Raw genomic sequence first — 452,377 nt, forward strand, 5'->3', positions numbered from 1 at the left:
CCGGAAATGGATGAACACACAGTGGTGGATCATGCTGCGGCTCCTGCGTAGTCCACGGCCACGCTGCGCCCGGTGCGCGCACTTTCCAGCACCGCCAGCGCCACCGCCAGCGAACGCACCCCGGCCTGGCCGTCGGCCAGATCGTTAGGCTGGCCCTGGATGGCCAGGTGGAAGTTCTGCACGCCGCGGCTGTACAGGCTGATCTGGTCCAGCGGCAAAACCTGCTCGCCCTGGGCGTTCTTGAAGTCCAGCCGCCCGTCCGGCCCCTGGTGCAGGATGCCCACACCCTTGAGCGAGCCCTGGGTGCCGTGGATTTCCAGCCCCACGTCGGCAAATGGGGTGTTGAAGCCTTGGTGGGTAAAGGCCGTCAGGCCGCTGGGGAAGCGCCAGACCGACATGGCGTTGTCTTCCATGCCCTCGGCCATGCCGCTGTTGCTGGTCATGGCCACCACCTCGGTGGGGTACTCGCCCAGCAAAAAGGCCAGCGAATCGGCGTTGTGCACCGCAATGTCCAGCACCACACCGCCGCCTGCGCCTTTGTCCTTCAAGCGCCAGCCCTGCAGATGCGCGGGCAGGTACACCGAATGCTGCACCCGTGCCGACACCAGGCGGCCCAGCGCGCCCTGCTGGATCTTCTCGCGCATCAAACGGTGGGCGCTGTTGTGCCGCAAATGGTGGTTGGTGCCCATCACCACGCCCGCCTGGGCACAGGCTTGCACCATGCGCTGGGCGGCGGCCAGGGTGGTGGCCAGGGGCTTCTCGCACAGCACATGCAAACCCAGGCTGGCGGCATGCCGCACCGAAGCTTCATGTTTCTCGTTGGTGCTGGAGATGTAAACCGCGTCCAGGCCCAGACCGGCCAGCGCGGCTTCATCGTCGGTGGCATGGGAGATGCCATGGGTATTGGCAAACGCGCGGGCCCGGGCCAGATCGCCCGACACCACCACCACCACCTCGTCGCCCACCGAGCGCACGGCAGACACCATCCATTCGCCAGCAATGGTGCTGGCTCCGATAAAAGCCCAACGCATAAAGTCTCCTTAAAATGAGTATGAGAACGTTTTCATTTTGCCAAATACCCGCTTGACGTGCAATGTAAACGTTTGCATAATTTCTACAGAGACACACCATGCACCCTAGAAAAGCCAGTATCACCACCTTGGCCAAGGCCACCGGCCTGTCGTCGGCCACGGTGTCGCGCGCCCTGGCGGGGGCCGCCAGCGTGCTGCCGGAAACCCGCGACAAGGTGCTGCAAGCCGCCCGCGCACAGCACTACGTGCGGGACCGCGCCGCCGTGCACCTGAAAACCGGCAAAACCCACACGCTGGCCTTCATCCAGGACCGGCAGGATGCCACCCAACTCGGCTTCAAGGACTTCTTGCTCGGCCTGGGCGACGCCCTGCAGGGCACGGACTACCACCTCATCGTGCTGCCGCAGATCGCCGGGAACAACACCCCGAATAGCGCCCTGGACAGCGTGCAGTACGTCATCGAGCGCGGCCTGGCCGATGGTCTGGTGCTGACCTACACCGCACCGCAGGACGCCCGGGTGCGCTGGCTGCAGGACCAGGGCTTCCCCTTTGTCACCTATGGGCGCACCGCCCTGCCCGCGCACGACAGCGTGGACTTTGCCAACGAAAGCTTTGCCGCCATGGCGGTCGCCACCCTGGCGGCACAGGGTCGCACGCGCCTGGGCATCCTGCTGCCAGCACCGGGCACCACCTTTGCGCAGCACCTGGCCGACGGCTTTGCCCGCGCCTGCCTGCAATCCGGGGTGGCCGGTGAATGCATTGCTGCGGTCACGCTGGACGATTCCCCCGAGGCCATCTACCAATGGGGGCGCGCGCAGGCCACGGGCTTCGATGGCCTGGTGCTGACCCGCGAAGCGCCGGTGCTGCCCCTGCTCAGCGCGCTGGCCGACGGCGGCCTGCAGGTCGGGCCCGGCCACCACATGGAGCTGGTCGTCAAGTACAGCAGCCCCCTGCCCCGGTACATCCGCCAGCCGTTTTGGGCCTGTTTTGAAGACATGCACCGGGCCGGTCAGGCCCTGGGCAGCCGCATGCTGGCGCGGTTTGCCCAGCCCGAGCTGCCCGCCAGCCAAACGCTTTTTTCTCCCCCCACCCTGGAGCTCTTCCATGCAACAAGCTGACCCCAACCTCAACTTCCAAAGCCAGATCATCGCCGCCAAGCGCCAGTTGCGCGCCCAGATTCCCGACCTGAAAGAACGCTTCGAGGCCCTCACGCGCAACATCGAAGCCCAGGTGGAAACCATCGAACGCGAGCGCGCCCAGGGCCTGCAGCCCGTGCCCGAGGTGCAGTTCAACGAGCTCGACACGCTGGACGCGGCGCAGATCGCCCGCATCAAGCAACGTGGCTGCCTGGTGATCCGCGGCGTGTTCGCGCCAGAGCGGGTCGCGCAATGGAACACCACCCTGGCCGACTACATCACCGACAACCACTACCTTGACAAACAGGTCAGCAAGCGCGGCATCGACAAGTACTTCAGCGCCCTGGCCAGCTCCAAGCCGCAGATCTACGGCATCTACTGGTCCAAGCCGCAAATGGATGCGCGCCAGTCGGTGGAGCTGGCCCGGGCCCGGCGCTGGCTGAACCGCCTGTGGGACAGCCAGCACGACGGCAAACCGGTGTTCAACCCCGACCAGGAATGCACCTACTCCGACCGCGTGCGCCAGCGCGAACCGGGCGACGCCTCGCTGGGCCTGTCGCCCCACATGGACGGGGGCTCCATCGAGCGCTGGATCGACCCCGGCTACCAAAACGTCTTTCGCCACGTGTTTGGGGGCGACATCCGCCAGTACGACCCGTTTGCCGCCGCCTACCGCACCGAAACCCATGAAATCCCCTCCCCCGCCGTGTGCAGCATGTTCCGTACCTTCCAGGGCTGGACCGCGCTGACCCCGCAGGGCCCGGGCGACGGCACGCTGAACCTGGTGCCCATCGCCAATGCCATGGCCTGGATGCTGCTGCGCGCGCTACAAGACGACATCGCCGAAGACCAGCTCTGCGGTGCCCGCGCCGGCCGCGCCCTGGTGGCCTCGCCCGAGCACCACGCCCTGCTGCTGCGCGCCTATGGCCCCATCCCCAAGGTGAATGCGGGCGACACCGTGTGGTGGCACCCCGACACCATCCACGGCGTGGAAGACAAGCACCAGGGCACGGGCTACAGCAACGTGATCTATATCGGCGCCGCCCCCGACTGCGCCAAGAACCGGGCCTTTCTGGCCAAGCAGCGGCCCGCGTTCGAGGCCGGCAAGTCGTCGCCCGACTTTGCGCCAGAGGATTACGAGGTGGATTTCGTGGGGCGCTTCCAGCCGGAGGACCTGACACCGCTTGGGCGTTTGCAAATGGGGTACGCGTAGCCCCACGCCTGGCCACAAAATTACATATAAAAATGGCTGCCAGCGCTTATTCCAAAAGCGCAAGCAGCTATGAAATACATAGTAGGCATTCCCGGCAGCCGGTTTACATCTGGCTCATGCCGCCGTCGGCCACGATCTCCGTGCCGACGATAAAGCCGGACTCCGGCGACACCAGGTGCAGCACCGTAGCGGCAATCTCTTGCGGCGTACCAAAGCGGCCCAGCGGAATCTGCGTCTGGATGCGGGCGGCCATGGCCTGCAGTTGGTCGGCTGCCAGGCCCAGCTTGCCGTACAGCGGCGTGCTTACCGGGCCGGGGCTCACCACATTCACGCGCACGCCCTGCGGCAGCAGCTCGGCCGACAAGGTCTTGGCCAGCGAGATCAGCGCGGCCTTGCTGGCGGCGTAAACGCTGGAATTCGGCATGCCGATGTGGGCGTTGATGGAGCCGTTCAGCACGATCGCGCCGCCCCGGGTCATCAGTGCGGCCAGGCGCTGGACCAGGAAGTACGGGCCTTTGACATTGGTGTCAAAGCTGCTGTCCCACAGCGCCTCGTCGATCTGCGCCAGCGGGCCAAACTTGGCCACCCCAGCGTTGATGAAGACACCGTCGATCACACCCATCTGCGCCTGCAACTCGGCCACCAGGGCGGCCTGGGCCGACACGTCCCCGGCTTCGCTGACCAGGGCCAGCGCGTTCGGGCCCAGCTCGGCCTTTACGCGGGCCAGGCTGTCGGCATCGCGGCCGGTGATGGCCACCCGTGCGCCTTCGCGGGCAAAAGCGATGGCGGCCGCGGCACCGATGCCACTGCTGCCACCGGTGACCAAAATATTCTTTCCTGCAAAGCGGTTCATGATTTTTCCTTCGATGGTTTCGTTGATTCTTCAACCCCGGCGGGGCTGATGGATCAAGTGTCTGGCGATTGGCGATGCCAGAGACACCACCATTTCGATGAACCCGTGCGAAACTATCGAACATGTTGAGCCTGGACGATTTACAGCTGCTGGAAGCCGTGCGCGCCACCGGCAGCCTGTCGCGCGCGGCCGAGCGCCTGGGCAAGGCTGCGTCCACCGTGTCGTACGCCGCCCGCCAGCTCGAAGACCGGCTGGACGCGCTGCTGTTCGACCGCGCCGGTTACCGCATCGCGCTCACCCCGGCAGGCCTGCTGCTGGTCGAACAAGGCGCGCAGATGCACGCCCAGGCCCGGCGGCTCACCGAACGCGTCAAGCAGGTGGCGCGCGGCTGGGAGTCCGAGCTGCGCATCGCCACCGACGAGCTGGCCAACATCGAAGCCCTGCTCCCCCTGGTGGCCGACTTCGATGCGCTGCACAGCGGCGTGCGCCTGCGCTTTGCCCACGAGGTGCTGGGCGGTACCTGGGAAGCCTTGCTGGACCAGCGCGCCGACCTGGTGGTGGCCGCCACCAACGAACCACCTGCGATGGCGCACCTGCAGTGGTTTGCACTGGCGCAACTGGAGTGGGTGTTTGCCGTCGCGCCCCGGCATCCGCTGGCCCAGGCCCCCCAACCGTTGGCGATGGAGGCCATCACCGCCCACCGCGCTGTGGTGGTGGCCGACACCTCGCGCCTGGGCCTATCCCGCAGCTACGGCGTGCAAACCCACCAGGAGCGGCTGGCCATGCCCAGCATGCGCGCCAAGATCGCCGCCCAGGTAGCTGGCCTGGGCGTGGGCTGGTTGCCGCTGGAAAAGGTACGCCACCATTTGGAGCGCGGCACGCTGGTGGCCCTGCCCACGCAAGACCCGCGCGAACCGAATTTGCTGTTTGTGGGCTGGCATTCGCACCGCGCCGGGCCCGCGCTGCAGTGGTGGGTAGACAAGCTGCGCGACCCCCGCCTGGTGCCGCCGCTGCTGCACGCGAACGACTGACGGCCTGGATCGGAACCTTCAGCCTTTTAAGCCTCTAGCGCCCATTCCATCAGCGCAAGCAGCTACCAAATACATAGCATCTGAGTTTCAGGCGATCAGCTGCTCGGTTTGCACATCAAAGCAGACCAGCTTGCTGAGGTCCACCAGGAACTGCGTCTCCTGGCCGGGTGCCAGTGGTGCGTCGGGCTCGACCCGGGCGGTGAACTCGTGGCCGCCCACATTGAGGACGACCAGGGTGTCGGCACCCGTGGGCTCGATCACTTCCACGCGGGCCTGCACCAGGCGGTGCATGGCGGATTCGACGGCACCGTCGCGGGGCAGGCTGATGGCTTCGGCGCGGATACCGGCGATCACTTCCTTGCCCAGGTAGGCGCGCAGCCCTGCGGGCACGGAAGGCAGATCGATGCGCACCGCGGGGCGGTCGCCTTGCTGCATTTCCAGTGCCATGCCGTCGCCCTGCGCCAGTACGCGGGCCCGGGCCAGGTTCATGCGCGGCGAGCCCATGAAGCTGGCCACAAAGGTGTTGGCCGGGCGGTTGTAGACCTCGTGCGGGCTGCCCAGCTGCTGCACCACACCGCCCTTCATCACCGCGATGCGGGTGGCCAGGGTCATGGCCTCGATCTGGTCGTGGGTAACGTAGACGATGGTGGCTTTCAGGCGCTGGTGCAGCTTCTTGATTTCGGTGCGCATGTCCAGGCGCAGCTGGGCGTCCAGGTTGGACAGGGGCTCGTCAAACAAATACAGCTTGGGCTCGCGTGCCAGGGCACGGCCAATGGCCACGCGCTGGCGCTGGCCGCCGGAGAGCTGGCGCGGCTTGCGCTGCAGCAGGTGTTCGATCTGCAGCAGCTTGGCCACGCTGGCCACGCGCTCGGCGCGCACCTCCTTGGCCACCTTGCGCATCTCCAGCGGGAACTCGATGTTCTTGGCCACCGTCATGTTGGGGTACAGCGCGTACGACTGGAACACCATGGAAATGTTGCGCTCGGCCGGGGCCACCTGGGTGATGTCCTGGCCGTCCAGGCGCAGGCTACCGGCGGTGGGGTCTTCCAGCCCGGCAATCACGTTCATCAGCGTGCTCTTGCCGCAGCCGCTGGGGCCCACCAGCACCAGAAACTCGCCGTCGGCCAGCGAGATGGTGATGTCGTGCAGGATCTGGATGTTGTCGAAACTTTTTTGGATGTGGACGAGATCGAGCGAAGCCATAAATTCAACCTTTTACCGAACCGGCCATCAGGCCGCGGACGAAATATTTACCCGACACCAGGTAGACGATGAGCGTGGGAATCGCGGCGATGAAAGCCCCGGCGAAATGCACGTTGTATTCCTTCACCCCGGTGGAGCTGCTCACCAGGTTGTTCAGCGCCACGGTGAGCGGAAACGAGGTGTAGTCGCTGAAGGATGCGCCAAACAAGAACTCGTTCCAGATGTTGGTGAACTGCCAGATCACGGTCACCACGATGATGGGCGCGCTGTTGGGCAGCAAGATGCGCAGCAGCACCCCAAAGAAGTTGGCCCCGTCCATGCGCGCCGAGCGGATCAGCTCGGTGGGAAACGCCGCGTAGTAGTTGCGAAAGAACAGCGTGGTAAAGCCAATGCCGTACACCACGTTCACAAAAATCAGCCCCTTCACCGTGCCCGCCAGCCCCAGAAAACCCAGGGTCTTGGCCATCGGAATCAGCACGATCTGGAACGGAATGAACACCGAGAACAGCATGGCCGCAAACAGCGCGTGCGCAAAGCGCATCTTGAACTGGGTGAGGATGTAGCCGTTCAAGGCACCGATCAGTGTAGACAGCACCACCGCCGGAATCACCAGCAGAAACGAGTTGACAAAGTAGGGCTTCAGCCCCGTGGCCTGCACCCCGATCTGGGCAGTGCTCCAGGCGCTGCGCCAGGGGGCCAGCGTCCACTCCATGGGCAGCGACATCAGGTTGCCGCTGCGGATTTCGTCCAGCGGCTTAAGCGAGTTCACCACCATCACGTACACCGGCAAGATAAACATCAGCGCCGTGCCAACCAAAATCACATACAGGGCGATGCGCAGAAAGCGCGACAAGGTCTTATCCATTTTTGACCTTTCGCATTTCGCCGTACAGATAGGGCAGCACCACCACGCCGATGGCCACCAGCATCAGCACCGAGCTGGCGGCACCCACGGCCATTTCGTTACGGGTAAAGGTGTACTGGTACATGAACACCGAGGGCAGCCAGGTGGAGCGGCCCGGGCCGCCGTTGGTCAGCGCGATCACCAGGTCATAGGACTTGATGGCCATGTGCGCCAGGATCACAAAGGCCGAGATGAACACCGGCCCGAGCTGCGGAATGATGATGCGCTGGTAGATCTGCCAGCTCTTGGCACCGTCCAGGCGGGCGGCGTTGATCTGCTCGGAATCCACCCCGCGCAGGCCCGCCAGAAACATGGCCATCACAAAGCCGGTGGTCTGCCACACGGCAGCAATCACCACGCAGTAGATGGCCATGTCCGAGTCCTTGATCCAGCCAAAGGTGAAGTTGCTCCAGCCCAGGGTCTGCATGGTGTGCTCCAGGCCCACGCCGGGGTCGAGCAGCCATTTCCAGGCCGTGCCGGTCACGATGAAGGACAGCGCCATGGGGTAGAGAAACACCGAGCGCAGGCCGCTCTCGGCGCGCACTTTCTGGTCGATCAAAATCGCCAACGTCAGCCCCAGGGCCATGGCGATCACGATGTACAGCGACGCAAACACCCACAGGTTGGACAAGGCCACCGACCAGTTCTCCAGCCCCATCAGGCGGACGTAGTTGGCGGTGCCCACCCACTCGTACTGCGGCATCAGTGTCGAGGCGGTGAACGACAAATAAATCGTGAACATGATGTAGCCGTAGACGCACACCAGCACCAGCAAGGCGCTGGGGGCGATCAGCAGCTTGGGTAGAAAACCAGCTTTCATTCCGGACCTTACGAGGGAAATAGAAAAGCCGACGCTAGCGCGTCGGCCCGCACACCGACAGGGCGAAAACCCGCCCTATCGCGCCCGCTCAGGACTTGGCGGCAGCGGCCAATTCCACGACCGCTTTCTTCGAGTCGATCTGGCCATTAAAGTGGCGGGTGATCACGTCGTAGAAGGCGTTCTTGATGGACGCAGGGACGGCGTGGCCATGCGCCATGGAGCCGACCAGGGTGTTCTTGCTGTTGGCTTCGGCAAAGTCCTTCATGGCCTTTTTGCCGCAGTCGTCAAAGTCCTTGTCGGACACGTCGGTGCGCGCTGGCACCGAGCCCTTGACCACATTGAAGGCCGACTGGAAGCCGGGCTCCATGATGGCGGAGGCCAGCTTGGTCTGGGCGGCTACCTTGTCGGCACCCACCTTGAACATGGCGAACTGGTCGGAGTTGAACGACACCACGCCCTGCGTGCCGGGAACGCGGAAGCAGGAGAAGTCTTTGCCCGGCACCTTCTTGGCACCAATGAACTCGCCCTTGGCCCAGTCACCCATGATCTGGAAACCGGCCTTGCCGCTGATCACCATGCCCGCGGCCACGTTCCAGTCGCGGCCCGAGAAGTCTTTGTCGACCAGCTTGCGCAGTTGCGACATGCGGTCAAAGGCCTTGAGCATGGTGGGCGAGTTCAGGGATTTCGGGTCCAGATCGATGAAGGCCTTGCGGTAGAAATCCACACCGCCGGTGGAGATCACCACGCCGTCGAACATGGTGGCGTCCTGCCAGGGCTGGCCGCCGTGGGCCAGGGCGATGAAGCCGGCCTTTTGCAGCTTCTCGCCGTCGGCAATGAATTCGTCCCAGGTCTTGGGGTCGGCGGTGATACCGGCCTTGGCCAGCACTTCCTTGTTGGCCCAGACCCAGTTGGTGGAGTGCACGTTGACCGGTGCGGCGACCCACTTGCCGTTGAACTTGGAGAAGCGTTGCAGCGCGGCGGGCACGGTCTTGTCCCAACCTTCTTTGGCGGCCACGTCGTTCAGGTCGGCCAGCACGCCTTGCTTGGCCCAGTCCTGGATGTCAAAGCCCAGCATCTGCACGGCGGTGGGCGGATTGCCTGCGGTGACACGGGCGCGCACCGCCGTCATGGCCTGCTCGCCACCGCCACCGGCGACGGGCATGTCGTTCCACTTGATGCCCTGCTTTTCCAGGTTGCCCTTGAGCACGCCCAGCGCCGCGGCCTCGCCACCGGCAGTCCACCAGTGCAGCACTTCGACGCTTTGCTGCGCCATGGCCGGTACGCTGAAAGCGGCGGCCAGCGCCACGCCCATGATTGTCTTTTTCATCCGTTGTCTCCTGTCATTGTGGTGGTGGAATCACCGGCAGGCCCGGGGTTCTGTGCCCCAGGTCCGTGCCGGTGAGTGCGTGGGCGCGGCCATCGGCGTGCCCCCTGTATCCGGGGTAGCAGTGCACGGCCCGGAGTCGTTAAGTATTTATTAATTAAATACGAATGACACAGGTGTTTTCCCTGAAAACACGGGATTCGGTTCGCCCTACATGCGCACGCCGGTCTTGGCGTCAAACCAGCTCACCTGCTCTGCCGCAATGTGCAGGCCGACGGTGTCGCCCGGTGCTACACGCACCTGCGGCGCGGTGCGCACGGTGACCAGACCGGCCTCGGTCTGCACCACCACGTAGGTGTCGGCCCCGGTGGGTTCGACCACGCTGACCTCGCCACGCCAGTCGGAGGCATCGGCCAAGGCGATGTGCTCGGGGCGCAGGCCCAGCAAAGTGTCCACGCCGGGCAGCGGGCTGTCCAGCGGCAGATTTGCACCTTGTATAGAAAATTGGCCGCTAGCGCTTGCGGTACCAGCACGACCAGCTATTAAATTCATAGTAGGCGAGCCAATGAAGCTGGCCACGTAGGTATTGGCCGGGCGGCTGTAGATGTCGTCCGGGGTGCCGAGTTGCTGCAGCACGCCGTCTTTCATCACCGCGATGCGGCTGCCCAGGGTCATGGCCTCGATCTGGTCGTGGGTCACGTAGACGCTGGTGATGCCCGACACCTGGTGCAAGCGCTTGATCTCGGCCCGCATCTCGACGCGCAGCTTGGCATCCAGGTTCGATAAAGGTTCGTCGAACAGGAACAGCTGCGGCTGGCGGGCCAGGGCCCGGCCCATGGCCACGCGCTGGCGCTGGCCGCCCGAGAGCTGCGCGGGGCGGCGGTCCAGCAGGTGGGTAATTTGCAGCATGGCAGCCACTTCGGCAATGCGTTTGTCGCGGTCGGCCTTGGGCACTTTGCGCATCTCCAGCGCGAAGCCGATGTTCTCGGCCACGCTCATGGTGGGGTACAGCGCGTAGCTCTGGAACACCATGGCGATGTCGCGCTGGGCCGGGGCCACGCCGACCACGTTGCGGTCGCCGATGCGGATCGCGCCCTCGGTGGGCTCTTCGAGCCCGGCAATGATGTTAAGCAACGTGGACTTGCCGCAGCCGGACGGGCCGACCAAGATGAGGAACTCGCCCGGGGCCACGTCGATGTCGATGCGCTTGAGCACCTCGACCATTTTGTCGCCGCTGCCAAAGGTTTTGCGGATGCCTTGAATGTGGAGTGCGGATGCCATTTTTTTATCCTTTCACAGCACCGGCTGTGAGTCCTTTAACGAAGAATTTGCCTGCCAGCACGTAGATGAGGATGGTGGGCAGACCCGCGATCACGGCAGCGGCCATGTCGACGTTGTAGTTTTTCACGCTGCTGGTGGTGTTGACCATGTTGTTCAGGCCCACGGTGATGGGCTTGCTGTCGGCGCCGCTGAAGGCCACGCCGAACAAGAAGTCGTTCCAGATGTTGGTGAACTGCCAGATCAGCGTGACCATCACGATGGGCGTGGACAGCGGCACGATGATGCGCACAAAGATGCGCCAGAAGCCCGCGCCGTCTATGCGCGCGGCGTTGACCAGCTCTTTCGGGATGGCCGCGTAGTAGTTGCGGAAGAACAGCGTGGTGCCCGCCAGACCGGCCAGGCAGTGCACAAAGATCAGGCCGTACACCGAGCTGGAAATGCCCAGCCAACCCAGTATCTGGCTCATGGGCAGCAGCACCACCTGGAACGGCATGAACACGCCAAACAGCATGAAACCAAACAGCACTTCGCTGCCCCGGAACTTCCACAGGCTCAGCACGTAGCCGTTGATCGCGCCCCACAGCGTGGAGATGATCACCGCCGGAAACACGATCAGCACCGAGTTCCAGAAGAAGGGCTGCAGCCCCCGGCAGTCGGTGCCGGTGCAGGCGCTGGACCAGGCCAGCGTCCAGGCTTCGAAGTTCAGGCCGTGCGGCAGGCTCAGCAGGTTGCCGCTGCGGATCTCTTCCGCGTCCTTGAACGAGGTGGCCAGCATCACATACATGGGGGCCAGGAAAAACAGCGCTGCGATAAACAGCACGCCGTAGATCAGCACACGGGAAAGGTTCTTACCGATCATGGGGTTTGCTCCGCAGTTCGCTGTACAAATAGGGCACCACGATGGCCGCCACAGTGGCCAGCATCATGGTGGCGCTGGCGGCACCCAGGCCGATCTGGCCACGGGTAAAGCTCATCACGTACATGAAGGTGGCGGGCACGTCGGTGGCGTAGCCTGGGCCGCCGCCAGTCAGGGCCATCACCAGGTCAAAGCTCTTGATGGACAGGTGCGACAAGACCATGATGGTGGAGAACACCACCGGCCGCAGGATCGGCAAAATGATGCGCCAGTAGATGCGCGGCAGGCTGGCGCCGTCGATCTGTGCGGCCTTGATGATGCTGTCGTCGATGCCGCGCAAGCCCGCCAAAAACAACGCCATGGCAAACCCGGCCGATTGCCAGATGCCCGCAATCACCACGCAGTAGATGGCGGTGTCGCTCTGCACCAGCCAGTCAAAGCTGAAGCTGCTCCAGCCGATGTCGTGCATCAGCTTTTCCAGCCCCAGGCTGGGGTTGAGCATCCATTTCCAGGCGGTGCCGGTGACGATGAACGACAGCGCCATGGGGTACAGGTAAATGGTGCGCAGCAGGCCTTCGGCGCGGACTTTCTGGTCCAGCACGATGGCCAGGGCCATGCCGATCAGCATCGCGCCACCCACGTACAGCACGCTGAAAATACCCAGGTTCTTCAGGGCCAGCCACCAGCGGTCCATTTCCCAGAGCTTGGCGTATTGCTCCAGGCCCACAAATTCGTCGTAATTGGGCAGCATGCGCGACGCGGTCATGGACAGCACGCCGTTCCAGATCATCAGCCCGTAGATGAAAGCAAAGCCCAGCACAAAGCCGGGCGCAATCACCAGCTTGGGCAGGGATTGCTCAAAATTTAACTTCATAGATTCAGCTCTCGCAGTGGACAAAAAGCCCCCCGGCTGCGGCGAACCGCATCCGGGGGGCCTGGGCTACGACTTATTTGGTCTTGGCAGCCGAGGCGATGTTCTTCATCGCGGCATCGACCGTGATCTTGTCGTCGTTCCAGAACTGGCTCACAGCGTCCTTGATCGCGCCTTCAGCCGCAGGGCTGACGGCCATGCCGTGGGCGATGGAGGGCACCAGGCTGCCGGTCTTGGCGGTGGCCACGAAGTCCTTGGCGGAGAGCTTGGCGCAGTCGTCAAACTTGTCCAGGTTCATGTTCAGGCGCACCGGGATGGAGCCCTTGTTCAGGTTGAAGATCTCCTGGAACTCGGTGCCCATGATGGCGGCAGCCAGGTCGCCCTGGGCTTTTTGCGCATCGGCGGCCTTGAGCTTGAACATGGCGAACGAGTCGATGTTGTAGGTGTAGGACGTGGCGGTGCCGGGGGCGGCAGCGCACAGGAAGTCCTTGCCCGGCACCTTGCCTGCGGCCAGGAACTCGCCCTTGGCCCAGTCACCCATGAACTGGAAGCCGGCCTTGCCCTGCATCACCATGGCGGTGGTCAGGTTCCAGTCACGGCCTGCGGAGGCTGCGTCGGTGTAGCCCTTGATCTTGCGGAAGGTCTCCAGCGACTTCTTCATGGTGTCGCTGGTCAATGCCTTGGCATCCAGCTTGACCAGCGCGTCGCTGTAGAACTTGGCACCGCCCACGCCCAGCACCACCGATTCAAAGGTGGTGAAGTCTTGCCAGTTCTGGCCACCATGGGCCACGGCGATCAGGCCTGCGGCCTTGATCTTGTCGGCAGCGGCGAAGAATTCGTCGTAGGTCTTGGGCATGCCGGCCACACCGGCCTTTTTCAGCACTTCAGGGTTCGCCCACACCCAGTTCACGCGGTGCACGTTGACCGGTGCAGCCACGTAGTTGCCCTTGTACTTCATGCCATCGGCCACGGCCTTGGGCAGCAGGCTGTCCCACTTTTCGGCCTGGGCGGTGGCGTTCAGGTTGGCCAGCACGCCTTCGGCAGCCCATTCCTGGATGGCCGGGCCCTTGATCTGGGCGGCGGCGGGCGGGTTGCCCGACACCACACGGCTCTTCAACACGGTGGCGGCGTTATCGCCACCGCCACCGGCCACTGCGAAGTCTTTCCAGACGTGGCCCTTGGCCTGCATGATCTTCTTGAGTTCGGCCACCGACTTGGCCTCGCCGCCTGAGGTCCAGTAATGCAGCACTTCAACCTCACCGGCGTGCAACGCGCCAGCCGACACCACAACAGCCATGGCCAGCGCCACTTTGGAAAGTTTCATCATCAATCTGTCTCCTGGGTTTGCCGCCTCGCAGGTTGGGAGGCCGGGGCAAAGGGTGGATTCAATGCGGCACCATGCCACGTTGAGAACATTAATTTTTCATTAATTAACGAATTATGAATACTAGGGCTTTCCCTCGCTTGGCAACAAATTACTACCTATTTAATAGCTGCCCGTGCTGATGGATAGAGCGAGAGCGGCCATTTTTATACCCCATCTGGCCGGTGCGCCACCCTGCCCGTTTATCATCCCCGCCATGCTTGCCAAGTTCACCAGCTTCCTTTTACTCGGCATCGTGCGGCTTTTGACCGGGGCCCAGGCCCGCTGGCACGGCTGCCCGCCCAAGGCCGAACAGCGCATTTATTTCGCCAACCACCAAAGCCACGTCGATCTGATTCTGATCTGGGCCGCCCTGCCCACCGAGCTGCGCAGCATCACCCGCCCCATCGCCGCCAAAGACTACTGGGCCAACTCGCGCTTCAAGCGGTGGCTGACCAGCGCGGTGTTCAACGCCATCTACGTGGACCGCAGCCGCACCAAGGACGAGCACGGCGTGGAGCAAGACCCGCTGGAGCCGCTGGTCGATGCCTTGCAAAGCGGCGACTCCATCATCCTGTTCCCCGAGGGCACGCGTGGCTTTGCGCCGGAGCCGCAGCCCTTCAAGGCCGGGCTGTACAACCTGGCGCTGCAGTTTCCCCAGGTGGTGCTGGTGCCCACCTGGATCCACAACGTGCAGCGCGTGATGCCCAAGGGCGAGGTGATCCCGGTGCCGGTGCTGTGCTCGGTCACCTTTGGCACGCCGATGCAGCTGGAGCCAGGCGAGGAGCGCCGTGCGTTTCTGGACCGCGCGCGCCTGAACGTGATGGCGCTTAGAGACATATGAACCAATTTTTGCGTGCCCTGAGCGGCAGCCAGCAGGTAGCCGCGCTGTTCTTGCTGGTGTTTGGCGTGCTGTCGCTGGCCAGCGCCGCGCTGCTGCTGGTGTCGCTGCGCGAGCGCGACGACGGCACCTTCAAGGCCGCATTTGGCTCCGACCTGACCGATCTGCGCCGCCTGCTGCGCCACACCTGGGTCATGGCCGCCATGTTCTGGTTGACCTGGGTGCTGGGCGGCTGGTTTGCGATCAGCTTGTTTGGGCTGGTGGCGTTCTTTGCGCTGCGCGAGTTCATCACCCTGTCGCCGACCCACCGGGGCGACCACCGCAGCCTGATCCTGGCGTTTTTTGTGGTGCTGCCGGTGCAGTTCTGGATGGCGGGCGGGCGGCATTTCGACCTGTTCACGGTGTTCATCCCGGTGTACGTGTTTCTGGCCCTGCCCCTGGTGGGTGCGCTGGCCGACGACCCGCACCGTTTCCTGGAGCGCAATGCCAAGATGCAATGGGGCATCATGGTCTGCGTCTACGGCACCAGCCACATCCCCGCCCTGGTGCGGCTGGAGATCCCCGGCTACGCCGACAAAAGCGCCTTTCTGGTGTTTTTTCTGGTGCTGGTGGTGCAAACCTGCATGCTGGTGCAGCACCTGGCCGCCCGCAAGCTCAAGCGCCCACCGCGCGCGCCGCACATCAGCCAAAGCTTCAACTGGAGCAGTTGGGGCATGGGCATGGCCGCCGGGGGCCTGATGGGCGGCCTGCTGGCCGGCATCACCCCCTTCAAACCCGGCCAGGCCCTGGCCATGGCGCTGATCGCCTGCGCCGCAGGCACCGCCGGCCACCTGGTCATGAAAGCCCTGAAGCGCGACCGCGGCATCACCAACTGGGGCACCGAGGGCCAATCCATCACCGGCGCCAGCGGCCTGCTCGACCGGGTGGACGCCCTGTGCTTCGCCGCCCCGATCTTCTTCCACTCGGTGCGCTGGTTTTTCCGGCTGTAGCGCATACTGTACGAGCACAACCAGCTCTCAAATAAATAGCATGCGACTTCTCGGCATTGACCCCGGCTTGCAGACCACCGGCTTCGGCATCATCGACGTGGACGGCTCCAACCTGAGCTACGTGGCCAGCGGCACCATCAAGACCACGCACCTGGACCTGGGGCAGCTGCCTGCGCGCATCAAAATTTTGTTTGACGGGATTTGCGAGGTCTGCACCCGCTACGAGCCGGACGCCGCCTCGGTGGAAATCATCTTTGTGAACGTGAACCCGCAGTCCACCCTGCTGCTGGGCCAGGCGCGCGGGGCCAGCCTGGCGGCGCTGGGGCACAGCAATTTGTCGGTGCACGAATACACCGCCCTGCAGATGAAGAAGGCCGTGGTCGGCCATGGCCGGGCCGACAAGACCCAGGTGCAGGAGATGGTGAAACGCTTGTTGAAGCTGCCCGTGCTGCCCGGTAAGGATGCCGCCGACGCCCTGGGCATGGCCATCACCCACGCCCATGTGGGGCATGCGATGGCCCGGCTGGCGCAGGCCACGCCGCTGACACGCAAGACCAGCGGCATGTACCGCGATGGGCGGATTAACTAGTACGGGCTCAGGCCAGCCGTTCCAGAATCAGCACGGTGAAGAATCCGAACGCGGCCAGCAGCGTCCACTTCAGCACCACCCAGCCCCAGCGCAGGTAGCGGCGGTCCCGGGTGCCGACGTAGAAGGCAAAGGACACACCCGCACCCAGCAGCAGGAACAGGATGGCCCAGCGGAACAGCAGCATGGCGCTACCAGGCGCGGGCGAGTTGGGCGAAACCTGCGGGCGCGTCGGACGCGTTGTCGAAGGTGACGATCTCCCAGGCGTCGGTGTTGTCCATCAGTGCGCGGATCAGCTTGTTGTTCAGCGCGTGGCCGGATTTCATGGCGCTGTAGCTGGCCAGCAGGGGCTTGCCCAGCATGTACATGTCGCCCATCGCGTCCAGCACCTTGTGCTTCACGAATTCATCGTCGTAGCGCAGGCCGCCCGCGTTGAGCACCTTGTAATCGTCCATCAGGATGGCGTTGTCCATACCGCCGCCCAGGCCCAGGCCGTTGGCGCGCAGCATCTCGGCGTCGCGGGTGAAGCCAAAGGTGCGGGCGCGGGCAATGTCGCGGATGTACGAGTCGCTGCCCAGGTCGAATTCGACGTGCTGGCCGGTGGAATCCACCGCCGGGTGGTCAAAAATGATGTCGAAGCTCAGCTTGTAGCCGTGGTACGGCTCCAGCCGCGCCCACTTTTCTGCCGTGCCCGTGCCTTCGCGCACCTCCACCGGCTGGGTCACGCGGATAAAACGGCGCGGGGCTTTTTGCAGCTCAATGCCCGCCGTTTGCAGCAGGTACACAAAAGCCGCCGCCGAGCCGTCCAGGATGGGCACTTCTTCGGCGGTGATTTCCACAATCAGGTTGTCAATGCCCAGACCTGCGCAGGCCGACATCAAATGCTCCACCGTAGACACCTTGGCCGAGCCGCTGGACACCGTGGTCGCCATGCGCGTATCGGTGACCGACTCGGCCGTCATGGCAATGTCCACCGGCACCGGCAGGTCGGTACGGCGAAACACAATGCCGGTATCGGGCGGCGCCGGGCGCAGCGTCAATTCCACCCGCTGGCCGCTGTGCACGCCCACACCCACGGCTTTGGTGAGGGACTTGAGGGTTCGTTGCTGGAGCATGGTGCGATTTTAAGTGGCAGGCCTATCGCCCACGATCAGCAATGTTGATGGCACAGATCAAAAAAAGGCATCCCCCGATCCCGCCACAAGTGCGAGATCGGCGGGCGCAGACCCTCAATCGGCCTGCTTACGGAGGAATGCGGGGATCTCGTAGTCGTCCATGCCACCCGACGACAGTGCGTCCACCCGGGCGCTGGCCTGGGTGCGGTTGGGCGTGCGCCACACTGCCGGGCCGCGCAGCGACTCGTAGTCGGGCTGGCCATTGCCCACGCCCATGCCGTTGGCGCTGCCTTGCATTGGCAGGGTGAAGCCCACGTTGTCGGTGCCGGTGCGTTGCACCACCACCTGCAGCGGGGCCGCCACACGGCGCTTGCTCAGGCCGGTGGCCACCACGGTGACGCGGATCTTGTCGCCCAGGCCGTCGTCGTAGGCGGTACCGTAGATGACATGCGCGTCCGGCGATGCGTAGGCGCGGATGGTATTCATGGCCAGCTTGGATTCGTTCAGCTTGAGCGAACCCTTGGCAGCGGTGATCAGCACCAGCACGCCCTTGGCGCCCGACAGGTCAATGCCTTCGAGCAGCGGGCAGGCCACGGCCTGCTCGGCGGCGATGCGGGCGCGGTCGGGGCCTTCGGCCACGGCGGTACCCATCATGGCCTTGCCAGGCTCGCCCATGACGGTGCGCACGTCTTCAAAGTCGACGTTCACATGGCCGGGCACGTTGATGATTTCGGCAATGCCGCCGACGGCGTTTTTCAGCACGTCGTTGGCGTGGGCGAAGGCTTCGTCCTGCGTCACGTCGTCGCCCAGCACTTCCAGCAGTTTCTCGTTGAGCACCACGATCAGCGAGTCGACATTGGCTTCCAGCTCAGCCAGGCCGTTGTCGGCGTTGGACATGCGTTTGGGGCCTTCGAAGTCGAATGGCTTGGTGATCACGCCCACGGTCAGAATGCCCATTTCCTTGGCCACGCGGGCAATCACCGGAGCCGCGCCGGTGCCGGTGCCGCCGCCCATGCCGGCGGTGATGAACAGCATGTGCGCGCCAGCGATGGCCGCGCGGATGTCGTCCACGGCCAGCTCGGCGGCTTCGCGGCCCTTGTCGGGCTTGCTGCCAGCGCCCAGGCCGCTCAGGCCCAGCTGGATGGTCTTGTGCGCCACGCTGCGGCCCAGGGCCTGCGCGTCGGTGTTGGCGCTGATGAACTCCACGCCCTGGACGTTGCAGCCAATCATGTGCTCCACGGCATTGCCGCCGCCGCCGCCGACACCGATCACTTTGATCTGGGTGCCCAGGTTAAATTCTTCGACTTCAATCATTTCGATAGGCATGTGGTTCTCCTTCATGGTGTCAATGGGGTGCTGTTACTTCAAACAAAAAAACGAAACGGGGTGACCGGGGACCAGGGGGGATGGCAGGTTCGCCATCGCCACAACGCCATGGAGGCTGGGCTGCCACGCGGAAAGGAGTGGGGGGTGAGGGTGCTGCACATGGTCAGAAGTTCCCCACAAACCAGTCTTTGACGCGGCCGACTGCCGTCTTCATGGAGCCGTTTTTCTGCGCCACCTTGAAGCCGCGGGCGCGGCCGATGCGGGCCTCTTCCAGCAGGCCCATCACGGTAGCGGCGCGGGGCTGCGAGACCATGTCGGACAGTGCGCCGCGGTACTTGGGCACGCCGCGGCGCACCGGTTTCAAGAAGATGTCTTCTCCCAGCTCGACCATGCCGGGCATGACCACGCTGCCGCCGGTGAGCACGATGCCGCTGGACAGCACTTCTTCAAAGCCCGACTCCCGGATCACCTGGGCCACCAGCGAATAAATTTCTTCCACACGGGGCTCGATCACGCCGGCCAAGGCCTGGCGGCTGAGCATGCGCGGACCGCGGTCGCCCAGGCCGGGCACTTCCACCTGGGCGTCCGGATCGGCCAGCAGCTGCTTGGCGTAGCCGCTTTCGACCTTGATGTCTTCTGCGTCCTTGGTGGGCGTGCGCAGGGCCATGGCGATGTCGCTGGTGATCAGGTCGCCCGCAATCGGGATCACGGCGGTGTGGCGGATCGCGCCGTTGGTAAAGATGGCCACGTCGGTGGTGCCCGCGCCGATGTCCACCAGGGCCACGCCCAGTTCGCGCTCGTCTTCGGTCAGCACCGACAGGCTGCTGGCCAGCGGATTCAGCATCAACTGGTCCACGTCCAAGCCGCAGCGGCGGATGCACTTGATGATGTTCTCGGCGGCACTTTGCGCCCCGGTGACGATGTGCACCTTGGCCTCCAGGCGGATGCCGCTCATGCCGATGGGCTCTTTCACATCCTGCCCGTCAATGATGAATTCCTGCGGCTCCACCAGCAGCAGGCGCTGATCGGTAGAGATGTGGATGGCCTTGGCGGTTTCCACCACGCGGGCCACGTCGGCGGCGGTGACTTCGCGGTCTTTCACCGCCACCATGCCGCTGGAGTTGATGCCGCGGATGTGGCTGCCGGTGATGCCGGTGTAGACGTGCGAGATCTTGCAGTCGGCCATCAGCTCGGCTTCTTTCAGCGCCAGCTGGATGCTTTGCACCGTCGCGTCGATGTTCACCACCACGCCACGCTTGAGGCCGTTGCTGGGGGCCACGCCAAACCCGGCCAGCTTGAGCTCACCGCCCGCCAGCACCTCGGCCACCACCACCATCACCTTGGCGGTACCGATGTCCACCCCGACGACTAAATCTTTGTACTCTTTTGCCATAGTGCGTCCTGTAATTCAATGTCCTGTTGTCTTGGTCTTGGGCACCGGCAGTGGTGCGGCCAGGGTGGTCACGCCGCGCAAGCGCAGGGCGTAACCTTCTGTGTAGCGCAGATCGGCCTCCTCCACCGCATCCACGGTGCGGCCATATTCCTTGGCCACCTGGGCCACGGTGCCGATGAAGCGCTGCACGCGTTGGGTAATTTCTTCGGCCGTGCCGCGGCCCAGTTCGACCTCGCCACCGGCATCGGTCTGCATGCGCCAGCCACCGCGCTTGGTCAGCGTCAGCTGGTCCAGCGTCATGTCCAGCGGGGTCAGCAAGGGGGCCAGCGTGTGGTACATGCCCAGGATCTGGCCCGCCTGCTCCACCGGGCCATTCAGGCGGGGCATGTCGTCGTGGTCCACTTCGCCCACGTTGGCCTCGAACACTTCACCAAAGGTATTGAGCAGGCGGGACTCGCTGTCGTCGCCCCAGTAGGCGGCGGCCTGCTGCTCTTGCAGCACCACCCGCAAGCGGTTGGGGAACTCGCGCCGCACCACCGCCTTGCGCACCCAGGGCACGGCCTCGAATGCGGCCTTGGTGGCGTTCAGGTCCACGGTAAAGAAGGTGCCCTTGATCTTGCCGCCCAGGTTGGCGCGCAGGGTCACATCGTTGTTGTGCGCCACATCGCCCACCACCGAAATGCCGCGGATGGCAAACAGCGGCTGGCGGGCCGTCCACTGCACCAGCGCCGCCAGCCCGAGGACGAGCGCACCCAGGAACAGCACCGTGGCGGTGGCGTTCATGAGTTTCACGTCCATGGGGGGGGCGACTTTTTGCATGCTCAGGCCGCCGGTTTGGCGTAGTCCAGCGCCGCAGTTTGCAGCAGGCGCACGCACAGGGCTTCGTAGCTGATGCCTGCGGCGCGGGCCGACATGGGCACCAGCGAATGGCTGGTCATGCCGGGGGCGGTGTTGATCTCCAGCAGGTAGGGCTTGCGGGTGGCCGCGTCGATCATCACATCGGCACGGGCCCAGCCGCGGCAGCCCAGGGCCAGAAAAGCTTTGCGCACCAGGGCCTGGATGGCAGCCTCTTCACCCTCGGGCAGGCCACAGGGCACCAGGTACTGCGTGGTGTCGGTGAAGTACTTGTTCTGGTAGTCGTAGTTGCCTTCGGGCGCGACGATGCGGATCACCGGCAGCACCTCGGTCTGGGTGCCCATGCCCAGCAGCGGAATGGTGACCTCGTCGCCGCTGATGAACTGCTCGCACAGCACGGCGGGGTCCAGCTGAGCGGCCAACGCGTAGGCCGCATCCACCTGGTCCAAGGTCAGTACCTTGGTGAGTCCGATGGTGGAGCCTTCACGGGCGGGCTTGACGATCATCGGCGCGCCCAGTGTGGCGAAGGCGCTGCGGGCCGCGGCGGCGCTGTCCACCTCGAGCCAGCCGGGGGTGGGCAGGCCTTCGGCGCGCCAGATGCGCTTGGTCATGACCTTGTCGATGGCGATGCTGGAGGCCATTACGCCGGAGCCGGTGTACGGAATGCCCAGCAGCTCCAGCGCGCCTTGCACCGTACCGTCTTCGCCGAAGCGGCCATGCAGGGCGATGAAGCAGCGGTCGAAGCCCTCGCGCTTCAGGTCGCCCAGATCGCGCTCCGACGGGTCGAAGGCATGCGCATCCACGCCCTGGCTGCGCAGTGCCGCCAGCACGCCGGTGCCCGACATTTTGGACACTTCGCGCTCGGCGGACGCACCGCCCATCAGCACAGCCACTTTTCCGAGATTTAAAGAATTTAGGGTCATAGCGCTCATCCCACCTGCGTAAGCAGCTCTTTTTTCGATAGCAAATCAACCACCTTGCCGGGCACGGCACCGATGGAGCCTGCGCCCATGCACAGCACCACGTCGCCGTCACGGGCGATATCGGCAATGGCCTGCGGCATGGCGGCAATATCGTCGATGAAGACCGGCTCCACCCGGCCTGCCACGCGCAGGGCACGGGCCAGCGCCCGGCCATCGGCGGCGACGATGGCGGCCTCGCCCGCCGCGTAGATTTCACCCAGCAGCACCACATCGGCCTCGCCAATCACGCGCACAAAGTCCTCAAAACAGTCGCGCGTGCGGCTGTAGCGGTGCGGCTGGAAGGCCAGCACCAGGCGGCGGCCCGGAAACGCGCCGCGCGCGGCCGACAGCGTGGCCGCCATCTCCACCGGGTGGTGGCCGTAGTCGTCCACCAAGGTGAACGTGCCACCGTCTTTGGCAGGCTGCTCGCCATAAGGCTGGAAGCGGCGGCCCACGCCCTCGAAAGTGGCCAGCGCGCGCTGCACGGCGGCATCGGGCAGGTCCAGCTCGGCGGCGATGGCGATGGCCGACAGCGCGTTCAGTACGTTGTGGCGGCCCGGCAGGTTCAGTACCACGTCCAGGTCGGACAACACCACGCCATTGCGGCGCTGCACGGTAAAGTGCATCTGGCCACCCACGGCGCGCACGTCCACGGCCCGTACCTGGGCACCTTCTTCAAAACCGTAGCTGGTGACGGGGTTGGTCACCTCGTCGACGATGGCGCGCACGCCGGGGTCGTCGGTGCACAGGATGGCCGTGCCGTAGAAGGGCATGCGGTGCAGAAAGTCGACAAAGGCCTTCTTCAGATTGTTGAAGTCGTGGCCGTAGGTTTCCATGTGGTCGGCGTCGATATTCGTCACCACCGCCATCACGGGCAGCAGGTGCAGGAAGGACGCGTCGGATTCGTCGGCCTCGACCACGATGTAGTCGCCGGTGCCCAAGCGCGCATTGGCTCCAGCGCTGTTGAGGCGACCGCCGATCACAAAGGTCGGGTCCAGCCCGGCCTCGACTAGCACGCTGGCCACCAGGCTGGTGGTGGTGGTTTTGCCGTGCGTACCGGCAATCGCAATGCCCTGCTTCAGGCGCATCAGCTCGGCCAGCATCAGTGCGCGCGGCACGATGGGCACCTTGTTTTCACGCGCGGCCAGCACCTCGGGGTTGTCGGCCTTGACGGCGGTGGAGGTGACGATGGCATCTGCCCCCAGCACATTGGCCGGGGTATGGCCGATGAAGGTGGTGATGCCCAGGCCCGCCAGACGGCGCAGCGTGGCGCTGTCCGACTGGTCCGATCCCGAGACGGTGTAACCCAGTTTATGCAGCACCTCGGCGATGGCCGACATGCCGGAACCACCGATTCCGACAAAGTGCAAGTGGCGTACGGCGTGTTTCATGGACGCACCAATCTTTCTAGTTCATCGGCAACGCGCGACGCCGCATGGGGCTTGGCCAGCGCGCGGGCCTGGGTTGCCATCGCAAGCAGCTGCTCGCGGTTCAGGCGGGTCAATAGGTCGGCCAGGTGCGGCGGTGTCAGCTCGGCCTGCGCAAGGTAGATACCGGCCTGCTTGTCGGCCAGCCAGGTGGCGTTGTCACGCTGGTGCGAAGTGGTGCTTACCACCAAGGGCACCAGCACGGCCGCCACTCCGGCAGCGCACAGCTCGCTGACGGTGACGGCACCGGCGCGGCAGAGGATGAGGTCACATTGCGCCAACTCGGTGGCCATGTCGTCGATGAATGGCAGCACCTGGGCGGAAATACCCTGCGCGGCATAGGCCGCCTGCACGGCCGCCTGCTGGGCCACGCCGGTCTGGTGCACCACCTGGGGCCGCTGGTCGGCGGGCAACCGGGCCAGGGCCTGCGGCAGGCAGTCGTTGATAGCCTTGGCACCCAAGCTACCACCCACCACCAGCAAGCGCAGTGGCCCCTGGCGGCCCGCAAAGCGTTCGGCGGGCGGAGCGATGGACTCGATCTCGGCACGTACCGGGTTGCCGGTGACCACTGCACGGCGTATGCCTTGCGTGGCTGGGCCTTCAAAACCAAACGCAACGCGGTCGGCCACCGGCAGCAGCGCCTTGTTGCTCATCAGCAGCGCGGCATCGGCGTTCACCAGCATCAGGGGCTTGCCCAGCAGCGAGGCCATGAGCCCGCCGGGGAAGCAGACATAGCCGCCCATGCCCAACACGGCGTTGGCGTGGCGCTTGCGCAAAATCTGCAGGCAGCTCCAGAAAGCCGCCAGCATGCGCACGCCGCCGGTCAGCGCGTGCACCATGCCCTTGCCGCGCAGTCCGCTGAAGGCGATGCGGTCCATGGCAATGCCCGAGGGCGGCACCAGCTTGTTCTCCATGCCGTGCAGCGTGCCAAGCCAGCTGACCGTCCAGCCGCGCCGCTGCATCTCGCGCGCCACCGCCAGGCCGGGGATGATGTGTCCGCCCGTACCGGCTGCCATGACGACCAGATGGCGCGCCGTCATACCCGTGCTCCATGCATCAGCACGTCGCGTACCGCGCCGTGCACCGCTGGCGCGGTGTTGTCTGTTTTGGTGAACCAGGCAAATGTCATACACGGGCTCCATGCATGAGTTGCCTGTTTTCATAATCAACGCGCAGCACCACGGCCAAAGCCACCAGATTCCACAGAATCGCTGAGCCGCCGAAGCTCATCAGCGGCAGGGTCAGCCCCTTGGTGGGCAGCGCGCCCAGGTTCACGCCCATGTTGATGAAGGTTTGAAAACCCATCCACAGGCCCACGCCCTGGGCGACCAGGCCGGCAAACAGGCGGTCTAACGCAATCGACTGGCGGCCAATGTGCATGATGCGGCGGACCAGCCAGAAGAACAGGCAGATCACCGTGACCACGCCGACCAGGCCAAACTCCTCGCCAATCACGGCCAGCAAGAAGTCGGTGTGCGCCTCGGGCAGCCAGCTGAGCTTTTCGATGCTGCCGCCCAGCCCCACGCCAAAGATCTCGCCCCGGCCGATGGCGATCAGCGAATGGGTGAGCTGGTAGCCCTTGGCCAGCGCATTGCTGTCGCTCCAGGGGTCCAGGTAGGCAAAGATGCGCGCCCGGCGGTAGTCGTTGAAGGCAATCATCATGCTGAAGGCCCCCACCAGCACGGTGGCGATCAGAAAGAACATGCGGGCGTTCACGCCGCCCAGAAACAGAATGCCCATGGCGATCACCGCAATCACCATAAATGCGCCCATGTCGGGCTCGGCCAGCAGCAGCACGCCCACCATGCCCACGGCCGCCCCCATGGGCCAGACGGCGCGCCAGAAGTTCTCTTTCACGTCCATCTTGCGCACCATGTAGTCGGCCGCATAGATGACAACGGCAAACTTGGCCATCTCGGACGGCTGGAAGTTCATCACCCCCAAGGGCAGCCAGCGCCGTGCGCCGTACACCACCTTGCCCACGCCCGGAATCAGCACCGCGATCAACAACACCAGCGAGACGATGAACAGCCACGGAGCCCAGCGCTCCCAGGTGCGCATCGGCACCTGGAACGCGATCAGCGCTGCCACAAAGGCCACACACAGAAACACTGCGTGCCGGATCAGGAAGAAGTTGTGGTCGTACTTGGCGAAGCGGGGGTTGTCGGGCATGGCGATCGAGGCCGAATACACCATCACCAGGCCCCAGGCCAGCAGTGCCACGGTCACCCACAGCAGCGGCTGGTCAAAGCCGTGCACACGGGTTGGCTGGCTGGGTGTGCGCGAGAAGCCGCTGGACCCGAGCTTGACCGGCAAGGCATCGGCCGCCGCCTTGGGCAGGCCCTTGAACCAGTCGCGAAACCGCGCAGGCAGACGCAGGGACAGGGTGCTCATGCCTCGCCCTCCCCGCCATCGGCCAAGGCCATGACGGCTTCAATGAACACCTGGGCGCGGTGCTCGTAATTCTTGAACATGTCAAAGCTGGCGCAAGCAGGCGACATCAGTACGGCATCCCCGGGGTGGGCGCGCTGGCTGGCCAGTTGCACCGCCTGGGCCATGCTGTCGGCATCGACCAGGGCGACACCCGCGTCGGCCAGGGCCGCGCGGATCAGCGGCGCGTCGCGGCCCATCAGCACCACCGCACGGGCGTAGCGCGCCACCGGCGCAGCCAGGGGGCTGAAATCCTGGCCCTTGCCCTCGCCGCCCATAATGACCACGATGCGGCGCTCGGCCCCCAGGCCATTGAGTGCGGCCACGGTGGCGCCGACGTTGGTGCCTTTGCTATCGTCAAAATATTCGATTTCGCGCACGGTATCGACCGACTCGACGCGGTGCGGCTCGCCCCGGTATTCGCGCAGGCCGTAAAGCATGGGGGCCAGCGCGCAGCCCGCCGCCGTGGCCAGTGCCAGGGCAGCCAGGGCGTTGACGGCGTTGTGGCGGCCCCGGATGCGCAGTGCGTCGGCAGGCATCAGGCGCTGGATGTACAGATCGTCTGCGGCTTCGCTGCGTTTGCGCTTGGTTTCGTCGGCTTCCAGGGCGCGCACCAGCCAGGCCATGCCATTGACCACTTCGAGGCCGAAGTCACCGGGGCGCTGGGGCATGTCACCGCCAAAGGTGGTGTAGCGGCGCAACTGGGGCTTTTGCAGGCGCACGCGGATCGGCTCGGGCAGCATGGCCATCACGCCGGGGTCTTCGCGGTTGAGCAGCATCAGGCCGTGCTGGCCAAAGATGCGGGCTTTGGCCGCGCCATAGGCCTGCATGCTGCCATGCCAGTCCAGATGGTCTTGCGTGAGGTTAAGCACGGCGGCGGCGGTGGGCTCAAAGCCTTGGGCCGCGTCGAGCTGGAAGCTGGACAGCTCCAGCACCCAGACCTCGGGCAAGGTGTTAGCCGCCATGTGGGCCGCCAGGGTGTCCAGCAGCGTGGGGCCGATGTTGCCGGCCACAGCCACGGTTTTACCCGCGCGGGCCACCAACTGGCCGGTGAGCGACGTTACGGTGGTCTTGCCATTGGTGCCGGTGATGGCCAGCACGGCGGGCTGGTAGCCCAGCGGTACGGCAGGTGCGGCAATGGCCAAGGGGGCTTCGTCGTCGTCGGAAGGGAGGGTGTCCTCCTCCGGCTCGGGCTGCGGCTCCACAGCCGCGGGGGCCAGGCGCAAATCGGCCAGCGCCCGGGCAAACAGGGTCAGCTCACCGCCGACCGGCAAACCGGCGCGCTGCGCCTCGGCCAGCACCGGCGCCAGCACTTCGGGCGAGAGGCCCGGCGAGCGGTACACGGCGCGCACGCCCTGCGCCAGGGCCGCGCTGAAAACGCCGCCAATGAAACGCACTGCGGGCACTTCGGTCTGCAAGGCCGCCAGTTGGGGTGGGGCCTCGCGCGTGTCTGCCACGGTGACCTGCGCGCCATGCTGGGCGCACCAGCGCGCCATGGCCAGCCCGGACGCACCGAGGCCCAGGATCAACACGGGGAGGTCTTGCAAGTGCCGCATGGTCTTAGCGCAACTTCAAGGTGGACAAGCCCACCAGGCACAGCAGCATGGTGATGATCCAGAAACGCACGACGACCTGGGTCTCTTTCCAACCGCTTTTCTCGAAATGGTGGTGCAGCGGGGCCATCTTGAGGATGCGCCGCCCGGTGCCGGTTTTCTTCTTGGTGTACTTGAACCAACTGACCTGCAGCATGACCGACAAGGCCTCGACCACGAAGATGCCACCCATGATGGACAACACCACTTCCTGGCGCACGATCACGGCCACGGTGCCCAAAGCGCCGCCCAGCGCCAGCGCGCCCACGTCGCCCATGAAGACCTGCGCCGGATGGGTGTTGAACCACAAAAACGCCAGCCCGGCACCAGCCATGGCGGTGCAGAAAACCAGCAATTCGCCCGCGCCGGGAATGTGCGGCAGGAACAGGTATTTGGAGTAGACCGAGCTGCCCGTCACGTAGGCAAACACGCCCAGCGCCGAGCCCACCAGCACCACCGGCATGATGGCCAGACCGTCCAGGCCGTCGGTCAGATTCACCGCGTTGCTGGAGCCCACGATCACCAGGTAGGTCAGCACCACAAAGCCCAGCACGCCCAGCGGATAGCTGACTTCCTTGAAAAACGGCAGTTGCAGGCCGGCCTTGGGTGGCAGGCTCAAATCGAAGCCGGACTGCACCCAGCTGAAGAACAGCTCCAGCACCCGCATGTTGGAGTTTTCGGAAATGCTGAACACCAGGTAGAGCGCTGCCACCACGCCGATCAGCGACTGCCACATGTACTTCTCGCGCGAACGCATGCCTTCGGGGTCCTTGTTGACCACCTTGCGCCAGTCGTCCACCCAGCCAATCGCCCCAAAACCCAGGGTGACCAGCAAAACAATCCAGACAAACCGGTTGCTCAAATCCACCCACAGCAGGGTCGAGATGGCGATGGACAGCAAAATCAGCACCCCGCCCATGGTGGGCGTACCTTGCTTGGCCAGGTGGCTTTCCATGCCGTAGCCCCGGATGGGCTGGCCGATCTTCAGCGCAGCCAGGCGGCGGATCACCGCCGGGCCTGCAGCCACGCCAATCAGCAAAGCCGTCATGGCGGCCATCACCGCACGGAACGTGAGGTACTGGAACACGCGAAAGAACCCGAACTCGGGTGACAGGGTTTGCAACCACTGGGCAAGACTAGGCAGCACGGGGGGAATCCTCGGAATGTTGTTGCTGTTGTTGTTTTTGGATAAAGGCGACGACCCGTTCCATCTGCATGAAGCGCGAGCCCTTGACCAGCACACTGGCCACCTGGGGCAACTGGGCGTGTACCGCGGCGAGCAGCGCGTCGAGGGTGTCGAAGTGCTGGCCGCCAAACGGGCCCAGGTGGGCCGACAGCGGGCCCAAAGTCAAAATCTGCTCGATGCCGCAGCGCTGTGCCTGGGCACCGGCTTCGGCATGGAACTGCGGGCCCTGGTCGCCCACCTCGCCCATGTCGCCCAGCACCAGCAGGCGCGGACCGGGCAAAGCGGCCAGCACGGCAATCGCGGCCTGTACCGAATCGGGGTTGGCGTTATAGCTGTCGTCCACCACGGTCAGGGTGCGGCCACCGATGTGCACAGCCAAGGCCTTGGAGCGGCCTTTGACCGGCTCGAAGCCTGCAAGCCCTTGGGCGATGGCGGCCAGCGGCACGCCTGCGGCCAAGGCACAGGCGGCAGCGGCCAAAGAATTCGTCACATTGTGCAGGCCGGCGATATGCAAGGCGTAGTCCAGCGGCCCGGCGGAGGTGCGCGCATGGACTTGCCAGGCACCTTCGGCCCACACTGGCGCGTCGGCGCACACATCCGCCACACCTACGGCAAACTGCAGGCAGCGGCGGGGCGCGGCCATGCTGTGCCAGAGGGTAGAAAAGCTGTCTTCGGCAGGGAACACGGCCACGCCGTCGGTGGGCAGGGCCGCCAATACGCTGCCGTTTTCGTGGGCCACGGCTTCCACCGTCTGCATGAATTCCAGATGCTCGCGCTGGGCGTTGTTGACCAGGGCCACGGTAGGCCGGGCCATGGCGGCCAGCAGCGCAATTTCGCCGGGGTGGTTCATGCCCAGCTCTACCACGGCCAACCGGTGGTGGGCACGCAGGCGCAGCAGCGTCAGCGGCACGCCGATGGCGTTGTTGTAGTTGCCCTGGGTGGCTAAAAAGGCCTCGGGCTGGGCCGCACGCAGGATGCTGGCCACCATTTGCGTCACGGTGGTCTTGCCATTGCTGCCGGTCACCGCAATCAGCGGCAGGCGGAACTGGGCGCGCCAGCCGCTGGCCAGGGTACCCAGTGCGGCCAGGGTGTCGGCCACCTCGATGCACGGCAAGCCAGGCAGCGCGTAGCCACGGTGGCAAAGGGCCGCCACGGCACCGCTGGCTTGCGCCTGGGCCAGCAAGGTGTTGGCATCAAAGGTGTCGCCCTGGAGGGCCACAAACAGGTCGCCAACTTGGACGCTGCGGGTATCGCTGTGCACGCGGGCGATGGCAACCGTGCCGTCACCGACCAGTCGTGCGCCCGGGAGCAGATCCAGGGCCTGTAGCAGGGTCATCATGCGGCGGCTCCTTGGCTACCGATACCACGCAGGGCCAGGGCAGCTTCGGCATGGGCCTTGTCCGAGAAGGCATGCTTCACGCCTGCCACCTCTTGCGTTGTCTCGTGGCCCTTGCCCGCCAGCAGCACCACGTCGGCAGGCGCAGCCTGGGCAATGGCTTCGGCAATGGCCAGGGCGCGGTCGGCCTGCACGTGTACGCAGGCGTTGTGGCTCAGACCCAGCAAGATCTGGCTGATGATGTGCTCGGGCTTTTCGCTGCGCGGGTTGTCGCTGGTGACCAGCACCAGGTCGGCATTCTTCTCGGCCACGGCGGCCATCAGCGGGCGTTTGGCGGCATCGCGGTCGCCGCCGCAGCCAAACACGCACCACAGCTTGCCGCCGCGCGCCTGCGCCAGCGGCTGCAGGGCCAGCAAGGCCTTATCCAACGCGTCTGGGGTGTGGGCGTAGTCAATCGCCACCAGCGGCTGGCCGGTCGGATTGATGCAGTCCATGCGGCCGGGTACCGGCAGCAGGCCGTGGCAGGCTAGCACGGCCTCTTCCAGCGGTACGCCCACGGCGCGCATGGCACCAATCACCCCCAGCAGGTTGGCCACGTTGTATTGGCCGATGACGGCGGTGCGCAGGCTGTGGCGCGCACCACCCTCCACGACCTCGAAGCACAGGCCACCGGCTTCGTAGCGGATGTTGTCGGCCTGCAGGCGCGCAATGTGGCGGCAGGAAAGCGTCCACACGTCCAAGCCGGTCAACGAAGCAGCCAGTTCCGCGCCTTGCGGGTCGTCCACATTCACCACGGCGGCTTGCAGACCGGGCCAGCGGAACAGCTCGGCCTTGGCTTGCCAATAGCCTTCGGTGCTACCGTGGTAGTCCAGGTGATCCTGGGTGAAATTGGTGAACACGGCAACGCGGATGCGGGTGCCGTCCAGGCGGCGTTCGACGATACCAATGCTGGAGGCCTCTATCGCGCATGCGCCCAGGCCCAAGTCCACAAAGCCACGGAACGCCTGCTGCAGGCGCACCGGGTCGGGGGTCGTCAGACCCGTGCTCAGCACATCGGGGGGAATTCCAATGCCCAAAGTGCCCACCATCGCACACGGGGCAAGCGTGAACAGCTTCGTTTTTGATAGCGCCTGTGCCAACCACCAGGCGGTGGAGGTTTTGCCATTGGTGCCGGTGATCGCCAGCACATCCAGGCTGTCGCTCGGTTGCTGGCAATAGGCCGCGGCAATGGGGCCGGTGGCGGCTTTCAGGCCGCTGTAGCTGGCGACCGCATCGCTGGCAAAGCCGAAGGCCTCGCAGCCCTCCTGCTCGACCAGGCAGGCGGCTGCACCCTGGGCCAGGGCGGCCTGCACAAACTGGCGACCGTCGACGGCGGCGCCCGGCCAGGCAATGAAACCGTCACCCGGCTGGATGGCGCGGCTATCCACTTGCAGGCTGCCGGTGACGCGGCTACGCAACCAGGCCACAGCCTCAATAGGGGTATGGAGTTGTAGCATCAGAACGACTCGTCCACAGCTTTGGAGACCACTTGGGCCTTGACGTCCAGGTCGGGTTGCACGCCCATCATGCGCAGGGTTTGCTGCACCACTTCACTGAACACCGGGGCGGCCACAATACCGCCAAAGTAGGAGCCTGCGCTGGGTTCGTCCACCATCACGGCAACGATGATGCGCGGCTTGTTGATCGGGGCCATGCCCGTAAACCAGGCGCGGTATTTGTTGCTGGCATAGCCTTTGCCGACCTGCTTGTGCGCGGTGCCGGATTTGCCCCCCACCGAGTAGCCCACGGTCTGCGCCAGCGGGCCGGTGCCGCCCGGGCCTGCGGCCATTTGCAACATTTTTCGGATGGCGGCGGCGTTGTGTGCCGAAAACACCCGCACGCCCACCGCCGGTTCGTCCGTCTTGAGCATGGTGGCCGGAATGATTTCGCCGTCGTGGGCAAACACGGTGTACGAATGCGCCATCTGGAACAGTGAAGCCGACAAGCCGTAGCCGTAGGACATGGTGGCCTGCTCAATGGGCCGCCAGGTCTTCCAGGGCCGCAACCGGCCTGACACCGCGCCGGGAAAGCTGATCTGCGGCTTCTGGCCAAAGCCGACGGCGGTGTAGGTGTCCCACATTTCATGCGGGGTCATACGCTGGGCGATTTTGGTGGCACCCACGTTGCTAGATTTCTGGATCACGCCTTCCACCGTCAACGCACCGTAGTTATGGGTATCGGTAATGGTAGAGCCCGTCACGGTGTAGCGGCCCGGCGAGGTATCGATGATGGTTTGCGGCGTGATGCGGCCCGCCTCCAACGCCATGCCGACGGTGATGGGCTTCATGGTGGAGCCCGGCTCGAAGGTGTCGGTCAGGGCGCGGTTGCGCAACTGCTCCCCGGTGAGGTTCTTGCGCTTGTCGGGCACGTAGCTGGGGTAGTTGGCCAGCGCCAGCACTTCGCCGGTGATGGCATCCAGCACCACCACGCTGCCCGCCTTGGCCTTGTTGGCCAGCACCGCATCGCGCAGCTTCTGGTAGGCGAAAAACTGCACCTTGCTGTCGATGCTGAGCTGGATTTCGCGGCCATCCACCGGCGGCACCTGGTCGCCGATGTCTTCCACCACCCGGCCCATGCGGTCTTTGATGACCCGGCGCGAACCGGGCTTGCCGCCCAGGTCCTTGTTGAAAGCCAGCTCAATGCCTTCCTGGCCGTTGTCTTCCACGTCGGTGAAGCCCACCACGTGGGCAATGGCTTCCCCTTCGGGGTACTGGCGCTTGTATTCCTTGCGCAAATAAATGCCTTTGATGCCGAGCGCCGCCACTTCCTGGGTGACGGGTTCGTCCACCTGGCGCTTGATCCACACGAAGCTCTTGTCCTCGTCCAGCTTTTTCTTCAGGTCGGCCAGCGGCATCTCCAGCAGCTTGGCCAGTTTCTTGATTTTTTCCGGGTCGGCATCGACGTCTTCGGGAATCGCCCAGATACTGGGCGCAATCACGCTGGAAGCCAAGATCAGGCCGTTGCGGTCCAGAATGCGGCCGCGGTTGGCGGGCAGCTCCAGCGTGCGGGCAAAGCGCACCTCGCCCTGGCGCTGGAAGAAGGCATTCCCAATCACCTGGATGTAGGCGGCACGGGCGGTCAGCCCGATAAAGCCGATGGCAATGGCGGCCACGACCAGCTTGCTGCGCCATACCGGTGTTCGGCTGGCCAGCAAGGGGCTGGACGTGTAACGTACGCTGCGGCTCATGGCGTCTTCACCGCAACGGGTTCTACCGTCACATACTGGGTGATAGCGGGCGTACTGGTGCGCATCTGCAGCTGCTCTTTGGCCAGCTTTTCCACCCGCAGGGGCGTGGCCTGGGCGCGTTTTTCGACCTGCAGGCGCTCGTTTTCAATTTCCAGCTTGAGCGACAGGGCGATAGCCCGGTCTACCTCGACAAACAGGCTGCGCGAGTCGTACTGCACCCGCACCAGGTACAGCGCACTGGCGACCACCGCCAGCATCAGCACCAGGTTCAACCGGGTCATGGCGCAGCCGTCCTGCGGGCCACGCGCATCACCGCGCTGCGTGCACGCTTGTTACCCGCCACTTCGGCCGCGCTGGGTTTGACCCGGCCCAACGCTTCCAGCTTCATCAGCGTGGTGCCGCCCAGCATCCAGCTCGGGGCGCGGCGGTCCACCACTTCACGCGCGTGTTTGGCGATGAATTGCTTGACGATGCGGTCCTCCAGCGAATGGAAGCTGATCACCACCAGACGGCCGCCCGGCTGCAGCACCCGCAGGCTGGCGTCTAGCGCGAGTTGCAGCTCTTCCAGTTCGGCATTGATGAAAATCCGAAAAGCCTGAAATGTCCGCGTGGCTGGGTTTTGGCCCGCTTCACGGGTTTTGACCGCGCTAGCCACGAGTTCGGCCAGTTCAGTGGTGGTTGATAAAGGGCCGCGTTCTTGGCGGCGAGCAACAATCGCCTTTGCAATGGGCCCAGCAAACCGTTCTTCGCCGTAGTCACGTACCACCTCTGCGATCTGTTGAACCTCGGCTGTTGCCAGCCACTCGGCCACACTCTCGCCGCGCGTGGGGTCCATGCGCATATCGAGTGGGCCGTCGAACCGAAAACTGAAGCCGCGCACCGGGTTGTCGATCTGCGGCGAACTGATACCCAGGTCCATCAACACCCCCGCCACGCTGGCGTCTGGCAAGGTATCCAGATGGCGAAAGCCCTGGTGGCGGATGGAAAACCGCGGGTCGGTAATGGTGGCGGCCTCGGCAATCGCTTCCGGGTCGTGGTCGAAAGCGATCAGGCGGTCCTGGGGGCCCAACTTGGACAGCAGCAGGCGCGAATGCCCGCCGCGACCGAAAGTGGCATCGACGTAAGTAGCCACAGCGCCATCGGCGCTGTGGGTTGAAGAGTCCGGCTTGTCGAGAAGAGCATCAACTGCTTCATCCAACAAGACGGTGGTATGTTTCCACAACGTATCCACCGTAGGGCCTTAGAAAGAAAAATCCTTGAACACTTCGGGCATCTCGCCCTGCATGGCTTTGGCTTCTTGCGCGTCGTAGGTGGCTTTGTCCCACAACTCAAAATGCCGCCCCATGCCCAGCAACACGGTCTCGCGCTGGATGCCTGCGCCTTCGCGCAACTCGGGCGACACCAGCACCCGGCCCGTGCTGTCCATCTCCACATCCATGGCGTTGCCCAGGAAGATGCGCTTCCACCACTGGGCAGACATGGGCAGTTCGGCAATCCGCTCGCGGAATTTCTCCCACTCGGGGCGCGGAAACAGCATCAGACAACCATGGGGGTGTTTGGTGATGGTCAGTTGGCCGCCCGCCGTCGCACTCAGCACGTCACGGTGCCGGGTCGGCACAGAGAGCCGCCCCTTGGCATCCAGACTGAGAGACGAAGCCCCTTGAAACACAACAACTGCCCACCCTTGCTATTGAGTGACAACCAAATGGACGATGCGAAGGCACTTTTCACCACTTAATTGCACTTTTTTGCACTGTATCAGGAAAAAAAGACTGCGCCCACCGGCAGCGCAGTATTTTTTCAATTAAATCAATGACTTAGCCTCAGTGTTGCATGTCGATTTGCGCAAAAAACGTTAAAAATTAAGCACTTAGAGAGGTTTGTGAATGTGCCGAATGAAACCGATGCATCAGGTGTAACAAAGATGACCGGTCACCCACTGCCAGAACGCGCACCTTGGCGGTGTCACAAAATATACCGCGACAGGTCTTCGTTCTTGCTCAGTTCCTGGAGTCGGGTGTCTACATAGGCAGCGTCGACCACCACCGTTTGCCCGGCCAACCGAGCGGCATCAAAGCTGATGTCGTCCAGCAAGCGCTCCATCACGGTGGACAAACGCCGCGCACCGATGTTCTCGGTACGCTCGTTTACGTCAAACGCGATCTGCGCCAATCGGGTGATGCCCTCGGGCAAAAACGCCAATGTCACAGCTTCGGTGGCCAGCAGTGCCTGGTACTGCTTGACCAGCGAGGCATGGGTTTGCACCAAAATCGCTTCAAAATCCTGTACCGACAGCGATTGCAGCTCCACCCGGATCGGAAACCGCCCTTGCAGCTCGGGGATCAAATCACTGGGTTTGCTCAAATGGAACGCGCCCGAAGCGATGAACAGGATGTGGTCGGTCTTGACCGTGCCGTACTTGGTAGACACCGTGGTGCCCTCCACCAGCGGCAGCAAATCGCGCTGCACGCCCTGGCGTGACACCTCCGCCCCGTTGCCTTCGCTGCGCGAGGTGACCTTGTCGATTTCGTCGATGAAGACAATGCCGTTCTGCTCGGCATTGAAGATGGCCTGGGTCTTGATGTCTTCCTCGTTGACCAGCTTGGCGGCCTCTTCTTCGACCAGCAGCTTCAGGGCTTCGCCAATCGGCAGCTTGCGGGTTTTACGCTTGGTCTGGCCGAGCTGGCTGAACATGCCGCGCAACTGCTCGGTCATCTCTTCCATGCCAGGCGGGCCCATGATCTCCATCTGCGCCTTGGCATCGGCCAGGTCGAGTTCGATTTCCTTGTCGTCCAACTGGTGTTCACGCAGCTTTTTGCGAAAACTCTGGCGGGCCGCGCTGTCCGGCGCATCGGCGGTGTGGCCATGCACTTCCAGGCCGCGCGCGGTGGGGATCAAAATATCCAGAATACGGTCTTCGGCAGCGTCCTCGGCACGGGCGCGCACTTTGCGCATCTCGGCCTCGCGGGTTTGCTTGACGGCGATGTCGGCCAGGTCGCGGATGATGGCATCCACGTCTTTGCCCACATAACCCACTTCGGTGAACTTGGTGGCCTCGACCTTGATGAAGGGCGCATCGGCCAGGCGCGCCAGGCGGCGGGCGATTTCGGTCTTGCCCACACCGGTGGGGCCGATCATCAAAATATTCTTGGGTGTGATCTCATGGCGCAGTGGCTCGGCCACCTGCTGCCTGCGCCAGCGGTTGCGCAGGGCGATCGCTACCGCCCGCTTGGCCTGGTGCTGGCCAACGATGTGCTTGTCCAGTTCGACAACGATTTCTTGGGGGGTCATGGAGGACATGGTTCAGTCCAGGGTTTCAATGATGTGGTTCATGTTGGTGTAGATGCACAGCTCGCCCGCGATCTCCAGCGATTTTTTGACGATCTGGGAGGCTGTCAACTCGGTGTTGTCCAGCAGCGCCTTGGCCGCCGAATGGGCGTAGGCGCCACCCGACCCGATAGCCACGATGCCATGCTCAGGCTCCAGCACGTCGCCGTTGCCGGTGATGATCAAGGACGCAGTGCTGTCGGCCACGGCCAACATGGCTTCCAGGCGGCGCAGCACGCGGTCGGTGCGCCAGTCTTTGGTGAGCTCGATGGCGGCGCGGACCAGATGGCCCTGGTGCTTTTCAAGCTTGCCCTCAAAGCGCTCAAACAAGGTAAAGGCATCGGCGGTTGCGCCTGCAAAGCCCGCCAACACGCGGTCGTGGTGCAGCTTGCGAACCTTGCGGGCCGTGCCTTTGATGATGATGTTGCCCAGCGTGACCTGGCCGTCGCCGCCAATGGCGACTTGCACGCCGTTGGGGGTTTGGCGGCGCACGCTGATGATGGTGGTGCCGTGAAATTGTTCCATGGGGTCTAGATAAGGGTGGGGGCGATGAAAGCAAGCGCACCCGGTGCACCAGGTGCGGCGCCGGGGCGAACGTTCAGTTCCGGCGCGGAACGACCGTTGCGTTTTCGTTGATGCCAATCACATTGAAGAAAATGGCCGCCAGGCGGTGCAACCCGGTAAATTGCACCTGGCGGCCCGCCGCATGCTGCTCGGCAGTCCAGTTCAGCACCGAACCCGCCGCCGAAAAGTCAATGCGCACCAGGGTGTCGCAGGCCACCACCACCAGTGCACTACCGCCCGACTGGGCATCCACCACCGCCAAGGCCTGCGAGGCATCGCCCAACACCAGGCCCGACAAGGCCCCCCGGGACACCGGAGCGGTGGACAAACCCGGAGACAGGGTGCGTATGCCCGCATCGGAGTCCTTGAAATCGGATGAACCAAAGGTGGACACGCCGACCGTCTCCCGTGGCCCAACTTTGTCCGGAGCATCCAGCACGACAAAACTGCAGAGTGCGGCCTGCCAGGCTGGTGGCGAGACCTCGTAGGTGATGCAGTATTCCAGCGCCACCATGTCAAAGGCATCCTGGCTATGCAATATGCGCAGCAGCGCCAGGCGCACACGCCACCACTGCGGGTGGGCCGTGGCATCGCCCGACATGGTGTGGCCCTTCAAAACGTCTTGCAAGTGCTCCACGTCGGCAAAGACCAGTTGCACCGGCTGCTCGGCCCATGTTTCAAAAACCTCGACCAGTCCTGGCACGGCAGAACTGTCCACCACGCCCAGGCTGGCCCAGCCGATCTGCACCGACGCGGGGGCTCGTAATTGCAGGGCGGCTTGCAGGCTGGCAACGGATGTGGCACTCAAAACAGCTGGACAGGCCCAGGTGAAGCTCCCCCCGTGCCCTGCTGCCGCCACGTTCGGCAGCGCAATACTTTCCGGCGGCAACCCGGCCTGGTCGGGGATCGAAAACCAGGCGGGCGCAGTGCGTCCAAAACGGCCCGCGAAATCGATGGCTTCGGTGTCAAAACGGTCTTGCTGGTTGGTGGCACGGTACAGGTCAAACAGCGCCGCCCAGACCTCGCCGCGGGCCGGTGGTACGGGGTGCTGCCGGAGCAAGGTCAAAAGAGCCTCCTCGGCCCCCGCGATGTCGCCATTGGCAAAGCGGATGGCGGCCTCTTCCAGTTCGGGGTTGTGTTCGTAGACACCCGTGTCCAGATCGGGCAAGTCCAGATCCAGGGGTACAGACTCGGCCGCTTTCTGGGCCGTTTCGGGAACCCCAAAGTCAAAATCCAGGTTCAGGCTGTGGTCCAGCGCGGCCAGCATGTCCACCACCGGCTCGGCGCTCGGTGGCGGCGGGTTCCATGCCCGCTCGTCGCGCAACGGCGATATATCGGTGGGTGCATAGGCATTGGACAGGCGGGCCGCCGCCTGGGTAGGCAGCGGGGCTGGCTCGGTGGCGGCGTAGGCACGGGTCTGGCCAGGAGGATGCAGGGGCTGAGCAGGCTGCAAACCGGCATGGCCCGACAGCCGCACCGGCTGGCTCGCGCCGGTATCTTTGGCCTTCCACCACTGGCGGGACATTTGCGCTTCGATGTCGTCGATCTTTTTGATCGTGCCGGCGCGGTCGTCCAGCTTGGACTGCATGCTGCTCTGGAAGAAGGAGGGCCGCTCTACCGCGTCGGACGAAGGATGCGCCTCGCGCTGGCGCAGCTTGCGCAGCTGGTCAAACTCGCGGCGGCGCACGAAGTCGTTGCGCTTTTTTCGCTCAATCATCTCCTTGAGCATCTGCTTGCTGTACTGGCTTTCCTTGTCGAGCTCGGGCTGGTCCAGGTCGGACCAGTTCGTCGTGGGATTGCGGACGAACTTGACGACCTTTGACAGCAGACCCGAAGGTTCGTTTGGTGGCATGGTGGCAGCAGCGCAGCAGCAGGTTGAGATACCGAGGGATCAGTCGCCGAACATTTTCTGTTTCAGCTCACGGCGCTGCTGGGCTTCCAGCGACAGCGTGGCCGTGGGGCGGGCCAGCAAGCGGCCCACGCCGATGGGTTCGCCGGTTTCGTCGCAGTAACCATAGTCGCCCGCGTCGATGCGGTTGATGGATTGCTCGATCTTCTTGAGCAGCTTGCGTTCGCGGTCACGGGTGCGCAGCTCCAGGGCGTGCTCTTCTTCGATGGTGGCACGGTCGGCCGGATCGGGCACGACCACGGTGTCTTCGCGCAGATGCTCGGTGGTTTCACCGGCATTGTTGAGCATGTCCTGCTTGAGCACCGTGAGCTTGAGGCGGAAGAAAGCAGTCTGCTTTTCGTTCATGTACTCGGAGTCGGGCATGGCCAGGACTTCGGCATCGGTCAACTGGTCGGCCGGGGTGGTCTTCCAGTTGTTCGCCAGCTTGGGGTCTTTCTTGGCGGCCACGTGGGGCGGCGGCGCAATCATCGGCTCAGGCGCGCTCTGCATGTAGCTGGACTTGGCCGCGGTGGACGCGACTGCAGGCGCCATGGATGGCACCGTCAGCTGCGCCAGGCGCGACGAAGGACGCACGCTCTTGGCCGGAATCGACGTGTAGCGGGGACTGGTCTGCGCCGCCGCGGGGGCTTCGGTAGCAGCCGCCACGGGGGCGGGGGTGGGCTTGGGCGCTGTGGTCACTTTGGTAGTACTCATGGTTGGCGCGGGGCTTTAGCGTCCCGCAATCTGCATCATTTTGGTTCTGTGTGTCACACCAAACACTGTTCCATGCCTTGCAAAAAGATGTCCTTGGGCAATTCGATCCCGATAAACACCATTTTGCTGCCGCGCTTTTCGCCTGCAGCCCATTCCGGGCCCAGGTCGCTGCCCATCAGCTGGTGTACGCCCTGGAAAATGACTTTACGCTCGGTACCCTGCATATTCAAGACACCTTTGTAGCGCAACATGCGCGGGCCGTAAATATTGACGATGGCGCTCAGGAAGTCTTCCAGCTTGGCCGGGTCGAAGGGCCGGTCGGACTTGAAGACAAAGCTCTGCACGTCGTCGTCATGGTGGTGGTGGTGCCCACCGCCATGCCCATCCTCAGCGCCATGGTCATGGCTGTGCGAGGGGTGGTCGCAGTGTTCGCCCTCGGCATGGTCATGGCCGGCGTGGTCGTCTTCTTTCAGGAAGTCGGGGTCGATGTCGAGCTTGGCGTTCAGGTTGAAGCCGCGCAGGTCGAACACCTCGCTCAGGGCCACTTCGCCGAAATGCACGGCTTTTTGCGGCGCACGCGGGTTCATGTGCTTGAGGCGGTGGATGAGCGCATCGACTTCGGCGGGCTCCACCAGGTCGGTCTTGCTGATGAAGATCTGGTCGGCAAAACCCACCTGGCGGCGGGCTTCCTGGCGTTCGTTGAGCTGGGTGGCGGCGTGCTTGGCATCCACCAGGGTCAGGATCGAGTCCAGCAGGTAGCTTTCGGCAATCTCATCGTCCATGAAAAAGGTCTGCGCCACCGGGCCGGGGTCGGCCAGGCCGGTGGTTTCAATGACCACACGGTCAAAGTCCAGCAGGCCCTTGCGTTTTTTGGCAGCCAGCAGGCTCAGGGTGGCGCGCAGGTCTTCGCGGATGGAGCAGCAGATGCAGCCGTTGTTGAGCTGGATGATCTGCTCGCCGGGCTCGGACACCAGGATTTCGTTGTCGATATTCTCTTCGCCAAATTCATTCTCGATGACGGCGATCTTCTGGCCGTGGGCTTCGGTCAGCACGCGCTTGAGCAGCGTGGTTTTGCCTGAGCCCAGAAAGCCGGTCAGGATGGTGGCGGGAATGAGTGCCATAGGTTCTTTCATTGCTAACTTTTCACCGGGGGCCGCGCGGCCCACCCGATTTCGTGGAAATTAACAGGTGGGGAGTGTAGCGGCCAATTCAATCCGCATCCGCGGCGGCTCATTTACGCAAAATCACCAGGCCTTTGAGGTATTCGCCCTCGGGGAAGTTGACCGTCATCGGGTGGTCGGGTGCGCCGCCCAGGCGCTCGCTGATATAACCGTCCACCCCCGCATCGATGCCCGCCGAGGCGACAATTTTGTGGAACAGGTCGGCGTTGATGCCGCCCGAGCAGGAATAGGTGAACAGCACGCCGCCCGGCTCCAGTATCTTGAAGGCCAGGCGGTTGATGTCCTTGTAGGCCCGGGCCGCACGGTCGGCATGGGCCGCCGTGGGGGCAAACTTGGGTGGGTCCAGCACGATGCAGTCAAAGCTCTGGCCCTGCGCAGCAAACTGGCGCAGCGAGGCGTTCACGTCGGCATCCATGAACGTGGCGCACTCGGGCGCAAAACCGTTCAGCGCCACATTGGCCGCCGCCCGCTCCAACGCCGGGCCGGACGAGTCGATGGAGGTCACGTGGCCCATGGATCCCCCGGCACGCATGCCTGCCAAGGCCGCCACGGTGAATCCCCCGGTGTAGCTGAAGCAGTTCAGCACCCGCTGGAACTGCAGGCGCTGGGCGTAGCGGGCCATCTTCTGGCGGCTGTCGCGCTGGTCCAGGTAGAAGCCGGTTTTGTGGCCCTCGGCAATGTCCAGCGTGAGGCGCCAGTCGTGTTCCTGGATGGTCAGCTCGGTCGGGCCCTCGCCGCGCAGCCAGCCGGTGGCGGGCTCCAGGGCTTCGAGGGCGCGGCTGCTGGCGTCGGACCGCTCGTATAGTTTGGTCAGGCCGGTGGCGGCCAGGATGGCGTCGATGAGGACGTCTTTCCAGCGCTCCACCCCGACAAACAAAAACTGCGCCACCAGCGTGTCGCCGTAGCGGTCCACGATCAGCCCGGGCAGGCCGTCGGATTCGCCGTGGATCAGGCGCATGCCGTCACTATTGATGTCAAATCGGGCCCTAGCGCTTATGGCATGGGCGACAGCAGCTATAAAAAACGCAGCATCTATGCGCTGGGCCTCGTCAAAGCTCCAGGCGCGTGCGCGGATCTTGGAGCTGGGGCTGAACGCCGCCCAGGCCAGAAACTGGCCTTCGCTGGACTCGACGCGCACGGTTTCGCCTGCGTCGGCACCGCCCCGGGCGATGGCAGATTCAAAAATCCAGGGGTGGCGGCGCTGCAAAGAGCGCTCTTTGCCTTCACGGAGACGGATGGTTTTCATGGGGCGGATTGTCACCGCTTTACCGGCGCAGGCGCATTTTGCCCACAAGAGCCCCGGATGGGCCATCCTTGCGGCACGTCAATGTTTAGCCGGATGGCGTGTTTTCACCGGCCACCCCACCAATAATGGCGCAGACCCACAAGGAATCTCACACACCATGGCACCACCACCGCCCCCTTTCCACGCCTGGGCCCTGGCTGCAGGCCTGGCAGCTGCGCTGTCGGGCTGCAACCAACCGCCCCCGCCCGGCTGGTCGGGCTACGCCGAGGGGGACTATGTGTATGTGGCCGCGCCGGTGGCGGGCACCCTCACCACCCTGTCGGTGCAGCGCGGCCAGGCGGTAGACCAGAACGCCCCGCTGTTTGCGCTGGACGACCAGCTGGCCCAGGCCGCGCGGGCCCAGGCCGAGGCCGCCGTGCAGGTGGCCCAGGCCCAATGGCGCAACGGCACCCAGGGCCGCCGCAGCGACGAGATCGCCGTCATCCAGGCCCAACTGGCCCAGGCGCGGGCCCTGGAGCAGCGCACGCGCACCGAGCTCCAGCGCCAGCAGCAACTGGTCAACCAGAACTTCATTTCCCGCGCCCACCTGGACGACGCCATCACCGCCGCCGCCCAGGCCCGCGACCGGGTGGCCGAACTGGCCGCCGCGCTGCGCGTGGCCCAGTTGCCCGCCCGCCAGGACGAACAAGCCGCCGCCCGGGCCACCACCGACGCGGCCCAGCAGGCCCTGGCCCAGCAGCTGTGGCACACCCAGCAGGCGCACCAGACGGCCCCGGCCGCCGCGCTGGTGGCAGACACCTATTTCCGGGTCGGCGAATACGTGCCCGCCGGGCAGCCGGTGCTGGCCCTGCTGCCGCCGCAAGGGCGCAAGGCGCGGTTCTTTGTGGCCGAGTCGGCCCTGGGGGGCCTGGCCATCGGGCAGGCCGTGCGCATCCAGTGCGATGGCTGTGGCCCGCCCATTGCCGCGCGCATCAGCTTCATCGCCCCGCAGGCGGAGTACACGCCACCGGTGATTTACTCCAACGCCCAGCGGGCCCGGCTGGTGTTCATGGTCGAGGCCCGCCCTGCCCTGGCCGATGCCGCCCGGCTCCATCCGGGCCAGCCGCTCGACGTGTTTCCCGCGCCCGGCCCATGAACACCGCATCCACCCCCGCCCAGTGGGCGATTGACGTCCACGGCCTGACCAAGCGCTACGGCGAGCGGGCCGTGGTGGACGGCATCGCGCTGCAAATCCGCCCGGGCCGGATCTGCGGCTTTCTGGGGCCCAACGGCAGCGGCAAGACCACCACCATCCGCATGCTGTGCGGCCTGCTCACGCCCGATGCCGGGGAAGGCACCTGCCTGGGGCTGGACATCCGCCGCGAGGCGCGGGCCATCAAGCACCAGGTGGGCTACATGACCCAGAAATTCGGCCTGTACGAAGACCTGTCGATCCGCCAGAACCTGGATTTCATCGCCCGGCTGTTCGAGCTCCCGGCACGCAAGCAGCGGGTCGACGAGGCACTGGAACGCCTGGGCCTGGGCAGCCGCCAGCACCAGCTGGCCGGGGCCTTGTCGGGCGGCTGGAAGCAGCGCCTGGCCCTGGCCGCCTGCCTGTTGCACGCGCCCCGGCTGCTGCTGCTGGACGAGCCCACCGCAGGCGTGGACCCGAAGGCGCGGCGCGAGTTCTGGGACGAAATCCACCGCCTGGCCGCCGAAGGCATTACCGTGCTGGTGTCCACCCACTACATGGACGAGGCCGAGCGCTGCCACGAGCTGGCCTACATCGCCTACGGCCAGTTGCTGGCCCGAGGCACGGCGGCCCAGATCATTGCCCAGGCCCAGCTCAGCGTGTGGTCGGCCAGCGAGCCCGGCGACCCCGACGGCGCCACCCTCACGGCCATGGCGGCGCAGGTCAAAACCGCCCCCGACATCCTCAGCGTGGCCGCCTTTGGGTCGGCGGTGCACGTGGCCGGGCAGACCGAGGCCGCGGTCGAGGCCGCCATCGCCCCCTGGCGCAACCACGCGGCGCTGCGCTGGGAACGCAGCGCGCCCAACCTGGAAGACGTGTTCATCAGCCTGATCGCCCGCACCGGCGACAACTTTGCCGCGCCGCTGGCGGCCACCGCGCCATGAAGCAGCGTTTCAGCTGGATGCGGCTGCTGGCCATCTTTATCAAGGAATGCCAGCAAATCCTGCGCGACCGCCCCACCTTCGCGATGGCGGTGGGGGTGCCCATCCTGCAGCTGGTGCTGTTTGGCTACGCCATCAACACCGACCCCAAGGGCTTGCCCACCGCACTGGTCAGCAGCGACACCGGGCCGATGGCGCGCAGCCTGGTGGCGGCGCTGCAAAACAGCGGCTATTTCCACATCACCCACACCGGCACCAGCGAAGCCGAGGGCGACCGGCTGGTGGAGGACGGCGCCGTCCAGTTTCTGGTGGTGGTGCCGCCCGACTTCTCGCAGCGCGTGGTGCGGGGCGAGCAGCCCACGGTGCTGGTCAGCGTCGATGCCACCGACCCGGCCGCCTCGGGCAATGCGATTGCCGCGCTCGGCCAGCTGGTCCCCGTGGCCCTGCGCCACGAGCTGCAAGGCCCGTTGCGGGCACGCCAGCCCGGCGCCCCGGCCTTTGACCTGCGCATCCACCGCCGCTACAACCCCGAGGGGCTGTCGCGCTACAACATCGTGCCGGGGCTGATCGGCACCATCCTGACCATGACCATGGTGATGCTGACCGGCCTGGCCATGACCCGCGAACGCGAGCGCGGCACCATGGAAAACCTGCTGGCCACGCCAGTGCGCCCGGTGGAAGTCATGGTCGGCAAGATCCTGCCCTATGTGCTGCTGGGCTACCTGCAGCTGGGGGTGATTCTGGTGGCGGCCTGGGCCCTGTTCGAGATTCCCATGGTGGGCAGCTTTGGCCTGCTGATGGCGATGATTGGCGTGTTCATGCTGGCCAACCTGGCGGTGGGCTTTACCTTCTCTACGCTGGCGCGCAACCAGTTGCAGGCCATGCAGGCCACCTTCTTTTTCTTTTTGCCGTCGATGCTGCTGTCGGGCTTCATGTTTCCGTTCCGGGGCATGCCGCTGTGGGCGCAACGGGTGGGCGAGGTGCTGCCGCTGACGCACTTTCTGCGCATCGTGCGCGGCATTTTGCTCAAGGGCAACGGCCTGGCACAGCTGTGGCCCGAGCTGTGGCCCATGCTGGCGTTTCTGGCGGTGGCGGGCACCGTGGCCCTGCTGCGCTACCGGCAGACGCTGGACTAGTCGCCAGCGCTGCGCTTGGCCCGGGGGTGGGCTGCGTCGTAGACCTTGGCCAGGTGCTGGAAGTCCAGCCGGGTGTAGACCTGGGTAGTGCTGATGTTGGCGTGGCCCAGCAGCTCCTGCACCGCCCGCAGGTCGCCGCTGCTTTGCAGCACATGGCTGGCAAACGAGTGGCGCAGCATGTGCGGGTGCACCGGGGTGGCGGTGCCGGCCAGACGGCTGCGGCGGCGCAGGCGCTGCCACACCGAGGCGGCGGTCAGGCGGGTGCCGTAGCGGCCCAGAAACAGGGCGGCCGACAGGTCGGTGCCCTGCCCTTCGGCGCGCATGGCCAGCCAGGCCTGTAGTGCGGCCACAGCAGTTTGGCCAATCGGCACGATGCGCCGCTTGCTGCCCTTGCCCAGCACATGGGCCTCGCCCGCGGCCAGATCGACCCAGCCCTTGGCCGAGGGGCCGGGCGCGGCATCCAGCCCGGTCAGCTCGCCGACCCGCAGGCCGCCGCCGTACAGCAGCTCGACCATGGCCGCGTCGCGGGCTTCCAGCCAGGGGTCATCGGCCTCGTTGTCAAAATCGGCAAAGGCCACGGCCTCGTCCAGCCCCAGGGCCTTGGGCAGCGGCTTGGCGGCTTTGGGTGCGCGCACGTCCTGCACCGGGTTGGTGGCCACCAGGCCCTGGCGGCCCAGCCAGACGTAAAACCCGCGCCAGCCCGACAAGATGAGCGCAATGCCGCGCCCGCTGCGGCCCTGGCCGTGCATCTGTGCCACCCAGCGGCGGATGTGGTGCTGGGCCACCTCGGTCAGCGCCACCCCGGCGGTGTCGGCCAGTGCGCCCAGCTTGGCCAGGTCCAGTGTGTACAGGGCCAGCGTGCGCTCGGCCAGGCGCTTTTCAAAGCGCACGTAATCCAGGTATTGGGCGACCAGCGCAGGGACCATTTAGACCCGCAGGCGCGACAGGGCGGCCCCGGCCAGCTCGGCGATGCGCTCCAGAAAGTCGGTGCCCATGGCCGACTCAAAGCGCTGGCCGTCGGGCGAAGCCAGCACCAGCATGCCAAAGGCCGGGCTGGGGCTGTTGAGCACCCCGGTGCGCAGCGGCATCAGGGCGATGGACATGGCGGCCGCCGGGTTGGCCAGCCAGCTGACCGCCTCGAAGCCGGAATTCACGCCGCAAAACGGCGCGGTCAGCGACGAGGCAAAGATCTTTGCGTCTTCGCTCACGCCCTGGGCCCAGGCGGCCTGGGCGTATTCGTCGGCCACGCCCCAGACCTTGATGGCCACCTGCGGCACCGAGAACTGCACCTCGATCTCGTGGGCGATACGCTCGGGCAGGTCGCCGGGCGCACGCGTCAGCAGCAGGCTGCGGGCCCAGCGCTGCAGCTTGTCGGCAATGATCACGTTCTCGTTGCCGTTGCGCACCATGTCCATGATGCGGTGCTCCAGGCCCTTGATCTTTTCGCGCAGCATCTCGGCCTGCCGCTCCTGCAGGCTGACCGCCCGGTTGCCGTGCGGGCTGGTGAGCTGCACCGAGGCCAGCACCTGCGAATGGCGCTCGAAGAACTCGGGCGTGTTGCTCAGGAAGTTGGCGATGTCTTCTTCGGTGATGGGGTTTTGGGTGTTCATGGTCATGGGGAAATGGAGTCTGGAATGGTAATGCTGCCGTCGAATACGGTGGTGGCCGGGCCGGTCATGCGCACGGGCTGGCCCAGGCCCTCCCACTCGATGGTCAGGGGGCCGCCACGGGTGTCTACATCGACCCGCGCGTCCAGCAGGCCCAGGCGGATGCCCGCCACCACCGCAGCGCACGCGCCGGTACCGCAGGCCAGGGTCTCGCCCGCGCCGCGCTCGAACACCCGCAGGCGGACGTGGCCGCGGTTCACCACCTGCATGAAGCCGACATTGACCCCGTTGGGGAAACAGGGCTGGGCCTGCACCAGCGGGCCGGTGGTCTGTACCGGGGCCGCATCCACATCGTCCACCAGCAGCACGGCATGCGGATTGCCCATGGACACAACTGCTACGCTTTCAATAGCTTCTTGCGCCGATGGAATAAGCACTAGAGGCCATTTTTGCCATGTATGGGCAGCCACGGGCTGCAGGCCTTGCGGATCGAAAGGAATCTGCGCCAGGTCGAACACCGGCAGGCCCATGTCCACCGTCACGCGGCCATCGGGCTGCATGTTCAGCTGCAGCACGCGCTCCATGGTTTGCACCCGCACGCTGCGCTGGGTGGTCAGCCCCCGGCTGTGGACGAAGCGCATGAAGCAGCGCGCGCCATTGCCGCAGTGCTCCACCTCGCCGCCGTCGGCGTTGTGGATGGCGTACTCGAAGTCGATGCCCGGGGCGCTGGCGGCGCGCACCGACAAAATCTGGTCTGCGCCCACGCCGAAGTGGCGGTCGGCCAGAAAGCGGTACTGCTCCCGGCTCAGGCCCAGGCGGCCCTGGGTCTCGTCGAGCACCACAAAGTCGTTGCCCGCGCCCTGCATTTTGGTGAATGGAATGTGCATGGGGGAATTATCGGCGCTGGCAGGCAGCCTGCCGGGGCGGCCTGGAATTTCGTGCAGCTATTGAAAAGATAGCTTGCTACGCCGATGAAATAAGCGCTAAGGGCCTATTTCATTCATAAAAGTGTGAAGCCCACCGATAAGCCGGATTCTGTGCGCGAAGGTTGCCCCTCGTGTGACCGCCATTAATCTGGGCCGGGGATCGCTCGCCCGGCTCGGTGCTACCTACCCGCCAACTCAGGGGGCCCCGTCAACGTTGGCCTATTTGGTATTGCTGCGCGTAGAGATTGCCCGTTTCACCCGAATCGGGCTCTGCCCGATTCGGGTGCTGTGCTGTCCCGGCTTGCGCCGGGGCGTGCGGCTTACGCCACCCGCGTGCCAGCTTACGCTGACACCGCACAGACCACCCTCGGGGGTTGTCCAATTCGACTCGTCTCTGTTGCTCTAATCCTCACCTCACGGTGGACAGCCATTAGCTGCTACGCTGCCCTATGCAGTCCGGACGTTCCTCCAGTGCCTGGTTTCCCAGATTGCACCAGCGGCGGTCTGGCGGGCTTCACAGGTGCATTATCGCAGTGCCACAATGGTTTATTTCCCCCGCCCATCAAAAGGAGACCTATGCCCGCCCACACCATCCTGCACACCATTGGCAACACCCCGCACATACGCGTCCAGCGCCTGTTTGGCCCGGGGGCCAATGTGTGGATCAAGTCCGAGCGCAGCAACCCGGGCGGCTCCATCAAGGACCGGATTGCGCTGTCCATGGTCGAGGATGCCGAAAAATCCGGCATGCTGCAACCCGGCGGCACCATCATCGAGCCCACCTCGGGCAATACCGGTGTAGGCCTGGCCATGGTGGCGGCGGTCAAGGGCTACAAGCTGGTGCTGGTGATGCCCGACAGCATGTCCATCGAGCGCCGCCGCCTGATGCTGGCCTACGGCGCCACGTTTGACCTGACCCCCCGCGAAAAGGGCATGAAAGGGGCTATCGCCCGCGCCCAGGAGCTGGTGACCGCCACGCCGGGCAGCTGGATGCCGCAGCAGTTCGAGAACCCCGCCAACATCGCGGTGCACGTAGCCACCACCGCCCAGGAAATCCTGGCCGACTTTCCCGATGGGCTGGACGCGCTGATCACCGGCGTAGGCACCGGCGGCCACATCACCGGCTGCGCCCAGGTGCTGAAGGCGGCCTGGCCAAATTTAAAGGTGTTTGCAGTCGAACCATCGGCCTCGCCCGTCATCTCGGGCGGCGCACCGGCCCCGCACCCGATCCAGGGCATTGGCGCAGGCTTTATTCCCAAGAACCTGGATGTGTCGCTGCTGGACGGCGTGATCCAGGTCGATGCCGAACCGGCCCGTGAGATGGCCCGCCGCAGCGCCCGCGAAGAGGGCATGCTGGTGGGTATCTCCAGCGGTGCCACGCTGGCGGCGATTGCCAAAAAGCTGCCCGAGTTGCCCGCAGGCGCACGGGTGCTGGGCTTCAACTACGACACCGGCGAGCGCTATTTGTCGGTAGACGGGTTCTTGCCCGTCTAAACCCCAGCCATTGGCACGGGCAGGCAGCCCGTGGCCTCGATTTCCATCAGCAGGTCGGCGCGGCACACGTCGGCCTGCACATACACCCGCACGGCGGCAGGCGGCAGATGGGCGTCCAGCACGGACCGCACGGCCTCGAAGTCCGCCGCGTGGCGCACGTACACCTTGTACTGCAACGCGGCCAGGGTCCAGTCCCGGGTGTCTGCCGCCCGGTTGGCCTGGGCCAGCAGTACGGCGATGTTGCGCAGGGTTTCTTCGGTTTGCGCGCGCACATCCCCGGCGTGCACGCTCTGGTGCCCGACGATGCTGGCGGTGCCGCTGATGAACAACCAGCACTGCCCCGACAGCGTGGCCAATGCCGCACGCGAAAACGACGGCGTGCGCGGCCCGTATTGGTCGGGGTAGAAGTAAGCACTGACCTGGCGCGGGTTTTCTATGGCCAACGGCGGCACTTTGGCGGCCAGAAAATACACCTGCAAGCCACCGCTGTGGGTACCCAGCGCACAGGCGGCGGGTGCGTCGGCCAGGAATGGCCGGGCCATCTTGCGAAAGGCATCCTGCCGCCCGATGTTGAACTGCAGATAGCGCTCCATGCCGCAGGTATCGGTGTTGATGCCCGAAAAGTAGTTCCACACCCGCAGCAGATGCGGGTAGCCCAGCGACTCCAGCGCGGCAAACACGGCCAGGTACACCTGCTCCGAGGCCTGTTGCAGCAGCGATGGCCGCAACGGGTCGTAACCGCCGCCGGGGTAATGCCCTACATCGCTGTCGGTATCCGGGATGCAGATGGCACCGAACAGCACCTCGTCTGTCATGGCGTAGTGCAGCAGGCCCTGCGTGCCGGTGCGCACCGGCTGGTCGGTTTGCCACAGCTCCAGCACATCGCCGGTCTGGCCGAGTACGGGGGTGGCGATCTCCAGCACGGAGGTCGGCGATGCAGTGCGGCCAAACCGCACGGCCCCCAGGGCTGCCGGGGCCGCATGGGGGGGCCCGGTATCGCGGGACAGGTAGTGCAAAGACAGCAGCGGGGAAATGGGTGCCGGACTCAAGGGCATAGGGGACAAGGCGTTTTCGATCGGGGGCAAGAGGGGCAGGAGGGGCTCGGGCGGTGTCGCGTGCCCATAATAAACCCATTCCAGACCCCGTTTTCAGGGTGCAAGCGGTGCCAGCCACCTGGACGCGGCGGGTGGGGTGCCAAGTAAAATCTGCATCTTCCTGATGCGGTCGATGTCCGTCCGGGCCCCTGTGACCCCCGCAATTTGAAGGCCGCCCATGACCGTATTGACACCTGTGCCCACCCCCATTCCTTGCGACGTACTGGTCATCGGCGGCGGCCCGGCAGGCTCCACGGCGGCCACTTTGCTGGCCGAGCGGGGCTACACCGTGGTGCTGCTGGAAAAAGCCCACCACCCGCGCTTCCACATCGGCGAATCCCTGCTGCCCGCCAACCTGCCCCTGCTGGACAAGCTGGGCGTGCTGGAACAGGTGAAGGCCGTGTCGATGGAAAAGTGGGGCGCAGAATTTGTCTCGCCCTGGCACGCACAGAAAAGCGCCACCTTCCACTTTGCCGACGCGTGGGACAAGTCCATGCCGTTCTCCTACCAGGTGCGGCGTTCGGTGTTTGACGAAATTTTGATCCGCAACGCCGCCACCAAGGGTGCCGAGGTCATCGAAGGCTGCCGCGTGCGCGGTGTGGACTTTGCCCCCGACCAGAGCGGCGCCACCGTCCACGCCGAACACGACGATGGCCGCCAGGGTGCGTGGCAGGCCCGCTACGTCATCGACGCGTCCGGGCGCGACACCTTTCTGGGCAAAAAGTTTGCGTCCAAAAAGCGCAACCCCAAGCACAACAGCTCGGCCCTGTACGGCCACTTCACCGGGGCCCGGCGCCACGACGGCCAGGACGCAGGCAACATCACCATCTTCTGGTTCGACCACGGCTGGATCTGGTTCATTCCGCTGGCCGACGGCACCACCAGCGTGGGCGCGGTGGTCTGGTCGTACTACCTGAAGACCCGCAGCCGGCCGGTGCAAGACTTCTTTCTGGCCACCCTGGCCATGAGCCCAGCCCTGTCCGAGCGCCTGGCGGGGGCCACACTGGTCTCGGAGGTGGAGGTGACCGGCAACTTCTCGTACAGCTGCGACCAGACCCACGGCCCCAACTACCTGCTGCTGGGCGACGCCTTCACCTTCATCGACCCGGTGTTTTCCTCGGGCGTGATGCTGGCCATGAACGGCGGCTTTGTCGGGGCCGAGACGGTGGACACCTGCCTGCGCGAACCCGCCCGCGCGGCCCAGGCGCTGCGCCACTTCGACCAGCAAACCCGGCTCGGACCAAAAGAGTTCTCGTGGTTCATCTACCGCGTCACCAACCCCACCATGCGCGACCTGTTCATGGAGCCCCGCAACGACTTCCGCGTCAAGGAAGCCCTGCTGTCCATGCTGGCGGGCGATATTTTCGGCAAAACCCCCATCTGGAACTCTCTGCGCATCCTGAAGGGCATTTACTACACCGTCTGCCTGTTCAATTTTCAGCGCACCTGGCAGGCCGTGCGCCGCCGCCGGAGCAATATCCGCGTTTTGGATACCGGGAGCCTGTAGCCTTTGCCAACCCATCGGTTTTTTCGCGGCATACGGCAGAGCGTGGACGCGTTGCGCCTGCGCCTGGGCCTGCTGTTCTTTGCCGTGGTGTGCATGGACTGGACCGTGCTGGCCATGCCCCTGTACTGGCTGCTGCCGCGGGCGGCGGGCACCTGGGTGGGGCGCTGGGGTATCACCCTGGTATTCCGCGAGTATTTGCGCGGCCTGAAATGGATCGGTGCCTGCCAGTTTGACCTGTCGGCGCTGGACGCCCTGCGGGACGCGCCAGGCATGGTGATTGCGCCCAACCACCCCTCGCTGCTGGATGCGGTGCTGGTGATCTCGCGCCTGCCCCACGTGTCGTGCGTGATGAAGGCCGAGCTGATGGACAACCTGCTGCTGGGCGCCGGGGCCCGGCTGGCACGCTATATCCGCAACGACTCGCTGCGCTCCATGGTGCAACTCGCGGTGGCCGATGTGCGCAAAGGCAACCACCTGCTGCTGTTCCCCGAAGGCACGCGCACCACCCAGCTCCCCGTCAACCGGCTGCAAGGCACGGTAGGGCTGATCGCCAAGCAGGCCCAGGTGCCGGTGCAAACCGTGTTTATCGAGACCAATTCACCCTTCATGGGCAAAGGCTGGCCGCTGCTGCGCCGCCCGGCCATGCCCATGGTCTACCGGGTGCGGCTGGGTCGGCGCTTTGACCCGCCGGACAACGTGGAGGCCTTTGCCCGCACGCTGGAGCAGTATTTCCACACCGAGCTGGCTGGTGCCATGCTGCCCGACCTGCCCGTGACCGAACATTCCCGCTAAATGACCTCTGCCTCCACCACCCATCTCGTGCTGATCCCCAGCTACAACCCTGGCATCAAGGTGGCCGCCACCGTGCGCTCCGCCCGCGCCCACTGGAACCCGGTGTGGGTGGTGGTGGACGGCAGCACCGACGGCAGCGCCGCCCTGCTGCAGGCCATGGCCGCCACCGATCCCGGCCTGCAGGTGCTGGTGCTGCCGCACAACGTGGGCAAGGGCGCGGCGGTGTTGCAGGGGCTGGACCGGGCCGCGGCGCAGGGCTTCAGCCACGTGCTGACCATGGACTCCGACGGCCAGCACCCGGCAGAGCTGATCCCGTCCTTCATGGCCACCTCGCAGCAGCAGCCTGCCGCCATGGTGCTGGGCGTGCCGGTGTTTGCCGCCGATGCGCCCCAGCTGCGCGTGCAGGGCCGCAAGATCTCCAACGGCTGGGCCAACCTGGAGACGCTGTGGGCAGGCATTGGCGACTCGCTGTTTGGCTTTCGGGTCTACCCCATCGCGCCGCTGCGCCAGGTGATGCAGGGCCAGCGCTGGATGCGGCGCTTCGACTTCGACCCCGAGGCCGTGGTGCGCATGAGCTGGCGCGGCGTGCCCGCCATCAACCTGCCCGCCACGGTGAAGTACTTCACGGTGGCGGAAGGCGGGGTGTCGCACTTCAACTACCTGCGCGACAACTGCCTGCTGACCTGGATGCACAGCCGTTTGTTTGCGGGCTTTGTGCTGCGCCTGCCGCTGCTGCTGCTGCGGCGGCTGAAATCCATGGTCTTTTAGGCCTCTAGCGCTTATTCCATCAGCGTGACAAGCTACTAAATAAATAGCAAACAGGTTTTCACACCACCACCCCGGCGGGCACCGGTTGGGGCTGGGCCACCCGGGGCAGCCAGCGGCGCAGCAGCGGCGTGGTGATGACGGTGCTGCCAATGGCCATGATCACCAGCATGGTGAACATGTTTTGCGAGATCACGCCCAAGTCAAACCCCACATTGATGATGATCAGCTCCATCAGCGCGCGGGTGTTCATCAGAATGCCCAGGATGCTGGCCTCGGGGTGGTTCAGGCCGGTGGCGCGGGCGGCCAGATAGGCGCCGCCAAACTTGCCCAGCGTGGCCAGGCCAAACACCAGCGCGCACCAGCCCCACAGCGCCAGGCTGTCCAGCCCGCCGATGTTGGTGCGCAGCCCGGTGTAGGTAAAGAAGATGGGCAAGAAGAACACCAGCACAAACGGGCTCACCCGCGCCTTCCAGGCCCGCACAAAGGCGTGCTCGTCGTGCAGGATCACACCCATCATGAAGCCGCCAAAAATCGCAAAAATCCCCAGCAGGTAGGTGGCCATGCCCGACACAAAAATCATCGCCAGCGCAATGCCCAGCAGGTGCGGGTGCAGCACGTCGCTGCCCGCCGCCTGGCCGCGCTCGAAATGGCGGATCACCCGCCGCATCACGGGCCGCACGCCCCACTGCCACAGCAGCAAAAAGCCCACCACCAGCGCCACCTTCGTGGCAAACGTAACTGCGTCAAAGTTCGACACCGCCAGCGTGCTCACCAGGGCCAGCAGCAGCCAGCCCACCACGTCGTTGATGGCGGCTGCGCTGATGGCGATCACGCCCAGCGGGGTGCGGGTCATGTGGAACTCCATCAGGATGCGCCCCAGAATCGGCAGCGCGGTAATGGACAAGGCCGTGCCGATGAACAGCGACGACACCAGTGCATCGGCCTGCGGCGACAAGATCGGTGCACTCACCCAGCCCAGGCCCACGCCCAGCGCGAACGGAAAAACCATGCAGGCGGTGCTGACCCACAGCACGGTGCGGCGGTTGCGCCGCTCGGTCAGGTGGCCAAAGTCGAACTCCAGGCCGATCTGGAACATCAGCAGAATCAGCCCGATCTGCGACAGGATCTGCATCGGCTCACCCGAGGCCGACTTGAACACCAGCGCAAAGCTTTCCGGTGCCAGCAGCCCGAACAGCGAAGGCCCCAGCAAAATGCCCACAATGATCTCCCCCACCGCCGCCGACTGCCCCCAGCGCGCCGCCAGCGCCCCGCCGACGCGCCCGGCCAGCACGATCAAGGTGAGCTGCAACAGGGTGAAAAACAGCAGCAGCTCGGCCTTGTGCACCGAACCGGCGGCGGCGACCGCGTGGGTCGCCGCACTCATGCCATACCCCCGTTGATGGAAATAATCTGGCCGCTGATGTAGGCGGCCCGGTCGGATGCCAAAAAGCTGACCAGGTCCGCCACCTCTTCGGGCTGGCCTGCGCGCTGCATGGGCACCATCTGCGCGATGCGGGTGGCATCGAACGCGGCTTCGCTCATGGCGCTCTGGATGATGCCCGGGGCCACCGCATTCACCGTGATGCCCCGGCTGGCCAGCTCCAGCGCCAGCGACTTGGTGGCGGCATGCAAAGCCCCCTTGGCTGCCGAATAGTTCACCTGGCCCCGGTTGCCCATCAGCGCCGCCACCGAGGTGATGCTGATGATGCGGCCCCAGCGGGTGCGGGCCATGGGCAGCGTCAAGGGCTGGGTCACGTGGAAGAAGCCGTTCAGCGACACGTCCAGCACCCGCTGCCACTGTGCCAGCTGCATGCCGGGAAACACCACGTCCTCGTGGATGCCCGCGTTGTTGACCAGCACCTGGATGGGGCCGTCGGCAAGCAGCAGGTCGAGCGCCGCCGTGGTGGCTGCGGGGTCGGTGATGTCGAAGACGACGGCATGGGCCCGGCCCCCCTCGGCGGTGATGGACGCCACCAGCGCCTGCGCCGCCGCCACACCGTGGTGGGCGTGGACGATCACCGCCAGGCCGTCGCGGGCCAGCTGGCGGCAAATGGCCGCGCCAATTGCCCCGCTGCCGCCGGTGACCAGCGCGCGTTTTGTATCTGCCATGGAAATTCCTTAACTGCGAAGAAGCGTGGCGTCCAGCACCACGGCGGCCCGGCCCGACAACAGCGTCTGCCCGTCGGCGGCCACGGTGAACCGGTACAGGATGTTGTTGGCGTCGCCGGTGATGCGCTCGGCGGTGATGGTGAGGTCGGCCGCTACACCGTCCAGGCGCTGCACCTGCAGCTCCACCGAACGCACGCTGGCCAGGTAGCCCGCACGCGGCGCACCGTCAGTTTGCGCCAGCAGCGAGCCGTGCACGGCCATGGCCTGGGCGGCATATTCCACGCCACAGGCTGCGCCCAGCCGGCCATTCGCCCGCAGCGGGTTGCCCAGCGCACGGTGGCTGCTGGCGGTGCAGACGATGGTGGTGCCATCCCACTGCGTGACGCGGTCCAGCAGGCACATCGTGCCTTGGTGCGGGATGCGGCTGGCAATGGCGGCGGCGTTCAGCACGGGGTGAACTCCAGTTCCAGGCGCGCACCGTCCAGGTAGTCCAGCCGCACCAGGCCGGCTTGCTGGCGCACCAGCGCGGCCAGCAACGGCAGGCCACGGGCGGCGGGGATGCTCTGGCGCTGGGATTCCAGCACGGCATCCACCAGCACGTCGGCCGGGCCGGGGCTGAGGTAGCTGGCCGGGTGCAAGCTGATCTGGCCCAGGCTGTGGGCCGTGCGCTGGGGCGACAGCACCAGGGCCAGGCCAAAGGTGTCGGGCACCGGGCGGCAGCTGCGCAGCGGCTCGGGGTAGTCGGTGTCAAAGGCCACCAGCAGCACCGGCTCAGCCTGCAGCACCGCCTGGGTCAGCGCCTCGACCAGCCCGGCGGCAAAGCTGCCGTCGAACGCGCACAAGGCGGTAGACGCGGCCATCGCCCCGGTGGCAATGCCCCAGTAGCCCGAGGCGGCGTTGTGCACCGAGTTGTGGAAGCGGGTGGGCGAAATCAGGCGGTCGTCGGAGGCCAGCTGGCTGCAAATCGCATGGCAGTTGACCCCGTCGCCGCCCGAGGAGGTGAACACCGACACCAGGCCCTGCGGCCGGATCCCGGCGGCCGCCATGGCCTCAAAACCGACGGCTTGCGACACGCGGATGACAGCCCCGGCGCGGCGGCGCTCGGCGGGCGGCAAATGTGCGGGCGCGGCCAGCACGGTTTTCAGCCACTGACCGGGGGCGCGGCCCGCCAGCTGTTCCTGGCCCTGCGCCCAGTCGGCAATGCCAGGGCCGAGCAGGCCCACGCCGTCGATACATACGGTCAGTGCGCTCACGGTGCGGTTCCCAGAATCAGGCTGCAATTGGTGCCGCCAAAGCCAAAGGAATTGCTGAGCACACGGCGCAGCGGCTGGGTGCGGGTCTGCAGCAGGTAGTCCACCTCGAGGCGCGCATCCAGCACCTCGGTGTGCACGCCGCCGGGCAGCAAGCCGTGCTGCAGGGCCAGCGCGCAAAACACGGCTTCCAGCCCGCCCGCCGCGCCCAGGGTGTGGCCGGTGGCGCCCTTGGTGGAACTGCACGGCGTGGCGTGCGCACCAAACACCGCCTGCACCGCCAGGCCTTCGGCGGCATCGTTGCTTGGGGTGGCGGTGCCGTGCAGGTTGATGTAGTCGATATCGCCCGGCTCCAGCCCCGCGCTGCGCAGTGCCTGCTGCATGGCCATGCGCGCGCCCAGCCCTTCGGGGTGCGGCGACGACATGTGGTGCGCGTCGCTGGACTCGCCCAGGCCCAGCAGCAGCACCGCGTGGGCGGGCAGCACCTCGGGTGCGCGCTCCAGCAGCACAAAAGCCGCGCCTTCGCCAATCGAAATACCGCTGCGCGCCGCATCAAATGGGCGACAGGGACTGCCGGACAACAAGCCCAGCGAATTGAAACCGTACAGCGTGGTCAGGCACAGGGTGTCCACACCGCCCACCACGGCCGCGTCGATCAGGCCCGCGGCCAGCATGCGTTGGGCCGAGGCAAACACCTTGGCGCTGGACGAGCAGGCGGTGGACACGGCCATCGCCGGGCCGCTGAGCTGGCAGCTGCGCCGCACGAAGTCGGCCACCGAATACGGGTTGTGGGTCTGCGGGTAGCAAAAATCGGCGGGCAAGGCCCCGGTAGCGGCATCGCGGTGCTGGTAGGCCAGCTCGGTCTGCAAAATACCGGCGGTGCTCGTGCCCAGAAACACCCCCACCCGCTGCGGGCCGACGCGCGCCGCCACGGCCTGCACGGCGGCCGAAAAGCCGTCCTGGCGCAGGGCGAGCTGCGCCAGCCGGTTGTTGCGGCAGTCAAAGGCCTGCAATTCGCTGGGCAGCACCTCGTCGTCCACCCCGCTGACACGGCCGATCCAGGTGTCCAGCACGGCGGACCCGAAGTCGCACGGGGTCAAACCGCTGCGCTGCGCCCGCAAAGCGTCCAGCGCAGGTGCCAACCCGTGGCCGATGGCGCTGGTGGCGGTGAAATGGGAGAGAAAAAGTGGTTGCACAGGCGAGAAGGCAAAAAAGCTAAAGGGATTCTAAAGACCGGCTGTCCATCCCGTCCGCTTTCGGCCAATGGGTGCTGCAAAGCGTCATAGCAAGGCCGAACGGAGCGTGACGGGCTTCAAATGCGCGGCCTGGATGGCCGCCAGCAGCAAGGGCAGCACTTCCAGGATTACCGGCACGCCTTGCGGGGTGGTGGCGGCGTGGCGGTCGTGCAGCAGCAGGATATCGCCCGCACGCAGGCCGCGGGTGAGGATGCGCGCCACGGCAGCGGCATCGCCATTGCGGGTGTCAAAGCCGCGCCGGGTCCAGCTGGCCAGTTGCAGGCCCAGGCGCTGCAGCACCGGGTCCAGAAACGGATTGCGCAGCCCGGCGGGTGCCCGAAAGAAGCGCGGCGGCGTGCCGCTGAGGGCCCCCAAAGTGTCTTGCGCGGCCTGCAATTCACGCCACAGCTTCGCAGTGCCGAGCAGCGAGAAGTTGTGGCGGTGGTGCTGGCTGTGGTTTTCTACGGCATGGCCCCGGCGCACCATCTCGCGGCACAGGTCGGGGTGCTGCGCGGCCTGCGTGCCGATGCAAAAAAATGTGGCCCGGGCGGCGTACCGGTCCAGCAGGTCCAGCACCAGCGGCGTGACCAGCGGGTCGGGGCCGTCGTCGATGGTCAGCGCCACTTCGCCGCGGGCGGCCGCGGCGGCGGGCAAGCGCGTCCAGTTGGAACCCAGCAGCTTGCAGCGCGGCAGCAAACCGGCCAGCGTCAGCACGGCATGGTTCAGCACCAGCGCGGCCACGGCCCAGCGCCACAGCGCGGGCTGCCACGCCCACAGCGCCAGCACGGCCACGTGGCATACCAGCGTGCACCAGACCAAAGGAGCCAGGCGTACACCCATCAGGCGGCCCTGGGCGTGTGGGCCCACACCGCCGAGAAGCACAGGGCTAGAACCGCACCTGGCCCCACCGTCAGGCCGATGGCTTGCAGCACCGGTACCTGCGAGAAGCCCAAAATGCCGAAGCCCGCCACTGTGGTCATGTTGGCAAACAGCAAAGAAGCCAGCGTGCGCGGCGTGATCTCGCCCTGGCCCGCGCTGAAAAACAGCGCGTAGTTGGAGCCCACGGCCACGATCAGCAGCAGCCCCACCAGATGCAGAATCGTCAGGCTCTGCCCGGCCGACACCAGCGCCGCCGCTACGCACAGCACTGCGCCCACCAGGGGGGCCATCACCCGCAGTACCGCCATGGGCGAGCGCAGGGCCACGGCCAGCAGCAGCACAATGGCCAGCAGCCCGGCCCCCGACAGCAACACGGCCTCGTGCAAATAGCTGCGGTACAGGCGGTCGGATTCACCCTTCATGTCCACAAACAAAGCGCCGGTACCGGCCAACAGCGGACGGATGCGGGCCGGATCGATGTTTCCCGAGGGAGCAGCGTGCAGCGGCAAAAACACGCTCCAGCGCGGCGCCCCATCGGCGGTTTTTTGCGGTAGCAGCATGCCATCCACCGCCAACGCCAACGACGTGCCCGCCAGGTCGGCCCGCTGCAAGGGCGGGGCCACGCGCGCGGCCTCGGCCTCTTGTACAAACGGGGCCAGACGCTCGGCGCGCAGTGGCATGTCGGCCAGCGCCTCGGTCAGCCGCGACTGCAGCTCGGCAGTCGCGGGCAGGCTGGCCTGCCGGGCCTGCTGGGTGGCCAGGCTGGGCAGCAGGGTGGTGGGGCTGTCTACCCCGGCGATGCTGTGGTCGTCCACCAGCGGCTGCAGGCGGGCGACGACTTTTTCAGCACCCGTCAAGACGGCTTCCTGGCTGGCACCCGACACCACCACCAGGTAGCGCACATCGGGCGCGCCCAGATCGGCCCGCAGGTCTGCGTCCAGGGCCATGTCGGCGGCGGAAACCGGGCTCAGCGCCGCCAGCTCCTGGTTCCAGACATGGTTGCGCTGCACAGCCAATGCCAGCGCTGCCACCGCGCACAGGACCAACACGGCCCAGCGCAGCACTGCGGCCCGCCGCACCACCACGGCCAGGCGCGCGCCCAGGGCCGACACATCGCGGACCTTGAAGCTGCGGGGCAGCAACTGCGGCAGCACAAACCGGGTCACCAGGGCCGCGGCCACCAGCCCGGACATGGAATACAGACCCAGTTGCGCCAGACCGGGAAAGCCCGACAGCAGCAGCGACGCAAAGCCGCAGATCGAGGTCATCACCCCCAGCCGGATGGTGGGCCAAAAGCGCTGGACCCACTTGCCATCTCCATCCGCGCGCTCCGACTGCACAAACAGGTAGATCGAATAGTCCACAGCCTCGCCGATCAGCGTGGTGCCAAAGCCCAGCGTGAGGCCGTGCACCGTGCCAAAGCCCAGGCTCACCGCCGCGATGCCCGCCACGGCCCCTGCCAGCACCGGCAGCAGGCCCAGCGCCAGCGTGCGCAGCGAGCGGTAGACCAGCCACAGCAAGAGCACGATCAGGCCCAGGCTGATGATGGACAGGCGGGTGACCTCGGACTCGATGGTGTTGCGCACGTTCACGCCAAACACCCCCGGGCCGGTGAGCACCAAGTGGGCGCTGGCCGCGGGCGCTTTTTGGGCCGCCACGGCTTCGGCAAACGCGGCGCGGATGCGGTCCATGGCCAGTTGCTGGCCATCGGTGTCCGAGCCCGCCGCGCGGGTTTGCAGCAGCAGCAGGGCACGTGTGCCGTCGCGCGATGCCCACACGCCGTCGGCGTTGCGCGGGCCGGTGCCGCCACGGCCTAACTGGTCCAGCAGCAGCGGCAGTTCGCCGGTGGGGTCGCGGGGCAGCAGCGACTTGACCAGCAGCCCGGCGGGCGAGGCCAGCAGGTCCAGCGTGTCGCCCAGGGCCGCGCGCAGGCCGTCCACCGTGAAGTGCGCGGGCACCATGGCCGGGCTGAGCTGGTAGCGGTGGGCCATCAAAAACGCCTGGTCGCGCTCCAGGGCCACCGATTCGCCGTTGCTGACGCTGCTGAATTGCGGCTCCACGCGCAGTTTTTGGGCCACGGCTTTGGACAGGGCGGCGCGGGTCGGGCCGTCAGCGCCCTCCACGCCCACCAGCACCAGGCGCGACACCAGGCCGTCGCGCAGCTGGTCCACCAGCAACTGCTGCTCGGGCGTGGGGGCCTGGGGCAAGAAGGCCGACATGTCGGCGGTAAAACGGGTTTGCCGCACCACCGCGCCGCACACCAGCAGGGCGACCAGGGCCAGCCATACCGGCACAAAGCCGCGGCTGAACAGGCGCTCCCCCATGCCTTGCTTCATGGCGCAGCGGCGCTGTCGATGCGCATCACCGAGCGGTCTTTGTCGGCCTGCTCGATCTCGATGCTGCGCAGCTCGGCCCGCTCTCCCTGCATGGTGATGCGCTGCACCACCGCCAGCATCTTGGGGTTGAGCGGGCGCAGCACCAGGGTCCAGCGGGCTTCGCTACCGTCCAGCGTCAGCTGGTACAGGCGCTCCAGGGAGGCCCGGTCGCCCGCCAGTGTGCCGCGGATGCTCTCCACAAACACACCCAGTTCGGGGTAGTCTTTGACACGCAGCACGTACTGGCGCTTGCCGCGCTCCACCGTCACGGTGTCGTGGTCGAGCACCAGGGTTTCGGGCTTGGGCAGCAGGGTGCGCTTTTCCAGCCGGTCCGGGGCGGTGTAGAGCAGCTCGCCGGACGACAGCACGGGCTTGTCCAGCAGGGCAATGAACTTCTGCTCGGTGAAGGTGGCCCGCCCCGAGGTGTTGCGGGCCAGGGATTGCATGAGTTGCTCCAGGTCCCACGCGTGGGCCGACAGGGCCGCGCAGCCCAAGGTCCATACCGCCACAAATCGAAAGAATTTTTGCATCAAGGACTCAGATGGGGGGTCGTCGGCGGCTGCCAGAAATCGAAGAAATTAAACCAGTTGCTCGGGGCGGCGTGGCAGTATTTTTCCAGCAGCTCCACATAGCGCAGCATGGCGGCCTGCACCGCGGCCTCGCGCCCGCCCGCGGGGATCTGCGAGAAGTCGGCCACGGTTTCAAAGTGGATGTCGTAGCGGTTACCGCCGCCGTACAGGCCCACCATGAACAGCACCGGGCGGCGCAGGATGGCGGCCATGCGAAACGGCCCCACCGGCAGCGCCGCCGGGGCACCCAGGAAAGGCAGGCTGCGGGTGCTGTCGCTGCCCAGCGAACGGTCGGCCAGAATGCCCACCACCGCCCCGGACTCCAGCAGTTCGTGCACCACCATCATCGAATCCACCTTGCCCAGCGGCACGATGTGGCTGTGGGCAGCGGGGTTGATGGCGCGCAGCAGGGCGTTGATCTTGCGGGCGTTTTCTTCAAACATCACCATCGCCAGCCGCAGGCCTGGCTGCTGCTGGCCCACGGCGCGCAATACCTCGAAACTGCCCAGGTGGGCCCCCAGCATGAACGCGCCCCGCCCCTGCTCGAGCACGTTATGGACCATCGGCTGGCCATGCAGGCGGATGTCGTACAGATCGAACCGGTCATTCACCAGGTAGACCCGGTCGTGGACCACCGAGGCAAAGGCCATGAAGTGCTGGAACTGCCTGCGCCAGCCGATGCGCTGGCCGGGATGCACCCGGCCCAGGTACTGCCTGGATGCCCGCCGTGCCGCAGGCGACAGCAGCAGAAAATACGCCGCAACGAAGTACAAAATGCCGCGCGCCACGCGCCGCCCCAGCCGCAGCGAGATCCAGGTCATCAACCGCAGCATGGGCATGTTGCTGCGCTCGGGGCGCTGTTTCCAGTGGGTGGCGGGGTCGCTCATGGCACAACGCGGGGTGTCAGTGCCACCTGCCCGGTGGCCACCTTGCGGCTGCCGCAGGTGATGTCAAAGCGGGCGCTGCCGGACGTGCTGCACTCCAGGGCCAGGCGCAGCACCTCGCCGGGGCGCACCGGGCTTAAAAACTTGGCGTTGCCGATAGTGCCGGCCACGCTGTCGGTCACCGTCTCGGCCCACAGCAGCACCGCGTCCAGCAGCAGCACACCGGGCAGGATGGGTGCGCCGGGGAAGTGCCCGGCAAACGCGGGGTGGTCTGGCGCTACCGCCCAGGTGGTTTCAAACGGCATGCGGCTTGGGGAGGCTTTGCGCCAGCGCCTGCAGAGCCTCGCGCGGCAATTTGCCGGTGCTGTTGCGGGGCAACTGGTCCAGCAGCACCAGCGGGCGCGGCAGAAAAATCGGGTCGATGCGCTCGCGCAGCGCGCCCAGCAGGGCCGCCTGCGTCAACCCCGGGGCCACCACAAAGGCCATCAGCCGGGTCACGCCGTCATGCCCGCGCTCTTCGGGCATGTAGAACGCGCCGTCCTGCACCCCGTCGATGGCGTTGAGCTGGTGGTCCAGGTAGGCCAGCGAGCTGCGTTTGCCCGCAATATTGACCAGATCGCCGATCCGGCCGTGCAACAGAAAATGGGTGGCGCTCAGCGGCTCCAGCACGTCGCCCATGGGCACGGACTGCTCCACGTGGGCACCCGAGACCCAGGTGCCACCGTCTTGCACGCTCAATTGCACGCCCGGAAACAGCTGCCATGCGGCCCCTTGCGCGGTGCGCCGGGTGGCGACCTGGCCGGTTTCGGTCGAGCCATAAATCTCCAGCAGCGGCATGTGCAGCGCAGCCTCGGCGGCTTGCGCCAGCTGGGGCGACAGGGGCGCGGTGGCCGATACCACCAGGTCCAGCGCCGGAACGTCCAGCCCGGCATCCAGCAAGGCCCGCAGGTGCACCGGGGTGGTGACCAGCATGCGGGGCCGGTCCATTTGGGCCAGGGCGCTGCAGATGTCGGCGGGGTAGAACGGGTGGTCGGCGCTGAACACCGAACCGCTTTGCCAGGCCACCAGCAGGGTAGATTCGAAGCCGTACATATGCTGCGGCGGCACGGTGCCGACGATGCTGTGCACCACCCCGCCCGATTCCGCCAACAGCCCCAGCCGCTCGGCCTCGGCGCGCACATTGCGCACCAGGGCGCCCCAGGTCTTGCGGTGCGGTACGGGCAGGCCGGTGGAGCCGGAGGTGAACACAAAGGCCACGGTCTGGTCGGCCGGAATCTGCGGCACGGCCACCACCGGCACATCGGGTGCGGCCCATGCGCCAGGGTAGACAAACTGCGGCAGATCGATGGTGCAGGGGCCGTCGCTCAGGCAGAACACGTCAGGGGCAAACACCCGCATCTGGCGCACCATCTCGGGGGTGTGGGTGGACGGCAGCAGGCTGGTCTTGCCCGCCACCATGGCGGCGGCCAGGCCCACGGCAAAGTGGTAGCGGTCGGCACAGGCGTTGAGCACGTGGCCGCCTGCGGGCAGCACGGCCACCAACTGCGCCACGTCGGCCAGAAAGCGGGACACGGTGACGCGGTGCCCGTCGCTGCCGCGGCGTTGGGCCACCACGTCGCTCAGATGGGCGTGCGCCACCAGGGGGAAGGTCAACATGGGCGCCATCACAGCAAGGGCGGCGTGCCCACCTGCTGGTACGCCCGCACAGCCTGCCAAATACCGGTGACCTGCTCGGGCGGCAGCACGCAGCGGCGCACCAGGTAATCTCCCAAAAACATCAGCGCCATCAAGGGCAGACCCAGCAGATTGGCAAAGCCCGACCACCAGGCCATGGGCGCAAAGGCAAACAGCAGCACCGACAGGCTGGCCATCAGGCCAAAGTACAGCGTCCAGGCCCAGGTGACACCGCGGGTGTAGCGCTGCAATGGGGGCGACAGCGGGCCATGCACCACGGCAGCGAAGCGCGATACCAGGGGCGTCTGGCCAAGGGCGAGCGTGCGGCCGAAGGCGATGCACAGCAGGCTTTGCACCCCCGCGTGTTCCAGAAAAAATATCCACTGGTAGTGCAGCCGCAACCACTCGCCCATGCTGGCCAGGCCTACCAGGGCGGCCAGGCACAGGGCCAGCATCTGCGGCCGGTACGCCGAGCGCCAGGCCAGCGACACGGCCAACAGCGTGACCCAGAACAGGGCCACCAGCACTTGCCACACCCCGGGCGCGGGGTGGACGGTGGCCAGGTGCGCCAGCAGCGAATAGGCTAGGCACAGCGCCGCGCCAACGGCGACCTTGGCCCAACGCTTCCAGCGGGCGAAGGTCAGCGGAATCACTTGGTGCGCTGGGCGGCGATGTGGTCGCTCAGGCTGCGCAGGGAGCTGAAGATCTGGGCGTTGTCTGCGTGGTCAGCGCGCAGTTGCAGGCCGTATTGCTTGGACACGCTGAGCGACACCTCCAGGATGTCGATGGAATCCAGGCCCAGGCCGTCGCCATACAAGGGCGCATCGGGGGCGATGTCGGCGGCGGCGACTTCCAGATTCAGCGCGGTCACGACCAGTTCGGCCACTTCCCGCAGCAGGGCGGCATCGGCCAGGGGCAAAGAAGTTGCGGGCGCTTGGGGGACGGGGGGTGCGGACATGGGGGAGCTTTTGGAAAGAGACGAACGGGCCAGACCAGAGGCACGGATATGCCCACGATTTTAACTGCCCGCCCTCCCCATCCGCTCAGTCCACGCGCATCTGCGGCGGGCTGATGTCGCCAAAGCCACGGGAGGTGGTAGACCCCAGGCTCTTGGCAACACTGGCCCGCGGCGGGCACGCGCCACTCTGGATGAAGCCCAAGGCGGCGGCGGTACGCGACTCGACCGGGTCGCCCAAGGGGTGGTCCAGGTCGTCGGCGACGGCGCAGGTGGGCGCAAACCCGGCGCTGTAGTCCGAGAAGTTCAGCGCGTTGGCCACCACGATGTTCACCGCGTTGTAGGTGGTGCCGCAGGCACTGACCGGCTGGAACGCGTAGGGCTTGCCGTAGGTGGTGTCGCCGATGGTGACCACCGTCTTGTAGGGCCGCAGGGCATTGATCACCAGCTCGCTGGCCGAGGCGGTGCTGGGAGAGGTGATGACGAACACGCGGCCCAGGCTGTCCAGCGGCGCCGTGGGCAGGCCGCCACTGACGCCGACAAAGTTCTGGGTGGAGTTGCGGGCGGTGTTTTTGGCGTTGAACTGGTACTGGGCAAACACCTTGCCGGTCTGTGCCGACCCGGCGACCAGGCCCGCCAGATAGCGCGCCTGCTGGGTGCTGCCGCCGCCGTTGTAGCGCAGGTCGAGCACCAGCTCGGTGATGCCCGCGGTCCGGAAGCGGTCAAACGCCGCGCCCATCGCCACCTGGCCAGAGGCAATGAACTCCTGGTACATCAAATACCCGGTTTTGGCGCCGTTGGGGGCGGTGAGCACCGCCACGGTGTTCACCGGGGTGAGCGCGTAGGTGGCAGACTGCACGGTAAGGCTGCGCTGGGTGCCCGCCGCATTGCGCACCACCATCGTGCGGGGCACGCCGGTAGTGTCCACCGCGGTCAGCCCGCCGTTGGCGATCTCGGCCGAGGTTTTGCCATCGATGCTGACGATGCGGTCGCCGCGCTGCAAGCCCGCCACGCCCACCGGGCTCAGAGGCTCCACCAGCCGCACGGCCAGTGTGGTGCGGGCGGCATCCAGCCAGTCCAGCGCGTAGCCATAGCCGGTGCGGGTGCCATCCACGTAGAACTGGTTGGCGCTGTCGGTGGTCTGGCTGTAGCTGTAGCGGTCGGTGGGCTGGTACAGCAGCGAATCAAAGTACGCATCCATGCTGGTGGCCGCCGCGTTGGGCGCGCCCTGCTTGTCGTACCAGAAATACGCGTCGGTCATGTAGTCGCGCAGCCAGGCCCGCTGGCCCGTTGCGTCGCAACTGGCCGGGCTACCCGGGTAGCCCGATGCGACCGGGGCCTCGCTGCCACCGCCGCCGCCGCCGCCACAGCCCGCCAACACCACCAGACCCACCACGCCCGCACAAGCCAAACTACGCATAGACCCTGCCTTCAAAATAAATGGAAGCCGCAGTGTCGTATACATCCACCCTCAAAATTCAGCGTGTCGATGATGTAACGCGCACGCCAAACAACCAGGCTTCCATACAGTTTTGTATTTTTAGGTCATTTTTGAGGCATTAAAAAAGGCCTCTGCGCTTATAAATAGAGCGTGAGCAGCTATCTATTTTTTACCTAAATACCATAGCAATTCGGGCGAAAGACGGCGTCAAGGCCAAGCCGCATTCATCCCCCATTTGGAGGATGTTTGCCGCCCAGCACCCATCCCTGGGCGCCGCAGGACAGCGGAAATCCGCCACCCCATAAAATTGCCTCCCCTGCTTGATAACTACAAGCCACCCGGCTGCCCCCATGATCCGCATCTCTGAACTCAAACTCCCTCTGGCCCACGCCGAAGAGGCCCTGCCCGCCCTGGTTGCCCACACTCTGGGCTTGCCCCCCGCGCAGATTGCGCACTTCACCATCTTCAAACGCAGCTTCGATGCCCGCAAGGCCGAGCTGCTGACGGTCTACATCGTGGATGTGGCGCTGCACAGTGCCGCCCAAGAGGCCGAGCTGCTGCGCCAACACCCCGACAACCCGCACCTACGCCCGGCCCCCGACATGGCCTACCACCCGGTGGGGCAGGCCCCCGCAGAAATGGCCCCCACGCTCGGCACTGGCGTGTCCTCGCTGCCCCCCGAGGGGGCGCTCGCGGCTAGGGGCGGCCCGTCGCCGCTCAATCTGCCCATCCGCCCGGTGGTGGTCGGCTTCGGCCCCTGCGGCATCTTCGCGGCGCTGGTGCTGGCGCAGATGGGCTTCAAACCCATCGTGCTGGAGCGCGGCACCACGGTGCGCCAGCGCACGCAGGACACCTGGGGCCTGTGGCGCAAGAACGTGCTCAAACCCGAGAGCAATGTGCAGTTTGGCGAAGGCGGCGCAGGCACCTTTTCCGATGGCAAGCTGTACAGCCAGATCAAGGACCCGCGCTTCCTGGGCCGCAAGGTGATGCAGGAGTTTGTGAAAGCCGGTGCGCCCGAAGAGATCCTGGTGGCCGCGCACCCGCACATCGGCACCTTCAAGCTGGTCAAGGTGGTGGAGCATCTGCGCGAGCAGATCATCGCGCTGGGCGGCGAAGTGCGGTTCGAGCAGCGCGTGACCGACGTGCACATTGTGGATGGCCACATGCGCGGCCTGACCGTACTGAACCAGGCCACCGGTGAAACCACCGAGCTGCGCGCCGACCACGTGGTGCTGGCCCTGGGCCACAGCTCGCGCGACACCTTTGCCATGCTGCATGCACGTGGCGTCTACGTGGAGGCCAAGCCGTTTTCCATCGGTTTCCGCATCGAACACCCGCAAAGCCTGATCGACCGCGCCCGCTGGGGCCGCCACGCAGGCCACCCGCTGCTGGGGGCCGCCGACTACAAGCTGGTGCACCATGCGAACAATGGCCGCGCCGTCTACAGCTTTTGCATGTGCCCTGGCGGCACCGTGGTGGCCGCCACCAGCGAGCCGGGCCGCGTGGTCACCAACGGCATGAGCCAGTACTCGCGCAACGAGCGCAACGCCAACGCAGGCATCGTCGTCGGCATCACGCCCGAGGACTTCCCCGGCACCCACGCGCTGGCCGGCATCGACCTGCAGCGCCAGCTCGAATCCCACGCCTACGTGCTGGGCGGCAGCACCTACGAGGCCCCCGGCCAGCTGGTGGGCGACTTCATTGCCGGGCGCGCTTCCACCCAGCTTGGCAGCGTGGAGCCCTCCTACAAACCCGGCGTAAACCTGGGCGACCTGCACAGCGCCCTGCCCGGCTACGCGATTGCCGCCATCCGCGAGGCCCTGCCCGCCTTTGGCCGCAAGATCAAAGGTTTTGACCTGCCGGATGCCGTGCTGACCGGGGTGGAAACCCGCACCTCCTCGCCCATCAAGATGACCCGCGGCGAAGATTTCCAAAGCCTGAGCGTGCGCGGCCTGTACCCGGCGGGCGAAGGCGCCAGCTACGCGGGCGGCATCTTGTCGGCAGGGGTGGACGGCATCAAGGTGGCCGAGGCGGTGGCGCGGAGCCTGCTGGGACATAATTTATAAGGAATTGGCCCCTGACGCCCATTCCAAGAGCGTGAACAGCTCCTAAAAACAGAGCATGCGTCGCCCACCCTGGCCCCGATGTTGCTAGGGGTAAAGCGGTCCAAATGGGTGCGGGTGTGTGCCAGGGGGCCAGTCGGGCTCGACCAGGGCCAAGCCCCGGTCGGCAGGCGTCGCGCTAGGCCATACCATCACACACCACACCGAGGCAATGGTGGCAGACCATTGGTGCCCCGCCCTGTTATCGTAGTCCCATGCCCGCAAAACGCACTTCTCCTCCGGCCTCCGCCGCCTCCACGCCACCCATGGTGCGCTACCAGCACATCAAGGACTTTGTGGCGGGCAAGATCCAGGACGGCACCTGGACCCCCGGTGACCGCCTGCCGTCCGAGAACGACCTGGTGCTGCAGTTCGGCATGTCGCGCATGACCGTCAACCGCGCGCTGCGCGAGCTGCAGGAGCAGGGCCGCATCCGCCGCGTGGCCGGTGTCGGCAGCTTCGTGGCCGACGACAAGCCCCAGGCCAACCTGCTGCAGATCGCCCGCCTGGCCGACGATATCCGCCGCCGCGGCCACGACTACCAGTGCCAGATGGTCACCATTGAGCGCATCGCGGCCACGCTGGAAGTGGCCGCCGCACTGGGCCTGCACACCGGTGAATCGGTGTTCCACACGGTGTGTGTGCACCTGGAAGACGGCGTTGCCATGCAGCTCGAAGACCGCTTCGTCAACCCGCGCATGGCCCCCGAATTTGGCAACCAGGATTTCAGCCAGGAGCAGCCGTCCGACTACCTGGTGCGCACCGTGCTGTTCGACCAGATGGAGCATGTGGTGGATGCCGTGCTGCCCAGCGCCGAGCAGGCCGCCCTGCTGCAAATGGATGCCCACCAGCCCTGCCTGCTGCTGACGCGCCGCACCTGGATGCGCGACGTCCCCATCACCCTGGTGCGCTGCCTGCACCCCGGCGCACGCTACCGCCTGGGCAGCCGCTTCCGCACCGACGGCAACGCGGTGACCAGCTAAAAAGGAGATCTCTCCTTTTTTTAGTAAGCTGTATATACAGGATTAGACAAGTTATTTAAAATTGCCGCACCAGCACCCCGGTGCTCCCTCATCCAACCAGGAATTGCCGCCATGACCACCACCCTGCAAGACCCCCGCTTCGATGCCAGCCGCGTCATCCGCGCCCCGCGTGGCAGCACCTTGACCTGCAAAAACTGGATTGCCGAGGCGGCCTACCGCATGCTGCAAAACAACCTCGATGCCGAGGTGGCCGAGGACCCAAAAAACCTGGTGGTCTACGGCGGTATTGGCCGCGCCGCCCGCAACTGGGCCTGCTTCGACCAGATCCTGGCCTCGCTCAAAGAGCTCAACGAAGACGAGACCCTGCTGATCCAGTCCGGCAAGCCGGTCGGCGTGTTCAAAACCCATGCCAACGCCCCGCGCGTGCTGATCGCCAACTCCAACCTGGTGCCCCAGTGGGCCAACTGGGAGCACTTCCACGAGCTGGACCGCAAAGGCCTGTTCATGTACGGCCAGATGACGGCGGGTAGCTGGATCTACATCGGCAGCCAGGGCATCGTGCAGGGCACGTTTGAGACCTTTGTCGAAGCGGGCAAGCAACACTACAACAACGACTGGGCGGGTAAATGGATTTTGACCGCGGGCCTGGGCGGCATGGGCGGCGCGCAGCCCCTGGCCGCCACGCTGGCCGGGGCCGTGTCGCTGAACATCGAATGCCAGCAAAGCAGCATTGACTTCCGCCTGCGCACCCGCTACGTGGACAAGCAGGCCCGCGACATCGACCATGCGCTCGAACTCATCGCGCAGCATTGCGACGCCAAGGAAGCCGTGTCCATCGCCCTGCTGGGCAATGCCGCCGAGGTGCTGCCCGAGCTGGTGCGCCGCGCCAAGGCAGGCAGCATCCGCCCCGATCTGGTGACCGACCAAACCTCGGCCCACGACCTGGTCAACGGCTACCTGCCCGCAGGCTGGAGCGTGGCCGACTGGAAGGCCGCGCAAAAAGACCCGGCGCAGCACGCCGCCTTGACCGCCGCCGCTGCCCAGAGCTGCGCCGTGCACGTGCAGGCCATGCTGGACTTCCAGGCCCTGGGCATCCCCACGGTGGACTACGGCAACAACATCCGCCAGGTGGCGTTTGACACCGGCGTGAAAAACGCCTTCGACTTCCCCGGCTTTGTGCCCGCCTACATCCGCCCCATGTTCTGCGAGGGCAAGGGGCCGTTCCGCTGGGTGGCCTTGTCGGGCGACCCGGAGGACATCTTCAAGACCGATGCCAAGATCAAGGAACTGTTCCCCGACAACCACCACACCCACCGCTGGCTGGACATGGCCCGCGAGCGCATCGCCTTCCAGGGCCTGCCCGCCCGCATCTGCTGGCTGGGCCTGGGTGAGCGCCACATCGCCGGGCTGGCCTTCAACGAGATGGTGAAAAACGGCGAACTCAAAGCCCCCATCGTGATTGGCCGCGACCACCTGGACACCGGCTCCGTGGCCAGCCCCAACCGCGAAACCGAAAGCATGCTGGACGGTACCGATGCCGTCAGCGACTGGCCACTGCTCAACGCCCTGCTCAACACCGCGGGCGGCGCCAGCTGGGTCAGCCTGCACCACGGCGGCGGGGTGGGCATGGGCTACTCGCAGCACTCGGGCATGGTCATCGTGGCCGACGGCACCGATGCCGCCGCCGAGCGCCTGGCCCGTGTGCTGGTCAACGACAGCGGCAGCGGCGTGATGCGCCACGCCGATGCAGGCTACGAGATTGCCATCGCCACGGCCAAGAAGCAGGGTTTGAACCTGCCGATGGTGAAATAGGCGTTTGCTATTTTTTAGATAGCTGCTCTCGCCCATTCCATAAGCGCTAGCGGCCTGTTTGGCTTAAAAATGTCACCTACCCACCCTCACCCCAACCCTCTCCCGCCAGCGGGAGAGGGGGCAACACCCCTGCCTTCCTCCCTCTCCCCAGCGGGGGAGAGGGTCGGGGTGAGGGTGGGCGACACCCCCCTCACACACCGCGACCTGGTGGCCGTGGCCCGCGATGGCGCGCGGCTGGAGATCTCCGAAGCCGCCTGGGCGCGCATCGCCAACGCCCAGGCCATCGTGCAGCGCATCGTGGCCAGCGGCGAGCGGGCCTACGGCATCAGCACCGGGCTGGGGGCCTTGAGCAATGTGCTGCTGCACGGCGATCAGTTAGCCCAGCTGTCGCGCAACACGCTGCTCAGCCACGCCTGCGGGGTCGGCCCGCTGCTGTCCGAGGCGCAAACCCGCGCCATCCTGGTGGCGGCGCTGGCCAACTTCTGCCAGGGCTATTCGGGCCTGCAACCCAAGGTGGTCGAAGGGCTGCAAGCGCTGCTGAACCTGCACATCACCCCCTGCGTGCCCTCGCAGGGTTCGGTGGGCTACCTCACCCACATGGCCCACATCAGCGTGGCGCTGCTGGGCGTGGGCGATGTGCGCTGGCAAGGCCGCACCCTGCCAGCATCGGAAGCCTTGGCCGCCAACGGCCTGCAGCCGCTGGTGCTGGGCGCGAAGGACGGCCTGTGCCTGGTCAACGGCACGCCCTGCATGACCGGCCTGGCCGCGCTGGCCCTGGCCGATATCGAACGCCTGGCAGACTGGGCCGACGTGACCGGGGCCATGGGTTTTGAAGCCCTGAAGGGGCAAATCGCCGCGTTCGATGCCGACATCCTGGCCCTCAAACCGCACCCCGGCATGCAGGTGGTGGGCCAGCGCCTGCGCAGCCTGCTGGCGGGCAGCGAGGTGATCGCCAGCAGCTACGGGCTCCGCACGCAAGACGCGCTGAGCCTGCGCTCCATGCCGCAGATCCACGGTGCCTGCCGCGACCAGATCGCCCACGCCGCGCGGCAGATCGAGACCGAGCTGAACTCCGCCACCGACAACCCGCTGCTGCTGGGCACGCCCGAGGCCTACCGCGTCATGTCCCAAGCCAACCCGCACGGCGAATCGGTGGCCATGGCTTGCGACCTGCTGCGCATTGCCGCGGCCGAGCTGGGCGGCGTGGCCGAGCGGCGGCTGGACCGGCTGGTGAACCCGGTGCTCAGCGGCCTGCCCGCGTTTCTGGTGGCCGAGCCGGGCGTGAACTCGGGCCTGATGATTGCGCAGTACACCGCCGCCTCGCTGGTCGGCGAAAACCGCCGCCTGGCCCAGCCGGTGGTGGTGGACAACTTTGTCACCTCCGGCGGGCAGGAAGACCACCTCAGCCTGGGCACCACCGCCGCGCTGGAGCTGCACCGGTCGCTGGAGAACCTCACGCAGATTCTGGCTATCGAGTACCTGCTGGCCGCCCAGGCGCTGGAGTTCTTGAAAGAGCAGCGCTTCGGCGAAGGCACGGGCCGGGCGTGGCAGTGGCTGCGCCAGCACGTGCCGCCGTTCGATGCCGACCGCTTCTTAGCCCCCGACATCGCCCAAGCCGCCAACCTGCTGCGCACCCCTTTTTCCTTGCGCCCATGATCCACCCCTTCAACACCGCCGCCCTGCCCGCCACACCGTGGAAGAACGGTGGCGGCACCACGCGCGAGATCGTCTGCCAACCCGTCGGCGCGGGCATGGACAGTTTTGACTGGCGGGTGAGCATTGCCACCATCGCCGCCGCCGGGCCGTTCTCGGCCTTTCCCGGTGTGGACCGGGTCATCCTGCTGCTGGACGGCGCGGGGGTGCACCTGCAAGGCGGCGGCATCGACCACCGGCTGGACACGCCCGGCGTGCCGTTTGCGTTCCCGGGCGACGTGGCGCTGGGCTGCCAGTTGCTGGGCGGCGCATCGACCGACTTCAACGTGATGGTCCGGCGCGGGCGGGTGCAGGCCGAGGTGCGGGTGCTCACCACCGCCGAAGACATTTCCGCCGACTGCGGCCTGCTGCTGGCCATGCGCGGTGCATGGCAACTGGGCGATTTCCCATGTGCCCCCGGCCACGGGTTGTGGTGGGATGCGCCCATGCAATTCGCCGCCACACCGCAGACCGCCGATGCGCTGCTGGTTGCAGTCCATTTAAGAAAAATCGGGCTCTAGCGCTTATTCCATCAGCGTAAGCAGCTCTTTATTCCATAGCACATACCATGCAACACCTTCCCTCTGCCGACGGCATCTGGCACAACCTGCGGCTGCTTGGCGACGCCACAGTCAATGCCCTGGCGGTGCAGGGCAGCCAGATCGCATGGATGGGCGACATCGCCTCCCTGCCCGCCTCCCTGCAAGCCCTGCCCCGCACCGATGCCCACAACGCGCTGGCCATGCCGGGCCTGGTGGACTGCCACACCCACCTGGTCTACGGCGGCCAGCGGGCGAACGAATTTGCCATGCGGCTGGCGGGCGCGAGCTACGAAGAGGTGGCCAAGGCGGGCGGCGGCATCGTCTCCAGCGTGCTGGCCACCCGCGCCGCCAGCGAAGACGATCTATACGCCCAGTCGGCCACCCGGCTGCAGCAGCTGCTGGCCGAGGGCGTGTGCGCCATCGAGATCAAATCCGGCTACGGCCTGGCGCTGGAACACGAGCGCAAACAGCTGCGCGTGGCCCGCCGCCTGGGCGATGACTTTGGCGTCACCGTGCGCACCACCTTCCTGGGCGCGCACGCCCTGCCACCCGAGTACGCGGGCCGCAGCCACGACTACATCAACCTCGTTTGCAATGAAATGCTGCCCGCACTGGCCGCCGAGGGGCTGGTGGACGCGGTGGACGTGTTCTGCGAACGCATCGGCTTCTCGCTGGCCGAGACCGAGCAGGTGTTCCAGGCCGCGCAGGCGCTGGGGCTGCCGGTGAAGCTGCATGCGGAGCAGCTCTCGGACATGGGCGGTTCGGCCCTGGCGGCGCGGTACGGCGCTTTATCCAACGACCACATCGAGCACCTGTCTGCCGCCGGTATCGAGGCCATGCGCGCATCTGGCACGGTGGCGGTGCTGCTGCCCGGCGCGTACTACACGCTGCGCGACACCCATGTGCCGCCGATTGCCGCCCTGCGCGCCGCCGGTGTGCCCATGGCCGTATCCACCGACCACAACCCCGGCACCTCGCCCTGCCTGAGCCTGCTGCTGATGGCCAACATGGCCAGCACCCTGTTCCGCCTGACCGTGCCCGAGGCGCTGGCCGGCATCACCACCCACGCCGCCCGTGCGTTGGGCCTGCAAGACACGCACGGTGTGCTGGCCGTGGGACGGCCTGCCAACATCGTCCTGTGGGATGTGCAAGACCCCGCCGAGCTGGTCTACTGGCTGGCCCACCAAACGCCCCGCACCGTGATCCGGCAAGGGCGGGTGGCGGTGGACACCCTGGGGCTGCTGCGGCCATGACGGGTGTAGCCAATGAGGGTCAGATCCCCATTGCGCGCCGGAGTTTTTCGGAGCAGGAGCAGTGCTTCGCGCATTTGGGCTCTGACCCTTGTTGGCGGATTGGCGTAGACGGCGATCCCTGGCCGGGATGTGCGCCCGGCGGCGCAGTAACTTTCTTTTGCTTGGCCAAAAGAAAGTCACCAAAGAAAAGGCCACCCCCACTGCCAGCGCCCTCCGCTGGCGCTACGGGAACCTGCGGTGCTCGCTTTGGGCGGGGTCTGGCTAAACTCGCTGCGCTCAAACAGACGCCAGTCCTGATCCGCCCAAAGCTGCGCTCCTCGGCGCTGGCAGAGGGGGACCCCGGATGCGGGATCGGCGGCGCACCGCGCCGCATCGCGCCTAGGGCGCGAAACAGCAGCGGTGCGCCCGTCGCGATCCATTCGGATGTAACCACCCTCAACACGGCCCCCTTCTCGCGCCCTAGGCGCGATGCCCTGCTGCGCCGGGCCGATCCCGCTCCCTGGGGTCCCCATCTGCAGGCGCCGAGGAGCGCAGTGGAATGCGGATCAGGGCTGGCGTTGTTTGAGCGCAGCGAGTTTAGCCAGACCCCGCATTCCACGAGCACCGCAGGTTCCCGTAGCGCTAGCGAAGGGCGCTGGCAGTGGGGGCGCCTTTCTTTTGGTGACTTTTCTTTTGCGCAAAAGAAAAGTTACTGCGCCGCCGGGCGCATCACCCGGCCGACCACGCCCGTAAACAAGCCAGCCCCATGACAAGCCTTTACGCAAAAAACGCCCTCCTCCCCACAGGCTGGGCCACCAACGTCCTCCTCGAATGGAACGCCATCGGAGAGTTAACAGCAGTCACCCCCGACACAGAACCCGGCAGCGCCCCCCAAGCCGCAGGCCCCCTAACCCCAGGCCTGCCCAACCTCCACTCCCACGCCTTCCAACGCGCCATGGCCGGACTCACCGAATTCCGGGGCGCCGCCCAAGACAGCTTCTGGAGCTGGCGCACGCTGATGTACCAGTTCGCCGCCCGCCTCTCCCCCGAGCAGGTAGAAGCAATAGCCACCTGGCTCTACATCGAAATGCTGGAAGCAGGCTATACGTCGGTCTGCGAATTTCACTACCTGCACAACAGCGCCGACGGCACGCCCTACGCCGATGACGCGGAGCTGTCCAAGGCCCTCGTGCGCGCGGCAAAAACAGCAGGCATCGCCATCACCCTGCTGCCCGTGCTGTACCAAACCAGCGGCTTCGGCGGCACACCGCCCACCACCGGCCAGCGCCGGTTCATCCGCTCGACCGACTCCATGCTGCGCCTGCTGGAAACGCTCAAACCCCTGTGCGATGCACAAGGCGCACGGCTGGGCCTGGCCCCGCATTCCCTGCGCGCCGTGCCGCCCGACAGCCTGCGCGACGCGGTGGCCGGACTGCACGCCATGGACCCATCCGCCCCGGTGCACATCCATATCGCCGAGCAGACCGCCGAGGTGGAGGCCTGCCTGGCCTGGAGCGGCCAGCGCCCGGTGGACTGGCTGCTGGACCACGCGCCGGTCGATGCACGCTGGTGCCTGATCCACGCCACCCACATGAGCGATGCCGAATACCAGCGCGCGGCGGCCAGCGGGGCGGTGGCGGGCATCTGCCCCAGCACCGAGGCCAATCTGGGCGACGGCCTGTTCGACATGCCGCGCTGGCGCAATGCAGGTGGCGCCTGGGGCCTGGGCTCCGACAGCCACGCCTGCGTCAATGCCGCTGAGGAGCTGATGCTGCTCGAATACGGCCAGCGCCTGCAGTTCCGCCAGCGCAATGTGCTGGCCAGCGCAGACCACAGCCAGGTCGCTACCGCCACCCTGCTGCAGGCGGTGGCCGGGGGCGCGCAGGCCTCGGGCCGGGCGGCCAACGGCCTGGCAGTCGGCCAGCGCGCCGACTTCTGCGTGCTCGACGCGCAGCACCTGGCGCTGGCCGGGTTGGCCGCCCCCGACATGCTCTCGGCCCACGTTTTCGCCAGCCACCGCACATCCGCGCTGGAGGCCGTCTGGGTCGGCGGCCAGCAACGCACCCGGCAAGGCCGCCACCCGTTGCACGATGCCGCCGCCGCTGCCTTCCTCCAAGCCCGCACGCAACTCACCCAAGGGTAAATATGCAAGCCTTCAAGTTCATCCAAGGCACCCAGCCGCTGCTGGTCTCCATGCCCCATGTCGGCACCTACCTGCCGCCCGCGCTGGCCGCGCGCCTGACGCCCACCGCCCGGCAGGTGCACGACACCGACTGGCACCTGGAGCGCCTGTATGGCTTTGCCCAGGAGCTCGGCGCATCGGTGCTCATCGCCACCCATTCGCGCTACGTGATCGACCTGAACCGCGACCCTTCCGGGGCCAGCCTCTACCCCGGCCAGAGCGTCACCGGCCTGTGCCCGGTGGACGACTTCGACAACCAGCCCCTCTACCAGGACCCCGCCGACCTGCCCACCACCGCCGAGATCGCCCTGCGCCGCGACACCCTGTGGCAGCCCTACCACCAGCAACTGCACGCCGAGCTGGCCCGCATCCAGGCGGTCCACGGCAAAGCGGTTTTGTGGGACGCGCACTCCATCCGCTCGGTGGTGCCGCGCTTTTTCGAAGGCAAACTGCCAGATTTGAATTTAGGCAGCGGCAACGGCACAAGCTGCGACCCCGCGATGTCCGCTGCGTTGCTGGCCATCGCCCAGAGTGCCCCCGGCTACACCGCCGTGCTCAATGGCCGTTTCCAGGGCGGCTACATCACCCGCCACTACGGCCAGCCCGCGCAGAACATCCACGCCATCCAGCTGGAGATGACCCAAAGCAGCTACATGCAAGAAGCCATGCCCTTCGACTACCTGCCCGAGGTGGCGGCGGGTATCCAGCCGCATCTACGGCGGATGGTGGAGGCGGCGTTGCGGTTTGGGGTCAACCGCCATTGAGCCACCACGGACAGTAGATGCGTGTTCTGACCCCACTGGGCGGTTAAGCGCCCCAAAGACGACCACAACGCAACTGACGTTGCGGGTTGCCATCGGGGCATCAGATGTTCAAAATGAATAGAGCCTGGCGCTTATCAAGGAGTGCGCATGTTCGCAGTCGAAAACTTAGCCTTGCTGGAAAAGCATCTGAGTGATGTGTACGCAGCGCGCATCCAGCCAGTCGAAGGCACAGCGGCCAACCTTGTCCGCGGTGCCATTGGCTTGTTCTTTGTTCGCGATGACGGGGCCAACGGAGCCAAGCTTGCCAAGGAAGTGGTATCCAGCTTTCGGTACTGGAACACGCGTACCGGCCACTACTTCGATGGGGTTTTTCTGGGCTGGGGCTACGACCAAGGTCCCGCGTATCTGGATGAGGCCTTCGGAACCTGTGTTCGGGAGTTGGAGCAATTGCTGGATTGGCGGTACGAAGGGGTCGCGCAACTGATTCTGGCGGATTTCGTTTTCCGGCCCTCCGAGCGACAAGGTCATTTGGATTTTTCAACCTGTGTTGCGCTAGACCTCTCCAAACTCCTCGAAGAAAAAAAGTATGCCCAATTGGCACCGCTCATTGAAGAGATCGTGCAGCCCCTGCGGCATGCGACCGAGGGGGGGACGCAATCTCCGACATGGCAAGTGTCGGACTACATCGCAATGCTGCGAACACGCAAGTTTGTTTGGCAAGAAATTATCAAAAAAGTCGGCTCCATCCTCGGCTGGGCCGACGATATGGCGAATTTCGCCGTACGTGATCTTCGCCGAAGAACCTAGCGCACAGCCAAGCTTGCAATCGCCACCTGGGCACCTGCTAAAGCAGTGACATGCCCCCCCTAACCCTTGGGAAGCCTGGCTCCACATGGTGGCCGAAGCAGGATGCGGCCGCTACCCGCCGAGGGCGGATGGTTTGATGTATCGGCACCACATCGACACAACCACTCCCGCTACTTCGTGCTGCTCAGGCCAGAAATAGGGGAATCCACTTACATTAACTAACACAAGTAGTTTATTTTGACAATTTTCGCTGGTTAAACAAAAGGCTCCCATGAATCGCATCTACCGCCTGGTCTGGAACTCCGAGGTAGGCAACATGGTAGCCGTGGCAGAAAACGCCAGAGGGCGTTGCAAGTCTGGCACGGGCCAGAGTGTGGTGGCCGGTGCCGTGGCGCTGACGGGATGCCTGTTGTTAACCTCTGTGGCCCACGCCGGGCCTGACGGCTTCCAGGTCACGGCCGGCACGGGCAGCGTGGCACATACCGGCAACACCACCACCATCACCCAAGGCAGCCAGAACCTGTCGCTGGGTTGGAGCACTTTCAACGTCGGCGCGCAGGAGACAGTCCACTTTGTCCAGCCCTCGGCCAGCGCCATCGCCGTCAACCGCATCCATGACACCCATGGCAGCCAGATTCTGGGCCAGCTCAACGCCAACGGCCAGGTCTTCCTCATCAACCCCAACGGCGTGCTGTTTGGCGCGGGGGCCCAGGTCAACGTCGGCGGCCTGGTCGCCTCCACCCTGGACCTGGGCGATGCCAGCCTGGGCAGCAGCACCCGCAGCTTCAGCGGCACCGGCAGCGGCAGCGTGGTCAACCAGGGCCGTATCACCGCTGCCAGCGGTGGCTACGTCGCCTTGCTGGGCAACACCGTGCGCAACGCCGGGCAGATCAGCGCCCAGCGGGGCACAGTGGCCCTGGGCGCGGGCAGCGCAGCCACCCTGACCTTTGCGGGCAACAGCCTGGTCGCGCTGCAGATCGACCAGAGCACCCTGCACACCCTGGCCGAGAACCAACAACTCATCCAGGCCGATGGCGGTACCGTGCTGATGAGCGCGGGCGCCAAAGACGCTCTGTTGGCCAGCGTGGTCAACAACACCGGCATCATCGAGGCGCGCACCGTAGACCAGCACAACGGCACCATCGTGCTGCTCGGCGGCATGGCGGCGGGCACGGTGCAAGTGGGGGGCACGCTTGATGCCAGCGCCCCCCATGGCGGCAACGGCGGATTCATCGAAACCAGTGCCGCCCATGTCAAGGTGGCCAACAGCGCCCAGATCACCACCGCTGCGCCGACCGGTGGCAACGGCACCTGGCTGATCGACCCGGTGGACTTCACCGTCGCGGCCTCCGGCGGCGACATCACCGGCGCCGCCTTGGGCAACTTGCTCGACAGCAACAGCGTCACGGTCCAAACCGCCACCGGCACCCCCTCGCCCACCGCCCTCTACGGCAGCAGCGGCACCAATGGCGACATCCAGGTGAACGATGCGGTGCGCTGGAGCAGCAACACCACCTTGACGCTGAACGCCTGGCGCAACATCAACATCAACCAGTCCATCACTGCCACCGGCAGCAGTGGCAAATTGGCCCTGCAGTACGGCCAGGGCGCCACGAATGGCGTGGTGGGTGGCACCCCCGCCACCTACACCGTGAACGCCCCGGTCAACCTGCAGGCCGGGCCAAATTTCAGCACCCAGTTGGGCACGGCCGGGGCGCTGGTGGACTACACCGTCCTTACCAGCCTGGGGGCGGAAGGCAGCACCACCGCCGCCGACCTGCAGGGCGTGGCTGGCAACCTGGCGGGCAAGTATGTGCTGGGCGCCCAGATCGATGCCACGGCCACCAGCAACTGGAACAGCGGCGCGGGCTTTGCGCCACTGGGGGACGCCAGCACGCGATTTACCGGCATCTTCGATGGTCTGGGCCACACCATCACCGGCCTCACGGTCAACCGTGCGGGCGCGGCTTATGGGGGCTTGTTCGGGTACACGCAAAGCGCGGCGATCCGCAACGTGGGGCTGGTCGGAGGCAGCGTCAGAGGGAGCGCCAATGTCGGCGGTCTGGTGGGGTACAGCTCGGCGGGCACCATCGCCCATAGCTACTCCACCGGCAGCGTCAGCGGGACAACCCGGGTCGGCGGGCTGGTGGGGTATTCCTCCAGCACTACGATCAGCAACAGCTATGTGACAGGCAGTGTCATTGGTTCAAGTGGCTATGTCGGCGGGCTGGTCGGATACCAGGTCACCGGCACGGTCAGTAGCAACTACACCACCGGCAGTGTCAGTGGGTCCAGCATCTATGTCGGCGGGCTGGTGGGGTACCAAATCGGCGGCACGGCCAGCAGCAACTACACCACCGGCAGTGTCAGCGGGACCAGCTATGTTGGCGGGCTGTTGGGGTACCTGTCCGGCGGCACGGTCAGTAACAACTACACCACCGGTACTGTCAGCGGGTCCAGCATCTATGTCGGCGGGCTGATAGGGTACAACGTCAGCGGCACGGTCAGCAACAGCTACGCCACAGGCCGTGTCAGCGGCTCAGGTGGTGCCATTGGCGGGCTCATGGGGTACAACTCCAGCGGCTCGATCAGCAACAACTACTGGGACACTTTCAGCACCGGCAAAGCCAGTGCCATAGGGTCGGGCGCTAACATCGGCGCCTACGCCGTCACCAGCGACCCCACCAGGTCCGCCGATGCCAACTATGCCTTCAAGCAAAGCGCCTACTCCCGACTGAACTTTGCCAGTACCTGGTACATGGTGGATGGCGCGACCCGGCCCTTCCTGAGGGTTGAGTACAGCCCCACCATTACCAACGCGCACCAGCTACAGCTGATGGCCATGAACCTGGGCGCCAGCTACACCTTGGCCCTGGACATCAATGCCACCGAAACCGGCACCGCCATCAGCCGGTCCGCCGGCATGTGGAGCAGCGCGGGCTTCGCGCCGGTGGGGAATGGCAGTACGGCATTCAGCGGCAGCTTCGATGGCCTGGGACACACCGTCTCGGGTCTCAAGATCGACCGCCCGACCACGGACATGGTGGGTCTGTTTGGCAAAACGCTGGATTCAACGATTCGCAACGTGGGACTGGTGGGCGGCAGTGTCAGCGGGGCGGACGGCGTCGGCGCGCTGGTGGGATACAACCAGGGCGCGATCAGCAATAGCTACGCCACGGGAGTTGTCAGCGGAACAGGCGACTATGCGGGCGGACTGGTGGGGCAAAACAATGGCGCAATCAGCAACAGCTATGCCACAGGAAATGTCAGCGCACCAGACTTCGCCGGCGGGCTGGTGGGGGGCAACATCGGCGGCACGGTCGCCAATAGCTACGCCACCGGCAGTGTCAGCGGGCCCAACCATGTCGGCGGGCTGGTCGGCGCCACGACCAGCGGTCTGGTCACCGACAGCTTCTGGAACACCAGCACATCGGGCCAGACAGGCTCCAGTGGTGGTACGGGCCTGACCACCGCGCAGATGATGGAGCTGTCCAGCTTCGCCCATTGGAGTATTGCCAATACCGGTGGCAGCAGTGCCGTATGGCGCATCTACGAAGGCCACACCGCACCCCTGTTGCGCAGCTTTCTGACACCGCTTGCGCTGGGCGACACCGCCTTGGCCTACAACGGCACCACCCAAAGTGGCACCGCGACCAGCACCGCGGGCGTACTGGGCATGGCCGCCTCGGGACGCAATGCGGGCACCTACACGGGCTATTACTCCGGCCAGCAGGGCTATGACATCGTCGGCGGCGCCCTGACCATCACACCCCTGGCCTTGACTGTCACCGGACTGGTGGCCGCCAGCAAGGTGTATGACGCAAGCACGGCGGCCACCGTCAGCAGCGCAGGCGCGGTCTACACCGGACGGCTGGACGGTGACGACGTATTGGTCAGCGCCACGGGCATGTTCGCAGACAAGAATGTGGGCAACGGCAAGACCGTCAACCTGGGCAGCACCTACAGCGGGGCCGATGCCGGTAACTACGCCATCACCGACCAGGCCAGCACCAGCGCCAACATCACTCCGGCCACGCTGACCTACACCGCCACGCCCGCCACCAGGTCCACTGGCCAGATCCCTGGCGGCCTGGGCGGCACGGTCACCGGTATGGTGGGCGGCGAAACCCTGGCCAGCGCCACCACCGGCACCCTGGACTGGAGCACCCCGGCTGTCGCCAGCAGCCTGCCCGGCTTGTATGCGATCAACGGCACCGGCCTGGGCAGTACCAACTACCGGCTGGTCCAGGCCAGCAGCAACGCCACCGCACTGGCGCTGAACGCCGAGGTGGTGGCACCACCTCCACCAGCACCACCGGTGCAGCCTCCACCGCCTGTGCCAACGGTGTCCAGTACGCCGCCACAGCCTGTGCTGAACGCGGTGGCGCAGCTGCAGTCCCGCACCCCGCCCGTGGCCCCCGAGTCCTACCGCCGCACCACCGTCAGCACGGCGATGAACTTCGACGGTACCGGGCCGTCGCTCAACATCGTTACCTCGGGTATCCGGTTGCCTGCGCACCTGGACGCGGACAACGAATGAGCCCCCAGACACCACCCCACACACTGAAACCATGATGACCCCCCAGAAATTGGCCGCGGCCACCCGCTTTACCCGCCAGGCGCGGGCGTTGGCGGCATTGGCCACGGCTGTCGCCGCCGTCACGCCCCACGCAGCCGCCCAGACCGTACCCGACGCCGGTGCGCTGCTGCAGCAAACCCAACCGGCAGCACCCCTGGCTCCGGCCTCCAGCGGCACGGGTCTGACGATCACGCCCGAAGCCGGTGCCCCATTGCCGCCGAGCGCGCCCTTTGCGGTGCAGCGCATCGACATCACCGGCAACCAAACCATGGCGACGCCCATCCTGCATGCGCTGGTGGCCGATGCCGAAGGCCAATCCCTGAGCGTGCCCGCACTGGGCCGTTTGGCCGGGCGCATCACAGACTACTACCGGGTGCAAGGCTACCCCTTGGCGCGCGCCATCGTTCCGGCGCAAACCATACGCGACGGTATCGTGGTGATCCAGGTTGTCGAAGCCCGCTACGGCAAGGTCCAACTCGACAACCGCAGCCAGGTCAGCGATGCACTGTTGCAAAGCACACTGTCGGACCTGCGCAGCGGGCAGGACATCACGCAGGCAGCGATGGACCGCAGTCTGCTGCTGTTGTCGGACATCCCGGGCGTGGCGGTGAACGCCCTGCTGCGCCCCGGCGATGCCGTGGGTACCTCGGACCTGCAGGTGGATGTGGGCGCGGCACCAGCGGTCACCGGCTATGCCATGGCGGACAACTACGGCAGCAGGTACACCGGGCGCGGGCGCCTGAGCGGCGCGGTGCTGGTCCATAACCCGCTACACCACGGCGACACCTTCACCGCCAGTGGCGTAAGTTCTGGCCGCGCGCTGAACTATGGCCGGGTCGCTTACGAGTCGCTCCTCAACGGCCAGGGGAGCCGACTGGGGGGCGCCTATTCCGCACTGGATTACACCCTGGCGGGTCCACTGTCGGCACTACAGGCCCATGGCCAGGCGGAGGTGCTGAGCCTGTGGGCCCGGCATCCGTTGCTGCGCAGCCGGCAGACCAACCTGTCCGTCCAGCTGCAGTACGAACACTTGCAACTGCGCGACCGGGTGGACACCATCGCCTCGCAGACCGACCGGCACCTGGACCACTGGACCGCCAGCCTCTCGGGCGACACCCGCGACGCCGTCGTGGCCGGGTCGGTCAACACCTGGAGCGTCAGCGCATCCGGCGGGCGCCTGGGGTATGACAGTGCCGCCGCCGCACAGCTGGACGCAGCCAGTGCCAGCACCCAGGGGGCCTATGCCAAGTTGAATGCCAGCCTGGTGCATTGGCAGGGCCTGGGCCCGCAGGGCACGCTGTACCTAGCCTACAGCGGCCAGTGGGCGCACACCAATCTGGACGCATCGCAAAAGCAGGCCGTGGGCGGCCCGGCCAGCGTGCGCGCCTATGCCGTGGGGGCACTCTCCGGGGACAACGTACAGCTACTCACCGCAGAGTACCGCCACGCGCTGGGCACCCTGCTGCAAGGGCAAACGCAGCTGATCGCCTTTGCCGATGCGGCCCGGGTGGAGGTGAACAAGACGACCTGGGTTGCCGGCGCCAACCGTGCAACGCTCAGCGGTGCCGGGGTGGGCCTGAATTGGTATGGGCCGCAGCAGTGGAGCGTGAAGGCGTCGGTGGCCACGGCGCTGGACCCGCAGTCCACGCTGGTGGCCAACACCTCGGCGACCCGCGGCTGGCTGGAGGTGAGCAAGCAGTTTTAACCCTCTCCTGGGAGCCCGGGAGCCTGGGGATTGCAAATGCCGCGCACCGCACCCAGCTATGGTCCAAACCGCTACTGCCCATGGACACCCCTACCGCCACCTTTCTCGCCCTCCTGCTCCTCATCCTGGTCTGCACGCTGGGCTGGTTCACACCCCGGTGGTGGGTGGCGCGGCGCAGGCGCAAGCTGCGGCAGCAGCCCTTCCCCGCCGCGTGGCGCACGGTATTGCGCCACCGCGTACCGCTGGTGCGCCGCATGCCTGCCGACCTGCAGTTGCAGCTGAAGCAGCAGATGCAGGTCTTCATCGCCGAGAAGGCGTTTCTGGGTTGTGCCGGTTTAACCGTCACCGACGAGATGCGGGTGGTGATTGCCGCCCAGGCCTGCCTGCTGGTGCTGAACCGGCCCACCGGCCTGTATCCGCACCTTCGGCAAATTCTGGTCTACCCGGGCGCGTTTGCGGTGCAGCGCACGCACACCGACGGCGTGGTGCAGCGCGAGGAGCGACAGGCGCTACTGGGCGAATCCTGGTCGCAAGGGCAGGTGATCTTGTCGTGGTACGACGCGCTGGAGGGTGCCACCACGCCGGGCGATGGGCACAACGTGGTAATCCACGAATTTGCCCACCAGCTGGACCAGGAAAAAGGCCACGCCAATGGCGCGCCTCAACGCAATCGGGGGAGCCGCAATGCCGACCCGGCCCGCTGGTCCCAGGTGTTCCACGCCGCCTACGCCAAACTGCGGCGCGAAGCCCATGTGGGCGAACCCGGCCTGCTGAACCACTACGGCGCGCAAGACCCGGCTGAATTCTTCGCCGTGGTGTCCGAGGTGTTCTTTGAACAACCGGCAGAGTTGAAGGACTACGACCCGGCGCTGTACCAGGAGCTGCGTGGTTACTACCGGGTAGACCCGGCAGGCTGGTAAACCAGGTTTTCAAGAATAATCGGCCCTCAACGCCCACCACATCGGCGCAAGCAGCTATCTAAAAAATAGCGCAGCAGAGCCCGCGGTGCTCCTCTACACTTTGGCCATTGCCTGCCACCCATGGTGCCCACGATGAACGCCGCCACCCACCCCACCGCCCCCACCGCGCCTCCCATGGTCGAACACTTCCGCCAGGTCTTGCTGTGGCCGGTACGGCTGATGCCGGTGCGCGGCAGCGAGGGCACGCACGCCAAGCCCTGGCAGGTGCTGGCCGACATGGGCGATGCCTCGCCCTGGCGCGAGGTGGTGGACGAATTCACCGGCGACAGCAGCCGCTTCCACGAGCGGCATTACAACGAGTTTGTGTCGTTCCTGCCCTATGTGCAGCGCTTTCTGTACGGCGAGGGCCTGCCCAAGCATGGCGCGCAGACGGTGGCCCAGGGCTCGCCGATGCGGGTGTTTCGCCGCCAGGACATTGCCGCGGTGCGGGTGGTGCCGCGCCCTGGCGACGCCCCCATCACCCTGGACACGGTGCATGTGGACCTGTACTTCTTCCTCGACGTGGACCTGGTGCTGCTTAATGTGGAGGTCACCGCCAACCACCTGACGCTGGAGACAGCGCAGGAGCTGATGTACCGCTTTGGCCGCGCCTACCCGGCCGGCTGGGACGCCCACGGCCAGGCCCTGCACTGCCTGGCCGAGGCCGAGTGGCTGGACGCGCAGGGCCAGGTGCTGGCCGCATCGGACGCCAACCAGCGCGATGTCTTTCTGGCCCAGGTCAGCACCCGGCGCGCGCCGCGCATCTCGGCCCACTGGGATTTCATGATGCGCCCGCTGGTGGGCGACCACTCGGACCACCCCGGCCAGCTGCGCTTTCGCCAGATCGAGTACTACCGCATGCCGCAAATGGCCTACCTGGCCATGGACCGGCCCCGCGACCTGACCCGCAGCGACTTTGTGCGCCTGGGCCTGGTCACCGGCTCGGGCGCGCGCGACCCCGCGGGCGGCTGCGCCCTGCCCTATGGCGAACAGCACCTGGCCGAGTTTGAGAGCAAATACTGCTACGACCGCTTCTGGACCGAAGGCGGCGCCGCCCCCAACACCCGCTACCTGTGCAACGGCCACGCCATGGTGGTGGTGGGCGATGCCAGCAGCCAGTTCTACGGCTGCCGCGACCGGGGCGTGCTGGCGCAGTTCCGGCACCAGCACTTTTTGGTGTTTTTGATCGCCCACTTCCAAAAGGCCGCGCTGCTGATGTACTCAGACCGGCTGGCCGAAACGCTGAAGAACCTGGACATCACCGACCCGGCCAGCGTGCGCCACTTCAAGCGCGCCATCCGCAACGGGTTTGCCAGCTTTCTGCGCTTCACCCACCGCTACTGGTTCCACGAGGTGTCGGAGCAGGCCCAGGTGCGGGCCCTGTTCCATATGTGTTCACACCACCTGGGGCTGGACCCGCTGTACGCCGAGGTCAAAGAGCGCATCGCCGAGATGAACCAGTACCTGGAGGCCGACAGCCTGCGCCGCCAGGCCAACACCGTGGTGCGGCTCACGGTGGTCACCATCTTCGGCCTGATCGGCACGGTGACCACCGGCTTCCTGGGCATGAACCTGCTGGCCGAAGCCGAGTCCCCGATGGAGCGGCGGCTGCTGATCTTTGCCGTCGTCTTCATCCTGACCACGGTGCTGACGGTCTACACCATGGTCAAGTCCAAGCGCCTGTCGGACTTTCTGGATGTGCTGTCCGACGAGCGCATGTCGGTGTGGAACAAGTGCAAGGCCCTGGTCGGCGTGTGGGCGCGCCAGGACGACTGAGCGCGCTCTACAGCCGTTTGGCAATCGCCATGCCCGCCAGCATGGCCGCCACAAACACCGCCACCGCCGCGCCACCGGTCAGCACGCTGGCCAGCGCCGGGCCGGGGCAGTAGCCCGCCAGGCCCCAGCCCACGCCGAACAGCGCCGCGCCCAGCACCAGCCGGGTATCGATGTCTTTGCGGGTGGGCAACTGGAAGGCCATGGCCGCCCAGGGCTTGCGCGCCGGGCGCCGGGCCGTGGGCGGCGTGAGGGCAAAGGCGGGCAGCGTGACCAGCAGCGCACCGCCCATCACGAAGGCCAGGCTGGCATCCCAGGGGCCAAAGCGCTGCGCATCCCACAGCCCGCCCAGGTTCAAGAAACCCTGCACCTTGGCGGGCAGCACCATGCCCGACAGCACCAGCCCAGCAGCGAACAAACCACCCGCGATGGCGGCATACACAATTCTTAGCATGTTTTAGGCCTCCAGCGCTTATTTAACCAGCGTAACGAGCTACAAAAACAGTAGCAAATCCACACCCCATGAAAACCCCCGTGGCCACCAGCGAACGCACCGAGCGCCGCCCCAGGCCGCACACACCGTGCCCGCTGGTGCAGCCCGCGCCCAGCACCGTGCCCACGCCCACCAGCAGCCCGGCGGCCACCAGCACCGCCCACGGCGGCGGCGGCAGCGCGGGCATGCCGCGCGTGAGCACCGCGCCCACACCCACCAGCCCGGCCAGAAAGGCCCAGCGCCAGCCCCCCTCGCCCGGCTGCGGCGACAAGGCACCCGCCACGATGCCGCTGATGCCCGCCACCCGGCCCAGGGCCGCCAGCAGCAGCCAACAGGCCAGGCCAATCACCACGCCACCCAGGGCGGCCTGCACAAAAGGATGCATAAAAATGTTCTCCGTCAAACCAAAAATATACCCATGGGGGTATAGTAACTCCATCGTGCCCAGGATGCCCATGACCCAGCTCACCGACCCCGCCAAAAAGAAGACCCTGCTCGCCCGCCTGGCCCGGGTAGAGGGCCAGTTGCGCGGCGTGCAGCGCCTGATCGAGTCGGAGGCCGACTGCGAAAAGGTGGCCCAGCAGCTGGCCGCCGCCCGCAAGGCGTTGGACAAATCGTTTTTCACCATGGTGGGCTGCATGATCGAGCAAGGCCACCTGCCCGCCGAACAAGTGGCCGACATGCTGGCCAAATACGCTTAGGAGTTTTTATGCAACCGATCCAACTCTTCGACCCCGCCACCAGCACCTACACCTACGTGCTGGTGGATCCGCTCAACCACGCCGCCGCCATCATCGACCCGGTCGACACCCAGCTGGACCGCGATCTGGCGCTGCTGCAGGACCAGGGGCTGTCGCTGGTGTGGACGCTGGAAACCCACACCCACGCCGACCACATCACCAGTGCGGGGCTGCTGGCCGAGCACACCGGCGCCCAGACCGCAGTGCCCGCGGGCTGCGGCATCCAGGGCGCGGCGATGCAGCTGCAGCACGGCGACCTGCTGCGCTTCGGCAGCGAAACCTTGCAGGCGCTGCACACTCCCGGGCACACCGCGGGCAGCATGAGCTTTGTCTGGCGCGACCACGTCTTCACCGGCGACACCCTGCTCATCGGCGGTTGTGGCCGTACCGATTTCCAGTCGGGCAGCGCCGAGGCGATGTACCACAGCATCACCCAGGTGCTGTTTGCCCTGCCCGACACCACCCGGGTCTGGCCTGGCCACGACTACCACGGCAAAACCCAGTCCACCATCGGGGCCGAGAAGTCGCTCAACCCGCGCATTGCCCACAAGACCCTGGCGGAATTCATGGCCACCATGGAAGCCCTGCACCTGCCGCGCCCGCAACGCATGGACCAGGCCGTGCCCGCCAACCTGGTTTCGGGCCTGTCGCACGAGGCCACCCCCTTGCCGCCCCAAGTCCGCCCCGCCGAAGGCTATGCAGGCGACGTGTCGCCCCAACTCGCGTGCCGATGGTGGCAGGCGGGCGAGGCGGTGCTGATCGACGTGCGCACCGACGCCGAACGCGCCTGGGTCGGCGAAGTGCCCGGTGCCGTGCCACTGGCCTGGAAGCAGTGGCCCGGCATGGCGCTGAACCCCGATTTCGACAGCGGCCTGCAAGCCGCGCTGGCGGGCGGCAAAAAAGGCGTGCTGCTGTGCCGCAGCGGCGTGCGCTCCATCGCCGCCGCCAAGCGCGCTACCGAACTGGGGCTGGAGGCCTACAACATCCTCGAAGGTTTCGAAGGGGACCCCGATGCGGAGGCCCACCGGGGCCGCAAAGGCGGCTGGCGCTTCCACAACCTGCCCTGGCGTCAGGGGTAACCACACACGTGCCGCTGCGGCGGCGCATAGATAATGCGGGGAAAAATACCGGAGACGCAGGATGAGTTTTCTCGCCATCGACATTGGCAACACCCGTCTCAAATGGTCGCTGTATGACGCCCCCCGCCCCGGTGCCACGCTATTGGCCCACGGCGCCGAGTTTCTGGAGAACATCGACAAACTGGCCGACGGCCCCTGGGCCCAACTGCCCACGCCCGGCGCCATCCTGGGCTGCATCGTGGCCGGCGACGCCGTCAAGCGCCGCGTGCTGGAGCAGCTGGAGCTGTGGGACGTGCACCCCCAGTGGGTGGTGTCCAGCGCCGCGGAGGCCGGTTTGACCAATGGCTACGACCACCCCACCCGCCTGGGGGCCGACCGCTGGGTGGCCATGGTGGGCGCACGCCACCGCATGCTGGCCCAGGGCCCCGAGCGCCCCATGGTGGTGGTGATGGTGGGCACGGCGGTGACAGTGGAGGCGGTGGACACCCACGGCCGCTTCCTCGGCGGCCTGATCCTGCCCGGCCACGGCATCATGTTGCGGGCGCTGGAGTCCGGTACCGCCGGGTTGCACGTGCCCACCGGCGAGGTGCGCCTGTTCCCCACCAACACCAGCGACGCGCTGACCAGCGGCGGCACCTACGCCATCGCCGGGGCCGTGGAGCGCATGGTGCAGCACGTGCGCCAGCACTGCAAAGCCGAACCCGCCTGCTACATGACCGGCGGCGCGGGCTGGAAGATGGCACCCAGCATGTCGGTGCCGTTCGAGCTGGTGGACAACCTGATTTTTGACGGACTGCTGGCCATGGCAGCGGGCCGGTTCGTGCACTAGGTTTACAAGATTTTTAGGCCTCTAGCGCTCATTCCAAGAGCGTGAGCAGCTCTCGATTCAATAGCAAAACGTTGATTGCGGCTTCAGCCAGGCCTCGGCCAAGCGCACCCAGTAGGTGGCCCCTAGCGGGATCAGCTCGTCGTTGAAGTCGTAGCTGGGGTTGTGCAGGGTGCAGGGGCCTGCGCCGTGGCCCAGGGCGCGGTGGTCGCCGTCGCCGTTGGCAATGAAGCAATAGGCTCCCGGCTTGGCCTGCAGCATGTAGGCGAAGTCTTCGGCGCCCATGGTGGGCTCCTGGGTGACCACGTTGGCGGGCCCCACGATATCGGCCATCACCTGGCGGGCGAAAGCGGCCTCGGCGGCATGGTTGATGGTGGGCGGGTAGTTGCGGGCAAATTCGAACGCGCAACGGGCCCCAAACGCTTCGCACAGGCTGTCGGCAATCTGGCGCATGCGGTCTTCGATCAAATCCAGCACCTCCAGCGTGAAGGTGCGCACCGTGCCCTGCAGCTCCACGCTGTCGGGCACGATGTTGGTGGCCGAGCCGCCGTGCACCATGGTCACCGACACCACGCCTGCGTCGATGGGCTTCTTGTTGCGGCTGATGATGGTCTGGAAGGCCAGCACCATCTGGGCGGCGATGGGCACCGGGTCGATGCCCATATTGGGCATGGCAGCGTGGCTGCCTTTGCCGTGGATAGTGATCTTGAATTCGCTGCTGGAGGCCATCACCGGGCCAGGGCTGAGGGCAAACTGGCCCACCGGCATACCGGGCCAGTTGTGCATGCCAAACACCGCGTCCATGGGGAAGCGGGTGAACAGGCCCTCTTGCACCATCTCGCGGGCCCCGCCGCCGCCCTCTTCGGCGGGCTGAAAGACCAGGTAGACCGTGCCGTCGAAGTTGCGGTGCTCGGCCAGGTACTGCGCCGCCGCCAGCAGCATGGCCGTGTGGCCGTCGTGCCCACAGGCGTGCATCTTGCCGGGGTGCTGGCTGGCGTGGGCGAAGGTGTTGAACTCTTGCAGCGGCAGCGCGTCCATGTCGGCGCGCAGGCCGATGGCGCGCGGGGAGTTGCCGTTTTGCAAAATACCCACCACCCCGGTGCCCGCCAGGCCCCGGTGGATGGGAATGCCCCATTCGGTGAGCTGGCGCGCCACCAGGTCGGCGGTCAGCACCTCTTGAAAGCTCAGCTCCGGGTGGGCGTGCAGCTCACGGCGCAGGGCGGCAATGCCGGGGGCCTGGGCCACCAATTGGTCGATCACGGGCATGGCACGGCTCCTGGATTTATCATGGGACCATTCTGTCAGAAGGCCCCCATCGGATGAATAACCCCTCCCACACCGTGCGTGGCGCCTGCCCGCACGACTGCCCCGACACCTGCGCGCTGCTGACCACGGTGCAAGACGGCATCGCCATCAAGGTGCAGGGCAACCCAGACCACCCGCACACCGACGGCGTGCTGTGCACCAAGGTCTCGCGCTACACCGAGCGCACCTACCACCCGGAACGCATTCTGCAGCCGCTCAAGCGCAGCGGCCCCAAGGGTTCGGGCCAATACACGCCCGTGGGCTGGGACGAGGCGCTGGGCGACATCGCCACCCGCCTGCAGGCCATTGCCGCCCGCAACCCCGAGGCCATCCTGCCCTACAGCTACGCGGGCACCATGGGCCTAGTGCAGGGCGAGAGCATCGCCGCGCGCTTCTTCCACACACTGGGGGCGTCGCTGCTGGACCGCACAATCTGCGCGTCGGCAGGCGGCGAAGGCCTGGTCCACACGCTGGGCGGCAAGGTCGGCATGCAAGTGCAGTTTTTTGCCGAGTCGAAACTGATTCTGATCTGGGGCAGCAACTCCATCGGCAGCAATCTGCACTTCTGGCGCTATGTGCAGCAGGCCAAGCGCGACGGCGCTCGGCTGGTATGCATCGACCCGCGCAGGACCGAAACCGCCGAAAAGTGCCACGAACACATCGCCCTGCGCCCCGGCACCGATGCTGCGCTGGCATTCGCCCTGATGCACCAGCTCATCACCCACGACTGGCTGGACCACGCCTACCTGGCCGAGCACACCATGGGCTGGCCCGCGCTGCGCGAACGTGCCCTGCAGTGGCCGCCCGAGCGCGCTGCGGAGGTCTGCGGTGTGCCGGTGGAGCAGATCGTGTCGCTGGCGCGCGACTACGGCCAGTGCTTTGCCAACGGGCAGCCTGCGGCCATCCGCCTGAACTACGGCATGCAGCGCACCCGCGGCGGCGGCAATGCCACCCGCGCCGTGGTCAGCCTGCCTGCACTGATCGGCGCCTGGCGGCACCGCGCAGGCGGCGTGCTGATGAGCAGCTCGGGCCAATTCCCGGTCCAGCGCGCGGCCTTGCAGCGGCCCGACTTGCTGGCCGGGCGCAGGCCCCGCACCATCAACATGAGCACCATTGGCGATGCCCTTCTGGACACCACGGCTCCCAAGATCGAGGCGCTAGTGGTCTACAACAGCAATCCCGTCGCCGTGGCTCCCGATTCGGGCAAGGTAGTGCAGGGCTTTGCCCGCGAAGACCTGTTCACCGTGGTGCTGGAGCATTTCCAGACCGATACCGCCGATTACGCCGACTACATCCTGCCCGCCACCACGCAGTTGGAGCACTGGGACGTACACAGCGGCTACGGCCACACCGATGCCCTGCTCAACCGCCCCGCGATTGCGCCACTGGGCCAGTCCAAACCCAATACCCAGATCTTCCGGGAGCTGGCCGCCCATATGGGCCTGACCGACCCGTGCCTGCGCGAGAGTGACGAAATGCTGTGCCGCACTGCGTATGGCGACCAGGTGGATTTTGGCGTGCTGCTGGAGCAAGGCTTTGCGACGATTCCCTTGCCCGACGCACCGTTTGCCCACGGGCGGTTCCCCAGCCCTTCGGGCAAGTGCGAATTTTTCAGCGACAGGTTGGCGGCACAGGGCCGGGACGGCTTGCCGGACTACCTGCCCAACTACGAGGCGGCAGGCACTTCCACAGAATTTCCGCTGGCAATGATTTCGCCGCCTGCGCGCAATTTCTTGAATTCCAGCTTCGTCAACGTCACCAGTCTGCGCCAGATCGAGGGCGAACCGCTGCTGGAAATCCATGCCGACGATGCCCTGCCACGGGGCATCACCAGCGGGGCCGTGGTGCGCGTCTTCAATCAGCGCGGCACATACCGCTGTAAAGCCAAGGTGTCAGCCCGGGCCCGGGTCGGTGTGGTGAATGGACTGGGGGTGTGGTGGCGCAAACTGGGACTGGATGGCAGCAATGTGAACCAGCTCACCAGCCAGCAGTTGACCGATCTGGGCCGTGCGCCCACCTTCTATGACTGCCGGGTAGAGGTTGCGTTGGACGCGCCCCCGGCACCAGATGCCCATTAGGCCGACGTGGCCGATTTCTCGCTCTTGGTCTTCGCCGCTACGGGCGGTGCGCCCACCACTTGCCAGATGGTTTTAAACCCGGTATCGGGGATCTGCAAAGGTTTGGTACGCGCTGCTTCAGGAGGGGTGGCGACAACCGCGGGAGCTTTCTTAGCCATGGACACTTTCAAATTTTTGGAGGGCCGATTGTCGCAGCCGCACCATGCAAACCCCTACAAGATGCAGACACTTACGCGTCACAGGGCCCGTCACGTTGCTGATAAACCACAAACCCCTACCTGTAGCCGTGGTTTCCCAAAATAGAACCGGCCCGTTTTCGATGAAAATGGAGCCTGTTCGCGCACTCTTTGCGCCTGTTCCCCACCGCAGACCCACATCACCGTGACCACTCCCCTCGCCCCGACAGCCAAAAACCCCCAAGCACGCAAGCCCAGGCCGCAACGTGCTCCCCACGGCCGGGAGGTACACCCCCTGCTACACACCTTGTACGACCTGTATCCCAAGGTATTTGGCGCACAGGCCTTGCCACTAAAGCTCGGCATCTTCCATGAACTGGTAGCAAACCATCCAGATTTACTGGAAGCCAAGGCCTTGCGCGAAGCCCTGGGACAACACACCCGGTCTACCCGCTACCTGGAACAAGTTGCCACCGGCGTGCAGCGCCACGATCTTCAAGGCCATCCCGTCGAGCCATTGGCGCCCGAGCATGTGCACCAGGCCATCATGGAAGTCGCCCGCCGCGACCGTACAGCCAATAGCCCCGCAGGCCAAGCCAAACTGCGCCTGCGACTGCGCAATGCCTTCGAAGCCTCTGGATTGAGCCGGGGCGCCTATGCAGAACAGGTCAAACCGCCGCTGGAAGCCTGGAACGCCCTGCTGGACCACGCCTACACCGAAGACGGCGCTGCCGCAGCGAAGCGCGAAGCCTTGCTGAAAGCTTTTGAAAGTAGCGGCCAGACCTTGGCGCAGTTTGCTGACATGTACGGCATGGACCTAGCCCATACCGAAAATTCGCTAGAACAGGCCAAACAGGACCGAGCCAGCAAACAGTCCGAATAGATCTCGGCAGACCGCAGCAGCAAGCAAGCGCTACGGAGCCCCGCAAGGGGCAAAGAAACTTCCCCATAGCCACAAAGTAAAAAGCCCCAGTCATCGCTGGGGCCCATTTACGGATAGCAGAAATTAAAAAACCCACACAAGGTGGGTTTTTTAACTCGTAACACCGAAGTGCCACTGATTGGTTGCGCGAGTAGGATTTGAACCTACGACCTTTGGGTTATGAGCCCAACGAGCTACCAGGCTGCTCCATCGCGCGGTATGTCTCTATTATAGCCGCTTATTCTTGGTCTGCAGATATTTCTACAGCTTCTTTTACATCAGCACGGTCAACCAGTTCCACGAATGCCATAGGAGCATTGTCACCCACGCGGAAACCCATCTTCAAGATACGTGTATAGCCGCCTGGACGGGCCTTGAAATGGGGGCCGAGGTCGTTGAACAACTTGGTCACGCTGTCGCGGTCACGCAAGCGGTCAAAAGCCAGACGGCGGTTAGCCACTGTCGCTTCTTTGGCCAAGGTGATCATAGGTTCGATCACACGGCGCAATTCCTTGGCCTTGGGCAAAGTGGTCTTGATGGCCTCGTGCTCGATCAGCGAGTTCATCATGTTGCGCAACATCGCAAGACGGTGCGAAGTGGTGCGGTTAAGTTTACGAAGTCCGTGTCCGTGGCGCATGGTGCATTCCTTTCAATTATTTTGACGCACAGCCGGATCAGGTACTGCGCGTTGCACGTGTCCTTTGCAGGACATTTTTAAAGCCCAGCGCAGCCCCGAAGTGCTGCACCGGTCCAATTTCCAATTAACGCTTGTCCAGACCGGCCGGTGGCCAGCTTTCAAGCTTCATACCCAAAGTCAGACCGCGCGAAGCGAGGACTTCCTTGATTTCATTCAGCGATTTGCGACCCAGATTCGGGGTCTTGAGCAGTTCATTCTCGGTGCGCTGGATCAGATCACCGATGTAATAAATGTTCTCAGCCTTCAAGCAGTTCGCAGAGCGAACCGTCAATTCCAGCTCATCCACAGGACGCAACAGAATCGGGTCGAACTGCGTGTTGCCACGCGGTGCAGGCTGTTCAAACACGCCGGCCAATTCGCTGCCTTCCAGCTGCGCAAATACTGCGAGCTGTTCAACAAGGATTTTAGCCGATGCGCGCACGGCATCTTCAGCCGAGATCGCACCATTGGTTTCAATCTCTACCACCAGCTTGTCCAGGTCGGTACGCTGCTCAACGCGAGCGCTTTCAACGGTGTAGCTGACCCGCTTGACAGGTGAGAACGAAGCGTCCAGCACGATACGGCCGATCGACTTGGTTTGCTCATCCGCATAGCGGCGCATGCTGCCTGGGACATAACCACGGCCCTTTTCGACCTTGATTTGCATGTCCAGCTTGCCACCTTGAGACAAATGCGCAATCACGTGCTCTGGGTTGATGATCTCAACGTCGTGCGGAGTCTGAATGTCAGCCGCTGTGACCACACCGTCGCCGTCTTTACGCAGGCTCAGGGTGACTTCATCGCGGTTGTGCAGTTTGAAAACAACGCCTTTGAGGTTCAACAAAATGTTCACAACATCTTCTTGAACACCGTCAATCGAAGAGTACTCATGCAGCACACCTGCAATCGTCACTTCGGTTGCCGAATAACCCACCATGGACGACAACAGTACACGGCGTAGTGCATTACCCAATGTATGCCCGTAGCCGCGTTCAAACGGCTCCAACGCAACTTTCGCCCGGTTGTGGCCCAGCTGCTCAACGTTGATGGCTTTGGGTTTCAGCAAATTAGTTTGCATGCATGCTTCCTCTCAGTACCCCCAGCTCGTTACACCGGTAAGGCAAGTGTTGGTTCTAGACCGCAGTGCCCCGCAGCCTAGGAACAAAATCAAACGACAAATGCGGAATTAACGCGAATACAACTCAACGATCAGGGATTCGTTGACATCAGAGGCGAATTCATCGCGATCAGGTACTTTCTTGAAAATACCTTCGGTCTTCTCAATGCTGACTTCAACCCAGGCCGGCAGGCCCACTTGTTGCGCCAGTTGCAGGGCTTCAACAATACGGTTCTGCTTCTTCGACTTGTCGCGAACAGCCACTACGTCGCCGGTCTTGACCATGTACGAAGGGATATTCACGCACTGACCGTTCACCGTCATCGCTTTGTGCGACACCAATTGGCGTGCTTCGGCGCGCGTGGAGCCAAAGCCCATGCGGTAGACGACATTGTCCAGACGGGATTCCAGCAGGAACAGCAGATTTGCACCGGTATTGCCCTTGCGGCGATCGGCCTCTTCGAAATAGCGGCGGAACTGACGCTCCAACACACCGTACATGCGCTTTACTTTTTGCTTTTCGCGCAGCTGCAAGCCGAAATCAGAAGTACGGGCACCAGAAGTGCGACCGTGTTGACCTGGCTTGGAGTCAAATTTGGCCTTGTCGCTGATAGAACGACGGGCGCTCTTCAGGAAAAGATCAGTGCCTTCACGGCGGGAAAGTTTGGCCTTGGGACCGAGATAGCGTGCCACTTGAGCGTCCTTAAATATTATCTTCCACGCAGAAACGTGGGAGCCATCTGCGCAAGGCAGATGGCGGTGGGCTTATAAAAAACCGGACCGAAACGAATTCCGGTGAGATTAGATGCGACGACGCTTTTGAGGGCGGCAACCGTTGTGTGGAACGGGAGTCACATCTGCAATCGAGGTAATGCGGATACCGAGTGCTCCCAGAGCACGAACCGAAGATTCGCGACCAGGACCCGGGCCCTTGATTTCGACATCAAGATTCTTGATGCCTTGCTCAATGGCGGCACGACCAGCCACTTCGGAAGCAACCTGGGCAGCAAATGGAGTCGATTTACGCGAACCCTTGAAGCCCTGGCCACCGGAAGAAGCCCAAGACAACGCATTGCCTTGACGATCAGTGATCGTGATGATTGTATTGTTAAATGATGCGTGCACGTGTGCGACACCGTCAGACACGTTCTTGCGAACTTTCTTACGTACACGCTGCGATGCGTTGCTTTGCTGAGCTTTTGCCATAGTGATCTCTCAATCCCTTTATTTCTTCAATGAAGCTGCAGCCTTGCGCGGTCCCTTACGGGTGCGTGCGTTGGTACGCGTACGCTGACCACGCATCGGCAAACCGCGACGGTGGCGGAAACCACGGTAGCAGCCGATGTCCATCAATCGCTTGATGTTCATCGTGGTTTCTCTACGCAAATCGCCTTCAATGGTGAAGAGAGCGATTTGGTCGCGGATCTTTTCCAGATCAGCATCGGTCAAGTCTTTGACCTTTTTGGAATATGCAATGTCGCAAGCTTCGCAAATCTTGCGAGCGCGCGTGCGACCGATACCGAAAATAGCGGTTAAGCCGATTTCGGAATGCTTTTGCGGCGGAATGTTAATACCAGCGATACGTGCCATGTGCGTCCTCTAAAACTTTTCTATCAACCTTGACGCTGTTTGTGGCGTGGATCTGTACAGATCACACGAACCACGCCCTTGCGCCGGATGACTTTGCAGTTACGGCAAATTTTCTTAACCGAAGCTGAAACTCTCATTTAATTCTCCTAAAACTCTGAATACCGTGCGATTGAATTCTCTGGAACAAAACACCAGACCCATGACCAACTTTTAACTTACCAATTACGCATTGGCAGAGGACTTGAAGTTAGCCTTTTTCAGCAATGACTCATACTGTTGAGACATCATGTAGTTTTGAACCTGGGCCATGAAATCCATAGTCACAACCACAATAATGAGCAGTGACGTTCCACCAAAATTAAATGGCACGTTGTATTTCAAGACCAATATTTCCGGAACCAAACACACAAAGGTGATGTAAACCGCACCTGCCAAAGTCAACCTCAGCAATATCTTGTCGATATAGCGAGCAGTCTGTTCACCGGGGCGGATGCCAGGAATGAACGCACCACTCTTCTTCAGGTTGTCTGCTGTTTCACGGCTATTGAATACAAGCGCCGTGTAAAAAAAGCAGAAAAATACAATGGCACTGGCATAGAACAGCACATAAACCGGTTGTCCTGGACTCAGCATGCCTGCGACATCTTTCAGCCAGCGCAACGATTCAGAAGCACTGAACCAATTCACCACCGTTGCAGGCAACAAAATAATCGATGAAGCAAAGATCGGAGGAATTACACCAGCCATATTGAGCTTCAAAGGCAGATGCGAAGACTGTCCGCCATATACCTTGTTACCCACCTGCCGCCGTGCGTAATTCACCAGAATCTTTCTTTGACCACGTTCTACGAACACGACAAAGTAAGTGACCAATGCAACTACAGCAACAATAAAGATGGAGGCAATGATGCTCATAGCACCCGTGCGCACCAACTCCAGTAAACCACCGATAGAACCCGGCAATCCAGCCGCAATGCCAGCGAAGATCAGTATGGAAATTCCATTACCTAAGCCACGCTCTGTAATTTGCTCACCCAACCACATCAGAAACATGGTCCCAGCGGTCAAACTAACAACAGCTGTCATGCGGAAACCAAAGCCTGGCGACAAAACCAAACCTGGAGAGCTCTCCAAACCAGTAGCAATCACCAAAGATTGAAACAGAGCCAGACCCAAAGTGCCATAGCGGGTGTACTGGGTAATCTTGCGACGGCCAGACTCGCCTTCCTTCTTCATCTGCTCAAACATCGGGACCACATAGCCCATCAATTGCATGATGATGGAGGCCGAGATGTAAGGCATGATGCCTAAGGCAAATACGGTAAACCGGGACAAGGCACCACCAGAAAACATATTGAACAAGCTCAATATGCCGCCTTGCTGGCCTTTAAAAAGCTGCTGCAGTTGCGTTGCGTCGATGCCGGGCACAGGAATATGTGCACCGACACGATAAACAACCAGCGCAAGCAGCAAAAACACCAAGCGACGACGCAAGTCGCCGAACTTACCCGTCTTTGCGATTTGAGCGCTAGTTGCCACCGAACGTTTCCTTCAACAAAAACTTAAGCCAGGCTGCCACCGGCGGCTTCAATAGCCGCCTTGGCTGCTGCCGTAGCACCAATACCAGTGAACTTGATCGCCTTGGTCAGTTCGCCGGTCTTGATGACCTTGATGACTTTAGCCATCTCAGCAATCAGACCTGCCTGCTTCAGTGCCAAACCGTCTACTTCAGACAGGCCCAGCTTTTCCAGCGCTTCCAGAGTGACTTCAGCGTTGTACTTCAGCAAGTGCGATTTGAAACCACGCTTAGGCAAACGGCGTTGCATAGGCATTTGACCGCCTTCAAAGCCGACCTTGTGGTAACCACCAGCACGGGATTTTTGACCCTTGTGGCCGCGGCCAGAGGTCTTGCCCAGGCCAGAGCCAATACCGCGACCAACGCGACGCTTGGCGTGCTTTGCACCCGCTGCGGGCTTAATGCCATTGAGTTCCATCGTCAATCCTTAGATGATTTTGACCAGATAACTGATCTTGTTGATCATGCCGCGGACTTCGGGCGTGTCTTGCAGTTCGCTTACGCTGCGAATCTTGCGCAGACCCAAGCCACGAACGGTTGCACGGTGCGATTCTTTGGTACCAATCGGGCTGCGAACCAGCGTCACTTTGAGTGTTTGTTGCGTTGTCATTTGGATAACCTTGCTCAGACGAAGATTTCTTCGACGTTTTTGCCGCGCTTGGCAGCAATGTCCGAAGGAGTGGTCGAATTACGCAATGCATCCAAGGTGGCACGCACCATGTTGTACGGGTTCGACGAACCATGGCTCTTGGCCACGATATCGGTGATACCCATCACTTCAAACACTGCGCGCATAGGGCCGCCTGCAATGATGCCGGTACCCTTGGGGGCCGGTGCCATCATCACGTTGGCTGCGCCATGTTGGCCAGTCACTTTGTGGAAAACGGAACCGTTTTTCAGCGTGACCTTCACCATGTTGCGGCGGGCTTCTTCCATCGCTTTTTGCACAGCAGCAGGCACTTCTTTCGACTTGCCCTTGCCCATGCCAACGCGACCTTCGCCATCACCTACCACGGTCAAAGCTGCGAAACCAAGAATACGGCCACCCTTGACCACCTTGGTAACGCGGTTGACCGCGATCATCTTTTCACGCAGGCCGTCTTCAGGCCCTTCAGCCTTACCCTGCATTTTTCCTTGAACTTTAGCCATGATTTATTCCGATCTGCTTAGAACTGCAAGCCAGCTTCGCGGGCAGCATCGGCAAGCGCCTTGACGCGTCCGTGGTACGCAAAACCTGAGCGATCAAACGCTACTTTTTCAACGCCGGCAGCTTTTGCTTTTTCAGCAATCAACTTGCCAATGGCTTGTGCTGCGGTGGTGTTGCCACCCTTGCCAGCGCCGCCCAGCTCTTTGCGCACTGCCGCTTCGGCGGTCGATGCGCTGGCCAGAATCTTGGCACCGTCGCCAGAAATAACGCTGGCGTAGATGTGCAAGTTGGTACGGTTCACCGTCAGGCGTGCAACGCCTTGGGTGGCAATACGGATGCGGGTTTGACGCGCACGGCGGAGACGCTGTTCTTTTTTGGTCAACATGTTGCGGCTCCTTATTTCTTCTTGGTTTCTTTGATCGTGATCTTCTCATCCGAATAACGGATGCCCTTGCCCTTGTAAGGCTCGGGAGGACGGATCGCACGAATCTCAGCAGCCACCTGGCCCACACGTTGACGGTCCGCACCCTTGATCAGAATTTCTGTCGGGGTGGGGGTCGCAACGGTGATGCCAGCAGGCATGTCGATATTGACGGGGTGGGAGTAACCCACGGCCAAGTTCAGCTTGGCGCCCTGGGCGGCGGCTTTGTAGCCCACGCCAACCAGGCTCAGCTTCTTCTCGAAACCCTTGGTCACACCGACGACCATGTTGTTCACCAGCTGACGCATGGTGCCCGACATGGCATTGGCTTCACGGGACTCATTGGCGGGGACAAACGTGAGTTTGCCAGCGTCATTGGTCACGGTAACCAGCGCATTTTGGGTCAACGACAGCGAACCGCCGGTGCCCTTGACATTGATTTGGTCGTCCTTGATTGCCACATCCACACCAGCGGGGATAGCAACAGGCATTTTTCCTACGCGAGACATTTGCTAGTTCTCCTGCTTAAGCGACGTAGCACAAGACTTCGCCACCGATACCGGTTGCGCGGGCTTTGCGGTCCGTCATCACGCCTTGCGGAGTGGTAACAATTGCCACACCCAAGCCATTCATGACTTGTGGAATGGCGCCGTGGCCTTTGTAAACACGCAGGCCGGGACGGCTAACGCGTTCAATACGTTCGATCACAGGGCGACCGGCGTAATATTTCAAGGTAATTTCGAGTTCGCTTTTGCCAGCTTCGGTTTTCACCTGGAAGCCGTCAATGTAACCTTCGTCTTTCAGGACTTGGGCAATCGCGACCTTCACTTTGGATGAAGGAATCGATACAGTCGTTTTGGCCACCATTTGCGCGTTGCGGATGCGAGTCAGCAAGTCGGCGATGGGATCACTCATACTCATGTTTAGGTTCTCCTGCCTTACTTACCAGCTGGCCTTGACCATACCGGGGATGTCGCCAGCAAAAGCCAGTTCGCGAATTTTTGCGCGAGCCAAGCCAAACTGACGGAATGTTCCACGAGGACGACCCGTGATAGCGCAACGGTTACGTTGGCGCGTCGGGTTTGCATTGCGTGGAAGCTTTTGCAAAGCCAAGCGGGCCGCAGCACGCTCGTCGTCGGTCTTCTTGGCATCGGTCGAAATTGCTTTCAACTCTGCGTGTTTTGCTGCGTACTTGGCGACCAATTGGTCACGCTTGAGTTCACGCTGAATCAGAGCTTGTTTAGCCACACGTCACCTCAGTTCTTGAACGGAAAACGGAACCCGGCGAGCAGTGCCTTGCACTCTTCGTCATTCTTGGCCGTTGTCGTGATGCTGATATTGAGACCGCGCAAGGCATCGACCTTGTCGTACTCGATTTCAGGAAAAATGATCTGCTCTTTCACGCCGATGTTGTAGTTGCCACGGCCGTCAAAAGCACGGCCAGAGATACCACGGAAGTCACGCACACGCGGCAGAGCCACGGTGACGAAACGGTCCAGGAACTCAAACATCTGCACGCCGCGCAAAGTCACCATGCAACCAATAGCCTGGCCTTCACGGATCTTGAAACCCGCGATAGCTTTCTTGGCCTTGGTCACCACAGGGCGTTGGCCTGCAATCTTGGTCAAATCGGCAACTGCGTTGTCCATGACCTTCTTGTCGGATACCGCTTCGCTCACACCCATGTTCAGGGTGATCTTGGTGAAACGGGGAACCTGCATCGGCGAGGTGTAGCCAAACTTGGCCATCAGCTCGGGAGCAACTTTGTCGCGATAGAGTTGTTGTAGACGTGCCATGCTCATGCAACCTTGATTTCTTCGCCGCTAGACTTGTAAACGCGGGTGCGCTTGCCATCTGCCAGCAACTTGATTCCAACACGATCAGCCTTGCCGGTAGCCGCATTGAAAATGGCTACGTTGGACTGGTGAATGGGCATATTCTTTTCAATGATGCCGCCTGCCTCACCCTTCATGGGGTTAGGTTTAGCGTGCTTCTTGACCATGTTGATGCCATCGACCAACAGGTAAGAATCATCTTTGCGCAGCGCCACGGTGCCGCGCTTGCCCTTGTCGCGCCCGGTGAGCACAACGACTTGGTCGCCTTTGCGAATTTTGTTCATGGTGCGTCCTTACAGAACTTCAGGAGCCAGGGACACGATCTTCATGAACTTTTCGGTACGCAATTCGCGCGTCACGGGTCCAAAGATGCGGGTGCCGATGGGCTCCAGCTTTGCGTTGAGCAACACTGCTGCGTTGCCGTCGAATTTGACCAGCGAACCGTCTGCACGACGGATGCCTTTGGCCGTGCGCACCACCACTGCACTGTAGATCTCGCCTTTTTTGACGCGACCACGTGGAGCGGCTTCTTTGATGCTCACTTTGATGACGTCGCCAACGCTAGCATAGCGACGCTTGGACCCGCCCAGCACCTTGATGCAGAGAACGGATTTCGCGCCAGTATTGTCGGCAACATCTAACCGGGATTCAGTTTGGATCATGTCTATGTTTTCCCAACTTGCATCAGTTGAACCAGCTTTGCAGCTTGCCCGCCTGATCAGTCTTGGGCCCGTCGTCCACGCTACAAACCACTCATAGCGCTTCCTTTGGGCAGAAGCATCGCTTTTTAGGAGCGAAGCCCACGATTATGCAGAGTATTTAACGGCGCGTCAACACCTTGCCTATAAATACCGCTGCTTTGGCCCTTAACGGGCAGCCAACACGGCAGCCACTACCTCGGCAAAGCCTGCGCCCCGCTCGTTTTGGGTGATGAAGGCGGGTTTGCGGGCCATTTGGGCTTCAAAGCGTCGCACATTGGCCACACCGATACTGTGCGGCAGGGCTTCGAACATGCGCTGGTCGTTGGTGGAGTCACCTACATAGGCCCACAAGCCACGCTCTGCTGCCAGGTCGCGCCCCAGCAGGGCCTGGACGATCCAGCATGCTCCGACCCATTTGTCGTGTCCGCCAAACCAGCCGTTGATATGGATGGAACTGACGGTGGCGTGCATGCCCTCGGACTGGAGTATGGCCACCACCTGGGCAATCTTGTCGGATGGCAGGTGGGTAAATTCACTGTGGTCGAAGGCGATATCGGTTTCGCGTCCTGCGGAGTCTTGCGCCAGCGTGGTCCCAGGCACCTCGGCCAGCACCCGCTGCGCAACCTGCTGCATGCGCGCAAAGTTGGCGCTGCGCGTGCGGGCATCCTGGATATACAGTTTTGATAGCTGCTCGTGCTGATGGAATAAGCGTGGGGTGCCAATTTGGCTTGTATTTTTTTGCAATGCCACTGCACCGTTCTCGGCTACGATCGCATCCACCGGCCAGGTGCACGCAAACGGCTCGCTCCACCCTACCGGGCGGCCTGTAATGGCGATGACCACCAAGCCAGCCGCCTTCAGGTCCGCCAAGGCCTGCAGCGCGTCGGCGGTGATGGCCCCCTCGGTCGTCAGCGTGTCGTCGATATCGGTCAGTACGCCCACCAGGCCGCGCCGCGCGGCCTGCGGCCATTGCGCCAATGGCTTCACGCGGGCAGGGTCAGATAGAGTTGCGCCAAAGCCACAAAGGCATCGGCTTGGGGATCGACACCGGTTTCTTCGCGCAGGATGTCGGCCACAGCCGGAGCCAAACTGGCGGCCAGCCGTGCATCCAGGAACAATAGTCGGCTGCGGCGGGCCAGCATATCTTCCACGGTGCGGGCGTATTCAAAGCGCGCTGCAAAGCGGACCATGCCTTCGGTGACTCCACCGCCCAACCAGCGGTCGCCGCCGGGCAAGGCATACACAACGGTTTGCTCAGTGCCGTAGGCGTGCAGGCCGGGTGCATCACTGATCTTGGGGCGTCGGGCATCCACTGCTGCACCAGCACCCACCAGACGCAAAGTGGATGTTGTCCCGGGCTTACGCGGCTGCAGTAACTGCGCATCAAAACATTTATCCAGTACATCCTCGGCCATGGCGCGGTAGGTGGTCCACTTACCGCCCGTCACGGTGACGAGGCCGCTTTTGCTGACCAACACCGTATGCTCGCGGCTGATGCCCTTGGTGTTGCCACCATCTTCGTCCTGGGGCTTGACCAGCGGGCGCAGACCCACCCAGACGCTTTTCACGTCGGCGCGTGTGGGGGCACGGCTGAGGTAGCGGGCAGATTCGCTCAGGATGAACTCCACCTCCTCCTTGAAAGGCTGCGGCTCACGGGCCAAGTCGTCGCGTGGCGTGTCGGTGGTACCCAGGATGACCTTGCCCAACCAGGGCACGGCAAACAACACGCGGCCATCGGCGGTTTTGGGGACCAGCATGGCATGGTCACCGGGCAGAAATTCGCGGTCCACCACAATGTGCACTCCCTGGCTGGGGGCCACCATGGGTTTGACCACCCGACCAGTGGCTTCGCCGTCCTGCTGGCGGAACGCATCCACCCATACCCCGGTGGCGTTTACCACACAGGCTGCACGCAGAGTGATCTTGGCACCGGTTTCACGGTCTTCGCAGTGCACTCCCGCGACCTTGCCGCCTTCGTGCAACAGGCCGGTGGCGGCGCAGTAATTAACCACCACCGCACCGTGGGCGGCCGCCGTGCGGGCCAGCACCAGGGCCAGCCGCGCATCGTCAAACTGGCCATCCCAATACTTGACACCACCCTTGAGGCCTCGGACCTGCACGGTAGGCAGGTACTGCAGGGTTTTACTGCGCCCTAGAAATTCTGTGGGGCCCAAGCCCGCCTTGCCCGCCAGCGCGTCATAAATCTTTAAACCGATCCCGTAAAACGGTGTATCCAGCAGCTTGTACGAGGGCATCACAAAGGCCAGCGGCTGGGCCAGATGCGGCGCGTTGTGCAGCAGCGTGGTGCGCTCGTGCAAGGCCTCGCTAACCAGGGCGATATTGCCCTGCGCCAAATAGCGGACACCACCGTGCACCAGTTTGGTCGCCCGCGACGAGGTGCCTTTGGCAAAGTCGTGCGACTCGACCAGGGCCACACTGAACCCCCGCGTTGCGGCGTCCAGCGCCACGCCCAGGCCCGTGGCCCCGCCGCCGATCACCACCACGTCGAAACGGGCGGGGGCGGTCAATTGCGCCATCAACGCAGAACGCAGGGTAGCCAGGGGTGGGGGTGCGAATGTCATAACCTAAATTTCACCAATCAAATAAACCCACCAAGCGCGAAGCGTGCCGGGATCAAAAAAAAGGCCGCGTGCACAGAGTACACGCGGCGAGACACATAAAGCCTATGGCATCTGTGGCAACGTTCTCACGTTAACGGACCTTGCCATTCTTCCACGCGTTCAATAGCGTTTCGTAGGCAATGGTTTCACCCTTGGGTTTTTCGTTGGCCAGCTTCTTCCATGGGGCACCCTTGTCGCTCAGGTACTTGTTGGGGTCACCCTTGGGATTGAGCTTGGGTGCGCAATGCGCCATGCCGGCACGTTCAAGCCGCGACATGACCTGGTCCATCTCTTCTGCCAGGTTGTCCATGGCACCTTGCGGGGTCTTCTCACCCGTCACGGCCTGGGCCACGTTCTTCCACCACAGCTGGGCCAGCTTGGGGTAGTCGGGCACGTTGGTGCCGGTGGGGGTCCAGGCGACGCGTGCGGGGCTGCGGTAGAACTCGATCAGGCCGCCATACTTGTTGGCGTTTTGCGTGAAGTAGTCGGCACGGATGTCGCTGTCACGGACAAAGGTCAGGCCGGTAATCGATTTCTTCAACGATACCGTCTTGCTGGTCACAAACTGGGCATACAGCCAGGCTGCGGCTACTTTGTCGGCGTCGTGGTCCTTGAAGAAGGTCCAGGAGCCTACGTCCTGGTAGCCGTTTTGCATGCCTTGCTTCCAGTACGGGCCGTTCGGGCCAGGAGCCATGCGCCACTTGGGTGTGCCGTCGGCGTTCACCACAGGCAGGCCGGGCTTGACCATGTCGGCGGTAAAGGCGGTGTACCAGAATATCTGCTGGGCAATCTGGCCCTGTGCAGGCACGGGGCCCGACTCACCAAAGGTCATGCCCATGGCTTCCTTGGGCGCGTACTTCTTCATCCAGTCGATGTACTTGGTCAGGGCGTAGACCGCAGGGGGTGAGTTGGTGGCACCGCCGCGCGAAACCGACGCACCCACGGGCGTGCACTTGTCGGCACCCACGCGGATACCCCATTCGTCCACCGGCATGCCGTTGGGAATGCCCACGTCTGCGGTACCGGCCATGGACAGCCAGGCATCAGTAAAGCGCCAGCCCAGCGAAGGGTCTTTTTTGCCGTAGTCCATATGGCCGTAGATCTGCTTGCCGTCGATGGTCTTCACGTCATTGGTAAAGAATTCGGCGATGTCCTCGTAGGCCGACCAGTTCTGCGGCACACCCAGGTCATAACCATACTTGGCCTTGAACTTGTCCTTCAGGTCCTGGCGGGCAAACAGGTCGGCGCGGAACCAGTACAGATTGGCAAACTGCTGGTCGGGCAGTTGGTACATCTTCTTGTCGGGCGCAGTGGTGAAGCTGGTGCCGATGAAGTCTTTCAAATCCAGATCGGGATTGGTGTAGTCCTTGCCTGCGCCCACCATGTAGTCGGTCAGCGACAGAATTTTGCCGTAGCGGTAGTGCGTGCCAATCAGGTCCGAGTCGGACACCCAGCCGTCGTAGATCGACTTGCCCGACTGCATCGAGGTTTGCAGCTTCTCGACCACATCGCCCTCCTGGATCACGTCGTGCTTGACCTTGATGCCGGTGATCTCTTCAAACGCCTTGGCCAGCGTCTTGGACTCGTATTCATGGGTGGTCAAGGTCTCGGATACCACCGAGATTTCCTTCACGCCCTTGGCCTGCAGTTTCTTGGCAGCATCCATGAACCACTTCATTTCAGCCGCTTGCTTGTCTTTGCTCAAGGTCGAAGGCTGGAACTCGCTGTCGATCCACTTCTTGGCGGCCGCCTCGTCGGCGAAAGCGTGGCCGGTCAGCGCGCAAGCCGCTGCAATGGCCAGTATGGAATAACGCATCTTCATGTCTCGTCTCCTGATTGGTATGCACCCCCATAGATCACAAAGGCTTGCTCGGCTCTGGGGGAGAGTGAAGCCGAATCCTTGAACACAAATCAACCCTTGCGCATGATCACGGCCAGCAGCACCATGGACAGCACAAAGCTGATCCAGATCGACGGATCGCCATCCAGGCCGAACCACTCGGCAAACTTGCCGCTCAAGCCCACAAAAATCAGGTTCACATAGGCCGCACTCAGCAAGCCCATGAACAGACGGTCACCCCGGGTGGTTTCCATCGGCAGAAAGCCGCGCCGCAAGGTGGTGGGCGACTTGATCTCCCACACCGTCATGCCCACCAGCATCAGCGCGATGCAAATAAAGAAAACTGCGACCGGCAAGGTCCACGCCATCCACTCAAACATAGGAATTCCTTCGCTTCAAACTCGGCCCATCGCAAAACCTTTTGCGATGTAGTTGCGCACAAACCAGATCACGATGGCCCCCGGCACAATGGTCAACACGCCCGCCGCCGCCAGGGTGGCCCAGTCCATGCCGGACGCCGACACCGTGCGCGTCATGGTGGCCACGATGGGCTTGGCGTTCACGCTGGTCAGGGTGCGGGCCAGCAACAGCTCCACCCAGCTGAACATGAAGCAGAAGAACGCCGCCACACCCACACCGGCCTTGATCAGCGGCAGGAAGATGGTGATGAAAAAGCGGGGGAAGGTGTAGCCGTCGATGTAGGCGGTCTCGTCGATCTCCCGCGGGATGCCGCTCATGAAGCCCTCCAGAATCCACACCGCCAGCGGCACGCTGAACAGCAAATGCGCCAGTGCCACGGCCAGGTGGGTGTCCATCAGGCCCACTGTGGTGTAGAGCTGGAAGAACGGCAGCAAGAACACCGCAGGCGGGGTCATGCGGTTGGTCAACAACCAGAAGAACACATGCTTGTCGCCCAGGAAGCTGTAGCGCGAAAACGCGTACGCCGCGGGCAGGGCCACGGTGAGGGTGATCACCATGTTCATGCTGACGTAGATCAGGCTGTTGATGTAGCCCGAGTACCACGATGGATCGGTCAGGATGGTGTGGTAATTGTCCCAGGTGAAGTGCTGGGGAAACAGCGAAAAGCTGGCCACGATTTCCTGGTTGGTCTTGAACGACATGTTGACCATCCAGTAGATGGGCAACAAGGCAAACACGATGTAGGCGAACAGAAAGATCGTCCGCTTCTGAAATTTAGGTTTATTCATGCCCGCCTTCTTTTTCTTGGGTGCCGACACGCTGCATCCAGTTGTAGAGGATGAAGCACAGCAGCAGGATGATGAGGAAATAGATCAGCGAGAAGGCCGCCGCCGGGCCCAGGTCAAACTGGCCCACGGCTTTTTGCGTCAGGAACTGCGACAGGAATGTGGTCGCATTGCCGGGCCCGCCACCGGTCAGCACAAACGGCTCGGTGTAGATCATGAAGCTGTCCATGAAGCGCAGCAGCACGCCAATCATCAGCACGCCGCGCATCTTGGGCAGCTGGATGTAGCGAAACACCGCCAGCTTGCTGGCCCCGTCGATCCGTGCGGCCTGGTAGTACGCATCGGGAATGGAGCGCAAGCCCGCATAGCCCAGCAAGGCCACCAGCGGCGTCCAGTGCCACACATCCATCAGCAGCACAGTGAGCCAGGCGTGGGTGGCGTTGCCGGTGTAGCTGTACTCGATGCCCATGCCTTGCAGCGCGGCCCCCAGCAAGCCAATGTCCGAGCGGCCAAAAATCTGCCAGATAGTGCCCACCACGTTCCACGGGATCAGCAGCGACAGCGACACGATCACCAGCACCACCGAAGCCTTCCAACCATCCGCGGGCATGGACAAGGCCAACAAGATGCCCAGCGGCAGCTCCACCGCCAGCACCGACAGCGAGAACGTCAACTGGCGCAGAAGTGCGGCGTGCAGCTCTTCGTCGCGCATCACCGCCACAAACCACTCGGTGCCCACAAACACGCGGCGCTCGGGCGAGATGATGTCTTGCACCGAATAGTTCACCACTGTCATCAGCGGAATGATGGCGGAAAACGCCACGCAGATCAGTACCGGCAGTATCAAGAACCAGGCCTTCTGGTTTACCGGCTTCGTCGTAGTGCTCATTCCACAATTTCCTCATTTTGGTAAAAGCAGGTGTGCTCACCCAGCACCTGCAGCCAGACGTTCTCCCCCACTGCGGGCAGTTGCACCTCGGGGCTTAAACGGGCCTTGAGCAGTTGGCCATCCACCGTGGCGGTCAGCATCACATGCGTGCCCACGTCCTGGATCTTGTCCACCGTGCACAGCAGCGCACCGGGATCGGCGGGCGACGCCAATGCCACGTATTCAGGCCGCACGCCGAGCTTGAGCGCACCCAGGGGCAAGGCACGGGGCAAGGCCCACTGCGTACCCGCCACCTGCAATTGGCTGCCAGTGGCCTGCACCGGCAAAAAGTTCATGCCGGGCGAACCGATGAAGTTGCCCACAAAGGTATGGCTGGGGCGCTCGAACAGCGCATCGGCAGAGCCCACCTGCACGGCCCGGCCGCGGGTCATCACCACCACCTGCTCGGCAAAGGTCAGCGCCTCCACCTGGTCATGGGTCACGTAGATCAAGGTGAGCTTGAGTTCGCGGTGGATCTGCTTGAGCTTGCGGCGCAACTGCCATTTCAGGTGGGGGTCGATCACGGTGAGCGGTTCGTCAAATAACACCGCCGACACATCGGAGCGCACCAGACCCCGGCCCAGCGAAATCTTTTGCTTGGCGTCGGCCGCCAGATTCGCCGCGCGCTGGTTGAGCTGGCCGCTCATCTCCAGCATCTCGGCAATCTCGCCCACGCGTTTGTCGATCTGCGCCTGCGGCACCTTGCGGTTGCGCAGCGGAAAGGCCAGGTTCTCGGCCACGGTCATGGTGTCGTAGATCACCGGGAACTGGAACACCTGGGCGATATTGCGCTCTTGCGGCGAGGCGTGGGTCACGTCTTTGCCATCAAACAGCACCGTGCCCTGAGACGGTGCCACCAGACCCGACATGATGTTCAGCATGGTGGTTTTGCCGCAGCCCGACGGGCCGAGCAAGGCATAGGCACCGCCATCGTTGAAAGTCATCTTCAAAGGCAGCAGAGCGTAGTCGCTGTCTTGCGTGGGGTTGGCGCGGTAGGCGTGCGCCAAATTGAGTTCGATGCGGGCCATTAGATGGTCCCCTTGCGCGCCGGAGCCAGTAGCAAAGCCCCCTGGGCATCAAACACATAGGCCTGGGTGGCGTGAAAGTACAAGGTCAAGGCCGTGCCCAGTTCAAAATAATGCACCCCGGTCAACTGGGCGACCAGCTCGCCGATGGGCGTGGAGACGTGGACAAAAGTGTCGGAGCCCGAAATCTCGGCCAGCTCTACATGCCCGGCCAAGGCCACGTCGCCGGGGCGTTGCTGCACCCGCAGCGCACTGGCTCGCAGGCCCACTGTCAACAAACCTCCCGGCGTGGTGGGCAGCAAAGCCAGTGCCAGCAGCGGTCCGGCCTGCAACTGCACGCCACCGGCAGCGGTGTGTGCGGCGACCAGGTTCATCGGCGGGTCGCTGAAGGCCCGCGCCACGCGCAGCGACTTGGGCTGGTGGAATACCTCGGCGGTGGGGCCGTACTGCAGCAGTTCACCACCGTCCATCACCGCGGTGTACCCCCCCAGCAGCAGGGCCTCGCCCGGCTCGGTGGTGGCATACACCACGGTGGATTCACCGCCAGAGAACAGCGAGCTCAGCTCGTCGCGCAGTTCTTCGCGCAGCTTGTAATCCAGGTTGACCAGCGGCTCGTCCAGCAGCATCAGCGGCGCGGCTTTGGCCAGGGCGCGGGCCAGGGCCACCCGCTGCTGTTGGCCGCCCGACAGCTCGGCGGGATAGCGGTCCAGAAACATCTCGATGTGCAGCTTCTCGGCCAGCGCGCTGACCTTTTGGTCCATGTTTTTTTCACCACGCAGCTTCAGCGGCGAGGCAATGTTGTCACGCACCTTGAGCGAGGGGTAGTTGATGAACTGCTGGTAGACCATGGCCACATTGCGCTCGCGCACCGGCTGGCCGGTCACATCCACGCCGTCCACTTTGACCCGACCGTGGGTGGGCACGTCCAGGCCCGCCATGATGCGCATCAGGCTGGTCTTGCCCGCCTGGGTGGCCCCCAGCAGCACGGTGACTGCGCCAGGCTGTGGGGCGATACCCATCGCGTACAGCCACGTCTGCGCCCCCACCTTTTTGCTGATGCCTTCTAAGCTCAACTGCATCATGTTCCTTCACTGAAATTTACACAAATCTTCGAATTTGATAATTATTGTTCGTTTACGTTGCTTTTTTCTCAGTGACAACCCTTGGTAAGTTCTTTGTCTTTCGTTTTAAAGTCGCCACCACGACATCTACCCAAAACGAAACCTTGTGAACCCCAACCCCCGACAACTGCTGCTGCTGCAGGCCGTGCAAGCCCAGGGCTCCCTCACCGTGGACCAACTGGCGGAAAAGCTGGGCGTGACGCTGCAAACCGTGCGCCGCGACGTGCAGCGCATGGCCGACGACGGCCTGCTCACCCGCTTCCACGGTGGCGTGCGCGTGCCCAGCTCCACCATCGAGAACATCGCCCATCCGCAGCGCGAAAACCTGCACGCCGAAGGCAAGGCCCGCATCGCCCGCGCGGTGGCCGCCGAGGTGCCCAACGATTGCTCGCTGATCCTCAACATCGGCACCACCACCGAGGCCATCGCCAAGGCCCTGATGCAGCACAAGGGCCTGCGCGTCATCACCAACAACCTCAACGTGGCCACCATCCTCAGCGCGAATCCGCAGTGCGAAGTGATCATTGCCGGGGGCGTGGTGCGCGGCAGGGACCGCGGTGTGGTGGGCGAGGCTGCTATCGATTTCATACGCCAGTTCAAGGTGGACATTGCGCTGATCGGCATTTCGGCCATAGAAGCCGACGGCACGCTGCGCGACTTTGACTACCGCGAAGTCAAGGTCTCGCAGGCCATCATCCGCCACGCACGGGAGGTCTGGCTGGCGGCCGACAGCAGCAAATTCAACCGCCCGGCGATGGTCGAAGTAGCCAGCTTGTCGCAGATCGACCGCCTGTTTACCGACGCTCCGGTGCCGGAGCCTTTCCCCGCCCTGCTGCGCGATGCCCAGGTGCGCAACCACATTGCTCTCGACTGAACCACCATGACCTACCTGCTCGCCCTCGACCAAGGCACCTCCAGCTCCCGCAGCATCGTCTTCCACGCCGACGGCCACATCGTCAGCCAGTCGCAGCTCGAACTGCCGCAGATCTTTCCGCAACCCGGCTGGGTGGAACACGACCCCGAAGAGATCTGGCGCACCCTGCTCACCACCGCCCGCGCCGCCCTGGCCCAGGCCGGGCTGGCGGCCAAGGACATCCGTGCCATCGGCATCACCAACCAGCGCGAAACCACGGTGGTGTGGAACCGCGCCACCGGTATACCCATCCACCACGCCATCGTCTGGCAAGACCGGCGCGCCGAGCCCACCTGCGTGCAACTGCGCGCCGACGGCATGGCAGACGTGATCCAGCGCAAAACCGGGTTGCTGGTGGATGCCTATTTCTCGGGCACCAAGCTCAAATGGCTGCTGGACCACGTGCCCCAGGCCCGCGCCCAGGCCGAGCGCGGCGAGCTGGCGTTTGGCACCATCGACAGCTGGCTGATGTGGCGGCTCACCGAGGGCCGGGTGCACGCCACCGATGTCAGCAATGCCTCGCGCACCATGCTGTTCAACGTGCACACCAACCAGTGGGATGCCGAGCTGCTGGCCGCGCTCAACATCCCCGCCAGCCTGATGCCGGTGGTCAAACCCAGCAGCGCCATCTATGGCGACATCAGCCCGGCCCTGCTGGGCCACGCCATCCCCATCGGCGGCGTGGCGGGCGACCAGCAAAGCGCGCTGTTCGGCCAGGCCTGCTTCAAGGCCGGCATGGCCAAGAACACCTACGGCACCGGCTGCTTCATGCTGATGCACACCGGCAGCACCTTCCAGACCTCGCACAACGGCCTCTTGACCACCAGCGCAGCCCAGCCCACAACCCAGCCAGAGTTCGCCATCGAAGGCAGCGTGTTCGTGGGCGGCGCGGTAGTGCAGTGGCTGCGTGACGGGCTCAAGGCCATCCCAAACAGCAGCGAGGTGCAGAGCCTGGCGCAAAGCGTGCCCGATTCCGGCGGCGTGATGTTCGTGCCCGCCTTCACCGGCCTGGGCGCACCTTATTGGAAGCCCGAGGCGCGCGGCAGCATCACCGGCCTGAGCCGCGGCACCACTTTGGCCCATATTGCCCGCGCCGCGCTGGAGAGCATTGCTTTTCAGTCCGCCGCCCTGCTGCTGGCCATGGGCCGCGACGCGGTGCAGGCCGGGGGCACGCCGGTGGCCGAGCTGCGGGTGGACGGCGGGGCCTGCGTGAACGACCTGCTGATGCAGTTCCAGGCTGATTTGCTGGGCATACCGGTGATCCGCCCGGCGGTGACCGAAACCACCGCCCTGGGGGCCGCCTACCTGGCCGGGCTGGCGGTGGGCGTGTACCGCAACACGGATGAACTGGCCGCACTCTGGCGGGCCGAGCGGCGCTTTCTGCCCACGCTGGGCACACAACGTGCTACAGAATTGATGGCACGCTGGGAGCACGCGGTAAGGCAGACGGTGCTCGAATAACCCTAGACTCCACTGCGGCAAAAAGCGCTAGAGGGTTAACCCTAGGACAAGGACTAGGGTTAACCCTATAATCCACTCCAACGTCAACCCGATGTCTAGGAGTAAACACCATGTCCACCAATACCCTGCAACTGACCCGCGCCAACAATGCCCCTGTCAGTTCTGCCCTGCAAGAACTTTTCACCGCCGCTTCCCACCTGGTTGCAGCCCTGTCGTCCACCCTGTTCAAAACCGCCGAGCCCCGCGCCCTGACGGTGTTTGAAGAAGCCGAGCAAGTCCGCAAGATGGCCGAAGCCTACGCCGACAGCGACCGTGGCTTTGCCGCCGACCTGTTCGCCGCCGCCGACCGCCACGAACTGGCCAACCGCACGTAAGGGGTTCAACCCCCCAAAAAGGAGGCTTGCCTCCTTTTTTGTTGTGCTATTTTTTCCGTAGCGTGTCACGCCCATGGAATAAGCGCCAGAGGCACTTTTTCCACCTAATCCAGGCGCCGCACTCAGTGCCTGTGGCGGTGGTGGATATCCGGAAAGTGCGCGTGGCTGTGCCGTAGCGGCGCATGCGGGTGCGGATGGGTATGCGGCTCCACGCCGTCCCATGCAAAGTCGTGGTCGTGCTGGTGGTGCGCGTCGTGTCGGTGTCGGTGGGCGTGCGAGAGAGCCACATGGGTGTGCGCATGCGCGTGGTGCTCGGTCAGGTGCAGCCACACCCCCGCAGCCATCAGCGCCGCCGCCGCCCAGAACGCCATGGTCGTCGGCTCGCCGAAAACCAGCACCGCGATCGCCGCCCCGACAAACGGCGCAATCGAAAAATACGCCCCGGTGCGTGCCGCCCCCAGCCCGCGCAGGGCCAGCACAAACAGCACCAGGCTCAGCCCGTAGCCCACAAAGCCGATTCCCAGCGCCGAGGCCAGCACCGCCCCACTGGGCCACGCCGCGCCCAGCGCCCAGCCCAGCCCGGTGTTGACCGCTCCGGCCACCAGCCCCTTGCAGCCAGCCACCCACACCGCGTCCGAAGCGGACACCTTGCGGGTCAGGTTGTTGTCGATGGCCCAGGCCAGGCAGGCTCCCAGCAAGGCCAGCGGCCCCCAGCCCAGTACCGCAGCGCTGCTGTCCGACCATGCCAGCACCGCCCCGCCCGCCACGATCAGCAGCATGCCCAGGACGATGCGCCGGTCGGCGTTTTCACGGAACACCCACCACGCCAGCACGGCGGTCAGCACCGACTCGAAGTTCAGCAGCAGCGAGGCGCTGGCCGCGGTGGTGTGCGCCAGCCCCAGCATCAACAGCAGCGGCCCCAGCACCCCGCCAAACACGATGGCACCGGCCATCCACGGCCATTCCGCACGCGGCAGGTTGGCGGGCTGCCAGCCCCGGTCGCGCAGCAGCCGCAGCACAAGCAGCCCACCGCCGCTGCCCAGGTACAGCAAACCGGCCAGCACAAACGGCGACATGCCGCCGCCCACCAACTGCTTGGCCAGCGGCGTGCTGGCCCCGAACAAAACGGCTGCGCCCAGGGCGGGCAGGGCGGCACGAAGCAAGGTCTTCATGGTCAGCCCAAATGGGTGTGCCGCGCGGGCGAAGCTTCCACTTCCATCGCCGCCAGGCCTTGCAAAATGCCGCAGGCATCCACCGCCTGTTCCGAGCCGCAGCGTTCGCGCAGCGCGGCCAGCTGCAGCTTCAGCTGCGCCAGCTCGCGGATGCGCTCGTCCACATGGGCAATGTGCTGGTCGAACACCGCGTTGACGGCGCGGCAATCGTCCGCCGGGCCATCGGCCAGCGCCAGCAAGGCGTGGATTTCTGCATGGCTCATGTCCAGCGCGCGGCAGTTGCGGATCAGCCGCAGCCGCTCCACGTGCACCGGGCCGTACACCCGGAAATTGCCCGCCGTGCGCGCAGGCGCAGGCAGCAGGCCTTCTTTCTCGTAGTAACGCACCGTCTCCACGGTGCACTGCGCCACCTGCGCCAATTCACCAATCTTCATGGGGTCTTCCAAACAAAAGAGTTGACTCTATAGTAGCTTCAGGTTGCTTAATGGGCAAAACACCCTCCCGAAAGTCCCATGTCCGACCACACCCACCACCACGAACACTCGCACGCCCATGGCCATGACCATGGCGAGGCGGCCTGTTGCGACAGCCACGCCGAGCCGGTGTTGGCCCCACTGGGCGTACCCGTTACCGGCGGTGGTGGTGTGCAAACCCCCATCCGCATCCTGCAGATGGACTGCCCCACCGAGGAAGCGCTGCTGCGCGGCAAGCTGGGCGGCATGGCCGGGGTGGCGGGGCTGGAGTTCAATCTGATGCAGCGCGTGCTGACCGTCACGCACATCCCCGAGGCACTCGAACCCATTCTGGCCGCCGTGCGCTCGCTGGGCTACACGCCCGAGCTGGCCCAGGGCAGCGCCCCGCCGACAGCCGAGCCCGCCAAACCGTGGTCGCCATTGATCGTGGCCGGGGTGGCCGCCGTTGCGTCCGAGGGCGCCCACTTCGCCGCCCTGCCCGCCTGGGTGCCTGCGCTGCTGGCCCTGATGGCCATCGCCACCTGCGGCCTCACCACCTACAAAAAAGGCTGGGTCGCGCTGCGCAACCGCAACCTGAACATCAACGCGCTGATGAGCATTGCCGTCACCGGCGCGCTGCTGCTGGGCCAGTGGCCCGAGGCCGCCATGGTGATGGTGCTGTTCACCCTGGCCGAGCGCATCGAGGCGATGTCGCTGGACCGCGCCCGCAACGCCATCCAGGGCCTGCTGCAACTGGCCCCCGAGCGCGCCACCGTGCAGCAGGCCGATGGCAGTTGGCTGGCGGTGGAGGCCAAATCCGTGCCGCTGCAGGCCCGCGTGCGCATCCAGCCCGGCGAGCGCCTGGCGCTGGACGGCCTGGTTGCCAGCGGCCGCTCCACCCTGGACCAGGCCGCCATCACCGGCGAGAGCCTGCCGGTGGAGAAGACCGTGGGCGACAGCGTCTTTGCGGGCACGGTCAACGCCGCCGGTTCGTTCGAATACGTGGTGACGGCGCTGGCGGGCGACAGCACCCTGGCCCGCATCATCCATGCGGTGGAAGCCGCCCAGGGTGCCCGCGCCCCGACCCAGCGCTTCGTGGACCAGTTTGCCCGGGTCTACACCCCCGTGGTCTTCGCACTCGCCGTACTGGTGGCCGTGCTGCCGCCGCTGCTGGCGGGCGGCGACTGGTTTGCCTGGGTCTACAAAGCGCTGGTGCTGCTGGTGATTGCCTGCCCCTGCGCGCTGGTGATATCTACCCCGGTCACCATCGTCAGCGGCCTGGCCGCGGCGGCGCGCCAAGGCATCCTCATCAAGGGCGGCGTGTTTCTGGAGCAGGGCCGCAAGCTCGCCTGGCTGGCGCTGGACAAAACCGGCACCCTGACCCACGGCAAGCCGGTGCAGACCGACTTTGCCGTCCTCGACGGCAGCGCGGAAGCCGAGGCCCGCGGCATCGCCGCCAGCCTAGCCAGCCGCTCCGACCACCCGGTGTCCCGCGCCGTGGCCGATGCGGCGCAGCGCGACGGCATTGCCTTGTTGGAAGTGGTCAACTTCGAAGCCCTGCCGGGCCGCGGCACCCATGGCGACATCCACGGCCAGCGCTACCTGCTGGGCAACCACCGCCTGATCCACGCGCAAGGCCTGTGCTCCGACGCGCTGGAGGCCCGCCTGGCCGCCCTGGAAACCCAGGGCAAAACCGTGGTGGTGCTGGCCCATGAAAAACAGGTGATCGCCCTGTTCGCCGTGGCCGATACCGTCAAGGACAGCAGCCGCCAGGCCGTCCAGGAACTGCAGGCGCTGGGCATCCAGACCGTGATGCTCACCGGTGACAACCCCCACACCGCCCAGGCCATCGCCACCCAGGTCGGCATCGCCGAGGCCCATGGCGACCTGCTGCCCGAGGACAAACTGAAGTTCTTGGAAGACAAAATCCGCCAGGGCGTGGCCGTGGGCATGGTGGGCGATGGCATCAACGACGCGCCCGCCCTGGCCCGCGCCGACATCGGCTTTGCCATGGGCGCAGCGGGCAGCGGCACCGCCATCGAAACCGCCGACGTGGCGCTGATGGACGACGACCTGCGCAAGCTGCCCCGCTTCATCCGCCTGTCGCGCGCCACCCACACGCTGCTGGTGCAAAACATCGTGCTGGCGCTGGGCATCAAGGCGGTGTTTCTGGTGCTGACGCTGATGGGCAGCGGCACCATGTGGATGGCGGTGTTTGCCGACGTGGGCGCCAGCCTGCTGGTGGTGGGAAATGGCTTGCGTTTGCTACGGTTTAAATAGCTGCTTACGCTCTATGAATAAGCGCTAGAGGCACTTTTTATATAAATTTCTAACGCACCTGCTGCAGCACGTCGAGCGCGGCTTCAAAGTCGTAGTCGACGACCGCGGCCTGGAGGCTGTCGAATAGGTCGGGCAGTGCCTGTCTGAAAGCGGCGGCATGCCGTTGCAGCAGCTCGATGGCATCGGCGTCGTCGTCACCCAGCAGGCGGATCAGCTCCTCGCGCAGCGCCTGGGCGCGTACAGGGTCGATCGGCTCGGGGCTACCGGTGGCTAGCCCGGCCGACGGCGCGGGCAGCCGCTGGGTGATGGCGGCGACCAGCGGGTCCAGCAGTTCGGTGGTGGCGGTCGCCAGGGCCTGGATGTTGGACAACGGCTCTTGCCGGTAGATAGCGCGCTCCAGCTGGGCGGCGCTGGCCTGCAATGCCGTCGCACCGATATTGCCCGCCGTGCCTTTGAGCGTGTGGGCCGCGCGCTCGGCGGCGGCGTAGTCGTCCTGGTCCAGGCGGTCCAGCGTTTCGGCCACGGCACCGGCCTGCCCGGTGGCAAATTTGTCCAGAAAATCCTGGTACAGCGCCTGTTTTCCGAGGATGCGGCGCAGCCCCAGGTCCACATCCAGGCCCGGGATACTGCGCAGGCCCGCCATGCCCCCCGCCAGGGCTCCCGCACCCAGCGGCGGCGCGGCCACCGGTGCCGCCCAGTCCCCGCCCAGGCCACTGCGCGGCTGGATCCACTGGGCCAGGGCCTGCCACAGCTCTTCGGGTTCGATGGGTTTGGCGACGAAGCCATCCATGCCTGCATCCAGGCAGCGCTGGCGGTCCACGGCCATGGCGTTGGCGGTCATGGCGACGATGGGCAGCGCGGCGTTGCACGGGTCCTGGCGCAGCAGGCGGGTGGCACTGATACCGTCCATCACCGGCATCTGCATGTCCATCAGCACCAGGTCGTAGGGCTGCTCCATCTGGTGGCTGTGGCCCACCATGTCGATGGCGCGTTGGCCGTTGTCGGCGATTTCGACCACAAAGCCCGCCTCGAACAGCAACTCGCAGGCGACCTGCTGGTTGAATTCGTTGTCTTCCACCAGCAGGATGCGGGCTCCGCTGCGCGAGGCCAGGGCGTCCATGGTCCGGGCGGCGGCCTGGGCGTCGGGCGCAGCGTCGGCGGGCATGGGCTTGCGCCCCATCGCCGCCAGCATGGTGTTGAACAGCAGCGAGGCATTCACCGGTTTGACCAGCAGGTCTTCAATGCCCGCAGCCTGCGCGCCCTGCACCACCTCTTCGCGCCCGTACGCCGTCACCAAAATCGGCTTGGGGCTGGACGCCAGCCCCAGCGCAGTGATGGCGCGCGCGGTTTGCAGCCCGTCCATGCCCGGCATCTGCCAGTCCAGCATGGCGATGTCAAACGGGTAGCCCCCGGCGGCCGCGTCACGCACTGCCGCCACCGCCTTGGCCCCCGAGTCCACCGCGGCCACCTCAAAGCCCATGCTGCGCAGCATGTCCACCAGCACCAGCGCGGCGTGGGCGTTGTCGTCCACCACCAGCACGCGCCGGCCCCGCATGTCCAGGTCGGCCAGCGCCGGGCGCTGGATTTCTTCGCCCCGGCCGAGCTGGGCGGTGAACCAGAAGGTGGAGCCTTGGCCGTAGGTGCTGTCCACGCCGACCGTGCCGCCCATGGCTTCGGCCAGGGCTTTGCTGATGGCCAGGCCCAGCCCGGTGCCGCCGTATTTGCGGGTGATGGAGCTGTCGGCCTGCTGGAAGCTTTGGAACAGGCGGCCGATTTGTTCTTCGGTCAGGCCGATGCCGGTGTCGCGCACGTCAAAGCGCAGCACGGCGCTGTCGGCAGAGCCCGCCTGCAGCCGCACGGCCATGCTGATTTCGCCGCGTTCGGTGAATTTGATGGCGTTGTTGGCAAAGTTGATGAGCACCTGGCCCAGGCGCAGCGGGTCGCCGCGCAGGCTTTGCGGTACGTCGGGGGCCACGTCACAGACCAGCTCCAGGCCTTTGGCGGCGGCTTTCTCGGCCACCACGTTGGCCACGTTTTCCAGCAGTTTGTCCAGCGCGAAGGGCAGGTTTTCGATGGAGAGTTTGCCGGCTTCGACCTTGGAGAAGTCCAGGATGTCGTTGATCACGCCCAGCAGGTGCTGGCCGGACTGGCGGATCTTGGCCACGTAGTCGCGCTGGCGCGGGTTCAGCTCGGTCTTCAAGGCCAGGTAGGACATGCCGATGATGGCGTTCATGGGGGTGCGGATTTCGTGGCTCATGTTGGCCAGGAAGTCGGTTTTGAAGCGGTTGGCTTCTTCGGCCAGGTCTTTGGCCCGGCGCAGTTCGGCTTCGGCGTGCTTGCGCTCGCTGATGTCTTCCAGCACCCAGATGGTCGCGTCGGCAAATTCCCGCACCACCACCCGCTGGCCCACCAGGCGACCGGTAAAGCGCCGCCCATCGGCAGTGCGGTACTCCTGCTCCTGCACCATGCGCAGGCCCTGGTCCATCACCCGCCGGGCCTCGACCCGGAACGCCTCGTGCTCCTGGGGCGTGGCAAACAGCAGGCCCAGATCGCGGCGGCGCAAGCGCTCCACCGGCAGACCCACGATGGCGGCAAAGCCCACGTTGCACTGGCGGATCTGCCCGTCGGCGGTAAAGATCAGGCCTGACGGGATGTTGTCAAAAATCACCTGCTGCTGTTGCGTCACTTCGTGCAGGCGGTTTTCGCGCTCCTTGATCGCGTCGATCACCTGCAGGTAGCCGGTGGACAGCACCGAGCCGTCGGGCAGCGCCCGTGGCACCGACGCCAGGTGGACCCAGTGCACCTGGCCGTCGGGGCGGCGGATGCGGAAGTCGCGCGAAAACGCCTGCATCTTGCGCAGTGCAACCGCAGAGGCTTCGGCCAGGCCCGCCAGGTCGTCCTCGTGCGCTGTGGCGTCCAGCACGCGCGCATCCTGCAAGATGGCGGCGGCAGGAATCCCCAGGATTTCTTGCGCCCGGTCGCTGAGGTAGGTGTAGCGGCTGCGCCCATCGGGGTAGCGCTGCAGCCGGTAGACCAGCAGCGGCAGGGCCGAGGTGATCTCGAACAAATCCTCTTGTGCAGCGCGCTGCACGGCCTCGGTCTCCAGCTTGGCACCCGCCTCCAGCAGGCGCAGTTGCTGGGCCTGGGCCAGCACGGCGGCGGCCTCGCGCTTGCGGTATTGCAGGTACAGGGCCACCACCAGGCCCAGGGTCAGCAGGCCCTGGAAGACGGTCAGCCAGCGGGTGGTGGCCACCTGGCGCTGGGCCTCAATGGTGCGCCGGTCCATCATGGCCGAGCCGGACTGGCGCGACTCCAGCGACAGCTCGCGGATCGGCACGTACAGCGCCGCCAGCTTGTTCTGCAACATGCGCAACTGGTCCGGGGTGGGCGCACGCGCCACCTGGCGGTCGAACACCGGGTCGGCCGCCGACAAAAATGACTTGACGTGCCAGCTCACATCCGCCAGCCGGGCCTTGTCCGGCAGCAGGAAAAATGCCTCGCCCATATCCAGGACGCTGGCCCGGCTGTAGAACAGGTCGTAGCGCAGTTGCAGGTTCTCGGGGGTCTCGCTCTCAGGCGCGTACAGGCGGCGGTCCACCGCACCGGCGAGCCGGTGGTACTCCACCTCCAGCTGCGCCATGCTCCACACCACATTGCTCACGCTGCGGCGGCTGACGTTGCCCATGGTCTCTTGCTGGTGGTACTGGAACACGGCAATCGCCGCGTACACCGCCGCCAAGACCACCGTCAATAGGACCAGAAGTTTGCTGCTGCGGTTCATGGAAGAGACTCTCACGGCATGGCATGCTGACGCGCTCTCACATCGTTTGGTTTGCGTCCTGGCGGGGTGCCGCGTGAGCCACATTCATCCACCGCAGGACCCACTATGTTGGTAGAGCCAAGGCAGTTGTTGTACCGAAAAAACCAGCATCCCCCTGCAACAAGTCCACAACCATATGTAACAAACGAAAACATATGTATTCAAAGCCCGTTTCCGTGGCTGCAGTCCACAATTCCCGGCGCGCGCAGCGCCTGGGATGCCCCACCATTTGGCATGATGTCGGTTCATACACCCCGCTGGTTTCGCAGCCGCCTGCGCAGGCAGGCACCCCCAGGAAGGCTCCCTCCATGAACGCAGATCTCATACACCGCATGGCCCGCGCCACCCTGGCGGGCGACCTCCCTTTTCCCGACATCGTGGGCCACCTGCTTGCGCAAGGCGTGGAGTACTACCGGGTGGACTACGCCGCGGGGCAAATGGTGTTCTACAACGGTGCAGGCAGCAGCATCGTGGCCCCCCTGAAGCTGGACGGCCTGCCCGCCGTGGCCGCCGACTTCGACGCCCCGGCACTGCAAGCCGCCATCCTCGACAGCCAGCACCATGGCCAAAAGTTCCGCCAGTTCTCGGAGCGCGCCGTCCGGGCGGGTGTGCAAGGCTACTACGCCTTCCTGCGCGGCCAGCGGGTGGTGTACCTGGGCCGCCAGGGCGACCAGCACACCGAATGGTTTCCAGGGGCCCGGCCAAAGGCGGATTGATGGGGGCAAGCTTTCAATTGGGCTGGCTTCACAGCATGCTACGGTTTCAATAGCTGCCTGTGCTGATTGAATAAGCACGAGAGGTACTTTTGACACTCACCGCCGATACCGCCACGGCGAACAATAGCCTGGCCGACTCTTGAATGACGCCATAATTTAAGCCCTATACGGGGGCATTTGGGCAATCCCCTCAGCCGCCACCAACGGGCCCCCAGGTCCCTGCCAGCCTTTACCGTGCTGTGCGGCAGACCAAGCTGTTCGCCAGGTTTCACCAGGAGGTGTTGTCGATGGCCGAGAAAGATGACAGGACCAAGGCAGAGACCCCCGCGGGCGGGTCCACAAACCTGGCACTTGAATGGGCCAAGGTTCTGCTACCCGCGCTCATTTCCTGGCCCCTGGCGGGAGTCGCCATAGCTTTGCTCTTTCAAAGCTCCATTACCAGCCTCGCGGACAGGTTTTCGCAGTCCACCGAGAGCATGGCGGAAATCGGGCCTGTGAAGATCAAATTTGGCGCACCCGTGCTCCCACCCCAGTACAGAACCTCGGCCCCACAAGTACCTACCGAGATCATCGACTTGTCTTCGTCCATCGGCGAGGTGGGAGATACCGGACCCGAAGGAACCACCGTCGGGTTTGCCCTCGCCTATGCCATCCAGGCGAGAGCCGCAAAAAATGGCCAAAAAGGGCTCCAGGTGTCAGCGCGAGGCATTTACTCCCTGGCGCAAAAGTTTGATGAGTTTCCTGGTGAGACCTATGAAGGCACATCGCTACTGGGCGGACTGCAAGGGATGAAGAAAGTCGGGGTCTATCTTTTGAAGGACTGGCCTTACGCCTCAAAGGAACCCCCGAAAGCCTCTGTGAAACCGGCCTTCAAGATCAGTGCCTTCAGGCAAGCGAAGTCCATACCAGAAATTCTTTCGGCGCTCCGCGATGGCAATGTTGTCGCTGCCACCATTGAGATAACCGGGGACTTTGACCATCCGGAAAAAGACGGCCGCGTGATCCTTAAACTGCCTTTGCAAACGCAGGGGGGCAAGGCCATCGCCATCGTCGGGTACAACGCGGCAACCGCTGAATTCAAGTTTGCGAATGACTGGGGGGCCGCCTGGGGTCAAAACGGCTTTGGGCTGATCAAGGACACGGATCTGGCCAGGATCCTTGTTGACGGCTACACGGTGGATTTCTGAATTGTTGGAAACAACAGCCACGCTCCTCTTTTTATAGCTTCCTACGCCCATCCAACCTGCACCAACCTCAGTTTTCGCCCGTAACCACCGCCCGCACTGCCTCCAACACACTAGCCCCCAGCTTCTTCGCCCGCACACCGCTCCACCCCGCCCGCGCATCCGGCAGATTGGCGTTGTCCTTGAACGGCATTTCAATGGTGAACGCCAGGCAGCCAAAGGTCTGCCCCACCCAGTTGGTGGCCAGGCTCAGATTGGCCTGGCCGGGGGCGGCACGGGGGTAACCCACTGCCGTTTGGAAGTCGGGGCTGGCGGCCAGCCAGGCGGCTTTGAAGGTGTTTTGCAGGGCTTCGATGCGCGGGCTGTAGCCGGGGGTGGCTTCGGTGCCGACGACGAAGTTGTAGGGCAGGTTTTCGTCGCCGTGCGCATCCAGGAACAGGTCTACACCCAGCTGCTGCATCTTCTGCCGCACGGTGAAGACTTCGGGCGATTTCTCCAGGCTGGGCTCTTGCCACTCGCGGTTCAGGTTGGTACCAACGGCGTTGGTGCGCAGGTTGCCCAGGGCGGCACCGTCGGGGTTCATGTGGGGCACGGCGAAGAATTCGCAGTGCTGCAGCAGGGTGCGGCTGGTGGGGTCGTCGCGGTCGAGCAGGCGTTGCAAAAAGCCTTCGGCAAACCACGCGGCCATGGTTTCGCCGGGGTGCTGGCGGGCGATAAGCCAGACTTTCTTTTTGGGGCCGGTCGCGGCCCTATCCTGGGTATCGCGGATGTGCAGCAGGGTGATGTCGCGGCCCTGGTGGGTGGTGCCCAGGTGCTGCACGTCCACCAGGTCGGACACGGACGCAGTGCCCAGCAGGTCGAGGTGGCGCTCGTAAGAGTAGGGCTCGAAGTAGGCGAAGTAGATGCGGTTGGCGCCGGGCGTGGTGCGCACGGTCATGACCTGGCCGTCATAGGTGGTGGGCACGCGGAACCAGCGGCGCCGGTCGGTGCTGGCCACCATCTGGTAGCCGTCCCAGCCGGGCGGGTAGGCGCTTTGGCCGGCGTTCAAAAAGCGCAGCGTCACCGGCACGCCCGCCGCCCCATGCAGGCAGAAGTGGAACCACTGGGCGAAGTCGCTGGCGTTGTCGGGGCGGATCTGGAGCTGGATGTCTTGCGGGTCGGCCAGGCTGACCACGGTGATCGCGCCCGCGTCGAACTGGCTGGAAATGTGAAGGGGGTTCATCGGTGGATTATGTGCGCGCCCCCGATAATCTGCGGGATGGACTCCCCTTCTCCCCGCTCTCCGATCCGCCGCCCGAGTGTGCGGTTTTTGCTGTCGCACCCGGCCCACTTCATCGCCCTGGGTTTCGGCTCGGGGCTGAGCCCGGTGGCCCCGGGCACGGCGGGCACGCTGTGGGCCTGGCTGGCGTTTTTGGTGGTCCAGCCGCATTTGACGCAAGGGCAGATGGGCGGGTTGCTGGTGGCCTCGTTTTTCATCGGCTGGTGGGCCTGCACGGTGTGTGCGCGGCACATGAATGTGGCCGACCCCGGGGCGATTGTGTGGGACGAGGTGGTTGCGTTCTGGCTGGTGCTGTGGCTGGTGATGCCCACCGGGCTGCTGGGGCAGTTGGTGGCTTTTGGTCTGTTTCGCTACTTTGACGCGGCCAAGCCGGGGCCGGTGGCCTGGGCCGACCAGGCCTTCAAAGGGCTTAACGCGCGCGGCGGCTTCGGCATTATTTTTGACGACCTGGTGGCGGCGTTTTGCACGCTGCTGGTGATCGCCGCCTGGCGTTTTTTGTAAAACTATACTTTTGATAGCTGCCCATGCTTAATCTACCAGCGCTAGTGGCCGATTTAATGCTTGAAAACAATTGCTTCCTGGCCACCGCCGAGAGCTGTACCGGCGGCATGATTGCGGCGGCCTGCACCGATTTGGCGGGGTCGAGCACCTGGTTCGAGCGCGGCTTTGTGACCTATTCCAATGCCGCCAAAACCGAGATGCTGGGGGTGGACGCCGCGCTGATCGCCCAGCACGGTGCGGTCAGCGAAGCGGTAGCGCGGGCCATGGCGGCGGGGGCGCTGGCCCATTCGCATGCCCAGGTGGCGGTGGCGGTGACCGGCGTGGCCGGGCCCAGCGGCGGCAGTGCCGACAAGCCGGTGGGACTGGTGTGGTTCGGCTTTGCGCTGGACGGGCAGGTGCACGCGGAATGCCAGCATTTCCCCGGCGACCGGGCCGCCGTGCGGACGGCCACGGTGCGGCATGCGCTGCTGCGGGTGGTAGAGCTACTTACTCCGCGTCCGTCGCCAGGCGGCTGATGCGCTCGATGGCGTCGGCCATCCAGTCTGGCTGGAGTGCAGCGGGTTGGCCGCCGGTGCGCACAGACACCGCCAAGCCCTCGGGGTGGGCCTCGATGTGCACACTGCCGCCCCAGTGCGACAACCACGCCAGCCAGGCCACGGTGGCAGACGACGGCGGCTCGTGCGACGCCGCATCCAGCAGCCAGGTGAGTACCGGGCGGCTGGTGAGCCTGGCGGTATCGCCCTGTAACAGCACCTGGCCCGGCAGCGCATCGGCCAGCGCCTGCAAGGCCGCGCTGGCGTTGTCCACCCCGGCAAAGCGTGGCTGCAGGCTGGCCAGGGCCTGGCCGATGGCAATGCTGCGCTGGGCTTCGTACTGCATCAGCTCGGCGTGGTCCATGCTGCGCCAATCGATGGGCGGCAGCGCGCAGCCGCTGAGTTCGGCCGCCTGAAGGTAGAGCTGCAAGCCGAGTGGGTAGTCCACATGCAGAAAGCCGGCGCACACCACCGCCAGCTGCGAGATGCGGCTGGCCAGCAGCTGCTGGCGCTGCACGGCCATCTTTTCGCGCAGCAGGTCGTCGCGCTCGCAGCGGGTTTCGGCCAGCTCCAGGGCGTTGCGCATGTCGGAGCGCAGCAGCTCCAGGTCCCAGGGCTTGGTGACGTAGCGGTAGATTTCGCCGGTGTTGATGGCCTCAATGGCCTCGCCCAGTTCGGAGTAGGCGGTGGTGAGCATGCGCACCATCTGGGGGTAGTGCTCGCGGGCGTAGCGCAGCAGCTCGTTGCCGGTGGCTCCGGGCATGCGCTGGTCGGTGATGAGCACGGCGATCTCCGCGCCCCGTGCCCGCAGCACGGCCTTGCCGTCCTCTACCGACAAGGCGGTCAGCACCGGGGCCATGGGGTTGATCAGACGCTCAAAGTATTTGAGGGCCATGGGTTCGTCGTCAACGTACAGGATCTTGTCGGGTCTCATAGGGGGCCTTGCCAGGTTTATCAACAGAGAAAGACTGGAAATACAGGGCTACACAGGCCCCTTGTCCAGCGACGGAAGTAATCGCAATGCTGCCGCCCATGGACTCCAGCACGCGACGGCACAGCAACAAACCCATGCCATGGCGGCCGGTGTCGGCGTGGACGGCGATGGGCCGCAGGGTCAGGCGCTCCAGCAGCACCGGTGCGATGCCGGGGCCGTTGTCGGCAATCCGGATGCAGGTGCTGTGGGTGTCGGCATCAAAGCCCAGCCAGATGTGCAGGCCGGGCTGGGGCCGGTCGCGCAGGGCCAGCAAGGCGTTTTTGGTCAGGGTGCACAGCACCAGGTACAACAGATCGCGGCGGCCTGGCAGTACAAAGTCGGCCTCGATCTGGGTGCTGACCCAGGCACGCTCGTCTCCCACGAAGGGGTATTCGTCCAGCAGGTACTGGAGCAGGCTGCTGGCCATCACCGGTTGGGGCGCGTCCGGGGCACCGGGGTAGGCATCGCGGGCCGACTGCACGAAGCTGGAGACCAACGACTGGCAAAAAAGGGTCTGGCGTTCGGCCGACACCAGGGCCTGCAGGATCTCGCCCGGCGCGGCCTCGGCAAACAGGGCCATGCCGGCGATGTCCGCCGGGGCGAACCCAGGGGCCAGGTGCCGCTCTTTCACGGCCGTGAGGTAGCCGCGTACGGCACCCAGCGGGGCCATCAGTTCGTGGGCTAGAAAGCCCACGGTGTCGCGCAGGGCGGTGACGCGGTGGGCGTGCACCATGTGCTGCAGCGCCTGCTGGTGGTGCAGGGCCAGCGCGTCGCGCAAGGCCTGGCGGGTGGGCTCGAAGGCCAGCGGCTTCTCCAGGATACGGAAGACCTGGCCCTCGTTGACGGCGGCAATGGCCAGCGCTTTGTCGGCATGGCCAGTGGCCAGCATGCGCACCATCGGCCGGTACTCCCGCAGCACGGTGCGCAGCAGGTCCATGCCGTCGCGCTGGGGCATGCGGTAGTCGGTGACCAGCACGGCAATCTCCGCCGAATGGTCCTGCAGCAGCGCCAGCGCCGCGTCCACGCTGGTGGCGGTGAGGATGGTGAATTCATCGGCGAAGCTGCGCGCAAACCATTTGCAGGACAGGGGCTCGTCGTCGACGAACAGGACGCTGGCAGCGTGCGCAAAAGCCAGGGAAGTTTCAGACATGTTGGTGGGCCAGTCCCAGGTCAAACGCAAATTCGGTCCACGCACCGGGCTCGCTGCTGACGCGCAAGGAACCGCCGTGGCGCTGCACGATGGCATAGCTCACACTCAGGCCCAGGCCCAGACCCTTGCCCACGTCGCGGGTGGTGAAAAACGGTTCGAACACCCGGGCCAGGTGCCCGGGCTGGATGCCGGTGCCGTTGTCGCGCACGGTGACTTCCAGCCGGTCGCCCTGGCGCACGGCCCGCACCTCGATGCGCGGGTCGGTGCGGGCGGCTTTGTGCAAGGCCAGCGCGGCATTGCCCAGCAGGTTGATGAGTACGCCGATCAGCGCAGGCTCGTCGCCGCGCACGTGGGTGTCCATGGGCAACTCGACCTGCACGGCGATGCCTTTGAGCTCAAAGCCCGTCAGGCGCAGCGCCGATTGCAGGGCTTTTTCAAACAGGAAGATGCGGCTGCTGCTGGCATCGCCGGGCTGCTGGTAGGCAAAGGTCTTCAGGTCGGAGACGATGCTTTGCACCCGCTGCATGCCCTCTTTGGCATCGCCCAGGCTTTCCTGCAGGTCGGCGCTGCGCAGCACCGCGGGGTCCATCAGCGACATGTTGAGCGCCATCAGGCTGTAGTTGACGGGGTTGTTGACCTCGTGCAGCAAGCCCGCCGCCAGGGTACCCAGCGCGGCCATCTTTTCCTGCTGCATCATGTGGCCCTTGATCTCGGCCAGCGCCTGGTTGGTGTGCTGCAGCGCCGCGTTCTTCAGCTGGATTTCTTTTTTGAGCCGAAACGACAGCCAGCGCCAGCGCTCGTTGTAGACGGCCAAAGCAATGCCAATGATGGCGTAGAACAGCATGAACAAGGCATTCCCCCCAAATGCATGAAAGTCCTGGATACCCCCCTGGCGCCAGACACAGGCGACCCCGTAAGCCGCCAGCGTCAAGGTGCCAAAAAACACGGCTTCCATGAAGGAGATGGGCAAGAAAAAAGCCATGCCGCTGAGCACAAAGGTCAGGCCGACAAAGTAGATCGACTGCTCGCCGTTGGTTTTGTAAATCATCCAGGACACCATGGCCTGCGGCACACACAGCCAGAAATACGTCAGCGCCTTGATGTGGTCGCGGCCCCAGGCGTACCGGTAGCTCCACAGCACCAGCCCAATCACCACGCAGGCAGCGACGCGCACATGCAAAAACTCCGGGGCAAACCGGGGGTAAAAAATATGGTCCAGCGCCAGGCCGGCCAGCACCAGCACGATGGTCATCAGGCAGGCGGCCCGACTGTTGAAAATCAGGTAGCCGTGCAGCTCTTGCCGGTAGGCAGCATCTTTGCGCGGCTGGATGAAGCGCATCATGCCGCCACGCCACCCACGGTGGATTCGGAAAAAATGTTCACTCCGGTGGCATCGGTGTAGACCGTGGTGTTGCACAGGCCCGGCGGCAGAATGCGCTGCACATCGGCCTCGTCGCGGCAAATCAAATGCCACTCCAGAAAGTGCTCCATCCAGCGCCGCTCGGGGTTGCTGGAATGCACATTGGTCAGCAGCAGCTTGCCGCCCACACGCGACTGGTTGACCATGTACCGGATCAGTCGGTTGCACACCTTGTCCGTCAGGTAGTCGAACAGACCGGCGCAGTACACGTAGTCAAACCGCTCGGCCTCGGACAGTGGCTGGGCCAGGTTGCCGCGTTTGAGCAACTGGTGGACCGAGGCGTGCTGCAGCGTGAGGTGCAGGGTTTTTCCGGTGCCTTGGTGCAGGGCGTCCAGCATCCGGCGGGTATGGTCCAGCGACTCTTCGCTGAAATCCACCAGCACAAATTCCAGGCGGTCGAAATGCGGATTCGTCTGCACCAGCCGCTGGATTTCCAGGGCCGGGCCGCAGCCGATGTTCAGCACCCGCATCGGGCGCCGGGCCTGCACGGCCTGTGCGGCCAGGGCTTCCAGCCGGTCGAACAAGATGCCGATACGGTTGCGGTGGGCCTGCGCCACACCAGCCTGCAAAAACATGAAGTTGACCAGCTGGAAATAGCTGCTGGGGCCCTGCCGGGGGTCGCCCACGATCTGGTTCACCATCTCGTAGTCGCCCGCATAGCCCAGCGGCTTGGAGAAGGTGCGGTGCACAAACGGTGCCCGCAGGATCAGCGGATGGATGGCGCTCTGGGCAAAGCTGCGGTGCAGGGGGACCAACGCATCGGGTACCAAGGCGGCCTCCCGGTCAAACCACCGCAGGTACTCGCGGCCCTTGTGCAGCAACGGTGTCCCCAGTTCCACAAACACTTCGGGCGGGATGCGGCCGTCGGCATCGCGCGGCAGACGGCCCGCTACATCCAGCTGGTCGATCCAGCGCGCCACCTCGAAAAAATAGGCCCGCATTTCACTCACCACCACCTGGTAGTCGCGGCGCACGTTGAAGCGGCTGGCCCAGTCCTGTACAAAAGCCGTTGCAGCCTCCCCGGCGGCAGCGGGGCCTGCCTGGATGGGCCCTACCTCGTTCCAGGCATCCATCAAGCCCACCGACACCACCACCATCAGGCCGGTGTTGACCAGGCTGACCACCACCGCCCGGCCCTGGTACACGATCTGCTGGGCAGCGCGCACGGTCAGATCGTGCAACACCTCACTCACCTGCACCAGGGCATCGGGGTTGTAGACCTCCATCACCAAGGAGCCCCGCTGGTGGCTGATGAGGGTAGCGCGCACCGCATCGTGCTTACTGTTGCGGAAGCTGATCACCGGATGGATGGCGGTTAAGGACTGCACGGGATGGGGCACCAGCAAGAGTTAGACCTGCAGGAATTCACGGGCTAGCGGTCAAGGCGGAATGGCCGCACACGGGCAACATGTTGTACGTTCGGCAGGTGAAAGTCAAAATGGACGCGATTGCCAACCCCATGGCAATTGCCCGGATACCGCCTGTGCCCCACCCTACACGCCCATGTTTTGTCACGTTCAGCCTTCCGCAAAACCCCAAACAAGCCCCCAAAATTCCCGCTTGTAGCGGCCACACGAAATGCAAATTTCACCGGTAGTCTATACATTACCAATGCATTCAAAATGTAATAAATTGAAACTCGAATAAAGCCATGCACGCCCACCAAACCACGCTGGAACGCTTCTACACCGCCTTCGCCCAACTCGATGCAGACACCATGGCGGCCTGCTATGCGCCGCAGGCGCAGTTCGAGGATGCGGTGTTTTCCTTGCGGGGCCAGCGGGAGGTTGGCGGCATGTGGCGCATGCTGTGTGCGGCCACCCGCACCCAGGGCCGGGACGTGTGGAAACTGGAGTTCAGTGGCCTGCAGGCCGATGCAACCACCGGCCAGGCCCACTGGGAGGCGCACTACCGGTTCAGCGCGACCGGACGGCTGGTGCACAACCGGATCGACAGCAGTTTCAGCTTCAACCCGCAAGGGCTGATCGTGAACCAGGTGGACCGGTTTGATTTTTGGGCTTGGTCGCGCCAGGCACTGGGCACGCCGGGGCTGCTGCTGGGCTGGACGCCGTTTCTGCGTACCCAGGTGCGCCGAAAGGCCGCCGCCAATTTGCAGAAATTTTTGGCGAAGCCGTGAGCCTCAACCTTCAAAAAATACCATAGAGGCTCACGGCGTTTGCAGACCCTGTCTCAGGTCATGCCGTGGCACTTTTTGTACTTTTTGCCGCTGCCGCAAGGGCATGGGTCGTTGCGGCCCGGCGTGGCTTCGACGCGCACGGTTTCCACCCGCGGGCCGATGCTGCGCCACAGCGCGCGCAGGTCGTACACCGCCCACAGGGCTTCGCCGAAGGCTTCCATGCGGGCCATGGACATGCTGGGGGGCGGTTCTTCACCGCCTTCTTCGTCGGGGCCATAGGCGGAGACTTCGGCCGGGCCGGTGTCGTCTTCGGTGAGTGCCACGATGGCCTCCAGGCCGGCATCCAGCGCCTTCACGGCTTCTTTGTCCTTGGCCGGAGCCACCCACTCTTCGGGCCAGGATTCGACCGCAAACATGAAGCCCAGGGCCCACACCTGGCCGAAGGCGGGCAGCGGACCGTCCTCTTCCTCTTCGCCCTGCAGGGCTTCGGCACGTTCTTCGGGGCTGAGCGACAGCATCATGCCGCGCACGTCCAACACCTCGGGGGAGTAGGCTTTCTCGTCCGACAGGTTGCGCACATCCTCGGCATCCAGCGCCGCGGTCACCTCGTCCCAACGGCGATTCCATAACGCCATGAAGGCTTCTTTTTGGGCTTCGTCGGCAAAACTGCCTTCGCCGTCTTCGCCGATGTCGAGCAGCACCGACAGATATTCCTCGGGGGCGATGGGCTTGCGGCCACAGATGACGGCGGCCATGAAGCCTTCGCAAAACTCCCACTGCGGGGTTTCGTCATAGCGCTCGCGCAGATCTTCCAGGATCAGGTCCAGGGCATCAAAGTCTTCGGGTTGCAAGGGGGAAAGGGGAGTCGAGGTCATGAAGATCACCGGTGGCAAAGCCCCAGTTTAGCCAGTAGCATCGCGCCCAGGAGAAATGTCTATGTTGGAATACTTGAATACGGTCTACCCCATCCGCTATACCGCCATGGGGCTGTGTGTGATGGGCCTGCTGCTGAGCCTGTTCAGCCTGGTGGCCTTGCACACCGGACTGTTGCCGCTGCTGGTGTTTGGCGGCCTGGTGGGGCTGGGAATTTTTGACCTGCGGCAGACCAAAAAGTCGGTGCTGCGCAACTACCCGGTGATCGGCCACATGCGCTACATGCTGGAGTACGTGCGCCCGGAAATCCGCCAGTACTTCATCGAGGCCGACAACGATGCCAACCCCTTCTCGCGCGCCCAGCGCTCGCTGGTGTACCAGCGCGCCAAGAGCGACATCGACAAGCGCCCGTTTGGCACCCAGCTGGATGTGCTGGCCGAGGGCTACGAGTGGATCAACCACTCGGTGGCCCCCACCGTCACGCCGTCGCACGACTTTCGCACCACCATCGGGCTGGACAGCCGCACCGGGCTGCAGGCCAGCAGCTCCAGTTGCACCCAGCCCTACAGCGCCAGCGTGTTCAGCATCTCGGCCATGAGCTTTGGCGCGCTGTCGGCCAATGCCATCCTGGCGCTGAACCAGGGGGCCAAGCAGGGCCACTTTGCGCACGACACGGGCGAGGGCTCCATCTCGGTGCACCACAAAACCCACGGCGGCGACCTGGTGTGGGAAATCGGCTCGGGCTACTTTGGCTGCCGCAACGACGACGGCAGCTTCAACCCCGAACGCTTTGCCGCCAACGCCGCCAATCCGCAGGTCAAGATGATCGAGCTCAAGCTCAGCCAGGGAGCCAAACCTGGCCACGGCGGCGTGCTGCCCGGCCCCAAGGTCAGTGCCGAGATCGCCGAAGCCCGCGGCGTACCCGAGGGGGTGGACTGCGTCTCGCCCTCGTCCCACAGCGCGTTTAGTACGCCCGTCGAGATGATGCTGTTCATCGCCCGGCTGCGCGAGCTGTCGGGCGGCAAGCCCACCGGCTTCAAGCTGTGCATCGGCCACCCCTGGGAATGGTTCGCCATGGTCAAGGCCATGCAGACCACCGGCATCACGCCCGACTTCATCGTGGTGGACGGGGCCGAGGGCGGCACCGGCGCGGCTCCGCTGGAATTTACCGACCACGTGGGCGCGCCACTGCAAGAGGGCCTGCAACTGGTGCACAACACCCTGCGCGGCGTGGGCCTGCGCAGCCGCATCCGGTTGGGCTGCGCGGGCAAGGTGGTCAGCGCCTTCGACATCGCACGGATGATGGCGCTGGGGGCCGACTGGTGCAATTCGGCCCGCGGCTTCATGTTTGCGCTGGGCTGCCTGCAGGCCCAGGCCTGCCACACCGGCCACTGCCCCACGGGCGTGACCACCCAGGACCCGGTGCGCCAGCAGGCGCTGATCGTGCCTGACAAGGCGGTGCGGGTGTTCAACTTCCACCAGAACACGCTCAAGGCCCTGAAAGAGATGGTGCAGGCCGCCGGGCTGATGCACCCGGGCGACATCACCGCCCACCACATCGTGCGGCGGGTCAATGAAACCGGGGTCAAGCTGCTGGTCAGCATCATGCCGCCGCTGCCGCTGGATGCCCTGCTCGACCGGGACATCAGCGCCCTGCCCAACGTCTACAAGTTCTACTGGCCGCGCGCCAGCGCCGACAGCTTTACGCTACAAATTGAATAGCTGCTTGCGCTGATGTACCCAGCGCTAGCAGCCTTTTTTTCATGGAAAGCACAGCTTTGTCCTTGCTCAGCAGCAGCGCCTGGTGGGCCACGGCCAGGTCGATAAAGCACTGGTCGTCGGGGTCTTTGCAGATGGCTGTAACGCGCGGGGCCACCTCCACCAGGGTGGCGTAGCGGTCGAACCGGGCCAGCACGTCGGCCTTGCTGAGTTGGTAGTAGGCCAGCTTGGGTACGATGTGTGCGTAGTCCAGCACCCGCTCCAGCTCGTTGCGCATGTGCTGTGTGGCCAGCCAGCGCAGTTGGCCACTGGCCAGGGCGGGCTGCAAGGGCTTGGAGGCCTTGTCGTCAAAGATGAACACGTCCAGCACGATGTTGGTGTCGATCACCACCGTGTGCGGGCCCGCGCCCAGCTCCAGCGGCTTATTTGGCATCGGTGTCGGCACCGCGCCGCGCCGACCCGGCCACCATGTCGAAGCGGAACAAACGGCATTCGATGGGGCCGTTCCACATCGGCACGCGGCGCGATTCCTTCAGGCGCATCTTGCTGGGCAGCTTCAGGTCGGGCGTGAGGATCCAGCCGGTCCAGCCCGCGTAGTTGCGCTTCCAGTGGGTGGCCAGTTGGGGAAAGAAGTCGCTGCCACCGTCGTCGGTCTGCGCGGCTTCGCGGCGACCGGCCACACCGGCCACCTCGATCCGTTCGCCGTAGGGCGGGTTCAGCAGCATCACGCCCGAGGGCGCGGGCGGCATGCGCTGCAAGGCATCGCCACCGCGGAACTCGACCACGCCCGTGACCCCGGCGCGCTCGGCATTGCGGGTGGCGAAATCGACCATCCGGAAAGCCACATCGCTGCCAAAAATGGGGGCCTGCGGCTCGTGCTCGGCCTCGGCGGCCTGGTCCTGGATGGCCGACCACACATGGGGCTGGAACGGCAGCAGCTTCTCGAAGCCAAAGCGGCGCAGGCTGCCCGGGGCGATGTTGCAGGCAATCTGCGCAGCCTCGATGGCGATGGTGCCGCTGCCGCAGCAGGGGTCGTAGAAGGGCGTGGTGCCGTCCCAGCCGCTGGCGGCAATCATGGCGGCGGCCAGGGTTTCCTTCAGCGGAGCATCGCCCTTGTCTTCACGCCAGCCGCGCTTGAACAGCGCGTCACCCGACGTGTCGATGTAGATGGTGGCGTGCTCGGTGGTCAGGTGCAGGTAGATGCGCGCGTCGGGCCACTGCACGTTCACATCGGGGCGCACGCCAGTCTTGAAGCGGAAACGGTCGGCCACCGCGTCTTTCACCTTCAGGGCGGCGAAGTTCAGCGAGGTCAGCGGGCTGTGTTGCGCGGTGACTTCGATCTTGAAGCTCTGCTTGGGCGTAAACCAGATCTCCCAGGCCACGTTGCTCGCGGCCTCGTACAGGTCTTGCTCGTTGCGGTAGGGCGTGCTGGACAGCTCGATCAGCACCCGCTGCGCCAGGCGGCTGTGCAAATTGAGCCGCATCGCATCGCGCCACGACGAGCGCACCAGCACCCCGCCCCGGTGCGAGCGCAAATCCTCGCCCTGCAGCCCGGTAATCGCGTGCACCTCTTCGGCCAGCAGCTCTTCCACGCCAGCGGCGCAGGGTAAAAATAATTGGAGTTGGTTCATGGAGTCGGTGCCAAAGTGGGGCGCGGAGCGGGTCCGCTGGGAGGCGTGGAGTATCCCATAGGGGCATCTTGGCCTGCCAGTCCCCCGGGCAGGACCCGCACACGCAGGGACTGGTCAGGAGTCCGCTACAGCGCCTTGCGCAGATTCGTCGGCGCGATCCGCAAGGCTTCGCGGTACTTGGCTACCGTGCGGCGGGCGCATTCGATGCCCTGCTCTTTCAGCATATCCGACAGTTGGCTGTCGCTGAGCGGCTTTTTCAGGTCTTCGGAGGCAACGAACTGCTTGATGAGCGCGCGCACCGCCGTGCTGGAGGCATTGCCGCCCGTCTCGGTGCCCAGGGATGAGCCGAAGAAGTATTTCAGCTCGAAGGTGCCGTAGGGCGTAGCCATGTACTTGGCCGTGGTGACGCGGCTGATGGTGGACTCGTGCAGGCCCAGTTCGTCGGCAATCTCGCGCAGCACCAAGGGGCGCATGGCCAGCGCGCCGTGGCTGAAGAAGCTTTTTTGCCGCTCCACGATGGCGTTACTGACCCGCAAGATGGTGTCGAAGCGCTGCTGGATGTTCTTGATGAACCAACGGGCTTCCTGCAAGCGCTGCTGCAGGGCGGCGTTGTTCGAAGAGTCCTTGCCGCCACCCTTGTGCTGGCGCAGGGCGTTGGCGTAGATGTCGTGCACGCGCAGGCGCGGCATGACCTCGGGGTTCAGCACCACCCGGAACTTGGCGTTGGCACCCCGCCCCACTTTGGCCACGATCACGTCGGGCACCACGATGTTGCGCTCCACATCCACAAAGCGGCGGCCAGGCTTGGGCTCCAGCCGGGCGATCAGCGCAATGGCCAGTTTGATGTCGGCATCGGTGGCGTGGCAGAGCTGGGCCAGGCGCTTCACGTCGCGCCGGGCCAGCAGGTCCATGGGCTGGCGGCAGATGCGCAGTGCGATCTTGCGCACCGGGTCGTTGCCCATGGTGGATTGCAACGCCTTGAGCTGCAACACCAGGCATTCGCCCAGATGGGTCGCACCCACGCCAGCGGGCTCCAGGCTTTGCAGCAGGCCCAAGGCGACGGTGAAGCGGTGCACCAGCTCTTCCTGGGCCTCCAGGTCGTCGCCCGCCAGGCCCTGGGCCAGGCTGGCCAGGTCGTCTTCGAGGTAGCCGTCGTCGTTCAGGGACTCGATCAGGAAGCGCAGCGCCGCCTGGTCTACCTCACCCAGGCGCAGCGCCAGTGCCTGGCGGTGCAAAAAGCTGGTCAGCGATTCCTGGTTGCGGGCCAGCTCGGTGGCATCGGCCTCGCCGTCTTCGCCCAGGTTGTTCTGGCGGGCGGGTGCGTCGCCGCCCCACTCGCTGTCGTCGGGCTTCATCTCGGAGGTGCCGTCGCCATCCCAGCTGGTGTCGTCCCCACCGGTCAGCGGCGACTCTGAGTCATTTGAGCCCTCGGTGCTGGTCTCGCTTGTGTATTCAGCTACAGAAGTAGGAGCAGATTCGGTTTCGCGGTCGCCTGCGCTCACGGGCGTGTCGGCCTGGGCCAGGCCAAACTCTTCGCGGGGTGCGTCGTCCAGGTTGCGTTCCAGAAACGGGTTGTCGTCCAGCATCTGGTCCACTTCCTGGCTCAGCTCCAGGGTGGAGAGCTGCAACAGGCGGATGGACTGCTGCAACTGGGGCGTGAGCGCCAGGTGCTGGGAAACGCGTAGGGAAAGGCCTTGCTTCATCGTGCAATCACATGCGGAAGTGCTCGCCGAGGTAGACCCGACGCACATCGGCGTTGTCCACGATCTCGGACGGCGTACCTTCGGCCAGCACATGGCCGTCGCTGATGATGTAGGCGTGGTCGCAAATACCCAGGGTCTCGCGCACGTTGTGGTCGGTGATCAGCACGCCGATGCCGCGCGACTTCAAGAAGCCGATGATGCGCTGGATCTCGATCACCGCAATCGGGTCGATACCGGCAAACGGCTCGTCGAGCAGGATGAAACGCGGCTGGGTGGCCAAGGCGCGGGCGATCTCCACCCGGCGGCGCTCGCCACCCGACAGGGCCAGGGCGCTGGACTGGCGCAGGTGTTCCACCCGCAGGTCTTCGAGCAAGGCGGTCAGGCGCTGTTCGATCGCCTCCTTGGTCAGCGATTTACCGTCCTCGCCATGCTGCAACTCCAGCACGGCACGCACGTTTTCTTCCACCGTGAGCTTGCGAAAAATCGAGGCCTCTTGCGGCAAATAGCTCAGGCCGAGGCGCGACCGACGGTGGATTGGCATGTGCTCGACCGGCTGGCCGTCGATGGAGATACTGCCGCCATCGGCCCGTACCAGGCCCACGATCATGTAGAACGAGGTGGTCTTGCCCGCGCCATTGGGGCCGAGCAGGCCCACCACTTCGCCTTTTTTGACCGCCAGGGTCACGTCCTTCACGACCTTGCGGCTGCCATAGGCCTTTTGCAAATGGCGGGCCTCCAGGCGACTGTCTACAACCTCTGCCACGGCCTTCACTTTTGCGCGCCCTCCAACGTGGTGCTGGGTCGCAGCGCGGGGCTGGCGGAGCCCGCTGGCGCAGAGGCCACCGGGGCCACCACCTTGGGAGTCAACATGGCGCGGACCCGACCGTTCTGGCCACCGGGGTTGTTCGCGGGCGTGCCGTTGTCCACCGTGAAGACATCGGTGGTGTTGTCGTAGACGATGACACCACCGGTCACTTCGTCATTGACCTTGCTGCCCAGCAGGCGGCGCATCACGGCGCGCTTGATGAAACGCACGTTGTCGAGCTTGCTGCTGTATTCGATGGTTTCGCCTTCGCCCTCGATGTATTCGTCGACGCCGTCGCGCTTTTGCTTGAAGTAGGCCAGCTTGCCGGGCTCGGCGGTGACCACGCCAAACTGGTTGCCCTCGGCGTCCTGGCGCACATCTACACGGGCTCCACGGATGACGATAGTCCCCTTGGTCATGACCACGCGCCCCGTAAACACGTTGGTTTGCTTCAGGTCGTCGTAGCGCATGGCATCGGACTCGACGTTCATGGGCTTGAGGCGGTCGGCTTTTTCAGCCCAGGCAGCGCTGCCCGCACAAGTGCACAGCAACAAGAGTAGGAAGGTGTGGTAGGCGTTTTTCATAGAGGCACGAATCTTGCAGATGATTGTACCGGTCGATTCGGGTAGCCCAGAAAAAAGCCCGCAAAAGCGGGCTCATAGGTGCGGTACGCGGGCGACCGGTCAGGTTTTTTGCTGCGACACCAGGTAATCCACCACCGTCAGGCCACGCTCCATCGACTGGGCTTGCGTGCCGTCGGTGTAGAAGCGTCCGGCCACACCCATGGCGGGCACACCGGCGACTTTGTAGGCCTCTTGCAGTTGCGCGGCCTTGCGCACCTTGGTGGCCACCGAGAACGAGTTGTAGGTTTCCACAAACTTGGCTTTGTCCAGGCCCTGCTTGGCGGCCCATTCGATCACCAGGTTGTCCTTGTCCAGCTTTTGGCGCTCGACATGGATGGCGTTGAACACCTTTTCGTGCACCGCCTCCAACTGGCCCATGGCCTCCAGCGTGTAGTACAGCTTCTGCGGCGGCACGAAACTGTCCTGGAACACCACCGGCACGCGGCGGAAAGCCACATTCTTGGGCAGCTTCTTGAGCCAGGCGGTCAGCGCGGGCTCAAAGGCAAAGCAATGCGGGCAGGCGTACCAGAAGAACTCGATCACCTCGACCTTGCCCGCCGGGGCTTCGGTGGGCACGGGTTTGTCCAGCACCAGGTAATCGGTGCCAGCCACAGGCGGCTTGCCCTGCGCGTGGGCGCTACCGACAGGGGACAGAACCAGGGCCGAGCCCGCCAGAACGCTGGCAGAGGTCAGGGAAAACTCACGACGTTTCATTGCTAATCACTCCTTGTGGGGGTCAGACGGGGCTGGGTTGAAAAAGTTCAGCCCGGATGCCCACGGTAAATACAACGCCGGACTACCGCTGTACGCGGACCAGGGTGGTGTCGCCACCGGCACTTTCCAGCTTGTCTTTGGCGCGCTCGGCATCTTCGCGCTTGGCAAAGGGGCCCATGCGCACGCGGTAGACGGTGCGGCCTGACTGCTCGCGCTCGGTAACCTTGGCTTCCATGCCCATCATGGCCAGCTTGGCGCGCTGGGCTTCGGCGTCTTCGGTGGTGCGGAAAGCCCCAGCCTGCACGAAATACTCGAACGGCTCGGCGGTCGGGGCCAGGGCGGGTGCGGCGGTGCTCGGTGCCGCCTTGGCTTTGGCCTTGGCCAGATCGCCCAGCGGGTCGGCGCTGGTGGCCGGCGCACTGGTGGCGGGTTTGGGCTCGGGCTTGGCCACCGGCTTGGCCGCCACCGACGCCGCCGGGGCCGCTGGCACCACGGCGGGCGGCGGCACGGCCACGGTAGGCTCGGGAGCCGGTTCAGGCGACGCCGCCGGCGCCACCGGACGCACCGGGTTTTTGCCGTGCAGCGGGGTGTTGGGGTCCCAGTCCTTGTTCTTCTGGGTTTCGGCGGCGTCGTGGTCGGCACCGCTGATCTGGGTCTTGCCGCTCATGAACGGAATCGGCACCTTGGTGACGTACACCGCCACCGCCAGCGCCGATCCCAAGCCCACCACCACCCCGACGATGAAGCCGATGATGGTGCCGCCGCTTTGCTTTTGCTTTTTCATACGTGCTGTCACTTACATTTTCTCCGGGGCACTCACACCGAGTACCGCCAAACCATTGTGCAGTACCTGGGCGCAGGCAGCGACCAGGGCCAGACGGGCCAATTTGAGCGGCTCGTCGTCCACCAGCACGCGCTCTGCGTCGTAGTAGCTGTGCAGATTGGCGGCCAGTTCGCGCAGGTAGAAGGTCACGTCGTGCGGGGCAAAGCCCTCGGTGGCGTTGGTCAGCATCTCGGGATACTTGGCCAGTTGCAGCATCAGGGTCTGGGCCTGGGGCACCAGCAGGCTGGACAGGTCCACGCCCTGCAAGCTGGCCACATCGCCCGCCCAGTCGCGCAGCATCTTGCAGATGCGGGCATGGGCGTACTGCACGTAGTAGACCGGGTTGTCGTTGTTTTGCGAGCGGGCCAGGTCGATGTCGAAGGTGTATTCGGTATCGGGCTTGCGGCTGAGCAGGAAGAAACGCACCGCGTCCTTGCTGGTCCAGTCGATCACGTCGCGCAAGGTGACGTAGCTGCCGGCGCGCTTGGAGATCTTGACCTCTTCGCCGCCGCGCACCACCCGCACCATGGTGTGCAGCACGTAGTCGGGATAGCCCAGCGGGATGCCCACGTTGGCCGCCTGCAACCCGGCGCGCACCCGGGCGATGGTGCCGTGGTGGTCGGTGCCCTGGATGTTGACCACCTTGGTGAAGCCGCGCTGCCATTTGGCGATGTGGTAGGCCACATCGGGCACAAAATAGGTGTAGCTGCCGTCGGTCTTGCGCATGACGCGGTTCTTGTCGTCGCCGTAGTCGGTGGACTGCAGCCACAGCGCGCCGTCTTGCTCGTAGGTCTTGCCTGCGTCTTGCAGCAGCTGCACCGTGGCATCCACCTTGCCGCTGGTGTACAGGCTGGATTCGAGGTAGAAGTTATCGAACTTCACCTGGAAGGCCTGCAAATCCAGGTCCTGCTCGCGGCGCAGATAGGCCACGGCAAAGGCGCGGATCGAGTCCAGGTCGTCGATATTGCCGGAGGCGGTGACTTCGCGGTCGTCGGCCTTGACGGTCTTGCCCGCCAGAAAGTCGGTGGCAATGTCGCCGATGTAGTCGCCGTTGTAAGCGGCTTCGGGCCATTCGGCATCGCCGGGTTTGAAGCCCTTGGCGCGCATCTGCGTGCTGGTGGCCAGGGTGCCGATCTGCACGCCCGCATCGTTGTAATAGAACTCGCGGTACACGTCCCAGCCCTGGGTGGCGTAGAGGTTGCAGATCGCGTCGCCTAAAGCGGCCTGGCGGCCATGGCCTACGTGCAGCGGGCCGGTGGGGTTGGCCGAGACAAATTCCACCAGGATGTGCTGGCCGTTGGCGGGCTGCACGCCAAAGCGGGCCCCGGCGGCCAGTACCTCGCGCACGATTTCCTGCTTGGCGGCGGGTTTCAGTTTGATGTTGATGAAGCCCGGCCCGGCGATGTCGATGGCCTCGACCCACTTGGCGAACGCAGGCTGCTCCAGCAGGGCCGCGCGCAGGTTTTCACCCAGTTGGCGCGGATTCAGCTTGAGCGGCTTGGCCAGTTGCATGGCGGCGGTGCAGGCGAAATCGCCGTGGGCCGCGACCTTGGGGGACTCGAACGCGGCTTTGGCACCGGCGCCGGGGGCAATTTTTTCCAGCCCGACGGCCAGCGCCGCGAGCAATTCATGTTTGACTGAGAGCATGCGGCGATTTTACGGGGGCCGTCATCCGACTTGCAGGATGCGCCGTTATAGGGTGCAATCGTCTGGTGCAGCATGGCGTTGTACACAGGATTACTTCCATTTCCCCCACTTTTGGAGCTTGCATGAAACAACTCTTCCCCCTGATCGCCGCCCTGGGCATGGCCTTTTCGCTGGGCGTGGCCCACGCCGAAGACAAGCCCAAAACCGCCCAGCAGACCAAAATGACCACCTGCAATGCCGATGCCAAGACCAAGGCGCTCAAGGGCGATGAGCGCAAAGCTTTCATGAAAACCTGCCTGAGCGCCAAGGCCGAAGCCCCCGCCGCCGATGACGGCAAAACGGCCCAGCAAAGCAAGATGGTGACCTGCAACAAGGACGCGACCGGCAAAAAGGGCGACGAGCGCAAGAAGTTCATGAGCGAGTGCTTAAAGGGCTAACCCCCTCCCCGCTTCTAGAAGAACCCGGTCAGCCGGGTTTTTTTACGTCCGCCCCGGTCCAGAACCCCGGCTGCCCGTAGTGCAGCTTCAAAAAATCAATCCACAGCCGCACCCGCAGCGGCAGGTGCTTGCGCTGGGCAAACACCGCGTAGATGCCGTTGGGCGGCGCGGCGAAAGCGTCCAGCACCGACACCAGCTGGCCGCTGGCGATCTCGGACTCCACCTCCCAGGTGCTGCGCCAGGCAATGCCGTAGCCCGCCAGGCACCAGTCGTGCAGTACCTGGCCGTCCGAGCAGTTCAGCGGACCGCTGGGCTTGGCGTAGAACACCTCGGCACGGTCGGTGCCCGGCACGGTAAACGCCCAGCCCCGGGTTTGCGAAGCCTCGCTGGACAAAGCCAGGCAGTCGAACTTGGCCAAATCAGCGGGCTGCTGCGGTGTGCCATGGCGCTTCAAAAACGCCGGGGTGGCCACGCACAGTCGGCGATTGTCGGCCAGGCGCACGCTGACCAGGCTGGAGTCGGGCAAATCCCCCACGCGCACCGCGCAGTCAAAGCCCTCGCCGCCCAGGTCCACCACCCGGTCGCTCAGGTTCAGGGTCACGCTGACGTCCGGGTGCTGCTCGCGGAACCAGGGCACCAGCGGGGCCACGTGGCGGCGGCCAAAGCCGGCGGGCGCAGTGACGCGCAGGTGGCCGCTGGCCTGCATGCCACCCGCCGACACGCTGGCCTCGGCATTCGCCAGGTCGGCCAGCACGCGCTGGCAGTCTTCCAGGAACGCGCTGCCCTCGTGGGTGAGGCTGATGCGCCGGGTGGTGCGCAGCAGCAGTTTCACGCCCAGGCGCTCCTCCAGCGCGTCCAGCCGCCGCCCGATGATGGCCGGGGCCACGCCCTCGGCCTGGGCTGCAGCGGTCAGGCTGCCGCGCGCCACCACGGCGACGAACGATTCCAGGGTTTTCAGGCGGTCCATGGCGATTTATAAAAAATAGGGCCCTAGCGCTTATTGCATGGGCGCAAGCAGCTATTTATTCAATAGCATCAAGGACTGGATCTCGGCGTCGGAGTAGCCCAGCTCGCGCAACAGTTCGGCGCTGTGTTCGCCCAGGCGCGGCGGGTCCAGGCGCAGGCCGGGGCGCTGGCCGTCCAGCGTCAGGGGCAGCAGCACGGTATGGGTGGCGCGGCCATCGGGCAGCTGCATGGGGGCCAGGCCGCCGGTGGCTTGGAGGTGGGGGTCGTCCAGAAGGTCGTGTGGGCGGGTGATGGGCGCAAACGGCAGCGTATTGCGCTCGAACACCTCGGCGATGTGGGCGGCGCTAAAGGCGGCCATGCGCTCGCGCAGCAGCGGCATCATCCACTCGCGGGCGCGCACCCGGTCGTTGTTGCTGGCCAGACGCGCGTCGTATTGCAAATCGCCCAGATCAAAAGCCTCGCAAAACACCTTCCAGGCCGTGTTGCTGACCACCGCCAGAAAGATCTGCTCCCCGCCCTGCACGCTGAACACGTCGTAAATGCCCCAGGGCGAGATGCGGGCAGGCATGGGCGCGGCGGGCTGGCCGGTCACCGCGTACTGCAGCATGTGCTGGGCCACCAGAAACACATTGTTTTCAAACAGCGCGCTCTGCACCTCCTGGCCCAGGCCCGTTTTTTCGCGCTGGGCCAGGGCCGCCATGGCACCGATGGCGCCAAACATGCCGCCCATGATGTCGTTCACGCTGGTGCCCGCGCGCAGCGGGTCGCCGGGGCGGCCCGTCATGTAGGCCAGGCCGCCCATCATCTGCACCACCTCGTCCAGCGCGGTGCGGTGGTCGTAGGGGCCGGGCAGAAAGCCCTTGTGGCTGACGTAGATGAGGCGCGGGTTCAGCTTTTTGAGCGTGGCGTAGTCCAGGCCCAGCTTGGCCATGGTGCCGGGCTTGAAGTTCTCGCTGACGATGTCGGCGGTGGCAATCAGGCGCAGCGCGGCTTCCTTGCCCTCGGGGGTTTGCAGATCCAGCGCCAGGCTTTTCTTGTTGCGGTTAAACAGGGCAAAGAAGCCTGCCCCCGAGCCCAGCAGCTGCCGGGTGCTGTCGCCCTCGCGGCCATGGCCGATGGGCTCGACCTTGATCACCTCGGCCCCCAGGTCGCCCAGCACCAGGCCGCAGGTGGGGCCCATCACCATGTGGGTGAATTCGACAACGCGGATGTGGGCGTAGGGGAGCGCGTTGGCTTCAGACATTCTGGGATCCTTGGGTGAAATTTTTGGGCAGACCGGCCTCGGGGGTCATGCCGTAGATGGCTTCGCCGGGCAGCCCGGCTAGCAAAGGGGCGCGGGCCTGGAACAGCGTGGCCAGGTCGATGCCGGTGGCAATGCCCATGGCCTCGAACATGAACACCAGGTCTTCGGTGACCACATTGCCCGAGGCGCCCGGCGCATACGGGCAGCCGCCCAGCCCGCCCAGCGACGCATCAAACGTGCGCACACCGGCTTCATACGCGGCCAGGCAGTTGGCCAGGCCCAGGCCGCGGGTGTTGTGCATGTGGGCCGCCCCGGCCTTGCTGCCAATCTCGGCACGCAGCGCCAGGAACAGGCGCCGCACCTGCGCCGGGTTGGCCATGCCGGTGGTGTCCGACAGGCCCACCTCGTCCACCCCCACCCGCACCAGCTCGCTGGCCAGCCACAGCACCTCGGCATCCGCCACCGCGCCCTGCAGGGTGCAGCCAAAGGCGGTGGACATGCCCACCTCGATGGGCACGGCGGGCGCGGTGGCGTTGCGCAGGGCGACGATGCGCGCCACCTCGGCCACCATCTCCTCGCGGGTCTTGCGCACATTGGCCAGCGAGTGCGCCGCGCTGGCGGAGACGGGGATGGTCAGCTTGTGCACGCCCGCGGCCAGCGCCGCCTCGGCCCCGCGCAGGTTCGGCACCAGGGCCATCACCGTCCAGCCGGGCAGTGCCAGGGCGTGGCGCACCACTTCGGCCACATCGGCCATTTGCGGCAGCAGCTTGGGCGGCACGAAGGAGCCCACCTCCACCTCGCGGATGCCGCTGGCGTGCAGGGCATCCAGCCAGCGCAGCTTGTGCGCTGTGGCCATGGTGGCGGCCACCGACTGCAGGCCGTCGCGCGGCCCCACTTCGCTGATCAACACGCCCAGGGGCGGCGGGATTACCGTGGCCATACACATCCTCTGTAGAGAAGCCCGCGGGCTATTACCATCAATTTTGTCACGTATAAATGCAATTTAATCTTTTTAATACGCCTTAAGGGTTGGAATACAGTAGGCCCATCGTTTGCTTTAATCTCTTTCCCACTCCATTCCAAGGCGCACCACCATGACCGCACGCACCACCCGCCACCAGCTCCAGGTTGCCACCGTTCTCGAACGCTTCATTGACGAAAAAGTACTGCCCGGCACCGGCGTGGACAGCGACCGGTTTTGGGCCGGTTTTGACGCCATCGTGGCCGACCTGGCCCCCCAAAATATCGCCCTGCTGGCCGAACGCGACCGCCTGCAGCTGGAACTGGACGCCTGGCACAAGGCCCACCCCGGCCCCATTGCCGACATGCCCGCCTACCGCGCGTTTTTGGAGTCTATCGGCTACCTGGTGCCCATGCCTTTGAATGTGGCGGCCACCACCGCCAATGTCGATGCCGAGCTGGCCCTGCAGGCCGGGCCGCAACTGGTGGTGCCGGTGCTGAACGCCCGCTACGCCCTGAACGCCGCCAACGCCCGCTGGGGCAGCCTGTACGACGCGCTGTACGGCACGGACGCTATTCCCGAGACTGGTGGGGCCGAAAAAGGCAAAGGTTACAACCCGGTGCGCGGTGCCAAGGTCATTGCCTTCGCCCGCAATGTGCTCGACCAGGCCGCTCCGCTGGCCAACGGCTCGCACAAGGAAGCCACCGGCTACAGCGTGCAGCACGGCCAGTTGGTCATCAACCTGCACAACAGCAGCACCAGCCTGGCCCATCCCGAAGCCTTCATCGGCTACCAGGGCGCGCCCGCAGCACCCACCTCCGTGCTGCTGCAGCACAACGGCCTGCACATCGACATCCAGATCGACCGCAGCACGACGATTGGCAAGAGCGACGCAGCCGGTATCAGCGACGTGGTGCTGGAAGCCGCGCTGTCCACCATCCTCGACCTGGAAGACTCTGTTGCTGTGGTGGACGCCGAAGACAAGGTGCTGGCCTACAGCAACTGGCTCGGCATCCAGCTGGGCACGCTGACAGAAGAAGTGCAAAAAGGCGGCGGCAGCTTCACCCGCCGCCTGAACCCCGACCGGGTGTACACCGCAGCCAACGGCGGCACAGTGACCCTGCATGGCCGCTCACTCATGTTTGTGCGCAACGTCGGCCATTTGATGACCAACCCGGCCATTCTGTACGGTAATGGGCAGGAAATCCCCGAAGGCATCCTGGACGCGATGGTCACCGTCACCATCGCCATGCACGATTTACAACGCAAGGGCAACTCGCGCACCGGCAGCGTCTACATCGTCAAACCCAAGATGCACGGCCCGGCCGAAGTGGCCTTTGCCTGCGAGCTGTTTGGCCGCGTGGAAGCCGTGCTGGGCCTGCCGGAAAACACCGTCAAGCTGGGCATCATGGATGAAGAGCGCCGCACCAGCGTCAACCTGAAAGCCTGCATCGCCGCCGCCAGCGCCCGCGTGGCCTTCATCAACACCGGCTTCCTGGACCGCACCGGCGATGAAATGCACACCGCCATGCACGCCGGCCCGATGATCCGCAAGGGCGACATGAAGTCCAGCGCCTGGATTGCCGCCTACGAGAAGAACAACGTGCTGGTCGGCCTGAGCTGCGGCCTGCGCGGCAAGGCGCAGATCGGCAAAGGCATGTGGGCCATGCCCGACCTGATGCACGCCATGCTGGAGCAAAAAATTGCCCACCCCAAGGCCGGCGCCAACACCGCCTGGGTGCCCAGCCCCACCGGAGCCACGCTGCACGCCCTGCACTACCACCAGGTCAAGGTGTCCGACATCCAGATTCAATTGGAAAAAATCGATGCCAACGGCGAGCGCGACCACATCCTGAACGCCCTGCTGCAAATCCCGGTGACCGCTACGCCCCACTGGAGCGCCGCCGAGAAACAGCAAGAGCTGGACAACAACGCCCAGGGCATTCTGGGCTACGTGGTGCGCTGGGTGGACCAGGGCGTGGGCTGCTCCAAGGTGCCCGACATCCACAACGTCGGCCTGATGGAAGACCGCGCCACCCTGCGCATCAGCAGCCAGCACATGGCCAACTGGTTGCTGCACGGCGTGGTGACACAAGCCCAGATCACCGAAACCTTCGAACGCATGGCCGCCGTGGTGGACGGCCAGAACGCGGGCGACGCGGCGTACCAGAACATGGCCGGCCACTTCACCACCTCCGCAGCCTACAAGGCGGCGTGCGATTTGGTGTTCAAGGGCCTGGAGCAACCCAGCGGCTACACCGAACCCCTGCTGCACGCCTGGCGCTTGAAGGTGAAGGCGGGTACAGCCTGAGGCAAATGCTATTGAATAAGTAGCCTCTTGCGCTGACGGAATAAGCGCTGGAGGCCAATTTGGCACATAAAAATGGCACCTGCGGGTGCCATTTTTTATGCAAGAAGGATGTGGGCCCCTCCACTACCAAAATCGTAGCTGCCTGTGCTGGCTGGATAAGCGCAAAGGGCCGATTTCATACCTCCATGCAAAACGGCAGCCTAAGCTGCCGTTGTACGGGGTCTCACCGCGCCGGGTCTACCGGGCCATCGGGAAAAGCCCCCGAGTGCTTGAAATTTCGGTAGATCAGCGGGCTGGCATACGGCGGCGATCGCGGTCGTCGGAGGGCCAGTTGTATTCGGTGGTGCTGTGCAGTGTGGTCATCGGGAATCTCCTTGTGCATCTACAACGAGGCACCCGGCGATTCGGTTGACAACTTTTTTTAAGCGATCGCTTCCTCGAATACATGGGCCTGGCCCATCACGGTAATTTCCACGGTGGAGCCTACCGGCGGGATGTGGATGGCCGGGCTGCGCACCAGCAGCGGGGCGGTGGCCGACGGCGCGTCGGTCTGGGGATTGCCCAGCAGGCGCACCGTCAGGCCGCACAGCGCGCCGCCAAAGTCGATGTCTTCCACCACGCCCAGGCAGGCCTCGGCATCGGTGTCCATGGGGTCCACGGGCACGGCGGTCAACTGCAGCTGCTCGGGGCGCAGCATGATCTGCACCGGGCCGCTGCGCTGGCTGTCGTCGGCAGCGATCACGCCCAGGGCGCAGGTGGCCCAGCCTTGCGACAGCTGGGCAGGCAAGACAATGGTTTCGCCCAGAAACTGGGCGGTGGCCGCATCGGTGGGACGCAGGTACAGAGCGTGCGGCGGGCCCACCTGGGCCAGGCGGCCGGCACGCATCACCGCCACCTGGTCGGCAAACGACAGGGCTTCGGCCTGGTCGTGGGTCACCAGAATGGTGGTGATACCGGCGGCACCCAGCAGCTGGGCCACGGCCTTGCGGGTACTGGCGCGCAGGCCGGTGTCCAGGGCAGAAAAGGGTTCGTCCAGCAGCATCAGGCGCGGCCTTTGGGCCAGGGCGCGGGCCAGGGCCACGCGCTGCTGCTGGCCGCCAGAGAGTTCGTGCGGGCGGCGCGTCAGCATGGCGGGGTCGAGCGTCACCATCTGCATCAGCTCGGTGATGCGCTGGGCGCGGTCGGGGGCGTTGCGGGCCAGGCCGAAGCCGACGTTGTCGGCCACGCTCAAATGCGGAAACAATGCGCCCTCTTGCGGCACAAAGCCGATGCCGCGCCGGTGGGCCGGAATGGCGTTGGGCCCGTCGGCCAGTGTCTGGCTGCCCAGGGTGACGCGGCCCACGTCCGGCGCTTCAAAGCCCGCGATGATGCGCAGCAGCGTGGTTTTGCCCGAGCCCGACGGCCCGACGATGGCGGTGCGGCTGCCCGCGGCAACGCGCAGATCGACACCGGCCAGCGCCACTTGGGGACCGTAGCTTTTGCGTACGGCGTGTAATTCAAGAAAACCCATTGCCAATTACCGTCCAGCAGTTCGTTTGGATTGCACGTAGAGAAGCCAGGTCATGGGCATGGACAGCAGCACCATCATCAGCGCGTAGGGGGCGGCGGCGGCGTAGTCGATCTCGCTGCTGAAGGCCCAGAACGCGGTGGCCAGGGTTTGTGTGCCGGTGGGGGCCAGCAGCAAGGTGGCGGTGAGCTCGTTGGTGATGCCCAGCGCCACCATCGCCATGCCCGCGGCAGCGCCCGGTGCCGCCAGCCGCAGGGTGATGGACCACAGCGCCTGCGTGGGCGTGCGGCCCAGGCTGCGGGCGGCGTGCTCCAGCTCCACCGGGGCCTGGGAGATGCCCGCACGCAGGCTGACCAGCGCACGCGGCAAAAACATCAGCATGTAGGCCAGCAAGATCGTGGCCACGGTTTGGTACAGCGGCAGCGCCACCCGCACGGTGATGGTGACCAGGGCCAGCGCCACCACCACACCGGGCAGCGAGCCGACCATGTAGTTGCAGGCCTCCACCAGGCGCTGCAGCTTGCCGGGCTTGCGGATGGACAGCCAGGCCATGGGGACCGACACCACCGTGGTCAGCACACCGCCCAGCACCGCCCACACCAGGGTCTGGCCCAGGGCCGCGCCCATCACGTCCAGGTGCCACACGCCCGCGCCACCGGCCACCAGCCAGCGCGCCAGGGTAAACAAGGGCACACCCAGCGCCAGCAGGCTGGTGGCCAACGGCAGCAGCCAGGCCAGCGCCGTCCAGCGGCCCAGGCGGCTGCGCACCGGCATGCGGGCCGCCCCGGTGCCGACGCGGGCATAGCGCTCGTTGCCACGCAGGCGCGACTCCAGCCCCAGCAGGCCAAAGCAGCAGACCACCAGCACGCCCGCCAGCATATTGGCCGCCGGGCCGTTGTAGGTGGACTGGAACTGGTCGACGATGGCCGTGGTGAATGTGTCGTAGCGGATCATCACGTACAGGCCGTACTCGGCCAGCAGGTGCAGCCCTACCAGCAGCCCGCCACCGCACAGGGCCAGGCGCAACTGCGGCAGCACCACGCGCATGAACACGGCCCAGGGCCCCAGGCCCAGCGACGCAGCGGCGTCTTCCATGCCCGGGTCGAGCCGCCGCAGGGCCGCCGACAAGGGCAGATACATGAACGGGAAATAGGCGATGGTGGACACCAGCACTGCACCCACCAGGCCGTGCAGGCCGGGGGTAACCGTCATCCAGGCATAGCTGTGCACAAACGCGGGCACGGCCAGCGGGGCCACGGCCAGTGCGGCCCAGGTGCGGGCTCCGGGCAGGTCGCTGCGCTCGGTGAGCCAGGCCAGGGCCAGGGCCAGCACGCCGCAGACCGGCACGGTGACCAGCTCCAGCAAGGCGGTGTTGACCAGCAACTCGCCCACGCGGGCGCGAAAAATCAGCGGCGCGGCGGTGTCCCAGCCGGTTTGCCAGGCCACCCAGACCACAAAGCCCAGCGGCAGCAGCGCAAACAGCGACACCAGCACCGCCGCCGCGCCCACCCACGACACGCGCCCGCCCCCGATGCGCTGCAGGGCATCGGGCGGCACACCGGCCAGGAACGGTGCGCGGGGAAGAGCGGACGGTACGGCGGACACGGTGGGTTTACAGCAAGCCCGCCTGGGTCATCAGGTCCGAGACTTTTTTGCTGTTCAGGTTGGAGGGCTCGACCTTGGGCGACTGCAGATCGGCCAATGGCACCAGCTTGGAGTTGGACTGCGCGCCCACGCCCACGGCGTATTCATACGAGTCGCCGGTTTTCAGAATTTCCTGGCCCGCTTTGCCGGTGACCCACTTCACAAAGGCCTGGGCTTCCTTGGCGCGCTTGCTGGTGGCCAGCACGCCGCCGCCGGAGATGCTGACGAACGCGCCCGGATCTTCGTTGCGGAAGTAGTGCAACGCGCTGTTGTTGCTGTTTTCAGCGGTCTTGGCCTGGTCGCCGAAGTAGTAGTAGTGGTAGATCACGCCGCCGTCGATCTGGCCGGCATTGACAGCCTTCATCACCGTGCTGTTGCCCTTGTAGGCGGTGAAGTTCTCTTTCATGCCCTTGAGCCAGGCGGCGGTGGCGGGCTCGCCCTTCATTTCAAGCATGGCGCTGACGATGGCCTGGAAGTCGGCACCGGCCTGCGAGGCGGCCCAACGGCCCTTCCAGGCGGGGCTGGCCAGATCCATCATCGACTTGGGCAACTGCTCGGGCGTGAACTTTTTCTTGTTGTAGACAAACACCGTGCTGCGCGCAGCCACACCAATCCAGTGGCCCGTGGCGGGGCGGAAGGTGGCGGGCACCTGGGCCAGCGTGGCGGGGTCCAGCGGTGCAAACAGGCCGGCCGACTCCACCAGGCTCATGGCGGGCGAGTTTTCGGTCAGGAACACGTCGGCGGGCGAGGCCTTGCCCTCTTGCACCAGTTGGTTGCCCAGCTCGCTGTCGCCGCCGTTGCGCAACACCACGGGGATACCGGTTTCCTTGGTAAAGCCCTTGGCCCAGGCCTGGGTCAGGCTGACGTGCTGCGCGTTGTAAACCACCAACGGCTCGGCGCTTTGCGCAGAGGCTCCCATGGAGACAGCCAACACACCGGTAGCCAGCGCCACGGCACGAACCAGGAAAGGGATGGAAATTTTCATAAGAACACTTTGGATGGAGGGGGTGCCGGGGGAAGGTCCTCCCGGTGCCACATTGCGAACAGTGCAAATAAGAATTAATTGCATCTGAATTCTAACCGCGCACTCTCCATCGCCGGGGCTGCCCCTGCGCAACAGCAGGCTATTTACAGAGATTTAAGGCCCTTCGTTGGCAGAACGTGTTCAGAGCCGGGCGTTGCGTGTGCTGCTGGATTTGCGGTGTCGGCGCCGGCGTTCCGACTTGCGTCGGCTGAAGGCCAGCATGGCGCGCAGCCCTTGCGCGCAGCCCACCAGCATCGCCGCGCCCAGGGCCCAGGGCATCACCTCGTGGACCAGGGCCGATGCCAGAAACGAGGCTTGCTCCTCGTCCAGCTTCATCTGCTCGGCCGAACGCGCTGGCGCGTTGTTGGCATTCGCGGCATCACTGCGGGTGTCGCCGTTGGCGCGGCGGCGCAGCACATTGATTTCGGGATCGGCATTGCCATCGGGGGCTTTGTCCGAGCCGAACTCGGTGCTCAGGTACTGCCTGGCATCAACGGCACCGGTGCTGACCGCCAGGTCTTTGGCGGCCATGTGCACGGTTTCACCCAGCGGGCGGGCTTCGGGCTTGGTGGCAGAGGCCGGATTGGCGGGTTTGGGCGCGGTATCGGTGCGGGGCTCGGGGGTAGCGGCTTTGTCGGCAGCCGCTTTGGAGGGCATGGAAGACAGGGCCCGCAGCACGGGCGAGTCCGAATGGGCATCGGCCAGATCGGCTGCCTCCTGGGCATCCTGAGTGGACCCGGGCGCCAGATTGGGCAAAAGCGCAGCGGCTGCAGGCAAGACCCCACCAGCACCCGCCACTGCACAGACGGCACACGCCACCGCACGCAGCTTTTTGACCCCACGCCATTCCATAGCCTGTCTCCAACTCCGTAACACTGGCCCGCGCCGAGCGCGCGTAACAACTTGATTTATTTAATTTTATTGGCAATGCACACGGACAGGGGGGCTTGTAGCCCAGCCCAGGGGAAACACTACCGCCTCACGAATGCTACTTATTTTATAGCTACAAATACATATTTGGTCGGCGCAGGATACGTTTTTCTTCTATGCGCAATGGTGTCAAACTGTTTCATTCGGTAAAGAACGCCGCTACCATGGCCTATGCCAAGCGCCGCCAACCTGCCCAACCCGCAAAACTGCCCGCTGTGCGGCCTGCCCAATCTGTGTGCCATGGAGCAGGCGCGCCGCACCGGGCAGGCGCAAGCCCCGTGCTGGTGCCTGGCGGCAAACATCCTCCCGGCCACGCTGGCGTCCATCCCCCCTGCGGCTCGGGACCTGGCCTGCATCTGCGCCGCCTGCGCGGCGAAGGTGCCAACGGTTTAAGGCCCCACGCCGCACCTGCCCATGACCTCCTGGACCTCCGGACTGCTCCACCCCGCGCTGCTGGTACTGGCACTGCTGACCGCCCTGCTGGCCGGGGCCCTGCGCCTGCTGCGCCCCAACCACCAGCGGGCGCTGCGGGCCACCTGGGCCTTGCTCAACCTGACCTGGTGCGCCCAGCTGCTGGCACTGCTGGCGGCCAGCCAGGGCCACACGCTGCTGGAGGGCATCTTGCGCAACACGGCCCATGTGTGCGCAGTGTGGGCCAGCATCCAGATCGGTACGCTGCTGGTGTTCCGGGTGCTGTTACCCGCCCTGCGGGTGCACCTGCCGCAGATCGCCCAGGACCTCACCCTGACCGCCCTGACCCTGGCCTGGGGCCTGCTGTGGTTGCGGCTGGCCGGTGTGGACCCGACCCAGCTGTTCGCCACCTCGGCCATCGTGACGGCGGTGGTGGCCTTTGCCATGCAGGACACGCTGGGCAATGTGATGGGTGGCGTGGCGCTGCAACTGGACAACTCGCTGCGGGTGGGCGAATGGGTGCAGCTGGACGACCTCAGCGGCCGCGTTGCGGATGTGCGCTGGCGTTACACCGAAATCGTCACGCGCAACTGCGAGACCGTGGTGGTGCCCAACAGCTGGCTGATGAAGAACCGCTTCAAAGTGCTGCGCAAGCGCCCCGGAGAGCCCCTGCTGTGGCGGCGCATGCTGCACTTCCACGTCGACCAGGGCGCTCTGCCCAACCGGGTTCTGCGCACGCTGGAACAGGCCGTGGCGGACGCCAGCATCGCCAACGTGGCCACGCAACCGGGGCCCAGCGCGGTGCTGATGGAGATGGGCGCGGGCTACCACCACTACTGCCTGCGCTACTGGCTCACCGACCCGCAGTTTGACGACCCCACCGACTCCGCCGTGCGGGTCCATGCCCTCACCGGCCTGGCCCGCGAGGGCATCCGCCTGGGCGTGCCGCTGGCCGAGCGCCTGGTGACCCACGAGGACGAGCACTCGCGCAACGCCCGCGACCAGCGCGAACTGGCCCGGCGCACCGCGGCCATCCACCGCATCGCCCTGTTTGCCAGCCTGCCCGAAGCCGAGCAGCACACCCTGGCCGCGCACCTGGTGCACGCGCCGTTTGTGGCGGGCAGCACCATCACCCGCCAGGGATCGGTCGCGCACTGGCTGTACCTGATCCTGCACGGCGAGGCCGAGGTGGTGGTGGACAGCAGCGCGGGCCGTACCACCGTGGCCCGGCTGCACGACGGCGAGTTCTTCGGCGAAATGGGCCTGCTGACCGGCGAGCCGCGCAGCGCCACCGTGCGGGCCGTGACCGATGTGGAGTGCTACCGGCTCGACAAAGAAGGCTTTGGCCTGGTGCTGGCGGCCCGCCCCGCCCTGGCCGAAGAAGTGGCCACCCTGCTGGCCCAGCGCCGCGCCGAATTCACCGCCCGCATGCAACAGACGGCGGCCGCCGCGCCGCCGGTGCGCAGCAAAGACCTGCTGGCGCGGATGCAGGCGTTTTTCGGCATGGAGCCGGGCGACTGAGGCTACCATCCGCTCTTCACCACGCCACCCGGGCCCCGCGCCCCACCCTGCCCCATGTGCCAATTGTTAGGAATGAACTGCAACACCCCGACCGACGTGGTGTTCAGCTTTAGCGGCTTTGCCGAGCGCGGGGGCCGCACCGACCACCACAGCGACGGCTGGGGCATTGCCTTTTTCGAGGGCCGGGGCCTGCGCCACTTTGTCGACCACCAGGCCGCCTGCGAGTCGCCGGTGGCCGCGCTGATCCGCAACTACCCCATCAAGAGCCGCAACGTCATCGCCCACATCCGCAAAGCCACCCAGGGCGTGGTGGCGCTGGAAAACTGCCATCCGTTCGTGCGTGAGCTGTGGGGCCGCTACTGGGTGTTTGCCCACAATGGCGACCTGAAAGACTTCCACCCGCGCCTGCACAGCAGCTTTCGGCCCGTGGGCAACACCGACAGCGAACGTGCCTTTTCCTGGATCATGCAGGAGCTGGCCAAGTCGCATGCCGGGGTGCCCAGCGTGGCCGAACTGACGCTGACCCTGCGCGAGCTGGCCGAACGCATCGCCCGCCACGGCACCTTCAACTTCCTGCTCAGCAACGGCGAAGCGCTGTGGGCCCACGCCAGCACCCAGCTGCACTACGTGGAGCGCAAACACCCGTTTGCCCATGCCTCGTTGAAAGATGACGACCTCAGCATCAACTTTGCCGAACACACCACCGCCCACGACCGCGTAGCCATGGTGGCCACCGCGCCACTGACCACCAACGAGGCCTGGACGGCGTTTGCGCCCGGTGAGCTCAAGGTGTTCGTAGACGGCGCGCTGCTATCGATTGAGTAGCTGCTTACGCCCACGGAATAAGCGCCAGGGGCCGATTTTCCTTAAACTTTTAACGCCGCTTCCAGCGCGTCGATAAACAGTGCCGCCACGTCGCAGCCGGTCTGGTCGAAGATCTCCTGGAAGCAGGTGGGGCTGGTCACGTTGATCTCGGTCACGCAGTCGCCGATCACATCCACCCCCACCAGCAGCAGGCCGCGCGCCGCCAGGATGGGGCCCAGGGTTTCGCCGATCTCGCGGTCGCGCGCCGAGAGCGGCTGCGCCACCCCCTTGCCGCCCACCGCCAGGTTGCCGCGCACCTCGCCGCCCTGCGGAATCCGCGCCAGGCAAAACGGCACCGGCTTGCCGCCGATCACCAGCACGCGCTTGTCGCCCAAGGCGATTTCGGGCAGAAACTTTTGCACCATCACGCTCTGCGCACCGTCTTTGTTCAGCGTCTCGATGATGCCGCCCAGGTTCAGCCCGTCGTCTTTCACCCGGAAGATGCCCATGCCGCCCATGCCGTCCAGCGGCTTCAAGATGATGTCGCGGTGCGTGGCGTGGAAGGCGCGGATGGCCTCAGCGCTGCGCGTCACCAGCGTGGGGCCGCTGAACTGCGGGAACTCCATGATGGCCAGCTTTTCCGGGTGGTCGCGCAGGGCCCGCGGCTTGTTGAATACCCGGGCGCCCTCGCGCTCGGCCTGCTCCAGCAGGTGCGTGGCGTAGAAAAATTCCGAATCAAACGGCGGGTCCTTGCGCATGATGATGGCGCCAAAGTCCTTAAGTGCGCGCGGGCTGCCCGCAAATAGCGGCTGGGCCACGCTGAACCAGGCCGACTTATCCCCGGTGAGGTGGATGTCGCGCACCTGCGCCGTCACCACCGCGCCCGTCTGCCACTGCAAATCCTGCGGCTCGCAGGCCGAAATAGTGTGCCCGCGCCGCTGCGCCTCGCGCATCATCACAAAGGTGGTGTCCTTGTGGATTTTGAAAGACTCCAGGGGGTCGGCGACGAAGAGGATGTTCATGGGAACCTTCAAACAATGGGACGGCGGTACTGTTGCACAAACAGGGCGATGGCACCCGCCACCACCCCCCAAAAGGCCGAGCCCACACCGGCTATCACCACGCCGCTGAGCGTGACCAGGAAAGTGATGGTAGCGGCCTCGCGGTGCTGCGGGTCTTGCAGGGCGGTGGACAGCGCGCCGCCGATGGTGCCCAGCAGCGCCAGCCCGGCGATGGCGGCGATCAGCTCGCGCGGAAAGGCCGTCAGCACGCCAGTAATGGCCGCACCAAAGATGCCGATCAGCACGTAAAAAATGCCGCAGGCCGCCGCCGCGGTGTAGCGCTTGGCCTTATCGGAATGCGCCTCGGGGCCCATGCAGATGGCGGCGGTGATGGAGCTCAGGCACAGCGCAAACGCACCGAACGGCGCCAGCACCAGCGTGGCCAGGCCGGTGATGGTGATGAGTTTGGAGATCGGCATGGCATAGCCCGCCGCCCGGATGGCCGCTACGCCGGGCAGGTTTTGCGAGGCCATGGTCACCACAAACAGCGGCAGCGCCATGCTGACCATCGCGCTCCAGGTGAAGACCGGCACCACCAGCTCCGGTTTTGCCAAAGAAAATTCGATGCCTGCGCTTACCAGTTGGCCACGAGCAGCTACGTAAACAATAGCAACCAGCAGGGTCAGCACCACCGCGTAGCGCGGCAGCCAGCGCCGGGCCAGCAAATAGGTGGCCAGCATCAGCAGCACCAGCGGCAGGGCCGACTGCGCGGCGGCAAAGCCGTTCAGCCCGAAGCGCGCCAGCACCCCGGCCAGCAGCGCGGCGGCAATCGCCACCGGGATGCGGCCCATCACCCGCTCGAACAGCCCGGTGACGCCGCACAGCGCAATCAGCGCGCCGCTGGCCATGAACGCGCCGATCGCCTCGGGCATGCCAAATCCGCCCGCCAGCGCCGCCGTGGCCACCACCGCCGCGCCGGGCGTGGACCAGGCCACCATCACCGGCTGGCGCAGCCACAGCGAGGGCAGCAGCGTGCACAGCCCCATGCCCAGGCCCAGCGCCCACATCCACGAAGTCAGCTGCTCCGGCGTGGCGTGCAGGGCCTGCGCAGCCTGGAAAACGATGGCCACCGAACTGGTGAAACCCACCAGCACGGCCACAAAACCGGCGGTAACGGCCGAGAGATTGATATCTTTGAAAAACGTCATGGGCCCATTGTCCATGACACAAAATGTCCGCCCCCACCCCCACAGCTGGCGAGCGAGGTGGCCGGTTGGGGGACCATGGATGGCATGCCCCCATGCAACAGGGGGGGCGAAAAGGGCGTGGGAATTTATACCTTTAATGGCTGCTTATGCTTTACCGGCCAGCACAAGCAGCTATTTTAAATATAGCAAGTCTACTGTCGCCCGGGCACATGCAGGCTAGGGCCGACCGGGAGGGCCAGACTTCATTTGCCTGCTGGCCTCTTTGTCGGCCATGCGTTGGGCGCGACGGCGATCGGCCTGTTTTTGGGCGCGGCGCTCGATGCCTTGCAGCGCATTTTTCTCTCTGGCTTCTACATGCGCCCGCAGGGCCATGATCTGGGACTGCGTTTCCTCGTCGTAGGGCGGTTTGCGCTTGCGGCCCACAAGGACCATATAAACCACTGCGATACCCACCAAGGCAAGTCCACAAGCCACCAGCAAACTCTCCATCACCGCCTCCCCCTGTTCGTCCATCGTCCCTCTTTCTACGGCGTAAAACGCGACGGAAACACCGCTAAATATGACCATTGTTGTAACCCGTGTATCTTCCAGTACAGGAAAAAACCACGGTAAAAAATGCCTCCAGCGCAATATCCATAAGCACAAGAAGCTCTTATTTAAATAGCAAACACTCAGTGCCGCCCACCCAGCCAGCGCAGCAACTTCTGCAAACGCGGCGCGTACGGCGGATACACCAGGCCACCACCCGACCAGCGCGACTGCTGGAACACCGCCTTCTCATGGCTGAACCGGCGAAAGCCCCATTCGCCGTGGTAATGCCCCTGGCCCGACGGCCCCACGCCGCCAAACGGCAGACCGTCTTGCGCCAGGTGCACCAGGGTGTCGTTGGTGCTCACCCCGCCCGACTGGGTCTGGGCCAGCACCTGGTCGCGGTGGGCGGTGGTGCGGCCAAACCAGTACAGCGCCAGCGGCTTGTCGCGGGCGTTGACAAAGGCAATCGCCTCGTCCAGCGTGTCGTACGGCACGATGGGCAGCACCGGGCCGAAGATTTCTTCTTGCAGCACGCGCATGCCGCTGTGCACGTCCAGCAGCAGCACGGGCGGCATCTGGCGGGCTCCGTTGGATGGCTCCAGTTCCACCACCGTCGCGCCCTGCGCCCGCGCATCGGCCACCAGGGCCTGCAGGCGGGCCAGGTGCCGGTCGCTGGCGATGCTGGTGTAGTCGGGGTTGCCCTGGAAGCGGGGGTACAGCCGCAGCATGCTGGTGTGCAAGGCATCCACGAAGGCACTGACCATGGGGCGCGGCACCAGGGCGTAGTCGGGGGCGATGCAGGTCTGGCCCGCGTTGATCAGCTTGCCCCAGGCCAGCCGGTCCAGCGTTGTGCCCAGGTCGCACGAGATATCCACAATGGCGGGCGACTTGCCGCCCAGCTCCAGCGTTACCGGGGTCAGGTTGTGGGCGGCGGCCTGCGCCACCAGGCGGCCCACGGCGGTGGAGCCGGTGAACACCAGGTGGTCGAACGGCTGGGCGCAAAACGCCTGGCCCAGACTGGCGTCGCCGGTGAGCACCGCCACTTCCTCGGGCGCAAAGAATTCGGCCACCGCCAGGCGCAGCCCCTCAGCAAAGCGCGGGGTGAGTTCCGACGGCTTGAGCAGCGCCCGGTTGCCCGCCGCCAGCACATCCACCAGCGGCGACAAGGCCAGCAGCAACGGGTAGTTCCAGGGGCTGACGATGCCCACCACGCCCAGCGGCTGGCGCAGCAGCAGGCTGCGGCCGGGCCAAAACAGCCACCCGGTGGCCGCGCGCCGGGGCCGCATCCACGCCCGCAGGTGCCCGAGCGCGTGGCGGATAGCGCTGCGCACCGGCACGAGTTCGGTCAGGGTGATCTCGGCGGCCGCGCGGGTGCCGAAGTCCTGGCTGATCTGGGCGGCAAAGCTGTCAACGTGTTTGTCCAGCAACGCGCCCAGGCGCTGCAGGCGGTCTCGGCGGGTGGCCTCGCGGGGCGCGGGGTCGGCGGCATGGGCCTGGCGTTGCAGGGCGAGCAGGCGCGAAAGCTCGGATTCAGGGGTGTGCATAGCCCCCATGGTGCCAGTACCACCCGGCTGCGGGGAAAATACGCTGCCACAGATGTGACACACTTCGAGCCCCCGCCTGAGATGACGAGTTTCCACACACCATGACGACCCCGTTTTTTGACTTTTCCCCCGCCAGCATGGCCACCCTGGCCGCGGCCGATGTCACCCGTGCCCTGGCCGAAGACGTCGGCCCCGGCGACCTGACCGCCGCGCTGATCGACCCCGCCCGCCACACCCGCGCCCGCATCCTGGCGCGCGAAGCTGCCGTGGTCTGCGGCGCGCCCTGGGTCGAGGCGACCCTGCGCCAGGTTGCGCCCACCGCCACCTGGACCTGGCTCGTCAAAGAGGGCGAAACCTGCGCCGCCGACCAGGTGGTGCTGGCGCTGGAAGGCCCGGCCCAAGCCCTGCTGACCGCCGAGCGCACCGCGCTGAACTTTCTGCAGCTGCTCAGCGCCGTGGCCAGCCGCACGGCGCTGCATGTGCAGGCGGTGGCTGGCACCGGCACCCACATCGTGGACACCCGCAAAACCCTGCCCGGCCTGCGCCTGGCGCAGAAGTACGCGGTGCGCATCGGCGGTGGCACCAACCACCGCATCGGTCTGTATGACGCGGTGCTGATCAAAGAGAACCACATCGCCGCCGCCGGAGGCGTGACTGCCGTGCTGCAACGCGCCCAGGCCCTGGCCCCGCAGGCCCGTTTCATCGAGATCGAGGTGGAAACCCTGGCCCAGCTCGACGAGGCCCTGGACGCCGGTGCCCGCATGGTGCTGCTGGACAACATGGACCTGCCCACGCTGCAGGAGGCCGTGCGCCGCAACGCGGCCCGGGGCGACAAAAAGGCCGTGCTGGAAATTTCCGGCGGCGTCACCCTGCAAGGCCTGCGCACCCTGGCAGAAACCGGTGTCGACCGCATCTCCATCGGAGGCCTGACCAAAGACGTGAAGGCCACCGACTATTCCATGCGCTTCCAGGACCTGTGAGGAGAATCCCATGACCACCACTGTGATGATGGACGTTGAATACGAACAGCCCGTTCCCGATGCGACCCAAGGCGGCGCCTGCACCCCGCGCCACGCCTGGGCCCGCGTGCCGGTAGAGCCCAGCCCCAGCGAACGGCTGGCGCTGAAAGACCGCATCCGCCGCCTGCTCAAGGAGCGCAACGCGGTAATGGTGTCGCACTACTACGTGCACCCCGACCTGCAGGACCTGGCCGAAGAAACCGGCGGCCTGGTCAGCGATTCGCTGGAGATGGCCCGCTTTGGCCGCGACCATGCGGCGCAGACCCTGGTGGTCTCGGGCGTGCGCTTCATGGGCGAAACCGCGAAGATTTTGTCGCCCGAAAAGCGCATCCTGATGCCGGACCTGGATGCCACCTGCTCGCTCGACCTGGGCTGCCCCAGCGCCGAGTTCAACGCCTTTTGCGATGCCCACCCGGACCGCACCGTGGTGGTCTACGCCAACACCAGCGCCGAGGTGAAGGCCCGCGCCGACTGGCTGGTCACCTCCGGCTGCGCGCTGGACGTGGTGCGCGCCCTGAAAGACCAGGGCCACAAAATCCTGTGGGCCCCCGACAAGCACCTGGGTGCCTACATCCAGAAGGAAACGCAGGCCGACATGGTGTTCTGGAACGGCGCCTGCATCGTGCACGACGAGTTCAAGGCCTTCGAGCTCCAGGCGCTGAAGGCCGAGCACCCCAAAGCCAAGGTGCTGGTGCACCCCGAGTCGCCCGCCGACGTGATCGCCCTGGCCGATGCCGTGGGCTCCACCTCGGCCATCCTGGCGGCTGCGCGCAACATGGATGCCACCACCTTCATCGTCGCCACCGACAACGGCATGCTACACAAGCTGCGCACGCAGAACCCCGGCAAGCTGTTCATCGAAGCGCCCACTGCGGGCAACAGCGCCACCTGCAAGAGCTGCGCGCACTGCCCCTGGATGGCCATGAACGGCCTGGCCGGACTGGCCCAGGTGCTGGAACTGGGCACCAACGAGGTCCACATCGACCCCGCCCTGGGCCTGCGCGCCCGCCTGCCCATCGACCGCATGCTGGCCTTCACGGCGGCCCTGAAAAGCGGCCAACCCACCACCGGGCTGGTGCCCCACATCGGCGCGGCCTGATGGGAAACACCACCGCGCTGATCGACTTTGCCGACCCGCACGGTGGGGAGCGGGTGCGCCATGCGTTTGGCACGCCGCTGCAGACGCTGGTGGCGCACACGCTGGCGCAAGTAAAGCCGCTGCTGGATGCCGTGCAGGCCGCATCGGCACGGGGCCAGTGGTGCGTGGGCTATGTGCGCTATGAGGCTGCGCCCGCATTCGATGCCGCTTTGCAGGTCCATGCTGCCGACGGCCCTCTCGCCTGGTTCGCGGTGTTTGGCGCGCCCTTGCCCTGGCCGGAGCCCCCCACCGCCAGCGCGCAGATCGATTGGCACAGCTTCATCCCCAGGCCCGAGTTTGAGGCGGCGATGGACGCGCTGCACCAGGCCATCCGTGCGGGCGAGCTGTACCAGGTCAACCTCACGGCGCAGATGGCGGGCACCTTCACCGGCGACCCGCAGGCCCTGTTCGCCGCGCTGCAGCGCGCCCAGCCAGGGGGCTACGCGGCGCTGCTGGACACGGGTGATGCGCAAATATTGTCTGTCTCGCCCGAGCTGTTTTTTGATTGGCGGGATGGCCGCATCCTGGCCCGCCCCATGAAAGGCACGGCCCGCCGCGGTGCGGATGCGCAAGAAGATGCGGCCCTGGCCGAGTCGCTGCGCACGTCGCCCAAGGAGCGGGCCGAGAACGTGATGGTGGTCGATCTGCTGCGCAACGACATCTCACGCATCGCCGAACCCTTCAGCGTGCAGGTGCCGCGCCTGTTCCACACCGAGGCGCTGCCCACCGTGTGGCAGATGACCTCTGACGTCACCGCGCGCACCCGCCCCGGCTGCACGCTGGCCGAGGTGTTTGCGGCGCTGTTCCCCTGCGGCTCGGTCACTGGCGCACCCAAGGTGCAGGCGATGCGCATGGTCAAGGCGCTGGAGCCCACCGCGCGCGGTGTGTACTGCGGGGCCATCGGCGTGGTGCAGCCCGGTGGGGCCACTACCTTCAACGTACCCATCCGCACCGTCACCTTGCACGGTGCACAGGCCCGCTGCGGCATCGGTAGCGGCATCACCTCCGATGCCCAGGCCGAAGGCGAATGGCAGGAATGGGCCGCCAAGCAGGCCTTTGTGCAGCGCGCCAGCGCCCCGTTTGCGTTGCTGGAAACCCTGGCCCTGGTGGACGGCCAGTTGCGCGACAGCGAAGCGCACCTGGCCCGCATGCAGGCCGCAGCCGCACATTTCGGCACGCCGTGGAATGCGGACCAGGTACACCAGGCACTGCAAGCCATCGCCCGCCCCCAGGGCGCATGGCGCGTGCGCTTGCTGCTGGACGCCCAGGGCCGGGCCACCGCCGAGGCCTACCCGCTGGAAGCCAGCCCGGCGCGGGTGCGCCTGCAACTGGCCGACCGCCCGCTGGCCGAGGCGCACAGCGAATTCGTCCGCTTCAAAACCACCCGCCGCGCCCACTACGATGCGTTCTCCCCCACCCAGCCCGGCGTGTTCGACACCCTGCTGTGGAACGCGGCCGGTGAAATCACCGAATGCACGCGCGGCAACATCGCCCTGCAGCTGGACGGCCGCTGGGTCACCCCGCCGCTGGCCTGCGGGCTGCTGGGCGGCATTGGACGTGCCAACGCCCTGCAAGCAGGGCGTGTGGTGGAAGCAGTGGTGCGGGTGGCCGACTTGCCGCGGGTGCAGGCCCTGGCTTTCGTCAACAGCCTGCGCGGCTGGCTGGCGGCAGAGCTGAACTAAAACTATCGTTTTGATAGCTGCCTACGCTTATGGCATAAGCACAGGCAGCGTATTTCTTATAAATTATCCGGCACCAGCACGGTGGCTTCTGCCGTGGCCGCCAGCTCCGGGTAGTCGCGGCTGAAGTGCAGGCCCCGGCTTTCCTGGCGGGCGCGGGCGCTGCGCACGATCAGGTCGGCCACCTGGACCAGGTTGCGCAGCTCCAGCAGGTCGCGGGTGACGTGGTGGCGGGCATAGAACTCGTCGATTTCGCTTTGCAGCAGGGCAATGCGGTGGGCGGCGCGGTCCAGCCGTTTGTTGGTGCGTACGATGCCCACGTAGTCCCACATGAAGCGGCGCAGCTCGTCCCAGTTGTGCGAGATGACCACCAGCTCGTCGCTGTCGATCACCTGGCTGTCGTCCCAGGCGGGGAGCTGGGGCGCCGGGGCGCCGTCCACCGTGCCCATGGCCTTGGCGGCGGCGCGGGCAAACACCATGCATTCCAGCAGCGAGTTGCTGGCCAGCCGGTTGGCGCCGTGCAGGCCAGTGCAGGCGGCTTCGCCCAGGGCGTACAGGCCGGGCACGTCGGTGCGGCCCTCCAGGTCGGTCAGCACGCCGCCGCAGGTGTAGTGGGCCGCGGGCACCACGGGGATGGGCTGGCGGGCGATGTCGATGCCCAGCTCGAGGCAGCGGGCGTAGATGTTGGGGAAGTGCTCCAGCAAAAAGGCTTTGGGCTGGTGCGAGATGTCGAGGTAGACGCAGTCGAAGCCGCCTTTTTTCATCTCGAAGTCGATGGCGCGGGCCACCACATCGCGCGGGGCCAGTTCGGCGCGTTCGTCGTGCTCGGGCATGAAGCGGCTGCCGTCGGGGCGCAGCAGGCGGCCGCCTTCGCCGCGCACGGCCTCGGAGATCAAAAACGACTTGGCGTGCGGGTGGTACAGGCAGGTGGGGTGGAACTGGATGAATTCCATGTTCGCTGCCCGGCAGCCTGCGCGCCAGGCAGCGGCAATGCCGTCGCCGGTGGCGGTGTCGGGGTTGGTGGTGTAGAGGTAGACCTTGCCCGCACCGCCGGTGGCCAGGATGGTGTTGGGGGCGCTGAAGGTGAGCACCTGGTCGGTATCCGCATCCAGTGCATACAGGCCCACGCAGCCCCGCTGGGGCAGGCCAATCTTGCTGCCGATGATCAGGTCGACCAGGGTGTGGTTTTCAAACAGCGTGATCTGCGGGTGGCTGCGCACCTGGGCCATCATGGTGGCCTGCACGGCAGCCCCGGTGGCGTCGGTGGCGTGGACGATGCGGCGGTGGCTGTGGCCGCCTTCGCGGGTCAGGTGCAGCGCGCCGTCTTCCTGCGAGAACGGCACGCCCAGGGACTGCAGCCAGGCGATGCATTCGGGCGCGTGCTCGACCACGAAGCGGGTGGCCTCCACATCGCACAGGCCACCGCCCGCGACCAGGGTGTCGTCCACATGCGAGGCGAAGCTGTCGCCTTCACCCAGCACGGCGGCAATGCCGCCCTGGGCCCATGCGCTGGCACCGTCGGCCATGCCGCGTTTGGTGAGCACGGCGACGCGGTGGGTGGGGGCCAGCAGCAGTGCGGCGCTGAGGCCTGCCAGGCCACTGCCCACGATCAACACATCGAAATTCAGGCTATGGGAGCCGGCATGCAAGGGGGCACGGGGAGCAGCGGAAGCGGACAATTTAGATCTCGATTTTGGAACCCAGCTCTACTACCGCGTTGTTGGGTAGTCGCAAAAAGTCGGCTGCGGCGCTGGCATTGTGGTGCATTTGCGCAAACAGCTTTTCGCGCCAGGGGGCCATGCCACCACCCAGAGTGGGGATGACGGTGTCGCGTGACAGGAAATAGCTGGTGGTCATGACCTCCAGCTCGCAGCCCCGGCCGCGTATGTGCTGCAGCGCCTTGGGGATGTCCGGGGTGTTCTTGAAGCCGTAGTGGATGATGACCTGCCAGCATTTGTGGCCCAGGGCTTCGACTTCGATGCGCTTACCCATGCCGATCCAGGGGATGGGATGGTTGTGGACGGTGACAAACAGGTTGTGCTCGTGCAGCACTTTGTTGTGCTTGAGGTTGTGCAGCAGGGCGTTGGGCACGGTGGCGGCTTCGGCGGTCAAGAACACGGCTGTGCCTTCCACGCGCACCGGTGGGCTGATGAAGACCGAGTCCAGAAACTCCTTCAGGTCCATGGCGCTTTCACGCTGCTTGTCGGCCAGCAGGCGGCGGCCATCCTTCCAGGTGGACATCACCACATACAAAATCAGCGCCATCGCCAGGGGGAACCAGCCGCCCTGCAGGATCTTGAGCGAGTTGGAGGCCAAAAACACGGTGTCGACCAGCAAAAAGAACCCCGTGGCCGCAATGCACAGCGGCAGCGAGTAGCCCCAGCCGTAGCGCACCACGTAGAAGGTCAGCACCGTGGTGATGACCATCAACAGGCTGACGGAGATACCGTAAGCGGCGGCCAGTGCGTCCGACGAGCCGAACATCAGCACGGCCGCGATCACCCCGGCCAGTAGCAGCCAGTTGACGGCGGGCACGTAGATCTGCCCGGTGTCGCGCACGGAGGTGTGCAGGATGGTCAGCCGCGGCAGGTAGCCCATCTGGATGGTTTGCTTGGTGGCCGAGAAGGCACCCGAAATCAGCGCCTGCGATGCGATCACGGTGGCGGCGGTGGCCAGCACCACGGTGGGAATCAGCGCCCAGTCGGGAAACATCAAGAAGAACGGGTTTTCCACCGCCGTCGGGTCCAGCAGCACCAGGGCACCCTGGCCAAAATAGTTCAGCACCAGCGCGGGCATGACCACGGCAAACCAGGCCAGGCGGATGGGATTTTTGCCAAAGTGGCCCATGTCGGCATACAGCGCCTCGGCCCCGGTCAGGCACAGGAACACCGCGCCCAGGGTGATGAAGGCAATGTGCAGGTTGGCAAAGGCGAATTGCAGGGCGTACACCGGCGACAGCGCCCACAGCACCACCGGGTTGCGCACGATCTGGTGGATGCCCGCAATGGCCAGCACTGCAAACCACAGCAGGGTGATGGGGCCAAAGAACTTGCCGATATCGCCCGTGCCGCGGCGCTGCACCATGAACAGCAGCACCAGCACCACCAGCGCGATGGGTTTCACATACGGCGCCGCACCGGGGGTGATGATTTCCATACCTTCCACCGCCGACAGCACCGAGATGGCGGGGGTGATGACCCCATCGCCAAAAAACAGCGCCAGGCCAAAGATACCGAGCATCAGCAGGCCGCGACGCAGGCGGGGGCTGTCCTTGACCGATTCGGCCGCCAGCGCCAGCAAAGCCATCAGGCCGCCCTCGCCCTCGTTGTCGGCACGCATGATGAGCACCACGTATTTGAGCGACACCACCACCATCAGCGCCCAGAAGAAGAGCGACAACACGCCGATGACATTGGCCTCCGTGGCCAGGACGTGGCCGTGGGCGAAGACTTCTTTGAAGGCGTAAAGGGCAGAGGTGCCAATATCGCCGTACACCACACCTAGCGCACCCAGGGTGAGCGCGGGCAGCGAAGATTTTGAACTTTGCACAAACGAGGCCCCGTCTGAATGACCCCAGAGGGGTCGGCGGGGTTCCATGAACTTTGGGAAGCGTATTTTGCGCTCCATAACCCCGCGTGCAAGCGGAGTGGAGTGCCTAGAACCGATTTATGTTGCGGTGCAGCAACTTATTCAATTTGTGTTAGTTAATCATAGATTTCGGCGTCGGGATCGGTCGCTTCCAGCTCATAACTGGCCGCCGCCATGGCCAGCCGCCCCACCACGCCGTACATGTAGAAACGGTTTGGCGCACTGGCTCCGGGGCGCACCCCCACCTGCGGCAGGTGCGCGTTTTCGGCAAAAGCCAGCGGCACGTAGCTGGAGCCTGGGGCGTTAAGGCTCTCGTCCACCCCGCGCTCGGCGTGGATGCGGTAGAAGCCGCCCACCACGTAGCGGTCCATCATGTAGACCACCGGCTCGGCCACGGCGTCGTTGATGCGCTCGTTGGTCAGCACGCCTTCCTGGATGATGGCGTCGACCACCTGGGGGGCACCCTTGCCCGTGGTGGTTTTGGCCCGGTGGTGCAGCACCGCCAGGTCTTTCACGTCGCGCACCGTCATGATGCCCATGCCGGGTGCGCCGCTGTCGGACTTGACGATCACAAACGGCTTTTCGTTGATGCCGTATTCCTTGTACTTGCGGCGGATCTTGCCCAGCAGCGCGTCCACATTGGTGGTCAGGCATTCCAGGCCCTGGCCCTGGGCCATGTCCACCGCGCCGCACTGGTTGAACATCGGGTTGATCAGCCAGGGGTCGATGCCCAGCAGCTTGCCCAGGCGCTTGGCCAGCTCTTCGTAGCTGCGGAAATGCTTGCTTTTGCGGCGCACCGAGCCGCCCGCGTGCAGCGGCGGCAACAGGTACTGCTCGTGCAGCTCTTCCAGAATGCCGGGCGGGCCCGCCATCAGGCTGTTGTTGAGCAAGATGGTGCAGGGGTCGAAATCTTTCAGCCCCAGGCGGCGCTTGGTGCGGATCACCGGCTCCAGCGTCACCTGTTCGCCGTTGGGCAGGTTGATGACCGTGGTTTCCTTGATGTCGGGGTTGATCGAGCCGACCCGCACGTTCAGCCCGGCCATGTGGAAGATGCGCTGCAACTGCGCCACATTGGACAGGTAAAAGGTGCTGCGGGTGTCGTTCTCGGGGATCAGCAGCAGGTTTTTGGCCTCGGGGCAGATCTTCTCGATGGCAGCCATGGCCGACTGCACGGCCAGCGGCAGCATTTGCGGGGTCAGGTTGTTCCAGCCGTGGGGGGCCAGGCTGGTGTCCACCGGGGCCAGCTTGAAACCGGCGTTGCGGATGTCCACTGCACTGTAGAACGGCGGCGTGTGCTCCATCCACTCCAGCCGGAACCAGCGTTCGATGGCGGGCATGGAGTCGAGGATGCGCTGTTCCAGTTCGTTGATGGGGCCAGTGAGCGCAGTAATGAGATGGGGAACCATGGAGGCCCTCTAGAAACGTAATGAGTTACGGGATGTAAGGGCAATCAGCCCAAACTCAAGAGCGACCGGATCAAATACGCACTTCGCCCTGGCCCAGCACCACGTATTTCAGCGATGTCAGCCCGGCAAGACCCACCGGGCCCCGGGCGTGGAACTTGTCGGTGCTGATGCCGATTTCTGCGCCCAGGCCGTACTCGAAGCCATCGGCAAACCGGGTGCTGGTGTTGACCATCACGCTGGCCGAGTCCACGTCGCGCAGAAACGCTTGCGCGTGCATGTGGTCGCGGGTGAGGATGGCATCAGTATGGTGGCTGCTGTATTTGTTGATGTGGGCAATCGCCTCGTCCACCCCCTCCACCACCTTGATGCTGATGATCGGGGCCAGGTACTCCTCGTACCAGTCGTGCTCGGTGGCGGGCACAATTTTCGCTACATCTTTAATAGCTTCTTGCGCCGACAGAATATGGGCCGCAGCCGGATCGCACCGCATTTCCACGCCCTTGGCGGCGTAGATGGCGCCGATCAACGGCAAAAACTCTGCCGCCACCGCGCGGGCCACCAACAGGCCCTCGGTGGCGTTGCAGGGGCTGTATTTGCTGGTCTTGGCGTTGTCGGCCACCTGCACGGCCATGGCGATGTCGCAGGGGTCGTCCACGTAGACGTGGCAGTTGCCGTCCAGGTGCTTGATCACCGGCACCTTGGCATCGCGGCTGATGCGCTCGATCAGGCCCTTGCCGCCGCGCGGAATGATCACATCCACATACTGCGGCATGGCGATGAGCTGGCCCACCACCTCACGGTCGGTGGTTTGCACCAGTTGCACCGCATCGGCAGGCAGGCCGCTCTCGGTCAGGGCCTGTTGCACCAGCAGTGCCAGCGCCTTGTTGGAGTCGATCGCCTCGGAGCCGCCGCGCAGGATGCAGGCATTGCCGCTCTTGATCGACAGGCTGGCGGCCTCGATGGTCACGTTGGGGCGGCTCTCGAAAATCATGCCGAACACGCCAATCGGCACGCGCATCTGGCCCACACGGATGCCGCTGGGCTGCTGCTGCAGGCCGATGATCTCGCCAATGCTGTCGGCCATGGCGGCCAGCTGCTCGCAGCCCTGGGCGCAGGTTTCCAGCGTTTGCGGGCTGAGCTTGAGGCGGTCCACCAGGGGCGCGGCCAGCCCGGCGGCGCGGGCGCGGTCCAGGTCTTTGGCGTTCTCGGTTTGCAGCGCAGCCGTGTTCTCGCGCAGCAAACGGGCCAGGCTGCGCAGCGCTCTATTTTTTGTAGCTGCTGTCGCCCGTGCCATCAGCGCAGAGGCCGCTTTTGCTTGCAAACCTAAAGCGTGGGTGTATTCGGCGATGTTCGAGGCGTTCATAAGCGGTATTTTGTCACGGCCTACGCGCCCGCCGGGCATCAAGAATGTTCTACCGCCCCGCCGGCACCGCACAGGCCGCGCACAGCATGCCCGCCAGCCGGTGCAGGGCCTGCCAGGGGTCGGCGGGCCAGTCGGGCTGCTTCAAACCCTTGACGATGCCGTCGACCAAGTGGGCCGACTGCAGCAGCTGGGCGATCAGCGGGCTGGGCATGCGCGGCAGCACGCGTTCGAACAGGCGCTCCTTGGCCCCCCAAACGCGGTTTTCGCGCAGGGCCATGGGCAGCGGTTTACCCGCATCCATGGCGGTTTTGACGCGTTGCAGGGCGCGAATGTCTTCGGCCAGGGCCCAGTGCACCAGCACCTCGGCCTCGCCCTCGGCCTGCAGGCCGTCGAGCATGCGCTGCACCCGCAGGCGCTGGCCGCCCAGCACCGCCTCAGACAGCTTGAACACGTCGTAGCGGGCCACGTTCAGCACGGCGGATTCCACCTGCGCCCATGCCAGCTCACCCGCCGGGTACAGCAGAGCCAGCTTTTGGATTTCTTGGTGCGCGGCCAGCAGGTTGCCTTCGACCAGGTCGGCAAAAAACTGCAGGGTTTGCTGGCCCTCCACCCCGGCCTGCACCCGCTGGCCCTGGGCTTGCAGGCGCTGGGCGATCCACTGCGGCAGCGCGCCGCGCTCCACCGGCTCGACCTGGATGGTCACGCCAAACCTCTCCAGCGCCACAAACCAGGCGGCGGATTTAGCCACTTTGTCGAGCCGGGGCAGGACCACCAGGGTCAGGGTGTCGGTATTGCCCTCGGCCTGCTGGGCCAGGTGCTGCAAGGCGGTGCTGCCATCTTTGCCGGGCTTGCCGGACGGCACGCGCACTTCCAGGATTTGCTTGTCGGCAAACAGGCTGAGCGAGCCGCCCGCCGCCAGCACCTCGCTCCAGTCGAAATGCGCCCCCGCCACCACGTGCACCGTGCGCTCGGTAAAGCCTTGGGCGCGGGCCGTGGCGCGGATGGCATCCAGCGCCTCCTGCACCAGCAGCGGCTCGTCGCCATGCAGGGTGTAGAGCGAGCGCAGGCCTTTGGAGAGCTGCGCGGCGAGCTGGCCGGGGGCGAGTTGCATTTACAGTTCTTGTACCGACGCGATGCGCCGCATGATCTGCTGCACGATGTCAGTCTGCATGTTGCGGTACAGCAGCTGTTCTTCGGCCTCTTTGGACAGGGCCTGGGTCTCGGTGTAGCTGATGTCGCGCTGCTGCAATAGCTCCACATCGGGAATCAACTCTTTGCCCTGCGGCGTGCGCAGGCGGAACTTGACGCGCACGCGCAGCTGGAATTCACGCACCTGGCCCGCCGAGGTGAGCGAGGCCACGCTTTTCTCGCGCTGGTCGGACAGAATTTCCAGCACCACTTCGACGCTGTCCAGGCGTTTGGGCTCGGTCACCACCTCCAGCTTGCCGCCGGCCGCCAGGTTGCGCTTGAGCTCGTTGCCCAGCGCCGAAGCTTCGGCCACACGCACGAAGATGGTGGTAAACGGGTAGTTGGGGGCCTGGCGCAGGGCAAAACCGCAGGCGCTCAGGCCCACCGCGGAGATGGCGGGTACGGAGAGGAGGAGCGTACGGCGCAGCATCACAGCACCAGGTTCACCAGGCGCCCGGGCACCACGATGATCTTCTTGGGCAGGGCCCCGTCCGCCACCTTGGTGAAGGCTTCGCAGGCCAGTGCTGCGGCTTCGATCTCGGCCTTGCTGGCGGTGGCAGGTACGTGGATGGAGCCGCGCAATTTGCCGTTGACCTGCAGCATCAGCTCGATTTCGTCCTGCACCAGGGCCAGCGGGTCCACCACCGGCCAGGGCGCATCCAGCAGGTCGCCAAAGCGGTCGGCGTAGCCCAGCTCGGTCCACAGCGCGTGGGTGATGTGCGGCGTGGCCGGGTACAGGCAGCGCAGCAGGATGCCGAAGCTCTCGATCAGCGCCACCTGGGCGCCCGCGGTGTCCAGCGCCTTGAAGTCTTCCAGCGCATTCAGCAGCTTCATGCCGCCGGAGACCACGGTGTTGTACTGCATGCGCTGGTAGTCGTAGTCCACCTGCTTGAGCACGGTGTGGACCTCAAAACGCAAGGCCTTGGCCTCTTTGCCAAATTCAACATCTTTTAGGCTGCTGGCGCTGATGGCACTAGCGTGGGCAGCTGCAAAATCTGTAGCAGCCAGCTTGACGCCGAAGTTCCATACCCGGCGCAGGAAGCGGTAGCTGCCCTCGACCGACGCGTCGTTCCACTCCAGCGTGGCTTCGGGCGGCGCGGTGAACATGGTGTACAGGCGGGCGGTGTCGGCACCGTATTTTTCGATCAGATCCTGCGGATCGACACCGTTGCTCTTGCTCTTGCTCATGGTGGTGAGCTCGTAGTGCAGCACCGTGCCGTCAGCCTTGAGCGTGCCGCCCACGATCTGGTCGCGCTCGTTGCGGGCCACGTCGACTTCGCTTTCCCAGTGGTATTGCACGCCGCCGCCTGCGGGCTTGTGCGAGAACGCGCCGTTGAGCACCATGCCCTGGGTCAGCAGCTTGCTGAAGGGCTCGTCACATTGGACCAGGTCCAGGTCGCGCATCACCTTGGTCCAGAAGCGGGCGTACAGCAGGTGCAGGATGGCGTGCTCGATGCCGCCGATGTACTGGTCCATGGGCATCCAGTAGTCGGCGCCCTCGCCCACCATGCCGTCTGTCTTGTGCGGGTCGCAGTAGCGCATGAAGTACCAGCTGGAATCGACAAAGGTGTCCATGGTGTCGGTTTCGCGCCGGGCGGGCTTGCCGCAGACCGGGCACACCACCCCGGCGTGGAAGCCTTCGTGCTTGTGCAGCGGGTTGCCCGAGCCGTCGGGGATGCAGTCTTGCGGCAGCACCACGGGCAAATCCTTCTCGGGCACCGGCACCGCGCCGTGTTCTTCGCAGTGGATGATGGGAATCGGTGTGCCCCAGTAGCGCTGGCGGCTCACACCCCAGTCGCGCAGGCGCCAGGTGGTCTTTTTCTCGCCCAGGCCCTTGATTTGCAGTGCGTGGGCCACGGCGTTTACCGCGTCCTGGAAGCCCAGGCCGCTGAAGCTGTCGGAGTTGATGGTCACACCGCGCTGCTTGTCACCGTACCAGTCGTTCCAGTGGTGGTAGTCGTAGTGCAGGTGGTCTACATGCACCACCTGGACGATGGGCAGGTCGTATTTCAGGGCGAAAGCGAAGTCGCGTTCGTCGTGGGCCGGTACGCCCATCACTGCGCCGTCGCCGTAGCCCATCAGCACGTAGTTGCCGACCCACACGTCGATCAGGTGGCCGTTCAGCGGGTGGATGACCTGCAGGCCGGTGGGCATGCCTTCTTTTTCGCGCACCGCCAGCTCGGCCTCGGTGGTGCCACCCTGCTTGCAGGCTTCGATGAAGGCGGCCAGCTTGGGGTTGGTCTGGGCGGCGTGCGTGGCCAGCGGGTGCTCGGGGGCCACGGCGCAGAAGGTCACGCCCATGATGGTGTCGGCACGGGTGGTGAAGACGTACATCTTGCCGCCGTCGATCAGGTGGCCGGTACGGTCCTTGATGGTGTGCGGAAAGGCAAAGCGCACGCCCTCGCTCTTGCCGATCCAGTTTTCCTGCATCAGCTTGACGCGCTCGGGCCAGCCGGGCAAGGCGTCCTTGACCTGGCCCAGCAGCTCTTCGGCGTAGTCGGTGATCTTCAGGTAGTAGCCGGGGATCTCACGTTTCTCGACCACCGCACCGGTGCGCCAGCCCTTGCCGTCGATCACCTGCTCGTTGGCCAGCACGGTCATGTCCACCGGGTCCCAGTTGACCACCTGGGTCTTGCGGTAGGCAATCCCCTTGTCCAGCATTTTCAGAAACAGCCACTGGTTCCACTTGTAGTACTCGGGCGTGCAGGTGGCGACCTCGCGGCTCCAGTCGATGGCCAGGCCCATGGCCTGCATCTGCTGCTTCATGTAGGCGATGTTGTCAAAGGTCCATTGCGCGGGCGGCACGCCGTTTTTTAAAGCGGCGTTTTCGGCGGGCAGGCCAAACGCGTCCCAGCCCATGGGCATGAGCACGTTGTAGCCCTGCATGCGCAGCTGGCGCGCCAGCATGTCGTTGATGGTGTAGTTGCGCACGTGGCCCATGTGCAGCTTGCCACTGGGGTAGGGCAGCATGGAGCAAGCGTAGAACTTCTTCTTCGACCGGTCTTCGGTGACGCGGTAGGCATCGGCGGCGGTCCAATGGGTTTGGGCGGCGGCTTCGATTTCGAGATGGTTGTATTTTTCGAGCATGGCGGACGGGGAAAGCAAAGAGACAGGGCGGCGCAGGGGCCGCAACGGACCGATTTTAGGGGGTGGATGTCACTGCGGTGTGGGCGGCTGGGCCACAAAGCCGATCTTGTTCAGACCGGCCTTTTGCGCCACGCCCATCACCTCGACCACGCGGCCATAGGGCACGGTGGTGTCGGCGCGCAATTGCACCTCGGTGCCGGGGTTCTGGTCGGCGGCCACGGCGAGCTGGACGGCCAATTCGGCCACCGTCACCGGCTGGTTGTCCAGAAAGATGTGCCCGGACTTGTCCACGACCAGGGTGACGAATTGGGGGGCGCTTTGGGATTGGGCGGCATCGGTCTTGGGCAGGTCCAGCGGGATGGAGCTCGACAGCAGCGGCGCGGTCAGGATGAAGATCACCACCAGCACCAGCATCACATCGACCAGCGGCGTCATGTTGATGTCGCTCATGGGCTGAGGGCCCTTGGTGCGTTCGAGGCGGCCGAAAGCCATAGGTCAGCGTGCCCCCACGCTTGTCACTTCGTGTACTACGCTGCCCCCCGAGGGGGCGTTCACGCCTTGGGGCGGCCCGGCGGCGTTCAAAACCGTATGTCCAGCTAGCAACTCGCGCAGGTCGCGGGCAAAGCCTTCCAGGTCAGCTTCGATGCTGCCGATCAGGCGGCCATAGACGTTGTAGGCCAGCACGGCGGGGATGGCCACAGCCAGGCCGGCGGCGGTCATCACCAGCGACTCGCCCACCGGGCCGGCCACTTTGTCGATGCTCATCTGGCCCGCCACCGCAATTGCGCCCAGCGCGTGGTAGATGCCCCAGACGGTACCGAGCAAACCCACAAACGGTGCGGTGGAGCCCACCGTGGCCAGCAGAACCTGGCCAAACTGCAGTTTGTGCAGCACGGCGTGCAAGGCGTTGCGCAGCACTCGGGTGAGCTGCTGGGAGCGGTCGCCCGCGGCGGCCAAGGTGCCGGTTGCTTCTATTTTGGTAGCTAAAACCAGAGGCAGGACAAGCGCAAGAGGGTCAAAAGATGCCAAGCGTTGCTGTGCCTCGGCCACCGTGGGGGCCTGCCAGAAAGCGGCTACGCTGCGGGCCACGTCGGTGCGGGCGCGGCGCAGCATCCAGCCTTTCCAGACAATCACCGCCCAGCTGCCCACCGACATGGCCAGCAGCACCAGCGCCACCACCCGGCTGACGACATCGCCCTGGGCCAGTAGCAGCAGCGCGTCCATGGGTTTACTTCAGGCCCAGTACGTCGAACATGTCGAACAGGCCGGTACGCTTGGTGGCCAGAAAGCGCACGGCGCGCAGGCTGCCCTGGGCGTAGGTGGCGCGGCTGGACGACTTGTGGCTGATCTCGATGCGCTCACCGGTGCCCGCGAACAGCACGGTGTGGTCGCCCACGATATCGCCACCGCGGATGGTGGCAAAGCCAATGCTGGACGGGTCGCGTTCGCCGGTGATGCCGTAGCGCTCATAGACGGCGCATTCCTTCAGGTCGCGGCCCATAGCTTCGGCGATCACTTCGCCCATTTTCAGCGCGGTGCCCGAGGGTGCGTCGATCTTGTGGCGGTGGTGGGCTTCGACGATTTCGATGTCATAGCCGGTGGACATGGCCTTGGCGGCCATTTCCAGCAGCTTGAGGGTGACGTTCACGCCCACGCTCATATTGGGGGCCATCATGATGGCGATGTGCTGGGCGATCTCGGCGATCTCGGTCTTCTGGTCGTCGCTGAAGCCGGTCGTGCCGACCACGGCGTTTACGCCCAGGCTGCGGCACATGCGCAGGTGCGCCAGCGTGCCTTCGGGGCGGGTGAAGTCGATCAGCACGCGGGCACCTTTCAGGCCCTCGTGCAGGTCGGCAGTCACGGCGACTCCGCTGCTGTGGCCTAAAAAGGCGGCAGCATCGGCACCAATCTGGGGGCTGCTGGCGATGTCCAGCGCACCGGCCAGCACGCAGTCGTCGGCATCGCGGATAGCTTCGATCAGCATGTGGCCCATACGGCCCGATGCACCGGCCACCGCAATGGCGTGCGGCAAGGGCGTGGCTGCGCCCAGAGGAGAGGATGTGTCTGTCATGGCCGGGACCTAAGGTGCAGAGGGGGTTTCAAGCGGAGGGTAGGCAGCGGCCGGTACCGCAGCCGCAGCGGCGGCCGTGGCAGCGGGTGCCGCCGGGACCGCGAACGACTTCAGGCGGTCTTCGCTGGCTTCCAGCAGGGGCACAGATTTGACGGGATGCGACTTGGCCAGCAGGCCGACGAATTCGCTCTCGCTGGGCATGGCGTCGCCTTCGACGCGGTCCATCACGTCACCCTTGAAGAACACGGTGAACTTGCGCGCCTGCGGCTCGGTGCCCTGGCGGCGCATGGTGAATACGTAGTCCCAGCGGTCGGCGTGGAACACGTCTTGCAGCAGCGAAGTGCCCAGGATGTCCTTCACCTGCTCGCGGGCCATGCCGGGCTTGAGGGCTTCGACCTGCTCTTTGGAGACGAAGTTGCCTTGCACCACTTCCATCTTGTACGGGGCCAGCGAACCGACGAATTGCCGGGTGCTGTTGTCGATACTGCTGCAGGCCCCAAGGGCCGCGCACGCCACAAGGGCCAGGGCGGTTACGGAGCCGCGCAAGGAGGGTTCAAACATAGGGTGAGACTCAGGCGATATGATCCGTCGATTGTACTGGGAGCCTTTGAACGTACCTACGTTCTTGCGCCGCCCCCCGACTCCTGAAAGACCAGCCACCATGGCCAATATCGACGAACTCAAGAACACCGGCCTGAAAGCCACCCTGCCCCGCCTGAAGATTCTGGAGATTTTCCAAACGGGTGAGTTGCGCCACATGACGGCAGAAGACGTGTTCCGGGTGCTGCTGCTGGAGCACTCCGACATCGGCCTGGCCACGGTGTACCGGGTGCTGACGCAATTCGAGCAAGCCGGCATCTTGTCGCGCAGCCATTTCGAGTCGGGCAAGTCGGTCTACGAACTCAACGAAGGCCGCCACCACGACCACTTTGTCTGCACGTCCTGCGGCAAGGTGGAAGAGTTTTTTGATGCAGAGATCGAGCAGCGCCAGCAGATCGTGGCCAAGGCCATGGGCTGGACAGTGCAGGACCACGCGATGTCTTTGTACGGCCTGTGCGCCGACTGCTCGGCTAAATAACGCCCCCGCAACACGCTATCCATTAGATAGCTGCCACCGCATATGGAATAAGCGCCAACAGCCTAAAGAGCCAAAACCCAAGGTAGATACATCCCTTCCAAGGATACCGTGGAACCGGCTCCGCCGGGCCACTGGTATCGCCCCCTGCAAGGGGGTTGGCGAAAGATGCGAAGCACTGCAGCCTGGGGGTGCGCCCTATTCAGCGGCTTCCATGGCCTTGCGGTGGCGCTCGACGAATTCCTGGTAGGTGTCGATGCCGCGCAACTGCAAAATCGTGTTGCGCACCGCGGCTTCGACCAGCACGGCGATGTTGCGGCCCGCCACCACCTGGATGATGACCTTGCGCACCGCCACGCCCAGCACGTCCTGGGTCAGCGGCTCGTAGGGCAGGCGCTCGTACTCGCGCTCCATGGTTTCCTTGCGCACCAGGTGCACGATCAGCTTGAGGCGCATCTTGCGGCGCACGGCGGTTTCGCCAAAGATGCCGCGGATGTCCAGCAGGCCGATGCCGCGCACTTCCAGCAGGTTTTGCAGCAGCTCGGGGCAGCGGCCTTCGATAGTGGTCTGGTTGATGCGGTACAGGTCCACCGCGTCGTCGGCCACCAGGCCGTTGCCGCGCGAGATCAGCTCCAGGCCCAGCTCGCTTTTGCCCAGGCCGGATTCGCCGGTGATCATCACGCCCAGCCCCAGAATGTCCATGAACACACCATGCATCGAAGTGCGGTCGGCAAAATGCTTGGACAGGTAGGCGCGCAGCACATCGATCACGAAGGCCGACGAATCCTGTGTGGCAAACATCGGGATCTGCGCCCGCTCGCACATCGACAGCAGCGCGTCGGGGGCGACCTGGCCGTCGGCCATGATCAGCACCGGTGGCTCCAGCGTGACGATGCGGGCAATGCGCCGGGCGCAATCTTCCGCCGAGGCGCTGGTCAGGTAGGCGATTTCGCGCTCGCCCATGATCTGCACGCGGTAGGGGTGGATGTAGTTGAGGTAGCCGACCAGATCGGCCCCGGAGCGCGCAGCCCGTACCGCGACTTCGTCAAAGCGCCGTTCGGAAGCACCCAGGCCCGCGACCCACTCCCAGCGCAGCAGGGAGCGGAAGGCCTCGAACAGAACGTCGGCACTGACGACGGTGGGTTTCAAAGCAGTCTAGGCTCTGAAAAATCAGGCGGGTTGGGCCGACTGCCAGCCGCAGATCAGGCCGTGCAAGGCCTCGGCATCGGCCGCATTTTTTATTTTCTCGCGCAGTGGCGCGTCGCTCAGCAGTTCGGCGATTTCGGACAGGATTTCCAGATGCTTCTGGGTCGCCGCCTCGGGCACCAGCAAAAATATCAGCAGGCCTACGGGCTGCTCGTCCGGTGCATCGAACCCGATCGGCTGGGCCAGCTGCACCACCGCAGCCATGGGCGCCTTCAGTCCCTTGATGCGGCCGTGCGGAATTGCCACCCCGTGCCCCAGGCCGGTGGAGCCCAGGCGTTCGCGGGCGAACAGGCTGTCGGTGATCAGGGCCCGGCTCAGACCATGCAGGTTTTCAAACAGCAAACCGGCTTCTTCAAAAGCACGTTTTTTGCTGGACGCATCGACGCTCACGAGCACTTGAGCGGAGGGCAGAATGGAGGCGAGGCGGTTCATAGAGAGGCGAATTATGCACGTGCGCTTGGCTGTCGGCATGCCCCAACAAAAAAGCCGCCTCGTGGTGCAGGCGGCTTTGGCATTGGGCGCTATAGCGCAGGGGGGTTACATCAGCCGCTTGGGAGCTTCGTGGTGGTGGTCTTGCACCCGGTCTTTGTGGCGGACCACCTGGCGGTCCAGCTTATCGACCAATTCGTCTACCGCGGCGTACAAATCTGCGTGGGAGCTTTCGGCGAACATGTCGTTACCTTTGACATGGATGTTGCATTCAGCGCGTTGTCTACCTTGCTTTTCCTTTTGCTTTTCAATCGTTAACAGCACCTTGACATCTACCAGTTGGTCGAAATGGCGGGTTATTCGGTCCAGTTTGGTCGTCACATAGGTACGCAAGGCGGGGGTCACATCCAGATGGTGTCCGCTGATCGTCAAGTTCATGTAGTTCCTCCTAGAGCAATACTTTCACCGTTGAAAGTGATTTCACTATGCGCCCGATATCCCCTGAACGCAACCCTTTCCCAGGCCGTTCGAATGGGTGTTACCCCGTGTAACCAGCGGCCCACAGCCTGAGCCCCACCTGTATAGATCGGCGGCGGCGGTGCCATAATTCAGGTCTTTGTCACGTCCGAGAAAACCCCATGGAAAGCGCCCCTAGTCGCTAGCTTTCACCTCCCTGCATTGCACGGGGGCTGAAAGCCTAGCCCCACCCCCGTCTTTGCCCATCCACCCCAGGGAGTGCCCCATGCTGAATATTTTCTCGTTGGCCAATGGCCGATTGTTTCAAGAAGAGATCGAGTCGTTGGAAGAGCTTTCGCGCTTCCAACCGATCTGGGTGGACCTGGAATCGCCCACGCTGGAAGAAAAGCGCTGGATCAAACAGTACTACGGCCTGTCCATCCCCGAAGACGCGATGGACGAAGATATTGAAGAATCGGCCCGTTTTTACGAAGAAGACAACGGCGAACTGCACATCCGCAGCGACTTTTTGGTGGCCGACGAGTCCGACCCACGCACCGTGCGCGTCGCCTTCATCCTGAACCAGCACAACACCGAGCTCAAAAGCCGGGGCGTGCTGTTCTCCATCCACGACGAAGACGTGCCGGTGTTCCGCCTGCTGCGCATGCGCGCGCGCCGGGCCCCGGGGCTGATCGAAGATGCCAAGGAAGTTTTACTCAAACTTTTCGATGCCGACGCCGAATACTCCGCCGACACGCTGGAAGACATCTACGTGGACCTGGAAAAAGTCAGCCGCCGGGTGCTGGCCGGCAACATGACCGACGCGCTGGCCGGGGAAGTGCTGGGCTCGATTGCCCGCCACGAGGATTTGAACGGCCGCATCCGCCGCAACATGATGGACACCCGCCGCGCCCTGAGCTTCATGATGCGCAGCAAGATGCTCAACGCCGAGCAGTTTGAAGAGGCCCGGCAGATCCACCGCGACATCGACTCGCTGGACTCGCACACCGCCTTTTTGTTCGACAAGATCAACTTCCTGATGGATGCCACGGTGGGTTTCATCAACATCAACCAGAACAAGATCATCAAGATCTTCTCGGTGGCCAGCGTGGCCCTGCTGCCGCCCACCCTGGTGGCCAGCATTTACGGCATGAACATGAAATTCCCCGAGCTGGAGTTTCTGGGCAGTTGGTCGTACCCGTATGTGGTGGCCATGATGACGGCCAGCGCACTGGTGCCGATGTGGTACTTCTACAAACGCGGCTGGCTGTCCTGAAGGCACACCATGCGCGACATCCTGGTACTTTTGGAAACCGGCGCCGACGGCAAGCCCACGGCGCTGGCCCAGCGGCTGCGCAGCCAGTGGCAAGTGGTGGCCTCGATGCCGCCGCGCCTGCTGGTGTTGCGGCTGCCCTCCTACAAGGTGGCGGCCATCCCGGGCGTGCAGCCATTGGCCCAAGCCGACCCGCCGCTGAACGAAGGCGAGCAGCTTTTTGCCGCCGCCTGGGCCGCGCAGGGGCATAAATCTGCCCCGCGCCCCGGCGATGGCGCGGATTGGGACGCGCCGGGCTTCATTCCCCCGGCCTGAAAACGCTGGGCTAGGGTTAGATCCCCATCGGCCACCAGCCGTGCCACCAGTCGGTGAAGGCCGGTTCCCAGGCCGCCGTGTAGATACGGCTGTCGCCGCCCACCACAAACACATCCAGCTTGTTGGGCGCACGCGATACCGCGGTGATGGCGGCACCGAGCGCGGCAGCACCTCCGTTGAGCCGCCACCAACCGTGCCAACCGTCGGTAAACGCGGGCTCCCAGGCCGCGGTGTAGGTGCCCCGGTCGGTACCGGTGACAAAAATATCCAGCTTGTTGGCCGAGCGGGACACGGCATGGATGGGCGCACCGGGCCGGCCGCGCCCACCCTGGATGTGCCACCAGCCGTGCCAGCCGTCGGTAAACGCGGGCTCCCAGGCCGCGGTCAGGGTTTCACCGCCATTGGCCACCGCAAAAATATCCAGCTTGTTGGCGCTGCGCGATACCGCATTGATCGCGCCGCCCGCCGGGAAACGCGCCGCGCCCACCCGCCACCAGCCGTGCCAGCCGTCGGCAAACGAGGGCTGCCAGGCGGCGGTATAGGCAAAGCCATCGGTGCCCACCACGAAGATGTCCAGCTGGTTCGGCCCGCGCACCGCCGCCCCCACGGGTGCACCTGGGGCCGCCATGCCCCCCTGGATGTGCCACCAGCCGTGCCATCCATCGGCGAAGCTGGGCTGCCAGGCTGCCGACATCACCCGACCCGACGTGTCGGTGGCAAAAATATCCAGATGGTCGGCACTGCGCGACACCGCGCTAACCTGGCTGCGGTGCGGCACGCTGATGTTGCCGATGCGCCACCAGCCCCGCCAGCCGGTGTCGGGCCGCCACGCGGCGGTGTAGACGTGGTTGTCCATGCCCACCACAAAGATGTCCAGCTTGTCAGTCCCCCGGCTGACCGCCGTGACCGGCGCGCCTGCTGCCGCCATGCCGCCCTGGATATGCCAGAAGCCCTGCCACCAATTGGGCATCGCCGGCTCCCAGGCGGCGGACATGACGCGCCCGTCCTGGTCGGTAAAGAAGATATCCAGCTTATTGGCCGCGCGCGATACGGCGTGCACCGGCGCGCCCTGCGGCACCCGGGTGCTGCTCAGCGCCCAGCCCAGGTGGCGGCGGGTTGAGGCGCACATGGCCCAGTCGTTGGCCTTCATCAGGCAGGCAATGCCGCCGCCGGGCGCACAGGTGGCGCAGTTGCGGTTGGGCTCGTTGTAAATGCCGTGGGTGCTGGTGCAGTTGCAATTGGCGGCGGTGTATTCGTCGGGGCACGAAAAAATGTGCCCGGTTTCGTGGGCCACCACGCGGTCGATGTTGTCCGGCCCCCAGCCGTCATTGGCGTAGTCCATCACGATGCGCGGCGCGCTGGCGTAGGCAAAGTGCCACAGCGGATAGCCTTTCACGAAAAAAATACAGTAGGCCCAGCGGGTACCCAGCCGGGTGCGCAGGGCGCTGACGTAGTTCACCACGCCCTGCCAGTTCTGCGTCTGGCCCAGCGCGCCCATGGCGGGGTTGCGCCAGCGGGATTCATCGTCTGCGGCCGTGGCCGTGGTGCTGGTGGAAATGCTGACGCTGTTGATTTCGTAGTGCCAACTGACCCCGGAGGCCGGGTCCTGGTTGCCCAGCCAGGTCAGCCCGGCTTGCACCTCGGCCACCACCTTGACCCGCTCGGCCGCACTGAACCGGGTAGCGGCCGTGGGGCCGTTGACGATGATGATGCCCACCGCCACCGAGCCCGCCAGAAACGCATCGCCCACGCCGCGCTCGCCCTTTGCTGCGGCGCCGATCGCCTCCAGCGCGTCCCGGCCCACGGGGGCTTCGGGCGCGCAGCCGTGCATGTCCCAGTCTTCGCCGTCACGGGGGCGCTTGGCCTTGGCGGCGCGGTACTTGGCGCTGCGGCGCAAGGTAAAGGCCGACAGGCCCAGCTTCTCGGTCAGGTTCAACACGGCCGCCGTGGCCTTGGGCAAGGCGGTCACGGCAAACGGCTGGCCACCGATCTCGGCGGGCTGGGCGCGGCGGATTTGCACGTTCGGCCCGTAGTCGTGCAGCAGGCCGCCATCGTTGTCGGGCGGCTGCCCGGCGCTGCGGGCCTTGGAGATACTGCGCGTGCCCGGCGTGGCCAATCGCTCGTACTCGGTGTTGATTTCGGTCATGGAAGGGGCTCCTGTGGGCACCCCACGACTGCAGAGCGCACTTCAGAATAGGTGCCCGATGCGCTGACCGCATCATCGAAAAGGGGGAAAACCCGCTACAGCCGCTGCACCAACCCGGCCAGTACGGCCTGTGCATAGCGGCTGGCCACGGTGCGCACGAACGCGGCAAAGTCGGTGTGCGCCGTGTCGTCGGCCCGGTCGGAGATGCTGCGCATGGCGGCGAAAGGCACGCCGTAGTCATGGCACACCTGGGCCACGGCGGCCCCTTCCATCTCCACCGCCAGCGCCTCATGCCCGTGCGCGCGCAAAGCGGCTTGCAAGGCCTGCACTTCGGTGGCGGCAGACACAAAACGGTCGCCGCTGGCCACCAGGCCGTGGTGGATACGCGGTGGCAGAGGATTTAAGCCAAATCGGCCTCCCGTGCTTATTCCACTAGCGTGAGCAGCTATTAAAAGTGTAGTGGTGAGGTTTTCATCACAGGCAAAGCGCGCCTGGCCGTACAGGGGTACTTCAAAGGGTGGAAACAGCGGCGCGGCGTTCATGTCGTGCTGCAGAAAGTCTGCCGCCACCACCACGTCGCCCACCTGCACGCCCTCGCCCACCCCACCGGCCACACCGGTAAACACGATGCGGCTGGCCCCAAACTTCTCGATCAAGGCCGTGGCCGTGGTGGCCGCCGCCACCTTGCCGATGCGCGACAGCGCCAGCACCACCGGCTGGCCGTGCCACAGCCCCAGGCCGAAGCTGCGCCCGGCGTGCTGCACGCGGCGGGGCTGCTCCAGTTGCTCGAAGATGCCCTGCTGTTCTGCCGCCAAGGCACTCAAGATCGCCAGGATCATGCTTTGGTGCGAAGTTCTCGGCGCAGGATTTTGCCCACCGGGGTTTTGGGCAGCTCGGTACGGAACTCGACCACGCGGGGCTGTTTGTAGCCGGTGAGGTTGGCCTTGCAGTAGGCGCGCACCTGCTCCTCAGACAGGGCCGGATCTTTCTTGACGATCACCAGCTTGACGGCCTCGCCGGTCTTCTCGTCGGGCACACCCACGCAGGCGCATTCCAGCACGCCGGGCATGGCGGCCACTACGTCTTCAACCTCGTTGGGGTAGACGTTGAAGCCGCTGACCAGCACCATGTCTTTCTTGCGGTCCACGATCTTGAAGTAGCCGCGCGCATCCATGGTGGCGATGTCGCCGGTTTTGAAGTAGCCGTCGGCCGTCATGGCCTGGGCGGTCTCGTCCGGGCGCAGCCAATAGCCCTCCATCACCTGCGGGCCCTTGATGGCGATTTCCCCCGGCTGGCCCATGGGCACTTCCGCCCCCGCGTCGTCCAGCAGCTTGAAATAGGTGCTGGACAGCGGCACGCCGATGGTGCCGGTGTAGTCGCTGCGGGTGGGTGGGTTGCAGCTGGCGGTGGGCGAGGTTTCGCTCAGGCCGTAGCCCTCGCAGATCGGGCAGCCGGTTTTTTCCAGCCACAGCTTGGCCACCGCCGCCTGCACCGCCATGCCGCCGCCGATGGAGACCTTCAGGTGGCTCCAGTCCACGGTCTTGAAGTCGGGGTGGTTGGCCAGGCCGTTGAACAGGGTGTTGACCGCGGGCAGGCTGTGGATGCGGTGCTGCGACAGCTCTTTGAGCACCGCCTTGAGGTCGCGCGGATTGGGTATCAGGATCAGCTTGCCGCCAGTGCGCATCGACAGCATCATGCCCACGGTGAACGCGAAGATGTGGTACAGCGGCAGCGCGCACACGCTGGTGGGCTGCTCGCCCTGGGGCACCTTGTCCATCACCGGCTGGTTCCAGGCCTCGGACTGCAGCACGTTGGCGATCACGTTGCGGTGCAGCAGCACCGCCCCCTTGGACACGCCGGTGGTGCCCCCGGTGTACTGCAGCACGGCGATGTCGTCCGGCTGCACCGGCACCGGGGTGAAGACCGCACGCCGACCCTGCGCCAGGGCCGTATTGAACCGCACCGCGCGGGGCAACTGGAACGGCGGCACCAGCTTCTTGACTTTGCGCACCACGTAGTTGACCAGCGCCCCCTTGAGCAGCCCGAGCTGGTCACCCATGGCGCACAAGACGATGTGCTGGATGGGGGTGTTGGCCAGGCACTGCTGCAACGTGGCGCCGAAGTTCTCCAGAATCACGATGGCCTTGGCGCCCGAGTCTTTCAACTGGTGCTCCAGCTCGCGCGGGGTGTACAGCGGGTTCACGTTGACCAGCACCAGCCCGGCCCGCAGCAAGGCGGCCACGGCCACCGGGTACTGCGGCACGTTGGGCATCATCACCGCCACCCGGTCGCCCTTGGCCAGCTGCAGGCTTTGCAGGTAGGCGGCAAACTGGCGGCTCAGGGTGTCGGTTTCCCCATAGCTCAGGTCCTTGCCCATGAAGCTATAGGCGGTGCGGTCGGCGTACTTCTGAAAGCTTTCTTCCAGCAGGGCCTGCAGCGATGCGTAGCGCGACGGGTCGATGTCGGCAGGCACGCCCGGGGGGTAGCTGCTGAGCCAGATGCGCTCGGTCATAACGGGGTTCTCCACACGGCTATTCAATCGCTTTGCCCATGTCTTCCACGACCTTTTTGGCATCGCCGAAGACCATCATGGTCTTGTCCATGTAGAACAGCTCGTTGTCCAGCCCGGCGTAGCCTGCGGCCATGCTGCGCTTGTTGACGATGATGGTCTTGGCCTTGTAGGCCTCCAGGATCGGCATGCCGTAGATGGGGCTGCCCTTGGTGTGCGCGGCGGGGTTCACCACGTCGTTGGCGCCCAGGATGATCGCCACATCGACCTGGCCGAACTCGCCGTTGATGTCTTCCATTTCAAACACCTGGTCGTAGGGCACCTCGGCCTCGGCCAGCAGCACGTTCATGTGGCCCGGCATGCGCCCAGCCACCGGGTGGATAGCGTACTTGACGATGATGCCCTTGTCGGTGAGCTTTTGCGCCAGCTCTTTCACCGCATGCTGGGCGCGCGCCACGGCCAGGCCGTAGCCGGGCACGATGACCACGGTTTCGGCATTGCCCAGCACGAAAGCCGCGTCGTCGGCGCTGCCGCTCTTGACCGCGCGCTGCACGGCAGAACCCGCCGCTGCGGCCGTGGCGTCCCCGCCAAAACCGCCGCCGATCACGTTGAAGAACGAGCGGTTCATGGCCTTGCACATGATGTAGCTCAGGATGGCACCGCTGGAGCCTACGAGTGAGCCGGCAATGATCAGCATGCTGTTGTTCAGGCTGAAGCCAATGCCCGCCGCCGCCCAGCCGGAGTAGCTGTTCAGCATGGACACCACCACCGGCATGTCGGCCCCGCCGATCGGGATGATCAGCAGCACCCCCAGGGCAAAGCCCAGGGCGATCACCAGGCACATGTCCATCCAGCTCTGCGAATGCCAGAAGCCGAACACGAAGAACACCGCCGCCAGGCCCAGCACCAGGTTCAGCTTGTGCTGGCCGGGAAAGCTCACCGGCGTGCCCTGGAACAGGCGGAACTTGTACTTGCCGCTGAGCTTGCCAAACGCAATCACCGAGCCGCTGAACGTGACCGCGCCGATAAAGGCGCCCAGCGCCAGCTCGATGCGGTTGCCGCCGGGAATGGCCATGCCCTTGGCCGCAATCGCGAATGCCCAGGGTTCGGCCACCGCGGCCACGGCGATGAACACCGCTGCCAGACCGATCATGCTGTGCATGAAGGCCACCAGCTCGGGCATCTTGGTCATCTCGACCCGCTTGGCCATCAGCGTGCCGACGCTGCCGCCGACCAGCAACGCGCCCAGCACCCAGGCCATGCCCTCCATGCCGTTCTGCCCCATCTGACCTGCCAGCTTGAAGATCAGCGCGATGGTGGTGACCACCGCCACCCCCATGCCCAGCATGCCGAAGAAATTACCCCGGATCGAGGTGGTGGGATGGCTCAAGCCCTTGAGCGCCTGGATGAAGCAGACACTGGCGAACAAATACAACAGGGTGACGAGGTTCAGGCTCATTTGGCTTCCTTGGCTGGGGTCTTTTTCTCTTTCTTTTTGAACATTTCCAGCATCCGCCGGGTGACCATGAAGCCACCGAATACGTTCACGGCAGCCAGCGCCACGGCCAGCACGCCCATGGTTTTGCCCAGGTTGGTTTCGGTCAGCGCGGCGGCCAGCATGGCGCCGATGATGACGATGGCCGAGATGGCGTTGGTCACCGCCATCAGCGGCGTGTGCAGTGCGGGGGTGACAGTCCAGACCACGTGGTAGCCCACGTAGATAGCCAGCACGAAGATGATCAGGTTGGTGACCGTGGGGGAAAGTATGTCCATGGAGTGGTTTCCTTGTGTGGGGCTTATTTGCGCGTGACGGCACCGGCCTGGGTGACGAGGCAGGCGGCCACGATGTCGTCGGCCATGTCCACGTTCAGCGTGCCTTCTTTGGTCAGCACCAGCTTCAAAAAGTCGAGGATGTTGCGGGCGTACAGGGCGGACGCATCGGCGGCCACCAGCGCGGGCAGGTTGGTTTCGCCGATCAGCGTCACGCCATGCTTGACCACGGTCTTGTCGGCTTCGGACAGTGGGCAGTTGCCGCCGCCGTTGGGGCCCTTGCCTGCGGCGATGTCCACGATCACCGAGCCCGGCTTCATGCTTTTCACCATGTCTTCGGTGATCAGCGTAGGCGCGGCGCGGCCCGGGATGAGGGCGGTGGAGATCACCACGTCGGCCAAGGCCACGCGCTTGGCCACTTCCACCTGCTGGCGCGCCAGCCAGCTCGGCGGCATGGGCTTGGCGTAGCCGCCCACGCCCACAGCGGCCTCTTTTTCTTCCGGGGTGTCGTAGGACACCTCGATGAACTTGCCACCCAGCGACTCAACCTGCTCCTTCACGCTGGGGCGCACGTCGGATGCCTCGATCACCGCGCCCAGGCGCTTGGCGGTGGCAATGGCCTGCAGGCCCGCCACGCCCACGCCCAGGATCACCACGCGGGCGGCCTTGACGGTGCCGGCGGCGGTCATCAGCATGGGGAAGAAGCGCTGGTATTTGTCGGCGGCCATCATCACGGCCTTGTACCCGGCGATGTTGGCCTGGCTGGAGAGCACGTCCATGCTCTGGGCACGGCTGCTGCGCGGGGCGGCTTCGAGTGCAAAGCTGGTCAGGCCCGCCGTGGCCAGGCGTTGCAGGCCCTCGGCATCAAAGGGGTTGAGCATGCCGACCAGGGTGGTGCCGGGGCGCATTTGCGCGGCCTCCGAGTCGGACGGGCTGCGCACCTTGAGCACCAGGTCGCAGGCCAAGGCGCCTGCGGCATCGGTGATCTCGGCACCGGCGGCCGTGTAGGCCGCGTCGGTGGCGCTGGCGGCGATGCCAGCCCCCGATTGGATGCGGACCGTGTGGCCCTGGGATGCCAGCTTTTTGGCGGTTTCGGGGGTGACTGCGACACGGGTTTCTCCGGTCGCCGTCTCTAGCGGCACACCAATCAGCATGGGGTCTCCTCGATGGTTTTAAATTTTCTTGAAAATGTGCGACTTTTGGCTTGCTTTGCAGCAAAAGTCGGTATCTTTGCCTTGCAAGCTTAACTGACTTTACCCAAGCCACTGCCGCCCACAAACGCCTGGGCGACAGAGCGAAGACCTTGTCCGCAAATTCGCCGAGGCCGCGGCTCCTGTACGGACAAGGTCTTCTCCATAATGGGTGCATGAAGCATCGATGGAAACCCAGCGTCACGGTGGCCGCCGTGGTGGAGCACGAGGGCCGGTTCCTGCTGGTCGAAGAACACACGCCCGAGGGCCTGCGGCTGAACAACCCGGCCGGGCACCTGGAGCCCGGCGAATCCCTGGCCGAGGCCTGCGCCCGCGAAACCCTGGAGGAAACCGCCACCAGCTTCACCCCCACCGCCCTGGTCGGCGTGTACCAGGCGCGTTTGCTGCCCGCCAACAGCACGGAATTCACCACCTACCTGCGCTTTGCCTTTTGCGGCACGCTGGGCGACTTCCACCCCGGGCGCAGGCTGGACCACGGCATCAAGCGCACCCTGTGGATGACCCCCGCCGAGATCCGCGCCAGCACCCACCGGCACCGCAGCCCGATGCTGCTGCGCGGCATAGAGGATTACCTGGCCGGGCGGCGGTTTCCGTTGGACCTGGTGTACACCGCCCCATAGACTTTAAGGCCATTTTTTCTGCATTAAATCGGCACCCAGCGCTTATTCCATAGGCGTAAGCAGCTCTTATTTTTAATATCAAAAATAAGAGCAGACGCAGCAATGTGGCCAGGTTTTTACAATCAGGGCATGGGAACACACAGCAAACAACGGGTCGTGGTCGGATTGAGCGGCGGGGTGGATTCGGCCGTCAGCGCCTATCTGCTGAAAAAACAGGGCTATGAAGTCATCGGCATCTTCATGAAAAATTGGGAGGACGATGACGACAGCGAGTACTGCTCCAGCAACATCGACTTCGTGGATGCCGCCGCCGTGGCCGACGTGATCGGCATCGAGATCGAGCACGTCAACTTCGCCGCCGAGTACAAAGACCGGGTGTTTGCCGAATTTCTGCGCGAATACCAGGCGGGCCGCACGCCCAACCCCGACATCCTGTGCAATGCCGAAATCAAGTTCAAGGCGTTCCTGGACCACGCGATCCGCCTGGGCGCCGAGAAAATCGCCACCGGCCACTACGCCCGGGTGCGCGAGACAAACGGCCAGTTCCAGTTGCTCAAGGGCCTGGACCCGTCCAAGGACCAAAGCTATTTTCTGCACCGCCTGAACCAGGCGCAGCTCAGCAAAACCCTGTTCCCGGTGGGCGAGCTGCACAAGACCGAGGTGCGCCGCATCGCGTCCGAGATGGCGCTGCCCAATGCCGCCAAGAAGGACTCCACCGGCATCTGCTTCATTGGCGAGCGCCCGTTCCGCGACTTTTTGAACCGCTACATCGCCAAGGAACCCGGCCCCATCAAGGACGAAAAAGGCCGCGTCCTGGGCAAGCACGTGGGCCTGAGCTTCTACACCCTGGGCCAGCGCCAGGGCCTGGGCATCGGCGGCATCAAGGAAAAAGGCGCGCAGCGCGGCGGCGGCGAACACGCCCCCTGGTTCGTGGCCCGCAAGGACATGGCGCGCAACACCCTGTGGGTGGTGCAGGGCCACGACCACCCCTGGCTGCAGTCGCACAGCCTGGTGGCCGACGACGTGAGCTGGGTGGCGGGCCACGCGCCGGTGCCGGGCCGCTACGCCGCCAAGAGCCGCTACCGGCAGGCCGATGCGCCGTGCACGCTGGAAGAGGCCGGAAGCGGCTTCCGCCTGGACTTCCCGGACGCGCAGTGGGCCGTCACGCCGGGGCAGTCGGCGGTGGTGTACGACGGCGAGGTGTGCCTGGGGGGTGGCGTGATTGGCGTGGACCCAGGGGTCTGATAGGCCGCCTGCGCCCACCGGATAAGCGCGAGTAGCTATTTTTTAGATAGCATCCAAGTGGCAGGAGCAGCGTGGTCCTTGCCAGCCCTGGCCAGGGTGGCAGCCGCCTCAGGCCCGCCAGGTGCGGCCACGAAACGCCTCGACCAGAAAGTCCACCAAGGCGCGCACTTTGGGGGTGAGGTGTTTGCGGCTCGGGTACAGGGCATAAACCCCCAGCTCCACCGCGCGGTACTGCGGCAGCACCTCGGCCAGCGCACCCGAGGCCAGATGCGCCTCGACCATGAACGCGGGTTGCAGCACGATGCCCTGGTGCCCCAAGGCCGCAGCGCAGCAGGTGTCGCCGCTGTTGGTGCGCATGCGCGGCTGCACCTTGACCTTGACCGCGCCCTGCGGCCCCTCGAACTCCCAGTAGTCGCCCGTGGCCAGCAAGGTGTAGGTGATGACGGCGTGTTGCGCAATCTCGGACGGGTGGGTGGGCGTGCCTTGGCGGCGCAGGTATTCGGGCGAGGCGCACACCACCAGACGCGTGGACGTGAGAAAGCGGCTGACCAGCGATGAGCTCGGCAGCCTGGCAATGCGTACCGCCAGGTCGTAGCCCTCCTCCACCAGGTCCACCATGCGGTCGGCCAGCGACACCTCCAGCATGACCTTCGGGTGCAGGGCCATGAACTGCGGCCACAGCGGGGCCAACTGCCCCATGCCGAAGCTGACCGGCACGTTGACGCGCAGCTGGCCAATGGCCTCGCCAGTGTGCGTGCTGAGTTCGGCCTCGGCCTCTTCGATGCCCTCCAACAATTCCTTGCAGCGCTCGTAGAAAACCTCGCCCTCCTGCGTCAGCGAGAGCTTGCGGGTGGTCCGCTGCAGCAGGCGCGTGCCCAGCCGGGCCTCCAGATCACCCACCAAGCGGGACACCGCCGTCTTGGAAAGGGCCAAGGCATCCGCCGCACGCACAAAGCTGCCTTCGTGGACCACGTGGGCGAAAGCGCGCATTTCCTGGAATTTGTCCATGCCCTATTGTGCCGATATTCGGGACTATGTGTGCAATGAATGGCGGTTTATCTTTTAAACCGGGCCTTTTACAGTTCACTCATCGCAGCATTTCGCTGTAATCACTAGGAGAAAATCATGAAAATCACTGTCATTGGCGCCGGCAATATGGGCTCGGCCTTCGTCAAACAACTCGTCCGTGCGGGCCACCAGGTCAGCGTCACGGCCCGCGATGCGGCCCGGGCCGCGCTGGTGGCCGCCAACCACCCCGGCGCCCGGGCCGTTGCCACGGCAGGCGCCGCCGCCGATGCGGATGCCGTCGTGCTGGCCACCGGCTACGCCGATGCCACCAGCGCCTTGCTAGCCGTCGGCGATCTGCAGGGCAAGGTGGTCATCGACATCACCAACCCCCTCACACCCGACTACATGGGCCTGACGCTGGGCTACGACACGTCGGCTGCCGAAGAAATCGCCAAGGCGGTGCCCGGTGCCGAAGTGGTCAAAGGCTTCAACACCGTGTTTGCCCAGGTGCTGGCCGAAGGTGCCGACTTCGGCAACGGCCAAAAGGTCAGCGTGTTCGTTGCCAGCGACAGCACCCGCGCCAAGCAGACCGCCACCGCCCTGGCCCAAAGCATGGGCTTCGAGGTGGTGGATGCCGGTGGCCTGCGCAACGCGCGCTACCTCGAACCGCTGGCCGGTTTGAACATTTACCTGGGTTACGGCGCAGGCCTGGGCACGGCCATCGCCCCGACCTGGATCCACAAAGCCTGAAGACCTTTTCACCCACGCAACGAAAGCCCACCATGACTATCCGCACCCTTGCCACCACCGCACTCGCCGGCCTGGCCTTTGCCGCCCTCAACGCCAGCGCACAAACGCCCGCCGAAAACCCCACCACGCCGCCGCCCGCGCATGAGCGCCAGGCCCCCAGCGTAGAGAAGAAGCTGAAGACCTTCGACACCCTGGACTTCGATGTTTTCAGCAACCAGAAGTGGGACCGCCTGCACGAAAGCCACGCCAAGGACATCGTCGTGACCTGGCCCGATGGCCACGAGACGCGGGGCATCGACAAGCACATCGACGACCTGAAAGCGATGTTTGTATTTGCGCCCGACATCGCCATCAAGACCCACCCCATCCGCTTCGGCTCGGGCACCTGGACCACGGTCACCGGCGTGATGACCGGCACCTTCACCCAACCCATGCCGCTGCCCGATGGCAAGTCGATCCCGCCCACCGGCAAGCGCTTCGCCATCGGCATGGCCACCATTGGCCACTGGAAGAACGGCACCATGGACCATGAATGGCTGTTCTGGGACAACCAGGACTTCATGAACCAGCTGGGCCTGGGCGGCAAATAAGCCTCCAGGATCCTGGTCGGCCTGAATGGGACGGCCCGAGATGGCATGCCTACCGCGCCTGCTCCAGCCGCTCCAGCGCGGTTTCAAAGTCGTACCGGGCCACCGCCGTTTCGATCTCCACGTAGGTGCCGCGCAGCACCTGCTGGAGCAGTGTGGCGTGCTCTTGCAGCAGCTCGATGGATTCGGCATCGTCTTCGCGCAGCAGGCTGGCCAGCCGGATGCAAATGGCATCGGCCTCGGCCGCGTCAAAGGATGTGGCGGTCGCCACCACAGCCGGAGGGGCTGCGGGTAGCTGGCGGTCAAGGGCGCGCACCAGCGGGCCCAGCAGCTGGGCGGTGTGTTCGGCCAGGGCCTGGATCTCGGCCCGTGGCTGTTGCAGATGGATGGCGCGCTCCAGTTGGGCGGCGCTGGCCTGGAGCAGGCTGGCACCGATGTTGCCCGCCACACCCTTGAGGGTATGGGCAGTGCGCTCGGCGCTGGCCAGGTCGTTGCGGTCCAGGCTGTGCAGCAGATCGGCCACGGCGCGGGCCTGCCCGGCGGCAAACTTGCGCAGCATGTCCAGGTACAGCGGCTGCTTGCCCATGATGCGGCGCAGGCCCTGGGCCACGTCCAGGCCGGGAATGCGGCGCAGGCCCTCCATGGCGGCCTCGGTGTGCGGGGCCTTGGCGGGCGCAGGGGTGGCACTGGCGTGCGGTACCGCACCCAGGCCGCTGTGTGGCGCGATCCACTGGGCCAGGGCCTGCCACAGCTCTTCGGGTTCGATGGGCTTGGTGACAAAGTCGTTCATGCCCGCATCCAGGCAGCGCTGGCGGTCGGCGGCCATGGCGTTGGCGGTCATGGCGACGATGGGCAGGTCTGCGTTGCGGTGGTCCTGGCGTAGCAGGCGGGTGGCGGTCACGCCGTCCATTACCGGCATCTGCATGTCCATCAGCACCAGGTCGTAGCCCAAACCGGTGTCCTGGTGGGTCTGGGCCACCATGTCCACGGCGATCTGGCCGTTGTCGGCAATCTCGACCACGCAACCCGCCTCAAACAGCAGCTCGCAGGCGACTTGCTGGTTGAGCTCGTTGTCTTCCACGAGCAAAATGCGCGCGCCGCTGAGTGGCGCCATCGCCTCCAGCGCCAAGCCCGCGGTGTCGTGCCCGCCCATGCCCGCACCGTTCAGGGTTCCCCGGCCCATGGCACCCAGCATGGTATTGAACAGCAGCGAGGCATTCACCGGCTTGACCAGCAGGTCTTCAATGCCCGCAGCCTGCGCGCCCTGCACCACCTCTTCGCGCCCGTACGCCGTCACCAAAATCGGCTTGGGGCTGGACGGCAAGCCCAGCGCAGTGATGGCGCGCGCGGTTTGCAACCCGTCCATGCCCGGCATCTGCCAGTCCAGCATGGCGATGTCAAACGGGTAGCCCCCGGCGGCCGCGTCGCGCACTGCCGCCACCGCCTTGGCCCCCGAGTCCACCGCGGCCACCTCAAAGCCCATGCTGCGCAGCATGTCCACCAGCACCAGCGCGGCGTGGGCGTTGTCGTCCACCACCAGCACGCGCCGGCCCCGCATGTCCAGGTCGGCCAGCGCCGGGCGCTGGATTTCTTCGCCCAGGCCGAGCTGGGCGGTGAACCAGAAGGTGGAGCCTTGGCCGTAGGTGCTGTCCACGCCGACCGTGCCGCCCATGGCTTCGGCCAGGGCTTTGCTGATGGCCAGGCCCAGCCCGGTGCCGCCGTATTTGCGGGTGATGGAGCTGTCGGCCTGCTGGAAGCTTTGGAACAGGCGGCCGATTTGTTCTTCGGTCAGGCCGATGCCGGTGTCGCGCACGTCAAAGCGCAGCACGGCGCTGTCGGCAGAGCCCGCCTGCAGCCGCACGGCCATGCTGATTTCGCCGCGTTCGGTGAATTTGATGGCGTTGTTGGCAAAGTTGATGAGCACCTGGCCCAGGCGCAGCGGGTCGCCGCGCAGGCTTTGCGGTACGTCGGGGGCCACGTCGCAGACCAGCTCCAGGCCTTTGGCGGCGGCTTTCTCGGCCACCACGTTGGCCACGTTTTCCAGCAGTTTGTCCAGCGCGAAGGGCAGGTTTTCGATGGAGAGTTTGCCGGCTTCGACCTTGGAGAAGTCCAGGATGTCGTTGATCACGCCCAGCAGGTGCTGGCCGGACTGGCGGATCTTGGCCACGTAGTCGCGCTGGCGCGGGTTCAGCTCGGTCTTCAAGGCCAGGTAGGACATGCCGATGATGGCGTTCATGGGGGTGCGGATTTCATGGCTCATGTTGGCCAGGAAGTCGGTTTTGAAGCGGTTGGCTTCTTCGGCCAGGTCTTTGGCCCGGCGCAGTTCGGCTTCGGCGTGTTTGCGCTCGCTGATGTCTTCCAGCACCCAGATGGCGGCCTCTTCAAAGGCGGCCACCTCCAGGCGCTGGCCCACTAGGCGGCCGTCAAACCGGCTGCCGTCGGCACGGCACAAGCTGCGCTCCTGCACCACGCGCCGACCCAGGGCGAGTGCGTCGTCGACGTCGGTATGGAAGGCCATGTGCTCCTGGGGCGTGGCAAACAGCATGGCAAAGGTGCGCACCACGCCATCGTCCAGGTGCAGGCCGGGCAGACCGACGATGGCGGCAAACCCGGCGTTGCACTGGCGGATCTGCCCGTCGGCCCAAAAGACCAGGCCCGAGGGGATGTTGTCAAAAATCACCTGCTGCTGTTGCGTCACTTCGTGCAGCCGGTTTTCGCGCTCCTTGATGCCGTCAATCACCTGCAGGTAGCCGGTGGACAGCACCGAGCCGTCGGGCAGCGCCCGCGGTACCGACGCGCAGTGCACCCAGTGCACCTGGCCATCGGGGCGGCGGATGCGGAAGTCGCACGCAAACACCTGCATGGCCTGCAAGGCATCGGTGGAGGCGCGCAGCATCTCGTCCCGGTCGTCCTCGTGCACCGGGGCGCTCATGGCCTGGGCATCCTGCAGCACGGTGGCAGCGGAAATCCCCAAAATCTCTTCCACCCGGCTGCTGATGTAGGTGTAGCGGCTGCGCCCATCCGGGAAGCGCTGCAGGCGGTACACCGCCAAAGGCAGGGCCGCCGTGATTTCAGACAGGTCATCTTGCGCAGCCCGCTGCACGGCCTCGGTCTCCAGCTTGGCACCGGCCTCCAGCAGGCGCAGTTGCTGGGCCTGGGCCAGAGCCCCGGCGGCTTCGCGCTGGCGGTATTGCAGGTACAGGGCCACCACCAGGCCCAGGGTCAGCAGGCCCTGGAAGATGGTCAGCCAGCGGGTGGTGGCCACCTGGCGCTGCACCTCGACCGTGCGCCGGTCCACCATGGCCGACGAGGACTGGCTGGACTCCAGCGACAGGCCCCGGATCGGGTCGCGCAGCTCGGCCAGCCGCGCCTGCACCATGCGCAACTGCTCCGGGGTGGGCAGGTGGGCGGCGTCGCGGTCAAACACCGGGTTGGCCACCACCAGAAATTCCCGGATCGCCATGCGCACCGATTTCAGCAAGTCCTGGTTCTGCAGCAGGATGGCCGACTGGCCCAGGTCCAGCGAGGTCACCCGGCTGTAAAACAGGTCGTAGCGCAGTTGCAGGTCTTCGTCGTTCAGGGTCTCGGAGCCCAGCAGGCGGGCATCCAGCGCCCCGGCCAGGCGGAAATACTCCACCTCCAGCTGCACCACGTTCCACACCACATCGCGGTCGATGCGGCGGCTGACCTGGCTCAAGCCCTCTTGCTGGGAGTACTGGAATACCGCGATGGCGGCGTACACAGACACCAGCACCGCCACCAACAGTGCCAGGAGTTTGCTGCTTCGGGTCATAGGAAGGGGGGCGACGGCATCGCAATGCGCTTACAAATAAACACATTGTGGCGCATTTGAACCTGCCAAGCCACCGCGCAAACCGATACGCCACCCCCACCCAGGCGCTATGCTTTATAGAGCTGCTTACGCTCTATCCATAAGCGCAAACTGCCATTTTTATGCAAAAAATCTAGGTTTGCCTTGTCTGCAACACCACGCAGTGGATGAACTGCAGCTTGGCCACCACCGGGGTGGTGAGCACGAAGGGGTAGAAGTCGTGCTCGCCCATGCTGCGCGACATCTCGTTGAGCACGCCGGTCAGCTCGACCCAGGCGTTGGCGATTTTCAGGAAGCTGTCGGCGCTGGGGTCTTCGGGCCGCCACAGCGATTCACGGGTGAACGGGGCGTGGGGCAGCTCCACGTCCTGGGCATCCAGGCCGAAGCGCATGGCGGTGCCCAGGGTGTCCACCATGTGCAGGTAGTGGGCCCAGGTCTCGGCCCAATCTTCCCAGGGGTGGGTGCTGGCGTAGGTGCTCACGTAGCGCAGGGCCCAATCGACGGGGGGGCCCTCTTCGTAATGGTGCTTGAGGGCGGCGGCGTAGTCGGCACGCTCGTCGCCAAACAGGGCGCGGTAGTCCTCCAGCCAGGGCGTATCGACCACCAGCCGGTCCCAGTAGTAGTGCCCCACCTCATGGCGGAAATGCCCCAGCAGCGTGCGGTAGGACTCGCCCATCTGGGTGCGCACCTGTTCGCGGCGGGCATCGTCGGCTTCGTCCATGTTCAGGGTGATCAGGCCGTGGTCGTGGCCGGTCAGCACCGGTCTGTCGGGCTCGGGGCGCAAGAAATCGAACGCCAGACCCAGCACCTGGGGCTGGTGCGCGTGGCGCGGCTCCACCGGCAGGCCCATCACCATCAGCTGCGCCACCAGATGCCGCTTGGCGATCTCGAGCGACCGCCAGGCGGCCAGGTTTTCGGGCACCGAGGGGTCGGACACGGTGCGGTTCAGGCTGCACGCCAGGCACACCGAGCCCTTGGGGGCCTCGCCGGGCAGCAGCCAATTGCAACCAATCGCGTGCAGGTTGGCGCAGCGCCGGTAGTGCGGGCCATCGGGCGCCGTCCACAGCGTCCACTGCTCGTGCCGGTGCGGTACGGCGGCCAGGGCCTCCAGGCGGGAAGTGCCGGTCACAAAGCCCAGCGGCGTATGGCAGGCCAGGCATTCGCTGTTGCGAAAGAACACGGGCCGCCCGCACTGGCACACATAGGCGCGCGAGCTGCGGATGGCACCGTAGTCGTCCTCGGGCAAGGTCCAGAAACTCTCGAACAGGGCGAAGGGGCGAAATACTGCGGTAAAAAAGTCCATTAAGCGAGTCTATGTGCAGACGGGCCGGATTGTCTGTGCGCCGGACCACAGAACACGCGTGGGCCACCCCGGTAGATTCCCTATGGGGTTGGCACGGTGGTTGCTATATCGTTTGCACTTCTTGACCGTTTGGTCAGGATTTGGATGCCACCCAGCCAACGCCGGGCCCCGCGTGCCGCACTTTGGTGCAGCGCCAGGGCCCCAATGCCCCAGCCACAGGAGTTACCGTGCCCGCCACTTCCCCCCCGGACATCCGCGCCGGCCGTCTCAGTGCCGCCCAGTACGCGCAGCACTTTGCCGATGCCACCCCGCCGCTGAATGCATCGCAGGCCATGCTCGAATCCGAGCGCTGCCTGTACTGTTTTGACGCACCCTGCCAAACCGCCTGCCCCACCGACATCGACGTGCCCAGCTTCATCAAGCGCATTGCCGACGGCAACCTGCGCGGCGCGGCCCGCACCATCCTGGAGTCCAACCCGCTGGGCGGCATGTGCGCCCGGGTCTGCCCCACCGAGGTGCTGTGCGAACAAGCCTGCGTGCGCAACACCCAAACCGACACCCCCATTCCTATTGGCCGCCTGCAACGCTTTGCGGTGGACGCGCTGATGGCCAGCCCGCAGCCACAGGTGTTCACCCGCGCCGCCCCCACCGGCCGGCGCATCGCCGTGGTGGGCTCCGGCCCCGCGGGCCTGGCCTGCGCGCACCGCCTGGCGCGGCTAGGCAACGAGGTGGTGATTTTTGAGGCCCAGCCCAAGGCGGGCGGCCTGAACGAATACGGCCTGGCCACCTACAAGACCGTGGACGAATTTGCCCAGCGCGAAGTGCAGTGGCTGCTGGACATTGGCGGCATACGTATCCAGCACGGCTGGCGCTTTGCCGGTGGGGCTTCGCTGGACACGCTGCAAACCGAATTCGACGCGGTGTTTCTGGGCCTGGGCCTGTCCAAGGTGCAGGCGCTGGGCCTGCCGGGCGAAGACCTGGCCGGGGTGCGCAACGCGGTGGACTTCATCGCCGCGCTGCGCCAGGCCGACGATGTGGCCACGGTGCCCATCGGCCACCACGTGGTGGTGATTGGCGGCGGCATGACCGCCGTGGATGCCGCCGTACAGGCCAAGCTGCTGGGGGCCAAGGTGGTGCACATGGTGTACCGCCGGGGCGTGGAAACCATGGGCGCGTCTGCCGCCGAACAAGAGTGGGCGCAAACCCACGGCGTGGTGCTGCACCAGTGGATGGCCCCGGTAGAGATTCTGGGCGCGGACGGCCACGCCACCGGCGTGCGTTTCGCCCAGCAGGCGCTGGTAGACCGCCAGCTACAGCCCACGGGCCGCGAACTCACCTTCCCCGCCGACATGGTGTTCAAAGCCATTGGCCAGAAGCTGGACGACACCCCGCTGCAGGGCACCGGCCTGGTGTTGCAAGGCGGGCGCATCGTCACTTCGGAGGACGGTGCCACCAACCTCAAGAACGTCTGGGCCGGTGGCGACTGCCGCGCCGGGGGCCGCGACCTCACCGTGGAAGCCGTAGAGCACGGCAAACGCGCCGCTGAATCCATCCACAAAGGTTTGAACCATGGCTGATCTGTCCACCGTCTTCGCCGGGGTCAAAACCCCCAACCCCTTCTGGCTGGCCTCGGCGCCGCCCACCGACAAGGCCTACAACGTCAACCGCGCCTTCGAGGCGGGCTGGGGCGGTGTGGTCTGGAAAACGCTGGGCGAGGCCGGGCCGCCGGTCGTCAATGTGAACGGCCCGCGCTACGGCGCGCTGCTGTCCAACGACCGCCGGGTGCTGGGCTTCAACAACATCGAACTCATCACCGACCGCGACCTGGAAATCAACCTGCGCGAGATCGCCGAGGTCAAACGCCTGTGGCCCGACCGCGCCATGGTGGTGTCGCTGATGGTGCCCTGCGTGGAGGAATCGTGGAAGGCGATCTTGCCGCGCGTGGAAGACACCGGTGCCGACGCCATCGAGCTGAACTTCGGCTGCCCGCACGGCATGAGCGAGCGCGGCATGGGCGCCGCCGTGGGCCAGGTGCCCGAGTACATCGAGATGGTCACAGCCTGGTGCAAGCAGTACAGCAAGCTGCCAGTGATCGTGAAGCTCACGCCCAACATTACCGACGTGCGCCTGCCCGCCCGCGCCGCCAAGCGCGGCGGGGCCGACGCGGTGTCGCTGATCAACACCATCAACTCCATCATCGGCGTGGACCCCGACACGTTGATGATGACGCCCAGCACCGGTGGCATGGGCTCGCACGGTGGCTACTGCGGCCCGGCGGTCAAACCCATCGCGCTGAACATGGTGGCCGAGATCGCCCGCGACCCCCTCACCGCAGGCCTGCCCATCAGCGGCATTGGCGGCGTGGGCAACTGGCGCGACGCGCTGGACTTCATCGCCCTGGGCGCGGGCACGGTGCAGGTGTGCACCGCCGCCATGGTGTTCGGCTTCAAGATCGTGCAAGAGATGAGCTCGGGCCTGTCGGACTACATGGACAGCAAGGGCTTCACCAGCCTGGACGACTTCCGCGGCCGCGCCGTGCCCAAAGTGACCGAGTGGCGCAACCTGAACCTGAACCACGTCAGCAAGGCCGTGATCAACCAGGACAGCTGCATCTCCTGCGGCCGCTGCCACATCGCCTGCGAAGACACTTCGCACCAGGCCATCACCAAAGTGAAAGACGGCGTGCGCCACTTCGAGGTGATGGAAGACGAGTGCGTGGGTTGCAACCTGTGCGTGCTGGTCTGCCCCGTGCCCGACACCATCCATCTGCGCGACCTGCAGCCCGGCGAAAAAGACTTGCGCACGGGCCGCATCGTGAGCGATAACCATGCGGACTGGACAACCCACGCTAACAATCCCCTACGCGCCTGAATTTATAAAAAATCAGGCCCTAGCGCCCATTCCATCAGCGCAAGCAGCTACTTTTTTAGGAGCAATCATGTCCAGTGTCTTGATCCGCGGCGGCACGGTCGTCAACGCCGACCGCGCCTTCCGCGCCGATGTTTTGTGTATCGACGGCCAGATCGCCGCCGTGGGCGACAACCTGATCGCCCCCGCCGGGGCCGAAGTCGTCGATGCCGGGGGCCAGTACGTGATGCCCGGCGGCATCGACCCGCACACCCACATGCAGCTGCCGTTCATGGGCACCACCACCATGGACGACTTCTACAGCGGCACCGCAGCCGGGCTGGCGGGTGGCACAACGACGATCATCGACTTCGTCATACCCAACCCCAAGCAGCCGCTGATGGAGGCCTACCAGACCTGGCGCGGCTGGGCCGAAAAAGCCGCGTCCGACTACAGCTTCCACGTCGCCGTGACCTGGTGGGACGAGAGCGTGCGCCGCGACATGGGCACCCTGGTACGGGACGAGGGCGTCAACAGCTTCAAGCACTTCATGGCCTACAAAAACGCCATCATGTGCGACGACGAAACCCTGGTAAACAGCTTCCAGCGCGCACTCGAATTGGGCGCCATGCCTACGGTGCACGCCGAAAACGGCGAACTGGTCTACCTGCTGCAGGCCGACATGAAAGCCAAGGGCATCTTCGGCCCCGAAGCCCACCCTCTGTCGCGCCCGCCCGCCGTGGAGGCCGAGGCCGCCCAGCGCGCCATCGCCATCGCCAACGTGCTCAACGTGCCGATCTACGTGGTGCACGTGTCGTGCGCTGAATCCGCCGAGGCCATTGCCCGTGCCCGTGCTGCGGGCCAGCGCGTGTATGGCGAGGTGCTGGCCGGGCATTTGACGGTGGACGACAGCGTCTACCGCAACCCCGATTTCGCCTACGCCGCAGGCCACGTGATGAGCCCGCCGTTTCGCAACAAGCGCAACCAGGACGCGCTGTGGCACGGCCTGCAGGCCGGGCACCTGCACACCACCGCCACCGACCACTGCACCTTCTGCGCCGCCCAAAAAGCCGCGGGCAAAGACGACTTCAGCAAAATCCCCAACGGCTGCGGCGGCGTGGAAGAGCGCCTGGCCGTGATCTGGGACGAAGGCGTCAACACCGGCCGCCTCACGCCCAGCGAGTTCGTGGCCGTTACCTCCGCCAACGCCGCCAAGCTGTTCAACATCTACCCGCGCAAAGGCTGCGTGGTGGCCGGGGCCGATGCCGACCTGGTGGTCTGGGACCCGGCGGGCACCAAAACCCTGTCGGTCAAGACGCAAAAGTCCCTGGGCGACTTCAACATCTTCGAGGGCCGCACCGTGACCGGCGTGCCCAGCCACACGCTGAGCCAGGGCAAGGTGGTTTACGCCGCTGGCGACCTGCGCGCCGAGCGTGGCGCGGGCAAGTACGTCAAGCGCCCGCCCTTCGGCCCGCAGTTCGATGCGCTGGCCAAGAAGACCGCGCTGCAAGCGCCCCACCCTGTCGCCCGCTGATGCCCGCACGCACCAGCCTCACCCCAACCCTCTCCCGCGCCGCGGGAGAGGGGGCGAAACCGGAGCCCGCATTACTCCCTCTCCTGCTTGCGGGAGAGGGCCGGGGTGAGGGCAAGCTGCCACCCACCCAAGCCAAAGGAACCCCATGACCCCCAACCTTGAATCCCTGCGCATCAACGGCCCCCGCCTGTGGGACTCGCTGATGGAACTGGCCCAGATCGGTGCCACGCCCAAGGGCGGTGTCTGCCGCCTGACCCTCACCGACCTGGACAAACAAGGCCGCGACCTGGTCACCCGCTGGGCCACCGAAGCAGGCATGACGGTCACCATCGACAAGATCGGCAACGGCTTCATGCGCCGCCCAGGCCGCAACAACAGCCTGCCCCCCATCATGACCGGCAGCCACATCGACACCCAGCCCACCGGCGGCAAGTTCGACGGCAACTACGGCGTGCTGGCGGGCATCGAGGTAGTGCGCACCCTGAACGACCACGGCATCGAGACCGAAGCCCCCATCGAAGTCGCGTTCTGGACCAACGAGGAAGGCTCGCGCTTTGTACCGGTGATGATGGGCTCGGGCGTGTTCGCCAAAGCCTTCACCCTGGAGCACGCCTACGCGGCCACCGACCTGGAAGGCAAGACGGTGCAAGGCGAGCTGGAGCGCATCGGCTACATCGGCGCGCAGGAGCCCGGCGACCACCCCATCGGCGCGTACTTTGAGACGCACATCGAGCAGGGCCCGGTGCTGGAAGACCATGACGTGACCATCGGCGTGGTGCAAGGCGTGCTGGGCATCCGCTGGTTCGACTGCACCGTCACCGGCATGGAAGCCCACGCCGGCCCCACGCCCATGGCGCTGCGCAAAGATGCGATGCTGGCCGCCACCCGCATCATGCAAGACGTGGTGGCAGCGGCACACCGCCACCCGCCGCATGGCCGGGGCACCGTGGGCATGGTCCAGGTGTTCCCCAACAGCCGCAACGTGATTCCGGGCCGGGTGAAGTTCAGCATCGACCTGCGCAACAGCACCGATGCCCTGGTGGACCAGATGGCCGACGAGGTCAAAGCCTTCGCCGCCACCGTGGCCCAAGAGCACGGCGTGGACGTGAAGATCGAGATGGTCTCCAGCTATTCGGCCATAGGCTTCCACCCCGACTGCGTAGACGCCGTAGCCCGCGCCGCCGCCAAGCTGGGCTACTCGAACATGCCCGCCGTCTCCGGCGCAGGCCACGACGCCGTCTACATGGCCCAGCTCGCCCCCAGCGGCATGATCTTTATCCCCTGCAAGGACGGGATCAGCCACAACGAGATCGAGGATGCGAAGCCGGAGCACATTACGGCAGGGTGCAATGTGCTGCTGCATGCGATGCTGGAGCGGGCGGGGGTGGTCTAGCCAGTCCTCGGGGAATAGCATGAGCCTTATTGGCATTTAAACCGCGCATTAAACTGCATAAGCAACTCCTGATTCACTAGCAGCTCAGGAGTTTTTTACGAAGCTTTATTCGAACTGAATAATCTAGTTGCTTGTGCATAGACACGGTTGAGGCGGACACGGGCTTAACGAAAAGCGCAGATGCGTAGCAGAGACGCGATCAGATACGATCCTGCAATAGAAAAATGGGAGGCAAGATGAAATTCAAAAATCTTTCAAGGTGGACTATCGCACCCGAACTCGACGGACTGCTCTTCTGCGCGCAGAGGCTAGACGAACTGATATGGGATTTTACCCTTGACACCCATAAGCCGATGTCACTTAACGCTCCTTACCTATGTAAAGAGGCGTTGACGGTGATCAAGAACATTGAGGACGAATTAATTGATGCTGCGAATCTGAAACCAGTCTTGGAAGAGTTAATTTGGAGTGTTCAAAATGACCCTATTGCTAAAGCGTTGCTGGATCTCCCTATTGAGAGATACGTTAGATTAGATGACGATGCGAAACTATCTGAACGCAAGCGTCGGTTGAGCGCCTTAAGTAACACGTTGGGCTCATTTCGTTATCTGAACGAGTGCTTTGATCATCTATCTGCTAACGTCAAGGCAGTTGAGAAGAAAAAAATCGATGCAACTGTCCGAACGATGGTAACGACGTTAATCAACATGGGTGTCAGCAAGAAAAGCCTGCAAGCCAAAACAAACGCTTTCTTCTTTGCTAGTGGGCCCCCTATTACTAAGGTCGATCAAATTGATGAGTTCTTGAAGACTCTGTATCCATACGTACATGAGTGCGACGTGTACTTCGTCGTAAGCGACCTGATCAAGACAGTCGAGGAATCCTCCGAGGCATTCGGCGTAAGCGTCATAGAAGAACTGCCTGAGGATGTCGCCGCGTTACAAGCGAAAACACCAGGATTTGAATGTGGAGCGGATGAGTGTTATGTAGAACTTGTCAATGTACGCGCAAAAGATGTCTTTTCCGCCCAAGAAAAGGCCGCACGTACACTCGACAGATTAAGCGACCTGTACACGTTATTTCACCATCAGCGCAAAATTACTTGGCGGGACACTGCGTTGGTCAAACAGTGTTGCCTGCCTAAGCCCGTCGCCGCGGTGCTTACTAAGGGGGCGATGGAGAAGCCCTATGACTTTCGTACAGACAAGGCCTCAAAAGAGTTGAATCGTTTAATTCGTAATTTCGCAATCAAAGGGTCAAGTAAGGCGCGATTTGATCGCGTCGCTGATTTACACGGCATCTGCGTGTCCAGTGACGTTGTGGACAACCAGTTAGTAACACTTTGGACTTCATTAGAGACACTTATTCCGTCGACAGCGCATGGGACGAAGATCGTAAATGTCTTGAGTCAAATTACGCCATTCTTGATGTTGGCCTACATACAACGACTTGTCCAGCGATTCACACACGACCTTATTACCTGGAAGCCCTGGTACGTGAAGCGTCTACTGAACAAGGTTCCTGGCATAGAAGGAACTAATACCATCTACAAAGCAATGGCTCTCCTCACGGTTCCGAACAACGATGATCTGCGATCAGAGCTTTACACTGAGTTGAAGGACTTCCATTTGCTGCGCTATCGGGCGTTCCAACTGAGTCAGTTGCTATCTTCTCCTGCCTCTTTACGGGCAGCGCTTGACTCACACCTAAAAAAGGTGGAATGGCAAATCCGACGGATTTACAGAACGCGAAATATGTTGGTGCACTCTGGACAAAGTCCCAGCTACATTCATACTTTAGTTGAAAATGCACACGACTACTTCGATCAGATTATCTTCGATGTAATGCGAATGTCGTGTGGTGAATATCGAGCGAGCACCCTTGATGATGTCTTCGAACTAGTGAAGCTACGCCATGTTAAGTTCACATCAACACTTGCAGATATCTCTGAGTTCAACGTCAAAAATTGTGCTTTCCTCTGCGAGGATTTGGATACGCTTTACGACTTCGAAAACGAGTTTTGGGGCATGAAGAGCAAGTCCGACGCCTCCTGACGGCCCCGCGACCTGTTCCGGCTACAACAGATCCAATCACCTTTCCTGCAAGCTAAACGGCGGCGGGGTCAGGTCTTGCTTCACTACATTGAAGACTTGCACACCTCTATTTATGTGATTTAAAGAACCGGTACCCCCAATCCACCTTAGTAGCAGCCACCGGCGCAGCACTGCCGTAAAACGAATGTCCGCTCAGACTCACAGCGACACATCACCTTTGATGTCACCGCCCAGATCGACAGTCTTTTGGACAGTCGACAACGTAGCCTCCGTAGCTCGGCGACTTGCTGGCCCGAGGCAATACCTTTTTCCAACAGCGTCAGAAAACCCTCGATGGCGGGATCAGCGTTGATAGCGGGCATGGTGAAGCTCTCTTTCCATTCAGATAAATCCCAACTCACAGCACCAACCGCCTCGCATCCTTCAGCAACAGCAGCAACTGCTGTGGCCGCAACTCCGAGCCTTCAAACCCAAACCGGGCATAAAACTCAGCGACTTGCGCGTCGATCGGGTGGGTCAGCACGACGCGGTGTACATGGCGAAGCTGACGTCCAGCGGCATGATCTTCATCCCCTCAAGGACGGGATCAGCCACAACGAGATCGAGGATGCCAAGCCGGAGCACATTACGGCGGGGTGCAATGTGCTGTTGCATGCGATGTTGGAGCGGGCGGGGGTGGTTGCCTAATTGGGCACTAGATGTCGCTTCGCCATACCTTGAGCCGGTCCAACAGCGTAGCCTTCAAATCGTCGTTAGCAAAGCCTGCATCGATAGATGTGCGTGCCACAGCCCGCGTCACCTCGTCCGTCCACCCAAACGCCCTTCGGCACAGCGCGTACTCCCCCACCAAACTCGCACCCAGCAGCGCCGGGTCATCGGTATTGACGGAGACACGAACTCCCGCCTGCCGCAAACGCTCAATCGGGTGCGCCTCAATCGACGGATAAACCCCCAGCACCAGGTTTGACGTGGGGCACACACCCAGCGGGATCTGCCGGTCGGCCAGCATCTGCACCAGCACAGGGTCTTCGATGGCGCGCACGCCGTGGTCGATGCGGTCTGCGCCCAGCAGGTTCACCGCGTCCCACACACCCTCGGGGCCGCTGGACTCGCCCGCATGCACGGTGCGGCGCAGGCCGGCACTGCCAGCCTTGCGGAAGGCCTCTGCAAACCGGGGGCCGGTGCGACCGGCGGTGGCCTCGTTGCCGTCTACCGACAGCGCCACCACACGCGGGTGGCGAAGCGTGGTGAGCGTGTCCACCAGCCCAATGGCGGCTTCGGCCGACTGGGTCCGCAGCAGGCTGACGCACAGGCCCACACCGGGCAGGCCGTCCTGCTCTGCCGCTGCGAAGCCCGCGTGGATGGCATCGAGCATGGCGCCCAGGCGGCCGTGCCATGCGTGCCAGTGGGTGGGGTTAAAGATGACATCGGCATAGCCCGTGCCATTGGCCGCCAGCCGCTGGCTGAGGCCGTAGCTCAGCGCCACCAGCCGGTCCTGGGTGCGGGCCAGGCCGCAGGCCAGATCCAGAAAACCCAGAAAGTCCGCCAGGCCCGAGAACTTGAACAATTCCTCTTGCGAGCGGGGCAAGGCCACGCCCTCGGCCTTCGCCCACTGCGCAATCAGGGCGGCTTCAAAGCAGCCCTCCAGGTGCAGGTGCACTTCGGCCTTGGGCAACGCCTTCAGGCGAATCTCTTCAGCGGATGTCGAGGGCAGGCTCATGGTTTTGCCTGGGCCAGGCAATGCGCGACGACGGCATTGGCGTGGCCATGGCCCATGCCGTGCTCGGCCTTGAGCCAGTTGACGATCTCCATGTGCTTCTTGCCCTGCTGCTGGCGCACCAAGCTGAACCAACGGTCCATCGGTTGGCCGTAGGTCTTTTCGATAGAAGGGAAATACGAGGCCGGGCCTTTGACTTTTTCGGGTGCTGCCATGGTGAACTCCTAAGAGATAGGGACTACTGTACGGTGCCAACCAGATGCTAACCGGGATGCACAGCGGAAGATGCACGTAAAACAAGCCTCCGGCGCAAGCCGCACCTTCGCCCACAGCTCCTTATTCCGTAGCAGATCAAAGGCAGCGGCACTGTCTGAGCTGCCATCTTCCGCCCGCCGATAGGCATCTTTGAAAATGCCTATCCGATGCATAAACTTTATTGAATTCTGGAAGTCATAGCAATTAATTACCATGCTTGCTCGTGTCAAATCTCTGCGGCACGATGCAACAAAAAACCTCGCCATCCCACAGACAACCCCAAGGAGCTCCCCATGACCACCGAAGCCAAATGCCCCTTCCACCACGCCGCTGGCGGCGGTACGACCAACAAGGATTGGTGGCCCAAGCAAGTGCGGGTGGATTTGCTGAACCAGCATTCCAACAAGTCCCACCCGCTGGGCGAAAACTTCAACTACGCCGAAGAATTCAAGAAGCTGGACTACAAGGCGCTGAAGGCCGATCTGGTCAAGCTGATGACCGACAGCCAGGACTGGTGGCCGGCCGACTTTGGCCACTACGGCCCGCAGTTTGTGCGCATGGCCTGGCACAGTGCGGGCACCTACCGCACCCAGGACGGGCGTGGCGGTGGCGGGCGGGGCCAGCAGCGCTTTGCGCCGCTGAACTCCTGGCCCGACAACGTCAACATCGACAAGTCGCGCCGCCTGCTGTGGCCCATCAAGCAGAAGTACGGGCAGAGCATTTCCTGGGCGGACCTGTTCATCCTGACCGGCAACGTGGCGCTGGAGACCATGGGCTTTCGCACCTTCGGCTTTGGCGGTGGCCGTGCGGACGTGTGGGAACCCGACATGGACGTGAACTGGGGCGCGGAAACCACCTGGTTGGCCACCGACAAGCGCTTCAGCGGCGACCGTGATCTGGACAACAACCTGGCCGCCACCCACATGGGCCTGATCTACGTGAACCCCGAAGGCCCCAACGCCAGCGGCGACTACCTGGCCGCGGCCAAGGACATCCGCGCTACCTTCTACCGCATGGCCATGGACGACGAAGAAATCGTGGCCCTGATCGCCGGGGGCCACACCTTTGGCAAGGCGCACGGCGCAGCCCCCGAGTCGCACAAGGGCCTGGAACCCGAAGGTGCAGGCATCGAGGCGCAGGGCCTGGGCTGGAACAGCAACTTTGGCAGCGGCCACGGCAAAGACACGGTGTCCAGCGGCCTGGAGGTCACCTGGACCACCACCCCGGCGCAGTGGGGCAACAACTACTTCGAGAACCTGTTCAAGTTCGAGTGGGAGCTGACGCATTCGCCCGCCGGAGCCAAGCAGTGGGTGGCCACCAACGCGCCGGACATCATCCCCGACGCGCATGTGCCCGGCCTGTTCCACAAGCCCACCATGCTGACCACCGACCTGACGATGCGCTTCGACCCGGAGTTCGGCAAGATCTCCAAGCGCTTCCATGAAGACCCACAGGCCTTCGCCGAAGCCTTTGCCCGCGCCTGGTACAAGCTGACCCACCGCGACATGGGCCCGAAGGCCCGCTACCTCGGCCCCGAGGTGCCCAAGGAAGACCTGATCTGGCAAGACCCGCTGCCCGCCGCGACGCACCAGCCCACGGCGGCAGACATTGCCGACATCAAGGCGAAGATCGCGGCCTCGGGCCTGTCGGTGGGCCAACTGGTGTCGGTGGCCTGGGCCTCGGCCTCCACCTTCCGCGGTGGCGACAAGCGTGGCGGTGCCAATGGCGCGCGCCTGGCCCTGGCCCCGCAAAAGGACTGGGAGGTCAACCGCGTGGCGGTGCAGGCCCTGCCCACCCTGGTGGCGATCCAGCAGACATCGGGCAAGGCTTCGCTGGCCGACGTGATCGTGCTGGCAGGCAGCGTGGGCGTGGAGCAGGCGGCCCGGGCCGCGGGGGTGGCGGTGGAAGTGCCGTTCGCGCCGGGCCGTGTGGATGCGACGCAAGCGCAGACCGATGCCGAGTCCTTCGCCGCACTGGAGCCGGCAGCCGATGGTTTCCGCAACTTTAAGAAAGGTCCCATTGGTGCCGCCACCGAAGCCCTGCTGATCGACAAGGCCCAGTTGCTGACCCTCACGGCCCCCGAGATGACCGCCCTGGTCGGCGGCCTGCGGGTACTGGGTGCGAATGCCGACGGCGGCACGCACGGCGTGTTCACCGACCAGGTGGGCGTGCTCAGCAACGATTTCTTCGCCAAGCTGCTGGACATGGGCACCACCTGGACGGCAGTAGACGGTGAGGGCGAAGTGTTCGAAGGCCGCGACCGCAAGACCGGCCAGGTGAAGTACACCGCCACCCGGGCCGACCTGGTCTTTGGCTCGAATGCGGTGCTGCGCGCCTATGCCGAGGTGTACGCCAGTGCGGACGGTCAGCAGAAGTTTGTGGCCGACTTCGTGGCCGCCTGGGCCAAGGTCATGGACCTGGACCGGTTCGATCTGGCGTAACGGGCAGGGGCCAAGGCCCCGTGGCCGTGTTAGGCTCTTTGGCAAATTTTGCCAAAGAGCCTAAAATTTGCGCCATGAGTACCATGAACATTTCTCTACCCGACACGCTAAAGGACTTTGTGGACACACAGGTCGGTTCGCGTGGCTTCGGCACCAGCAGCGAGTACGTGCGCGAGCTGATTCGCAAAGACCAAGACCGCCAGCAATTGCGCGGTCTGCTGCTGGCGGGAGCCCAGTCGGCACCCACCGCCCCGGTGGATGCCGCTTACTTTGATGCCCTGCGCAAGCGCATCGGCGGTAAAACCGGCAACAAGACACCCCAGTGAAGCCCAAAGCGGTGGTTCCGCGCGCTCTGGCACGGGATGACGTGGACCAAGCCGTCACCTTTTACCTGGAGCAAGATGCCCCGGCTGCAGCGCTCGGTTTTGTAGACGCCCTGGAGCGGGCCTATGCCCATATCGGCAAACACCCCGCCACAGGGTCACCCCGCTACGCGCATGAATTGGGTATTCCCGATCTGCGCTCCTGGCCGCTGAGCAAATACCCGTACCTGGTTTTTTATGTGGAGCGGGCCGACCATATCGACGTATGGCGGGTGCTCCATATGCGGCGCGACATCCCGGTGTGGATGGGGGATGGCGCGGCGGATTACTAAGGTCTGGCCAGTCGGCCCCGCAACGCGGCGTTCTCTTGCTCCAACTGCGCCACCCGCCGCTCCGCCGACTCCAACGCCAACGTCAAGCGCTGCACTTCCGCAGCCAACCCATCCGCCACCTCCGTCACCCGCTCCCGCGTGCCGTCGCGGGTGTGGGCGAGTTGCGCGCTTAGGCCATCGAGCCAGCGCAGGATGTCGACCCGCGTGGTGTCTTTATGCAGCGGGGTTTGCAGCGTGGCTTTTTTGACGTCGGCGCGGCGGCACAGCTCGGACTGGGTGACGCGGCCATGGTTGAACGGGTAGATGCCGTGGTGCGCCGCAATCTCGGTCTCGATGTCGTGCATGGCCTGGCGCAGCCGGGCCAGCGCCGCCGCGGTGCGGGCGTTGGGTTTGTCGGCGGCAGGGGTTGGGAGCAAAACGTCGGTCGTCATGGCATCCATTTAAATGAAATTGGCCTTTTGTGCCAATGGAATGGGCGAGAGCAGCTATAAATTACATAGCTAACACGCCGAACCATCAAACGGGTTCGGCCAGTGCCAATTCCGCCAGCTTCACCGCGCCCTCAAAGCTGCGCGCGCCGCCGATGAACAGGTTCAGGTGGCAAAACACGCTGTCGGCCACGCCGGTCACTGCCGCCAGTTCCTGGTCGCGCAGGCCAGCCCAGGGGGCGGGCAGGTCCTTGCGGGTGTCGAACGAGCCGGGCTCCACCGGTACGGTCTTGATCTGGTACTGGTCGCCGTCGGAGTCGGGGTAGACCACAAACAGCACCTCGGGCATTTCGTCCACCACCACGCGGGTCCAGGGCATGCCGCCTTCCTTCAAGTGCAGTAGCTTGCCGCCCAGCAGGCGCGGGGCCTGGCGCACGGTGTCCACGGCGCGGATCTGGGCCACTTTTTTGCCGATGGCGTGGTCCAGAAACTTGCGGGTGATGGCGATGGCTTCGCGGAAGCGGGTTTCCAGCAGCTGGGCCTTGGCGGCCAGGTCCAGGCCTTGCTCTTCCAGCCAGTGGGTGTTGAGCTGGGCAATCAGGGCCGACAGGCCAAAGATGCCCGCGGCCACGTCGCCCTGCCCGGTGTCCACGATGTCGAGATACTGCACCAGGGAATGGTCGATGGTGTGCACCACGCTGGCCACCGCCGCGTCGTCCAAGGCCTGGCCATGGTGGGCGGCCCAGGCTTTGACGTAGGCCGCACCATGGGCCGACCACACCAGGCCCGCGCTGGCATAGCCCACGCCGGGCACGGTGTGGCCGTCTACCAGCCGCTCGGGTCGGGCCCCTGTGAAGCCGCGCTGGTGGTGGTCAAACCGGCCGCTGGCTGCGTCCCAGACGCCGCCTACGTCGACCACGTAGTCGGCGGTGGCGATGAGGTCTTTGTTGCGGGTGCGCAGCAGGGTGTGCGATGGGAAAACCCCCATCAAAACGCCCACGCCAAAAACGTCGTCGGCATGGAAAGTGCCACTGTGGGTGGCAATGCAGGTGGGGGTGGCGGTATCGGTCATGGGGCGATTTTAAACCCCAAAAACAACAAGCAACGCCCGTAAAATCAGCGTAACATGCTACTTATTAGATAGCACCTCAAGCCCGCAGCCGCGCAACAGCAAGGCCACCACGTGTTCGGTGGCGCGGGCCTGGTCGGCGCGGGTCAGCTTGGGGCGGCCCAGCACGGCGCAGACCTGCACGTCAAAGTCGGCATAGGTTTGCGTGGCCGCCCACAGGGTGAAAAACAGGTGGGTGCTGTCCACCGGAGCCATTTTTCCCTCGGCGATCCACTGGTCGATGACGGCGGCCTTGGCCCGCACCGTGGCGCGCAGCTCGGTGGCCAGCAGGTGCCGGACCACCGGCGCGCCGTGCAGCAGCTCGTTGGCCCAGACCTTGGAGGCGTGCGGGCGGGCCGCCGACATGGCCATCTTGCTGCGGATGTAGCCGCCGATGGCCTGGGCCGGGTCGGCCTCGGGGGTAATGCCGTGGGTGGGGGCCAGCCAGTCTTCCAGAATACGGGCCAGCACCGCGCGGTAGAGCCCGTCCTTGTTGCCAAAGTAGTAGTGCAGGTTGGCCTTGGGCAGGCCGGATTCGTCGGCAATCTGGGCCATGGTGGCACCGCTGAACCCGGCCCCGGCAAACACCCGCTCTGCCGCGGCCAGGATCCGCTCTTCGTTGGCTTGGCGGATCTGGCCTTTGGCATCCGCCGGGGCTTGGGTGGTGGAGGTCACTTTTTGGTAGCCGCTTCCCAGACGATGTGGCTCATGGCGGCGGCACCGGGGTCTTTCTTGATGACCGGGGCGCTGCCGCCCGACAGCAGCACCTTGACCGTGCGCTCGTAGGCGGCGGGCTCCAGGTAGCCCATCTTGGGGGTGTTGGCGGTGGTGATAAGTTTGGCCACATTTTCCATCTGGCGCTTTTGCACTGTCAGCGTGGCGCTACCCGACATATCGTTGGAGACCACGATCTTGGCGGCTTCTTCGGGGTTCTTCACCGCGTCGTTCCAGCCCTTGAAGGTGGCCCGCAGGAACTTGCCCATGCGGGCCACAAAGGCCGGGTCCTTGAGCTTGGATTCCAGCACGTACAGGCCGTCTTCCAGCGAGGCCGCGCCCTGGTCTTCGTAGAAGAAGGTGACCAGGTCGCTCTCCTTGACGCCCGCGTCGATGATCTGCCAGTACTCGTTGTAGACCATGGTGGACACGCAGGCGGCCTGGTTTTGCAGCAGCGGATCGACGTTGAAGCCCTGCTTGAGCACCTTGATGTCGGTGTCGGGCTTCAGGCCCAGCTTGGCCATCCAGTTTAGGAACGGGTATTCGTTACCGCCAAACCACACGCCCAGGGTTTTGCCCTTGAGGTCTTTGGGGCTGGCCACACCGCTGGCCTTTTTGCAGGTGAGCATCAGGCCGGAGCGGTTGAACACCTGGGCGATGTTGACCAGCGGCACACCGGCTTCGCGGGCGGCCAGCGCGTCGGGCATCCAGTTGACGATCACGTCGGCGTTGTTGCCCGCAATCACCTGCACGGGCGAGATGTCGGGGCCGCCCGGTTTGATAGTCACGTCCAGGCCCTCGGCCTTGTAGTAGCCCTTGGCCGCGGCCACGTAGTAGCCCGCAAACTGGGCCTGCGGCACCCATTTGAGCTGCACAGTGAGCTTTTCCTGGGCCTGGGCGGCAAAGCTGCCGACCATGAAAGCGGCGGCCAGCAGGCATTGGCTCAACTTGGATAATTTCTGCATCGAATACTCCTAGGGTGGGGAACTTAACGTGAAACAACCTGCATGGCCCGGGGTGCTCTGCATCCGGGGCCATGCAAGCTAGCGGGAACGAACAGAAGGGTGCCAGAACGCGAAACGCCGCTCCAGCTGCACCAGCAAGGCATAGGCCAGCGAGCCGGTCAGGGCCGCCACCACAATCGCGCCCCACACCAGCGGCATGTGCATCTTGGCCGCTTCGGTGGAAATACGAAAGCCCAGCCCGGCCGTGGGCGAACCAAAAAACTCGGCCACGATGGCCCCGATCAGGGCCAGCGTGGCATTGACCTTGAGCGCACCAAAAATGAACGGCAAGGCACTGGGCAGGCGCAGCCCCAGCAAGGTTTGCCAGTAGCCCGCCGCGTAGCTGTGCATCAGCTCGCGCTCGAGCCGACCTGCGGCCTTCAGGCCCGCCAGGGTGGACACCAGCATGGGAAAGAAGGTCATCAGCACCACCACCGCCGCCTTGGACGGCCAGTCAAAGCCAAACCACATCACCGCAATCGGTGCCACCCCGACCAGCGGCACGGTGCTGGTAAGCGAGGCGATCGGCAGCAGGCCGCGCTGCAGAAACGGCAGGCGGTCGATGGCCACGGCCACGGCAAAACCCAGGCCGCAGCCCAGCACCCACCCGGAGAGCACCGACTTGAGCACGGTCTGCACAAAGTCGCCCCACAGCAGCGCCCCGCCCTCGCCCATGGCCTGCACGATCAGCAGCGGCGACGGCAACAGCACCCGGGGCACGTCGTACGCGGTGACCAGCAGCTGCCAGAAGTACAGCAGCCACAGACCGAACAGCCCGGCCGTCACCAGCCCGTAGGCAGGCCGCCCGTCCAGCGCAGCGCAGGCACGCACCGTCCACACGGCCATAAACACCACGCCCAAAAATAAGGGCAAAAAAAGGCCGCTTGTGCTGACGGAATAAGCGCGAGAAGCTATAAAAATTGCAGCAACCAGCACACTGGCTACCACCAGGCCCAGCACCGCCTGCGGGCTGCGGGCCGTCATGCCCGGCCCCCAAAGCGGCGCAGCACCAGCCGCTCCACGCCCAGCACCGCAGCGGTCAGGGCCAGGCCCAGCAGGGCCGACATCAGCAGCGCCGACCAAATAGCCACGGTATTGCCGTAGTACGAGCCCAGCAGCAGCTTGGCCCCCAGGCCCGCCTGCGCGCCGGTGGGCAACTCGGCCACCATGGCGCCCACCAGGCTGGCGGCAATGCCGACCCGCAAGGCGGGGAACAAAAACGGCAGCGCCGCTGGCAGGCGCAGCAGCCAGAACGCCTGCCAGCGCGAGGCGGCGTAGGTGTAGAGCAGCTCGGTGTCGATCTGCTGCGGCGAGCGCAAACCCTGCACCATGGCCACGGTGACCGGGAAGAAGCACAGGTACATGGCGATCACCGCCTTGGGCCACACGCCCGAGAAGCCCAGGCTGCCCAGGATCACCAGCACGATGGGTGCAATCGCCAGCACCGGAATAGTTTGCGAGGCCACGATCCAGGGCATCAGCGCGCGGTCCAGGGTGCGTGAATGCACGATGCCCGCCGACAGCAGCAGGCCGAACAGCGTGCCCATGGCAAAGCCCAGCAGGCTGGACTGCGCGGTGACGGCCACGTGGAACAACAGGTTGCGCGGCGAGTCCACCGGCCAGTCGACCAGGCTGGACCAGAAATCCAGCGCCACCTGCTGCGGCGAGGGCAGCACCGGGCGCTGCATGGAGAGGGTGGTCTGGACCAGATCGGCCCAGCCCCAGGCCGCGCCCTGGGGGGCGAGCACGCGTTCGATGGCACCGGGCGCGTTCAGCCACACGGCCCCGGCGTACCACAGCACCAGCACGCCCAACAGCACCGTGGCGATGGGCAAGCCGCTGTTGAGAGCGGTGCCGCGCTTAATGGTGGCCATCCGCCAGGGACTCGCGTACGGCGTGGGCCAGGGCCATGAATTCGGGCGTGTCGCGCAGGCCCAGATGGCGTTCGTCCGGCAGGGTGGAATCGATCACCTGGACGATGCGGCCGGGCCGCGGCGACATGACCACGATGCGGGTGGACAGGTACACCGCCTCGGCGATCGAGTGGGTCACAAACACCACCGTGCGGCGCTCGCGCTGCCAGAGCTGCTGCAGCTGCTCGTTGAGGCGGTCGCGGGTGATTTCGTCCAGCGCGCCAAAGGGTTCGTCCATCATCAGAATGCGTGGCTCGAAGGCCAGTGCCCGCGCAATCGACACCCGCTGCTGCATGCCGCCGGAGAGCTGCCAGGGGTATTTTTTTTCAAAGCCTTGCAGGCCCACCCGGGCCAGCTGGTCCATGGCGATGCGCTGGCTCTCGGCCTTGTCGCGGCCCTGGATGTGCAGCGGCAGCAGCACATTGCCCAGCACCGTGCGCCAGGGAAACAGCGCCGGGGCCTGGAACACGTAGCCGTACGAGCGGGCCATGCGGGCTGCGTGCGGGCTAACCCCATTCACCTGCATGCTGCCGGAGCTGATGGGTTCCAGGTCGGCAATGGCGCGCAGCAGCGTGGTCTTGCCGCAGCCCGAGGGGCCGATCAGCGAGATGAATTCGCCCGGCTGCACCGTGAGGTCGATGTCTTGCAGGGCATGCACCGGCGCGTCGGCAGCGGGGTAGATGACGTTGGCCCGGCGGACCTCGACAGCCAGCGGCTCAGCGGCAAGCATGGGCACAAAAGGAAAGGAGATAGATCATATAAACCCACTATAAAGCTAACCAAACGGTCAGCTTCTTGGGGTTTAAGCTAGTTTTGTGCCAATATTTTTCAGCCGATGGCACCGATCGCGTGCATGCCCTTCAGGACGGACGCTCGGGGCTCTGCATCTCCTCTGCGTCGACTTTCGCCCACTGCTTGCCGATGTCGAGCAGCTCGGGCAGGATGCCTCGGAAGGCGTGGACCACCATGGGGTCAAAGTGCACTTCGACCCCATGGTGGATGTAGTCCAGAATTCGGTCCATCGGCCATGGCTCCTTGTAGGGTCGGCGCATGCTCAGGGCATCGAACACATCGGCCAGCGCCACGATGCGGGCCGACTTCGGAATCTCTTGCCCGCGCAGGCCATCGGGGTAGCCGCTGCCGTCCCATTTCTCATGGTGCCGCAGTGCCACTTCGGCCGCCAGCTGGAACACCGGGGCGTCGCTCTTGCTCAGAATATCGTGGCCAATTTGCGGGTGGGTGCGCATGACCACCCATTCGGACTCATCCAGTGGGCCCGGTTTTCGCAAAATCGCCTGCGGAACGCCCAGCTTGCCGGTGTCGTGCATGGGGGCGGCCAGCTCCAGCCGGGTGCTGCTGGCGGCATCCCAGCCACAAGCCTGGGCCAGCACGCGGGCGTAGGCCGCCATGCGCCAGATGTGGGCACCGGTGTCGGTGTCGTTGTAGTGCCCGGCATGGCCCAGCATCAGGATCGCATCGCGGTAGCTTTGCTCCAGCGCCGTGGCGCGCACCAGCGACAAATGGGCCGCGACCCGTGCCAACACGATGGGTGGGGACACCGGCTTGGTGATGTAGTCCACCGCCCCTGCCGCAAAGCCCGCAGCCTCGTGCGCCATATCGGTATAGCCGGTCACAAAAATCACCTGCACGCTCTGGGTGGTGTCGCGCTGCTTGATCTGTCGGCACAGGTCGTAGCCATTGGTATCGGGCAGCCCGATGTCGAGCAGCACCAGCGCCGGGCGGTGCTTGACCACGGCGGCCAGGGCCTCGGTGCCGTTGCGGGCAAAGGCCAGCACATAGGTTTTCTGCAGGATCTCGCGCATGATGGCCAGATTCGCGGGCTCGTCATCGACGACCAAAATGGTGGGGACGTACATGGTCTACTCCTTGGGTGCAATGCCGTATTGCCAGGCCAATTGGCGGCTGCAGGCCTCGGCACCCCGAAAGTCGAAGGCGCGCACGCAGGCCCGGATGCCCGCCAGATCCGGCTCAGGCACATGTACTGCCAGCTGCTCCAGCAGGGCCTCTACCGGCGCGGGGTTGTCGCTGTCCAGGGCCTCCAGCAAGCCCTGCAACTGCTCCTCCAGGGCCGTACGGGTCTCGGGAGAGTCTTGTTGCACCACGTGGCCTGGCAGTCTGGGCGGTGAAGCGGTAGGAGCAAAGCGTGCAATTACCTCGATGGCCTGCCGCAGTGCCTCGTCCAGGCGGGCCAGCACGGCGATCGGATCGTACCCCATGGTCAACACCCGCTCGGCCTCGCTGGCCAGGCGGTAGGTGGCAGGCAGGGCCATGTTGGCCGCCACGCCGGCCAGCTTGTGGGCCAGGGCGGCGGCTGCGGGGCGTTCGTCTGCCGCCAGATGGGCATGCATCTCGGCCACCGCATGGCGATAGCCCCCGGAGAAGCGCCGCAGGTAGTCGCGGTAGACCTGCAGATTCGACCAGATTTGCAGTCCCTGGGCGACATCCACCACCGAGGTATCCAGCAGCGGAACGGACTCCACCACCAGGGGAGACAGCACCTCGGAGGCCAGGGGCATGGCACGGGGCACCGCAACAGGCTTGCGCCGTCGCAGCCGCTGGATCAACGCCACCGTCGTGGGCACGTCAAAGGGTTTGCTGATGAAGTCGGTCATTCCCACGGCCTGGGCCGCCTCCTGCTGTGACTTGAAAGCCCCCGCGGTCAGCGCCACGATGGGCAGGTCGTCGAACTGGGACATGCGCCGCAACTGGCGCGTGGCCTCGATGCCGTCCAGGATCGGCATCTGCACATCCATCAGCACCAGGTCCACACCGTCGGGGTGGACCTGCAACCAATCCAGGGCCGCCTGGCCGTCTTCGGCCTGCACCACGTCGGCTCCTTGCTGGTGCAGGATGCGTTGCGCCACTTCACGGTTGATTTCACTGTCGTCCACCACCAGCACACGCACGCCGGCCAACGCCTGGCCGACGGCCTGCGGCACGGCCCGTGGCACGCCTGCGGCGTGCGCACGCTTGCGCTGCGCGGCCATGACTGCGTTGTACAGGGTGGAGGTGGTGACGGGCTTGCTCAGAATCGCATCCACCAAATCGGCCCCCGGATGGTTGGCCAAGCTGGTGACCGAGTAGGCGGTGGCCATGATCACGATCGGACAGTCTTCTGGCGGCACGCTGTCGCGAATAGCCTGGGCCGTGGCCAGGCCATCCATGCCCAGCATTTTCCAATCCAGCACCACGACATGGGGCAACTTGCCATTTTTGCGGCCTTGCACCAGGGCCAGCACGGCCTCGCCAGAATCCACGGCACTCACCTGCCAGCCCAGACCCTGGGCTATGTCCACCACGGCGCGCAGCGCGATCTGGCTGTCGTCGGCAAACAGGGCATCGATACGGACCATGTCGGGCGAAGAAAAATCGGTACTGGCTATCTGCTGCATCGGCACGGTGAACCAGAATTCACTGCCCTCGCCCAGGGTACTGGTCAGGCCGATCTCGCCCCCCATCAAACCCACCAGTTGGCGGCAGATGGTCAGGCCCAGTCCGGTACCGCCAAAACGGCGGGTGGTGGAGCCGTCCGCCTGGGTAAAGGCCGAGAACACGTCGTTTTGCAGTTCCGGTGCAATACCAATGCCGGTATCGCGCAAGCTGAAACGCAGCACGATGGTGTCTTCGTGCACGCTCAGCAGCTCGGTGCGCAGCTCCACCCGACCCGCGTGGGTGAACTTGATGGCGTTGCTGGCCAGGTTGGTCAGTACCTGCTCCAGGCGCATGGCATCGCCCCGCACCGCACTGATGCCTGCAGGCAACGGCTGGATGATGAGTTCGATGTTCTTGTTGCCTGCCGCGATGCCCATGGTGCTGGCCAGGTTGTCGATCACATCGCCCATGCGAAACGGCGTGGACTCTATGACCATGTGGCCGGCATCGATTTTGGAGACATCCAGCACATCGTTGATGATGCCCAGCAGCGAGCGGCCCGAGGCCCGTATCTTGCGCACCAGATCATGGGCACTCGGATCCAGCTGCGCCTGCTCCAACAGGTAGGCCAGGCCCAGAATGGCATTCAGGGGCGAGCGAATTTCGTGGCTCATATTGGCCAAAAACTCGGCCTTGCTGCGGTTGGCGGCCTCTGCCACATCGCGGGCCTGCAGCATGGAGGACTCGGCCTGTTTCTGGGCCGAAATGTCCTGGGCAAACACCAAGGTGGCCGGGCCGTCGGCCAACACCACGCGGGCGGTGGTTTTGAATACCGGCACCAGGCTGCCGTCCTTGCCCAGCCCCATCGCTTCGAACATTTGCTCTGTCGGGGAATCTTCGCGGATCAAAGCCTCCTGGGCGTGCAGCTGCTGGTGGGAGTCCGTGGAAATCATGTCGATCCACAACCGGCCCACCAAGCTGTCATCTCCGGCAAAGCCGTGCAGGGCCCGGTAGCGCGGATTGCAGTACACGATGCGCCCGGTGCGCAAAATGGCGACGGCCAGCGGCGCGTCCTCGATCAAGGTACGGAACCGCGCCTCGCTTTCGCGCAGGGCAAGGGTATGGCGGCGCTCGGACACGTCTTTGCAGACCACGATGAGGAGTTCCATCGCTCCCGATGCGTCACGGATGGCGGAGGTGCTGTGCTCCACGAAGGCGGAGGCAGTCTGGTCTTTTCGGCGAACCTCCAGCAGCACATCGCGCATGAAGTGGCCGCGCATGCCCTGCTGGCTGGGCCACTGGTCTGGTGGTAGCAGGTCGCCGTCCATCTGCACCAGCTCAATCTCGGACACGATGGCCTCAAACGGCGCTTTGGCGTCAAACAGGCCATGCATGGACCGCCCCGCGCGGTTGATGCGCACCAGTTGACGCTGGCGGTCAAACACAAAAACGGAATCCGCCATGCTGTCAAACACCGCCAGAAGCTCGTTTCGCGTACGCACCACCTCTTGCTCGGCCAAGCGGGATTTTGTGATGTCCATGTGCGTCCCCATCATGGTGGTACCCCGGCCGTGGGCGTCCCGCTCAATCGCCTGGGCGCGGCCCAGAATCCACACCCAGTGGCCCAGCCGATGCTGGATACGGTACGTTGCCTCGTAAAACGGCACACTGCCGTCCAGGCAGGCTTCACACGCCGCATGGTGCGCAGCCGCATCCTCGGGGTGGATGCGCCGCTGCCAGAAATCGGGATCCCCCTGCATGTCCGTCAAGGCAAAGCCCAGCATGCCCGCAGAGCTCCCGTCAAACGCCCATATCCCCGCAGGTGCATGGAAGCTCCACAGCCCTAGATTGGCGCCACGCAACGCCAGTTTGAGACGGTCGGCGGCTTCCAGGCGCTCGTTGTCGCGCTTAAATGCCAGGTCCTCCATGCGGGACCGCCGCGTCTGCCCCCACGACAGGCCGCCACAGCACAGCAAGACCAGGACGGCATACATTCCGCCGTTGCTGATGGCCTGGCGACGCAACGGCTGCACGATGGCACCCAAGTCACGGCTGAGGCCAATCACCAGACCCTTGTCCATTTGCAACTCGGCGGGATGGATGGTGCGCATGGCCACCAGGCGCTGTTCACCGGTTCTGGGTATCGTGCCGGTCAACAGGTTACTGGACTGTCCACTCTGCACATGCCGGGTAAAAAAGGTTCCAGGTTTGTTGAAATTGGTGCCGTCGATATTCGCCCTGAGCGGGAAATTCAAAAACTGCAGCCCATCGCCGTGGACCACAAAACCCCACACGTCCTGGGCATACATCGCCGGTCGGAAAATGCCGGTGAAATACTTGGGATCCAGGGTGGCGATCACCATTCCCGCAAACTCGCCATGGGTCCCGGACACCATCCGGGCCGTGTTGACCACCAGATCGTTGCGCAAGGAACGGTATGGTGCCGACACATACAAGCTGGCCGGGTTCGGATGGACCTGCACGGTCTTGAAGTAATCCCGCTGGCTGAAGTTGATGCCCACCAAATCGGGGCTGTGTGCAGAAATGGCGATACCCCGCGCGTCCATTACCACCATGGCCCGAATTCCCGGCATGGCACTGACCAGCGCGCGCAAGCGACGGGACACATCTTTGGGATTGGCTTCACCCGGGACCACCAGGTAATCCTTGATGACCTCGGTCATCGCCAGGCTGATCACCTCCAGATTGCTCTGGATGTCGCTGGCAATGACATTCGACTGCACCTGCAAGCGGTCTTGCTCAGTGGCCAGGGTGCGCTCCACCTCGACGGAATGCACGTAGGCAATAAACCCCCCTACCAGGGCGAGAACCACCACCAGCAGCAACCATTCAAGCAGTTTGCGTCTCGAAACCAGACGTCCGGTGTGGGTAAGCATCTGCGGCATGCTAGCCGACTTTAGCGGACGCACCGCAGAATTCGCGCATTTTCAAGCCCGAATCAAGGTGTTCTCGTCCTCCATTTGCATGAAATTTTGAACATATCGCAGGCATCAAAAAAGCCCGCAAGCACTGGGCTGGCGGGCTTCTGGAAGGGGTGAATCCCAGCCTGGCCTGGAGCGGTTATGCACACTAAAAGTGTAGTTTGAATCCACTTTTACTTAAGTAGAGCCTATCGGGTGGGCGCGAATGTGACTGGCGTAACGCTGCTGCCCGTGGAGGGAGGGAGGTCGGCCTTTGGAGCGCCCGAGAAGGCGCTGGCGCCGCTGTGGTAGATGAACTGCACTTCACGCCCAATCGAGCCAGCGCGAACTGTGTTGCGTTCACGGTCATCCACTACAAGAAACCACAAGTGGCACTCCCTCCATTGCCAGCCTGCGGAATTCGCGCGGCGTATACCCGCTTTGCTTGCGAAAGAATCGGCTGAAATAGGCTTCATCGGCAAAACCGAGCCGATTGGCAAGCTGCCCAATGCTATTGGTGGTGTAGACAAGGTCGCGTTGAGCCTCATTGCACAGTCTCGCATGCACCACTTCACTGCTCGACATACCGAGCAAATCGCGGCACAAGCGTGTCAACTGTCCCGGTGTCACGCCCAAGTTTTCCGCATAGGCTTGCACCGACCAGTGCTCCTTGAAATGCTCTTCCACAAGCTTCCTGAATTTCGCCACTTGCTCGGATTTTCTCGAAGCGCCTCGCAGCGGCGCGGCTGCCAAGGTTTCCTGGAGTCGGGCGATCTGAACGATCAAGGCGATGATCAGCGACATGCCCGCTGCAACATGACCGGTTGCGCGCCCTCGGGCCTCGCGCTCAATGGATAGAAATGCCTGCAACAGCTCTTCACGGCCTTCTCCCATGTGCAACAGCTGAAGGACTTTGGGGGTTCGCAATGTCTGTAGCAATGCAGGCATCAATACCTCAGCCAGCGTCTCCAGAGGGGACTGCGCCGCCGTCACGATGGGGCCATCGACATCGGGAGTGAAATTCCAGCCATGAACTGTCTGCGCGGGAATGACGAGCACACAAGGCGCATCCAACGAGACCTTCATTTGATCGACCACAGCAGTCACTGAGCCATGCGTGAGATACATCAACTGTATCAACGCTCCATGGATGTGCGGCCGGATGGTGAAATTGTAGGGCTGTGCCCGTTGAGGAACCCATTCGAAAAAGAACGGGGTCTGCCAACGCGGCTGCGCCTGATCGCCGTACAGCGAGTAGTCGGGAATAAACTTTGCCATGACGGACCCTCAGGTGTATGAATCATTCGGAGCTCAGTGACATTTCTCGTCGTATGTCAGTCAGCGTTAGGCAGCCAGATGGGCCTCGATGACCGAAAATATCCGGCCAGCAGCATGGGTATTGAGTTAGGAGCGTACTCAATGTTGATTCTTTTCCTTGGCAGGGTCTGCCCGGTGGTAAATGATGGCCGTGTTGGTACCGTCACCCTGCCCAAATGCCAGTTCCAGGTTGAGATGCGCGATCGCTTCAAGATAGCGTGCCGACTTGAGCGGCCCGGCGTTGACAGCGTCAAAACCGAGCTCCCCGCCAAGCGCTAAGACGGCCTGAGTGGCCTCGACGTGATCACTGGCGACAAATAAGCTGACCCTCAACCCGTTACGGTCGAGGCGCTCGGGACGAATAACATCTGCGTAGATCGTGTTGAACGCTTTGGCTACCCGTGATCCGGGAAGCATCGCTTGGATTTGCTCGGCGGCAGACGACTCTTCACCCGTGGGAAACGGAGACCAATCCGCTTTCACTGCGTTGGTGGTATCAACGACGATTTTTCCGACAAGTACCTCGGCAAGGGGCGGCAGAACCTCGCCAAGTGCAAGATAGGGCACGGCAATGATGACCATGTCGGCGCCCAGGATGGCCTCCTCGTACCCAGCAGTAGGAAACTCGGCTGCCATGAGCGCGTGAGCAGACAGATTGCGAACGCCGAGTGCGCAGCTATGGCCTGCGATTTTTGCCAGCCGGGCGATGGAATGTGCGATGGCTCCGCCACCAATAAATGCGATGTTCATTTCTGAGTTCAGGTAGGGATTTGACGTTGGCCACCGTGGGTCTCCACGTTGTGGCCGGGAATGGCGATACAGACGCTAGTTGCCCAGCTTGAGGAGCGCTTTGCCACCTTTTTGCACATGCGCAATTGCTTCACCAACTTCCTCGATGCCATATATGGCGGTCACCGGAACGCGAAGCTTTCCTGACGCAACGAGTTCCGCCGTCTCGGCAATGATTGACGGAACTGCTGACTCGTATTCAGGCTTGTCCAGATAGAAGCCGCGGTAGGTCAGGTTCTTAAAGATGATGTCTAGGACGCTGACGCTTGACGTCACGTCGCCGCCCATAACCGCATAGCTGACGATCGTTCCATTGGCGCGGAGGGAAGTTGCCAATCGGCCCACGGCAGGCCCACCAACGCCATCGAGCGCGAGACCAATTCCCCGTTCACGAACCAATGAGCGGATCTGACTGAGGGAGTCCTCGTTGTCAACAAAGGAGGCGTCTGCTCCTGCTGCGAGGGCATCGCCGATTGCATCCGATCGACGCACAAGGTTGATGGTTTTCAAACCCCGCGACTTGGCAATGGCCGTGACAGTCCTTGCAACCGCTGAGTTCCCCGCGTTCTGAAGAATCCAGTCACCAGGATTGAGGTCCACGTATTCACTCAGCATGAGCGCGGCCGTTACGGCGTTGATACGCAGCATTGCGAGTTGCTGTAGATCACCGGGTACGCCCCCTATCGAAACTACTTGCGCGGCGGGGACGATCAGCCGCTGCCTCCACGTCAAGCTATAGAGCGGCAGCACCACTACATCGCCGATAGCCAATCCGGTCACCCCTGGTCCCATGGCCAGGATTCGCCCAATACCTTCGTTACCAACGGGACTCGGCAGTTCCGGATGAACGGGGAAGACACCTTGAAGAACAAGAAGGTCGTTGAGGTTCACAGGGGCGTAGACCATGCCAACCAGGACGTCGCCGTCTCCGGGACTTGATGGCTCAGGTAGGTTGACCACAGTGAAGCCCGATGTGGGTTCGCCATAGCTTTGAAGTTCAACTGCTCGCATGAGGTGTTCCAGGGTGTAGGAGTCGGTGACTCCATTTTATAGATGATGAATATCATCCTTTTTTAAGTATGACGGTCATCATCTACAATGTCAAGCAACAACTCTGCGAGGAATCCATGGCGAATTCAAAGGCGAATAAGGCACTGAACCATGCCCGTATCGTCGAGTCGGCGTCGGTTCGCTTCCGGCAGCACGGCATTGATGGGGTTGGGGTTGCTGACTTGATGAAGGGCGTTGGAATGACGCACGGCGGCTTCTACCGGCACTTCGTATCTCGCGACGAACTTGTCGCGGAAGCGGTCGAGTGCGCTTTTGAAGAAGGAAGAGGCGTGCTTTACCGGGTTGCCTCAACGCAACAGCCACCAGCCGATGCGTTCTGTGCGCTGGTGGACGTGTATTTAAGTACGTCGCACCGGGACGAACTCGCCACCAGCTGCGCACTGACTACTCTTTCCGGCGACGTGGCTCGGAGCGGTCCCGAGGCTCGTGGGGCTTACACCAAGCAAGTGGAGACATACCTCGACCAGATCAGCATTTTTCTTGCGAATGAGAAGGGGGAAAAGAAGCGGGCAGAAGCCATTGCCGCGCTGTCTCTGCTGGTAGGCTCACTTTCCATTGCCCGAGCCGTGAACGACAGCGCCTTGTCCGATGAGATCTTGCGCACTGCCGCCGACCAAGCAAAGAGCCACTTCCTCCAAATAAAAGAGATGGCGTAGGACCGACTCGGTTGCCGGTCGCCCGGGCACCTGGTGTGATCGCGCGCCAGGGCAAGAAGGTCGTCTTCAAGCAAGCCGTGAGCAACAACCTCGCTCACGAGAAAGCGCGGCTCCAGCCCGTGAAGTTCGCCGCACAGCCTGAACGCTTCAGCGCCTGACAGCAGCGCCTGCTGGACGAAACAATACGGTGTTGGCAAATAAAAAGGCCCGTGGAATCTAATCCACGGGCCTTTTGTTTACAAATCAGGAAATATCCAGGTTAGAACGGAATGTCGTCGTCCATATCGTCAAAACCGCTGGAGGCACGGCTCGCGGGCGGCGGCGGTGCGGGCCGGGGTGCCGGGGCGGCCATCGGAGGACGGCTGGCGGGCGCGGGTGCCATGGGGCGGCGGGCGGGCGCGGGGGCCGGGCTGTTGTCGTAGCCACCGCCGTCGTCGTACCCCCCGTCATTGCCACCGCCCTGCGGGCCACCCATGCCCTGGCGGCTGCCCAGCATGGTCATTTCGGTCGCAACGATTTCGGTGATGGACTTTTCCATGCCGGTCGCGTCGTTGTACTTGCGGCTGCGGATGGAGCCCTCGACATATACCTGCGAGCCCTTGCGCAGGTACTGTTCGACGATGCCCGCCAGACCGCCGCGAAACACCACACGGTGCCATTCGGTGGCTTCACGGCGCTCGCCGGTTTGCTTGTCTTTCCAGGTTTCGGTGGTGGCGATGGTGACATTGGCCACCCGGTCGCCACTGGGGAAGGTGCGCACCTCGGGGTCGCGGCCCAGGTTGCCGACGATGATGACTTTGTTGACGGATGCCATGGTTATTCCTCTAGAGGGGATAGATTATGCGTTGACTTTGGCCGGGGCCTGCATGGGCCACGCCACCACCAGCCACGCCAGCATGGCCAGCCCGCAGGCCATGAACAGGCGGTGCGGGCCACCCCCTTTTAGCAGCGCGCCACCCGCCAGCCCCCCTGCAAAATAGCCCAATGACTGCAGCGTGTTGTACACCCCCAGCGCGCTACCGCGTACCGGGGCCGGGGCCAGGCGCGAAACCAGGCTGGGCTGGCTGGCCTCCAGCACGTTGAAGCCGCAGAAGAACAGGAACAACAAGGCCGCCATGGTGCTGACCTGCGGCGCATCGGCCACCCACAGCAGACCCAGTTGCACCAGCGCGATCAGCCCGATGGCCGCCAGGAACACCCCGCGCAGGTAGCCGCGCCGCTCCAGCGGAAACAGGCTGCCGCCCATCACCACGAACGACCCCAGCACGGCGGGCAGATACACCCACCAGTGGTGGGCCTTGTCCAGCCCGGCCTGCAGCAGCAGCGCAGGCACGGCCATCCACATGGCCAGTTGCACGGCATGCAGCACAAACACGCCAAAGTTCAGCCGCAGCAGGCCCGCGTGCGCCAACACCTCGCTCAGCTTGCCACGGGGCTGGTTCTTGTGCAGCAAGGGCTCGGGCGGCACCACCCACAGCACCACCGCAATCCCGGCCAAGGCCAGGCCGCCGGTCAGGGCAAACAGCCCTGTCAGGCCAACATGCGCAGCCAGCACAGGCGCCAGCACCAGTGACAGGGAGAACACCAGCGCAATGCTGCCGCCCACCAGCGCCATGGCCTTGGTGCGCACGGCATCGCGGGTCTGGTCGGCCAGCAAGGCCGTCACGGCGGCCGAGATCGCCCCGGCCCCCTGCACGGCGCGGCCCAACAGCAGCCCGTTCAGGCTATCTGCCATGGCCGCCAAGAAACTGCCTACGGCAAACAGCAGCAAACCCAGCACGATTACCCGCTTGCGCCCCAACCGGTCCGAGGCCATGCCAAAAGGCAGCTGTAGCAGCCCCTGCGTCAGCCCGTAAATGCCCATGGCCAGCCCCACGCGGGCCGGGTCGTCGCCACCGGGAAACTTGGCCGCCTCCAATGCGAACACCGGCAGCACCAGGAACAGACCCAGCATGCGCAGTGCAAAGATCAGGGCCAGCGACAGGCTGGCGTGCCGCTCCGACGGCGTCATCGCCACCGAAGGGGTGGCGGAAGTGGGGGAAATGGAGGCAGAAGGTTGGGACACGATGGGCACCATAGACCGTTGGCAAGCAAACAGCCCACGATTGTCTATCATCACGGGTTACCCCTAGTTTGGCCCCACCTTGAATTCTGATCTCACCGACACGTCTTCCGACGGCATGTACCTGCGCAATGCCCTGCAGCTGCAACGCATCAGCATCCGTGGCGCACGCACCCACAACCTGAAGAACATCGACCTGGACATCCCGCGCAACCAGCTGGTCGTGATCACCGGGCTGAGCGGCTCGGGCAAGTCCAGCCTGGCGTTTGACACCCTGTACGCCGAAGGCCAGCGCCGCTATGTGGAAAGCCTGAGCACCTACGCCCGGCAGTTCCTACAGTTGATGGACAAGCCGGATGTGGACCTGATCGAAGGCCTGAGCCCGGCCATCTCCATCGAGCAAAAGGCCACCAGCCACAACCCGCGCTCCACCGTAGGCACGGTCACCGAGATCCACGACTACCTGCGCCTGCTGTTCGCCCGCGCCGGCACGCCCTACTGCCCCGACCACGACCTGCCGCTGCAAGCCCAGACGGTGAGCCAGATGGTGGATGCGGTGCTGGCTCTGCCGGTGGACACCCGCCTGATGGTGGTGGCCCCGATCGCCCGCGAGAAGAAGGGCGAATACGCCGACGTGTTTGCCGACATGCAGGCCCAGGGCTATGTGCGCTTTCGGGTGGACGGCGAAACCTTTGAGTTCGATGCACTGCCCAAGCTGAAAAAGACCGAAAAGCATAACATCGACGTGGTGATCGACCGCGTCAAGGTGCACGGCGACACGGAATCCCAGGCGATGGCCGCCCAGCGCCAGCGCCTGGCCGAAAGCTTTGAGGCCTCGCTGCGGCTGGCCGAGGGCAAGGCCATCGTGGTAGAGATGGCCTCGGGCCAGGAGCATTTGTTCAACGCCAAGTTCGCCTGCCCGATCTGCAGCTATTCCATCAGCGAACTGGAGCCGCGGCTGTTCTCGTTCAACTCGCCCGTGGGGGCCTGCCCGGCCTGCGACGGCCTGGGGGCGCAGGAGCTGTTCGACCCGACGCGGGTGGTGGCCTTCCCATCGCTCAGCCTGGCCAGCGGGGCCATCAAGGGCTGGGACCGGCGCAACGCCTACTACTTCACCCTGCTGGAAAGCCTGGCCAAGCACTACAAATTCGACATCGAGCAGGCCTTCGAGACCCTGCCCGCCGAAGTGCAGCAGGCGATCCTGCACGGCTCGGGCGACGAAGACATTGCCTTCCACTACCTGATGGACACCGGCCCCACGGCGGGCAAAAAGCTGCGCAAGAAGCACCCCTTCGAGGGCATCATCCCCAATATGCAGCGGCGTTACCGCGAAACCGACTCCAACCTGGTGCGCGAAGACCTGGCCCGCTACCGCACCACCCAACCCTGCGTGACCTGCGGCGGCTCCCGGCTACGGCGCGAAGCCCGGCATGTGAAGGTGGGCGAAGGCAGCCAGGCCCGCGCCATCTTCGAGATCAGCCACACCACGCTGCGCGACTGCTTTGCCTACTTCAACACCCTGAAGATGGGCGGGGCCAAAGGCGAGATCGCCCACAAGATCGTGCGCGAAATCGGCCTGCGCCTGAAATTCCTGAACGACGTGGGCCTGAACTACCTGAGCCTGGACCGCAGCGCCGAAACCCTCAGCGGCGGCGAATCCCAGCGCATCCGGCTGGCCTCGCAGATCGGCTCCGGCCTGACGGGCGTGATGTACGTGCTGGACGAGCCCAGCATCGGCCTGCACCAGCGCGACAACGACCGGCTGATCGCCACCCTGCAGCACCTACGCGACATCGGCAACAGCGTGCTGGTGGTGGAGCACGACGAAGACATGATGCGCGCCGCCGACCACGTGATCGACCTGGGCCCCGGCGCGGGCGTGCACGGCGGGCGAGTGATGGCGCAGGGCACCTTCGACGAGGTCAAGGCCAACCCCGACTCGCTCACCGGCCAGTACCTGGCGGGCACCTTGAAGATCGACGTGCCCACCGCGCGGCAAAAGCCCGCGGCCCTTGTTCCCGGTGAAGGCTGGTTGTCGATCGTCGGCGCCACCGGCCACAACCTTCAATCCGTCAACGCCGACATCCCGGTCGGCCTGTTCACCTGCGTCACCGGCGTGTCCGGCTCGGGCAAGTCCACCCTGGTCAACGACACGCTGTACACCGCGGTGGCGCGCCAGCTCTACCGCGCCCACGACGAGCCCGCCGAGCACAGCGAGATCATTGGCATCGAGCAGTTCGACAAGGTCATCAACGTCGACCAGTCGCCGATTGGCCGCACACCGCGCAGCAACCCGGCCACCTACACCGGCCTGTTCACCCCCATCCGCGAGCTGATGGCCGAGGTGCCAATGGCGCGCGAACGCGGCTACGGGCCGGGACGCTTCAGCTTCAACGTGGCCGGGGGCCGCTGCGAGGCCTGCCAGGGCGACGGCATGGTCAAGGTGGAGATGCACTTCCTGCCCGACGTGTACGTGCCCTGCGACGTATGCAAGGGCCAGCGCTACAACCGCGAGACGCTGGAGGTGCTGTACAAGGGCAAGAACATCGCGCAAATTCTGGAGCTGACGGTCGAGGCCGCCTACACCTTTTTGCAGGCGGTGCCCACCATCGCCCGCAAGCTGCACACCCTGCTGGACGTGGGCCTGAGCTACATCAAGCTGGGCCAGTCGGCCACCACACTGTCGGGCGGCGAAGCCCAGCGCGTCAAGCTGGCGCTGGAGCTGAGCAAGCGCGACACCGGCCGCACGCTCTACATCCTGGACGAGCCCACCACCGGCCTGCACTTTGCCGATATCGCCCTGCTGCTCAAGGTGCTGCACCAGCTGCGCAGCGCGGGCAACACCATCGTGGTGATCGAGCACAACCTGGACGTGATCAAGACCGCCGACTGGCTGATCGACATGGGCCCCGAAGGCGGCGCAGGCGGCGGCACCGTGGTGGGCGTGGGCACGCCCGAACAGATTGCCGCCAACCCCGCCAGCCACACCGGTAAATACCTGGCGCGGCTGCTGTGACAGGCTCCGCACCCCTCTTCCCGCCCTCCTCCATCTTTACCCAGCGCAATGTGGTGTTTTTGTTGGCCTCGCTGTGCTGCCTGCTGTGGGGCAGCGCCTACCCGGCCATCAAGAACGGCTACGCGATGTTCCATATCGCGGCCAATGACATCCCCACCAAGCTGGTGTTTGCGGGTTACCGCTTTGCCTTGGCCGGGCTGGTATTGCTCGTGTTTGCGGCCATCAGCAAGAAGCCGGTGTTCGCCATCAAGCTACGGACGTTGGGCCAGATGACCCTGCTGGGCCTGACGCAGACCAGCCTGCAGTACGTGTTCTTCTACATCGGGCTGGCCTATGCCACGGGGGTGAAGAGCTCCATCATGAACGCCACCGGCACCTTCTTCAGCGTGCTGCTGGCGCACTTCATCTACAAAAATGACCGCCTGAGCTTCAACAAGGTGCTGGGCTGCGTGGTGGGCTTTGGGGGCGTGATGGTGGTCAACTTCCGCCCGGGCCTGCTGAGTTTTGATTTCACCCTGCTGGGCGAAGGCAGCGTGGTGTTCGCGGCCTTCATCCTGTCGGCGGCCAGCATCTACGGCAAGAAGCTGTCGCAGCAGGTGGATTCGGTAGTCCTCACCGGCTACCAGCTGGCGATTGGCGGGGTGGCGCTGCTGCTGCTCGGCTTTGCTACGGGTGGCGCGCTGGAGGCCTTTACCTGGGCCTCTGCCGCCCTCATGCTGTACATGGTGGCGCTGACCTCGGTGGCGTTTTCGCTGTGGACGATTTTGCTGAAGTACAACCGGGTCAGCATGGTCACGGTGTTCAACTTCATGGTGCCGGTGTTCGGCACGCTGCTGTCGGCGCTGTTTCTGGACGAGCGGTTTCTGGAGTGGAAGAACGCCGTGGCGCTGCTGCTGGTGTGCGGCGGCATCTGGCTGGTGACCAAGGAAGAGGCACCCGCCCCGCAAAAAATATAAAAAATAGGCCGCTCGCGCTTATTCCATCAGCACGAGCAGCTATTTATTTAGTAGCAAAGTAGTTTTTGACGGCAACCACCTGGCGCACGATGTCCATGAACGTGCCCGGCTGCCATTGCTGTACGGCACGGAAGCCGCGCCAGATGAAGAAACCCCGCTTGGCCCAGCGCCACACGCCCTTGGGCTTGACCAGCACCAGCCCGCCCAGCAGCAATGCCATGGCCACAGGCCGCGCACGCACGTAGGCCACGGCTTCGGCCACCAGGGCGCTCAGGACATTGCTGGCGTTGGATACGCGCCGCAAGGGGGCCAGTTCGCGGACCAGATTGGCACGCTGGGCCTGGATGCGCTCCGTCAGGCGGGCGCGTTCCTGGTCCAGCTCAGCGAGGGTCTTTGCCATGGTCGCTTGCCGCTTTGAGTTGGCGCAGGTCTTCTTGCAGCTCGGCCAGGCTGCCGGCAAACACACCGTCGAAACTGTGGGTCGAGCGGCGCAGCTTGGCAAGGCAGACCAGTGCCGCCCCCAGGAACAGCACGATCAGGCCCGACAGCAGCCATACCCGCTGGTCCCACAGCAAGATGATCGCCAGCCCGACCACCAGCAGCACGCCCATACCGGCGCAGGCCACCATGGCCAGCACCAGGGTCAGCTCGCGCAGGGCGCGGTGCTTCTCGGTCAGTATCTCGTTACCCAGCAGTTGCAGGCGGGTGTGCGCCATCGCCAGCAAGGAGATGGGTATGTTTTTCAAGGCGGCGAAGGGGCCGCCGCCCGATGCGCTACGCATACGGAACCCGTGGGGGTTCGCTCAGGCGATCAGCGGCGACCGATGATCAAACCGACCAGCAGGCCCACGCAAGCGGCCACGCCCACCGCCGTCCAGGGGGACTCGTGCACGTAGTCGTCAGTGGCGCGGGCGGCCTTTTTGGTGTGGTGGCGCAGGGCGGCTTCGGCATCCACCAGGCGTTCGCGGGCATCGCTCAGGCGGGCCTTGACGCGGGCGCGCAGCTGGCTGATCTTGTCGCCGGACTGGTCGGCGGTGTCGCTCAGCATCTCTTCGGCCTCGGAGATCACAGATTTGATGTCACTGACCAATTGTTCTTGGGTATCGATGGCGGATTGGAAGGCATTGGACATGTGCGTCTTTCGGTTAGGGGTTGAAGAGGTAGACGGTCTAAAGGTTAGCAGATTGGATTGGAGAATTTCACGGGCATCCACACGATACTGACATTTGGAAACACTTTAAAAACACCCAACCCACCGGCTTAAAACGCGGTCCAATCGTCGTCTTTGCCGGCACTGGCCAGCACCGGGGCGGCCAGCACTTTGCGGGGCGCGGCGGGCGCCGACGCCTTTCGCACCGGTGCCGGGATCTTGGCAGCCACCGGTTTGGGGACGGGTGCGGCGACCTGCCGGGCCGCAGCCGCCAGGGGCCGCGCAGGGGCCACCGCACGGGTGGCTCCGGCGCTCAATTTGAACACCGACACCGCACCGACCAGATCGTCCGCCTGGGTTTTCATGCTGCCCGCAGCAGCGGCCATTTCTTCCACCAGCGCGGCGTTTTGCTGGGTGGCCTGGTCGATCTGCACAATCGCCTCGCCAATCTGCGCCACGCCGGCGCTTTGTTCGTTGCTGGCGGCGCTGATTTCGCCCACGATGTCGGTGACGCGGCGGATCGCGCTGACCACTTCGCCCATGGTGGCACCGGCCTTGTCCACCAGGACGGTGCCACGCTCTACCCGCTCCACGCTGGTGGAGATCAGGCTCTTGATTTCTTTGGCCGCGTCGGCGCTGCGCCCGGCCAGACTGCGGACTTCGCTGGCCACCACGGCAAAGCCCCGGCCCTGCTCACCGGCCCGGGCAGCTTCCACGGCCGCGTTCAAGGCCAGGATATTGGTCTGGAAGGCGATGCCGTCGATCACGCCAATGATGTCGGCAATGCGGCGGGAGCTGTCGTTGATGCCCTGCATGGTGGTCACCACCTCGGCCACTACCTCGCCGCCCTGCACCGCCACGCTGCTGGCGCTCAGGGCCAGTTGGTTGGCCTGGCGGGCGTTGTCGGCGTTTTGGCGCACGGTGGAGCTCAGCTCTTCCATGCTGGCGGCGGTTTCTTCCAGCGCGCTGGCCTGCTGTTCGGTACGGCCGCTCAGGTCGTGGTTGCCCTGGGAAATCTGGTGGCTGGCGCTGGCCACGCTCTCCGAGCTTTGGCGCACGTGGGCCACCAGCTTGACCAGGCTGGCCTGCATGGCGGCCATACGCGCCACCACACTGGTGTGGTCGCCCGCCTTGACGGTGATCTGGCGCGACAAATCGCCTTCGGCGATGGCGGAGGCATCGGCGGCCAGGTCAGCGGGCTCGCCACCCAGGGGGCCGGTGATGCTGCGGGCAATGAACATGCCCACCACCACCACCAGCACCACCGCCAGTGCAATCACCGCGATGCTGATGGTGGTGCTTTGCCGCACCAACGAGGCCGCCTCTTCGTTGGTTCTGGCGCCAATGGCGGTATTCAGGTCCAACAGTTCCGACATCAGATCGTCCGCCACCTTGAACAGCCCGACGGTTTCGCCGTTCATGGCCTGCATGGCTTCTGTATTCTTGTCCTCATAGCTGAACTTCTGGACCTTGGCCGCGCTGGCAAGGTACGGGGGCCATGCGGCATCGATTTTGCGCAGCAACTCCACTTCAGGGGGCGTGAGCTCGGTTTTGCGGTACTTGTCGAGCAGCGCCTTCATTTGCGCCTCGTACTGCGTCATCTGCGCACCGATCTTGTCCATCTCCGGCTGTTTGGACTCGATCACGTAGGCGTACAGCGCGCGGTTGTGGTAGATCGCCTTCATATTGGCGTTGCCGATATCGCCCACGGGCACCAGGTTGTTCTCGTACATGTTCACCAGCATGCCGTTGAGCTGTGAGACCCGGGTCATCCCAAACAAGCCCACAGAAAGTGCAATCAGGGCACTGATGAGTGCAAATGCCATCAGGCGGGATTGGACTCTGGTGCTTTCAAGAAACAGCATGGACGGTGCTCCTGTGGATCTAGGGATGGTGGATGCCAGAGCTGCATCGGCCAACGCAGACTTTGGCCGTAAACATATGTAAATTCATCATAACCAACCCAGCTGGAAAATCCAGCTATGCCCCACTACACTGCGCTAAAACCGGTTCATATTGCCTTTGCCCGGCACCAAAGCGATAGTGGACAGGTTCCAACCAGGTATGCACCATGAAAAAGCAACAGCCGGAACGGTTTTGGGAAGTCGACCTGGGCGCACTGCTGCTGCTCTGGTGGAATGACATTTCCACGTTTGTCAAAACCGCCGTGATGTTCTGCGCTTTGTCGCTGCCGGTGCTGATTCCGGCGCTGATCATGTGGCTGATGCTGGTCAACAACATCAGCTTTGAGTCGGTCCCCTGAGGGCGTCTACCCCCTCAAGGAAAATAGGCTGCCTGCGCTTATTCCACGGGCGTAAGCAGCTATTTAATTTATAGCGGACGGGCGGCTTGCAAGGTATCCCGCGTGTCCAGGGCCACACGGCGGGCCGCGTCGGCAAAGTCGTCACCGCCGGAGGCATACAAAATCGCCCGCGACGAATTCACGATCAGCGGGCCGTTGGCCGTCCACCCCGCCTGCACCGTGGCGCGGGCATCGCCCCCCTGGGCGCCCACGCCGGGCACCAGCAGCGGCACGGTGGGCGCCAGGGCGCGCACCCGGGCGATCTCTTCAGGGTAAGTGGCCCCCACCACCAGGCCGAGCTGGCCGTTCAGGTTCCACGGGCCCTGGGCCAGCTGGGCCACATGCTCATACAACAGGGGCTGGCCGGGCACGTTGGCCAGGCGCTGGTTTTGCAGGTCGTCACCACCGGGGTTGGAGGTGCGGCACAGCAGGAACGCACCCTTGCCGGGGTACTTGAGATACGGCTGCACCGAGTCGAAGCCCATGAACGGCGACAGGGTCACGGCATCGGCCAGGTAGCGCTCGAAAGCCTCCACCGCGTACTGCTCGGCGGTGGAACCGATGTCGCCGCGCTTGGCATCCAGGATGATGGGCACGTGCGGCGCCACACGGCGGATATGGGCCACGACGCGCTCCAGCTGGTCTTCGGCGCGGTGGGCGGCAAAGTAGGCGATCTGCGGCTTGAAGGCGATGGCCAGGTCGGCCGTAGCCTCGACGATGCGGGCGCAGAAGTCGGCAATCTTGCTGGCGTCACCGCGCCATGCGCCAGGGAAGCGGGCCGGATCGGGGTCGAGCCCGACGCAGAGCATGGAGGCATTGCGCTGCCCGGCGGTGTGGAGCATGTCTAGGAAGGTCATGCCCCGGATTTTACGGGCCGGGGTTCGGCGGCTTGCACAATGCTTGGCAGCCCCCATTTGTTGCTTTTACCGAAAGCCCTCCATGTCCGCCATCCTGCAAGTCCAGCCCCTGGGTTTCCCGTGGGCCACCATCGACCCGTTTCTGTTCTGCGCCTACCACGACGATGCCTACCCAAGCGCCAACGCGCAGATGGGCCCGGCCACCTCGCTGGCGGGCCGCGCCATCGGCCAGGACTTCAGCCGCAAGGACGGCTGGAGCATGTACCACGGCGAGACGGTGCCGGGCTTTCCGCCCCACCCGCACCGTGGCTTCGAGACCGTCACCATCGTCCGCCAAGGCCTGGTGGACCACGCCGACTCGCTGGGGGCCAGCGCCCGCTACGGCGCGGGCGACGTGCAGTGGCTGACCACCGGGCACGGCATCGTGCACGCCGAAATGTTTCCGCTACTCCGCCAGGGTGAGCCCAACCCGCTGGAATTGTTCCAGATCTGGCTCAACCTGCCTGCGCGCAACAAGATGGTGGACCCGCACTTCACCATGTTCTGGCAGCACCAGGTGCCGCGCACCACCTTCACCGACGCGGCAGGCCTGGCCACCGAAGTGCTGGTCACGGCTGGCAACCTGGCCGATGCCACGCCCCCGGCCCCGCCGCCCGACTCCTGGGCCGCCCAGCCCGAGGCCGACGTGGCCATCTGGACCATCACCATGGCCCCCGGGGCCCGCTGGACCCTGCCTGCAGCCAAAGGTGCCGACACGCAGCGGCAGCTGTATTTCTTCAAAGGCCAGTCGGTGCAAGTGGCCGGGCAAGCCGTGTCCAGCCACGCGGCCATCACCCTGGATGCCGGGGTGGACGTAGCGCTGGTCAACGGCCCGCTGGCCAGCGAATTCCTGCTGCTGCAAGGCCGCCCGCTGGGCGAGCCGGTGGCCCAGTACGGCCCGTTCGTGATGAACACCCGCGCCGAGATCGAGCAGGCCATGGCCGACTACCGCCGCACCCAGTTCGGCGGCTGGCCCTGGGGCGACGACGCTCCGGTACATGGCCGCGACCCGGCGCGGTTTACCCAGATGGTGGGCGCCGAGAAGGTGCTGGCGGGCGGGTAGGCGGCGGCGGCCAGGCGCGGGCATGCTACGCAAATAGTAGCTGCTCACGCTGGTCTTATAAGCACCAGAGGCCGATTTGGCTTAAATCGCAAACCGGCCCCGCCGGTGCGCGAAAATACGCCGTACTTCCCCCTCCACGCACCGACCGACCCCCTTATGAAAATCGAAAAAAACACCGCCGTCACCCTGCGCTACAAGGTGGCAGATGCCAAAGGCCTGCTGATCGAAGCGCCCAAAGACCCCATGGTCTACCTGCACGGCGGCTACAACAACACCCTGCCCAAGATCGAAGCCGCACTTGAAGGCCGCGTGGCCGGCTATTCGGTGACGCTGGACCTGCAGCCCGAAGACGCGTTCGGCCTGCGCGACGAATCGCTGGCGCGCAGCATCCCCAAGAGCGAATTTCCACCCGGCGTGAAGGTCGGTGGCCAGCTCAAGGGCATCAACGATAACGGCAGTGAACAAATCTACAACGTCGTCAAGATCAAGGGCGACCAGGTGCTGCTGGACGGCAACCACGCGCTGGCGGGCAAGGCGCTGCGCTTTACCGTCACCGTGACCGGTGTGCGCGCGGCATCCGAGGAAGAAATCACCCACCAGCACGTGCACGGCGAACACGGCCACCACCACTAAGCAGCGAGGAAACCGCACCATGAGCACCCCTTCCACCGTGATAGCCCCCCGTGACAAGGCCGACATCCTGGCCCAGGCCCTGCCCTACATCCGCAAGTTCCATGGCAAGACCATGGTCATCAAGTACGGCGGCAACGCCATGACCGACCCGGCGCTGCAGCAGGCCTTTGCCGAAGACGTGGTGCTGCTCAAGCTGGTGGGCATCAACCCGGTGGTGGTGCACGGCGGCGGCCCGCAGATCGAGGCGGCGCTGGGGCGGCTGGGCAAAAAGGGCCAGTTCATCCAGGGCATGCGCGTCACCGATGCCGAAACCATGGAAGTGGTGGAATGGGTGCTGGCCGGCCAGGTGCAGCAGGACATCGTGGGCCTGATCAACCAGGCCGGTGGCAAAGCCGTGGGCCTGACCGGGCGCGACGGCGGCATGATCCGCGCCAAGCAGTTGCGCATGGCCGACAACACCGACCCCAGCGTGTTCCACGACATCGGCCAGGTGGGCGATATCGAGAGCATCGACCCCAGCGTGGTCAAGGCGCTGCAAGACGATGCCTTCATCCCGGTGGTCAGCCCCATCGGCTTTGGCACCGACAACACCAGCTACAACATCAACGCCGACGTGGTGGCGGGCCGCCTGGCCATCGAGCTGCAGGCCGAAAAGCTGCTGATGCTGAGCAACATCCCCGGCGTGCTCAACAAGGCGGGCGAGCTGCTGCCCGACCTGACCGCCAAGGACATCGACGCCCTGTTTGCCGACGGCACCCTGTCGGGCGGCATGCTGCCCAAGATTGCCGGTGCGCTGGATGCCGCCAAGAGCGGCGTCAAGGCGGTGCACATCATCGACGGCCGGGTGCCGCACGCGCTGCTGCTGGAGATCCTGACCGAGCAGGCCTTTGGCACCATGATCCGGTCGAGCTAAATGGCCGAGGCATTGGCGGAACACTCGGCAGAGGAAGCCCCGCGCAAACGCCCCAAGCCGGGCGAGCGCCGGGTGCAGATTCTGCAGGCCCTGGCCACCATGCTGGAGCAGCCGGGGGCCGAGCGCATCACCACCGCGGCCCTGGCGGCCCGGCTGGACGTGAGCGAGGCCGCGCTGTACCGGCACTTTGCCAGCAAGGCGCAGATGTTCGAGGGGCTGATCGAGTTCATCGAGCAGTCGGTGTTCTCGCTGGTGAACCAGATCGTGGCCACGGCGGGCGACGCCCCAGGCCCGCTGCAGGCGCGCCGCATCGTCTCGGTGCTGCTGCAGTTTGGCGAGAAAAACCCCGGCATGGCCCGGGTGATGGTGGGCGACGCGCTGGTGTTTGAAAACGAACGCCTGCAGCAGCGCATGAACCTGTTTTTCGACAAGATCGAGGCCACCCTGCGCCAGTGCCTGCGCCACAGCGACCCGGCCAGTGACACCCCCACGGTGGACGCACAGGTGCAGGCGGCGGCGCTGACGGCGTTTGCCGCGGGCAGTCTGCAGCGCTTCACCCGCTCCGGGTTCAAGCGGCTGCCCACCGAGCAGCTGGACGCCAGCTTGCGCGGCTTGCTACCGAAATAATAGCTGCTTGCGCTCACCCCATAAGCACGGGGTGCCAATGGGGCTTTAAGCCGCCGCAGCCGCCTTGTAGGGCGTGTACGGCTTGGAATGGGTAAACGGGCTGGTGTAGGGCTTGGTATTGAACTTGCCGTGCGGCAGGCTGGCCAGGCGGGCAAACAGGCGGCGGCAGTAGCCGTCGATGCCGAGGCATTTGTTCAGCTCGTCCACCGGCAGCGGACCGGACACCACCACAATGTCGTTGGCATAGTCTTGCGCCCCGGCGGCCCGCAGCTTGCGCCGCGCGCCCATGGCCCACGACTGGATGCGGATGGGGTTGCCGTGCTGGTGTAGCTCGCCGGTGCTGATATCAAAGGCAATCGCCACCGTGTCGGTCTTCAAACGAAAGCGACGCTCCCCCGTGACCGCGCTCGGAGGCGTGTCCATGTCGTACAGGTAGTAGCTGCCGCCTTTGAGTTGGTATTGCAGTGCCATAGCGATTGCGGGATATAACCCGCATTGTGGATGATATTTATCACACCCAAAGCCTAATTTAGCCGCCAAACGCGGGTTAACTCGCTGCCCGGCCCCGCTTTTACCGGCAGTTACAGACAGGGCTTGCCCAGCCCTCCCGGCCCTGGCAGCACCCGGCCACCGATAATCGGGGGATGACTACACCGAACAAGACACCCGCCGCCACCGATTTCAGCAGCCTGCCGCTGGCCCCCGCCATGCTGGCCAACCTGGAGCAGCTCGGGTATTTGCAAATGACGCCGATCCAGGCCGCCAGCCTGCCGCTGGCGCTGCTGGGGCAAGATTTGATTGCCCAGGCCATGACCGGCAGCGGCAAAACCGCCGCCTTCGCCCTGGCCCTGCTGGCCAACCTGAACGCCCGCCGCTTTGCCGTGCAGGCCATGGTGCTGTGCCCCACGCGCGAGCTGGCCGACCAGGTGAGCGTGGAGATCCGCCGCCTGGCCCGCGCGGAGGAAAACATCAAGGTGGTGACCCTGTGTGGCGGCGTGGCCCTGCGCGGGCAAAACGCCAGCCTGGAGCACGGCGCGCACATCGTGGTGGGCACGCCGGGCCGCATCATGGACCACCTGGAGCGCGGCCACCTGGACCTGTCGGCCCTGAACACCCTGGTGCTGGACGAGGCCGACCGCATGCTGGACATGGGCTTTTTTGAAGACATGGCCACCGTCATCAAGCAGTGCCCCAAAGAGCGCCAGACGCTGCTGTTCTCGGCCACCTACCCCGAGGGCATCGAGAAACTGAGCCAGCAGTTCATGCGCCAGCCCAAGAGCATCACCGTGCAGGCGCAGCACGCCACCACCCAGATCGCCCAGCGCTGGTACCAGGTGGAAAAATCCGAGCGCCTGGCCACCGTGGGCAAGCTGCTGAACCACTTCCGCCCGGCCAGTACGCTGGCGTTTTGCAATACCAAGCTGCAGTGCCGCGCCCTGGTAGCCGCCCTGCAGGCCGAAGGCTTCAGCGCGCTGGCGCTGTACGGCGAACTGGAGCAGCGCGAGCGCGACCAGGTGCTGGTGCAGTTTGCCAACCGCAGCTGCAGCGTGCTGGTGGCCACCGACGTGGCCGCACGCGGGCTGGACATTGCCGACCTGGCCGCCGTGATCAACGTGGACGTGACGCCCGACTCCGAAGTGCACATCCACCGCATTGGCCGCACCGGCCGTGCCGGGGCCGAGGGCCTGGCGTTGAATCTGGCTTCGATGAACGAGATGGGCTTTGTCGGCAAGATCGAGGTGCTGCAAAACCGCGAATCCGAATGGCACAAGCTGGAGGAGCTGACCCCCACCAGCAAGGAGCCGCTGCGCCCGCCCATGATGACGCTGCAAATCACCGGCGGCCGCAAGGAAAAGATCCGCGCGGGCGACGTGCTGGGCGCGCTGACCGGCGACGCAGGCTACACCCGCGAGCAGATCGGCAAGATCAATGTGAACGAATACTCCACCTACGTGGCGGTAGACCGCCGCATCGCCCATGAGGCCGAGCGCAAGCTCAACGCGGGCAAGATCAAGGGCAAGAGCGTGCGCGTGCGCCTGATGACCGGCGACGACGAGTAAGCACAAAATAGGCTGCCTGCGCTTATGGAATAAGCGTGAGCAGCTATTATTTTTGAATCAGGCTGCGCGCAGCATTTCGACGTGCGGAATGTTGTCTTCCAGGTACACCTGCGACACCGGCACAAACCCGAAACCCTGGTAGAACTTCAGCAGGTACTGCTGGGCGCTGATGCGGTTGGGCTGGCCGGGCCAGGTGGTCGCGCAGCGTGCCAGGGCCTCGGTGAGCAGCACCTGCCCCAGCCCCTGCCCCCGGAACGCAGGCGAGGTGAGCACCCGGCCCAGTGAGGGCTCGGGGTATTTGCTGCCGGGGTCGGTCACCCGCAGGTAGGCGGCAAGCTGGCCCCCCGCCCAGGCCAGCAGGTGCCAGCACTGCAGGTCGTAGGCATCCGCATCCGGGTAGACGCAGTTTTGCTCGATCACAAACACTGCTTCGCGCTGGACCATGGCGGCGTGGAATTCCACCGCGCTCAAATCCCCCAGCCGCGCCCACTGGAAGCGCAGCTCAGGCCTTTGCATTTTGCAGGGCGGCGATGCGTTGCTCGATGGGCGGGTGGGTCGAGAACAGCTGGCCAATGCCACCGGCAATGCCGAAGGCCGCCACGCTCTTGGGCAGCTCGGCCGTGTGCAGACCGCCCAGGCGGGCCAGGGCGTTGATCATCGGCTGGCGGCGGCCCATCAACTGGGCCGCACCGGCATCGGCGCGGAATTCGCGGTGGCGCGAGAACCAGGCCACGACAATGGCAGCGGCAAAGCCCAGCACGATATCCAGCACGATGGTACTGACGTAGTAGCCGATGCCGGGGCCGCTGCTGCGGTCGTCGCCCTTGCGCAAAAAGCTGTCTACCGCGTAGCCGATCACCCGGCTCAGGAACACCACAAAGGTGTTCATCACGCCCTGGATCAGCGTCATGGTGACCATGTCGCCATTGGCCACGTGGGCAATTTCATGGCCCAGCACGGCCTCGATTTCTTCGTGCGTCATGCCCTGCAGCAGGCCAGTGGACACGGCCACCAGGGCCGAGTTCTTGAACGCGCCGGTGGCAAAGGCGTTGGGGTCGCCTTCAAAAATGCCGACTTCGGGCATGCCGATCTGGGCCTTGTCCGCCAGGCGGCGCACGGTGTCGATGATCCAGGCCTCGTCGGCGTTTTGCGGCTGGGTGATGACGCGCACGCCCGAGGTCCACTTGGCCATGGGTTTGCTGATCAGCAGCGAAATGATGGCGCCGCCAAAGCCCATCACCAGCGCAAACCCCAGCAGCGCGCCCAGGTTCAGCCCGTTGGCCGTGAGGTAGCGGTTGACCCCCAACAGGCTGGCGACGATACCCAGCACGGTGACAACCAACACGTTGGTCAGGATGAAGAGAAGAATGCGTTTCATGGGGCTTTCCAAGGAAATAACTGGGGGTTAGATGGGGCTTGTGTAAAGAAGTTCAAGCCACTGAACGTCTACGCGCGCGGTGGGCGGAAGACCTGGGCGTCGGCATAAAAGCCGGGGTGGGCGTTGTCGGCACACCAGCCCGGCACGCCCAGCACCGGCAAGGGCAGAAAGGGTTTGCTGCCGAGGTGGATGGCGCTGAGCTGCTGCGCGATGGTTGCATCCAGATTTACTACAGAATTGATAGCTGCTTGCGCCCAATAGACGTGCGCTGTGATCGGTTTTCGTGGGCAAACCAGTTTTTCCAGCAGCGCATGGCCGAACAGCACCAACTGGGCCTGCGCCCACAGGGGCCGCAGCGTGACGAACAGCCGCTGCCAGTCCCGCGCCCGCAGGGCCTCCCACAGCGCGGGCGGGGCGACCAGAAAGGCGGCGTTCTCGTCGAATACCGTCAGCGCATCGCGCACCGGGCCGCGCAGGGGCTGCACGCCGTCGGTGGCAATCTGCGCCGCCTGCAACTGGTTGAGCCGGGTCTTGGTGTGCGGAAAATGGTGCCAGCACAGGCCGTTGAAGAAGTCGTGCAAGTTGTCGCGGCTGGGGCATTGGCGGGTGTGGAAGATGAAGTGCTCGTACGCCTCGCCAGGCGGCAGCGCGGCCTGGGGCACAAAACGCACCGGGGCGGGCGCGGCGGCGTTCAGGGCCTCCGCGATGCCCTGGTGGGTCTGTGCGGCCACCGCCTGGCCCACCGCGCGGTACGGGGCCAGCCAGGGTGCCGACCAGTCCACCGCAGGCAGCATCAGCCCACAAGCTTCCAGGGCAGGGCTTCGCCCGCGCGCAGGGGCTTGAGTTGCGCCTCGCCAAAGGCGAAGCTGTCGGGCGGCGTCCAGCTCTGGCGGGCCAGGGTGATGGTGCCGGTGTTGCGCGGCAGGCTGTAGAAGGCGGGGCCGTTGAAGCTGGCGAAGGCCTCCAGCTTGTCTAAAGCACCGGCGTTGTCGAAGGCTTCGGCGTACATCTCGATGGCGGCGTGGGCGGTGTAGCAACCGGCGCAGCCCGAGGCGTGCTCTTTAAGGTGGGTGGCGTGGGGCGCGCTGTCGGTGCCCAGAAAGAACTTGGCGCTGCCGCTGGTAGCGGCTTCTACCAAAGCCAGGCGGTGGGTTTCGCGCTTGAGCACCGGCAGGCAGTAGTAGTGCGGACGGATGCCGCCGGTGAACAGGGCGTTGCGGTTGTACAGCAGGTGGTGGGCCGTGAGGGTGGCGGCGGTGAATGGGTCGGCATCGCGCACGTACTGGGCGGCTTCCCGCGTGGTGATGTGCTCAAAAACGATCTTGAGCTCGGGGAAGTCGCGGCGCAGCGGGATCAGTTGCTGGTCGATGAAGGCGGCTTCGCGGTCGAACAGGTCGATGTCGGCACTGGTGACTTCGCCGTGCACCAGCAGCAGCATGTCGGCGCGCTGCATGGCTTCCAGCGTCGGGTAGATCTTGCGCAGGTCGGTCACGCCCGCGTCGCTGTTGGTGGTGGCACCGGCGGGGTAGAGCTTGGCGGCGACGATGCCTGCAGCCTTGGCGCGGGCAATCTCGTCGGGCGGCAGGCTGTCGGTCAGGTACAGCGTCATCAGCGGGTCGAATGCCACGCCCTCTGGCACGGCCTCCAGAATGCGCGCACGGTAGGCCAGGGCCTGGGCGGTGCTGGTCACGGGCGGGCGCAGGTTGGGCATGATGACGGCACGGCCAAACTGGGCGGCGGTGTGCGGCACGACGGTGTGCAGGGCGTCGCCGTCGCGCACATGCAGGTGCCAGTCGTCGGGGCGGGTGATCGTGAGGGTGGTGGTGGCGGAAGTCATGGGCGGAATTGTCGCACTGCAAAAATACACGGGAATGCGGGCAAAAAAAATCCTCCGAAACCCTGGCTGGCCCCGGAGGATTTTCTGGTCACAGCCGCGATCAGTGCGCCAGGATCTTGTTGAGGAAGTCCTTGGTGCGTGGCTGGCGGTTTTCGGGGTGGCTGAAGAACTCGTCCTTGGAGCAGTCTTCCAGAATCTTGCCGCCCACGTCGATGAAGATCACGCGGCTGGCCACCTTGCGGGCAAAGCCCATTTCGTGGGTGACGCACATCATGGTCATGCCTTCCTTGGCCAGGGTGACCATCACGTCCAGCACTTCGCCGACCATTTCGGGGTCAAGTGCCGAGGTGGGTTCGTCGAACAGCATGACCATCGGGTCCATGCTCAGCGCCCGGGCAATCGCCACGCGCTGCTGCTGGCCGCCGGACAGCTGGCCGGGAAACTTGTCCTTGTGCGCCATCAGGCCCACGCGGTCGAGCATCTTCAGGCCGCGGACCTTGGCATCGTCGGGCGTACGGCCCAGCACCTTGATCTGCGCCAGGGTCAGGTTTTCGGTGACCGACAGGTGGGGGAACAGCTCAAAGTGCTGGAACACCATGCCCACGCGGCTGCGCAGCTTGGGCAGGTCGGTCTTGGGGTCGTGCAAGGCAATGCCGTCCACAAATATCTCGCCCTTCTGGAAGGGCTCTAGCGCGTTGACGGTCTTGATCAGGGTGGATTTGCCCGAACCCGACGGGCCGCAGACCACCACCACATCGCCCTTTTTGATGCTGACGTTGCAGTTGTTGAGCACCTGCACAGCGCCATACCACTTGGATACGTTTTTAATTTCAATCATGTTTAACTCCTCGGCTCGAATGACGGTGCTTGTTAGCGGATGATGGCAATCTTGAGTTGCAACTTCTTGACGATATAAGAAAGACCGAAGCACAGCGCAAAGTACACCACGGCGGCCAGCAAATAGGCCTCTTCCGGGCGGCCATACAGCTTGCCCGCGGTGGTGAAGCCCTTGAGCAGGTCGTAGGCACCAATGGCGTACACCAGCGAGGTGTCCTGGAACAGGATGATGGTCTGGGTCAGCAGCACCGGCAGCATGTTGCGAAAGGCCTGCGGCAGGATCACCAGCTTCATATTCTGTGCATAGGTCATGCCCACCGCCTGGCCCGCATGGACCTGGCCACGTGGAATCGACTGGATACCGGCACGCATGATTTCGCTGAAATAGGCGGCCTCAAAGGCAATGAAGGTGATCGCCGCCGAGTATTCCGAGCGGTAGTTGGCACCATCGGGCAGGTAGCTGTAGAACGAGCTGGGCACCAGCAAAAAGAACCACAGGATCACCATCACCAGCGGAATCGACCGCATGACGTTGACGTAAATGGTGGCGGGCCACATCAGCAGCTTGACACCCGACAGGCGCATCAGCGCCAGCACGGTGCCCAGCAAGATGCCGCCCACGGTGGCCACGGCTGTGAGCTCGATGCTGAAGAGAAAGCCCTTCTGCACGAATTTGCTGATGATCTCCCAGCTGAAAAAGGAAAGGTCTAGTCCGCCCATATCAATGCCCCCCGCCTGTGCCACCCGCGACTATGAAGCCGGGGATCTGCATTCTTTTCTCGACAAACGCCATCACGCGGTTGACCGCAAAGGCCGACGCGGCGTACAGCACGGTCACGCCCAGGTAAATCTCAATCCCGCGCGAGGTTTCTTCCTGGGCCTGCATGGCGAACATGGTCAGCTCGGAGATCGACACCGCGAACGCCACCGAGGAGTTCTTCAGCAAATTCATCGACTCGCTGGTCAGCGGTGGAAAAATGATGCGAAACGCCATCGGCAAGATCACATAACGGTAGGTTTGTGCAGTCGAAAAGCCCATCGCCATACCGGCATAGCGCTGGCCCTTGGGCAGCGCCTGGATGCCGGCGCGCACCTGTTCGGCAATCCGCGCCGAGGTAAAGAAGCCCAGCGACATGACGACCAGCGCAAAGCCCGGCACCTGCTGCATGGCCGGAAATATCTTGGGCACCACGAAATACCAGATGAAGATCTGGACCAGCAAAGGAATATTGCGAAACAGCTCGACCCAGGCATTGGCAAAGCGCACGGCCCAGGGGCTATTGGGCAAGGTACGCAAGGTCCCCATCAGGGCACCCACCACCATCGCCACGACCCAGGAGCAACCGGCTACCGCCAGTGTCCAGCGCCAGGCCTCCAGCATCCATTGCAGATAGGTACGCCCACTGCCGTCATCATTGAGAAATACCTGCCAATCCATAACGCTCTCCATCCTGAAATATGCCACCCCGGCCCGGGGCAATGTTGTGCAATGCCCCAATGGCAAATAAAAACCCCGCCTCGGATATTGTGAGGCGGGGTTTCGTGCATCCGATACTTACTTTTTAGCGTAATCTTCCGCAGGCTTGTCGTTCAAGTTGGCCCAGGCAGCCTTGGTCGCGTCGCTGGCCGGCAGGCCGACCTTGACGTTCTTCGGCGGGATGGGTTGCATGAACCACTTGTCATACAGCTTGGCCATTTCGCCCGTCTTGACCATGCTGGCGATGGTGTCGTCGGCCAGCTTCTTGAAGGCAGGATCGTCCTTGCGCAACATGATGGCAATCGGCTCCACGCTCAGCACTTCGCCCACGATTTTGAAGTCGGCAGGGTTTTTGGAGGTGGAGATGTTGCCCGCCAGGATCTGGCCGTCCATCACGAAGGCATCGGCGCGGCCGGATTCCAGCAGCAGAAAGCTGTCGGCGTGGTCCTTGCCGAACACTTCCTTGAAGTCCACGCCGGTGGCGCGTTCGTTCTTGCGCAGCAATTGCACGGACGTGGTGCCCGTGGTGGTCGCCACGTTTTTGCCGTTCAGCTGGGCAATCGAGGTGATGCCCGAGTTGGCCTTGACCGCAATACGCACTTCTTCCACGTAGACGGTGTTGGCAAAGGCCACGTCTTTTTGGCGGGTGGCGTTGTTGGTGGTGGAGCCGCACTCCAGATCCACGGTGCCGTTTTGCACCAGGGGGATACGGTTTTGCGACGTCACCAGTTGGTATTTGATGTCCAGCTTTTTACCAACGACTTTTTCCAGATTGGCAATGATGTGTTGGCACACGTCGTAATGGAAACCGGTGTATTTACCGTCGCCCAACGTGAACGCGAGCGCGCCTGAAGAATCCCGAACACCCATGGTGATGGTTCCAGAAGCCTTGACCTTGGCGATGGTGTCGGAGGCCTGTGCAAACGCGCCACCGGTAGCTAGCGCAGCCACAGCAAAGGCGAGCAAATGTTTCTTCATGAAAACTCCAAGGTAAATGATAAGAACTACACAACGCAAATTTTAGAGAAACGGACGCAAGGGATAACCCTCGCGCCCGGTCTTGGTGCACGGGGAGGAATCGAAAACCATCGATACCTCCACGCTATGCAGACTTTGTGCCTGCATAAAAAACAAGCTACTCCGGCTTGACAACCATGGCCTGAAAGATCGTGACCAGTTGCGGACTCATGGGCAGATTGATGCTCACACCCGAGGGCAAACGGCGCAAAAACCACCGGGTATAAAAGCGGGTCAGATCGCCATCTTCGGCCAGTGTGGCAAAGGTTTTGGTGACCACTTCGGCCAGAGGCGCATCGCCTTTGCGGTACATGATGCCGTAAGGTTCATACGACAGAAATTCGCCCACCACAGCGTAGTCCGCCTGCGCCTTGTTTTGCGCCAGCAGCCCGTACAGCAGTACATCGTCGGTGGCGAACGCGTCCACCTTGCCCGATGCCAATTGGGCGAACGATTCGGCATGGTCACGCGACACCACCAGCTGCACATTGAGCTTGAATTTGTCGGACAGCTCGCGCAGTGTTTTCTCGTTGGTGGTGCCTGCCGTCACGCCCACGCGCTTGCCGACCAGGTCCCGGAACGACTTGACCGGAGAGCCATTTTTCACCATCAGCTTGGTGCCAGACACAAAGGTGGTGGGTGAAAAACCCACCACTTTTTGCCGCTCCAGGTTGCTGGTGGTGGAGCCACATTCCAGGTCCACCTGGCCCGAAGTGACGGCATTGAAGCGTGTCTCGGACGTGACAGGCTGCCACTTGATGAGCAATTCGCGGCCAATTTCTTCGCCAATGGCATCGACCAGGGCTCGGCAAATATCGATGGCGTAGCCTATCGGCTCGCCACGCGCCGAGACGTAGGAGAAAGGAATCGACGCATCGCGGTAGCCGATGGTGACCGCGCCGGTTTCGTGGGCTTTTTTCAGCACGCCGGTCAGTGCCTGGGCATGCGCCGTGCAGGCCAACCACGCAGACAGCAGACCGGCGGCGAGTGGCTTGATCCAAGGGGTACGCATGGTCTCAGGCACGGGCCGACGCAGTCAAAGCGGCATCCATGGCACGGGCGTTCACCTCGGCGGCGGCTTCAGGAATCAGCTCACCCTCCCATTTGGCGACTACGGCGGTGGCGATGGAGTTGCCCACGGCGTTGGTGGCAGAGCGGCCCATGTCCAGGAAGGTGTCCACGCCCAGAATCAGCAGCAAACCGGCTTCGGGGATGTTGAACTGGTTCAGCGTGGCAGCAATCACCACCAGCGAGGCCCGCGGCACGCCCGCCATGCCCTTGGAGGTCAGCATCAGGATCAGCAGCATGGTGATCTGCGTGCTGAGCGGCAGCGCGATGCCGTACGCCTGGGCGATGAACAGCGTGGCGAAGGTGCAGTACATCATGGAGCCGTCCAGATTGAACGAGTAGCCCATGGGCATCACGAAGCTGGAGATCTTGCGCTTGACGCCGAAACGGTCGAGTGCGTCCAGGATCTTGGGGTAGGCGGCTTCGGAGCTGGCGGTGGCAAACGACAGCAAAAAGGCTTCCTTAATCAGCACCAGCAGCTTGAATACGCGCGGGCCCAGGAACACATAGCCCGCAAAAATCAGCACGCCCCACAGCAGGAACAAGCCCAGGTAGAAGTCGCCCATAAAGACGGCAAACTTCAGCAGAATGCCCAGCCCGTTGACGGCCACGGTGGCGGCCATGGCGGCCAGCACGGCCAGGGGGGCCAGCTTCATCACGTAGCCGGTGATCTTCAGCATCACGTGGGCCAGCTCGTCGATGGCACTGACCAGCACCTTGGCCTTGTCTCCCAGCGATGCCATGGCCACGCCAAAGAACATGGAGAACACCACGATCTGCAGAATTTCGTTGTTGGCCATGGCTTCGGCAAACGACTTGGGCACCAGGTGGCTGACGAAGTCTTTCAGGGTGAACTTGGACGTGGCCAAACCGGCCGACGCACCAATATCGGGCAGCGGCAAGCCCAGGTTTTCACCGGGCTTCAGCAGGTTGGCCATGACCAGGCCCAGCACCAGCGAGACCAGCGAGGCGGTGACAAACCAGCCCAGCGCCTTGCCGAAGACCCGGCCGACCGAGGCGGCATCGCCCATGTGCGCAATGCCGACCACCAGGGTTGAGAACACCAGCGGCGCAATCAGCATCTTGATCAGACGCAGAAAAATGTCCGACATGATGGAGATGTAGCCCGCGATTTCGCTGGCGGCTTTTTTGTCGGGGAAACTGGTGAACACCATGTAACCCACCAGGATACCCAGCACCATGGCTAGCAGAATGGTGACTGCGGCCGGCATTTTTTTCTTCATGTCTCTTCCTCTCGAAATGTGGAGCCCACCAGGGGCTATCGCCAAAAACTATATACAAACTCCAGCGCACCGAAATAGTGAATGCCCCGATTCGCACAAAAAAAGTGCAAGCATTTTGTATGCCATCTCTTATTCGCCGCTACGTACCAAGGCGATGGGTTGGGTTAGCTTCTCGGGCACTAGCAAGGCCTCCAGCTCGGCGCGGGTCATGATGCCCAGCGACTCGGCCACTTCGCCGATCGGGGCACCGCTCTTCATGGCGGTTTTGGCGATCAGAGCCGATTTTTCGTAGCCGATCAAGGGGTTCAAAGCGGTGACCAGCGTGACCGATTCGCGCACGCGCTTGGCCAGCAGTTCGCGGTTGGGTTCGATCCCGGCGACGCAGTTGGTCTGCAGGGTGCGGCAGGCCTGGCTGAGATGTTCGATGCTCTTAAACAGGCTCCAGCCCATGATGGGTTCGAACGCGTTGAGCTGCAACTGGCCGGCTTCGGACGCCATGGTCACCGTCATGTCGTTGCCAATGACTTCAAATGCCACCTGGTTCATCACCTCGGGGATCACCGGATTCACCTTGCCGGGCATGATGCTGGAGCCTGCCTGGCGGGCGGGCAGACGGATGTCGCCGAACCCGGCCTGGGGGCCGCTGGACAGCAGGCGCAGGTCGTTGCAGATTTTGCTGAGCTTGCAGGCCACGCGCTTGAGCACGCCCGACAACTGCACAAACGCGCCCGTGTCCTGCGTGGCTTCGATCAGGTTGCTGGCTTTCTCCACCGGCACGCCGCTGATTTCCGCCAGCAGCTGGCAGGCCCGGTCCGAATAACCAGCAGGTGCATTGATACCGGTGCCGATGGCGGTGGCACCGAGGTTGATTTCCTGGATCAGCGCGCGGGCTTCGCGCATGCGGGCCTCGTCTTCGCCGATCATGACGGCGTAGGTCAGAAACTCCTGGCCCAAGGTCATGGGCACGGCGTCTTGCAACTGGGTGCGGCCTATCTTGAGGATGTCTTTGAACTCCTCGGCCTTGGCCTCAAAGCCTTCGCGCAGAAAAGCCATGGAGGCCAACAGCCGCTCGATGCCCAGCCACAGCGCGATCCGCACCGCCGTGGGATACACATCGTTGGTGCTTTGCGAGGCGTTGACGTGGTCGTTGGGGTGCAGCACGTCGTAGCGGCCTTTGTCCAGGCCCATCTTTTCGAGGGCCAGGTTGGCGATCACCTCGTTGGCATTCATGTTGGTCGAGGTGCCCGCGCCACCCTGGATCACGTCCACCACGAACTCGGTGTGCAGCTTGCCCTCCACCAGGTCGTCGCAGGCCAGCACGATGGCGTCGGCCAGCTTGGCATCCAGCACGCCCAGTTCCACATTGGTCCGGGCCGCGGCGGTTTTGACGAAAGCCAGCGCGCGGATCAGGTCGGGCATGGCCGAAATACGCGTGCCCGAGATGTGAAAGTTGTCTACCGCGCGGGCGGTATGCACACCCCAGTAGGCGGCTTGGGGAATCTTCTTTTCACCCAAAAAGTCATGTTCGATGCGAAAGTTGGTAGACATACAAAGCCTGGGCAGTTGTGGAGGTGGCGAACTGTAAGGGCGCACTTATCCAAACACCAATGCCGTTTGCATGCAGCGTTATGCATGGCTGTCATAGATCTGTCATGGCCGCCATGCAGTAATGGCATGGCCCCGAGGCGGTTCTACTTCGCGGGCTTTTGCGACGCCAGGTAGGTCCACAAGGCCTGCGCCGTGCCCTTGGCGGCGGCCGGACCATTGGGCTTTTCGCGGTAGGCCCGCACATCCATGGTCATCTCCAGCCCCGTCAAGCCGGGCGGCGCAGCGCTGACCAGTTTGCGGGCGCGCAGCTCTTTCTTGACCGCGCTGTAGGGCAGGAAGGCAATACCGTGGCCTTCCAGGGCCATGGCTTTGAGACCTTCGGCCATGTCGGTCTCGTAGACCCGGTCCAGGTGGATGGGCGTGGCCGACTGCTTCAGGATCATGTCCACCGTCTGGCCCAGGTAGGCGCCCGGGGCATAGCCCAGGTAGGGCAGCAACTGGCCCGGACGGCCCGGCAACTGGAACAGTGGCGCGCCATCGGCATCGGCCTTGACGTAGGGCGCAATCACCTCCTGCCCCAGGCTGACCATTTCGTAACGGTCGGCAGCCAGCTGAAAAGGCTGCGAAGTGTGGTGGTAGGCGATGAGCAGATCGCAGCTACCCTCGACCAGGCGCATCACTGCGTCGTGCACGTTCAGGGCGATCAAGCGGCTTTTGATGGGGCCAAACTTCTCGCGCAGCAGCGACACCCAGGCCGGGAAAAAGGTGAACGCCAGCGTGTGCGGCACGGCAAATTCGATCACGTCCTGCCCGGCCGAATGGTGGCCGCGCAGCATGGCACGGGTACTTTGCAATGCCTGCAACACCTCCAGCGACTGGGCGTAGAGCGTTTCGCCCGCCGGGGTCAGGCGCGTGGGGTAGGAGCTGCGGTCGACCAGGTCGGTGCCCGCCCAGCCCTCCAGCGCCTGGATGCGCCGCGAAAACGCAGGCTGGGTTACGTGCCGTAACTGGGCGGATCGGCTGAAGCTGCGGGTTTCAGCCAAGCTGACAAAATCTTCTAGCCATTTGGTTTCCATGGCTGGATTATGGACGCGGCTTAGATCGGTGAGACTACGGCTAGACCCGCAAAGTGCCGTGTCGCGTTCTCAATGAAGCGCTGCACCGACGCTTCAATGGCCTGGGGCGACCAGCCGCCCACGTGGGGTGTAAGCACCACGGTGTCCAGATCCAGCAGTTCGGCGGGCGGCTGGGGTTCGCTCTCGTACACGTCCAGGCCCGCACCGGCCAGCTGGCCTGCGCGCAGGGCTGCGGCCAACGCGGCGGTATCCACCACGCTGCCGCGCGACACGTTCACCAGATAGCCGTCCGCGCCCAGCGCCGCCAGCACCTCGGCCCCGACCAGGTGGCGGGTGGCCGGGCCGCCGGGCGTGGCCACCACCAGAAAGTCGGCCCAGGCGGCCAGTGCCACCAGATCGGCAAAGTAGGTGTGCGCCACCTGGGGCTGGGGCGTGCGCCCGTGGTAGCCGATCTGCATGCCAAAGCCCAGCGCCCGCTGCGCCACCTTGTGGCCAATGCCGCCCAGGCCGACGATGCCCATGCGGCGCTGCGACACGCTGGCCGGCAGGGGCAGCACATCGCGCCACAGGCCCTGGCGGCACTGTGCATCCAGCTTCGGCACGTTGCGCACCACGGCCAGCAGCAGGGCGAAGGCGTGGTCGGCCACGCAGTCGTCGTTGGTGCCCGCGCCATTGGCCAGCGCCAGGCCGCGGGCGCGGGCGTGGGCGATGGCGATGTTCTCGAAGCCCACGCCCAGCGCGCAGACCAGTTCCAGCGCGGGCAAGGCATCCATCTCGGTGGCCGTCAGGCCCACGCTGCCGATGGTCAGCACCGCGCGGATGGTGGCGGCATCGGCGGCGATATGGGCCGCCCGCAGCGCATCCGTCGGGGCGTAGATCACCTCGAAATACGGCGCCAGCAGCGCCTGGTGGTGCGGGGCCATGAAGTTCAAAACGAGCACCTGGGGGCGTGGCACAGACATCTTGGATTCTCTCATTTGCTATTTAATTAGTAGCTTGTAACGCTTATGGAATAAGCGCTGGAGGCCTATTTTGTTTAAATCTTATTCTGCGCTCTGCTGCAAGGCCCACATGGCCGCGTAGCGCCCGTTGGCCACCAGCAGCGCGGCATGGGTGCCGCGCTCCAGGATGCGGCCTGCGTCCATCACCAAAATCTCGTGCGCATCCACCACGGTAGACAGGCGGTGCGCGACGACCAGCGTGGTCTTGTTGCGGGCGGCGGTTTGCAGCTCGGCCTGGATGGCGCGCTCGTTGGCCGAGTCCAGCGCCGAGGTGGCCTCGTCAAAAATCAGGATGGGCGGGTTCTTCAGCAAGGTACGGGCAATTGCCACGCGCTGTTTTTCGCCGCCCGAGAGCTTGAGTCCGCGCTCGCCCACCATGGTGTCGTAGCCCTTGGGCGTGGCGCTGATGAAGCCGTGGATGTGGGCCGCCCGCGCCGCCTCTTCCACCTGGGCGCGGCTGGCACCGGGCTGGCCGTAGGCGATGTTGTATTCCACCGTGTCGTTGAACAGCACCGTGTCTTGCGGCACGATGCCAATCGCCTGGCGCACGCTGGCCTGGGTGACGGTCTGGATGTTCTGCCCGGCAATCTCGATCTCGCCCTGCTGCACGTCATAAAAGCGGAACAGCAACCGTGCCAGGGTGGACTTGCCCGAGCCCGACGGCCCCACCACCGCCACGGTCTTGCCCGCCGGGATGTGAAAGCTGATGTCTTGCAGGATGGGCCGCGCCGGGTCGTAGGCAAAGAACACGTGGTCGAAGCGCACATCGACCTGGCCTTCGGGCAACGAAATAGGCTTTGCCGCAGGCTGGTCGGCGATCTCACGCTCTTTTTCCAATAGCGCAAACATCTTTTCCAGATCGGTCAGGCTCTGCTTGATCTCGCGGTAGATCACCCCCAGAAAGCCCAGCGGAATGTAGAGCTGGATCATGAAGGCGTTGACCATCACCAGGTCGCCCAGGGTCATGCGCCCGTCCACCACACCCTGGGTGGCGCGCCACAGCATGGCCACCAGGCTGGCGGCAATGATGAGCTGCTGGCCGGTGTTGAGCAGGCTCAGCGTGGTCTGGCTCTTGACCGAGGCGCGGCGGTAGCGCTCCAGGTTTTCGTCGTAGCGCTTGGCCTCAAAGGCTTCGTTGTTGAAGTATTTGACGGTTTCGTAGTTCAGCAGCGAATCGATGGCCCGGCTTTGGGCGTGCGAGTCCAGCTCGTTCATCTGCTTGCGGAACTGGGTGCGCCACTCGGTCACCGTGACGGTGAAGGCGATGTAGCCCACTAGCGCAATCAGCGTGATCCAGGCAAACCACACGTCGAACTTGACGGCCAGCAGGGTCAGCACAAAGCCGACTTCGATCAGCGTGGGGATGATGCTGTAGAGCGAGTACGAGATCAGCGAATTCACCGCCCGGGTGCCGCGCTCGATGTCGCGGGTCATGCCACCGGTCTGGCGCTCCAGGTGGAAACGCAGGCTCAGGGCGTGCAGGTGCTGGAACACTTCCAGCGAAATCCGCCGCGAGGCACCCGCCGTAGCCTTGGCAAACACCAGCTCGCGCAGCTCGGTAAACAACGAGGTGGACAGACGCAGCAAGCCATAGCCCACCAGCAACGCCACTGGCACCACGATCAACGCCGGCAGCTGGTCGCTGCTGAGCTTGCCGCCAGTGGGGCTCATCGCATCGACCAGCCGCTTGAGGAGCAAGGGTACGCTGACGCTGGCCGCCTTGGCCCCGACCATGAAGGTCAACGCAGCGATGACCCGCCACTTGTACTCCCACAGATAAGGGAACAGGCGGCGCAGGGTGCGCCAATCCGATTGCGGTGGCGCGGACGCGACCGACGTGGGCATGGAAGCAGGGGGGGCGGTTTCGCCATAGCGGCGCATGGGGGACAATCTCAGTTATTTGCCTTGGATTGTCCCTGATGTCTACCAATTCCAGCGACCACGTCTCCTTGCCCACCGACATGGAGCTGGTACTCAAGGTGGTGCCCATGCCCGCCGACTGCAACGCCAGCGGCGATATCTTTGGCGGCTGGGTGATGGCGCAGGTAGATCTGGCGGGGTCGGTGATTCCGGCCCGCTATGCCCGCGGGCGCCTCGCCACCGTGGCGGTGAAGGAATTCACCTTCAAGCAGCCGGTGCGGTTGGGGGATATTTTGACTTTTTACGCATCGCTGACCCGGCTGGGCCGCACTTCGGTCACCGTCAAGGTCGAAGTGTTTGCCGAGCGCCTGTACCTCCAGGGCCAGTACATCAAGGTCACCGAGGCCACGCTGACCTACGTGGCCATTACCGACCAGGGCGAGCCCCGCGCCTTGCCCGTTTCCAACTGATTCCACACCCCATGCCCCACAACTCCGCCGCCCTGAGCCTCGAATGGACCACCCTGCAAAACAACTACGAACAGGCAGAACGCAGTGCGCTGCTGGTCAAACTGGCGGCGGTCGTGCTGTGCGTGGGGGGCTACGCGCTGGGCGTGCCGTATGAGCTGATCGGCGCCACCGCATTGCTGCTGTGGGTGCAGGAAAGCCTGTGCCGCACCTCCCAGGCCCGCCTGGGCGAACGCATTGTGCGGGTGGAGGCGCTGGTCAAGAACGTGGCACCGGCCAGTGCCGCTTGCCAGTTGCATACCGAATGGCTGGCCAGCCGCAAGGGCAGCGCCGGTTTGCTGGGCGAGTACGCGGCCCATGCGCTGCGGCCCACGGTGGCGTTTCCGTATGCCGTGCTGGTGGTCGCCGCGCTGGTCGCCTATTCAGGGCAGTAAGCCGCGGCGTCGGCGCAGCTTACTGTTTCAATACCTTGCGGATGGTGGCGGCCAGCTCTTCGGCCACAAACTTGCCCACGTAGGCATCGGCCCCCACGCTCTTCACATGCACCTCGTTGGCCGAGCCGGACAGGGATGAGTGGATGATCACCGGCACGCCCTTGAAGCGGCCATCCTGCTTGATCTTGCGCGTCAGGGTGAAGCCATCCATCTCCGGCATTTCCAGATCGGTCAGCACCAGGGCCACTTTGTCCTCGATGGATTTGCCTTCGGCCGCAGCCGCTTCGGACATGGTTTGCAGGCGATCCCAGGCTTCTTTGCCGGTTTTGCACATCACAAACTTCACCCCCATGGCGACCAGGCTCTGCTCGATCAGCGTGCGGGCCAGCATCGAATCGTCTGCCGCCAGCACCACCGATCCGGCCCGCAGCTGAACCGTCGGGCCGATGTGGGCCGCATTGACGTCCGGCGCCGAAGGGGGCATCACGTTGCGCAAAATCTGCTCCACATCCAGCACCTGGGCCAGCCGGGTGTTGTCCACATCGCCATCCAGCCGGGCAATGCTGGTGATCATGCCGCCCTGGGTGTTGGACTCGGCCGACAGCACCTGGCTCCAGTCCAGGCGCACGATCTGGTCCACTTCTTCAACCGCGAACGCCTGGGTGGAGCGTGCGTACTCGGTCACCATCAGGATATTCAGGCCGTTTTTGGGCAGGCAACCGACGGCGCCCGCCAGGTCGATCACCGGAATCACCTGGCCCCGGATATTGGTCATGCCCAACATGTGCTTGGTAGACCCGGCGACGGCGGTGATGGTGGGCATCACCATGATTTCGCGCACCTTGAAGACGTTGATCCCGAACAGCTCGCGCTGGCTCGAATGGGCGGCCTCCCCCAGGCGAAACAGCAGCAGCTCAAATTTGTTGCTGCTGGTGAGATTGGTCCGTTCGTCTACTTCTTGCTGGACTGTCGCCATGGATTTCCCCTTTGATGCACACCATTAGAACTGGATTTGGATTTTTTACAAGTTTTCACACTTGCGCGCACAACGGAGCAGGATAAAGCCCATCCGCGTTCACCATCACCTCAGAATGTAACAGCATGCTTCACGAAAACAGAAGCGGCCACACCCAGCCAGATCGCATTCGCGCCAGGCTGTTGCCTGGTGCATTTTCGGCCGAGCTGCGCAATGTGACGTGTTCACGCAACGGTGCACGCCATGCCACCCTGGGCCCGCCGAGCCCGCCGCGTGTTTGCTACACTTTGCGTATGTCCATTCCACGCACGATCACTGCAGGCTGCCCCGGCCAGGGAGCCTGGTCTTGGCGCAAGCCACATTCTGCGCGCACCTGAATTGCACGGCGCGGCCGTGCGCCCCACGCCTCACCCCCTGAGGCTGAATCGACATACAGCACCCCGTGCTGTGCCCCCGGCCCCGCCATGAAACGGGCCCGGACTCTCTCACAAAGGCACTTCCGTGATCACCGAACTTGAATTCAAAAGCCTGGCCCAGGACGGGTACAACCGCATCCCCTTGATGTTGGAGGCCTTCGCCGACCTGGAAACCCCACTCTCGCTCTACCTCAAGCTGGCCCACACCCGCAATGGGGGCGCCTACAGCTTCCTGCTGGAGTCGGTGGTGGGTGGCGAACGCTTTGGCCGCTACAGCTTCATCGGCCTGCCCGCCCGCAGCTTCCTGCGCGCCAGCGGCTTTGGGGCGGCGGCCACAACCGAAGTCGTGCGCGACGGCGTGGTGGTGGAAACCCACCAGGGCAACCCGCTGGACTTCATCGAGGCCTACCAGAAGCGCTTCAAGGTGGCCTTGCGCCCCGGCCTGCCGCGCTTCTGCGGTGGCCTGGCGGGCTACTTTGGCTACGACGCGGTGCGCTACATCGAGAAAAAGCTCGAAGCCAGCTGCCCGCCCGACACCCTGGGCTGCCCCGACATCATGCTGCTGCAGTGCGAAGAGCTGGCGGTGATCGACAACCTGTCGGGCAAGCTGTACCTCATCGTCTACGCCGACCCGACCCAGCCCGAGGCCTACCCGACCGCTAAAAAGCGCCTGCGTGAGCTGAAAGAGCAGCTCAAGTATTCGGTCAGCGCGCCCATCGTCAAGCCCACCCAAAGCCACCCCACCGAGCGCGAATTCGCCAAGGCCGACTACATCGCCGCGGTGGAACGCGCCAAGGAGCTGATTGCGGGCGGCGACTTCATGCAGGTGCAGGTGGGCCAGCGCATCAAGAAGCGCTATACCGAGTCGCCCCTGTCGCTGTACCGCGCGCTGCGGGCGCTGAACCCCTCGCCCTACATGTTCTTCTACAACATGGGCGACTTCCATGTGGTGGCGGCCTCGCCCGAAATCCTGGTGCGCCAGGAGTCCATGGCGAATGGCGAGCAAAAGGTCACCATCCGCCCGCTGGCAGGCACCCGCCCCCGCGCCTCCTCGCCCGAGGCCGACAAGGCCGTCGAAGCCGAGCTCATCGCCGACCCCAAGGAGCGCGCCGAACACGTGATGCTGATCGACCTGGCCCGCAATGACATCGGCCGCATCGCCAAGATCGGCACGGTCAAGGTCACCGAAGCCTTTGCGGTAGAGCGCTACAGCCATGTGATGCACATCGTCAGCAACGTGGAAGGCACGCTGCTGGACGGCATGAGCGCCATCGACGTGCTGAAGGCCACCTTCCCCGCGGGCACTTTGACCGGCGCGCCCAAGGTCCACGCCATGGAGCTGATCGACCAGCTGGAGCCCACCAAGCGCGGCCTGTACGGCGGCGCCTGCGGCTACATCAGCTATGCGGGCGACATGGACGTGGCCATCACCATCCGCACCGGCATCATCAAGAACCAGACCCTGTACGTGCAAGCCGCCGCCGGGGTGGTGGCCGACTCGGTGCCCGAGCTGGAATGGAAAGAAACCGAAGCCAAAGCCCGCGCCCTGCTGCGCGCCAGCGAACTTGTTGAAGAAGGTTTGGAGTGAGCTCGCCTGCTCTGCTCGAATTCAAAGAGCTGGTCCAGTCCATCGTCCATGTGCACCAGGAACTGGGGGCGCAAGCCGCACGCGCCGTCAACCTGAGCCTGACACTGCGCAACTGGATGATTGGCTACTACATCGATGCCTTTGAGCTGCGCGGTGCCGATCGTGCGGGCTATGGCGACCAGCTGTTTGCCAACCTGGCGCGCGAGCTCACCGCCGCGCGCCTTAGCAACTGTGACAAACGCCAGCTCTACCGCTACCTGCGGCTGTTTCGCACCTATCCGCAGATTGTGGGGACGCTGTCTCCACAATTGAAAACCCTGCTTCCATGGGGAGGCCCGACCGAAGTGCATTCCCAGAAAGTGGTGACAGCGTCCCCACAATTGGCGGCAGATGCACTGGTGGCCCAGTTTTCATACAGCCACCTGGAGTTGCTGGTGGATGTGGAAGACGACCTCAAACGGCATTTTTTTGAGGTCGAATGCTTGCGCGGCCACTGGTCGGTAAGGGAACTCAGGCGGCAAATCGCAAGCCTGTACTACGAGCGCAGCAGCCTTTCCACCAACAAAAACCTGCTCTCTGCCCAGGTGCAAAGCCAGGCTGAGCAGAGTGCAGCCACGCTGAGTGTGCGCGACCCCTATGTTTTTGAGTTTTTGGGCATCAAACCCCAAGAGGTGATGCACGAGTCGGCCCTGGAAGATGCCATTTTGGGCAACCTGCAAGACTTCCTGCTGGAGCTGGGCCATGGCTTTTGCTTTGAGGCCCGCCAGAAGCGGCTCTTGATTGGCAGCGAACACTTCTTTGTAGACCTGGTTTTCTACCACCGCATCCTGAAATGCCACGTGCTGATCGAACTGAAAACCGGCAACTTCAGCCATGAAAACATCGGCCAGCTCAACACCTATGTCAGTTGGTACAAGAAAAACATGGTGCTGGAAGGCGACAACCCACCCATTGGCATTTTGCTGTGCACGCAGAAAAACCAGCCCCTGGTGGAGTACGCGCTGGCAGGCATGGACAACCAATTGTTCGTGTCCAAATACCAGCTAGAGCTACCCAAGCGCGAAGAGATGGAGCGCTTTTTGGCCGACACGCTGCGGGAAGCGGAGGTGGCAGACACCCCAGCCCCCGATCTTCCACACCATACATCCCCCATTTCCACGTCCAGGAGCCTCTCATGAAACTGCTGATGATCGACAACTACGACAGCTTCACCTACAACATCGTCCAGTACTTCGGTGAACTGGGGGCGGATGTGGAGGTGGTGCGTAACGACGAAATCACCCTGGAAGAGATCGCCGCCCGCGCGCCGGACCGGCTGGTGATCTCGCCCGGCCCCTGCTCACCCAAGGAGGCGGGCATTTCCGTGGCCGCCATCCAGCACTTTGCGGGCAAGCTGCCCATCCTGGGCGTGTGCCTGGGGCACCAGGCGATTGGCGCAGCCTTTGGCGGCACCATCATTCGGGCGCAGCAGCTGATGCATGGCAAGACCAGCGTCATCACCACCACGCAGCAAGGCGTGTTTGCCGGGCTGCCGGAGCAGTTCACGGTGAACCGCTACCACTCGCTGTCCATCGAGCGCAGCAGCTGCCCGGCTGATTTGGACATCACCGCCTGGACCGACGACGGCGAAATCATGGGCGTGCGCCACAAGACGCTGGCCATCGAAGGTGTGCAGTTCCACCCCGAGTCCATCCTCACCGAGCACGGCCACGCGATGCTGAAAAACTTCCTGGACCAGGGGGCGCGGTGACGCTCGAAACGCTGGGCGTCAATCACCTGCCGCTGTTCATCGCTTCGGGCTGGCTGCTGAACCTGACGCCGGGGCCGGACGTGTTCTACATCCTGTCCAACGGGCTGCGCGGCGGCTGGCGCGCGGGCGTGGTGGCGGCCATGGGCATCACCGCGGGCTGCTTCGTGCACATCTTTGCCGCCGCGGTGGGGGTCAGCGCGCTGATCACCGCGTCGGCCACGGCCTTCACCGTGCTCAAGTGGCTGGGCGCGGCCTACCTGGTGTGGGTGGGCATCCAGATGCTGCGCGCACCCGCACCGGCGGATGCTACAGATTCAGGAGCTACTCACGCACATGTAATAAGCGCTAGCGGCCAAAAAAGCTTGAAAAAAGTGTTTCTGCAAGGTTTCTGGACCAATGCGCTGAACCCCAAGGTGGCGCTGTTCTTTCTGGCCTTTTTGCCGCAGTTCATCACCCCGGGCGCACCGCAGCCCACGCTGGCTTTCCTGCTGCTGGGCCTGCTGTTCAACCTGAACGCCGTGCCCATCAACCTGGGCTATGCCCTGCTGGCCGCCTGGGCCGCCCAGCGCATGGGCGCGGTGCGGCGCGGCATGCACTGGCTGGAACGCTGTGCGGGCGCACTGTTTGTCGGTTTTGGTATCAAACTGGCCCTGTCGGCCAAACCCTGAAAGCGAGTCCCCCCATGATCACCCCCCAAGAAGCCCTGCAACGCACCATCGAACACCGCGAAATCTTCCACGACGAGATGCTGCACATCATGCGGCTCATCATGCGCGGCGAAATGTCGCCGGTGATGATGGCCGCGCTGATCACCGGCCTGCGCGTGAAGAAGGAAACCATCGGTGAAATCACCGCCGCCGCCCAGGTGATGCGCGAGTACTCCACCAAGGTCCACGTGGCCGACAAGACGCATCTGGTGGACATCGTCGGCACTGGTGGCGACGGCTCGCACACCTTCAACATCTCCACCTGCTCCATGTTTGTGGCCGCCGCCGCCGGGGCCAAGGTCAGCAAGCACGGTGGGCGCAGCGTCAGCAGCAAAAGCGGCAGCGCCGACGTGCTGGAGAGCCTGGGCGTCAACATCAACCTCTCGCCAGAGCGCATCGCCCAATGCGTAGCCGAGGTCGGCATCGGTTTCATGTTCGCCCCCAACCACCACCCGGCCATGAAGAACGTGGCCCCGGTGCGCAAGGAACTGGGCGTGCGCACCCTGTTCAACATCCTCGGCCCCCTGACCAACCCCGCCGACGCGCCCAACATCCTGATGGGCGTGTTCCACCCCGACCTGGTCGGCATCCAGGTGCGCGCCCTGCAGCGCCTGGGCGCCGAGCACGCGCTGGTGGTCTACGGCAAGGACGGTATGGACGAGGTCAGCCTGGGCGCCGCCACCGTGGTGGGCGAGCTCAAAAACGGCGAAATCAGCGAATACGAGATCCACCCCGAAGATTTCGGCATGACCATGGCCAGCCACCGCAATCTGCGCGTGGAAACCCCCGAACAGTCCAAAGCCATGCTGCTGGGCGTGCTGGACAACGACCACGGCGCCGCGCGCGACATCGTGATTTTGAACGCCGGGGCTACCCTCTACGCCGCCAACGTGGCGGGCTCGATGGCCGAAGGTTTGGTGCTGGCGCGCAAAGCGATTGAGTCCGGTGCCGCCAAAGCCAAGTTGCAGGCCCTGGTCGACGCTACGGCGGGCTAATCCCTTCGGGTCTTAAAAAGACGCCCAATCCGAGGCACTGTCGGCTGACTTGGTAGGTACCGGCCTTGGCTGAGGCGCGGCCAGTTTGGCCGGGCTGGGCCGTGGCGCCACCGGCTTGGCCGCCGACAGCGGGGGCCCGCTGCGTGCCGCCGGGGCGGGTATGGCACGCACGGAGGGCGGCACACGCACCGGCGCGATGGCGGCGACCCGCTGGCGGTCATGGTGGGCGGCACCGGCCCCCAGTTTGAACACCCCCACCACCTGCACCAGATCGCCCGCCTGGGCCTTCAGGCTGCTGGCGGCCGCCGCCATCTGCTCGACGAGCGCCGCATTTTGCTGGGTGGTCTGGTCCATTTGCGTCACGGCTTCGCCCACCTGGGCCACGCCCTGGCTTTGCTCGGAGCTGGCGAGGCTGATGGCGCCCATGATCTGGGTGACACGCTGGATGGAGCTGACCACCTCGGTCATGGTGGTGCCAGCCTGGTCCACCAGGGTGGTGCCCTGCGCGACCCGCTCCACGCTGGCCGAGATCAGCAATTTGATTTCTTTGGCTGCATCGGCCGAACGCCCCGCCAGGGACCGTACCTCGCTGGCCACCACCGCAAAGCCCCGGCCCTGCTCGCCCGCACGGGCGGCTTCCACCGCGGCATTGAGCGCCAGGATGTTGGTCTGGAAGGCGATGCCGTCGATCACGCTGATGATGTCGGCGATCTTCTTGGAGCTGTCGTTGATGCCCTTCATGGTCTCGACCACCTGGCCGACCACTTCGCCGCCCTGGATGGCGACCGTCGAGGCGCTCATGGCCAGCTGGTTGGCCTGGCGGGCGTTGTCGGCGTTCTGGCGCACGGTAGAGCCCAGCTCTTCCATCGACGCGGCGGTTTCCTCAAGCGCGCTGGCTTGGTGTTCCGTGCGGGCACTCAGATCGTTGTTGCCTTGCGAGATTTCGGCACTGGCCATGGCCACGCCGTCCGCGCTGCTGCGCACCCGCTGCATCACGGCATCGATCTTCTCGACAAACTGGTTGAAGCTGGAGGCAATGGTGGACAGTTCGTCGTTGCCCGTGGTGGCAACACGCAGGGTCAGGTCACCGTCACCCGAACCCACCTCTTGCATGGCATCGCGCAGCACCGTCAGGCGGGTCAGGGTCTTGCTGAGCACGCCGGCAATGACGAGCAACACCAGCACCACCACGACCAGGCAACCTAGAAACGATGTCCACACCATGGCCCGGATACTGGCCATGGCCTCGTTGCGGTGCAGCGCCACCACCAGGGTCCAGTCGGTACCGGCAATCGGTGCCGCGTAGACCAAGCGGTCCTCATCGCGGACGCGGACCTCGGTCAGCCCTTGCAAGCGGGTCAAGCCCCCCTGGCCCAGGCTGGGGGCGATGTCGGTCACCGGCTTGAGCAGCAGACTGGCATCTTCATGGACCACGATCGTGCCGTCCTTGGCCACAATAAAGCCGTAGGTGCCTGGTGTGGGGCGGATGGAAGCCACGTTGCGCAACACGGTATCCATGTACACATCGGCCGCAATCACCGCCTTCACCTGGCCTGCGTCTCTGGAAGCAGAGGCAAAGGTAATGACCAGCTTTTTGGTGCTCGCATCGACATAGGGTGCCGTCACCACCGGGGCGGAAGCCGCTGCCGCCTGCAGGTACCACGGGCGCGCAGTGGGGTCCCATCCTGGCGGCACGGTGGGCTTCTCCGAGAAGAAAGCCTTCTTGTCGGGATAGCCGATGTACACAGAATCGACGCCACCGGCAATCTTGGCTTGTGCCAATGACTTGACGGGGTCTTCATCGTTCACCGCGGTCGCCAACGAGGCCACCACCCGCTGGTTTTGCGCAACCCATTCGGCAACGCCTTCGGCATGGGAGCGTGCCAACGACTGGGTCTGGCTGTCCAGCGAATCCAGCGCATAGGTCCGGGCCGTCCATACATTGTTGGCAGACAGACCGACCAAGCCGACCAGCAGCACGGCACCGGTGACCGCCACGATCTTCCCACGCAAGGAGGTAAAAATTGCAGACATAAAAACTCCCAACAAGGTTATAGATTCGCGCGCGCACCATGGGCGACCACCCTGACCACACAGTCGAAAACAGGGGTCCCTGGCTCCGTATTGTTACGAAACGTTACCCAGCGCACATTTTGCCGAAAATCCTGTCTCCAATGCGGCGACGGCTGTGCCGGGCGCGGATTTATTTACCGGCCCCAACACCCGCGGCCTGGAGCCTCAGGTCCCTGCCGGCCCAGGTTCAGCCCAGCGCACGGCGCGCCGGTAGGCATGCCAGCTCGCATGCCCGAGCCAGGGACCGACCAGCAGCAGCCCCACACTCCAGGGCAGCAGCATCGCCCCGAGCAGCAGCGAGGTGATAAGAACGCCCCACAGCAGCATGGTCAGCGGGTTCGAGGTGACCACCTGGAAGCTGGTGATGGCGGCGGTGATGGCGTCGGTATCGCGGTCCAGCACCATGGGGATGGACACCACGCAAAAGGCGTACACCAGCCCGGCAAAGACGCTGCCCACCACCAGATACGTCGCCAGGAACTGCCAGTTATCGGGGCTGAAGACGGCCTGCAGCACGTTGGCGGTAGACGGCATGCCGGTGTGGAAGAACACCGCAAACACCACCAGCGAGGCCCGGCCCCACAGCAACTCCAGCACCATCAGCACCAGGACCAGCATCGCCATGCTGCGGATGTGCGCGTCCCAGCAGGTGATGGATGCGCCCAGCTCGGGCACCAGGCCGAGCTCGCGGCGGCGGCTGACCTCGTACAAACCCATGGCCAAAAACGGCCCCACCAGAAAGCAGCCCGAGACAATCGACATGGTGTATTCCGGCTGGTGCCGAAAAACCGCCGCCAGCACCACCGCCATCAGCCAGAAGCACAGGCCGTAAAACAGCGCAATACCCTTGGCCGCCAGCAGGTCACGCCCGCCTGCGGCCAGCCAGCGCAGCGGGTCGGCCAGGGCCAGCGCCACGATCTCGCGCTGGGGCGCGGTGCTGGGCGGCGGCACGTAGGGCACATAGCCAGTGGGCGGCGGGGTGGTGGATTCGGTGTCGGGCAAGGGTTGCATCGCGTGGGTGGGCCGGTGGAAAAACCCTGCCAGTATGGGCAGCCGCAGCCGCCTCCGTCAATCCGGGCTTGCGCGGGCCCAGGCAGGGTGCGAGGCTACCCTCCTTTAAGCCAAACATGCCGCTAGCGCCCATTCATAGAGCGTGAGCAGCTATTAGATATGTAGCAAATACCACCCCCGGCGCCGCGCGATCCACGCATCCACCGACAGCTTCCCCGGCCCCTGCGCCACCAGGTACAGCAGCAGTGCCGCCCAGGTGCCGTGGGTGGGGTAGGCGTCGGGGTAGACGAAGAGCTGGATGGTCAGCGTCATGCCCAGCAGGCCCAGGGCCGACAGGCGCGTGGCCAGGCCCAGCAACAACAACACGGGAAAGACATGCTCGGCGCAGGCGGCCAGGGTCGCGGCCAACTCGGGGGGCAGCAGGGGCAGCTTGTACTCCTGCTGGAACAGTGCCACGGCCGAGTCCGACAGGTGCGGCCAGCCCAGGTGGAGCTCGCCGCCCACGAGGTCGATGGCCAGGCCCTCGACCTTGGTCTGGCCAGACTTCCAGAACACGGCGGCGATGGAAAAGCGGGCCAGCAAGGCGATCGCCGAATCGGGGATGCGCGTGCAGGCGGCGATGAAGCGGCGCACGAGGGATGGGTCAGGGCTGGTGGTGGTCATGGGGCTCTCCGGTCGAAAGGCGGGTGATGAGTTGCTGGCGTATCAGCAGGGCCAGGGTGGCGGGCAGGTCCAGCGTGGGGTCGCTGCGGGTGGCGGCCAGCAGGCTGCAGCCCTGCTGCAGGGCGGTGATGAAGGCCCCGGCGGCGGCAGAGACCTCCAGCACCTCCACGTCCAGCCCCCGGCGCGACACCAGTGCGGTTTGCGGCAGCGCAGGGTCTACGTCGGCGGCCTGTAGCGCACCCCGGTGGGCCGCCCAGAGCGAAAACACGGCGAAGCGGGATGCAATGACCTGCAACGATGGGTGCAGGTCCAGCCGCAGTTGAGCCAGCTGCTGCGGGTCGGCCAGCGCGGCCTGCAACGCCTGGGGGGCCACCGCATCTACATCGGCAGCGTGGTAGGCACGCACCCGGCCCATCTCCAGCCGCGCCACGTCAGCCAGGTAGGGCACGCTGGCGGCAGGCCCAAAGTTGTCGACAAAAGCGGCAAAGCCTGCGCCGTACCAGGCCATGGCCCGGGTGTGCGGCGGGTGGGCCTGCACGTACAGGCGCGCCATGGCCCGAAAGAAGTCCCCGCCCACCAACTCTTGCACGGCGGGAAAGGTGTCGGCCAGCGCATCCACCAGCGACACGGCTAGGTTGTTGCGGTAGATGGCAAAGCGTGCGGCGGGGTCGGAGCCGTTCCACACCCGCAGGCCGGTGGGTGCGGGCAGTGCGGGGTCGAGCACGGCGGCGGCGAAGGTGGTTTGGGATGTCATTGCACACCCTCACCCCGGCCCTCTCCCGCGCGGCGGGAGAGGGAGTAAGGCAGCGCATTCCGTATTGCGCCCTCTCCACCTTGGGGGAGCAGGTTGGCGTGAGGGGGTTGGGCCGCCAACATTGCTTGCGCCGCCCGCGCCTCGGCCCACAGCACCGGCCAGGCAGGCACGTCGTTGTCACGCTCGACCAGGGTGGGCACGGGGCCAGTCAGGCCCAGCGCAAAGGCATACAAATCCCATACCGCCTGGGCCACGGGTGCGCCGTGGCTGTCGATCAGCAGCGGGTCGCCTGCACCGTCCTGGGTTTCGGCAAAACCGGCCAGGTGGATCTCGCCCACGGCCTGCAGCGGCAGGGCCTGCAGGTAGGTGTGCGGATCAAAGTGGTGGTTCACGCTGCAGACAAACACGTTGTTCACGTCCAGCAGCAGGCCGCAGCCGGTGCGGCGCACCACCTCGCGGATGAAGTCCGCTTCACGCCAGGTGGAGGCCACAAATTCCACATAGGTAGCGGGGTTCTCCAGCAGCATGCGGCGCTGCAGGCGGGTCTGCACCTGGTCGATGTGGTCGCACACGCGTTGCAAGGTGGCGGCGGTGTAGGGCAAGGGCAGCAGGTCGTTCAGGAACACGTCGCCGTGGGTGGACCAGGCCAGGTGCTCGGAAAAGGATTGGGGGGCATAGCGGTCGAGCAGCACGGCCAGCGCGTCAAGGTGGGCGGTGTCCAGCGGCGCGTCGGCCCCGATGGACAGGCCCACGCCGTGGATGGACAGCGGATAGCGTTCGCGGATGCGGGCCAGATAGTGGTGGGCCGGGCCGCCGTCTACCAGGTAGTTCTCGGCATGGACTTCAAAAAAACCCAGGTCGGGTGCGGTGTCCAGAATCTCCCGGATGTGGGCAGATTTAAGGCCGATGCCCACACCGGGCGGCAAGGTTGTGGGCATGGCGGGCCTTGGACAGTGTTTACATCTTGGCGGGGAAAGCCATCTTCTGGCCCATGCCGGTCGGCGAGGTGGCGGACTTCATGGATTCGCAGGTGCCTGCGGGCACATACTTCCAGGAATTGGCCTGGTAGTCCATCTTGGAAGTACCCGCACAGGTGGTGCCCGCACCGGCGGCACAATCGTTCTTGCCGGCCATGGCCACACCGAAGCATTTTTCTTTTTCGTCGGCAGCGGCAGCCGGGGCGGCGGCCATCGCCAGGGCAGAGCCCAGGGCCAGGGCCAGCACAGCGGTGGAAGCGAAGGATTGGGTGGAAGCGGTCATGAAGATCTCCGGTTGAAAAAAGCACTGAGGGGTTGAATACAGCAGGGTGTTTCGCCTTGCTGGGGGGTAGTCGGGCGGAAACTGCGGTTTCTTACACTGGCGGCATCTTTTTTCTACCGAGAACCACGCCATGCACCTCTGTACCCTGCTGGGCACCCAACTGCCCCTCATCCAAGCCCCCATGGCCGGGGTCCAGGGCAGCGCCCTGGCTGTGGCCGTGAGCAACACCGGGGGCCTGGGCTCCCTGCCCGCCGCCATGCTGGGGCTGGACGCCTTGCAGGCCGAGCTGACGCGCATCCAGGCGCAGACCACGCAGCCCTACAACGTCAACTTTTTCTGCCACACGCCCCCACCGCCTGCCGATGACACGCCCTGGCGCGCGGCGCTGGCACCGTACTACCAGGAGATGGGACTGGACCTGGCCTGCATCGTGCCCGGCCCGGGTCGCGCACCGTTCAGCGCCGAGGCCGCGCACCTGCTGCGCACCTTCAAGCCGCCAGTGGTGAGCTTCCATTTCGGCCTGCCCAGCCCGGCCCTGCTGGAGGTGGTGCGCAGCTGGGGGGCCAAGGTGCTGTCGTCCGCCACCACGGTAGAAGAAGCCCTGTGGCTGCAGGCGCAGGGGGTGGATGCCATCATTGCCCAGGGCCTGGAGGCGGGCGGGCACCGCGGGCACTTCTTGGCAGACGACCTGACGCGGCAAATGGGCACCTTCGCCCTGCTGCCGCAAATCGTCAAGGCCGTCAATGTGCCGGTGATTGCCGCCGGGGGCATTGCCGATGCCCAGGGCGTGGCAGCGGCCATGGCGCTGGGCGCAGCGGGGGTGCAGATCGGCACCGCCTACCTGCTGTGCCCCGAGGCCACCACCAGCGCCGTGCACCGGGCCGCGCTGCAAAGCGAGGCGGCACGCCACACGGCCTTGACCAATGTGTTCACTGGACGGCCCGCGCGCGGCATTCTGAACCGGGTGATGCGTGAGCAGGGCCCCATCAGCGCAGCGGCCCCGGCATTCCCCATGGCGACCGCCGCCATGGCCCCGCTGCGGGCGGCGGCAGAGCGCTTGGGGCAAGGCGATTTCTCGCCGCTGTGGTCGGGGCAGAACGCCAGCGGCTGCCAGGCGCTGCCCGCGGCAGAGGTCACGCGGCTGCTCGCCCAGGGCTTCTAAAACCCACTCCGTTACATAAAGAAACACATGTAGCGGAGTTACACGTAGTTACCGAGGGCATCTACCGATGCCATGCCGTGGGTTGCAAAGACAATGTAACCGCTTACATTGCATGGATTTGGGAGCCCGATCACCCGGACCATGCCCGTTTTTCCACACCCACTGGAGACAGCATGCATTACGACTTACCAACCCACCGACGCAGAGGCCTGGCGGCACTGTGCAGTGCCGCCTTGCTCGCCGGATGCGGGGGCGGCTCCAGCCCGGCGGCGCTGACCGACCTGCAGGCCAAGGCGGCGGCGGCTGCCACCCTGCCCCAGTACGCCGACTGGCCCCACATCACCAGCGACCTGCCCAGCAGCGCCGCGCTGGAAGCCCGCATCAAGACCATCGTGGACGGCATGAGCCTGGCGGAAAAAGTAGGCCAGATGACGCAGCCCGAAATCAAGAGCATCACGCCCGACCAGGTGCGCCAGTTCTACATCGGCTCGGTGCTCAACGGCGGCGGCTCCTGGCCGCAGAACAACAAGCACGCGCTCTCCAGCGACTGGGTCAAGCTGGCCGATGCCTACTGGATGGCCTCGATGGCCACCGACTCCAAGGTGAAGATCCCGGTGATCTGGGGCACCGACGCGGTCCACGGCCACGGCAATGTCTATGGCGCCACGCTGTTCCCGCACAACATCGGCCTGGGTGCCGCCAACGACCCGGCGCTGGTGCGGCGCATCGGCCAGGCGGTGGCCACGCAGGTCGCCTCCACCGGCATCGACTGGAGCTTTGCGCCCACGCTGGCGGTGGTGCGCGACGACCGCTGGGGCCGCACCTACGAGGGCTACTCCGAAGACCCGCTGATCGTCAACAAATACGGCTACGAGATGATCAAGGGCCTGCAAGGCGACCTCACCAAACCCACCAACGTGATCGCCACCGCCAAGCACTTCATGGGCGACGGCGGCACCGACCAGGGCAAGGACCAAGGCGTGAACATGTCCAGCAAAAGCGAGATGGTCAACATCCACGGCCAGGGCTACTACTCGGCGCTGGGCGCAGGCGCGCAGACCGTGATGGCCTCCTTCAACAGCTGGACCAACGAGAGCCTGGGCATCACCGTGGGCAAGATGCACGGCAGCAAGGAAATGCTGACCGATGTACTGAAAACCAAGATCGGCTTTGACGGCTTTGTGATTGGCGACTGGAACGGCCACGGCCAGGTGCCTGGCTGCAGCGATGCCAGCTGTGCCCAGGCCATCAACGCCGGGGTCGACATGATCATGGTGCCCGACCAGTGGCAGGGCTTCATCACCAACACCATGGCCCAGGTGCAAAACGGCACCATCCCCATGGCGCGCATCGACGATGCCGTGACCCGCATCCTGCGGGTCAAGATGCGCGCCGGTATCTTCAGCGCCAAGCGCCCCCTGGAGCGCCTGAACGCTGGCGATGCCGCCCAGTTGCAACACCGCGTGCTGGCCCGCGAGGCGGTGCGCAAATCGCTGGTGCTGCTGAAGAACAACAACAACCTGCTGCCCCTGGTGCGCGGCCAAAAAGTGCTGGTGGTGGGCAAATCGGCCGACAACCTGTCGAACCAGACCGGTGGCTGGTCGCTCACCTGGCAAGGCACCTCCAACACCAACGCCGACTTCCCCAATGCCGACAGCATTCTGGCGGGCATCCAGGCCGCCACCGGTGCCGCCAACGTCACCTACAGCGCCACGGGCGCAGGTGTCAACCTGGCCGACTTCAAGGCGGTGATCGCCGTGATCGGTGAAACGCCGTACGCCGAAGGCGTGGGCGACATCGGCAAAACCGGCACGCTGGAACATGCCCGCCGCTACCCCGAAGATCTGGCCGTGCTGAACGCCGTGAGCGGCAAGGGCGTGCCGGTGGTCACCGTGCTGGTGACGGGTCGCCCGGTGCTGGTCAACAAGGAGATCAACCGTTCAGACGCGTTTGTGGTGGCCTGGCTGCCCGGCACCGAGGGCAAGGGCGTGGGCGACGTGCTCTTCCGCACCTACAACGGCAAGGTCAACTTCGACACCATGGGCAAGCTGTCTTTCTCGTGGCCCAAGTCGGGCTGCCAGACCCCGCTGAACGTGGGCGACGCCGCCTACGACCCGCTGTTTGCCTACGGCTACGGCATGCGCTACGCCGACCAGAAAACCCTGGCCCCACTGGACGAAACCGTGCCCACCCTGGGCTGCGGACAAACGGCTGGGGGCGGCACCACCGCGGTGGACCTGGAGATCTTCAACTCCACCGACCAGGCCCCGTTTGCGCTGGGCATCGGCTCGCCCGAAAACTGGGGCGGCACCTTGCTGGGCTCCGACTTGAACGCGGTCATTGCCCACGCCACCCTCAAGGCCGAAACCACCCAGGTGAACGTGCAGCAAGACGGCAAGAAGCTCACCTGGACCGGCACCGGCCAGTTCTACGCGCAGCAGCCCGGCACCAGCGACCAGCAAAGCTACCTCAACTCGGACGCGGCACTGGTGTTTGACACCATCGTGCACCAGCTGCCCGAAGGCCTGGTCAAGGTGCGCATCGACTGCAGCTACCCCTGCATCGGCGAAGTGGACGGCACCACGCTGTTCAGCACCCTGGGCCTGAACACCAAGCGCACGGTCAAGCTGCCACTGAGCTGCTTTGCCGCCAAGGGCACCGACTTCGCCACCATCAACACGCCGTTCCTCGTGTACACCGAGAAAGCCTTTAGCGCCTCGTTTGCCCACATCCGCTGGGTGCCGGGTGCCGCCAAAGATGCCGACGCGGTGGCCTGCAACACCCTGGTGCCGCCCGATGTGGCCCTGCCCACGCCCAAGCCCGGCCCCACCTACACCGTGTTCAACAACGGCGTGGTGTCCGACGGCTTCAAGGCCAACACCTATTCCACCAACGGTGTGCACACCAGCTTCAGCGTGCTGCCCACGGGCGAGCTGGCGCTGAACTTTGCCGCCGACGGGGGCGACGGCCTGCTGTTCTTCAACGACAGCGGCCCCATCAACCTGGGCAACTTCACCGGCGGCAAGCTGCAGTTCGACATCAACGTGGGCAGCTACGGCAGCAACACCGGCGGCCTGGTGGTGAAGATGGAAAGCGCAGGCACCAACTGCAACACCGGCGACGTGCTGTTTGGCCGCCCTGCCGCGGGTGGCTGGCAACCGGTGAGCATCAACATGGCCACTATCACCGCGGCCCAGTCTGCCTGCTTTGACCTGCGCCGCACCAACGTGCCGTTTGCCATCTTCCCGAAATGGGGTGACCAGCAAGGCGTGCAGTTCCAGGTGCGCAACGTCCGATTCGTCCAATAAGTTTCAACAGGAAAATACATGTCCACAACCCACATCTTCGCGGCAGCCCTGCTCGCCTGCGGCCTGGCCACCTCGGCCCAGGCCTCGCTGGTCACCTTCACCGGCGGCACGGTGACCCACAATGACGGCTCCACCCACGTCACCAACAACGCCGTCAACTGGGACGATGTACACAGCTACGAAGAAGCCGGTTTCCGCTTCACCTTCATCGGCACCGACTCGGCTTTTTCCAGCAACGTGGGCGACTTCTACGAAGTGGGCAACGACGTGCTGCAAGGCCACTGGGCCACCGGCAACTTTGGCTACCTGACGCAGATCCGCCTGACCCGTACCGACGGCGGCGCCTTCAGCCTGGGCGGCTTCGACCTCGTCGCCAACACCGATGTCGGCGGCGGCCCGGCATCGGGCAATGAGCAGGTCTACGTGCACGCCTCGGCCGACGGCAGCAGCGACGACTTCGCGCAGTTGCTGCCCAGCAAAGACACGGGCTTTCCCGCCACGCCCTTTGCGCTGGGCTCGCCGTTCAGCAATGTGCGGGCGATCTGGTTTGACGTGACGGGTGCGTCCGACAGCTTCGGCATCGACAACCTGCAGGCCAGCGCCAACAGCGTCCCCGAACCCGGCTCGCTGGCCTTGCTGGGCGTGGGGGCCTTCGGGCTGTGGGCCACACGGCGACGGATGCGCTGAGCCGCCTGGGGTGGGCGGTAAGATCAGGTGACAGGGGTATTTGAACCCCCAGCCACCTGAAGCGTCCACCCCATGTCCACCATCCACACCGTTGCCGCCCGGGCCGGTGTCTCCAGCGCCACCGTCTCCCGGGTCATGAACGACCCGCACAAAGTGCGCGAAGCCACCCGCCTGAAGGTGGAAGCCGCCATGCGCGAGCTGGACTTTTCGCGCAACAGCTTCGCCGCCTCGCTGGCGAGCCGACGCTCGGAATGTGTGGGGCTGGTGGTGCCGCATTTGTCCGGGGCCTTTTTTGCCCCGCTGGTCAATGCCATCGAAGAAGCCGTCAGCGCCGTGGGCAGCTACCTCATCGTCACCTGCGGCAAGAACAGCGTGGACGAGGTGGCCAACGGCCTGCAATTTCTGCGGCAGCGGCGCTGCGATGCCATCATCCTGTACCCCGGCCAGTTGTCCGACCAGGCGCTGGCCGAGATGCTGCGCCACAACCCGCACATGGTGGTCATCCACCGCACCGTGCCGGGCTTTGAAGCCCGCTGCGTGCAACTCGACAACCACACCGGTGGTCGCCTGGCGGCCGAGTACCTGCTGCGCTGCGGCCACCGCGACATCGGGGTGATTGCCGGGCCGCGCTCCAACCCGGAAAGCATGCAGCGCCTGGACGCCTTTCGCAGCACCCTGAAAGCCGCCGGTTTAACGCTTCCGTTGAAACGCGTGTGCGAAGGCGACTTCCACTTCGCCTCGGGCAGCACCTGCATGGCCGCTCTGCGGGCCCGCCAACCGGCCTTGAGTGCAGTCTTCTGCCTGAACGACCAGATGGCTTTTGGCGCACTGAATTTTTGTCGGGCCGCCGGTATCGCGGTGCCCACCGAGCTATCGCTGATCGGCTTTGACGACGTGGAATACGCCGACCTGATCCACCCGCGCCTGACCACGGTGCACCACCCCGTGGCCGCGCTGGCCCGCACCGCCGCCCAACTGGCCTTGCGGCTGGCCGCCGGGGAGGTTTTGACCGAACCCCAGCGCCTGCTGGAGCCCACGCTGGTGGTGCGCGACTCGGTCGAAATGCGGGCAGGTTAGGCGGCTAGAGCCCCTCGGGCTTGGTCAAGTCCAGCACATTCACGCCCGCCGGAGGGCGGTGGCGGTGGAGCCAGCGCGGGTCGGCCAGGCTGCGCTCCACGTCGGCGCGGCCAGCAGCCCAGTGCTCGCGCACCGTAGCGCGCGAGAACTCGTAGTCTTTGGACTGGGTTTCAAAGTGCTTGCTGCGGTGGATCAGGTGCACGATGGTCACGGCGGCAGCCGATCCGGCGTTCAGCAGCTTTTTCAGATCCGGGTCGTTGGCAAACTCGGGCGGCAGCTTGGCGGCCAGCTTTTGGGCGGCGCTGGAGAGCTTTTGCTGTATCGCCACCTGGTCGGTGTTGAAGCGGGTGCGGCTGGCAAACTGGATGTCCTTGCCCCGCTCGGCCACCTCGCTCAGGTTGCGTGGCATATGGCCCCGGGCGCTGAACAAATCCACCTGGAACACCAGCATGTCTTCGGCGGCAGGCTGGTCGATCACGTACTGCAGCGGGGTGTTGGACACCAGCCCGCCGTCCCAATAAAACTCGCCGTCCACCTCCACCGGCGAAAAACCCGGTGGCAGCGCGCCACTGGCCATGATGTGCTGCGGGCCCAGCGGCTTGGTGTGCATGCGGTCGGCCGAATCAAAGTAGGCAAAGTTGCCGGTGGTCACGTTGACCGCGCCTACCGACAGCCGCACATTGCCGTCCGGGCAGTTGCGGTTGATGCGGTCAAAGTCCACCAGCTTGTGCAAGGTGGCGCGCAGCGGCTCGGTGTCGTAAATGCCCAAAGCCGCCAGCGTGCCCTGCGGCTGGTACTGCGCCGCCGGTACCCGGGGCTTGAAGAAGCCCGGCACACCCAGCATCGACACCATGGCCGCGCTGGACTCGTTGAAAAACTCGCGCGCCTGGACGCCCCACTCGGAAGGCGGTGCCGGGGCCACCAGCTGGGACGACACACCCTCCCAAAACTCCTTCAGCCGAGGCACCCGCAGCGCCGGTGGGTTGCCCGCGATGATGGCCGCGTTGATGGCCCCAATCGACACACCCGCCACCCACTCGGGGCAAATGCCGTTTTCTTGCAGCGCCTCATACACCCCCGCCTGGTAGGCCCCCAAGGCGCCGCCACCTTGCAGCACCAGCGTGCATTGCTCGTGGTGCGGGCCGGGCAAGGCCTTTTTGGACGCAGTAGATGCAGAAGAAGCCACGGTAAAACCTTTCAGACAAAGCCATGTTGCAGTGCAGTATAGGGGGCTGTCTGGCCGGATGGATGTCCGTCCGGCAAAGACATGCAGCGCCCAAATCACTACACAATTTATAGCTACTTACGCTGATGGAACAAGCGCAGGCAGCCGATTTCTTATAAATCGCCAAACCGCACGGGGTTACCCCCATTCCGTCCACGCCCCCGGCTGCAGGTCGCCCAGACGGTAGGCGCCTATCTGCACCCGCACCAGCCGCAGCGTGGGCAGCCCCACGGCCGCCGTCATGCGCCGCACCTGGCGGTTGCGCCCCTCGCAGATACGGATCTCCAGCCACGCAGTGGGCAGGTGGGCGCGAAAGCGTACCGGCGGTGTGCGCGGCCACAGGCCGGGCGGCGCGTCGATCTGCCGCGCCTCGGCGGGCAGGGTCATGCCGTCGTTCAGCAGCACGCCCTGGCGCAATGCCTGCAACGCCGCCTCGGTGGGCGTGCCGTCCACCTGCACCTGGTAGGTTTTGAACTGCTTTTCCTGCGGCTGGGTGATGCGGGCGTTGAGCACCCCGTCGTCGGTCAGCAGCAGCAGGCCTTCCGAATCCCGGTCCAGCCGCCCGGCCACCCGCAGACTCGGGTCGGTGATGAACTGTGCCAACGTGGGCCGGTCGCCGTCGGGGCGGAACTGGGTCAGCACGTTGAAGGGTTTGTTGAACAGGATGATCTTGGGCATGGGCACGGAGGGACAAAACACCCTGATTTTCAACATTTCCGTGCGCCACTCCCTAACGTGCCCCGTTTTTGGTAACAATTGCGCTCCAGGTGGCCTGGCCTCCCCATGGCCTTGGCTTGATTAAGACCCGCCCCAGAGTTCACCGTGACCCCTCCCTCCAAAACCCTGTACCACCTGCTGGCCGTGGCAGCGGACGCATCGGATGCCGAGATCCAGGTGGCCTACGAGCAGGCCACCACCCGGCTCCAGCTGCAAAAAGACCGGATCAGCGCCGACGACTATGACTTCAAGGTCAAGGTGCTGAATGTGGCGTTCAAAACCCTGTCCGCGCCCGCCAGCCGGGCCGCCTACGATGCCAAACTGGCCGCGTCGGCACCACCCGCCCCGGCTCCGGCCCTGGCACTCGTGCCCCTGCAGCCCGAGGCCGAAGCGCTGTCGCTGCGGGCGGAGGCCATGGCCTTGCGGGCCGACGCGATGACGCTGCGGGCCGATGCCATGGTGATGCGCTCGGGTGCCGCGCCGTTCAGGGACAGCCGCAACTTCACTGCAGCAGACAGCGCGCCGGGCGTATCCAGCCTGGCCCCGATCCTGCGCAAGATTCTGCTGGTGCTGGGCACCTTGTTTGCGGTCGCCTGCGTGGCCCAGGTCGTGGCCCTGGTGGCGGGCAACCGACAAGCCAGCCTGGCCGCAGCTGCCGCGGCCAAAGCCAGCGAGGCCACCGCGCTCCAGGAGTACTACCAAACCCACGGGGTGCGCCCCGCCAACCAGGCCGAACTGGATGCGCTACTGGCCGAAGAACGCCGCAAGGACAACGCCAGCCGTGCCGTGGAGCGCGAGAAGACCCGGGTGGAACAAGAGGCCCGCCGGTTCGAAGAAGAATCCCGCCGCCGGGGCGAGCAGGTATCGGCAGATCTGCGCATGGCCGAGCTCCAGGCCAAGGAGCAGGCCCGGCGCGACGACGAGCGCCGGGAGTGGCAGCAAAAAGAAGACGCACGCGCCAAGGAGCAGATGGAGCGCAACCGCATTGAACGGCAAAAGGCCGAATGGCGCGAAGTGCTGCGGCGCTGAAACCGGCCATGGACAGCCCCAATTACTACGAAATCCTGGAAGTCGTCCCCCACGCCAGCCCGGAAGTCATCCGCGCCGCCTACAAAAGCCTGATGCAGCGCCACCACCCGGACCGGCACCCGGCCCACAGCGATGCCGCCAGCCGCACCAGCGCCATCGCGCAGGCCTACGCCGTGCTGTCGGATGCGGCCCAGCGGGCGGCTTACGACGCGCGCCTGCAGCAATGGCGACAGCCGCCTGTACCGGCGGGCTATGCCCCGCCCATCCGCCGTGCCCATGCCGTGCCCACAGCGGCGGCGTCCAACTGGTATTTGTGGCTGCTGGCGGCGGTGATTCTGGCCTCGGGCGGCTTAATGCTGGTGCTGTCGGGGCACAAGTCGCCGCCACCACCGGCGGTGCTGGCCGTGCCGCAACGGCCCACAGGCCCGGCCCGCAGCGACACCCCCGACACCACCGCCGCGGCCCAGCCCGCCGTGGCCCCTGCCCTGCAGCGCATGGCCTTGCTGGCCGCCGACCTGAACGTGGTCCTCCTCGGCACCGACCCGGCGGCCGAAAGCAGCCGCCATCGGCTGTCCATCCCCGCCATAGAGCTGCTGATTGGCAGTACCGAATCCGAGAAATTCGCCGATGCCCTCACCCGACAAAAAGAGCAGGTGGTACAAAAACTGGCCGAAAAACTGGCCCACGCCGCCTACAGCGAACTGCTGTTCGACGGCGACCGCTACCTGGCCCCGTTCATCCTGGACGCGCTGCGCGAGATCACCGGCACCCAGGGCCTGGACGGGGGCGCGGCAGGCAACCCCACCACCACTGCCGATACCCACCGCTACGGCATCGTGGCGGTGACGCTGCCCGCGTCGTTCGGGCTGCGCTAAAGGACTGGTGCCTTTTAGGTCGCTAGCGATGATCCAGAAAGCACAAGCAGCTATTTTTTAGATAGCAGCACTCAAGGCATGGCCGCCAGCAGCGCCGCGTTGCCACCCGCGGCCGTGGTGTTTACCGTCAGCGTCTGCTCGGCGCAGAAGCGCACTAGGTAGTTCGGGCCACCGGCCTTGGGGCCCGTGCCGCTCAGGCCTTCGCCGCCGAAGGGCTGCACACCGACCACCGCGCCGATGATGTTGCGGTTGATGTAGACGTTGCCGATGTGGGCGGCGGCGGCCAGGGCGTGGGCGCGGCTGTCGATGCGGGTCTGGATGCCCAGCGTGAGGCCGTAGCCCAGGGCGTTGATCTGCTCGATCACCGCCTGCGGGTCGCCCGACCAGCGCACGATGTGCAGCACGGGGCCGAAGATTTCCTGCGCCACGTCGGACACCTGCTTCAGCTCGAAGGCTTGCGGCGCTATCAAGTTAGTAGCCGCTTGTGCTGGTGGAATAAGCGAGAGCAGCGCTTTTGATGTGGAATGCAGGCGCTGGATGTGTTTCTGGATGCCGTCAAAGGCCTCCTTGTCGATGACGGGGCCGACGTCGGTGGCCCACTCTGCGGTGTTGCCCAGCACCAGTTCCTGGGCCGCGCCCTGCACCATCTCGATGACGTGGTCGGCAATGGCTTCGTGCACGCACAGCAGGCGCAGGGCGGAACAACGCTGGCCCGCGCTACGGAAGGCGCTTTGCACCACGGCATCCACCACCTGCTCGGGCAAGGCGGTGCTGTCGACCAGCATGGCGTTGATGCCGCCGGTTTCAGCGATCAGCGGGATGATGGGGCCGTCTTTGGCGGCCAGGGTGCGGTTGATGATGCGCGCCACCGGGGTGGAGCCGGTGAACACCACGCCGGCAATGCCGGGCAGCGCCACCAGGGATGCACCCACGGTTTCGCCGGGGCCGTGCAGCAGCTGCACCGCGCCCTCGGGAACACCGGCGGCGTGCAGCAGGCGCACGGCTTCCAGGGCGACAAACGGGGTTTGCTCGGCGGGCTTGGCCAGCACCGTGTTGCCGGTGGCCAGGGCGGCGGCGACCTGGCCCATGAAGATGGCCAGCGGGAAATTCCAGGGGCTGATGCAGACCCACACGCCGCGGGCGGTCAGGCGCAGTTCGTTGGTTTCGCCTGTGGGACCGGGCAGCGCGACAGGGGCCATGATGCGCTCGGCTTCATCGGCGTAGAAGCGCAAAAAGTCCACGGCTTCGCGCACTTCGGACACCGCATCGCCCCAGGTCTTGAAGGCTTCCTTGACCAGGATAGCGCAGAAGCGGGGCATCTGGTGTTCCAGCAAGTCGGCGCTCTGGCGCAGCAGGGCGGCACGCTGGGCGGTGGGCGTTTTGCTCCAAATTTTATAGCTACTTGCGCTGGTGGAATAAGCGCTGGATGCCAATTTTGCATCAAACTCTGGCACCACAGGCACCACCAGGGCATCCAAAGCGGTTTGCAGTGCGGCGCGCTGGGTGGCGACTTCCAGGTCGAGCCCGGCGCTGTTTTTGCGGCCATTGCCAAACAGCACGGGCGGCAGCACAAAGGCCGATTGCGGCTCCAGGCGCAGGGGGGAGACCAAAATTTCTTCCATGCCCACCGACTCGTCGGCCAGCTGGTGCACGAAGGAAGAATTGGCGCCGTTTTCCAGCAGGCGGCGCACCAGGTAGGCCAACAGGTCGCGGTGCTTGCCTACCGGGGCGTAGACGCGGCAGCCGATCAGCGGGTTCTTCAGCACCTCGCGGTACACACCCTCGCCCATGCCGTGCAGGCGCTGCAGTTCGAACGGGTTGCCGCTCTTGGCGGCCAGGTGCAGGATGGCGGCGATGGTGGCCGCGTTGTGCGTGGCGAACTGGGGGTAGATGGCATCGGGCGCATCCAGCAGGGCCTTGGCGCAGGCGAGATACGACACGTCGGTGTGGTGCTTGTGGGTGAACACGGGGTAGTGCTGCAGGCCCAGTTCCTGGGCGCGCTTGATTTCCGAATCCCAGTACGCGCCCTTCACCAGGCGGCACATCAGGCGCAGCTTGTATTTGCGGCCAATGCTGGCGATGTGCTCGATGAGTTCCAGCGCCCGGGTCTGGTAGGCCTGCATGGCCAGGCCAAAGCCGCGCCACTGGGGCTGGTGCTGGGACACCAAGGCGGCCAGGGCTTCGAACACGTCCAGCGACAGCTCCAGGCGGTCGACTTCTTCGGCATCGATGGTGAGGTTGATGTTGGCGCGGGCGGCCTGCTCGCACAGGCTCCACACACGCGGCACCAGCTCGGCCAGCACGCGCTCGCGCTGGGTCCATTCGTAGCGCGGGTGCAGCGCACTGAGCTTGATGGAAATACCATCGTTTTTCTCGGTAGCGCCCGTCTTATCGGCACGGGTAGCTATCGCTTCAATAGCATTCTTGTAGCTTTGCAGGTAGTTCAGCGCGTCGGCGTCGGTGCGGGCGCCCTCGCCCAGCATGTCGTAGCTGTAGGTGAGCTGGGGTTGTTTTTTGCGGGCAGACGCAGCCTCGTCCATGGCGTCGCCAATCGTCTGGCCCAGCACGAACTGGCGGCCCAGGAGCTGCACGGCACGCACGGTGGCGGCCACTACGGTCTTGGCACCCAGCTTGGTGAGCAGGCCCTGGGGGGCTTCGGCTTCGGGCAGAAATTTCTTCGACAGGGCGATGGCGCTGCTGGACAGCTTGGCCAGGGTGGACCGGCCCAGGACCGATGCGGCACCGGTTTCGTCCATGCCGTCAAAGTCGGCACGGCCCAGTTGGTCGGCGGTGAGGGCAATCGCCGTTTCGGCATCGGGCACGCGCAGCAGGGCTTCGGCCAGGCGCATCAGGGCCAGGCCCTCGGCGCTGGAGATGGGGTATTCGCGCAGCAGGCTTTCCATGGCCCAGAACGGCGGCGGGTTGTCGCGCACAGCCTGCACCCAAGGCCGCGCGGGGGCGCTGGCCACACCCCAATCCAGCGCGCCCGACAGGGCGGCGAGACGGTGGGCAACGGTTTCGGACTCGGAGCGGTAAGGGCTGGGCAAACGCATGGTGGATTTCCTGGTGGGTAACTGCAATAACCGCTAGTTTGCCGGGTTAAAACAAAACAATCTCACCAAATAAATCCAACCAACTAGTGATTAATTTCGAATTTCTGGACTATCCTGAAATGATTGGAAATGCGTTGCGCAGGCCGGAAATCAGCATTTGCACCGCCATGGCCGCCAGCAGCAAGCCCATCAGGCGCTCCAGCGCAATCAGGCCGGATTTGCCGATGCGCCGCGCCAACCCGCTGGCCGACAGCAGCACCACCCACACCACCACCATGCTCAGGGTGATGGCCCCGGCCCAGCTCAGCATGCGCTCGGGCTGGCGCGAGGCCAGCAGCAGCACGGTGGCCAGGGACGACGGCCCGGCGATCATCGGGATGGCCAGCGGCACCAGCATGGGCTCGGCCTCTTGCTCGGGGCCGGAGAAACCCACGCCCATGTTCGGGAAGGCCATGCCCATGGCGATCAAAAACAAAATCACGCCGCCCGCAATTTCCAGCGAGGCATCGGTGAGGTGCATGACGTGCAGCAGGCGGTCGCCCACCAGCATGAAGACCAGCAGAATTCCTAACGCAAACAGGCACTCCCGGGTAATGACCCAGAAGCGCCGCTCTTTGGGGGTGTTGCGCAGCAAGCTGAGCACGATGGGCACGTTGCCCAGCGGGTCGGTGACGATCAGCAAGACCATCAGGGCCGACAGGAAGTCATGTTGCATCCGTCACCTGGCGCATCAGGGTGCTTTTGCCAAACAGGCTTTCCACCAGGTCCACGGCCAGTTCGGCGGTCTGGTTGCGCACGTCCAGTGCGGGGTTGAGCTCCACGATGTCCAGCGAGGCCAACAGGCCGGTGTCGGCAATCATTTCCATGCACAACTGCGCTTCACGGTAGTTGGGGCCGCCGCGCACGGTGGTGCCCACACCGGGGGCGATGTCGGGGTCGAGAAAGTCCACGTCCAGGCTGATGTGCAGGTGGGTGTTGGCATCCAGCCCGTCCAGCGCCATCTCCATGGTGTGGCGGATGCCCATTTCGTCGATGAAACGCATGTCGAAGACTTCGATGCCTTCCTCGTGCACAAAGCGCTTTTCACCGGCATCGACGCTGCGGATGCCGATCTGCACGATCTCGCGGGCGCTGATGGCGGGTACATGGCCGCCAATTTCCACCAGCTCCTGGGGGCCATGGCCACACAGGCAGGCCACCGGCATGCCGTGGATGTTGCCGCTGGGGGTGAGCGCCGCGGTGTTGAAGTCGGCATGCGCGTCCAGCCACAGCACGCGGAGTTTTTTGCCTTGCTCGCGGCAGTGGCGGGCCACGGCGCTGATGGAGCCGATGCCTAGGCAATGGTCACCACCGAGCATGATGGGCAGGCGGCCTGCGCTGAGTTCTTTGTAGACCACGTTGTGCGTCAGCTCGTTCCACTGGGCCACTTCGGGCAGGTGGCGGTAGCCGTTCACCGGGGGCAGCCAGGGGTTGGCCGGGCCGCGGATGTTGCCGCAGTCGCGCACGTCCAGCCCGGACTGCTCCAGCGCATGGGCCAGGCCCGCGACCCGCAGGGCCTCGGGGCCCATGCGCGCGCCGCGTACGCCCGCGCCAATGTCGGTGGGGACGCCAATCAGGCTCACGCCCAGGGTGGAATTGCTCATGCTGCTTGTGTGTCGGGTAGGGAAACAGGTGCCACAAAGCGCGAGGCCGTGGGTCGTACCAGACTATACAAATCTTTCGGGTCGGCGAGGTCGGGAATCAGCGCCAAACGCTGGCCCAGGCCCAACTCCAGGGCGGTGTCGCGCATGAAACGCAGGGCCGAATAATCTTCCATGGCAAAGCCGACGGAATCGAACACGGTAATTTGCGCTGCGCTGCTGCGGCCCACGGCGGTGCCGCTGAGTACTTGCCAGAGTTCGGTGACGGCAAAGTCGGCGGGCAGTTGCTGCAGGTCGCCTTCGATGCGGGTTTGCGGCTCGTATTCCACGAACACGCTGGCGGCGCGCAGTACGTCGGGGTGCAGCTCGGTCTTGCCGGGGCAGTCGCCGCCTACGCCATTGATGTGCATGCCGGGCTCGATCATTTCAGGTGTGAGGATGGTGGCGTTGGTTTTGTCGGCGGTGACGGTGGTGACGATGTCCGCACCGCGCACGGCCTGGGCGGTGCTGGTGCAAATCACCACGCGCAAACCGGTGGTGCGCAGGTTGTCGGCCAGCTTGGCGGTGGCCAGTGGGTCGGTGTCGAACAGGCGCACTTCCTCAATGCCCATCAGGTGGTGGAAGGCCAGGGCCTGGAACTCGCTTTGCGCGCCATTGCCGATCAGCGCCATGCTGCGGCTGTTGGGACGGGCCAGGGCGCGGGCAGCCACTACCGAGGTGGCGGCGGTGCGGATGGCGGTGGTCAGGGTCAGCTCGCTCAGCAGTTCGGGCACGCCGGTGGCCACGCTGGCCAGCACGCCAAACGCCATCACCGTGGGCAGGCCGTGCAGGGCGTTGTTCTTGGGGTGGCCGTTGACGTACTTGAAGGCGTAGCTCAGGTCGTCGGCAATCGGCATCAGCTCGATCACGCCGTCGGTAGAGTGGCTAGCTACGCGGGCGCACTTGTCAAACGCTTCCCAGCGCAGAAAGTCGGCCTGGATGGCATCTGCCATGCCGCGCAGGCAGGCATCCAGCCCCTTGCGTTGGACGATGGTGGCCACGTCATGGGCGCTGAGGAACGGGGTGGAGACGAGGGAGGTGGTGGTCATGGTGCAGGCCTGTGGTAGGGAATGCATCTAGTGTCGCCACCCGGCGTGTCAATGTAAATCGCCAGTTTTGCTATCTTTATGCATGAAAACTGTCGTTTCGGCAGCATCTATTGCCACAATAACCAATCACCCATGAAAAAAGCCACCCGGCGAACCGGGTGGCTTTTTAGCTTTTAAATGCAAACTGGCTTACGCCAGCGTGGATTTAGAAGGAGTGCTGAACGCCCACTGCGTAGACATCACCCTTGACCTTGGTGCCACCGGTGGGCTTTTGCTCAGCAAAAGTCGCAGCGGTGTACACAAAGGTACGCTTGGACAAGGCGTACTTGGCGCCCAGGCCGAAGCCTTGACGCTTTTCGGTGGTCGAGCCGTTCAGCTTGTCCTTGGAGTAAGCATAGCCACCCGACAGGGTCAGAGCTGCACCGACGGGTACATCAGCACCCAGTTGGAACTGGTCCGACTTGGTGTTGTCGGTAGCAACTTGGCGGTTGTAGCTGGTCAGCAGCTTGACAACACCCAGGTCGTACGAGAAGTTAGCCAACGTATCTTTGTAGGCATTGGTAGCAACGGTACCGACGCCAGGAGCCGAAGTCTTGTCTTCTTGGTAAGCCAAGCTAGCGTAGATCGGGCCGCCAGCGTACTGAACGTTGATGGCACCCAAGCCCTTGGCGTTCATCGTGGTGGTCTTGTTTTCGCCCAGAGCGTAGCTGGCAGCCAGCGTCACGCCACCGAACGAAGGCGATGCGTAGTACACCGAGTTGCCTGGGGTACCGTTGTAGTTGTGACCACCAGCCCACACCGAGTAGGCAGGAGCGTAGTTGGAGTCAAAAATCGAATTCGCGTTGATAGCAGTGTCGTCGTACGCGGTTGGCACGTTACCCAGGCGGAACTCACCGAAACCACCAGCCAGACCCACGTAGGCTTTACGGCCGAACATGGCGGTAGCAGGCTTGGTGTTGGTGATGCCATTCAGGCCAGCGCCACCACCGATTGCACCGGTGTCAGCCTTGAAGCCGTTTTCCAGCACGAACAGGGCCTTCAGGCCGCCGCCCAGATCTTCAGAACCCTTCAGGCCGAAACGGCTGCCGTTCACGCCACCGCTCTCCATGGTGTTCTGACGGGGGCTGTTGGTCACTTTGGAAGTTTGCAGAGCAACGTCAACGATACCGTACAAAGTCACGGAAGACTGGGCCATAGCGCCAGTGGAAGCCAAAACGGCCAGAGCAATCAGACTCTTTTTCATATCAATGTTCCTATCGGGTTAAAAAGAAATAACGTAGGCAAGTGTGCACCAAAACTCAAAGCTACTAGCGATTACCCTATAAAAACGGCTGTATTTTGTTGCTTTTAAAACACACCCAACGGCCTCTTTCTTTCACTTCCACTGCATTGACTTTGTCGCGTCATAACTATTTTTCCCCAATGATTGGCCGCAAAATGCAGGCATGGATGTGACCGACCAACAGCTGATTTCTTATTTACGTAAAGATGCCCGAACCACGGTGGCAACCTTGGCGCACAAGTTGGGGGTATCGCGCGGCACGGTGACCAACCGCATCACCAAACTGGAAGACGCAGGGGTGATTGTTGGCTACACCGTGCGGTTGCGACCGGATGCCGAACCCCATGGCATTACCGCCTGGATGTCGATAGCGGTAGCAGGCAACGCGACCCGTGCAGTGATCGACAGCCTGCTGGGGGAACCGGGTGTGGCCACCCTGCACGACACCAACGGCCAGTGGGATTTGCTGGCCGAACTGCGTGCCGCCCATCTGGCCGAACTCTCCCAGGTGCTGGAGCGCATCCGGCTGGTGCGCGGCATCAGCAGTACCGAAACCAGCATCCACCTGGCAACTTACCGCCTGTCGTGACCACTTAGTGACAATACCTCTGTGACAACGCCCATAGCCGACCTAGACCGCATCGACATGAAGATCCTGGGATTTCTGCAGGAGGATGGCCGCATTTCCAACCTCAAGCTGGCAGAAAAGGTGGCGCTTTCGCCCACCGCGGTATTGGCGCGTGTACAGCGACTCACCAAAGACAACTACATTCTGGGTTACGAGGCGCGGCTGAACCCGTTGCAGCTGGGCGCGTCGATGATGGTTTTTGTAGAGGTGCTTTTGGACCGTACCACGCCCAATGTGTTTGATGCCTTCAAGGCGGCCGTGCAGGTGCGCCCCGAGATCATGGAGTGCCACATGGTGGCTGGCGGCTTTGACTACCTGCTGAAGACCCGCATGGCCGATATGCTGGCCTACCGTGAATTTGCCGGTACGGTGCTGTGGCAGTTGCCTGGTGTGCGCGAAACCCGAACCTATGCTGTGATGGAAGAAGTCAAGAACTCTACCCGGCTGCGGTTGCCATGAAGCGCGCCATCGTTTTTTCCACCATGCTGCGCACACTGCTGGGCTGCGCCATGTTCGCCATGGGCGGCCTGGCGTTGGCGCAGCAAGGTGGTGCGGCCCCACCGGTGGCGGTGGAACGGGTCGGCGTGACTGAGACGCTGCTGGGCATCTTGAGTTATGCACGCTGGCCAAACGAGTCCTCGCCGCTTCGCGTGTGTATCGCAGGGCGCAGCACACATGCCGACCCGTGGTTGAAGAACGGGTTGGCGGCGCTGGCCCAACGGCCTATCGTGGTGCAAGCACTGGCACCCAACAGCGATGCGCCTATCGCCGCCCAGTGCGATGCCTTGTATATAGGATCGCTGGACGATGCGACTTCGCGCCGCATATTCTCCACCGTGGTCGGATACCCGGTACTCACCGTCAGTGAACGGGTGCCTCCCTGTGCGGCGGGAGCAATGGTGTGCCTGGATGCCAACAACCCCAGCGGCGTTCAGTTTGAAGTCAATCTGGATGCAGTCGCCCGCAGCGGCGTGCGGGTAAATCCCCAGGTCCTGCGGCTTGGGCGGCCGTCTGGAAAGATCGCTCCATGAACCGGCCCAGCCCCGACAAGCCAGCCTCTCACCGCATCAGCCTGCTGGCGACCCTGCAACAAGCCCATTTCCGGGTGGCCACACTCATGATGTTGGCGGTAGGGTTTGCCTTGTCGCTGGCCGCCCTGGTGGCCCTGCGCACCGCCGCCGACCAAAACCTGCAGTTGGTCGCGCGGTCCATTGCCTACACCACCGAAGCTGCCGTGGTGTTTCGGGACACCATTGCGATCCAGGAATCGCTGGGGCTGATCGCCCGCCAAGAGTCGCTGGCCAGTGCGCAGATTGTGGGCGTCCAGGGCATTTTGCTGGGCCGCTACATCCGGCCCAGCGACAGCCTGGCCGATGCCGTGGGCGACCGGATCGTGGCGCTACTCTTGCCGCAGCCCACCGTCGCGCCGGTGATGTACCAGGGCCGCCGCATCGCCGAGGTTCGCCTGCGCGGCGACGGGGCGGGCTTTGTGGGCTTTATCTTTATGGGTCTGGCAGGCATGCTGGTGTGCCTGGCACTGGGGGCGGTCGCGGTGCGCCAACTGTCGCGGCGCATCCAGCGCGACATTCTGCAGCCGGTGCAGGCCTTGACGGCGGTGACCTACGCAGCCCGGTTTGACCGTGCCACCTCGGCGCGCGCACCGGCATCCCGCATTGCGGAATTCCACCAATTGGGCGAAGACTTCAACGCCTTGCTGATGGAGATCGAGGTCTACCAGACCCAGCTGCACCAAGAGAACAAGTCGCTATCGCACCTGGCCAACCACGACAGCCTGACCGGCCTGCCCAACCGCTCTTACTTTCGACGCCGGCTCACGCGGGCGTTGCAAGACATCCAGACCACCGGCGGCGGCTTGGCCGTGCTGTATCTGGACAACGACCACTTCAAGTCGATCAACGACAGGTACGGCCATGCCGTGGGGGATGCCTTGCTGGTCGAGGTGGCCGACCGGGTGCGGGCGCAAGTACGCGAAAACGATGTAGTGGCCCGCCTGGGTGGCGATGAATTTGCGATCTTGCTGGCACCTCTGCACAACGTGGAAGATGCCGCCCGGATTGCCGACAAAATCATCTCCAGCATGGCCGAGCCGCTGGAGACCCGGCCGCAAGACCACATCGTGCCGTCATTGAGCATTGGCATTGCGATCTACCCGATGCACGGGCAAACTGCCGAGCAACTGCTGCGTGCCGCCGACCGGGCGATGTACCGGGTCAAGAGCCAGCACCGCGGCCAGCGCCACATTTTCAACCACCAAACGGATGGGAGTGACTCCTTGCATCCGCCCGAAAAAAGAGAAGTTCTGTAATGCCACCGCCCACCACCCTGCCAGCACCATCCGGCATGGCCTCCCGCCTGCGCCGCCATATCCTCGGATCCGCCGCGGTATTTGCATTCGCATTGCTCGGGGCCTGCCAATCGGCGCCGCCCGCCGCGGCCCCGCCGCTCGACCGCGCGACCGAACTGCAGCGCCTGGGCTTTGTCCGTACCGAGGAAGGTTGGGAGTACCCCATATCCGGAAAAATACTGTTCGACACGGCCTCCGACGCACTAGATCCTGAAAGCCAGGCCGTGGCGGGCCGTATCGGCAGTGCCTTGGTCAAACTGGGCATCAACCGTTTGCGGGTCGAGGGGCATACCGACAATGTGGGAACCACCGCCTTCAACCAAACCCTGTCCTTGCGCCGGGCAGAGGCCGTCGCGCAAACCCTGGCATCCCAGGGCATGCCAATGGAGGGCATGGCCGTCCGCGGCTGGGGCAAGGACCGCCCGGTGGTGGCCAACGACACGCCCGCAGGACGGATGCAAAACCGCCGGGTTGCAGTGATCGTGCCCGCCCAGTAACCAGACCTGAACCAGGCGGGCTACCGCACACCAAAAATGGCCGTACCCACACGCACCAGCGTGCTGCCAGCCGCCACTGCGGCCTCCAGGTCCGCAGTCATGCCCATCGACAAGGTATCGAAATGTGGGGCCATGGGCCCTACGGCAGCGGCTACGCTGTCAAATAAGGCTTTGGCCTGCGCAAACACCGCCACCTGGGCGGCGTAATCTGCCGCTGGCTCCGGAATCACCATCAGCCCCCGCAAACACAGCCGCGGCAAGGCGGCAACCTGGGCCGCCAAAGCCAGCACCTGGGCCGGGGGAACGCCGGATTTGGTCACACCGCCATCCACATTGACCTGCAGACAAACCTGTAGCGGCGGCAGATCTGTCGGGCGCTGGTCGCTCAAGCGCTGGGCGATTTTGAGCCTGTCGATGCTGTGCACCCAGGCAAAATGCGCTGCAACCAAGGCCGTTTTATTGCTCTGGATGGGGCCGATACAGTGCCACTCCAGCGGCAAATCCTGCAAAGCCGTGATTTTGCCGACAGCTTCCTGGATGTAGTTCTCGCCGAAACGCGTCTGGCCCGCAGCAAAAGCCTCGCGCACCGCCTCCGGCCCCCAGGTTTTGGAAACGGCCAGCAAGTCCACACTGTGGCTCGGCCGCAATGCACGGGTACAAGCTGTAACGATGCGCTCACGAACGCCTTGGAGATTGTTACTAATCGTAGTCATAATCAAACCTACAGCGTACCAAACATCAAGGGGCTCCGTGGACATCACCCAACTTCTCGCATTCAGCGTAAAAAACAAGGCCTCGGATTTGCACCTCTCGGCGGGGTTGCCCCCCATGATCCGGGTGCATGGCGATGTGCGCCGCATCAACGTCGATCCGCTGGACCACAAAACCGTCCATGCCATGGTCTACGACATCATGAGCGACAGCCAACGCAAACAGTACGAAGAGTTTTTAGAGGTCGATTTCTCGTTCGAAATTGAAGGACTGGCGCGGTTTCGGGTCAACGCCTTCAACCACGCACGCGGTGCCGGTGCCGTGCTGCGGACCATTCCCTCCAAGATTCTCACGCTGGAGCAGCTCAACGCGCCCAAGATCTTTGGCGACCTGGCCCTCAAACCGCGGGGCATGGTGTTGGTGACCGGGCCCACCGGTTCCGGCAAATCCACCACCCTGGCGGCCATGGTGAACCACCTCAACGAAACCGAATACGGCCATGTGCTGACGGTGGAAGACCCGATCGAGTTTGTCCACGAATCCAAAAAATGCCTGATTAACCAGCGCGAAGTGGGCCCGCACACGCTGAGCTTTGCTGCCGCCCTGCGCTCGGCCCTGCGCGAAGACCCGGATGCGATCCTGGTGGGTGAAATGCGCGACCTGGAAACCATCCGCCTGGCCATGACGGCGGCCGAAACCGGGCATTTGGTGTTTGGCACCCTGCACACCTCCAGCGCGGCCAAAACCATTGACCGGATCATTGACGTGTTCCCGGCAGAAGAAAAAGAAATGGTCCGCGCCATGCTGTCGGAGTCGCTACAGGCCGTCATCTCGCAAACCCTGTGTAAAACCAAGGATGGCCAGGGCCGGGTGGCTGCGCACGAAATCATGCTGGGCACCAGCGCCATCCGTAACCTGATCCGTGAGGCCAAGGTGGCGCAGATGTATTCCACCATCCAGACCGGCAACAGTGTGGGGATGCAGACCCTCGACCAAAACCTGACCGATTTGGTACGCCGCAACATCATCAGCCCGGCCGAAGCCCGGGGCAAAGCCAAAATCCCGGAGAATTTCCCGGGATGAACATGAACCACCACGATTGGAGCACCCCATGAAGGGTATTCTGGAGTTTTTACTCCACAAGTCGGAGCCCAAAGCCGAGGCCGCTCCGCCCGACTCGGTGCTGTTCACCACCGCGTTCAATGGCCAAAACATCGACCCCTCGATACTGGTGCCTTGGGAGGCGCGGGCCATTGAAGTGGGGGCCAGGCGCCTGCCCACGGCCAGCAGCGTGCGCACCCTGCAAGCCCTATGGGGCAAAGACAAGAACATGGAACAGCTTGATGCGGCCTCCATCCAGCGCATGGAGCGCTTTTTCCAGTTTGCCATGGTGCCCGGCGGGCGCGACATCATCCGACAGGGAGAGTACGGCAATTTCATGGTGGTGCTGCTCAAAGGTACCATTGCAGTGGACCGGTTGCAGCCCTGGGGCGAACACTTGCGGCTGGCAGAAACCAAGCCTGGTGACATCCTGGGCGAAATGTCTCTGCTGGACAGCGGCATCCGCTTCTCGGCCTGCACCACGCTGGACGACTGCGAAATCGCCGCGCTCAGCGCCGAATCGATGGACGATATGATGAATTCCGACCCGCGGTTGGCGGCCTGCCTGGTTGCCCTGCTGGCACGTAAACTGTCGCTGCGGCTGCGCGCCATCAGTGCCCGGTTCAGCGACCGCCCCAACTAAGGCCTGTACGATGGAACGCGACCAAGCCAGCAAGTTCATCAATGACCTGTTGAAACTCATGGTCAGCCGCAATGGCAGCGACCTGTTCATCACATCCGAGTTTCCGCCCGGCATCAAGGTCGATGGCAAGGTCACCAAAGTCTCCCCCCAGCCGCTCAACGCTGCCCACACGCTGGCCCTGGCCCGTTCGGTGATGAACGACAAACAGGCCGCCGAGTTTGAGCGCACCAAGGAATGCAACTTTGCGATCTCTCCCGCGGGCATAGGCCGTTTTCGCGTGAATGCCTTTGTGCAGCAGGGCAAGGTGGGCATGGTGCTGCGGGTCATTCCGGTCAGCATCCCCTCGATCGATGGCCTGGCCATGCCGCAGATCCTGAAAGATGTGGCCATGACCAAGCGGGGTCTGTGCATCCTGGTCGGCGGCACCGGCTGCGGCAAGTCCACCACCCTGGCGGCCATGGTCGATTGGCGCAACGAAAACTCCTACGGCCACATCATCACCATCGAAGACCCGGTGGAGTTTGTGCATGCGCACAAAAACTGCGTGGTCACCCAACGCGAAGTGGGCCTGGACACCGACAGCTGGGATTCCGCCCTGAAGAATTCGCTGCGCCAGGCCCCTGACGTCATTCTGATGGGTGAAATCCGCGACCGCACCACCATGGAGCACGCCATCGCCTTTGCCGAAACCGGCCACCTGTGCCTGGCGACACTGCATGCCAACAACGCCAACCAGGCGCTGGACCGCATCTTGAACTTTTTCCCCGAAGACCGCCGCGCCCAGTTGCTGATGGATTTGTCGCTGAACCTGCGGGGCGTGGTGTCGCAGCGCCTGATCCCCCGGCAGGACGGCAAGGGCCGTGCCGCAGCGGTGGAGATTTTGCTCAACACCCCGCTGATCTCCGACCTGATCTTCAAAGGCGAGGTCACCGAGATCAAGGAGATCATGAAGAAGAGCCGCAACCTGGGCATGCAGACCTTCGACCAGGCCCTGTTCGACGCCTACGAGAGCCAGCTCATCAGCTACGAAGATGCCCTGCGCCACGCCGACTCGCTCAACGACCTGCGTTTGCAGATCAAGCTCAACAGCCAGCGCGCTAAAACACAAGATTTAGCGGCCGGGACCGAGCATTTCGCGATCGTGTGATCGCTCACGCCACGCCCTGCCCCGCCGGGAGCGGGTCGGGTGGTTTTTTTAGTTTCCGTTTTTCCTTCCTATGCCAAGCACCAATCCCAAAACCTACACCTCCGTTCCTCCTAAAAAAGTGGCTTTTCTCGGCCTGGGGGTCATGGGCTACCCGATGGCCGCACACCTGGCGCTGGCGGGGCATGCGGTAACGGTCTACAACCGTACTGCTACCAAATCAATAGCTTTCTGCGCTGAATACATAAGCGCTGGAGCCCCAAAACATGCTGAAACCCCGCGCCTGGCTGCACGGGGGGCCGACATCGTGTTTTGCTGCGTGGGCAACGATGCGGATCTGCGCTCGGTCACGCTGGGGGCCGACGGGGCTTTTGCGGGCATGGAGCCCGGCGCGATTTTTGTGGACCACACCACCGCCTCGGCCGAGGTGGCCCGCGAGCTCTTTGGTGCCGCCCGCACCCTGGGTCTGCGCTTCATCGATGCCCCGGTATCTGGCGGCCAGGCCGGGGCCCAGAACGGCTTGCTGACGGTGATGTGCGGCGGCGACGCGGCGGCTTTTGATGCCATCGCCCCCACGGCCATGGCGTTTTCCCGCGCCTGCACCCGGGTGGGCGACAGCGGTGCGGGCCAGTTGGCCAAGATGGTGAACCAGATCTGCATCGCCGGGCTGGTACAGGGCCTCAGCGAGGCCGTGGCCTTTGGCCAGCATGCCGGGCTGGACATGGTGCAGGTGCTGGACGTCATCGGCAAGGGCGCAGCCCAAAGCTGGCAGATGGACAACCGCGGCAAAACCATGGTCGCCGACCAATTCGACTTCGGCTTTGCCGTGGACTGGATGCGCAAAGACCTGGGCCTGGTGCTGGACGAGGCCAAGCGCAACGGTGCACGCCTACCGGTCACCGCCCTGGTGGACCAGTTTTACGCCGACGTGCAGCAAATGGGCGGCCAGCGCTGGGACACCTCCAGCCTGATCAAACGGCTGAAGTAGCCCGGACTTACTTGGTGGTGGAGAGCTGCTTGAGCTCTTCTTCGCTCAGGATGTCAAACACCCGCACCACCTTTTGCACGCCGCTGACGCTGCGGGCCAGCTCGGTGGCACGGTCGGCTTCGCGCAGCGAAACGCGGCCCATCAGGTAGACCACACCGCGCTCGGTGATGACCTTGAAGGTGTTGGACTGCACGTCCTTGGCGTCCACCAGCGTGGCCTTGACCTTGCCGGTGACCAGCGTGTCCGACGAGCGCTGCGACAGCGACGACGCGCCCAGCACGCCTACCTCGTTGACCACCGAGCGCACGTTTTCCACCTTCAACACCAGATCCTGCAGCTTTTGCAGGTCGGCAGCGGTGGGCACTTCGCCGGTCAGCAGCACCTGGCGGTTGTAGCTGGTGACGTTGATGTGGGCGTTTTCGCTCAAGGCTTGGCCGATGCGGTTGTTGGCGCGCAGCTCAATGCCCTCGTCTTCCAGCTGGGCACCCGAGGTACGCCGGTCGGTGGCCACAAACGCGCCCCCCATGGCCGCGCCGCCAATCACCAACGGTACACAGGCCGACAGGCTGGAGCCCAGAACAACAGCCGCGACAGCGGTGGATAGAAAACGGTGCATGGAGTCTTTCAAAAAATTAAAGCGAAGGCTCGATATCGCCCAGCAACTGGGAATCTACGCCGTCGCACAGACAGTGCAGTACCAGCAAATGGACCTCCTGGATGCGCGCGGTGCGGTCGTGCGGCACGCAGATGTGCACATCGGTTTCGCGCAGCGCCGCACCCATCTTGCCGCCACCCTTGCCGGTCATGGCCACCACGGTCATCTCGCGCTCGTGGGCGGCTTCGATAGCCAGCAGTACGTTGGCCGAATTGCCACTGGTGGTGATGGCCAGCAGCACGTCGCCGGGCTGGCCCAGAGCGCGCACCTGCTTGGCGAAGATCACGTCAAAGTTGTAGTCGTTGCCGATGGCAGTGATGATGGAGCTGTCGGTGGTCAGCGCGATCGCGCCCAGCTCGGGCCGCTCGCGCTCGAACCGCCCCACGAACTCCGCCGCAAAATGCTGCGCATCGGCCGCCGAGCCGCCGTTGCCGCAGGCCAGCACCTTGCCGCCACTGGTCACGGCCGCCAGCATGGCCTGGATGCCCGCCGCGATGGGTTTGCTGAGTGGCTGCGCCGACTGGTACTTCAGATCGGCGCTGTCAATGAAATGTTGCTGAATGCGTTGTTCAATCATGGTGCGGAATGATACCTGTGCCGTAGGAGCGTGTTTGTAATTGGAAGTTCAACTCGCATCGAAGGCGGCCTGCAGCCACTGGATGCCCGCGTACTCGATCAGCACCACGTCAAACCGGCACGGCGGCGGGGTGCGCAGGCGCATCAGGTAGCTGCGGGCGGCGAACACGATGCGCTTTTGCTTGGTGGCGCTGATACTGGCCGCCGCGCCGCCGAACGCCGCCGTGGCCCGCTGGCGCACCTCGACAAACACCACCGTGCCGTCGGGCGCGCGCATCACCAGGTCGATTTCGCCGCCACCGCGCCCGGGGGTCCGATAATTGCGCTCCAGCAGACGCAGGCCCTGGGCCTGCAAATGCGCCAGCGCCCGGTCTTCGGCCGCATCACCCGTCTGTTTGGTGGTGCCCGGCGTGGCCAATCCGATTTTTTTGAGGAAACCCATTGAGCGCTTCTTTTGCTTCCGCCTTGAAAGCCGCCCAGGAGGCAGCCGCTTCGCAGCATTATCCGGCGGGCACGCTGTACATCGTGGCCACGCCCATCGGCAATTTGTGCGACATCAGCCTGCGGGCGCTGCACGTGCTGAACCTGGTGGACGCCATCGCCTGCGAGGACACGCGCCACACCCAGGCCCTGCTGCGCGCCTACGGCATCGACAAGTCCAGCGCCCAGCTGCTGGCGGTGCACCAGCACAACGAAACCGAGGCAGCGCAGAACGTGGTGCGGCGGCTGCAGCAAGGCGAGCGCATCGCCTATGCCAGCGACGCGGGCACCCCGGCCATCAGCGACCCCGGCGCACGGGTGGTGGCGGCCGCGCGGGCCGTGGGTATTGCGGTGGTGCCGCTGCCCGGGGCCAGCAGCATCACGGCGGCGCTGAGTGCGGCGGGCATCGTGCAGGACACGGGTTTTGTGTTTACCGGCTTCTTGCCCAGCAAGGCCACCGAGCGCGACAACGCCGCTCTGGCGCTGCTGGCCGAGCCGCGCGCCGTGGTGCTGCTGGAAGCCCCGCACCGCATCGAGGCCCTGGCCCGCAGCCTGGCCTGCCTGGGCCCACGGCCGGTGACGGTGGCGCGCGAAATCACCAAGCAGTTTGAAGAAATTGCCACCGTGCCCGCGCAGGACCTGGTGGCCTGGCTGGCGGCCCAGTCGTCGCGCACGCGGGGTGAGTTTGTGCTGGTCATCCACCCGGCCCCACCCACCGAGGCCCCCGCGCAAGACCTGCGGGTGCTCAAGCTGCTGCTGGCCGAGCTGCCGCTGAAAACCGCCGTGCAGCTCTGCGCCGACATCACCGGCCAGCCCCGCAAAGGCCTGTACAGCGCCGCGCTGGAACTCAAGGCAGATGGGGACGAAGACTCCTGAATTCATAGCTGCTCACGCTTATTGAATAAGCGTGAGCAGCCTATTTCATTCAGATTTTGGCGGCCAGAGGAAACTGAGCGGTTTTTGGCGCAGGCGGCGCAGCACGGCGTAGCGCAGGCGCTGGCGGTCCAGCCCGGTCACGCTGTGCGCCCCCAGGGCCAGTTGCAGCGCCAGAAAGAAGCTGACCGTCAGGTTCAGCACGCCAATCAGCGGAATCGCCGCCACGGACCACCAGAACAGCGGCATCTTCCACACCAGATGGCCATAGGCCGCCGTTGCCGCCGCCAACTGGCCGGTCGACAGGGTGACATGGCGGGCTTCCAGCCCCAGGCCCACAAAGGCCAGCACGGGCGGCAGCAGCCCCAACATGAAGCCCAGCGAGATGTTCGACGCAAAGCCCGAAATATGCTCGCGCATGAAACGCGCCCAGCGGTCGGCCCGCGCGCCGCCCAGCACGCGGGTGATGCGCGGGTTGTAGCGCAGGGCAGAGTCCAGCTGGTGCAGTACAAACCAGTTTTCCACCGCGCCCGCGATCAGGCTGGAGATGAACAGCAACACGCCGGTGAAGGCCGCAAACAGCAAGGTGCTGGGATTGAGCAGCGTAAGGGTATGGAACACGTGGTCGGCCTCGACCCGGCTGACCATGTGCTTGCCGCTGGCCCAAAACATGGCAAAGCTGATGAGCAGCACGCAGGGCGTCACCATGCCCACATTGCCCAGTACGGCCGCCACCTGCGAGCGCACCAGGTGGGTGACTTCGTCGACAAAGTCTTCAATCGCCCGGCTGTTGCCCAGGTCTTTGAGCTTGGCGGCCATGGCGGGGGCGGTCATGGCGGGCTGCTTGGTGGCCAGGGTCCAGTGCAGCAGCTGGATCAGCACAAAGCTGGCGGCGTACATCACGCCCGACCACATGCCCGCCCAGAAGGCCGTCAGGCCCACCGCGCCGATCAGAAACTTCAGCAAGGTGGTCAGCGAAGTGGCTGCGCCGCCCCCGGCGGCCTTGACCAGCATGTCGCGGTACTCGCTGTGGTCGCGGGTGATGTAGTGCTCACCGGTTTCGGCGCTGCGCTCGGTCACCTTGGCGGCCAGCATCGACGCATTGCCGCGTACCAGCGCCCGCAGGCTGCGGCGCTCCTTGCCGGCATAGGCCAGACGCACCACCAGGCGGCTGGCGCTGGCGTCGGGCGTGGGCGACAGCAGGCAGTCCATCAGATCGCGCACCCGCAGCAGGCGTTCGCGCAACTGGCGCAACATGAACACCAGGTTGACCGAGATGCCGTGGTCGTTCAGATGCGGGTAGACACTGGCCGCCGCCTGGCGGCACAGCTCCAGCCGCTCGCGCAGGCGCTGGGCGGCAGCCTCCAGCTCAGGCTGCTCGCGCGGCGTGGCGATGAAAGCCCGGCGCAGCGCATCCACCTCGGCCGACAGGCTGTTGAACGGTTCGTCGTGCCGGGCCGCGGCGCTCATGCGCAGGCGCAGCTCAGATGCCACGCCGGTGGCCATGATCTGGTTGCTGCAAAAGGTGATGGCCTGCAACAGCTCGTCTTGCCACAGGGTGATGCCGGGCGTACGCGACGGCGATGACAGCAAATGGCCGATGCGTGCCAGGGTGGCCGCATCCAGCGCCGCCATCCAGGCCGCGTCCAGCGTATTGGGCAACACCAGACTGAAAAGCTCGGCCGCGTCGGTGGTCTCAGGCGTGCTGGGAAGCAGTTTGCAGCGCAGCCGGTACCCCAGTTCGCTAAAAAACGCGGTGCGGGGAGAAAAGCCGTAGTCGGACAACACCATGGTGCTGTCCACCGTATCGGCCAGCACCTGCCACCAGCAGCGTAGACGCACTTGCAGCTCGGGCCGGGCATCGACCGCATCCAGAAACCGTTGCAACCGGCTGACCGAGTCGTCTGGCGCCAGGTTGTCGCCACGGATCCAGTCAAATAGGCCAATCAGCCACAGGTGGCGCCGCGCCAGGGGCGCGTCGGCATCCAGCGTATCGAGAAGCGAAGTGAGAGTGTGTGTGGTCAATGCGAGGGGTGTTCTCTAGGGTTTTGGAGCAGTCCATTCTAGAGAAGTTGGTGCGGCTGGCGGGGATCGAACCCACGACCCTTGGCTTCGGAGGCCAATACTCTATCCACTGAGCTACAGCCGCAACGTGGGCGATTGTAGCCGCTGGCCGTAATGGCCAAAAACCATGGATTCCCGGGGCGTGTAAAGGGGTGACGGTTATACTCGCGGGCTGACTGAAACCCCCGATTAGAGCCCCCGATTTGACCCCGATGTTTTGAGGACACCATGAGCGCCAACCCCCATGACCACGCAGCAGCAGATGACCACACCGGTCCCATCAAAAATCCCAAGCAGCTGCTGCTGGCGGTGTTTTTCTCATTCGTGATTCCGATTTTTGCCATCATCGGCCTGGTGTATTACGTGGTCTCGGACGCCAAGCCTGCGGGCACCAACACGGCGGACACCATGACACTGGGTGGCATGACGGAGCAATCACAAAGCCAGGCCCTGGCGGCCCGCATCCAGAAGATCGGCTCCGTTGAAATCCGCGATGCCAACCGCGAACTCAAATCTGGCGAAGACGTGTTCAAGGCCCAGTGCACCAACTGCCACACCGCTGGCCTGGTGGGCGCGCCCAAGTTTGGCGACGCTGCGGCCTGGGGCCCGCGCATCAAGACTGGTTATGAAACACTGCTGCATTCCGCCATGGCGGGTAAGGGCGCCATGGGCGCGCAAAGCGGTGGCGACTTTGACGACACCGAAATCGCCCGCGCCGTGGTCTACATGGCCAATGCCGGTGGGGCCAGCTTCCCCGTGCCGCAAAAGGCGGCTGCCGCGGCTGCCGAAGGTGCAGCGTCTGCCGCCAAGTAAGCGCGCAACACCCCCCCAAAAAAGGCCGGTTCACCCGGCCTTTTTTTATGCATGAAATCAGCCTCTCGTGCTTATAGGATCAGCGTAGGCAGCTACTATTTTGCGAGTGACTGGGGGCTGGGCACGTAGCCGAAGCGCTCGGGCAGGCGTGCGGCTTCCTCGGGCTGGGGCACCCACAGGCCTTGTTCCACCGCATCGGCGGCATGGCCCATGTCCAGGGTGTGCACCAGGCCAAAGCCCAGGTCGGTGTCGAGGTACAGGTGCCCCTGCTGGTCCAGCACACAGCGCTGCACCCGCGCAGCCTGGCCGGTATGGGCCTGGACCGAAAAATCAGGCTGCACCCGCCACACGTAGGGCGTGAGTTCCAGCTCCACATAGACACGCTGCGGGCCATTCTGGAAAAACCAGCGGCCTTCGCGGTCGCTCTCGTAGTTGCGCTGGATGAAGTCGACCAGCTTTTCATGCAGCAGCCGCGAGCCCTTGCTCAGCGGCGTCGCCCCGGCACCCGCAAACGGCCCGGCGGCCTGCGCCGCGTCGTCGCGCATGTACCAGTTGCCGCGCGCATCCAGGCCCAGCCAGCCGTAGCAGTCGGGCACGTTGGGCCATTTGGCAATGGCTTGTTTGACGATATCGTCCATAGTTGCTTATTGAATTGCCTGTAAAAGCCAGCCGCCAACGGCATCGGGCATGCTGCGCACGTGGCCAGGGATGGGGCCGTGGGGAAAGCCGACGTGGCCGCCGTGGCTGGGCTGCCACAGGGTGACGTGCGCGCCCACCTCGTCCTGGTGCGGCAGGCTCCAGGCGGGCACAAAGGGGTCGTTGCGGGCATTCACCACCAACGTCGGCACGCGGATCTGCGCCAGGTGCGGCTTGGCCGAGGCGCGGGCCCAGTAGTCTTCGGTGCTGTTGAAGCCGTGCAGCGGGGCGGTGAAGATGTTGTCAAACTCGTACAGGTCGCGCGCGGCCATCAACGCCTCGCGGTCGAACAGGCCGGGGTGCTGGTCGAGTTTGCGCAGCGCCTTGGGCTTCATGCTGCGCAAGAACATGCGGGTGTAGATGTGCCGGTTCATGCCGCGCCCGATGGCCCAGCCGCTGGCCGCCAGGTCGGTGGGCGCGCACACCGCCGCCACGGCCCGCACCACTTGGCGGGCCTGGTCGCCCATCTCTTCGGCCCAGCGCAGCAAGGCGTTGCCGCCCAGCGAAATACCGACGGCGATGACCTTGCCCCGGTGCCAGGCCTTGAGGCGCTTGAGCACCCAGCCGACTTCTTCAAAGTCACCCGAGTGGTAGGCGCGCGGAGAAAGGTTGAGCTCGCCGCTGCAGCCGCGAAAGTGCGGCACCACAAAACCCATGCCGTGGGCCCGCGCGTAGTCGGCAAAGGCCTCGGCGTAATGGCTGCCCGACGAGCCCTCCAGCCCGTGGAACAGCACCAACAGGGGCCGTCCCGCCTCGCTGGCCGCCGGGTCGGCGATGCGGGCGGCGGCATCGCAGAAATCCACGTCGATGAAGTCCAGGTCGGGCGTGATCCAGCGCTCGCGCCGGAACTGCGGCCGGGGTCCAAACACGCGGCGGGAGTACAGGGCTGGCCAGATGGTTTGCGCATGGCCGCCGGGCAACCACCAGGGCGCTACATAGTTCATAGCTTGTTACGCAGATGGAATGGGCACAAGAGGCCGATTTTTATGGAATTCACGTTAATGCAATAGTGCGGGCGCGCCACCCGACTCCTGCAGGTCGCGCCCCGTGCCGGGGCTGGCGTGGTGGGCCACCATGCGCCAGCCTTGCGCGGTCTTGTGGTAGACGTTGGTGGCGACGGCAAAGGCCTCGCGCGGGCCGTCGGGGGCCATCACCTCGATGCGCTCCACCAGGGTGTGCACGGCGCTGGCCAGCGCACCGATGCGGCGCACGTTCTCGGGCCAGGCGCGGATGCGGCCCTGGGCAAACATGGCCTCGAAGCTGCTGCGGATGGCGGCGATGCCCACCACGCGGGCGCCGCCGGGGTGGATGCAGACCACATCGTCCTCGTCGGCCCAGCAGGCCACCAGTTTGTCGATGTCGCCATTTTGTAAGGCCTCGTAAAAGGCGGCTTCGGTGTCATCGGCAGTGCCACCCACGGTGGCGGCCTGGAGTTTGGCTTTGGGCATGGCTTACACGGGGGTTGGACAAGATGGGGAGAGCCCTGATTTTGCCTTGCTTTGGGCCAGTGCCCGGGGTGTCTGTGCTAAGGTCAAACGCTATAGGAGCCCGCATGCGGCCCACCACTGGAGGAATTCATATGAAACGCTGGTTACCCGCCCTACTGCTTGCATCCGCCCTGACCGGTTGCGGCTACAACGACTTTCAACGCCTGGACGAGCAGAGCAAGGCCGCCTGGAGCGAGGTGCTCAACCAGTACCAGCGCCGCGCCGACCTGGTGCCCAACATCGTGGCCACGGTCAAGGGCGAGGCCGCCTTTGAGCAGGACACGCTGACCAAGGTGGTGGAAGCCCGCGCCAAGGCCACGTCCATCCAGGTCACGCCCGAGACGCTGAACAACCCCGAGGCCTTCGCCAAGTTCCAGGCCGCCCAGGGTGAGCTGGGCAGTGCCCTGAGCCGCCTGATGGTGACGGTCGAGAAATACCCCGACCTGAAGGCCAACAAGGGCTTCAGCGACCTGCGGGTGCAGCTCGAAGGCACCGAAAACCGCATCACCGTGGCGCGCAACCGCTTCATCGGCACGGTGCAGGAATACAACGTGCTGGCCCGCAGCTTCCCGAGCAACCTGACGGCCAAGGTCATGGGCTACCAGCCCAAGCCCAGCTTCACGGTGCAAAACGAAGCCACCATCTCGGCCCCGCCGGTGGTGGACTTCAAGAAATAAGCCGCCATGCTGCTGCGCCTGTTTGTTGCGTGCTGGTTGGCCCTGCTGGCCCTGGCCAGCCACGGCCAAAGTGTGCTGCCGGTGCCCGCGCTGACCGGCCACGTGATCGACACCACGGCGACCTTCAGCGCGGCGCAACTGCAGGCGCTGGAGGCCAAGCTGACCGCCTTTGAAGCCAGCACCGGCGCGCAGGTGGTGGTGCTGATGGTGCCCACCACCCAGCCCGAGGACATTGCCAGCTACGCCAACCGCGTAGGCAACACCTGGAAGATTGGCCGCAAAGAGGTGGGCGACGGCCTGATCCTGCTGGTGGCCAAGAATGACCGCAAGCTGCGCATTGAGGTGGCCAAGACGCTGGAGGGCGCAATTCCCGACCTGGCGGCCAGCAACATCATCAACGAGGCCATCACGCCGCGCTTCAAGCAGGGCGACTTCGCCGGGGGCGTGGATGCCGGTGTGGGCCAAATCATGGCCTTGGTCAAGGGCGAGGCCCTGCCCGCGCCCAAAGCCCGGGCCGCGCAGCCCGCCGAGGGCTTTGACTGGCAAGAACTGCTGATCTTTGCCGTGTTTGCCGTGCCGATTGCGGGCGCCATCGCCCGCAGCATCTTCGGGCCCAAGCTGGGCTCGCTGGTGACGGGCGCAGGCGTGGGGGCCCTGGCCTGGTTCGTCTCGGCCAGCCTGCTGATCGCGGGCGTGGTAGGCGTGGCGGCACTGCTGTTCACGCTGGTGTCGCGGGCGGGGGCCTCGTCGCTCGGCGGAGGCCTGGGGGGACTGGGTGGCGGTGGCGGCTTTGGTGGCGGCCGCGGCGGCGGTGGGGGCGGCGGGTTCCGCTCGGGCGGTGGTGGCAATTTTGGCGGCGGCGGCGCTTCCGGGGGATGGTAATGGGCCTTTGGACGCATTTTCAACGGCTGGTGAAGCACTGCTGGCTCGATGTGGCGGATGCACGCCGCGCGGTGCCTGCCGACGCGCTGGAGCGGCTGACACAACGGGTCAGCGCCAGCGAGCAGCGCCACACCGGCGAGATCCGCATCTGCATTGAGGCCAGCCTGCCGCTGAGCTACCTGCGGCGCAGGGCCCCAGCGCGCGAGCGGGCCGTGATGCTGTTTGGCAAGCTGCGCGTGTGGGACACCGCGCACAACAATGGCGTATTGGTCTACCTGCTGCTGGCCGACCACGCCATCGAGCTAGTGGCCGACCGGGGCCTGAACGAGCGCGTGTCACCCGCCGAGTGGCAGGCGATGGTGGCGCACCTGGGCACTGCCTTGCAGGCGGGCCAATACGAGAAAGGCCTGACGACCGCGCTGGAAGAGGTGTCTGCCGTGCTGGTGCGGCATTTCCCGCTGCTGCCGGGCGGTGTGCGGGCCAATGAGCTGCCGAATGCACCGGTGCTGGTCGTTTAGGCCGAAATCTGAAAATAACGGCTATTTTTTAACCATATAAATAGCCTCTAGCGCTTATGGAATAGGCGTAAGCAGCTACTTTTTTTGACATCAAAAACAGGAGCAAGTACTTCGGGATTGCGCCCACAAAAAAGCCGCTCAAGAGCGGCTTTTTTGGCGATGTCAGTGAAGACTAGCGGTTGCGGCGGAACTTGCGCAGGGCCGAAATCTGGGCCGCCATGATGGCCAACTCGGATTGGGCCTTGGCGATGTCCAGCTGGCCTTTGGCGTTGCGCAAAGCTTCCTCGGCGCGGGCCTTGGCGGCATTGGCTTTTTCTTCGTCCAGGTCCTTGCCGCGGATGGCCGTGTCAGACAACACGGTGACGCAGTTGGGTTGGACTTCCAGAATGCCACCGGCCACGAAGATGAACTCTTCGGTACCGTCGGCCTTTTCGATACGCACCGAACCTGGCTTGATACGGGTGATCAAGGGGGTGTGGCGCGGATAAATGCCCAGCTCGCCCGCTTCGCCCGGCAAAGCCACAAACTTGGCTTCGCCCGAGAAGATGGATTCTTCGGCACTGACAACATTCACGAGAATGGTGGTCATAGGTTTCCTTTGGGTCCAGCGTAATGACGATGGGGTGCCGCTTGCGCAGCACCCCGCCGAAGGGAATTAGACCTTCTTGGCCTTCTCGATGGCTTCGTCGATGGAGCCGACCATGTAGAACGCTTGTTCTGGCATGTGGTCGCATTCGCCGCTGACGATCATCTTGAAACCACGGATGGTTTCCGACAATGGCACGTACTTGCCGGGCGAACCGGTAAACACTTCGGCCACGTGGAAAGGCTGGCTCAGGAAACGCTGGATCTTGCGGGCACGGGCCACGGCCAGCTTGTCGTCAGGCGCCAAGTCGTCCATACCCATGATCGCGATGATGTCGCGCAGTTCGCGGTAGCGCTGCAACGTGCCCTGCACGGCGCGGGCCGTGTTGTAGTGGTCTTCACCGACGACCAGCGGGTCCAGCTGGCGGCTGGTCGAGTCGAGTGGATCGACCGCAGGGTAGATACCCAGCGAAGCGATATCACGGGAAAGCACCACGGTGGAGTCCAAGTGGGCGAAGGTGGTGGCAGGCGATGGATCGGTCAAGTCATCCGCTGGCACGTACACGGCCTGGATGGAGGTGATCGAGCCGACCTTGGTGGAGGTAATACGCTCTTGCAGGCGGCCCATTTCTTCGGCCAGGGTAGGCTGGTAGCCCACGGCGGAAGGCATACGGCCCAGCAGTGCGGACACTTCGGTACCGGCCAGGGTGTAGCGGTAGATGTTGTCCACGAAGAACAGCACGTCACGGCCTTCGTCACGGAAGGATTCCGCAATGGTCAGACCGGTCAGGGCCACGCGCAGACGGTTGCCTGGAGGCTCGTTCATCTGGCCGTAGACCATGGCCACTTTGGACTCTTCGAGGTTCTCGAGGTTCACCACGCCGGAATCGGCCATCTCGTGGTAGAAGTCGTTCCCTTCACGGGTACGCTCACCCACACCGGCAAACACGGACAAGCCGCTGTGTGCCTTGGCGATGTTGTTGATCAGCTCCATCATGTTCACGGTCTTGCCCACACCGGCACCACCGAACAAGCCAACCTTGCCGCCCTTGGCGAACGGGCAGATCAGGTCAATCACCTTGATGCCGGTTTCCAGCAGTTCTTGCGAAGGGCTGAGTTCGTCGTACGCAGGGGCTTTGCGGTGGATGGTGGCGGTCAGGTCCTGGCTGACGGGACCACGTTCGTCGATGGGCGAACCCAGCACGTCCATGATGCGGCCCAGGGTGGCCTTGCCCACGGGAACGGTGATGCCCGCGCCGGTGTTGTAGACCATCAGACCACGGCGCAGGCCGTCGGAAGAACCCAGCGCGATGGTACGGACAATGCCGTCGCCCAGCTGCTGCTGCACTTCCAGGGTCAGCACGGAGCCTTCCATTTTCAGCGCATCGTAAATGCGGGGCATGCTGTTGCGGGGGAACTCGACGTCCACCACGGCACCAATACACTGGACAATTTTTCCCTGAACGCGGGCGTTCACTTCTGCATTTTCTTGAGCCATTTTTGCTCCAATAAATTGAGTCTTGAAATCGGTGACGGACTGGGACAGTGGCGCAGCTTAAACAGCCGCCGCACCTGCCACAATTTCCGACAATTCTTTGGTGATCGCGGCCTGGCGGGTCTTGTTATAGATCAGCTTGAGCTCGGCAATCACGCTACCCGCGTTGTCGGTAGCAGCCTTCATGGCGACCATGCGCGCGGCATGCTCGGAGGCCATGTTTTCCGCAACCGCCTGGTAGGCCAGCGCCTCCACGTAGCGGATCAACAAATTGTCGATCACCGACTGCGCATCGGGTTCGTAGATGTAGTCCCAGGTGTTGGCCTTGCCGGATGCCTTGGTATCCGCCTGCATCTGGGCCGACGACAAAGGCAACAGCTGCTCCACCACCGCTTCTTGCTTCATGGTGCTGACAAACTTGTTGTACACCAGGTAGACAGCGCTGATTTCACCCTTTTCGTAGGCATCCAGCAGCACCTTGAGCGGGCCGATCAGCTTGTCCAGGTGCGGCTTGTCACCCAGATGGGTCACGTGCGCTACCACCTGGGCACCGGTACGGTTCAAAAACCCGAGACCTTTGCCGCCCACCGCCACGGTTTTTGCGGTCAAGCCTGCTGCCTGCGCAGCGCGCAGTTTCAGGGTCAACGCGCGGAACAGGTTGGTGTTCAAACCGCCACACAAACCCTTGTCGGTGGTCACCACCACAAAACCCTCGGCCTTGGCGCCGTTGGGTTTCATGAAGTTGTGCACGTACTCGGGATTCGCCTGGCCCAGATTGGCAGCGATGTCGCGGATCTTGTCACTGTACGGGCGGGCCGCCTTCATCCGCTCCTGTGCTTTACGCATCTTGGAGACGGAAATCATTTCCATCGCCTTGGTGATCTTCTTGGTGTTTTCCACCGATTTGATCTTGGTGCGTAGTTCCTTGCCTGATGCCATGACTGGCTCCTAGTTAAGCGAAGGTCTTCTTGAAGGCCGTCACAGCAGCGTGCAACTCAGCTTCCGCTTCCTTGTCCAATGCTTTCGAGGCTTCAATCTTGGCCAACAAAGCCGCGCTCTTGTCCTTGAGGTAGCCGTGCAGGCCGTGCTCAAAAGCCAGGATCTTCTTGACATCGATGTCGTCCATGAAGCCCTTGTTCACTGCGAACAAACTGGCCCCCATCAAGGACACGGACAAGGGGCTGTACTGGGCTTGCTTGAGCAGTTCGGTCACGCGGGCACCGCGGTCCAGCTGCTTGCGGGTGGATTCATCCAGATCCGAGGCAAACTGGGCAAAAGCGGCCAATTCACGGTACTGCGCCAAGTCGGTACGGATACCGCCAGACTGGCCCTTGATGATCTTGGTCTGGGCGGCGCTACCGACGCGAGACACCGAGATACCGGCGTTGATCGCGGGGCGGATGCCGGCGTTGAACAGCGAGGTTTCCAGGAAGATCTGGCCGTCGGTGATCGAGATCACGTTGGTGGGCACGAAGGCAGACACGTCGCCAGCTTGCGTTTCAATGATCGGCAGAGCCGTCAGGGAACCGGTCTTGCCCTTGACTTCACCCTTGGTGAAGGCTTCGACGTAGTCGGCGTTCACGCGGGCGGCGCGTTCCAGCAGGCGGCTGTGCAGATAGAACACGTCGCCAGGGTAGGCTTCGCGGCCTGGTGGGCGGCGCAACAGCAAGGACACCTGGCGGTAGGCCACGGCTTGCTTGCTTAAGTCGTCGTACACGATCAGGGCGTCTTGGCCGCGGTCGCGGAAGTACTCGCCCATGGTGCAGCCGGAGTAGGCCGAAACGTACTGCATGGCAGCCGATTCAGAAGCCGAAGCCGCCACCACAATGGTGTATTCCATCGCGCCAGCCTGTTCCAGGGCACGCACCACGTTTTTGATCGACGAAGCCTTTTGGCCAATCGCGACGTACACGCAGAACATGTTCTGGCCCTTTTGGTTGATGATGGCGTCGATCGCGACAGCGGTTTTACCCGTCTGGCGGTCGCCAATGATCAACTCGCGCTGGCCACGGCCGACGGGCACCATGGCATCGATCGACTTCAAGCCGGTCTGCATGGGCTGGTCCACCGATTTACGGGCAATCACGCCGGGCGCGACTTTTTCGATCACGTCGGTCATCTTGGCGTTGATCGGACCCTTGCCGTCGATCGGCTGGCCCAGTGCGTTCACCACGCGACCGAGCAGCTCGGGACCGACTGGCACTTCCAGAATGCGGCCCGTGCACTTCACGATGTCGCCTTCGGAGATGTGTTCGTACTCGCCCAAAATCACGGAGCCGACCGAGTCGCGCTCCAGATTCAGTGCCAGGCCGTAGGTGGGCTGGCCATCGCTACCGGCGGGGAACTCCAACATCTCGCCCTGCATCACGTCGGACAGGCCGTGCAAACGGCAGATACCGTCGGTCACGGACACCACGGTGCCCTGGTTGCGGATATCGGTTTGGGCCGTCAGGCCTTCGATACGGCTCTTGATCAGCTCAGAAATTTCTGCGGGATTGAGTTGCATGACTCTTTCCTTCTCTTTCTTTAGTTAGCAAACAACCGGAGCCATGGGCTCTGGCCGAAAACGCTGGCACAGACCTTAACGTGATGGTTAAGCGGTCAGGGCCAATTTCATATGTTCCAGGCGGGCTTTGATCGAAGTGTCCAACACCTCGTCACCCACCACGACGCGAATTCCGCCAATCAACTCCGGCTGCAAAGCCACTGTGAGATTGAGCTTGCGTCCAAAACGCTTTTCCAGCGCCGACGAGACGTTGGCCAGGGCTTCTGCGTCGATCGCAAAAGCACTGAACACGGTCGCGTCAGAGGAGCCGCTCCGGGCATTTTTCAATGCACGGAACTGGGTAGCAATCTCGGGAAGAGCGGCGAGGCGCCCGTTCTCGATGACCATGCGCAAAAAGTTTTTTGCAGCATCTGGCAAGGCCGACTTGGCCACACCGGCTACCACCTCAAACACCTGGTTCACCTCAACCTTGGGGTTGTCGGAGAACTGGAGCAACTGGGGGTTGGCTGCAATTGCGGCCAATTCATCGACCCATCCGGCGGTGCCGTCCAGGTCAGACGCAGTGGCCTTGAACAGCGCTTCAGCGTAAGGACGGGCAATGGTTGCTATTTCAGCCATGGTCGTTCTGCCGCTCAGAGTTCGGTTTGGAGACGGTTCAGCAAGTCCGCGTGGACACCGGCATTGACTTCCTTGCGGAGAATCTGCTCGGCACCCTTCACAGCCAATGCAGCCACTTGCTCACGCAGGGCCTCACGGGCTTTGACGGTTTGCTGCTCGGCTTCGGCACGGGCTGCGGCGACGATCTTGTTGCCCTCTTCCGTGGCACGGGCCTTGGCCTCTTCCACGATCACTTGGGCACGGCGATCGGCATCGGCCAAACGCGACGCGGTCTCGGTGCGCGACTTGGTCAGTTCGGCTTCCACGCGCTGGTTGGCGCTGGTCAGTTCGGACTTGGCTTTGTCGGCGGCAGCAAGGCCGTCAGAGATTTTCTGCACCCGCTCGTCCAGGGCCTTGGTGATCGGAGGCCACACGAATTTCATCGTGAACCACACCAAAATCGCAAAGACGATGGCCTGCAGAAACAGGGTTGAATTAATGTTCACGGCTTAATTCCTTTCGGTCGTGAAAGGTCGGCCAAAAATTAAATCGCGAAAGGCTTGGCGAATGCGAACAGCAGGGCAATAGCCACGCCGATCAGGAAAGCCGCGTCGATCAGACCGGCCAAAATGAACATCTTGGTTTGCAGTTCGTTCATCAGTTCAGGCTGGCGTGCCGACGATTCGAGGAACTTGCCGCCCATCAAAGCGATACCGATGGAGGCGCCCAAAGCACCCAGGCCAACGATCAAACCACAAGCCAGAGCGACGAGACCGAGAATGTTTTCCATGATTAATCCTAAAAAGTACAGGTAAAAGAAAGAGAAAAGCGAAAACGAACAGAAGCGAGAACCATCTTTGCCGACCTGGGGCGCAGGGCACCCCAAGCCTTCGCAGTTAGTGTGCTTCGTGAGACTGGCCCACGTAAATCAGCGTCAACATCATGAAGATGAAGGCCTGCAAAGTGATCACCAAAATGTGGAAGATGCTCCACGCCGTACCGGCAATCACATGCCCAACACCTAGCCAGAACATACCTTCTAAGGGGTTGAACTGCCAGGCCCACGTGCCGCCCATCAAGGCGATCAACATGAAAACCAATTCACCAGCAAACATATTGCCAAACAGCCGCATGCCGTGCGAAACCGTCTTGGCAAGGTACTCAATCATCTGCATCAGGAAGTTGATGGGGTACAGAAACCAGTGGTCGCCAAACGGTGCTGCCACCAACTCATGCGACCAGCCGCCCAAACCCTTGATCTTGATGTTGTAGACCAGGCACACAAACAAAACACTGACCGACAAACCGAGTGTGGTGGACAGATCGGCGGTAGGCACGACACGCATGTAAGCGTGGTGCGGATCGCCACCGGCGGAAGCGTACAGATGCTCCCACAGCTTGGGCAAGACATCGACGGGCAGCATATCCATGCCGTTCATCAGGAAAATCCAGACAAACACCGTCAATGCCAATGGAGCCACCAGCTTGCGGCTCTTGGCGTTGTGGATCACGCCCTTGGCCTGGTTGTCCACCATTTCGGTCAGGATTTCGACTGCGGCCTGGAAGCGCCCGGGCACGCCCGCCGTGGCTTTGCGCGAAGCACGCCACAAAAAGAAGCAACCTACCAGACCCAGGATCACCGAGTACAAAACGGAATCCAAATTGAAGAGGCTGAAATCCACAATGTGGGATTGCTTGACGCTCTCGAACGAAAAGTTCTTTTGCAGATGCTGCAAATGGTGAACGATGTATTCGCCCGCCTTGGGGCCTTCCGTAGCAGCGTGTTCAGCAGCGTTTTCAGTCGACATATTAGAAGCCATCCATCCTGTTAAGCCGTACGTTGGCGTTGGGTGCGAAACATCAGCGCAACCCAAACCACCTTCATGGTCACTACAAAGCCGACCAACAAGGCCAGCCAATTCAACTCAGGAACCAGCCGCGGTGCCGCAAACAGTAGAGCTACCGTTACGACAATCTTGACCAGTTCCCACACAAAAAATCCTGCCATCGCCGCGCCGGGAATTGCCCGGGCCAGCTTGCCGGTGACACCGCGCGCAAACAGCGCTGCAGGCACCACCACCGCAATGGCTCCATATCCCGCCGACCAGCCCATCGCGGGCTTGCCGGTCACCAGCCATGCGGCCATTGCTACCAGGCACCCCGTTGCCAGCTGACCCCACACGATGGCCCAAATGGACATCAAGGGTGTTTGCTGGCGCCAGGTTTGCGCTTGTGCAGCCGTCAGGGGCTTGAAATCATCCTCGACGACTCCATCTCCTACCTCGTCTTCCAGATTCGCAAGTGCTCTTGGAGCCACGCTCGGGGTCATTCTTGGCGACATGTTGGACCTACTGTATGACACCCGATTGACACCTGACTTACACACTGAAAAGTTTAGTAAAGCCCACTATTATACGAATATTCCCTTGACACCCGCAAGCGCTTTGGCGTGCATACAACTGTAACGCTTTGCCATGCCTGTCTGCGGGTGAGGCTGCCTCTATGTAGGGATATCCCCAAGGGCGCTGCATTGTGGCATTTCTTCCTTGACCCTCTTTTTTTTGCCATGCAGCACCACACCGCCACCGGCTTCAAAAATAACTACACCGATGCCGTCCCCGGCTCGACCCGTGACCTGCTGCGCTGGCAGTGGAATGCCCGCCGCAAGAGTTTGCCGCCACCGCCGCAAACGCCCACCCCGGTGGTCGCGCCCAACCTGGCCGCCATCCACGCCAACGCCGGGGCCGCCATGCAGCCGGCCATCACCTGGGTGGGACACGCCACCATGTTGGTGCAGGCCAGCGGACTGAATGTACTGACCGACCCGGTGTTCAGCGAGCGCGCCTCGCCGGTGCAGTGGACCGGGCCGCAACGCGCCCAGCCGCCGGGCGTGGCCCTGGCCGATCTGCCGCCCATCGACGTGGTGGTCATTTCCCACAACCACTACGACCATTTGGATACAAATGCGGTGCTGGCGCTCAACAAACGGGCGCAAGGTGCTACGCTTTTTATAGTGCCATTGCGTCTCAAGGCCTGGTTTATCCGGCAGGGCATCCACCACGTGGTGGAGCTGGATTGGTGGCAGCAGCACACCGTGCGCGGGGTGGAATTTCACCTCACGCCCGTGCAGCACTGGACGGCCCGCGCCATGGGCGACCGGTTCCAGACGCTGTGGGGCGGCTGGGCCGTGTTTGGCGCCGACTTCCACTGGTACTTCAGCGGCGACACCGGCTACAGCCAGGACTTCCAGGACACCCGCGCACGTTTCCAGGAGCGCAGCCCCGACGGCTTCGATATCGCCCTGATCGCGGTGGGGGCCTACGAGCCGCGCTGGTTCATGCAAAACCAGCATATCAACCCGGCCGAGGCGGTGCAAATCCACCGCGACCTGCACGCCAAACGCAGCGTGGGCGTGCACTGGGGTACCTTCAATCTGACCGACGAGCCGCTGGACCAGCCCCCGGCCGACCTGGCCGCCGCCCGCACCGCCCAGGGCGTCTCCGAGGACGACTTCTTCTTGCTGAAAATTGGCGAAACCCGCGCGCTGCCCGCCCGCGTAAACGGTTGAAAATAGCCCCATGCACACCCTGCCCGACTACCCCTGCTACCTCAACGGTGCCTACACCCCCCTGTGCGACGCAAAAATCAGCGTCATGGACCGCGGCTTCATCTTTGGCGACGGCATCTACGAAGTGGTGCCGGTCTACGCAGGCCGCCTGTTCCGGTTTGAGGAGCACATGGCCCGGCTCGACCACAGCCTGGCCGAGCTGCGCATCGCCAACCCGCTGGGCCGGGACCAGTGGCGCGAGATTGCTACAACATTGGTAGCTTCTCACGCCCGCCACAGCAGCGCAAACGGCCAAAATGGCTTAAATCGCAACCATCTGGTCTACATCCAGATTACCCGCGGCGTGGCCCTGCGCGACCACGCCATGCCGCAAGACATCACGCCCACCGTGTTCGCCATGGCCACGCAGATGAACCTGCCCAGCGCCACCCAGCGCAGCCAGGGCGTGGCCTGCGTCACCGCCGACGACTTCCGCTGGGAAAAGGCCCACATCAAAAGCACCAGCCTGCTCGGGGCGGTGTTTGCGCGGCAGATCGGCGTGGATGCGGGCGCAGTGGAAACGGTCATGTTCCGCAACGGCTATCTGAGCGAAGCCGCCAGCAGCAACGTCTGGCTGGTGCAAGACGGTACCCTCATTGGCCCGCCCAAAGACAACCTGGTGCTCGAAGGCATCCGCTTCGGGCTGATGGAAGACATCTGCCGAGCCCAGGGTATCCCCTTCCAGCTGCGCCGCATCACGCGCGAAGAAGTGCTGCACGCCGACGAGCTGCTGCTCACCAGCGCCACCAAAGAGGTACTGGCCATCACCACCCTGGACGGCCAGCCGGTCGCCAACGGCCAGCCCGGCCCCGTCTACGCCCAACTTTACGCGGGCTACACCGCCGCCACCCTAGCGGCCTGAACACACCACACCATGACCACACCTACCACCGACCCCATCGACCCCCGCAAAGAATCCCTGATCGAGTACCCCTCGCTCTTCCCCATCAAGGTGATGGGCGAAAAGGTCGACGGCTTCGTGCACGCCATGACCGCCATCGCCGCCCAGTTCGACCCCAGCTTCGATGCCAGCGCCATCGAGCTGCGCGAGAGCAAGGGCGGCAAGTACCTGGGCATCACCCTGCCCATCACCGCCACCAGCCGCGAGCAGCTCGACGAGCTGTACCGCACCCTGAGCACCCACCCGATGGTGAAGATGGCGCTGTGACCGCGTTGCAGGTGCCGCCCTTGACCCACCTTCTCGGCCGCGTGGACTACCTGCCCACGGTCGAGAAAATGCAGGTATTCACCCTCCAGCGCTCACCGGATGAGCGTGACCAGCTATGGATTTGTGAGCACCCACCGGTCTTCACCCAGGGGCTGGCGGGCAAGGCAGAGCACCTGCTGCTGCCGGGCGACATCCCGGTGGTGCAGGCCAACCGCGGTGGCCAGGTCACTTACCACGGACCCGGCCAGGTGGTGGCCTATCCGCTGCTGGATTTGAAGCGCGCGGGCTATTTCGTCAAGGAATATGTGTTCCGGCTGGAAGAGGCGGTGGTGCAAACCCTGGCCCATTTCGGCATCACCGGCCTGCGTGTGCCGGGCGCGCCCGGCATCTATGTGCGCCTGCACGACCCGTTTGGCCACGCCCGCCTGGAGACGGGTTTCACCGCGCAACAGTTGGAATCCGACCCCACGTATCTGGGCAAGATCGCCGCTTTAGGCATCAAGGTCAGCGGCCACTGCACCTACCACGGGGTGGCGCTGAACGTGGCCATGGACCTGGAGCCCTACAGCCGCATCAACCCCTGCGGCTACGCCGGCCTGCAAACGGTGGACATGGCCAGCCTGGGCGTGGGCGTGGCCTGGGCCGAGGCGGCGCAGGTGTTTGCCCAGAAGCTGGAGCGTTATTTGGCGGCCTGAAGCAGCAGCTGCGCCAGCGCCACGTCGGCCACCAGGGCGATGCCCTGGGTTTTGGCGAACTGCTGGGCGGTGTCGGTCACGCCACCGATGCTGATGTAGGTGCAAGCCGCAGCACTCTGGTTTTCTTTGGCGGCGGCCAGCTCGCGCAGGGCTTCCACCCCGTGGTTGGCAGCTTTCCAGCGCTTGGCCGCCACCAGGGTGGTCTGGCCGTCTTTGGAAAGCTGCAAATCTGCCGCCTTGCCGTTCAAGCGCGCCACCGTATAGCCCTTGGCGCGGTAGGCCGCGTCTAGCGCATCGGCAAAATCACGCCAGGGCATGGCCGTGGCCTTGGCCAGGGTGTCGGCCACCGCGGCCGAGCTGGGCAGGTCCCACTGGCGCGAGGCGGCGATCACCCCGATCACCAAAAATGGCAGTGTTCCCAGCAGGCCAAACGGGATATAGGCCTTGGGCAGCAGCGCGAACGAAAGCAGCCCAAATACCAGCACCAGCAGCATGCTGACCCACCACGGCGAACGCAGCAGCACTGCAAAAAGAGAGTTTTTGGCCATTTTCAGTTTCATGACCGCAGTGTAAGGCGGTGGCTACAGCGCCTGGAACACCTTCAGCGCCGCGTAGGCATCGTTGGCGGCGTACAGCATTTGCGTGGGGGTAAGCTGCGCCACGGCCCAGTTGGAGGTGGTGGTCTTTTTGGATTTGTGGAAGCGCTGGCGCAGCACCACGCCCACGGCGGCGCGCACGCCCATCGATGTGCCGTAGCCGTCCTTGCGGAAAATCGCGTTCAGGTCCAGCACTGCCCGCATGGTGACGCCGAACTTGGCGTGGATCTGCCCCCGGTCCTGCTCCAGCCCAAAGCCCACCTTGCGCACCGCGTCCGACTGCAGTATCTCCAGCAGGCAGGGGCGGCAGTCGGGCCGGTGCATCTGGAACAGATAGGCCTTGGTGGGCAGCGCAAACTGGACCACGTGCGGCCCGTCACTCACCTCGCCGGGCGCAAACGTGGGCTTGGCCTCGGTGTCAAACCCCACCGCACCCGCGGCCAGTATCTCGGCCGTGGCGGCGGCAAATTCGGCCTGCGTGGCGGGCACGAAGATGCGGTCCAGCGCCAAGCCCTGCATGGGCGGCAGCAGGGCGGTTTGGGCTTTGGTGGGGGCGGTGTTTTTCATTTTTTGAAGGGTGCAATACGGATGATGGCAAGGTAACCGGTCTGCTACGATGCCGTAACAAAAAAACACAACGGGGACAACAACATGCAATCCGACCGCAGGCGGCTGGTGGGTGGTTTGGTGGGCAGCTTGTGTGCACTGAGCGCCTGGTCCCAAACCGCCTCCAGAACCGAAAAAGGGGTGATCGGCATCTCCTTGCCCACCATCACCTCGCTGCGCTGGGTGATCGAAGGCCTGGCCATGACCCGCTCGCTGGACAAATTGGGCTACCGCGCCATTTTGCAGTACGCCAACGACGACATCCCCACCCAGACCGCCCAGCTCACCGAGATGCTGGCCCAGGGTGCCACCGTGCTGGTCATCAGCGCGATCGACGGCACCAAGCTGGCCCCGGTGCTCAAAGCCGCCGCCGACAAAGGGGTCAAGGTCATCGCCTACGACCGGCTGATCCGCGGCAGCCCCCATGTGGACTACTACACCAGCTTCGACAACTTCCAGGTCGGCGTGCTGCAGGGCAGCGACATTGCCAACCGCCTGGGCCTGGCGGCGGGCAAAGGGCCGTTGCGCATCGAGCTGTTTGGCGGCTCGCCCGACGACAACAACGCGTTTTTCTTCTACAACGGTGCCATGTCGGTGCTCAAGCCCTACCTCGACAAAGGCCAGTTGGTGGTGGGCTCGGGCCAGATCGGTATGGACAAGGTCTCCACCCTGCGCTGGAGCGGCTCGGTCGCCCGCGCGCGGCTGGCGGGCATCCTGGACAAGTACTACGCCAAACAGCACCTGGATGCCATCCTGTCGCCCTACGACGGCATCAGCATGGACCTGATCGAGGCGCTGAAAAAAGCCGGGTACGGCCAGGGCGGCCAGGCCCTGCCCGTCATCACCGGGCAAGATGCCGAGCTGCCCTCGGTGCGCTCCATCGTGCGCGGCGAGCAAACCTCCACCGTGTTCAAAGACAACCGCGACCTGGCCCAGGTCACCGCCACCATGGTCGATGCCCTGCTGACCGGCAAAAAACCCGTCATCAACGACGAGAAGACCTACAACAACGGCGAGAAAATCGTGCCCGCGTTTCTGCTGAAACCGGTGCTGGTGGATGCGAAGAACTGGCGTGCGACGCTGGTGGACAGCGGGTTTTACAAGGCGGAGCAGTTTCGGTAGGAGTGGGATATAGCGCTTTGAGGCAATATGGTGCTCGTTGCAACCCACCACAAAAGGCTCTTATGCGCACCAATTTGACTTTGGACGAAAGCCTGTTGGCCCAAGCCCAGAAACTCAGCGGCTTGAACGAGCATTCGGCACTGGTCAACGAAGCGCTCAGAGCCTTGATTGAACGGGAAAGTGCGCGGCAGTTGGCCTTGCTGGGTGGCACGGTGGCGGAAGTCGAAAATGTGCCACGGCGTAACTGGCCGACAACTTAAGAGCGGCTACGTGTAGCGAACTGGACAGCCGAAGGTCGAGCGATATTGACAAGTTTTTAGGCCACTCACGCCTATCTCACCAGCACAAGCAGCTACGTAAACAATAGCACCCTCAATCCACCAGCTTCAAGCCCACCGGCAGCGACTCGCCGAACACGCGTTTGGTGTCCGCCGCGTCCAGCGCCGTCACCTCGCGCACCATGGCGATCCAACCGGGGGCCGCGCGGGCGGCGGTGAGGCGGTCCAGCACCTGCTGGCGCAGGGCTTCGGGGATGTCGCGGGCGCGGTCGCCGGTGGCGCGGGCGATCTGGGTGGCGGCGAAGGCTGCGGGTTCGGCCTGGGACCAGTCGGCGGCCAGCAGCGCTTGCAGCCATTGCGCGGCCACTTCTGGCGGCACCACGTGGTGCAGGCTGGCGTACAGCGGTTGGCGGGCACCGATGCGGCCCAGGGCCCACCAGGTTTGGACGTTTTCGCCAGGCTTATTAAGACGCTGCAGCAGCCAGGTGCCGAGCTGCACCTTGTTGGCCACCGACAGGCGCTCGAACGACGCGGCCATGCGCAGCATGTCGTCCAGGCCTTGCATGCGGGGGCCGTCGGGTGCGGGAATATCTTGCCCACCCACAGGTTGCAGATAAAAGGCGATGGCCTCGAACACCATGTCCTGCTGCTCGGCGGTGAGGCCCCCGGCAATGCGCCGCCACAGCGTCCACCATTCGGACCACTGCTGGGGCTCGTGGCTGTGCGCGATGCCGGGCGCGAACAGCTCCCACATCTGCTGCACCCGCCAGTCGTCCAGCGGGTGGCCAAAGCCGGGACGCAGGGCGTAGCCGGTGAGGTTGAACCACTGGCGCTCGTGCTGGGCGGTGCGGCGGCGGCGTTTGGCACTAATGAGCAGCTGGGCGAACAGGGTGCGCAAGAGCGGCGTGTCCCAGCCCTCGCGGCTGCCCAGCAGGCGCTCCAAGGTGGCGCGGAGCTGTTTGACTTCCTTGGCCTCCACGCCCTGGCTGCGGTCGCCAAAGACGCGGGCAATCGCGGCACTGGCATCGGCCAGGCGCGGGTGCGGTGCGGCTTCCACCACCACCGGGGCGTCCCCGCGCAACTGGAATTCGAGTTGCCAGCGTTGGCTGGGGTCGTCCACGGCAATGCAGTGCATCTCTAGCGTGCCGACTTCGGTGAGCGCGGTGCTGAGCTGCACCAGCACTTCGCGGGCGCTGCTGTCGGTCTGTACCACGGTAGCAATGGGCGGCAGGCGCACGAATCCGCCCGTGGACAAATCGACCAGCGCGCCCGGCTGGGAGCGGGTGTCGGTCACGCTGCTGGCCAGGTAAAAGCGCACCGGGCGGGCCAGGCGCAGGGCGAAGGTGCGGTCGGCCAGGGTGATGGCGCGGCCCTCTTCGGCCCCGAAGGGCAGCACGCAGATGCCGCGCTGGCTGGTGATGCCATCGTCCAGCACCAAAAAGTAGCTGCGCGCCGAGCCGCCGCCAATGCGCGGAGCCTTGCCCGCCCGGGCCAGCGCGTAGGCCACGGCACCGCGCGCCACGGCGGCATCCAGGTGCGGGTTGTGCAGCAATTGCAGCGGCGCGGCCGCCCAGCCGTTGAGCGTGTGGTGCAGGCGCTGGACCAGAGATTCCGCATGGAATACCCCGCCGTTGAGCAGCAGGGCGTCGGGCAGCGCACCGGGGTGGCGCTGCAAGAAGGCGGCGACATGGCGGGTGATGGCCGCATCGCTGGCGTAGGGCAGGCCGAAAGCCACCAGGCCGCTGCGGGCGCGCTGGGGCACCGCATCGGCGGCAACAGAAGGAAAGAAGCCCTCCACCAGAATGCTATCTAAATCAGAGCGAGACAAGCTGGCTGAACGCGCGCTACCGACCAATTTTCTTCCACTCCCCAGCAGCGTGACCGTCGTGGATTCCGGCGCGCCAGGGCTCCACAACAGCTCTTTGGCGGCCCGGCAGCGCTGGGTCAGCTGGGCCAATTGCGCCGCAGACAGGCGCTCGGCCCCACCCAGGCGGGATTCCACCAGATGGGCCAGCGCCAGGTCCATGTTGTCGCCGCCGAGCACCAGGTGGTCGCCCACGCCGGTGCGGGTGAGCTTGGGTTCGCCGTCCACCAGGTCTACGTCGATCAGCGTCAGGTCGGTGGTGCCGCCGCCCACGTCCACCACCAGCACGCGGCGGGTGGCGTGCAAATCGGCGGCCAGGGTGGCGCGGTGGCGGTAAACCCAGTCGTAGAAGGCAGCCTGGGGTTCTTCGATCAAGCGCAGCCTGGGCAGCCCCGCCAGTTCGGCGGCTTGCAGCGTCAGCGCACGCGCGCCTTCGTCGAACGACGCGGGCACGGTGAGCACGATGTCTTGCTGCTCCAGCTGGGCTTGCGGGCGCTGGGCGTTCCAGGCGGCGCGCACATGGGCCAGGCTGCTGGCGCTGGCGGCCAAGGGCGAGACCTTGCCCACCTCGTCCGGCGCGCCCCAGGGCAGGATGGGCGCGGTGCGGTCCACCGCCGCGTGCGACAGCCAGCTCTTGGCGCTGGCCACCAGGCGGCCCGGCACCTGCGCGCCCAGGTCCAGGGCGAAACGGCCCAGCACGGCGGATTCGGCCGACGGCCAGGGCAGCTGCACATCGGCAGGCGGCAAGGTGCCCGGCGCGGGGTGGAAGCGCACCGAGGGCAGCAGCGGCAGCGCGGCGACCTCGCCCGCCGCCACCAGTTGGGGGATGGCGAAGATCTGGATCTGGGCCGCCCCGCGCGCGGCGGTGCTGGCGTAGGCCACCACGGTGTGGGTGGTGCCCAGGTCGATGCCGACGGTGAAGGCGGGTTTTGCTATTTTATTCATAGCTCTTCACGCCGATGGAATAAGCGCTGGATGCCGATTTGACTCCGAAATTCCACCATCAGTCGGCACGCACCTCGAATTCCACTTTCCAGCCCTCGCCGCCCGAGCGCGGCACGGCCAGTAGCTCCAGCGTGCCGATTTCGGACACGCGGGCGTGCAGCTTCACCGGCACGACCTCGCCCACGGCACGGCCCTCGGCGGGCAGCGTGGCTTCGATCTCGGCCAGCTCTTGCAGCTCGTCCGGGGTCCAGAAGTCCAGCATCTGGCCCACGGTGTCGTCGCGGCGCACGCTGGAGCCAAAGAAGCGAAAACGCACGGCTTCGCCTACAACCAAACCGAACTCCTGCGGAGGCAGAGCGGCTTCGGTGCCCTCTTCCATGCCGAACGGGGCCACGCACAGGGCCTGCACCGGCGGCTCCAGCCCCGGCACGGCGGGCATGGCGGATTCCACGCCCACGTAGTAGGCCATGGCCGTGCCGCCACGGATGCGGATGCCCTGGCCGCCGCGCACGGTGCCGTAGTAGGCGGCCCCGCGGGCCACGGCGAAGTCGAGGTCGGCGCCGTCGAGCAGGCGTGCATCCGGGGCACCGTCGGCCCGCAGCCATTGGTTCAGAGTGTCGATGGTGCGCTGCACCAGCAGCTCGGACTTGAACACCCCGCCGTTAAACAGCACGGCGGTGGGGTGCAGGAAGCTCGCGTCCTGCTGCGCCGCAAAGCCGTCCAGCGCGGCGGTGGCACCCACCTGGCGGCCCAGCAGCGCGGCCAGGTGGCGGGTGACGGCGGCGTCCTGCGCGTACGGCAGGCCCAGCTGCGTCAGGCCTGCGCGGGCGCGGCTCACGGGGCGGGCGTGGCTCTCCACCTGGGGGAAGAAGCCCTCCAGGATGGTGGCGGTGAGTGCGTCGCGGGTCAATTCAGCGTTGATCGAGCCGCCGATGAGGCGCGCGCCCCGGCTGGGGATGACGAGCGGCACGGTGTGCACGTCGGCGTCGGTGAGCAGTTTCTCTTTGGCCAGGCGGCAGGCGTAGGTGAGGGACCGCATTTGCCACGGGTCCAGTGCCTTGCCGTCGGCGGCCAGCTGGCGGGCCACGGTGTGGGCCAGGGCCAGGTCCATGTTGTCGCCGCCGAGCAGGATGTGCTCGCCCACGGCCACCCGGTGCAGTTGCAGGTTGCCGTCTTGCTCGACCACGGCGATCAGCGAGAAGTCGCTGGTGCCGCCGCCCACGTCGACGACCAGAATCACGTCGCCCACCTTGACCTGCTTGCGCCAGCCGCCCGCACTTTGGGCGATCCAGCTGTACAGCGCGGCCTGGGGTTCTTCCAGCAGGGTCACGCCGGTGTAGCCCGCGGCCTGCGCGGCTTCGGCCGTCAGCTCGCGCGCAGCGGGGTCGAAGGATGCGGGGATGGTGACGGTCAGCGCCTGCTCACCAAACGGCGCGTCGGGGTGGGTGTGGTTCCAGGCATCGCGCAGGTGCGCCAGGTAGCGGGTGCTGGCGTCCAGCGGGGAGATGCGGTCGACTTCCTCGGGGGCATCGTTCGGCAAAATCGCGCCGCGGCGGTCCACACCGGCGTGGCAGAGCCAGCTTTTGGCGCTGGACACCAGGCGGATGGGGGTTTGCGCGCCGTGGCTGCGGGCCCACTCGCCGACCACGGCATGCGTGTCGCTGTGCCAGGGCAGGGCCAGGTCGCCATCGGCAAATTCACTCGCATGCGGCAAATAGATGAAGGACGGCAGCAGCGGGTAGTCTTGCACCGCGCCGGGGGCGCTTTGCTGGGCGATGGGCAGGATCTGCGGCGTCGCTTCAGGATTCGACAAATCGACCCACGACAGCGCGCAGTGCGTGGTGCCCAGGTCGATGCCAATGGCGTAGCGGGGGCCGCTCACAGTTCCACCTCGGCGGCGGCGATGACGCGCGGATCGTGGCCTTCGGTGGTGCGCGGCAAGCGCACGTCGGTGACCTTCCAGCCCGGGTGGCGCAGGGTGCCGCGGAACGGGGCGTTGCCCACCACGTTGCCGGTCAGGCGCACAGCGGTGGCATCAAAGCCCGCTTCGAGCACGATGCGGCTGCCTTCGGCCTCGGGGCGCGCCGGGGCCAGGGTGAAGTGTTCTTGCAAGACCTTGCGGCAGCCGGTGTGCACCAGGCGGGCAGCGCCGCCGATGTCGGCATCCGAGTACGCGGCCACGTCTTCCTGGACGAAGTCCACGAACCGGGCTTCGCGCTGCAGCAGGCCCAGCAGCTGCAGGGCGGCATCGGGGGTGGCGACTTTCAGCACGGGGGGTGGGGGGGGTGCGGGAGGGGCAGGCGGAGCGGCGGGCTCGACACCATTGCGTACATCCTGCACCTTGGCCGCCAGCGTGCTGTCGCCCAAAACTGCAAAAGCGAGCGACAGACGGGCGAAAAATGAGGGGGCGTTGTTCATATTGGTTCTCCACAAAGACAAACGGCCCGGTAAAAACCAGGCCGTAGGGCAGTATTGTCCGCGATGTGCAGCCCCAGGGGCTGCACACAGAAAGCAGAGGCTTAAGCCTTGGCTTCCAGTTGGGCCGCCACGGCTTCGACAGCCTTGTCGGTGGCTTCCTTGGCGGAAGCTTGGGCGGTTTCAAACGCGGTGGTGGCAGCGGCCACAGCCGACTTCACCAGGGCCACAGCGTTTTCGCTGCCAGCAGGTGCGTTCTTCACAGCGGCATCCACCAGGGTAGCCAATTCAGCCTTGGCGCCGGAGGTAGCGGTTTCCACATAGGTGCGCACTTCGGTGCTGCTGGTGGTGGCAATGGCTTGCACGTGGCGCAGGTAGGAAGCAGCCTTTTCAGGAGCAGCCTTGGCAACCTTGGTGACCAGCTCGACCAGTTCCTTGGGGTCTTTGATCGAAGCAGCGGTCAATGTGGCTTCTTCGGTTTCTTGCAGCGTGGTCTTGGCGGCTTGCAGGTTCAGCTTGACCAGGGCTTGCGCGCTGTCGAACAGGGAGTTGGACAGATCAAACAGGCTGGCAACAGCGGCTTTTTGGTTGGCGGTGATTTGTTCAAAGTTCAGCATGGTGTTTCCAATAAAAAAAAGGGTGAAGGATCAGTGCAAGGTTTTATGTTGCACTGCAACATGGACTGAACTATAACGCGCACTCTGTGACCGCGCCAAGACAGGAAGCTCTAATCTCGCACGTTGATTTTTGGCAACAGCGATAATCGCCAACCTGGCCCACAACCAAAGAAACCGCCCATGAGCACCACCGAAGTCGTCCGCGACGCGCAATCTGTAGAGTCGTACAACCCGCTTGCCAAGCAAAAGGCCGGTGCCAAGCTGTCGCGCATCCCCGTCAAGGTGGTCCAGGGCGAAGTGCTGAAAAAGCCCGAGTGGATCCGCGTCAAGGCCGGTTCGCCCAGCACCCGCTTCAACGAAATCAAGCAGATCCTGCGCGAGAACAACCTGCACACCGTGTGCGAGGAAGCCAGCTGCCCCAACATCGGCGAATGCTTTGGCAAGGGCACGGCCACCTTCATGATCATGGGCGACAAGTGCACCCGCCGCTGCCCGTTCTGCGACGTGGGCCATGGCCGCCCGGACCCGCTGGACGCCGACGAGCCGCTGAACCTGGCCAAGACCATCGCCAAGCTTAAGCTCAAGTATGTGGTGATCACCAGCGTGGACCGCGACGACCTGCGCGACGGCGGTGCCCAGCATTTTGTGGATTGCATCAAAAACATCCGCGAACTCTCGCCCACCACGCAAATTGAGGTGCTGGTGCCCGACTTCCGGGGCCGCGATGACCGCGCGCTGGAGATTTTGAAGCTGGCCCCGCCCGATGTGATGAACCACAATCTGGAAACCGCGCCCCGCCTGTACAAGGAAGCCCGCCCCGGCTCGGATTACCTGTTCAGCCTGAACTTGCTCAAGAAGTTCAAGGCCCTGCACCCGAATGTGCCCACCAAGAGCGGCATCATGGTTGGCCTGGGCGAAACCGACGAAGAAATCCTGCAAATCATGCAGGACATGCGCGACCACGACATCGACATGCTGACCATCGGCCAGTACCTGGCCCCCAGCAACAGCCACCTGCCGGTCAAGCGTTACGTGCACCCCGACACCTTCAAGATGTTCGAAACCAAGGCCTATGAGATGGGCTTCAGCCACGCCGCCGTGGGCGCCATGGTGCGCAGCAGCTACCACGCCGACCAGCAGGCCGAACACGCGATGGCAAACGCCGCCCCTGCCGCGTAAATGGCGACGGTCGGCGGCCTCTGGTTCAACCCCCGCAATCTCGGCAACTACGTCACCGACGCTGTCCTGGAGCGGGGCTTGACCCTGTACCGGGGCCAGAAGGTGCTGGACATCGAAGTCCGGGCCATCGACAACGGCCGCTGGCAGCTCACCGGCAGCGTGCAGGGCAGCGAACGCACCCCGTACAAACAAAGCATCCGCCTGCACATCAACGTGCACGGCATGCTGACGCACTGGGACGCCGAGTGCAGCTGCCCGGTGGGCGTGGACTGCAAGCACGCGGTGGCCCTGTCGCTCAAGGCCGCCTACCGCACCCAGGCCACGGTCAACGCCACGCCGCCCAAGCCCCCCACCGATGCCGAACTGGCTGCCGCCCGCCTGGCTGCCGAGCAGCGCACCCGCGATGCCGCCGCGCTCAAGGTACGCCAATGGCTGGCCCAGTTTGACGCGCTGGACCGGCGCAGCAGCCCCCACCCGGACAGTGCCCAGGCCGAGAGCTTTGTCTACACCTTGTGCCCCGGCACCACGCAGCAAAAAACCCAGCTGCTGCAATTGCAGTTGCAAAAAACCTACCTGAAGAAAAACGGCGAGTGGGCCAAGCCCAAGAACATCCTCACCCCGCCCTACCCCGGCCACCCGCTGTTTGACGCGGCCAGCCCCGCCGAGCAAGAGCTGCTGCGCATGCTCAAGGGCCTGGCCAGCGGCTCCAACCACTACGCCTATGCCCTGACCCACTGCGCCGTGGTGGAGGGCGCTGCCGGGCTGCTGGCGCTGCAAATGGCCTCCGACACCGGGCGCTTGTTCACCGTGGCCGACGGCGGCTTTCTGGGCGCGCCGCTGCGCTGGTCCACCCCCCGGGAGTTGGACTGGAGCTGGCAGCAAGCCCCCCAGCCGCTGGCCAGCGAACCGGTGTGGACGCTGCAATCGCGGCTGGCCCACAGCTCCGACAACGCCCAGGTCTACGCCAACCACCCAGCCCTGTACCTGGATGCCGCCCAGGGCCTGTGCGGCGTGGCCCAGACCCAGGGCATCGCCCCCGAGCAACTGCCGCTGTTGCTGAACGCCCCGCCCATGCCGCAGTCGGCCATCGAGCCGCTGCAGTTGCCACTGACCCGCCGCCTGGCCGCGGTGGCCATGCCACCCACCCTCAAACCGCTACCCACCGTGCAGGGCGTGGTGCCTACGGGCCACCTGCACCTGGTGCCGGTCGGCAAAAAGGACGAGCCCACCTACGGACTGCTGTGGGCCCGGCTGGAATTCGACTACGCCGGGCTGCGCGGTGGCTGGGACAATTCGGACGCCAGCGTGATCGTCTCGCACCTGGGCCAGCGCACCCTGCTGGTCCGCGACCTGCCCACCGAGCAGGCCTTGGATGCCCGGCTGACGGCCCACGGTCTGCAGGGCACGCCCAATGCAGGCTATTTTTTGCCCGGTCCGCAGAGCCAACAAACCTGGCTGGACTGGGCCGACACCGACTTTGCCGCCTTCCGTGCCGACGGCTTTACCGTCACCCGCGACGACGCGCTCACCGACTGGCTGCAGCGCGCCGATGCCCTCGACGTGCAAATGCAGGCCCAGAATGCCAACGACCCGGACGCATCGCCCTGGTTCGACCTGTCCCTGGGCATGGAAATCAACGGCGAACGCCACAACATCCTGCCCTGGCTGCCCAGCCTGCTGAACCAGCTGGCCAACGCCCCGACGGACGAGGCCAGCGGCGAACGCGTGCTGCCGCCGTTTGTCTACATGCGCAAGCCCGACGACAGCTTCATCCGCGTGCCCACCGAGCCCCTGCGCCCCTGGCTGGCCGCCCTGCTGGAGCTGGTGGGCGACCGCCAGCACGACCTCGACGGCGACAGCCTGCGCCTGAGCCGCATGGAAGCCCTGCGCGCCGGGGCCGCCCTGGGCGAAGGCGCAGTGTGGACCGGGGCCAGCGCCCTGCAGGAGCTGGTGGCCCAACTGGCAGGCCGCAGCGCCCTGCCCGAAGTGCCGCTGCCCGAGGGCGTGCACGCCAGCCTGCGCCCCTACCAGCAGCAGGGCCTGAACTGGCTGCAGTTCCTGCGCCGCGCGGGGCTGAACGGCATCCTGGCCGACGACATGGGCCTGGGCAAAACCCTGCAGACACTGGCCCACATCCAGGTGGAAAAAGACGCGGGCCGCCTGACCAACCCGGCCCTCATCATTGCCCCGGTCAGCCTGATGGGCAACTGGCAACGCGAAGCCCAGCGCTTCTGTCCCGGCCTGCGCACCCTGGTGCTGCACGGCCAGGACCGCCACGAGGTAGCCGACACCACGCACGAGCACGACGTGGTCATCGCCCCCTATTCGCTGCTGCAGCGCGACCGCGAAGGCTGGCTGCAAGCCCCCTGGCACATCGTGGTGCTGGACGAAGCCCAGAACATCAAGAACGCCAGCACCCTGGCCGCACAGGTGGTGGCCGAGCTGCAAACCCAGCACCGCCTGGCGCTGAGCGGCACGCCGATGGAAAACCACCTGGGCGAGATCTGGAGCCTGTTCCACTTTCTGATGCCCGGTTTCCTGGGCAGCCAGGCCAAGTTCGGCAGCCTGTTCCGCACCCCCATCGAGAAGCGCGGCGACACCGAGCGGCTGGCGCAGCTGCGCAGCCGCATCACGCCTTTCATGCTGCGCCGTACCAAGGCCCTGGTGGCGCACGAGCTGCCGCCCAAGGTGGAAACCGTGATGCGCGTCGAGCTGGAAGGCCCGCAGGCCGACCTGTACGAGGCCATCCGCCTGACCACCGAGAAGGCGGTGCGCGAGGCGCTGGACAGCAAGGGCCTGGCCAAGTCGCACATCACCATCCTGGACGCGCTACTCAAGCTGCGCCAGGTGTGCTGCGACCCGGGCCTGCTGAAGCTGGAGTCGGCCAAAAAAGTCAGCCGCTCCGCCAAGCTCGACCAGCTGATGGAGATCCTGCCCGAGATGCTGGCCGAGGGCCGCAAGGTGCTGCTGTTTTCGCAGTTCACCAGCATGCTGGAGCGCATCGAGGCCGAGCTCAAGGCCCGCGCCATCCCCTGGGTCAAGCTCACCGGCCAGTCGCAAAAGCGCGACCAAATCATCGACCGATTCACCAGCGGTGCCGTGCCGCTGTTTCTCATCAGCCTGAAAGCCGGTGGCGTGGGCCTGAACCTGCCGCAGGCCGACACCGTGATCCATTACGACCCCTGGTGGAACCCCGCCGTGGAAACCCAGGCCACCGACCGCGCCCACCGCATCGGCCAGACGCAGAGCGTGTGGGTGGTGAAACTGGTGGCGCAGGGCACCATCGAAGAACGCATCCTGGCCCTGCAAGAGCGCAAAGCCGCGCTGGCCGAGAGCATGTACAGCGGTGCCCAGGGCCGCAAGGAGCCGCTGTTCTCGGAAGACGATTTGCAGGAGCTGCTGAGACCGCTATCGAAATAAGAGCTTCTTACGCTTATCAAATAAGCGTGAGGGCCGTATTTTTCATCCAAAATGCAGGGCGAGTATCCTCGTAGCCTTGACCCGTCCCCCATCCACAGGAGCGCCCACCCATGCCCGCCCAAAAACCCTTTTCCATGATCCGCGAATTCCACCTGGCCGACTGGTTCACGCTGGCCAACGCGGTGTGCGGCGTGGGGGCGCTGTTTTCGACCATGACCTTTCTGGAAGTGGGCGATGTGCGGCACATCTACTTTGCCTGCTGGCTGGTGCTGGCCGCGTTTGTGTTCGATGTGTTCGACGGCAAGATTGCCCGCTGGCGGCAAAAAACTTCCATCCTGGGGCGTGAGCTGGATTCGCTGGCGGACGTGATCTCGTTCGGCGTGGCCCCGGCCATCATGGCCTACGGCTGCGGTATGCAGGGGCTGTTTGACCGCATCGTGCTGGCGTTTTTTGTGGCCTGCGGGGTGTCGCGGCTGGCGCGCTACAACGTGACGGCCGAGACCTTGTCGCAGGGCTCGGACAAGGTGAAGTACTTTGAGGGCACGCCGATCCCCACGTCCATCGTGCTGGTGTTCATGCTGGGCATGGCCGCCTGGACCGGCCATGTGCGGCAAGACCTGTGGGGCGGCTCTGTCATGCTGGGGGGGTTCACGCTGCATCCACTGGTGCTGTTGTTTGCGCTGTCCGGTTCGCTGATGATCAGCCGCATCCGCATACCCAAGCCCTGAAGCGATTTTTCGATGGGCCACTGTGGCCCATCGAAACGTGTTTATCCGAATCCACTCTTCGGAAATATCTGCTTTTTCAGAAGTATCGTGCAGCGTACCTTCGGGGTTCCAGCAACCCCAGGAGATATGCCATGCAAGTACTGTTTCAATCCCGAGACCCCCAAGGCGCGGAATTCCGCGAACAGGTAGAACGCCGGGTGCGTTTTGTGACGCGGCGGCTGCAAGGCCTGGTGCCGCGCGTCAAGGTACTACTATCGGATGTCAACGGCCCCCGCGGCGGTGTCGACAAGCGCTGCCAGTTGGCATTGCAAACCGAGACGGCCGGCACGGTGGTGGTGAGCTCCACCGCCCGCACGTGGCGCCAGGCGGTCGACCAGGCACTGGCCCGCGCCGGGCGGGCATTGCGCCAACTGCGCCAACACACCCAGGCAAGGCCCCACGCGCGCGCCACCCCCACAGACATCTAAGGAAGCACCCTATGCAACCACCTACCCGCCGCCCGGCCCGTCCGGGCACCGCCATCGCCCTGCACGCCCGGGCATTGCCACCGCCGTCCCGCAGCCTCTATGTCTGGCTGGGTGTGGCGGTGGTGCTGGCGACCATCGCCGGCATCGGCTTTAAGGTTCCGGTCGTGGGCATGCTGCTGGCAGCGGCCTGTAGCTTCGCGCTGCTGCGAACCGCATCCAAGGCCACAAAGCCAACTTAAACCAGGCCTGCCGCCCGCCCAACCCCGCACAACGGCGGCACCCCCTCCATCCCCCCCAAGCCACTGGTGTCCTAGAAGGGGCACCAGTGGCCGTTTCCCCTTGCATCTTGCTACCAACCCCGCCGTTCAGGTGGGGCGGCACCGCCGTGCCCAAAAAACACGCCATGTATCAAATATGTGATGTTTATCACATATGTAGACAATAAAGAAACCAATTTTTACGTACAAAAATAATATTCACTTTGTACCATTCCATTTTTTTTGTAGACATGATTTAATTCAGTCTTTAAAGGAAAAATATGTATACCAAATTAAATGCCATCGTCTTCACCGTGCTTGCCGGATTCGGCGGCGCGGCCTCTGCCAACCTGGTGCAAAACGGTGGTTTCGAGCAAACCACGTTCACCGGCTCAAAGCAGTTGGTCGGCACAGACCAGGCGGTAAACTGGACCAGCAATGGCTACAACTTCCTGTTTACGCCCGGCACTGCCACCACCACCGGCTCAGAATCTGCCCGCGGTGGCTTCGTCAAACTTTGGGGGCCCGCCGTGGGGTCGAACAACGGTTTTCGCGACAGCCCATCGGGTGGCAACTGGATTGCCGCCGATGGCGCCTTCGAGGTTTCGCCGATCCAGCAAACCATCAACAACTTGGTGATCGGCCAGACCTACCAGCTGAGCTTCGACTGGGCCGCAGCCCAGCAAAGTACCTATACCGGCCCCACCACCGAGGGCTGGATCGTCAGTTTGGGCAATCAATCCTTTGCCACCGCGATGCTGGACAACCCCACCATGGGCTTCCAGGACTGGCGCCAGCAAATCTTCAGCTTCACCGCCACCAGCACCTCCGAGGTTCTGTCGTTTCTGGCCACCGGCACGCCCATGGGCAACCCGCCGTTCTCGCTGCTGGACAACGTGCAGTTGAACGCCGTGCCCGAACCCGATAGCCTGGCGTTGATGTTTGCAGGGCTGGGCGTGCTGGCGGTGTCGTCGCGTCGCCGTCGCAACACCCCGAAATTGGCGGCTTAACCGCTCCCACCCCAAGATGCCGGATGGGGGCAACCCGTCCGGCATCGTTCTGACCCCTTCGAGGAACCGCCATGCATTACCTGACAGGCCCCCAAATGCCATGGATGTCCTTCGCATGGGACGTCGCCAGGCTATGCGTGTGGCTGGTGCTGCTCACGGCGGTTTTTGTGCCCCTGGAGCGCGTTTTCACGCTGCATCCAGCCAAATTTCTGCGCCGCGACATCGGGGCCGATGTCGCCTACTATTTCATCAACAGCCTGTTGCCCGCCGCGCTGCTGGCAACACCGCTGGCCGTGCTGGCCACGCTGGCCCACCATGTAGTGCCCGACGGGTGGCATGCCGCAGTGCAAGGCCTGCCACTGTGGGCCCGCGCGCTGGCCGGTCTGGTCGTGGCCGACATGGGCTCGTACTGGGGCCACAGGCTCAGCCACAGCATTCCGTGGCTATGGCGTTTCCACGCCGTCCACCACAGTGCCACGCACATGGATTTTTTGGTCAACACGCGCGCCCATCCCGTGGACCTGGTGGTGGTGCGCCTGTTCGGCCTGGTGCCGCTCAGCTTGCTGGGACTGGGCTCGGCTGGGACTACGGGAAGCCTATTGCCCGTGGTGGTGGTCCTGGCCGGCACCTTCGTGGGTTTCTTTTTGCATGCCAATGTGCGCTGGCGCTTCGGGCCGATCGAGTGGCTGGTGGCCACACCGGCCTTCCACCATTGGCACCACAGCAAGCTCGCCCCGATCAACCGCAACTACGCCGCCACCCTGCCCTGGATCGACCGGCTTTTTGGCACCTACTATTTGCCCGCGTCGCAGTGGCCCGCGCAGTACGGCATTGCGCAAACCCTGCCGCCAACCTTGGGTGGGCAGCTTGTCGGCCCATTGGTGTGGCCCCGTATCGCGCGGTGGTTTGCGCGGGCCCAACCATCGGAACCCGCACACCAGCACGCAGGTGTTGAAAAATCGGCTCAGTGAGTCGCCAAGGGCCCGAGCCCGGAATCCACCCGACAGGGTTCACCATCGGGACGGGCGGTAAGGGGCTCGGCCATGGCCTGGACCGGGTCTTCGGCTTCCAGCACGCGCTGCGCCCAGGGGCCCAGGCGGGCGGTGTCGGCGCGCAGCACCTCTTGCTTGACGGCCAAAATCTGCGCCGGGTGCATGGAGAAGCTGCGCAGCCCCAGGCCCAGCAACAGCCGGGTCATGGCTACGTCACCCGCCATTTCGCCACACACGCTCACCCCTTTTCCCTGGGCCTGGCAGGCGCGGATAGTGTCGGCCAGCAGGCGCAGCACGGCGGGATGCAGGGGGTCGTACAGGTGGGCCACCGACTCGTCGGCGCGGTCAATGGCCAGGGTGTACTGGATCAGGTCGTTGGTGCCCACCGACAAGAAGTCGAAATATTTCAAAAACAGCGGCAGCGTCAGCGCAGCGGCCGGGATTTCGATCATGGCCCCCAGCCGGAGCGGGCCGTACACCACGCCGCGGTTGTCCAGCTCGGCGCGGGCAAAGTCCAACAGGGCCAAGGTCTGGCGGATTTCGCTGCCGTGGGCCAACATGGGGACCAGCAGATTCACCTGGCCGTGCACGGCCGCCCGCAAAATGGCGCGCAACTGGGTCAAGAACATGGCCGGATCGGCCAGGCTCCAGCGGATGGCGCGCAAGCCCAGGGCCGGGTTCAGGTGGGTGTCTTCCTTATGGCCTTTATCCAGCGGCTTGTCGGCCCCGATGTCCACCGTGCGGATGGTCACCGGCATGCCCTGCATGCCCTCGACGGCCCGGCGGTAGGCCTGGTACTGCTCTTCTTCGTCCGGTAGGCTGCCTTTGCGGCCCATGAACAGGAATTCGCTGCGGAACAGGCCGACGCCCACGGCCCCGGCGGTGACCGCGCCTGCCGCATCTTCGGGCATTTCGATGTTGGCCAGCAGCTCGACCTTGTGGCCATCCAGGGTGATGGCCGGGGTGTGGCGCAAGCGGGTCAGGCGCTCGCGCTCGAGCTCGCCCTGGCGCTGCTTGAAGCCGTATTCGGCCAGGATGATGGGGGATGGATCGATCACCACCACCCCGGCGTCGCCGTCGATGATGACCCAGTCGTCCTGGCGAACCAACTGGCTGGCGCTGCGCGCGCCCACCACGGCCGGAATGTCCATGCTGCGCGCGACAATGGCCGTGTGCGAGGTTTTTCCGCCCACGTCCGTCACGAACCCGGCAAAAACGCTTTGCTTGAAGTGCAGCATGTCGGCGGGCGACAGGTCGTGGGCGATCAGCACCAGCGGCACCGTCAGGCTTTCGTCGGGCGACATCTGGTGGGCGCCGCTCTTGCGCCGCTCTACCGCCGTATTGTGGGGCGGCACGGCAATGGGCGAGCCCACGCCCTTCATGTAGCGCAGGATGCGCTCGACCACCTGCTCTAGGTCGGCCTTGCGCTCGCGCAGGTATTCGTCCTCCATCTCGTCGAACTGGCGGGCGATGATCTCCAGCTGGGTGATCAGCGCCCATTCGGCGTTGTACAGGCGGTCGGTGATCCAGTGCTTGACTCCGGTGGTCAGGGTCTCGTCCTCCAGCAGCATCAGGTGCACGTCGAGCAGGGCGGTCAACTCGGGCGGTGCGTCCTTGGGCATGGCATGCTGCAGGCGCTGCAGCTCGTCCACCACGGCATTGCGGCCCACACGCACGCGGTCGATCTCAGCCGGAATCTGCTCGGGCTTGATGAAGTAATGCGCCACCTCCACGCGGCTGGAGCCGACCAGTACCGCACGCCCGACGGCGATGCCGCGGGCAACAGGCAAACCGTGGATGGCGAAAGTCATGGCCTTATTGGCCTTCGCCGAACTTGTCGGCGATCAATGCGAGCAGTGCGTCCATGGCTTCCTGCTCCTGGGGGCCGTCGGCGTCGAGCACCACGGTGCTGCCGATACCCGCGGCCAGCATCATCACACCCATGATGCTTTTGGCGTTGACACGGCGCTCGCCCCGGGCGATCCAGATCTCGCAGGGGAAGCTGCCCGCCAGCTTGGTGAGCTTGGCGGACGCGCGGGCATGCAGGCCCAGTTTATTGTTGATGGTCGTGGATATTTGGATCATGCTTCTTGCGGGCCTGGTTCTGGGGTGCGGTGATGGCGACTTGCATGATGCCCTGCGTACCGCCAATCAGCGCGCGGGCCACCAGGGCCTCCAGCGATTCATGCCGGTAGCTGACAGTGCGCAGCAGCATGGGCAGATTGACTCCGGTGATGAGCTTGGATTTGACCCCATCGACCAGCTTTTGCGCCACGTTGCAGGGCGTGGCACCAAACACATCGCTGAGCACCAAAAAATGCCCGGAGCCCTGCTGGTCCATGGCGATACGGGCCATGGCAAAGGTTTCTTCGGGCGAGGTATGGGGTTGTACATCCAGCGCCACCACGCCGCTGGCGCAGTCGGGAAACACGTGCAGCGCACATTCACGCAGGGCGTGGGCCAGCGGGGCGTGGGCAATGATGAGGATGCTATTCATGCGGGCTTAATTATGGGTGCGTACAGGTTCACTCGAATTTCAGACCGGTAAAGAAAGTGTCCGCGACGGCGGTATCTGTTTTATCGGCCAACACCACGGCATTAAACAGGTCTATCCCGTCGGGCTGGATACGGGCAAACCACACGGCCTGGGCACTCACCGGGCGACCGTCGGTGCGCTGACCCTGCACCACCCAGCGCACACCCATCTGGCCGCCAGGGATCTCGAACGGCTGCAGTGGCGGGCTGGCGGCGTGCAGGGTGGCGAGCGTGGCCGTCTGCCAGCCCGCCAGCGCCGCGCTGGCCTGGGTGGCGTCGACCAGGCGCACATGGGAGACAGCGAACGTCGCCCCCGCGGCATCGCAGCCCTGCATGTCCAGCGCCACCATGGCGCCGGCCATGGACACGTCGCGTGTGGCTTTGTCGGGTTTGCAGGGTAGCAACATTTTCAGGGCATGTGCATCGGAACGGGCGGTGCGCCAGTTCAGGGCCGGGCTGCAGGCCACCAGCCCCGCCAAGGCCAGCCAGGCCACGCGATGGAAGGTCAAAACGTGGCACCAAACACTTTTTTGAGCACCGCGCTGCCGGTGCCTACCGGGTCTTGGCGGATAGACTTTTCCTGCTCGCCGATCATGGTGTAGAGCCCGTCCAGGGCTTTACGGGTGATGTAGTCCTGGATCGAAGCGTCTTCTTTTTTCACCAGTCCGAACGCGGCGGCCTTGCCAGCGAACTGGTTGTATTTTTCCGCCGCGCCCACCTTCTCGGTGGATTTGGTGACCACGGGCAGGAACTTGGCGAACAGTGGCTCACGGGTCTTGTCGGCAAAAAAGGTGGTCATGGCGTTGTCGCCGCCGCTGAGGATGTTTTTGGCATCGGTGAAGTTCATGCTCTTGACCGCCCCCACCAGCGCATCCTTGGCCAGCGGCACCGCCGCCTCGGCAGCACGGTTCATGCTGGTGATGAGCTCGTCCACGCGCTGGCCCTGGCCCAGGTCTTTCAGCATCCTGGCCGCGGAATCGAGGTAGCCGGGCAAAGGAATGCGAACTTTTTCATTGCCCAGGAATCCATCTGTCTGACCCAGCAGGCCAACGGCAGCCACGGCAGCCTTTTCCAGCGCAGCTTTCAGGCCCTGGTTGGCCTCTTTGTCGGTCAGGTCGGCCAGCGACAGGGCGTGTACCTGTTGGGCCGTGGCCCCCACCAACAGGCCCAGCGTAGACAGCGCGGCAGAATTAAAATGGCGACGATGCATAGGAACCCCTTGGTATGAAAAAGACACTTGTTGCCGCCAGCGTAGCAGCCCTGCTGGCCCTGGGCTCGGGAGCCTATTATCTGACTGCCAGCAGCGCCAATGCAGCCCCCATGGCCACCTATGTGCTGCTCGATGGCAGCCAGAAGACCACCGCCGACCTCCGGGGCCGCGTCACGCTGGTCAACTTCTGGGCGACCAGCTGCGTCACCTGTGTGGCCGAGATGCCCAAGGTCATCGCCACCTACGACAAATACCACGCCCAGGGCTTCGACACCCTGGCCGTAGCCATGTCCTACGACCCGCCCAGCTATGTCATCAACTACGCGCAAACCCGCAAGCTGCCGTTTGACGTAGCCATCGACAACACCGGTGCCGCCGCCAACGCCTGGGGCCAGGTGCAACTGACCCCGACCACCTTCCTGGTCAACAAGCGCGGCGAAATCGTCAAGCGTTTCGTGGGCGAGCCCGACTTTCCCGAGCTGCACAAACTCATCGAAAAGCTGCTCAAAGAAGCCTAGGCCCAGGCACACCCCCCTCGTATTGGCTTGAAGGGCCCATACGACACAGCCTGGCAAAACCAGTTCTGCGGCGTTTCTGGCGGGCGGGCCTTGTGGCTGAACGGAGCGTCGTTTTATTTCTGATGCGAAATTAGCCTCTTGCGCTTATCTGACAAGCGCAAGCAGCTATTAAAAATAGAGCATCGCCAAATTCTGCCCCCGCAGGCGCGCGACTGTCCTAAACTGGCCATATCGCAGCCCCGCCACCGTACCGCCTTGAACACCCCAGAGATCGCATCCGTTGCTTTGATCACGCCGACCCAGCCTGACGAACTCGATGCCACCCGCGCCATTTTTCAGGAATACGCCGACCAGCTGGGCGTAGACCTGTGTTTCCAGTCGTTTGACACCGAACTGGCCACCCTGCCCGGCGAGTACGCCGCCCCGCGCGGCGCGCTGCTGCTGGCCCTGGTGGATGGCGCGCTGGCCGGTTGCTGCGCCCTGCGCCCCCTGGACAACGTGGACTACGCCAACGCCAGCGAAATGAAGCGCCTGTACGTGCGCCGCGCCTTTCGCGGCTTCGGCCTGGGCCGCCAGCTGGTCGAAGCCACGCTGGATGTGGCCCGGACCCAAGGTTACGACTGCGTGCTGCTCGACACCCTGGTCGAAATGGAAGCCGCCCGCGCCCTCTACGAAGACCTGGGCTTTGCCGAGGTGCCACCCTACTACCACAACCCCATCGCCGGAGCGCACTACCTGAAAGCCGATATATAAGTCGGGCGCCGCGTGCAGCCACCGGTCCCCGTATTACCATCCGCCTACATTTTGTAACTTTCTTGTCTCTCCATGCGCTCTCATTTTTGCCTGACCACCCTGCTGGTTGCAGCCCTGCCGGTGTTGGCGGCCACTGTGCAGGTGGAAGTGCAAGACGGTGCCGGCAAGCCGGTGCCCGATGCCGTGGTGTACCTGGAATCGAAAGATGCGGCCGCGGCCACCAAACCCCTGCAAGGGGCCGAGGTCGCCCAGGCTGCCCGCCAGTTTGACCCGCAGGTGCGCGTGGTCACCGTGGGCACGGCGGTGCAGTTCCCCAACCACGACTCGGTGCGCCACCAGGTGTATTCGTTCTCTGACACCAAGCGCTTCGAGCTCAAGCTCTACGCGGGCACCACGGCCAGCCCGGTGCTGTTCGACAAACCCGGCATCGCCGTGCTGGGCTGCAACATCCACGACAACATGGTTGCCTGGGTCATCGTGGTGCCCACGCCATACTTTGGCCGCAGCGGCCCCGACGGCAAACTCAGCCTGGACAACCTGCCATCGGGCACCTACCGCCTGCGCACCTGGCACACCCGGCTGCCGGTAGGCACGCCCGCGCTGGACCAGGCCCTTCTGGTGCCCGCTACCGGCGCCACGGTGGCCGTGCGGATGGCCGGACTGGCTCCATGAGCTTGCGCCTGTTCCAGCGCCTGAACATGGGAAGCTGGCGGCTGTCCACCCGGATTGTGGTGCTGTCGCTGGTACTGCTGATGCTGCTGCAAATGGCGGTTTTGTTGCTGGTGCACGCCAGCATCGAACGCAACGCGCGCCGCCAGGTGGCCAGCGACCTGGTGGGCGCGGAGCGGGTCTGGAGCAGCCTGGTGGAGCAGAAAATCCAGCGCCTGACACAGGGCGCCGAAGTGCTGGCCACCGACTCCGGTTTCAAGGAAACCGTCACCTCGCTGGACGAAGCCACCATCCGATCGGCCCTGGAAAACTACGGCGAACGCACCGGCTCCGCCGTCACCGCCCTGGTGAACAACAGCCTGAGCCCGATAGCCATCAACGCGGGCACCACCGGCATCCAGGCCGACTTTCTGCAGCAAATCGCCACCCCGCTGCAAAGTGGCAAGCAGGCGGGGCAACTCGCCGTGGTGCAGGGCCATCCCTACCTGTTCGTGATGGTGCCCTTGAAGGCCCCGCTGCAAATCGGCTGGATCCTGATGGGCTTCGCGACCGACAAAACCTTGTCAGAAAACCTGTACAAGCTGTCCAACATCAGTCTGGCGCTGGCGGTGAGCACCGATGGCGGCAAAACCAGCACCATCCCCATCTCCAACCTGCCCGCCGACGCCCTGGCCGACCTGCAAAGGGCCGGTCTGTCGAGCCGTGAATTCAGCAGCCATGCCGACACCCTGCTCATCCGCCACCTGGCCCCCAAGACCATTGGCGGCACCGTGGATGTGCTGCTGGTGCGATCGCTGAACCAGGCCACCGCCCCGTTCCAAGACCTACAAATGATTCTGCTGGGCATCACCGTGCTGGGCCTGCTGCTGTTTGGCCTGGGCAGCGCCTGGACCGCCCGCCGCGTCACCACACCGCTGCGCTCACTGGTCTACAACGCCGAACGCCTGGGCCTGGGCGAGTACGACCAGCCCATCAAACATACCGAACGGCGCGACGAGATCGGCGACCTGGCCAATGCGTTTGACCGCATGCGCAAGAACATCTCCCTCAAGCAGACCGAGATCCAGCAACTGGCCTACTGGGACCGGCTGACCCGGCTGCCCAACCGGGTGCGCTTTCGCGATGCGGTCAAAGAAGCCATTGCCAGCAACCAGGCCGTGGGCAGCCGCGTGCAGATGCCGCTGTCTGTCATCACCCTGAACCTGGACCGCTTCAAGCACGTCAATGACATCCTGGGCTACGCCCTGGGTGACCGCCTGCTGGTCGCCGTGGCCGAGCGCCTGCTGGCACGCATGGACGAAGGGGCCCTGGTGGCCCGGCTGGGCGGCGACGAGTTTTCGGTGCTGCTGCCCCACGCCGATGCCGAGACCGCCATACAGGTCGCGCAGCGCATTGCCACCGCGTTCGAGGCCCCGCTGAGCTTTGACGACCAGACCGTGGACCTGAGCGCCAGCCTGGGCATCGTCTGCTGGCCGCAGCACGCCGCCGATGTCGACACCCTGCTGGGCCGCGCCGAAGTCGCCATGTACGTGGCCAAGCGCAAAACCACCGTGCTGCAGCTGTACGACCCGGCGCTCGACTCCACCAGCAAGCAGACCCTGTCCCTGCTGTCCGAGCTGCGCCATGCGGTGGAACACAACGAACTGCGGCTGTTCTTGCAACCCAAAATCGAACTCTCCACGGGCAACGTCATCGCCGCCGAAGCCCTGGTGCGCTGGCAGCACCCGGTGCGCGGCCTGGTGCCGCCCGACAGCTTCATCCCGTTTGCCGAACAAACCGGCTTTGTGCGCCAACTCACCCTGTGGATGTTCGACGAGGCCGCGCGCCAGTGGGCCGCGCTGCAACTGGCCGACCAGCCCCTGCGCATCTCCGTCAATTTGTCCACCCGCGATCTGCTGGACCCGGACTTCCCGGCCCGGTTGGACGTGCTGCTGGCCAAGCACAGCGTAGCCCCCGAAGGCTTCTGCCTGGAAATCACCGAAAGCGCCATCATGGACGACCCGCTGCGCGCCGAAGGCACGCTCAAGCGCCTGTCCGAACGCGGCTTCCGGCTCAGCATCGACGACTTCGGCACCGGCTATTCGTCGCTGGCCTACCTCAAGCGCCTGCCGGTGGACGAGCTCAAAATCGACAAATCCTTTGTGATGGGCATGGAACGCGACCCGGACGACGCCAAGATCGTGCGCTCCACCATCGACCTGGCCCACAACATGGGCCTGAGCGTGGTGGCCGAAGGCGTGGAAAACATCGAAATCTGGCACCTGCTGCGCGAGCAGCATTGCGACGAAGCCCAGGGCTACTACATGAGCAAACCGCTGCCGGTCGATGCGTTCAAAACCTGGCGCGCGCGCTGGGCCGAACGTGCCGACGTCTGACCTGCGCGGCGTAGCGCAAAATCCCCCCCCAGTGCGGCACCCCGCCGCGCGCAACCCCTGAAAGCCGCCCCACCTATGAACGCCCTCAAACTCGTCGCCATCACCCTCATCGCCGCAGGCGTGCTCGCCCTGGTCTATGGCAGCTTCAGCTACACCAAGGACACCACCGCCGTCAAACTCGGACCGCTGGAGCTGTCGGTGAAAGAAAAGGAAACCGTGAACGTGCCCGTCTGGGCCGGCGTGGGCGCGATTGTGGTGGGCGGTTTGCTGCTGGCCTTTGGCAGCAAAAAGGGTTGATTCCCGGCCTCTTGCTACTAAATTAGTAGCTGCTTGCGCTTACAGAATAAGCGCAAGCAGCCTAAATCACATCAAACCGCAGCGGGCTTGGCCAGTGCCCTTGGCGGGCGGTTGACCAACACGATCCCCGCGCCCACCAGCGCCATCGCCCCCAGCAAGCCCGCCGACAGCGGCTCGCCCAGCCACCAGGCACTGAACAGCAGGGCGAACACGGGGGTCAGAAACACAAACACCGACATCCGCGTGGCCGGGTAGCGGCCCAGCATCCACATCCAGGCCAGATAGCTCACAAAGCCCCCCACGACTGCCTGCAACAGCAGCGAACCCGTGGCAAACCCGCTGAAACGGAAACTCCACGGCTCGCCCAGCACCCACGACACCAGCGGCAGCGTGGCGGCACTGACCCCCACCTGGTAGAGCAGTTGCTTCTCGGGCGGCACCCGGGCAAACGGCGTGGTGCGGATCACCACCGTGGTCAGCCCCCACATCAGCCCGGCCAGCAGGCCCAGCGCGTCGCCGAACCAGCCCAGCGGGTAGGCGCTACCGGCAGGGTGGCCGAACAAGCCCTCGCCCATGGCCAGCGCCAGGCCCGCAAACGCACAGCCCAACCCCAGCCACTGCCCGCCGCGCAAGCGCTCGCCCGGCACAAAGCGCGGCAACAGCAGCGCCACCCAGAACGGCGCACTGTACAAAAACACCGTCAGCCGCGAAGCCAGCGTGTACTCCAGCCCGGCATGGATGCAGGCGAATTCCGCCGCAAACAGCAGCCCGGCCAGCAGCCCGAAGCGCCAGGCGCCCGCCGGTTCCGAGGCAAAGCCCAGCCGCACACCGCGCCAGCGGCACCACAACGCCACCGCCACGCTGGACACCGCAAAGCGCACGCAGGCCTGGAACACCGGCGGCACCTCGGCCATCGTCGCCTTCACCAGCGTCTGCTGGAAACCCCAGAACATGCAGCAGGCCAGTAACAGGGCGATGGCGAGGGGGTCGAGCTGGGTTTTGCGGATGGTGGGCATGCGGGAATTATCGGTGCCGCGCCCGGCGCATAATTTGCCCGCGCCGACGCTTTGCCGTGCGGTTGCGCCACTACCAAAAGGTTATTTATGCCGTCCATCGACACCTGCCTCGCCTTCTTCGCCCTGGTTTTCATGCTGGGTTTTGCACCGGGGCCGGACAATATTTTTGTGATGATGCAGTCGGTCACCCAGGGCCGCAAAGCCGGGCTGGTGGCCATGCTGGGCATGTGCGCAGGGCTGGCGGTGCACACCCTGGCGGTGGCGCTGGGCCTGGCGGCGGTGTTTGCAGCATCCGCCACGGCGTTCACCGTGCTGAAGGTGGTGGGCGCGGTCTACCTGGCGTACCTGGCCTGGCAGGCGTTTCGCGCCCCGGCGGGCACGCTGGCCGCGCCGGTGGAGCAGCAACCCGACCTGCGCCGCATCTTCTTGCGCGGCTGGGTGATGAATCTGACCAACCCGAAAATCGTGTTCTTCTTTCTGGCCCTGCTGCCACAGTTTGTGCACGCCGAGCGCGGCCCCATCGCCACCCAGATCGGTGTGCTGGGCGCCATCTTCATCGCCTCCACGCTGATTACCTTTGGGGCCATCGCCTGGTTCAGCGCCACCGTCAGCACCCGGCTGCGCCGCTCGCCCGCAGCCCAGTTGTGGCTGAACCGCATGGCGGGCACGGTGTTTCTGGGCATGGCGGCGCGCCTGGCCATGGCCGAGCGCTGAACCTGTTGCTACATAAAAAGTAGCTGCTTACGCCCAACAGATAAGCGCAGGCGGTCAAAAAGCCCTAAATACGCCGGGATTGGCAAAAGTCTGGTGGGTAAGATCGCCCATCCCCCGGACTTTGGACACCCCCATGACCCGCACCCGCTCCCTGCTGCTCACGGCCTGTGCCATGCTGGCCTTTGCGGGCAATTCCCTGCTGTGCCGCCTGGCGCTGCGCCACACTGCCATCGATGCCGCCAGCTTCACCAGCGTGCGGCTGGTCGCGGGCGCGCTGACGCTGTGGCTGTTGCTGCAATGGCGCCCAAGCGGCCAGGCTGGCGCGAATAGCCAAGGCAACTGGATTTCCGCCGCGGCCCTGTGCGCGTATGCGGCGGGGTTTTCCTGGGCCTATGTGCACCTTTCGGCGGCGACCGGCGCGCTGCTGCTGTTCGGCGCGGTACAGGCCACCATGGTCGGCCACGGCCTGTGGGCGGGCGAGCGTTTGCGGCCCTTGCAGTCCCTCGGGGTATTGCTCACCCTGGCCGGGCTGCTGGCCTTGCTGCTGCCCGGCCTGGCCGCGCCGCCGCTGGTCAGTGCCCTGCTGATGCTGGGCGCGGGCGTGGCCTGGGGCGTGTACTCCCTGCGGGGCAAGGGCGCGGGCGACCCGCTGGCCGTCACCGCGGGCAACTTTGTGCGTGCCGTGCCCCTGGCGCTGGCCGTGTCGGCGGCCAGCTACACCCACCTGTCGCTGGACACCGCGGGCCTGCTGTACGCCGTGGCCTCGGGCGCACTGGCATCCGGCATTGGCTACGCCATCTGGTACACCGCCTTGCCCACGCTGTCTTCCACCGCAGCGGCCAGCGTGCAACTCAGCGTGCCGGTACTGGCGGCCTTGGGCGGCATCGCATTGTTGGGCGAGTCGGCCAGCCTGCGCCTGGTGCTGGCATCGGTAGCCGTTCTGGGCGGCATCGGGCTGGTGATCTGGCAAAAGCGGCGCGTGTAGGCCGGTTAAGCGTAGTCGCCCACCTCGTAGCGCGTCCCAAAGCCCAGATCTAGCTGCACCGAATAAGCATGCGGCGCGCTGCGCGATAACTCCAGTACCCGGTAGCCGCATTCGGCCAAAGCCTCGCACAGCGCCAGGCCCAGGCCGGTAGAGCCGCCCGTCAACACCGCCAGACGCAATGGTTCAGATGGCATGGATATTGGAGAGTTTTGGGCCGTTTGTGCTTATTCCACCGGCACAAGCAGCTACTTTATACATAGCAAAAATCCGTTACCGGCCTGGCCGTTGCTGGTGCAGCTGCGGCTGTTGCTGCTGCTGCGGGTCGTAGATCACCGTGCCGGGCCCACCCCCACCCCCACCTGCGCGCCACCCACGTTGGTGCTGGTGCCAACCCCCACGCCAGTGCTCACCTGGCCGCGCTGGTTGACCCCCACGCCCACGCCGACCGGCCCCACCCCGGTCCCCAGGCCCAGGTACATGCCGCCCGAGCCGCCGCCGACCCCGATGCTGACACCGGGAAACAGCGGCACGCTGACCCCCACGCCCACCGAGCTGCACCCTCCCAGCAGCACCGACGCGGCCACCACGCCCGACGCCCCCCAACTTTTAAGCCCCATCGGGAATCTCGGGCTCCACCAGTTGCGACAGCATGCCCAGCGACTCCTGCCAGCCCAGGTAGCAAGACTCCACCGGGATCACCGCCGGAATCCCTTCCTGCACGATGTGCAGCTCGGTGCCGCAGGCGACCTGGCGAAACGTCACCGTGACCTGCATCTCGCCCGGCAGATTCGGATCGTCAAAGGTGTCGGTGTAGCGGATTTGGGTGTGCGGCGTGAGTTCGGTGAAGGTGCCGCCAAACGAATGGCTATGGCCGGTGCCAAAGTTGGTGAACGACATGCGAAACTTTCCACCCACCCGCTCTTCCGAGTGGTGGATCTTGGCCGTGAACCCATGCGGCGGTAGCCACTTGACCCGCGCATCGGGATCGAGAAAGGCCCGGTAGACCCGCTCGGCCGGGGCGCGCAGCACGCGGTGGAAGCGCACGGTGCCAGGGGTGGACGTAGAGGTGGTCATGGCGGTCTCCTGCGCAGACTAAACCGCCATTTTGTGGGGAAATAGGAGGGGCTGCTGTAACAATTAACCGCGGCGCCGACCTTCAAGTTTGTAACTTGACCCAGGCGGCAAAGACCAGTGCCGCAAGCCATCCAAGCGCCGACACCCCCAGGGATGCGCGCAAATAAAAGTACTTGCGCTCGTCGATATGGGATCGATCGTGTATCAAGGTGCGGAGCTCGCACAGAAAATCATCTTCCGAGATGGTCGCAGCCCGGTCTAAATAGTCGCGAAGCCCGTAGAGATTGATGCGTATCGAATCCACAACGCCGGGACCACGCCGCAAATTTCTGCTTCCGCGGGGTTTGATCGCAAAAAAAGCCAAGGCGATCGCCACCGCCAGGATAAAACACACCAGAAAACCCGTCCACAGTTTGCACAACACCGCGCCCGATGGAATGGTGCTGTAAATCAAGGCCAGGAGCGCCGTATTGGCCGTGATCACTGCGCCAGCCTTCTGGTCGGCAAACTTGATGTTCTCGTGGATTTGCTGGTTGTTTTGGAACAGCATTTCCACAGTCTGCTTGAAAACACTGGCATCCATCACGCGCCTCCATGCGATGTGCAACGTTAACCTGCGGACGTTTGAGGCTCGCGCTGGGCCCGCATTGCGGCCTTCAAGCGTACATCCACTTCGACTCCAAGGGGTGAAAAAAGTGAGGTGAGCCACCACGGAATGCAAATCCACAAAAAAGCCCCGCCAGTCTCACAACCGCGGGGCTTCTCTATAACAGTGACGCTACGAAATCAGTAGCTGCTTACGCTCATCGAACAAGCGCCAGAGCCACTTTTCGTATAAATCCACTTACACCAGCAAGGCATTCACGCGCTTGACGTAGGCCGCCGGGTCGGCAGGTAAACCGCCTTCGGCCAGCAGCGCCTGGTCGAACAGGATGTGGGCCAGGTCGTTGAAGTGCACCGAGCCCTCCAGTTTCTTGACCAGGGCGTGTTCGGCGTTCACTTCCAGCACGGGCTTGACTTCGGGGGCGGTCTGGCCAGCTTGCTTGAGCATGCGGGCGAGCTGGGTGCTCATGCCGTCGTCTTGCACCACCAGGCAGGCGGGGCTGTCGACCAGGCGGGTGGTGACGCGCACGTCCTCGGCCTTGTCTTTCAGCGCCTCTTTCAGCTTGGCCAGCAGGGGTTTGAAGGTTTCGGCGGCGGCTTCGGCGGCTTTCTTTTCGTCCTCATCCAGCAGCTTGCCCAGGTCGACCGCGCCCTTGGCGACGGACTGCAGCGGGGTGCCGTCAAAGTCTTGCAGGTAGTTCAGCGCCCATTCGTCCACGCGGTCGGTCATCAAGAGCACTTCGATGCCCTTTTTCTTGAAGACTTCGAGCTGCGGGCTGTTCTTGGCGGCGGCGGCGTTGTCGGCGGTGATGTAGTAGATGGCTTCCTGGCCTTCTTTCATGCGTGCCTTGTAGTCGGCCAGCGACACGGTGGTGGTGTCGGTGGTGTTGCTGGCAAATCGCAGCAGCTTGGCCAGGCGGTCGCGGTTGGTAAAGTCTTCGCCCAGGCCTTCTTTGAGGACCGCGCCGAATTCGGCATAGAACTGGCTGTACTTGCCGACCAGGGCCTTGTCTTCGTCGCTGACCACGTCCGTCACGTCGCCGGTGGATTCCGGCAGTGCGTTGTGCTTGGCCAGGTCTTCCAGCATGCCCAAGACGCGCTTGGTGCAGCCTTCGCGGATGGCTTTGACATCGCGGCTCTCTTGCAGCAGCTCGCGGCTCACGTTCAGCGGCAGGTCGGCGGAATCCACCACGCCCTTCACAAAGCGCAGGTAGCTGGGCAGCAGGGCTTCGGCATCGTCCATGATGAAGACGCGCTTCACGTACAGCTTCAGGCCGCCCTTTTTGTCGCGGTTCCACAGGTCTTGCGGGGCCTTGCCGGGCACGTAGAGCAACTGGGTGTATTCGGTGCTGCCTTCCACGCGGTTGTGGGTGTAGGCCAGCGGGGCTTCGAAATCGTGGCTGATCTGCTTGTAGAAGTCGTCGTACTGCTCCTGGCTGATGTCTTTCTTGGCGCGGGCCCAGATGGCGCTGGCCTTGTTGACGGTTTCCCATTCGCCGGTGTTGACCATGCCACCGGGCTGGCGGCCACCGTTTTCGTCTTCAGGATTGATCAGGTCACCGTCTTTCCACTCTTCCTTTTCCATCAGGATGGGCAGGCTGATGTGGTCGGAGTACTTGCCGATGATGGACTTGAGCTTCCAGGCAGAGGCGTAGTCCAGCGCGTCGTCGCGCAGGTGCAGGATCACGCTGGTGCCGCGCTTTTCGCGGGTGATGTTCTCCACTTCGAACGCGTCGCCGCCAGCGGCACCGCCGTCGCTGGACCAACGCACGCCTTCCGTGGCAGGCACACCGGCACGGCGCGACTCCACGGTGATGCGGTCGGCCACGATGAAGCCGGAGTAAAAGCCCACGCCAAACTGGCCGATGAGCTGCGAGTCGGCCTTTTGGTCGCCCGACATCTTGCTGACGAAGTCTTTGGTGCCGCTCTTGGCGATGGTGCCCAGGTTGTCGATGGCTTCCTGCTGCGTGAGGCCGATGCCGTTGTCGGTGATGGTCAGGGTTTTGGCATCTTTGTCGAAGGCCACACGGACTTCGAGGTTGGTGGCGTCCTCGTACAGGGCGGGGTTGGCAATGGCTTCAAAACGCAGTTTGTCGCACGCGTCGGAGGCGTTGGACACCAGCTCGCGCATGAAGATTTCCTTGTTGGAATACAGCGCGTGGGTGACGAGGTGCAGCAGTTGGGCCACTTCGGCCTGGAAGGAAAGCGTTTGCTTGGTCATGTTGGTATGTGTGAATGGTTCTGAAAGAGGTGTCGGCACGCTGCGTTGCCGGGCAACCCTCAATTATGGCCGGGCGGGCTGATTGCAAGGCCCAGGGAGCCTGTTCATGCTCTAAACCTCCAGGAAGGGGCTCGGGTGTCAATGAACTTTGGTATTTGTAAATGGCTATTACAAATTTCCCAGCAAAAAACCGCGAATTGTGTGAATTAGTTGCCCGCGTCACATTCAGCTGCGACGATGATGGCCGCCGCGTGCAGGTTTCGCCCATTGCGGCTGTATGCATGGATTCAATACACATAGGAGTGAACACAATGGATAGCAATCTCAAAAAATGGTCGGCGGAATTCCTCGGCACCTTCTGGCTGACGCTGGGCGGCTGCGGCAGTGCCGTGCTGGCCGCCGCCTTTCCGGGCGTGGGCATCGGCCTGTTGGGCGTGTCGCTGGCCTTTGGCCTGACGGTGGTGACGGGCGCGTACGCGCTGGGCCCCATCTCCGGCGGCCACTTCAACCCCGCGGTGTCGATCGGCCTGGCGGTGGGCAAGCGCTTCCCCGCCAGCGGCCTGCCGGGTTACATCATTGCGCAGGTGCTGGGCGCGTGCGCAGCGGCATTTGTGCTGTACCTGATCGTGTCGGGCAAGGCCGACTTTGATGCGGCCAAGGCCTTCACCGGCGCGGGCGCATTTGCCACCAACGGCTTTGGTGCCCACTCGCCTGGCGGTTTCAGCATGATGTCGGTGCTGATCACCGAGGTGGTCATGACCGCCATCTTCCTGGTCGTGATCTTGGGCTCTACCGCCAAGCGCGCTGCCGGTGCCTTTGGCGGCCTGAGCATCGGCCTGTGCCTGACGCTGATCCACCTGGTGTCCATCCCCGTGTCCAACACCTCAGTCAACCCCGCCCGCAGCACCGGCCCCGCGCTGTTCGTGCCCGGCGCCATGGGCGACCTGTGGCTGTTCTGGGTGGCCCCCATCGTCGGCGCCATCCTCGGTGCCGTCATTTACAACGTGCTCTTGAGCGACGACTAAGTTATGTGCTTTTCAGGCTGCTTGCGCTTATGGAATGGGCGAGAGCAGCTATAAAAAGCATAGCCTTCACCAAGCCGCGACCTGTCGCGGCTTTTTTGTGGGTCAGGGCTTGTGGGCCGCGCGCAGGGCCACCAGCCCGGCGGCCACCACGATGCCCCCGCCCAGTACCGTGGTGGCGCGTGGCACCTCGTGGAAGAACACATAGCCCCAGGTGGGGGCCCATAGCATGCCGGTGTACTCGAACGGCGTGACGATGCTGGCCCGGGCCATGCGGTAGGCGCTGGTAAGAAACAAGGTGCCCACGGCGGCCACCACGCCGCACACCGCCATCAGCGAACCGTCCAGCAGCGTGGGCGGCACCCAGGGTCGCACCAGGAACGACAGGCTGGGATGCTCGGCCCGCACAATGCCCAGCTGGTGCAGCACCAGGGCGGTGGCCAGGGCCCCCAGCAGGAAAAATGCATTCTGGTGGAATGACATCACCGACGCAGCCTGGGTGGTGCCCAGCCGCCGTGCCATCAGCATGGAGCTGCCGTACATGGCCGCCGACAGCAAAGACAGCAGCGCAGCGGGCTCGAACAGGCCGCTGCCGGGCTGCAGCATCACCATCACCCCGGCAAAGCCCACCACCACCGCCAGCCAAACCTTCCAACCCGACTTCTCGCCCAGAAACGGCCCGGCCAGCGCGGTGACGAACAAGGGCACGGTGAAATACAGCGCCACCGCGTCGGCCAGCGGCAGCGCCGGAAACGCCATGTAGTAGGCCGTGTACGAAATGAACAGGATCAGCGCGCGCAGCGCCAGCACACCCCAGCGCGGGGTGAACAGCGCCCGCCAGCCCACCTCGCGCTGCACCAGGGCCCACAGCACCGGCACCCCGACGAGCGAGCGGATGGCCACCACCTCGGTCAGGGGGTAGGCGCCGCTGACCTGCTTGATGATCGCGTCCTGCAGCGAGAACACCAGCACACCCAGGCACAGACACACAATGCCGCGCACGGTTTGGTTTTGCATAGGGGGGCGAATGAAAACAGGGCCGAACCCGAAAGCCCGGCCCCCGGGGTCTACAGCCTGCGGGTCAGGCCGCCACGGCCAGGCGTTCGGCCAGCACGCCGTCGAGCCAGTCCACCCGCATTTCCGGCACCGCGGTGATCAGCTTGCGGGTGTAGGGATGCTCGGGGTTGTGGAAGATCTTGTCGGTCGCATCAAATGCCACAAACTGGCCCTGCAGCATCACCGCCGTGCGGTGGGCGATGCGGTGCACAACATCCAGGTCGTGGGTGATCAGCACGTACGACAGGCCCAGCTCGGACTGCAGCTTGCGCAGCAGCTTGAGGATTTCCTCGGCCACCAGCGGGTCGAGTGCCGAGGTGGGCTCGTCCAGGATGATCAACTCCGGCTTGGCAGCCAGGGCGCGGGCAATGCACACGCGCTGCTTTTGCCCGCCCGAGAGCTGGCCGGGGCGGCGCTGCAAAAACTCCACCGGCAGCTCCACCAGCGCCATCAGCTCCTTGGCGCGCTCCAGCACGGCCTGGCGGCCCAGGCCAAAGTAGAACTGCACCGGGCGGCCCACGATGTCGAGCAGGTTGTGCCGCGGGTTGATGGCCACGTCGGGGATCTGGTAGACCAGCTGGATACGGCGCTTGAGCTCTTTGTCGCGGGCCTTGAGGGCGCGTGGCAAGGCCTTGCCCTGGAAGATGATTTCGCCGCTTTTGGGCGGCAAGAGGCCGGTGACGATGCGCGCCAGGGTAGATTTGCCCGAGCCGGATTCGCCCACCACGGCCACGGTTTCACCGCCTTTGACATCCAGCGACACGCCCTTGACCACATGGAAATCGCCGTAATAGGCCTGGCAGTCCTTGATGGACAGCACGGTCTCGGGCTTGACGGTGGCCTCGTTGGCACGCTCACTGGCCGCGGCCCCGCGCACGGCCACCAGCCGGGCGGTGTAGTCCTGGTTGGCGTGGGTGAGGATTTGCTGGGTTTCGCCTTCTTCCACTTCCTTGCCGTGGCGCAACACCTTGATGCGGTCGGCCACCTGGGCCACCACGGCCAGGTCATGGGTGATGTAGAGCGCGGCGGTGTGGTACTGCTTGATCAGGGACTTGAGCAGGATCAGCACCTCGATCTGGGTGGTCACGTCGAGTGCGGTGGTGGGCTCGTCCAGCACCAGCACATCGGGGCGGCACGACATGGCCATGGCCGCCATGGCGCGCTGCAACTGCCCGCCCGAGGCCTGGTGCGGGTAGCGCGCGCCAAAGGTGTCGGGGTTGGGCAGGTCCAGCGACTTGAAGAGCTGGCGCGCCCAGGCCTCGGCCTCGGTGCGGGTCATCAGCTTGTGCAGCAGCGGCGCTTCGCATACCTGGTCCATCAGGGTGTGCACCGGGTTGAAGGCAGCCGAGGCCGACTGGGCGATGTAGGCCACGCGTTTGCCGCGCACGCTGCGCCGTCCTTCGGCGTTGAGGGCGCGGATGTTCACGCCGTCCAGAATGATTTCGCCGCCGGCAATGTGCACCCCGGCACGGGCGTAGCACATGCTGGACAGGCCGATGGTGGATTTACCCGCCCCGCTCTCGCCAATCAGGCCCAAGACCTCGCCCTTGCGCAGGTTCAGGTCGACGTTGTCCACGATGGCGGCGCCCGCCATGCTCTCCAGGCGCAGCCCTTTGATTTGCAGAATGATTTGCTTGTCCATGGTCGTATTTCCTTTGGGACCTGTGCAGCGCCCGTGTGGCGGGGCCGCAAGCCCGGTACACGGGCGCTGCGCAGGTCAGTCTTAATTACAGTTCGGCCTGTGCGCCGGAGGGGCGCGCGTCCATGGACAACATCCAGTCCACCACCAGGTTCACCGACACGGTGAGCAGTGCAATGGTGGCGGCCGGGTAGATCGGGGCCATCATCCCGAAGTTGATGGCGGCGGCGTTTTCACGCACCATGCCGCCCAGGTCGGCATACGGCGGCTGGATGCCCAGGCCCAGGAACGACAGGCCGGCGATGAACAGAAAATTGAAGCAAAAGCGCAGGCCAAACTCCGACACCAGCGGTGCCCAGGCGTTGGGCAAAATTTCGCGGCTGATGATCCACCACAGGCCTTCGCCGCGCAGGCGGGCCGCCTCCACGTACTCCATTACCGACAGGTTCATGCCCAGCGCCCGCGACAGCCGGAACACGCGGGTGGAGTCCAGCACGGCGATGGTCAGGATCAGCACCGGGATGCTGGAGCCAAACACGCCCAGCACGATGAGCGCAAAGATCAGGCCCGGGATCGACAGCATCACATCCACCAGGCGGCTGAAGAACACGTCCACCCAGCCCCCCACCACCGCGCTGATGAAGCCCAGCACGATGCCGATAAAGAACGACAGCAACGTGATGGCCAATGCCACGCCAATCGTCATGCGGGTGCCATACAGAATGCGGGTGAACATATCGCGCCCGATCTGGTCGCCGCCCAGCCACATGGTCTTGGAGGGCTCGGCCCAGGTCTCGCCGATGTTGGCCGACTGCGCATACGGCGCCAGCCAAGGCGTGAACAGGGACACAAAGATGAAGATCGCCACCACCGTCAGGCCGAACCAGGCCGACAGGGTGGGTTTTTGTCCGAAGAGTTTCATGGGGTTCTCGTCTCTATTCTGGTTAGCGTTTGTGGCGCAGGCGGGGATTGACCAAAATCACCAAAATGTCGGCCACGGTATTGAGCAGCACAAACACCATGGCAAACACCAGGCCGCAGGCCTGGATCACCGGCACGTCGCGCTTGGACACGGCATCCACCATCAGCTGCCCCAGGCCGGGGTAGACAAACACCGCCTCGATCACCACCACCCCCACCACCAGGTAGGCCAGGTTCAGGGCGATCACGGTGATGATGGGTGCAGCCGCATTGGGCAGGGCGTGGCGGGTGATGACGCGCCCGCGTTTGGCCCCCTTGAGAAAGGCCATTTCAATGTAGGGCGTGGACATCACCGACAGCACCGAACTGCGCGTCATGCGCAGCATGTGCGCGGCCACCAGCAGCGTGAGGGTGATGGCGGGCAGCGTCGTCTGGTAGACGCGCTCGGTAAACGGCATGCCCTTGAACACCGTGGACAGTGACGGGAACCAGTCCACATTCACCGAGAAAAAGATGATCAGCAAATAGGCAATGAAGAACTCGGGAAACGAGATGGCGATCAGCGACAGGATGTTGGCCAGCTTGTCCGAGATCTTGCCTTCGTTGATGGCCGAAAACACCCCCAGGCCCACGGCCACCGGAATCGCGATCAGCGCGGCATACCCGGCCAGGAACATGGTGTTGCCCAGGCGCGGCAAAATTTCGTCGACGATTACGCGCTTGTTGGTCAGCGCAATGCCCAGGTCGCCATGCAGCACCCCGGTCAGCCAATGCCAGTAACGCAGGTAAGACGGGATGTCATAGCCCAGCTCCTTGCGGAAGATGACCAGTGCCTCGGGCGTAGCCCCCTGGCCCAGCACTGCCGAAGCCACGTCGCCCGGCAAAATTTCGGTGCACACAAAGATCAACACCGACACGGCCAACAGTGTCAGCACGCCTAAAAAAAAGCGGTTAAATATCAATTTCGCCATAGCAATTTCCGAGTGGACGGGAGGGCAACACGGGCGGTTGACCCAAAAAAAGCGGAGTGGGGACACGCCCCACCCCGCTAGCGACAGAGCACACGCCTCCGCCTACGCGGAAAGCGCTTGCGCCGTAGCCTGGGAGTGCGCTTTAGATAAACCAGCCTTTTTCGGCGATACGGTCATCGGCCAGGTCGTAACGGCCAGAGACGGTCAAACCGCCCAGCTTGGCGTTGTACGCATCGATGTAGTCCTGCACCGCAAAACACACCATGCCGGCGTTTTCGCTGATCAGCTCCTGGCAACGTGCGTACATTTGCGCGCGCTTGGGCTGGTCCAGTTCCACCCGGGCGGCCACCAGCAACTTCTCGAACTCGGGGTTGTTGAAGTGGGTGTCGTTCCAGGTGGTGTTGGCCTTGAAGGTGCTGGTCAACTGGTTGTCGATGGTCGGGCGGTTGCCCCAGTACACCGCGCAGAAGGGTTGCTTGAGCCACACGTTGTCCCAGTAGCCGTCGCCCGAGACGCGCTTCAGGTCCAGCTGGATACCGGCCTTGGACAGCGATTCCTGGAACACCTGGCCGCTGTCGGTAGCACCCGAGAAGGCACCTTCCGAGACTTGCAACTCCACCGGTCCGGCAATGTTGGCCTTCTTGAAGAAGAACTTGGCCTTGTCGGGATCGTAGGCGTGCAGCTTTTGCTTGGGGTCGTAGTACTTCATCTTCGCGCCCACGGTGTGGTCGTTGCCGATGGAGGCGTAGCCCGAGAACACGTTGTCCACGATCTTCTTGCGGTCGATACCGAACTTCAGCGCCATCATCAGGTCCGGGTTGCTGAAGGGCGACTTGTCGGTGTGCGCGACAAACGCAAACCGGTTACCGGCACCGGGCGTGCGCGACAGCTTGATGCCCTTGCTCTTGGCCAGCAGGCCGGCGGTCTTGGGGTCCACGCGGTTGATCACGTCCACCTGGCCGGTCACCAGTGCCTGGGTGCGGGCAGCGGCATCGCCGATGTAGCGCAGTTCCACGCGGTCAAAGTTGCCGCGGTTGGGCTTCCAGTAGTTGCCGGGCTTGCGCTTGAAGGTCGCGCGCACGCCGGGCTGGAACTCTTCCAGCAGATAGGCACCGGTGCCATCGGGCTTGCTGAAATCGGTTGTGCCATTGGGCACGACGATGATGTGGTAATCGCTCAGGTTATATGGCAAATCCAGGTTGCCATTGGTCATCAAAATCTGGATTTGCGTAGGCGAGAGTTTCTTGATTTCCTTGATATCGGCCAGCAGGGCTTTGGCGGGCGATTTGGTTTCGCCGCGGTGCATATTGATCGAGTAAATGACATCGTCGGCATCCAGTGTTTTGCCAGATGCAAAGGTAATGCCTTTACGGATATTGAAAATCCAGTCGGCGGCACCGGGTTTGACTTCCCAGTTTTCAAACAGCTCACCGGTGGCGTCGCCGTTGTCGGCCACTTCGACCAGGTTGTTCCAGAGCATCAGGCTGATGTTGATCATCACCGAGTCGGCATAGGTGCGGGGGTCAAAGCTGTCCGAAGCCGAGCCGCCTTCCACTCCCATGCGCAGGGTTCCGCCCTTTTTTGGTGCACCTTGGGCCATGGCAGGCATGGCGCCGAAAGTCGCTGACAGACCGAAAGCGGCGGCCCCCGTGATGAGCTGGCGGCGGTCCAAAATGATGCCGGATTCTGGATGGATGTCGTTCATGGGCATATCAAAAATTCCTTCAAAGTCGATGGATAGGGGTCCGCTGGAGAGGCCTGAAAATCATGCAACTACCCCAAGAGCAAAGTAGCTTTGCACTCACCGACCATCATAGGGTGGGATTTTTTTCTTGTATCGGTATATGCGCTTATTCGGCCGAATGATTTTCAAAGTGCGATTCAAATATTTTTGGGACTTCAAGTACGTAAATGCACTTGCGTCGCAGCACCATCAATTAGTGTCGGATTTCAGCTAGCCCCATCAAGTCAGCCTGCTATGAAGTGCCTGCCAGCCAGCGCTCGGTGCAAAGTACGCCCATGCGGCGGCTGGTTTTTGAAAGGGCTAATTATTCCGACCTCCCAGGCCGCCCAAAACGGGTTTTCGGGCAGACCCGCAACGCCGACTCCGGTGCTTGCGCCGTCCGTCCATCCGGGCCCCCGCCAGCATTCCAAACCAGCGCCATACGCCGCGCAATGGCGTTGCCGTGGGCCCCGTGCGCGGCATGCCAACCCCCGAATCGGTGCAGACCGACAGCGCTGGCACGGCTGCTTTTGCACGCGGATGGTGCAGTACATCCGAACCCTGCGGTCACCGGTCCGTGTTAACTTCCAGCAGCAGCTTTCGTCCCACACAAGGAACCCCTCTTGCGCAACATACTCATCCCCCTGGCCTCCTTACTCAGCGGCGTGGGCATGCTGGTGGTCGGCACCGGTTTGCTGTTTGCGGCCATTGGTGCGCAGGCCAGTTCGGCCCATTTTTCGGCCCTGGTGACGGGCCTGATCAACTCGGCCTATTTCGCGGGCTTTGTATTTGGCTCCTTTGCCTGCCCCGTCATCATCCGCCGCGTCGGCCACATCCGGGCCTTTGCCTCCATGGCCACGGTGGCCTCGGCCCTGCCCATCCTGCACGCCCTGTGGACCAACCCCTGGGCCTGGGGCACGCTGCGCTTCATCACCGGCATGTGCTTGCTGGGCCTGTACATCGTGGTGGAGAGCTGGCTCAACGTGGTGGCCACCAGCCAGCAGCGCGGCAAGGTGTTTGCCATCTACATGGCCGTGTGCGGGGTCACGCTGGCGCTGGGCCAGTGGCTGATCTTGCTAGGCGACCGCCACGGCTTTGTGCCGTTTGCATTGGTGTCCATCCTGTTTTCATTCGCCATGCTGCCCATCACCCTGACCCCGGTGAACGAGCCCGAGCCCACCGATGCGCCCAAGCTGGGTTTGCTGGAGCTGTTTGTGATCTCGCCGATCGGCGTGATCGCGGTGTTTGGCGCGGGCCTGCTCAACGGGGCCTTCTACAGCCTGGGCACGGTGTTTGCCCAGGGCGTGGGCTTCAGCGAAGCCGGTAGCGCCACCTTCATGGCCGCCACCATCCTGGGCGGCGCGGTGTTCCAGTGGCCGGTGGGCCATTTGTCGGACCGGCATGACCGCCGCCGCGTGCTGTTTCTGGTCTGCGCCCTGAGCGCGGCGGTGGCGGTGGCGGGCTACTTCATGGCCGAGGGCAACGAGACGCTGCTGATCGGCCTGGGCGTGGTGTACGGCGGCCTGTCGTTTGCCATCTATGGCCTGAGCGTGGCCCATGTGAACGACCTGATCGACCCCTCGCGGGTGCTGGAAGTGACCGGCGGCCTGCTGCTGCTGTACGGCATAGGCTCCACGGTGGGCCCCGTGCTGGGGGGTGGCATGATGGACTGGATGGGGCCTGCCGCCTTGATGCTGTATTTCGCCGGTGCGCTGGCCGTGCTGGTGCTGGCCATCTGGCGCTACAGCCTGCACACCACGCCGCATGCCGATGCGCATGCCGTCAAATCCGACTACGTGGTCATGGGCAGCGGCTCGCAGGCAGTGCTGCAGATGGACCCGCGCCGGACCGCCGGGACCCACACCAGCCCCGCGGACCTCGGACCGTAGCAGCCAATCAATTATTCGGATTGATCTTGCGGCGGGCCGAAGTGGATAGTACGGGGCGGCCCTAAACTTTCGGCTCATTCCAGACCCCGGAGCCCGCATGCAACTCGAATCCATCCAGACCTTCGTGGTGGCCAACCCGCCGCCCAGCTTTGGCGGCCGCTACTTTGTGTTCGTCAAGCTGCGCACCCGCTGCGGCATCGAAGGCATTGGCGAGGCCTATACCGCCACCTTCGGCCCCCAGGTGGTAGCGGCCATGGCCGAAGACCTGTTTGCCCGCGTGTTCCAGGGTGAAGACCCGATGCAGACCGAAACCCTGTGGCGGCGCGCCTATGGCGAAGGCTTCTCGCTGCGGCCCGACATCTCGCTGATGGGCGTGCTCAGCGCGCTGGAGATGGCCTGCTGGGACATCACCGGCAAGGCGCTGGGGCAGCCCGTGTACAAGCTGCTGGGCGGCCTGGTGAACCCACGCCTGCGCAGCTACACCTACCTGTACCCCGACGCCAACGAAGACGAATCTTTCTACGGTGACCCCGACCGCTCCGCCGAGCGCGCCGCCCGCTATGTGGAAGAAGGCTTTACCGCGGTGAAGTTCGACCCGGTGGGCGGCTACTCGGTGTTCGACCCGCGCCAGCCCACGCTGGAGCGCATGGACATGTCGGAGCGCTTCTGCGCCCGCATCCGCGAAGCCGTGGGCGACAAGGCCGATTTGCTGTTTGGCACCCACGGCCAGTTCACCGTGTCGGGGGCCAAGCGCCTGGCGCGCCGCCTGGAGCCCTACAACCCGCTGTGGTTTGAAGAGCCCACCCCGCCCGAGCGCCCGGAGGCGATGGCCGAGGTGGCGCGCTACACCTGCATCCCGGTAGCCACCGGCGAGCGCCTGTGCACCAAGTACGAATTTGCCCGGGTGCTGGAAACCGGCGCGGCCACCATCCTGCAGCCCAACCTGGGCCGCGTCGGCGGCATTCTGGAGGCCAAGAAGATTGCCGGTATGGCCGAAGCCCACTACGCCCAGATCGCCCCGCACCTGTACTGCGGCCCCATCGTGGCGGCGGCCAACATCCAGCTGGCGGCGTGCATTCCCAACTTTTTGATCCTGGAAAGCATCCAGCAGTTTGGCGGCTTCCACGCGCAGCTATTGAAGAAGCCGTTGCAGTGGGAAGGCGGCTACGTCATCCCCAGCAAGGAACCCGGCCTGGGCGTGGAACTCAACGAAGCCGTGGCCCTGGCCCACCCCTATGACAGCAAGCGCCTGCACCTCGACATGGCGCAGCACCCACTCGGTTACTTTTGACATGCACATCTACCTGAACTTCATCCACAACCAGTGGGTCGCCGGTACCGGCAGCCTGACCGTCACCAACCCTGCCACCGGGGACACCGTGGGCCAGGTCAGCGCCGCCAGTGCCGTCCAGGCCCTGGCGGCCTGCGACGCTGCCGCGGCGGCCCAGCGCGGCTGGCGCAAGCTCACCAGCATCGAGCGCGGCAACCACCTGCGCGCTCTGGCCGATGCCCTGGTAGCCCGCAAATCCGCCATCGGCCAGGCCTTGGCGCTGGAGTCGGGCAAGAGCCTGGAAGACGCCGAGAACGAAGCCGTCTACGCCGCCGACATCACCCGTTACCACGCCGAATGGGCGCGCCGCATCGAGGGCGAAATCATCCCCAGCGACAGCCCCGGCGAGAACCTCATGCTGCACCGCGAACCCATGGGCGTGGTGGCCTGCCTGATCCCGTTCAACTACCCCGTCTACACCCTGCTGCGCAAGATCGCACCGGCGCTGATCACCGGCAACACCGTGGTGGTGCGCCCCAGCAACCACACGCCCTGCTCGGCCTTCGAGATCGCCCAGGCGGTATTGGACGCAGGCCTACCCCCCGGCGTGGTCAACATCCTGGCCATGGGCCACGCCGAGGCCGAAGTGCTGTGCACCCACCCCAAGGTGGCCATGATCACGCTCACCGGCAGCGTGGGCGCGGGCCAGCGCGTGCTGGACTATTCGCGCGTCAATATCGCCAAGGTGTCGCTGGAGCTGGGCGGCAAAACCCCGGCCATCGTGGCGGCCGATGCCGACCTGGAGCAAGCCGCCAGCGACATCGTGCGCTCCAAAACCACCCACTGCGGCCAGCTCTGCACCGCGGTGGAACGGGTCTACGTGCAAGAGGCCGTGCACGACGCACTGGTCGCCAAGCTCAAAGCCAAGCTCGGCGCCCACGCCCATGGCAACCGCGCCGAACAGCCCCAGCGCATGGGCCCGCTGGTCAGCGCCGCCGCACGCCAGGGCATCCACGCCATGGTGGAGCGCGCGCTGCAGGCCGGTGCCCAGCTGGAATGCGGCGGCAGCATCCCCAGCGGCCCCGGCTACTTCTACCCGCCCACCCTGCTCACCCAGGTGCGGCAGGACATGGAAATCGTGCAGGAAGAAGTCTTCGGCCCAGTGCTGTGCGTGCTGCCCTACACCACGCTGGACCACGCCCTGGCCCTGGCCAACGACCACCAGTTCGGCCTGGCCTCGGTGCTGTACACGGCCGACTACCGCAGCGTGATGCAGGCCAGCAACGAGATTGAAGCCGGAGAGCTCTACATCAACCGCACCCCCGCCGACCCCTACCAGGGCTACCACGCAGGCTGGAAGCGCTCCGGCCTGGGCGGCGACGACGGCAAGCACGGCATGCTGGAATTCACCCAGACCCGTTTGGTGGTCATGAAGTTTTAAAAGAAATCGGCCTCTCGCGCCCATTCCATCGGCGTAAGAAGCTATCAAAACAATAGTAAGGCGACTCTGAATAAGTCCCCGCGAGGCGGCGCGCCCTGGATCGGGATGGGATGCAAGGCGCAAACCGCAGACATAGCTTGGGCTATGGCGAGGATTTGCAACGCCGCAGACCGCCCGAGGCCAGGGATGCGCGGACCGCGAGGGACTTGTTCAGCATTGCCTTAACCCCACCCTGGTCATAATGCCGCGATGGAACTCACCCCCTTGCGCGCATTCCTGGCCGTCGCCCGCCACGGCCAGCTGGTGCGGGCGGCCGAGCAACTGCACCTGACCCAGTCCGCGCTGTCCAAGCAGATCAAGGGTCTGGAAGACGAGCTGGGCGTGCTGCTGTTTGCGCGCACGCCCACCGGCATGGTGCTGTCCGGCGAGGGGCGGCGGCTGCTGCCCCTGGCCACCAAGACGGTAGAGGCCACGCTGGAGATCAGCACGCTGGCGGCGCAGATGCGGGGCACGGTATCGGGCGGGCTACGGCTGGGCACCATCATCGACCCCGAATCCATCCGCCTGGGCCCGCTGCTGGCGGCCCTGCTGGAGTTTTACCCGCACGTGGACGTGGCGCTGCAGCACGGCATCTCCGGCAGCGTGCTGCAGATGCTGCGCGACGGCGGGGTGGATGCCTGCTTCTTCCTGGGGGCCTTGAAAGACCCGGACATCGCCGTGCGCCAGCTCTGGCTGGAGCACTATGTGGTGGTCGGCCCCGTGGCCTGGGAAGCGCGGCTGCGCCAGGCCGACTGGAGCGACCTGGCGGCCATGCCCTGGCTGTCCATGCCGGTGGGCGGCTCGCAGTACGGCCTGGTGGCCCAGATGTTTGCCGAGCGCGGCCTGAGCCACCGCACCTCGGTGCAGGCCGACCAGGAAGCCACCATGCTGGAGCTGGTGCAGAGCGGCGTGGCACTGTGCCTGATGCGGGAGCGCATCGCCGCGCCCGTCCTGCAGCGTGGCCAGGTGGCACTGTGGCCGGGCGTGCGCCTGCCCTGCCCGCTGTCGCTGCTGTACCGCCGCGCCGACGAAAACACCGCCACCCTCCAGGCCCTGCTGGCCATGCTGCAGGTGGTCTGGCCGGTCGATGAAGGCGATCCAGACTCCTAGGGGTTTTCACCATGCCGCCGCTAGGGCCATCGCGTAAGTCCTTGTCGCCAAAGGCTATTCCCGCAGGTTGAGGCCGGGTTGCCGCAAAGTCACTCGGTGAAACCGGGCTGCCTGCCTAGACTGCGCCCAGACCGGCGTTCCTGGTCGGTGGCGACACGCCACGCCCCTTCCACAAGTCCATCTCCTGGAGACATAAAAATGCCCATTCCCTCCCCTGCCAGCGACGCGCTGGAGAAAGCCACCTACAGCAAAGTCATGTGGCGGCTGATTCCCTTTCTGTTTCTGTGCTACGTGGTGGCCTACCTGGACCGCGTCAACGTGGGTTTCGCCAAGCTGCAGATGCTGACCGACCTGAAGTTCAGCGACACGGTGTACGGCCTGGGCGCGGGCATTTTCTTCATTGGCTACTTTTTGTTTGAAGTGCCCAGCAACATGATCCTGCACCGCACCGGTGCCCGTGTCTGGATTGCCCGCATCATGGTCACCTGGGGGATCATTTCCTCGTGCATGATGTTCGTCACCACGCCCACCATGTTCTACGTGCTGCGCTTCTTTCTGGGCGTGTCGGAAGCGGGCTTCTTCCCCGGCATCATCCTGTACCTGACGTACTGGTTCCCGTCGGCGCGGCGCGCGCGGGTGGTGGCGCTGTTCATGACGGCCATCGCCTTGTCCGGCGTGGTGGGCGGCCCGCTGTCGGGCTGGATCATGCAAGCCTTTGCCGGTGTCAACGGCTGGTCGGGCTGGCAATGGCTGTTTCTGCTGGAAGGCATTCCGTCCATCCTGGTCGGCATCAGCGTGTACTTCTACCTCGACGACTCCATCGCCGCAGCGCCCTGGCTCACCGACGCCGAGAAGCGCCTGCTGATCGACAACATCAGCCGCGACGAGGGAACCCGTGGCGACCACAGCCTGAAGCAGGTCTTCCGCAATGGCCGGGTGTGGCTGATGGCCAGCATCTACTTCTGCTTCATCATGGGCCTGTACGGCATCAGCTTCTGGCTGCCGCAGCTGGTCAAGACGGCGGGCGTGAAAAACGTGCTGGATGTCGGCTTGCTGACCATGATCCCCTACGCCCTGGCCGCCGTGGCCATGGTGCTGGCCAGCCGCAGCTCGGACCGCACCGGCGAACGCCGCTGGCACACCGCCGGAGCCGGTTTCATCGGCGGCGTCGGCCTGATCTTGAGTGGCATGTTCGGTGGCGATCTGCCCCTGGCCATGGCCGCCCTGAGCCTGGCCACCATGGGCATTCTGACCAGCCTGCCCCTGTTCTGGACCCTGCCCACCAGCATGCTGCGCGGCTCTGCGGCGGCGGCGGGTATTGCGCTGATCAACGCGGTGGGCAATCTGGCCGGGTTCGTCAGCCCGTTCATGGTGGGCAGCGTCAAGGACGCCACCGGCAGCACCACGGCAGGCCTGTATGTGCTGGCCGGCAGTCTGTTCCTGGGCGGCATTCTGGTGCTGCTGGCCACCCGGGGCCGCCAACACAGCGCCCGCGTGGCGATTGCCTGATCAAAAAACAGAAGGTTTTAGGGCGCTAGCGCTTATTCCATCAGCGTAAGCAGCTCCTAAAACCATAGTGTTTACGGCACCCGTTCCATCTCCTGCAGGAGCCAGGTTTTGAAGGCCTGCGCCGCCGGGTGCGCCTGGTTGCCCTCGGGGGCGATCAGGTAGTAGGCCTCTTTCATCGGCAGGGCAAACGCCAGCGGGCGCACCAGCCGCCCGGCGCGGATCAGGTCGTTGGCCACCGTGTCGTGGGCCAGCACCACGCCCAGGCCGTTCTGGGCCCATTCCAGGCTCAGCGCCCAGGTGCTGGTGCGGTGCACCACAGGCCGGGCCACCCGGCTCTTGGCGGGGTAGGCCTCCAGCCAGCTGTCCCAGCTTTGCAGCGTGCCCGGCAGGTCGAACAGGCGCTGGCGCAGCAGGTCGTCCAGCCGCTGGATGCGCGCCCCCACCTCGGGCGAGCACACCGGAAAAATGCTGTCCTGCGCCAGCCGCTTGCCCACCCGGCTCTCCCACTTGCCCAGGCCAAAGACGATCTCCACATCGGCCGAATCGCTCTGCCGCTCTTCGGGCCAGATCGAGGTCACCACATTGAGCTGCACCCAGGGGTACTGGTCCATGAAACGGCCCAGGCGCGGGCTGAGCCAAAACTTGGCAAACGACAGGTTCACGTGCAGCTCCAGCATGTCGGGCTCCTTGCGGCCCGTGAGCATGCGGGTGCTTTCCTCCAGCATGGCAAACGCCGCCTGCACCGTGGGCAGGTAGCCCCGGCCCGCGTCGGTCAACTCCAGGCCACGCACCCGGCGCACAAACAGCGGGCGGCCGATGGCGTTCTCCAGGCTCTTGATCTGCTGGCTCACCGCCGACTGCGTCATGTTCAGCTCTTGCGCGGCTGCCGTGAAGCTCAGCGCGCGGGCTGAGGCCTCGAAGGCACGCAGCCAGTTCAGGGGGGGAAGGCGTTGCATGGATTAGCTAGGCATTAGTTTTGCTAAGGTTATAGCGCTGTTTTCTTCGTTTGTCGGTTTCGGGGTCATCCCGCAAACTTTGTCCCTTGCCAACCCACGACCGCCTCGCCATGCCAGAAATCCATATTCTTTCTAGTCCCACCCGGCTGGTGATGCGCACACCAGAGGGCGACACGCCGCTGCCCGCCCTGTGGCTGCGCGCCCTCAGCCCCGACCCTACCCAGCGCGACCCGCTGACCGGCCAGCGCCTGGTCAACCCGCACCTGTTTCCCGAAGACCTGGTGCTCACCGCCGCCCGCTGGGACGGCCCCCGCCTGCACCTGGCCTTCAGCGACGGCTTTGCCGGGCACTATGACGCGGCCGAGCTGCTGGCCGGCACGGTGCTCAGCGAGGGCTGCCCCGCGCCCCAGCCCTGGGCGGCCAACATCGCCTACACGCCGGTCTACCAGTGGCCCGATCTGGCGCAGGACGCGGTGCTGTACCAGGCCTTGAAGGACTTCATCGAGCTCGGCTTTCTGCTGGTGCACGACACGCCCACCCAGCCCGACTCCATCCTCACCATCGCCCGGCGCTTCGGCTTTGTGCGCGAGACCAACTTTGGTGCGTACTTCGAGGTGTATTCGCGCCCCAAGGCGGCCGATGCCATCGACCTGTCGTACCAGCCGGTGGCTTTGGGCCCGCACACCGACAACCCCTACCGCACCCCGGTGCCCGGCATCCAGCTGCTGCAGTGCCTGCAAAACGAAACCTCGGGCGGCCTGTCCAGCCTGGTGGACAGCCTGGCCGTGGCCGCCCAGGTGCGTCAGGAAGACCCCGAAGGCTTTGCGCTGCTCAGCCGCATCCCGCTGCGCTTCGAGCACCGCGATGCCAACACCCAGCTGGTGGCGATCAAACCCATGATCGAACTCGACGGCAGCGGCCAGATGGTGGGCGTGCACTACAGCCCCCGGCTGGACAATATTCCGCTGATGTCCGAGGACGACACCCGCCGCTACCACCGCGCCCGCAAGCGCATGGGCGAGTTGTTTGACGACGATACCTACGCGCTGCGTTTCCGGCTGGAGCCGGGGCAGATGATGGTGTTCGACAACAACCGCGTGCTGCATGGCCGCACGTCTTTCAACCCCGCCGAAGGGCACCGCCAACTGCAAGGCTGCTACATCGATCGCGATGGCCCGCGCAGCCTGTACCGTGTGTTAAACCGCAAATTCACTGGAACCCCCGCATGATCACTGTTGCCAACCCCGCCATGCACGCCGTCAGCTTCACCCAGATGAAAGACGGCAGCACCGAGGAATACCGCTCTCTGCAAAAGCTGGAGCACAACTACGTGCGTGCCCTGCCCGAGCGCCTGCTGCTGGCCCTGCACCGCCTGGGCGACTCGCTGGAGGGCTACCAGGTGAGCCGCCTGGAGCATTCGCTGCAGGCCGCCACCCGCGCCGAGGCCGACGGGGCCGACATGGAAACCATCGTCGCCGCCCTGCTGCACGACCTGGGCGACGAGCTCGCGCCTGAAAACCATTCGCAGTTTGCCGCCGCCATCCTCCGCCCCTACGTGCGCGCCGAGGTCACCTGGGTGGTGGAAATGCACGGCCTGTTCCAGATGCAGTACTACGCCCACCACTACGGCCTGCCCAACGACGGCTACCTGGCCTACCGCGACCACCCCTGGTTTGCCGCCTGCTGCCGCTTTTGCGAACTGTACGACCAGGCATCGTTTGACCCGCACTACCCGAGCAAGCCCCTGGCCCACTTCGAGCCGATGCTGCGCGAGGTGTTTGCGCGCCCGCCGTTCGACCCGGCCATCCTGAAAGAACCCACGTGAAACAGGCCTCTTGTGCTTATTCCATCGGCACAAGCAGCTCTTTTTTCTGTAGCAGATAGGTCGTCTGCCCATGCACTCTGCCCCTGGCGTGGCCCCTAGCACCTCCACGACCTCCTCGATCGCCGAAGAGCTGGCCCAGAAGATCCGGGACGGCCAGCTGTCGGCGGGCGAGAAGCTGCCCGCGCACCGGGTGCTGGCCCAGCGCCTGGGCGTGCCGATCGCCACCGTCAGCCGCGCCTATGCCCAGCTGGAACAGCTCGGCCTGGCGGCAGCCCGCGTGGGCGACGGCACCTATGTGCGCGCCCTCAGCCCCGACGCGGCCGCACCCGTGCCCGGCGCACCGCCCATCGACCTGGCCCACAACGTGGCCATCGCCACCGACGAGGTGCAAGCCCTGCGCCAGGTGCTGGCCGAGATCAGCCAGGACCCGGCGTGCATGGCCGGGGTGCTGGCCTACCAGCCCGAAACCGGCGCCCCGCAGCACCGCCAGGCCGGGGCCGACTGGCTGCGCCGCTTTGGCACCACGGGCGACGCCACCCGCGTCATGGTCACCCACGGCGCGCAGCACGGCCTGGCCGGGGTGTTGCGCACCCTGGCCAAGCCCGGCGACACCTTGCTCACCGAGTCGCTCAGCTACCCTGGCCTGCTGGCCCTGGCCCGGTCGCTACGGCTGCAGGTGATCGGGCTGGAGATGGACGGTGAAGGCCTGCTGCCCGAGGCGCTGGACCAGGCCGCCCGCAGCTTCCAGGCCAAGCTGCTGTTTTGCAGCCCCACGCTGCACAACCCCACCGGCCGCACCCAGTCGCTGGCGCGCCGCGAAGCCCTGGCCGCCGTCATCCGCCGCCGGGGCCTGTGGCTGGTGGAAGACGTGGTGCACGCCGCCGTGCTGGCCCAGCCACCGCCCGCCATCTCGTCCCTGGTGCCCGAGCAATCCTTTCTGCTGGCCAGCCTGAGCAAGGTGATGGCCCCCGGCCTGCGCGTGGGCTACCTGGAGGCCGCCCCCGAGTGGCTGGACAAGGTGGCTGCCAGCATCCGCGCCGACTGCTGGATGGTGGCCCCGCTGATGCCCGAGATCGCCACCCGCTGGCTGGCCAGCGGCGAGGCCGAGCGCCTGATTGCCCTGCAGCGCCAGCAGATTGACGAGCGCCTGGCCCTGGCCCACACCTGCCTGGCCGGGTGGGACTACGCCTGGAGCGCCCACCACCCGCACCTGTGGTTTCCCCTGCCCGAACCCTGGCACGCCAGCCCGTTTGCCGCCGCCCTGCGCCAGGCCGGGGTGCTGGTGCGCACCGCAGAACAGTTTGCTGCTGGGCGCAGCCGCGCACCGCACGCCGTGCGCATCAGCCTGAACACCGCCACCTCGCCCGCGCAACTGGAGCAGGGGCTGCGCACCCTGGTGCAGGTGCTGGAGAGCAGCCCCACCGCCGATATGGCTCCCTGATTTTTAACGCCGCCCCCATGAAAACCGTCAAATCCTTCCCCCGCAAAGTCCAGGAAATCCCCAACACCTTCATTCCCCTGGCCGATGGCACCCGCCTGGCCGCGCGCATCTGGCGGCCGGTGGATGCCGAGCGCCAACCCGTGCCCGCCATCCTCGAATACCTGCCCTACCGCAAGCGCGACGGCACCGTGGTGCGCGATGCCCTCACCCACCCCTACCTGGCAGGCCACGGCTACGCCTGCGTGCGGGTGGACATGCGGGGCAGCGGCGACTCCGACGGCGTGATGCTGGACGAGTACGCTGAAGCAGAGCTGGCCGACGCCGAAGAGGTCATCGCCTGGCTGGTGGCGCAGCTCTGGTGTACCGGAAAGGTGGGCATGATGGGCATCTCCTGGGGCGGCTTCAACGGCCTGCAGGTGGCCGCACGCCAGCCGCCGGGGCTGGAGGCGGTGATCACCCTGTGCTCCACCGACGACCGCTACGCAGACGACATCCACTACAAGGGCGGCTGCCTGCTGGGCGAAAACCTGGGCTGGTCGGCCACCATGCTGGCCTACTCAAGCCGCGCCCCCGACCCGGCCCTGGTGGGCGACCGCTGGCGCGCCATGTGGCTGGAGCGGCTGGAGGCCGAACCCCTGCTGGCCATCCCCTGGCTGCAGCACCCGCACCGCGATGCCTACTGGAAACGCGGCTCGGTGTGCGAAGACATAGGCGCCATCCAGGCCGCCGTGCTGGCCATCGGCGGCTGGAACGATGCCTACTCCAACGCCGTGCCGCGCCTGGTGGCCAGCGTACAAAGCCCTGTGAAGGGGATTATTGGGCCCTGGGCGCACAAGTACCCGCACTTCGCCGTGCCCGAGCCGCGCATCGGTTTTCTGCAAGAAGCCCTGCGCTGGTGGGACCAGTGGCTCAAGGGCGTGGACACCGGCGTGGCGCAAGACCCGGCGCACCGCACCTACATCATGGAGATCGGCCGCCCCGGCGCCAGCGTGGCGCACATCGCCGGGCGCTGGGTGAGCGACACGGTCTGGCCGTCGGACCGGTCCGAGCTGCAGCGCTGGTATCTCAATGCGCAGGGTCTAAGCCAGACCCCGGATGCCAAGGGCCAGCACATCGTCTCGTCCCCGCAGCACACCGGTGCCGACAGCGGCGAGTACTGCATCATCTGGCTCGGCCCGGAGTTCCCCGGCGACCAGCGCCAGGACGACTCGGGCTCGCTTACCTTCGACACCCCGCCGCTGGCCAAGCCCATCGACCTGGTGGGCGCGGCGGTGCTGCACCTGCGGGTCAGCAGCGACCGCCCGGTGGCCATCGCCGCCATCCGGCTCAACAGCGTCTGGCCCGACGGGGCGGTGTCGCGCCTGACCTACACGGTAGCCAACCTGTGCCACCGCAATAGCCATGAGCACCCCGAAGTGCTGGAACCCGGCAAGGTCTACAGCCTGCAGATCGCGCTGGACGACGTGGCCTGCACCGTGCCCAAGGGCCACCGCCTGCGGGTGTCCATCTCCACCAGCTACTGGCCGCTGGTGTGGCCCGCGCCCGAGCCGGTGACGCTGACGGTGCACACGGGGGCCAGCTTTATCGACATACCGGTGCGCAAACCCAAGCGCGGTGAAAAAGCCCCGGTGTTCGCCCCTGCGCAAGCCGCGCCACCGGTGAAGCTGCTCACCGTACAGCCCGCCTGGAATAAGCGCGAGGTCACCACCGACCAGCGCACCGGCGAGCGCCGCATGGCCATCATCGACGACTTTGGCCGCAGCACCAGCACCGAGCACGGCCTGACCACCTGGGGCTGCGGGCGCGAAAACTACCGCATCCTGCCGGACGACCCGCTGTCGGCCCTGCAAGACTGCCACTGGTCGATGGAGACCTCGCGCGGCGACTGGAAAGTGCGCACCGAAACCTACAGCAGCCTGCGCGCGACGAAGACGCATTGGCTGGTATCGGGCAGACTGGAAGCCTATGAGGGCGACACCCAGGTGTTTGCCAAAGCCTGGAACAAGAAGATCCCGCGCAAATTGGTTTAAGCCTTTTAAGCCTCCCATGCCCATCGCATGGGCGTGAGCAGCTCTTATTTTTGAAGCATCTATGCAAACCAAGTATTTCGTCCAGTTGGTGGCCTTGTCTGCCTTGTGGGGTACCACCTTCATGCTGACGCGCCTGGCGGTGCCCACGCTGGGGCACAACCTAGTGGCTGGCCTGCGCATGGCCATGGCCACGCTGGTACTGGGCGCCATCATGCGGGTGGCACGCCAGCCCTGGCCCTGGGCGCAGTGGCGCGAAATGTTTTTGCTGGGCGCGCTGGCGGTAGCCGGGCCGCACTTTTTTTACGCATGGTCGTCGGTGGAGCTGCCTGCGGCCTACGGCTCGCTGCTATCGGTCACCGCGGTGCTGTTTGGGGCGATCATTTCGGCCACCATGAAAGAGGAGGTGCTGACCCCGGTGAAGCTGGTGGGCTGCCTGCTGGGCTTTGGCGGCGCGGCGTTGGTGGTGCAGCTGGGGCCTGTGAACCCCACGCCGCTGCTGGTGCTGTCGGCCCTGGGCTGCGTGGCGGGGGCATCGCTGTCGGGCATGTCCACCCCGTTTCTGAAGCGTGCTACCACCCGGCTGGAGCCGCTGGCCATCACCGCAGGCATGCATGCCACCGGCGCGCTGCTGCTGTTGCCCGGTGCCCTGTACGACCTGCCCCGCGCGCACTTCACGCTGCCCGCCCTGGCCGGGGTGGTGCTGATGGGCACCATGACCTCGGGCATGGCGTACTGGATGTACATGCGCATCATGCGCCACGTGCCCCCGGTGGCGGCGCTGAGCAGCACCTTTTTGGTCACCGGATTTGGCGTGCTGTTTTCCATCATTTTTCTGGGCGAGGCCACCGGCCCCGGCCTGTACGCGGGCGGCGCGCTGATCGTCGTGGCCAGCATGATGGTCATGGGCTTCAACCCGCTGCGCCGCCGGGCCGCGTAATTTTTTAATCCACTGGAGTTAGAGATGGCACTGAACATTGGTTTTATCGGCTTGGGCAGCTTGGGCGAGGGCCTGTGCAACAGCCTGGTGAAGGCGGGCTTTCCGGTCACGGTGACGGACCTGAACCCTGCCTGCGCCCAGAAGCTGCTGGCGGCGGGCGCGGCCTGGGCGGACGATGTGGCCGGGGTCTGCCGGGGCGCGGACGTGGTGATCACCGTACTGCCCTCGCCCGCCATTTCGCGCAAAGTGGTGGAAGGCCCGGGCGGTGTGTTTGAGAACCTGCGTGCGGGCGGAGTGTGGATAGAGATGAGCACCACCGATTTCGAGGACCTGCAGCGCCTGCAAGCGGCCGCCACCGAGCGCGGCATTGCGGTGCTGGAATGCCCGGTCACCGGCGGGGTGCACCTGGCCAACTCGGGCCAGATCACCGTGCTGGTGGGCGGCGATGAGGCCGTGTTCCAGCGCGTGGAGCCGCTGCTGGCGGCCATGGGCGGGCAGATCATCTACATGGGCAAGCTGGGCAATGCATCCGTGGTGAAAGTGGTCACCAATATGCTGGCCTTCATCCACCTGGTGGCCGCGGGCGAGGCCATGATGGTGCCCGCCAAATACGGCGTGGACCCGGATGCCACCTACCGCGCCATCCGCGCCAGTTCGGGCAACAGCTTTGTGCACGAGACCGAGTCGCAGCTCATCCTCAGCGGCAGCTACAACGTCAAGTTCAACATGGACCTGGCCTGCAAAGACCTGGGTCTGGTCAACGGCATCGCCGAAAAACTGGGCGTGCCGCTGGAGCTGGGCAGCATGACGCAGCAGATCTTCCGCCGCGCCCGCGGCCTGTTTGGCAGCCAGGCGCAAAGCCCCGAGGTGGTGCGCATGCTGGAGCAGGCCTGCGGCCTGGAACTGCGCGCGCCCGGCTACCCCACCGAGCTGGTGGCGGAGTAAGCCATGACCCACGAAGACTGGCTGCGCAAAGCCCAAGCGCTGAAAATCGAAGGCCGCCTGTTCATCGAAGGCCGCTACGTAGACGCGCAAGACGGCGGCAGCTTTGACTGCACCAACCCCAGCACCGGTGCCGTGCTGGCCCGCATCGCCCAAGGCGAAGCCAAAGACGTGGATGCCGCCGTGGCCAGCGCCCTGGCCGCCTGGAACGACCGCCGCTGGCGCGGCCAGGCCCCGCGCGAGCGCATGCAGGTGATGAACCGCTGGGCCGACCTGGTGGAGCAACATGCCGAAGAGCTGGCGCTGCTGGAAACCCTGGACATGGGCAAGCCCATCAGCGACATGCTGAACATCGACCTGCCCGAGGTGCTGCGCACCATCCGCTATTTCGCCGAGTGCATCGACAAGGTGGAGGGGGCCGTGACCCACACCGCGCCCGGCGCGCTGCACATGATCCTGCACGAGCCGCTGGGCGTGGTGGGTGCCATCACGCCGTGGAACTACCCGATGCTGATGGCGGTATGGAAGCTGGCCCCCATCCTGGCCGCAGGCAACTGCGTAGTGCTCAAACCCGCCGAGCAGGCCCCGCTGACCTGCACCCGGCTGGCCGCATTGTTCGTGGAGGCGGGCGGCCCCGCCGGGGTGTTTAACCTGGTCAACGGCCTGGGCCCCGAGGCAGGCCGCGCCCTGGCCCTCCACCCGGATGTGATCAAGCTGTCGTTCACCGGCTCCACCCGCGTCGGCAAGCTGCTGATGGGCTACGCCGGGCAGTCCAACATGAAGCGCGTGGCGCTGGAAACCGGCGGCAAAAGCCCGCAGATTTTCATGCCCGACCTGTACGATCTGGACGCAGCGGTAGACCGCGCCGTAGGCGGCATTTTTGACAACGCCGGCCAGGTCTGCAACGCGGGCTCGCGCCTGCTGGTGCACCGCGATCTGCAAGAGGCATTTACCGCCAAATTCATCGCCCGCACCCAGGCGCTGTACCAGCCCGGCGACCCGCTGGACCCGGCCACCACCCTCGGCCCCCTGGCCAGCCAGCCCCACCAGCGCAAGGTGCTGGCCGACATCGCCCGCGGCCAGGCCGAAGGCGCGCAAATGGTGATGGGCGGTACAAACGTCGCCCTGCCCGGCACGTATGTGCCCCCCACCCTGTTCGTCGGCCACAACCGCATGGCCATCGCCCAGGAAGAAATCTTCGGCCCGGTAGCCACCCTCATCCCCTTCGACACCGAAGCCGAGGCCATCGGGTTAGCCAACGACTCCGTCTACGGCCTCGCCGCCGCCGTCTGGACCCGCGACCTGCACCAGGCCCACCGCATGGTCGGGGCGCTGGAGGCGGGCGTGGTCTGGGTCAACTGCTTCGGCGATGGGGACATGACCCAGCCGTTTGGCGGGTACAAGCAGTCGGGGAATTCGCGGGACAAACATGTGGACAGTTTGCTGTCGTACATGCAGACCAAATCGGCTTGGTTCCAGGTGGGGTGAGGGGGGCATCTTAATGCTCAACGCCGCCAGCTATAGTGCCGCACCACTTACGTTGTTTTTCTAGAGTTTTATGGTTCTTTGACCATTCGCTTCAAACCGAGAAATTCTAAGTTTGAGTGGGTTTTGGGGCAATTTATGCCTCACATAATCAGCATATGGAAGGTAGTTTGTGGAAAAAGCTGTTTTGGTAATAATTGGGGCGATTTTTTTACTCGCTCTCTTATATTGGGCATTCAAACTTGGCAAGAAGAGAGTAGCGGTAACGAAGCCCGAGCTCGACGCTGTTTCTACAACGCTTGTAAATGTGCAGCCGTTCACATCGCATATCAGATCGGCATTAGCGAACTTTGAACTCTTAGACGACCAAGGCAAAGTCATGATCGCAAGCAGGGAGTTGGAATGCATGCCCAATAGTGGAGCGGAACTCAAGCCAACCGCCGAAACTGGGAAACTAATTACCCGGCTTGCAAGCGAGTTTTTCAAAGGTGCAGTCAGTATTCCCGGCAAGACGGTGGAAATCGTTTTTCATCCACGAGTTCAAGAAGGTTTACGTGATGGAACTTTCAGCCTAATGCAAACCAGAACCGGTGAAGTATTGGCAGATGCTGTGAACAACGCTTCTGGGAGGATTGTCGGAAAAGGGAGAATAGTTCAGACAGGGCAGGTCAAGCAACTTGCAGCTGGCGCTTTTCAGCTTGCCAGTATCGTGGTGGCTCAATCTCATTTGGCTGACATAGAGCGGTCCCTTAGCGCGTTGAAAGGTGGCATTAATCAAGTCCTGGACAATATGGAGGCATCTGATGTGGCCAGCATCAAAGGGGGCATCGCTTACCTGGAACAAGTCGCAGATCTCATCAAATCGAACGGAGTTCCGGATCAACTGAGCATGCCCCTTCAGGTCACCATTGCTCAGCTCGTTTTATCTTCCAATGTATGGCGTGAGAAGCTTTTTGAAGATGTTCGCAGCCTTATCCACCGGATTGGGGGGCAGCAGGATCAGGACTCGTGGGGTGGAACGGAGAACACCTACAAGGCTCTTCTCTCCCATGCAGATGTTACGGACAAACTGGCAAAGCGTTATGACTTGTACACCGACTTCGTCAGGCTTCTGGACTTCTTACTCATCTATATCGATCCTCTCAAAAAGAACTTTGTACCACCGCAAGTAGACGGAGCTCAGTGGGAGGGTCTTCTCAGCAACTTGCGAGATGGGCTCGCAGCTAAGACAGATGAATTGATTAAGGCCATATTCAACAGCGATGAAATTCTCCAAGCCCGTAAAGACAAGATTAATCTAAAAATGGACAAATTCGTGGAGATTGGTGTAGGTCAGCTTCGAGCATATGAAGCCTTCTCACTCAATTTGTCTCAACGGCTGGACCTTATTTTGTCTGCCTCAGACGGAGTGAAATTAGCAATCGCATTCGATGATGACGGTGAAGTGAAAAGAGCCTCTTTGCAGTAGATTTTTGGTTCAAGTCTTACCCAAAGCTAAATGCAATTCCCTCAGTCCAGCGCCCACAAGCTCGCGACCGGCGCGATGCCCGGCATAGCCGGGCCGATCCCGCTCCCCGGGGTCCCCATCTGTGTGCGCCGAGGAGCACAGCTTTGGGCGGATTAGGGCTGGCGTTGTTTGAGCGCCAGCGAGTTTAGCCAGACCCCGCCCAAAGCGCGCACCGCAGGTTCCCGCAGCGCCAGCGGAGGGCGCAGACAGTTGGGGCGCCTTTCTTTGGGTTACTTTTCTTTTGCGCAAAAGAACAAGTGACTGCGCCGCCGGGGCGCACTACCCGGCCGGGGATGCTGGCAGCCCCCCAGAAAACGTCAACGTCAACCCGCCAATAGGGGTCGGAGCCCAAATGCGGGGTACACCGTGCTCGACCCGCCAGCTTTGATCGCGCAATTGGGATCCGACCCCCATTGGCTAACGCCCGTGCAGTCTGCACATTTTGGTAGTTAAAAATAGAAGCTGCTTACGCTCATCTGGTAAGCACAATCAGCCTTTTTGGTATCTGAAAATGGGCCTAAATTTCTGAAAAACATCCACCATGACCGAACAAGAATCTCTGCTCGCGGCCATCCACGAAGAGGTGCGCCTGCACCCCTATGACCCATCGTGGCCCCCTGCGTTTGCAGCTGAGCAGGCGCGGCTGGCTTCTATGCTGCCAGCTGTGTTCCAGGACATCGCGCACATCGGAAGCACCGCCGTACCCGGCATGCCCGCCAAGCCCATCATTGATCTATTGGCCGGTGTGGAATCCATGGCGTTAGCGAAGTCCATTGCCGCGCAGGTCTGCCAATCGGGCTATACCACATCGGCGGAGTTCAATGCCAGCCTGCAAGACCGCCAGTGGTTCATGCGCTGGGCCGAAGGGCACCGCACGCACCACCTCCATGTGGTGGTGCACGCAAGCGAGGTCTGGCACGCGCATCTGGCGTTTCGCGATGCCCTGCGGTCAGACGCTGCGCTTGCGGCCCGCTATGCGGCGCTCAAATCCGACCTCGCCGCACGCCACACCACCGACCGAGAGGCCTATACGGATGCCAAGGCCGCCTTTATTCGCTCCGCACTGGGCGACGGCTGAGGCGGGCCATGGAGCCGACCACTTCACCGGTATAAATGCTGCGTTTTGGATAGTTAAAAATAGGAGCTGCTTGTGCTGATTGGATCAGCGTAAGAGGGCAATTTGGCATCTGAAAAATGGCCTGAAAGTCTCAAACTAGCGCAATTGCCATCCGTGCTCGCGCCCTAGGCGCGATGCCCGGCAGAGCCGGGCCGATTCCGCTTCCGGGGTCCCCATCTGTATGCGCCGAGGAGCACAGCTTTGGGCGGATCAAGGCTGGCGTTGTCTGAGCGCCAGCGAGTTTAGCCAGACCCCGTCCAAAGCGCGCACCGCAGGTTCCCCGGCGCGGTAGCGACGGGGCGCAGACAGTTGGGGCGCCTTTCTTTTGGTGTCTTTTCTTTTGCGTAAAAGAAAAGATACTGCGCCGCCGGGCGCACTACCCGGCCGGGGATGCTGGCGAGCACCCAGAAACCGTCAACGTCAACCCACCAATAGGGGTCGGAGCCCAAATGCGGGATACACCGTGCTCGATCCGCCAGCTCTGATCGCGCAATTGGGATCCGACCCCCATTGGCTACGATGGCACTTTTGCCGCCAGCACCCGTTGCGCAATCGGGAACCGCACCCATTCGCTTCGACCCGCGGAGTCGAAACAAATTGCTTCTTTTTTGATAGTTAAAAATAGGAGCTGCTTACGCCCATAGGATAAGCACAGGCTGCCGTTTTGGCATCTGAAAATGGACCCGAAAATCTGAAATAGTCTGCTGCACAAACCACGCCAAAGCGCGGCTATAGTTTTGCGGTATTTGTACCAAGGAGCACAGCATGGTGGTTCGCATTGTCCAACTGGGTAGCCCCCGAGACCCGCAAGAAGGCACCCGCATCGGCACGGTGCGCCGGCCCCCGCGCGGGGTGCCCAAAGCCGAGTTTGCGACGGGAAACTGGTACGACGTGTGGTACCCCAACCTGGCCCCCAGCGCCGACACCATGAAGCTGGGCCAGACCGCCGAGACCCCGGAGCAATGGCGCGCTTTCGAGAAAAAGTACAAGGCCGAAATGGCCACCCCCGACAACACCCGCACCCTGGCCCTGCTGGCCACCCTGTCCCACCAAAGCCACTTCTCGGTGGGCTGCTACTGCGTGGAAGAAGCGCATTGCCACCGCTCGATCCTGCGGCATTTGCTGGTAGAAGCTGGGGCCAATGTGCAGTAGCGTTGCGCTACTGTTTTGGTAGTTAAAAATAGGAGCCGCTTGCGCTGATTGAATAAGCGCAGGAGGTCGATTTGGCACCTGAAAAATGGCCTGAAAGTCTCAAACTAGCGCAATAACCATCCGTGCTCGCGCCCTAGGCGCGATGCCTGGCAAAGCCGGGCCGATCCCGCTCCCCGGGGTCCCCATCTGTATGCGCCGAGGAGCGCAGCTTTGGGCGGATCAGGGCTGGCGTCTGTTTGAGCCGAAGGCGAGTTTAGCCAGACCCCGGTCAAAGCGAGCACCGCAGGTTCCCCGGCGCGGTAGCGACGGGGCGCAGACAGTTGGGGCGCCTTTCTTTGGGTTACCTTTCTTTGGCGTTCAAAGAAAGGTGACTGCGCCGCCGGGCGCAACTCCCGGCCGACGATGCTGGCGGGCACCCAGAAAAGGTCAACGCCCACCCGCCAATAGGGGTCGGAGCCCAAATGCGGGGTACATCCCTCTCCAACCGCCAGCTTTGATCGCGCAATTGGGATCCGACCCCCATTGGCTACGAATGCGCGTTTCCCGCCAGCAGCCGTTGCGCGATGGGGATCCGACCCCACCAGACTACCCCAGCAGCCGCTGCTCAAACGGGTAGTCGGACAGCAGCTCGATGCTGCCGTCGTTGCGGATGTAGATCTGCTCTTCGAGCTTGGCACCTTCGCCGCCGTCTTCGTGGCCGATGTAGCCTTCGATGCACAGGGTCATGCCGGGCTCGAACACGCCGTCGTAGCCTTTGGCATCGCTGTCTTCGCGGTGCACGATGTACGGGTACTCGCCGCACATGCCCACGCCGTGGGCCAGCGCGAAGTAGCGCCGGGCCTGGTAGGGCTTGGGGATCTTCCAGGCGCGGGTGGTGTACTCGGAGAAGCTCATGCCGGGTTTCACCAGCTCCATGTTGGTGTGGATCTGCTCGTAGGCCAGCTGGTAGACGGTTTTTTGCGCGGCGTTGGCCTGGCCTTTGCCGCACAAAAAGGTGCGCGAGAAGTCGGCGTAGTAGCCAAAGCGGCCCACCACGTCGGTGTCCAGGCCCACCAGGTCGCCGTCTTCGATGACGCGGGTGCTGCACTCGTGGAACCAGGGGTTGGTGCGCGGGCCGGAGCTGAGCAAACGGGTTTCGATGTAGTCGCCATCGGTGGCGATGATGTGCTGGTGCAGGTGCGACCAGAGGGCGTTCTCGGTGATGCCGGGCACCAGGGCGGCTTCCAGGTTGCGCACGCCCTGCTCGGCGGCGCGCAGCGAGGCGCGGACCATCTTGATCTCGTTGTCCACCTTGATACAGCGGGCGCGCTCCAGCGGCTCTTGCGCGTCTGAGAGGATGTAGCCGTAGGCCTGCAGCGCGAAGGCGGCGGCCGAGGTGGCGCTTTCCAGGGCGATCTTTTTGCCACCGCCGCACTGCTGGATGAGCTCGTGCAGCTCCGCCGCCCAGCGCTTGGTCACGTCACCCAGATTGTCGTTGCAGAAGTAGTACGAGATGGCGGTGGCCGGACGCACTTCGTCGATGGTGTCCAGGCCGTCGGCCAGGAAGTCGCAACCGGCGTACTCAAACATCACCACCTTGCCCTCGGCGGGCACGAACAGGTAGCGCGCCGGGTTGCGCATCGAGTAGACCTGCATGTTGCGCGAGCCGCTGGCATAGCGGATGTGCGTGGGGTCGAACAGGATGCAGGCGGTGAGGTCGCGCTTTTTCAGCTCGGCCTTGACGCGGGCCATGCGGTCGCGCTGGATTTGCGCGATCTCGGCGGCGGTGGGTTCGCAGTCTTCGAGGCGCTGGGTGGGACGGATGAGGGCCATGGTGGGGGGCTTTCGGGTTGTTATAGAAGAAAAAATCAGTCGATCAAGCTGTCGTTGCGTACCAGCTGGCTCTCGGCAATCAAATGCGCCTCGGAGACGCGGCCATACAGCTGGCGGGTGCGCTCCAGGCGGCCCATCACGTTGGGCTTTTGCGAGTAGGCAAAGATGGCGGTATGGCGCTGGATGCTGCCGCTGACCGGGGTGACGCGGTGCAGCGAGAAGCGGCCCTTGAAGAACTGCACGTCGCCGGGGCGCAGCGTGAGCACCTTGACCACGCTACGGTCTTCGCCGCGCACCACCCGGCCCACGCCCTCGTAGTTCTCGCCTTCGGGCGAGCGGATGTTGGGGCAGTATTCAAAGTCGCCGCCCGATTCGGAGCGCTGCGTCATCATCGAGACGATGAACTCGTTGGTGTCGTAGTGCCAGGGCTGCTGGGTGCCGTCGGGCAGCACGTTTTGCACCAGGCCGGCATACGGGTCGGCGTATTCCCACACCCGCTCCTGCTGCAGGCAGGCGGCCACAAACAGCTTCATGGCGCGGGCCACGTAGATGCGGTGGATGATGTAGTCGGCCGGGATCATGTCGCGCGTGACGAAGCCGCTGGTGCGGTCCATGAAGAAGCGGCGCGGGTCGCTGGCGGGCAGGCTGGGGTCGTCATTGGTGAAGTAGGCGTTGGTCTGCTGGCGCGGCGAGAAAAAGGTTTTCTGCGCCAGCACACGGCCTTCTTCGGTCACGCGCAGCATGGCTTCGGGCCGCAAGAAGCCGGGCAGCACGTAGCTGCCCTCGGCGGCCAGCTGCTGGCGGCACATCTCCACCAGCTCTTGCATGCGCTGTGAGCCGGGGGCCTGCAGCGGGTAGCGCTCGGTGTCGACGATGTCGCTCAGGTCCATGCATTCGGCATCGGCCAGTGCGAGGGTGGGAAAAGTGCTCATACAAACTCCAGGATCAATGTGGGGGGAATCATGCGCAGCTGCGCGTGTGTTGAAAAGCGATGATTTCGGGGCATGACGCTTGAGGAAAACTCATGCCGCGTGGTCTTCCAGGATCAGGTCGGCGCCTTTTTCGGCGACCATGATGGTGGGCGCGTTGGTGTTGCCCGAGGTGACCGCCGGGAACACCGAGGCATCCACCACCCGCAGGCCCTGGATGCCGTGCACCCGCAGCCGGTGGTCCACCACATGGCGTACCGGGTCCGGGCCCATGCCGCAGGTGCCGCAGGCGTGGTAGACCGAGCCGCTGCGCTGGCGAAAGTCTTCCAGCAGGGCTTCGGGCGAGGTGGCACCAGGACCGGGAAACAGCTCGGAGGCCACCACGCCCGACAAGGGCGCGCTGGCGGCAATGCGCCGCAGCAGCTGGCTGCCCTCTTGCACATCGGCAATATCTTCCGGGGTGGACAAGAAGTTGGTGCGGATCACCGGCTTGGCAAACGGGTCCGAGGACTGGATAGTGATGCTGCCGCGGCTGGTGGGGCGGCAGGTGTTGAAGGACATCAAAAACGCCGAATACGGATCCGGGTTCATCAGCTTGGCCTGGGGCTTGGCGTTGGCCGTGTAGCTGATGGGGTTGAAGTACACGTGCATGTTCGGCCGCGCCAGCTCCGGGCGGCTGCGCACAAAGGCCCCGGCCTGGTTCACGCTCATGGCCAGCGGGCCTTGCTTGCCCAGCAGGTACTGCAGCGCCGCCTTGACCTTGCCACTGAACGGGTACAGGGTGTCGTTGAGCGTGGGCACCTTGGATTTAAAGTAGTACGACACACACACGTGGTCTTGCATGTTCTGCCCCACGGCGGGCGCGTGGCGCACCAGGGGGATGTGCAGGCCCTGCAGCAAACCCGCATCGCCCACGCCCGAGAGCTGCAGCAGTTGCGGAGAATTGATGGAGCCGCCCGACAGCACCACCTCTTTGGCGGCGCGCACGGTCTGCAGGCTGCCCTGGTGCAAAAACTCCACGCCCACGGCACGCGTGCCCTCGAACACCACCCGGGTCACCTGGGCGCGGGTGGTCAGGGTGAGGTTCTTGCGTTTGAGCGCCGGGCGCAGAAACGCGTTGGCAGTAGAGGCGCGCACGCCATCGCGGATGGTCATTTGCCACAGGCCCGCGCCTTCGGTCTGCGCGCCGTTGAAGTCGGCCGTGGTGGGGTAACCCAGGGCGTTGCAGGCGGCCATGAAGGTGTCGCACAGCGGGTGCACCTTGCCACTGAATTCGCTGACCCGCAGGGGGCCGCCGCTGCCGTGGTAGTCGGACGCGCCCCCCACATGGTCTTCGGACTTCTTGAAGTACGGCAGCACCGACTTCCAGCCCCAGCCGGGGTTGCCCGCGGCCTCCCAGTCGTCAAAGTCTTCGCGCTGGCCGCGGATGTAGACCATGGCGTTGATCGAGCTGGTACCGCCCAGCACCTTGCCGCGCGGCCAGTACAGGCGGCGGTTGCCCATGGCGGGCTCGGGCTCGGCGTGGTACATCCAGTTGAAGCGCGGGTCGGCAAAGGTGCGGCCATAGCCAATCGGCACCTGGATCCAGGGGCTGCGGTCGGAGCCCCCGGCCTCCAGCAGCAGCACGCGGTCGGTGCCGTTGGCGCTCAGCCGGTTGGCCAGCACGCACCCGGCGGACCCGGCGCCGACGATGATGTAGTCATATTCATGCATAGCGCCGCAGGTTAGCGGCGACGGCTAGCGTGGGCAAACTACGAATTCGCGGCCCCAGCCATGAGAAAAATGGTGTGGCTATGATCCTAGGATGAACTCAACCGAACTGGCCCGTCAGCCAGTCGCGGAACAGGCCCACGAGTGCGCGGCTTTCGGCGTCGCGGGCCAGGTTGACAAACCAGTAGCCGTGCGGCCCGGCCACCTTCACGCCGCTCAGGGGCCGCAGGCTGCCCTCGGCCAGCTCCTTGGGCACCATGGCCTCGTCGACGATGGCCACCCCGGCCCCGGCCAGGGCGGCGTTGATCACCTGGTCCAGCGTGCTGAAGCTCAGGCCCGGTTTGGGGTTCACCTCGGTCAGGCCCTGGGCGGCGCACCAGTGCTCCCACATGGGCATGCGCACATTGCCGTCGGTGATGTGCAGCAGGGTGGCCTCTTCCAGGCGCGGGGGCTGGTCACCCACCCACAGCTTGGGGCTGGCCAGCATCACGTGCTGTTCCACCATCAGCAGGGCGCAGTCGCCGTCGGCCCAGGCCTGGTCGCTGAAGGCAATCACGCAGTCGCAGTGGCGCACATCGCGCGGGGCATGCACGTCGTGGGTGCTGATGGACAGGTCGATGTGCGGAAACTGCCGCCGAAAGTCCGGCAGGCGCGGGGCCATCCAGCGGGTGGCAAAGGTGGGCGGCAGGTTGATGGCCAGCTGCTGGCGCAGGTTGTGGTGCTGCAGGTTTTGCACCACGGTGTCGATGTGCTGGAAGGCGGTGTCCACGGCGGTGGCCAGTTGCCGCCCGGCGGGCGTGAGCTGCACGCCCCGGTGGGTGCGGGTGAACACCGGCACACCCAGCCACTCTTCGAGCTGCTTGATCTGCCGACTCACTGCGCCCTGGGTGACAAACAGGCTCTCGCCCGCCTGCATGAAGTTCTCGGTCCGGGCCGCGGCCGCGAACACGCGCAGCGCATTCAGCGGAGGGAGGCGTTTGTGCATGGTGGGGGTGGGCATCAGAAGTCAGCGCGGATTATGCAATTCGCATGCCGCTGGCTACGCCACCCCAACTTTCAAAACCCTTCGTGCGGTGCCAGGTAGCGCCACTGCCCCAGGGGCAGGTTGCCCAGCATCACGTTGCCGATGCGCACGCGCTTCAAGCCGACCACCTTCAGGCCGACCAGTTCGCACATGCGGCGGATCTGGCGTTTTTTGCCTTCGGTGAGCACAAAGCGCAGCTGCTCGGGGTTTTGCCAGGTGACCTTGGCGGGCTTGAGGGCCTGGCCGTCCAGGCTCAGGCCGTGGCGCAGCTTGGCCAGCATGGCGGGCGGGAACACGGCCTGCACGTTGCTGGTGATGGGGTCGTCGTCGTCCATGCGGACGAGCTGGCCGGTGGGCGCGGGCTGGCCCAGGCCGTGGTAGGCCACACGCACCAAATATTCCTTTTCCATGACCGAGTCTTCACCGATGAGCTGGCGGGCCACGCGGCCATCCTGCGTCATCACCAGCAGGCCGATGGAGTCGATATCCAGCCGCCCGGCGGGGGCCAGGCCAACCAACTGCTTGGGGTGGAAGAAGAAGCGGGCGTTGTCCTCGGCCCAGCGGTTTTGCGCGGTGAACAGCGAGACCGCCGGTTCGTGGCCGTCCTCGGCCTGGGCGCTGACGTAGCCCATGGGCTTGTTGATCAGGATGGTGACCTGGTTGGCCTGGTGCCCGCTGGCAGCCTTGTCGATCTGGATGCGGTCGCTGGGCGTGACCTTGACACCCATCTCGGCGATGGCTCCGTTGACCTTGACCCAGCCCCGGGCGATCCATTCATCGGCTTCGCGGCGCGAGCACATGTTCAGGTCGGCCATGCGCTTGTTCAGGCGGATGGGGTCGGTGCTGTTGGGCTTTCCGGCGGCACCGGCAGGTGGGGCGGCGCGGCGGAACGGAACCGGAGCGGATCGGGGCTTGGGGGGTGGCACGGGGGAGTTCATAAATGCTATCAATGTAGTAGCTGCTTGCGCCGATGGAATGGGCGCTGGGGGCAGATTTTGCTTAGATTTTAGGCCAGGAGCCGATAGCCCACCCCGGTTTCCGTCAGCAAATGCACCGGCTGGGCCGGGTCAGCCTCCAGTTTTTGCCGCAGGTGGCCCATGTGGATGCGCAGATAGTGGCTTTGTTGGGTGTGGGCCGGGCCCCAGACGTCGCGCAGCAACTGGCGGTGGGTGAGCACGCGCCCGGCGTTGCTGGCCAGCACGCAGAGCAGGCGGTATTCGATGGGGGTGAGGTGCACTTCGGCCCCGCCCCGGCGCACCAGGCGGGCGGTGCGGTCAACCTCCACCGTGCCGAAGCGGAACACGGCCTCCTCGCCGCCCTCGGCCACCCGGGGGCGGCGCAGGTTGGCGCGCACGCGGGCCAGCAACTCGCCCACGCCGAAGGGCTTGGTCAGGTAGTCGTCGGCCCCGGCATCCAGGGCGGCGATTTTGTCGGCTTCCAGGCTGCGGGCCGACAACACGATGATGGGCACGGCCGACCAACTGCGCACGTCGCGCACCACGTCCAGCCCATCGCCGTCGGGCAGGCCCAGGTCGAGCACCAGCAGGTCGGGCTTGCGGGTGCCGGCCTCGGTCAGGCCTTGGTGGGCGGTGCTGGCCTCGAACACCTGCCAGCCTTCGGCCTCCAATGCGGCGCGCACGAAGCGGCGGATGTGGGGTTCGTCTTCGATGAGTACGGCAACAGGGGTGGTCAAGACAGTTCCTGCAAGTCCGGTGCGGGTCGGCGCGGCAGAGTGAGGGTGAATTCTGCGCCACCGCCCGGCGCATTGGTAGCCACGATCTGCCCCCGGTGCGCATCGACGATGGCTTTGCAGATGGCCAGGCCCAGGCCCACGCCGGGGGTGGTGGACTCGGCGCTGCCGCGGGTGAACTTGTCGAACAGCTCGGCCTCGCGGCCCCGCAGCTTGGGCGGCAGGCCGGGGCCGTGGTCGCGCACCGCCAGTACCAGGCTGGTGGGGGTGGCGCGGGCGGTCAATACGATGGGGGCGGCGCCGTACTTGGCGGCATTTTCCAGCAGGTTCACCAGCACGCGCTCCATCAGTACCGCATCAAATTCCACCAGCGGCAGGTCGGTCGGCACATCGGTGTCCACGTGCTCACCGCGCAGGGCCGGGGCGGCGGCGCGGATGGCGGAGCCCACCAGTTCTTCCACCGACTGCCAGTCGCTGCGCAGGGCCACGCCGCCGTTTTGCAGCCGCGCCATGTCCAGCAGGTTGGTGACCAGGGCCGAGAGTTCGCGCGCCTGCGCCACCATGGCCTGCGCCGCATCGGCCTGGGCGGGGGCCAGCGGCGGCTGCGCGGTGTGCAGCGATTCGGCCAGGCCCATCAAGGCAGTGAGGGGGGTGCGCACGTCGTGCGAAATGGCGGCCAGCAAGGTGTTGCGCAGGCGCTCGGACTCCATGTGCACCACCGCCTCTTGCGCCACCTCCACGTAGTGCACGCGCTCCAGCGCAATGGCGATCTGCCGGGCCAGGGTTTGCAGCAGTTGCTGCTGCTCGGGAATCAGCAGCCAGCGCGCCTGGCTTGGTTTGAGGGCCAGCACGCCGCGCACCCGCATGGGGGCTTGCAGCGGCACGCAATGCCAGGGGTGGGCGGGCAAGGTGGTGGTGGCCAACCCGGCGCTGTGGCCGGTGCGCAGCACCCATTCGGCGATGCCTGCGTCGAAGTCGTGCGGCAGCATGGCAGGTAAACGCAGGTGGCCGGTGCCTGCATCGGTGTGCTCGGCCACCAGCACCATCACCTTGCCGCCTTTGACCGGGTCAAACGCCACGCCCTCCACCTGGGTGAACAGGCGCTGCACGGCGGTCTGGCCGATCTCCACCACCTGGCGGGTCAGCAGCGCGGCAGACAGCTCCCGCGTCAGGTCGAACAGGGCCTGCGCCCGGCGCTCGCGGCTGGCGGCGATGCGGGCCGAAAAGCGCAGCCCCGCAGTGAGCTGGCCGGTCAGCAGGCCCATGGCCAGCATCACCACAAAGGTCACCAGGTACTGCACATCGCTGACCGCGAACGAAAAGCGCGGTGGTACAAAAAAGAAGTCGAACGCGGCCACGTTCAGCACCGCGGCCAGCGCCGCCGCGGCGCGCCCGTAGCGCACGGCCACCAGCACCACAGCCACCAGAAACAGCATGGCGATATTGGCCAGGTCCAGCCGGTTCGCCAGCGGCGTGGCCAGCAGGGTGACCAGCACGGCCCCGCCCAGGGCGGCGGCCCAGGGCTGCCAGGTGCGGCGGCGGAGGTCGCCGTCGGTGTCGGTGGGCAGCCAGGCACGGGCCAGGCGGCGGGTACGGGGGCTGGCCCCCACCTCCAGCACGTCCAGCGTGGGGGCCAGGGTGGCGAGCTGGCGCGTCAGCGTGGGGGCCCAGCGCCGCCACAGCTGCCAGCGCGGTACCGGGCGGGGGCGGCCCAGGACCAGGGTGGCGCAGTTCAGGGTTTGGGCCTGCTGCACCAGCGCGTCGGCCACATCGCTGCCGGTCAGCACCGCGGTGTCGGCCCCCAGGGTTTCGGCCAGTTGCAGCACGGTAAGGATGCGGTCGCGCTCCGGGGCCTCCAGGCGCTGCAGCAGCGGGGTTTCCACATAGGCGGCATGCCAGCGCACATTGAGCTGCCCGGCCAGCCGCGCGGCGGTGCGCACCGTCTGCTCCGCGCCCTCGTGCGGGCCGATGCAGGCCAGGATGGCCCCCGAGGTGTTCCATACCGGGGGCAGCGTGGATGCACTGCCCGATTGCCCGGACTGTTCCACCCGGTAGCTGCGCACATCGTCTTCCACGTGCTCTGCCGTGCGGCGCAGGGCGATTTCGCGCAGTGCAATCAGGTTGCCCTTGCGGAAGAAGTTCTGCGCGGCGCGGGCGGCCTGCTGGGGCAGGTAGACCTTGCCCGCCTGCAGCCGGGCGGTGAGCTCGTCGGGGGTGACATCCACCAGGATGATCTCGTCGGCACTGTCGAGCACGGTGTCGGGCACGGTCTCCAGCACGCGGATGCCGGTGATGGCCCCCACGGTGCCATTCAGGCTCTCCAGGTGCTGCACGTTCAGGGCCGACCAGACGTCGATGCCCGCGGCCAGCAGCTCCTGCACATCCTGCCAGCGCTTGGGGTGGCGCGAGCCCTCCACATTGGTGTGGGCCAGCTCATCGACCAGCAGGATGGCGGGTTGGCGGGCCAGGGCTGCGTCCAGGTCGAATTCTGGCAGCGTCTGACCGCGGTACGGGAGCTGGCGCAGCGGCAACTGCTCCAGGCCTTCCAGCAGGGCGGCCGTTTCCTGGCGGCCATGGGTTTCCACCACGCCCACCAGCACCTCGCGCCCGGCCTGGTGCGCCTGCTGGGCGGCACTGAGCATGGCGTAGGTTTTGCCCACGCCTGCGTTGGCCCCGAAGTAGATGCGCAGCCGACCCTTGGCGCGTGCGCTGTCCTGCGCTTGCAGGCGTTGCAGCAGCACATCGGGGTCGGGGCGGGAGTCGTCGTGGGGCATGTGCCGAGGTTACTGCATGGCATCCAGCGCCAGGTTCAGGCGCAGCACGTTGACGCGCGGCTCACCCAGGAATCCGAACAGGGGCGGCTCGGTGTGCTGGGCCACCAGGGCTTGCAGCTTGGCAGCATCCACCCCCCGTGCCTTGGCCACACGCGGGATTTGGTACAGCGCTGCCGCCGGGCTGGTGTGCGGGTCCAGCCCGCTGGCGGAGGCCGTCACCAGGTCCACCGGCACGGGTGTGGTGTTGCCAGGATCGGCATCGCGCAGGGCCTGGATGCGGCCTTTGACAGCATCGGTCAGCGCCGGGTTCAGTGGGCCCTGGTTGGAGCCGCTGGAGGCCGCAGCGTTGTACGGCTGCGGGCCGGTGGCCGAAGGGCGGCCCCAGAAGTGCCGGGGGTCACTGAAGTTCTGGCCGATCAGCCCGGAGCCCACAGGCTTGCCGTCGCGCAAGATGAGGCTGCCAGCCGCTTCCTTCGGAAAAGCCGCCTGGCCCACGCCGGTGACGACCAGGGGGTAAACCACGCCGGTGAGCAGCGTAAGGGCGGTAAATACCGCCAGGGTAGGACGAAGAATCGCGTTCATTTTAAATTCCTTAAACCATTTGCATGGAGACTAAAACCATGTCAATCGCCTTGATGCCGATGAAGGGCACCACCAGGCCGCCCAGCCCATATATCAACAGGTTGCGGCGCAGCAGCGCGGCGGCTCCGACCGGGCGGTAGCGCACACCCTTCAGCGCCAGCGGCACCAGGAACATGATGATGAGCGCGTTGAAGATCACCGCCGACAAGATCGCCGAGGACGGGCTGCCCAGCCCCATCACGTTCAGCGCCTTGAGCTGCGGGTAGGTGCTGACGAAGATGGCCGGAATGATGGCGAAGTACTTGGCCACGTCGTTGGCAATCGAGAAGGTGGTGAGTGAGCCGCGCGTCATCAGCAGGGCCTTGCCGGTTTCCACAATCTCCAGCAGCTTGGTGGGGTTGGAGTCCAGGTCCACCATGTTCCCGGCTTCCTTGGCCGCCTGGGTGCCGCTGTTCATGGCCACGGCCACGTCGGCCTGGGCCAGCGCGGGCGCGTCGTTGGTGCCGTCGCCGGTCATGGCGACCAGGCGGCCTTCGCTCTGGTACTGGCGGATCAGGGCCAGCTTTTGCTCGGGCGTGGCCTCGGCCAGGAAGTCATCCACACCGGCTTCGGCGGCAATGGCCGCGGCGGTGAGCTTGTTGTCGCCGGTGATCATCACCGTTTGGATGCCCATGCGGCGCAGTTCGCCAAAGCGCTCCTTGATGCCCGCCTTGACGATGTCTTTGAGCTCGACCACGCCCAGCACCGTGTTGCCCTCCACCACTACCAGCGGCGTGCTGCCGCGGCGTGCCACGTCGTCGGCGGTGTTCGAGACCTCGGTGGGCATGCGACCGTTCTGCGCCTGCACGTATTTGCGTATCGCATCCACCGCGCCCTTGCGCAGCACGCGGGTAGTGGTGCCGGCCACCACGTCGATGCCGCTCATGCGGGTCTGCGCGGTGAAAGGAATCTCGGTGGTCTGCCCTACCAGCAATGGCACTGACGCCAGCCGCTGCGCCAGCGCCACGATGCTGCGGCCTTCCGGGGTTTCATCGGCCAGCGAAGCCTGTGCGGCGCAGGCGGCCAGTTGGGCTTCGCCCACACCGGGGGCGGGGAAGAAGGCCGAGGCCTGGCGGTTGCCGTGGGTGATGGTGCCGGTTTTGTCCAGCAGCAGCACGTCCACGTCGCCCGCGGCTTCCACCGCGCGGCCCGAGGTGGCGATCACATTTGCCTGCATCATGCGGCTCATGCCCGCCACGCCCACCGCGGACAGAAGGCCACCGATCGTGGTGGGAATCAGGCAAACCAGCAGCGCGATCAGCGCCGTCATGCTCACCACGGTGCCCGCACCTGCTGCCTGCACGCTGAAGCTGGAGAACGGCAGCAGCGTCACGGTGACCACCAGGAACACGATGGTCAGCGCCACCAGCAGAATCGTCAGCGCGATCTCATTGGGCGTTTTTTGGCGTTTCGCCCCTTCGACCATGCTGATCATGCGGTCCAGGAAGGACTCGCCGGGGTTCACGCCGATGCGCACCACCAGCCAGTCGGACAGCACCCGGGTGCCGCCTGTGACGGATGAAAAGTCGCCGCCCGACTCGCGCACCACCGGGGCCGACTCGCCGGTGATGGCGCTCTCGTCCACCGAGGCCACGCCTTCGATCACTTCGCCGTCCAGCGGAATCAGGTCGTGTGCCTCCACCAGCACCACATCGCCCTTGCGCAGGTTTTCGGCCTCCTCTGGGAGCCAGGTGGCGCCATGCACCGGCTTGGTCAGCTTCTTGGCCATGGTGCTTTTCTTCAGGCCACGCAAAGACGAAGCCTGCGCTTGTGCACGCCCTTCGGCCAAGGCTTCGGCAAAGTTGGCAAACAACACGGTGAACCACAGCCACACCGCCACCGACAGCACAAAGCCCGCCGTGCCATCGCCGCTTTGCAGCGCCAGCACGCCCAGCAGCGTGGTCAGGATGCTGCCGATGTAGACCACGAACATCACGGGGTTGTGCCACTGCACGCGGGGGCTGAGCTTGGTGAAGGCCGCGGCCAGCGCGGGCTTGAGCAGGGCAGGGTCGAGCAACACCAAAGATTTTTGGGTGTTCATACAGACGTCTTTCGAAGATTTAAACAAAATCGGGCTCTAGCGCCCATTCCATCAGCGTGACAAGCTACTAAATATGTAGCAATCATGGTGCAGCCCACAGCACCAGGTGTTCGACCACCGGGCCCAAAGCCAGCGCGGGCACGTAGTTCAGCAGGCCCACCAGCAGCACGGTACCGATCAACAGGGTGACAAACAGCGGGCCGTGCGTGGGCAGGGTGCCCGCCGTCACCGGCAGGCGCTGCTTGGCGGCCAACGAACCGGCGATGGCCAGCACGGGCACGACCATGCCGAAGCGGCCCAGCCACATGGCGATGCCCAGCAGGATGTTGTAGAACGGCGTGTTGGCCGACAAGCCCGCGAAGGCGCTGCCGTTGTTGTTGCCCGCCGAGCTCAGCGCGTACAGCATCTCCGAGAATCCATGGGCCCCCGGGTTGGCAATGCCTGCCGTGCCGGCGCCCGACACCACCGCCACGGCGGTGCCCGCCAGCACCACGATGGGGGTGACCAGGATGGCGATGGAGGTCAGCTTCATCTCGTGCACCTCGATCTTCTTGCCCAGGTACTCGGGGGTGCGGCCGATCATCAGCCCGGCGATGAACACCGCCAGGATGGCGAAGACCAGCATGCCGTACAGGCCCGAGCCCACGCCGCCAAACACCACCTCGCCCAGCTGCATCAGCACCAGCGGCACCATGCCGCCCAGCGGGGTGAATGAGTCGTGCATGGCATTCACCGCGCCGCAGCTTGCAGCCGTGGTGATGACGGCAAACAGACTGCTGGCGGTGATGCCGTAGCGCAGTTCCTTGCCTTCCATGTTGCCGCCCGGCTGCAGGCTGCTGGCCATCTGGTCCACGCCCAGCGGGGCCAGCAGCGGGTTACCAGCCTGCTCGGCGGGCATGATGGCGACCACGGCCACCACGAACAAGATGGCCATCGCCGATAAAACCGCCCAGCCCTGGCGCTTGTCGCCCACCACGCTGCCGAAGGTGAAACACAGCGCGGCGGGGATCAGAAAGATCGCCAGCATCTGCAAGAAGTTGCTCAAGCCCGTGGGGTTTTCAAATGGGTGGGCCGAGTTGGCGTTGAAGAAGCCGCCGCCGTTGGTGCCCAGCATCTTGATGGCCTCTTGCGATGCGACCGGGCCCATGGGCAGGGTTTGCGTAGCCGTCTTGGCATCTTCCAGCATCGGGTGGCCCTGGGCATCCAGCACCGGCGCGCCAGCAGCGTCTACTTTGGGCTGCTGGAACGCGGTGACTTCGAGCGTGGTCACGTCCTTGTAGCCGTCAAAGTTCTGCACTACGCCCTGCCCCACCAGCACCAGCGACAACACCAGCGACAACGGCACCAGCACCCAGGCGGTGACGCGCACCACGTCCACCCAGAAGTTGCCAATCACCGCCGTAGACCGCGCCGCAAAGCCGCGCATCAACGCAAACACCACGGCGATGCCGGTCGCGGCAGAGAAAAAGTTCTGCACCGCCAGGCCCAGCATCTGGGTCAGGTAGCCCATGGTGGACTCCCCGGCATAGCCCTGCCAGTCGGTGTTGGACACAAAGCTGATGGCGGTGTTGAAAGCCGAGTCGGCCGACACCGCCGCCATGCCCTGCGGGTTCAGCGGCAGCCACACCTGCAGCCGTTGCAGGCCGTAGACCACCAGCACGCCCAGCGTGTTGAAGGCCAGCAGCGCCAGCGCGTAGTGCGCCCAGTGCATGGACTGGGTCGGCGAGGTGCCCGCCAGCCGGTACACAGGCGCTTCCACCTTGTGCATCCAGCCCGGCACGTTGCCGTTGGCCAGACGCGCCAGCCACAGGCCCAGCGGCCAGGCAGCGGCCAGCAGCACCGCCAGGTACACAGTGAGCAAGATCCAGGCGTTGGAGGACATCAAAATTCCTCCGCGCAGATCAGCGCATAGACCAGGTACGCCAGCAACAGCACGGCGCACAAGCCCCCCAGGCCATAGAGCATGTCGAGCGCGATCATGCGCGGCCTCCCTGGGGTTTTTCCAGCTTCTGGAACCCCTTGACCAGCAAGACCATCACGCCCCACAACAGGCCCAGGCCCGCCATCCACAGTACATCCATACCATCCCACTTTCTCAAGAAATTGATGGTGTGAGATTACGTAACTGGGCGTAAAGACGGGGTAGTGAGTGAAGGGTGGGGTGTATAGAAAGCGTAAAGACGCGGGCTTACACGCTGGGCAGAGAGCCTTCAGGCATGCCTAAGAACCCACGCCACCACAGCATCCGCGCTGCGAAAATCGTCGCAGGCGCGGGCCGGAATATCGGGGTAACGCTGGTTCCAGATGCGGGCCAAGGCCTGCCCCGGGCCAACCTCCAGCACGCAGCCCACGCCGCGCGCGGCCAGGTTGTCCATGCACTCGTCCCAGCGCACAGTCTGGGCGATTTGCGCGGCCAGCGCGGCTTTGGCCTGCGCGGCATCCAGAATGCGGTCGGCCGCGTTGCTGAAGAGTACGCTGCGCGGCCGCTGCAATGGCAAGGCTGCCAGGGTCTGGGCAAAGCTGTCCGCCGCGGGCTGCATCCAGGGTGTGTGCGAGGCGACGTGGACCTTGAGGCGGGTGCAGTGCGCGTTCTGTTGCAAGGCCTGGCTTTCGGCCCGTGCCAGCGCGGCATGTGGGCCGCCGATGACGGCGCTGTCCACCCCGTTGCGGAGGGCCACGGCCACGCCGGTCTGGTGGCAGAGCAGGTCGAGCACCGGCATGGTGAGGCCGCTGACGGCCAACAAGCCGCCCGGCGTTTCAGCGGCACAGCGGTCCATGGCCTCGGCCCGGTCGCGGGCCAGGTCCAGCGCCATGGTGGCATCGAACACCCCGGCGGCGCTGAAAGCCGCCAGCTCGCCCACGCTGTAACCGGCGATGGCAGCAGGCGGCGGCAGATCTGCGGCGAGTTGCTGCCAGGCCGCCAGCCCCAGCCCAGTCAGCAGCCATTGCGCATGGCGGTTGCTGGCGGCCCAGTCGGGGTCTTCGAGACCTATGCGCCAATCGCCTACGCCCAGCTGTGCGCAGGTCAGCCGCACCAGGGCACTGTCGGCGGCCAGCCAGGGCAGCATGGCGGGGTGCTGCATGCCTTGGCCGCTGAAGACCAACGCGAAGCTCATGGCTGTGGGTTACAGAACTGCACCATCCAGCAGGCGGCGGCCAGAGTGTCGGCGGAGCCGCCGGGCGACAGGTTGCGGGCTTGGAAGTCCCGGCCCATGGCCTGGGCAGCCTCCATGCCCCCCGGGCGGGCAGCGCCGCCTGCAGCCAGAAAACTGCGGGCCGCCTGCCGGGCGTGGTGCAAACCTTCCAGCCCGCCCCGGTGGGCCAGGTTGCTGTCGTCCAGCACCGCCATCACGTGGAAAAGGGTGTCCAGCCGTGCCTGCGTGGATGACAAGCCCCGTGCCAGTCCGGCAACCAGTGCCGGTACCGCCGTTTCGAACAGCACCGGAAACGCCAGCGCCGCCTCCTGCGAGGCACTGCGCAAACCGTGTTTTTGCGCAGCAACGCCCCCGGGTAGCGTGGACGTTCGCGAAGCCCGCGCCGCCAGCGCGTCGCCCCAGTGGTGCCGCAAGGCCTGGCGCAGCCGCGCCGGGGTGGGTGGCGCGCCGCTGCACGACACCGCCCCCGCCGCCGCACACAGCAGGCCCAGCATGAAGATGGCCCCCCGGTGCGTGTTGATGCCGCCGGTGGCCGCCAGCATGTGGGCTTCGGCCTGGATACCGCAGCGCTCCAGCGCCGCAAAATCGACCTTGTGCTGACCCAGCTCGGCGATGGCCACGAAGTAGCTGCGCAGGGCGAACAGGCTGCGCATAAAGGTTTGCGCATCCATGTCGCGGTGGCTGCCGTTGTCGGTCAACGTGACCAGGCCGGGTTTGGGGGACAGGGCCAGCTCGTGGTACAGCGCCCGCGTCGCCGCCCGGCCTATCGCCTGGGGGGTGAGTGACAAGGGAGCCAGGGGCCAGGCCTGCCGTGCGGCGGCCCTCATGCCAGGGCCTCCGCCACCAACGGAGCACTCTGCCAGAAGGATGTGCGCTCCAGCGTGGCACCGCACAGGCGCTTGACCAGCACGGCGCTGCTGCGGCCCGCCCGCCAGGCCGCCCATTCGCGCCAGGCCACCGCGGCACCGTCGCCAAACACCAGCTCACCGTCCAGGCGCACGCGCGGCACGGCACAGTCCTGCAGCAAGGTGGCAACCGCATCGGCCTGGCTGGCGTGGGATACGGCGATGCACAGGTCGATATCGGAATCGCCATGCACATGGTCCAGCCCGGTCAGCCGCTGCCAGCCGTAGCTGCCGTAGACCCGCGCGGCGGCGTGGCAGGCACTGAGCTGTTCACACAGTCCGCGCCATGCGGTGCGCGCCGGTAGCGGCAGCAGGCACTGCACCTCACCGGCGCGGGGAAATGCGTCGAAATACAGCACCGCACTGCGCGGCACGGCCAGCGTGATGCGCCGCTTGTCCCAACGCGCCGGAGCGGGCAGACCCAGGGCGACGGTGTGCGGCATTTCGCTGGCAGTCTGGCGCGTGACCACCAGCGGCAGGCGCTGGCGGGTCCAGTGCTGCAGGCAGTCCTGTGCCGTGGCATCCCAAGTCTGGGCCAGTACCTGCTGCCAGCCGGCATCAGAAAGCCAGGCGATCTGGTGGCGGTGCAAGGGGGTCATGCGGCATCCAGCACCCGCTGCACCACGGCAGCCGACATCTTGCGGCCACCGCGTGCGGCACCGTCCATGGCGCGCCGGTCTTGGGTGGGCGCATGCGCCAGCGCCTCGCGCAGGGCGGCGGGCAAATCGCCCTGCCACAGGGCCTGCACGCCGCCCATGGCCACGTAGTTGCCCACGCCGGGGGCGAATACGGGGTTGGACTGCGACAGCGCAGTCAGCATCTCCTCGGGCAGCTTGGTGACGCGGGCCATGGCAGGGATGCGCATGACGCGGATCTCGGCCTCGGGCAGCGCATAGCAGGCATCGGCAATCAGGCCCGAAGTGATGAAACCGCCCGACAGCGCCTGGTCGTACACCAGGCCCAGCACCCGGTGCCCGCTGCGCCGCGCCAGGTCGATGGCCATGCCCAGGTGCGCCATGGCGCGGTTGATGCCCAGCAGCTCGTCACGGCGGCGCAGCTGCTGGCCCTGGGTGTCGATCAGCAGCAGGATGGGGCGGCCCGGGTGCCGGGCGATGGTGTCCAGCACCACCCGGGCCTGGGCCAGTGCCAGCTGGACACCGATGGGCGCGTGGTTCGTGGTGCCCAGCACCGCCAGCGGCTGCCCGTCGAAGGTGGCGGTGCCTTGCAGAAAGTCGCCCTCGGCGGTGATGCCGTGGGCGGGGCCGAAGAGTTGAATCGCCAGGGTGTTCCAGTTCATGCGTTGACTCCCAAGGTGTTGAGTTCGGCCACATCCATATCGGGCACGCGGGCCGCGTCGGCAACACCCAGGCGCTGCCACAGGGCGGTGGCTTCGTCGCCGCCAATGGCCAGGGGCCGCAGGCGCGCTGCCAGCAGGGCATGCTCGGCTTCCAAGGTGACCAGGGTGACGGGTTGGGCGGCTTGCAGTGCCGCGATGGCGGCACGGCGGAAGGCCGCCACGTCGTCTTCCACCAGCGCATCGCAGTCACCGGTGAGCCAGCGGTGTTTGCCGCCCGTGGTGCGCCAGACCAGTGCGCGGTCGCGCGCGTCGAATTCGTCCACGCCTTGGCTGGCCTCGATCACTTCCGGGCCGGACATGGCCAGGCGGCCCACGTCGCTCATCACGATGTGGTCGGCACAACGCGCCACGATGCCCATGCCGCCAAAGCAGCCGTTGGCACCACCGATCAGGAAGATGACCGGGATGCCCGCAGCCCGCACGTCCAGTACGGCACGCATCACTTCCGACACCGCAATCAGCCCGGCATTGGCTTCGTGCAGGCGCACACCGCCGGATTCGGCCAGCACCAGCACGGCCTGTGGCCGGTCGCGTAGCGCGCGCTGCAGCAGGCCCACCAGCTTGGCACCGTGCACCTCGCCCACGCCACCGCCCATGAATTCGCCTTCTTGCGCAGCCACAAAGATGGGATGGCCGTCCAAGGTGGCACGGCCAATGGCCACGCCGTCGTCAAAGGCCGAGGGCACGCCGAGCTGGGCCAGGTGCGGGCTGGTGATGCGCTCTGCAGGCGGCAGCCACTCGTGGAAGCTGCCACCGTCCAGCACCTGGGCCAGGCGCTCGCGGGCGGTGCATTCGACATAGCTGATCATGTGGAGGCCCCTGGAGTTGCTGGGAGTTCGGCCACGGCCTGGTCCAGGCGCAGGCTGACGACGGCAGGCGTGGCCCCCATGTCGTGGATGGAAATGCGCACGCCGGTGAGCGGGTGGCGGGTGTGGAAGTCGTCCACCACCGCCTGCCAGATCGGGCCAAAGCCGCGGGCCGAGGTTTCAACGCGGACGGCGCAGTCGTTGTCGGGCGTGGCCTCCAGCATGACCTCCAGGTTGCCCGAGCCGACCACGCCGACCAGAATGGGCGCAAAGCCGCCTGCGGGCAGGCCTGTAGCGTACGAAAAGTCCAGGGTTTCCAGCCCTGCGGGAATATCGCTCATGGTGGTCTTCCTCTTACCAGTTTCTGAAACGTTTGGGCGGTTGGTACAGCCCGCCGGAGGCGCGCACCAGGTCGCGCATGCTGCGGGCGGCCAACAGGTTGCGGGTGGCATCGCGGGGGTCGATGCCTAAGTCTTGCGGGCGGCGGATGATGCCGCGGTCGCGCAGGTTTTCGACCGCGCGCTTATCGCGCGCCAGACCGACCGCCGTGTAACCGGCCACGCCACGGATGGCCTGCTCGCGCTCGGCATCGCTGCGGCACAGCAGCAGGTTGGCAATGCCTTCTTCGGTGAGGATGTGGGTGACGTCGTCGCCATAGACCATGATGGGTGGCAGGGCCATGCCCGCTTGCTCTTGCAGCGTCCAGGCGTCCAGCCGGTCCACAAACGCAGGCTGCATGTGTTCGCGGAAGGTTTCCACCATCTGCACCACCAGCTTTTGCCCACGCGGCGTGCCCGCGGCGCCGCTGCGGCCTGCGCGGGCTTCACGGCCGGCTTTCAGCCAGGCCGGGCTGGCGTGGCGGCGGCCCCGGGCATCGGCCCCCATGTTGGGTGCGCCGCCAAACCCGGCGATGCGGCCCAGGGTGGCGGTGGAGCTGTTGCCGTCCAGGTCGATCTGCAGGGTGGAGCCGATGAACAGATCGCAGGCGTAATGGCCCGCCGCCTGGCTGAAGGCCCGGTTGCTGCGCAGGCTGCCGTCGGGGCCGGTGAAGAACACGTCGGAGCGGGCGCGGATGTAGTCCTCCATGCCCAGCTCGGAGCCGAAGGAGTGGATGGATTCGACCCAGCCCGCCTCGATGGCCGGGATCAGCGCCGGGTGCGGGTTCAGCGCCCAGTGCTTGGCGATCTTGCCCTTGAGCCCCAGCGATTCGGCGTAGGTGGGCAGCAGCAGTTCGATGGCGGCGGTGTCGAAGCCGATGCCGTGGTTCAGCCGCTCCACCCCGTATTCGGCGTAGATGCCCTTGATGGCCATCATGGCCATCAGCACCTGGATTTCGCTGATCTGCGCTGGGTCGCGGGTGAACAGAGGTTCGATCAAATTGGGGCGCGGCGCTTTCACCACAAAGCTGATCCAGCCCGCCGGAATGTCGATGCGCGGCAGCGTGGTGTTGCCGTCCACCAGCTCATTGACCTGGGCGATGACAATGCCACCCGAGAAGGCTGTGGCCTCGACGATGGCCGGGGTGTCCTCGGTGTTGGGCCCGGTGTAGAGGTTGCCCTCGGCATCGGCCGCATGCGCCGCCACCAGCGCCACCTTGGGGGTCAGGTCCACAAAATAGCGGGCGAACAGCTCCAGGTAGGTGTGGATGGCACCGATCTGGATGCGCCCGGTAGACACCAACCGCGCCAGCCGCGCGCCCTGCGGGCCGGAGAAGCTGAAGTCCAGTTTGCTGGCCACGCCGTTCTCGAAGATATCCAGGTGCTCCGGCAGCGCCAGCACGGATTGCACCATGTGCAGGCCATGGACTTTTTGCGGGTCCACCTGCACCAGGGCCTGGGCCAGAAAGTCGGCCTGCTTCTGGTTGTTGCCCTCCAGGCAGACGCGGTCGCCGGGCTCGATCACGGCCTCCAGCAGCGCACCGATGGCCGCGGTGGCCACATGCTTGCCACGCAGCTGCGGCCCCAGCGCCTGGGCGGCCCGCGCCAGCCGGGCGGCGCGGTTGTCGGCCTTGGTGTTCCAGTTCAAACGGTCCATCACGTGATCCTTATCCCACCAGCGCTTTGGTGGCAAAAAACAGAACCGACGGGCCCATCAGGCAGCCCAGGCCGGTGTGGAAAGTGGCGACCAGCGCGCCGTAGGGCACCAGCTTGCGGTCGGTGGCGGCCAGCCCGGCCGATACACCGCTCACGGTGCCCGCCAGCCCGCCAAACACCATGGCCGAGCGGGGTGTTTTCAGGCGCAGAAACCGCGCGGCCACCGGGGTGCCCACCATCACCAGAATCGCCTTGATCAGGCCGGTGGCGATGCTCAGCGCCATCACGTCGGGGCTGGCACCAATGGCCGCACCGGTGACCGGGCCGACGATGTAGGTGACGGCACCCGCGCCGATGGTGGTCATGCTGACGGCATCGGTGTAGCCAAAGCTCCAGGCGATGCTGGCCCCGACGATGAAAGGCAGCACGGTGCCCAGCACCAGGGCGACCACCCCGATCAGACCGGCCCTGCGGGCTTCGGTGGCCTGCACTTCGAAAGCGGTGGCGACGATGGCAAAGTCGCGCAGCATGGCCCCGCCCATCAGGCCGATACCACCAAACAGCGACATATCGGCCAGGCCCTTGTGCCCGCCGGTCTGGGTACCACCCCAGTAGGCCAGCACCAGCCCGATGACGATGGCGATGGCCGAGCCATGCACCCGCCCAAAAGTCAGCTTGCGCGAGATGAAGTTGGACAGCAAGACCACCAGGCCAACGATGGCGAAGGCGGTAACGAGGCCGTTGCTGGCGGCGGCTTTTTGGAGAATTTCGAGCATGGTGTTTACTTTGCGTGGGGGGTAGGACCTGCCGTTGGCAGCGCGACGGCATCGGCCTCTTCAGAGGGCTTTTCCGTGCGGTTGATCAGGGAGATGACGACGGCGCACAAGCCCACCGCTCCCAGCGCCGACAACAGCGCCAGATGCCCGCCACGCAGGGCCGACACCACATCCTGCTGGGCCGCCATGGCCACTACCACCGGGATGTACATGGCGCCCCAGTACTCCACACCCACCTCGGTGGGCCTGGGCAGGATGTTGTGCTTCTGCATGTAGAGGCGCGCAAAAATCAGCAGCAGCATGGCGATGCCGACCCCGCCCACATTGGTTTTGACCCCCATGGCCTGGCCCAGCAGGTCACCTAAAAAAATACCGAGCAAGTGGCAGGCTGCCAGCAATGCGGTGCCGTAAATGATCATGTCTGTCTCCTGGTTATGGCGCATGTCAGCGCTATTTCTGGGAAGCCTTGCCGGGCATTTCGGCCCTGCAGGACTTCTTGGGAGGGAATGTACCGAGCCAGTGCAGACAGAACAATTAACAGGAAGCGGGAATGTTTACGCCCAGCGAAACAATCGGGGGTTAACCCTTTGGGCCGTGTCAGGCGAGGTGGGCTTGGGACAGGCGGCAGACCGACAACAAGGTCAGCAGATTGGGATCGCGCTCACGCGTGCGCAGAAAGTTCAGCCCGATGGTCTGGCGCATGGCGTATTTGGCTTGCAGCGGAATCAGCTGCACCTTGTGCTGGAACACATCGCGCACCCGGCCTGGTAGCAGCGTGCAGCCCAGGCCACCGCTGACCAGGTTCATCAGCGAAAAAATGTCGCCGGTCTGCATCACCACATTGGGCGTGAATTCGGCGATGCGGAAGGCCTCCTGGAAGCCCTTGTAGGTGGCAAAACCTTCGGTCAGGCTGACGAAGCGCTCGTCCGCGCAACGGCCCAGGTCCACCGCCTCCATCTCGGCGTAGCGCGAGCCCACCGGGGCGGCAAAGTAGATTTCGTCCTCAAACAGCGGCAGCGATTCGATGTCGGGCGCGTCGTCGGGAATGGCCATCAGCGCCGCATCGATCGCGCCCTGGGCCAGCTTGCGCAGCAGCACCGCGTTCGAGCCCAACACCAGCTCGGGCTGCAGCTCCGGCTTGCGCACTTTCAGGGCGATCAGCAGGGTCGGCACGGTCTTGATGGTCAACGAGTAGAGCGAGCCGATGCGGATCTGGTCAGACGCGTAACCCGCCGCCTCGCGCGTGGCGCGCACGCCCTCGGCCATCAGGTGCAGCACGTCCTTGGCCGCCTCGGCCAGCACCTGCGCCGCCTGGGTCGGGATCAGGTTGCGGCCTTCGTGGCGAAACAACGCACAGCGCAAACCTTCCTCCAAGGCATGCAAGGCCCGGTGCACGCTGACCGTGCTGGTGTCCAGCACCTCGGCCGTGCGCGTCAGATTACCTTCTTGCATGAAGGCCAAAAAAACCTCCAGCCGGCGGAAGGTGATGTCGTCTCCGACGCGCGTGCTCATGGTCCGGCCGCGGCCTTGTCGGCAGCGCGGGCGTGCAGTGCGTTGGCCCGGCTACAGATGTGCCGGGCACCATTGTTCAGGCCCCATGCGACGTACCGCCATAGGTGGTGGCATAGCGTGCCATGGGCAGGCCGTTGCAGTTCCAGGCGCACCATACCGGTGGATGCTGTCTGTACCTGTGTCACCCACCACGGCATCGCCTGGCGGACACGGGCAGCCAGGATGGCCGGGTCGGCGGTACCGGCAAAAACGCGATCGCCCAGACTGCGCGGCTGCACGGTCGTGGTGAAGGCTTGCGGCGCGTGGACGGGGTGGGCCATGGGGTTGGGTGTGCTCCGCGGATGTTGTCTGTGGCAGCCCCGATTTTGCCTTCAAACCCATTCCCTCCTGGCGCATTGCCAGCGCGCCCGTTGCAAGGCGCACAGCTCCCACAAACCCCACACCAGACAGGCGGGCACTGCCACCAGGCGCATGACCGCCACTTTGCGTAACAAGACCATGATCGGGCTCCTTTCCCAGACAGAAAGCCACCCTAAACCGGCCACGTGACAGGGGCATGACCACCTGTAGCGCAGCCCCCGGGCTCAATAGCCTCGGGTTGTGCCGTCGCCAATGGCCACCGGTGCCGATTCGATCTCCTGAACCACCTGGACGATGCTCTCGGCTACAACCGCTTTCGAAAACAGGAAGCCCTGCACGCCATAACAGCCCAGCGAAAGGAGTTTTTGGTACACCCACATATCTTCAACACCCTCGGCAATAACCTCTACATTCAAATTCTTGGCCAACTCCATGGTCGAACTCACGATCGTCGCACTGGATTGGTGGTCTCGCATTTGCCGGATAAATTGCTGGTCTATTTTAAGAAAGTGGAGTGGCAATTGCTGCAAATGGAGCAAGGAACTGTAGCCCGTACCATAATCATCGATACTGATTTTCACGCCCAAATTCATCAAAGCAGACAATACCTTTTTAACGTGCACAGGATCAGAAAGGGCGCTCGATTCGGTAATTTCGATTTCCAGGTATTTGGCAGGCATGTTGGTTTGCTCCAGCACACCCCTGATTTCCTTCACAAGATCGAAGCCCATGATGTCTCTGGCAACCACATTGAGTGCAATACTGAGAACCAGGCCCTGGTCGCTCCAAATATGCCACTGCTTGGCCGCGTCGTGAAGCACCAATGTGAACAATTGGTGCGCCAAATCCGTAGTTTCAATTTGTTGGATAAATTCATAGGGCATTACCAAGCCTCGCTGGGGATGGTGCCACCGGATCAATGCTTCTACCCCGATCACCTTTTTGGTACTCGCATGTATTTTCGGCTGGTAATAAACAATCAATTGGCATGCGGTCACCGCCCCGCGAAAATCCGTCAGCACCCAGCTCTTGTCTTCGGCAATATCTTTGCTCTTATCATAAACTTCCACCTGGGATTGAGTTTCTCTTGCCCATCCCAGTGCACGTTCGCTCTCCTTCAACATAGACGCAAAATTTAACTTCTCAAAACCATAATCAATGGATACTCCAATACTGCACATGACGCGTATCACCACGCCATTGACGGTGACAGGATTCTCCAATAGCCGATGGATCTGCCAGGCTTGCGCCTCAATTGCCCGCCTGTTTTCAGCGTTCAGCATTAAAAGTGCAAATTCATCGCCATCGACTCTGGCGAAATGATTTCCATTTTTTGAAATATCAGCATACAGGCGGTCAGCAATCGCCTTAATAATCAAATCCCCCACATGGAAACCAAAAATATTGTTGATCGATTTAAATCCATCAATATCGATCAGCAGCAGTCCATTCCTTTTATCCAACTGGTACGTACTCGCCTCGATTACCTGCTCAATATGCTTTCGATTGGGGATACCTGTCAGATAGTCAATCCTATTTTGCTCTTCCAACTGCAGATTGGCACGAACAATATTCTGAATGGACAATCGCAACTGGTACCAACCAAGAACCATCACTAAAAAAAATCCACCCAATATACCCACAGTTGCAGGATGCAGTTCTTTAAAGTAAATAACCAACAGGGTCACGGGCAACAACAAAACCAAAGGCAATAACAGGGTCAGCACGTTGTTGACGTGGCTACTTTCTTCACTCGGCCTAGGATATGACAGTTGCTTCATTTCTGGGTGCAATGCCAGCGCGCCAAAGGTCACATAGGCCAATAGCCATAATAAAAGATTCAAATTGGTGGGAACACCCAAACTGGAACTGGTACCATGAAAAAATGACTCTCCTGCGGCAAACAAGACGGTCGCCACGGAAAGCAGGGTGAAGACGGTTGATTTATAGGCCTTGCTGCTGGTCCATACCCAGAGCAGCATGCCGACCTCGACATAAGACATGGTGGGATACACCATTCTGAATATCTGGGGTTGGTCTATCGAGAACCCATACTCCACGATGGTGGGAAGAAAAAGAAACTGCCAACCGGTCAAAATCAAACTCGTAGCCAGAATGCATCCCTGGAAAAAACCATGTCTTGGAAATTCCCGGTGCAATGTGCATGCAAACTGCCACAATGCCACCACCAAACACATATGGCCAGACAAAAGAAAGCCGTCCGCCAGCGACAACCTAGAGCCAAAAATCCCACTGACATCGGTGTCAGCCTGGATGAGCGCCCCGGAAAACTGAAAAAATATTGCAAGCAGAAAATAAGCCCATGGGCCTACCGCAATCGGCTTATGGCTTAAGACGCCATAAAACACGCCCGACATGCCATACAAAACAATAAAAAAGTAGAGAATATCGCGCCCACCAAGTCCATCTGCCAGCGGAATACACAGAGACGCCAATATGCCGAATATCAGGTATTTATTCCATCCAGCCATTGTTTATTTCTCGGATATTTGAAGGTCGCCATACAAAATATTCATCGTCGACCCCGGTCTGAATTCTGGGGCTGATGACCGAGCGTGGGCGCACCCGACGGCGCGCGTTGCCTGTTTTAGCGCAAAAATGGACAATCTATACAACCCGGTACAAATCAACACAAGGTATACAAAAATACCGTATCGCCCTAAACCTGCCGCGTGACAGGGTCGTGACCGTGTGCAATAACCGCACAGTGCGCTGGATAAAGCGCTGCAACAGCTCCCGCCTGGGTATCCTGGCCGCTGTGCCCCACCCTACCCCCATTGAGCTGCCCGAGCTAGACGCGCTGGAGCGCACCATCGCGCTGGGCGGCAACCACCTGCAAGCACGCACCGTCTGCAGCGTGGACCTGCCCGGCGGTGCCCGCTACCCGGTGGTGTGTGTCACGCTGGGCAATCCGGCGTTGGACGTGCCCGCCGTGGGCTACTTTGGTGGCGTGCACGGGCTGGAACGCATCGGCGCGGGCGTGGTGATTGCCCATCTGCACAGCCTGGTGGAGCGGTTGGCCTGGGACAGTGCCCTGCACCGCCAACTGGAATCCGTGCGCCTGGTGTTCATGCCCATCGTGAACCCTGGTGGCATGGCCTTGGGCACGCGGGCCAATCCGCGAGGGGTGGACTTGATGCGCAACGCGCCGGTAGATGCGCAGGACCCCGTGCCGTTCCTGGTGGGAGGGCAACGGATGAGTGCGCGGCTACCGTGGTTTCGTGGGGCCTTTGGCGCGGCGATGGAGGCGGAGAACCAGGCCGTGTGCGAAGTGGTCCAGGCCGAGCTGCTGTCGCGCAACTTCAGTCTGTCGGTGGACTGCCATTCGGGCTTTGGCACCCGCGACCGGCTGTGGTTCCCCTACGCCCACACCCGCACGCCGATCACCCATCTGGCGGAGATGCATGCGCTTCAAGCCATCTTTACCGCCTCGCACAGCCACTACCGCTACATCTTTGAGCCGCAAAGCCTGCAGTACCTGGCGCACGGTGACCTGTGGGACCACCTGTACCAGCAGGCCTGCGCGCAGCCCGGGCGCATCTTTTTGCCGCTGACCCTGGAGATGGGTTCCTGGCTGTGGGTGAAGAAGAACCCGCGCCAGCTGTTCTCGCGCCACGGCATCTTCAACCCGCTGATCGCCCACCGGCAGCAGCGGGTGCTGCGCCAGCACCAGTCGTTGCTGGACTTTCTGGCCCGCGCCGCCCACGGGCACCGGCTGTGGCTGCCGGATGCCGAATTGCGCACCTACCACCACGCCCAGGCCCGGCACGACTGGTACGGGAGCCACGCGTGAGCACCTGGATCTTCCTGCGCGGCCTGGTCCGTGAGAGTGGCCACTGGGGTGCGTTCATACCGCAGTTTGAAAACGCCCTCCCCGGCTGCGAGGTGGTGGCGCTGGACCTGCCCGGCAACGGCAGCCTGTACCCGCACGCCAGCCCCACACGGGTGCAGGACATGGTGGCACACTGCCGCGCCGAACTGGACCGCCGCTGGCTGCCACCGCCCTACCACCTGCTGGGGATGTCGCTGGGCGCGATGGTGGCCGTGGCCTGGTCGGCGGCGCACCCCGACGAGGTGGCGGCGCAGGTGCTGATCAACACCAGCCTGCGCCCGTTCAGCCCGTTCTACCAGCGGCTGCGGCCCCGCAATTACGGCTTGCTGCTGCGGCTGGTGTTGACAGGCGCCAGCCCTGAAGATTGGGAACGTGGCATCCTGCGCATCACCAGCAATGGCGGGCACGACGCGGTGCTGCCGCAGTGGCAGGCCCTGCGCGCCCAGCACCCCGTGACCCGCACCAACGCCCTGCGCCAGTTGCTGGCCGCCGCCCGCTACCGGGCACCCGCCGCCCTGGCCACCCCCACCCTGCTGCTGGCCAGCGCCCAAGACCAGTTGGTGTCGGTCGCCTGCTCCCGGGCCCTGGCCCGGCAGTGGCAGTGCCGCCTGCAAGTGCACCCCACCGCAGGACACGACCTGCCGCTGGACGACGGCGACTGGGTGGCCCGCCAGATTGCCATGGCATACACACTATCTAATTTATAGCTACTCACGCTCATGGAATAAGCACAAGCGGCCTAAAACGCATGTAAGAATCGAAAAAACACCCCTTCCAGAAACACCGCAGCACTGGAGCCCGGGGGTGCCTATCTACACGGATTGGCGAAAGGCAATGATGGCCTGGTTGCGCAGGGTGCGCAGCAGGGCCAGCTCCTGCTCGTCCAGCGGCAGCAGGCCTTTTTCGGCCATGTCGGCATAGACCAGGCCAAAGGGCTTGCCCTTGATCACCAGCGGCAGCAGCAAAAAGGTGGGTGCATGAACCTGGCTGCGGTACCAGGCGGGCAGGCGCTGGGCAATGCGCGGCTCGGTGGCATCGCTGATCAGGGTGTCCACGCCTTTGAGGCAGACGGTGCTGAACAGGTCCAGACTACTGGCCTTGAGGGTGATGTGGAAGGCATTGACAAGGCTGTCGATGCGACCCATCCCCTCCATGCCAGCCCCCAGGCCAAAGCGGCCGGTCAGGGCATCGGCTTTGGGGTCGCGCAGGCAAAACACCACGCGCTGGAAGCCCATGGCACGGTACATGGTTTCCAGGATCATGCGCAGCACGTCGCTGAGCTTGAAGTCGTCGACCATGGCCTGGCTGATGTCCTGGATGCCGGCCGACAGCACATCGGCGACGCTAGGTGCCACTGTGGGTTGGCCCCCGTCGGGCGCAGGGGACGGCGTGGCCTGCAGCGCCAGGGGTGCCAGGGCATCGGGCGGCTCGGCTTTGTCGGCGATGGGAGCGAGGTGGGCGGCGATGTCTTCGTCAGGGTGCTGCAGCAACTGGGCGGCGGCGGAGCCTTCCAGCACACTGAGCTCCATGACACCGGCCATGTCGATGAGCTTCTTGCGCGCCGCCACGGTGGCTTGGCGCACCTGCTGGGGACGGATGCCCAGGGTTTTGGCGTACAGCCCGGCCTCCTGCGCCAGCCGCAGCTCCAGCTCGCGGGGCGGGGCGCGCAGCAGGATGTCGGCCATGTCGTTGGCCACCAGGGCAATCCAGCGCAGCCGTTCGACGGCCTGCACCGGCGGGCGCAGCGGCGGCTCGCCCCGCGGCCTGCGCATGCTGTGCTGGATGGCTTCGGGCAGGCCCCAGGCTTTGGCCACGGCCAGGCCCAGGGTTTCAAAGTCCACCCCCAGCACGCTGGCGGAGGCACGGGCTTCGGACTGCGGCTTGTAGCTGGCGCCCACCAGGTGGCGCACGGCGCGGGCTTCGTCGGCAAAGTAGAACTCGGCCAGCATGCGGCCCAGATTCTGGAACATGGCGGCGATGAAGGCCTCTTCGTTCTCGCGGGCTTCGGCGCACAGCTCCACCGCAATCGAGCCCGCCATCAGCGCACGCAGGAATTCGTCCTTGATCAGTTGGGCATGGGCCTTGTCGCGCATGTGCTCCAGCAGCACCAGGCTCATCGCCATGTTGCGCACGCCGTTGAAGCCCACCAGGCTGACCGCCCGCGACACGGTGTTGATACTGCCACCCCGGGCTGCGAAATGGGCGCTGTTGACCAGGCGCAGCAGCTTGTTGGTCAGCGCCACGTCTTTCAGAATTTCATTGGTGAAGCTGGCGATGCTTTCGGTTTCCGAGCTGGCCATGCCCTGGATGCGCACCACCGCATCCGACATGGCTGGGAAATCGCTCTTGAAGCGCATGCGGGCCATCAGCGCGTCCAGATTGCTGTTGCCCGCGGCGCCAGGGGCACCCGGGGTACCGGGCAAGGCACTCAGCGGCGCGTGCAGCGTACTGTCAGCCCACTGTGACAGGGCCCGGCGCAGGGCCTGCAGGCTGGGGGTGCGCTGGGCGTCGAGGGCCTGGGCCTGGGCCACGATGGCCAGCAGATCGTCGTCCCCCTGCACCCCATCGCCGTGCGGACCGGCCAGCATGGCTTCCAGCACATGGCCCACAGCCGCCACATCGTCTTGCGGCAGGGCGGCAGACGCGAATGCGGTGTCGGTGAAGTCAGCAGAGTTGGCCAGATGGGCCCGGCCGGTGGCATCGACCTGCACAGTGGCCGTGGTGGGCGGCATGTGGGGCCGCCCCGCAGCATGCGCGGCCAGCAAAGCATCCAGCAGGTCCAGGGCCAGCGCGACGGCTTCGGCGGGCGGCAAGGCACCCCGCTGGACCAGCAAGTTGTGTAAATTCGGCAACGACGTGCGCGGGTCAGGGTCGGCCATAGGTCCATCGGTGGGAAGAATTGTCTCCGCTGGAAGTATGACATCCCCGCCCGGCCTTGGCGCCTTTCTGTCGTAAGTTTCTGCACACTTCGAGGTGTGCAACAAATGTGTACGCTAATAATTACCGGGCGCGGGGACGCGACCAGGTAAGACTCCCCATGCCGACCCCCGGCAAGGCCGAGATGCTGGCCTCAGACAGCTCGCCGATGCCCCGCAGTGTGTCCACCGCAATGCCCGCGCGGCTGCCGCCGTCGGCGCTGGCGTACAGGGCATCGGCCTTCGCATGGGAGTCAGACATCCGTGCCGCATCGGTGTCGGTAATGGTGGTTTGCAGGTACGCCTGCGCGCCGTCCAGGTAACCGGTCAGGTGGATGTTCAACCCATGCAGATACACCGCGGTGAAATACGCGCTGTAGAACACAAAGTCGTTGGCCACCGGGTTGGGCGGACTGCCCGGCGGCCACCGCGCGCCCAACAGCATGGCAGTGGAGCTATGGCGGTTGAACGCCACGGAATCGGGCGAGACGCCGGCGTTGGCAAACCCGGCGCTTGCGCCCGTGGCCGGGTTCTGAACCGCAAAGTTGACGCGGTTGAAATTCTGGTACCCATCGGAAATGCGGGCGGCTACCGCTGTATGGATGTCATCAAATAACACCAGACTCGCCTGGGCCTGGCCCAGGCTATAGACCAGGCCCAGGGCCAAAACAATCGATTTCATGGGGGTGTACTCTCACGGAGATGAGTTACAGATGTTCACACCGCACGATAGTATTTAAAGATTTTTTTGTGGATACAAAAATATATAAACAATATGCAATATACACTTGCATTTGTAAAAAATAGCAGCCAGATGGCAGCCGCAAGAATCTGTCCAAATCCCGCTAACATGGTGGGTTGCACTCCCCATTTCCCCCCCTGTCTGCCGGCCCCATCGACATCGTTTACCTCTGGGTCAACGGCAACGATCCGCTGTGGCGCGCCAAGCGCCAGCAAGCCGCCGCCACGCTGCACAGCCACACCCGCATGGCCGCCTACGCCAACGTGGAAGGACGGTTTCGCGACAACGACGAGCTGCGCCATAGCCTGCGCGCGCTGGAGCGTTTTTTCCCCGACCACGGCCACATTTACCTGGTCACCGACGCGCAATCCCCGGCCTGGTTGGCCGCCGTGCCGGGCATCAGCGTGGTGGACCACCGCGACCTGATCCCCGCCAGCAGCCTGCCCACCTTCGATTCAGGCCACATCGAGTCCTACATCCACCGCATTCCCGGCCTGTCGGAGCGTTACTTTTATCTGAACGACGACGTGTTTTTTGGCGCACCAGTGGTGTTGGACGACTGGTTCTGGCCCGGCGGCGTGTGGGTGTCCTGGTCGGACGAACCGCCAGTGAGCGATGAGCCCCTGCGCCCCGATGCCACCGCGCTGGACAACGCCTGCCGCCGCTCCATCCAGTGGCTGCGGGCGCACCCCGTGCCCGGCTACCAGCACACCTTTCGCACCTTTGCGCACGCGCCCCGGCCGATGTGCAAGTCGCTGCTGACCACGCTGGAGCAGCTGGCCCCGGACATGTTTGCCCGGGTGCGCTCCACCGTGTTCCGTGCCTGGGACAAGCCCGCCATCGTCTCCGACTTCTTGCTGCGCTGGGCCCTGGCCCAGGGCCACGCCCGGCTGCGCGAATACGCCCACCAGTACCTGTGCACCAGCGATGCCGACACCACGCAAGACCTGGACCGGCTGGTGGCCCGCAACGGCCAGTTGGCCTTCTTCTGCATCAACGACACCACCGACGATGCCCTGCCCCACGACCCGCGTCTGGCCCGGGTGCGGGATGCGCTGCAACAGATGTTTCCGCTGCCGTCGCGGTTTGAGATTCAGCAGAACGCCCAGGCCAGCCAGGCCGGGTCTTCCACCACGTTGAGCAGCAGGTAGGTTCCCACGCGGTAAGACAGGTATTCGGCCAGTGGCACCGCGTCGGCCCAGCGGGGGGGCCACGCAATGCCTGCGCGTTGCAAAAAAACCGCCGTCATACGTAAAGCGGCTCTTCCTGCATGGCTTCGATCTGCTCGGTGAGCATGTTGACCTGGCCAACCCAGTAGTCGCTGCTGCCAAACCACGGAAAGTTAACCGGGAAGGCCGGGTCGCTCCAGCGGCGGGCCAGCCAGGCGCTGTAGTGGATCAGGCGCAGGGTGCGCAGCGGCTCGATCAGGGCCAGCTCGCGGCGGTCAAAGCTGCGGAACTGCTCATAGCCATCGACCAGGCCGCTGAGCTGGCCGGTGCGCTGGGCGCGGTCGCCACTCAGCAGCATCCACAGGTCCTGCACCGCCGGGCCGGTGCGGGCATCGTCCAGATCGACAAAATGCGGGCCGCCGCCGGGGCGGTCGGTGGGGGTCCAGAGGATGTTGCCGGGGTGGCAGTCGCCGTGCAGCCGCAGGGTTTTTATTTGAGGGTCTTTTAGGCCTCCAGCGCTTATAGGTAGAGCGCTAGCAGCTATCAAATCAAGAGCTTCGGTGCAGGCCTTTTGCCACGGGCCCTGCACGTCCAGCGGCACGATCTGGTGCTTCACCAGCCAGTCGCGCGAGTGCAGGCCAAAAGTCTCCAGGTCCAGCGCCGGGCGGTGCACAAACGCATGTTTGGCCCCTACGGTGTGGATGCGGGCCAGGAAACGGCCAATCCACTCCAGCACCTCGAAGTCGTCCAGCTCGGGCGCGCGGCCACCCCTGCTGGGGCTGACGCTGAAGGCGAATCCGGCAAACTGGTGCAGCGTGGCCCCCTGCAGCACCAACGGGCCCACGGCGGGGATCTCGGCGGCCATGAGTTCGGCGGCAAAGCTGTGCTCTTCCAGAATCTGCGCCTGGCTCCAGCGCCCAGGCCGGTAGAACTTGGCCACCACCACGCTGCCGTCTTCCAGCTGCGCCTGGTAGACCCGGTTTTCGTACGAGCTGAGCGCCATCAGGCGGCCATCGCCAAACAGGCCGACGCTGGCCAGCGCGTCCATCACCACGTCGGGGGTCAGGGCCTGGTAATCGTGGGAAACGGCAGACAGGCCGGAGGAATCTAAGGGGTTGGACATGGGGCGATTGTCGCTGCTCCACAGCAAAACGCCCGCGCCAGGCAAATGGCGCGGGCGTTGGAGCACACCCTCTTGCGAGGGCAGGCTGGGGATTAGGCCAAAGTCAGCGTGACTTCGATATTGCCGCGGGTCGCGTTGGAGTAGGGGCACACGCCATGGGCGGTGTCGATCAGGTCCTGGGCCACAGCGCGGTCCATGCCGGGCAGGTTGATGACCAGCGTGGCGGCGATGCCAAAGCCTGCGGGGATGGGGCCGATGTCCACGGAGGCGTCAATCGAGGCGTCTGCAGGCACAGTGATCTTCTTCATGCCGGCGACATGCTTCATCGCACCCATGAAGCAGGCCGAGTAGCCCGCGGCAAACAGCTGCTCGGGGTTGGTGCCCGTGCCCGCACCGCCCATTTCTTTCGGGGGCGAGAGCTTGACTGCCAGCAGGCCGTCGTTGCTGGCCGATTGGCCTTCGCGGCCACCGGTGGTGTGGGCGTGGGCGGTGTAGATCACTTTGTCGAGTTTGGTGGGCATGGTGCTTCCTTGGGTTGAAAAAAGTGTCAGGCGGTGGTTAAACGCTCCCGCAGTGCCTGGACTTGCTGCGTGAGGGAAATGATTTCAGGGACGGTGCACTGGCTGGCGCTAAGGATGCATGGCGGTATCTTGGCCGCCTCGGTCTTGAGCGTGCGGCCTGCGGGAGTCAGGGTGATGAACACCCGGCGCTCGTCCTGCACATCGCGCTGGCGGCTGATCCAGCCCGCAGCTTCCATGCGCTTGAGCAGCGGGGTCAGCGTGCCGGAGTCCAGCGACAGGCGCTCGCCCAGTTCGGACACCATCTGGCCATCGCGCTCCCACAGCACCAGCATCGCCAAATACTGCGGATAGGTGAGGCCCAGAGCCTTGAGCAGCGGCTTGTACAGCTTGGTCATGGCCAACGACGCGGAATACAGCGCAAAACACAGCTGGTTGTCCAGTTTCAGTGTTTCGTCGACAGTGAGGGTGTTCGTTGGCATGGGTTGAATTATAGCGCGCAATTAAATTTTGCACAATTTAATTTACCCACGCACCGAAGTGCGCTGGCGGTCCGTTTAGTAGGTGTACACGCCCTGCCCCGTCTTGCGTCCCAGGCGGCCTGCGGCCACCAGCTCTTTGAGCAGCGGGCAGGGGCGGTACTTGCTGTCGCCGAATTCGGTCAAGAACACTTCCATCACCGCCAGGCACACGTCCAGGCCAATCATGTCGGCCAGGGCCAGCGGGCCGATGGGCTGGTTGCAGCCCAGTTTCATGCCGGCGTCAATGTCTTCCGGCGTGGCCACACCCTCGGCCAGCACGAACAGCGCCTCGTTGACCATCGGCATCAGGATGCGGTTGACCACGAAGCCGGGGCCGTTCTTGACGGTGATGGGGGTCTTGCCCAGCACGGCGGCCATGGCGTGCACCGCGTCATGGGTGGCATCGCTGGTTTGCAGGCCGCGGATGATCTCCACCAGCGCCATCAGCGGCACGGGGTTGAAGAAGTGCATGCCGATGCAGCGGTCGGGCCGTTGGGTCACCGCTGCCAGCTTGGTGATGGAGATGGACGAGGTGTTGGAGGCAATCAGCACCTCGGGGGCCAGCAGCGCGTCGAGCTGCTGCACGATCTTGACCTTGAGGGCGTAGTTTTCGGTGGCGGCTTCGATGACCAGCTGGGCGCTGCCGAAGTCGCTGTACTGGGTGGAGCCTTTGATGCGGGCCAGGATGGCGCCCTTGTCCGCTGCCGTGAGCTTGTCTTTCTTGATCAGCCGGTCCAGGCTGCCTGCAATGGTGGCCAGGCCCTTGGCCACCGCCTCGTCGCTGATGTCGACCATCACCACTTGCAGGCCCGCCGCCGCACAGGTTTGCGCAATGCCATTGCCCATGGTCCCCGCGCCGACAATGCCGACGGTGTTGATTGTCAAAATGCCGCTCATAGAGAACTCCCAGTAGATTATTTGGTTGCAGTGCAGCATTCATCATAAACACCCCCCAGCTATGTTCGACTACCTCATCATTGGCGGCGGCGCGGCAGGCTGCGTGCTGGCGGCGCGCCTGAGCGAAGACCCGGCGATCCACGTCGCCCTGCTCGAATCCGGCCCCAGCGACCACAGCGCCCTGGTGCAGTGCCCCTCGGGCATCGCGTTGCTGGCCCGTACCGGCCAGGCGCAATGGCGCTTTGCCACCGTGCCGCAGCCAGGGCTGAACGGGCGCTGTGGCTACCAGCCGCGGGGCCGGGTGCTGGGCGGCAGCAGCTCGGTCAACGCCATGGTCTACACCCGCGGCCAGCCCGGCGACTTTGACTTCTGGGCGGCCCAGGGCAACCCCGGCTGGGGCTATGCGGATGTGCTGCCGTATTTCAAAAGGGCCGAAAGCAATAGCCGGGGCGCGGACGCCTGGCACGGGGGCGATGGCCCGCTGCATGTCACCGATCTACAGCAGCCCCACCCCGCCAGCCAGGCCTTTGTACAGGCCGCGGTGCAGGCCGGGTTTGCCGCCAATGCCGATTTCAACGGCGCCCGCCAGGAGGGTGTGGGCCTGTACCAGGTGATGCAAAAAGACGGCGAGCGCTGCAGCGCGGCCAAGGCCTACCTCACGCCCCACCTGGGTCGCCCCAACCTGCAGGTGTTCACTGGCGCGCACACCTCCCGCATCCTGACCCAGAACCGCCGCGCCGTGGGCGTGGAGTTCATGCAGGACGGGCAGCTGAAACAGCTGCGCACCCAGGGCGAGGTGCTGCTGTGCGCCGGGGCCCTGCAGTCGCCGCAGCTGCTGATGCTGTCGGGCATCGGCGACCACGCGCAGTTGCTGGCCAACGGCATTGCCACCGTGCACCACCTGCCCGGTGTGGGCCAGCATCTGCACGACCACGTGGATGTGGTGCAGGTGGTGAAAGCCGCCCACGCCAAGGATTTGTGGGGCATCTCGCCCACCGGCATCGCCCGCATCGCCCGGGGCGTGCGGGACTGGCGGCGCGACCGCAGCGGCTTGCTGACCAGCAACCTGGCCGAGGCCGGGGGCTTCCTCAAAAGCCAGCCGATGGAGCCCCAGCCCGACCTGCAGCTGCACTTTGTGCCCGCCCAGCTGGCCGACCACGGCCGCAAGACACTGTGGGGCCATGGCTATTCGGTGCACATCTGCGTGCTGCAACCTGCCAGCCGGGGCAGCGTGCGCCTGAACGGCAAAGACCCGCTGGCCCCGCCGCACATCGACCCCAACTTCCTGGGCGCGCTGGAAGATATGGAACGGCTGCGGCGCGGGTTCCAACTGGTGCGGCGCATTTGCGCCCAGCCTGCGATGGCGGCATGGGGCGGCCACGAGCGGTCGGCCCGCGCCCGGAGCGAGCTGGAGCTGGAACTGCTGCTGCGCGAAACCGCCGACACGGTGTACCACCCGGTAGGCAGTTGCCGCATGGGCCCCGGGGGGAATGGGGAACATACCGACGTGGTCGACGCCCGCCTGCGGGTCCACGGCATGGCCGGGCTGCGGGTGGTGGATGCGTCCGTCATGCCGCGCATCGTCAGCGCCAACACCACCGCGGCCACCACCATGCTGGCCGAAAAAGCCGCAGATATGTTGCGCGAGGATGCGGCGCAAGGCTGATTTGTTTGGAAGAATGCAGGTTCAACCATCGCACGCATGGTTTCATCTTCTAGCGCCCCATGCACCTCCCCGAACGCCCCCGGCTCAACGCCATCGCTGGCCCCATCTTTGGCGAATTCCTGCTCGGCTACACCGTCATCATCGCCGGGCTGTGGCTGGCCTCGCACACCTCGGACGGCGCCGCGGGCAGCCTGGGGCTGGCCAACCAGGTGCTGGAAACGCTGTACGTGGTGTTCCGGGTGCTGGCCATCGGCATGGGCGTGGTCATCACCCAGCTGCTGGGCGGCCAGCAGGTGGAGCAGGTGCGGCGCACGGCGCTGGCGGGCCTGGGGGCCTGCACCTGGGCGGGCTTGCTGGTGGTGGGCGTGCTGGTGCTGGCCAACGACTGGATTCTGGACCTGCTGAACGCGCCCGACGAGATCCTGCCCCTGGTCAGCCCCTACCTGCAACTGCTGGCCCCGGCGGCGCTGCTGGACGGCTACAACCTCACCATGGCCTCCATCCTGCGGGCCCACCTGCACGCCCGCGACTCGCTCAAGGTGATGGTCGTCATGCACTGCACCCACCTGGCGCTGGCCGTGCCGCTGATGCTGGGCTTCGGCCCTTGGGAGGGGCTGGGGCTGTACGGCTTTGCGGTGGCCCTGGTGATCAGCCGCGCCGTCGGCCTGGGGCTGCACCTGGTGCTGTGGCGCAAGCGCATGGCCCTGGTGCCCACCGCCCGCCACTGGTGGGTGCTGCAGTGGCGCGTGCTGGGGCCGGTGCTGCGCATCGGCGTGCCCGGTGCCAGCGCCGAGCTGGGCTACCGCGCCGCCTTCATGGTGTCGCTGGCCGGGGCCGCGCGCCTGGGCGTGGTGGCGCTGGCCACCCATGCCTACACCCTGCAACTGCTGCGCTACGTGCTGCTGATCAGCCTGGCAATTGGCTGGGCCTGCGAGATCATGGTGGGGCGGCTGGTGGGCGGCGGCCAGTTCAATCAGGCCCATGCCCTGGTGCGCAAGGGCCTGCGCAACGGCCTCATGGCCTCGGGCGGCATGGCCGTGGTGGCGGCGCTGGCCGCGCCCTGGCTGATGCACATCTTCACCAAGGACCCGCACGTGATCCACGCCGCCCAAACCCTGCTGTGGATCGCCGTGGCGCTGGAGACGGGCCGCGCCTTCAACCTCATCATCACCGGCGCGCTGCGGGCCACCGGCGACGTGATCTACCCGGTGGCCGCCAGCCTGGGCTCGTTTGCCCTGGTGCTGGGCTGCGGCTCGTACTTTTTAGGCCGCAACTTCGGCCTGCCCGGCATCTTCATTGCCTACGCCGCCGACGAATGGGTGCGCGGCCTGCTGATGTGGTCGCGCTGGCACTGGCACGGCTGGCTACCGCACGCCCGCAACTCGCAACGGCGGGTGCGCAGGCGGTAAATCTGGATTTATATGAAGTAGGCCGCTCGCGCTCACCACACCGGCACAAGAAGCTCTTAATTTGATAGCAAATAGAAATTTTAGGTGACTTCATCTGTCCTTGGCCAGCCTGCCCTGCCAGAGCTTCTTGCCGCCGCATCCACCGGAGCGCACCTGCAGTAAAGTTGCGGGATGTTTTGCATTCCATGAAAGCCCCGCCATGCGCCCCTTCGGCACCCCCCTGTCCCCCTCGGCCACCAAAGTCATGCTGCTCGGCTCCGGCGAGCTGGGCAAGGAGGTGCTGATTGCGCTGCAGCGCCTGGGCGTGGAGACCATTGCGGTAGACCGCTACGCCAACGCGCCGGGCCAGCAGGTGGCGCACCATGCGCGCACCATCACCATGAGCGACCCGGCCCAGCTCAAGGCCTTGATTGAAGCCGAGCGCCCGCACCTGGTGGTGCCCGAGATCGAGGCCATCGCCACCCCCATGCTGGAAGAGCTGGAGGCCGCGGGCACGGTGCGTGTGATCCCTACCGCCCGCGCCGCCCGCCTGACCATGGACCGCGAAGGCATCCGCCGCCTGGCCGCCGAGACGCTGGGCCTGCCGACCAGCCCCTATGTGTTCTGTGATTCGCTGGCCGAGCTGCAGGCCGCCATTGACAGCACCACCGGCTACCCCTGCGTGGTCAAGCCGGTGATGAGCAGCTCGGGCAAGGGCCAGAGCAAGATCAGCGGCCCGGCCGACGTGCAAACCGCCTGGGACGTGGCCATGGCCGGGGGCCGCGTGAGCCATGGGCGGGTCATCGTCGAGGGCTTCATCGACTTCGACTACGAGATCACCCTGCTGACCGTGCGGGCCCGCAGCGGCGAAGGCGCTGCAAACTCCGAGAACGGCGCGGATGGCGCGGTGGAAACCCATTTCTGCGAACCCATCGGCCACATCCAGGTCAGCGGCGACTACGTGGAGAGCTGGCAGCCACACCCCATGCCCAGCCGGGCGCTGCAACGCGCGCAGGCCATCGCCAAGGCGGTGACGGACAACCTCGGAGGCCAGGGCCTGTTCGGCGTAGAGCTGTTTGTGAAGGGCGACGCGGTGTGGTTCAGCGAAGTCAGCCCGCGCCCGCACGACACCGGCATGGTCACGCTGTGCACCCAGTGGCAAAACGAGTTCGAGCTGCACGCCCGCGCCATCCTGGGCCTGCCGGTCAACACCGCGCTCAAGTCGCCCGGTGCCAGCGCCGTGATCTACGGCGGTGTGGATGCGCAGGGCATCGTGTTCGACGGCGTGGCCGAGGCGCTGCGCGTGCCCAACACTGACATCCGCCTGTTCGGCAAGCCCGAGAGCTTTGTGAAGCGCCGCATGGGCGTGGCCCTGGCCTTTGACGCCGACGTGGAGGTGGCCCGCACCCGCGCCAAGCAGGCCGCCGCGCTGGTCAAACCCCGCCGCGCTTGATGCCTTTCCACCAGCTCGTGGCGTGGGCCGACGACTCGGCGCTGCGGATACTGTTGTCGGCGGGCGTGGCGATCGTGCTGGCGCTGGTGCTGCACGCCATCGGTGCCGCGCTGGTGCGCAAGGTCACCCGCAGCCTGCCGCTGGCCTCGCGCATCGCCAACGCCTGCCACGCGCCCATGCGCTTTGTGCTGCCGCTGATTGCACTGCAGGCGGTATGGCAGATTGCGCCGCGCGACTTTCCGATGATCGCCGAGGTGCGCCATGCCAACGTGCTGCTGCTGCTGGCCTGCCTGACCTGGCTGGGCCTGCGCGTGGTGCACGGCACCGTGCAGGGGCTGATCGCCTCGTACCCGCTGGAAGCCGAAGACAACCTCAACGCCCGCCGCGTGCACACCCAGGCCAAGGTGCTGGCCAACACCCTGGTCATCGGCATTCTGGTGACCGGGCTGGCGGCGATGCTGATGACCTTTCCCGAGGCCCGGCAGTTTGGGGCCAGCCTGCTGGCGTCGGCCGGGGTGGTCGGCATCATCGTGGGCATGGCCGCACGGCCGGTGCTGGGCAACCTGGTGGCGGGCCTGCAAATCGCCCTGGGCCAGCCGCTGCGCATCGACGACGTGCTGATCGTGCAGGGCGAATGGGGCCGGGTGGAAGAGATCACCGGCACCTACGTGGTGCTGAAAATCTGGGACCAGCGCCGGCTCATCATTCCGCTGCAGTGGTTCATCGAAAACCCGTTCCAGAACTGGTCGCGCCGCAACCCCGAACTGATCGGCACGGTGTTTCTGTGGGTGGACTACACCACGCCCGTCCCCGCGCTGCGCACCGCGCTGGACCGCATCTGCGCCGCCTCGCCCGCCTGGGACCGCCGCTACTGCAAACTGGACGTGACGGACACCGCCGCCCACGGCATCCAGCTGCGGATGGAAGTGACCGCCGCCAACGCCGACCTGCTGTGGCGCGTGCGCTGCGATGTGCGCGAGGGCATGGTGGATTTCCTGCAGCGCGAGTATCCGCAGAGCCTGCCCCGCATGCGCGCCGAGCTGCAACCATCGCCCCAGATGGCCGAAGCCAAAAACTACTAAATTCATAGCACCTCACGCTGATTTAATAAGCGCTAGAGGCTGAATTGTCCTAAAAATGGGGGATGACGGCGCAGTGCCCCTGGCGGTAAGCTTGGCGTCGAAACCCTTTTGGAAGAACGACCCCGATGACCCGTTTTGTGCGCGCCACGCTGCCCGCCAGCCTGGCCTTAGCCGCCAGCCTGTTGCTGCCACCCGCCTGGGCGGCCACCCCCAGCACCCCCTTTGCCACCGAAGCCCAGGTCCAGGGCACCCCCCTGGTGCTCAACGGCGCGGGCACCCGCTACCGGGCGGTGTTCAAGGTCTACGACATGGCCTTGTACACCCCGCAAAAAGTCACCACCCCCGACGAGCTGCTGGCGCTGCCCGGCCCCAAGCTGCTGCGCTTCACCGCCTTGCGCGACCTGCCCGGCACCGACCTGGGCCTGGCTTTCATCAAGGGCCTGTCGGCCAATGCCCCCAAAGAGCTGGTGCTGAAGCACACCGTGTCGTCCAACCGCCTGGTCGAAATCTTCTCGGGCCGCAGCAAGCTCAACCCTGGCGACAGCTTCGCCATGCAGTTCATTCCCGGCCGGGGCACGCTGTTTTTTATCGGCGACCAGCCCCAGGGCAACCCGGTGGGCGACGCCGAGTTTTTTGGCATGGTGCTGGGCATCTGGGTGGGCGGCAGCCCGGCAGACCACGGGCTGAAGGCGGCTCTGCTGGGGCAGGAGCCGGTGAAAAAGTAGTCCGCCCAGAATCGCTACCCCCGCACCAGCGCCAACCCCAGCGCCGTCAGCGCCGCCACCGCCTGGTCGGTGGTGCCCGGCTCCACCACCAGGCCGGTGGCCTCCGAGCAGGGGGCGATCACGTAGGGCGAGGCGGCGTGCAGCTTCTCGGCCGAGGCCAGCACCCAGGTTTCGGCGGACTGGGCCATCAGTGCGCGCTTCACGTGGGCTTCTTCCATGTCGCCGGTGCTCAGGCCTACCCGGGCGCTGATGCCGGTCACCCCCATGAAGTACAGGTCGGCGCGCACCCGGCCTATCGCCTCCACCGTCGCCGCGCCCACGGCCACCACCGAGTGCTTGAACAAGCGCCCACCCAGCAGTTGCACCTCGATGCGCGGGTGCTCCACCAGGGCCAGGGCGATGGTCGGGCTGTGCGTGACCACGGTGGCCTGCAGCGTGGGCGGCAGGCGCAGCGCCAGCTGCTGGCAGGTAGTGCCGCCGTCGATAAACATCACCTGGCCGGGCTGCACCATGGCCGCAGCGGCGGCGGCAATCGCCTGCTTGCCCGGCATCTGCAGCTGGCTGCGCGCGGCAAAGTTGGCCACCGCAGGCGACGCAGGCAAGGCCCCGCCGTGCACCCGCTGCAGCAGGCCCTGGGCGGCCAGCGCACGCAGGTCGCGCCGGATGGTGTCTTCCGACAGGCCCAGGGTGGCACTCAGGTCGGCCGCCACGATGCGGCCCTCGCGGCGCAGGGTGTCGAGCAGGAGGTGTTTGCGTTGTTGGGTCAGCATGGCCAGGATTTTTGCACGAGTTTCATTGAAGTTGCACGAAATTGCATGAATACGGTAGACTTTGGCCCACACCACCGGAGCCCCCATGCACGCCACTGACAGCATCCGCATCGTTGAAGAAAAGGTTTTGTCGCACGACTGGTATTTGCTGAAAAAAACCACGTTCGAGCTGCGCCGCCGCGACGGCAGCTGGCAGCGCCAGAGCCGCGAAACCTACGACCGGGGTAACGGTGCCACCATCCTGCTGTACAACGCCGCCCAGGGCACGGTGGTGCTGACGCGGCAGTTCCGCTTTCCCACCTATGTGAACGGCAACGCCAGCGGGCAGCTCATCGAAACCTGCGCCGGCCTGCTGGACCAGGACGACCCGGCCACCTGCATCCGCCGCGAGGTGGAGGAGGAAACCGGCTTTCGCATCGACGGCGTGCGCAAGATCTTCGAGGCCTACATGAGCCCGGGCTCGGTGACAGAAAAGGTGTATTTCTTTGTCGGGGCCTACACCGCCGCCGACAAGGTGTCGGATGGGGGCGGCGAGCACCACGAGGGCGAAGACATCGAGGTGCTGGAGCTGCCTTTTGCGGAGGCCCTGGAAATGGTGGCCGATGGGCGCATCTGCGATGGCAAGACGATTCTGCTGCTGCAGTACGCGCAACTGCAAGGGCTGCTGCCCTAAATCACCGTCAACCCGGCCCCGCCGCCCGACTGCACCAGCTGCCCACGACCGGCTTTCTTGGCCTCGTACAGCGCGGCGTCGGCGCGGGCGATCAGGCCGGACAGGGTGGCGTCGCCGTCTTTGAGCACACCCACCCCGGCGCTGTAGTCCAGCGGAAAGCCCAGCTCTTTTTCAGCGGTCTGCTGCAGCATGGCGCGCAGGCGCAAATCAAAACCGATGCTGGCCGACCGGTGGGTGTTGGCCAGTACGATGCAAAACTCCTCCCCACCCAGGCGGCCCACCAGATCGCCGGTGCGGCGGCTTTCGCGCAGCAGGCGGGCAAACAGCTTGAGTGCGGTGTCGCCCACCTCGTGGCCGTAGGTGTCGTTGACACGCTTGAAATGGTCGATGTCCAGCATCATCAGCGTCAGCGGCTGCTGGTAGCGCATGGCGTTGGCGAACATGGCCTCGGCACGCTCCGTCCAGCCGCGCCGGTTCAACAGGCCGGTCAGCCCGTCGGTCATGGCCAGGTTGTGCAAGCGGGCCTTGGCCTCGTCGCGCCAGGCGGCCAGCAGCGCCACTATGGAGCCCACCATGGCCATGTTCACCGCCAGCGCCATGGCCAGGTCCGGCAGGCGCAGCAGGTCGGCACGCCACACGCCCACCAGACCGCGCACCAGCAGCACCAGCGCCAGTACCGACAGACTGGCGCACAGCACCCAGCGCCAGGCCCGGCCCACATGCCGCAGCGGGAACAGGGTGGCCGCCGCCACCAGTACCAGCATGACCGCCAGGCACAGGTGGGACCAGCCCCACTGGAAGGCCGGGCTGGCCGTGCCCAGCACATAGCCCAGCGGCGCGGCCACCAGCAAGACGCGCAGGCCGCGCTCGCTCCAGCGGTAGTCCAGTCCGTAAAACATGTCCGGGCGACGTGGCTTGTGCGGCTTTTTGCGCTGCGTGGGTGGGCGGGTGCGGTGGCCCAGCCAGCTGCCCAGGGCGCGGTGCCACAGCCACAGCGCCAAGCTGAAAAACAGCAGGGCCAGCGGCGCCAATACCACCGTCCAGACGCTGCTGGCGGTGATGGCGGCTACACCGCCCAGCAGCAGGGCCACCAGCGCGATTTGCACACAGCGCGTGGCGGCGCTGGCCCCCCGGCCAATCACCACCAACAAGGCCAGCGACACCACTCCGACGTTGGCGGCGGCAATCACCAGCAGGCTGTGCAGGTCGAGCAACATGGCTTACTGGAACGCCACTTCGGCAAAACTGCGCAGCTTGCGGCTGTGCAACTGGTTCATGCCCTGGGCACGCAGCAGCTCGATGGCGCGGATGCCGATGCGCAGGTGCTGGTCGACCCGCTCGCGGTAGAAATGGTTGGCCATGCCGGGCAGCTTGATCTCGCCGTGCAGCGGTTTGTCGCTGACGCACAGCAGCGTGCCGTAGGGCACCCGGAAGCGAAAGCCATTGGCGGCAATGGTGGCGCTTTCCATGTCCAGCGCTACGGCGCGGCTCTGGCTGAAGCGGCGCTGCGGTTGGTTGTTAGGCAGCAGTTCCCAGTTGCGGTTGTCGGTACTGGCCACGGTGCCGGTGCGCATGATGCTTTTCAGCGCTGCACCCTGCACCTGGGTGACGTCGGCCACGGCCTGCTCCAGCGCCATCTGGATTTCGGCCAGCGCCGGAATCGGCACCCACAGCGGCAGCTCTTCGTCCAGCACATGGTCTTCGCGCACGTAGCCGTGGGCCAGCACGTAGTCGCCCAGCTGCTGGGTGTTGCGCAGGCCTGCGCAGTGGCCCACCATGATCCAGGCATGTGGGCGCAGCACGGCGATGTGGTCGGTGATGTTCTTGGCATTGGCCGGGCCCACGCCGATGTTGACCATGGTGATGCCCGCACTGTCGGCGCGCACCAGGTGGTAGGCCGGCATTTGCGGCAGGCGCGGCGGGGCGGCCCCCAGGGCATCGCGCGCCTCGGCGGGCAGGCCCACGCGGCGGGTGATGACGTTGCCGGGTTCCACAAAGGCGCAGTACTCGCTGGTGGGGTCGGCCATGGCGGCGTGGCCCATGCGGACGAACTCGTCGATGTAGAACTGGTAGTTGGTAAACAGCACGAAGTTCTGGAAATGGTCGGGCCCGGTGCCGGTGTAGTGGCGCAGGCGGTGCAGCGAATAGTCCACCCGGGGCGCGGTAAACAGCGCCAGCGGCTGCGGGTCGCCGGGGCGCGGCTCGTAGGTGCCGTTGGCAATGCCGTCGTCCATGGCGCCCAGGTCGGGCAGGTCGAATACGTCGCGCATCAGCATGCGGCGCTCGGCATCCATGTGGCCTTCGACGTGGTCGTGCTCGGCAAACGAAAAGTGCACGGGAATCGGCAGCGCGCTGGTGCCGATTTCCAGCTCGACCTGGTGGTTTTGCAGCAGCAGGCGGAACTGCTCCAGCAGGTAGCCGTTGAACAGGTCGGGACGGGTCAGCGTGGTTTCGAACCGGCCGGGGCCGGCCACAAAACCATAGCTCAGGTGCGCGCCTTCCAGGTCGGCGGCGCGGGCCACCGTTTCGGTGTGCAGGCGTACAAACGGGTAGCAGGCCCGCACGTGGCCGGGCAGGGTTTCGCCCGCCACAAAGCGCTGCATGGCCAGGCGCAAATGCGCGATCTGCAGGTCGTAAATCAGGTGTACCTGGGCCAGCGCGGCAACCGGGTCGGTGAAACGGGTGGGGGCAATGAAGGCAGGTAGATAAGGCATGGACCTATTGTGCAGTGGGTTCACGCATGGTGACGAATTCTTCGGCTGCCGTGGGGTGGATGCCGATGGTGCTGTCAAACACCGCCTTGGTGGCCCCGGCCTTCATGGCCACGGCAAAGCCTTGCACGATCTCGCCCGCGTCGGCACCCACCATGTGCAGCCCGACCACACGGTCGGTGGCATCGTCCACCACCAGCTTCATCAGCGTGCGCTCGGTACTGCCGCTCAGCGTATGGCGCAGGGCCTTGAATTCGCTGCGGTAGATGCTGACCTGGCCAAACCGCTCGCGCGCCGCCGCTTCCGACAGGCCCACGGTGCCGATGTTGGGGTGGGTAAACACCGCCGTGGGGATGAGCTCGTAATCCATCTGCCGCGCAGCCTTGCCGGGTTTGGGGCCGAGCAAATGGTCGACCAGCACCATCGCCTCGCCCAGCGCCACCGGAGTGAGCTGGATGCGGGCGGTCACGTCGCCCAGCGCGTAGATGCTGGGCACCGAGGTCTGGTAGTGGGCGTTGACCTCAATGGCCCCGTCTTTGCCCTGCGCCACGCCCGCCGCCTCCAGGCCCAGGCCCTGCACATTCGGCACCCGGCCAATTGCGTACAGCACCTGGTCCACCGTGAGGGTCTCACCGCCGACCAGCCGTACTTCCAGCCCGGCAGGCGTGTGCAGGATGCTGGCCACGTCGGATTCCAGCCGCAGATCGACCCCGGCCTTGCGCACTTCCTGGGCCAGAAAATGGCGCACGTCGTCGTCAAAGCCGCGCAGCACCTGCGTGCCCCGGTAGACCTGGGTGACCTGGGACCCCAGGCCGTTGAAGATAGAGGCAAATTCGCAGGCGATATAGCCCCCTCCCACCACCAGCAGGCGCTTTGGGAAGGGGTCCAGGTCGAACATTGCGTCCGACACCACCGCGTGCTCGCCCCCCGGAATGCCGGGCACGGTAGGGGTGCCGCCAGTGGCCAGCAGGATGTTTTCGGCGGTGTACGTTTGCCCGCCCACCTGCACCGTGTGCGCGTCCACCAAGGTGGCCCAGCCGGGGATGAGTTGCACGCCCGCGCCCACCAGCAGCTGGCGGTAGATGCCATTGAGCCGGGTGATCTCGGTGGCGCGGTTGGCCTTGAGCCGCGCCCAGTCAAACGTGGGGTGCGCCACCTGCCAGCCAAAGCCGGCAGCCTCTTCAAAGGCCTCGGCATAGCCCGCCGCAAAGCTGTAGAGCTTTTTGGGAATGCAGCCCACGTTCACGCAGGTGCCGCCCAGGGCCCCCACCTCGGCCAGCGCCACCCGGGCACCGCGCTGGGCCGCCATGCGGGCGGCGCGCACGCCACCACTGCCGCCACCTACCACCAAAAGATCCAACTGGAACGAAGACATAGAAGTTTCCTTTACGGTGAACAGGGCATTCACCCATCTTATGCGCTATTAAATATATAGCTCCTGCCGCACACGGTAACTGCGCCATCCCCCTTTTTGGGGACGCTGCCGCAAAGACCCCACCAGAAACCGCAATAATGGAAGGAATCCAATCCCATCCCGAAAGTCTTCCGTGAAATTTGCCCTGACCACCGCCGCGTTCTGCCTGCTTGCCTCTACCGCATCCTGGGCCCAAACCAATGACGCAGCCACGGCCGCCAAAGAGCCCGGTGCCACCGTCACCCCCAGCGGCTTGGTGTACCGCTCCCTGAAAGACGGCACCGGTGCCAGCCCCAGTGCCACGGACAAGGTCAAGGTGCACTACCGCGGCACCTTCCTCGACGGCAAGGAGTTCGACAGCTCGTACAAACGCAACGAACCGATCGAGTTCCCGCTAAACGGCGTGATCAAGTGCTGGACCGAAGGCGTGCAGAAAATGAAGGTCGGCGGCAAGGCCAAACTCACCTGCCCCCCGGCCATCGCCTATGGCGAACGCGGCGCGGGCGGCGTAATTCCGGCCAATGCGACCCTGCAGTTCGAAGTGGAACTGCTGGGCATCAACGGTAAATAGTTTCTCTACACGCATTTCTGGACTTCCCATGGCACCGAACCGACCCAGCGCTTCCAACTTTGGAGCGTCCAATTTCTCGACTTCCCAAACGGGGGAGCTGTCCAGCTTTGGCAGCCGGAGCCCCAGTGCGGCGCACGACCAGATCGCCTTCATTGGCGGCGGCAACATGGCCAGCGCCATCATTGGCGGGCTGGTCAAAAAAGGCGTGCCCGCCAACCGCATTGTGGTGGTGGAGCCCTGGGCCGACGCGCGCGCCAAGCTGCTGGCCGACTTTGCCATTACCGCCCAGGAAATGCCCGGCCCGGCCCTGGACCAGGCCCGCACCGTGGTGTGGGCCGTGAAGCCGCAGATGTTCAAGGACGCGGCACTGCAATCCCGCTTCCACACCAAGAACGCGCTGCACCTGAGCGTGGCCGCGGGCATCCGCAGCGACAGCATCGCCCACTGGCTGGGCACCGACCGCATCGTGCGCGCCATGCCCAACACCCCGGCACTGATCGGCAAAGGCATGACGGCCCTGTACGCCCGGCCCGCCGTGTCGGAAGCCGACCGCAAGCTGATCGACAAAGTGCTGGCCGCCACCGGCGAAACCCTCTGGGTGGGCGAAGAAGTGCAGCTGGATGCCGTAACGGCCTTGTCCGGCTCCGGCCCGGCCTATGTGTTCTTGTTCATCGAAGCCATGACCCAGGCCGGTGCCGACATGGGCCTGAGCCGCGACCAGGCGCACAAGCTGGCGGTGGGCACGTTTGTGGGCGCATCCGCCCTGGCCCGCCAGTCCAAAGAGCCGCCCGAAATTTTGCGCCAGCGCGTCACCTCCAAAGGCGGCACCACCTTTGCTGCGATCACCTCGATGGAGCAGGACGGCATCAAGAACATCATCATGCGTGCCGTGCACGCCGCCAAGCACCGCGCCCGCGAACTCGGCGACGAATTTGGAGACTGAAGGCAAAAACCCCCGGGCGGCGACGCTGCGGGGGTTCATGATTCGAGGTCTTTAAGCCTTTTGGGCCTCTAGCGCTGATGGAATGGGCGAGAGCAGCTACTTAAAGCATAGCACCCGCCATTTTAAGAACTACGCCGTGGCCAGTTGCCCGTGCGGGTCAATGACAAACTTCTTCGGCACGCCAGCATCGAACTCGGCGTAGCCGGTGGGGGCCTGGTCCAGGGTAATGACCTGCACACCCACGATGTCGGCGATGTGGATGCGGTCCCACAAAATCGCCTGCATCAGCGCCCGGTTGTACTTCATCACCGGGGTCTGGCCGGTGTGGAAGCTGTGCGACTTGGCCCAGCCCAGGCCGAAGCGCAGGCTCAAAGCGCCGCTCTTGGCGGCCTTGTCCACACCACCTGGATCGTCCGTCACGTACAGACCGGGGATGCCGATCTTGCCCGCGGCGCGGGTGATTTCCATCAGCGAATTCAGCACGGTGGCAGGGGCTTCGCCTTGCGAACCGGCGTGTCCATGGCCCCGGGCTTCGAAGCCGACGGCATCGATGGCGCTATCGACCTCGGGCGTGCCCAGGATGGCGGCGATCTGGTCGGCCAGCGTCACGTCTTGCGACAGGTCCACCGTCTCGAAGCCCACCTTGCGCGCATGCGCCAGGCGCACCGGGTTCACGTCGCCCACGATGACCACCGCCGCACCCAGCAGGCGCGCCGAGGCGGCTGCCGCCAGGCCGACCGGGCCGGCACCGGCCACGTACACCGTGCTGCCCGGGCCGACCCCGGCGGTCACTGCGCCGTGGTAGCCGGTGGGCAGGATGTCGGACAGGCAGGTCAGGTCGCGGATTTTTTCCATCGCGCGGTCGCGGTCAGGGAACTTCAGCAGATTGAAATCGGCGTACGGCACCATCACAAACTCGGCCTGGCCGCCGATCCAGCCGCCCATGTCCACATAGCCGTAGGCACCGCCTGCGCGCGAGGGGTTGACGTTCAGGCACACGCCGGTGTGCTGCTCCTTGCAGGTGCGGCAGCGGCCACAGGCCACATTGAAGGGCACGGAGACGATGTCACCCTTTTTGAGGGTCTCTACATCGCGGCCCAGTTCCACAATTTCACCCGTGATTTCATGGCCCAGCACCAGGCCGGACTGGGCGGTGGTGCGGCCGCGCACCATGTGCTGGTCGGAGCCGCAGATGTTGGTGGTCAGCACGCGCAGAATCACGCCGTGCTCTGCCGCCTGGCCCAGCGGGTTGAGGAGTTTGGGGAACGGGATGGATTGCACCTCGACGTGGCCCTGGCCTACGTATACGACACCTCGGTTGCTTGACATGGGTTTTGTCTCCTTGTTTGCCAATGGAATGTGGGGGACTTGCGCAGCTCCTCACGAGGGGCCAGCAAGCCAGCATCTTGGAACAAGATCGACGCGGCACTGGTCAAATTGCGACACCGTTCTGTATTTGCCGACCGGGTGCGGGTAAGCACTTAGGCCACCCAGCTTTACAAGGGCTTTGCCGCGCTGCTATTCCCGCGACCGGTGGCTTATGTAAAGTGGGCACTGGCTTTTTTTCCAGCATCCCTTCTCCACCACCCCATGCCCAAGCACAAAATTCTGCGTTATGCCCTCCTGGCCCTGGCCCTGCTGGTGGTGGCCGTCGCCACCAAGCTGCTGTTTTTCCCCGCCGCCAAAAAGCCCGACTTTGTGACTGCCACCGCCGCCCTGGCCGATCTGGAGCAGGCGGTACTGGCCACCGGCACGGTACAGGCCTTCAAGCAGGTGAGCGTGGGCGCGCAGGCTTCCGGGCAGATCAAGTCACTCAAGGTGGCGCTGGGCGATACCGTCAAAAAAGGCCAGTTGGTGGCAGAAATCGACTCGCTCACCCAGCAAAACAACCTGCGCACCACCGAGGCCGCGCTGGCCAACGTGCAGGCCCAGTTGCTGGTGCAGAAAGCCACGCTCAAACAGGCCGAACTGACCTACCAGCGCGAGAAAACCCTGCTGGCCGCCGATGCCAGCGCCCGCGCCACCTTCGAAGCCGCCGATGCCGCCCTGCAAACCGCCCGGGCCCAGGTCGGCGCGGCGCAGTCGCAGATCACCCAGGCCCAGATTGCCGTCAGCACCGCGCGGCTAAACCTTGGCTACACGCAGATTCTGGCCCCCATCGACGGTGTGGTGGTGGCCCTGGTGGCGCAGGAGGGCCAGACGGTCAACGCCAACCAGAGCACGCCCACCATCATCAAGCTGGCGCGGCTGGACACCATCACCGTGAAGGCGCAGATTTCCGAAGCCGACGTGGTGCGCGTCAAGCCGGGCCAAAAGGTCTACTTCACCATCCTCGGCGCGCCCGACAAGCGCTACACCACCACCCTGCGCACGGTGGAGCCCGCGCCCGACTCCATCCTCACCGAAACCACCGCCGCCACCACCACCACCAGTGCCAGCGCCATCTACTACAACGGCCTGCTCGACGTGCCCAACCCCGAGGGCCTGCTTCGGATTTCGATGACGGCGCAGGTCAACATCGTGCTCAGCGAAGCCAAGCAGGTGCTGAGCATCCCGTCGGCCGCGCTGGGCGAACGCGACCGCGAGGGCCGCAGCACCGTGCGGGTGGTAGACAGCGCGGGCCAGGCCACGCCGCGCCGCGTCAAGGTGGGCCTGAACAACAACGTCAACGCCCAGATTCTGGACGGCCTGGCCGTGGGCGACCGCGTGGTGGTGGGCGAAGCGTCTGCCGCCAGTGCCACGGGCAGCAGCACGGGCAGCACCCGCATGCGCCCGCCCCCGGGGCTGTGAGCATGGACACCACCGCCGCCAGCCCGCTGCTGGAAATCACCGCCCTGCGGCGCGAGTTCCCGGCAGGCGAGGAAACCATTGCCGTCCTGAAAGACGTGAACCTGCAGATCCGTGCGGGCGAGATGATCGCCATCGTCGGGGCCTCCGGCTCGGGCAAGTCCACGCTGATGAACATCCTGGGTTGCCTGGACCGGCCCACCACCGGCTCCTACCGCGTGGCCGGGCGTGAAACCGGCCAGCTGGATGCCGATGCGCTGGCCGAGCTGCGGCGCGAACACTTTGGCTTCATCTTCCAGCGCTACCACCTGCTGGGCGACCTGAGCGCGCTGGGCAATGTGGAAGTGCCCGCCATCTACGCAGGCAAAGACAGCGCCGCCCGCCACGAGCGCGCCGCCGCCCTGCTGGGCCGCCTGGGCATGGCCGACCGCATGCGCCACAAGCCCGGCCAGCTCTCCGGCGGCCAGCAGCAGCGGGTGAGCATTGCGCGCGCGCTGATGAACGGCGGCAGCGTGATCCTGGCGGATGAGCCCACCGGCGCGCTCGACAAGAACAGCGGTGCCGAGGTGATGAAGATCCTGCAGGAACTGCACGCCGAGGGCCACACCATCATTTTGGTGACGCACGACATGCAGGTGGCCGAACACGCCCAGCGCATCATCGAGATCAGCGACGGCGAGATCATTGCCGACCGCCAAACCCAGCCCCCCCGTGCCGCCCCCGCCTTGCCCGCGCCCCCTGCGGGCCACGCAGGCTGGGCGGCGGCCTGGGGCCGCTTCACCGAGGCCTTCCGCATGGCCGTGCTGGCCCTGCGCGCGCACCCGCTGCGCAGCTTTTTGACCATGCTGGGCATCATCATTGGCATTGCCTCGGTGGTGTCGGTGGTGGCGCTGGGCGAGGGCTCGCGGCTGCAGGTGCTGAAGAACATCAGCTCCATCGGCACCAACACCATCGAGGTTTTTTCCGGCACCGGCTTTGGCGACCAGCGCGCGGGCCGGGTGCGCACCCTGGTGCCGGCCGATGCCGACGCGCTGGCCCAGCAGGTGTACGTGGACAGCGTCACGCCCACCGTCTCCAGCTCGGCCACGCTGCGCTTTGGCAATGTGGCGGTGACCGGCAACATCAATGGCGTGGGCGAGCAGTACTTCCGCGTCAAGGGCGTGAAGCTGGCCCAGGGGCGCTTTTTCAATGCCGCCAGCATTGCCAATCTGGCGCAAGAGGTGGTGATCGACGACAACAGCCGCAAACAGCTGTTCCCCACCAACCCCAACCCGGTGGGCCAGGTGGTATTGCTGGGCAGCGTGCCGTTTCGAGTGGTGGGTGTGGCGCAGAAAAGCGAATCCGGCTTTGGCAATGCCGAGGCCTTGAACGTCTACATCCCCTACACCGCCGCCATGCGCCGGGTGCTGGGCCAGGCCTACCTGCGCTCCATCACCGTGCGCGTCAGCGACGATGCCTCGTCCAAGGCCGCCGAGGCCGGGGTCACCCGCCTGCTCAAACAGCGCCACGGCGTGACGGACTTCTATGTGCTCAACACCGACACCATCCGCCAGACGATTGAAAGCACCACCCAGGTGCTGACCCTGCTGATCTCGGCCATCGCGCTGATCTCGCTGGTGGTGGGCGGCATCGGGGTGATGAACATCATGCTGGTGTCGGTCACCGAGCGCACCGGCGAAATCGGCGTGCGCATGGCCGTGGGGGCGCGCCAGAGCGACATCCGCCAGCAGTTCCTGATCGAAGCCGTGCTGGTCTGCCTGGTGGGTGGGCTGCTGGGCATTGCCTTGTCGCTGGCCATCGGCTGGGGCTTCAGCCTGCTGGGCACCAGCTTCCAGATGGTCTATTCCACCAACTCCATGGTGGCGGCCTTTGCCTGCTCCACCCTGATCGGCGTGGTGTTTGGCTTCTTGCCCGCCCGCAACGCCGCCCAGCTCAACCCGGTCGAGGCCCTGGCCCGCGAATGATGTTTATGCTGCACTCCAAAACCACCCTGCTCTACGCGTTATTGCTCTCTGGCTGCGCCAGCCTGCAAACCCCGTACACCGCACCCGTCACCCAGGTGCCCGCGCAGTGGCAATACGCCAGCGCCACCACGGCCATGGGCAGCGACCCGTGGTGGACCCGCTTCAACGACCCGGTGCTCAACCAACTGGTCGAACAGGCCCTGCTGCGCAACAACAACCTGGCCGCCGCCACCATCCGGGTGCGCCAGGCCCAGTTGCAGGCCGGGCTGGCCGAAAACCGGCCCAACTTCAGCGGCAGCCTCAACACCAGCGCCAGCCGCGCCCTGGAGGGCAACGCCAGCACCGCCCGCAGCAGCGGTGCCAGCCTGGGCGCAAGCTACGAGATCGACCTGTGGAACAAGCTGGGCAGCCAGCGCGACGTGGCCTTGTGGGAAGCCCGCGCCACCGAACAAGACCGGGCGGCGACCGCCCTGGCCCTGGTCGGCACCACGGCGCAGCTCTACTGGCAACTGGGCTACCTGCACCAGCGCCGGGCCGCCAACCAAAGCAACATTGCCAACGCCGAAAAAACCCTGCAGCTGGTGCAAGCCCAGGCCAATGCCGGGGCTGTGGGCGGGCTGGAGCTGGCCGAGGCCCGGCAAAGCCTGCTGGCCCTGCAGGCCAGCGACACCACCCTGCAGCAGCAGGCCGTGGCCGCCAGCACCGCGCTGGCACTGCTGTTCGACGCCACCCCCGGCAGCCCCCCGGCCCAGCCGCAGACCCTACCCCAAAGCCCGCTGCCCGAGGTGGCCGCTGGCCTGCCCGCCGAGCTGCTGGCCCGCCGCCCCGACCTGCGCGCCGCCGAGCTGCGCCTGCGCGAGAGCCACGCGACCATCGCCGCCACCCGCGCCAGCTACTACCCGGCCTTGACGCTGACCGGCGCACTCGGCACGTCCAGCACCTCGCTGCTGAACCTGCTGAGCAACCCCGTGGCCAGCCTGGGCCTGGGCCTCAGCCTGCCGTTTTTGAACCAGAAAGAGATGGACCTGAACATCCAGGTGGCCCAGGCGCAAAGCGAGGCGGCGGTGGTCAATTTCCGCCAGACCCTGTACACCGCGCTGGGCGATGTAGACAACGCCTTGTCCGCCCGCCAACAGTACCGCCAGCAAGCCGTGTTGCTGGCGCAGGTGCTGCAGGCCGCCACCGAGGCCGAGCGCCTGTACGAAGTGCGCTACCGCGCCGGTGCCGTGGCCCTGAAACCCTGGCTGGATGCCCAAACCGCCCGCCGCAACGCCGAGATCGCCCTGGCCGAGAACCGCCTGAACCAGTTCAACAACCACGCCACCCTGGTGCTGGCGCTGGGCGGCGATGCGGTGATGCCATAGGGCTTGAGTGCTATTGTTAACGTAGCTGCTCTCGCTTATATTTATTGGGTTAAAGCCGATTTTTTCTTGTAAATTAGAGGGCGACCCCTGATTTTCAAGAAAGACAGCCATGCCCCCTGTGACCCTCTCCCCACCGCCCCTGCTGCCCTTGCGCATAGGCTGCGCCGCCGGGTTCTCCGGCGACCGGGTCGATGCGGCGCAGGCGGTGGTGGACAGCCTGGTCGCCCAGGGTGGCCCGGCGGTCCTGATATTTGAAACCCTGGCCGAGCGCACCCTGGCCCTGGCCCAGTTGCGCCGCAGGAACGACCCGCAGGCCGGGTACGAGCCCCTGCTGGACGCGCTGCTGCGCCCGGTGCTGGCGCGTTGCCTGGCGCACGGCATCCGCATCATCAGCAACTTTGGCGCGGCCCACCCGCGGGCGGCGGCGCAGCACATCCAGCGCATGGCACACGAGCTGGGCCTGGCCGTACCGCGCATTGCGGTGGTGTGGGGCGATGACGTGTCGGGGCCTGCCTACCAGTCCGCTTTGCGGGACGAGTTGGGGCCGATGTTTGACACCCTCCCGGTGGTCAGCGCCAATGCCTATATTGGGGCGGAGCCAATTGCCGACGCGCTGCTGGCGGGCGCGCAGATCGTGGTGTGTGGCCGCGTGGCCGACCCCTCGCTCACCGTGGGCCCGGCGCTGGCGCATTTTGGCTGGGCGCGCGACGACTGGCCCCGCTTAGGCGCGGCCACCATGGCCGGGCATTTGCTGGAGTGCGGCGCGCAGGTCTGCGGCGGCTACTTTGCCGACCCCGGCTTCAAAGACGTGCCCGGCCTGGCCACCGTGGGCTATCCCATCGCCACGCTGCAGGCCGATGGCAGCTGCAGCATCACCAAGGCCGATGCAACGGGCGGCCTGGTCAGCCTGGCCACGGTGAAAGAACAACTGCTGTACGAGGTGCACGACCCTGCCGCCTACCTCACCCCCGACGTGGTGGCCGACATTACGGCCGCCCGCGTGGCCCAGACCGGCCCCGACGTGGTGGCCCTGCAAGGTGTGCAAGGCCACGCCCGGCCCGCGTCGCTGAAGGTCAACGTCTGCTACGAGGGAGGCTGGCTGGCCGAAGGCGAAATCTCCTACGCCGGGCCGCGGGCCGAGGGCCGCGCCCGGCTGGCCGCCGAGGTGCTGCGCCAGCGCCTGCCGCAACTGGCGCTGCGGGTGGACCTGATCGGCGTGCTGAGTGTGCTGGCCGACGACAGCGGCGGCTTGCTGGCCAATACGCCGCCGGGCGAAGCGAGAGATGTGCGCCTGCGGGTGGCCGCCAGCCATGCCGACAAGGCCCAGGCCGAGTGCCTGTGCCGCGAAGTCACCGCCCTGTACACCTGCGGCCCGGCGGGCGGCGGCGGGGTGCGCACCACGCTCACTGCGCGGCTGAACACGGTGTCGTGCCTGCTACCCCGCACCCTGGTGCCCACCGGATTTACCCTGCTGGAGGCCGCATGACAGATACCTTCCCCCTCTACCGCGCCGCCCACAGCCGCACCGGCGACAAAGGCAACCGCTCCAATCTCAGCGTCATCGCCTACCGCCCCGAACTGTTCGCCCTGCTGGAGCAGCAGGTCACCGCCCAGGCGGTGGCGGCCCACTTTGCCCACAAACAGCCCAAAACCGTGGAACGCTACGTGTTACCGGCGCTGCAAGCCATGAATTTTGTACTGGATGAGGTGCTGGACGGCGGCGTGAACGGTGCGCTGAACCTGGACAGCCACGGCAAGGCCCTGTCGTACTGGCTGCTGGATTTGCCCCTGACAATCCCCCCCGCACTCCAAGTTTTTCTGCAACCCGAACACTAAACGAGACACCTTATGCGCCGCAATCTTTTGACCCTCGCTGCCGCCATGGCCGCTGCCGCCCTGTTCAGCACCGCCAGCCAGGCCCAGAGCTTCCCCGACAAGACCGTCACCTTCATCGTGCCGTTTGCTGCCGGTAGCGCCACCGACCTGCTGGCCCGCGCCCTGGCCCAGGCGGTCACGCTGGATGCCAAGGTCAGCGTGGTGGTGGACAACAAGCCCGGCGGCAACGCCTTCATCGGCGCACAGGCGGCGGCCAGGGCCAAGCCCGACGGCTACACCGTGCTGATCGCCACCAACACCACCCACGCCGCCAACGAGCACCTGTTCAAAAAGCTGCCCTACGACCCGGTGAAAGACTTTGAACCCCTGACGCTGCTGGGCCGGGGCGGCCAGATCATGCTGGTCAACCCCAGCCTGGGCGTGAACACCGTGGCCGAGTTCGTCAAGCTGGCCAAGTCCAAGCCCGGCAAACTCAGCTTCGGCTCGGGCAGCTCGTCCAGCCGCATCGCGGGCGAGCTGTTCAAGCAAATGGCCGGGGCCTATATCGTGGCCATTCCCTACCGCAGCAACCCGCCCGCCGTGACCGACCTGATCGGCGGCCAGATCGACGTGATGATCACCGACATGGCCACCGGTCTGCCCCAGGTCAAGGGCGGCAAGCTCAAGGCGCTGGGCGTGTCCACCCTGCAGCGTAGCCCGCTGGCCCCCGATGTGCCCACCATCAGCGAGGCTGGCGTCAAAGGCTACGAAATGACCTACTGGTTTGCCGCCTACGCCCCCGCCGGTACGCCCGCGCCGGTGGTGGCCCGGCTGAACGAGCTGCTGGTCAAGGCCGCCAAGAGCAGCACCGCCGCCAGCTTCTACCAGAGCACCGGCACCGAAATCACCACCACCACGCCCGAAGGCCTGCGCAAGGTACAGGCCGACGAGTCGGTAAAGTGGGGCAAGATCATCCAGGCGGCAGGCATTGCGCCGGAGTAAGTGGCAATTGCTACGGTTTTAGTAGCTGCTTGCGCTGATGGTATGGGCGGTAGCGGCCTAAAAAGCTTGTAAAAATCAAGCCCCCGCCTGCCGCGTGCTGTGGCCTACAGGCCAAACGGCCAGATGTCCTGGACGGTTTGCGACAGGATGTACTGGCGCTCGGCGGCGGGCAGAAAGCCCAGGTGGTCGCGGTACACGGCGACCATCTTGTCGTAGGGCAGTTCGCTGAGCGAGATCGGCCAGTCGGTACCCCACATCAGGCGCTTGGCACCAAAGCGGTCGTACACGCGCTTCACCTGGTCGAACGCATCGGCATAGGGATAGGCCTGTTTGGACAGGCGCGGCACGTGCGATATCTTCACGTACACCCGGGGGAAGCGCGCCAGGGCCAGCAAGGGCTCCAGCAGCTGCGGCTGGTCGGGTGGCACGTCGGCCATGTGGTCGATCACCACGGTCAGATCCGGGTTCTTCTCGATCAGCGGCACCAGGTCGGCCATGCGCGCACCCGAGGCCAGCACCGTCATCGGCACCTTGAGCTCGGCGCAGCGCCGCCACAGCGGTGCCATCAGCGGGCCGCGGATCCAGTCGCCATCGGCCTGGTCGGACGGGCTCAGGCGCACGCCGCGAAAGCCCTGCTCCAGCGTCAGCCGACTCAGGTGGTCGGGCGCGGCCGGGTCTTCGGGGTTGACGCGGGCAATACCGTGGAACTGGCCCGGGTAGCGCTTGAGCACATCGGCCAGGTAGCTGTTGTCCCAACGGTAGTGGATGACCTGCACGATGACGGTGCGCGCCACGCCGTTGGCCTGCATCAGGTCCAGCAGCATCTCGGCGCTGGCATCGAACTCCGGCGGCTTGCGGCCCTGGGCGAACGGGAAGGCCGGGTCGCGCTTCCACACATGGACATGCGAGTCGATCAGCAGGGGCGCGGCTTGCGCCGCCAGGGAGGGGGACAGATGCGCCAAGGGCGCGGCCAGGGATGCGGCAAGAACGCGGCGGCGGTTCAACATCAAAATCTCCCGGCTAAACCGCCGCGACGGTGGCCTCGGCCATGTCACGGCTGTACGAGCGGCTCGAATCCACCAGCATGCGGGTGTAGGGGTGCTGGGCAGCGTTGTTGCACAGGGCGTCGGTACCCAGGCTCTCCACAATGCTGCCGTGCTGCATTACCGCCACCTGGTCGCACAGGTGGGCCACCACGCCCAGGTCGTGGGTCACCATCAAGTAGGTGAGGCCGTCGCGCTCGCGCAGGTCGGCCAGCAGGTTCAAGATTTCGGCCTGCACCGACACGTCGAGGGCCGAGGTGGGTTCGTCCAGCAGCAGCACGCGGGGCTCCAGGATCAGGGCGCGGGCAATCGCCACGCGCTGGCGCTGGCCGCCCGAGAGCTGGTGCGGGTAGCGGAAGCGGAAGCTGCTGTTCAGGCCCACCTTGGTGAGGATGCTTTCGATGCGGTCGCGCTCCTGGTCCATGCCATGGATGCGCAGCGGCTCGGCCAGCACGGTGTGGATGGTGTGGCGCGGGTGCAGCGAACCGTAGGGGTCCTGGAACACCATTTGCACGCCGCGGCATTGGGCCAGTTTTTGGACGCGGTCCAGCTTGTGGCCCAGGGCGCGGCCTGCAATCTGCAAGTTGCCTTCCCAGTGGGTGTACTGCCCGGCCAGGCAGCGCAGCACCGTGGTTTTGCCCGAGCCCGATTCGCCCACCAGCCCAAAGGACTGGCCCTCGCGCACCTGCAGGTTGACGTTGTTGAGCACGTTGACGGACCCGAAGGCCAGGTGCAGGGCGTTGACATCGATCATGGTCATGGTGAAGTCCTTATGCGCCTTTTAGGCACTTTTTAGGCAGTGAGCCAGGTGGGGTCGCGTTGCAGCACGGGCAGGCGCGCACGGCGCTGGTCCAGGCTGGGCAGGGCGCTGAGCAGGCCCCGGGTGTAGGGGTGCTGGGCGTTGTCCAGGTCGGCGGCGGCAATGCTTTCCACCACCCGCCCGGCGTACATCACCAGCACGCGGTCGCAAAAATGCCGCACCAGGTTCAGGTCGTGGCTGATGAACACCAGGCCCAGGCCGCGCTGGCCCACCAGGTCGTCCAGTACGGCCAGCACCTGCAGGCGCACCGACACGTCCAGGGCCGAGGTGGGTTCATCGGCAATCAGGATCTCGGGCTCGGTGATGAGCATCATGGCAATCATGATGCGCTGGCCCATGCCGCCCGAGACCTCGTGCGGGTACAGGTTGAACACCCGCTGCGGCTCGCGGATGCGCACCGACTCCAGCATGGCCAGGGCGCGCTCAACGGCCTCGGCCCGCGGCACCTTGTTGTGCGCCAGGTAGGCCTCGGCGATCTGCTGGCCCACGCGCACCACCGGGTTCAGCGAGTACTTGGGGTCTTGCATGATCATCGACATGCGCTTGCCCCGGATGTCCTGCATGGTCTTGGGGCTGGCGTCCAGCAGGTCGATGCCGTCGAAGGCCAGCTTGCGCGCTTCGATCTTGGCACTGCGCGGGTGCAGCTTGAGCAGGGCCCGGCCCACGGTGGATTTGCCGGAGCCGGATTCGCCCACGATGGCCAGCTTTTCCCGCGACAGGTTGAACGACACGCCGCGCACGGCGTGCATGGGGCCGTCGGGGGTGGCGAAGCGGATGTGCAGGTCTTCGACTTGCAACTTGGGGGTAGAAGAAGCGTTTTGCATGGCAGGTTTACTCATTGCGGGGGTCGAGCACATCCCGCAGGCCATCGCCCAGCAGGTTGAAGGCCAGGCTGACCAGCATGATGGCGGCACCGGGCGTGGCCACCAGCCACCAGCACTCCATCATGTAGCGGCGGCCACTGGAGATCATCGCGCCCCACTCGGGCAGCGGCGGCTGGGCACCCAGGCCCAGAAAGCCCAGGCCCGCAGCGGTCAGGATCACGCTGGCCATGTTCATGGTCAGGCGCACCACCACCGACGACATCAGCATCGGCGCGATGTAGCGCAGCAGAATGCGGCCGCTGGAGGCGCCCTGCAGCTGGGCTGCCACCACAAAGTCGGCGTTGCGCAGCGACAGGGTTTCGGCCCGTGCCAGCCGCGCAATCGGCGGCCAGGCGGTCAGCGCAATCGCAATCACCGCATGGTCCAGCCCCGGGCCGAGGGCGGCCACGAAGGCCAGTGCCAACACCAGGCTGGGGAACGAGATGAAGATGTCGGTGACGCGCATGAACAGGTTGTCCACCCAGCCACCAAAGTAGCCGGAGATGGCCCCCACGGCCAGCCCCACCGGCCCCACGATCACCGTCACCAGCGCAATGATGTAGAGCGAGATGCGCGAGCCATGCACCAGGCGGCTGAACACGTCGCGGCCGTATTCGTCGGTGCCGAACCAGTGGGCATTGCTGGGAGCCTGCAGCGCCTGCGCCAGGTCTTGCTCCAGCGGGTTGTGGGTGGCGATCAGCGGGGCGAACAGGGCCACCACCAGCAGCACGGCCACCACCACCAGGCCGGCCACGGTCATGGGGTTGTGCAGCAGCCTTTGCAGGATGCGGCGGGCGCTTTGCCGCAGTGCCTGTCCCGCCGTCTGGGGCGTGCTGGATGCGGTCTTGTCGGATAAGGTCAGGGCGGCCATTAGCGGGTCCTCGGGTCAAACACGTGGTACAGGGCATCGGACAGCAGGTTCAGCGTGACGAAGATCACCCCCACCACCAGCACGCAGCCCATCACGGCGTTCATGTCACCCAGCAGCAGGCTGCTGGTCAGGTACTGGCCAAAGCCGGGCCAGGCAAAGACGGTTTCGATCAGCACGGCACCTTCGAGCAGGCCGCCATAGGCCAGGGCCACGATGGTCAACAGCTGCACCAGGATGTTGCGGAACGCATGGCCCCAGACCACACCGCGCTCCGACAGGCCCTTGACCCGCGCCGTGGTGATGTACTCCTGCGACAGCTGCGCAAGCATGAAGCTGCGCGTCATGCGGCTGATGTAGGCCATGGAGTGCAGGCCCAGAATGCAAGCGGGCAGCAGCAGGAACTTGATGGCGTTGCGAAACACCTCCCACTCGCCCGCCAGGGCCGAGTCCACCAGCAGCAGGCCGGTGCGCGGGGCCACCATGCCGTCATAGGCCAGGTCGATGCGCCCCGCTCCCCCCGCCCAGCCCAACCAGGCGTAAAACACCAGCAGGCCCATCATGCCGAACCAGAATACCGGGGTGGAGTAACCAAACAGGCTGATGACGCGCACTACGTGGTCCGCCAGGCGGCCGCGCCGGGTGGCGGCGTATACGCCCAGCGGCACGCCCAGGCCGGTGCCGAGGATGATGGCCATGGTGGCCAGCTCCACGGTCGCGGGCAGCACGCGGGCCAGGTCGTCGGTGACCTTGTGGCCGGTGAGCAGGGCATTGCCCAGGTCGCCGTGCAGCAGATCGCGCAGGTAGTAGGCAAACTGCACCGGCAGGGGCCGGTCCAGGCCCAGCTGCTGGTAGACCTGGTCGTAGGTGGAGCGGTCCGCGTCGGGGCCGACGATGGACAGCACCGGGTCCAGCGGCATGACGCGGCCAATCACAAAGGTCAGCAGCAGCAGACCCAGCAGCGTGAGCACCACGCTCAGCAGGCGGTGGCCCAGAGCGCGCAAGGTGGATGTAGTCACAGAAGTTTCTCCATGGGGTGGACAGCGGACGCTTTAGCGCTGCTTGCTCACATCGCGCAGCCGGGTGGTGGCCGACGGGTGGCCAAAGTAGTTGCGCACGTCCTTGCGCAGCACCACGGTGTCCACCATTTGCGAGAACGGCTGGATCGCGCCCACCTGGGTCTCGTACAGCTTCTGGGCCTCCTGGTACTGGGCGGTCTGCTTGGCTTCGTCGCGCTCGACCTCGGCCTTCTCGATCAGCTGGTTCAGCTCGGGGCTGAAGAACGAGGTGCGCCAGCCCTGGAAGTTGGTGAGCTTGGCCGCGTCGCTGTTGTCCGGGTTGTAGACCAGTGCGCGCAGGCTGGAATGCGGATGGGGTTCCACCCCGCCGCCGCCCCGGCCCACCAGGATCTCGAAGTTGCGTTCGCGCATGGCACCGTAGACTTGGTTGCCGGTGCCCGACAGCACGCTGGCTTCGATACCGGCCTTGGCCAGGGTGGCCTGCAGGCTGGTGGCGATGTTGATGAACGGCGGGTCGGCCAGTACGCGGATGGTGGTTTTGAAGCCGTTGGGAAACCCGGCCTCGGCCAGCAGCTTCTTGGCCGCCGCCACATCCAGCTTGTAGCCGGGGCTGGGCAGGCTGGCGGGCAGGCCCATCTGCACCGGGCGCTGCTGCGGCAGGCCGTAGTTGGGCATCACCGTGGTGTTGATACCGTCGTAGTCGATCAGGTTGCGGATCGCCAGGCGCACGCGCTTGTCGGCAAACTTGGGGTCTTTCATGCTGACGGCCACGTAGTACAGCGTGCCGCGGCGCACCGGGCTGACCACCGCCTCGGGGTTCTTCTTCATGGACTCGATGTCGGGCACCGACATGCCGGAGGCCACGTCCAGGTCGCCACGCTCCAGCATCAGGCGCAGCGACTGCGACTCGGTCATGTGCCGCATGATGACGCGCTTGAGCTTGGCCGGGCCGCGCCAGTAGCCGTCAAAGCGGTTCATCAGCAGGGCATCCTTGGCGCGCCACTCCACCAGCGAAAACGGGCCCGACCCGGCGGCGTGGGTGATCAGCCAGGCCGCCCCCATGTCGCCATTCTTCTCGTTTTCCATAACCTTCTTGCGGTCCAGCACCACGGAACTGACCGAGGTGGCCAGGGTATAGAGCACCATCTTCGGGTCGGTGGGTTCGGGCAGGTCGATCACCAGGGTGGTGGCATCGGTGGCGCGCACGGCCTTGTCCACATTCTGGGCGGTGAAACCATAGCTCTTCCAGGGCGAGGCCATGGCCAGGTTCAGCTTGAGCACGCGCTGCAGCGACCAGGCCGCGTCTTCCGCCGTCAGGTCATTGCCCGACTGGAACTTCACGCCCTTGCGCACCACCAGGGTGATGCTGCGGCCATCGGCAGACACTTTCCAGCTCTCGGCCAGGCCGGGCTGCATCTTGCTGATGGCCTGCGGGTCCAGTTCGATCAGGTAGTCGTACAGGTTGGCGGCCAGCTCGACCACGTCGTTGCCGGTGGCCGCAGCCGGGTCCAGCGACAGCAGGTTGTTCATGCTGAAGCCGACGATCAGCTGGTCGTCCGGGGTCTTGGCTTGCGCCACCGCCCCCAGGGTGCCGAGTGCCAGGGCGACAGCGACGGAAATGGCGCATTGGCGCAGCAACTGTGTGTGGTTCATAGGTGTCTCCTCGAGGTGGATAGGGTGGCGCAACCGTTGGGTGGGGCGTTTAGTAGGCGTTGCGCGTGTGGGCTTCGATGTAGGCGAAGTTGATGTCTTCGCCCAGGCCGGGCAGCTGTGACAGGTGCACATAGCCGTCGGCATCCATCGGGTCGGCCAGGGTGTTCAGGTAGGCGGGCACTTCGTCGTACTCCAGGAAGGGGTGCAACAGGCCGCGCTCGTACCAGCGGGTGTTCTTGATGGCCGCGCACACCGCCAGGTTGGCCGCGCCGTTGCCGTGCACTTCGCACTGCATGCCGAAGGATTCGGCCAGGTGCGCCACCTTGAGCGTGGGGGTGATGCCGCCCACGCCGGGCACACCGGCACGCAGGATGTCGCAGGCACCGGCCTTGACCCAGTCGGCCCGGCTGTGGTGCTTGCCCGACAGGCTTTCGGGCCCGACGATGGGAATGTCGAGCTGGTCGGCCAGCCAGGCGTACGAGGCCATGCTTTGCTCGTTCATCATTTCTTCGAACCAGGTGAAGTTGAGCTTCTCCAGGGCGCGGCCAATGGTCAGCGCGTCGATGCGGCTGTAGTTGTGGTAGCCGTCCAGCATCAACGGAATGTTGGGGCCGACAGCTTCGCGCACGGCGGCGCAGGCCTGGATGTCCATGGGCACGCTGGGGGCAAAGGAGACCGGCGGCATCCAGGTGTGCAGCTTGATAGCCTTGTAGCCGCGCGCCACCAGCTTGAGGGCGAAGTCCCCGTACTCTTGCGGGGTGGACAGGCCGCCCTGGAGCTCGTCGCCGCACATGGTGCTGCCGTAGGCGGGCACCTTGTCGCGGTAGCCACCGATCAGGCGGTACACCGGCTGGCCCAGCACCCGGCCGGCCAGATCCCACAGCGCCTGGTCTACGGCGGCCAGGGCGCGGTCCGTCAGTTGCCCGGCGCTGCCGCGCTGCCAGTGTTCCAGGCCGTGCCAAAGCTGCTCGCGCTGGAACGGGTGCTGGCCGACCAGCACCTTGCGCACAAAGGCTTCCAGCACATGGGGGCGGATCACCTCGGGCGGCGCAAAAGCGTAGCCGCTGTGCCCCTCGTCGGTGGTGATGGTCAACAGGGCCATCTTGCCCAGGCCCTCGGGTCCGGGGTGGGAATGGCCCGCCGTGTCCACCGACCGGCGGGTCGGGAAGGTGAATTCGGTGCCGTGTACGCTGGTAATTTTCATAAGATTCCTTCTATGTCATCGGTCGTCAGACTGGAATGGATTTTAGGCAGCACGTCAGACGTGTTGAATCAGTAGAAACCCTTAAATACCGGGTTTTCTCCGGATGGACCCGCGCTGGCATCAGTCGTCTGGCGAGACACGCGGGCCGCGTTATAGTCAAGGGTCCATCCATAGCCCCCGCCACACCATGTTCCCTACGATGCCTGACCATCCCGCGCGGACCAAAAGCCAGCCGCAGCGGGTGGTGGACGGGGTTTCCGAACGCATCCACAGCGGGGCCCTCAAGCCCGGCGACCGGGTGCCGTCCGAGCCGGGACTGATGCAGGAATTCAATGTCAGCCGCACAGTGGTGCGTGAAGCCATGTCGCGCCTGCAGGCCAGCGGCCTGGTCGAAACCCGGCAAGGCGTGGGCACGTTTGTACTGGCATCGGCCGCCCCCGAGCCCTTGCTGGCGATCGGCGCGCGCGACCTTCAGGTGCGCCAGAAGCTGGCCATGCTGGAGCTGCGCATCAGCCTCGAGTCCGAGGCCGCCAGTCTGGCCGCTGTGCGCCGCCGCGAAGAGCATCTGGTGGCGATGCGCGCCGCGCTGGACGCTTTCGACGCGCAGCGCCGCACCGGTGGCAGCACCACCGAACCCGACTTCCAGTTCCATGTACAGATTGCCGCAGCCACCGGTAACGAATACTTCGAAGAGGTGCTGACCAGCCTGGGCAACGCGACGATTCCACGGGCTGCGCCCGATGCCGCCGCTTCCCGGGACAGCAAGCCCGCGGCGCGTTTTGGCGAAGCCCAGCCCATGCTGGAGAGCGGCAAGGCCATTACCCAGCGTGAGCACGAAGCCATTTACGAGGCCATCCGCCGGGGCGATGCCGCCGCCGCGCGGGCGGCGATGTTCATGCACCTGAGCAACAGCCGCGAGCGCATGCGCGCCAACACGGAAAGCGGCGCCAGCCACTAGCCACGCGCCAGCCAGTCGGCGCAAACCGCTACGGGCATGGCCCCGTATAGCGCACAAAAACCACAAATTAAGGGTTTTTACTGATTCCGTGGGGACGGGCTCTTTCTTATTATTCGCCAAGTCGTCAGACGACTGACGTATGACTAGAAAATCCCCCCACCCCCACAGGAGTCCTGTTCCCATGCAAACCAAACTCATCACCGCGCTGGCCTTCGGCGCATTTGCAAGCGCCGCTTCGGCCCAATCCAGCGTGACCTTGTCCGGCATCGCCGATGCCTGGGTCGGCCAGACCCGGCACAAGGTGGGTGTCAACCCACCGGGTACGGGCTACGTGGTGGACAGCGGCGGCGCCCAAGCCAGCCGCTGGAGCCTGCGTGGCACCGAGGACCTGGGCGGCGGGCTGAAAGCCAGCTTTGTGCTGGAGCAAGGCTTCGCGCTGGACAACGGCACCGTCTCTACCGTCTCGGCCTCCAACGTGGGCTTCAACCGCGGGGCCTACCTCGGCGTGTCGGGCGACTTTGGCGACCTGCGCCTGGGCCGCATGCTGGGGGCCTTCGATGCCTTGCGTGGCTCGACCAACCACCTGTACGACTCGTCCGGCTTTGCCTCGACCGGCCAGGTCTGGGGCGCGGGCGCCACTGCCGCCAACGGCCTGCCCGCCGTCACCGGTACCGACTACCTGGCCCGGGGCAACAACACGGTGATGTACATCACGCCGTCGGTGGGTATTTTCAGCGGCTCGGTGAGCTTCAGCGCCAACGAAGGGGCCTCCACCGCCACCGAATCACCCCGCACGATCAGCGCCCATGGCAAGGTCACGCAAGGCCCGTTGCGCGTCGGCTACTCATACCAGGCCGAGAGCTACACCACGGGCAAGAACAAGTTCCACCTGGTCGCAGGCAACTACAACTTCGGGCCGGTGAATATGGTGGGGGCCTTCCAGCGCCAAATCGACGAGCGCATCGCCGGGCACCAGAGCTCCAAGGAATGGGAACTGGGTCTGGACGCGCCCTTCGGCCAGGCCACGGTGGCCATTGGTTACGCCAGTGCCAAGACCGAAAACAGCCTAGGCCGCAAAGTGGTGGACGCCCACGGCCTGAGCCTGATGGCCACCTACGACCTGTCCAAACGCACCCGCCTCTACACCGCGTTCCGCCAGCTCAAAACCGAACGCGCGGACGGCAGTGTCTCGCTGGACGCCTCGCGCCTGGGTTTTGGCGTAACGCACAAGTTCTGAGGCGGCGGGGCGGCGGCCCTATTTCGGCCAGAGCACCCAGAGCTTTAAGGGCTGCTTGAGCCGACCGGCCAGGTCGCCCGCCTCGGGGCCCCAACCGGCGAAATAGTCGGCCCGTACGGCCCCAGTGATGGCACTGCCCGTATCCTGGGCGAAGACCAGCTTTTGCAGGGGTGCCCAGGGGCCGGGCGAGGCCAGCCACACCGGTGTGCCGTAGGGAATGCTGGCGGGGTCCACGGCAATCGAGCGGCCCGGGGTCAGGGCCACGCCCTGTGCGCCCCGGGGACCGAAGGCCATATCCAGCTCCGACAGCACTTCTTCGCGGAAAAACACGGTGCGCGGGTTGCTCCACAGCAACTCATTCACCCGCTGGGGGTTTTGCACAATCCAGGCCTTGATGCCAGGCCAGGTGGCATCGCGGATCAGGCCCTGGTCCAGCAGCCAGCGGCCCACGCTTTTGTAGGGCTGGTCGTTGGTACCCGCATAGGCCAGCCGCACCAGGCGCTGGCTGCCGTCGGCCTCGGTGATGCGCAGGCGCCCCGAGCCCTGGATTTGCAGCACCAGCGCATCCACCGGGTCGGACAGCCAGGCAATCGCGCGCCCGGCCAATTGGGCCTTGGCCTCGGGCAAGGTCTCCATTTCCTGCCGGGTGTACCAGGGCTTGCGCTGGCCCAGGGTGGCCGGCGGGCGGTACAGGGGTACGGCGGAAGCGCTGGTGGGGTTGCGGGTGCCGTCCAGCAGCGGCTCGTAGTAGCTGGTGAGCAGGCCCTCGGAGCTGCCAAGCAGCGGCTCCACCTTGTAGGGCTGCAGGCGGGCGACCATCCAGGCGCGCTGCTCGTCGCCGCTGCCGATGCTCAGGCGACGCACCTCCTTGCACAGCGGCGCCTGGACCGGGCCGGGGCGCTCGCAGCTTTTGGTCCAGGCGTTCCAGGCCTCGTGCAGCGGGTCCTGGCCAAAACCGGGCAGTTCGGCCCAGCGCACCGCCGTCCAGCGGCTTTTGCCCTGGGTGATGGGGGGCGGCAAGGGACCGGTGTCGCCCGGGACGGCGTACGGCGGGGCCTCAGGGAGGCCGGGCACGGTCGGCACCGCCGCCGGGGTAGATGGCGGGGCTTCGGGCATGCGGGTGGCGCAGGCGGCCAGGGTTCCTACAATCGCGGCCAGAGCGGCTTGGCGCGCGCCGCGCGCCGAGAAAAAATCTACAAGGAGTCGGGGCATGGTGTTGTTGTTACTGGAAGCGCTGGGAGCGGGGGTGTTGCTGGTGCTGATTGTCTGGTGGACCATGTTCTCGGGCCGTAAAAACGGCGAAATCGTCCAAAAATCGGAAGAAAAAGAGCCGCCAGCGCCCATTGAATAAGCGTGAGAAGCTACATTTTTTGTAGCAAATTGGCCAATTCCACGGCCGACTTCACTTCCATCTTGTCAAACACCCGGCCCCGGTGGACTTCCACCGTGCGCACGCTGATCTCGAGCTGGTCGGCAATCAGTTTGTTGGGCAGGCCCAGCACCACCAGCCGCATCACGTCGCGTTCGCGCTCGGTGAGTTCGGTCAGGCGGGTTTGCAGGCGCTGGCGGCCTTCGCGGGCGCGCAGGTTCAGGGCCGACTGGGCCAGGGCCTGCTCGATGCGGTCCACCAGCGCATTGTCGGAAAACGGCTTTTCGCAGAAGTCAAAAGCCCCGCGCTTGACGGCGTCCACGGCGGTCGGCACATCGGCGTGGCCGGTCAAAAAGATCACCGGCATGGGCTGGTGCAGCCCGCGGGCAATCAGCTTGTCGAACAGCGCCAGTCCGCTGATGCCGGGCATGCGCACATCCAGCAGCAGGCAGCAGGCCTGGCGCGGCACAAAGCCGGTGGCCAGCATGGTCTCGAAGGCTTCGGCGCTGGGAAACCCCTCGCTGAACAGGCCACGCGAGCGCAGCAGCCACGACAGCGCATCGCGCACGCTGGCATCGTCATCCACGATGAAAACGGTGGCATCTTGTACGGGTTGCATCAGTGCCTCACAATTATTCGGAGATCGGCAGGGTAAACCGAAACACGGTGCCTTGCGGCCAATTCGCCGCGAAACCGAGCGAGCCCCCATGCTGCTCCACCACCGTGCGGCACAGACTCAGACCCAGGCCCATGCCTTCGTCCTTGGTGGTGAAAAACGGGGTGAACAGGCGCTCGGCCACCTCGGGCGGGATGCCGGGGCCCCGGTCCGACACCGCAAACTCGACCCAGCCAGCCAGCGGCGGCGGCAGCTGCGCCACCCCCAACACCAGCACCCGCTTGGCCACGGCGGGGTGCTCCATGGCCTGCATGGCGTTACGCGTCAGGTTGAGCAGCACCTGCTCGACCATGGAGCGGTCGCACAAAACGTTCGGCAGTACATCGTCCACGGCCAACTGCACTTGCACGCCCAGCTTGCGGGCCTGCAACTGCACCAGCGGCAAAATGGCATCCAGCAGCACCTGCGGCGCGACCGGCTCGCGCACCTTGGCCCGGCGGCGCACAAAGTCGTGCACGCTGCGGATCAGCTTGCCCGCGCGCTCCACCTGCTCGGCGATGCGGCGCATGGCGGTGGCCAGGTCCGCGGTGTCCACCAGAGTGCCGCCAGCCTGCAAGCGGTTCAGCGAACCGGTGGCGTAGCTGGAGATGGCGGCCAGCGGCTGGTTCAGTTCGTGGCTCAGCAGCGAGGCCATTTCGCCTACCGTGGCCAGCCGGGCGGTGGCCTGGAGACGGTCCTGGCTGGTGCGCGACAGCTCTTCGGCGCGGCGCTGTTCGGTCACGTCCACCACCGCACTCATCCAGCCGGTGTGCGCGCCCTGGGCATTGATCAGCGGGGCCTCCATGACCAGCACCGGAAAGACGCTGCCGTCCTTGCGCATGAACACCGAACTAAAGCCTTCGCGGGGTGGCGCGCTGCCTGCCATGCGGATCTCTTGGCGCTGCTGGTATTCGCTGGCCAGATCGGGAGGCCAAAACGGCGCAGGCATGCCGCGGCCCCACAGTTCGTCGGCGGAAAAGCCCACCATCTGGCAAAACGCCGGGTTCACGTAGGTAATGCGGCCTTGCAGGTCGCGGGCGCGCAGGCCGGTGAGCAGCGAGTCCTCCATGGCCTTGCGAAAGGCCAGCGCTTCGGCCAGGTTGCGCTCGGCGCTGAGGCGCCGACGGGTGTCCTTGACCAGCAGCGCGGTCACCGACACCAGGGCAATCGACATCAAGGTCACCAGCGCCGTCATCAGGTTGGGGTACACCTCGGGGTCGCCATGCCAGCTGTCCATGCGCAACACCATGGTGTTGCCGGGCAGGTTGACCAATTGCCGCGCAGAAAACACCCGCGTGCCGCGCCGCGCCGAGCCGTGCAGTACCAGGCGGGTGCCATCGGGCTCGATAAATGACACCTCCTGGCTGCGGCTGAGTTGGCGGCCCACCATGTCGGCCAGCACATCGCCCAGTGCGTAGGTGGCCACCAGATAGCCGGTGAGCTGCCCGTGGCTGATCAGCGGCATGCACATTTCCATGACCTCCAGCCCCAGTCCATCCAGCTGCGGTAAAAAATAGCTGCTGGAATACGACGGGCCGTTGGCCCGCTTGGCCAAGGTGCAGGCCAGGGTGACATCGGGCTCGGCATTTCTGCTGCCCAACCACTCAAAGGCCTGGGGCCGAAACGGGCTCTCGGCCAGGGCCAACACCGTCAAATCGGGTCGCCGCCATTCCACCCGCAGCAGCTCGCGGTGCAGGCGCACAAACTCGGCGGCATCGACGCGCCAGGAGCCGGGGCTGGGGTCGTTGAACTGCAAGGCTTGCAGGCTCAGCACATTGCGCCCCAAGCCCAGCCGTACGTCGTCCGCCGCGGCGGCGGTATCCCGCTCCAGCGTGTCCTGTACCTGGCTGGCTTCAAACCGCCCGGCCAGCCAGACCAGCGTGGTCAGCACCAGCGCCAGCAACAACAGCATGACCACCCACAGCGACCAACGCTGCCACCAGCGTAGCCAGCCCACCCGGGATCGCGGCAGCAGGGCGCTCACAGAACCCGGTGCTCCAGCGCGGGCAACTGGGCACGGCATTGCGCCAACCGGGCGGCGTCCAGCGTACCCGCCACCACGGCCTCGCCCTCGGCGTGCTCGGCCAGTACCGTGCCCCAGGGGTCTGCCAGCAGGCTGTGGCCCCAGGTGCGGCGGCCATTGGCGTGCAAGCCGCCCTGGGCCGGGGCCAGCACATAGGCCAGGTTCTCTACCGCGCGGGCGCGCAGCAGCAGCTCCCAATGGGCCTGGCCGGTGGTGTGGGTAAAGGCGCTGGGCACCAGCAGCAGGTCGGCACCGAGCGCGGCATAGCGGCGGTACAGCTCGGGAAAGCGCAGGTCGTAGCAGATGCTCAGGCCGATGCGCCAGCGCCGACCATCCCGTGCCGGCAGTTCAAACAGCACCGGCTCGGTGCCGGGCTCCAGCACCCGCGACTCGTCAAAGCGCTCGTGCCCGTTGTCGAAGCGGAACAGGTGGATCTTGTCGTAGCGGGCCACACAGGCCCCGCTGGGGTCGAACACCAGGGTGCTGTTGCGCACCCGGCTGCCGTCACCCACAGTGATGGGGAGCGTGCCGCCCACCAGCCACAGGCCCAACTGGCGCGCCGTGGTGGCCAGAAAATCCTGGATGGGGCCGTGGCCCAGGGCCTCCTGGATCTGCAGCTTGTCGGTATCGCGCTGGCCCAGCAGGCAAAAATACTCGGGCAGCACCGCCAGCTCGGCACCGCGGGCGGCGGCGTCGGCCAGCAAGGCGGCGGCGCGTGCCAGGTTGGCCTGCACGTCGGTACCCGAGACCATCTGGATGGCGGCGACATTCATGGGGTGGGTTCCGGTTTGGTGGGGGCCTGGGCCTCGACCTTGGCGCCGAACATCTTGTGCGGCACCTTGGTGATTCTGGGGTCGGCCCAAGTGCCGTCGATGTGGAATTGCTGGGTGGCGGCCTCGGCCAGGGGGCGGCTCAAAAACCACTGTGCCAGAAATGTGCCCAGGCCGATGGCGGGGTTGATGACGGCAGCCACCAGCGAGGCCGTGCCGGCGTTGATCTCGGGCACCACCAGCACTTTCAGGTCCTGGGTTTCGCGGGCAATGTCGGCGCTGCCCTCCATCATCACGGCGGCGTTCACGCCCTTCATTTGCAGATTATTGGTGGTGGCGCGGCCCAGCTCGACCTGCACGTCGCCACGTACCGAGTCAAACGCAAAACCCTCGCTGAACACATCGCGAAAATCCAGCGCCAAGCGGCGCGGCAGGGCCTGCAGGTTCAGCACGCCCAGCAGCTTGGCCAGGCCCGGGTCGGCCTTCAGGAACTGGCCACTCTCTACCGCCAGGTTGAACTGCCCGCCCAGCGTGGCGGTGTCCAGCGCCAACGGTGACCCCACCCAGCCGACCTGCCCCGCCATCTGGCCCTTGCCGCGCCGCACCACCCCCGGCATGCCAAAGCGGGCCAGCAGTTGCCCCGCGTCGGCAATATCGAGCTGGAAGTTCAGCGTGGTGCGCCGGGGCGTGGTGGGCCCGGCACGGCCCCCCAGGGCCACCCAGTTGCCGGTGGCACTGAGCTGCGCGTCGGGGTTGGAAATGCTGAGCTTGTTCAGGCGCCACTCGCGCACACCTGCATCGACCAGCCCGACCCCGCCCACACGGCCGCCGCGGTTGACGGCCTCCACCTCGACCCGGCCCAGTTTTTTGCCTTTGAGCTCCAAGGCATCCACCACGATGTCCAGCGCGGGCACGGTCTCCGAGGGCTCGTCCAGCAGGGTTTCCACTTCGGTGGCGGTGCTGGGGGCCAGTGTCAGCCGGGTCAGCCGGGCGTAGACACGGCCCGGGCTGGAGTCGATGGATTGGCGGTATTCCATGTAGCCGTTGAGTTCCTGGGCGTCGACGTTGGCGCGCCAGGTGGTGGCAAAGTGCGAACCGCTGAGCACCAGTTGGTGCAGCGTGCGACCGCCCAGCGTCAAGACCTTGGCCTGCACCGCCAAGGTGGTGGGCAGGTACCCCCCGGTCGCCGCAGGCGCACTGGCGGCCGCTGGCGCAGCGTCCAGTGTGGCGGCCAGCGCCTGCCAGGCATCGGCGTTCACCGTATCGACACGGATGTTGGCCGACACGCCCTCGGCGGGCATCAGCACCGCCTCGCCGGGCGGCAGGCCCACCGACACGGTGCCGCGCAGCACCCGGGGCGCCGGGCCGGAAATGTCGCGCACATAGGCCACCGAAGCCACCGAGCCGCCCGCCCCCAACTCCAGCGCCAAACTGTCACGCAGCGGCCCACCGGTGCCGGGCAGCAGCGCGTTGTCAAACCGCAGGGGCAGCGCCGTGTCGGCGGCTTTGGCCAGCGGCGCGGGCAGGTTCAAGGCCACGCCCTGCAGATTGCTGACCACGTTGATTTCCGGCACGCCCTGGCGCGCACCCACCACGGCGGTGTAGGCCGCACTGCCGGTGGCATGGCGGGCGATCTGCGCCACCGTACCCAAGCCGGTGGCCTGGCGCAGCCCTTCCGCCGTGGCCACGCCCTGCACCCGCATCTGTACAGCGCCCTTGGCAGCGTCGGCCATGCCGCCTTCGATCTTGGCATCGCCGCCCAGCATCCGGGCCTGGCCGCCGACCACCATGAAACCGGTGTCCGAGAAGTTGACCACCCCGCGGGCGCGGGCCAGCGCCGGGCTGCCGGGGGTGATCTGCACATCGTTGCCACCCAGCGTGATGCTGCCCTGGACCTTGCTCTTGTCGAGGCTGGCAATGGGCAACTGCAGGCGCAACTGCAGGTCGGCCAGGCCGCTGGCCGTGGCCTGGGCGAGGGCTTGGCCGGTGATCTCGGCCAGCGGCGAGCGGTTGACCACACCCAGCATGTCGGCCAGCGGGCCACGCCCCTGGGCCTTGAACACCACCACGCTGTGGCCCAGGTCGGCAATCCTGGCTTCGGCCTGGGCCATCTGGAAACCGGTGGTACCGGCCAACGTGGCCGTCGCCCGGTGGATCTGCAAGGTGTTGCCGTCAAACACCAGCTCGCCGGACAAGCGCTCCAGCGCTGGCCAGGGCAAGGCCTTGGCAGGCTGCAGGCTGGGGGGCACATAGGCATAGGTGGCGTCGCGCACCTCGGCGGCAATACGGAACTCGCCCTGGCCGGGTTGGGAAAACGGGAAGTCGAACAGGTCGCCCTTGACGCGGAACTTCACCTGGTTGGTGCGTCCCGCCAGCACCGCATCGCGCACGTAGTGGCGCACCTCGGCGTCCAGTTCCAGGGGCAGGTAGCGGTGCACCCGCGCGGCATCGCCCCGGCTGAGTTGGCCCTGCAGGTCCAGTACACCCGGAATGCGCGCGCGGCTGCCCGACTTGGCGGGGTCGCTGCTGCGCCACTTGACTTGCAGCAGGCCCTCGGCATCGGCATTGGCAAACCGCACATCGCTGGCCTGCACCGCCAGGGCTTCACCCTGCTGCTGCCACGCCACCGTGGCCGAAAGCTGCTCCATGGGCACCACCGGTTCCTCGAACAGGCCGGGCAGGTCCAGCGCTCCCTGGGCGATGCGCACGGTGGCTTTGCCCCCGGCCTGGCTGACGTCAAAGTCCAGCGCCGCACCGCGCACACCGGGGCGGCCCAACGGGGCCCGGTCTTTGGGGCTGGGCGCGGCGGGTACTCCGGCGGCCACTTCCAGCCCGGTGATGCGGCCTTGGGCGCTATAGCTGGCGGGGTTGGCCAGGGGGCCATTCCAGCGGGCGGCGATCTGCTCCACCAGCCCCTGGGGTTCGTAGGTGGCCAGCATGCGGTGGGTGGCCGGGCCCAGCGGCAGGCTGGTGGCCATGTGGGCCAGCAGGGCCAGGTCCAGCCGGTCGGCACGCAGCTCGCCTTGCGCGGGCAGGCGGGGGGTGGCGTCCTGCAGCCGCAGCGTCAGGTTGCCGCCCGGCCAGGCGCGCCCGTCGTCGGTGGTGAACTGCAGGCCCTCGGTGGTGAGCGCCATGCTGTCCGCGGCCTGCTGCAGGGTGATGCGGCCTTGCAACGACTGCAGCGCCAATGGCTGCAGGTCGGCGGCCAGGGTGGCGCGGGCACCGACCAGGGCCACATCGGCTGTACCGCTGGTCACCCGGCCGTGCCGGATATCGGCCCACAGCCGCAAAGCCCCCACGCCCGCC

Annotated in this window: 424 protein-coding genes, 2 tRNA genes, 1 other RNA gene and 4 pseudogenes (2 of these 431 cut by a window edge); 158 read left to right on the forward strand and 273 right to left on the reverse strand. The window is 64.7% G+C overall.

All coding sequences use genetic code 11. The features are described 5' to 3' along the window. Positions 1–33, reverse strand: the beginning of a protein-coding gene (locus tag AB3G31_RS19450; protein ID WP_367847709.1) for a Dabb family protein. It extends 279 nt beyond the left edge of the window; only the first 33 of its 312 coding nucleotides appear in the window; the start codon lies at positions 31–33; the stop codon falls past the left edge of the window. Further along, the gene (locus AB3G31_RS19455) at positions 30–1,031 is read right to left on the reverse strand and encodes a Gfo/Idh/MocA family protein (protein ID WP_367847710.1); all 1,002 of its coding nucleotides are present in this window, start codon (positions 1,029–1,031) and stop codon (positions 30–32) included. The genes AB3G31_RS19450 and AB3G31_RS19455 overlap by 4 nt, the downstream gene beginning before the upstream one ends. Before the next feature lie 98 nt (positions 1,032–1,129). Here AB3G31_RS19455 and AB3G31_RS19460 point away from each other — a divergent pair, with 98 nt between their 5' ends. Next, positions 1,130–2,149 (forward strand): LacI family DNA-binding transcriptional regulator, encoded by a 1,020-nt coding sequence (locus AB3G31_RS19460; RefSeq protein WP_367847711.1) that lies wholly within the window; start codon positions 1,130–1,132, stop codon positions 2,147–2,149. Further along, a complete protein-coding gene (locus tag AB3G31_RS19465) occupies positions 2,136–3,380 on the forward strand; it encodes a YbiU family protein (protein ID WP_367847712.1) in 1,245 nt (414 codons plus the stop codon). The genes AB3G31_RS19460 and AB3G31_RS19465 overlap by 14 nt, the downstream gene beginning before the upstream one ends. Positions 3,381–3,483: 103 nt before the next feature. On the opposite strand, the gene AB3G31_RS19470 is transcribed toward AB3G31_RS19465, so the two are convergent. Next, complete coding sequence (locus AB3G31_RS19470) at positions 3,484–4,233, reverse strand: SDR family oxidoreductase (protein ID WP_367847713.1); 750 nt, start codon at positions 4,231–4,233, stop codon at positions 3,484–3,486. A 122-nt stretch (positions 4,234–4,355) separates the two neighbouring features. Here AB3G31_RS19470 and AB3G31_RS19475 point away from each other — a divergent pair, with 122 nt between their 5' ends. Next, positions 4,356–5,264 carry a LysR family transcriptional regulator gene (locus AB3G31_RS19475; RefSeq protein WP_367847714.1) on the forward strand — a complete coding sequence of 303 codons (909 nt, stop codon included), beginning with the start codon at positions 4,356–4,358 and terminating at the stop codon, positions 5,262–5,264. An 87-nt stretch (positions 5,265–5,351) separates the two neighbouring features. Here AB3G31_RS19475 and AB3G31_RS19480 read toward each other — a convergent pair whose 3' ends face one another. The 8 genes from AB3G31_RS19480 to AB3G31_RS19515 form a co-directional block, all read right to left on the reverse strand. Continuing rightward, positions 5,352–6,467: an ABC transporter ATP-binding protein gene (locus AB3G31_RS19480; RefSeq protein WP_367847715.1), complete on the reverse strand. Its 1,116-nt coding sequence runs from the start codon at positions 6,465–6,467 to the stop codon at positions 5,352–5,354. A 4-nt stretch (positions 6,468–6,471) separates the two neighbouring features. Then, positions 6,472–7,332, reverse strand: a complete 861-nt coding sequence (locus AB3G31_RS19485; RefSeq protein ID WP_367847716.1) for a carbohydrate ABC transporter permease — start codon at positions 7,330–7,332, stop codon at positions 6,472–6,474. Continuing rightward, positions 7,325–8,191: a carbohydrate ABC transporter permease gene (locus tag AB3G31_RS19490; protein WP_367847717.1), complete on the reverse strand. Its 867-nt coding sequence runs from the start codon at positions 8,189–8,191 to the stop codon at positions 7,325–7,327. The genes AB3G31_RS19485 and AB3G31_RS19490 overlap by 8 nt, the downstream gene beginning before the upstream one ends. Before the next feature lie 88 nt (positions 8,192–8,279). Next, positions 8,280–9,518, reverse strand: a complete 1,239-nt coding sequence (locus AB3G31_RS19495) for an ABC transporter substrate-binding protein (protein ID WP_367847718.1) — start codon at positions 9,516–9,518, stop codon at positions 8,280–8,282. A 207-nt stretch (positions 9,519–9,725) separates the two neighbouring features. Beyond that, complete coding sequence (locus AB3G31_RS19500; RefSeq protein WP_367847719.1) at positions 9,726–10,796, reverse strand: ABC transporter ATP-binding protein; 1,071 nt, start codon at positions 10,794–10,796, stop codon at positions 9,726–9,728. 4 nt (positions 10,797–10,800) lie between these two features. Then, a complete protein-coding gene (locus tag AB3G31_RS19505; protein WP_367847720.1) occupies positions 10,801–11,655 on the reverse strand; it encodes a carbohydrate ABC transporter permease in 855 nt (284 codons plus the stop codon). Further along, complete coding sequence (locus AB3G31_RS19510; protein WP_315209034.1) at positions 11,645–12,526, reverse strand: carbohydrate ABC transporter permease; 882 nt, start codon at positions 12,524–12,526, stop codon at positions 11,645–11,647. The genes AB3G31_RS19505 and AB3G31_RS19510 overlap by 11 nt, the downstream gene beginning before the upstream one ends. Before the next feature lie 73 nt (positions 12,527–12,599). Further along, positions 12,600–13,850: an ABC transporter substrate-binding protein gene (locus tag AB3G31_RS19515; RefSeq protein ID WP_367847721.1), complete on the reverse strand. Its 1,251-nt coding sequence runs from the start codon at positions 13,848–13,850 to the stop codon at positions 12,600–12,602. A gap of 253 nt (positions 13,851–14,103) precedes the next feature. Between AB3G31_RS19515 and AB3G31_RS19520 the strand changes: the two genes are divergently transcribed. The 3 genes from AB3G31_RS19520 to ruvC are packed head-to-tail and all read left to right on the forward strand — an operon-like array spanning position 14,104 to position 16,305. Further along, entirely contained in the window at positions 14,104–14,730 is a 627-nt protein-coding gene (locus tag AB3G31_RS19520) for a lysophospholipid acyltransferase family protein (protein WP_367847722.1), read from the forward strand. After that, positions 14,727–15,716, forward strand: coding sequence for a phosphatidate cytidylyltransferase (locus tag AB3G31_RS19525; RefSeq protein ID WP_367847723.1), 990 nt, complete (start codon positions 14,727–14,729; stop codon positions 15,714–15,716). The genes AB3G31_RS19520 and AB3G31_RS19525 overlap by 4 nt, the downstream gene beginning before the upstream one ends. A 40-nt stretch (positions 15,717–15,756) precedes the next feature. After that, positions 15,757–16,305, forward strand: coding sequence for a crossover junction endodeoxyribonuclease RuvC (ruvC, locus tag AB3G31_RS19530; RefSeq protein WP_315226673.1), 549 nt, complete (start codon positions 15,757–15,759; stop codon positions 16,303–16,305). Between the two features lie 7 nt (positions 16,306–16,312). Here ruvC and AB3G31_RS19535 read toward each other — a convergent pair whose 3' ends face one another. From AB3G31_RS19535 to AB3G31_RS19645, 23 genes are all read right to left on the reverse strand, one after another. Beyond that, on the reverse strand, positions 16,313–16,489 hold the full coding sequence (locus tag AB3G31_RS19535; RefSeq protein WP_295958291.1) for a hypothetical protein: 177 nt from the start codon (positions 16,487–16,489) through the stop codon (positions 16,313–16,315). A 4-nt stretch (positions 16,490–16,493) separates the two neighbouring features. Beyond that, on the reverse strand, positions 16,494–17,417 hold the full coding sequence (gene lpxC / locus AB3G31_RS19540) for a UDP-3-O-acyl-N-acetylglucosamine deacetylase (RefSeq protein WP_367847724.1): 924 nt from the start codon (positions 17,415–17,417) through the stop codon (positions 16,494–16,496). 114 nt (positions 17,418–17,531) lie between these two features. Then, complete coding sequence (gene ftsZ, locus AB3G31_RS19545; RefSeq protein ID WP_367847725.1) at positions 17,532–18,743, reverse strand: cell division protein FtsZ; 1,212 nt, start codon at positions 18,741–18,743, stop codon at positions 17,532–17,534. 163 nt (positions 18,744–18,906) lie between these two features. Then, the gene (gene ftsA / locus AB3G31_RS19550) at positions 18,907–20,136 is read right to left on the reverse strand and encodes a cell division protein FtsA (RefSeq protein ID WP_367847726.1); all 1,230 of its coding nucleotides are present in this window, start codon (positions 20,134–20,136) and stop codon (positions 18,907–18,909) included. A 15-nt stretch (positions 20,137–20,151) separates the two neighbouring features. Then, positions 20,152–20,955: a cell division protein FtsQ/DivIB gene (locus AB3G31_RS19555; protein WP_367847727.1), complete on the reverse strand. Its 804-nt coding sequence runs from the start codon at positions 20,953–20,955 to the stop codon at positions 20,152–20,154. 2 nt (positions 20,956–20,957) lie between these two features. Continuing rightward, positions 20,958–21,914, reverse strand: a complete 957-nt coding sequence (locus tag AB3G31_RS19560; protein WP_367847728.1) for a D-alanine--D-alanine ligase — start codon at positions 21,912–21,914, stop codon at positions 20,958–20,960. Between the two features lie 5 nt (positions 21,915–21,919). Next, complete coding sequence (gene murC, locus AB3G31_RS19565; protein ID WP_367847729.1) at positions 21,920–23,344, reverse strand: UDP-N-acetylmuramate--L-alanine ligase; 1,425 nt, start codon at positions 23,342–23,344, stop codon at positions 21,920–21,922. Next, entirely contained in the window at positions 23,341–24,420 is a 1,080-nt protein-coding gene (gene murG / locus AB3G31_RS19570; RefSeq protein WP_367847730.1) for an undecaprenyldiphospho-muramoylpentapeptide beta-N-acetylglucosaminyltransferase, read from the reverse strand. The genes murC and murG overlap by 4 nt, the downstream gene beginning before the upstream one ends. 85 nt (positions 24,421–24,505) lie before the next feature. Further along, positions 24,506–25,774, reverse strand: coding sequence for a putative lipid II flippase FtsW (gene ftsW, locus AB3G31_RS19575; RefSeq protein ID WP_367847731.1), 1,269 nt, complete (start codon positions 25,772–25,774; stop codon positions 24,506–24,508). Beyond that, positions 25,771–27,366: a UDP-N-acetylmuramoyl-L-alanine--D-glutamate ligase gene (gene murD, locus AB3G31_RS19580; RefSeq protein WP_367847732.1), complete on the reverse strand. Its 1,596-nt coding sequence runs from the start codon at positions 27,364–27,366 to the stop codon at positions 25,771–25,773. Before murD ends, ftsW begins: the two co-directional genes overlap by 4 nt. A gap of 4 nt (positions 27,367–27,370) precedes the next feature. After that, positions 27,371–28,549, reverse strand: coding sequence for a phospho-N-acetylmuramoyl-pentapeptide-transferase (mraY, locus tag AB3G31_RS19585; protein ID WP_367847733.1), 1,179 nt, complete (start codon positions 28,547–28,549; stop codon positions 27,371–27,373). Next, positions 28,539–29,927, reverse strand: a complete 1,389-nt coding sequence (gene murF / locus AB3G31_RS19590) for a UDP-N-acetylmuramoyl-tripeptide--D-alanyl-D-alanine ligase (protein WP_367847734.1) — start codon at positions 29,925–29,927, stop codon at positions 28,539–28,541. Before murF ends, mraY begins: the two co-directional genes overlap by 11 nt. After that, positions 29,924–31,420: a UDP-N-acetylmuramoyl-L-alanyl-D-glutamate--2,6-diaminopimelate ligase gene (locus AB3G31_RS19595; RefSeq protein WP_367847735.1), complete on the reverse strand. Its 1,497-nt coding sequence runs from the start codon at positions 31,418–31,420 to the stop codon at positions 29,924–29,926. Before AB3G31_RS19595 ends, murF begins: the two co-directional genes overlap by 4 nt. Further along, positions 31,420–33,150, reverse strand: coding sequence for a peptidoglycan D,D-transpeptidase FtsI family protein (locus AB3G31_RS19600; RefSeq protein WP_367847736.1), 1,731 nt, complete (start codon positions 33,148–33,150; stop codon positions 31,420–31,422). The genes AB3G31_RS19595 and AB3G31_RS19600 overlap by 1 nt, the downstream gene beginning before the upstream one ends. Then, complete coding sequence (gene ftsL, locus AB3G31_RS19605) at positions 33,147–33,431, reverse strand: cell division protein FtsL (protein ID WP_367847737.1); 285 nt, start codon at positions 33,429–33,431, stop codon at positions 33,147–33,149. Before ftsL ends, AB3G31_RS19600 begins: the two co-directional genes overlap by 4 nt. After that, a complete protein-coding gene (gene rsmH, locus AB3G31_RS19610) occupies positions 33,428–34,381 on the reverse strand; it encodes a 16S rRNA (cytosine(1402)-N(4))-methyltransferase RsmH (RefSeq protein ID WP_367847738.1) in 954 nt (317 codons plus the stop codon). Before rsmH ends, ftsL begins: the two co-directional genes overlap by 4 nt. 9 nt (positions 34,382–34,390) lie before the next feature. Continuing rightward, positions 34,391–34,819: a division/cell wall cluster transcriptional repressor MraZ gene (gene mraZ / locus AB3G31_RS19615; RefSeq protein WP_367847739.1), complete on the reverse strand. Its 429-nt coding sequence runs from the start codon at positions 34,817–34,819 to the stop codon at positions 34,391–34,393. 296 nt (positions 34,820–35,115) lie between these two features. Next, the gene (hslU, locus tag AB3G31_RS19620) at positions 35,116–36,450 is read right to left on the reverse strand and encodes an ATP-dependent protease ATPase subunit HslU (protein WP_367847740.1); all 1,335 of its coding nucleotides are present in this window, start codon (positions 36,448–36,450) and stop codon (positions 35,116–35,118) included. Between the two features lie 3 nt (positions 36,451–36,453). Next, on the reverse strand, positions 36,454–37,002 hold the full coding sequence (hslV, locus tag AB3G31_RS19625) for an ATP-dependent protease subunit HslV (protein WP_367847741.1): 549 nt from the start codon (positions 37,000–37,002) through the stop codon (positions 36,454–36,456). A gap of 73 nt (positions 37,003–37,075) precedes the next feature. After that, on the reverse strand, positions 37,076–38,893 hold the full coding sequence (locus AB3G31_RS19630) for a hypothetical protein (RefSeq protein WP_367847742.1): 1,818 nt from the start codon (positions 38,891–38,893) through the stop codon (positions 37,076–37,078). Between the two features lie 39 nt (positions 38,894–38,932). Further along, positions 38,933–39,643: an RNA polymerase-binding protein DksA gene (gene dksA / locus AB3G31_RS19635; RefSeq protein WP_367847743.1), complete on the reverse strand. Its 711-nt coding sequence runs from the start codon at positions 39,641–39,643 to the stop codon at positions 38,933–38,935. A 53-nt stretch (positions 39,644–39,696) separates the two neighbouring features. Further along, on the reverse strand, positions 39,697–40,764 hold the full coding sequence (locus AB3G31_RS19640; protein WP_367847744.1) for a GTP-binding protein: 1,068 nt from the start codon (positions 40,762–40,764) through the stop codon (positions 39,697–39,699). A 109-nt stretch (positions 40,765–40,873) separates the two neighbouring features. After that, entirely contained in the window at positions 40,874–42,070 is a 1,197-nt protein-coding gene (locus AB3G31_RS19645) for a class I SAM-dependent rRNA methyltransferase (protein ID WP_367847745.1), read from the reverse strand. 157 nt (positions 42,071–42,227) lie between these two features. Between AB3G31_RS19645 and AB3G31_RS19650 the strand changes: the two genes are divergently transcribed. The 3 genes from AB3G31_RS19650 to AB3G31_RS19660 are packed head-to-tail and all read left to right on the forward strand — an operon-like array spanning position 42,228 to position 45,318. Further along, positions 42,228–43,205 carry an HlyD family secretion protein gene (locus AB3G31_RS19650; RefSeq protein ID WP_367847746.1) on the forward strand — a complete coding sequence of 326 codons (978 nt, stop codon included), beginning with the start codon at positions 42,228–42,230 and terminating at the stop codon, positions 43,203–43,205. Beyond that, on the forward strand, positions 43,202–44,185 hold the full coding sequence (locus AB3G31_RS19655) for an ABC transporter ATP-binding protein (RefSeq protein ID WP_367847747.1): 984 nt from the start codon (positions 43,202–43,204) through the stop codon (positions 44,183–44,185). The genes AB3G31_RS19650 and AB3G31_RS19655 overlap by 4 nt, the downstream gene beginning before the upstream one ends. Continuing rightward, positions 44,182–45,318 (forward strand): ABC transporter permease, encoded by a 1,137-nt coding sequence (locus AB3G31_RS19660; protein WP_367847748.1) that lies wholly within the window; start codon positions 44,182–44,184, stop codon positions 45,316–45,318. The genes AB3G31_RS19655 and AB3G31_RS19660 overlap by 4 nt, the downstream gene beginning before the upstream one ends. Here AB3G31_RS19660 and AB3G31_RS19665 read toward each other — a convergent pair. The 4 genes from AB3G31_RS19665 to rnpB all read right to left on the reverse strand — a co-directional run bounded on the left by AB3G31_RS19665 (position 45,315) and on the right by rnpB (position 48,367). After that, positions 45,315–46,244 (reverse strand): tyrosine-type recombinase/integrase, encoded by a 930-nt coding sequence (locus tag AB3G31_RS19665; RefSeq protein ID WP_367847749.1) that lies wholly within the window; start codon positions 46,242–46,244, stop codon positions 45,315–45,317. The genes AB3G31_RS19660 and AB3G31_RS19665 overlap by 4 nt on opposite strands. Next, the gene (locus tag AB3G31_RS19670; RefSeq protein WP_367847750.1) at positions 46,245–46,934 is read right to left on the reverse strand and encodes a DUF484 family protein; all 690 of its coding nucleotides are present in this window, start codon (positions 46,932–46,934) and stop codon (positions 46,245–46,247) included. Then, positions 46,931–47,812: a diaminopimelate epimerase gene (gene dapF, locus AB3G31_RS19675; RefSeq protein ID WP_367847751.1), complete on the reverse strand. Its 882-nt coding sequence runs from the start codon at positions 47,810–47,812 to the stop codon at positions 46,931–46,933. The genes AB3G31_RS19670 and dapF overlap by 4 nt, the downstream gene beginning before the upstream one ends. Positions 47,813–47,933: 121 nt before the next feature. Then, an RNA gene (gene rnpB, locus AB3G31_RS19680) (RNase P RNA component class A) lies at positions 47,934–48,367 on the reverse strand. A gap of 60 nt (positions 48,368–48,427) precedes the next feature. On the opposite strand from rnpB, the gene cysK reads away from it, so the two are divergent. Then, on the forward strand, positions 48,428–49,345 hold the full coding sequence (gene cysK, locus AB3G31_RS19685; RefSeq protein ID WP_367847752.1) for a cysteine synthase A: 918 nt from the start codon (positions 48,428–48,430) through the stop codon (positions 49,343–49,345). Here cysK and AB3G31_RS19690 read toward each other — a convergent pair. After that, the gene (locus tag AB3G31_RS19690; RefSeq protein ID WP_367847753.1) at positions 49,342–50,400 is read right to left on the reverse strand and encodes a Rid family hydrolase; all 1,059 of its coding nucleotides are present in this window, start codon (positions 50,398–50,400) and stop codon (positions 49,342–49,344) included. The two genes, cysK and AB3G31_RS19690, sit on opposite strands and share 4 nt — an antisense overlap. 217 nt (positions 50,401–50,617) lie before the next feature. Here AB3G31_RS19690 and AB3G31_RS19695 point away from each other — a divergent pair, with 217 nt between their 5' ends. From AB3G31_RS19695 to AB3G31_RS19705, 3 genes are read left to right on the forward strand one after another with little or no spacing between them, the layout of a single operon-like run. After that, a complete protein-coding gene (locus AB3G31_RS19695) occupies positions 50,618–51,946 on the forward strand; it encodes an NAD(P)/FAD-dependent oxidoreductase (protein WP_367847754.1) in 1,329 nt (442 codons plus the stop codon). Positions 51,947–51,988: 42 nt separating this feature from the next. Continuing rightward, the gene (locus AB3G31_RS19700; protein ID WP_367847755.1) at positions 51,989–52,738 is read left to right on the forward strand and encodes a lysophospholipid acyltransferase family protein; all 750 of its coding nucleotides are present in this window, start codon (positions 51,989–51,991) and stop codon (positions 52,736–52,738) included. Beyond that, positions 52,739–53,506 carry a glycosyltransferase family 2 protein gene (locus AB3G31_RS19705; RefSeq protein WP_367847756.1) on the forward strand — a complete coding sequence of 256 codons (768 nt, stop codon included), beginning with the start codon at positions 52,739–52,741 and terminating at the stop codon, positions 53,504–53,506. Positions 53,507–53,564: 58 nt separating this feature from the next. On the opposite strand, the gene AB3G31_RS19710 is transcribed toward AB3G31_RS19705, so the two are convergent. The 13 genes and pseudogenes from AB3G31_RS19710 to AB3G31_RS19770 form a co-directional block, all read right to left on the reverse strand. Next, complete coding sequence (locus AB3G31_RS19710; RefSeq protein ID WP_367847757.1) at positions 53,565–54,890, reverse strand: cation:proton antiporter; 1,326 nt, start codon at positions 54,888–54,890, stop codon at positions 53,565–53,567. Further along, positions 54,887–55,615, reverse strand: coding sequence for a 3-oxoacyl-ACP reductase FabG (fabG, locus tag AB3G31_RS19715; RefSeq protein ID WP_367847758.1), 729 nt, complete (start codon positions 55,613–55,615; stop codon positions 54,887–54,889). The genes AB3G31_RS19710 and fabG overlap by 4 nt, the downstream gene beginning before the upstream one ends. A gap of 9 nt (positions 55,616–55,624) precedes the next feature. After that, positions 55,625–56,017, reverse strand: a complete 393-nt coding sequence (locus AB3G31_RS19720) for a 3-hydroxylacyl-ACP dehydratase (RefSeq protein WP_367850388.1) — start codon at positions 56,015–56,017, stop codon at positions 55,625–55,627. Between the two features lie 41 nt (positions 56,018–56,058). Beyond that, positions 56,059–56,868, reverse strand: a complete 810-nt coding sequence (locus AB3G31_RS19725; protein ID WP_367847759.1) for a beta-ketoacyl synthase chain length factor — start codon at positions 56,866–56,868, stop codon at positions 56,059–56,061. After that, positions 56,865–58,061 carry a beta-ketoacyl-[acyl-carrier-protein] synthase family protein gene (locus tag AB3G31_RS19730; protein WP_367847760.1) on the reverse strand — a complete coding sequence of 399 codons (1,197 nt, stop codon included), beginning with the start codon at positions 58,059–58,061 and terminating at the stop codon, positions 56,865–56,867. Before AB3G31_RS19730 ends, AB3G31_RS19725 begins: the two co-directional genes overlap by 4 nt. A gap of 84 nt (positions 58,062–58,145) precedes the next feature. Further along, positions 58,146–58,940, reverse strand: a complete 795-nt coding sequence (locus tag AB3G31_RS19735; protein ID WP_367847761.1) for a polysaccharide deacetylase family protein — start codon at positions 58,938–58,940, stop codon at positions 58,146–58,148. After that, positions 58,940–61,315, reverse strand: coding sequence for an MMPL family transporter (locus AB3G31_RS19740; RefSeq protein ID WP_367847762.1), 2,376 nt, complete (start codon positions 61,313–61,315; stop codon positions 58,940–58,942). Before AB3G31_RS19740 ends, AB3G31_RS19735 begins: the two co-directional genes overlap by 1 nt. Further along, complete coding sequence (locus tag AB3G31_RS19745) at positions 61,312–61,884, reverse strand: LolA-related protein (RefSeq protein ID WP_367847763.1); 573 nt, start codon at positions 61,882–61,884, stop codon at positions 61,312–61,314. Before AB3G31_RS19745 ends, AB3G31_RS19740 begins: the two co-directional genes overlap by 4 nt. Next, positions 61,884–62,810, reverse strand: a complete 927-nt coding sequence (locus AB3G31_RS19750; RefSeq protein WP_367847764.1) for an acyl-CoA synthetase — start codon at positions 62,808–62,810, stop codon at positions 61,884–61,886. The genes AB3G31_RS19745 and AB3G31_RS19750 overlap by 1 nt, the downstream gene beginning before the upstream one ends. After that, positions 62,807–64,463, reverse strand: a pseudogene (locus tag AB3G31_RS19755) (AMP-binding protein). The gene AB3G31_RS19750 and the pseudogene AB3G31_RS19755 overlap by 4 nt, the downstream one beginning before the upstream one ends. 8 nt (positions 64,464–64,471) lie before the next feature. Then, positions 64,472–65,134, reverse strand: coding sequence for a hypothetical protein (locus AB3G31_RS19760; RefSeq protein ID WP_367847765.1), 663 nt, complete (start codon positions 65,132–65,134; stop codon positions 64,472–64,474). Further along, a complete protein-coding gene (locus tag AB3G31_RS19765; RefSeq protein WP_367847766.1) occupies positions 65,131–65,439 on the reverse strand; it encodes a phosphopantetheine-binding protein in 309 nt (102 codons plus the stop codon). The genes AB3G31_RS19760 and AB3G31_RS19765 overlap by 4 nt, the downstream gene beginning before the upstream one ends. 85 nt (positions 65,440–65,524) lie before the next feature. Further along, positions 65,525–66,856 (reverse strand): S41 family peptidase, encoded by a 1,332-nt coding sequence (locus AB3G31_RS19770; RefSeq protein WP_367847767.1) that lies wholly within the window; start codon positions 66,854–66,856, stop codon positions 65,525–65,527. A gap of 371 nt (positions 66,857–67,227) precedes the next feature. Here AB3G31_RS19770 and AB3G31_RS19775 point away from each other — a divergent pair, with 371 nt between their 5' ends. From AB3G31_RS19775 to AB3G31_RS19835, 13 genes are all read left to right on the forward strand, one after another. Continuing rightward, complete coding sequence (locus AB3G31_RS19775; RefSeq protein WP_367847768.1) at positions 67,228–68,943, forward strand: NAD(P)/FAD-dependent oxidoreductase; 1,716 nt, start codon at positions 67,228–67,230, stop codon at positions 68,941–68,943. Between the two features lie 251 nt (positions 68,944–69,194). Then, positions 69,195–69,962: a histidine utilization repressor gene (gene hutC, locus AB3G31_RS19780; RefSeq protein WP_367847769.1), complete on the forward strand. Its 768-nt coding sequence runs from the start codon at positions 69,195–69,197 to the stop codon at positions 69,960–69,962. Between the two features lie 111 nt (positions 69,963–70,073). Beyond that, on the forward strand, positions 70,074–71,774 hold the full coding sequence (gene hutU / locus AB3G31_RS19785) for a urocanate hydratase (RefSeq protein ID WP_367847770.1): 1,701 nt from the start codon (positions 70,074–70,076) through the stop codon (positions 71,772–71,774). Between the two features lie 174 nt (positions 71,775–71,948). Continuing rightward, entirely contained in the window at positions 71,949–73,430 is a 1,482-nt protein-coding gene (hutH, locus tag AB3G31_RS19790) for a histidine ammonia-lyase (protein WP_367847771.1), read from the forward strand. Continuing rightward, positions 73,427–73,987, forward strand: a complete 561-nt coding sequence (locus tag AB3G31_RS19795) for a HutD family protein (RefSeq protein ID WP_367847772.1) — start codon at positions 73,427–73,429, stop codon at positions 73,985–73,987. Before hutH ends, AB3G31_RS19795 begins: the two co-directional genes overlap by 4 nt. Positions 73,988–74,034: 47 nt before the next feature. Continuing rightward, positions 74,035–75,261, forward strand: a complete 1,227-nt coding sequence (gene hutI, locus AB3G31_RS19800; protein WP_367847773.1) for an imidazolonepropionase — start codon at positions 74,035–74,037, stop codon at positions 75,259–75,261. A 745-nt stretch (positions 75,262–76,006) separates the two neighbouring features. Continuing rightward, a complete protein-coding gene (locus AB3G31_RS19805) occupies positions 76,007–77,383 on the forward strand; it encodes a formimidoylglutamate deiminase (RefSeq protein ID WP_367847774.1) in 1,377 nt (458 codons plus the stop codon). A 2-nt stretch (positions 77,384–77,385) separates the two neighbouring features. Continuing rightward, the gene (hutG, locus tag AB3G31_RS19810; RefSeq protein ID WP_367847775.1) at positions 77,386–78,186 is read left to right on the forward strand and encodes an N-formylglutamate deformylase; all 801 of its coding nucleotides are present in this window, start codon (positions 77,386–77,388) and stop codon (positions 78,184–78,186) included. A 147-nt stretch (positions 78,187–78,333) separates the two neighbouring features. Beyond that, on the forward strand, positions 78,334–78,993 hold the full coding sequence (locus AB3G31_RS19815) for a hypothetical protein (RefSeq protein ID WP_367847776.1): 660 nt from the start codon (positions 78,334–78,336) through the stop codon (positions 78,991–78,993). A gap of 271 nt (positions 78,994–79,264) precedes the next feature. Further along, positions 79,265–83,533, forward strand: a complete 4,269-nt coding sequence (locus AB3G31_RS19820) for a filamentous hemagglutinin N-terminal domain-containing protein (RefSeq protein WP_367847777.1) — start codon at positions 79,265–79,267, stop codon at positions 83,531–83,533. Positions 83,534–83,564: 31 nt separating this feature from the next. Further along, entirely contained in the window at positions 83,565–85,277 is a 1,713-nt protein-coding gene (locus AB3G31_RS19825) for a ShlB/FhaC/HecB family hemolysin secretion/activation protein (protein WP_367847778.1), read from the forward strand. Between the two features lie 80 nt (positions 85,278–85,357). Then, positions 85,358–86,197 (forward strand): zinc-dependent peptidase, encoded by an 840-nt coding sequence (locus AB3G31_RS19830; RefSeq protein WP_367847779.1) that lies wholly within the window; start codon positions 85,358–85,360, stop codon positions 86,195–86,197. Between the two features lie 132 nt (positions 86,198–86,329). Continuing rightward, positions 86,330–88,012: a hypothetical protein gene (locus AB3G31_RS19835; RefSeq protein WP_367847780.1), complete on the forward strand. Its 1,683-nt coding sequence runs from the start codon at positions 86,330–86,332 to the stop codon at positions 88,010–88,012. 7 nt (positions 88,013–88,019) lie between these two features. Here AB3G31_RS19835 and AB3G31_RS19840 read toward each other — a convergent pair whose 3' ends face one another. Then, positions 88,020–88,463, reverse strand: a complete 444-nt coding sequence (locus AB3G31_RS19840) for a DUF6691 family protein (RefSeq protein ID WP_367847781.1) — start codon at positions 88,461–88,463, stop codon at positions 88,020–88,022. A gap of 22 nt (positions 88,464–88,485) precedes the next feature. Then, complete coding sequence (locus AB3G31_RS19845) at positions 88,486–88,887, reverse strand: YeeE/YedE family protein (RefSeq protein WP_367847782.1); 402 nt, start codon at positions 88,885–88,887, stop codon at positions 88,486–88,488. Positions 88,888–88,957: 70 nt separating this feature from the next. On the opposite strand from AB3G31_RS19845, the gene AB3G31_RS19850 reads away from it, so the two are divergent. The 4 genes and pseudogenes from AB3G31_RS19850 to AB3G31_RS19865 all read left to right on the forward strand — a co-directional run bounded on the left by AB3G31_RS19850 (position 88,958) and on the right by AB3G31_RS19865 (position 91,150). Continuing rightward, positions 88,958–89,203 (forward strand): metal-sensing transcriptional repressor, encoded by a 246-nt coding sequence (locus AB3G31_RS19850; RefSeq protein ID WP_367847783.1) that lies wholly within the window; start codon positions 88,958–88,960, stop codon positions 89,201–89,203. A gap of 8 nt (positions 89,204–89,211) precedes the next feature. Further along, a pseudogene (locus AB3G31_RS19855) lies at positions 89,212–89,664 on the forward strand (MBL fold metallo-hydrolase); the annotation flags it as partial. A gap of 222 nt (positions 89,665–89,886) precedes the next feature. Next, complete coding sequence (locus AB3G31_RS19860; protein WP_367850389.1) at positions 89,887–90,321, forward strand: rhodanese-like domain-containing protein; 435 nt, start codon at positions 89,887–89,889, stop codon at positions 90,319–90,321. A gap of 61 nt (positions 90,322–90,382) precedes the next feature. Then, positions 90,383–91,150 (forward strand): type III pantothenate kinase, encoded by a 768-nt coding sequence (locus AB3G31_RS19865; protein ID WP_367847784.1) that lies wholly within the window; start codon positions 90,383–90,385, stop codon positions 91,148–91,150. A gap of 57 nt (positions 91,151–91,207) precedes the next feature. Here the strand turns inward: AB3G31_RS19865 and AB3G31_RS19870 are convergent, their stop codons facing one another. Further along, a complete protein-coding gene (locus tag AB3G31_RS19870) occupies positions 91,208–92,413 on the reverse strand; it encodes a M20 aminoacylase family protein (RefSeq protein WP_367847785.1) in 1,206 nt (401 codons plus the stop codon). Between the two features lie 53 nt (positions 92,414–92,466). On the opposite strand from AB3G31_RS19870, the gene AB3G31_RS19875 reads away from it, so the two are divergent. Next, positions 92,467–94,530, forward strand: coding sequence for a molybdopterin-dependent oxidoreductase (locus tag AB3G31_RS19875; protein ID WP_367847786.1), 2,064 nt, complete (start codon positions 92,467–92,469; stop codon positions 94,528–94,530). Here AB3G31_RS19875 and AB3G31_RS19880 read toward each other — a convergent pair. Next, positions 94,527–94,688 (reverse strand): hypothetical protein, encoded by a 162-nt coding sequence (locus AB3G31_RS19880; RefSeq protein ID WP_367847787.1) that lies wholly within the window; start codon positions 94,686–94,688, stop codon positions 94,527–94,529. The two genes, AB3G31_RS19875 and AB3G31_RS19880, sit on opposite strands and share 4 nt — an antisense overlap. 325 nt (positions 94,689–95,013) lie before the next feature. On the opposite strand from AB3G31_RS19880, the gene AB3G31_RS19885 reads away from it, so the two are divergent. Then, positions 95,014–95,589 carry a ProQ/FINO family protein gene (locus AB3G31_RS19885; protein WP_367847788.1) on the forward strand — a complete coding sequence of 192 codons (576 nt, stop codon included), beginning with the start codon at positions 95,014–95,016 and terminating at the stop codon, positions 95,587–95,589. A gap of 179 nt (positions 95,590–95,768) precedes the next feature. On the opposite strand, the gene AB3G31_RS19890 is transcribed toward AB3G31_RS19885, so the two are convergent. The 26 genes from AB3G31_RS19890 to AB3G31_RS20015 form a co-directional block, all read right to left on the reverse strand. Then, positions 95,769–95,845: transfer RNA gene (locus AB3G31_RS19890), tRNA-Met, on the reverse strand. 21 nt (positions 95,846–95,866) lie between these two features. Beyond that, positions 95,867–96,265 carry a 50S ribosomal protein L17 gene (gene rplQ / locus AB3G31_RS19895; protein ID WP_367847789.1) on the reverse strand — a complete coding sequence of 133 codons (399 nt, stop codon included), beginning with the start codon at positions 96,263–96,265 and terminating at the stop codon, positions 95,867–95,869. 124 nt (positions 96,266–96,389) lie between these two features. Next, positions 96,390–97,382: a DNA-directed RNA polymerase subunit alpha gene (rpoA, locus tag AB3G31_RS19900; RefSeq protein WP_092757623.1), complete on the reverse strand. Its 993-nt coding sequence runs from the start codon at positions 97,380–97,382 to the stop codon at positions 96,390–96,392. A 108-nt stretch (positions 97,383–97,490) separates the two neighbouring features. Continuing rightward, the gene (rpsD, locus tag AB3G31_RS19905; protein ID WP_295959421.1) at positions 97,491–98,114 is read right to left on the reverse strand and encodes a 30S ribosomal protein S4; all 624 of its coding nucleotides are present in this window, start codon (positions 98,112–98,114) and stop codon (positions 97,491–97,493) included. A 108-nt stretch (positions 98,115–98,222) separates the two neighbouring features. Next, entirely contained in the window at positions 98,223–98,627 is a 405-nt protein-coding gene (gene rpsK / locus AB3G31_RS19910) for a 30S ribosomal protein S11 (protein WP_092757621.1), read from the reverse strand. Between the two features lie 18 nt (positions 98,628–98,645). Next, complete coding sequence (gene rpsM / locus AB3G31_RS19915) at positions 98,646–99,011, reverse strand: 30S ribosomal protein S13 (protein ID WP_295959417.1); 366 nt, start codon at positions 99,009–99,011, stop codon at positions 98,646–98,648. A gap of 23 nt (positions 99,012–99,034) precedes the next feature. Then, positions 99,035–99,148 (reverse strand): 50S ribosomal protein L36, encoded by a 114-nt coding sequence (gene rpmJ / locus AB3G31_RS19920; protein ID WP_028820150.1) that lies wholly within the window; start codon positions 99,146–99,148, stop codon positions 99,035–99,037. 85 nt (positions 99,149–99,233) lie between these two features. Next, positions 99,234–100,550, reverse strand: coding sequence for a preprotein translocase subunit SecY (secY, locus tag AB3G31_RS19925; protein ID WP_295959414.1), 1,317 nt, complete (start codon positions 100,548–100,550; stop codon positions 99,234–99,236). 23 nt (positions 100,551–100,573) lie between these two features. Next, on the reverse strand, positions 100,574–101,005 hold the full coding sequence (gene rplO / locus AB3G31_RS19930; protein WP_315191937.1) for a 50S ribosomal protein L15: 432 nt from the start codon (positions 101,003–101,005) through the stop codon (positions 100,574–100,576). A 9-nt stretch (positions 101,006–101,014) separates the two neighbouring features. Beyond that, positions 101,015–101,197, reverse strand: coding sequence for a 50S ribosomal protein L30 (gene rpmD / locus AB3G31_RS19935; RefSeq protein WP_092757618.1), 183 nt, complete (start codon positions 101,195–101,197; stop codon positions 101,015–101,017). A gap of 14 nt (positions 101,198–101,211) precedes the next feature. After that, positions 101,212–101,736, reverse strand: coding sequence for a 30S ribosomal protein S5 (gene rpsE, locus AB3G31_RS19940; RefSeq protein ID WP_092757617.1), 525 nt, complete (start codon positions 101,734–101,736; stop codon positions 101,212–101,214). A gap of 17 nt (positions 101,737–101,753) precedes the next feature. After that, the gene (gene rplR / locus AB3G31_RS19945; RefSeq protein ID WP_295959407.1) at positions 101,754–102,119 is read right to left on the reverse strand and encodes a 50S ribosomal protein L18; all 366 of its coding nucleotides are present in this window, start codon (positions 102,117–102,119) and stop codon (positions 101,754–101,756) included. Between the two features lie 11 nt (positions 102,120–102,130). Beyond that, on the reverse strand, positions 102,131–102,664 hold the full coding sequence (gene rplF / locus AB3G31_RS19950) for a 50S ribosomal protein L6 (RefSeq protein ID WP_315191933.1): 534 nt from the start codon (positions 102,662–102,664) through the stop codon (positions 102,131–102,133). A 16-nt stretch (positions 102,665–102,680) separates the two neighbouring features. Continuing rightward, a complete protein-coding gene (rpsH, locus tag AB3G31_RS19955) occupies positions 102,681–103,076 on the reverse strand; it encodes a 30S ribosomal protein S8 (protein ID WP_295959402.1) in 396 nt (131 codons plus the stop codon). 21 nt (positions 103,077–103,097) lie between these two features. Continuing rightward, positions 103,098–103,403, reverse strand: a complete 306-nt coding sequence (rpsN, locus tag AB3G31_RS19960; RefSeq protein ID WP_295959399.1) for a 30S ribosomal protein S14 — start codon at positions 103,401–103,403, stop codon at positions 103,098–103,100. A gap of 8 nt (positions 103,404–103,411) precedes the next feature. Further along, entirely contained in the window at positions 103,412–103,951 is a 540-nt protein-coding gene (gene rplE / locus AB3G31_RS19965) for a 50S ribosomal protein L5 (RefSeq protein WP_315192382.1), read from the reverse strand. Between the two features lie 2 nt (positions 103,952–103,953). Further along, positions 103,954–104,274: a 50S ribosomal protein L24 gene (gene rplX / locus AB3G31_RS19970; protein ID WP_295959393.1), complete on the reverse strand. Its 321-nt coding sequence runs from the start codon at positions 104,272–104,274 to the stop codon at positions 103,954–103,956. Positions 104,275–104,283: 9 nt separating this feature from the next. Beyond that, positions 104,284–104,652, reverse strand: a complete 369-nt coding sequence (gene rplN, locus AB3G31_RS19975) for a 50S ribosomal protein L14 (RefSeq protein WP_068674584.1) — start codon at positions 104,650–104,652, stop codon at positions 104,284–104,286. Positions 104,653–104,856: 204 nt separating this feature from the next. Further along, the gene (locus AB3G31_RS19980; RefSeq protein ID WP_367847790.1) at positions 104,857–105,678 is read right to left on the reverse strand and encodes an HAD-IIB family hydrolase; all 822 of its coding nucleotides are present in this window, start codon (positions 105,676–105,678) and stop codon (positions 104,857–104,859) included. Beyond that, positions 105,675–107,273, reverse strand: coding sequence for an FAD-dependent oxidoreductase (locus AB3G31_RS19985; protein WP_367847791.1), 1,599 nt, complete (start codon positions 107,271–107,273; stop codon positions 105,675–105,677). Before AB3G31_RS19985 ends, AB3G31_RS19980 begins: the two co-directional genes overlap by 4 nt. 130 nt (positions 107,274–107,403) lie before the next feature. Next, positions 107,404–109,134: an ABC transporter substrate-binding protein gene (locus AB3G31_RS19990; RefSeq protein WP_367847792.1), complete on the reverse strand. Its 1,731-nt coding sequence runs from the start codon at positions 109,132–109,134 to the stop codon at positions 107,404–107,406. Between the two features lie 89 nt (positions 109,135–109,223). Beyond that, positions 109,224–109,532 carry a DUF2160 domain-containing protein gene (locus tag AB3G31_RS19995; protein ID WP_367847793.1) on the reverse strand — a complete coding sequence of 103 codons (309 nt, stop codon included), beginning with the start codon at positions 109,530–109,532 and terminating at the stop codon, positions 109,224–109,226. Between the two features lie 15 nt (positions 109,533–109,547). Further along, a complete protein-coding gene (locus tag AB3G31_RS20000; protein WP_367847794.1) occupies positions 109,548–110,360 on the reverse strand; it encodes a carbohydrate ABC transporter permease in 813 nt (270 codons plus the stop codon). Then, positions 110,353–111,246 (reverse strand): carbohydrate ABC transporter permease, encoded by an 894-nt coding sequence (locus AB3G31_RS20005; RefSeq protein ID WP_367847795.1) that lies wholly within the window; start codon positions 111,244–111,246, stop codon positions 110,353–110,355. Before AB3G31_RS20005 ends, AB3G31_RS20000 begins: the two co-directional genes overlap by 8 nt. Then, on the reverse strand, positions 111,243–112,313 hold the full coding sequence (locus AB3G31_RS20010) for an ABC transporter ATP-binding protein (RefSeq protein ID WP_367847796.1): 1,071 nt from the start codon (positions 112,311–112,313) through the stop codon (positions 111,243–111,245). The genes AB3G31_RS20005 and AB3G31_RS20010 overlap by 4 nt, the downstream gene beginning before the upstream one ends. Further along, the gene (locus AB3G31_RS20015) at positions 112,313–113,389 is read right to left on the reverse strand and encodes an ABC transporter ATP-binding protein (RefSeq protein WP_367847797.1); all 1,077 of its coding nucleotides are present in this window, start codon (positions 113,387–113,389) and stop codon (positions 112,313–112,315) included. The genes AB3G31_RS20010 and AB3G31_RS20015 overlap by 1 nt, the downstream gene beginning before the upstream one ends. Positions 113,390–113,537: 148 nt before the next feature. Here AB3G31_RS20015 and AB3G31_RS20020 point away from each other — a divergent pair, with 148 nt between their 5' ends. The 3 genes from AB3G31_RS20020 to AB3G31_RS20030 all read left to right on the forward strand — a co-directional run bounded on the left by AB3G31_RS20020 (position 113,538) and on the right by AB3G31_RS20030 (position 116,179). After that, entirely contained in the window at positions 113,538–114,305 is a 768-nt protein-coding gene (locus tag AB3G31_RS20020; protein WP_367847798.1) for a DeoR/GlpR family DNA-binding transcription regulator, read from the forward strand. A gap of 6 nt (positions 114,306–114,311) precedes the next feature. Next, positions 114,312–115,805: a glycerol kinase GlpK gene (gene glpK, locus AB3G31_RS20025; protein ID WP_367847799.1), complete on the forward strand. Its 1,494-nt coding sequence runs from the start codon at positions 114,312–114,314 to the stop codon at positions 115,803–115,805. Between the two features lie 110 nt (positions 115,806–115,915). Continuing rightward, the gene (locus AB3G31_RS20030; RefSeq protein WP_367847800.1) at positions 115,916–116,179 is read left to right on the forward strand and encodes a hypothetical protein; all 264 of its coding nucleotides are present in this window, start codon (positions 115,916–115,918) and stop codon (positions 116,177–116,179) included. 122 nt (positions 116,180–116,301) lie between these two features. Here the strand turns inward: AB3G31_RS20030 and AB3G31_RS20035 are convergent, their stop codons facing one another. After that, positions 116,302–117,351, reverse strand: coding sequence for a DMT family transporter (locus tag AB3G31_RS20035; RefSeq protein ID WP_367847801.1), 1,050 nt, complete (start codon positions 117,349–117,351; stop codon positions 116,302–116,304). Positions 117,352–117,353: 2 nt separating this feature from the next. After that, positions 117,354–117,785 carry a Cd(II)/Pb(II)-responsive transcriptional regulator gene (gene cadR, locus AB3G31_RS20040; RefSeq protein WP_367847802.1) on the reverse strand — a complete coding sequence of 144 codons (432 nt, stop codon included), beginning with the start codon at positions 117,783–117,785 and terminating at the stop codon, positions 117,354–117,356. 78 nt (positions 117,786–117,863) lie between these two features. Here cadR and AB3G31_RS20045 point away from each other — a divergent pair, with 78 nt between their 5' ends. Beyond that, positions 117,864–120,083 (forward strand): heavy metal translocating P-type ATPase, encoded by a 2,220-nt coding sequence (locus tag AB3G31_RS20045; RefSeq protein ID WP_367847803.1) that lies wholly within the window; start codon positions 117,864–117,866, stop codon positions 120,081–120,083. A 49-nt stretch (positions 120,084–120,132) separates the two neighbouring features. Here the strand turns inward: AB3G31_RS20045 and AB3G31_RS20050 are convergent, their stop codons facing one another. After that, positions 120,133–123,864, reverse strand: a complete 3,732-nt coding sequence (locus AB3G31_RS20050; protein WP_367847804.1) for a response regulator — start codon at positions 123,862–123,864, stop codon at positions 120,133–120,135. 347 nt (positions 123,865–124,211) lie between these two features. Between AB3G31_RS20050 and AB3G31_RS20055 the strand changes: the two genes are divergently transcribed. Both AB3G31_RS20055 and AB3G31_RS20060 read left to right on the forward strand, forming a co-directional pair. After that, positions 124,212–124,619 carry a hypothetical protein gene (locus tag AB3G31_RS20055; protein WP_367847805.1) on the forward strand — a complete coding sequence of 136 codons (408 nt, stop codon included), beginning with the start codon at positions 124,212–124,214 and terminating at the stop codon, positions 124,617–124,619. Positions 124,620–124,906: 287 nt separating this feature from the next. Then, positions 124,907–125,806, forward strand: a complete 900-nt coding sequence (locus AB3G31_RS20060; RefSeq protein WP_367847806.1) for a C1 family peptidase — start codon at positions 124,907–124,909, stop codon at positions 125,804–125,806. Between the two features lie 67 nt (positions 125,807–125,873). Here AB3G31_RS20060 and AB3G31_RS20065 read toward each other — a convergent pair whose 3' ends face one another. After that, the gene (locus AB3G31_RS20065) at positions 125,874–127,025 is read right to left on the reverse strand and encodes a M14-type cytosolic carboxypeptidase (RefSeq protein WP_367847807.1); all 1,152 of its coding nucleotides are present in this window, start codon (positions 127,023–127,025) and stop codon (positions 125,874–125,876) included. A 36-nt stretch (positions 127,026–127,061) separates the two neighbouring features. Here AB3G31_RS20065 and AB3G31_RS20070 point away from each other — a divergent pair, with 36 nt between their 5' ends. Then, complete coding sequence (locus tag AB3G31_RS20070) at positions 127,062–127,583, forward strand: phosphatidylglycerophosphatase A (protein WP_367847808.1); 522 nt, start codon at positions 127,062–127,064, stop codon at positions 127,581–127,583. A 56-nt stretch (positions 127,584–127,639) separates the two neighbouring features. After that, positions 127,640–128,098, forward strand: a complete 459-nt coding sequence (locus tag AB3G31_RS20075; RefSeq protein ID WP_367847809.1) for a CinA family protein — start codon at positions 127,640–127,642, stop codon at positions 128,096–128,098. Here the strand turns inward: AB3G31_RS20075 and AB3G31_RS20080 are convergent. The 4 genes from AB3G31_RS20080 to AB3G31_RS20095 are packed head-to-tail and all read right to left on the reverse strand — an operon-like array spanning position 128,070 to position 132,987. Continuing rightward, positions 128,070–129,050, reverse strand: a complete 981-nt coding sequence (locus tag AB3G31_RS20080; RefSeq protein WP_367847810.1) for a response regulator — start codon at positions 129,048–129,050, stop codon at positions 128,070–128,072. The two genes, AB3G31_RS20075 and AB3G31_RS20080, sit on opposite strands and share 29 nt — an antisense overlap. After that, a complete protein-coding gene (locus AB3G31_RS20085) occupies positions 129,022–130,239 on the reverse strand; it encodes an ATP-binding protein (protein WP_367847811.1) in 1,218 nt (405 codons plus the stop codon). Before AB3G31_RS20085 ends, AB3G31_RS20080 begins: the two co-directional genes overlap by 29 nt. Continuing rightward, complete coding sequence (locus tag AB3G31_RS20090) at positions 130,232–131,581, reverse strand: sensor histidine kinase (protein WP_367847812.1); 1,350 nt, start codon at positions 131,579–131,581, stop codon at positions 130,232–130,234. The genes AB3G31_RS20085 and AB3G31_RS20090 overlap by 8 nt, the downstream gene beginning before the upstream one ends. Then, the gene (locus tag AB3G31_RS20095; protein ID WP_367847813.1) at positions 131,578–132,987 is read right to left on the reverse strand and encodes a class I SAM-dependent methyltransferase; all 1,410 of its coding nucleotides are present in this window, start codon (positions 132,985–132,987) and stop codon (positions 131,578–131,580) included. The genes AB3G31_RS20090 and AB3G31_RS20095 overlap by 4 nt, the downstream gene beginning before the upstream one ends. A gap of 323 nt (positions 132,988–133,310) precedes the next feature. On the opposite strand from AB3G31_RS20095, the gene AB3G31_RS20100 reads away from it, so the two are divergent. Next, positions 133,311–133,796 (forward strand): nuclear transport factor 2 family protein, encoded by a 486-nt coding sequence (locus AB3G31_RS20100; RefSeq protein ID WP_367847814.1) that lies wholly within the window; start codon positions 133,311–133,313, stop codon positions 133,794–133,796. Positions 133,797–133,849: 53 nt separating this feature from the next. Here the strand turns inward: AB3G31_RS20100 and AB3G31_RS20105 are convergent, their stop codons facing one another. Continuing rightward, entirely contained in the window at positions 133,850–134,671 is an 822-nt protein-coding gene (locus tag AB3G31_RS20105; RefSeq protein WP_367847815.1) for a UPF0149 family protein, read from the reverse strand. A gap of 61 nt (positions 134,672–134,732) precedes the next feature. Between AB3G31_RS20105 and AB3G31_RS20110 the strand changes: the two genes are divergently transcribed. Continuing rightward, positions 134,733–136,391, forward strand: coding sequence for an FMN-binding glutamate synthase family protein (locus AB3G31_RS20110; protein ID WP_367847816.1), 1,659 nt, complete (start codon positions 134,733–134,735; stop codon positions 136,389–136,391). Here AB3G31_RS20110 and AB3G31_RS20115 read toward each other — a convergent pair. From AB3G31_RS20115 to argS, 8 genes are all read right to left on the reverse strand, one after another. Continuing rightward, complete coding sequence (locus tag AB3G31_RS20115) at positions 136,372–136,821, reverse strand: putative toxin-antitoxin system toxin component, PIN family (protein ID WP_367847817.1); 450 nt, start codon at positions 136,819–136,821, stop codon at positions 136,372–136,374. The genes AB3G31_RS20110 and AB3G31_RS20115 overlap by 20 nt on opposite strands. Then, entirely contained in the window at positions 136,811–138,019 is a 1,209-nt protein-coding gene (locus AB3G31_RS20120; protein ID WP_367847818.1) for a class I SAM-dependent RNA methyltransferase, read from the reverse strand. Before AB3G31_RS20120 ends, AB3G31_RS20115 begins: the two co-directional genes overlap by 11 nt. Before the next feature lie 125 nt (positions 138,020–138,144). Then, the gene (locus AB3G31_RS20125; RefSeq protein ID WP_367847819.1) at positions 138,145–139,722 is read right to left on the reverse strand and encodes an RNA polymerase factor sigma-54; all 1,578 of its coding nucleotides are present in this window, start codon (positions 139,720–139,722) and stop codon (positions 138,145–138,147) included. 7 nt (positions 139,723–139,729) lie between these two features. Further along, positions 139,730–140,485 carry an LPS export ABC transporter ATP-binding protein gene (gene lptB, locus AB3G31_RS20130; protein ID WP_367847820.1) on the reverse strand — a complete coding sequence of 252 codons (756 nt, stop codon included), beginning with the start codon at positions 140,483–140,485 and terminating at the stop codon, positions 139,730–139,732. Positions 140,486–140,490: 5 nt separating this feature from the next. Then, the gene (gene lptA, locus AB3G31_RS20135) at positions 140,491–141,111 is read right to left on the reverse strand and encodes a lipopolysaccharide transport periplasmic protein LptA (RefSeq protein ID WP_367847821.1); all 621 of its coding nucleotides are present in this window, start codon (positions 141,109–141,111) and stop codon (positions 140,491–140,493) included. A gap of 99 nt (positions 141,112–141,210) precedes the next feature. Continuing rightward, positions 141,211–141,864 carry a thiol:disulfide interchange protein DsbA/DsbL gene (locus tag AB3G31_RS20140; RefSeq protein ID WP_367847822.1) on the reverse strand — a complete coding sequence of 218 codons (654 nt, stop codon included), beginning with the start codon at positions 141,862–141,864 and terminating at the stop codon, positions 141,211–141,213. 82 nt (positions 141,865–141,946) lie between these two features. Beyond that, entirely contained in the window at positions 141,947–142,648 is a 702-nt protein-coding gene (locus AB3G31_RS20145; protein WP_367847823.1) for an SPOR domain-containing protein, read from the reverse strand. A gap of 12 nt (positions 142,649–142,660) precedes the next feature. Beyond that, entirely contained in the window at positions 142,661–144,334 is a 1,674-nt protein-coding gene (gene argS / locus AB3G31_RS20150; protein ID WP_367847824.1) for an arginine--tRNA ligase, read from the reverse strand. A 122-nt stretch (positions 144,335–144,456) separates the two neighbouring features. Between argS and AB3G31_RS20155 the strand changes: the two genes are divergently transcribed. After that, positions 144,457–144,771 carry a PsiF family protein gene (locus AB3G31_RS20155; protein WP_367847825.1) on the forward strand — a complete coding sequence of 105 codons (315 nt, stop codon included), beginning with the start codon at positions 144,457–144,459 and terminating at the stop codon, positions 144,769–144,771. A 28-nt stretch (positions 144,772–144,799) separates the two neighbouring features. On the opposite strand, the gene AB3G31_RS20160 is transcribed toward AB3G31_RS20155, so the two are convergent. Genes AB3G31_RS20160 through AB3G31_RS20170 form a run of 3 tightly spaced genes read right to left on the reverse strand, consistent with a single transcriptional unit; the run spans position 144,800 to position 147,920 of the window. Further along, the gene (locus tag AB3G31_RS20160; RefSeq protein ID WP_367847826.1) at positions 144,800–145,738 is read right to left on the reverse strand and encodes a LysR family transcriptional regulator; all 939 of its coding nucleotides are present in this window, start codon (positions 145,736–145,738) and stop codon (positions 144,800–144,802) included. A gap of 51 nt (positions 145,739–145,789) precedes the next feature. Beyond that, positions 145,790–146,980 carry a CaiB/BaiF CoA transferase family protein gene (locus AB3G31_RS20165; protein ID WP_367847827.1) on the reverse strand — a complete coding sequence of 397 codons (1,191 nt, stop codon included), beginning with the start codon at positions 146,978–146,980 and terminating at the stop codon, positions 145,790–145,792. Beyond that, a complete protein-coding gene (locus AB3G31_RS20170; RefSeq protein WP_367847828.1) occupies positions 146,973–147,920 on the reverse strand; it encodes a hydroxymethylglutaryl-CoA lyase in 948 nt (315 codons plus the stop codon). The genes AB3G31_RS20165 and AB3G31_RS20170 overlap by 8 nt, the downstream gene beginning before the upstream one ends. Before the next feature lie 154 nt (positions 147,921–148,074). On the opposite strand from AB3G31_RS20170, the gene AB3G31_RS20175 reads away from it, so the two are divergent. Then, the gene (locus AB3G31_RS20175) at positions 148,075–150,252 is read left to right on the forward strand and encodes a malate synthase G (protein ID WP_367847829.1); all 2,178 of its coding nucleotides are present in this window, start codon (positions 148,075–148,077) and stop codon (positions 150,250–150,252) included. A 421-nt stretch (positions 150,253–150,673) separates the two neighbouring features. Here the strand turns inward: AB3G31_RS20175 and AB3G31_RS20180 are convergent, their stop codons facing one another. From AB3G31_RS20180 to AB3G31_RS20195, 4 genes are all read right to left on the reverse strand, one after another. After that, the gene (locus AB3G31_RS20180) at positions 150,674–151,762 is read right to left on the reverse strand and encodes an ABC transporter ATP-binding protein (RefSeq protein WP_367847830.1); all 1,089 of its coding nucleotides are present in this window, start codon (positions 151,760–151,762) and stop codon (positions 150,674–150,676) included. Between the two features lie 6 nt (positions 151,763–151,768). Beyond that, positions 151,769–153,364, reverse strand: a complete 1,596-nt coding sequence (locus AB3G31_RS20185) for an ABC transporter permease (RefSeq protein WP_367847831.1) — start codon at positions 153,362–153,364, stop codon at positions 151,769–151,771. Positions 153,365–153,371: 7 nt separating this feature from the next. Next, complete coding sequence (locus AB3G31_RS20190) at positions 153,372–154,388, reverse strand: iron ABC transporter substrate-binding protein (RefSeq protein ID WP_367847832.1); 1,017 nt, start codon at positions 154,386–154,388, stop codon at positions 153,372–153,374. 180 nt (positions 154,389–154,568) lie between these two features. Then, positions 154,569–155,279: a hypothetical protein gene (locus AB3G31_RS20195; RefSeq protein ID WP_367847833.1), complete on the reverse strand. Its 711-nt coding sequence runs from the start codon at positions 155,277–155,279 to the stop codon at positions 154,569–154,571. 249 nt (positions 155,280–155,528) lie between these two features. Here AB3G31_RS20195 and AB3G31_RS20200 point away from each other — a divergent pair, with 249 nt between their 5' ends. The 3 genes from AB3G31_RS20200 to AB3G31_RS20210 are packed head-to-tail and all read left to right on the forward strand — an operon-like array spanning position 155,529 to position 158,114. Then, complete coding sequence (locus tag AB3G31_RS20200; RefSeq protein ID WP_367847834.1) at positions 155,529–155,750, forward strand: cysteine-rich CWC family protein; 222 nt, start codon at positions 155,529–155,531, stop codon at positions 155,748–155,750. A 21-nt stretch (positions 155,751–155,771) separates the two neighbouring features. After that, the gene (locus tag AB3G31_RS20205; protein WP_367847835.1) at positions 155,772–157,289 is read left to right on the forward strand and encodes a cyclic nucleotide-binding domain-containing protein; all 1,518 of its coding nucleotides are present in this window, start codon (positions 155,772–155,774) and stop codon (positions 157,287–157,289) included. A 54-nt stretch (positions 157,290–157,343) separates the two neighbouring features. Further along, the gene (locus AB3G31_RS20210) at positions 157,344–158,114 is read left to right on the forward strand and encodes a class II glutamine amidotransferase (protein WP_367847836.1); all 771 of its coding nucleotides are present in this window, start codon (positions 157,344–157,346) and stop codon (positions 158,112–158,114) included. Positions 158,115–158,155: 41 nt separating this feature from the next. Here AB3G31_RS20210 and gshB read toward each other — a convergent pair whose 3' ends face one another. The 4 genes from gshB to AB3G31_RS20230 form a co-directional block, all read right to left on the reverse strand. Further along, a complete protein-coding gene (gene gshB / locus AB3G31_RS20215) occupies positions 158,156–159,115 on the reverse strand; it encodes a glutathione synthase (RefSeq protein ID WP_367847837.1) in 960 nt (319 codons plus the stop codon). A gap of 8 nt (positions 159,116–159,123) precedes the next feature. After that, positions 159,124–160,302, reverse strand: a complete 1,179-nt coding sequence (locus tag AB3G31_RS20220) for a benzoate/H(+) symporter BenE family transporter (protein ID WP_367847838.1) — start codon at positions 160,300–160,302, stop codon at positions 159,124–159,126. A 216-nt stretch (positions 160,303–160,518) separates the two neighbouring features. Continuing rightward, positions 160,519–160,815 (reverse strand): hypothetical protein, encoded by a 297-nt coding sequence (locus AB3G31_RS20225; RefSeq protein WP_367847839.1) that lies wholly within the window; start codon positions 160,813–160,815, stop codon positions 160,519–160,521. Between the two features lie 158 nt (positions 160,816–160,973). Further along, positions 160,974–162,377: a coniferyl aldehyde dehydrogenase gene (locus AB3G31_RS20230; RefSeq protein ID WP_367847840.1), complete on the reverse strand. Its 1,404-nt coding sequence runs from the start codon at positions 162,375–162,377 to the stop codon at positions 160,974–160,976. A 101-nt stretch (positions 162,378–162,478) separates the two neighbouring features. On the opposite strand from AB3G31_RS20230, the gene nadC reads away from it, so the two are divergent. From nadC to pabB, 3 genes are read left to right on the forward strand one after another with little or no spacing between them, the layout of a single operon-like run. Beyond that, positions 162,479–163,357: a carboxylating nicotinate-nucleotide diphosphorylase gene (gene nadC, locus AB3G31_RS20235; protein WP_367847841.1), complete on the forward strand. Its 879-nt coding sequence runs from the start codon at positions 162,479–162,481 to the stop codon at positions 163,355–163,357. Positions 163,358–163,367: 10 nt separating this feature from the next. Beyond that, entirely contained in the window at positions 163,368–164,495 is a 1,128-nt protein-coding gene (gene nadA, locus AB3G31_RS20240; RefSeq protein WP_367847842.1) for a quinolinate synthase NadA, read from the forward strand. After that, positions 164,495–166,216 carry an aminodeoxychorismate synthase component I gene (gene pabB, locus AB3G31_RS20245; RefSeq protein WP_367847843.1) on the forward strand — a complete coding sequence of 574 codons (1,722 nt, stop codon included), beginning with the start codon at positions 164,495–164,497 and terminating at the stop codon, positions 166,214–166,216. Before nadA ends, pabB begins: the two co-directional genes overlap by 1 nt. Positions 166,217–166,272: 56 nt before the next feature. Here pabB and nadB read toward each other — a convergent pair whose 3' ends face one another. The 11 genes from nadB to AB3G31_RS20300 form a co-directional block, all read right to left on the reverse strand. Then, positions 166,273–167,862 carry an L-aspartate oxidase gene (gene nadB / locus AB3G31_RS20250; RefSeq protein ID WP_367847844.1) on the reverse strand — a complete coding sequence of 530 codons (1,590 nt, stop codon included), beginning with the start codon at positions 167,860–167,862 and terminating at the stop codon, positions 166,273–166,275. Between the two features lie 31 nt (positions 167,863–167,893). Beyond that, on the reverse strand, positions 167,894–169,762 hold the full coding sequence (locus AB3G31_RS20255) for a potassium transporter Kup (RefSeq protein WP_367847845.1): 1,869 nt from the start codon (positions 169,760–169,762) through the stop codon (positions 167,894–167,896). A 155-nt stretch (positions 169,763–169,917) separates the two neighbouring features. Beyond that, positions 169,918–171,207, reverse strand: a complete 1,290-nt coding sequence (gene gshA / locus AB3G31_RS20260) for a glutamate--cysteine ligase (RefSeq protein WP_367847846.1) — start codon at positions 171,205–171,207, stop codon at positions 169,918–169,920. A gap of 70 nt (positions 171,208–171,277) precedes the next feature. Continuing rightward, positions 171,278–172,570 (reverse strand): glutamate-5-semialdehyde dehydrogenase, encoded by a 1,293-nt coding sequence (locus AB3G31_RS20265; RefSeq protein WP_367847847.1) that lies wholly within the window; start codon positions 172,568–172,570, stop codon positions 171,278–171,280. 49 nt (positions 172,571–172,619) lie between these two features. Beyond that, a complete protein-coding gene (gene holA, locus AB3G31_RS20270; RefSeq protein WP_367847848.1) occupies positions 172,620–173,681 on the reverse strand; it encodes a DNA polymerase III subunit delta in 1,062 nt (353 codons plus the stop codon). Further along, positions 173,682–174,188: an LPS assembly lipoprotein LptE gene (gene lptE / locus AB3G31_RS20275; protein ID WP_367847849.1), complete on the reverse strand. Its 507-nt coding sequence runs from the start codon at positions 174,186–174,188 to the stop codon at positions 173,682–173,684. Next, positions 174,188–176,845, reverse strand: coding sequence for a leucine--tRNA ligase (gene leuS / locus AB3G31_RS20280; RefSeq protein WP_367847850.1), 2,658 nt, complete (start codon positions 176,843–176,845; stop codon positions 174,188–174,190). Before leuS ends, lptE begins: the two co-directional genes overlap by 1 nt. A 69-nt stretch (positions 176,846–176,914) precedes the next feature. Continuing rightward, complete coding sequence (locus tag AB3G31_RS20285; protein ID WP_367847851.1) at positions 176,915–177,337, reverse strand: ExbD/TolR family protein; 423 nt, start codon at positions 177,335–177,337, stop codon at positions 176,915–176,917. A 3-nt stretch (positions 177,338–177,340) separates the two neighbouring features. After that, the gene (locus AB3G31_RS20290; protein WP_367847852.1) at positions 177,341–178,069 is read right to left on the reverse strand and encodes a MotA/TolQ/ExbB proton channel family protein; all 729 of its coding nucleotides are present in this window, start codon (positions 178,067–178,069) and stop codon (positions 177,341–177,343) included. A gap of 4 nt (positions 178,070–178,073) precedes the next feature. After that, the gene (gene dapB, locus AB3G31_RS20295; RefSeq protein WP_367847853.1) at positions 178,074–178,916 is read right to left on the reverse strand and encodes a 4-hydroxy-tetrahydrodipicolinate reductase; all 843 of its coding nucleotides are present in this window, start codon (positions 178,914–178,916) and stop codon (positions 178,074–178,076) included. A gap of 9 nt (positions 178,917–178,925) precedes the next feature. Continuing rightward, on the reverse strand, positions 178,926–179,477 hold the full coding sequence (locus AB3G31_RS20300) for an outer membrane protein assembly factor BamE (RefSeq protein WP_367847854.1): 552 nt from the start codon (positions 179,475–179,477) through the stop codon (positions 178,926–178,928). A gap of 100 nt (positions 179,478–179,577) precedes the next feature. Between AB3G31_RS20300 and fur the strand changes: the two genes are divergently transcribed. Beyond that, positions 179,578–179,994: a ferric iron uptake transcriptional regulator gene (fur, locus tag AB3G31_RS20305; RefSeq protein WP_315246777.1), complete on the forward strand. Its 417-nt coding sequence runs from the start codon at positions 179,578–179,580 to the stop codon at positions 179,992–179,994. Between the two features lie 195 nt (positions 179,995–180,189). Here fur and hprK read toward each other — a convergent pair whose 3' ends face one another. From hprK to raiA, 3 genes are all read right to left on the reverse strand, one after another. Then, positions 180,190–181,140, reverse strand: coding sequence for an HPr(Ser) kinase/phosphatase (hprK, locus tag AB3G31_RS20310; RefSeq protein ID WP_367847855.1), 951 nt, complete (start codon positions 181,138–181,140; stop codon positions 180,190–180,192). 21 nt (positions 181,141–181,161) lie between these two features. Further along, complete coding sequence (locus tag AB3G31_RS20315) at positions 181,162–181,629, reverse strand: PTS sugar transporter subunit IIA (RefSeq protein WP_367847856.1); 468 nt, start codon at positions 181,627–181,629, stop codon at positions 181,162–181,164. 105 nt (positions 181,630–181,734) lie between these two features. After that, positions 181,735–182,064, reverse strand: a complete 330-nt coding sequence (gene raiA / locus AB3G31_RS20320) for a ribosome-associated translation inhibitor RaiA (protein WP_315246780.1) — start codon at positions 182,062–182,064, stop codon at positions 181,735–181,737. A gap of 304 nt (positions 182,065–182,368) precedes the next feature. Here raiA and AB3G31_RS20325 point away from each other — a divergent pair, with 304 nt between their 5' ends. Together AB3G31_RS20325 and AB3G31_RS20330 are read left to right on the forward strand one after the other, a co-directional pair. Continuing rightward, positions 182,369–183,358 carry a magnesium and cobalt transport protein CorA gene (locus AB3G31_RS20325; RefSeq protein WP_367847857.1) on the forward strand — a complete coding sequence of 330 codons (990 nt, stop codon included), beginning with the start codon at positions 182,369–182,371 and terminating at the stop codon, positions 183,356–183,358. Between the two features lie 9 nt (positions 183,359–183,367). Next, positions 183,368–183,670, forward strand: coding sequence for a hypothetical protein (locus tag AB3G31_RS20330; protein ID WP_367847858.1), 303 nt, complete (start codon positions 183,368–183,370; stop codon positions 183,668–183,670). 16 nt (positions 183,671–183,686) lie between these two features. Here the strand turns inward: AB3G31_RS20330 and AB3G31_RS20335 are convergent, their stop codons facing one another. From AB3G31_RS20335 to AB3G31_RS20360, 6 genes are all read right to left on the reverse strand, one after another. Then, positions 183,687–185,816: a hypothetical protein gene (locus tag AB3G31_RS20335; RefSeq protein ID WP_367847859.1), complete on the reverse strand. Its 2,130-nt coding sequence runs from the start codon at positions 185,814–185,816 to the stop codon at positions 183,687–183,689. Positions 185,817–185,911: 95 nt separating this feature from the next. After that, positions 185,912–186,655, reverse strand: a complete 744-nt coding sequence (locus tag AB3G31_RS20340) for a 5'-methylthioadenosine/adenosylhomocysteine nucleosidase (protein ID WP_367847860.1) — start codon at positions 186,653–186,655, stop codon at positions 185,912–185,914. Continuing rightward, on the reverse strand, positions 186,652–188,328 hold the full coding sequence (locus AB3G31_RS20345; RefSeq protein WP_367847861.1) for a long-chain-fatty-acid--CoA ligase: 1,677 nt from the start codon (positions 188,326–188,328) through the stop codon (positions 186,652–186,654). Before AB3G31_RS20345 ends, AB3G31_RS20340 begins: the two co-directional genes overlap by 4 nt. 19 nt (positions 188,329–188,347) lie before the next feature. Then, entirely contained in the window at positions 188,348–189,784 is a 1,437-nt protein-coding gene (locus tag AB3G31_RS20350) for an NAD(P)(+) transhydrogenase (Re/Si-specific) subunit beta (protein ID WP_367847862.1), read from the reverse strand. Then, entirely contained in the window at positions 189,781–190,098 is a 318-nt protein-coding gene (locus AB3G31_RS20355; RefSeq protein ID WP_367847863.1) for an NAD(P) transhydrogenase subunit alpha, read from the reverse strand. Before AB3G31_RS20355 ends, AB3G31_RS20350 begins: the two co-directional genes overlap by 4 nt. Before the next feature lie 23 nt (positions 190,099–190,121). Further along, positions 190,122–191,249: a Re/Si-specific NAD(P)(+) transhydrogenase subunit alpha gene (locus AB3G31_RS20360; RefSeq protein ID WP_367847864.1), complete on the reverse strand. Its 1,128-nt coding sequence runs from the start codon at positions 191,247–191,249 to the stop codon at positions 190,122–190,124. Between the two features lie 212 nt (positions 191,250–191,461). Between AB3G31_RS20360 and AB3G31_RS20365 the strand changes: the two genes are divergently transcribed. Continuing rightward, positions 191,462–191,926, forward strand: coding sequence for an NUDIX hydrolase (locus AB3G31_RS20365; RefSeq protein WP_367847865.1), 465 nt, complete (start codon positions 191,462–191,464; stop codon positions 191,924–191,926). 129 nt (positions 191,927–192,055) lie between these two features. Continuing rightward, positions 192,056–193,171, forward strand: a complete 1,116-nt coding sequence (mnmA, locus tag AB3G31_RS20370) for a tRNA 2-thiouridine(34) synthase MnmA (RefSeq protein ID WP_367847866.1) — start codon at positions 192,056–192,058, stop codon at positions 193,169–193,171. A 108-nt stretch (positions 193,172–193,279) separates the two neighbouring features. Here the strand turns inward: mnmA and AB3G31_RS20375 are convergent, their stop codons facing one another. Next, positions 193,280–194,179, reverse strand: coding sequence for a LysR family transcriptional regulator (locus AB3G31_RS20375; protein WP_367847867.1), 900 nt, complete (start codon positions 194,177–194,179; stop codon positions 193,280–193,282). Positions 194,180–194,296: 117 nt separating this feature from the next. Here AB3G31_RS20375 and AB3G31_RS20380 point away from each other — a divergent pair, with 117 nt between their 5' ends. Together AB3G31_RS20380 and AB3G31_RS20385 are read left to right on the forward strand one after the other, a co-directional pair. Then, positions 194,297–194,929, forward strand: a complete 633-nt coding sequence (locus AB3G31_RS20380; protein WP_367847868.1) for an NADPH-dependent F420 reductase — start codon at positions 194,297–194,299, stop codon at positions 194,927–194,929. 32 nt (positions 194,930–194,961) lie between these two features. Next, positions 194,962–195,519 (forward strand): ester cyclase, encoded by a 558-nt coding sequence (locus tag AB3G31_RS20385; RefSeq protein WP_367847869.1) that lies wholly within the window; start codon positions 194,962–194,964, stop codon positions 195,517–195,519. Positions 195,520–195,568: 49 nt separating this feature from the next. Here the strand turns inward: AB3G31_RS20385 and AB3G31_RS20390 are convergent, their stop codons facing one another. Both AB3G31_RS20390 and AB3G31_RS20395 read right to left on the reverse strand, forming a co-directional pair. Then, complete coding sequence (locus AB3G31_RS20390; RefSeq protein WP_367847870.1) at positions 195,569–199,309, reverse strand: response regulator; 3,741 nt, start codon at positions 199,307–199,309, stop codon at positions 195,569–195,571. Positions 199,310–199,481: 172 nt separating this feature from the next. Next, positions 199,482–200,651, reverse strand: a complete 1,170-nt coding sequence (locus AB3G31_RS20395) for a putative zinc-binding metallopeptidase (protein ID WP_367847871.1) — start codon at positions 200,649–200,651, stop codon at positions 199,482–199,484. A 227-nt stretch (positions 200,652–200,878) separates the two neighbouring features. On the opposite strand from AB3G31_RS20395, the gene AB3G31_RS20400 reads away from it, so the two are divergent. From AB3G31_RS20400 to AB3G31_RS20420, 5 genes are all read left to right on the forward strand, one after another. Beyond that, a complete protein-coding gene (locus tag AB3G31_RS20400) occupies positions 200,879–202,228 on the forward strand; it encodes an NAD(P)-dependent oxidoreductase (protein WP_367847872.1) in 1,350 nt (449 codons plus the stop codon). Beyond that, positions 202,221–203,522, forward strand: coding sequence for an NAD-dependent dihydropyrimidine dehydrogenase subunit PreA (preA, locus tag AB3G31_RS20405; RefSeq protein ID WP_367847873.1), 1,302 nt, complete (start codon positions 202,221–202,223; stop codon positions 203,520–203,522). Before AB3G31_RS20400 ends, preA begins: the two co-directional genes overlap by 8 nt. Before the next feature lie 67 nt (positions 203,523–203,589). Then, a complete protein-coding gene (gene hydA / locus AB3G31_RS20410) occupies positions 203,590–205,032 on the forward strand; it encodes a dihydropyrimidinase (protein ID WP_367847874.1) in 1,443 nt (480 codons plus the stop codon). Positions 205,033–205,177: 145 nt separating this feature from the next. Next, a complete protein-coding gene (locus AB3G31_RS20415; RefSeq protein ID WP_367847875.1) occupies positions 205,178–206,425 on the forward strand; it encodes a Zn-dependent hydrolase in 1,248 nt (415 codons plus the stop codon). Between the two features lie 236 nt (positions 206,426–206,661). Then, entirely contained in the window at positions 206,662–208,479 is a 1,818-nt protein-coding gene (locus AB3G31_RS20420; protein WP_367847876.1) for a hypothetical protein, read from the forward strand. Positions 208,480–208,876: 397 nt separating this feature from the next. On the opposite strand, the gene AB3G31_RS20425 is transcribed toward AB3G31_RS20420, so the two are convergent. Then, positions 208,877–209,002, reverse strand: coding sequence for a hypothetical protein (locus AB3G31_RS20425; RefSeq protein ID WP_367850407.1), 126 nt, complete (start codon positions 209,000–209,002; stop codon positions 208,877–208,879). Between AB3G31_RS20425 and AB3G31_RS20430 the strand changes: the two are divergent. Then, positions 209,000–209,166: pseudogene (locus tag AB3G31_RS20430) on the forward strand (Zn-dependent hydrolase); the annotation flags it as partial. The gene AB3G31_RS20425 and the pseudogene AB3G31_RS20430 overlap by 3 nt on opposite strands. Before the next feature lie 7 nt (positions 209,167–209,173). Here the strand turns inward: AB3G31_RS20430 and add are convergent. Next, positions 209,174–210,199: an adenosine deaminase gene (gene add, locus AB3G31_RS20435; RefSeq protein WP_367847877.1), complete on the reverse strand. Its 1,026-nt coding sequence runs from the start codon at positions 210,197–210,199 to the stop codon at positions 209,174–209,176. After that, a complete protein-coding gene (locus tag AB3G31_RS20440) occupies positions 210,196–210,411 on the reverse strand; it encodes a DUF4287 domain-containing protein (protein WP_367847878.1) in 216 nt (71 codons plus the stop codon). Before AB3G31_RS20440 ends, add begins: the two co-directional genes overlap by 4 nt. Positions 210,412–210,744: 333 nt before the next feature. On the opposite strand from AB3G31_RS20440, the gene katG reads away from it, so the two are divergent. The 3 genes from katG (at position 210,745) to AB3G31_RS20455 (ending at position 213,547) form a co-directional block, all read left to right on the forward strand. Further along, complete coding sequence (gene katG, locus AB3G31_RS20445; RefSeq protein ID WP_367847879.1) at positions 210,745–212,892, forward strand: catalase/peroxidase HPI; 2,148 nt, start codon at positions 210,745–210,747, stop codon at positions 212,890–212,892. Positions 212,893–212,966: 74 nt separating this feature from the next. Further along, entirely contained in the window at positions 212,967–213,218 is a 252-nt protein-coding gene (locus AB3G31_RS20450) for a type II toxin-antitoxin system ParD family antitoxin (RefSeq protein WP_367847880.1), read from the forward strand. After that, positions 213,215–213,547 carry a type II toxin-antitoxin system RelE/ParE family toxin gene (locus AB3G31_RS20455; protein ID WP_367847881.1) on the forward strand — a complete coding sequence of 111 codons (333 nt, stop codon included), beginning with the start codon at positions 213,215–213,217 and terminating at the stop codon, positions 213,545–213,547. The genes AB3G31_RS20450 and AB3G31_RS20455 overlap by 4 nt, the downstream gene beginning before the upstream one ends. Here AB3G31_RS20455 and AB3G31_RS20460 read toward each other — a convergent pair. The 12 genes from AB3G31_RS20460 to AB3G31_RS20515 form a co-directional block, all read right to left on the reverse strand. Beyond that, positions 213,544–213,978, reverse strand: a complete 435-nt coding sequence (locus tag AB3G31_RS20460) for a hypothetical protein (RefSeq protein ID WP_367847882.1) — start codon at positions 213,976–213,978, stop codon at positions 213,544–213,546. The two genes, AB3G31_RS20455 and AB3G31_RS20460, sit on opposite strands and share 4 nt — an antisense overlap. Before the next feature lie 85 nt (positions 213,979–214,063). Further along, positions 214,064–215,047: an MYG1 family protein gene (locus AB3G31_RS20465; RefSeq protein ID WP_367847884.1), complete on the reverse strand. Its 984-nt coding sequence runs from the start codon at positions 215,045–215,047 to the stop codon at positions 214,064–214,066. Positions 215,048–215,104: 57 nt separating this feature from the next. Continuing rightward, positions 215,105–215,758, reverse strand: a complete 654-nt coding sequence (locus tag AB3G31_RS20470) for a TetR/AcrR family transcriptional regulator (RefSeq protein WP_367847885.1) — start codon at positions 215,756–215,758, stop codon at positions 215,105–215,107. After that, on the reverse strand, positions 215,755–216,762 hold the full coding sequence (locus AB3G31_RS20475) for an ABC transporter substrate-binding protein (protein WP_367847886.1): 1,008 nt from the start codon (positions 216,760–216,762) through the stop codon (positions 215,755–215,757). The genes AB3G31_RS20470 and AB3G31_RS20475 overlap by 4 nt, the downstream gene beginning before the upstream one ends. A 78-nt stretch (positions 216,763–216,840) precedes the next feature. Next, positions 216,841–217,785, reverse strand: a complete 945-nt coding sequence (locus tag AB3G31_RS20480) for an ABC transporter permease (RefSeq protein WP_367847887.1) — start codon at positions 217,783–217,785, stop codon at positions 216,841–216,843. Further along, entirely contained in the window at positions 217,782–218,675 is an 894-nt protein-coding gene (locus AB3G31_RS20485; RefSeq protein ID WP_367847888.1) for an ABC transporter permease, read from the reverse strand. Before AB3G31_RS20485 ends, AB3G31_RS20480 begins: the two co-directional genes overlap by 4 nt. Then, entirely contained in the window at positions 218,662–219,444 is a 783-nt protein-coding gene (locus AB3G31_RS20490; protein WP_367847889.1) for an ABC transporter ATP-binding protein, read from the reverse strand. The genes AB3G31_RS20485 and AB3G31_RS20490 overlap by 14 nt, the downstream gene beginning before the upstream one ends. Positions 219,445–219,574: 130 nt before the next feature. Further along, the gene (locus AB3G31_RS20495) at positions 219,575–220,591 is read right to left on the reverse strand and encodes a two-component system response regulator (protein WP_367847890.1); all 1,017 of its coding nucleotides are present in this window, start codon (positions 220,589–220,591) and stop codon (positions 219,575–219,577) included. A 3-nt stretch (positions 220,592–220,594) separates the two neighbouring features. Beyond that, complete coding sequence (locus tag AB3G31_RS20500) at positions 220,595–225,013, reverse strand: response regulator (protein ID WP_367847891.1); 4,419 nt, start codon at positions 225,011–225,013, stop codon at positions 220,595–220,597. 381 nt (positions 225,014–225,394) lie between these two features. Then, on the reverse strand, positions 225,395–226,306 hold the full coding sequence (locus AB3G31_RS20505; protein WP_367847892.1) for a helix-turn-helix domain-containing protein: 912 nt from the start codon (positions 226,304–226,306) through the stop codon (positions 225,395–225,397). A gap of 138 nt (positions 226,307–226,444) precedes the next feature. Next, positions 226,445–227,095, reverse strand: a complete 651-nt coding sequence (locus AB3G31_RS20510; RefSeq protein ID WP_367847893.1) for an NADPH-dependent F420 reductase — start codon at positions 227,093–227,095, stop codon at positions 226,445–226,447. A 75-nt stretch (positions 227,096–227,170) separates the two neighbouring features. Beyond that, entirely contained in the window at positions 227,171–228,145 is a 975-nt protein-coding gene (locus AB3G31_RS20515; protein ID WP_367847894.1) for a zinc-dependent alcohol dehydrogenase family protein, read from the reverse strand. 68 nt (positions 228,146–228,213) lie between these two features. Here AB3G31_RS20515 and AB3G31_RS20520 point away from each other — a divergent pair, with 68 nt between their 5' ends. Continuing rightward, the gene (locus AB3G31_RS20520; RefSeq protein ID WP_367847895.1) at positions 228,214–228,861 is read left to right on the forward strand and encodes a TetR/AcrR family transcriptional regulator; all 648 of its coding nucleotides are present in this window, start codon (positions 228,214–228,216) and stop codon (positions 228,859–228,861) included. A 259-nt stretch (positions 228,862–229,120) separates the two neighbouring features. Here AB3G31_RS20520 and ssb read toward each other — a convergent pair whose 3' ends face one another. Further along, positions 229,121–229,675 carry a single-stranded DNA-binding protein gene (gene ssb / locus AB3G31_RS20525; protein WP_367847896.1) on the reverse strand — a complete coding sequence of 185 codons (555 nt, stop codon included), beginning with the start codon at positions 229,673–229,675 and terminating at the stop codon, positions 229,121–229,123. 24 nt (positions 229,676–229,699) lie between these two features. Beyond that, on the reverse strand, positions 229,700–230,872 hold the full coding sequence (locus tag AB3G31_RS20530; RefSeq protein WP_367850390.1) for an MFS transporter: 1,173 nt from the start codon (positions 230,870–230,872) through the stop codon (positions 229,700–229,702). 169 nt (positions 230,873–231,041) lie between these two features. Here AB3G31_RS20530 and uvrA point away from each other — a divergent pair, with 169 nt between their 5' ends. After that, on the forward strand, positions 231,042–233,939 hold the full coding sequence (uvrA, locus tag AB3G31_RS20535; protein WP_367850391.1) for an excinuclease ABC subunit UvrA: 2,898 nt from the start codon (positions 231,042–231,044) through the stop codon (positions 233,937–233,939). Beyond that, positions 233,936–234,895: a DMT family transporter gene (locus AB3G31_RS20540; protein WP_367847897.1), complete on the forward strand. Its 960-nt coding sequence runs from the start codon at positions 233,936–233,938 to the stop codon at positions 234,893–234,895. Before uvrA ends, AB3G31_RS20540 begins: the two co-directional genes overlap by 4 nt. 43 nt (positions 234,896–234,938) lie before the next feature. Here the strand turns inward: AB3G31_RS20540 and AB3G31_RS20545 are convergent, their stop codons facing one another. The 4 genes from AB3G31_RS20545 to AB3G31_RS20560 all read right to left on the reverse strand — a co-directional run bounded on the left by AB3G31_RS20545 (position 234,939) and on the right by AB3G31_RS20560 (position 237,910). Continuing rightward, on the reverse strand, positions 234,939–235,295 hold the full coding sequence (locus AB3G31_RS20545; RefSeq protein WP_367847898.1) for a YqjK family protein: 357 nt from the start codon (positions 235,293–235,295) through the stop codon (positions 234,939–234,941). Then, on the reverse strand, positions 235,276–235,677 hold the full coding sequence (locus AB3G31_RS20550; protein WP_367847899.1) for a phage holin family protein: 402 nt from the start codon (positions 235,675–235,677) through the stop codon (positions 235,276–235,278). Before AB3G31_RS20550 ends, AB3G31_RS20545 begins: the two co-directional genes overlap by 20 nt. A 29-nt stretch (positions 235,678–235,706) precedes the next feature. Beyond that, positions 235,707–236,027: a YqjD family protein gene (locus tag AB3G31_RS20555; protein ID WP_367847900.1), complete on the reverse strand. Its 321-nt coding sequence runs from the start codon at positions 236,025–236,027 to the stop codon at positions 235,707–235,709. Between the two features lie 128 nt (positions 236,028–236,155). Next, positions 236,156–237,910, reverse strand: a complete 1,755-nt coding sequence (locus tag AB3G31_RS20560) for a methyl-accepting chemotaxis protein (RefSeq protein WP_367847901.1) — start codon at positions 237,908–237,910, stop codon at positions 236,156–236,158. 206 nt (positions 237,911–238,116) lie between these two features. Here AB3G31_RS20560 and AB3G31_RS20565 point away from each other — a divergent pair, with 206 nt between their 5' ends. Then, positions 238,117–238,308 carry a hypothetical protein gene (locus AB3G31_RS20565; protein ID WP_367847902.1) on the forward strand — a complete coding sequence of 64 codons (192 nt, stop codon included), beginning with the start codon at positions 238,117–238,119 and terminating at the stop codon, positions 238,306–238,308. 68 nt (positions 238,309–238,376) lie between these two features. Here the strand turns inward: AB3G31_RS20565 and pyrF are convergent, their stop codons facing one another. After that, entirely contained in the window at positions 238,377–239,204 is an 828-nt protein-coding gene (gene pyrF, locus AB3G31_RS20570) for an orotidine-5'-phosphate decarboxylase (protein ID WP_367847903.1), read from the reverse strand. 82 nt (positions 239,205–239,286) lie between these two features. On the opposite strand from pyrF, the gene AB3G31_RS20575 reads away from it, so the two are divergent. The 4 genes from AB3G31_RS20575 to slmA all read left to right on the forward strand — a co-directional run bounded on the left by AB3G31_RS20575 (position 239,287) and on the right by slmA (position 242,479). Continuing rightward, entirely contained in the window at positions 239,287–240,306 is a 1,020-nt protein-coding gene (locus tag AB3G31_RS20575) for a pirin family protein (RefSeq protein WP_367847904.1), read from the forward strand. Between the two features lie 156 nt (positions 240,307–240,462). Continuing rightward, positions 240,463–240,939: a peptidylprolyl isomerase gene (locus AB3G31_RS20580; RefSeq protein ID WP_367847905.1), complete on the forward strand. Its 477-nt coding sequence runs from the start codon at positions 240,463–240,465 to the stop codon at positions 240,937–240,939. A 19-nt stretch (positions 240,940–240,958) separates the two neighbouring features. Beyond that, a complete protein-coding gene (gene argB, locus AB3G31_RS20585) occupies positions 240,959–241,852 on the forward strand; it encodes an acetylglutamate kinase (protein ID WP_367847906.1) in 894 nt (297 codons plus the stop codon). Further along, positions 241,853–242,479, forward strand: a complete 627-nt coding sequence (gene slmA, locus AB3G31_RS20590; protein ID WP_367847907.1) for a nucleoid occlusion factor SlmA — start codon at positions 241,853–241,855, stop codon at positions 242,477–242,479. It begins immediately after the preceding gene. A 45-nt stretch (positions 242,480–242,524) separates the two neighbouring features. Here the strand turns inward: slmA and AB3G31_RS20595 are convergent, their stop codons facing one another. After that, positions 242,525–242,950, reverse strand: coding sequence for a hypothetical protein (locus AB3G31_RS20595; RefSeq protein WP_367847908.1), 426 nt, complete (start codon positions 242,948–242,950; stop codon positions 242,525–242,527). A gap of 173 nt (positions 242,951–243,123) precedes the next feature. On the opposite strand from AB3G31_RS20595, the gene dbpA reads away from it, so the two are divergent. After that, complete coding sequence (gene dbpA, locus AB3G31_RS20600; RefSeq protein ID WP_367847909.1) at positions 243,124–244,539, forward strand: ATP-dependent RNA helicase DbpA; 1,416 nt, start codon at positions 243,124–243,126, stop codon at positions 244,537–244,539. Positions 244,540–244,596: 57 nt separating this feature from the next. On the opposite strand, the gene AB3G31_RS20605 is transcribed toward dbpA, so the two are convergent. The 14 genes from AB3G31_RS20605 to AB3G31_RS20670 form a co-directional block, all read right to left on the reverse strand. Further along, a complete protein-coding gene (locus AB3G31_RS20605) occupies positions 244,597–245,055 on the reverse strand; it encodes a GNAT family N-acetyltransferase (RefSeq protein WP_367847910.1) in 459 nt (152 codons plus the stop codon). Next, positions 245,042–245,917, reverse strand: a complete 876-nt coding sequence (htpX, locus tag AB3G31_RS20610; protein ID WP_367847911.1) for a protease HtpX — start codon at positions 245,915–245,917, stop codon at positions 245,042–245,044. The genes AB3G31_RS20605 and htpX overlap by 14 nt, the downstream gene beginning before the upstream one ends. Positions 245,918–245,985: 68 nt before the next feature. Then, positions 245,986–246,711: a DUF3025 domain-containing protein gene (locus tag AB3G31_RS20615; protein WP_367847912.1), complete on the reverse strand. Its 726-nt coding sequence runs from the start codon at positions 246,709–246,711 to the stop codon at positions 245,986–245,988. Further along, positions 246,711–247,754, reverse strand: a complete 1,044-nt coding sequence (pyrC, locus tag AB3G31_RS20620; protein WP_367847913.1) for a dihydroorotase — start codon at positions 247,752–247,754, stop codon at positions 246,711–246,713. Before pyrC ends, AB3G31_RS20615 begins: the two co-directional genes overlap by 1 nt. Positions 247,755–247,854: 100 nt before the next feature. Then, positions 247,855–248,592: an amino acid ABC transporter ATP-binding protein gene (locus tag AB3G31_RS20625; RefSeq protein ID WP_367847914.1), complete on the reverse strand. Its 738-nt coding sequence runs from the start codon at positions 248,590–248,592 to the stop codon at positions 247,855–247,857. 32 nt (positions 248,593–248,624) lie between these two features. Then, positions 248,625–249,311: an amino acid ABC transporter permease gene (locus AB3G31_RS20630; RefSeq protein WP_367847915.1), complete on the reverse strand. Its 687-nt coding sequence runs from the start codon at positions 249,309–249,311 to the stop codon at positions 248,625–248,627. A 1-nt stretch (position 249,312) separates the two neighbouring features. Then, positions 249,313–250,041 (reverse strand): amino acid ABC transporter permease, encoded by a 729-nt coding sequence (locus AB3G31_RS20635; protein WP_367847916.1) that lies wholly within the window; start codon positions 250,039–250,041, stop codon positions 249,313–249,315. A gap of 105 nt (positions 250,042–250,146) precedes the next feature. Beyond that, a complete protein-coding gene (locus AB3G31_RS20640; protein ID WP_367847917.1) occupies positions 250,147–251,046 on the reverse strand; it encodes an amino acid ABC transporter substrate-binding protein in 900 nt (299 codons plus the stop codon). Between the two features lie 157 nt (positions 251,047–251,203). Beyond that, complete coding sequence (locus tag AB3G31_RS20645) at positions 251,204–252,097, reverse strand: amino acid ABC transporter substrate-binding protein (RefSeq protein WP_367847918.1); 894 nt, start codon at positions 252,095–252,097, stop codon at positions 251,204–251,206. 4 nt (positions 252,098–252,101) lie between these two features. Next, a complete protein-coding gene (locus AB3G31_RS20650; protein ID WP_367847919.1) occupies positions 252,102–253,397 on the reverse strand; it encodes a dicarboxylate/amino acid:cation symporter in 1,296 nt (431 codons plus the stop codon). A 129-nt stretch (positions 253,398–253,526) separates the two neighbouring features. After that, complete coding sequence (locus AB3G31_RS20655) at positions 253,527–254,945, reverse strand: aspartate ammonia-lyase (RefSeq protein ID WP_367847920.1); 1,419 nt, start codon at positions 254,943–254,945, stop codon at positions 253,527–253,529. Positions 254,946–255,088: 143 nt separating this feature from the next. After that, complete coding sequence (locus AB3G31_RS20660; protein WP_315188514.1) at positions 255,089–256,021, reverse strand: LysR substrate-binding domain-containing protein; 933 nt, start codon at positions 256,019–256,021, stop codon at positions 255,089–255,091. Positions 256,022–256,041: 20 nt separating this feature from the next. After that, positions 256,042–256,983: a 2-hydroxyacid dehydrogenase gene (locus AB3G31_RS20665; protein WP_367847921.1), complete on the reverse strand. Its 942-nt coding sequence runs from the start codon at positions 256,981–256,983 to the stop codon at positions 256,042–256,044. An 81-nt stretch (positions 256,984–257,064) separates the two neighbouring features. Continuing rightward, entirely contained in the window at positions 257,065–258,903 is a 1,839-nt protein-coding gene (locus AB3G31_RS20670) for an ABC transporter ATP-binding protein/permease (protein ID WP_367847922.1), read from the reverse strand. Between the two features lie 38 nt (positions 258,904–258,941). Between AB3G31_RS20670 and AB3G31_RS20675 the strand changes: the two genes are divergently transcribed. Together AB3G31_RS20675 and AB3G31_RS20680 are read left to right on the forward strand one after the other, a co-directional pair. Next, entirely contained in the window at positions 258,942–259,352 is a 411-nt protein-coding gene (locus AB3G31_RS20675; RefSeq protein WP_367847923.1) for an acyl-CoA thioesterase, read from the forward strand. A gap of 11 nt (positions 259,353–259,363) precedes the next feature. Continuing rightward, positions 259,364–259,783, forward strand: a complete 420-nt coding sequence (locus tag AB3G31_RS20680) for a hypothetical protein (RefSeq protein WP_367847924.1) — start codon at positions 259,364–259,366, stop codon at positions 259,781–259,783. A gap of 19 nt (positions 259,784–259,802) precedes the next feature. On the opposite strand, the gene AB3G31_RS20685 is transcribed toward AB3G31_RS20680, so the two are convergent. Further along, a complete protein-coding gene (locus AB3G31_RS20685) occupies positions 259,803–260,759 on the reverse strand; it encodes a chemotaxis protein (RefSeq protein ID WP_367847925.1) in 957 nt (318 codons plus the stop codon). Positions 260,760–261,260: 501 nt separating this feature from the next. On the opposite strand from AB3G31_RS20685, the gene trpE reads away from it, so the two are divergent. The 5 genes from trpE to trpD are packed head-to-tail and all read left to right on the forward strand — an operon-like array spanning position 261,261 to position 266,215. Then, positions 261,261–262,763 (forward strand): anthranilate synthase component I, encoded by a 1,503-nt coding sequence (gene trpE / locus AB3G31_RS20690; protein WP_367847926.1) that lies wholly within the window; start codon positions 261,261–261,263, stop codon positions 262,761–262,763. Beyond that, complete coding sequence (locus tag AB3G31_RS20695; protein WP_367847927.1) at positions 262,760–263,941, forward strand: YhcG family protein; 1,182 nt, start codon at positions 262,760–262,762, stop codon at positions 263,939–263,941. The genes trpE and AB3G31_RS20695 overlap by 4 nt, the downstream gene beginning before the upstream one ends. Continuing rightward, the gene (locus AB3G31_RS20700) at positions 263,938–264,513 is read left to right on the forward strand and encodes an aminodeoxychorismate/anthranilate synthase component II (RefSeq protein ID WP_367847928.1); all 576 of its coding nucleotides are present in this window, start codon (positions 263,938–263,940) and stop codon (positions 264,511–264,513) included. The genes AB3G31_RS20695 and AB3G31_RS20700 overlap by 4 nt, the downstream gene beginning before the upstream one ends. Continuing rightward, positions 264,510–265,181 carry a LysE family translocator gene (locus AB3G31_RS20705; protein WP_367847929.1) on the forward strand — a complete coding sequence of 224 codons (672 nt, stop codon included), beginning with the start codon at positions 264,510–264,512 and terminating at the stop codon, positions 265,179–265,181. The genes AB3G31_RS20700 and AB3G31_RS20705 overlap by 4 nt, the downstream gene beginning before the upstream one ends. Before the next feature lie 14 nt (positions 265,182–265,195). Then, positions 265,196–266,215: an anthranilate phosphoribosyltransferase gene (gene trpD, locus AB3G31_RS20710; RefSeq protein WP_367847930.1), complete on the forward strand. Its 1,020-nt coding sequence runs from the start codon at positions 265,196–265,198 to the stop codon at positions 266,213–266,215. A gap of 12 nt (positions 266,216–266,227) precedes the next feature. Here the strand turns inward: trpD and AB3G31_RS20715 are convergent, their stop codons facing one another. The 6 genes from AB3G31_RS20715 to AB3G31_RS20740 form a co-directional block, all read right to left on the reverse strand. Further along, the gene (locus AB3G31_RS20715; protein WP_367847931.1) at positions 266,228–268,249 is read right to left on the reverse strand and encodes a methyl-accepting chemotaxis protein; all 2,022 of its coding nucleotides are present in this window, start codon (positions 268,247–268,249) and stop codon (positions 266,228–266,230) included. Positions 268,250–268,453: 204 nt separating this feature from the next. Continuing rightward, a complete protein-coding gene (locus AB3G31_RS20720; protein ID WP_367847932.1) occupies positions 268,454–269,299 on the reverse strand; it encodes a DUF2189 domain-containing protein in 846 nt (281 codons plus the stop codon). A gap of 153 nt (positions 269,300–269,452) precedes the next feature. Then, entirely contained in the window at positions 269,453–269,962 is a 510-nt protein-coding gene (locus AB3G31_RS20725; protein WP_367847933.1) for a DoxX family protein, read from the reverse strand. Next, the gene (locus AB3G31_RS20730; protein WP_367847934.1) at positions 269,943–270,716 is read right to left on the reverse strand and encodes a DUF2063 domain-containing protein; all 774 of its coding nucleotides are present in this window, start codon (positions 270,714–270,716) and stop codon (positions 269,943–269,945) included. Before AB3G31_RS20730 ends, AB3G31_RS20725 begins: the two co-directional genes overlap by 20 nt. Further along, a complete protein-coding gene (locus AB3G31_RS20735; protein ID WP_367847935.1) occupies positions 270,713–271,654 on the reverse strand; it encodes a DUF692 domain-containing protein in 942 nt (313 codons plus the stop codon). Before AB3G31_RS20735 ends, AB3G31_RS20730 begins: the two co-directional genes overlap by 4 nt. Positions 271,655–271,673: 19 nt before the next feature. Next, positions 271,674–271,976, reverse strand: a complete 303-nt coding sequence (locus AB3G31_RS20740; protein WP_367847936.1) for a DUF2282 domain-containing protein — start codon at positions 271,974–271,976, stop codon at positions 271,674–271,676. A gap of 130 nt (positions 271,977–272,106) precedes the next feature. Here AB3G31_RS20740 and AB3G31_RS20745 point away from each other — a divergent pair, with 130 nt between their 5' ends. From AB3G31_RS20745 to AB3G31_RS20760, 4 genes are all read left to right on the forward strand, one after another. Then, the gene (locus AB3G31_RS20745) at positions 272,107–273,138 is read left to right on the forward strand and encodes an NAD(P)H-dependent flavin oxidoreductase (RefSeq protein ID WP_367847937.1); all 1,032 of its coding nucleotides are present in this window, start codon (positions 272,107–272,109) and stop codon (positions 273,136–273,138) included. A 173-nt stretch (positions 273,139–273,311) separates the two neighbouring features. After that, the gene (locus AB3G31_RS20750; RefSeq protein WP_367847938.1) at positions 273,312–276,446 is read left to right on the forward strand and encodes a glycoside hydrolase family 3 N-terminal domain-containing protein; all 3,135 of its coding nucleotides are present in this window, start codon (positions 273,312–273,314) and stop codon (positions 276,444–276,446) included. 18 nt (positions 276,447–276,464) lie between these two features. Further along, positions 276,465–277,133, forward strand: a complete 669-nt coding sequence (locus AB3G31_RS20755; RefSeq protein ID WP_367847939.1) for a PEP-CTERM sorting domain-containing protein — start codon at positions 276,465–276,467, stop codon at positions 277,131–277,133. A 72-nt stretch (positions 277,134–277,205) separates the two neighbouring features. Beyond that, positions 277,206–278,210 (forward strand): LacI family DNA-binding transcriptional regulator, encoded by a 1,005-nt coding sequence (locus tag AB3G31_RS20760; protein WP_367847940.1) that lies wholly within the window; start codon positions 277,206–277,208, stop codon positions 278,208–278,210. 4 nt (positions 278,211–278,214) lie between these two features. Here AB3G31_RS20760 and AB3G31_RS20765 read toward each other — a convergent pair whose 3' ends face one another. Continuing rightward, positions 278,215–279,396: a patatin-like phospholipase family protein gene (locus AB3G31_RS20765; RefSeq protein WP_367847941.1), complete on the reverse strand. Its 1,182-nt coding sequence runs from the start codon at positions 279,394–279,396 to the stop codon at positions 278,215–278,217. A gap of 177 nt (positions 279,397–279,573) precedes the next feature. Further along, on the reverse strand, positions 279,574–280,113 hold the full coding sequence (locus tag AB3G31_RS20770) for a pseudouridine synthase (RefSeq protein WP_367847942.1): 540 nt from the start codon (positions 280,111–280,113) through the stop codon (positions 279,574–279,576). 144 nt (positions 280,114–280,257) lie between these two features. Here AB3G31_RS20770 and AB3G31_RS20775 point away from each other — a divergent pair, with 144 nt between their 5' ends. Both AB3G31_RS20775 and AB3G31_RS20780 read left to right on the forward strand, forming a co-directional pair. Next, positions 280,258–281,181, forward strand: a complete 924-nt coding sequence (locus AB3G31_RS20775; protein ID WP_367847943.1) for a hypothetical protein — start codon at positions 280,258–280,260, stop codon at positions 281,179–281,181. Positions 281,182–281,189: 8 nt separating this feature from the next. Continuing rightward, positions 281,190–282,056, forward strand: a complete 867-nt coding sequence (locus AB3G31_RS20780; RefSeq protein WP_367847944.1) for a J domain-containing protein — start codon at positions 281,190–281,192, stop codon at positions 282,054–282,056. Between the two features lie 71 nt (positions 282,057–282,127). Here AB3G31_RS20780 and AB3G31_RS20785 read toward each other — a convergent pair whose 3' ends face one another. The 5 genes from AB3G31_RS20785 to AB3G31_RS20805 all read right to left on the reverse strand — a co-directional run bounded on the left by AB3G31_RS20785 (position 282,128) and on the right by AB3G31_RS20805 (position 289,080). Next, positions 282,128–285,109: an L-glutamate gamma-semialdehyde dehydrogenase gene (locus AB3G31_RS20785; protein ID WP_367847945.1), complete on the reverse strand. Its 2,982-nt coding sequence runs from the start codon at positions 285,107–285,109 to the stop codon at positions 282,128–282,130. 109 nt (positions 285,110–285,218) lie between these two features. Then, the gene (locus AB3G31_RS20790; protein WP_367847946.1) at positions 285,219–285,824 is read right to left on the reverse strand and encodes a MarC family protein; all 606 of its coding nucleotides are present in this window, start codon (positions 285,822–285,824) and stop codon (positions 285,219–285,221) included. Continuing rightward, the gene (gene rocF / locus AB3G31_RS20795) at positions 285,814–286,752 is read right to left on the reverse strand and encodes an arginase (protein WP_367847947.1); all 939 of its coding nucleotides are present in this window, start codon (positions 286,750–286,752) and stop codon (positions 285,814–285,816) included. Before rocF ends, AB3G31_RS20790 begins: the two co-directional genes overlap by 11 nt. Then, complete coding sequence (locus AB3G31_RS20800) at positions 286,749–287,837, reverse strand: ornithine cyclodeaminase (protein ID WP_367847948.1); 1,089 nt, start codon at positions 287,835–287,837, stop codon at positions 286,749–286,751. Before AB3G31_RS20800 ends, rocF begins: the two co-directional genes overlap by 4 nt. 205 nt (positions 287,838–288,042) lie before the next feature. Then, positions 288,043–289,080 carry a porin gene (locus AB3G31_RS20805; RefSeq protein ID WP_367847949.1) on the reverse strand — a complete coding sequence of 346 codons (1,038 nt, stop codon included), beginning with the start codon at positions 289,078–289,080 and terminating at the stop codon, positions 288,043–288,045. Positions 289,081–289,282: 202 nt separating this feature from the next. Between AB3G31_RS20805 and AB3G31_RS20810 the strand changes: the two genes are divergently transcribed. From AB3G31_RS20810 to AB3G31_RS20830, 5 genes are read left to right on the forward strand one after another with little or no spacing between them, the layout of a single operon-like run. Continuing rightward, positions 289,283–289,708 carry an Lrp/AsnC family transcriptional regulator gene (locus tag AB3G31_RS20810; RefSeq protein WP_367847950.1) on the forward strand — a complete coding sequence of 142 codons (426 nt, stop codon included), beginning with the start codon at positions 289,283–289,285 and terminating at the stop codon, positions 289,706–289,708. Between the two features lie 57 nt (positions 289,709–289,765). Further along, positions 289,766–290,206: an Lrp/AsnC ligand binding domain-containing protein gene (locus tag AB3G31_RS20815; protein ID WP_367850392.1), complete on the forward strand. Its 441-nt coding sequence runs from the start codon at positions 289,766–289,768 to the stop codon at positions 290,204–290,206. Continuing rightward, a complete protein-coding gene (locus AB3G31_RS20820) occupies positions 290,203–290,778 on the forward strand; it encodes a YfiR family protein (RefSeq protein ID WP_367847951.1) in 576 nt (191 codons plus the stop codon). Before AB3G31_RS20815 ends, AB3G31_RS20820 begins: the two co-directional genes overlap by 4 nt. Beyond that, positions 290,775–292,073, forward strand: coding sequence for a diguanylate cyclase (locus AB3G31_RS20825; protein WP_367847952.1), 1,299 nt, complete (start codon positions 290,775–290,777; stop codon positions 292,071–292,073). Before AB3G31_RS20820 ends, AB3G31_RS20825 begins: the two co-directional genes overlap by 4 nt. Then, positions 292,073–292,609, forward strand: a complete 537-nt coding sequence (locus AB3G31_RS20830) for an OmpA family protein (RefSeq protein ID WP_367847953.1) — start codon at positions 292,073–292,075, stop codon at positions 292,607–292,609. Before AB3G31_RS20825 ends, AB3G31_RS20830 begins: the two co-directional genes overlap by 1 nt. 20 nt (positions 292,610–292,629) lie before the next feature. Here AB3G31_RS20830 and AB3G31_RS20835 read toward each other — a convergent pair whose 3' ends face one another. Further along, complete coding sequence (locus AB3G31_RS20835) at positions 292,630–293,322, reverse strand: YggS family pyridoxal phosphate-dependent enzyme (RefSeq protein WP_367850393.1); 693 nt, start codon at positions 293,320–293,322, stop codon at positions 292,630–292,632. Positions 293,323–293,359: 37 nt separating this feature from the next. Between AB3G31_RS20835 and AB3G31_RS20840 the strand changes: the two genes are divergently transcribed. The 4 genes from AB3G31_RS20840 (at position 293,360) to AB3G31_RS20855 (ending at position 297,196) form a co-directional block, all read left to right on the forward strand. Continuing rightward, on the forward strand, positions 293,360–294,403 hold the full coding sequence (locus AB3G31_RS20840; protein WP_367847954.1) for a type IV pilus twitching motility protein PilT: 1,044 nt from the start codon (positions 293,360–293,362) through the stop codon (positions 294,401–294,403). A 28-nt stretch (positions 294,404–294,431) separates the two neighbouring features. Continuing rightward, entirely contained in the window at positions 294,432–295,064 is a 633-nt protein-coding gene (locus tag AB3G31_RS20845) for a cyclic nucleotide-binding domain-containing protein (RefSeq protein WP_367847955.1), read from the forward strand. Positions 295,065–295,074: 10 nt separating this feature from the next. Continuing rightward, the gene (locus tag AB3G31_RS20850; protein WP_367847956.1) at positions 295,075–296,211 is read left to right on the forward strand and encodes a PilT/PilU family type 4a pilus ATPase; all 1,137 of its coding nucleotides are present in this window, start codon (positions 295,075–295,077) and stop codon (positions 296,209–296,211) included. 70 nt (positions 296,212–296,281) lie between these two features. Next, positions 296,282–297,196, forward strand: a complete 915-nt coding sequence (locus AB3G31_RS20855; protein ID WP_367847957.1) for an NAD(P)-dependent oxidoreductase — start codon at positions 296,282–296,284, stop codon at positions 297,194–297,196. Between the two features lie 7 nt (positions 297,197–297,203). Here the strand turns inward: AB3G31_RS20855 and AB3G31_RS20860 are convergent, their stop codons facing one another. The 3 genes from AB3G31_RS20860 to AB3G31_RS20870 are packed head-to-tail and all read right to left on the reverse strand — an operon-like array spanning position 297,204 to position 298,869. After that, complete coding sequence (locus AB3G31_RS20860) at positions 297,204–297,812, reverse strand: BON domain-containing protein (protein ID WP_367847958.1); 609 nt, start codon at positions 297,810–297,812, stop codon at positions 297,204–297,206. Between the two features lie 16 nt (positions 297,813–297,828). Continuing rightward, entirely contained in the window at positions 297,829–298,428 is a 600-nt protein-coding gene (locus AB3G31_RS20865) for a phosphoheptose isomerase (protein WP_348007188.1), read from the reverse strand. A gap of 48 nt (positions 298,429–298,476) precedes the next feature. Continuing rightward, entirely contained in the window at positions 298,477–298,869 is a 393-nt protein-coding gene (locus AB3G31_RS20870) for a YraN family protein (protein ID WP_367847959.1), read from the reverse strand. Here AB3G31_RS20870 and rsmI point away from each other — a divergent pair. Then, positions 298,869–299,783, forward strand: coding sequence for a 16S rRNA (cytidine(1402)-2'-O)-methyltransferase (rsmI, locus tag AB3G31_RS20875; protein ID WP_367847960.1), 915 nt, complete (start codon positions 298,869–298,871; stop codon positions 299,781–299,783). The two genes, AB3G31_RS20870 and rsmI, sit on opposite strands and share 1 nt — an antisense overlap. 45 nt (positions 299,784–299,828) lie before the next feature. Here rsmI and AB3G31_RS20880 read toward each other — a convergent pair whose 3' ends face one another. Beyond that, entirely contained in the window at positions 299,829–301,805 is a 1,977-nt protein-coding gene (locus AB3G31_RS20880) for a site-specific recombinase (RefSeq protein WP_367847961.1), read from the reverse strand. Between the two features lie 48 nt (positions 301,806–301,853). Further along, positions 301,854–301,929: transfer RNA gene (locus AB3G31_RS20885), tRNA-Arg, on the reverse strand. 143 nt (positions 301,930–302,072) lie between these two features. Between AB3G31_RS20885 and AB3G31_RS20890 the strand changes: the two genes are divergently transcribed. Continuing rightward, entirely contained in the window at positions 302,073–302,657 is a 585-nt protein-coding gene (locus AB3G31_RS20890; RefSeq protein WP_367847962.1) for a cytochrome c5 family protein, read from the forward strand. Positions 302,658–302,752: 95 nt separating this feature from the next. Here the strand turns inward: AB3G31_RS20890 and AB3G31_RS20895 are convergent, their stop codons facing one another. Genes AB3G31_RS20895 through AB3G31_RS20905 form a run of 3 tightly spaced genes read right to left on the reverse strand, consistent with a single transcriptional unit; the run spans position 302,753 to position 304,801 of the window. Further along, complete coding sequence (locus AB3G31_RS20895; RefSeq protein ID WP_367847963.1) at positions 302,753–303,295, reverse strand: DUF2946 family protein; 543 nt, start codon at positions 303,293–303,295, stop codon at positions 302,753–302,755. Between the two features lie 6 nt (positions 303,296–303,301). After that, positions 303,302–304,297: a YheT family hydrolase gene (locus tag AB3G31_RS20900; protein WP_367847964.1), complete on the reverse strand. Its 996-nt coding sequence runs from the start codon at positions 304,295–304,297 to the stop codon at positions 303,302–303,304. 54 nt (positions 304,298–304,351) lie between these two features. Continuing rightward, complete coding sequence (locus AB3G31_RS20905) at positions 304,352–304,801, reverse strand: nuclear transport factor 2 family protein (protein WP_367847965.1); 450 nt, start codon at positions 304,799–304,801, stop codon at positions 304,352–304,354. A 131-nt stretch (positions 304,802–304,932) separates the two neighbouring features. Here AB3G31_RS20905 and AB3G31_RS20910 point away from each other — a divergent pair, with 131 nt between their 5' ends. The 3 genes from AB3G31_RS20910 to AB3G31_RS20920 are packed head-to-tail and all read left to right on the forward strand — an operon-like array spanning position 304,933 to position 306,917. After that, positions 304,933–305,517, forward strand: coding sequence for a LemA family protein (locus AB3G31_RS20910; RefSeq protein WP_367847966.1), 585 nt, complete (start codon positions 304,933–304,935; stop codon positions 305,515–305,517). Between the two features lie 6 nt (positions 305,518–305,523). Next, complete coding sequence (locus AB3G31_RS20915; protein WP_367847967.1) at positions 305,524–306,399, forward strand: YgcG family protein; 876 nt, start codon at positions 305,524–305,526, stop codon at positions 306,397–306,399. Then, positions 306,399–306,917 carry a TPM domain-containing protein gene (locus AB3G31_RS20920; RefSeq protein WP_367847968.1) on the forward strand — a complete coding sequence of 173 codons (519 nt, stop codon included), beginning with the start codon at positions 306,399–306,401 and terminating at the stop codon, positions 306,915–306,917. Before AB3G31_RS20915 ends, AB3G31_RS20920 begins: the two co-directional genes overlap by 1 nt. Before the next feature lie 172 nt (positions 306,918–307,089). Here the strand turns inward: AB3G31_RS20920 and AB3G31_RS20925 are convergent, their stop codons facing one another. The 9 genes from AB3G31_RS20925 to AB3G31_RS20965 all read right to left on the reverse strand — a co-directional run bounded on the left by AB3G31_RS20925 (position 307,090) and on the right by AB3G31_RS20965 (position 314,429). Then, the gene (locus AB3G31_RS20925) at positions 307,090–307,506 is read right to left on the reverse strand and encodes a F0F1 ATP synthase subunit epsilon (RefSeq protein WP_315245691.1); all 417 of its coding nucleotides are present in this window, start codon (positions 307,504–307,506) and stop codon (positions 307,090–307,092) included. A gap of 66 nt (positions 307,507–307,572) precedes the next feature. Beyond that, positions 307,573–309,000 (reverse strand): F0F1 ATP synthase subunit beta, encoded by a 1,428-nt coding sequence (gene atpD, locus AB3G31_RS20930; RefSeq protein WP_315245693.1) that lies wholly within the window; start codon positions 308,998–309,000, stop codon positions 307,573–307,575. 57 nt (positions 309,001–309,057) lie between these two features. Then, positions 309,058–309,936 carry a F0F1 ATP synthase subunit gamma gene (atpG, locus tag AB3G31_RS20935; protein WP_367847969.1) on the reverse strand — a complete coding sequence of 293 codons (879 nt, stop codon included), beginning with the start codon at positions 309,934–309,936 and terminating at the stop codon, positions 309,058–309,060. A 13-nt stretch (positions 309,937–309,949) separates the two neighbouring features. After that, the gene (gene atpA / locus AB3G31_RS20940) at positions 309,950–311,503 is read right to left on the reverse strand and encodes a F0F1 ATP synthase subunit alpha (protein ID WP_367847970.1); all 1,554 of its coding nucleotides are present in this window, start codon (positions 311,501–311,503) and stop codon (positions 309,950–309,952) included. An 87-nt stretch (positions 311,504–311,590) separates the two neighbouring features. After that, positions 311,591–312,121 (reverse strand): F0F1 ATP synthase subunit delta, encoded by a 531-nt coding sequence (locus tag AB3G31_RS20945; protein WP_367847971.1) that lies wholly within the window; start codon positions 312,119–312,121, stop codon positions 311,591–311,593. 14 nt (positions 312,122–312,135) lie between these two features. Next, positions 312,136–312,606, reverse strand: coding sequence for a F0F1 ATP synthase subunit B (locus tag AB3G31_RS20950; protein WP_367847972.1), 471 nt, complete (start codon positions 312,604–312,606; stop codon positions 312,136–312,138). A 38-nt stretch (positions 312,607–312,644) separates the two neighbouring features. Next, on the reverse strand, positions 312,645–312,890 hold the full coding sequence (atpE, locus tag AB3G31_RS20955) for a F0F1 ATP synthase subunit C (protein ID WP_058721792.1): 246 nt from the start codon (positions 312,888–312,890) through the stop codon (positions 312,645–312,647). A 106-nt stretch (positions 312,891–312,996) separates the two neighbouring features. After that, the gene (gene atpB / locus AB3G31_RS20960; RefSeq protein ID WP_367847973.1) at positions 312,997–313,908 is read right to left on the reverse strand and encodes a F0F1 ATP synthase subunit A; all 912 of its coding nucleotides are present in this window, start codon (positions 313,906–313,908) and stop codon (positions 312,997–312,999) included. 20 nt (positions 313,909–313,928) lie between these two features. Then, positions 313,929–314,429 (reverse strand): ATP synthase subunit I, encoded by a 501-nt coding sequence (locus AB3G31_RS20965; RefSeq protein ID WP_367847974.1) that lies wholly within the window; start codon positions 314,427–314,429, stop codon positions 313,929–313,931. A 237-nt stretch (positions 314,430–314,666) separates the two neighbouring features. Between AB3G31_RS20965 and AB3G31_RS20970 the strand changes: the two genes are divergently transcribed. The 4 genes from AB3G31_RS20970 (at position 314,667) to lipB (ending at position 317,570) form a co-directional block, all read left to right on the forward strand. Further along, complete coding sequence (locus tag AB3G31_RS20970; RefSeq protein WP_367847975.1) at positions 314,667–315,668, forward strand: MBL fold metallo-hydrolase; 1,002 nt, start codon at positions 314,667–314,669, stop codon at positions 315,666–315,668. A gap of 10 nt (positions 315,669–315,678) precedes the next feature. Continuing rightward, positions 315,679–316,569 carry a D-amino acid aminotransferase gene (locus tag AB3G31_RS20975; protein WP_367847976.1) on the forward strand — a complete coding sequence of 297 codons (891 nt, stop codon included), beginning with the start codon at positions 315,679–315,681 and terminating at the stop codon, positions 316,567–316,569. 12 nt (positions 316,570–316,581) lie between these two features. Then, positions 316,582–316,875, forward strand: coding sequence for a YbeD family protein (locus tag AB3G31_RS20980; RefSeq protein ID WP_367847977.1), 294 nt, complete (start codon positions 316,582–316,584; stop codon positions 316,873–316,875). Between the two features lie 68 nt (positions 316,876–316,943). Next, positions 316,944–317,570, forward strand: coding sequence for a lipoyl(octanoyl) transferase LipB (gene lipB / locus AB3G31_RS20985; RefSeq protein ID WP_367850394.1), 627 nt, complete (start codon positions 316,944–316,946; stop codon positions 317,568–317,570). Here lipB and AB3G31_RS20990 read toward each other — a convergent pair. Together AB3G31_RS20990 and AB3G31_RS20995 are read right to left on the reverse strand one after the other, a co-directional pair. After that, a complete protein-coding gene (locus tag AB3G31_RS20990) occupies positions 317,555–318,130 on the reverse strand; it encodes a restriction endonuclease (protein WP_367847978.1) in 576 nt (191 codons plus the stop codon). The genes lipB and AB3G31_RS20990 overlap by 16 nt on opposite strands. 21 nt (positions 318,131–318,151) lie before the next feature. Then, positions 318,152–318,733, reverse strand: a complete 582-nt coding sequence (locus AB3G31_RS20995; RefSeq protein ID WP_367847979.1) for a 3'-5' exonuclease — start codon at positions 318,731–318,733, stop codon at positions 318,152–318,154. A gap of 84 nt (positions 318,734–318,817) precedes the next feature. Here AB3G31_RS20995 and chvE point away from each other — a divergent pair, with 84 nt between their 5' ends. Together chvE and AB3G31_RS21005 are read left to right on the forward strand one after the other, a co-directional pair. After that, positions 318,818–319,894, forward strand: coding sequence for a multiple monosaccharide ABC transporter substrate-binding protein (chvE, locus tag AB3G31_RS21000; RefSeq protein WP_367847980.1), 1,077 nt, complete (start codon positions 318,818–318,820; stop codon positions 319,892–319,894). Between the two features lie 62 nt (positions 319,895–319,956). Continuing rightward, positions 319,957–320,154 carry a type II toxin-antitoxin system VapB family antitoxin gene (locus AB3G31_RS21005; RefSeq protein ID WP_367847981.1) on the forward strand — a complete coding sequence of 66 codons (198 nt, stop codon included), beginning with the start codon at positions 319,957–319,959 and terminating at the stop codon, positions 320,152–320,154. 112 nt (positions 320,155–320,266) lie between these two features. On the opposite strand, the gene AB3G31_RS21010 is transcribed toward AB3G31_RS21005, so the two are convergent. The 4 genes from AB3G31_RS21010 to phaP all read right to left on the reverse strand — a co-directional run bounded on the left by AB3G31_RS21010 (position 320,267) and on the right by phaP (position 326,013). Further along, positions 320,267–322,981, reverse strand: a complete 2,715-nt coding sequence (locus AB3G31_RS21010) for an Hsp70 family protein (RefSeq protein ID WP_367847982.1) — start codon at positions 322,979–322,981, stop codon at positions 320,267–320,269. A gap of 58 nt (positions 322,982–323,039) precedes the next feature. Then, positions 323,040–324,863: an Hsp70 family protein gene (locus AB3G31_RS21015; RefSeq protein WP_367847983.1), complete on the reverse strand. Its 1,824-nt coding sequence runs from the start codon at positions 324,861–324,863 to the stop codon at positions 323,040–323,042. Beyond that, entirely contained in the window at positions 324,860–325,399 is a 540-nt protein-coding gene (locus AB3G31_RS21020) for a DUF2760 domain-containing protein (protein WP_367847984.1), read from the reverse strand. Before AB3G31_RS21020 ends, AB3G31_RS21015 begins: the two co-directional genes overlap by 4 nt. A gap of 101 nt (positions 325,400–325,500) precedes the next feature. Next, a complete protein-coding gene (gene phaP / locus AB3G31_RS21025; protein ID WP_367847985.1) occupies positions 325,501–326,013 on the reverse strand; it encodes a TIGR01841 family phasin in 513 nt (170 codons plus the stop codon). A 180-nt stretch (positions 326,014–326,193) separates the two neighbouring features. Between phaP and lipA the strand changes: the two genes are divergently transcribed. From lipA to AB3G31_RS21060, 7 genes are all read left to right on the forward strand, one after another. After that, a complete protein-coding gene (lipA, locus tag AB3G31_RS21030; RefSeq protein WP_367847986.1) occupies positions 326,194–327,192 on the forward strand; it encodes a lipoyl synthase in 999 nt (332 codons plus the stop codon). Then, positions 327,193–330,612 (forward strand): SNF2-related protein, encoded by a 3,420-nt coding sequence (locus tag AB3G31_RS21035; RefSeq protein WP_367847987.1) that lies wholly within the window; start codon positions 327,193–327,195, stop codon positions 330,610–330,612. It abuts the gene before it with no gap. 110 nt (positions 330,613–330,722) lie between these two features. Further along, the gene (locus AB3G31_RS21040) at positions 330,723–331,340 is read left to right on the forward strand and encodes a phosphatidylcholine/phosphatidylserine synthase (protein ID WP_367847988.1); all 618 of its coding nucleotides are present in this window, start codon (positions 330,723–330,725) and stop codon (positions 331,338–331,340) included. 131 nt (positions 331,341–331,471) lie between these two features. After that, entirely contained in the window at positions 331,472–331,807 is a 336-nt protein-coding gene (locus tag AB3G31_RS21045) for an HPF/RaiA family ribosome-associated protein (RefSeq protein ID WP_367847989.1), read from the forward strand. A gap of 11 nt (positions 331,808–331,818) precedes the next feature. Further along, the gene (locus AB3G31_RS21050; protein WP_367847990.1) at positions 331,819–332,046 is read left to right on the forward strand and encodes a hypothetical protein; all 228 of its coding nucleotides are present in this window, start codon (positions 331,819–331,821) and stop codon (positions 332,044–332,046) included. A 299-nt stretch (positions 332,047–332,345) separates the two neighbouring features. Beyond that, positions 332,346–333,074, forward strand: coding sequence for a PEP-CTERM sorting domain-containing protein (locus AB3G31_RS21055; protein WP_367847991.1), 729 nt, complete (start codon positions 332,346–332,348; stop codon positions 333,072–333,074). Between the two features lie 71 nt (positions 333,075–333,145). Next, positions 333,146–334,045: a sterol desaturase family protein gene (locus AB3G31_RS21060; RefSeq protein WP_367847992.1), complete on the forward strand. Its 900-nt coding sequence runs from the start codon at positions 333,146–333,148 to the stop codon at positions 334,043–334,045. On the opposite strand, the gene ptsP is transcribed toward AB3G31_RS21060, so the two are convergent. Genes ptsP through AB3G31_RS21085 form a run of 5 tightly spaced genes read right to left on the reverse strand, consistent with a single transcriptional unit; the run spans position 334,039 to position 337,811 of the window. Then, on the reverse strand, positions 334,039–335,877 hold the full coding sequence (gene ptsP / locus AB3G31_RS21065; protein ID WP_367847993.1) for a phosphoenolpyruvate--protein phosphotransferase: 1,839 nt from the start codon (positions 335,875–335,877) through the stop codon (positions 334,039–334,041). The two genes, AB3G31_RS21060 and ptsP, sit on opposite strands and share 7 nt — an antisense overlap. Positions 335,878–335,881: 4 nt before the next feature. Further along, a complete protein-coding gene (locus AB3G31_RS21070) occupies positions 335,882–336,151 on the reverse strand; it encodes an HPr family phosphocarrier protein (protein WP_367847994.1) in 270 nt (89 codons plus the stop codon). Continuing rightward, positions 336,120–336,563, reverse strand: a complete 444-nt coding sequence (locus tag AB3G31_RS21075) for a PTS sugar transporter subunit IIA (RefSeq protein ID WP_367847995.1) — start codon at positions 336,561–336,563, stop codon at positions 336,120–336,122. The genes AB3G31_RS21070 and AB3G31_RS21075 overlap by 32 nt, the downstream gene beginning before the upstream one ends. A gap of 28 nt (positions 336,564–336,591) precedes the next feature. Further along, positions 336,592–337,110: a hypothetical protein gene (locus tag AB3G31_RS21080; RefSeq protein WP_367847996.1), complete on the reverse strand. Its 519-nt coding sequence runs from the start codon at positions 337,108–337,110 to the stop codon at positions 336,592–336,594. Next, positions 337,107–337,811, reverse strand: a complete 705-nt coding sequence (locus AB3G31_RS21085) for a DUF4197 domain-containing protein (RefSeq protein ID WP_367847997.1) — start codon at positions 337,809–337,811, stop codon at positions 337,107–337,109. Before AB3G31_RS21085 ends, AB3G31_RS21080 begins: the two co-directional genes overlap by 4 nt. Positions 337,812–337,825: 14 nt before the next feature. Here AB3G31_RS21085 and AB3G31_RS21090 point away from each other — a divergent pair, with 14 nt between their 5' ends. The 5 genes from AB3G31_RS21090 to AB3G31_RS21110 all read left to right on the forward strand — a co-directional run bounded on the left by AB3G31_RS21090 (position 337,826) and on the right by AB3G31_RS21110 (position 342,423). Next, on the forward strand, positions 337,826–338,329 hold the full coding sequence (locus AB3G31_RS21090) for a TlpA disulfide reductase family protein (protein ID WP_367847998.1): 504 nt from the start codon (positions 337,826–337,828) through the stop codon (positions 338,327–338,329). Positions 338,330–338,584: 255 nt separating this feature from the next. Continuing rightward, a complete protein-coding gene (locus AB3G31_RS21095; protein WP_367847999.1) occupies positions 338,585–339,082 on the forward strand; it encodes a GNAT family N-acetyltransferase in 498 nt (165 codons plus the stop codon). Positions 339,083–339,154: 72 nt separating this feature from the next. Beyond that, positions 339,155–339,754 carry a methylamine utilization protein gene (locus AB3G31_RS21100; RefSeq protein ID WP_367848000.1) on the forward strand — a complete coding sequence of 200 codons (600 nt, stop codon included), beginning with the start codon at positions 339,155–339,157 and terminating at the stop codon, positions 339,752–339,754. Beyond that, positions 339,751–342,126, forward strand: a complete 2,376-nt coding sequence (locus tag AB3G31_RS21105; RefSeq protein WP_367848001.1) for an EAL domain-containing protein — start codon at positions 339,751–339,753, stop codon at positions 342,124–342,126. Before AB3G31_RS21100 ends, AB3G31_RS21105 begins: the two co-directional genes overlap by 4 nt. A gap of 75 nt (positions 342,127–342,201) precedes the next feature. After that, a complete protein-coding gene (locus tag AB3G31_RS21110) occupies positions 342,202–342,423 on the forward strand; it encodes a hypothetical protein (RefSeq protein WP_367848002.1) in 222 nt (73 codons plus the stop codon). Positions 342,424–342,494: 71 nt separating this feature from the next. Here AB3G31_RS21110 and AB3G31_RS21115 read toward each other — a convergent pair whose 3' ends face one another. Beyond that, complete coding sequence (locus tag AB3G31_RS21115) at positions 342,495–343,439, reverse strand: DMT family transporter (RefSeq protein ID WP_367848003.1); 945 nt, start codon at positions 343,437–343,439, stop codon at positions 342,495–342,497. 87 nt (positions 343,440–343,526) lie between these two features. On the opposite strand from AB3G31_RS21115, the gene AB3G31_RS21120 reads away from it, so the two are divergent. Both AB3G31_RS21120 and AB3G31_RS21125 read left to right on the forward strand, forming a co-directional pair. Next, positions 343,527–344,153: a LysE family translocator gene (locus AB3G31_RS21120; protein ID WP_367848004.1), complete on the forward strand. Its 627-nt coding sequence runs from the start codon at positions 343,527–343,529 to the stop codon at positions 344,151–344,153. A gap of 133 nt (positions 344,154–344,286) precedes the next feature. After that, on the forward strand, positions 344,287–345,138 hold the full coding sequence (locus AB3G31_RS21125) for a DMT family transporter (protein ID WP_367848005.1): 852 nt from the start codon (positions 344,287–344,289) through the stop codon (positions 345,136–345,138). 5 nt (positions 345,139–345,143) lie between these two features. On the opposite strand, the gene AB3G31_RS21130 is transcribed toward AB3G31_RS21125, so the two are convergent. The 5 genes and pseudogenes from AB3G31_RS21130 to htpG form a co-directional block, all read right to left on the reverse strand. After that, positions 345,144–345,332: a hypothetical protein gene (locus tag AB3G31_RS21130; protein ID WP_367848006.1), complete on the reverse strand. Its 189-nt coding sequence runs from the start codon at positions 345,330–345,332 to the stop codon at positions 345,144–345,146. 76 nt (positions 345,333–345,408) lie between these two features. Beyond that, positions 345,409–345,755 (reverse strand): annotated as a pseudogene (locus tag AB3G31_RS21135) (hypothetical protein). Further along, positions 345,745–346,212 (reverse strand): SRPBCC family protein, encoded by a 468-nt coding sequence (locus AB3G31_RS21140; protein ID WP_367848007.1) that lies wholly within the window; start codon positions 346,210–346,212, stop codon positions 345,745–345,747. Before AB3G31_RS21140 ends, AB3G31_RS21135 begins: the two are co-directional and overlap by 11 nt. Positions 346,213–346,294: 82 nt before the next feature. After that, complete coding sequence (locus AB3G31_RS21145) at positions 346,295–346,795, reverse strand: hypothetical protein (protein ID WP_367848008.1); 501 nt, start codon at positions 346,793–346,795, stop codon at positions 346,295–346,297. A gap of 261 nt (positions 346,796–347,056) precedes the next feature. After that, positions 347,057–349,036 (reverse strand): molecular chaperone HtpG, encoded by a 1,980-nt coding sequence (htpG, locus tag AB3G31_RS21150; protein ID WP_367848009.1) that lies wholly within the window; start codon positions 349,034–349,036, stop codon positions 347,057–347,059. Between the two features lie 311 nt (positions 349,037–349,347). On the opposite strand from htpG, the gene aqpZ reads away from it, so the two are divergent. Next, positions 349,348–350,061: an aquaporin Z gene (gene aqpZ / locus AB3G31_RS21155; RefSeq protein ID WP_367848010.1), complete on the forward strand. Its 714-nt coding sequence runs from the start codon at positions 349,348–349,350 to the stop codon at positions 350,059–350,061. A 102-nt stretch (positions 350,062–350,163) separates the two neighbouring features. Here aqpZ and AB3G31_RS21160 read toward each other — a convergent pair whose 3' ends face one another. The 5 genes from AB3G31_RS21160 to AB3G31_RS21180 all read right to left on the reverse strand — a co-directional run bounded on the left by AB3G31_RS21160 (position 350,164) and on the right by AB3G31_RS21180 (position 356,350). Beyond that, the gene (locus AB3G31_RS21160; protein ID WP_367848011.1) at positions 350,164–351,075 is read right to left on the reverse strand and encodes a DMT family transporter; all 912 of its coding nucleotides are present in this window, start codon (positions 351,073–351,075) and stop codon (positions 350,164–350,166) included. A gap of 64 nt (positions 351,076–351,139) precedes the next feature. Continuing rightward, positions 351,140–352,756: an ABC transporter ATP-binding protein gene (locus AB3G31_RS21165; RefSeq protein ID WP_367848012.1), complete on the reverse strand. Its 1,617-nt coding sequence runs from the start codon at positions 352,754–352,756 to the stop codon at positions 351,140–351,142. 85 nt (positions 352,757–352,841) lie between these two features. Beyond that, positions 352,842–353,675 (reverse strand): ABC transporter permease, encoded by an 834-nt coding sequence (locus AB3G31_RS21170; RefSeq protein WP_367848013.1) that lies wholly within the window; start codon positions 353,673–353,675, stop codon positions 352,842–352,844. A gap of 22 nt (positions 353,676–353,697) precedes the next feature. Continuing rightward, the gene (locus tag AB3G31_RS21175; protein WP_367848014.1) at positions 353,698–354,645 is read right to left on the reverse strand and encodes an ABC transporter permease; all 948 of its coding nucleotides are present in this window, start codon (positions 354,643–354,645) and stop codon (positions 353,698–353,700) included. 142 nt (positions 354,646–354,787) lie between these two features. Then, positions 354,788–356,350: an ABC transporter substrate-binding protein gene (locus AB3G31_RS21180; protein WP_367848015.1), complete on the reverse strand. Its 1,563-nt coding sequence runs from the start codon at positions 356,348–356,350 to the stop codon at positions 354,788–354,790. Between the two features lie 641 nt (positions 356,351–356,991). On the opposite strand from AB3G31_RS21180, the gene AB3G31_RS21185 reads away from it, so the two are divergent. From AB3G31_RS21185 to AB3G31_RS21205, 5 genes are all read left to right on the forward strand, one after another. Next, on the forward strand, positions 356,992–358,257 hold the full coding sequence (locus AB3G31_RS21185; protein WP_367848016.1) for an MFS transporter: 1,266 nt from the start codon (positions 356,992–356,994) through the stop codon (positions 358,255–358,257). Between the two features lie 97 nt (positions 358,258–358,354). Next, entirely contained in the window at positions 358,355–359,548 is a 1,194-nt protein-coding gene (locus tag AB3G31_RS21190) for a mandelate racemase/muconate lactonizing enzyme family protein (RefSeq protein WP_367848017.1), read from the forward strand. Position 359,549: 1 nt separating this feature from the next. Beyond that, entirely contained in the window at positions 359,550–360,968 is a 1,419-nt protein-coding gene (gene aldA, locus AB3G31_RS21195; RefSeq protein WP_367850395.1) for an aldehyde dehydrogenase, read from the forward strand. A gap of 249 nt (positions 360,969–361,217) precedes the next feature. Next, a complete protein-coding gene (locus AB3G31_RS21200) occupies positions 361,218–362,117 on the forward strand; it encodes a LysR family transcriptional regulator (RefSeq protein ID WP_367848018.1) in 900 nt (299 codons plus the stop codon). A 198-nt stretch (positions 362,118–362,315) separates the two neighbouring features. Then, positions 362,316–363,626, forward strand: coding sequence for an MFS transporter (locus AB3G31_RS21205; RefSeq protein WP_367848019.1), 1,311 nt, complete (start codon positions 362,316–362,318; stop codon positions 363,624–363,626). 71 nt (positions 363,627–363,697) lie between these two features. Here the strand turns inward: AB3G31_RS21205 and AB3G31_RS21210 are convergent, their stop codons facing one another. Further along, positions 363,698–364,582, reverse strand: a complete 885-nt coding sequence (locus AB3G31_RS21210; RefSeq protein ID WP_367848020.1) for a LysR substrate-binding domain-containing protein — start codon at positions 364,580–364,582, stop codon at positions 363,698–363,700. A 110-nt stretch (positions 364,583–364,692) separates the two neighbouring features. On the opposite strand from AB3G31_RS21210, the gene AB3G31_RS21215 reads away from it, so the two are divergent. From AB3G31_RS21215 to AB3G31_RS21260, 10 genes are all read left to right on the forward strand, one after another. Next, a complete protein-coding gene (locus AB3G31_RS21215) occupies positions 364,693–365,811 on the forward strand; it encodes a TauD/TfdA family dioxygenase (RefSeq protein ID WP_367848021.1) in 1,119 nt (372 codons plus the stop codon). Then, positions 365,808–366,407, forward strand: a complete 600-nt coding sequence (locus tag AB3G31_RS21220) for an HD domain-containing protein (protein ID WP_367848022.1) — start codon at positions 365,808–365,810, stop codon at positions 366,405–366,407. Before AB3G31_RS21215 ends, AB3G31_RS21220 begins: the two co-directional genes overlap by 4 nt. Before the next feature lie 70 nt (positions 366,408–366,477). Next, positions 366,478–367,848: a PLP-dependent aminotransferase family protein gene (locus AB3G31_RS21225; RefSeq protein WP_367848023.1), complete on the forward strand. Its 1,371-nt coding sequence runs from the start codon at positions 366,478–366,480 to the stop codon at positions 367,846–367,848. A gap of 17 nt (positions 367,849–367,865) precedes the next feature. Continuing rightward, positions 367,866–369,878 (forward strand): CocE/NonD family hydrolase, encoded by a 2,013-nt coding sequence (locus AB3G31_RS21230; RefSeq protein ID WP_367848024.1) that lies wholly within the window; start codon positions 367,866–367,868, stop codon positions 369,876–369,878. Between the two features lie 61 nt (positions 369,879–369,939). After that, complete coding sequence (locus AB3G31_RS21235; RefSeq protein WP_367848025.1) at positions 369,940–370,815, forward strand: DMT family transporter; 876 nt, start codon at positions 369,940–369,942, stop codon at positions 370,813–370,815. A 24-nt stretch (positions 370,816–370,839) separates the two neighbouring features. Next, complete coding sequence (locus AB3G31_RS21240) at positions 370,840–371,760, forward strand: NAD(P)-dependent oxidoreductase (RefSeq protein WP_367848026.1); 921 nt, start codon at positions 370,840–370,842, stop codon at positions 371,758–371,760. 3 nt (positions 371,761–371,763) lie between these two features. Continuing rightward, complete coding sequence (locus tag AB3G31_RS21245; RefSeq protein ID WP_367848027.1) at positions 371,764–373,245, forward strand: aldehyde dehydrogenase; 1,482 nt, start codon at positions 371,764–371,766, stop codon at positions 373,243–373,245. Between the two features lie 169 nt (positions 373,246–373,414). Continuing rightward, positions 373,415–374,710, forward strand: coding sequence for a hypothetical protein (locus AB3G31_RS21250; RefSeq protein WP_367848028.1), 1,296 nt, complete (start codon positions 373,415–373,417; stop codon positions 374,708–374,710). Between the two features lie 580 nt (positions 374,711–375,290). Next, complete coding sequence (locus tag AB3G31_RS21255) at positions 375,291–375,827, forward strand: GrpB family protein (protein WP_367848029.1); 537 nt, start codon at positions 375,291–375,293, stop codon at positions 375,825–375,827. An 804-nt stretch (positions 375,828–376,631) separates the two neighbouring features. Next, a complete protein-coding gene (locus AB3G31_RS21260) occupies positions 376,632–377,018 on the forward strand; it encodes a DUF488 domain-containing protein (protein ID WP_367848030.1) in 387 nt (128 codons plus the stop codon). 585 nt (positions 377,019–377,603) lie between these two features. On the opposite strand, the gene AB3G31_RS21265 is transcribed toward AB3G31_RS21260, so the two are convergent. From AB3G31_RS21265 to AB3G31_RS21380, 24 genes are all read right to left on the reverse strand, one after another. Next, entirely contained in the window at positions 377,604–378,830 is a 1,227-nt protein-coding gene (locus tag AB3G31_RS21265) for a M24 family metallopeptidase (RefSeq protein ID WP_367848031.1), read from the reverse strand. A gap of 35 nt (positions 378,831–378,865) precedes the next feature. After that, positions 378,866–379,762, reverse strand: a complete 897-nt coding sequence (locus AB3G31_RS21270; RefSeq protein ID WP_367848032.1) for a hypothetical protein — start codon at positions 379,760–379,762, stop codon at positions 378,866–378,868. A 90-nt stretch (positions 379,763–379,852) separates the two neighbouring features. Further along, positions 379,853–381,472, reverse strand: coding sequence for a GMC family oxidoreductase (locus tag AB3G31_RS21275; protein ID WP_367848033.1), 1,620 nt, complete (start codon positions 381,470–381,472; stop codon positions 379,853–379,855). A gap of 97 nt (positions 381,473–381,569) precedes the next feature. Continuing rightward, positions 381,570–382,454, reverse strand: coding sequence for a LysR substrate-binding domain-containing protein (locus tag AB3G31_RS21280; RefSeq protein WP_367848034.1), 885 nt, complete (start codon positions 382,452–382,454; stop codon positions 381,570–381,572). Positions 382,455–382,525: 71 nt separating this feature from the next. Continuing rightward, positions 382,526–383,308, reverse strand: coding sequence for a pseudouridine synthase (locus AB3G31_RS21285; protein ID WP_367850396.1), 783 nt, complete (start codon positions 383,306–383,308; stop codon positions 382,526–382,528). Between the two features lie 191 nt (positions 383,309–383,499). Then, a complete protein-coding gene (gene kdpE, locus AB3G31_RS21290) occupies positions 383,500–384,186 on the reverse strand; it encodes a two-component system response regulator KdpE (protein WP_367848035.1) in 687 nt (228 codons plus the stop codon). Further along, on the reverse strand, positions 384,183–386,957 hold the full coding sequence (locus AB3G31_RS21295; protein ID WP_367848036.1) for a DUF4118 domain-containing protein: 2,775 nt from the start codon (positions 386,955–386,957) through the stop codon (positions 384,183–384,185). The genes kdpE and AB3G31_RS21295 overlap by 4 nt, the downstream gene beginning before the upstream one ends. A 9-nt stretch (positions 386,958–386,966) precedes the next feature. Next, positions 386,967–387,539 carry a potassium-transporting ATPase subunit KdpC gene (kdpC, locus tag AB3G31_RS21300; RefSeq protein WP_367848037.1) on the reverse strand — a complete coding sequence of 191 codons (573 nt, stop codon included), beginning with the start codon at positions 387,537–387,539 and terminating at the stop codon, positions 386,967–386,969. Between the two features lie 10 nt (positions 387,540–387,549). Further along, a complete protein-coding gene (gene kdpB / locus AB3G31_RS21305) occupies positions 387,550–389,619 on the reverse strand; it encodes a potassium-transporting ATPase subunit KdpB (protein WP_367848038.1) in 2,070 nt (689 codons plus the stop codon). An 82-nt stretch (positions 389,620–389,701) separates the two neighbouring features. Next, positions 389,702–391,501, reverse strand: a complete 1,800-nt coding sequence (gene kdpA, locus AB3G31_RS21310; protein WP_367848039.1) for a potassium-transporting ATPase subunit KdpA — start codon at positions 391,499–391,501, stop codon at positions 389,702–389,704. Continuing rightward, entirely contained in the window at positions 391,501–391,599 is a 99-nt protein-coding gene (kdpF, locus tag AB3G31_RS21315; RefSeq protein ID WP_367848040.1) for a K(+)-transporting ATPase subunit F, read from the reverse strand. Before kdpF ends, kdpA begins: the two co-directional genes overlap by 1 nt. Positions 391,600–391,829: 230 nt before the next feature. Continuing rightward, positions 391,830–392,735, reverse strand: coding sequence for an ACP S-malonyltransferase (locus AB3G31_RS21320; protein ID WP_367848041.1), 906 nt, complete (start codon positions 392,733–392,735; stop codon positions 391,830–391,832). Further along, positions 392,732–393,601: a triphosphoribosyl-dephospho-CoA synthase MdcB gene (gene mdcB / locus AB3G31_RS21325; protein ID WP_367848042.1), complete on the reverse strand. Its 870-nt coding sequence runs from the start codon at positions 393,599–393,601 to the stop codon at positions 392,732–392,734. Before mdcB ends, AB3G31_RS21320 begins: the two co-directional genes overlap by 4 nt. Further along, on the reverse strand, positions 393,598–394,278 hold the full coding sequence (gene mdcG / locus AB3G31_RS21330) for a malonate decarboxylase holo-[acyl-carrier-protein] synthase (protein WP_367848043.1): 681 nt from the start codon (positions 394,276–394,278) through the stop codon (positions 393,598–393,600). The genes mdcB and mdcG overlap by 4 nt, the downstream gene beginning before the upstream one ends. Beyond that, positions 394,275–394,976, reverse strand: a complete 702-nt coding sequence (locus AB3G31_RS21335; RefSeq protein ID WP_367848044.1) for a biotin-independent malonate decarboxylase subunit gamma — start codon at positions 394,974–394,976, stop codon at positions 394,275–394,277. The genes mdcG and AB3G31_RS21335 overlap by 4 nt, the downstream gene beginning before the upstream one ends. After that, positions 394,973–395,845, reverse strand: a complete 873-nt coding sequence (locus tag AB3G31_RS21340; protein WP_367848045.1) for a biotin-independent malonate decarboxylase subunit beta — start codon at positions 395,843–395,845, stop codon at positions 394,973–394,975. Before AB3G31_RS21340 ends, AB3G31_RS21335 begins: the two co-directional genes overlap by 4 nt. Beyond that, complete coding sequence (gene mdcC / locus AB3G31_RS21345) at positions 395,842–396,183, reverse strand: malonate decarboxylase acyl carrier protein (protein WP_367848046.1); 342 nt, start codon at positions 396,181–396,183, stop codon at positions 395,842–395,844. The genes AB3G31_RS21340 and mdcC overlap by 4 nt, the downstream gene beginning before the upstream one ends. A gap of 13 nt (positions 396,184–396,196) precedes the next feature. Then, positions 396,197–397,876, reverse strand: a complete 1,680-nt coding sequence (gene mdcA, locus AB3G31_RS21350; RefSeq protein WP_367848047.1) for a malonate decarboxylase subunit alpha — start codon at positions 397,874–397,876, stop codon at positions 396,197–396,199. A 10-nt stretch (positions 397,877–397,886) separates the two neighbouring features. Continuing rightward, a complete protein-coding gene (madM, locus tag AB3G31_RS21355; RefSeq protein ID WP_367848048.1) occupies positions 397,887–398,651 on the reverse strand; it encodes a malonate transporter subunit MadM in 765 nt (254 codons plus the stop codon). A 5-nt stretch (positions 398,652–398,656) separates the two neighbouring features. After that, positions 398,657–399,070 carry a malonate transporter subunit MadL gene (gene madL, locus AB3G31_RS21360; protein ID WP_367848049.1) on the reverse strand — a complete coding sequence of 138 codons (414 nt, stop codon included), beginning with the start codon at positions 399,068–399,070 and terminating at the stop codon, positions 398,657–398,659. Positions 399,071–399,248: 178 nt separating this feature from the next. Then, a complete protein-coding gene (locus AB3G31_RS21365; protein ID WP_367848050.1) occupies positions 399,249–400,163 on the reverse strand; it encodes a LysR family transcriptional regulator in 915 nt (304 codons plus the stop codon). Then, entirely contained in the window at positions 400,160–400,483 is a 324-nt protein-coding gene (locus AB3G31_RS21370; protein ID WP_367848051.1) for a hypothetical protein, read from the reverse strand. The genes AB3G31_RS21365 and AB3G31_RS21370 overlap by 4 nt, the downstream gene beginning before the upstream one ends. Before the next feature lie 51 nt (positions 400,484–400,534). Next, positions 400,535–400,663 carry a hypothetical protein gene (locus tag AB3G31_RS21375; RefSeq protein ID WP_367848052.1) on the reverse strand — a complete coding sequence of 43 codons (129 nt, stop codon included), beginning with the start codon at positions 400,661–400,663 and terminating at the stop codon, positions 400,535–400,537. Between the two features lie 84 nt (positions 400,664–400,747). Further along, positions 400,748–403,015 carry a putative bifunctional diguanylate cyclase/phosphodiesterase gene (locus tag AB3G31_RS21380; protein WP_367848053.1) on the reverse strand — a complete coding sequence of 756 codons (2,268 nt, stop codon included), beginning with the start codon at positions 403,013–403,015 and terminating at the stop codon, positions 400,748–400,750. Positions 403,016–403,302: 287 nt separating this feature from the next. On the opposite strand from AB3G31_RS21380, the gene AB3G31_RS21385 reads away from it, so the two are divergent. Both AB3G31_RS21385 and AB3G31_RS21390 read left to right on the forward strand, forming a co-directional pair. Beyond that, a complete protein-coding gene (locus AB3G31_RS21385; protein WP_367848054.1) occupies positions 403,303–404,337 on the forward strand; it encodes a M14 family zinc carboxypeptidase in 1,035 nt (344 codons plus the stop codon). Continuing rightward, a complete protein-coding gene (locus AB3G31_RS21390; RefSeq protein WP_367848055.1) occupies positions 404,334–405,083 on the forward strand; it encodes an alpha/beta fold hydrolase in 750 nt (249 codons plus the stop codon). The genes AB3G31_RS21385 and AB3G31_RS21390 overlap by 4 nt, the downstream gene beginning before the upstream one ends. Before the next feature lie 105 nt (positions 405,084–405,188). Here the strand turns inward: AB3G31_RS21390 and AB3G31_RS21395 are convergent, their stop codons facing one another. Together AB3G31_RS21395 and AB3G31_RS21400 are read right to left on the reverse strand one after the other, a co-directional pair. Continuing rightward, positions 405,189–407,255, reverse strand: a complete 2,067-nt coding sequence (locus AB3G31_RS21395) for an HDOD domain-containing protein (protein ID WP_367848056.1) — start codon at positions 407,253–407,255, stop codon at positions 405,189–405,191. Positions 407,256–407,376: 121 nt separating this feature from the next. Continuing rightward, entirely contained in the window at positions 407,377–407,973 is a 597-nt protein-coding gene (locus AB3G31_RS21400; protein WP_367848057.1) for a hypothetical protein, read from the reverse strand. 176 nt (positions 407,974–408,149) lie between these two features. Here AB3G31_RS21400 and AB3G31_RS21405 point away from each other — a divergent pair, with 176 nt between their 5' ends. After that, positions 408,150–409,184, forward strand: coding sequence for a Stealth CR1 domain-containing protein (locus AB3G31_RS21405; RefSeq protein WP_367848058.1), 1,035 nt, complete (start codon positions 408,150–408,152; stop codon positions 409,182–409,184). On the opposite strand, the gene AB3G31_RS21410 is transcribed toward AB3G31_RS21405, so the two are convergent. The 5 genes from AB3G31_RS21410 to AB3G31_RS21430 all read right to left on the reverse strand — a co-directional run bounded on the left by AB3G31_RS21410 (position 409,127) and on the right by AB3G31_RS21430 (position 412,249). Continuing rightward, positions 409,127–409,282 carry a hypothetical protein gene (locus AB3G31_RS21410; protein WP_367848059.1) on the reverse strand — a complete coding sequence of 52 codons (156 nt, stop codon included), beginning with the start codon at positions 409,280–409,282 and terminating at the stop codon, positions 409,127–409,129. The two genes, AB3G31_RS21405 and AB3G31_RS21410, sit on opposite strands and share 58 nt — an antisense overlap. After that, positions 409,279–410,325 (reverse strand): serine/threonine protein kinase, encoded by a 1,047-nt coding sequence (locus tag AB3G31_RS21415; RefSeq protein WP_367848060.1) that lies wholly within the window; start codon positions 410,323–410,325, stop codon positions 409,279–409,281. The genes AB3G31_RS21410 and AB3G31_RS21415 overlap by 4 nt, the downstream gene beginning before the upstream one ends. Before the next feature lie 92 nt (positions 410,326–410,417). After that, positions 410,418–410,846, reverse strand: a complete 429-nt coding sequence (locus AB3G31_RS21420) for an organic hydroperoxide resistance protein (RefSeq protein WP_367848061.1) — start codon at positions 410,844–410,846, stop codon at positions 410,418–410,420. A gap of 26 nt (positions 410,847–410,872) precedes the next feature. Continuing rightward, the gene (locus AB3G31_RS21425; RefSeq protein ID WP_367848062.1) at positions 410,873–411,325 is read right to left on the reverse strand and encodes a MarR family winged helix-turn-helix transcriptional regulator; all 453 of its coding nucleotides are present in this window, start codon (positions 411,323–411,325) and stop codon (positions 410,873–410,875) included. A 75-nt stretch (positions 411,326–411,400) separates the two neighbouring features. Then, the gene (locus AB3G31_RS21430; RefSeq protein ID WP_367850397.1) at positions 411,401–412,249 is read right to left on the reverse strand and encodes a 3-hydroxybutyryl-CoA dehydrogenase; all 849 of its coding nucleotides are present in this window, start codon (positions 412,247–412,249) and stop codon (positions 411,401–411,403) included. A gap of 73 nt (positions 412,250–412,322) precedes the next feature. On the opposite strand from AB3G31_RS21430, the gene AB3G31_RS21435 reads away from it, so the two are divergent. The 5 genes from AB3G31_RS21435 (at position 412,323) to AB3G31_RS21455 (ending at position 418,575) form a co-directional block, all read left to right on the forward strand. Further along, complete coding sequence (locus tag AB3G31_RS21435) at positions 412,323–413,927, forward strand: GMC family oxidoreductase (RefSeq protein ID WP_367848063.1); 1,605 nt, start codon at positions 412,323–412,325, stop codon at positions 413,925–413,927. Between the two features lie 59 nt (positions 413,928–413,986). Beyond that, on the forward strand, positions 413,987–415,336 hold the full coding sequence (locus AB3G31_RS21440) for an MATE family efflux transporter (protein WP_367848064.1): 1,350 nt from the start codon (positions 413,987–413,989) through the stop codon (positions 415,334–415,336). 199 nt (positions 415,337–415,535) lie between these two features. Continuing rightward, positions 415,536–416,768: a formate-dependent phosphoribosylglycinamide formyltransferase gene (gene purT / locus AB3G31_RS21445; RefSeq protein ID WP_367848065.1), complete on the forward strand. Its 1,233-nt coding sequence runs from the start codon at positions 415,536–415,538 to the stop codon at positions 416,766–416,768. Continuing rightward, positions 416,768–417,850 carry a mechanosensitive ion channel family protein gene (locus AB3G31_RS21450; protein WP_367848066.1) on the forward strand — a complete coding sequence of 361 codons (1,083 nt, stop codon included), beginning with the start codon at positions 416,768–416,770 and terminating at the stop codon, positions 417,848–417,850. Before purT ends, AB3G31_RS21450 begins: the two co-directional genes overlap by 1 nt. 125 nt (positions 417,851–417,975) lie before the next feature. After that, the gene (locus AB3G31_RS21455; protein WP_367848067.1) at positions 417,976–418,575 is read left to right on the forward strand and encodes a chalcone isomerase family protein; all 600 of its coding nucleotides are present in this window, start codon (positions 417,976–417,978) and stop codon (positions 418,573–418,575) included. Positions 418,576–418,589: 14 nt separating this feature from the next. Here AB3G31_RS21455 and AB3G31_RS21460 read toward each other — a convergent pair whose 3' ends face one another. Then, the gene (locus AB3G31_RS21460) at positions 418,590–419,345 is read right to left on the reverse strand and encodes a DeoR/GlpR family DNA-binding transcription regulator (RefSeq protein WP_367848068.1); all 756 of its coding nucleotides are present in this window, start codon (positions 419,343–419,345) and stop codon (positions 418,590–418,592) included. An 85-nt stretch (positions 419,346–419,430) separates the two neighbouring features. Between AB3G31_RS21460 and nudK the strand changes: the two genes are divergently transcribed. Further along, the gene (gene nudK, locus AB3G31_RS21465; protein WP_367848069.1) at positions 419,431–420,018 is read left to right on the forward strand and encodes a GDP-mannose pyrophosphatase NudK; all 588 of its coding nucleotides are present in this window, start codon (positions 419,431–419,433) and stop codon (positions 420,016–420,018) included. Here the strand turns inward: nudK and AB3G31_RS21470 are convergent. From AB3G31_RS21470 to gorA, 3 genes are read right to left on the reverse strand one after another with little or no spacing between them, the layout of a single operon-like run. After that, entirely contained in the window at positions 420,015–421,235 is a 1,221-nt protein-coding gene (locus AB3G31_RS21470) for a diguanylate cyclase (RefSeq protein WP_367848070.1), read from the reverse strand. The genes nudK and AB3G31_RS21470 overlap by 4 nt on opposite strands. Positions 421,236–421,238: 3 nt before the next feature. Next, on the reverse strand, positions 421,239–422,732 hold the full coding sequence (locus AB3G31_RS21475; protein ID WP_367848071.1) for an AMP nucleosidase: 1,494 nt from the start codon (positions 422,730–422,732) through the stop codon (positions 421,239–421,241). A gap of 4 nt (positions 422,733–422,736) precedes the next feature. Next, the gene (gene gorA, locus AB3G31_RS21480; RefSeq protein ID WP_367848072.1) at positions 422,737–424,104 is read right to left on the reverse strand and encodes a glutathione-disulfide reductase; all 1,368 of its coding nucleotides are present in this window, start codon (positions 424,102–424,104) and stop codon (positions 422,737–422,739) included. Between the two features lie 205 nt (positions 424,105–424,309). Here gorA and AB3G31_RS21485 point away from each other — a divergent pair, with 205 nt between their 5' ends. Beyond that, positions 424,310–424,714, forward strand: a complete 405-nt coding sequence (locus AB3G31_RS21485) for an FKBP-type peptidyl-prolyl cis-trans isomerase (protein ID WP_367850398.1) — start codon at positions 424,310–424,312, stop codon at positions 424,712–424,714. A gap of 28 nt (positions 424,715–424,742) precedes the next feature. Continuing rightward, complete coding sequence (gene proC / locus AB3G31_RS21490; protein WP_367848073.1) at positions 424,743–425,657, forward strand: pyrroline-5-carboxylate reductase; 915 nt, start codon at positions 424,743–424,745, stop codon at positions 425,655–425,657. A gap of 129 nt (positions 425,658–425,786) precedes the next feature. Here proC and fdhA read toward each other — a convergent pair whose 3' ends face one another. Continuing rightward, positions 425,787–426,986 (reverse strand): formaldehyde dehydrogenase, glutathione-independent, encoded by a 1,200-nt coding sequence (fdhA, locus tag AB3G31_RS21495; RefSeq protein ID WP_367848074.1) that lies wholly within the window; start codon positions 426,984–426,986, stop codon positions 425,787–425,789. Between the two features lie 261 nt (positions 426,987–427,247). On the opposite strand from fdhA, the gene AB3G31_RS21500 reads away from it, so the two are divergent. The 6 genes from AB3G31_RS21500 (at position 427,248) to AB3G31_RS21525 (ending at position 434,589) form a co-directional block, all read left to right on the forward strand. Next, positions 427,248–428,447: an efflux RND transporter periplasmic adaptor subunit gene (locus tag AB3G31_RS21500; protein WP_367848075.1), complete on the forward strand. Its 1,200-nt coding sequence runs from the start codon at positions 427,248–427,250 to the stop codon at positions 428,445–428,447. Between the two features lie 2 nt (positions 428,448–428,449). Continuing rightward, positions 428,450–430,408: a MacB family efflux pump subunit gene (locus AB3G31_RS21505; RefSeq protein WP_367848076.1), complete on the forward strand. Its 1,959-nt coding sequence runs from the start codon at positions 428,450–428,452 to the stop codon at positions 430,406–430,408. Between the two features lie 5 nt (positions 430,409–430,413). Beyond that, positions 430,414–431,772 (forward strand): efflux transporter outer membrane subunit, encoded by a 1,359-nt coding sequence (locus AB3G31_RS21510; RefSeq protein ID WP_367848077.1) that lies wholly within the window; start codon positions 430,414–430,416, stop codon positions 431,770–431,772. Positions 431,773–431,881: 109 nt separating this feature from the next. After that, positions 431,882–433,258, forward strand: coding sequence for an acyclic terpene utilization AtuA family protein (locus tag AB3G31_RS21515; RefSeq protein WP_367848078.1), 1,377 nt, complete (start codon positions 431,882–431,884; stop codon positions 433,256–433,258). Further along, entirely contained in the window at positions 433,255–433,608 is a 354-nt protein-coding gene (locus AB3G31_RS21520) for a hypothetical protein (protein ID WP_367848079.1), read from the forward strand. The genes AB3G31_RS21515 and AB3G31_RS21520 overlap by 4 nt, the downstream gene beginning before the upstream one ends. A 12-nt stretch (positions 433,609–433,620) precedes the next feature. After that, positions 433,621–434,589 carry a Bug family tripartite tricarboxylate transporter substrate binding protein gene (locus AB3G31_RS21525; protein WP_367848080.1) on the forward strand — a complete coding sequence of 323 codons (969 nt, stop codon included), beginning with the start codon at positions 433,621–433,623 and terminating at the stop codon, positions 434,587–434,589. 104 nt (positions 434,590–434,693) lie between these two features. Here AB3G31_RS21525 and AB3G31_RS21530 read toward each other — a convergent pair whose 3' ends face one another. Genes AB3G31_RS21530 through AB3G31_RS21560 form a run of 7 tightly spaced genes read right to left on the reverse strand, consistent with a single transcriptional unit; the run spans position 434,694 to position 442,059 of the window. Beyond that, entirely contained in the window at positions 434,694–435,596 is a 903-nt protein-coding gene (locus AB3G31_RS21530; protein WP_367848081.1) for an amidohydrolase, read from the reverse strand. 13 nt (positions 435,597–435,609) lie between these two features. After that, positions 435,610–436,386, reverse strand: coding sequence for an ABC transporter ATP-binding protein (locus tag AB3G31_RS21535; protein WP_367850399.1), 777 nt, complete (start codon positions 436,384–436,386; stop codon positions 435,610–435,612). Between the two features lie 38 nt (positions 436,387–436,424). Then, positions 436,425–437,276, reverse strand: coding sequence for an ABC transporter ATP-binding protein (locus AB3G31_RS21540; protein ID WP_367848082.1), 852 nt, complete (start codon positions 437,274–437,276; stop codon positions 436,425–436,427). Positions 437,277–437,283: 7 nt separating this feature from the next. Then, entirely contained in the window at positions 437,284–438,186 is a 903-nt protein-coding gene (locus AB3G31_RS21545; RefSeq protein ID WP_367848083.1) for an ABC transporter permease, read from the reverse strand. Further along, on the reverse strand, positions 438,186–439,202 hold the full coding sequence (locus tag AB3G31_RS21550; protein ID WP_367848084.1) for an ABC transporter permease: 1,017 nt from the start codon (positions 439,200–439,202) through the stop codon (positions 438,186–438,188). Before AB3G31_RS21550 ends, AB3G31_RS21545 begins: the two co-directional genes overlap by 1 nt. 33 nt (positions 439,203–439,235) lie before the next feature. Beyond that, complete coding sequence (locus AB3G31_RS21555; RefSeq protein WP_367848085.1) at positions 439,236–440,855, reverse strand: ABC transporter substrate-binding protein; 1,620 nt, start codon at positions 440,853–440,855, stop codon at positions 439,236–439,238. 49 nt (positions 440,856–440,904) lie between these two features. Next, the gene (locus tag AB3G31_RS21560) at positions 440,905–442,059 is read right to left on the reverse strand and encodes a mandelate racemase family protein (protein ID WP_367848086.1); all 1,155 of its coding nucleotides are present in this window, start codon (positions 442,057–442,059) and stop codon (positions 440,905–440,907) included. A gap of 187 nt (positions 442,060–442,246) precedes the next feature. On the opposite strand from AB3G31_RS21560, the gene AB3G31_RS21565 reads away from it, so the two are divergent. Both AB3G31_RS21565 and AB3G31_RS21570 read left to right on the forward strand, forming a co-directional pair. Beyond that, a complete protein-coding gene (locus AB3G31_RS21565) occupies positions 442,247–443,017 on the forward strand; it encodes a FadR/GntR family transcriptional regulator (protein WP_367848087.1) in 771 nt (256 codons plus the stop codon). A 181-nt stretch (positions 443,018–443,198) separates the two neighbouring features. Continuing rightward, positions 443,199–444,254 carry a porin gene (locus AB3G31_RS21570; RefSeq protein ID WP_367848088.1) on the forward strand — a complete coding sequence of 352 codons (1,056 nt, stop codon included), beginning with the start codon at positions 443,199–443,201 and terminating at the stop codon, positions 444,252–444,254. 18 nt (positions 444,255–444,272) lie between these two features. Here the strand turns inward: AB3G31_RS21570 and AB3G31_RS21575 are convergent, their stop codons facing one another. Beyond that, complete coding sequence (locus AB3G31_RS21575) at positions 444,273–445,532, reverse strand: murein transglycosylase A (RefSeq protein ID WP_367848089.1); 1,260 nt, start codon at positions 445,530–445,532, stop codon at positions 444,273–444,275. On the opposite strand from AB3G31_RS21575, the gene AB3G31_RS21580 reads away from it, so the two are divergent. After that, positions 445,465–445,605, forward strand: a complete 141-nt coding sequence (locus tag AB3G31_RS21580; RefSeq protein ID WP_367848090.1) for a hypothetical protein — start codon at positions 445,465–445,467, stop codon at positions 445,603–445,605. The two genes, AB3G31_RS21575 and AB3G31_RS21580, sit on opposite strands and share 68 nt — an antisense overlap. Positions 445,606–445,615: 10 nt before the next feature. Here the strand turns inward: AB3G31_RS21580 and AB3G31_RS21585 are convergent, their stop codons facing one another. The 4 genes from AB3G31_RS21585 to AB3G31_RS21600 all read right to left on the reverse strand — a co-directional run. Next, positions 445,616–446,242, reverse strand: coding sequence for a response regulator transcription factor (locus tag AB3G31_RS21585; RefSeq protein ID WP_367848091.1), 627 nt, complete (start codon positions 446,240–446,242; stop codon positions 445,616–445,618). Between the two features lie 13 nt (positions 446,243–446,255). Then, entirely contained in the window at positions 446,256–448,190 is a 1,935-nt protein-coding gene (locus AB3G31_RS21590; protein ID WP_367850400.1) for a sensor histidine kinase, read from the reverse strand. 68 nt (positions 448,191–448,258) lie between these two features. Further along, a complete protein-coding gene (locus AB3G31_RS21595; protein ID WP_367848092.1) occupies positions 448,259–449,074 on the reverse strand; it encodes a carbon-nitrogen hydrolase family protein in 816 nt (271 codons plus the stop codon). Further along, positions 449,071–452,377, reverse strand: the 3' portion of a protein-coding gene (locus tag AB3G31_RS21600) for a YhdP family protein (protein WP_367848093.1). Its footprint extends 800 nt past the window's final position; the window shows 3,307 of its 4,107 coding nt (coding positions 801–4,107); its start codon lies off the right edge, out of view; it ends in the stop codon at positions 449,071–449,073. Before AB3G31_RS21600 ends, AB3G31_RS21595 begins: the two co-directional genes overlap by 4 nt.

The organism is Rhodoferax sp. WC2427 (assembly GCF_040822085.1).
Taxonomy (GTDB): Bacteria; Pseudomonadota; Gammaproteobacteria; order Burkholderiales; family Burkholderiaceae_C; genus Rhodoferax_B.

Coding starts and splice junctions, on each gene's coding strand:
- AB3G31_RS19455 (WP_367847710.1), bottom strand. CDS start 1,031: ATGCGTTGGGCTTTTATCGGAGCCAGCACCATTGCTGGCGAATGGATG.
- AB3G31_RS19460 (WP_367847711.1), top strand. CDS start 1,130: ATGCACCCTAGAAAAGCCAGTATCACCACCTTGGCCAAGGCCACCGGC.
- AB3G31_RS19465 (WP_367847712.1), top strand. CDS start 2,136: ATGCAACAAGCTGACCCCAACCTCAACTTCCAAAGCCAGATCATCGCC.
- AB3G31_RS19470 (WP_367847713.1), bottom strand. CDS start 4,233: ATGAACCGCTTTGCAGGAAAGAATATTTTGGTCACCGGTGGCAGCAGT.
- AB3G31_RS19475 (WP_367847714.1), top strand. CDS start 4,356: ATGTTGAGCCTGGACGATTTACAGCTGCTGGAAGCCGTGCGCGCCACC.
- AB3G31_RS19480 (WP_367847715.1), bottom strand. CDS start 6,467: ATGGCTTCGCTCGATCTCGTCCACATCCAAAAAAGTTTCGACAACATC.
- AB3G31_RS19485 (WP_367847716.1), bottom strand. CDS start 7,332: ATGGATAAGACCTTGTCGCGCTTTCTGCGCATCGCCCTGTATGTGATT.
- AB3G31_RS19490 (WP_367847717.1), bottom strand. CDS start 8,191: ATGAAAGCTGGTTTTCTACCCAAGCTGCTGATCGCCCCCAGCGCCTTG.
- AB3G31_RS19495 (WP_367847718.1), bottom strand. CDS start 9,518: ATGAAAAAGACAATCATGGGCGTGGCGCTGGCCGCCGCTTTCAGCGTA.
- AB3G31_RS19500 (WP_367847719.1), bottom strand. CDS start 10,796: ATGGCATCCGCACTCCACATTCAAGGCATCCGCAAAACCTTTGGCAGC.
- AB3G31_RS19505 (WP_367847720.1), bottom strand. CDS start 11,655: ATGATCGGTAAGAACCTTTCCCGTGTGCTGATCTACGGCGTGCTGTTT.
- AB3G31_RS19510 (WP_315209034.1), bottom strand. CDS start 12,526: ATGAAGTTAAATTTTGAGCAATCCCTGCCCAAGCTGGTGATTGCGCCC.
- AB3G31_RS19515 (WP_367847721.1), bottom strand. CDS start 13,850: ATGATGAAACTTTCCAAAGTGGCGCTGGCCATGGCTGTTGTGGTGTCG.
- AB3G31_RS19520 (WP_367847722.1), top strand. CDS start 14,104: ATGCTTGCCAAGTTCACCAGCTTCCTTTTACTCGGCATCGTGCGGCTT.
- AB3G31_RS19525 (WP_367847723.1), top strand. CDS start 14,727: ATGAACCAATTTTTGCGTGCCCTGAGCGGCAGCCAGCAGGTAGCCGCG.
- ruvC (WP_315226673.1), top strand. CDS start 15,757: ATGCGACTTCTCGGCATTGACCCCGGCTTGCAGACCACCGGCTTCGGC.
- AB3G31_RS19535 (WP_295958291.1), bottom strand. CDS start 16,489: ATGCTGCTGTTCCGCTGGGCCATCCTGTTCCTGCTGCTGGGTGCGGGT.
- lpxC (WP_367847724.1), bottom strand. CDS start 17,417: ATGCTCCAGCAACGAACCCTCAAGTCCCTCACCAAAGCCGTGGGTGTG.
- ftsZ (WP_367847725.1), bottom strand. CDS start 18,743: ATGCCTATCGAAATGATTGAAGTCGAAGAATTTAACCTGGGCACCCAG.
- ftsA (WP_367847726.1), bottom strand. CDS start 20,136: ATGGCAAAAGAGTACAAAGATTTAGTCGTCGGGGTGGACATCGGTACC.
- AB3G31_RS19555 (WP_367847727.1), bottom strand. CDS start 20,955: ATGCAAAAAGTCGCCCCCCCCATGGACGTGAAACTCATGAACGCCACC.
- AB3G31_RS19560 (WP_367847728.1), bottom strand. CDS start 21,914: ATGACCCTAAATTCTTTAAATCTCGGAAAAGTGGCTGTGCTGATGGGC.
- murC (WP_367847729.1), bottom strand. CDS start 23,344: ATGAAACACGCCGTACGCCACTTGCACTTTGTCGGAATCGGTGGTTCC.
- murG (WP_367847730.1), bottom strand. CDS start 24,420: ATGACGGCGCGCCATCTGGTCGTCATGGCAGCCGGTACGGGCGGACAC.
- ftsW (WP_367847731.1), bottom strand. CDS start 25,774: ATGAGCACCCTGTCCCTGCGTCTGCCTGCGCGGTTTCGCGACTGGTTC.
- murD (WP_367847732.1), bottom strand. CDS start 27,366: ATGCGGCACTTGCAAGACCTCCCCGTGTTGATCCTGGGCCTCGGTGCG.
- murF (WP_367847734.1), bottom strand. CDS start 29,927: ATGATGACCCTGCTACAGGCCCTGGATCTGCTCCCGGGCGCACGACTG.
- AB3G31_RS19595 (WP_367847735.1), bottom strand. CDS start 31,420: ATGCTACAACTCCATACCCCTATTGAGGCTGTGGCCTGGTTGCGTAGC.
- AB3G31_RS19600 (WP_367847736.1), bottom strand. CDS start 33,150: ATGAGCCGCAGCGTACGTTACACGTCCAGCCCCTTGCTGGCCAGCCGA.
- ftsL (WP_367847737.1), bottom strand. CDS start 33,431: ATGACCCGGTTGAACCTGGTGCTGATGCTGGCGGTGGTCGCCAGTGCG.
- hslU (WP_367847740.1), bottom strand. CDS start 36,450: ATGTCCTCCATGACCCCCCAAGAAATCGTTGTCGAACTGGACAAGCAC.
- hslV (WP_367847741.1), bottom strand. CDS start 37,002: ATGGAACAATTTCACGGCACCACCATCATCAGCGTGCGCCGCCAAACC.
- AB3G31_RS19630 (WP_367847742.1), bottom strand. CDS start 38,893: ATGCCACCAAACGAACCTTCGGGTCTGCTGTCAAAGGTCGTCAAGTTC.
- dksA (WP_367847743.1), bottom strand. CDS start 39,643: ATGAGTACTACCAAAGTGACCACAGCGCCCAAGCCCACCCCCGCCCCC.
- AB3G31_RS19640 (WP_367847744.1), bottom strand. CDS start 40,764: ATGGCACTCATTCCCGCCACCATCCTGACCGGCTTTCTGGGCTCAGGC.
- AB3G31_RS19645 (WP_367847745.1), bottom strand. CDS start 42,070: ATGAAAACCATCCGTCTCCGTGAAGGCAAAGAGCGCTCTTTGCAGCGC.
- AB3G31_RS19650 (WP_367847746.1), top strand. CDS start 42,228: ATGGCACCACCACCGCCCCCTTTCCACGCCTGGGCCCTGGCTGCAGGC.
- AB3G31_RS19655 (WP_367847747.1), top strand. CDS start 43,202: ATGAACACCGCATCCACCCCCGCCCAGTGGGCGATTGACGTCCACGGC.
- AB3G31_RS19660 (WP_367847748.1), top strand. CDS start 44,182: ATGAAGCAGCGTTTCAGCTGGATGCGGCTGCTGGCCATCTTTATCAAG.
- AB3G31_RS19665 (WP_367847749.1), bottom strand. CDS start 46,244: ATGGTCCCTGCGCTGGTCGCCCAATACCTGGATTACGTGCGCTTTGAA.
- AB3G31_RS19670 (WP_367847750.1), bottom strand. CDS start 46,934: ATGACCATGAACACCCAAAACCCCATCACCGAAGAAGACATCGCCAAC.
- dapF (WP_367847751.1), bottom strand. CDS start 47,812: ATGCACATTCCATTCACCAAAATGCAGGGCGCGGGCAACGACTTTGTG.
- cysK (WP_367847752.1), top strand. CDS start 48,428: ATGCCCGCCCACACCATCCTGCACACCATTGGCAACACCCCGCACATA.
- AB3G31_RS19690 (WP_367847753.1), bottom strand. CDS start 50,400: ATGCCCTTGAGTCCGGCACCCATTTCCCCGCTGCTGTCTTTGCACTAC.
- AB3G31_RS19695 (WP_367847754.1), top strand. CDS start 50,618: ATGACCGTATTGACACCTGTGCCCACCCCCATTCCTTGCGACGTACTG.
- AB3G31_RS19705 (WP_367847756.1), top strand. CDS start 52,739: ATGACCTCTGCCTCCACCACCCATCTCGTGCTGATCCCCAGCTACAAC.
- AB3G31_RS19710 (WP_367847757.1), bottom strand. CDS start 54,890: ATGAGTGCGGCGACCCACGCGGTCGCCGCCGCCGGTTCGGTGCACAAG.
- fabG (WP_367847758.1), bottom strand. CDS start 55,615: ATGGCAGATACAAAACGCGCGCTGGTCACCGGCGGCAGCGGGGCAATT.
- AB3G31_RS19720 (WP_367850388.1), bottom strand. CDS start 56,017: ATGTGCCTGCTGGACCGCGTCACGCAGTGGGATGGCACCACCATCGTC.
- AB3G31_RS19735 (WP_367847761.1), bottom strand. CDS start 58,940: ATGGGTGTACGCCTGGCTCCTTTGGTCTGGTGCACGCTGGTATGCCAC.
- AB3G31_RS19740 (WP_367847762.1), bottom strand. CDS start 61,315: ATGAAGCAAGGCATGGGGGAGCGCCTGTTCAGCCGCGGCTTTGTGCCG.
- AB3G31_RS19745 (WP_367847763.1), bottom strand. CDS start 61,884: ATGCAAAAATTCTTTCGATTTGTGGCGGTATGGACCTTGGGCTGCGCG.
- AB3G31_RS19750 (WP_367847764.1), bottom strand. CDS start 62,810: ATGAGCGACCCCGCCACCCACTGGAAACAGCGCCCCGAGCGCAGCAAC.
- AB3G31_RS19765 (WP_367847766.1), bottom strand. CDS start 65,439: ATGTCCGCACCCCCCGTCCCCCAAGCGCCCGCAACTTCTTTGCCCCTG.
- AB3G31_RS19770 (WP_367847767.1), bottom strand. CDS start 66,856: ATGCGTAGTTTGGCTTGTGCGGGCGTGGTGGGTCTGGTGGTGTTGGCG.
- AB3G31_RS19775 (WP_367847768.1), top strand. CDS start 67,228: ATGATCCGCATCTCTGAACTCAAACTCCCTCTGGCCCACGCCGAAGAG.
- hutC (WP_367847769.1), top strand. CDS start 69,195: ATGCCCGCAAAACGCACTTCTCCTCCGGCCTCCGCCGCCTCCACGCCA.
- hutU (WP_367847770.1), top strand. CDS start 70,074: ATGACCACCACCCTGCAAGACCCCCGCTTCGATGCCAGCCGCGTCATC.
- AB3G31_RS19795 (WP_367847772.1), top strand. CDS start 73,427: ATGATCCACCCCTTCAACACCGCCGCCCTGCCCGCCACACCGTGGAAG.
- hutI (WP_367847773.1), top strand. CDS start 74,035: ATGCAACACCTTCCCTCTGCCGACGGCATCTGGCACAACCTGCGGCTG.
- AB3G31_RS19805 (WP_367847774.1), top strand. CDS start 76,007: ATGACAAGCCTTTACGCAAAAAACGCCCTCCTCCCCACAGGCTGGGCC.
- hutG (WP_367847775.1), top strand. CDS start 77,386: ATGCAAGCCTTCAAGTTCATCCAAGGCACCCAGCCGCTGCTGGTCTCC.
- AB3G31_RS19815 (WP_367847776.1), top strand. CDS start 78,334: ATGTTCGCAGTCGAAAACTTAGCCTTGCTGGAAAAGCATCTGAGTGAT.
- AB3G31_RS19820 (WP_367847777.1), top strand. CDS start 79,265: ATGAATCGCATCTACCGCCTGGTCTGGAACTCCGAGGTAGGCAACATG.
- AB3G31_RS19825 (WP_367847778.1), top strand. CDS start 83,565: ATGATGACCCCCCAGAAATTGGCCGCGGCCACCCGCTTTACCCGCCAG.
- AB3G31_RS19830 (WP_367847779.1), top strand. CDS start 85,358: ATGGACACCCCTACCGCCACCTTTCTCGCCCTCCTGCTCCTCATCCTG.
- AB3G31_RS19835 (WP_367847780.1), top strand. CDS start 86,330: ATGAACGCCGCCACCCACCCCACCGCCCCCACCGCGCCTCCCATGGTC.
- AB3G31_RS19840 (WP_367847781.1), bottom strand. CDS start 88,463: ATGCTAAGAATTGTGTATGCCGCCATCGCGGGTGGTTTGTTCGCTGCT.
- AB3G31_RS19845 (WP_367847782.1), bottom strand. CDS start 88,887: ATGCATCCTTTTGTGCAGGCCGCCCTGGGTGGCGTGGTGATTGGCCTG.
- AB3G31_RS19850 (WP_367847783.1), top strand. CDS start 88,958: ATGACCCAGCTCACCGACCCCGCCAAAAAGAAGACCCTGCTCGCCCGC.
- AB3G31_RS19865 (WP_367847784.1), top strand. CDS start 90,383: ATGAGTTTTCTCGCCATCGACATTGGCAACACCCGTCTCAAATGGTCG.
- AB3G31_RS19870 (WP_367847785.1), bottom strand. CDS start 92,413: ATGCCCGTGATCGACCAATTGGTGGCCCAGGCCCCCGGCATTGCCGCC.
- AB3G31_RS19875 (WP_367847786.1), top strand. CDS start 92,467: ATGAATAACCCCTCCCACACCGTGCGTGGCGCCTGCCCGCACGACTGC.
- AB3G31_RS19880 (WP_367847787.1), bottom strand. CDS start 94,688: ATGGCTAAGAAAGCTCCCGCGGTTGTCGCCACCCCTCCTGAAGCAGCG.
- rplQ (WP_367847789.1), bottom strand. CDS start 96,265: ATGCGCCACGGACACGGACTTCGTAAACTTAACCGCACCACTTCGCAC.
- rpoA (WP_092757623.1), bottom strand. CDS start 97,382: ATGCAAACTAATTTGCTGAAACCCAAAGCCATCAACGTTGAGCAGCTG.
- rpsK (WP_092757621.1), bottom strand. CDS start 98,627: ATGGCAAAAGCTCAGCAAAGCAACGCATCGCAGCGTGTACGTAAGAAA.
- rpsM (WP_295959417.1), bottom strand. CDS start 99,011: ATGGCACGTATCGCTGGTATTAACATTCCGCCGCAAAAGCATTCCGAA.
- rpmJ (WP_028820150.1), bottom strand. CDS start 99,148: ATGAGAGTTTCAGCTTCGGTTAAGAAAATTTGCCGTAACTGCAAAGTC.
- rplO (WP_315191937.1), bottom strand. CDS start 101,005: ATGGAACTCAATGGCATTAAGCCCGCAGCGGGTGCAAAGCACGCCAAG.
- rpmD (WP_092757618.1), bottom strand. CDS start 101,197: ATGACAACGCAACAAACACTCAAAGTGACGCTGGTTCGCAGCCCGATT.
- rpsE (WP_092757617.1), bottom strand. CDS start 101,736: ATGGCTAAAGTTCAAGGAAAAATGCAGGGTAAGGCTGAAGGGCCTGAA.
- rplR (WP_295959407.1), bottom strand. CDS start 102,119: ATGTTGACCAAAAAAGAACAGCGTCTCCGCCGTGCGCGTCAAACCCGC.
- rplF (WP_315191933.1), bottom strand. CDS start 102,664: ATGTCTCGCGTAGGAAAAATGCCTGTTGCTATCCCCGCTGGTGTGGAT.
- rpsH (WP_295959402.1), bottom strand. CDS start 103,076: ATGAGTATGAGTGATCCCATCGCCGACTTGCTGACTCGCATCCGCAAC.
- rplE (WP_315192382.1), bottom strand. CDS start 103,951: ATGGCACGTCTACAACAACTCTATCGCGACAAAGTTGCTCCCGAGCTG.
- rplX (WP_295959393.1), bottom strand. CDS start 104,274: ATGAACAAAATTCGCAAAGGCGACCAAGTCGTTGTGCTCACCGGGCGC.
- rplN (WP_068674584.1), bottom strand. CDS start 104,652: ATGATCCAAACTGAATCCCGGTTAGATGTTGCCGACAATACTGGCGCG.
- AB3G31_RS19985 (WP_367847791.1), bottom strand. CDS start 107,273: ATGACATTCGCACCCCCACCCCTGGCTACCCTGCGTTCTGCGTTGATG.
- AB3G31_RS19990 (WP_367847792.1), bottom strand. CDS start 109,134: ATGAAGATGCGTTATTCCATACTGGCCATTGCAGCGGCTTGCGCGCTG.
- AB3G31_RS19995 (WP_367847793.1), bottom strand. CDS start 109,532: ATGTTTGAGTGGATGGCGTGGACCTTGCCGGTCGCAGTTTTCTTTATT.
- AB3G31_RS20000 (WP_367847794.1), bottom strand. CDS start 110,360: ATGAATAAACCTAAATTTCAGAAGCGGACGATCTTTCTGTTCGCCTAC.
- AB3G31_RS20005 (WP_367847795.1), bottom strand. CDS start 111,246: ATGAGCACTACGACGAAGCCGGTAAACCAGAAGGCCTGGTTCTTGATA.
- AB3G31_RS20010 (WP_367847796.1), bottom strand. CDS start 112,313: ATGGCCCGCATCGAACTCAATTTGGCGCACGCCTACCGCGCCAACCCC.
- AB3G31_RS20015 (WP_367847797.1), bottom strand. CDS start 113,389: ATGCAGTTGAGCTTAGAAGGCATCAGCAAAAAGGTGGGGGCGCAGACG.
- glpK (WP_367847799.1), top strand. CDS start 114,312: ATGACCTACCTGCTCGCCCTCGACCAAGGCACCTCCAGCTCCCGCAGC.
- AB3G31_RS20030 (WP_367847800.1), top strand. CDS start 115,916: ATGTCCACCAATACCCTGCAACTGACCCGCGCCAACAATGCCCCTGTC.
- AB3G31_RS20035 (WP_367847801.1), bottom strand. CDS start 117,351: ATGAAGACCTTGCTTCGTGCCGCCCTGCCCGCCCTGGGCGCAGCCGTT.
- cadR (WP_367847802.1), bottom strand. CDS start 117,785: ATGAAGATTGGTGAATTGGCGCAGGTGGCGCAGTGCACCGTGGAGACG.
- AB3G31_RS20045 (WP_367847803.1), top strand. CDS start 117,864: ATGTCCGACCACACCCACCACCACGAACACTCGCACGCCCATGGCCAT.
- AB3G31_RS20050 (WP_367847804.1), bottom strand. CDS start 123,864: ATGAACCGCAGCAGCAAACTTCTGGTCCTATTGACGGTGGTCTTGGCG.
- AB3G31_RS20055 (WP_367847805.1), top strand. CDS start 124,212: ATGAACGCAGATCTCATACACCGCATGGCCCGCGCCACCCTGGCGGGC.
- AB3G31_RS20060 (WP_367847806.1), top strand. CDS start 124,907: ATGGCCGAGAAAGATGACAGGACCAAGGCAGAGACCCCCGCGGGCGGG.
- AB3G31_RS20065 (WP_367847807.1), bottom strand. CDS start 127,025: ATGAACCCCCTTCACATTTCCAGCCAGTTCGACGCGGGCGCGATCACC.
- AB3G31_RS20070 (WP_367847808.1), top strand. CDS start 127,062: ATGGACTCCCCTTCTCCCCGCTCTCCGATCCGCCGCCCGAGTGTGCGG.
- AB3G31_RS20075 (WP_367847809.1), top strand. CDS start 127,640: ATGCTTGAAAACAATTGCTTCCTGGCCACCGCCGAGAGCTGTACCGGC.
- AB3G31_RS20080 (WP_367847810.1), bottom strand. CDS start 129,050: ATGAGACCCGACAAGATCCTGTACGTTGACGACGAACCCATGGCCCTC.
- AB3G31_RS20085 (WP_367847811.1), bottom strand. CDS start 130,239: ATGTCTGAAACTTCCCTGGCTTTTGCGCACGCTGCCAGCGTCCTGTTC.
- AB3G31_RS20090 (WP_367847812.1), bottom strand. CDS start 131,581: ATGATGCGCTTCATCCAGCCGCGCAAAGATGCTGCCTACCGGCAAGAG.
- AB3G31_RS20100 (WP_367847814.1), top strand. CDS start 133,311: ATGCACGCCCACCAAACCACGCTGGAACGCTTCTACACCGCCTTCGCC.
- AB3G31_RS20105 (WP_367847815.1), bottom strand. CDS start 134,671: ATGACCTCGACTCCCCTTTCCCCCTTGCAACCCGAAGACTTTGATGCC.
- AB3G31_RS20110 (WP_367847816.1), top strand. CDS start 134,733: ATGTTGGAATACTTGAATACGGTCTACCCCATCCGCTATACCGCCATG.
- AB3G31_RS20115 (WP_367847817.1), bottom strand. CDS start 136,821: ATGCCAAATAAGCCGCTGGAGCTGGGCGCGGGCCCGCACACGGTGGTG.
- AB3G31_RS20120 (WP_367847818.1), bottom strand. CDS start 138,019: ATGAACCAACTCCAATTATTTTTACCCTGCGCCGCTGGCGTGGAAGAG.
- AB3G31_RS20125 (WP_367847819.1), bottom strand. CDS start 139,722: ATGAAGCAAGGCCTTTCCCTACGCGTTTCCCAGCACCTGGCGCTCACG.
- lptA (WP_367847821.1), bottom strand. CDS start 141,111: ATGAAAAACGCCTACCACACCTTCCTACTCTTGTTGCTGTGCACTTGT.
- AB3G31_RS20140 (WP_367847822.1), bottom strand. CDS start 141,864: ATGAAACGTCGTGAGTTTTCCCTGACCTCTGCCAGCGTTCTGGCGGGC.
- AB3G31_RS20145 (WP_367847823.1), bottom strand. CDS start 142,648: ATGAAAAAGCAAAAGCAAAGCGGCGGCACCATCATCGGCTTCATCGTC.
- argS (WP_367847824.1), bottom strand. CDS start 144,334: ATGCTCTCAGTCAAACATGAATTGCTCGCGGCGCTGGCCGTCGGGCTG.
- AB3G31_RS20155 (WP_367847825.1), top strand. CDS start 144,457: ATGAAACAACTCTTCCCCCTGATCGCCGCCCTGGGCATGGCCTTTTCG.
- AB3G31_RS20160 (WP_367847826.1), bottom strand. CDS start 145,738: ATGGACCGCCTGAAAACCCTGGAATCGTTCGTCGCCGTGGTGGCGCGC.
- AB3G31_RS20165 (WP_367847827.1), bottom strand. CDS start 146,980: ATGTCTGAAGCCAACGCGCTCCCCTACGCCCACATCCGCGTTGTCGAA.
- AB3G31_RS20170 (WP_367847828.1), bottom strand. CDS start 147,920: ATGGCCACGGTAATCCCGCCGCCCCTGGGCGTGTTGATCAGCGAAGTG.
- AB3G31_RS20175 (WP_367847829.1), top strand. CDS start 148,075: ATGACCGCACGCACCACCCGCCACCAGCTCCAGGTTGCCACCGTTCTC.
- AB3G31_RS20180 (WP_367847830.1), bottom strand. CDS start 151,762: ATGGGTTTTCTTGAATTACACGCCGTACGCAAAAGCTACGGTCCCCAA.
- AB3G31_RS20190 (WP_367847832.1), bottom strand. CDS start 154,388: ATGAAAATTTCCATCCCTTTCCTGGTTCGTGCCGTGGCGCTGGCTACC.
- AB3G31_RS20195 (WP_367847833.1), bottom strand. CDS start 155,279: ATGGAATGGCGTGGGGTCAAAAAGCTGCGTGCGGTGGCGTGTGCCGTC.
- AB3G31_RS20200 (WP_367847834.1), top strand. CDS start 155,529: ATGCCAAGCGCCGCCAACCTGCCCAACCCGCAAAACTGCCCGCTGTGC.
- AB3G31_RS20205 (WP_367847835.1), top strand. CDS start 155,772: ATGACCTCCTGGACCTCCGGACTGCTCCACCCCGCGCTGCTGGTACTG.
- AB3G31_RS20210 (WP_367847836.1), top strand. CDS start 157,344: ATGTGCCAATTGTTAGGAATGAACTGCAACACCCCGACCGACGTGGTG.
- gshB (WP_367847837.1), bottom strand. CDS start 159,115: ATGAACATCCTCTTCGTCGCCGACCCCCTGGAGTCTTTCAAAATCCAC.
- AB3G31_RS20220 (WP_367847838.1), bottom strand. CDS start 160,302: ATGACGTTTTTCAAAGATATCAATCTCTCGGCCGTTACCGCCGGTTTT.
- AB3G31_RS20225 (WP_367847839.1), bottom strand. CDS start 160,815: ATGGACGAACAGGGGGAGGCGGTGATGGAGAGTTTGCTGGTGGCTTGT.
- AB3G31_RS20230 (WP_367847840.1), bottom strand. CDS start 162,377: ATGCACACCCCTGAATCCGAGCTTTCGCGCCTGCTCGCCCTGCAACGC.
- nadC (WP_367847841.1), top strand. CDS start 162,479: ATGACGACCCCGTTTTTTGACTTTTCCCCCGCCAGCATGGCCACCCTG.
- nadA (WP_367847842.1), top strand. CDS start 163,368: ATGACCACCACTGTGATGATGGACGTTGAATACGAACAGCCCGTTCCC.
- pabB (WP_367847843.1), top strand. CDS start 164,495: ATGGGAAACACCACCGCGCTGATCGACTTTGCCGACCCGCACGGTGGG.
- gshA (WP_367847846.1), bottom strand. CDS start 171,207: ATGGTTCCCCATCTCATTACTGCGCTCACTGGCCCCATCAACGAACTG.
- AB3G31_RS20265 (WP_367847847.1), bottom strand. CDS start 172,570: ATGAACGCCTCGAACATCGCCGAATACACCCACGCTTTAGGTTTGCAA.
- holA (WP_367847848.1), bottom strand. CDS start 173,681: ATGCAACTCGCCCCCGGCCAGCTCGCCGCGCAGCTCTCCAAAGGCCTG.
- lptE (WP_367847849.1), bottom strand. CDS start 174,188: ATGCTGCGCCGTACGCTCCTCCTCTCCGTACCCGCCATCTCCGCGGTG.
- leuS (WP_367847850.1), bottom strand. CDS start 176,845: ATGCTCGAAAAATACAACCATCTCGAAATCGAAGCCGCCGCCCAAACC.
- AB3G31_RS20285 (WP_367847851.1), bottom strand. CDS start 177,337: ATGGCTTTCGGCCGCCTCGAACGCACCAAGGGCCCTCAGCCCATGAGC.
- AB3G31_RS20290 (WP_367847852.1), bottom strand. CDS start 178,069: ATGGACGCGCTGCTGCTACTGGCCCAGGGCGATGTCGTCAGCCGGGTG.
- dapB (WP_367847853.1), bottom strand. CDS start 178,916: ATGACAGACACATCCTCTCCTCTGGGCGCAGCCACGCCCTTGCCGCAC.
- AB3G31_RS20300 (WP_367847854.1), bottom strand. CDS start 179,477: ATGTTTGAACCCTCCTTGCGCGGCTCCGTAACCGCCCTGGCCCTTGTG.
- fur (WP_315246777.1), top strand. CDS start 179,578: ATGGCCAATATCGACGAACTCAAGAACACCGGCCTGAAAGCCACCCTG.
- AB3G31_RS20315 (WP_367847856.1), bottom strand. CDS start 181,629: ATGAACCGCCTCGCCTCCATTCTGCCCTCCGCTCAAGTGCTCGTGAGC.
- raiA (WP_315246780.1), bottom strand. CDS start 182,064: ATGAACTTGACGATCAGCGGACACCATCTGGATGTGACCCCCGCCTTG.
- AB3G31_RS20325 (WP_367847857.1), top strand. CDS start 182,369: ATGCTGAATATTTTCTCGTTGGCCAATGGCCGATTGTTTCAAGAAGAG.
- AB3G31_RS20330 (WP_367847858.1), top strand. CDS start 183,368: ATGCGCGACATCCTGGTACTTTTGGAAACCGGCGCCGACGGCAAGCCC.
- AB3G31_RS20335 (WP_367847859.1), bottom strand. CDS start 185,816: ATGACCGAAATCAACACCGAGTACGAGCGATTGGCCACGCCGGGCACG.
- AB3G31_RS20340 (WP_367847860.1), bottom strand. CDS start 186,655: ATGATCCTGGCGATCTTGAGTGCCTTGGCGGCAGAACAGCAGGGCATC.
- AB3G31_RS20345 (WP_367847861.1), bottom strand. CDS start 188,328: ATGACCGAGCGCATCTGGCTCAGCAGCTACCCCCCGGGCGTGCCTGCC.
- AB3G31_RS20350 (WP_367847862.1), bottom strand. CDS start 189,784: ATGAGCCTGAACCTCGTCACCCTGTTGTATTTGTTCGCCAGTGTCTGC.
- AB3G31_RS20355 (WP_367847863.1), bottom strand. CDS start 190,098: ATGGACATACTTTCCCCCACGGTCACCAACCTGATCATCTTCGTGCTG.
- AB3G31_RS20360 (WP_367847864.1), bottom strand. CDS start 191,249: ATGCTGATTGGTGTGCCGCTAGAGACGGCGACCGGAGAAACCCGTGTC.
- AB3G31_RS20365 (WP_367847865.1), top strand. CDS start 191,462: ATGAAGCATCGATGGAAACCCAGCGTCACGGTGGCCGCCGTGGTGGAG.
- mnmA (WP_367847866.1), top strand. CDS start 192,056: ATGGGAACACACAGCAAACAACGGGTCGTGGTCGGATTGAGCGGCGGG.
- AB3G31_RS20375 (WP_367847867.1), bottom strand. CDS start 194,179: ATGGACAAATTCCAGGAAATGCGCGCTTTCGCCCACGTGGTCCACGAA.
- AB3G31_RS20380 (WP_367847868.1), top strand. CDS start 194,297: ATGAAAATCACTGTCATTGGCGCCGGCAATATGGGCTCGGCCTTCGTC.
- AB3G31_RS20385 (WP_367847869.1), top strand. CDS start 194,962: ATGACTATCCGCACCCTTGCCACCACCGCACTCGCCGGCCTGGCCTTT.
- AB3G31_RS20390 (WP_367847870.1), bottom strand. CDS start 199,309: ATGACCCGAAGCAGCAAACTCCTGGCACTGTTGGTGGCGGTGCTGGTG.
- AB3G31_RS20395 (WP_367847871.1), bottom strand. CDS start 200,651: ATGGACTTTTTTACCGCAGTATTTCGCCCCTTCGCCCTGTTCGAGAGT.
- preA (WP_367847873.1), top strand. CDS start 202,221: ATGGCTGATCTGTCCACCGTCTTCGCCGGGGTCAAAACCCCCAACCCC.
- hydA (WP_367847874.1), top strand. CDS start 203,590: ATGTCCAGTGTCTTGATCCGCGGCGGCACGGTCGTCAACGCCGACCGC.
- AB3G31_RS20415 (WP_367847875.1), top strand. CDS start 205,178: ATGACCCCCAACCTTGAATCCCTGCGCATCAACGGCCCCCGCCTGTGG.
- AB3G31_RS20420 (WP_367847876.1), top strand. CDS start 206,662: ATGAAATTCAAAAATCTTTCAAGGTGGACTATCGCACCCGAACTCGAC.
- add (WP_367847877.1), bottom strand. CDS start 210,199: ATGAGCCTGCCCTCGACATCCGCTGAAGAGATTCGCCTGAAGGCGTTG.
- AB3G31_RS20440 (WP_367847878.1), bottom strand. CDS start 210,411: ATGGCAGCACCCGAAAAAGTCAAAGGCCCGGCCTCGTATTTCCCTTCT.
- katG (WP_367847879.1), top strand. CDS start 210,745: ATGACCACCGAAGCCAAATGCCCCTTCCACCACGCCGCTGGCGGCGGT.
- AB3G31_RS20450 (WP_367847880.1), top strand. CDS start 212,967: ATGAGTACCATGAACATTTCTCTACCCGACACGCTAAAGGACTTTGTG.
- AB3G31_RS20460 (WP_367847882.1), bottom strand. CDS start 213,978: ATGACGACCGACGTTTTGCTCCCAACCCCTGCCGCCGACAAACCCAAC.
- AB3G31_RS20465 (WP_367847884.1), bottom strand. CDS start 215,047: ATGACCGATACCGCCACCCCCACCTGCATTGCCACCCACAGTGGCACT.
- AB3G31_RS20475 (WP_367847886.1), bottom strand. CDS start 216,762: ATGCAGAAATTATCCAAGTTGAGCCAATGCCTGCTGGCCGCCGCTTTC.
- AB3G31_RS20480 (WP_367847887.1), bottom strand. CDS start 217,785: ATGACGGCCCGCAGCCCGCAGGCGGTGCTGGGCCTGGTGGTAGCCAGT.
- AB3G31_RS20485 (WP_367847888.1), bottom strand. CDS start 218,675: ATGGCCACCATTAAGCGCGGCACCGCTCTCAACAGCGGCTTGCCCATC.
- AB3G31_RS20490 (WP_367847889.1), bottom strand. CDS start 219,444: ATGCTTGCCGCTGAGCCGCTGGCTGTCGAGGTCCGCCGGGCCAACGTC.
- AB3G31_RS20495 (WP_367847890.1), bottom strand. CDS start 220,591: ATGTACGTCCCCACCATTTTGGTCGTCGATGACGAGCCCGCGAATCTG.
- AB3G31_RS20500 (WP_367847891.1), bottom strand. CDS start 225,013: ATGCCGCAGATGCTTACCCACACCGGACGTCTGGTTTCGAGACGCAAA.
- AB3G31_RS20505 (WP_367847892.1), bottom strand. CDS start 226,306: ATGGCAAAGTTTATTCCCGACTACTCGCTGTACGGCGATCAGGCGCAG.
- AB3G31_RS20510 (WP_367847893.1), bottom strand. CDS start 227,095: ATGAACATCGCATTTATTGGTGGCGGAGCCATCGCACATTCCATCGCC.
- AB3G31_RS20515 (WP_367847894.1), bottom strand. CDS start 228,145: ATGCGAGCAGTTGAACTTCAAAGCTATGGCGAACCCACATCGGGCTTC.
- AB3G31_RS20520 (WP_367847895.1), top strand. CDS start 228,214: ATGACGGTCATCATCTACAATGTCAAGCAACAACTCTGCGAGGAATCC.
- ssb (WP_367847896.1), bottom strand. CDS start 229,675: ATGGCATCCGTCAACAAAGTCATCATCGTCGGCAACCTGGGCCGCGAC.
- AB3G31_RS20530 (WP_367850390.1), bottom strand. CDS start 230,872: ATGACGCCGTCGGAGCGGCACGCCAGCCTGTCGCTGGCCCTGATCTTT.
- uvrA (WP_367850391.1), top strand. CDS start 231,042: ATGTACCTGCGCAATGCCCTGCAGCTGCAACGCATCAGCATCCGTGGC.
- AB3G31_RS20545 (WP_367847898.1), bottom strand. CDS start 235,295: ATGGCAAAGACCCTCGCTGAGCTGGACCAGGAACGCGCCCGCCTGACG.
- AB3G31_RS20550 (WP_367847899.1), bottom strand. CDS start 235,677: ATGCGTAGCGCATCGGGCGGCGGCCCCTTCGCCGCCTTGAAAAACATA.
- AB3G31_RS20555 (WP_367847900.1), bottom strand. CDS start 236,027: ATGTCCAATGCCTTCCAATCCGCCATCGATACCCAAGAACAATTGGTC.
- AB3G31_RS20560 (WP_367847901.1), bottom strand. CDS start 237,910: ATGCTGTTTCTTGAAAGCACCAGAGTCCAATCCCGCCTGATGGCATTT.
- AB3G31_RS20565 (WP_367847902.1), top strand. CDS start 238,117: ATGAAAAAGCAACAGCCGGAACGGTTTTGGGAAGTCGACCTGGGCGCA.
- pyrF (WP_367847903.1), bottom strand. CDS start 239,204: ATGACCTTCCTAGACATGCTCCACACCGCCGGGCAGCGCAATGCCTCC.
- AB3G31_RS20575 (WP_367847904.1), top strand. CDS start 239,287: ATGTCCGCCATCCTGCAAGTCCAGCCCCTGGGTTTCCCGTGGGCCACC.
- AB3G31_RS20580 (WP_367847905.1), top strand. CDS start 240,463: ATGAAAATCGAAAAAAACACCGCCGTCACCCTGCGCTACAAGGTGGCA.
- argB (WP_367847906.1), top strand. CDS start 240,959: ATGAGCACCCCTTCCACCGTGATAGCCCCCCGTGACAAGGCCGACATC.
- slmA (WP_367847907.1), top strand. CDS start 241,853: ATGGCCGAGGCATTGGCGGAACACTCGGCAGAGGAAGCCCCGCGCAAA.
- AB3G31_RS20595 (WP_367847908.1), bottom strand. CDS start 242,950: ATGGCACTGCAATACCAACTCAAAGGCGGCAGCTACTACCTGTACGAC.
- dbpA (WP_367847909.1), top strand. CDS start 243,124: ATGACTACACCGAACAAGACACCCGCCGCCACCGATTTCAGCAGCCTG.
- AB3G31_RS20605 (WP_367847910.1), bottom strand. CDS start 245,055: ATGCAAAGGCCTGAGCTGCGCTTCCAGTGGGCGCGGCTGGGGGATTTG.
- htpX (WP_367847911.1), bottom strand. CDS start 245,917: ATGAAACGCATTCTTCTCTTCATCCTGACCAACGTGTTGGTTGTCACC.
- AB3G31_RS20615 (WP_367847912.1), bottom strand. CDS start 246,711: ATGCTGCCTGCGGTGGACTGGTCGGCACCCTGGCTGGCCCCGTACCGC.
- pyrC (WP_367847913.1), bottom strand. CDS start 247,754: ATGACTTCCGCCACCACCACCCTCACGATCACCCGCCCCGACGACTGG.
- AB3G31_RS20625 (WP_367847914.1), bottom strand. CDS start 248,592: ATGATTGAAATTAAAAACGTATCCAAGTGGTATGGCGCTGTGCAGGTG.
- AB3G31_RS20630 (WP_367847915.1), bottom strand. CDS start 249,311: ATGGGCGGACTAGACCTTTCCTTTTTCAGCTGGGAGATCATCAGCAAA.
- AB3G31_RS20635 (WP_367847916.1), bottom strand. CDS start 250,041: ATGGAGAGCGTTATGGATTGGCAGGTATTTCTCAATGATGACGGCAGT.
- AB3G31_RS20640 (WP_367847917.1), bottom strand. CDS start 251,046: ATGAAGAAACATTTGCTCGCCTTTGCTGTGGCTGCGCTAGCTACCGGT.
- AB3G31_RS20645 (WP_367847918.1), bottom strand. CDS start 252,097: ATGCGTACCCCTTGGATCAAGCCACTCGCCGCCGGTCTGCTGTCTGCG.
- AB3G31_RS20650 (WP_367847919.1), bottom strand. CDS start 253,397: ATGAAGAAAAAAATGCCGGCCGCAGTCACCATTCTGCTAGCCATGGTG.
- AB3G31_RS20655 (WP_367847920.1), bottom strand. CDS start 254,945: ATGTCTACCAACTTTCGCATCGAACATGACTTTTTGGGTGAAAAGAAG.
- AB3G31_RS20660 (WP_315188514.1), bottom strand. CDS start 256,021: ATGGAAACCAAATGGCTAGAAGATTTTGTCAGCTTGGCTGAAACCCGC.
- AB3G31_RS20665 (WP_367847921.1), bottom strand. CDS start 256,983: ATGTCTGTGCCACGCCCCCAGGTGCTCGTTTTGAACTTCATGGCCCCG.
- AB3G31_RS20670 (WP_367847922.1), bottom strand. CDS start 258,903: ATGCGCCGCTATGGCGAAACCGCCCCCCCTGCTTCCATGCCCACGTCG.
- AB3G31_RS20675 (WP_367847923.1), top strand. CDS start 258,942: ATGTCTACCAATTCCAGCGACCACGTCTCCTTGCCCACCGACATGGAG.
- AB3G31_RS20680 (WP_367847924.1), top strand. CDS start 259,364: ATGCCCCACAACTCCGCCGCCCTGAGCCTCGAATGGACCACCCTGCAA.
- AB3G31_RS20685 (WP_367847925.1), bottom strand. CDS start 260,759: ATGGCGACAGTCCAGCAAGAAGTAGACGAACGGACCAATCTCACCAGC.
- AB3G31_RS20700 (WP_367847928.1), top strand. CDS start 263,938: ATGAAACTGCTGATGATCGACAACTACGACAGCTTCACCTACAACATC.
- trpD (WP_367847930.1), top strand. CDS start 265,196: ATGATCACCCCCCAAGAAGCCCTGCAACGCACCATCGAACACCGCGAA.
- AB3G31_RS20715 (WP_367847931.1), bottom strand. CDS start 268,249: ATGTCTGCAATTTTTACCTCCTTGCGTGGGAAGATCGTGGCGGTCACC.
- AB3G31_RS20720 (WP_367847932.1), bottom strand. CDS start 269,299: ATGCAACCCTTGCCCGACACCGAATCCACCACCCCGCCGCCCACTGGC.
- AB3G31_RS20725 (WP_367847933.1), bottom strand. CDS start 269,962: ATGACCACCACCAGCCCTGACCCATCCCTCGTGCGCCGCTTCATCGCC.
- AB3G31_RS20730 (WP_367847934.1), bottom strand. CDS start 270,716: ATGACATCCCAAACCACCTTCGCCGCCGCCGTGCTCGACCCCGCACTG.
- AB3G31_RS20735 (WP_367847935.1), bottom strand. CDS start 271,654: ATGCCCACAACCTTGCCGCCCGGTGTGGGCATCGGCCTTAAATCTGCC.
- AB3G31_RS20740 (WP_367847936.1), bottom strand. CDS start 271,976: ATGACCGCTTCCACCCAATCCTTCGCTTCCACCGCTGTGCTGGCCCTG.
- AB3G31_RS20745 (WP_367847937.1), top strand. CDS start 272,107: ATGCACCTCTGTACCCTGCTGGGCACCCAACTGCCCCTCATCCAAGCC.
- AB3G31_RS20750 (WP_367847938.1), top strand. CDS start 273,312: ATGCATTACGACTTACCAACCCACCGACGCAGAGGCCTGGCGGCACTG.
- AB3G31_RS20755 (WP_367847939.1), top strand. CDS start 276,465: ATGTCCACAACCCACATCTTCGCGGCAGCCCTGCTCGCCTGCGGCCTG.
- AB3G31_RS20760 (WP_367847940.1), top strand. CDS start 277,206: ATGTCCACCATCCACACCGTTGCCGCCCGGGCCGGTGTCTCCAGCGCC.
- AB3G31_RS20770 (WP_367847942.1), bottom strand. CDS start 280,113: ATGCCCAAGATCATCCTGTTCAACAAACCCTTCAACGTGCTGACCCAG.
- AB3G31_RS20780 (WP_367847944.1), top strand. CDS start 281,190: ATGGACAGCCCCAATTACTACGAAATCCTGGAAGTCGTCCCCCACGCC.
- AB3G31_RS20785 (WP_367847945.1), bottom strand. CDS start 285,109: ATGCGTTTGCCCAGCCCTTACCGCTCCGAGTCCGAAACCGTTGCCCAC.
- AB3G31_RS20790 (WP_367847946.1), bottom strand. CDS start 285,824: ATGCAACATGACTTCCTGTCGGCCCTGATGGTCTTGCTGATCGTCACC.
- rocF (WP_367847947.1), bottom strand. CDS start 286,752: ATGAGCAATTCCACCCTGGGCGTGAGCCTGATTGGCGTCCCCACCGAC.
- AB3G31_RS20800 (WP_367847948.1), bottom strand. CDS start 287,837: ATGACCACCACCTCCCTCGTCTCCACCCCGTTCCTCAGCGCCCATGAC.
- AB3G31_RS20805 (WP_367847949.1), bottom strand. CDS start 289,080: ATGAAAAAGAGTCTGATTGCTCTGGCCGTTTTGGCTTCCACTGGCGCT.
- AB3G31_RS20810 (WP_367847950.1), top strand. CDS start 289,283: ATGGATGTGACCGACCAACAGCTGATTTCTTATTTACGTAAAGATGCC.
- AB3G31_RS20815 (WP_367850392.1), top strand. CDS start 289,766: ATGAAGATCCTGGGATTTCTGCAGGAGGATGGCCGCATTTCCAACCTC.
- AB3G31_RS20820 (WP_367847951.1), top strand. CDS start 290,203: ATGAAGCGCGCCATCGTTTTTTCCACCATGCTGCGCACACTGCTGGGC.
- AB3G31_RS20825 (WP_367847952.1), top strand. CDS start 290,775: ATGAACCGGCCCAGCCCCGACAAGCCAGCCTCTCACCGCATCAGCCTG.
- AB3G31_RS20830 (WP_367847953.1), top strand. CDS start 292,073: ATGCCACCGCCCACCACCCTGCCAGCACCATCCGGCATGGCCTCCCGC.
- AB3G31_RS20835 (WP_367850393.1), bottom strand. CDS start 293,322: ATGACTACGATTAGTAACAATCTCCAAGGCGTTCGTGAGCGCATCGTT.
- AB3G31_RS20845 (WP_367847955.1), top strand. CDS start 294,432: ATGAAGGGTATTCTGGAGTTTTTACTCCACAAGTCGGAGCCCAAAGCC.
- AB3G31_RS20850 (WP_367847956.1), top strand. CDS start 295,075: ATGGAACGCGACCAAGCCAGCAAGTTCATCAATGACCTGTTGAAACTC.
- AB3G31_RS20855 (WP_367847957.1), top strand. CDS start 296,282: ATGCCAAGCACCAATCCCAAAACCTACACCTCCGTTCCTCCTAAAAAA.
- AB3G31_RS20860 (WP_367847958.1), bottom strand. CDS start 297,812: ATGCACCGTTTTCTATCCACCGCTGTCGCGGCTGTTGTTCTGGGCTCC.
- AB3G31_RS20865 (WP_348007188.1), bottom strand. CDS start 298,428: ATGATTGAACAACGCATTCAGCAACATTTCATTGACAGCGCCGATCTG.
- AB3G31_RS20870 (WP_367847959.1), bottom strand. CDS start 298,869: ATGGGTTTCCTCAAAAAAATCGGATTGGCCACGCCGGGCACCACCAAA.
- AB3G31_RS20890 (WP_367847962.1), top strand. CDS start 302,073: ATGAGCGCCAACCCCCATGACCACGCAGCAGCAGATGACCACACCGGT.
- AB3G31_RS20895 (WP_367847963.1), bottom strand. CDS start 303,295: ATGGACGATATCGTCAAACAAGCCATTGCCAAATGGCCCAACGTGCCC.
- AB3G31_RS20900 (WP_367847964.1), bottom strand. CDS start 304,297: ATGAACTATGTAGCGCCCTGGTGGTTGCCCGGCGGCCATGCGCAAACC.
- AB3G31_RS20905 (WP_367847965.1), bottom strand. CDS start 304,801: ATGCCCAAAGCCAAACTCCAGGCCGCCACCGTGGGTGGCACTGCCGAT.
- AB3G31_RS20910 (WP_367847966.1), top strand. CDS start 304,933: ATGAAACGCTGGTTACCCGCCCTACTGCTTGCATCCGCCCTGACCGGT.
- AB3G31_RS20915 (WP_367847967.1), top strand. CDS start 305,524: ATGCTGCTGCGCCTGTTTGTTGCGTGCTGGTTGGCCCTGCTGGCCCTG.
- AB3G31_RS20920 (WP_367847968.1), top strand. CDS start 306,399: ATGGGCCTTTGGACGCATTTTCAACGGCTGGTGAAGCACTGCTGGCTC.
- AB3G31_RS20925 (WP_315245691.1), bottom strand. CDS start 307,506: ATGACCACCATTCTCGTGAATGTTGTCAGTGCCGAAGAATCCATCTTC.
- atpD (WP_315245693.1), bottom strand. CDS start 309,000: ATGGCTCAAGAAAATGCAGAAGTGAACGCCCGCGTTCAGGGAAAAATT.
- atpG (WP_367847969.1), bottom strand. CDS start 309,936: ATGGCATCAGGCAAGGAACTACGCACCAAGATCAAATCGGTGGAAAAC.
- atpA (WP_367847970.1), bottom strand. CDS start 311,503: ATGCAACTCAATCCCGCAGAAATTTCTGAGCTGATCAAGAGCCGTATC.
- AB3G31_RS20945 (WP_367847971.1), bottom strand. CDS start 312,121: ATGGCTGAAATAGCAACCATTGCCCGTCCTTACGCTGAAGCGCTGTTC.
- atpE (WP_058721792.1), bottom strand. CDS start 312,890: ATGGAAAACATTCTCGGTCTCGTCGCTCTGGCTTGTGGTTTGATCGTT.
- atpB (WP_367847973.1), bottom strand. CDS start 313,908: ATGTCGACTGAAAACGCTGCTGAACACGCTGCTACGGAAGGCCCCAAG.
- AB3G31_RS20965 (WP_367847974.1), bottom strand. CDS start 314,429: ATGACCCCGAGCGTGGCTCCAAGAGCACTTGCGAATCTGGAAGACGAG.
- AB3G31_RS20970 (WP_367847975.1), top strand. CDS start 314,667: ATGCAGCACCACACCGCCACCGGCTTCAAAAATAACTACACCGATGCC.
- AB3G31_RS20975 (WP_367847976.1), top strand. CDS start 315,679: ATGCACACCCTGCCCGACTACCCCTGCTACCTCAACGGTGCCTACACC.
- AB3G31_RS20980 (WP_367847977.1), top strand. CDS start 316,582: ATGACCACACCTACCACCGACCCCATCGACCCCCGCAAAGAATCCCTG.
- lipB (WP_367850394.1), top strand. CDS start 316,944: ATGCAGGTATTCACCCTCCAGCGCTCACCGGATGAGCGTGACCAGCTA.
- AB3G31_RS20990 (WP_367847978.1), bottom strand. CDS start 318,130: ATGAAACTGAAAATGGCCAAAAACTCTCTTTTTGCAGTGCTGCTGCGT.
- AB3G31_RS20995 (WP_367847979.1), bottom strand. CDS start 318,733: ATGAAAAACACCGCCCCCACCAAAGCCCAAACCGCCCTGCTGCCGCCC.
- chvE (WP_367847980.1), top strand. CDS start 318,818: ATGCAATCCGACCGCAGGCGGCTGGTGGGTGGTTTGGTGGGCAGCTTG.
- AB3G31_RS21005 (WP_367847981.1), top strand. CDS start 319,957: ATGCGCACCAATTTGACTTTGGACGAAAGCCTGTTGGCCCAAGCCCAG.
- AB3G31_RS21010 (WP_367847982.1), bottom strand. CDS start 322,981: ATGAATAAAATAGCAAAACCCGCCTTCACCGTCGGCATCGACCTGGGC.
- AB3G31_RS21020 (WP_367847984.1), bottom strand. CDS start 325,399: ATGAACAACGCCCCCTCATTTTTCGCCCGTCTGTCGCTCGCTTTTGCA.
- phaP (WP_367847985.1), bottom strand. CDS start 326,013: ATGCTGAACTTTGAACAAATCACCGCCAACCAAAAAGCCGCTGTTGCC.
- lipA (WP_367847986.1), top strand. CDS start 326,194: ATGAGCACCACCGAAGTCGTCCGCGACGCGCAATCTGTAGAGTCGTAC.
- AB3G31_RS21035 (WP_367847987.1), top strand. CDS start 327,193: ATGGCGACGGTCGGCGGCCTCTGGTTCAACCCCCGCAATCTCGGCAAC.
- AB3G31_RS21040 (WP_367847988.1), top strand. CDS start 330,723: ATGCCCGCCCAAAAACCCTTTTCCATGATCCGCGAATTCCACCTGGCC.
- AB3G31_RS21045 (WP_367847989.1), top strand. CDS start 331,472: ATGCAAGTACTGTTTCAATCCCGAGACCCCCAAGGCGCGGAATTCCGC.
- AB3G31_RS21050 (WP_367847990.1), top strand. CDS start 331,819: ATGCAACCACCTACCCGCCGCCCGGCCCGTCCGGGCACCGCCATCGCC.
- AB3G31_RS21055 (WP_367847991.1), top strand. CDS start 332,346: ATGTATACCAAATTAAATGCCATCGTCTTCACCGTGCTTGCCGGATTC.
- AB3G31_RS21060 (WP_367847992.1), top strand. CDS start 333,146: ATGCATTACCTGACAGGCCCCCAAATGCCATGGATGTCCTTCGCATGG.
- ptsP (WP_367847993.1), bottom strand. CDS start 335,877: ATGACTTTCGCCATCCACGGTTTGCCTGTTGCCCGCGGCATCGCCGTC.
- AB3G31_RS21070 (WP_367847994.1), bottom strand. CDS start 336,151: ATGATCCAAATATCCACGACCATCAACAATAAACTGGGCCTGCATGCC.
- AB3G31_RS21075 (WP_367847995.1), bottom strand. CDS start 336,563: ATGAATAGCATCCTCATCATTGCCCACGCCCCGCTGGCCCACGCCCTG.
- AB3G31_RS21085 (WP_367847997.1), bottom strand. CDS start 337,811: ATGCATCGTCGCCATTTTAATTCTGCCGCGCTGTCTACGCTGGGCCTG.
- AB3G31_RS21090 (WP_367847998.1), top strand. CDS start 337,826: ATGAAAAAGACACTTGTTGCCGCCAGCGTAGCAGCCCTGCTGGCCCTG.
- AB3G31_RS21100 (WP_367848000.1), top strand. CDS start 339,155: ATGCGCTCTCATTTTTGCCTGACCACCCTGCTGGTTGCAGCCCTGCCG.
- AB3G31_RS21105 (WP_367848001.1), top strand. CDS start 339,751: ATGAGCTTGCGCCTGTTCCAGCGCCTGAACATGGGAAGCTGGCGGCTG.
- AB3G31_RS21110 (WP_367848002.1), top strand. CDS start 342,202: ATGAACGCCCTCAAACTCGTCGCCATCACCCTCATCGCCGCAGGCGTG.
- AB3G31_RS21115 (WP_367848003.1), bottom strand. CDS start 343,439: ATGCCCACCATCCGCAAAACCCAGCTCGACCCCCTCGCCATCGCCCTG.
- AB3G31_RS21120 (WP_367848004.1), top strand. CDS start 343,527: ATGCCGTCCATCGACACCTGCCTCGCCTTCTTCGCCCTGGTTTTCATG.
- AB3G31_RS21125 (WP_367848005.1), top strand. CDS start 344,287: ATGACCCGCACCCGCTCCCTGCTGCTCACGGCCTGTGCCATGCTGGCC.
- AB3G31_RS21130 (WP_367848006.1), bottom strand. CDS start 345,332: ATGCCATCTGAACCATTGCGTCTGGCGGTGTTGACGGGCGGCTCTACC.
- AB3G31_RS21140 (WP_367848007.1), bottom strand. CDS start 346,212: ATGACCACCTCTACGTCCACCCCTGGCACCGTGCGCTTCCACCGCGTG.
- AB3G31_RS21145 (WP_367848008.1), bottom strand. CDS start 346,795: ATGGATGCCAGTGTTTTCAAGCAGACTGTGGAAATGCTGTTCCAAAAC.
- htpG (WP_367848009.1), bottom strand. CDS start 349,036: ATGACCAAGCAAACGCTTTCCTTCCAGGCCGAAGTGGCCCAACTGCTG.
- aqpZ (WP_367848010.1), top strand. CDS start 349,348: ATGGATAGCAATCTCAAAAAATGGTCGGCGGAATTCCTCGGCACCTTC.
- AB3G31_RS21160 (WP_367848011.1), bottom strand. CDS start 351,075: ATGCAAAACCAAACCGTGCGCGGCATTGTGTGTCTGTGCCTGGGTGTG.
- AB3G31_RS21165 (WP_367848012.1), bottom strand. CDS start 352,756: ATGGACAAGCAAATCATTCTGCAAATCAAAGGGCTGCGCCTGGAGAGC.
- AB3G31_RS21170 (WP_367848013.1), bottom strand. CDS start 353,675: ATGAAACTCTTCGGACAAAAACCCACCCTGTCGGCCTGGTTCGGCCTG.
- AB3G31_RS21175 (WP_367848014.1), bottom strand. CDS start 354,645: ATGGCGAAATTGATATTTAACCGCTTTTTTTTAGGCGTGCTGACACTG.
- AB3G31_RS21180 (WP_367848015.1), bottom strand. CDS start 356,350: ATGAACGACATCCATCCAGAATCCGGCATCATTTTGGACCGCCGCCAG.
- AB3G31_RS21190 (WP_367848017.1), top strand. CDS start 358,355: ATGCAACTCGAATCCATCCAGACCTTCGTGGTGGCCAACCCGCCGCCC.
- aldA (WP_367850395.1), top strand. CDS start 359,550: ATGCACATCTACCTGAACTTCATCCACAACCAGTGGGTCGCCGGTACC.
- AB3G31_RS21200 (WP_367848018.1), top strand. CDS start 361,218: ATGGAACTCACCCCCTTGCGCGCATTCCTGGCCGTCGCCCGCCACGGC.
- AB3G31_RS21205 (WP_367848019.1), top strand. CDS start 362,316: ATGCCCATTCCCTCCCCTGCCAGCGACGCGCTGGAGAAAGCCACCTAC.
- AB3G31_RS21210 (WP_367848020.1), bottom strand. CDS start 364,582: ATGCAACGCCTTCCCCCCCTGAACTGGCTGCGTGCCTTCGAGGCCTCA.
- AB3G31_RS21215 (WP_367848021.1), top strand. CDS start 364,693: ATGCCAGAAATCCATATTCTTTCTAGTCCCACCCGGCTGGTGATGCGC.
- AB3G31_RS21220 (WP_367848022.1), top strand. CDS start 365,808: ATGATCACTGTTGCCAACCCCGCCATGCACGCCGTCAGCTTCACCCAG.
- AB3G31_RS21225 (WP_367848023.1), top strand. CDS start 366,478: ATGCACTCTGCCCCTGGCGTGGCCCCTAGCACCTCCACGACCTCCTCG.
- AB3G31_RS21230 (WP_367848024.1), top strand. CDS start 367,866: ATGAAAACCGTCAAATCCTTCCCCCGCAAAGTCCAGGAAATCCCCAAC.
- AB3G31_RS21235 (WP_367848025.1), top strand. CDS start 369,940: ATGCAAACCAAGTATTTCGTCCAGTTGGTGGCCTTGTCTGCCTTGTGG.
- AB3G31_RS21240 (WP_367848026.1), top strand. CDS start 370,840: ATGGCACTGAACATTGGTTTTATCGGCTTGGGCAGCTTGGGCGAGGGC.
- AB3G31_RS21245 (WP_367848027.1), top strand. CDS start 371,764: ATGACCCACGAAGACTGGCTGCGCAAAGCCCAAGCGCTGAAAATCGAA.
- AB3G31_RS21255 (WP_367848029.1), top strand. CDS start 375,291: ATGACCGAACAAGAATCTCTGCTCGCGGCCATCCACGAAGAGGTGCGC.
- AB3G31_RS21260 (WP_367848030.1), top strand. CDS start 376,632: ATGGTGGTTCGCATTGTCCAACTGGGTAGCCCCCGAGACCCGCAAGAA.
- AB3G31_RS21265 (WP_367848031.1), bottom strand. CDS start 378,830: ATGGCCCTCATCCGTCCCACCCAGCGCCTCGAAGACTGCGAACCCACC.
- AB3G31_RS21270 (WP_367848032.1), bottom strand. CDS start 379,762: ATGAGCACTTTTCCCACCCTCGCACTGGCCGATGCCGAATGCATGGAC.
- AB3G31_RS21275 (WP_367848033.1), bottom strand. CDS start 381,472: ATGCATGAATATGACTACATCATCGTCGGCGCCGGGTCCGCCGGGTGC.
- AB3G31_RS21280 (WP_367848034.1), bottom strand. CDS start 382,454: ATGCACAAACGCCTCCCTCCGCTGAATGCGCTGCGCGTGTTCGCGGCC.
- AB3G31_RS21285 (WP_367850396.1), bottom strand. CDS start 383,308: ATGGCCGACCTGAACATGTGCTCGCGCCGCGAAGCCGATGAATGGATC.
- AB3G31_RS21295 (WP_367848036.1), bottom strand. CDS start 386,957: ATGCCCCACGACGACTCCCGCCCCGACCCCGATGTGCTGCTGCAACGC.
- kdpC (WP_367848037.1), bottom strand. CDS start 387,539: ATGAACGCGATTCTTCGTCCTACCCTGGCGGTATTTACCGCCCTTACG.
- kdpB (WP_367848038.1), bottom strand. CDS start 389,619: ATGAACACCCAAAAATCTTTGGTGTTGCTCGACCCTGCCCTGCTCAAG.
- kdpA (WP_367848039.1), bottom strand. CDS start 391,501: ATGTCCTCCAACGCCTGGATCTTGCTCACTGTGTACCTGGCGGTGCTG.
- kdpF (WP_367848040.1), bottom strand. CDS start 391,599: ATGATCGCGCTCGACATGCTCTATGGCCTGGGGGGCTTGTGCGCCGTG.
- AB3G31_RS21320 (WP_367848041.1), bottom strand. CDS start 392,735: ATGAGCTTCGCGTTGGTCTTCAGCGGCCAAGGCATGCAGCACCCCGCC.
- mdcB (WP_367848042.1), bottom strand. CDS start 393,601: ATGAGGGCCGCCGCACGGCAGGCCTGGCCCCTGGCTCCCTTGTCACTC.
- mdcG (WP_367848043.1), bottom strand. CDS start 394,278: ATGACCCCCTTGCACCGCCACCAGATCGCCTGGCTTTCTGATGCCGGC.
- AB3G31_RS21335 (WP_367848044.1), bottom strand. CDS start 394,976: ATGAACTGGAACACCCTGGCGATTCAACTCTTCGGCCCCGCCCACGGC.
- AB3G31_RS21340 (WP_367848045.1), bottom strand. CDS start 395,845: ATGATCAGCTATGTCGAATGCACCGCCCGCGAGCGCCTGGCCCAGGTG.
- mdcC (WP_367848046.1), bottom strand. CDS start 396,183: ATGAGCGATATTCCCGCAGGGCTGGAAACCCTGGACTTTTCGTACGCT.
- mdcA (WP_367848047.1), bottom strand. CDS start 397,876: ATGGACCGTTTGAACTGGAACACCAAGGCCGACAACCGCGCCGCCCGG.
- madM (WP_367848048.1), bottom strand. CDS start 398,651: ATGCTCGAAATTCTCCAAAAAGCCGCCGCCAGCAACGGCCTCGTTACC.
- madL (WP_367848049.1), bottom strand. CDS start 399,070: ATGATCATTTACGGCACCGCATTGCTGGCAGCCTGCCACTTGCTCGGT.
- AB3G31_RS21365 (WP_367848050.1), bottom strand. CDS start 400,163: ATGAGCACGCGCGTCGGAGACGACATCACCTTCCGCCGGCTGGAGGTT.
- AB3G31_RS21370 (WP_367848051.1), bottom strand. CDS start 400,483: ATGGCCCACCCCGTCCACGCGCCGCAAGCCTTCACCACGACCGTGCAG.
- AB3G31_RS21375 (WP_367848052.1), bottom strand. CDS start 400,663: ATGGTCTTGTTACGCAAAGTGGCGGTCATGCGCCTGGTGGCAGTGCCC.
- AB3G31_RS21380 (WP_367848053.1), bottom strand. CDS start 403,015: ATGGCTGGATGGAATAAATACCTGATATTCGGCATATTGGCGTCTCTG.
- AB3G31_RS21395 (WP_367848056.1), bottom strand. CDS start 407,255: ATGGCCGACCCTGACCCGCGCACGTCGTTGCCGAATTTACACAACTTG.
- AB3G31_RS21400 (WP_367848057.1), bottom strand. CDS start 407,973: ATGAAATCGATTGTTTTGGCCCTGGGCCTGGTCTATAGCCTGGGCCAG.
- AB3G31_RS21410 (WP_367848059.1), bottom strand. CDS start 409,282: ATGACGGCGGTTTTTTTGCAACGCGCAGGCATTGCGTGGCCCCCCCGC.
- AB3G31_RS21415 (WP_367848060.1), bottom strand. CDS start 410,325: ATGTCCAACCCCTTAGATTCCTCCGGCCTGTCTGCCGTTTCCCACGAT.
- AB3G31_RS21420 (WP_367848061.1), bottom strand. CDS start 410,846: ATGCCCACCAAACTCGACAAAGTGATCTACACCGCCCACGCCCACACC.
- AB3G31_RS21425 (WP_367848062.1), bottom strand. CDS start 411,325: ATGCCAACGAACACCCTCACTGTCGACGAAACACTGAAACTGGACAAC.
- AB3G31_RS21435 (WP_367848063.1), top strand. CDS start 412,323: ATGTTCGACTACCTCATCATTGGCGGCGGCGCGGCAGGCTGCGTGCTG.
- AB3G31_RS21440 (WP_367848064.1), top strand. CDS start 413,987: ATGCACCTCCCCGAACGCCCCCGGCTCAACGCCATCGCTGGCCCCATC.
- purT (WP_367848065.1), top strand. CDS start 415,536: ATGCGCCCCTTCGGCACCCCCCTGTCCCCCTCGGCCACCAAAGTCATG.
- AB3G31_RS21450 (WP_367848066.1), top strand. CDS start 416,768: ATGCCTTTCCACCAGCTCGTGGCGTGGGCCGACGACTCGGCGCTGCGG.
- AB3G31_RS21455 (WP_367848067.1), top strand. CDS start 417,976: ATGACCCGTTTTGTGCGCGCCACGCTGCCCGCCAGCCTGGCCTTAGCC.
- AB3G31_RS21460 (WP_367848068.1), bottom strand. CDS start 419,345: ATGCTGACCCAACAACGCAAACACCTCCTGCTCGACACCCTGCGCCGC.
- nudK (WP_367848069.1), top strand. CDS start 419,431: ATGCACGCCACTGACAGCATCCGCATCGTTGAAGAAAAGGTTTTGTCG.
- AB3G31_RS21470 (WP_367848070.1), bottom strand. CDS start 421,235: ATGTTGCTCGACCTGCACAGCCTGCTGGTGATTGCCGCCGCCAACGTC.
- AB3G31_RS21475 (WP_367848071.1), bottom strand. CDS start 422,732: ATGCCTTATCTACCTGCCTTCATTGCCCCCACCCGTTTCACCGACCCG.
- gorA (WP_367848072.1), bottom strand. CDS start 424,104: ATGTCTTCGTTCCAGTTGGATCTTTTGGTGGTAGGTGGCGGCAGTGGT.
- proC (WP_367848073.1), top strand. CDS start 424,743: ATGGCACCGAACCGACCCAGCGCTTCCAACTTTGGAGCGTCCAATTTC.
- fdhA (WP_367848074.1), bottom strand. CDS start 426,986: ATGTCAAGCAACCGAGGTGTCGTATACGTAGGCCAGGGCCACGTCGAG.
- AB3G31_RS21500 (WP_367848075.1), top strand. CDS start 427,248: ATGCCCAAGCACAAAATTCTGCGTTATGCCCTCCTGGCCCTGGCCCTG.
- AB3G31_RS21505 (WP_367848076.1), top strand. CDS start 428,450: ATGGACACCACCGCCGCCAGCCCGCTGCTGGAAATCACCGCCCTGCGG.
- AB3G31_RS21510 (WP_367848077.1), top strand. CDS start 430,414: ATGCTGCACTCCAAAACCACCCTGCTCTACGCGTTATTGCTCTCTGGC.
- AB3G31_RS21515 (WP_367848078.1), top strand. CDS start 431,882: ATGCCCCCTGTGACCCTCTCCCCACCGCCCCTGCTGCCCTTGCGCATA.
- AB3G31_RS21520 (WP_367848079.1), top strand. CDS start 433,255: ATGACAGATACCTTCCCCCTCTACCGCGCCGCCCACAGCCGCACCGGC.
- AB3G31_RS21525 (WP_367848080.1), top strand. CDS start 433,621: ATGCGCCGCAATCTTTTGACCCTCGCTGCCGCCATGGCCGCTGCCGCC.
- AB3G31_RS21530 (WP_367848081.1), bottom strand. CDS start 435,596: ATGTTGAACCGCCGCCGCGTTCTTGCCGCATCCCTGGCCGCGCCCTTG.
- AB3G31_RS21535 (WP_367850399.1), bottom strand. CDS start 436,386: ATGATCGATGTCAACGCCCTGCACCTGGCCTTCGGGTCCGTCAACGTG.
- AB3G31_RS21540 (WP_367848082.1), bottom strand. CDS start 437,276: ATGCAAAACGCTTCTTCTACCCCCAAGTTGCAAGTCGAAGACCTGCAC.
- AB3G31_RS21545 (WP_367848083.1), bottom strand. CDS start 438,186: ATGGCCGCCCTGACCTTATCCGACAAGACCGCATCCAGCACGCCCCAG.
- AB3G31_RS21555 (WP_367848085.1), bottom strand. CDS start 440,855: ATGAACCACACACAGTTGCTGCGCCAATGCGCCATTTCCGTCGCTGTC.
- AB3G31_RS21560 (WP_367848086.1), bottom strand. CDS start 442,059: ATGAAAATTACCAGCGTACACGGCACCGAATTCACCTTCCCGACCCGC.
- AB3G31_RS21565 (WP_367848087.1), top strand. CDS start 442,247: ATGTTCCCTACGATGCCTGACCATCCCGCGCGGACCAAAAGCCAGCCG.
- AB3G31_RS21570 (WP_367848088.1), top strand. CDS start 443,199: ATGCAAACCAAACTCATCACCGCGCTGGCCTTCGGCGCATTTGCAAGC.
- AB3G31_RS21580 (WP_367848090.1), top strand. CDS start 445,465: ATGGTGTTGTTGTTACTGGAAGCGCTGGGAGCGGGGGTGTTGCTGGTG.
- AB3G31_RS21575 (WP_367848089.1), bottom strand. CDS start 445,532: ATGGTCCACCAGACAATCAGCACCAGCAACACCCCCGCTCCCAGCGCT.
- AB3G31_RS21585 (WP_367848091.1), bottom strand. CDS start 446,242: ATGCAACCCGTACAAGATGCCACCGTTTTCATCGTGGATGACGATGCC.
- AB3G31_RS21590 (WP_367850400.1), bottom strand. CDS start 448,190: ATGCTGTTGTTGCTGGCGCTGGTGCTGACCACGCTGGTCTGGCTGGCC.
- AB3G31_RS21595 (WP_367848092.1), bottom strand. CDS start 449,074: ATGAATGTCGCCGCCATCCAGATGGTCTCGGGTACCGACGTGCAGGCC.